Genomic DNA, 461,373 nt, shown 5'->3' on the forward strand with positions numbered 1-461,373 from the left:
CACTTTATTGAAGCAAAATTTGGGTTTAACCAAAGATGATTTAATTTCTGGAATTATTTATATTGGTACAGCAGCAAAAGTGATTTCTGCACGTGCAGAAGTGGCAACAGAAAATTATGTGAGTTACTGGAATCAGTAATTTTTTTGAACAATGAGTTGAGATATAAAAAGAATGTCAGAATTGAAGTTTACAGATCTTGTTGAGTCGGTTCCAGTTGCCGATAAAACAGCATTACGTGTCACAGTTTTAGGTGGTGGAAGTTTTGGTACTGCAATGGCAAATACAGCAGTACGAAATGGTTGCGATACTATTATCTGGATTCGCGATCAGGCAGCTGCAGACGAAATAAATAATACGCATATTAATCAACGCTATTTGCCTGATTTTACTTTGGAGTCAGGTTTAAAGGCAGTTTCTGATTTGCAAGCTGCTGTTTGTAATCGTGATATTATTTTGGTGGCTATTCCAAGCCATTCCTTTCGCGATGTCTTGAAACAGATTAAACCTTTTATTAGCTCGCAAGCCATCGTTTCTTTAACCAAAGGAATTGAAGCGAAAACGTTTAATTTTATGAGCGATATTATTCGTGAGGAATTACCAGAGATTCCTTATGGTGTACTTTCAGGCCCAAATTTAGCCAAAGAAATTATGGCCGGACAACCTGCGGGTACGGTTATCGCGAGCGAATCAGATTTGGTTCGTTATGCAGTTCAGCAGGCTTTACACAGTGCATTATTTCGTGTATTTGCCAGTGACGATGTGCATGGCGTAGAACTAGGTGGTGCATTAAAAAATATTTATGCTGTGGCGATGGGAATGGCAGCGGCTTATAAAGTCGGTGAAAACACCAAAAGTATGATTTTAACACGTGCTTTAGCAGAAATGAGTCGCTTTGCCGTGAAATTAGGAGCAAATCCTTTAACCTTCTTGGGGTTATCGGGTGTGGGTGATTTATTTGCTACTTGTAGTAGTCCATTAAGCCGCAATTATCAGGTTGGTTTCGCATTGGGTTCAGGCAAAAGTTTGGAGCAGGCCACTCAGGAATTGGGTCAGACCGCAGAAGGCATTAATACCATTGTACAAGTGCGAAGTCGTTCTGAGGAGTTAGACGTCTACATGCCGATTACTGCTGCATTATATGATGTGATTTTTGAGGGAGCTCCACCCTTAACGATTGCACTTTCATTGATGAAAAATGGTCATCGTAGTGATGTAGAGTTTGTTTTACCCCATCACGAAGTTTAATTTGGATTGAGAGCTGGCACCGATATCATTGTCATAAAGCTTGGTTATACTCGCGGCATATCCATTATTTAGATAGAAAGGAATTTTATGCAACTTACTCTGGTTCGACATGGAGAGGCTTCTCCTGCCATTAATGGGAATGATGACAAGCGTCCATTAACCGAGCGCGGACATCATCAAGCGCAACAAACAGCAGACTATTTAAAAACGTTAATCCAGCCCGATGTATTTGTAGTAAGTCCTTTATTACGTGCGCAAGAAACTTTGGCACATATACAACATTATTTTAAAGATGTGCCCGTGATGTTGTGTAATCACATCAAGCCAGAAGATGATGCAAAAGTAGCGGTCGAATGGTTATCGCAATTGCCTTATGAGTCGATTGTGGTGGTATGTCATATGAATGTAGTGGCTCATATTTCAGCTTTGTTGACATTAGAACCTTTTCAGCCCTATGCTCTGGCTGAAGTACGTTTGTATGAACAATCTGTCATTGCAGCGGGCTTATCTACAGAATTTAGCAATTTTATTCCAAATATCTAAAAAATTAATTAAAACGGCAGAAAAATATTAATGTTGTACTTATGGATGCCTGAAACCAGTGGGGTTTGGCAGTGGTCAACTGGTGAGAGCTGGTATCAGGCCTCTAGTCTTGAACATTTAATTCAAGAGACACAAATATATCACGGGGAAGAAGCAGTTGTTTTTTTCCCCAGCCGTGATGTGCAAATCCTTCAACAAACCTTAGCCAAGTCGCAATATAAAAAATTGGGTGTGGAAGGGGTTAAATATTTATTAGAAGAATTTGTGGTTTTACCTATAGATTCCATGAAGGTGTTGCATCAATTTCAGCATCCAGATCAATTGTTTATTTTGGGTGTCGCACAGCATAAAGTTGAAACCTTACAACACGCGTTAACCTTGATTCCTGTTAAGGTTATTTCTTTATTACCTGATTTTTTGATTTTACCGATACCCGAAGCTGGTGAAACGGTAATAGCTAATGTTTCGGGGCGTTTATTGGTTCGTGAGAATGAGTTTATAGGGAATTCAGTTGATGACCTTGCGCTATATCTAGATTTTCAGCCGCTCGAACAACAATATCGAATTAGCAATTTGACTGCTGAGCAAATGCACACTTTAGAAGCGCGAGCAACACATGAGCAGATAACATCTTTTCATTATGCATTACCAGCGCTAAAAAAAGCCAAAGCTCATCCTTTTAATATCTTACCTAAAGCTAAAAATAACACTGCAGTTTCAGGTTACTGGAAGGCATGTATGGTTCTATTTTTTGCAGCTCTAATGGTACAGTTTATTTATGATGCAACTCGATGGTACAAATATAAAAAAGTAGCAGATCAGACTGCAATACAAGCAGTAGATCAATATAAATATTGGTTTGGGCAAAGTAGTCGAGTGACTGAGCAAAACTTGAAAAGCCAGTTTGAAAGTCAGATGCGTTTAAATAAAGTTGCCAATACTCAAGCTTTACAGTTAATCAGTCGCGTGGGGCCTGTTTTAATGCAAAATCAGATTGTTGCCCAGCGTATTCAATATGATGCTTCAGGATTAAGTATGGAGCTAAAAGCAAATTCTGCTGCGACTTTACAAAATTTGACAGAACAGTTAAATCAACAAGGATTTAAGGTTGAATTAGGTAATATTCAACCAGATGCTGCGGGTGCAATTGGATTGGTGAAAATACAATAATGAAAACATCAGAAAAAATGCAAAATGTGATTGATCAAAATATTGAAAAAATAACTGACTATTTAGAGCAATTATCTAGCCGTGAACGCTATATGGTTATTTTTACCACGCTCTTTGTGCTGGTGGTTGCTGTGGGTTCTGCGCTGTGGTTTATGCATGCGGCAGCCAATAAACAGCAAAACCGTGTCAATGATCTGAAAGATATGATCGTGTGGATGCAAAGCAATGCAGTGACGATGAAACCTGCCAGTGACTTACAATTAAGTGCAGTAGATAAAGTACAGCGTGTGGCCCAGCAACAAGGTTTATCGGTCGTATCACAGCAAGCAGGTGAGCAAATCCAAATTGTGGTTGCACATGAAAATTATGCAATTTTAGCCAACTTTTTAACACAACTTGCACAAATGGGGCTAAGTCTCGAAAAATTAGAATTAAGTTCTGAAGCAGGACAGATCAAATTAACCGCATTAGTGCAATAAAGTAGAAAAATAAAGCATAGTGAAGCATGGTGTTTTCGATAGCCTATGCCTATAATATGGCGACTTAAAAAGCAGTAGACTTTTACAGATATGTTGTATTCTCTTGCACGTCCTTTGTTGTTTTCTTTAGCACCAGAGCGTGCACATGAGCTGACATTATCGTTATTGAAATCAGCTCATCGCTTGGGCATGATGCGTCAAAGCATCGCCTCTAAACCTGTTACATGTATGGGTATTGAATTCCCCAACCCTGTAGGTTTGGCCGCAGGTCTGGATAAAAATGGTGCCTATATTGATGCTTTGGCTGGTTTGGGTTTTGGTTTTATAGAAATTGGAACCATTACACCGCGTCCACAGATTGGGAATCCGCATCCACGCTTATTCCGTTTGCCTGAAGCCAAAGCGATTATCAACCGTATGGGTTTTAATAACGATGGGGTCGATCAGCTGATTGAGAATGTTAAAGCTGCAAAATTTAAAGGTATTTTAGGGATTAATATCGGTAAAAATGCTGATACACCTGTTGAACAAGCAGTCGATGATTACTTGATCTGTCTTGAAAAAGTCTATAATTATGCTTCTTATATCACTGTCAATATTTCATCTCCAAATACCAAAAATTTACGTAGCTTACAAAGTGGCGATGCTCTGACTGAATTGTTAGAAACTTTGAAAAAGCGTCAACTTGAATTGGCTGAAGAACATCAACATTATGTACCTTTAGTGCTTAAAGTGGCGCCAGATTTAAGTTCTGAAGATGTTCACTTTATAGCAAAACAATTAATCCAATTTAAAATTGACGGCTTAATTGTCACCAATACTACGCTATCACGTGAAGGTGTAGAAAATTTACCTCATGCAGATGAAGCGGGTGGGTTGTCTGGCGCACCAGTATTTGAAAAAAGTACAGCATGTCTTGCTGAGTTTTCAAAAGTATTACAAGGTCAAATTCCACTGATTGGTGTTGGGGGGATTTTGGCAGGCGAGCAAGCAGTCGCAAAACAAAATGCGGGCGCAAACCTTGTACAAATTTATAGTGGCCTCATATATACAGGCCCAGCACTCATTAAAGATTGTGTTGATGCGTTAAAAACAGCATGAATGTCTTAGATATCTTTATACTGATTATTTTGCTCATTGGAGGGCTAAACGGTTTGCGACAAGGATTTGTTAAAGCCTTTGCGAACTTGGTAGGATGGATTTTTGCACTTATTCTTGGTGCAAAATATGCGACCATTCTGGCACCTTCGATGGTCTCGTTAAGTGAAGACCCGGTCGTACAAAAAATCGCGGCTTTTGCATTTATTGTTTTATTAATTGTAGTGTTCACATGGATCGTCACTGCTTTCCTGAATAAGATACTCAAAAGTTTAAAGCTTGGCCCACTTAATCGATTGGCAGGTGGCGCATTTGGCTCTTTAAAAGGGCTCTTGATTGTATTAATTACTATGCAAGGACTAGGTCCTTGGGTGGAAAGTTCTCCCCACTGGAAACAATCTAAACTGATACATATGCTGATGCCTTACGCACCATGGGCAACACAACTTTCTAAAGATGCTGCGCATGGTGCTCTCGAACATATCAAGTCTGAAGATGCTCAGAAATCTTCAAACTCATCATCTGATCAATCGCGGAAAACAGAAACGCGTACAGATGAATCAACAAATAATCCTTTTTATTAATCCTAGCTTGTTTGCGAGGTTGCTATGTGTGGAGTAGTTGGTATAGCTGGTAAATCACCTGTTAACCAAATGTTGTTTGATGCATTAACGATGTTACAGCATCGTGGTCAGGATGCAGCCGGAATAGTGACTAGTCATGAAGGACGCCTGTTTTTGCGCAAAGACAACGGGATGGTGCGAGATGTTTTTCATACGCGACACATGCGTGCATTGCTAGGAAATTATGGTATTGGACATGTCCGTTATCCTACTGCAGGTTCTTCGAGTAGTGCTGAAGCACAGCCATTTTATGTGAATTCACCTTATGGAATTACTTTGGCACATAATGGTAATTTGACCAATGCTGAAGAAATTCATGAAGATTTGTTTAAAACAGATCTTCGTCATATGAATACCGATTCAGACTCTGAAGTCCTTTTAAATGTATTCGCTCATGAAATGCAAAAAAGTGGCAAGTTAAATCCGACACCTGAAGACATTTTTCAGTGTGTATCAAGCGTACATGATCGTTGTAAAGGCGCTTATGGTGTTGTAGCTATGATTACGGGTCATGGTTTGGTGGGTTTTCGTGACCCAAATGGTATTCGTCCACTCATTTATGGTTCGCGTGAAACTGAAAAAGGCATGGAGTATATTATTGCCTCTGAATCTGTTGCAATTACTGCATTGGGATTTAAAGTTGAGCGTGATATTGAGCCAGGTGAAGCAATTTTTATTACTTCTGAAGGCGAATTGTTTAGCAAACAATGTGCGGCTAATCCTGAATATCGTCCATGTATTTTTGAATATGTGTATTTTGCACGTCCAGATGCGACTATTGATGGTATTTCAGTTTATAAAGCGCGTTTGAAAATGGGTGAGAAACTTGCCTATAAAATTTCGCGTGAATGGGGTGAGGAACATGATATTGATGTGGTCATTCCTATTCCAGATACGTCGCGTACCTCTGCTTTAGAATTGGCAAAAATTTTGGGTGTTAAATTCCGTGAAGGGTTCATGAAGAACCGTTATATCGGACGTACCTTTATTATGCCAGGTCAGAAGCAACGAGAAAAATCGGTTCGTCAAAAACTCAATCCTGTTGAGCTTGAATTTAAAGATAAAAATGTATTGCTGGTGGATGACTCGATTGTTCGTGGCACCACATGTAATGAAATTATTCAAATGGCGCGTGATGCAGGTGCAAAAAAAGTATTTTTTGCTTCAGCTGCACCGATGGTTAAATACCCAAATGTATATGGTATTGATATGCCAGCTAAAGATGAACTGATTGCATCTGGACGTAGTGTTGAAGAAATTCGTGAAATTATTGGTGCTGATCGTTTGATTTTCCAAGATTTGGAAGACTTAAAAGGTGCAGTACGTACCAGTAAAGTTCCTGCGGTACAAGACTTTGATTGCTCAGTTTTTGATGGCGTCTATGTGGCAGGTGGTATCGATGATGCTTATTTAGATGAACTTGAACGCAAGCGTAATGACTCAGCAAAGAAAGCAGTGGGTGGTTATATTGATGTAAATATTGATGCTGCATCAGTAGATTTAACTGGCGTAAGAGAAGAATAAAATTTTCTTTAATGTAAGGAAAAGCGGGTAATTCCCGCTTTTTTAATTTATGATAGTTCAACAAATACAATGTAATAAAGGGTCTTTACATTGAAGAGTGTAAGTTATTCTTTTATTCAAAATAAAAATATGGTCTGGTCTGCGAGCGTGTGTATTCTGGCAGTATTATTTACACTCTTTATTTTAAATATCATCTTAGGCCTCTTGGTTTTTTATATTGATCAGACACAGTCTATTTTTTGGCATGTATTAAGTCCGTATTGTATTTTGCTGATATTAAGTGTCATGTTGACTTCCATCCTTTATGAATTTTACGTGTTCAGGTCAGGTGGACATTCATTAGCAAAACAATTGGGCGCACGCCAGTTAAGTCTAATAGAAAGTATTCCTGAAGAAAGTATTGTCTTAAAAATTACTGAACAATTGGCCAATACTTTTCGAATTGAAACCCCGACTGTTTATGTTCTGCCAGATGAAGTGGGCGTTAATGCATTAACAGCAGGATTTTACCCGCGTGATATTGTGGTTATTCTGACGTGGGGAGCGTTGCAAAACTTAGATGAAATGGAATTATATGGATTATTAAGCCATGAATTCAATAAAATTTTATCAGGTCAAACTGCTGAAAATACGCGCTTAAAAATTCTCTACAGTAGCTTAAGTACATTTAGTCAATGGGGCGGTAAAATTGCTAAGCTCGGGTTTACCAAACACGGGCAAGTACAAAGACATAAATTTGCTACTTCGTTTGTAGCGATGGGTGGCGTGATTTGGCTGATTGGCAGCCTTGGAATTTTAATTACTCGTTTCATTAAATACATTACGCTGGGCGGTCGAACTTACAAAAATGATCAGAAGACCAAACGCTTGATACAAAATGATGCCAACATACAGACTTTACTCAGAATTTATGTGCATCACTCTGGTTCACAAATTCATAGTGAATACGCAGAGTCTATTTCACATATGTGCTTTGCCAATTCGTTGAGTCCACAAAATTGGATGAATATTCATCCGAGTATAGAGCAGCGAATTTATGAATTAAACCCGAGTTTAGTCCAAGATTTACAACTTGAAAATTTAAGAAAAATTCAAAATCAGCCACTATTTAGCTTATTTAGATCACTGGATGAGATGAATGGAGAGCTTAATTCTCCTTGGAATTCTCCACAACCATTACCTTTGTTGCGTCTATCACCAATCAGTTTTGCTATAAATGATGCGATAAAACCTTTAAAACCAGAAATTCGAAATAAAATTCCACGTCCAGAATTAATTAAAAGAGCTTTACAGACTTCAACTGGATCTCGGGAAGTAATGGTGGCGATTTTGATGATTCGCCAATACCGTGAATTTATTCCTGCTGAAGCTGAAGTGAGCCGGGCAATTGTGGATTCATTGCTAAATTTGGATGGTCGTATTCATATTGCAATATTTCATGATGCTTATAAAAATATTGGTTCAATGCCAGCAAGCATAGCACGTCAATTTGTAATGAAATTGGCACGCATTATTCAAGAAGATGGAGAAATTGGACTTCTAGATGCTTTGTTAATTGAATGTGTAAAATTTGAATTAAATTTACTCCCTTTACATGCACCCACTGCTTTAGAAGAAGTGAAACCACAAATTGTGCGCTTGATTGATGCTTTACTGCATGTCCAGCAAATTAATAGTTTGCAACAGATTGATGTCCGTGAAAAAATTCTAAAACGAGTTCTAACGTCTAAAGAAATAGAAATGTATACCGAGATTTCAGATGAACCCATTGATTTATCTGAAATTTTAAATGATATTGCAGGTTTATTGCTTCGAGATCGTTTAAGTATTTTAAGTGTGGCAGAAATATGTTTATGGAATGATCGGATTATTACTCAAGATGAACTTGATGTACTAGAGTTGCTCTATTGGCGTTTAGGTTTTCAGACGGAAGACATCATTGATGAAATGCAGAAGAAAAATAGTTTAATCATTGTATAGATCCAAGGATAAAAGGTAGGGTTGGACGATGAATAAACTAATTCTTTAGAAAAGGTCAGCAAATTATTGGTATTCTCGTTAGAATATGAAATATTCAATTAATGATGAAAAAAGATGATAGGGCATCAGCGTGACATATTGGCTACCTTGGGAATTGATATTTGGATTCCTAAAGATGTAGTGTGTCAAAGTGTGTCCACTCATTCTATCTGGAGAGATCAGGCTGCTTTAGAGGAATATCCAACCGAAATTGTGATTGAGCACAAGCATTCAGCAGTGCCGATTATTTCTCAAATCGACTCTATTCAGGTAGAAGATTTTCATTCACTTAAGTCAGAACAAGGTGTTATTGCACCATCGGTGATTAAAGAAACTCAATCTGAGCCTTTGGCTGCTGTATTGAATGATATTCCAGTCGTTCAGATTGCACCCTTTCAGTTTCAGGCTTTGGGGTTGCCAAATTGTGTCATTGTGGCGGATGTAACCGAAATTAGCTCCGGACAACAGCAACTTTGGCATAATATTCAACAGGCATTTCAGTCTGAATATTACGAATTACAATGGCCATTTCCTTTTATAAATTTTCAAGATGGACGTGGCGCTGAAAGTTATATCAAAGGTTTTATAGATACCATTGCGGTAGAGAAAGCGATTATTTGTTTGGGATCTCATACTTATATGAAGGAGATAGCCATGATTGAACTTTCAAGCCTACAAGAAATGTTAGAACATCCCTTATTGAAAAAAAATCTTTGGCAAAAAATTGATGAACTTAAAAAAGATATGAGTGGAACATGAAAAAAGTTATTGTTTTTAGTCAACTAGATCAAGATATATTGCAACGTTTGCAGACTCAATATGAAGTTGTCATGATTAATCCTAAACAGGGTGACGTGAATGAGCAAATACGTGAACAGGTTGAAAATGCCGATGCAATGATTGGCGCAGGACGGTTATTGAATCAAAGTAATTTGGCACCTGCGGAGCAGCTTAAAATCATTTCAAGTGTGAGTGTCGGTTATGATAATTATGACCTTGCCTTTTTAAATCAGAAAAAAATCTGGTTATCAAATACGCCTCATGTGTTGACGGAAACTACCGCTGACTTGGCTTTCACCTTATTAATGAGTGCTGCACGTAAGGTGCCCCACTTAGATCAATGGACAAAACAGGGACAGTGGAAACGCACGGCCAGTGATGCTCAATTTGGACAAGATATTTTTGGAAAAACTCTAGGAATTATTGGCTTAGGCCATATTGGCGCAGCAGTTGCACGTCGAGGTTTTTATGGTTTTAACATGAATATTCTTTATCATAATCGAACGGAAAAATTAGCCGCGGCCCAACCCTTGAATGCACAATATTGTGGTTTAGATGAGTTATTACAACAATCTGATTTTGTGGTGGTGGCAGTTGATTTAAATGCAGAATCCCAAGCCTTAATTGGGCAGCGTGAATTCGAGCAAATGCAGACACATGCTATTTTTGTGAATATAGCCCGAGGTTCAGTCGTGGATGAGCAAGCCCTAATTGAGGCATTAAAATCAAATCAAATCTTTGCTGCTGGCTTGGATGTCTACGCGAAAGAGCCGTTGCAGAATTCAGAATTGTTCGATTTAAACAACGTGGTGACTTTGCCACATATCGGCTCGGCAACCGCAGAAACACGTAAAAAAATGGCTGAATTGGCTTACGTTAATTTGGTTGACGCATTAGAAGGACGTACGCCAGCGTATTTGGTTAACCCGTTTAATTCTTAAAATTTAATAACACTTCATTGCAAATTCCTTCAATTTTCAATGTTATAGTCTTATAAATTAAACAATTAATTTGAGCATATAGCATTGAAACGTTTATTTTGGGCGAGTAGTATCAGTTTGATTTTGTTCATGAATCAGACACACAGCGCTAATTTAAACACCCCCCAATTTAATGTTCCTGAAATTGGGAGTGGAGTAGGACTGATTGATCAACAAAAAGAAAAAATGATTGGTGAAAAAGTCTTTCGTGAAGTTCAAAAGCAAATGCCTGTATTACAAAACCCATGGTTAGAAGATCAGTTATTTAATGTTTTTTCACATATCTTAAGTCAAACTCAGCTTGGGCAACCGATTGGTTTGGTGATCATCAATGATGCACAAATTAATGCTTTTGCTGTGCCAGGTGGTTTATTTGCGATTAATACAGGTTTAGTGAATTCTGCACGGAATATGGATGAATTGGCGGGGGTGATGGCACATGAGGTCGCACATGTGTCACAACGTCATTACAGTCGTTCAAATGAAGCTTTCAAAGGCCAAGGATTACTGACTTTAGCAGGATTATTGGTAGGTGCTTTGGTTGCTTCTCAAGCAGATAGTGATGTTGGTACAGCTGTCATGCTGGGTTCACAGGCTGCATTAATCGATAAACAGCTTAATTATAGTCGCAATCAAGAGCGTGAAGCCGACCGAATAGGCATGCAGTATATGTATGCAGCAGGATATAACCCACAAAGTATGGCGGACTTTTTTGAGGTCATGCACCGAGCAACAAGTCGAATCAGCTTTTTACCGGATTTTTGGTTTACGCATCCTTTGACCACAGAGCGCATGAGCGAAGCTCGATTACGAGCAAATCAGCTGCCTAAAGTAAAATCGAACTTATATGATGAGAATTTTGAAATACTCAAATGGTACAGTATGGTCATTTCTCATCAAGCGACTGAACAACAATTAAAAATTTTAGCTGAACGAGGAAGTTTTGCTGGGCAATTGGCTTTATCGAGTTTTTATCTTCAACAAGGGGATTATGTTTTAGCTCAGCAAATTTTAGATCAGGCGAAGGCGAAACAACGTTTGAATAATTTGATGCTTTTAATTCAAACTGATATTTATTTAGGACAAAATAAAACTGAAGAGGCTTATACCGCAATTCAGTCTGCTGTCAGAATTATGCCAGAAAATCGTGCGTTGTCTTTGAAGCTCGCAGAAGTTTTTATACGTCAAAATAAGGCAGCCCAAGCAAATGCATTGATCCAGCGTTTTAACCAGAAAAATCCGCGTGATATTTATGCATGGCGTTTGATGCAGCAAGTCGCCAATCTTGATCGGCAGTCCTCTTTTCGAGCCGTGAATGTATTGCGTTATCGTGCAGAAGTTGAATATTGGTCGGGTTGGGAGGAAAATGCGATTAAATCTTTGTTACATGCACAACGTTTGACTAAAAATAATGAATTACTTTCTGCAAAAATAAAAATACGTCTCAATGAAATGCAGCAGGAACGTCAGTTAAAAATTTAATTTATACATTAAAAATCATAAGAAAAGGAATGATCTATGATAGAAGGGCAATGTTTATGTGGAATAGTCAAGTATCAATACCACGGAGAAATTGAGAAAACGATCATTTGCTATTGTAAAGATTGTCAAATGGCTCAAGGCTCTTTGTTTGGCTGGAATAGTGCATTACAAAAATCTAAATTCGAAATTCTAAATGGGATTAAATTTTTAAAGGAATATTTTCATAGCTCAAACAAAGCTCGAGTTTTTTGTCAAGAATGTGGTAGTCCTATTTACTCTTATCGCATAGATTTACCAAACGTTATCCGTCTGCGTTTAGGGACGGTTACACATGGAAAGTTACCTAGTCCCGATGAACAGGCATATGTTGAGTATAAGCCTGATTTTTTATTGATAAGACCAGTAAATCTATCCACAGTATGAAGATACTTATGCTAATCTTCATTTGAGATTTGAGTGCTTACCATTAGATATCTTGATTAATTGTATGAAAAAATTATGAAAAAAATAGTATTAAGCCTATTTATTTTGAGTGTTGCTGCATCCATGGAAACTTGGGCAAGTGTCGAGCAATATGTTGCCTCTGTAGAAAAAATTTCGAGTACTTATAAACAAGATACGAGAACTTTTTTTAATCGTTTAGATGCACATCAAACGCGTTTTACGCCTGAGCAGCAATTTCAATTTTGCGGAATTGTGAATCGGTATATCGAGCAACTTTATCAAGCTGCTGATCAAAATCGGACGTCACTGGATCAAAAATATAGACAAATGACCAAACAGGATGTGATTCATCAGGTCATGTCATCCAAAGAAATGCTCATTTTGAAAAAGTATGATATTCAATGTGATGTAAAATAAGGCAGGTTTACAGATGAACTGTCTTAGAAAAAGGCAGTTCAACAATAAAGAAAAGATTATTAGATGTTGGGTTTATGCAAGTTTGGCTTTAATTTTTGCTGAAACTTGTGCAGGATCGGCGCGCCCGGCTATGAGCGGACGCAGAGAATTCATCACCTTACCCATATCTTTCATGCTAGTAGCTTCTTGCGCAGTAATTGCCTGTGCAATGATAGAATCAAGCTCTTCCTCAGTCATAGCTTCTGGTAGAAATTGAGATAAAATCTCAAGTTCAGCTTGTTCCTTACTAGCTAAATCATCACGGCCAGCGCCTTCAAAGGCTTTGACCGATTCTTTACGTTGCTTAATTTGCTTTTCAATGACCGCAAGAACCTGAGTATCATCAAGCTCAATGCGTTCATCGATTTCGATTTGCTTAATTGCTGCCTGTAGACCACGAATTACCGTTAACTTCGACATTTCTTTGGCACGCATAGTTGCTTTCAAAACTTCAGTTATTTGGTTCTTTAAAGTAGTCATTTATTTAGTCCAGACAGTCAATCACAAATTAATCTTAGTAAAGGCGAGTAGTACGTACTGATTCACGCGCCAATTTCTTTTGGTAGCGTTTAACAGCAGCAGCTTTTTTACGTTTACGTTCTTGAGTTGGTTTCTCATAGAATTCACGTTTACGAACATCAGCTAAAACACCCGCTTTTTCGCAAGAGCGTTTAAAACGACGGATAGCGACGTCTACTGGCTCGCCTTCTTTCAATTTAACTTGTGGCATGAAGAATCCTCATAAGTTATGGATAAGATCTAAGGCACGATTGCCCGAGATCACAAGTGAAGGACAGTATTTTACTCATTTACATCTCATACCACAAGCCTATAATAGCTTTGGTAATATTTAGATACGGGTAAAAGGCAGTTTAATGATCGTTCTTGGCTTAGAAACTTCATGTGATGAAACAGGTTTAGCACTTTATGACAGTGAAGTTGGTTTAAGAGGTCAGGTGTTATATAGCCAAATTAAACTGCATGCTGAGTATGGTGGTGTCGTCCCCGAGTTGGCCTCGCGTGACCATGTGCGTAAGTTAATTCCTCTAATGAATCAATTGCTTGAAGAAAGTCAGGTCAAAAAATCTGAGATTGATGCGATTGCTTATACGCGTGGTCCTGGTCTCATGGGTGCACTCATGACTGGGGCATTATTTGGTCGCACATTGGCTTTTTCTTTGAATAAGCCGGCGATTGGGGTGCATCATATGGAAGGTCATATGTTGGCGCCATTATTATCTGAAACACCTCCAGAATTTCCATTTGTCGCCTTGTTGGTTTCAGGTGGCCATACACAATTGATGGCAGCACATGGAATCGGTCAGTACGAATTATTGGGTGAGTCAATTGATGATGCCGCGGGTGAAGCTTTTGATAAAGTGGCGAAAATGATGGGCTTGGCTTATCCTGGTGGACCAAATATTGCCAAGCTTGCACTACAAGGTGATGCAAAAGCTTTTGATTTTCCACGACCTATGTTACATCAAGGTCTAGACTTTTCATTCAGTGGTTTAAAAACTGCGGTGTCTATTCAACTGAAAAAAGTGGCAGGACAAAAGCGCGAAGCTGATATTGCGGCTTCTTTTCAAGAAGCCTTGGTGGATACGTTAGTCAAAAAGTCAATTAAAGCCTTGAAACAGTCCGGTTTAAAACGCTTAGTGATTGCAGGAGGAGTGAGTGCAAATCACCGTCTGCGCGAACGATTAGAAGTCGATTTAGTCAAGATTCAAGCGCAAGTGTATTATGCTGAACCCGCTTTATGTACCGATAATGGCGCAATGATTGCTTTTGCAGGCTATCAGCGTTTGAAAGCTGGGCAATGTGATGGACTATCGGTAACCACTACGCCACGTTGGCCGATGACAGAGCTCACCAACCCTTTAGCGGAATAATGAGATAAAAATATGGCAAAGGAAGAGGGGGCAGAAGCCTCTTTTCTATTTCACCCACAATACAATATAAATATAATGAAAAGATCGAACTGCATGATGGTATTAAAAAATATGCTTTACAACACCAGATCAATTGATGGATCAAAATCAGAAAAGAGCATCTTGAACAACTGAATATTAAAATTATTTAAAAAGATACGGCTTGATCAAATAAAAATTACGAATTTCCAGTACTTGAATTTTATTTGTTTGAAGCCAAAACTATTAAAGTTATGTAACTCAAGCATGAAATGAATTGTTCAATCCATGGATGACAAAAATTAAAAAAATAAGTAAGAGTAATGAAATGAAGAAATCTATGCATAAAACCATGTCTTATATTCCTCTCAGGGATGGGGAGAAGATGAATGTCATCTGTATTGGCAAGGGAGAACCAGTGGTGCTGGTACATGGTTTTGGTTCATGTGCTGCACATTGGTTAGCTAATATTCTACCCTTTATTCATCAATATCGTTTTTATCTTCCCGATTTACGTGGTTTTGCAGGTTCACACGCCAGTAAAATTCCACAGGGCAGTGTGTTTGAAACCTATGCACATGACCTAGAAGATTTATTTAATCATTTTCAATTAGAAAATATTAGTTTAGGGGGGATTTCTACGGGTGCTTACACTTGTTTAACCTATAATCACATTTATGGTTTTGATCGAATTAAAAAGTATTTAAATATTGAACATGGGCCTGACAGTAAAAATTCTTTGGGTAAATCGGATGGATTATTTGGTGCTCAACAAGAAAGAATATTCACTGGTTTTAAACATCTAAGAACCATAACTGCACCTTATACAGAATCTACACCTTATTGGGAGTTACCTGCCGATATCAGGCTTGAACTTAGAAACACTTTTATGGCGCTCATTCGCAGAGCTTTAAACCGTTCATTTTCCCGACGTGTCGTGGAATTTTCTGCCCAGTATGGGGAGCCGTTACTCACACAATATATGTTTGCCGTAGAAAACTGGCATACATATTTAGATATTATGGATTCTTTTGTTGAAGGTGGCGATCGACGTCCATCTTTGTCTAAAATTCAAGTCCCGACGACTTTGATGATTGGTCAACATTCCCGTTATTTTGAACCTGAAACACAACTCGAAATGGCAAAGCACATTCCAAATTCAAAAGTAGTGATGTTTGAAAAGTCGGGGCATATCTTGCCTGTCGATCAACCGGTGAAATTTCAGCGCGAGTTTGCGCAATTTCTTTTGACGAAATAAATAGGATTTTATTTTTAGAACTATTTTTGAGGAAATGACATAAAACTCAATAAATGAGCGATCAAGATATTTTGACGGCTCAAGCATTGAGTTTTTATAACGATTTTAATTGCTGTGAACCAATCCAGTGCTTTGAAAACTGGTAAGCCGCACGACCAGAACGTTGTCCTCGGAGTTGACACCATCTTAAGGCTTCAGCCCGAACTTCATTGCTAAGTAGTATCTGTGTTTTTGCCAAATAATGCTCGACAATTTCCAAATATAAAGTTTGATCCATCGGATAAAAAGACAACCATAATCCAAATCGGTCAGACAGTGAAATTTTTTCTTCAATGGCTTCTTGTGGATGCAGTTCGGTATATTGCGGTACATCAACGCGTTTTATAGGCGTATTTTCATGCATAAATTCGGGCAATAAATGACGACGATTACTGGTGGCATAAATAATAAAATTACTTGAACCTGACTGTAATGAACCATCTAGGACACTTTTTAAACTGCGATAATTTTCATCTTCTGCGTTAAAAGCCAAATCATCACAATAGACAATAAACTTTTCAGGACGATGCTGAATTTGTTGTTGAATCATGGGTAAATCTGATAAATCATCACGTTCAATTTCAATTAAACGTAATCCTTGCGTCTCATATTCTGTCAGTAAAGCACGCACAATAGATGATTTACCTGTACCACGTGAACCTGTCAGTAAGACATCATTTGCGGGAAGATTATTCAGAAATTGCAGTGTATTTTGAATCACTTTTTCTTTCTGTTTTTCAATACCCTTTAAGTCATCTAAGTAGATTTTTTTGGGCTGTAGAATTGCTTTCAGCTGTTGATCTTGCCATTTATAGGCGGAAGCAGAGAAATCAGTTTGCTGTTTCAGTGGGGGTAAGTTTTGTTGTAGTTGCTGGAGTACAGCAGAAAGAGCGTTTAAAATGTTGTCAGGTAAATCGATTGTTGCCATGATTGCTCAACTTGTTCACACAAAAAATTGAAATAAGTTTTATTTTCGCTACGACTGTATCTCAATTTTTGAGGATTTACTAATGCAATTGTTTTTTGCAAAGAGAATGTTCTCAATTTTTGTCCATGTTGAGCTAGATATTGCTATGATGAATCATAAATAAAAATGAATAAAAGTTTGAGGGTTACATATGCTATTTAAAGATTTTTCACGAGATATTAATCCCCATCAGGCTTATCGTATTAAAAAATTAAAGAATCGCTTGAGAACGGCCGAGTCTTATGAAGAGTGGAAAAGTATCGCATTTAGAGTTGATGAGGAGTCAGGTGCTCAAGAATGGAAATTTGACAATAGTTCACCTTATTTTGATGCCGAGATTATTTCCCATCGTCTCAGTCTTTTGAAGAGATATCGTTTTCAAAAACGCATTCAGGACTTGATGTATTTGGTGCGTGAAGGTTTAACTTATGATATTGCCAATATTGCCCATCCTATGCTATTTGCAGCAACGTATGTGGGTACAAAAAAAATTATTGAAGATTATGTGACAGAAGTCAGTGAAAGTTTGGCTTATATCGCTTCAGCAGAATGTGATTGTCTATCCATTAACGAAAAAATAGATTTTTTTAATCACTGTAAAACAGCCTATGGACAGCCTGCCTTAATGTTCTCAGGTGGTGCAACACTTGGTTTATTTCATACAGGTGTATGTAAGGCACTGACTGAACAAGATTTGTTGCCGAGCGTATTGTCTGGTTCAAGTGCAGGTGCAATCATGACTGCAATGCTTGGAACTTCAAAACCCTCGGATATTTTACCCCTTTTAAAAGGTGAGAATTTTTTCAGTGAAGCCTTTCATTTTCGTAAATTAAGTGAGATTTTAAAAGGGAATGGGGGGCTTGCAGATGTTAAACATCTTAAAAATTTCCTGATAGAAAATTTAGGTAATATTACCTTTGAAGAAGCGTTTAAAATATCTGGCTTACATATTAATGTGGCGGTAGCGCCGTATGAGGCTTCACAAGAAGCGCGTATTATGAATGCGTATACTTCTCCTGATTTGTTGGTTTGGAGTGCAGTATTGGCTTCATGTGCAGTTCCCATATTATTTCCACCTGTCAGACTAACCAGTAAGCGACACGACGGTAAATTGACCCCTTATATGGCATCCACTCGATGGGTGGATGGCAGTGTACGTAGTGATTTTCCACAAGAAAAAATGGCCAGACTGTATAATTTAAATTACACCATTGCCAGTCAAGCCAATCCACATATTGTGCCGTTCATTCAAAGTGATATACAGCGCTACAGGCAAGATATGTTGAGCTGGCCAGAACGAATTATTCGCGGTCAGGGGAAAATAATTACCAAAGGAGTCATGGATTTTACTCGAGGACGAGTAGGCAACCTGCCCCCAGTAAGACGATTGCTAGATCATGGTTTTGGAGTGGTCAATCAAGGTTATTATGGTGACTTAAATATTGTTGGCAATTACAGTTTGCGCCACTATACGTATATGTTACAAAATCCACGCCCACATTTATTTAAAATATTGCAGCGTGAAGGCGAGCGGGCCACATGGCCTAAAATTTCTTCAATTGAAATACATGCTCGGGTAGGTAAAACTATTCAACATTGTCTGGAACTCTTAAATTATCAACATGATCCAAAGAAAAAAGCCACAGAATTTATTACAGTTTAGTGCTCAAGATCTCGCTGGGATTAAATTGCATTTAAATACCAAGGCTAAAAGTTTAACTTTGGGGCGTTTGATCCATACGTTTGAAAAAGACCATCAACAATATTGGTTGAAAACGCAAGCAATAGATATGAATGAAAATGATCAGCACGGTTTTGTAAATGAAATAGGGTTTTACCAGCAATTTGTTGATCAAACTGAACCTATTGATTTTTTATTGCCTTTTCAAATTGTGACTGATGTAAACAAAATTATTGCTCAAGAATCGTCAAATACAGCATTGATCATCAGTCATGGTCAGACTTTACTGGGTGATATAAGCAGTAGTTCGATAGATAGGATTAAAGCAACTTTCTTCAAGATGTTGGATGCTGTTGAGCAGATGCATTCTTTTGGTTGGATTCATGGTGATTTAAAAGGCGAGCATTTTCTTGAGTTTGAGCAATGTGTTTGTTTAATTGATTTTGAACAGGTAGAAAAAATATCGTCAACTCAACTCATACCGTATTTAACTGCTACACCGCGTTATATGGCGCCTGAACTTTTTCAGGGACAAGCAAAAACTGTACACTCTGATATCTATGCATTAGGCATTATTTTTTATGAATGGCTGACTGGACAACGATTAGTTGCAAGAAACTATGAGGAGTGGGCTTATTTACATTGTCAGCACTTAATTATTGAGCTTCCTCAGCATTTTTATATGTTTGAGAAACTCATTCAGCGTATGTTGGCAAAGCAAAAAAATAGCAGAGAGCATAATATTTTTAAGCTAAAACACTGCTTACTCACTGAAAATGCTTAAGAAAAATACAAAAAAACGACTTTTGTTTTTTATTTAAACAAACAAGTGAGTTTTTCATAAAAAGGTCTTGTCATCAGGAAACGATCTCTATAATATACACAGCCATTGGGGACGTGGCGAAATTGGTAGACGCACTGGATTTAGGTTCCAGCGCCGCAAGGTGTGAGAGTTCGAGTCTCTCCGTCCCCACCACTTAAATATCGACAATATAGTTTGTTGATGTTTTAGTTACAGAGGATTGGTGTAATGGTAGCATGACGGTCTCCAAAACCGTTCGTCAAGGTTCGAGTCCTTGATCCTCTGCCAAATTTAAAATCCAACACAGCGTTGGTACCCTGATGGGGACGTGGCGAAATTGGTAGACGCACTGGATTTAGGTTCCAGCGCCGCAAGGTGTGAGAGTTCGAGTCTCTCCGTCCCCACCATCATATTAAAGCAAGGTTAATGACCTTGCTTTTTTATTGTCTAAAAATTAATACATCCAATTAAAAAAGCCCTCGAAAGGGCTACTTAAATAAGTTCAATTCTATATTTTACTGTTCACTTAAAAGTGTCATAAAATTTAGGCTTTTAAATGATCTTCAAATTCTTCCCCAAGTTGCATGGCAAGTGAATTACCCGCCAAATCGTAAGTGACAAGCCCATATTGTTTTTTAAAACTAAAGGTAAAACCACGGTTATCAGTTAAAGTTTTGACAGAATACCCAAGTTTTTCTAACCAAATACGAAATGCGATCAAATTTTTTGCTTTAACAACTTTCTTCACGATAGAACTCCTTGTGTAATATATTTTTGCTCAGTATTAAATAATTAATAGGGATGAATCTATTTTTTTTAAAGGGCAAGTTGAAATAGTTTTTCTCTATAGGCCTATAATTGTTGTTTTTTTATTCAAAAAAGAGTCATTAATACTGTGATTACTCATCTTTTTCTTCTTAATTTAATGAATTAAATATTTGATTAGTCATATTTAATTAAATTATTTTACTTGTACTAAAAGTTAGAAATATTTATATACAATTTGTGGAACTATACTGAAGGATTATTTATAAGTAATGAGGTTTTCAACGTTTTGTACTTGAATTCAATTTGCGTGATGATTAATCTGACGCGCAACTCTACATTTAAAATGAAAATGTAGAGTTGCGCGTATCAATTAGAATTTATTTTATTATTACATGATGAATCTGACGCTGAGTTTAAAATAGGTCATATAAAGAAAATGGACTTCAGATCATTGCATCCATCGTTCAAGAAAGCTGAATGATGTTAAATAAAAGAAATAAATGAAGTTAATTTCTTGTCTAAATATCTAGAATTGATCTTTCAGTTCACGCAAGTATTGAAACTCTTCCACGTTTTCAGCTCTTAAAAATGGATTTGTCTGTAATTCCAGTTCAATATTACTGGGTAGGGTACATTGTCCAAGCATGCGCTTAACTTCTACATCATCAAAACGTTGTTGAATCGCAACATTGTCGGGCTCTACACGCAAGGCAAATTTTGCATTGGACAATGTATATTCATGGGTGCAGTAGACTTGAGTTTGTGGAGGTAAGGCAGCTAAACGATTGAGTGAGTGATACATTTGTGTATACGTCCCTTCGAAGACTCGACCACATCCCATCGCAAAAAGTGTATCGCCGCAGAAAACAAGATTTAATTCTTCTATAAAATAAACAATATGTCCTAAGGTGTGGCCAGGTACAGCAATTACATGAATATCAAGTTCATGAAAACTTAAACTTTCTTGGTGTTGCAAAGGATGTGTAATAAATGGAATCTTACTTAATTCTTCACGTGGCCCGTAAACCGGAATATTATGATTAAGCAAAAGCTCAGGCACACCGCCAATGTGATCTTTATGCCAATGTGTCAGCCAGATTTGACTCAGTTTTAAATTGTGCTCTGTACAATAGGTTTCAACCAAATGGGCTTCTGTGGGATCAATGGCAATGACTTCACTGCTTGTGATGTGTTCAAGTAACCAAATATAATTCTGTAATTGATTTTTGACATCAATCATATGGACTTTAAAATTCATAATATGTAAATCAAAAATATCGTAATGAATAACTTAGCGTTAAAGTTATGTTTTTACCAGTGCTTCAGTTTAAAAACCAAAAATACTGTATTTTGAAAACCATGCTAAAAATAACCATAATATCTTGAATTAAAAAAATTATTTATTTTTTGTTTTACAATATAAATAACGTATTCTAAAACAGAAAATGAATATGCACTTTATGTTAAGTGTCATCTTTTTTTGTCCTATTTTTATTGAACAGAACTCAAAAACGGATTGTAGCTATGAAAATGTATCAGGTAGATGCGTTTACCACCGAATTATTTAAGGGAAATCCTGCTGCAGTGATTGTGACAGATTTATGGTTGGAGGATGGATTGATGCAAAATCTAGCCTTAGAAAATAATTTATCTGAAACTGCTTTCGTAAAAAAGATGGATAGTGAAAATTATGAAATTCGTTGGTTTACCCCCACGACAGAAGTTGATTTCTGTGGACATGCGACTTTAGCCAGCAGTTTTGTGCTGTTTAAAGACTTTACTTCTGCAAAAACGATTCAATTTCATGTAAAAAATTTAGGCATTTTTGTGGTGCAACAAGAGTCAGATGGAAAAATTAAAATGAATTTCCCGACTCGTCTTGCAGAAAAAGTAAATGAGTATCCTGAAATACTTGATCAGGCGCTAACCAAGCCCTTTAAGAATGTATACCTAAATAGCCAAGCTTATATTGTGGAGTATGAAAACCCGCAAGATGTTCTGGATGAGATGCCTAATTTAGCTTTACTGAAACAGTTGGGTAAAATTCGTACTGCAATTACAGCTCAAGGGACAGTTTTAGATTTGGCTTTAACTTCAACCTCACATACTGAGCAATATGATTGTATTTCACGTTATTTTGCACCAGCCAATGGCATTGATGAAGACCCAGTGACAGGTTCTATTCACACGGCTATTGCACCACTGTGGGCTGATAAACTGGCTAAGCGTCAAATATTAGCGTATCAAGCTTCATCGCGTGGAGGGGTATTACATTGTGTGGTGCTTGAAAATGATCGCATTGAGATATCAGGTTATGCCAAGTTATACATGCAGGCAGAACTTTATCTCTAAAGCTTAGCTTTGAAAGCAATGTCAAAAAGATAAATTTGGCTTCACATCTAGCTGTTGAAATAAACAGCTATTTTTTCAAAAAGAATCTATGAATAATGAACAGCCTTTTTTATGATGTGGGGGAATAAAAATTCATTCTGCTGAATAAATTGGAATAATTATGCGCATGTGTTTTAAACAACTTACTCTTTCCTTATTTTTTGTGGGCTTGAGTGCTACTGCTTGGTCGCAGCCTGTTTTGGTTAAATCACAACAAAAAATTGAAGAATACAAACTCGAGAATGGTTTTCGCATCATCCTTGCGCAAAATGATAAAGAAAATAAAGTGTTTATGAACACTATTTATTTAACGGGTTCATTAAACGATCCTCAGGGTAAAGGTGGTTTGGCCCACTTACTTGAACATTTGGCTTTTAAAGGCACAGAAAATATTCAAGGTGAAGAGTTTCAACGCCGTCTAGATCAGTACACTTTAATGACGAATGCCAGTACAGATTATTATTCAACCAAATATACCAATATTATTCGCCCTGAACAGAATTCAATTAATCAAGTCATTCATCTTGAAGCTGAACGGATGGATAAATTGGTGCTCCAAGAAAAATTTGTGCCTTCTGAAATTTCAATTGTAAAACGTGAGCGAGAAGTGCGGATGGATCAGCCTTTTTCAGTGCTGATGGATCAAATGTGGAAATCGGCTTATGGTAATCAATATTTAGGCCGACTACCGATTGGAGATTTAAAAGAATTACAGTCGATTAAAATGGATGAATTAAACAAATTTTATCGTACATGGTATGCACCAAATAATGCAGTCATGGTGATTTCAGGAAAATTTGATAAAACTGAAGTTTTAAAACAGATTGATCAAAATTTTAGTTCGATTTCAGCTCGTCAAATTCCAGCACAAACTCAAGTTCCAGTACTTGATTCTTCTCAAATAAAACAGCGTAATTTTTTGGTGCAAAAGGGCAGCGAATTTGCCAAATTTAATATTTATTTAAATGGTCGAAATGAAAAAATAAAATCAGCCTTGGCATTATCACCTGCTTTATATAGCATGCAGCCGAGCGGACATCTTTATCAAAGTATTGTTGAAACGGGTTTGAGTACAGGCGTTCAAGCAACTACGTGGTTGGATCAAGATTTTAATTTGGTTTTTATCGGGGCAATTTACGCGCCAAATCATGATCCTAAAAAAGTTAAAGCAGCTTTAATTTCAGGTGTAGAAAAGGGTCAACCGTTTAATGAAACTGAATTAAATCGGGTCAAAAACCTGATTCAAAATCAAGCCGACAGTATTTTGAGTAATGCCGCAGCATTAGGCGGGCGTTTAAGTGATTATTATGTCTCTTATCAGGGAGATTGGACTCAATATTTCAGCGATCTACAGCGTGTAAAGAATTTAAAGTTAGATGAAGTCAATCGTACTTTGACTGAATTTTTAGTGCCAGAGCATCGTATTTCAGGTGATATTCAACCTACACCAGAAGATCAAAAGAAAGCCTTGCAACAACAGGTCACTGAACCTGCAAAAACGCTGGATCAAACAGATTCAAAAGAAGAACCTTTAAAAGATAAGGTTGAGTATCAATACGAAGTTGCAGAATATGTGAAGACTTCAAAAAATTACTTGCTTGCGACTGAGAAAAAAATTCAACGGGGCAAATTAAAGAATGCTATTCAGTACGCATTTTATCCTACTTCGACGCGTGATGATAAAACCTATGCCACCATTTCTGTTGATTTTGGTACAGAAAAATCATTATTTAATCAAGGTGAAGTCTTAGATTTGATGGCATATTTGATGTTGCGTGGTTCAGATCAATACACCTTACAAGAGATTGCAGATAAATCGATTGCAGCAGGTGGAGGTGCGACAGCGATCGCATCAGGGAATGGGATAACCATTCAAATCGTTGCAAAAAAAGATAAATTTGAAGATTTTTTTAAATTTATGTTAGCCGTGTTGAAAAATCCAAAATTTGAGCAATCACAATTTGATTTGATTAAATCACAAAGCCTATCGGTTTTAGACCGTCCTTATACTGAACCAGAAACTGTTGCTGCACTGACCATCAGTCGTATATTAGAAACTTATCAACCGGGAGATTTACGTTATCACTTTGAACCTGATCTTGCCAAACAGCAAATGCAAGCGACCACTGTTGAAAAAGTAAAGCAATTGTATCAGAATTTTTTTATCAGTAATCATGCCCAAATCGCGATTACAGGCGATTATCAAGCAGCAACGATGCTGCAATTGATGCAACAGGAATTGGGATCGTGGAAGGCGAAATTGCCGTATCAGCGTTTGAGTTCAGATTATCAAGCATATTCTGCACAGAAAATTCATGCTTTGTCCGAACAGCGTGAATTTGGAAACTATCAAGCGATTTTAACGTTTCCTGCGGGTGCGGATCATCCAGATGCACCCGCATTAATCGTGTTTAGTTATATTTTAGGTGACTCGCAATTATCCTCACGTTTAGCGCAAGAGTTACGTGAAAAAAATGCATTGGTGTATAGTTTTGGAAGTGGATTAAACTTAGATGATTGGGTGAATTCAGGCGCGCTTACCATTGAAGCCAATTACACTGCGGGAAAATCGACTCAAGTTTCGCAAGGCGTTTATAAAGTTCTGAATGATTTGCTGAGTCAAGGTGTGACTGAGCAAGAGTTGGAAGCGGCCAAAGCCAATATTTTAAAAAAACGAGTTACAGCTTTAGAAGATGAACGGAATATCCATCAAATGTTGACTCCGCAGTTGGAACGCAACCGTGATTTATTGTTTCGGGAAAAACGCGATCAAGCATTGGAAAAACTCACCAAAGCGGATGTTGATGCTGTGATTAAAAAATATATAAAACTAGATCAACTGGTTGAAGTAATGGCAGATCAGTATGGTAAACCACAGAGCAAAAGATAAAACAGGATATTTTACAATCAAGTTGTAAGATTTACTTATTCAAAATGCGAGTATTTAAAAAAGCCCGTTCAGGGCTTTTTTATTGATCATGTTCTTTGTGATCAAGGTCAAAATTTAATGTTTGTGGTTAGCATCATGCTTATTCGCATGAAATTCTTCGTTATGACGGAAGTGTAGATAGTTTTCAAACTGCTCACAATATTCATCATAGTTGTCTTCCAGCATCATTTGAAACTGTTGCATGACATAGGACATCACTTGATCTTTGGCATCACGCATTTCATTGCCATCTTTGAAATTGTTGGCTGCAACCCAAGTATTAAAACGGGCAGTACCAAACAACATCGCAGCGCTGACTTGCCCACGCATTTCAGTAGGTTTAACGCTTGAGCCTTTTTCAATTCGACAAAAATCATTGGCTTGCTTGATAAATTCATCGGCGCGTTCAAAAAAAGCAGCATTTAATGCTTCTTCATCGGTTACATCTGTGGCTTCAATTTTTTGAACCATGGAATTTTCCTGCAAAAACGAACGAATCGCATATTATAGGCAAAGGCTTGCAGAAACTAAACCTTTAGCTTAATCTAAAAATAGCCTAAGTATTTAAAATGGATCGTCCATGCAAGATGCGATTGCAGTACAAAGTTTAAAAAGTGATATTGCGTTATTGCGTCAAAATATATGGCCACCAGCAAATTTGGCCAATGTTGAGGGATTACCCATCTATTATGGGTCTAAAGCAGAAGTAGAGGAATATTACCGCGCTTGGACTGGCTTAATTGAGAGGGCACAGGATCTATTTCAGCCTTTTATGCAAGATGACGTTGTTGATGCAATACATTTACCCAGCCATTTGAATTTACCTTTGTTTTATTTTCATGTGGATCGTATTCGAATTAATAAAACACGAGCGAAAGAATCAAAAACTTTCCGTGGTATTGCCAATTTGATTGAAAAATGTGGACAGTATGAATCTGATCAAATTCAGGCCATCCGAGCGTGGTTAGAACATGATGATACTGCGGCTTTGGTGGCACATCGTGAATTTATTGATTTGCGTACCTATGTATTCCAGCATGGCGCAAGTGACTATACTCGAACTCGTTTTTATGTAAATGGAATCGTGTTAAGTACAGAATCCCATTTTGAGTTGGTTGATGCACGTGACAAACCGCGTAAACAACGCAATGACAGTTATAGCGATCCATTGGCAGATAATGATACGTGGAAAATTTTTGGTAAATATCGTTGATTTACAATGTGTCAGCAAACTGATGAATGATTCATGACCAAAAAGTTTGTGTTTCAGAAAAAGCCTCTAAATCTTGTCGAACTTGTTCTAGAACAGCTTTCTTTTCATTGGCAATCCAGCCCAAAGCAAACCATAGCTTTTGTTTACGTTTCACCATATCTTGAAATAAGGTTTCAGCCACGATCAAGTCATTGTATTGTCCTAAACTTTCTTGTGCGGGTTTTAAGGCATTTAGGTATTGTTTAACATCTTTTTTAGAATAGAGAGAAGCGACAAACTCGACTGAGTAACGTAAGCGTTTTATTCGTTTACGGGTTCGATGTCGTGCTTCTATGTCCAGTTCTAAAAACTGTTGAGCATCTTTGTAAATCTGTTGATGCAGCTTTTGAAGTTTTTTAGCACTCTGTTTTTTAAGTTTTTCTTTTTTCTTTTTTTTAGTCGGTTGATGTACAAATTGTAGTAAAGCCAGTATCAAAGGGACCGAATCTCCTGCCTTTAAAATGTGTTCAATGGAGTGACTATTTTCATCTTTAATTGTTGGAAGTTGCACGAACGGTGCTCCGTCTGCTTCTAATTGAGGCAACAGACCTTCACTTAAAGCATCACGGTCGCGGGTTGCACCTAACTGACGAAATATGGTCGCCAACTGTTCTTCCCAGTGGGGTTCGACATAATCTGACCAATTTGAAAAGATACGTAATGCTGTTCTTAAACGGCGAATTGCAACGCGCGTTTGATGTACATGTTCACTGGTATATTGTTCAGCGGAAATGGCAGTCATATTCGGTAAAAGATGTTGTAAAGCATTATTAACCATAAGCTTTAATGCATGGTCTGGTGTGTCTTTTTGATTTAATTCTAAAGGTAGTACATGTTGAACAGCAGATATTGTTAAATGTTGTGCCAGTAAATCTCCGCGTTGGGCTTTACTCCGAACATCTAACCACAAATGATATTGTTTTACCCAAGGCTGTATACATTTAATTAAATCTTCCACACAACCTTGTTTGAGTTCAAATTCAATTTCATAAATTGCTAAAGTTTGATCATCTTGACGAATTTCACCACGATCTAAACTGATTTCAATTTCTGAATGATTAAAATGTACCACATGAATCAGTCGCTTGACCGCAGTCTCAAATTGTAAACTGAGGTTTTTAGTTTCTTGACCCAACGTATTTTTGAATAATTTTTTGGCATGTGGGTGACAATCATAAATATCTAAATCTAATGCGGGATTATCCAGTTCACCTAAATCAATCTCTAATTCAAAACGTTCTAAATGATTTTGGCTAGGGGCTTTTAAAGTTTGAATCCAATGCGCATTTTCAAGACGTTGACGCAATGAAATTTTCTGTCGAGCTAAATGTCGATCTGGCGTGTCGTAGTATTTCGCATATAAAGAGACCGCACGTGCATTTTTAGCCACAAAGACTTGATAAAGTGGTTCTTGATCAGCAAGCGGAATCTGAAATTTCAATTCTATTTCAAGCATGTCACAACTCCTAGAACATGAATATTTCTATGGTGAGGACATTTGATTGTATGCCAAATATAGAAAAAGAGCAGTGTACGCTTGTAAGTAAATCAAACACATGTTGGCACTATAATCCTCAAGAGATAATCTTCAAGTTATAATGCCTGACAAGCTAAGATGTTTGTTTTTTAAAATGCGCTCAAGCTCTAAATTTATTATTTAATAAATTTACGACTCACTAAAAATTGCTCAGTTGCTTCGAGTAAATTCTGTGCATAGACTTCTTGTTTAGCCGTGAGCCAACCCAAAACAAACCAGTCACTGGCTTCAAGTTCAGTTTGCTGAATATACTCAGCAGAAGAAGCCAAAATTTGGTATTCGCTTGCGGCAAGTTGCGCATCATTCAAAGCTTTACTGTATTTCTGCAAATTTTTAACATCATAAATTGAGGTTAAAATGGGAAAGCTAAACTTTAAGGCATGAATTTTAGTGGCCAGTTTATCTAAGCTTTCAAAATGAGTAATATCTGCGCCAGTCAAACTATCTTGCAAATTCTTATACTGATTTTGTAACGTATTCTGTGCGAACCATTTTAAATCTTGCGATTGTACTTTTTCTTCCTGCTCTAAGCTAAACATCAATAATTCTAGGTAATGATGTACATTTTGAGTAGAACGAACCAAATTGAACAATTTTTCTTTGGCATACAAAATATCTTTAGTCAAATTCGATGATGTATTGGGGTTTTGTAAAAATGCACCCAAAGTCGTTTGCATGTGTTGTAAGTGTTGCAAATGATCAAACTGTTGTTTGAAGGCACCAATTTGTGTGGCCCATTTGTCTGAAACCGCATCGTTCCAATCTTTAAACAGCGAAATACTCAAATACAAATGGTCTAAAGCCATTTGAGCCTGTTGTATATGCTCTTGTTCTGAAACCCCAGCAGAAATAGCCGCAATATTAGGCAGTAGGTGTTGTAATTGTTGAGCGATGAGTAAACGTAGGTTTTTACTGGCAGGATCTTTTTTACTCAAGCTCAACTCTTTGGCAAGTTTTGCTGTACTCACTTTTTGCTGCGTGACTAAAAGATGACCAAATTCAGCTTTACTGCGAACATCTAGCCAAAGTTGGTATTTTTTGACCCATTCAAAACTAAATGCCAAAAGTGTCTGCACAGAACCTGTTTTAAGTTCAAATTCGACTTCATGTATTTCATGTTGTGCTGTATCTGTTCTTACCTCGCCAATATCTAGACTGACTTCAATGTCCGTTTCTTCAAATTGAATAACCCGAAATGTACGTTGAATATCGGTTTCAAATTGAAGCTTTAATATGTCTTGGGAATCACCTAATGCATTTTTTAAAATTTGCTGTGCTTCAGCATCTTGCTGATAAAGGCTTAAATCAAGCTCAGGTGGCTGCTCAAGTTCACCCAAATCATAGTTATGTTCAAAACGATGTAAATGGCTTTTACCTGCTGCTTTTAAGGTTTGAATCCAACGATTTCCTTCCAGTCTTTGCCGTAAAGCAATGCCGTGTTGAGCAAGCAGACGCTGTTCAGTGTCATAATATTTTGCTTTAAGTTGAATAATTTCTGATTTTTTAGGATCTAAGGCTTTAAGCAGTGCATGACGTCGTGCTTCAGGAATTTGAAATTTTAATTCAACTTCAATCATAATTTTTCATCCTAGTTTTTGTTGCTATTTCTAAAACCAAATTCAGCATAAACATGCGTTCAAATCTATTTTCTTGTATCAAGCACAATTTGCACGATTCATTTAAAGTTTTCGATTGTAACGAAAATGGCGTTGCATGTAAGACTTGTGGGAAAGTTTATCGGCTAATCGTCTTTGAAATGAACTAAATTTAGTTATCACAGTCCTTTTATTTGCATAAAATATAAGCTAGTGTGAATAAAAATAACGGGATTAGGGAAAATGAATACAGCAATTAAGTTAGATTTTGAACATCTTCCAGAGCGAAAATTTCAGCTTCCAATTCAAAATTATCATGAGTTTTATCGGTTTTATTTGACTGAGCACCGTAACATTATGAGTCGACGGTTACATGTAGTGGGTAGTAGCATCGGTTTATATTTTTTTAGCAAAGCCATTCGTCAACGAAAAGCCCAATATTTTGTCTATGGACTATTATCTGGCTATGCCTGTGCTTGGATAGGACATTTTATCTTTGAAAAAAATAAACCTGCCAGTTTCAAGCAGCCTTTGTATAGTTTTATTTCAGATTGGCGCATGTTTTCTGATGTATTGCGTGGCAATTTAAGTCTAATAGATCGTACCTTAGATAAGGTTGAAAGCTAATTAAAATTTAGTTTTTGAAGAAAAATAGATATCTCCACTTTGTTTTATCTTAAATTGGAACTGTTTGTACATTTTGAAGCTAAATTTAAACTCATCAGTACTTGCAAAAATAACTCAGTATTTTACTATTAAGTGAATGATGAATCATTTATTTCATTTTGAATGAATAAACGAAATTATGTTGCAAGTTTTCCAAGCCTAGAGAGACCTTCTCTAGGCTTTTTTTTTATACTGCTTATTTTTAGAATAGTGATTAAAGTATGAATTGATTTATCTCTTGATTCATTTTAAGTACATAGTGGAATGTAGAGATCATATCGGAGGCATCAGACATTGGTATTGATTATTTTAAAATAAATTGAATATTAATGGATGGCTTCATATTTTAGATTGTTATGAACTGACTTTTACTACTTAAATAATAAAATAGAAAATCTTAAATTTTTTAACACTCGTTCTAATAGTAATTTTTATAAATTGAACTAAAGGATTAAAGAAGTCTCAGCAGAAGCGCTGAATCTTAGGCGTGATATGCCTATAATAGAGAAAATTTTAGTTTTGGCAGTTTTTATGCGCGGTTTATATTTGATTACCAATGATGATCCTATTGAATTGCTTTTAGCGAAGCTGGAAGGAGCAATGGCGACTTATGAAGTTGCTATATTGCAATATCGTCGTAAAAAAGTTGCTAAAGAAGATCAGGCATATGAAATTGAGTACATGAAATCGATGTGTGCACAATATAACGTACCTTTTGTCATTAATGATGATCTTGACGTTGCAGTGCAATATGGTGTGGGCGTGCATTTAGGGCAGAGCGATGGTTCGATTGCTGAAGCTGTTTCGCGTTTACCTAAGAATGTAGTCATTGGCTGTAGTTGTAATAATTCGATAGAACTTGCTGAACGCGCTATTGCAGAAGGTGCAACTTATGTGGCATTTGGGGCAATTTATGCAACAGGGACAAAACCTGAAGCAGGTCATATTGGTTTAGAGACTTTAAAGCAAGCCAAAGCAGAACTTAACGTACCCATTTGTGCAATTGGTGGTTTAACCGTTGAAAATGCAGGTGATGTGATCGAAGCGGGTGCAGATTTGTGTGCCGTAATTAGTGATATATTAGGCCGATCTATGTCTGCAGTTCCTGCAAGAATCGAAGAGTGGTCTGATTTATTTGCATCAAAAGCATAATTTTTTTGATAGAGCACGTTTTAATTTAAGTCGAGTATATTCATGAGCTTATCTCCAAAGCAAGAACAACTTTTTAAACAAGCCAGCAAGCATATTCCCGGTGGTGTGAACTCACCAGTACGTGCTTTCAATGGAGTGGGCGGTACACCTGTATTTATTGAAAAAGCCAAAGGGGCATATTTATATGATGTCGATGGTAAACGCTATGTCGATTATGTCGGTTCATGGGGCCCGATGATTTTAGGACATGCACATCCAGCCATCATCAAAGCAGTTCAAGAAGCTGCTGTTGACGGTTTGAGTTTTGGTGCACCAACGGTGCATGAAACCACTTTGGCAGATATTATTTGTGAAATTATGCCGTCGATTGAATTGGTTCGTATGACCAACTCGGGAACTGAAGCCACCATGACGGCCATTCGTCTAGCACGTGGTTATACCGGTCGTGACAAAATTGTCAAGTTTGAAGGTTGTTATCATGGACATTCAGACTCGCTTTTGGTCAAAGCAGGCTCAGGAATGTTGACCAGTGGAGAAGGCGAAGCGACTTCCGCTGGTGTACCTGCCGATTTTGCCAAGCATACGCTTACATTGCCATACAACGATATTGCACTGCTAAAAGAATGCTTTACCAAATTTGGTCATGAAATTGCAGGGGTCATTGTCGAACCTGTAGCAGGCAACATGAATTTGGTAAAACCGATTGATGGTTTCTTACAAGCGATTCGTGATGTCTGTGATGAACATGGTTCAGTGTTTATTATTGATGAAGTCATGACGGGTTTCCGTGTCGGTCTGGGCGGTGCACAAGCCCACTATGGTGTAACACCAGATTTAACCACTTTAGGTAAAATTATTGGTGCAGGCTTACCAGTCGGTGCATTCGGTGGTAAACGTGAAGTGATGGAATGTATTGCACCGCTGGGTAAAGTTTATCAAGCGGGGACTTTGTCTGGTAATCCTTTAGCGATGCGTGCGGGTATCGAAATGTTTAAACATTTACGTGCTGACGGTTTCTATGAAAACCTCACTGGGCAACTTGAAAAATTGCTTGTCGGTTTACAGGCTGCTGCGGATGAAGCGGGCATTCCCTTTAAAACCCAACAAGTCGGCGGAATGTTTGGTTTGTACTTTACCAATCAGACAGACATCACCAGTTTTGACTCAATGTTAAAATGTGATGTTGGCGCGTTTCGTAAATTCTTCCACGGCATGTTGAAACGTGGCGTAAATCTAGCACCATCTGCATTCGAGGCAGGATTCATCTCAGCTGCGCATTCTGATGAAGATATTGCTTATACAATTCAGTCGGCGCGTGAAACTTTTGCTGACATGAAATTCTCTTAAGTTTTTGGATTTAATCCAATAAAGTAAAAATAAATTGTTTCGCTATCAAGCCTGTGGTTGAAGGACAATGGGCTTGATAGGTTCAAATTATTCATTAGGATATCCATGTGAAAACCAAAAACTATTTAATGCTTGAAGATGCTGAATTTCTATTGCATCAAGCGCATCAATACGCTATTAAAAATCAGTTTAATGTGAGTATTGCTGTGGTAGATGAAACGGGTACTTTACTGTGCATGAAACGTATGGATGGCGTAGCCCCGATGACCGCAAATTTAGCTGTCGAAAAAGCCAAATGTTCAGCCATGAGTCGCAGCCCGTCTAAATTATTTGAAGATATTAGGGTCTGTTGACAATTGTTGCCTAAAAAAATAGCGAGATAGTAAAATCAAATCGCCAAACCCAATTTTACACTCGCTATGCCTCGTACAATGCTGAATGATCAACACTGGTCTAAGTTAACTACCATTTTCCGTCACTTTAATATTTATCTCAAATTAAATTTGAGGAATTTTATCGAAGCTATTCTATTTAGGATACGTACAGGTTGTCCTTGGAGAGATTTACCTCAGGAATTCGGTAAGCCAAACTCTATTTTCAAGAAATATAATCGCTGGTCTAAAAAAAATAAACTTATGAATATATTTAAGTTATTTAGTCAGCATGCTGATAAAGAATGGATTTTTATTGATGGTAGTCATGTTAGAGCACATCAACATTCAGCAGGAATTAAGAATCAAGATATTTCTAAAAGTATCGGTGGCAATAGTTCTAAAATACATTTAGCAATTGATTCAAATGGTAATCCAATTGAGTTTATTATTTCTGACGGAACTTCTCATGATATGAAAATTGCCCCAGATCTTGTATCAAAACTAGATTTAAGTGAATCAGAAATGCTGTGCGCTGATAAAGGTTACGATTCTAAAAGTCTTAGAAAGCAAATTCAAGACAGCAAAACAAAACCAAATATTCCTAGAAAATCAAATACAAAGTCTAGTAATGATCACATGGATTGGTATATGTATAAAATCAGACACTTAGTTGAGAATTCATTTTGTAGATTGAAACAATTTAGGGGGATTGCGACACGATATGACAAGCTAAAGCGTAATTATCAAAGTGCAGTTGCTTTAGCTTGTATATTTATATGGTTACCGTTATAGAGTGAATTATGAGCAGGAAATGTCAACACACCCTATTAGGAACGGTCAAATGGGTTTTTTGACCATGGAAAGTTTCTCAGGAATGCTGGAAGGTGGTGAGCCGATTTTGTATCAAGGTCAACTGGTAGGTGCAGTAGGTGTATCTGGAGTGAAATCATTTGAAGATGCAGAAATTGCACAGCATGCTATTCAGATATTTTTGACACATGTTTCTAATCAATTGAATTCTTAGATTTGATAATAAAAATGTAATGATTTAGTTCTGAATATGGAAACTATGTTTGTTATTAGGCTAAAAATATAATGCAGTCATACGCAATTTATGGTTCAGGTTTTTATCCATGACATTCAGTTCTCTTTGATTTTTCAATCAATTGAAATAATTTTTAGTCAAAATCGGAAAAAACGTCATCAAATTGAGTGTTGTGCATTGTAATTCTGCGTCAAGCTTTCTATCATGGCCGGCTTGTTTTCGCGATCAGCTTGGAATTTGAACATTGAGTAATTTTCTAATCGAACATCTGATACATCGTGATGAGGATTTTATGGTGATCCATAAACCTGCAGGTGTACTGACCGTTCCAGGTAAAACTGAAGATTTACAAGACTGTGTCATCAACCGATTACTAAAAATAGAACCTAAAACATTACTGATTCATCGTTTAGACCGTGATACTTCAGGTATCTTGGTTTTTGGCTTGACCAAATGGGGACAAAAAACCATTTCCCGTCAATTTCAAGAACGTCAAACCTCAAAAAATTATCAAGCTATTGTCGCAGGTCATCTTAAAGGAGAAGGTACGATAGATGTACCTGTTATTTACGATCCTGAACATCCACCTTTACATATTGCCGATCCTAAGCATAACAAGCCTGCTTTAACACATTGGCAAGTGATTGAACATTTTGAAATTCAAGGACAGGCAGTAACGCGTGTCAAACTCACACCTATTACAGGCCGCTCACATCAACTTCGGGTACATATGCAATATCTGGGTCATCCTATTATTGGGGATACTCTCTACGCTGTACCAGAGCAGCAGAAGCTTATTCCAAGATTATGTTTGCATGCTGAACGTTTAAGTTTTCATCATCCACAAAGTCAGGCATTGCTGGAGTTTTATTGTCCTGTGCCTTTTTAAATTAAAAAGTTCTAATCGTTATTAAATCTGCTCACATTTTAGTGAGCTTTATGTCAAAATATATTGCTTAAAGACCTATTTTTTTGCTCAAATACTACTCAAGTTTTGGGCTTGATAATAAGTGTCCTCATTTTTAGATAAAGGTGGAAAAATTGCATCAGTTTGCTATTGGTCAGCGTTGGTTATCAGACACAGAAACAGAGCTTGGTCTAGGAGTTCTGATTGATGTTGATGAACGATCGGTTAGCATATTATTCCCGAAAAGTGATGAAACACGTGTTTATGCACGTAATAATGCACCTTTGTCGCGTATTGTTTTTAACATTAAAGATGAATTACAAGATCAAGAAGGCATCAAGTGGTTGGTGGAGTCTTTTGAAGATCGTCATGGTGTGGTTCGTTATAATGTGATTCGTACTTTAGAAGATGGTACTGAAGAGCGAAAATCACTCAATGAAACTCGTTTGGGTGCGCATATTCAGTTGTCTAAACCATTAGACCGTTTGCTTGCCAGTCAGGTGGATTATAAAGAATGGTATGACTTACGTATTGAAGCGTTGCTGATGCAAGCCAATATGAAAGCTAGTCCATTACGCGGCATGGTTGGTGCGCGCGTGGGTCTGATCCCACATCAGCTTTATATCGCGCATGAAGTCGGGCAGCGTTTTGCACCGCGTGTTTTGCTTGCTGATGAGGTCGGTTTAGGTAAAACTATTGAAGCGGGCTTGATTATTCATCAGCAACTAAAAACGGGTCGTTCTGATCGTATTTTAATTTTAGTGCCAGATTCACTGCAATATCAGTGGATGATTGAAATGCGCCGTCGTTTTAATCTCCAATTTTCTTTGTTTGACTTAACCCGAACAGCCTCTATTAAAGAACATGATCCCGATTTAAATCCGTTCTTAACTGAGCAATGTATAATTGCCAGTGTTGATTTAATGGTCGATCATGATGACTTGCGTGAACAAGCCCTAGATGCTGGTTTCGATCTGCTGGTGGTCGATGAAGCACATCACTTGATGTGGAGCGAAGAGCAGGGCGGAAATGATCGTTACGACTTGATTGAAGAACTTGCTGAAAAAACGCCAGGGGTGTTGCTATTGACAGCCACGCCTGAACAATTGGGTGTGGAAAGCCATTTTGCCCGTTTACGTTTGCTTGATCCACAACGCTTCAGTTCACTTGAGCGTTTCTTAGATGAAGAAGTGCAATATCATCATACTGCAAAAATTGCAGAAGTGTTGATGTCAGATTTGCCTTTAGAACCAGAACATTTAGCAGCAATTGAAAGTTTACTGGGTCATAGCATTCAAGATGTGCCAGAACAACGTTTCCGTGCGATTCATGAATTGTTAGACCGTCATGGAACAGGTCGAATTTTGTTCCGAAATACCCGTGAAGCGATTCAAGGTTTTCCAGGGCGTGACTGTCAGCCTGCTGCATTACCTGCACCAGAGCATTGGTCGAAAGATGGTAAATTACGTGAGCAAATGTGGCCTGAAGAAGCTCAGCTAGATGGGTCTTGGATGGAACACGACCCACGTGTCATGTGGCTCATGGAAATGCTCCGCACTGGCTTGAAACACAAGAAAGTCTTATTGATTGCACGTACTGGTCCAGTGGTTGAAGCTTTAGAAAATGTGCTGCGTTTACATGCCGGTATTCGTACTGCTATGTTCCATGAAGGCATGAGTTTATTGGAGCGTGACCAAGCTGCTGCTTATTTTGCTGAAGATTCTTATGGTGCACAAATTTTATTATGTTCTGAAATTGGTTCCGAAGGACGTAACTTTCAGTTTGCTTCAGATTTAATTTTATTTGATTTGCCTGCAAATCCTGATGTTTTAGAACAGCGAATTGGTCGTTTAGATCGGATTGGTCAAGAAAATCGGATTCAGATTCATGTACCTTATCTAATCGGGACAGCGCAAGAACGTATGTTCCGTTGGTATAATGAAGGGTTAAATATTTTTACCAATATTTCACCAACAGCTCAAACACTGCAAGAAAACTTCCTTGTTCAATTAAAAGAATGTTTATTGGCAGATGTAGGTCAACAGTTCGAAGATTTACTCGAAGAAGTGAGTGTGCAACGTGAAGCTTTAGAAAGCGAGTTGCAAGCAGGGCGTGACCGTTTGCTTGAATACAATTCTTGCCGTCCAATTGTGGCGCAAGAAATTGTGAAAGCACTTGAAGATTATGATGACAACACCACCTTGCCGATGTTTATGAAGCGATTCATGGCATCGACCAATATTGACTTTGATGAGCAAAGTAATGGTACAGTCATTATTAAGCCAACAGACCAAATGCAAGTTCAAGGTTTATCTCTTGATGAAGAAGGGATGACCGCGACATTCTACCGTGATCAAGCACAAGTTCGTGAAGATGCACAGTATTTGACTTTAGAACATCCTTTCACTGAAAGTGTCATGGAAATGATTAATACCCAATCATTTGGTAGCACCAATGTTTCAGTTTTAAAATCTGCGGCTTTACCGCAAGGTTCAGTATTACTTGAAGTTTGGTTTAAAGTGGATGTTGTTGCTCCAAAAGCGTTAAATTTACCTTCAAGCTTACCGCAACAGTTAATTCGGGTATTACTCAGTGAAAAAGGTCAGGATTTATCAGATAAAATTGCACCTGAAATTTTAAAACCTTATTTGCATCACCTTGATGGTAATAGCTGTCGTCAAGTGGTTAAAGCACGTCGTGATGTGATTGAACAACGTTATACTCAAGCATTAGAAATTGCGAAAACAGCTTTGCCTAACTTTAAGCAACAGGCAAAAGAGATTTACGGCAATAAGTGGCAATATGAAATTGATCGCTTAACGTATTTAAAGCAATTTAATCCAAGTATCCGTGAAGATGAAATTGCACGTTTACAGAAATTGCAGAAAGAAGGCATTGGTTTGCTTGATAGCTTATCTGTCACACCAGAAGCCATTCAAGTTTTAGTGGTGGTTAAGCCTTAATTTTTCATGAGCATTTTTAATTAAAGTCTGGTTATGAATGGATAAAAGCATCTTCGGATGCTTTTTTTTATATGCATTGATTGAAGCGGGAGATATAACTAAAAATAAAGTCGATATAAAATTGAAAATTTCTACATCAAATGATTAAAGATGATGGCTGAGTCATGAGGGTTTAATCAGGATAAATAAATTGACTCTCATCGCTAGAGTATTTTGATGATACATCGTCTGGAATAAAACATGACGACTCAAAATGCTCATCTACAATAGTTATATTTTAGCTTCATCCAGATGACGCGCACCCTCTAAAATCATTCGAATCATGATCATCGTTTGCTCTGCGATTTCTTTACGTTCATTTGCTGGGATATCGATGACTTTCGCTCCCATATTAAACACCAATTGGGTGATCGCTTTTGCAACCAAATTGGGGTGGTAAAGTTTGCTATGATTTAACCTTTCTAACACAATCAAATCATCTTTAAGTTCTTGTTGAAAATAATTTAATTGACGTTCAACAGCTAATTTATAAGATGCCGATCCCGTATACGCTTCACGCAATAATAAACTTAAATTTCCTTCATCTGCATCTAACTGTGTAATAAAAACCTCAACAGAACTTCGAATAATACTATTTTGTTTGGAGGCTTTTAATCGGGCTTCAAGAAAAATTTGACGCAAGACAAGCCCAGAACGGTCAATCAATTCAATCGCGAGTTCATCAATATCTTTAAAATGCCGATAAAAACTATTGGGTGCAATTCCAGCTTCGCGAGCGACTTCGCGTAAACTTAAAGACGCAATACTTTTTTGAGGGCCAATCAAATTAAGTGCCGCTTGAAACAGTTCTTCTTTGGTAATGGTGGCTTTACGACCGACTGTACGCACGATGACTGGCTCATGAAGGTGATTTTGAGCTTCAGTTTGAATCGTAATATTTTTTCTGACAGAAGACTGGGTCATATTTTTCAAAGCATTAGAGATACTTAAACAGTATAGCGGTTGCGGCTGGACTTGTGAAATGAATAAAAACACTACACATGTATATACAAATATATATACATGTGTATAATAATTAAAATTCAATCGCGTGGTCTTTGCTATGCATGTTTTAGAAAAAATTAAATCTCCCCTAGGTTCATTCGCTGAAAGTGTTATTGATCAGCATGCAGCTAATTTTTGGTTGCAGAAATTTAATCCGCTTTGGTCATTTAGCGAAGCATTAGGTAAAATTGTTAAAAAAGAAACACCCGCTCAGCATATGGTGAGTTTAACGATTCAGTTCAATCGTCATTTTGATGTCGGCCAAGCAGGTCAGCATCATCCTTTGTTTATCAATGTGAAAGGTATTCGATATGAGCGCAGCTATAGTCTGACGCAAATTGATGCACAACATGTGATGTTGACTGTAAAAAAAGTTGATCAGGGTAAAGTCAGTTCTTGGCTTGTAGAACAGTCTCAAGTCGGTGATGTACTTGAGTTTGGACAACCTTATGGTGATATGTTATTACCAGAAGATGCTCAACCTATGATTTTGCTGGCTGCGGGGAGTGGAATTACTCCTATGCTAAGTTTGTTGAAAGCTTTAGCGAAAACACAGCGAATCACTCAAGCACCGATTCATTTAATGTATTGGGTCAGCAAATATAATGATTTTGCTTTCAAAGCGCGCTTTGAAGCTCTAGCAGCACAGTATCCTAATTTTTCATTTCAGGTGTTTTATACCCAAGAGAGTGATGCAGGCGATCGTCTTAGTCAGCAACATGTAGCTTTAGTAGCTGATATTGAAAGTAGTGTGGTGTATGCCTGTGGGCCATCGGGATTTGTAACTCAGGCCGAGCAATTATTTACTCATGCACACAGCTTTAAAAGTGAAGCTTTTAGCATGACTCCAGTTGAAAATTCTGAGCTTGGTTTTGTCAATATCACCTTATTGAAATCCAAAAAAATACTGACCATTCCAAAAGGTCAATCTATTTTAACCAGTCTTGAACAGCAAAATATTAAACCGACCCATGGTTGTCGAATGGGAATTTGTAATAAATGTGTTTGTTCTAAAGCTGAAGGATCGACCAAAAACTTGGTCAATGGTAGCCGAAACTCAGAACCCGGCAATATGCTGAAAATCTGTGTGAATTCTGCACAATCTGATCTTGTTATTGATTTATAAGTGAGTCCAATACGATGAATATGCCCGTTAAAATGCAATATTTTAAAAATCCAAAAAATGTTGAACTCACTGCTTCTCAATTAGACGATTTGGCGCGTGAGTTGGATGCAATTAAGCAAGAACAATTAGATGATATTGGCGAAAAAGATGCAAAATACATTCGCCGTGTTTATTCAACTGTTCGCTACAGCTCGATTGCTGGTCGTGCTTGTTTATTTGCAGGTTGGTTTCCGCCAGCATGGGTGTTAGGCACAGGTTTACTTAGCTTTGCCAAAATTATGGAAAATATGGAGTTGGGTCATAATGTTATGCACGGTCAATATGACTGGATGAATGATCCAAAATTCAATGGTTCAACCTACGACTGGGATATTGTCGGTACAGCCGATGACTGGCGTCAAACCCATAACTATCGACATCATACCTATACCAATATTAAAGGGATGGATGATGATATTGGATATGGTTTACTTCGCCTTTTTCCAGAGCAGCGTTGGAAACCAGGTTTTCTGTTACAACCGCTTTATGCCATTCCATTTTGTTTGTTATTCCAATGGGGCGTAGCTGTTCAAAATTTGGAAATTGGTAAGGTTTGGTTTGGACGTAAAAGCAAGCAAGAGCTTAAAGAACAGTGGAAACCATTACAGAAGAAAATTACCAGGCAATTGTTTAAAGATTATGTGTTTTTTCCCTTAATTGCAGGTCCAGCAGCATTGCCTGTATTGGCGGGTAATTTTGTGGCAAATGGTATTCGTAATATTTGGACTTTTAGTATTATTTTCTGTGGACACTTCACTAAAGATGTTGAGGTTTTTCCAAAAACTGTACTTGAAAATGAAAGTCGTGGTCATTGGTATATGCGTCAAATCCGTGGTTCTTCTAACTTAACAGGTTCAGAAGCTTTCCATATTTTGACTGGACATTTAAGTCATCAGATTGAACATCATTTATTTCCTGATATTCCGGCGCGTCGTTATCGTAAGATGGCACCAAAAGTACAAGTAGTATGTGAAAAATATGGTTTGAACTATAACAATGCCAGTTTAGTTAAGCAGTATGGTAGTGTACTTAAACGGATTGTAAAGTTTGCTTTCCCATTTAAAAAGTAACTGCTCATTAGATGAAAAACAAACGAAAAACCACTTTAAATGAAGTGGTTTTTTTATACGATTAATATTGGATAGATGCTCTGAGTGTTTTAATTAGATTCAAATAATTCTGAGTGTTACGCGATTTATTATATTTAATTTTGCATAATTCGAGTTTTGGTTTGAAGCATTTAAAGAGAATAAGCAAAGTGGGGATGTTGAGGTGTTGGATTTTCACTAAAGCAAATATTGATATCTTTCAATCATTTCATGGGAATCAATAAATTTATATTCTATTTATGATTCATAGTTTGATTGTCGATGATAAACAGCGAATCTAAAATGTTAGAAATCGCTTTGAATAGCCGTTATCCTTATTTAAATAGGCATTCATGTTTCTATCTTTAGCAAAGCGTAAACATTGTAAATAGAAGTATTAAATTGCAATTTGAATATTTGGAGAGAGTGGTGGAAGTGTTTTATTAACGCCCATCATATAAGGATAATCGGCAAGTGCAAGCATTTCATGATCTTCAACGCTATTGCCATAGGCGTAAATTACAGCATAATCATCCAAATTGTATTGGTCTAAAATACGCTGTTTTTTTTGTTCAGAACTACAATCTGGAGTGGTGTATTGTCCTGTGTAAAGCTGATTGATTTTTTCGGTTTCAGTACAAATCAAATCAATTTCTAATAACTCACAAACTGATTTTAAATAAACATCAATTGATGCTGAAACCAGTACTACATCATCACCTAAAGCTTGATGCTGTTTTAATTGTTTCAATAGTGCAGGATTTAATTGCGACATCAAACTACTGGCATATTGTTGTGCAAGTTGTTGAAGTTGTAAAGCATCCGCATTGCTAAACATGGCACGAAATAATTTAGAACGCATTGCATGCGCAGGATAAGCTTTCAAATAATAAGCCTGTATCCACGGTAAAATTTTAATCGTTTTTTTGACAATATGACGTTTCGAGAGCGCATGAAAAATAAAACCTGTGAAACTATCCTTGCTACACAGAGTTCCATCAAAATCGAAGAGCGCTAGATTTTTATTCTTTTTGCTCGTTGCATACATGATTGATATCTTCCATTTACCCGTGTTGCAAACCAGTTGGTGTTATAGTCGCGGCTGAGTTTAGGTCCCGAAATGACGACTTCAGGCATCATAGCATAAATTGGCTCTTTACCTGTTTTCTCTTGATAGAGTTTAGCTACAGCACGGTAGGTGGCTGTATCTTCAAATTTTTTCTCTTTTTCTTTTTTTAAGTCGGTACGAATTTGTCTTGGTGTAACCAAAATATTATGACTGGCAAATACACTAATCAGTTCACGTTCAGATTGGCTGCTGGCAGAACGAATAGAACCTTCTTTGTTATAGAGTAATAAGTCACCATCTAAATCCAGTTCAGCCACTGTTAAATCATTCAACATACTTTGAAAAGCCGCATTACGACTAGAGTACATACCCGAATTATAATCGGCAAAACGATAAATCGCTTTATCATATTCGGCTGAGTACATCATTAAACGATGAATACCATAATATAAGCCACCATACTGGCTATACAAATCGGTACGTAACTCAGCAATATTGCCACCTTGACGTTTATGTTCTTTAGCATAGCCAATATGGACTTGCATTGAACCTAAAGTAGTGACTGGATTCAATTTTTCAGCCAGATCTTGTCCCACCATTTTGGCAGCACCTGTCAGCACACTGACATGGTAATGTTTAGACATATAGTCAAAAATTTCACGGTAGAGTTCATCCAGTTGACGCTCTGTTTTAACGCGGCGCATCTGACTTAAATAATTATCTGCGGGACTTGGTTGATTTTTTAAAACATCTTGAAAGTATCCTGCAACTGTGCCGCCAATTGCATCACCTAATTTATCTTTAAATTTTTCGTCTAAGCGATCTTGAACTTCTTTAACTGCCTTTTCACCTAAGCCTGCTACTTGAGGGTCAGCAATAAAATTAGATTCTTGGTCAACCACAGCGACAATACTGCAAATATTTTCTTTACTCTGAGGAATGCCCAATTGTTCGGTAATATCAAAAATATCATCTGCCCAAGCGCTACGATCATTCACGCGCGGTGGAAGAATACGCTTAATCTGGTCTGATTCTAGTGTCGGCTCATTATTTTTTGACCACCAAGAACGATCTCCGCAAGCCACTAGACTTAGAGATAAAACCAGTATACTCAATGGTTTAAAATACGATGTAATAACAAGTCTGTTCTTCATAGCGACGAAAAAATATTCCAAGAGGATAAGCCAAAACCGCAGATGCAGTATACTATGTTGCTCAAAAAAGTGATGAATTTATATGTATATTGCTCGGTATCAAATGTCAAATAAATTAGCCGATACTCATTGATATAACATAATCGAAAAAATGTAGTGAATAAAGAGGGTGACTACAGGTTAATCCTGTAAAGGCAATATTGGATATTGAGATAGCAGTCGACGCAGTGTAATTAAATTGCTGCGTTAAATAAGAGATTCATCGAAAGTTGGGCTTTTTATAACGCTCGTCTTTATTCGCGTTGTTATTTAACTGGAATTAACCCCACCAGATTCATATAACAACCAAAACTCGGTCAGGGTTCGGGTTAGAACTACAATTTTATAGTTTAAGTATTCTCCTTAGTTTTGTTTAATTGAATATTAAGTAAATCGAGCAGACTATGAAAATGGTTAGTTTAAGCCTTTTGGGGATCTTGTTTACCGGGTGCAATAGTAGTGCGGTTGAAACACCACAACACACAAGCGCATGTAAAAGTTATTACGCTATGAGGTCTGCTCCGATTGCGCCACATGCATTAGAGGATCTTAGCCTGAAGTGTCAGGAATCAAATCAGATTAAATAAACTATATGAATAGTATTAAGGCCCAGTCGTGTGATTGGGCTTTTTTAACACTTACACTTTATAAAATAAAAGTATGATTTTTTAGGCTTGAGTTCAATCCAAATGCCAAATATTCATTTAAAAAAACTAGATAAACTCATGGATGATGTGGTTTCGAAAAAATCCAATAACTGAAAAATATTAATAGGTTATAAGGTATATGGTGAACTAATGAAAGATCGCACATTCTTTGAAAAAGTGGTTGGTTCAGCTATGGAACCGAGTAAGCGAAAATATAAGAATATTAAAATTAAAGTCACTCAGGATGATAATCAGCTGTGTGAACTTACTAAAGTCATGCAGTAAGTGGTTATTTTATAAATAAAGTTTGCTTTATTACTCCCTAGAGCGTATAAAGCTAACTCGTTGATGCGGGATGGAGCAGTCTGGTAGCTCGTCGGGCTCATAACCCGAAGGTCGTTGGTTCAAATCCAGCTCCCGCTACCAACGAAAAAAATTCAAAGTTTATATACTCACCTTCCAATAAGGTGAACCGTACCGGGTTTGTCGGAGAGTCAATATTCTGAGAGACTATCCCGATGACAAAATTAAAATATACCCCTGAAATCAGAGAAAGAGCGGTTCAATTATTGATTGAATCTGAAAAAGATTATCCATCGAATTGGGCTGCAATCACAGCAATTGCACCTAAGATTGGCTGTATTCCTGAAACACTACGTTCCTGGCATCAGAAGTATTTGAATCAACAGAATCCAATCAAAGTACAGCAGCTTTCAGACCAAGAACGCATTAAACAACTTGAACGCGAAAATAAAGAACTGCAACGCGCCAATGAGATTCTACGTAAAGCAGCCGCTTTTTTCGCCCAGGCGGAGCTCGACCGCCCACACAAATAATGGTGGATTTTATCCATAATAATAAAGAGCTGTACGGAGTCGAGGCGATTTGTAGAATTTTACCGATCGCACCTTCAACCTATTACCGGACTCTAGATCTCTGCGATGAGAAGCATTGCTTCGCAAGGGAACATCGAGCAAAGCGAGATTTACATGACTTGCATCATGCTGAGGAGATTAAGCGAATTTGGAAAGAAAGTTCAGGTCGATACGGTGTGCGTAAGGTCTGGCAACAACTGAAACGTGAAGGCTATATTATTGCACGCTGTACAGTTGCTCGATTGATGTAAAAACTAGGTATACAAGGTGTTTGGCGTGGTAAGAATAAACAAACTACCCGTAGCCGAGATGATCAAAAACGAGCAGATGACTTGGTGAAACGCAATTTTAGTGCTGATCGACCTGACCCTTGCGAAGCAGTGCTTCTCAGGTCAGTGACTTTACGTATATTCAAACAAATTCAGGCTGGGTCTATACCGCCTTTATTATTGATGTGTTCTCACGAGCCATTGTTGGATGGAAAGTATCTACACGAATGAATACAGATATGGTGCTCGATGCATTAGAGCAAGCATTGCATGATCGAGGCATGCCAAAGAACGTGATTCATCATAGTGACAGAGGCGTGCAATATCTTTCCATTCGTTATACCAATCGTTTAGAAGCAGCAAATTTACGAGCATCAGTCGGTACGACCGGTGATTCATACGATAATGTGAACCGTACCGGGTTTGTCGGAGACTTTTTTATTTAAGTTAGGCCACCTGACCTAACGGGTTAATCTTATCATAGTACATTGCTTCAAACTCAAAAGGCGATACATAACCCAGTGCACTGTGTACACGCTTTTTATTGAACCAATCTACCCAGTTTAGTGTCGCAAGTTGTACATCTGCTAAACCTTGCCAATCTGCTTTTAGATATTCAATCACCTCTGTTTTGTATAAGCCATTCATCGTTTCAGCCAAAGCATTATCGTATGAATCACCAGTCGTACCGACTGATGCTCGTAAATTTGCTGCTTCTAAACGATTGGTATAGCGAATGGAAAGATATTGCACACCTCTGTCACTATGATGAATCACGTTCTTTGGCATGCCTCGATCATGCAATGCTTGCTCCAGTGCATCGAGCACCATGTTTGTATTCATACGTGTTGATACTTTCCATCCAACAATGGCTCGTGAGAACACATCAATAATAAAGGCGGTATAGACCCAGCCTGAATTTGTTTGAATATACGTGAAGTCACTGACCTGAGAAGCACTGCTTCGCAAGGGTCAGGCTGATCAGCACTAAAATTGCGTTTCACCAAGTCATCTGCTCGTTTTTGATCATCTCGGCTACGGGTAGTTTGTTTATTCTTACCACGCCAAACACCTTGTATACCTAGTTTTTGCATCAATCGAGCAACTGTACAGCGCGCAATAATATAGCCTTCACGTTTCAGTTTTTGCCAAACTTTACGTACACCATATCGACCTGAACTTTCCTTCCAAATTCGTTTAATTTGTTCAGCATGATGCAAGTCATGTAAATCTCGTTTCGCTCGATGTTCTGGATTGTCCGCGAGATCTAAAGTCCGGTAATAGGTTGAAGGTGCGATCGGTAAAATTCTACAAATCGCCTCGACTCCGTACAGCTCTTTATTATTATGGATAAAATCCACCATTATTTGTGTGGGCGGTCGAGCTCCGCCTGGGCGAAAAAAGCTGCTGCTTTGCGTAAAATTTCATTGGCATGCTTTAATTCTTTGATTTCACGTTCCATTTGCTTCATTTTTTCTTGATCAGATATCTGTTGTACTTTGACAGGATTTTGTTGATCTAAATATTTCTGATACCAAATACGAAGTGTTTCAGGCGTACAACCAATCTTAGGTGCAATAGCTGTGATTGCGGCCCAATTCGATGGATAATCTTTTTCGGATTCAATCAATAATTGAACCGCTCTTTCTCTGATTTCAGGGGTATATTTTAATTTTGTCATCGGGATAGTCTCTCAGAATATTGACTCTCCGACAAACCCGGTACGGTTCATGGCATGTTAAAAATAAATTTACAAGCAGTTCGGTGGTTTAGGAATGCCCGCTAAGCGACTTAAATGACGTGCGACTAACCCTGTCTTAAACTGTTCTTGTAATACGGCGTTGTTAATATCTGAGCTGACAGTTTTCATCAAAAACTTAATTAATGGCCGTGTTGCAGGCGAGTGTCCAAACTGATGATAAAACTGGCGCACGGCTTGTAATATTTGAAAGTGCCAAGGCGTTAATTCTAAATCGAGCTTCCTTGCCAATTCTTGTGCAACGTTTTCATTCCAGATGGTGTAATCGACTAAATGACCATCTTGATCGAGATCTAAGTTCATGATTATACTCAAATTAAGCTAAACGGATACAACGGCTATAGGCTAGACACAGATCTGCAAATTGCTCATAAGAAATCACGATTGCATTTTCTAAGATTTGACTGGCTAAAATTTCTGCATCACGATCTAATATGTAAAACTGATTCAATTGTTGAATAAACGTATGTTGAAAATGTAAAACCGATTCACCCATTAAAATGACACGATCTTCTGAGCTATACGTTTGTGCTAATTTTGACAAAGCAGAAGGGGTAGCAGAATAACTACTTTGAATCAGATATAAACTTTTATTCGACATGCGATTTTACTCTTTTTTTACCAGTACAGAACAAAATCAAAATTTTGGATCAATTGACTATTCAATTCAACAAATTCAATTTCTTGCTCGGTATGCTCTACAAAATATGATGCCCGATGTTTATTTTCTATCAAAATTGGGGTCAGATCATAAAATTCAAAACTGTCAATCATATTTGAAGCAAGCTTGAATGCGTGTTTAAACTGATCGAATTGAAGGTTCGAATTTAGCAAACTTAAAGCAGCATCCTGTAATAAGACTTTGACTTCACAACCGAAAGTTGCCAATACCATGGTCGCAGCTAAACTTTCATGAACTTGTAAATTGGCGAGATTCGCTTGAGTTAAAATAACGAGTACGGTTTTCACACAATTTACCTTTTAAAAGCAAAAAATTCCGAAAAATAATATCTTAGAATTGAATTAGACGTTGTGTTGATTGTATGGCATCGGCAAGTTCGCCGAGCCCAACCAGTTCAAAACCTGATGCTAGATTGTATTGACTAATCTGATGGCGCTGGGCATTTTCTTCATCACTAATTCCACGGGATAATGCAGCACTCACGCAAACGGGTAAGCGAATCGCAAGTGTTAGCCATTCATTCATTAAATGACATTGGTCATCCGGAACCCATTGTAAATTGTTGGCAACAGAAACGCCGTCTTGATAGAAAAACACACGGAAATCTTGCTTTTTAGCGTGTAAGGCGCGTGCTAATCCAAGTGCATGCCAAGCATAAATAGAGGTGGGGGCGGAAGTAATTAGTAATAAAGTGCTCATTGCAATTCACTTGAGGAATGACCAATCCAATGTTGATGCATCCAGACGTCATAATAAAAAGGTAGTATACAATAATTTTAGGTGGTAGCTAAAGAATTTGGAACCAAATATTAAAATTATTATAGAAATATTTGTTTAAAAATAATGAGTTATTAGTTTTTTGAAATTTAAAAACTATTGATACCTTTCTTTTATCTACCTTGGCCAACTTGCTCATACAAATTATTTGGCAATAAAGCTCAATGAATCGGAAGCCAAATGTACAGTTAAAATCCAAGTAATTGAACGAAAGTGATGAAAAGCTTTGGCTGAAAAACAGAATGTCATTAATCAAGTGAATGCAGATTATGATCAAGTTAAATCTGAACAAAGAACCAAAGTTGAAACAGTTATAAGTGAGGTGCAAAAAATTATTGATCGTTCTGTCTATAACAACGTGTATCTTGAGATGATGGGATTTCAGCAATTAATTCACTTATCAGCAGTGATTCCAGCTAATCTTTTTGTGCTTTGTCCAAATCTTCAAAAAATGGAATTAGGTCAAGGTAAAACTGTATTCTTATGTGGGCAGTGGATACTGTGGCGAAATATAATGCTTGTAAGGCATGTCATGGCGCAATTGTGAAGGCCCCCAAGTGAGGGCTGCATTCCCATTCGATTTCAATAAAAGTTAATGTCACAGTTTGTGTACAGTGTGTGAATCAATGCATTTAAATGAGGGTTTTTTCTTATAAAGCCATCAAGTTAAATATGGTGTAAATTCTCTATACATCATGCTTAAAGCTAACACGCACATCATTAGAGATAAACCTTTAAGCAAAGCACTCTGTATTTTTAAATTATGTAGAATTTTTTTTAGACTCCAAGAAAAAAACACATAAAAACAACCAATAACAGCCAAAGTTAAAACGGTTATTACGATTATAAAGAATGTTTGTTCTTTCAGGCTATATGCTCCAAAAATTGCAGGAACAAGTGCTAGATAAAATGAAATAGTTTTAGGATTACTCAGGGTGATAAACAATCCATCTCTATATGAAAAAAGTGTTTCTTCAAGGGTGTTTTTATTTTGTATTTGCAGTAAATCTCCTTTAAAAGACCAAAAGCTATAAGCTAAATACAATAAATATATGCTGGATAGCATCACCAAATAAAAAGAAAAATTTGGAATTAGTTTTGTCAGTGAAGAAACTAAAAAAATAGAAATAAGTAAAAAAATGATATCACCTGTGATAAGTCCAAAGAGCATCATTACGCCATGTTTATAGCCATGTGTAAGTGTTTTAAACATTAGTCCTGTCATTCCCGGACCAGGCAAAATCGCAGCTAAAGCTAGAGTAAAAATATATGTGGTGAATTGTGTAAGATAGTCCATACAAGAATAGATCAAGGGAAAAGTTACACATATTTTTCGTTAAAAACAAAGATTAAAATGATCTATTTATTCCATAAAAAACTTAAAAAAGGGTATAGAATTACTTTTTTGGTTAATTACTTGAGTATTCATGCCTAAAAATAAAAAAATTGATAAAACGGATGTAAAGATTTTGGAGTTACTGCAGAAAGACTCACGTATTACAACAGCTGAATTATCTGAGCAATTGAGCTTATCGACCTCTCCTTGTTGGCGTAGAGTCAAACAGCTTGAAGATACAGGTATTATTCAAGGATATGGAGTATTGCTTGACCGTAAAAAAATAGATTTAGGCGTAATGGTATTTGTACGAGTGTCTATAGATAGTCATAGCGAGAAAGAAGCAAAAAAATTTGAAGAAGAAGTAATGGCTTTAGATTATGTGGTTGCATGTTACAGCATTGGAGGGGATGCAGATTTCTTACTCCATGTTGTATCACCAGATCTTGATACTTATGCTGAATTTTCAATGTCGACGATTAGAAGACTACCTGGGATAAAAGAAATGCAAAGTATGTTTGCTTTAAAAGAAATAAAGCCCTTTGCAGGCTTTCCAGTTAATATTTATCCATAAAATATTTATTTAGGTTAAATTTTCTAAAATTAACATAATACACCTTATGTTAAGGGCTTGATTCATGGGTCTTTGCCATCTGAGTTATGAATCAATTTTTGCAATATCTACAACATCATTTTTTAGTCTATCAAGTTCTTCATAGACTTTTTGATCAAGTTTAGGTCTAACCTTTTCAAATTTAATTTTTAACAAGTCTAAACTTCTGAGCATCATCTCAAAAATAAGTTTTTTGCGTCCCAGATCATCGGTAGACTTAAATTCCTCGTAATTTATTTTTAAACGAAAATCCATAGTCTTTTTTTTAAATGAATACATGACTCGTTCTTCGAAGCCTTTTGGACCCATCATTATCGTAATACAATTCCAACTATCTAAAGGTATATCGTAAGACTTATGCTCAAGTTTATGATTAAGAAGCTCTCTAACATAGTTACGAGCAACATTTAATTGTGTTAATTGTTCTTCATTTAATACTGCTTTACTTGATTCACTACTCATCCATACCTTCATAGAAAATCCTTAATAGTCTAATTTTTTATAATAAAAAAGCCCGACATCCTGTTGGGCTTTTTTACATATTTGATGCTTTCGGTATAACTCCTGTCGTACCTGCATTCTCCGTTGCTGTTTATTCTTATTTTTATTTGGAGCATCCTGCTCTTTATGTCTCCATGATAGGAGGTTGGGGCGAAGTCGTATAGCCGCAAAATCCCTAAATCTCTGTACGCTTTTGCGTACATAATTGAGTAAAAATTATCCCTGTTTTATCCGCAGAAATTGGGGATAATTTAAGATCTCGGTGCGTTGATAACATAGATAAAAACCTCAATTAGATTAAAAAATAATCAATATTATTGGCAGAGATACCAGTGTTGATTAAAAAAAGCCGACTTGTGACTAAGTCGGCTTTTTGCGGTTTTCAGGTCAGTTAATTTTTTAACTATATAAAAAGCTATTTAAAGTGCATTTCATATCAGCACCATTCTGTTAAATGGATAGTGTTTTGGGAGAAGTTTCCCTCCAAAAGATCCAGATAAAGATAGCAAGAAACAAAAGTATTAAACTTGAAAAGATTAAGACAGAGCTATGAGCCATAACAAAAGCAGAGTTGGCTGATTTCATGATGATATCCGCACTTTCTGGCGATAGGCTAGGAAGGGCTTGATAAGTTTCGCCTATGGAACTTTCAACTGTTTTCAGTTGATCATTACTAAAAAAACGATAAAAATCAACATTTCTTGTGTAGAAGAAAGATGCCATTAATCCGAAGATTGTTACACCCAAACCTGTTCCTAACTCATAGGACATTCCTTCAATAGCACCCGCAGATGATGCTTGGTCAATAGGTGCTCCTGATAAAATTGCTGATGTCGCGGCTAAAAAGGCACATAAAATACTTAGCCCTAATAAGATCATATAAAAAGATGCAAATAAATATTCAGTTTCAAAATTAACAACTGATAAAAAATACATAGAGACAGAACTCAGTATTAAGCTAACCACTGCAACTTTTTTAGCTCCAAACTTATTTAGAAGGGGTGTACTAATCACGCCACCCACACTGACTGCAATCATAAACGGTAAAATATAGAGACCCGCTTCTAATGGGCTAAATTGATACACGTATTGTAGTTTTTGGGAAATAAGTAATTCAAATCCTACCAGCGCAATCATAGCCACAACTGAAATTGTGAAACCATATTTCACAGGTTTCGATGTGAATAGCTTAAGATCAAATAGTGGTTGATTACTTTTAATCTGGCTTTTTACAAATAAAAAACCGAGTACAACCCCTATAAACCCAAGAAGAATGAATTGAGGATCAAATTCTTTTAAGCCGGATTTTAAACTGTAAATGACTAAAAGAATGGCCGCTATAAGTATTAACGCATCTAATATATTTAATTTTTTTTCATGAATAAAATTTTGTTTAGGTAGATACTTTAAAATACATATACTTACAAGTATAACAATAGGAACATTAATCAAAAATACTGATCCCCAATAGAAGTATTCTAATAGTAACCCACCGACCAAAGGTCCGAAGGCGGCACCGGCTCCGCCAGCCATAACCCACAGTCCTAGAGCAAAGTTCCGTTCTTTTTCATCCATAAATGTATGGCGTAGACAAGCTAAAGTGGCAGGCATAATCATTGATGCACCCAAGGCCAATATAGCTCTTGCAAAAATTAAAAAATTGGCTGTAGGTGAGAATGCAGCTAGCACCGAGGCTATTCCGAAGATGATACTCCCCATCAGCATGAGTTTTCGGTAACCAACTTTATCGCCCAAAGCACCCATTACTAAAATAAGCCCAGCCATCAACAATGGATAGATATCGATAATCCATAAGAGTTGTGATGTGCTTGCTTTTAACTCTTGGCTTAATGTGGGTACAGCAATATGAAGGACAGTTGCATCAATAGCGACAGGCAGATAAAGCCCAACGACAATGGCTAAAATGAGCCATTTGGGATATGAAAACATAAAAATAGTATAAATTGAACAGATGTTCAATTTATACTATTTTTTGATTTTTTACGCAACTTGTATATGCTGATGATGTTGTAAATAACTGTATTAAAAAATGAGCTACTTAAGTAAAACGGAACGAAAAAAACAGATCTTAGATGCTGCTATGACAATCGCATTAGATGACGGTTTGAATACATTGACAGTACGTAATTTAGCTCAACGAGCTTCTTTATCTGTAGGGCTTATTCATCATCACTTTAAAACTATTCAAGAATTAAAGTGTGAAGTATTTATGCAGCTCATTTATAAAAATTTAGATATCAGCGAAATAGATGATAATTTAAGTTTAACGGGAAAAATACTTTTGGCTCTAGGTTTTACTAAATCAGAAGATGAATTACCTTACGTTCGATTGTGGAATGATGCTGAACAAAATAGTCATATTAGTCCTGAATTTAATAGAGTCTTTCTAGTAGCAATTGAAGAATGGCAGAAGTCTGTAAAAAAAATATTGGAATCGGCATCATTAAAGAATCATCAAGAAAACCTTGACGATATAGCTTGGCAATTTATAGGTCTAACTTTAGGATTAGAAGGGCTAGCAAAGTTTCATTCCCATTTATTTACTTATGAATATATGACTCAATTAGTAACTCATTTAATCGAAAATAAAATCAATCAAAAAATTTAGTTTTTCTAAAATTAGCATAATACACCTTATGCGAAATTCTCTATTTATTTTTAAATAAATCATTGGTTTAACTGTTTCATAGAAGCCCGATCAAGCTGGATTGGGTTTTTTATGTGAAATATAGAGTTCCACGCATAATATTTTTAATAAAACTACGGTATAAAATTATGACCTCAAAAAAATTCAATATCGTTAATGCCGTATGAGTAGTATTCGGTATAGCAGCTTTTATTTATTTTCAGCAAGCCATGAAAGTAGACCATTTTGCCGGTTAGAGCAGGGCACAGAACAATTTAACGGTTCAGGACAATAACTTGAAATCAGCAGTTCAGTGTGCTGATGATCCTGAAATTAATGTTAATAAAGATTTTTTAGAAGGGCGTAAAACATATTTTAAGTATAAAAAATATGATCTTAAATAATACTGCTTAAATGCTAATATATGGATCTGTGTGAAAAGCGTGTAAATAGGCCTTGTAAATAAAGTTACGCAGATTTTAATTGCTATACATTTATTATAAAAATACCAATAAAGATTTAATTAGAGCCAAAACTAAAATTGATCCGCTAATTACTGATGTTGAGGTTGATTATCGGTTCTAATCTATCATTGAGTATTTTACAAATAGATAAAAAACCGCCTTTGGGTGGTTTTTTATATCAGGCACAAAACGAGAGAATTTGCTTTCGTTTTAATTGCAGTTTGCACGATCTGGTTTGACTCATAACTTCACGTATGTAGATCTTAATGTGGTTCTGATCTGTGAGTAGAATTCAGATCATGTCTAACTTGACTAATACGATCATAAATCACTTTTCGCATGCGGTTTATGACTCCAAGTGGTTTATGTTCAGGTCGTGTATGCCACGGTGTAAAGGAAAGGTTTTCACAAAACCTATTTTGTTCAGGCGTATCGAAAACTTGTTGAGGAATGCGGATGGTTGCTACCTTGTAAAAAGGAGCTTGGCTTTCCTTCCATTCCGTCATAGAGTCCTCGACTGACATGGTATTTGATGTTCGAGGCTGTATTAAAAACTCCATACATGCATCGCCATTTTGCAGACTATTTCGTAGCGTATCTCTCAGAAAATCATGAGTTGGTTGTGCTGGCATAGGGTCTGTTATTGTTGAGCAAGCTCTAGCAGAATATTTTACCGCTTTACGGTCAGAACCTAGTCCTAATTGATAGGGAACCATGGACCAATATCGAGTTTGCAGCGGATTTGAAATTTTATTTCTAGAATTTAAGGCAATCCAAGTTCCTTTAGCCCCTAATGCAAAAGGAATATGGAGTTTTTTAAGAAATCTATCACTATTTATATCCTGCATAAATGACATATAGCGAGCTGGATCATTAACAAAAAAGACAGGATGATTAATCATAATAAAATCTTGCGTAGATGCTGCATCATCTAAAAGATTATTTCCCGGCACCGCCAAAAGTTTGATCGCCATGCCCCGAGCATCTCTTTTAATATCGGCCTGTTTTGCATCACTAGATCCATTAGAAAAACGAATCCAGGCTTGGTATGTTTTGCCGGGAATAAAGATGCCTTGAGCCATATTTTTGGGGAGCGCTTCATCTATCTTAAATTCTGCGCGTACACAGCCATGTGCTTTGGGGTGTGCATCACGTAATGCGAGTCCTGTGGAATAGTCTTTCCGGATCGACATTTCAATGATGTCAGCAATTTTTTCAGCTGTTTTTGCCTCATTAGGATAAAAATTTTCACTTAAATCCCGATCAATATTCGGATAAACACTACTTTGGGGAGTACTAACGGCTATAGGCGAAGTATTGGCATGTGCAGCAGTACAAATACTGATCATTATGATGGGGTGGAAAAGTAGACCCCAATATACAGATTTTATGAAGTTCGGCATTAATTGTCTCCTTGCTATAAAGCTGGAATCATTTTTAATTTATAGCCTGATAGTTCTAAATTCTTTACCCTTCAGTAATGCACAAGGTAATGATAATGTCTGTCGTATTTTTATGCTTTTCAGCTATCAACATATTTGCCCAATCTTGCGCAGGATAAGGTGGGATATTTTTTGTAGTAAACAAAATACAGTTAATAACAATAACTGCAACAGATGCAAAATTCGAAACCTGTAATATGATCATATAATGCTCTTGCAGATTAGCCGAATCAAGAGAATTTTTGAGTCGGTTTTTGCTTATGGTCACTGTGAATAAGTTGGCAAGAACACCAAAATTACACCAATAATATATAAGATACTGATTATAATAAGGAGTATCTAAACAATGATTTTAGTGACTGGTGGTTTAGGCTTTATAGGTTCACACATTGCTTTAAGTCTGATGGCGCATGGGCAAGAAGTCATTATTGTGGATAATTTATCCAATGCAAATTTACAAACCTTAGAACGATTAGAATATATTTCAGGCCGTTATGTGCCTTTTGTCAAAATTGATATTCGAAATACGCCTGCATTAAATAAAGTTTTTGAACAATATTCTGTAGAAGCGGTCATTCATACTGCTGGCTTTAAATCAATTGAAGAGTCTGCTTTAAAACCACTGGAATATTATAATGATAATGTCAGTTGCATTATGAGTTTACTCCGCGCTATGCAACGTACTGGTATACGAACACTGGTTCATTTATCCAGTTTAGCAGTCTATGGTAAGTCCAGTTTAAATCTTTTAGAAGAAATGCCATTTGATTATGCTTATCCAAATCCGTATATAAAATCACAGCAAATGATTGAAGAGATTATACGAGATACTGCTTTGACTGACAGTGAGTGGAAAATTGCAATTTTAAGATTAAGTAATATTGCCGGTGCTTTTGAACATGCAGTATTAGGTGAATTTGTTGCGCCTTTACCTAAAAATATTATTCCATTGGCCTTACAAGTGGCTGCTAAGCAACGAGATTATGTTGAGTTACGTCAACAGGCCCAAACCTCAGACAGTACAGCAGAACGAAGTTTCTTACATGTATTGGATTGTTGTGATGCTATTTTGGCTACGTTACATTGGTTAAGCGCTCAACAGCATGTATGTGAAGCCTTTAATATTTCAGGTTCTACAGTCTCTATTCGTGCTTTATTGGATGAAGTTAGCAAAGTGACACATACAGAAATTAATACTTTAGAAGCACATATCTATCCCGCTGCTGAACTCGATCAAATTGGCGCAACGTCAGAAAAAGCATTTAAAACCTTAAACTGGAAAGCCCAACGCAGCCTCAATAAAACGATTGAAGATGCATGGCGTTTTTACCAACACACATTAAATGGGAATTAAAAAATAAATTTAAAATTGTAAATAATAACCATTTGCAATTGATTCTAATTTCATTAAGATCATAACAGATAGCATTTGTACAAGAAATTCAGAAAATTGTAATATTACACAGTAATGAGGTTAAACATGCAAACACGTATTGAACATGACACTATGGGTGATGTTGAAGTACCAAGTGAAGCAATGTGGGGCGCACAAACACAGCGCAGTTTGCAGAACTTTAAAATTGGTCAAGAGCGTTTACCGCGTGCCATGATTCGTGCCATGGGTTTAGTGAAGAAGGCTGCAGCTATAACCAATGCTGAATTGAATCAAATTCCACAAGAATTATCACATTATATTGTGGATGCGGCAGAAGAAGTGATTTCTGGAAAATGGGATAGCCAATTCCCGCTGGTGGTTTGGCAAACAGGTTCAGGCACGCAAAGTAATATGAATTGCAATGAAGTGATAGCCAATGTTGCCAATCAAAAGCTAGGGAATCCTTTAGGTTCACAAAAACCTGTTCATCCCAATGACCATGTCAATCGTGCTCAATCGACCAATGACTCATTTCCTACCGCGATTCATGTGGCGGCATGTTTGCAAATTAATGAATTATTGATACCTGCAGTGCAGCATTTGCGTGACACTTTAGATCAAAAATCCAAAGAATTTTCAGATATTGTCAAAATTGGTCGTACCCACTTACAGGATGCGACCCCTTTAACTTTAGGGCAAGAGTTTAGTGGTTATGTGTCACAGCTTGAACATGGATTGAAACGTCTACAGCAAGCTCTTTCAGGTTTGTATGAATTGCCTTTAGGGGGAACAGCTGTTGGAACAGGGTTGAATGCTCATCCTGATTATGCAGAAAAAGCCGCTGAACAATTGCAAATACTCACGGGTTTACCTTTTATCACTGCACCCAATAAGTTTGAAGCATTAGCAGGACGTGACGCCGCAGTATTTGCTTCTGGCGCTTTAAAAACTTTAGCTGCCAGTTTAAATAAAATTGCCAATGATATTCGTTGGTTAGCTAGTGGCCCGCGTTGTGGATTGGGTGAACTTCGAATTCCTGAAAATGAACCCGGTTCGAGTATTATGCCAGGCAAAGTCAATCCAACTCAAAGTGAAGCAATGACTATGGTGGTCGCTCAAGTCTTGGGTAATGACACCACCATCAATGTGGCGGGTGCTTCAGGCAACTTTGAGCTGAATGTTTTTATGCCGGTGATTGCATTTAACTTATTACAGTCTATTCAATTGTTGGGTGATGCATGTAATAGTTTCAACGAGCATTGTGCTGTAGGCATTGAGCCAAATCGCGAAAAAATTGATTATTTCTTACATAATTCACTGATGTTAGTGACGGCTTTAAATCCGATGATTGGTTATGAGAATGCTGCCAAAGTCGCTAAAACTGCATACAAGGAAGGCAAAACGCTGAAGCAGGTGGCTGTTGAACTGAATTTAGTCACTGAAGCACAGTTTGATGCGTTGGTCATTCCTGAGGAAATGGTTTCACCTAACGTAAAATAATCATCTGATTGCTTGAAGTCTTATCAATTGCACAGCAGTGGTTTTTATCTGCTATAGATATGCGTACAATAGCGCTAGAAATTTACTGCTGATGATTGATTATGCTTAATGTTTATTTAACAGATGTTCAGAAGAAGGTGCAATTAAAGGATTATCCGGGTGAGCATCCTGTTAAATTTATTTTAAATTATAAAAAGATATTTCCAAGCATTATGGAGTTACTTCTTCCTGTACTTCCAAATGATGAGAATCTGGATGAAATGACGTGGGAATCTACGACTGCGGATTTTGAATTGTTTAAATTGTTGTTAAGCGGTTGGGGGGTAATTGAGTTACGCCTAAATGCGCTGTCGCAATTCAAAAATAAGGATTATGCCGATCAACTGGTAAAAACTGCGCAACAAAAACGTAAAGAATATGCTAAAGCTCAACAGAAATTAAAAACTGTTGAATTGGATTATTTATTCATGCATGAAATACATGCCTTGATTGATGCAGAATTGGTTGAAATTGGTGAAAAATTCTATTTGCCGATATTACGTAATCTATGGAAAGATAAAGTTTCGCATCCTGTTTTAAATGCAAAGTTTTAACATGCTATAACAGCCAATAAATAGACTTACAAAATAATCTGTCTCCCTGAAAATGGGAGATTTTTTATCTAAATGATGCTTTATATTTTAGCTTAACCCAATAATTATTCAGATAATTTAAAGAAAGCGTATTAAAATATAAGATTAAACAATAAAAATAATTTAAAGCATCTATCAAGATATTTTTTCTTGCGAATACTCCAGTTCCTATTTATGTGCAAAATAACAAATTAAAAGGTACAGTTGAATAAATATAAATCTAGAAATAGATTTTAATTCATCATTCAAAGCACTTTCAAATTGTGTTGTTATAAACTATAGTGCTTGAAGATTGAGCTGATTTAATCACCTTCAATTCAATCATTGAATGAAAATGCGTTTAACAAACAACCAAATTGATATTTTGAGATGGAATGTTGCTACGTAGTGGGTTATTACTTGCTTGTATAGCTGTACTTTTACAGATCGCAGTCTATTTACAGCCTTTGTTACCGGAAAAATTTCATATTGCTCCGGTCTGTTTGTCAATGACGCATAATTTACTAACATCTTCCTCTCACGATACGCATTCTGTACATCATCACGCTGACTCAGATCGTCCTTCTTTAGACCTAACGGGTTTAAAAGATTATTTTTCCTATCATCATCAACATGTGCATGATATGCATAATCATCAATGCCAATACTGTAAGGTCTATGGCGATATTGTCATGCCTCCAGATTTTGGCATTCAAGAAGTGATTGATCGGATACATGTTCGTTTTTCGATATTCGTCAGATTGTATAAGCACGTTTATTTCGAATTACAGCGTTTATTTTTGATGCCGCAAGGACGAGCACCGCCTTCCTCTCTATAAAAAAACAGATATTTCATGGTTTTAAATGAAATTAATCCATTATTTTATAGAGAACATTTATGAATACTTTTTTTATTTTCCATTTTCTTGGGAAATGGAGCAGTTGTAAGCAAATTTTGAGTGATTTAAAGTGGGGCGAAATAATAAGCCAACATACTTTACTTAAACTTTTGGCGTATGCTGATTTTTATCAAAACAACAAGATAGCGCGATATGCAGATTGCGTACCGAATAACGCTTCAATCGAATTAAAAAAGGTGATGCTATGAATTTAGGTTTAACCGCACTTGAGTTAGCGCGCATACAATTCGCTTTTACCGTCTCTTTTCATATTATATTTCCTGCAATTTCCATTGGTTTAGCCAGTTTTCTCGCCGTTTTAGAATGGCGCTGGCTAAGAACTCAAAACCCTGTATACCGTGATTTGTTTAAGTTTTGGGTCAAAATATTTGCCATTGCTTTCGGAATGGGTGTTGTTTCTGGCGTGGTGATGAGTTATCAATTTGGTACAAACTGGAGCGAATTTTCACGCATAGCGGGTAGTGTGACTGGACCACTGCTCGCTTATGAAGTGCTCAGTGCATTTTTCTTAGAAGCGGGTTTTTTGGGCATCATGCTGTTTGGTTGGGGGCGTGTTGGCCCACGAGCACACTTTTTTGCCACCTTAATGGTTGCGGTAGGAACCTGTATTTCAATGTTTTGGATTCTATCCTCAAATAGTTGGATGCAGACACCGCAAGGGTTCAGTATTGAAAATGGCATTATCGTTCCACAAGATTGGTTTGCGATAGTTTTTAATCCATCTTTTCCTTATCGCTTGGCACATATGGCAGCTGCAGCATTTTTGGTGTCTGCTTTGTTGGTGGCTTCAACCGCAGCTTGGCATTTACTAAAAGGTCGCCGTGATGCCTTGGTCAAAACATCATTTTCCATGGCCTTATGGATGATCTTAGTGCTGGCACCATTACAAATTTTTATTGGTGATATGCACGGTTTAAATACTTTAGAGCATCAACCAGCAAAGCTTGCAGCAATCGAAGGACATTGGGAAACCAACCATGATGAAGGAATGCCCCTTTATTTGTTTGGTATTCCAGATATGCAAGCAGAAGAAACAAAGTATGCCGTGGGTATTCCCAATTTAGGCAGTTTGATTATGACGCATACCTTGGATGGTAAGGTCACAGGATTAAAAGAGTTCGCACCAGAAGACCGCCCCAATTCACTGATTGTGTTTTGGAGTTTTCGTATAATGGTGGCCATGGGAATGCTCATGCTTTTACTGGCCCTGATGGCATTGGTTTTACGTAAAAATAACAAGCTATTTGAAAATAAATGGCTACATCGTTTTGCTTTTGTGATGGGGCCATCTGGATTTATTGCTTTACTTGCAGGCTGGTTTACCACTGAAGTCGGACGTCAGCCTTGGGTGGTTTATGGCGTGCTGCGTACCAAAGATGCATTGTCTCCTGTATCTGCGGAACAAGTCGGACTAACGCTCATCATTTTTGTTGTGGTGTATTGTGTGGTTTTTGGGATTGGCATTTATTACATGCTGAAACTCATGCATAAAGGTCCAGAGTTTATTTATTCAGTGCCGCATAGTGATGAAGAGGTCATTCAAGCTTCAAAAAGACCATTGGGCAGCACCGATGAGGATCTTGATGCTAAACCAAGTGACAATCATCAGGAGGAAGGCAAATGATTGATTTATCTTTAATTTGGATTGTAATTATTGCTGTAGGTGTACTGATTTATGTCGTGCTAGATGGTTTTGATTTGGGAATTGGTATTTTATTTCCATTTATTCAAGCTGAGCAAGAACGTGATGTCATGATGAATACCGTTGCTCCTGTATGGGATGGGAATGAAACTTGGATGGTATTGGGCGGTGCAGGGCTGTTTGCCGCTTTTCCATTAGTTTATTCAACGGTATTGTCTGCGCTATATATGCCCGTTATTTTAATGGTGATTGCATTAATTTTTCGTGGGGTGGCGTTTGAATTTCGATTTAAAGCTCATCGTACAAAGCATTTTTGGGATAAAGCATTTATTGGGGGTTCTATTTTAGCCAGCTTTTTTCAGGGAATTATTTTGGGTGCCTATATTCAAGGTATAGAAACCACCCATGGTATTTATAGTGGAGGTGGTTTAGATTGGCTAACGCCGTTTTCTATATTTACAGGAATCGGCGTGATTGTACTTTATGCCACATTAGGATGTGGTTGGCTGATTTTCAAGACAGAAGCAGATCTACAAAATAAAATGTACAGCTTGATGCCAAAAATGATGCTGGCTTTATTAATCATTTTTGCAGGTGTCAGTATTTACACACCATTGGCGCATCCCGAAATTGCACAACGCTGGTTTAGTTTACCTCAGTTAATCTATTTTAGTCCTGTACCGATTTTGGTTTTGGTTTTTAGTTTTCTAGCTTTCCGTGCGTGTAAGCAGCGAAAAGAACTCAGTCCATTTATCTATACATTAGCCTTGGTTTTACTGGCATATACGGGTTTTTTAATTAGTTTATGGCCTTATATTATTCCGCCATCAGTCACTATTTGGGAAGCAGCGGCACCTCAAAGTAGTCAGTTATTTGCATTGATAGGCGCACTGCTATTAATCCCGATTATTATTATTTATACCGCTTTATCGTATTGGGTTTTCCGAGATAAAGTACGTATTGGTGATGACGGTTATCATTAAGGGGTCAATATGAAAATTTCACAAACGCAGTGGTTTATTTTATTGTGGTTGGGTGGTTTTTTTGCTCTTGCTTTAATTGCAGGCGCATTTCGGCTCTTAATTCAATGGGCTTATATTTAAGATTTACTTGAGTTGAAAGATTGGTCTGCTATATATGCAGACCAATCTTTTTTAGCAAGAAACAGTTAAAATGTTTTATTTATTCAGTTCCAAAGTAAATATTATTTTAAATCCTGCTATTCTCATGGAAAAATTGCGATACATATTCATATTTATAGCCCGTTACTTACTCTGTTTACGATAAATACTTGGGCGTACTGGGCGCGAGCTTTTCCAAAGGCCTTTTTTCTGTTTTTTGGCTTTGTTCTGTAAGTTCAACAGATAATTTAAATGCTTTTTATCTTGAATATATTCTTCATACACCCATGCAGCACCGCGTTTGACCATTTCTTCATTGATATTTTTACGATAGCGATACACCACGCCCACACAGCGTCCATAACGATCAATATCCGTAATTTTCACCCGAACCATTTTATTTTTAACCATGCTTTGAACCAGCCGCTGGGATTCCTTACCATAGCTTTGGCTGGATTCAGGGGCATCAATATAAGCAAAGCGTAATTTGGTTTCAGAGCGTCTTATATTAAAACGGTAGCAGGTGAGAGTGTCACCATCGCTCACCGCATTTACACGGCACCAATATTTTTGACCTTTTTTAAATGGACGAAAAATATTTTTTAAATAAACGATCAGCTTATGCAGTAGATAGTAAGAAAAACATAAAAAGAATAATCCCAGCACAATTTGCCAGGTGGGAGAAAGAGGCAACAAAATTAAATCCAAATCGTTAAAATGAGTAGTGTAAATACACGGCTCTAAGATCGATTATTGTAGGACAAAGTTAAGGAGTACATGGCTTAAAAGCTAAACGCTCAGTGTTTAATTTTGTGCTTATAAATAGCCTAAGCAAAAATTTTGAGTATTTCACTGCGCAAAAAATGATGCCTTGAATTTTCTTCTAGGTCTTTGTGCCAAAACATTCCAATATGAATATTTGGCAGTGGTATAGGCACTTCAAAGACATTTAAATGATTGTGCCGATTTAAATGTCCCAATATATTTTGAGGTATGGTTAAAATTGCTTTAGGCTGCTGACTCAAAATTTGTAGTGCGGTTGAGTAATGTTGGCAACGCAAAAAAATCTGCCGAGAAAGTTGTTTACGATTTAAATAAATATCTTCGACCAAAATACCTGTACGACGAGAAGATACGCCTATATGGGGTGAAGCCAAATAAATTTCTTCATTCATCTGTACTTGCTGAGTACAAATCACAAAATGATCGTGTGCCAGTGTCTGAAATTGTATTTTCTCACCAAAATTTTGTTCCAAATCGATGACAAAATCTATTTGCTGAGTGGCTAAATCGGTGAGCACATTTTTACGATTCAATTTAATACTTAAAAATTGAATGCCAAGATTGAGTCGATGAAAATGTTCAACTAATTTGGGAAAGATAATTGGTTCAATTTCATCATGTACCGCAATTTTTAAGTTTTGTACTTTACTGGACTCAAACTGGTGCTTTTGCATTGAAATATTTTGAATCGCCATTAACGCATTTTTAATGACTGGATAAATCTGTTCAGCAAAAGGCGTGGGCAGCATTTTGTTGCCAGCACGTACTAATAAATCATCTTGTAATTGTTGTCTAAGCCGTTGCAAAGCATGACTGGCTGCGGATTGGCTTATACACAAAGTTTGAGCGGCTTTTGAAATACTTTTTTGTTCATAAATACCAATAAAAAGAGGATACAAATTAATATCAATACCATGAAAAATGGCCAGATCAATAATGGGTTTGTGATGAATATTATGCATAATTTTATATGGTATTAAATCATTTTATTCATAATAAATTTCGGACTAAAGTGTTGTAAAGGAAAATAAAGACTATTTTTAAGGGAAGACCATGTTTGAATTATCGGTGCAGGCACAAGACTTTGTAGAACGGACTAAACATTTTATCAAAAATGAAATTGAACCCATCGAAACCGAATTTTGGAATCAGGTACATGCACTAAACCAAGGTGGTGATTGGACAATCTGGCAATGGCCAGCTGAACTTGACGAATTAAAAAATAAAGCTAAAAAAGCTGGTCTTTGGAATATGTTCTTGCCAGATCCTGTATTAGGGCAAGGTTTATCTGTTCAAGAATATGCTCATATTGCAGAGCTGACAGGTCGCAGTTTAATTGCCCCTACTGTGTTTAACTGTAATGCACCAGACAGTGGTAACATGGAATTATTATGGCGTTATGGCAGTGAACAGCAAAAGCAGCAATGGTTAATCCCATTATTAGAAGGCACAATTCGCTCTGTATTTTGTATGACTGAACCCGTCGTGGCCTCTAGTGATGCAACCAATATGCAGGCAACAGCAGTCATTGAAAATGATGAAATCGTTTTAAATGGACGTAAATGGTGGTCTTCAGGCTTGGGTGATCCCAATGCAAAAATGATTATTTTTATGGCACATACGCCCGATAAATCCAAAGACCGTCATCATCAGCATTCTATGGTTTTGGTTCCTATAGACACTGTGGGCGTAAAAATAGAAAGAATGCTTCCTGTATTCGGTGATTATGATGCACCGCATGGACATGGCGAAATTAGCTTTAATAACGTACGTGTGTCTATAACTAATTTTATCGGTGGTGCTGGTCAGGGATTCGAAATTGCCCAAGGACGCTTAGGTCCAGGTCGAATTCATCATTGTATGCGTTGTATTGGAGCTGCTGAAAAATCGTTAGAATTAATGATTGATCGTGGGATGAGTCGTCAGGCTTTTGGAAAAGAAATTTTAAAACTGGGCGGCAATTTAGAACGCGTAGCTGAAGCTCGTGTCGCGATCGATCAAGCTCGACTTTTGACTTTATATGCGGCTTATAAAATGGATACGCTAGGGAATATGGCAGCGTTAACTGAAATATCCGCGATTAAAGTGGTTGCTCCTAGTGTGCTAGAGAAAGTGGTTGATATGGCGATTCAAATTCATGGCGGGGCAGGCGTTTCTCGTGATACGCCGCTCACTGCTTTTTTTGCTCAGGCGCGCAGTCTACGGTTAGCCGATGGACCGGATGAAGTACATAAAGGCATGATTGCGAAACTTGAACTGGCAAAACGTGGTTATGTTTCGCGTTGAACATTAGTTTTTAAAGTGATGATTTAAAGTTTAATGATGCGATTTCTTACAACTTGACCGAAAATTTCTCTCTATCAGAGAAAATAACAAGGTATAACGAAGAGATCGTTTCATTATTTAAAAATTAAGGATTGAGCGAAATAATAAGGAAAATCATAATGTCAGTTATTGATTTGGGTGGAAGTGTCCGTCAGGGCGAAGAACTTGACTCCATTGCTGTAGAAAATTGGTTGAAAAAGCAAGGGGTTGATTTACAAGGGCCGGTTGAGGTGAGTCAATATTCAGGCGGTGCCTCAAATTGGACTTATCGCTTAAAATATCAAAATATCGATTTGATTTTACGTCGTCCACCAAAAGGGACTAAAGCAAAGTCGGCACACGATATGGCACGTGAATACCATGTCCAGAAAGCCTTGGCGCCATTTTATTCAGTATTGCCTGAAATGGTAGCGCTGTGTCAGGATGAATCGGTGATAGGTTGCGACTTTTATATTATGAAGCGCATAGAGGGCATTATTCCACGTGCAAAATTACCGCCCGAACTGCAATTCGGTGAAGCTGAAATCCATCGATTGTGTATTAATGTCGTGGATAAATTAATAGAACTGCATGAAGTACCTTATCAAGCAACTGAACTTGAAAAATTAGGAAAAGGTGAAGGCTATTGTCGGCGTCAGGTGGAAGGTTGGAATGCACGTTATGAAAAAGCCCGTACCTTGAATGTTCCATCATTTAAATTTGTGCGGAAATGGTTGTTAAAAAATATTCCCAACGACTCAAAGACTTGCATTATTCATAATGACTGGCGTTTTGATAACATTATTTTAGATCCCCATAACCCGACCGAAATTATTGGTGTATTGGATTGGGAAATGGCGACTTTAGGCGATCCTTTAATGGATTTGGGGTCTGCGTTGGCGTACTGGGTTGAAGCGACAGATCATCAAATTTTTAAAAATACTCGTCGTCAACCAACCCATTTAAAAGGGATGTTAACGCGCGAACAAGTGATCCATTACTATTTGGAAAAAACGGGTCTAAATACTGAAAACTGGGCATTCTACGAAGTATTCGGTATTTTTCGTTTGGCTGTTATCGCACAACAGATTTATTATCGCTATTATCATCAGCAGACCAATAATCCTGCATTTAAAGATTTCTGGATTGTGATTCATGCGTTGCATATTCGTGCATTAACACGCATTGGCAAACAAAAAATAGAGGCCAATACGCATGCACAAAAATATATGACTAAACTTCAACAAATTTTAGGAAAAGAAAAATGACCACAATCTATTTAATTCGCCACGGACAAGCTTCATTTGGTGCGGAAAGTTATGACAAACTTTCTCCAAATGGTGAATTGCAGGCGATATTATTGGGTCATTATTTCAATCAAATATTAAAAGAAGCACCTTATGTTGTGGCAGGTTCAATGCAGCGTCATCAACAAACAGCCACTTTGGCATTGGCACAATGCTTTCCCGAAGTTGAATTTGAAACTGATCAGGCTTGGAATGAGTTTAATCATCAGCAAGTATTTGCCCAATACGAACCACGTTTTAATCAACCACATTTACTCAAGCAAGATGTTGAAAATGAAATTAATCCACGGGCATATTTAGCCAAAATTTTTGAAGGTGCAATAGGACGTTGGACGGGCGGAGAATATCATCATGAATATGATGAGTCTTGGCCACATTTTAAAAATCGTGTTGAAAGTGCACTACAAAATTTATGTGATGAATTGGCTAAAACCAAACCACGCTATGCCGTGGTCTTTACCTCTGGCGGTGTGATTTCTGTAGTGGCAGGAAAACTCTTAGAATTAAATCCAAACCGAACGTTTGCACTCAATTGGGCCATCACCAATGCCAGTATGACCACCTTACGTTTAGTGGGTAATGAACCCCAATTATTAAGTTTAAATGAACATCATTTTATTAAAGCTGAGAATTCGCAACTTCTGACATGGATTTAAAATCATCAATAAACACTAACAAATTAAAGGATGATAACAAGGAAGCATGATATGACAAAAACAATTTTAATCACGGGTGCAAGCTCTGGAATTGGTGCAGGCATGGCACGAGAATTTGCACAAAAAGGATATAATCTGGCCATTTGTGCACGTCGTTTGGAACGACTCGAATCTTTAAAACAAGAGCTTGAAAGTCAATATGGTATCCAAGTCATTGCAAAAACCTTGGATGTGACAGACTACGATCAAGTATTTGTCGTGTTTAAAGCTTTTAAAGCAGAATTTGGCACAATCGATCGTATCATTGTCAATGCTGGGGTGGGTGACGGTCGTCGTATTGGAAAAGGAAATTTTTCGATTAATCGAGCAACAGTCGAAACCAATTTTATTTCTGCTTTGGCACAATGCGAGGCCGCTGTAGAAATTTTCCGTGCACAAAATTCGGGTCATTTGGTGATGATTTCTTCGATGAGTGCTATACGGGGTATGCCCAAACATTTAACCGCCTATGCTGCCAGTAAAGCCGGGGTTGCACATTTGGCAGAGGGGATTCGTGCAGAGTTGCTCGATACACCGATTAAAGTCAGTACGATTTTCCCGGGTTATATTCGTACAGAACTCAATGAAGGTGCGAAAAAATTACCTTTTGAAGTCGATGACAAAACTGGCTCACGCTTACTTGTTCAGGCAATTGAAAAACAACGGGTAAAAGCTTATGTGCCACAATGGCCATGGTTGCCAATAGGCATGGCGATGAAAATTCTACCGCTCAAGTGGGTCAATAAATTAGGCTGATTTTTAAATAATAAGGCTTATTCTGAGCCTTTTATATGCAAATCAGCGATGATTTTAAAAGCTAAAAATCGTATATTGTGGTTGTATTTCTTAAATTGTGTTCGTGTATGCTTTTAAAAATATCTACCCTTGTTTTAATTCCATCCTTATTGATTCAAGGCTATGCTGTCAAAAAAAAGACCTTACGATTGGCTGAACCAGATGGACATCGTCAAGGCACTGTAGGCATAGGCAAGCCATTGTCTATTTTAATTTTAGGTGACTCGGCAGCAGCTGGTGTAGGCGTAACAACTCAAGAAGATGCTTTACTCGGTACAGTCATCAAAGCATTAAAAAATCAGTATGAAGTGAGTTATAGGCTAGAGGCAACCATAGGATATTCCAGTTTAGACGTGATCCAAACTGCTCAAAATATGCCTCACCAGCCTTTTGATGTGGTGATTACCTCTGTTGGTGTAAATGATATTACTCAATTAATATCGCCTCAAAACTGGATTAAACAGCAACACGAGCTTTATCACGAGATCAATCATAAGTTTAGCCCAGATTTGGTAATTGCCTCTGGTGTTCCACCTATGAATTTGTTTCCTGCACTCCCAAATCCTTTAGCGTGGTTATTTGGTCAATATGCCAAAAAAATGAATCAAGCCCTTGGAGACTTTATTCAAAAACGACAGAACATGCAGTGGATTGAATATGATTTGGTTCATTTTCAAAGTTTAAATTTACAGATGGCCACAGATGGTTTTCATCCGAGTAAGGAAATATATGCGCTTTGGGGTAAACAAATCGCAGAAAAAATTCGTCAAATATTTTGAATTAAATTGAATCCTTTTAAGTAGATTATTGCTATGTCAAATGAATTAGAAATAGAAACTCATCCACTGGAACCCTTTTTACCGCCGAATGCCAAACTATTAATGCTGGGAAGTTTTCCTCCACCGAAAACACGCTGGAAAATGGATTTTTATTATCCAAATTATCAAAATGACATGTGGAAGATTTTTGGTCTAATTTTTTTTAATGACAAAGAATATTTTCTAGATATCGATCACAAAAAATTTAAAGAAGGGCTTATTCGTGAATTTTTGCTCGAGAAAGGGATTGCGATATTTGATACGGCTTATCAAATCATTCGTTTAACCGGCAATGCTTCCGATAAATTTTTACAAGTAAAGACACCAACCCAATTCATTCCACTTTTAGAAAAAATACCGCACTGCCACAGTATGATGACGACAGGGGATAAAGCCACAGATACACTGATGCTTTCTATGCCTGAGAATACTGAAAAACCGCAATTAGGACGGTCGTCAAAAGTATATTTTGCAGAACGTGAGATGACCTTGTACAGGATGCCTTCATCTTCTCGCGCTTATCCTTTAGCCATTGAAAAGAAGGCAGAAGCCTATAAGCAATTATTTAAAGAAATTGGACTGCTTTAATAGAATAATTCTCATTGAGAAAAACCATAAAAAATCATTCTAGAACTACACTGTGAAAATAACCAGTCAGATAGAAATGTAATGTTTTAATCTTAATTGTCATTATCTTGTCATTACATCATCCATTCAATTGGCAGGTAAGAAACAACTTTCATTGAAAAACGTTGAAATTTTGTGGTTTCTGGATCATGTTTAAATTCAATGATCGAGCCATCTTTTTGATGATCTAACCAAATTATTTCACCCTGTTTATTGAGTTTAAGTTCATAAGCGACTTGAGGTAAGTACTGATCTAAAGAAGTCGAAATTCGTTGCTGCAACACTTCAGATTCTATAACTAATCCTACTTCAGTATTTAAATGAACTGAACGCGGATCAAAGTTAAATGAACCAATAAAAACTTTACCATCAAGGTCGAAGAATTTGGCGTGTAAACTCGAGCTGTTTTTACCTTTAGCAGGAATAACATTACCGGTGACTACTTCATACCATGTGCGTTTATTACGTTCGATATAGGGCTTAAATTCGTAGAGTTTAACGCCACTTTTGAGTAAATCATGACGATATTTTTTATAAAATGCATGTACTAAGGCAACATCATTGGCGACAAAAGAATTGGTCAGTACTCGAACCTTGACCTGATTCTTTGAAAGTTGGGTTAAATAATCTGTGCCTTTTTGAGTGGGTACAAAATAGGCTGAAACTAACTCGAGCTGCTGTTTAGGTTCACCCATAATATTGATCATTTGGTGATAAATCAGCTGCTGATTTACAGCATTCCCTCGAATTTTAGCGGGTGAGTCAGCCACAAAATGTGCTTTTGCCCAATGCACAGGACGTGCCTTTAGATGATCATTTACCTGTTTTTCTGCCAATTCTAAGCGCTTTTTTAACTGGTCTTTTTGTAAAGCTGTCAATTTATAATATTGCTGTAATTTATTAAATTGAGCTTGATTGCCATTTCCCAAAAGTTGAGTTGATGAATAACTTAAATCATCATTCCAAAAATCATGGAAAACGGTATTGGCATGTTCAACGGCAGTGCCATAAAACAGTATATCCATATCGGTAAATTGAAAATTGTCACTGGCATCGAAGTATTCTCGGCTAATATTTCGTCCCCCTGTTACCGCAATTGCACCATCTGCAATAATCAATTTATTGTGCATACGGTGATTAATTTTGCAGAAACGAAATAGGTAATCCATGACCCGAAATGTTCGAAATTTATAAGGGTTAAATAACTTAATTTCAAAGTTGGGATGATAAGCCAGTTGTTTTAACGTTGCATCCAGTTGAGTTCCATTTTGATCATCAATTAATAAACGAACTTTAACGCCACGATCTGCAGCTTTTAACAGTTCAGCCAACATTAATTGCCCAATCGAATCATTTTCCCAAATGTAATATTGTAAATCGAGGTTATGCTGAGCTTGATTGATCAAATAGAGTCTTGAGGCAATACTGATAAAAGCATCGTCCAAAGCTAAATAAGCAGTTAAACCTTGAGCCATTTGCTCATCGACGTTTGAACCGTTTAACCAATGTTTGGCATGAATCGAAATAGGCGCTTGTTTCTTGGCGTCATTCATAGGCAAACTGCATCCTGTCAGTATAATGACTAAAAATAAAAATAAGGCAGCTTGAATCGAAAGTCTGAAGTGCATGATTATTATGAGGTCATCCTGTTATCACTGGATATTATCATGTTGTTAAAGGTTGAATCTTATAATAAAAAACGGTTAATGTAGCTCATCTGTTAAAAAACTCATTTTTTTAAAAACTGAATAAGGAAGGGTCAATTGATAAAGTCACGTGCTGCGGTTGCATTTGGTCCAGGCCAACCATTGAAAATTGTTGAAATTGATGTCGCTCCACCCAAAGCGGGTGAAGTGTTAGTTAAAATCACCCATACAGGTGTGTGCCATACTGATGCATTCACTTTGTCAGGCGATGATCCTGAAGGTGTTTTTCCAGCAATACTCGGTCATGAAGGTGCAGGAATTGTGGTTGAAGTGGGTGAAGGCGTTACCAGTGTAAAAGCAGGTGATCATGTGATTCCACTTTATACGGCAGAATGTGGTGAATGCCTGTTTTGCAAATCTGGAAAAACCAATCTTTGCGTTGCAGTTCGTGCTACGCAAGGAAAAGGCGTAATGCCAGATGGCACTACACGTTTTTCTTATCAGGGTGAACCAATTTACCACTATATGGGGTGTTCAACATTTAGTGAATATACAGTGGTTGCCGAAGTATCTTTAGCAAAAATTAACCCTGATGCCAATCCTGAACAGGTTTGTTTATTGGGTTGTGGCGTTACCACAGGAATTGGAGCAGTGCATAATACGGCTAAAGTACAGGAAGGCGATAGCGTTGCTGTTTTTGGTTTAGGCGGTATTGGTTTGGCGGTGGTACAAGGTGCGCGTCAAGCGAAAGCTGGCCGTATTATTGTTATTGATATGAATAATGAAAAATTTAAACTGGCAGAAGAGTTTGGTGCAACAGATTTCTTAAATCCAAAAGATTATGAAAAACCGATTCAAGAAGTGATTGTCGAAATGACAGGTTGGGGTGTTGACCATTCATTTGAATGTATTGGGAATGTCAATGTTATGCGTTCCGCGCTTGAATGTGCGCATCGTGGTTGGGGACAATCAGTCATTATTGGCGTAGCGGGTGCGGGTCAAGAAATATCGACTCGCCCATTTCAATTGGTGACTGGGCGAACTTGGAAAGGGACTGCTTTCGGTGGTGTAAAAGGTCGCTCTCAACTGCCTAAAATGGTTGAAGATGCGATGCAAGGAAACATTCAGCTTGAGCCTTTCGTAACCCATACCATGGGTTTAGATAAAATTAATGAAGCATTTGATTTAATGCATGAAGGCAAATCTATTCGTTCTGTGATTCATTTTAAAGATTAATTTAGTCATCATTTAAAATAAAAAAACGGGCAATTAGCCCGTTTTTTTATTATTCATATTTAAGCAATAGCTTGATGTGCTGTCGCTTTAATCACTTCAGCAACAGAATTTGCCACATAATCAATATTACTCAAATTTAGACCTGCGGCACACATACGACCACTGCGCAGCAAATAAATGCCGTATTGATCTTTTAAAATATCGACTTGTTCTGCTGTTAAACCTGTATAGCTAAACATTCCTTGTTGTTTAACCAAATAACTAAAGTCACGTTCAGGCAAAGCTTTGCTTAATTTCTCATTTAACAAATGACGCATTTTAATAATACGTTCACGCATTTCGGTCAGCTCAGCTTGCCATTGAGCAGTAAGCTTTGCATCATTTAAGACATTATTGACTAACAAAGCACCCGTAGTTGGAGGGCTTGAGTAAATACGACGCACTGTTGCTTTTAATTGACCTAAAACTTTTTGAGCAGTGCTTTGTTCATCGCAAACAAAAGTTAAACCACCAATGCGCTCACCATAGAGTGAGAAAATTTTAGAGAATGAATTACTGATAATAAAATTCATACCTGATTGATCTAAAGCTCGGATGGCATAAGCATCTTGCTCTAAACCTTCACCAAAACCTTGATAAGCAATATCCAAGAATGGAATAAGATCTTGTTTTTTTAATACTTCAATGACCTGATCCCATTCAGCAGGCATTAAGTCTGCACCCGTTGGGTTATGGCAACAAGGGTGTAGCAACACAATACTTTTTGCAGGAAGTGTCGTTAATGTTTCCAACATTGCAGCAACATTCACACCATTGGTTTCTACATCAAAATAAGGATAAAAATGAGTCTGAATACCCGCACCATTAAAGATGGCGATATGGTTTTCCCACGTCGGTTGGCTGACCCAAAGATCAGAATGAGGAAAATATTTCTTTAAAAAGTCTGCACCCACTTTCAGCGCACCAGAACCACCTAAAGTTTGAATGGTCACCGCACGACCATCACGACGCGCAGAACTATCTTGACCTAAGAGTAGCAGTTGAGTGGCTTGATTATAGGATTTCAAACCATCCATAGGTAAATACAGTTTTACCTGATCATTATTGGCTTCAATATTTTTATACGCAGTTTTAACCACATTTAACTGAGGAACAATATTTTCCTCATTGTAATACAGCCCAATACTTAAATTAACTTTTTGTGTCCGTTCATCTTTGCCAAACTCTTCCATTAAAGAAAGAATCGGATCACCTGCATAAGTATCAACATGTTGGAACATGAAAACATCCTTCGTTGTATGTAGTAAACAAATCAAGCTTTGGTTATAGAGCGCATTTTATCTTTTAATGCCAACTGATTGGCTGTTATTTTTTTATTTTTGAAAAAATAAGCCACTAAAAGTACTGAAATCCAAACAGGTATCATCATGACTGCAATCCGCATGTCCGGAGTTTGGCTCATAATCAGCAAAATACCGCACATAAAAATAATGCATAAATAGTTAGTGAAAGGATAGGCAATACTTGGAAACTGAGTAGGAGCATGAATTGAGATCATATGCTTCTTAAATTTTAAATGTGTGTACGAAATTACCACCCAGTTAATCACAATCGCAGCAACCACTAACATCATGAGCAGGTTAAATGCTTTTTCAGGAAAAAGATAATTAATGAGTACACACATGAGCGTAAAAAATGCAGAAACCATAACCGCATTGACAGGGATACCGCGTCGATTAATTTTACTTAAAAATTGAGGTGCATTACCTTGCTGAGCTAAACCGAGCAACATGCGACTGGTGCAATAATTGGTACTGTTATAAACCGAAACAGCCGCAGTTAATACCACAAAATTTAAAATGGTTGCTACCGTTTGACTGCCCAAAGAATCAAAAATAAGTACAAAAGGACTGCCGCCTTGCGCCATTTGGTTCCAAGGGTACAGTGATAAAATAATGACCAAACTCAGGATATAAAATAAAAGGACACGATAGACGATTTGATTGACTGCTTTGGGTAAGGTTTTTTGTGGATTGTCTGTTTCTGCAGCCGCAATTCCGACCAGCTCAATTCCACCAAATGCAAACATAATCATGGCCATCGCCATCACAAGGCCCATGATACCATTGGGAAAAAATCCGCCGAGTGCCCATAAGTTGTGTAAATTAGATTGTGTACCACCACTACCAGTCGCCAGTAAATAGCTGCCAAAAGCAATCATGGCAACAATCGCTAGAACTTTAATAATAGCTAACCAAAATTCCATTTCACCAAATAACTTGACATGTAAAAGATTAATTAAGTTAATGAAAATAAAGAATCCCAGTGCTGAAACCCAAGTTGGAATTTCAGGCCACCAATAATGAATATATAAACCAATCGCGCTTAATTCGGCCATACAGACCAAAATGTTCAGCACCCAATAATTCCAGCCAGACATAAAGCCAGCAAATTTGCCCCAATATTTGTAAGCAAAATGGCTAAAAGAACCACTTACAGGTTCTTCTACAATCATTTCTCCCAATTGGCGCATCATTAAAAAAGCAATAAGCCCAGCAATGGCATAACCTAAAATAACGGAAGGGCCAGCAAGTTTAATGGTCTGCGCAATACCAAGAAATAAACCTGTTCCAATAGAGCCACCCAGTGCAATTAGTTGGATGTGACGGTTACTTAAACCTTTTTTGAGGTTTCCTTGTTCAATTTGCTGCATCTTCTATCTTCATCCCTGTTGAGATAGTGCTCACTCGATCATGATTAATATTTTAAAATAATGATGTTATTAAATCATCAGAGCAATATCAGAAATTTTATTAACAATATTTTATATTAAAGCTGAGTTTCTTATGCACCGAACAGCTCAAATGCATAAGAAAATTGATTTATAATCGTGCAACTAAGCGTTGGAAATATCTAAAACACCACGTTTAATTTGATCACTCTCAATGGATTCAAATAAAGCTTTGAAGTTTCCTTCACCAAAACCATCATCATCTTTACGTTGAATAAATTCAAAAAATACAGGACCTAACATATTTTCAGAAAAAATTTGCAACAATAGGCGCTTGTCATCATTTTGCGTATTGCCATCAAGTAAAATGCCACGCTTTTGCAATTCTTCAGTAGGCTCGCCATGATTAGGTAAACGTTCTGGCAACATTTCATAGTAGGTTTGCGGTGGTGGAGTCATAAATTTCGCACCCAATGCTTTTAATTTGTCCCATGTACCAATTAAGTCATCAGTAATAAATGCAATATGTTGAATGCCTTCACCATTAAAATCATTTAAAAATTCGGCAATTTGACCATTACCTTTGTCTGAATCTTCATTCAATGGAATACGGATTTTTCCATCTGGTGCTGTGAGGGCTTTTGAAGTTAAACCCGTATATTCACCTTTAATATCGAAATAGCGAACTTCCTGAAAATTGAAAATATTTTCATAAAAATCTGCCCAATATTGCATACGACCTTTATAGACATTATGGGTTAAATGATCGATCTCTTTTAAGCCTGTTCCAACTGGATTTAAGGGCACATCGTTAAAGAAAATAAAATCACTTTGATAAATATCACGATCGACCAAGAAAATAGGTGAACCACCAATGCCTTTAATCGCAGGAATATTCAGCTCCATGGGGCCAATTTTTGAATAAATCGGTTCAGCACCCAATTGAATGGCTTGATTAAATGCTTTGGCTGCATCTTTAGTTCTAAATCCCATAGCACAGGCAGAAGGGCCATGTTCTTTAAAAAAGTATGCTGCATATGATTCAGGTTGATAATTGAGAATAATATTGATATTGCCTTGACGCCATAAATACACATTTTTTGATTTATGCTTAGCGACTTGCGTGAAACCTATCGTTTGAAAAATTTCGTCTAGATCTCCATCCTTAGATACGAATTCAATAAATTCAAATCCACAGAGTTCTAATGGGTTCGCTAGCTTATTCATACAACATCCTCATTTTTTCAAGCAATCCTATTGCCCACTTTTTAAATTTTTTGATCATTAAACAAACGAATAAGCCATAGCAATGATTTAAATTTTTATGACAAATCCGTTTGTCTGATCCTGTCTTTCTCGTCTCAGCTATTGCTTAAAAGTATCTCGGAACACGAGAAAGACACTACATTTTTTCATGATAACAAGGTGAATTAATTATTCAATACATAATTTAATTATGTATATCGTAATATCGGCGTATTAAAAAAATTATTTATAACATAAATTAATGATATATATAAAATAAAGTTTTGTTTTTGGTGGGGAGTCGTAAACTGTTGAATTGTTTCTTTTTTTAATAAGTTAAGATTTAAATTTTTAATTGATTATTAAGGTACTGTTTTATAATGTTATTAATTAAATATTATTAGGGCCGAGTATTTTATAAAATAAAAAGAGTAAATTGAATTCAATCTATTCACTTTAGATAAATAAAAATATGCTAAGAAGGGAGGGAATTATTTAGAAAAGTAATTCGTTCCGGATAGATTTGGTATTTTCAGTCAGAAACTTATTTTTTAAGAAGCGCTTGTCAAAGTCATCAATAACGCGTATTTTAAAGTATAGACATATATTTTTTGAAGAAATAAAGATGATAAAGCAACCATTACTTCGTAACGCGACTTATTACTTTTGGCAATTTAGATAATTGCCTGAACGCGTTCGGGCAAGAAATGGTTGCCCACCCAGTTAATACCTGATCGGCAACCCTGATCAGGTTTTTTTATGCTTTATTTTTTATATTTTGGAGTAATCTCATGCAAATATTTAACTATTCATACTTGGGTAACTTTTTTTGGTTTTACTTTAGTCAAATGATGACGCAATCCATTAGACCCATGTCGCTCAAATAAAAGATTGGACTCAAAGAAGTCCCTAGGAAAGTCCCATGAATGCTTTAAATACTGCTTTACAACATATTCCAACAAAAACCAAAGAAACTATTTTAAGTTTGCCTCAGCAATTAAAGGCGCAATTGCCTTTGTCTTCCACGCTTGCTCATCAGATTAATGCACAGCGCCAGACGATCCAAAATATTTTAGATGGTCATGACTCACGCTTGATGATTGTAACAGGCCCATGTTCAATCCATGACCCGATTGCTGCACTAGACTATGCAAAAAAATTGCAACAATTACAAAGTATAGTGGCAGATCAAATCTTCTTCGTGATGCGTACTTATATTGAAAAACCTCGGACTACTGTAGGTTGGAAAGGTTTTTTATATGATCCAAATTTAGATGGGTCTTCAAACATGCAATTGGGATTAGAAAAATCTCGTGCGTTATATCTTCAAATTATAGAAATGGGATTACCCATTGCTTCTGAAATTTTAAGCCCAATGGCAACGGCATATTTCGATGATTTATTGGCTTGGGGCGCAATTGGTGCACGTACCAGTGAATCACAAATTCATCGTGAAATTTCAAGTCAGATGCCTTATAGCATTGGTTTTAAAAATGGTACCGATGGTTCTATTCAAATTGCTTTGGATGCGATTCAGTCAGCTTCTCATCCGCATCAATTTATGGGTATGAGCCAGTCAGGTTTGCCGTGTATTCTAGAATCGGAAGGTAATCCTAAAGCACATTTGATTTTACGTGGGTCTAATGCTGGTCCTAATTATCACTTGACTGAAATTGAAAAGATTAAAGCAAAAGTGAAAACTGAATTACCTGCTTTGGTTATTGATTGTAGCCATGGCAATAGTGATAAAAATCCTTTATTGCAAGCAGAAGTATTACGAACCATTGTAGCTGAACGTTCACTTAGCCATGTTCGAGGTGTGATGTTGGAAAGTCATCTAAATGATGGTCAACAGAAAATTTCATCGGAGATGACCTATGGGCAATCCATTACAGATGGTTGTTTAGGGTGGGATAAAACCCAACAGCTTCTAATTGAAATTGCCGATTCATTACGTACTTCTGCGTTAAAACGAAGTGCTTAGGATTTAGATTTTTCTAAAGTTCATTTGAAATCTATAAAAAGCATCCTCCATTTTGAGAAGGATGCTTTTTTTATTGTATTACTCGGAATATTTTATCGAGACATATTTAGACTGTTGTGGGTTTACGATCTACACATAATTTATAAAAAACCAAGCTCAGTGCTGTGATAAATGCACAGAGCAGATAGGCAAAACTATAACCTTGGTGAGCAATCACCAGACCCAATAAAATAGAACCCAAAGCGATCCCTAAATCATAACAAGTAAAGAAAGTTGACGTGGCATGTCCAATCCGATCTTTTGGGGAACGTTGAATAGAAAGCGTCTGTAAACAGGGCTGAGCTGAGCCAAATCCCATACCAATGAATACAGCAGCAAGCATTAATCCAGTGACGGTGTTAATCAGACTTAAAATAATCAATCCTATTGCGAACAAGGTAATCGCAGGGTACACGACATAATTGGGTCCTTTACGATCATAAATTTTTCCAGTAAACGGACGCAGACTCATCATTGAAATTGCAAATACCACAAAAAATAAACTCGCATATGCCAGTAAGTTTTTAGATTCTGTAAAAGTAGAAATAAATGACATGATGCTGGCGTATGAAAAAGAAATAATCATCGCCATAATCGAAACAGGCAGGGCTTTCTTTTCCATAAAATCATTTAGAGATAAGCGTGGTTTGTGTAAAGCTAACTCTTTCTTGATTGGATTTTGAATCGGAATCATGAAACAAAAAATAAAACCTAAACAGATAATAGCTGCAAGAATAGCTGCTACGCCAGTGTAGGAAAGTGATAGCAACAGCGTAAGCCCCAATAATGGCCCGAGGACAATACCTAAATTAATAGACATCACAAAATAACCCATTCCTTCGCCTTTGCGTGTTTCAGGAATAAAGTCATTGGCAATTGGAACGGTCACTGTGGTTAAAATACTAAACCAGATTCCATGTAAAAACCGAACCACTAAAAGTACGCTTAAGTTGTCTGCAAACAAATAGGCAAAAGAAAATAAGCAAAATAAAGCTTCTGAAACATAAAGCGTTTTTTTGCGTCCAAATTTTTCAATGATTAATCCACTAAAAGGGCGAACTGCAATCGAAGATGCCATAAATAATGTCATGGCTAAGCCTGCTTGCGCCAAGCTTCCACCCAGTTCATTGACAATATAAATCGGTAAAATTGTAGTTTGTGCAAAATAAAAAACGAATAAGAATAGATTGTTCGCCAAACATAATATAAATGACTTATTCCACAATGGCTGAGTATTCTCAGGAGAAGATAGAGCAGGAGACATAATTTATCCAATTCAGAGGAAAGATGTGACTCATCAGGCTTATCAAATATATTATTAATAATGGAATAGATTTTTAGTTGTTGGGAGGGATAAGACAAGAAGTCGAAAGATTGTACAAATTTTAAATGATTATAGTGGAAAAGTATAGTTGTTATAAATCAAGCAAATTCATTCCATTAAATCTTTATAAGATCAAACAGATAAATATTATAGTTATATGGAACGATTTTGGCTATAAATAGGTGTTAAAATATACTATAAAAATCAGCCCTATAGGCTGATTTTTATGGGTTTAAGAGAGACTTATAAACCTGCTTCATAATCTTGGCTGGAGAGTAGTTTTTCTACGTCTGCCATATTGTCTGGTTTAATTTTATAAATCCAACCTTTGCCATACGGTTCATCATTTACAAAATCTGGATCATCTTCTAAAGCTGAATTAATCTCGACCACCTCACCAGACACAGGCGCATGAATATCAGAAGCCGTTTTAACTGATTCGACGACACCTGTTTGCTCGCCAGCAGTAATACGTTGACCGATTTCTGGGGCTTCAACATAGACCAAATCACCTAAAGCATCCTGTGCATGGTCAGAAATACCTGTAATGACCAGATCACCTTCAATTTTAACCCATTCGTGAGTCGCGGCATATTTCAATTCTGAAGGATGGTTCATGGATAACTCCTTTAAATTATTCACATCATTTTTGCTGTGTTTTATACATGGTTTTTAAACAAAACGAAAGTTTATAAATATGGGTCTTTACGCCAATTACTCGGACTACGACCATTCCAACGCTTAAATGCTCGACTAAAATTGGCGACATCACTATAGCCAAGTTCATCTGCAATTTGTTCTAAAGTATAATCTGTTCGGGAAAGCAGTGAAGTTGCATGTCGATACCGTACTTCATCCACCAAAGTTGAAAAGGTGGTGCCCTCGGCAGCCAATTGACGTTTTAGAGTTCGGTCTGACATATGTAAACGACTTGCAACGTGTTCAATACTCAAATAATGCTGTTCTGAATGGGTTAAAATATCACGTACCCGCATGGCCAAACGGCGGCGTTCACCTAAAGCTGACAATTCCGCTTCACATTGGTTAATCGCAATTTGACTGGCAATTGGGTCTGCATTCACCATTTTTAAATTTAAGAATTTTTTATCGAAACTTGATAAAAGATGTGGCTGTTCAAAACGGAAATTGTGCGAAGGAAATTTTGTAATATAACGTTCAAAACCTGAAGGTTGAGGAAAGTCAAAATCGATATCAGCCGATAAATCATCACTGCCTGTCAAAGCTTTAGCCATCGTGATGATGCCAAGAGTTAAAGCAATGGTAATTTCAGTCCTTAATGGCTCAAGATCAAAGTCACATTGTAATTGTAATGTGGCTTTCTCACCAAAAGTTGAAAAATAAAGTTGTAAAAAGGGCATACGTAACTGAATAAATCGCTTCGCCAAAACCAAAGCTTCAGTTGTATTGTGTGCGGTCATAATGGCATAGCCAATAAAGCCATGAATAGAAATACGCATTTGTGTGCCCAAATGAAAACCTAGCGTCGGCTCTCCAGTTAAGCGTAGCGCGTGTTTAATCAGCTCATTTGCCACAGGCGTAGGAAGGCGATAATTCGGTTCAGCCAATTGTTCGCTGTTTAATTGAAAAGGACTAAATAATGCTTCTGCATTGTAACCCCAACGAGACACCACATCTAATAGGAGTAAACCGTACACTCCTGGTATTCCCTGATCTTGTTTTGGAGAAATCGTTTTCATGCGCTATCCATTTGCACTCATTCGTTTTTTTAAATATTCACTTGCATCTTGGCATAAAAAAAATAGTCTGTTCATAAAATTGTTCGACAATAATTCTAAAGTCTTATAATGAGACAGCACTAAATTCTCTTTTAAAAACCACAATTTTAGTTGTTGAAATCAGCACAACCTCTCTATTTTGATTAAGGGTCTGAGTCAGATAGCTCACGATCGCTCGATCATTTTTAGTTTTTGATGGCGTAATTTCGACAATTTCTACTTCAACATGAATGTAATCATTTGGGCGTGTAGGACGTGGCCAGCGAATAGTTGACTCTGAACCAATCAGTCCATAGGCAACTGGAAAACATTCTGTCCATAAACGCATAGTGACCGCAGACGTATGCCAGCCACTTGCAGCAATCCCTTGAAAAATAGGATGGTCTTTGGCCTGTTTTTCATCGGTATGAAATACTTGTGGATCAAAAGCATGAGCGAATTGCTGGATTTCCTCTAAGGTCATTTTATACTTACGACTAATAAAATGATCTCCCAGTTTTATGTCTTCCAAATACAACATTAATCCATTTCCTTTTTCTTCAAAGCCTGTTGCTCAATTAATAAACCACCAGTCTGTCTTTGCCATAAATGTGCATAAATACCATTTAAAGCAACCAATTCATCGTGTGTGCCTTGTTCAGCAATTTTACCCTCATCGAGTACAATTAAGCGATCCATTTGGGCTATAGTTGAGAGTCGGTGCGCAATTGCAATCACGGTTTTATCTTGCATTAAATCATCTAAACTGGACTGAATTGCTGCTTCAACTTCTGAGTCTAATGCGCTGGTGGCTTCATCTAAAATTAAAATAGGTGCATCTTTTAAGAAAACTCGGGCAATTGCAATTCGCTGGCGTTGGCCACCTGAAAGTTTAACACCACGTTCACCGACATAAGCTTCATAACCCGATTTACCGCGCAAATCTGTCAGTTGAGGAATAAAGTCTTCAGCTTTGGCTTTACGCACTGCTGCAAACATTTCTTCATCGCTGGCATTTGGACGGCCATATTTAATATTTTCAGATACGGTACGATGCAGTAAAGAGGTATCTTGAGTTACTAAAGCAATGTTTTTACGCAAGCTATCTTGAGTGACATCTTCAATGTTTTGTCCATCAATTGAAATACGACCTTCATTAATTTCATAGAAATGTAATAACAATTGAATAAGAGTCGATTTACCTGCACCAGAGCGACCGACAATCCCAATTTTTTCACCAGGCCGAATGGTTAAATTTAACTGATCAATCACATTTTTATTGTTATAAGCGAAACTGACATGATCAAATTTAATTTCACCTTTTTTCACCTCTAAAGGTTGAGCATTTTCTTTATCTTGAATTTTGATCGGGCGACCTAGTGTTTTCATCCCATCCTGAATCGTGCCGACATTTTCAAAGAGAGCAGAGGTTTGCCACATCATAAATTCAGCAATGCTGTTGAGTTTCAAAATCATGGCTGTGGTTGCGGCAATAATACCCAGTTCTGCTTGTCCATTCATCCAGAGCCAAATGGCCGTACCCAAAACACCCACATATAAAACGACACTGAGCAAATTAATACTAATTTCGTACTGGACGCCCAAACGCATTTGCTGATAAACCGTGAGCATAAAACCTTGCATCGATTCTTTGGCATATTGACTTTCACGTCCTGCATGCGCAAAGAGCTTAACCGTTTGAATATTGGTATAAGCATCTGTGACACGCCCCGTCATGATAGCTCTGGCATCAGCTTGTTTATTTGAAATTCGACTTAAACGTGGGATAAAAAAACAAGCAGCCGCTACGAATAAAAATAACCAAAGCATTAACGGTATAAGCAGAATTGGAGAAATAGCACCCAATACCAAACTAATGGTCACAAAGTAAATAAAAACATAGGCCAGCATATCACCCAAAATCACCCAAAATTCACGTACTGCAAGCGAGGTTTGCATCACTTTGGCAGATAAACGACCTGCAAAATCATTATGAAAAAAATCTAAACTTTGCTGTAATAATAAATTATGAAAGCGCCAACGTAGACGCATAGGAAATGTACTAAACAGAATTTGATGTTTAATAATCGACTGAAAACTTGAAAAGAAAATATTGGCAAATAAAATACACACCAATAAAGTCAAATTTTGAGTGTGTTGGGCTAAAAAGGTTTCGGGTTGACTTTTACTTAGCCAGTTTACGAGGTCACCAATTTTTGCGTACAGGATTGCTTCAAAGCTGGCAGCACCAGCCGTGAACAATACCAGCAATAACAAATAAGGACGAACGCCAGTAGCCGCTTGCCATACAAAAGGGAAAAAACGGGTTGGAAGTGGTTCGTTTAAACCTTTAGAAGGATAAGGATTGACGAGTTTTTCAAACCACTGCAACATAAGTTCCACCTTTGAATATCAATATTATTAAATTTCAGTTATTTACAAATTTTCTATCAAAAACAATATTTTGATTGATAGTCTAGTATGCGTTTGAACCTGTGTAAACACCACTTTAGCTGTGCGAAACCGATTATATTTACGCCCTGATTTACGCCATAATGAAAAAAATGCTCAAGGCGTAAATTTTTATGGGAACTATAGTTCAAAGATCACTCTCAGACGGTACTTTAAGATACAGAGCTGAAATACGCATTAACCGTAAAAATTTCCTGCATATAAAGAAAGTAAAACTTTCACTACTAACCGCATTGCTGAAAAGTGTGTCAAAAAGCGTGAAGTCGAAATTGAGAATAACCCAGACATCTTGAACGGTAATCACCACGAAAAAAGCATAAAGCTTTCTGATGCTATAGATTTATATCTGAATGAAACAGAAGGGGTCTATAGCAAAACAAAAGTGAATGCCTTAAAGCTAATCCAAAAATTTCCGATCGCTAAAAAGTCTATCATGAAATTGAACATTATGGATTTATCTGATCATGTTGCTTTAAGGAAAACGTATTGTCCGAAAGTAAAGGTTGGTTCTGTAGTCAGTACTATTCTTCACGAATTGCTACAGATACGTAGTCTACTAACGCATGCATCAGTAATGGTAGTCATGAAGTTCTATTCTTTTCTTCTTGAAGTATGTGATTTAATAGAATGTATAGAGATTGTTCTCAAGCCTGTGGTTGACACCTTCTTATTCGGTATGATTAGTTTTTTATCTTGATAAGACAAAATTTTATGAAAATTATCCAGAATTTATCTTTAATTTTAGCTGCGATTACATTGACAGCATGCGCAAATCATCCTGAACAGGTGCCTTCTCAACAGACACAAACAATGACTAACTGTGTATCTGAAGAAGCAACAAAGCTTGTTGGGCAAACTGGTTTATCAGAAGCAGTGATTAAAACGAAGACTAAAGCTGAAACTGTAAGAATGGTTTCTCCCTGTCAACCAGTCACTTTAGATTATCGTTCTAATAGAGTCACAGTTGTGACTGATCCACAAACCAAAATTATCGTTCAAGCATCTTGTGGCTGATAGCTTAAGACTGATTAAAAGAACCACCTTCGGGTGGTTTTTTATTGGGAATAGAAAATGCAAAAAGCCGTGTTTCCTATCCTGGGCATGCCGACATCACCAAAGCCATTAGAGCTTTATGCATACCAATTACATCAAGGCATTAGAAGAAAAAGCCTTTGCGTACAGCACAAGAAGTTGCACAAGCTGTTCGTGATTTTGGTGAAACAATTCGTTAATAATTGATTTATTTTCATGCTATATTTCCCTCATTGGGGTGGGGGATTTATGAATAAAATATTACTTATACTTGGCTTATTTTTTAGTATTTATAGTTATGGGGCGAATGCTCCCAGTAAAAGCAAAACAGATGATTTGGAGAAAAGTCGCGACCTCTGTACTGGTGGGGCGGAAATCGCCAGAACAATAATGGTAGCGAGACAGAAAGGTGTATCATTAGCAGAAATCAATAGCGCTCTTGGTTTGGTTGATAAAGAAACAAGAGAAATGCTTGAGATTTTTGTGGTCAATGCTTACGACGTTCCGATCGCTGATTCTCCTGAAGATTCAAAAATAATAAGTTTAGAATTTGCGAATGGGTTTTTTAAAGAATGTATGGGTATAAGTGAGGGTATCTATGGCAGTGAATTACGTTCAACTTCTGACAGTATCAATGTACACAGAATACTAATCAATCAAGAGTAAATACATAGTAAAACAAACCTCCTTTATGTTAAATGGATGGAAATTAATATCATTATTAAAGAGTAGATTTTAGATAGATGGCAAAATAGCGGTTTGCATAATTGATGGAAATACTAGGAATGTTATCTGTAACTAAGAAAAGCTTTAGATTTAGCTTCTTTACTTTGGCTATAGGATTGAGCACCTATTCTAATGCTTATGATGTGGAAAAAAATAAGGATAATATTGAGACAACAATCAATCAGTCATTTAAGCCACTTATGGAAAAATATGGCGTTTTAGGAATGGCAGTAGGCGTTATTTATAAGGGAAAAAATCACGAACAATATTATGGTATTCAATCTGATATTGATAATAAAGCGGTTGATAGCCAGACTATTTTTGAATTAGGTTCTGTAAGTAAAATTTTTACTGCAACAGCAGGTGCTTATGCTAAGAGCCAAGGTAAACTATCTTTCCAAGATCATCCAAGTAAATATTGGCCTGCATTACAAAAATCAGAGATTAACAAGGTTAGCTTACTAGAATTAGTAACTTATACGAGTGGTAACTTACCATTACAATTTCCAGATAATGTAAACACAGATGAGCAAGTTTTAGAATATTTCCAAAATTGGCATATCAAGAATTCCCCTGGTCAATATCGTCAATATTCAAACCCAAGTATAGGATTGTTTGGCGAAATAGCAGCAAGATCAATGAAAGTTCCTTTCACATCATTATTAGAAAATGTGATTTTTCCAAAATTTAACATGAATCATACTTATATCAATGTTCCTAAAGAACAAAAAGAACATTATGCTTTTGGTTATGATCAGCTGAATCAGCCAATTAGAGTTAGCCCCGGTGCTTTAGATGCTCAAGCATATGGCGTTAAATCTTCACTTCCAGATATGCTTAAATTTTTAAATACAAATTTGAATCCAGAAAAATCTAATTCTGATTTTAAGAAAGCTATTTTAGAAACACATAAAGGATATTTAAAGCTTGGAAACATGACACAAGCACTTGGGTGGGAGACTTTTTCTTATCCTACAACTTTCGAGATTTTACAAGAAAGTAATTCTGAAAAAGTTGTTATGCGATCAAACCCAGTTGTAAAGGAAACCACTCAGGCAAAGTCCAAAGTTTTCCATAAAACAGGTTCTACGAATGGTTTTGGAACTTATGTTTTCTTTGTCCCAGAAGAAAATTTTGGGCTTGTGATGTTGATGAATAAAAAGATTCCCAATGAAGAACGCATAAAGGCAGCCTATAAAGTCTTTAATACGATAAAAAGCAGTTAACTTTTTCTAAAATTAACATAATACGGATTATATAAAGCCTTAATATTAGATTAGGGCTTTTTAATTTCGTATAACAGCTATCATGCTGAGTTAAGCTAAGACTCACTTAAAACAAGAGCTTTAATTTTTACAGCTTTTTCAAAATGATCTAATTTATGTTGCATGATCCACCAAGTTGCGGCTTCCATCAAAAGTTCAGGATTCTCATTTTTATTTTTGAAAAAAGCATAGAAAGATAAACCAACGTTATCTCCTTTTTTCTCAATTTTCTCATTACATCCATGAATAAATATTTCTCTTAACTCTTTTCTCATAGTTTTAAGATTCCCTAAAATTAACATGATACAGCTTATGCGAAAGGCCCTATTCATGGGCCTTTTAATCATCTGCTTAACATGTCTTATACGAAGTCAAAAACGAGGATTTATAGTCCGCCGTTTCGTGTAAGTCTCATTATATTAAATAGAATATTTAATTTTCAATATTCAAGCCATGTTTTGCCAAATTTAGATATTCATATGGGGCATCTTCTGCTGGATAACGTAAATTTTTCACACCATAAATTTGTGCAATATTCCATACAATACTTTCACCAGCAGGCAATAAGTTTGGCTGAATTTTATAAATAGTATCTTGATAAGCAGTATCACTATCAATAAATTCCCAACTTTCTGTCTTGAAGGAATAAATTATGTCTTCTAACCAAGCTGCATTAATCGCTCTAACATGAAGTAAAAGTACATGCTTTGGGGAGCGTCCTAATGTTTGTACCGCTAAATCATCATAATATTTCGCTCGATCAAGTAAATGGAAAATATAAGCTTGTTTTAATTTATCCAAGCTTGCTTGATCTTTTTGTTGCTGATATTTCAAAAACAATTGGTTGTAATACCAATCACTAGCATCGATGCTGACAGCACCAGATTGATAGTTATGGGTACTAAGCCATTTTCGTACACCATCCCTTTTTTCTAGAGTATTTCCCTCTTTAAGAAATGGAAAACGGTAACGTGGTACAAATCCTTCTATTGAAGAAAACACTTGATGACCTTGTTGCATATCTTGTAAATAATGAGATAGCTTTACTTCATTTTTATTCAGATTTATATGTAAGTTTCCATGATTACCAATACGATGTCCTTGTTTCCCCCAATTAGAAATAATATTCAATCCTTCTGTTCCTCCAATTTTACTTATACTTGGATAAACGATTGCATGAATTTTATTTTCTTTTAAGGTACTTAAAATATCCTCATTAATTTGTTGAGCTTCTGAATTAATTGAGGGATCTAAACCATCATCGAAACTTAATGCTACGCTTTTTGCGATAGCTACATTAGATAACCCTAAGCAAAAACTTAAGATAATTTTTTTAAGCATAAAGTGACTCTATTATTTGAAATTACTTACGATGAATCAGTAGCCTAACATTTTATTTTATAGTTAAACTTTTCTAAAATTAACATAATACATATTATGATAAAGTAAAAAGGCGCTTCTTCGAAGGGAGTTCATAATTTGAGTACATAGAAGATATCCTTATTTTTAATTATTATCTGTAAAACATTCAAAGTATAAAAGTTATGATCACAAAATAATTCAAAATCGTAAATACAATAATCGCTGTGCTGGCTATAGCAGCTTTCATTTATTTTCAGTATTCCATGAAAACTGATGAGCTTGGTGGTTATAAACAGGGCACAGAGCAATATAACGGTTATCGATATGCTCAAGACAATAGCTTGAAGTCGGCAGATCAGTGTAATGATGATGCTGAAGTTAATGCTAATAAAGATTTTTTAGAAGGCTGTAAAACTTACTTTGAGCATCAAGAAGAAGCTCTTAAGTAAATGTGGTGTGGCAGAAAAATAAAGCTGTGCATTCTGCTATCACAATACACAGCAAATTCAATTTAAAAAAAGTGTATGTCACTGTTTGTGTGTAATATATGAATTAAAGTCCTGATTGAGAGTTTTAGAATATGAGGAATTTTAACAGTCATTAATTAAAGTAATTACTTTAATGGAGTTATAAAAATGTAATAGACTGCATGCCTCGAGTATTCGTAATACACTAATATATGAAATTGTCTAGAATTATTGAAAAAAGACTTAAGCTAAACTTAAGAAAGTTAATACTTTTTCTAGCAATTTTTTCTGTATCTATTCTATTTTTCATTTCCTTAGCTATTAGTTATCAAATAGTAAAAAGGCAACTCATCAATAACTCATTAGACTTAAACGCGGAATATGCAAATAAAATTGCAATAAGTACAGACAATCATTTTAAAAATATTCTGATCGAGCTGAATTATAGTGCAAAAATTTTAGAAAAAAAAATTGATAATGATGAGGTTAGAGAAGAAGAAGTACAGAGATTAAAAATGCAATCTAATTATTATACTAGTGTAGTAATTGGAGATGCTGATGGACGATTGATAAATTACTCACCTAACATACTTAATATTAATAAAAACAAAGTACAATCAACTCTGGGAATTATTAATTCTATAAAAAGTAAAAAAGTTTATATATCTAACCCCTACCTATCTAGCAAAAATAATATGATTATTTTTATTTCTCATCCTATTTTTGATAAAAATAATAAATATAGAGGTTTTTTAGGAGCAGCAATTTATCTCAAAGAAAAAAATGTTATTAATGAGCATTTAACAATCAATGAGGGCTATAAGAAGAACTATATGTATGTAATTGACAAGAATGGTCAAATAATTTTCCACCCAGACAGTAACAGAATTGGTGATATAGCAAAAAATAACACTGGCATAGAGGATATAAAAAAACAAAAAAATGGAAAGATGCGTCTTATTAATAGCAGGGGAGTTGATAATCTTGCTGGATTCGCACATATAAAAACAACTGATTGGATTATTGTCTCTCAGCAACCAACTTTAGAGTTACTTAAACAGGCAAACTCAATTATCTACAAAGTATCAGGTGGGATATTTGTATTCTATTTGGTAATATTTTATATTGTTTGGAAGTGTTCTTTTTATATAGCCTCCCCACTACACGAACTTGCAAATATGGCAAGCTCACTAGATCGACCTGAAGTCAGTGTAGATATTAAAAATATTAGTCCATGGTATTATGAGATAGTAAAATTTAAATTTTCTCTCCTACAAAGTTTGAGGAAATTTTCAAGAAAAATAGATGAAATGGACTACTATGTTAATACAGATCCACTTACTGGTTTAATGAATCGTAGAGGGATGAAATTTGAAATAGATAAAATAATAAGTATGAAGAATAATTTCTCAATTCTACTGATAGATATAGATTTTTTTAAAAAAATAAATGATACATATGGGCATGCTCAAGGAGATTTAGTTTTAAAATTCTTAGCTGAAATTATGCAGAAAAACTTTAGAACAAATGATATCTGCTGTCGGTATGGTGGTGAAGAATTTATTGTAATAATGCCACATTCAAATAAGCAAGAGGCTTATGAGAGTGCAGAGAGATTTAGAAAAATAGTACAGGATACATATATTGAAAACATATATTCTCTTACTATCTCAATAGGCATAGCTTCTTGGACTGAAAACTCTAATGATATTTCTGAAATATTTAAGCAAGCTGATATAAATCTCTATCAAGCTAAAAATAATGGCAGGAATCGTGTAATACCAACTGTATAGCAACTATATCTTGCAAATAGACTAGAGAGGATTTCTCACGATATACCTTTCCCACAAAATGATCAGAAATACCAGCAACAACAATCTGATCAAAAATAATAGAAGTAATCCTGATTATTAAAAAACCCTCAAGTTTTGGCTTGAGGGTTTTTTAATAATCAGAGTTTAATCAAAGAGATTACTTTTGCTTTTTTAGTTGCTTTTGCAATTTAGCAAGTTTGCTTTCATGTTTAGAAATCTTTTTAAGGCGGTTTTTAATCTTCTGTTTAAGAGATTTTAATTGCTTAGCCATGATAATGTTACTCCTTAGTTGGTGTATCCGCTGACTGATTTTTTTTAATAAAACTACGGATGAATTTTCTTAACTCTCTAGCTGCGCTTGTATCCAAGGTATCACATAAGTGAATGAACTCATCACGCTCAGCTATACTGATACGAATTAAGAGCTGACCATCTTTTTTATTAACCTTTGTCTTTTTGGGTAATTCAGTCATATCGTCTTTATCCCAAAAGGTAATAAGTAAAATGTATATACAATGTATATGCAAATTTGATTTAAGTCAACCATCATTGATAAATCATCTATAATCAAAACAACTATGCCAGACGCACCAGCCTAATTTCTTCTGAAAAGACGTAGCAAACTTCATCCAATGTTCAATGTAAAAATATTCTAATGTTTTCATTTTTATTCATTCCTTTTAAATAATTTAAAATTTTGCGCCTTTTTTACACCTTAGATGAAATTAATAAATAATAAGTTTTTGTTTTTTATTGAAAAAACCTAAAAATAAGTTATACTTTTAATTCCCAATAGGGCATTTGCTCTTTTATTTGCACACACACAAAATTCCCATACAAATATTTAGTCGTGTCTAGAACACTTCAGATGGAACTTTATGATGCTGAGCTACCTGATATTCAGAGAAAGTAAAACGTTCAGTTTTATAGACAAAGTACGATTAAAGCATAACCTAGCTTCTTAAAAAACAAACTCGAGATGATATTCAATTCAGCCAAGTTAGCATGTCGTAAATAGCAGCAATACATGAGCTAAGTCAGCGAATTAAGTTAAATTGGATTCAAAAAGAGTGATTAGATACAAAAATAAAATGCCTTCAATTGACCTATAAAAAAAATCATCTCACAAAATGAACAGCTCGGATCATGATGAATTAAATCGCTTTTCTAAAGATATAAGCATTTATCTTAAATCGTGTAGTGCCTTTTTATTGGCTTGTACCAGCCCGAATGCTAAGCGTAATTTGATCATTTAGTATAATAATGGGGTATTTAAATATATAATAATGCTGTTATCGCGCTTCATGAGTCATGAGGTCGTAGTGCAATTTGTGGTTGATCCAATCGTTAAATGATGATTGCCATTTAAATGCCCTAAAATGTTTTACAAGTTTAGTTTGTTATCAACAGACCAGAGAGCACTTCTTGATTTCAATACCTAGTCAAGTTTGGAGGAACAACCAGTTTAATGGTTGGCAGTAAAGGTAAAGTGAGTGGTTTCATCGAGACTAAGTAAATGATCTTGGTGATCATCTGTTTAAGTCTATAGATTAGAAAGGATAGACTTTAGACCACTTTTTTATATAACAATCAGTGCCATTCGAAGTCTAAATTATGATTGGAATCATTTTTTTTAAGCTTATGTCATGTGTATAGAAAATGTCTGTATCAATTCATTTTTTGAATTTTATACAGATTTTAAAAAGTAATTAGGTAAATACTATGAATGACATAAGATTATTATATGTAAGTAAATTAAAAAGTACCGCGAATTCCATGAATGAGTTGTACAATATTTTGACTGAGGCCTTAAATTTTAATGGACCGAACCGCATTTATGGCGCGTTGTATTATGGCAATAATTATTTTGTACAGTGCTTAGAAGGTGAAAAAGACACAGTAGAACATCTTTTTTACAAGAAAATTTTAAGAGATCCTCGTCATGAAAATTGTGAAATTTTGTCTTTAGAAAATATTGAGACCCGCATTTTTACTGAATGGCATATGAAATATGCTATTTTTCACAAAGAAGTTTTAAACTTCTTTTCTGAACATCATCTTGATGATTTCAATCCTTATTTATTAAATTTGAAAACTATTCCACTTTTTATTGAACTCTTGAGTAAACAGCCAGATGGTTTTGAAACCTTAAAAATTCAGGATTCTGAGTTAGATAGTACTGCCTAACGGTTAGTTAAAGAGTTTTGATGCTATAATTTCTTCAAAAGCGTAACTGTTGATTTTACGCTTTTAATTTATTTTAACGTCAGTCAATATCATGATGAACTGACATTACTCAATTTAAGTGTTTTCCAACAGTATCATTCAATTGTACATTTATTTTTTCGTTTTTAATAATGTATCTGCTTCAACTATAAACGCTTTCTGTTTAGCACGTTGCCATAAACATAATTCTCGTCCAAGCTGATTTTTCATATGGGCTTGAGGATAGCGACCTTCTAACACAATCGCTGAATATCCTACACGATCATCAAAGGGCATAATGTCGCTGACCACCTTGGTCTTTTTTAATTGACTGGCTTTTATACATGCTGTTTTTAAGTTCTGATCATTTTTTTTCCATGCTTGTTCTGAACTGGCCTGCGCCGTATAAGAAACAAAGCATAAGCTGAATAAAATAATATGAATCGATTTCATTATTTTTATCCCTTAATTTTAAATATTAAATTGAATCATACAACGTGAATCGTAATTTTAAGCGCTAATTTACAATACTTAAAAGTTTTGATTCAATTCTATCCATATTTTTATTGATTCTACAGATGATCTTTTACAATTAAATCATTACAGATTGCCTTATAAATGAAATCAAAAAAGCAATTTAGAATGGCTATGATAGAAAAATAATGAAGGAGAAATTTCATGTATACCATTCAAAAACCAACGTCTGGTGAATAACGTACTATTAACAAGGTACTTGGAGATGAAGTCACTTTAGCGAAAGCTCAAGATAATGCTGGATATTATGACTTACACAATCAAGAGTTTATTCCTAAATTTAATGAACATCATGAAATTATTGGATTTTATGAAATTGAAGATCAAGCTGTTATTTGGGAAATTATTCTTTAATCGTAGTTCGTATCAAATTAAGTCGCTTTGATATCAAAATTTATAGCTCTAAAAGTGAAAGTATTGATAAAAACCAAGCGCTCAATTGAGCGCTTGGTTTTTAATTATTTTAAATTTAGAAAATGGAATACAGTCTTAAACTTTAGATGTACCATGATGAAGATCATTTAAGTCTGAATCATTGATGTCAGAAGAAGGCAGCATTGTCTGAAAATCTATACCAGCAGGAGCTTGGTAAATGCGTAAACCAAATTCAGGAATAATGGCAATTAAGTGATCAAAAATATCCGACTGGATTTCTTCATAACTTTTCCATGCTGTCGTATTGGTAAAAGTATAGATTTCAAGTGGCAATCCTTCACTGGTGGGTTGTAGCTGACGAATGATTAAGGATTGATTTTGAGCAATGCCTGGGTGCTGTTTCAAGTAAAACTCTACATAGGCACGAAATGTACCTAAATTGGTCAAGCGGCGCTGATTATAACGTGATGGATTGCTCAATTGCTGATTGAAAACTTCTAACTCTTGATTTTTGGTATTGAGGTATTGGTCTAATAATAAAAATTCTTTCAGTTTGCGTTGCTCTTCATGTGTCATAAAGTGAACGCTACTTTGATCAATAAAAATCGATCTTTTAATACGTCGAACGCCTGCATCAGCCATACCACGCCAATTTTTAAAAGTATCTGTTACCAATTTGTTGGTCGGAATAGTGGTAAATGTTTTATCAAAATTTTGAACGGTAATCGTATGTAATGACATATCAATGACATCACCATCTGCATTTAGTGTTGGCATTTCAATCCAATCGCCAATACGCACCATATCGTAAGATGAAATTTGTACTGAGGCCACCAAGGATAAAATCGTATTCTGAAATACCAACATCAGCACCGCGGCCATGGCACCGAAACCCGCAAGTAATGTAAACACATCCTTTTTAAGGAATGTACCTAAAATCATTAAACCGCAGACAATATAAAGAATAAGCTTAACCAGTTGTAAATAACCTTTAATCGGCTTATTTCTAGACTTAGGATTACGTTGGTAAATTAAATTAAAAATATTCAGAAATTCACTGATCGCTAAAGCCAAAGTCAAGAAGATAAAAGCTTGCGCCGCCATTTGGATAATTGTGATTAGCTTTTCTGAAATGTGTGGAATTGTGGCTATTCCATTCATGATCACCAGCGCAGGCACAATATTTGAAATTCGACGAATCACATTATGTTGAGCAAAAATATGAGAATTTGCCGATTTCATTTTACTGACAAGTTTTCGAATACCACGTACCACGACTTGTTTAGCAATTAAATTTGCCAAAACAGCGAATAAAATCAAAAGTGTTAAAGACGTCAGCATTTCTAACCAAGGATATTGATCTGACCAATCTTGAATACTTTGAATAAAGTTAAACTGCTGCAAATTACACCTTCAATAGCTTTATTAAAAATTATTTATAGTTTATATAGTTATGTTTATTACATCATTAAAGATAACGTTTTATATACATGAATCAAAAAGGAAGTAACCTGTTTTTTGCAAAGTTTTAAAAGTTGAAAAATAAGAAAATGAATAACAGGTCTCTTTATTCTCGTTTAGGCTTATATATTTCATGCTTGATTGCGCGTCAGTTTCTAATTTTTGAACCGTGAATGACAAAAATGCCGATACGGATATCAGCATTGAGGCTTTTAAAAACTAAATAAAATAGAAGTGAAAATAATCACCACATTAAATCATCAGGAATAACATAGGCTGCGTAGGGATCTTCTTCATCTGTAATCTGTTCATTTTTTTCAGAATTATTGACAATAATAAAACCCGTCATTTTATCATTAATACGCTCTGCCAGAGCCTTGGGTAAAATTGCATAGCTTTCACCATCTTTTGCAATCACCAATGAACCTGAAACCAGCGCATTATAAATTTGTTGATTCAAATACATTTTTTTGATTTTACTTTCATCAATAAATTGATAAGACACATCGCCATCTGTCTGCATAATTTTATGCTGATGAATCATTTGAATAATAGCGGCTTTTAATTCCTTACCTTGCAATAGACGCTTTTTTTCGAGGTCTAGTGCTTGATCTTTAGCCAATTTTTCTTGTTTATCTTGTGCAATTTTCGCTTTTAACTCTGCTTCTTCACTTTGACCTGTACGTTGCTCATGAACAGCTTGTTTAGAGAGTTTTTTTGCCTTTTTATTGTCAACTAAGCCCGCTTTAAGTAATTGGGCCTGTAATGCATTTTTGACCATGATAAATTCCGAAATGACTTCTGATGAGCATGATAACCAAAATACCAGCCTCAATATACGGTGTACAGCCTAGAAATTAACCACGCAGAAATTTGAGCCTAATGATTGAATTAGAACAGTAAGCTTGATTAATCAGTGAGAGCTTTATGATTAATCAATATTCTATGGGTTAAATGCATGTTGATGCTGATTAAAAGTAAAGCCTGATGGGAAAGGGCAATACAAAAAACAAGTATAAAAAAGCCACTTTAGTAAGGAATTTCACCATGATATTCCTTGTTAAAGTGGCAATTTCCTAAAATAAAATGGCAATCAAATGAATTAGAAATTTAATTCAAGTAATTTAATTGAAGATACTCACACTCAAATCGATCATCCTTTTTAAAGTTCAGTTTAACTAAATAGGCTTGAACAAAATCTGAATATCTTAAAAAGATTTAATCATTCAGCATTTCTAGATCCACTGCGGTTAATTCAGATCAACTGCAGCAGTAAATAACACATCAGTAGAAGAGTTTAATGCTGTTTCAGTCGAATCTTGCAATACACTAATGACCATGCCAATGGCAACCACTTGCATAGAAATATCTGAGCTAATTCCGAATAAACCACAAGCCACAGGAATTAATAGTAAAGAACCACCCGCAACTCCAGATGCACCACACGCTGAAACTGTGGCTAAAACCGATAACACCAACATCGTTGTAAAATCGACAGAAATACCCAAAGTGTTTACAGCAGCTAAAGTTAAAACTGTAATGGTGACAGAAGCACCTGCCATATTAATAGTTGCACCTAAAGGAATAGCAACACTCGCAGTCGATTCTTTAACGCCTAAGCGTTTGGCTAAATCTAGATTGACAGGAATATTCGCAGCTGAACTACGGGTGAAAAATGCAGTAATTCCACTTTCACGTAAACATGTAAACACTAGAGGATAAGGGTTTGAACGTGTTACAAAAGCGACCATGATTGGATTGATAACCAAAGCCACAAAGAACATGGTTCCAATCAGCACAGCAAGTAATTGAATATAACTTTCCAAGGTACTTAAACCCGCTTCAGCAAAAGTCACGGCCACCAGACCAAAAATACCGATAGGAGCAAAATTAATCACAATCCGAATCACATGATTAACCGCATTTGCAGCATCAGTTAACAGTACTTTGCTGGTATCACTTGCATGACGAAATGCGACACCCAGTGCAACTGCCCAAGCCAAAATACCAATAAAGTTTGCTTCACCAATCGCAGTAATAGGATTTGCCACAAAACTTAAAAGCAAATTCTTTAAAATTTCGATCAAGCTACCGGGTGGTTGTAAGTCAGTTTGTGTCGGAATATCTAAAAATAAAGTACTCGGGAACAAAATACTGGCAGTCACTGCACTTAAAGCTGCAAGGAACATCCCAATGGCATACATGGCCATAATCGGTTTGATATTTGCACTATGACCGACTTTAAAATTTGCAATTGAAGCTAAAACCAATACAAACACTAAAATAGGCGCAACCGATTTAAGTGCTTTAATAAATAAGTCCCCTAAAAGGCTTAAATAGGGCGCTACATTAGGGAATAAAACAGCAACGCCAATACCTAAAATAATAGCGATAATAATTCTAGAGACTAAACTCAAACGCATTAAAGCAGAAAACATAAAGATGCCTTGTTACACATACGAGGACTAAAAAGAATACAAATATGGTCGGCATTTTATACCTAAAAGCATAAGGACTAAAAACTAATTTCTATATAAAAACTAAGTATTTATTTTTAAAGTTGATATTTTTGTATTTTAATTTTTTTTAAATCGCGATTTTAGACTTTAACAGGGTAAAACATGAAAAGTGGCGTTTAAAATTATGATCAACAGTAGCTTGTTGAGCATTTTATATGGAATAACGCCATTCAAGTTTAATCATTCATAAAAATCGAGATCATGGTGTATCTAAAGCATCTCGGGTGAAAGTGCTTGCATTGCTTGAAAATGGGTAAGATAAATTTTTCCACTTAAATGTTGCAGCAGTTTTGAATCTTGTAATTTATCCATTACGGGGCCTTTGACCTCAGAAAAGTTCAACTTGATATTCAGTTTAATTAATTCATTATTTATATCTTCCAGCATTTCTAAAGCACTAAAATCAATAGCACTCACACTGGAACAGTTGATAACCACATGCTCTAAATCTACATGTTGGCTGATGGTATTGATTAAAAAACCTTTTAAAGTATGTGCATTTAAAAAACTTAAGTTTTCATCAACCCGCATTGAAATCACGCGCGAAGAGGTTAATACCGAATGCCGTTGGACATTTTTAAAATGTTGCGTGCCTTCAAGTAAACCAATGACGGCAATATGTGGACGACTGATACGCCAGAGCAGCAGAATAAACGTTGAAATAATGCCAATGACCAGTCCCGTCGAAATATCAATGCACACCACGCCAAAAAAAGTAATCCACATCGCAATACCATCAGCTTTAGAGTAATGCCATGTTTCAATAAACGGTTTGAAATCGACTAACTTCCAGATTGAAACAATAATGGTTGCAGCAAGAATCGCGAGCGGTAAATCACGGAAAAAATCAGTAAAATATAAACTGACGATTACGATTAATAAAGAAGAAAAAACGCCTGCTAAAGGTGTTTTAGCACCAGAATCTGCATTAACCACAGTACGCGATAAGCTACCGGTAACAGGAAAGCCAGAACTTAAGCCAGCACTGACATTTGATAAACCTAACGCCACTAATTCTTGATTACTGTTTAACTGGCTACGCTGTTGTAATGCGGTCGCTTGTGCAATTGAAAGTGACTCTACAAAGCTGACCATGGCGATCATGGCCGCACCTGGTAACAAGGTCCAGATTAATTCGGCATTCCAGTGAGGGATACGAATAGGTGGAAAACCAGAGGGAATTTCGCCTACGGTTTTAATGCCAATTTCGTTCAGATTGAAAAAGTACACTGCTGTAATAGAAACAACCACCAAAACGAGTGGTAAGGCCTTCGATATAAAAGCGGTATTGCCTATCCAGTTTTGCATAGATTGAGTGTTTAATAGTTTTGGGATAAAAATGAGAAAGAGTAACGACAAAATACCAAAAATTAAGGTTTCAACACTACTAAAGCGAATATATTGCCAAATGCTCAATAAAAATTCAGGAATATTATTGGCTTTTAAGGGAATATCGACCAAGAATTTAAATTGCCCTAAAGCAATCAGTACCGCAGAAGCAATAATAAAACTTTTAATTACGGGGTGGCTAATCAGTTGAATCAAAAAGCCGAATCTAAAAACACCCAAGAGTAAAGAAATCACACCGACCATCAACGCAAGTAAACAAGCAGCTTCGATGTATACAGCAGAACCGACTTCAAATAAGGGGCTTAAAGTTGCAAAAGTCATCATGGAGATAATGGCAACAGGACCAATAGAGAGTGTAGGGCTGCCACCGACCATGGCATAAATGATCATCGGTAAAATGCTGGCATACAAGCCCATAATCGGGGGTAAGCCTGCAAGCATGGCATAAGCCATGCCCTGAGGAACCAACATCGCAATCACAATCAAGGCAGACAAAATATCGGATTTAAATTTGTCTGAATTATAGTGTTGAAGCCACTGCCAAGCAGGTAATAACTTTACTAAGCGTGTATTCAAAGCAGGCCTACTTAAAACTAAATCACTATTTAAGATATATTATGCATAAAAAGTGCTAAGAAATCTTAATCAAATGATTTTAAAAATATAAATAACTGATATTAAATGTATTTTAATAATACTGAGAAACAGGTCAGGCATTTAATTTCAGCTAAATATCTGCATATACCTCATTTCGAATCGAATGACTTCTTATTCATTTGTTTAAATACTTTCAATTCTTTTTCACTAAAATTAGCCGATTCCTGTATGGTTTGATACATATTCTGATCAAAACCTTTAAAAATAGCGGATATCTTATCTTCAAAATCGAGATGTAGAATAAAAATGTCCTGTTCAACACTGATCAATTGATTCTGTTTAAGAATTGAAATAAAGCTTTTTAAAGTGGCACTATCAAAGTAATAGCCCAGTTTAATTTTTTGCATCTGAGACAGTTTTTGCAATACGGCTTTACTCATATTTTCTAATGCTTTTAGATTTAATGACTCATCAGAAGCATATTGTTGAAGTAACGCGGCAATAATCATCATATTATTTAGACTAGAACGACATAATGATGCAAGCGTTGAAAGACTATTTTGCACGTGTTGATTTGATGAAGGATCAATTACGATTGAAATGCTTTGCTCTTGCGTTTTAATCCAGCCCAACTGTTCTAAACTTTTTACCGTCAGTGTAATTTGATGATCTAATTCATCTAAATTCCATTTTAAGAAAAGTTCTTCTTTGAAAAACGGATAAATATTTTTAATGCTATCGGCTAAAAAGTGAGAAGACATTTTTTGATAAGACTGGATGAGCGTTGCGATTAATGCGGGCAAAATAAAACAATGCAAAATATTATTGCTAAAGTAACTCAAAAGAATTTTTTGGCTTTCTGCTACGCGTATCCAAGGTTCATTATTTTGACTCAAACTTTCGACTTGTTTAAGTTTTATCGCATATTCGATGATTTCAGCACTGGATAATTCAGTCATCATCATTCTTGGGTCATATTGCGTGAGCTTTAATAATTGTCGATAGTCTATGATCTGTTGTTTTAATTCCTTATGACTCAAGGCATGCTGATCAGTATGGAGTAAAATGAGTGAAATCAATGAAATGGGGTTAATTACCACAGCTTTATTAATATTTTCTAAGATTGAATTTGCCACGTCATTAACGGTTTCAACGACAGGTTTCGGTAATTCATCATTTACCTTGAGTTGGATTTGGTTGGCTTGGTGGGTTGTTAGAATTTGATCTAAGAAAATCGGTTCACCAAAGTTGACATGGACTTGACCAAATACCTTTTCAATTTTACGCGCTGAACTTAAAATTCCCCAAATGGATTCTGCCTCTTTCGGTTTACCATTCAGTTCATTTAAATAAGCAGTTCCTTCAATCAGTTTTTCATAACCAAAGTAAGTTGGAATAAAAGCAATTGGTTTGGTTGCACCGCGTAAATGACTTTGTACCGTCATGGAAAGCATGCCTTTTTTAGGTGGCAGTAATAAACCCGTTCGTGAGCGTCCACCTTCAACAAAATATTCTAAAGGTGTATTACGTGAAAGCATGCTGTGTAAATATTCTTTAAATACAGAAGTATATAATTCATTTCCACTAAAAGTACGACGGATAAAATACGCACCTGCGCCGCGCATAATTTGACCCACAACAGGGAGGTTTAAATTAATTCCTGCTGCAATATGCGGGACCATTAAACCACGGTTAAAAATCACATAAGACAGCAATAAATAATCGATATGACTACGATGGCAGGGTGTATAAACGATTTCATAATCTTTGGCCAACTCACGCACAGTATCAAAGTTATGGACTTCAATGCCGTCATAAAGTTGTGTCCAAAGCTTGGTCAACGCGAGTTCTGCAAAACGTAAAGTGGAATAGGAAAAATCTGAAACCACTTCGGTCAAATAACCTTTGGCGCGATTTTCCGCTTCAAACATACTTATTTTATAGTCAATACTTTCTTTGCGAATCGCATCTTGTACAGTTTCAGTTTTCATTAATTTATTAATAAGATTACGACGGTCTGAAAGATCAGGTCCTAAAATCGCTTCTTTATATTTATAGAAATTAGTATTGAGTTCTTTAACCACTGAATGGGCTGGAGCAAAGTTTGGATATTCGGTTTTTGCTTTGACAATTGCGGCTTTCAAGGACAATGGTTTGTGAAATTCGATATAATTTTCACGTCCATAGAGTGAAATATTGAAAGCTTGCTTAATTTTGGATGGGGTAGACCATGCATCCGAGAAAAGTGCTTTAAACCATGAATCTTCATATTCAGGTGAACGTCCCCAAAGTACAGTAACAGGAACCAGTTGAATATCGTATTCAGGATATTTTTCTAAAATTTCGATTAAACGAATGAGTTTTGCCGAATAATGATAAGACTCATTTTTACTATGGGGACCATTTAAAGCCAGTATTGAATCTTCTTCAATTAATTCTTGAACGACCAAAGGGGCAAAAACTGAAGGAAGTTTACGGGCTTTTGCTTCTGTATCAATCAGCACGGTATTACTTAAAGAAGCATCTTGAAGAACATAACAGATGATTTTTTTATCTGAAGCATTATTAAAATTATTTTCTAATTCAGTGGTATTGCCTAAAACTTGAGGGCTCACGATTTTATCTAAAACTTTTTGCGTAAACTGACGATAGAATTGACGATAACCCTTATCAGACATTGTATTCTCTAAATCATTGATCATTTGATTGATATTGTGTGCAATAAGAAGAAAAAATACAAACCTTATTGATCATAAATAACGGATTTAAGTTGTAACGTTTTAAGAAAAACAACATCAAATGTTTTCATTTTTTTGTTTTTTAAATGCATTTAAAAGGGTTCTTGGTTCAACAAAATGAAAAGAGAAACCTATATTTTTCGGGTTTAAATGACTTATGATAAAACCTATACTTTAAAATTCAAAACAGCACTCAAGGAGTGAAAATGACAACAGATTCTGCGTTTCCCACCCCCCATAATTTAGGGATTGCCGTGTATGCCAATAATGCTGAATCTATAGGAAACACGCCATTAATTCGTATTAATCGCGTGATTTCTTCTTCAGCAACGGTATTGGCAAAAATCGAAAGTCGTAATCCTGCATTTTCAGTAAAATGTCGAATTGGCGCTGCTTTAATTTCAGATGCCGAAGAAAAAGGCTTACTGAAATCGGGTATGCGCATTGTCGAACCGACCAGTGGTAATACGGGCATTGCATTGGCTTTTGTGGCTGCTGCCAAAGGTTATGACCTGACGTTAACTATGCCTGCCAGTATGAGTATTGAACGTCGAAAAGTATTAAAAGCCTTTGGTGCACATCTGATTTTGACTGAACCTGCCAAAGGAATGAAAGGTGCGGTAGATGAAGCTGCTCGTTTAGCTACGGAACAGCCAGATTTATATTATTTACCTCAACAGTTTGAAAATCCTGCAAACCCTAAAATTCATGAGCAAACAACCGGTCCTGAAATTTGGGAAGCTACAGGCGGCAAAGTGGATATTTTAGTTGCAGGCGTGGGCACCGGCGGGACAATTTCTGGTATTTCACGTTATTTTAAACAAGTAAAAAACCAAGCTTTGTATTCTGTGGCCGTTGAACCTGCCGAATCTCCTATTATTGGACAAACTAAACGAGGGGAGTCCATCACGCCTGCACCACATAAAATTCAAGGCATTGGGGCAAATTTTATTCCTAAAAACTTGGACCTAGATTTGGTGGATGAAGTGATTGCGATCGAAAGTGCGGAAGCAATCCAGTGGGCACGTCAGACAGCAACTCAAGAAGGTATTTTAGTGGGTATTTCAAGTGGCGCTGCAATGGCAGCAGCTGCGCAGTTAGCGAATCGTCCAGAAAATGCAGGTAAAACGATTGTGGTGATTTTACCTGATGCAGGTGAACGTTATTTATCTTCAGTTTTATTTGAAGATATTTCTGCAGATTAATTTTTTAGTCACGAAGAGTTTGGCCTAAATAAACAACATTTGAATTTAAGCCAAACTGTTTTTTGTTCTATTTTTATTTTTAGGTTAAAAAGAGTATTGGAAATACAGCTCAAAAAGCAGATGATAGATTGTAATTATCCAAATGGAAAATAGGATTTAAAATTGGTGTTTGAACTTGATTGTAAATTACTCAGTGTTTTTCTTTATATTTACAAATATAAGAGTGTCTCTGTTGCCGCAGAATATCTGTCGATGAGTCAACCGACGGTGAGTAATATATTAAATAAAATCAGACAACACTATCATGATCCACTTTTTTTAAGAATTGGTAATGAGATGGTGCCTACAGAGCTGTCTAAACAATTGTTTCCACTGATCAGTGAAGCACTCAGTAAAATCGAAAATATTAATAATTTTACCGTTCATTTTGACCAATCAAGTTCACAGCAAATGTTCACCATTGCCATGACAGATGTATCACATTTGGTGTTATTGCCTAAAATTTCTCAGTATTTAAAAAAATACGCGCCCCATGTGCGTTTAAGTGTACGTGCAATTACTTCTGAAACCAGTTATCAAATGGCCAATGGAGAAATTGATCTCGCCATCGGTTTTTTACCTCATTTAGAAAATGGATTTTATCAACAAAAATTATTTGAACAATATTATGTGGTGATTGCGTCAAAGAATCATCCACGTTTGAGCCAAAATAAGTTAACGGTAGAGCAGTATATTCATGAATCGCATATTGATATTGATGCGGGAATGGGGCATTACCATATTGAAAATGAATTATTGAATTTACAATTAAACCGTAATATTTTAATGCGATTACCAAGTTATTTAGGTGTTGGTCTGGTGGTTCAAGAAACGGATGCAATTGCCACTGTGCCTTATTATTTAAGTGAAGTTTTATTATCACGTGGAAATTTACAGTTTTTTGATGCTCCGATTATTTTTCCAACTTATGCAGTAAAACAATACTGGCATATGTCTTGTCATCATAAAACCAGTCATCAGTGGTTGCGCCAAATGTGTTATGACTTATTTAGTCAAATTAGTGAAGCAAATGATCATTCAGAATCAAATGAAGATCTCTAGCTCATTTTTTATTCATATACCATATTATTCAATCGAAGATGATTTATCTGGTGTTAAAAGCGCTTGATTAATGCAGAGTGTGATTAAACGTTCACGTGAACCAATTGATTTTTGATAATGTGTTGAATTTAATAATAAACATGCACCATGTGTGACCATCCAAATATAAGACAAATAATCACGGATCGACATTGCACTGTCTAAAGATTTTAAATAGTCAGAAGTCATGTCTTTAATTTCAAGAATACGCGCTTCACGAATTTGGTAAAGTTCATCAAAAGATTCTTTTAGGTTCTTTTCATTATTGGTTAAACGCTCTTCAATCACGTGCAGTAAAATAGTGCGATTGGAATTTAACATGTGAAAGAGCATGTATTGTGAAAGATAAGTTTTAATGTTGTGATTATATTTTTTGGAAATTTCTAATAATTTTTTCTCATTTAAAATAATCAGTTCTAAATAAAGTTGATTTTTACTTTTAAAATGTTTATAAATTGTGCCTTTTGCAATATCCAGTTCAGACGCCAATTCGCTTAAAGTAATATCTTGATTATTATCTAGTAACAGGGTTTCTGCCATCGCTAAAATTTTCTCTTTACGTAATTGAAAATTTTGTTGGCGTACTATATTCATTGCAATATTCCAAAACAGATTTCAACGGCATATTTTATATATAGCAAAATATTGAATTTAATTCCATTATTCAAATAGATAAAAATTGAAATAAGAAGGTCAATATACTGATGTATAATTAATCCTGATGAATAAGTACTCAATAAATTTGAAATTGAAACTATTTTTTTTCGAACAAATAATAAAATGGTTCGCAGTACTTTTCAGCATTTTATTGTTTCATAAACTATTGTAGTCAATTATTTAAACAGCCCTACAACTTAGGTAAGGCTGAAAAATCTAAGGTTTTAAGATTTAAGCCATGAATTGTTGAATAATTTGATTAAATTCATTTGGTAATTCAATGTTTGATATATGCGAAGCGTTAATTTCAGACATTTTACTGTTTGGAATGCGTTCAATCATAAATTCAGCATCGGCCACAGTCGTAACAGGATCTTGCTGACCTGCTACAACCAGTACAGGCACCTTAATATCTTTAAGCTGTTCACGTAAATCTGCTTGAGATAGAGCTTCACAGCAACTTGCGTAACCTTCCGCACTTCCAGCTGCCAAATTATTTTGGAGCTTTTCAACCAAGGCCGCATCACGCTGAATAAACCCAGTGGTAAACCAGCGCGAAGCAGCAGTCGAAGCAATCGGTTGTAAACCTTGTTCGCGCACTAATGCAGCACGATCGTTCCACGCTTGTTCTTGACCAATTTTTGCAGCAGTGTTGCAGACAATCACTTGATTAAAACGTTCTGGTTGATGAATGGCTAACCATTGACCGGTTAAACCCCCCATAGAAATACCGCAGAACGTTGCTTTTTCAATGTTGAGATGATCTAGAAGCTGAACAACGTCTTGTCCAAGCTGCTCAAGTGTGTAAGGGCCTTGAGGTGCGCTCGATGCGCCGTGACCACGCGTGTCATAGCAAACTACGAAATAATCATGTTGAAAATGATCAATTTGTGGTTTCCACATCGAAAAATTAGTACCTAAAGAATTTGAAAAAATTAGCGCAGGTTTGGCAGAATCACCAAAGGTCTGATAATTAATTTCAGCATGATTTGAACTAAAAGTTGGCATAAAATTCCTTGTATTTTTTATCCCTTCTTCATCCTTCCTGAGCAAAAAATTTAAACCTTATTATTAAGATAAATAAATGGTCAAATCAGCTGCATAAGCAAGAAGGATTTTAGAAAGGTATTTTACCTAAACACGTTGAATAATGAGAGCGATGCCTTGACCGACCCCGATACACATCGAACACAAGGCGTAAGTTCCACCCGTGGCTTCAAGTTGGTTTAGTGCCGTGGTGACCAAACGCGCACCCGAGGCACCCAGTGGATGACCTAACGCAATCGCACCACCATTTGGATTAACATGCTCTGCACCATCAGCCAAACCGAGGTCACGCGTGACAGCCAATGCTTGTGCTGCAAATGCTTCATTCAGCTCAATCACATCCATCTGCTCAAGCGTTAAACCGGTTTGTGCCAGTAATTTCTTGATCGCAGGTGCAGGTGCAAAGCCCATAATCCGTGGTTCAATGCCCACAGTCGTTGCACCAATAATTTTGGCACGTGCTTTCAAGCCATACTTTTCAATCGCATCATCCGATGCAATCAGTAATGCAGCTGCACCATCATTAATCCCTGAAGCATTGCCTGCCGTTACAGAACCTTCCGCTTTCACCACAGGTTTCAATTTGGTTAACGCTTCAATCGTTGTGGCACGTGGATGTTCATCTTGAGCAATAACCACAGGCTCACCTTTACGCTGTGGAATCGTCACAGGAATGATTTCTTTATCGAAGAAACCACGCGCTTGAGCAGCTGCGGTGCGCTGTTGACTACTTAAGGCAAACTGATCTTGATCAGCACGGTTGATGTTGAACTGTGTTGCCACATTTTCAGCCGTTTGTGGCATGGTCTCGACACCATACATCTCTTTTAACTTCGGATTGATAAAACGCCAGCCCATGGTGGTGTCTTCAAGTTTCTGAGCACGGCCATACGCACCTTCAGATTTACCCATCACCAAGGGTGCACGACTCATGCTTTCCACACCACCGGCAATAATCAGATCTGCTTCACCCGCTTTAATGGCACGTGCTGCCATCGCTACAGCATCGAGGGATGACCCACACAGACGATTGACTGTGGTTGCAGGCACTTGATACGGGACACCTGCGAGTAAAGCCGACATACGACCCACATTACGGTTGTCTTCACCGGCTTGATTGGCACAGCCGTAAATCACATCATCCACCAATTCCCAGTTCACAGCGGGATTACGTTGCATCAGGGCTTTAATCGGTACAGCACCCAAGTCATCGGTACGTACTGGGGCTAAGCCCCCCGCATAACGACCAAAAGGGGTACGAATGGCATCGATAATATAAGCATTTTTCATTACAGTGATCTTCCAGAATACTTTAAGACTTAAGCGTGAGTTGCAGTGGCATCAATCAGTTTGGCACCCGTGACCGCTTGCAATTCTTCAAAAGATAGCCCTGCCACTTTTTCAATGACTTTCATCCCTTCAGGTGTAACATCAATCACACACAGATCCGTATAAATACGATCGACACACTTTAACCCAGTCGCGGGATACGCCAACTCAGCCACAATCTTCGGCTCGCCTTTTTTGGTCACATGATCTGTGGTGACAAAAACTTTTTTCGAACCCACCGCTAAGTCCATGGCACCGCCGACCGCAGGAATCGCATCAGGGGCACCGGTATGCCAATTGGCCAAATCACCATTTTCAGCCACTTGGAAAGCGCCCAGTACACAAATATCAAGATGCCCACCACGCATCATCGCGAAGGAATCGCCATGATGGAAATAAGAACCGCCTTGTAGCAAGGTGACGAATTCTTTACCAGCATTGATTAGTTCTGGATCTTCTTCACCTTTGGCAGGGGGTGGACCAAAGGCCAATAAGCCATTTTCAGAATGTAAGAACACATCTTTGTCTGAGGGTAAATAGTTGGAAATCTTGGTCGGTAAACCAATGCCTAAATTGACATAGGCCCCATCTGGAATATCTTGCGCCACACGTTCTGCAATTTGATCGCGGGATAGTTTGGTATAGCTCATGGTTAAATCCTCACGTCTTAAGCAGATTGTTCAAGTTGTTTTTTGCCGACAGCCACCACGTGCTGGACAAAAATACCTGGGGTGATGATGTGTTCTGGGTCTAAAGCCCCCAGTTCAACCACTTCGGATACTTGTGCAATGGTGACATCCGCGGCCATGGCCATGATCGGGCCAAAGTTACGTGCAGATTTGTTATAGACCAAGTTCCCCCAACGATCGCCTTGATGGGCTTTAATCAGTGCAAAATCGGCTTTGATTGGATTTTCCAACACAAAATCTTTGCCTTCATAGTTAAGGGTGGGTTTGCCTTCAGCCAATAACGTACCAAAACCAGTTGGGGTGTAAATGGGACCTAAGCCCATGCCTGCGGCTTGAATACGACACGCGAGGTTACCTTGCGGCACAAGTTCGAGTTCAATTTTACCGGCACGATAAATTTCATCGAATACATAGGAGTCGGATTGACGAGGGAAAGAACAGATGATTTTACGGACTGCGCCTGCTTTAAGCAGTTTCGCTAAACCATAATCGCCATTACCGGCATTGTTGTTGACAATAATGAGATCTTTAATCCCGAGTTCGATGAGACCATCGATCAGTTCAGCGGGCTGTCCTGCGGTACCGAAACCACCAATCATGATGGTGGAGCCGTCTTTGATTTGGGAGAGGGCTTCACGTAATGAAGCAGTGCTTTTATCTATCATAATGTTTCCTAGACAGTGATTGGCTCATTAATTTTTGGAACTTTGACTTGAGGATGGATTGGGCGTGTTACATTCACGTTTAGTGAGAACTAAATGTGCAATTACACCAATACAAATACCCCAAAATACGGAACTGAGCCCTAAAAACTGCATACCTGAAGCCGTAGCTAGGAAGGTAATTAGAGCTGCTTCGCGATGAGATTCATTTTTCATCGCGACTGAAATGTTGGTGGCGATAGCGCCTAATAAAGCAAGACCTGCTAAGGCTGCAATCAATTCTTTAGGCAATAAGCTAAACAGCATGACGATACTGCCTGCAAATAAACCCCCTAAAATATAAAAAATACCGTTGGCAATACCGGCGATATAGCGTTTTTCTTTCAGTTCATGCGCATCTTTACCCATGCATAACGCAGCAGTAATTGAGGCCAGAACAATGGTAATACCACCGACACATGCCACTGCTAAAGAAGCAATACTGGTGGCAGTAATAATTGGTTTTGCCGGTGTGTCATAACCACTAAGTTTCATGATGGCCATGCCCGGCAAGAATTGACCTGATAAGCTAACTAAAATGAGGGGAATAGCCAAATTCAAGGTTGAATTCCAGGTCCATTCAGGTGCAATAAATTGTGGGATAGCAAGAGCAAAATTTACATTTACAGGATTCATTTGACCTAAAAATAAACTGAGCAATACGCCAGAAACCAGTACCCATACCATGGCATAACGTGGTGTAAAACGTTTAGCCACCAAAAATACCAGCAACATCCCAAAAACAATCACCGGCATAGTATCTGTTGCCGTAAAAAGTCCTAAACCAAACTGAAAAAGGATTCCGGCCATCATGCCAGCTGCGACATCTTGGGGAATCCATTTTAAAAGTTTATCGAAATAGCCTGTAATGCCAATCAAAAAAATAACCACAGCAGAAGTGATATAGGCTGCTACAGCTTCATTTAAAGAAATATTTGGAAATAAAGTGACCAATAAGGCAGTTCCAGGCGCCGACCAAGCGGTAATGACTGGAACTTTGTACTTGATGGAGAGAAAAATCCCTGCAATTGCGGCACCAATTGAAATTCCCCATATCCATGAAATCATCATGGTATTGGAAACTTGCGCTTTTTGTGCCGCTTGGAAAAAAATAATGAGTGGGCCAGAATAAGAAATCAGCACCGCCAAAAATCCTGCGACAGTTGCTGAAATGGACCAATCATTTTTTAACGTTTTGAACAGGGTTACCATTGCGCTATTGCCTCCATGCGTAGAATTCAATGATCCTGTTAATCTAAAGAGCGGTCAGGTTTAACCCTGATCACCACCACCTACAGGTACAACTGTTCCTGTGATATATGAGGATTCATCAGAAGCAAGAAATACAATCGCATTGACTTGTTCTTGAATCGTACCGTAACGGCCGAGGAACGTGCGGTCAATGGTTTGATCTACCACTTCTTGCATCCAATTTTTTTCATTTTCAGTAAGAGGATTGGCATTACGTGGAACTTTACGTGGTGGCGCTTCGGTTCCACCTGTCGCGACTGCGTTAACACGAATGCCATCTTGTGCATGTTCAAAGGCAAGGGCAGCAGTCAGACCGTTTACTCCGCCTTTAGAAGCTGAATAAGGAACGCGATTGATGCCACGAGTTGCAATAGACGATACATTTACAATCGTACCTTTTTGATTTTTAATCATTTCAGGTAAAACTGCACGGCAGCACCACATGGTTGGAAACAATGAACGATTTACTTCCTTGATAATTTCCTGTTCAGAAAATTCTTGGAATGGTTTCATCCAAATTGCACCACCCACATTGTTAATCAGCACATCGACACGGCCGTAAGTTGCAATGGCTTTTTCAACGACTGATTGTGCGCCTGCAAAGGTTTCTAGGTCAGCATTAATCGTAACTGCATCACCACCAGCGGTTTTAATTTCAGTCAGTACTTCAGCTACATATTCGGACAAATCTGCCATGATGACTTGAGCACCTTCCGATGCTACTTGAAGTGCAACACCGCGACCGATGCCTTGAGCGGCACCCGTCACAATCACGACTTTATTTTTAAATCTTTGACGATCAGACATTTGAATAATTCCCTTAATTTAGTTAGCAGAGAATTTTTCAAACAAGAAGCTTGCAGGTTTAATGCCTTCTGCATCTAACCAACCACGTACAGCTTCAACCATCAATACTGGACCACACAGATAGATGTCTACATCACCTGCATTTAACCAGTCATTGTCAACATGACCTGTTACATAACCTTTGCGTTCATGTGCAGATTCTGGACTAGCAACCACGGTACGGTATTCAAACCAAGAGAATTTTTCTTGTAGTTCGTTTAACTTTTCAATCGCAATCAAGTCAAAATCATTGGTTACACCAAAGACTAAACGTACTGGATGATCTGAACCTTTCTCTTCTAGTACTTGTAGCATAGACATAAATGGTGCAATACCTGTACCACCAGCCAACATCAGAACTGGACGATTTACAGGGCGTAAATAGAAGCTACCAAATGGACCTGCGAATGTCATCTTATCGCCGGCTTTAGCAGTCGCGCTCAAAAACTCACTCATTTTACCATTTGGCACGTTACGTACCACAAAGCTGGTTAAACGATTACCCGGTTTTGAACTGAATGAATAAGAACGTGTTTCAGTTGTTCCTGGTAGTCCAACATTGACATATTGGCCCGCGAGGAAATGAATATTAGGTTGACCTTCATCCAGTTGAATATCGAAAGTGATGGTCGAATCTGATAATTTTTCAACATGTTCAAGTGTGCCTTGGAACTGATGAATTTCTGTTTTACACACTTCAGATGACGCTTGAATTTGGAAAACTGCATCAGAAGTCGGGCGGCATTGGCACGCTAAAATATAACCTTCCGCAGCTTCCTCTGGTGTTAACGCATCTTCAATATACATTTCTTCAGGCATGTCAAACGAACCTGATTCACAGTATGCACGACACGTTCCGCAAGCTCCATCACGACAGTCCAAAGGAATATTGATTTTTTGACGGTATGCAGCGTCAGATAAAGTTTCGCCTTGAATGACGCTGATAAAACGTGTTACGCCATCTTCAAATTGAAGTGCAACATTTAGGTTTGACATGGCTAAAGTCCTATAAATATTTAAAACTGGTGTTATTCTTCAGCCAATTTTCCATTTGGCTGAAGAAGTTCTGTGTTATTACAAGTGATAAATATCAATAACTTGATTGATATAATCATTTTTGAGTACCACATATTTATTCAAAATTTTTGGCTCTGGACCAGAAAAATCGATGATATAACGTGACATACCAAAGTAGCTGTAGTTGGTTTTATAACGGAAACTTAAAGTATTCCAGTTGAAACGAACTGTGACTAAATCACCATTTTGTTCCACAATTTCGATATTACTTAAGTTGTGGGTGGTGCGCGTATCTGGCATGGTTGCTGAAGAACGTTCCGTTTTAATACGGAACACCCGGTCTTCTAAACCTTGACGATCTGGATAGTAAATCAACGAAATTTCAGACTGTGGATCTTCTGTTAATTTGTCATAGTCATCCCATGACGGCATCCAGAATTCTGCTGAAGGTGCGTAGCACTGTACCCAATCATCCCATTGTTCATCATCAAGAAAACGAGCTTCTTTATAGAGAAATTGAGCAATATTTTCTAAAGTTATTGCGCTCATGCGTTTTCTCCTTCAGTTGCAACAAGTTCTTTTTCAGCAACAATGGCTTTTTTCATTTCTTTCAGCCAATAAGCATGCTGAGCTAGATATAAACCTTCATCTTCTGTTTTAATACAGCTAATTGCAGGGTTTAAGCCAATTTCATTGGCAGCTTCATCTGGGCCTTGAATCCAATGTTTAGAACCACGACACATGTCATTCCATTCAAGCGCAATACCCGCATAACCTGCTTGGCAAGCACGGAACTCTTCTAAGTCATCTGGCGTTGCCATACCTGAAGCATTAAAGAAATCTTCATATTGACGAATACGACGGCTACGTGCTTCTTTGTCTTCACCAACTGGTGCAATACAGTAAATCGTCACTTCTGACTTATCGACTGAAATAGGGCGAACCACACGAATTTGCGAACCGAATTGATCCATAAAGTAAACATTTGGATATAGGCACAAATTACGTGAACGCTCGATCATCCATTTAGACATCGGTGCACCGAATTTTTCGGTATATTCTTCGGCTTTAGGGAAGTTTGGACGGTCTTCTGGGTTTGCCCATTGTGTCCAAAGCAACATATGACCATTTTCAAAGCCGTATGAACCACCGCCTTGTTTACCCCAAGAACCCGCACTCATCGCACGAATGTTATCTTCTGCTTGAGCTTCTTTACGGTGTTGAGTCGTTGCAGCATAGTTCCAGTGAACAGCAGAAACATGGTAACCATCAGCACCATTTTCAGCCGTCAGTTTCCAGTTTCCATCAAAAGTATATGATGATGTACCACGTAAAACTTCTAGGCCTTGATCTGACTGATCTACAATCATGTCGATGATTTTGGTGGTTTCACCCAAGAATTCTTCTAATGAAGGCACATCTGGGTTTAAGCTACCAAATAGGAAACCTTTGTAGCTTTCAAAACGAGCCACTTTTTTAAGATCGTGGGAACCGTCTTTGTTAAAACAATCTGAATATCCCGCTTCAGCAGGGTCTTTCACTTTTAATAATTTACCAGAATTATTAAAAGTCCAACCATGGAATGGGCAGGTATACGTTGCTTTGTTACCACGCTTATGACGGCAAAGTTGCGCGCCACGATGTGAACATGCATTGATCATTGCATTGAGTTCACCCGCACGATTTCGTGCAATCACAACAGGCTGGCGACCCATGTAAGTGGTGTAGTAATCATTATTGTTTGGAATTTGGCTTTCATGTGCCAAGTAGACCCAGTTGCCTTCAAAGATATATTTCATCTCTAAGTCAAAGAGGGATTGATCTGTAAATACAGAGCGATGAAGTTTAAATTCACCAGTCTCGAAGTCATCAACTAAAAGTTCATCAATGCGATCAAGGTGGCTAGTATTAATTACTGGAATACGAGGCATGTCCGTTCTCCGACTTTCCAAATTTTGGGAAAGTCACCCAGATGTCATTAAATTGACATCTGGGTGACTTATCATAAGTGTATTAAGCGCTAACGCGACGACGTTCAACTTCAGAGCTAGGTGCAGCGTCTACATCTTTGTTCAGTTCAACATTGAACTGAATATGTTTGAATGGTTTGTCTAAACCACGACGTGCGATCTCAGCTTCATCCGTAACATCTTCAGCTGTAGCCACTAAACCATCACGTGTTGCAAATGCGAAGTCATCCCAAAGATACTGGTCGCCTTCAATATTGAATTGCGTCGTTAACTTCCGATAACCCGGTGCAGAAACAAAGTAATGTACATGAGATGGACGGTTACCATGACGACCTAATTTGTCTAGTACAAACTGCGTTGTTCCTTGTGGAGGACAACCATAACCTACAGGCATCGTCGTTTGAGCAACATATTGACCTGCAGTATCTGTTAATACTGTACGACGTAAGTTGAAGTCAGACTGCGACTTATCAAAGAATGAATAGTTACCTAAACTGTTCGCATGCCAAATTTCAACTTTAGCACCTTCGATGATATTCCCTTGCGTATCCTTGACAGTCCCTTCAATAAACAACGTCGGGATTTTATCTGTTTCAGAACCATCATCCATACGGGTAAAACCGACTGATTCAGGTGCACCTGCCACATAAAGTGGACCTTCGATCGTACGTGGTGTACCACCCGTAATCCCTGCTTTAGCATCAGCTTCGTCTGCACGTAGATCAAGGTAATGTTCAAGACCTAAACCAGCCGCCAAAAGACCCAGTTCGTTGGCTTGACCTGCGTCAGTGAAATACTCAAGACCTTTCCACAATTCTGATTGTGAGATATCAAGGTCTTCAATCGCTTGGAATAGATCACCGACTAAACGCACGACAATTTGTTGTACACGCGCATCCACAGGACCTGTTGCTGTATCGACATTCATTTCTTTCACGAGAGCATCAATTTGTTGACGGTTCATACTAATTCTCCTTAAGTATGCAATCTATATTTGGGTGGCTAGTTTTCTGGTCTTTTGAAAGGGAGAAAACTTTGCTGCCACATTCCTTGTTTAATTCATTTACTGTATTCGTTTGGGTGAAAAGTAAATATTGAAATCTACTTTTCGGTGCCAGTGATCAGGTGTCATCTTCACGAATTGAAGAAGGATGACGGTTGAGTGGCATGATTTCCATATTCATATAAGGGTAGAGTGGTAGACCTTGTAAAATAGTGTGCAACTCTTCATTACTTTCAACATCAAAAATACTGGTGTTCGAATATTGACCAGTGATACGCCAAATATGACGCCATTTACCTTGGCGTTGCAAGTCCTGTGAATAAGCCTTTTCAACAGCTTTGATTTCATTGGCTTTTTCGCTTGGCATATCAAGCGGGATATTTACATCCATACGTACCTGGAAAAGCATCTTTATCTCCTTTAATTACTGACGACGTAGATTGTCGATTTTGTTTAAATCGAGTTCGATCCCCAAACCAGGTACAGTTGGTAAAACCAACTCATAGTTTTGATATTGAAGTGGGGTTGTTAAAATATCTTCCGTTAAAAGCAATGGGCCGAATAATTCAGTGCCATAGGCCAAGCTTTCAAAAGTTGAGAAAACATGTGCTGAGGCAATCGTACCGACTGGACCTTCAAGCATCGTACCGCCATACAGATCAATGCCTGCAAGTTTGGCAATCTTCCCGACTTCACAACCTTCAATCAGGCCACCTGATTGGGCAACTTTAACGGCAAATACCGATGCACCATTATTACGTGCGATTTGATAAGCACTTTGCGGACCGTATAAAGATTCGTCTGCCATAATGGCAATATCAAAACGACGGGTTAAGCGCTGCATTGCATCAAGATTTTCAATGGCACATGGCTGTTCGATTAGATCGACGCCACCATCTTGCAAAAGTTGAATCCCTTTAATCGCTTGAAGTTCTGTCCATGCACGATTCACGTCTACACGGATAGAAATGTCAGAACCCAACGCTTTTTTAATTGCTAAAACATGAGCAACGTCGTCTTCAACTGGACGAGAACCAATTTTAAGTTTGAATACGTTATGACGTTTCAGCTCAATCATTTTTTTCGCTTCAGCAATATCTTTGTCTGTATCGCCAGATGCCAAAACCCAGAGTACTGGAACACTATTACGTAAACGGCCACCCAACACTTCACTTAAAGGTAGACCTAAGCGCTGTGCTTGAATATCAAGCAGGGCAGTTTGAATTGCACATTTAGCAAAACGGTTGCCATTAATGTTACGTTTTATGGTTTGAATGGTCTGAGCAAAACTCAAACCTGAAAGCGATTTTAATAAAGGTGCAAAATAGGTTTCAATATTGGTTTTAACACTTTCTGGGCTTTCATCACCGTAGCCCAAACCACCAATCGTTGTTGCTTCACCCCAGCCAGTAAAACCGTCTTCTGTGACAATTTTGATCAAAACTAATGTTTGGGTTTGCATTGTCGCTACCGCCATTTTATGCGGGCGGATGGTTGGAATTTCGACAAGTAATGTTTCTATAGATTTATACATCTTTAGCCTTCTCAATCTTGCTTTATGTATCTCTTGTGGTATACCTTAAAAGAATAAACATTCACTGTCGAAGATCAAATTTGCATTTTATTATGCTTTAAAGGTATGGATTGTTATGGAACTGAGACATTTACGTTATTTTGTGGCGGTTGTGGAAGAGCAAAGTTTCACAAAAGCAGCCGAAAAGCTGTTTATTGCTCAGCCTCCTTTAAGTCGTCAGATCCAGAACCTAGAAGCAGAGCTAGGTATACAGCTTTTTGAGCGTGGAAGTCGCCCTTTATTAACCACTGAAGCGGGCCAATTTTTTTATCAACACGCTGTTAAACTTTTGTCTAATGCTGAAGAAATTAAAGCCATGACTCAACGTGTGGGGATGGTTGAAAAAACAGTCACAATGGGCTTTGTTGGTTCTTTACTATACGGCTTGTTGCCCAAAATAGTCTATTTATTTCGTCAGCAACAACCCCAACTAAAAATTGATTTGATTGAAATGAGCACTAAAGAGCAAATTCAGGCACTTAAAGAAGGTCGAATTGATGTCGGTTTTGGACGATTACGTATTTCGGACCCTGCTGTAAGGCGGATTTTATTACGTGAAGAACCGTTAATGGTGGCAGTACATGCAAGTCATTCACTGGCTTCACAAAAGAATGGTGTATACCTCACAGATATAGTCGATGAGAAATTATTTCTTTATCCAAGCCATCCAAAACCTAATTTTTCGACTCAAGTGAGATCACTGTTTTCTGAATATAGCCTTGATCCAAAAAACCTGAAAGAAGTTCGTGAAATTCAGCTGGCGCTAGGTTTAGTTGCAGCGGGGGAAGGCATTTGTATTGTGCCAGAAAGTGCCAAAACCATTCAGTTGTCGCATTTAAACTATATACCACTACTGGATGATGCCGCGGTCAGCCCTATTTTTCTGGCCATTCGAAGTATGGATGAAAGTGAAGATATTCGTTCACTCTTTGACTGTATTTATCAGGTTTATGATCTTGAAGCGATTAAATATGACCGTGCTGTGATTTAAAAAAAATTATACATATAAAGTATACAGAAAAAGAAATCTGAATATTTTAAAAATGAAATAAAGCCAGAATGTCGTTAAAAGTGTCCTCGGATTATTAAAAAAATTCGATCAATGGACACTTTTTTTGATGCATGAAAATACATTGGTCTGAAAATTAGACGCCTTTTTATAGCATCTACAATTCTGGATATCTTTAAAGTATTTATTTTTCAATAAAAAAGCTCTACGCAACTTTTTAGGTATGAATATATATGTAATGAGTTTTGGACAAAAATTTTTCTTTGCTTCATTGTTTGTGCAGATCTAAATATTCATATGCAGGAGCGCAAGATGAATAGCAATAAACTGAATATAAACACCTTGGTGGATGAGGCTAAATTCACTCCTTTTCATTGGGGAGTGCTCATCTGGTGTTTAATGATCATTATTTTCGACGGATACGACTTAGTGATTTATGGCGTGGTACTGCCTATTTTGATGCAAGAATGGGCTTTAAGCTCAGTTCAAGCAGGCTTACTCGCAAGTACCGCATTATTTGGCATGATGTTTGGTGCCATGAGTTTTGGCACACTTTCTGACAAATTGGGTCGTAAAAAAACCATTATGATTTGTATTACCATTTTCAGTGGTTTTACTTTTTTAGGTGCTTTTGCGACAACACCCACTGAGTTTGGTATTTTACGGTTTTTGGCCGGCTTAGGGATTGGCGGTGTGATGCCAAACGTGGTCGCATTAATGACTGAATATGCACCGAAGCGAATTCGTAGCACCTTGGTCGCGATTATGTTTAGTGGTTATGCCATTGGTGGCATGGCTTCCGCATTGTTAGGTGCTTGGTTAGTGCCGACTTATGGCTGGGAAATTATGTTCTATCTCGCCAGCATTCCATTATTCACTTTACCGCTTATTTGGAAGTTTTTACCTGAGTCACTGATGTTTTTAACCAAAAAAGGTGAAACAGAACAGACCCGTATCATTGTTCAAAAAATTGGACCAGATCAAATCATTACACCACAAACTAAGTTTGTTTTAAATGAAGCGACTATCGGTGATGAAGCACCTTTACGTGCTTTATTTCAGCAAGGGCGTACTGCAAGTACCTTAATGTTTTGGGCAGCATTCTTTATGTGTCTACTGATGGTCTATGCATTAGGCAGCTGGTTACCAAAACTGATGATTCAAGCAGGCTATTCTTTAGGTGCAAGTTTGATGTTCTTATTCGCGCTTAATATTGGCGGCATGGTCGGTGCAATTGGCGGCGGTGTTTTATCAGATCGATTCCATTTAAAACCTGTATTAACCATTATGTTTGTGGTCGGTGCGATTGCATTAATTTTACTCGGTTTTAATAGTCCGCAAGCTGTGCTTTATACCCTGATCGCTATTGCTGGTGCAGCAACCATTGGTTCACAAATTTTACTTTATACTTTCGTCGCACAATTTTATCCAACTGCGGTTCGTTCAACAGGAATGGGTTGGGCATCTGGTATTGGACGAATTGGTGCCATCGTTGGGCCAGTATTAACAGGTGCATTGTTGACTTTTGAATTGCCTCACCAAATGAATTTTTTAATCATTGCTATTCCAGGTGTAATTGCAGCATTGGCTATCTTTATGGTGAATCTTAAAGCTTCTGTAGAAGGGAATCAGAAGACGGAACCGAACCCAGAAAAAGACACTTTAATTAAAACTGTTGCTCAATAAATGATGAGTAAAAGTAGGCTAAGTCGTTTTTAGTCTACTCGGTGAATATCAACTTAAGGGAATAATATGGATATTAAATTAAAACCACTGGCTGCCATTGTACTGGCTAATATGGCACTTTGTGGCGTGGCTCATGCAGATACCAATGAAAACCAGTTTAAACTGGTGTTAAAAAATGCCTTCGTAGAACGTAATTTTGATAATGAAAATATTAAAGATCCGGGTAGTTGGTCGCAGGGTATTTCAGGGTTTTATCAATCCAAATATATTCCAACTGTTTTAACGGTTGCAGATAAGCCAATTGAACTGGGCGTAGATGCGTCACTTCAATATGCTTTACGTTTGAGTGATGACCGTCATATAGATGATACGATTTTACCATTTAACACCAATAGACAAACTCAAGACCGTAATTTCTTTAAATACGGTGGAACGTTTAAACTGAAATATGACAACACCGAATTTAAAGTCGGTGAATTATTTCTAGATTTACCGATTACTTCTGTGGATACCAGTCGTCAATTGATCAGCTCCTACTGGGGTGGTCAAATCAAATCCAAAGTGACGGATCAACTGCAACTAGAGTTGGGGCGTATTAGCCAAGTTTCACCACGTTATGAAGAGGGTTTTCACGAATTTTCAGTGACCAAAAATGGAGTGAAACAATATTCAGATGGTCTAAATTATATTGATTTAAAATATGATGTGACACCTAGTTTAAAAGCTGAATATTACTATGGTGATTTGGAAGACTTGTACGACAAGCATTATCTTGGTTTCCAATACTCTTGGAAAAATGAATACTTAAAATCGCAAACGCATTTAAAGTACTTTAGATCACAAGATTCTGGTGAAGCGAAAGCAGGCGAAATTGATAACCATAATATCGGCTTATTGGAAAAAGTTTCTGTCGGTAATCATAGTGTAGGTTTGGGCTATCAGCAGATTTTTGGTGATACCGCATATCCTTTACCTGATGGTTTCTTGCCAGAGCTGTATTTTATTAACTGGAATACCACTGGATTCTTTAAGAAAGATGAAAAATCAGTTCATTTTGTGTATGGATATGATTTTAAAGATTATGCACCAGGTTTAAACACCATGGTTAAATATGTATATGGTAGCGATTTCAAAGATGCTCAAGGACGAGATAATCATGAATCAGAAACCAACTTTATTTTAACCTATGATGTACAAAATCCAAAATTAAAAGGTTTGGCATTCAGATGGTTATATGTCAATTATGATATTGAGCATGGCAATTCTTTTCAAGAAAACCGTGTAATGACGACTTTTACCAAGAATTTCTAAACCCTTTAAATAAATTATTTAATAAAGCCTCAGCAAGTTCGCTGGGGCTTTTTGATTTGCATGCAAGAGAGACAAATTATTTGCCATAAATCTTAAATAATCATTTAAGCCTATTTTTCTTGATGTAGATATGATACTTAAAGCACTCATACTTTTAATGACTGTATATAGGTTTTACAAAATGAGTCCAATAGATCTGAATGTCTCTCAGAATTCAGTTGCTCCAATTCATAACCGCCTTTTTTTCCGTTTATTTCAAGCAAGTAATACCTTAGATCGTCAATGCCAAAAAGAACTTGGAATTTCATCTATCCATTGGTCAGTTTTAGGTGCTTTATCGCGTCCTTCAGTTGAATCAGGAATGTCATTTTCAGATTTAACTAGCTATTTAGGCGTTAGCCGTCAAAGTTTAGATGGTGTACTCAAACGTTTAGAGCGGGATGGGGAAGTGCAACGGGTCAGTGATACCAAAGACCGTCGTGTAAAAAATGTTGCACTCACACCAAAAGGCAAAGAAACGTGGTTAAAGCTGCAAGTTAAAATTATGGAGTTTTATAAACAAATTTTTGATGCTTTTAAATTTGATGACATGGTTTCACTTGCACATCTGATTAATAAATTAAATGATAGTATGATCAAAGTAGATTTGAGTCATATTGAGTCTTAAAAATTTATAATACTTATTACCTTTGCTACGTTTCTACTTTTTTGATCTAAATCTGAAGCAATTAGAATTTATTGAAAGCTGCCGAATTGAGCAGCTTTTTTATTTTAAAAATTTGAATAATGTCTTTGAAATATGGATTAAATAATATTAATTATGTGATTATTATTATATTTATAATTTAATTTAATTTGATATTAGAAACCCAAGGCTTTGTTGCACAAACCTATCTGTAAAGGGTTTTTCAGCGATATAATTTTCAAATGAAGAAGCCTACACACAAAATCTACCGCACAACCAATTGGCCCGCATATAACCGAGCACTCATGAGTCGCGGAAATATTGCCATTTGGTTTGATCCTGCTACGCAATGGTATGCGCCATCAAAAGGCAAACAAGGGCGAAATCAAACCTACTCCGACGCAGCCATCCAATGCTGCTTAATGATTAAATCCTTATTCCGTCTGTCTTTACGTAGGGTCACTGGCTTTGTGCAAAGTCTGATTAAACTTTGCGGATTAAATTGGATAGCTCCAGATTACACCACGCTTTGTAGAAGACAAAAGCATATTGATATTGTAATCAGCTACCAAAAAAGTAGCGATGGGCTGCATCTACTCATGGACTCTACAGGCATGAAGTTTCTAGGTGAGGGCGAATGGAAACGCAAGAAACATGGACCTGAATATCGTCGCCAATGGCGTAAACTTCATATTGGTATAGATGCTAAAACCCTGCAAATACGAGCAGTTCAGCTTACAACCAATAATGTCAGTGATTCACAGGTGCTTGGTGATTTACTTAATCAGATTCCACAAGATGAGCGGATTGACTCTGTTTATACCGATGGAGCTTATGACACCAAGCAATGCCGTCAGGTCATTGCAGATCGGCAAGCGCATGCGGTGATTCCACCTAGAAAAAATGCGAAACCATGGAAAGATACAAAGAGTAGCTCGCTAGAGCGAAATGAATTACTTCGAACAGTTACACGTTTAGGCAGGACACTATGGAAAAAATGGTCAGGCTATCATCGGCGAAGTTTGGTTGAAACTAAGATGCACTGCATTAAATTATTAGGAGATAAACTCAGTGCAAGGAGTTTTGATAGCCAAGTGAATGAGATTCATGCACGTGTAGCAGTCCTTAACAGATTTACGGAATTAGGTCGACCACTTACCCAAGTTATGCCTTAAATTTGGCTCAATTAGGGGCGCTTTGCATTTCAAATCTTTGTGCAACAAAGCCGAAACCCAATAAAAACGATTTAAATAATGCGTTTTTTTTAATCCAAAAAAGTGCTAAAAAAGTCTTAAATAAGACAATAAGCCGATATAATGAATGTGATTAATTTATTATATCTATTTGTTTATATTGAAAAAATAAAATATTGATAAAATTTATATGTAATGGTATTGACATATATTGTTTTTATTATTAAGTTGTTTAAATGTTAAACATTCATTGTGGGTGTTAGATAAATTTATTATTTTAAAATGATGATAAGCCGTTTAAAATAGTTCGAATAATAAGTGCAATTCAAGTTGAAAATGCGGTTGATATAAACAACCTTTTAAACAGAGAAGAAACATAAAATTTAAATCATGAATCAAGGAGATGATCATGCAGTACATAGATGTACATAAAGTTGCTGATGAAGCAAAGTTTAATAAATTTCATGCAAAAGTATTAGCTTGGTGTTTTCTGATCATTATTATTGATGGTTATGATATTGCAGTTGCTGGGGCTGCATTGCCATCGATTATGACAGGAATGGGCGTAGATGCTTCAACTGCAGGTTTCATGGCAAGTTCTGCGTTATTTGGGATGATGTTTGGTGCCATATTTTTAGGGGCATTGTCCGATAAAATTGGGCGTCGTCTAACGATCGCAATTTGTGTATTTTTATTTAGTGTATTTACTGCAGCAGCAGGTCTAACCAATGATCCGATTACATTTAGTATTATGCGTTTTATCGCAGGACTAGGCATTGGTGGCGTCATGCCGAATATTGTGGCTCAAATGACCGAATATTCACCAAAAAAAATCCGTAGTTTAATGACCACATTTATGTTTTCGGGCTATGCGATTGGCGGTATTTTAGCAGCGGTAATCGGTAAGCAATTTATTGTGGAATTTGGCTGGCAAGTGGTCTTTTTTGCCGCAGGTGTCCCAGTTTTGCTTTTACCTTTTATTTTGAAATCGATGCCTGAATCGTTAGCTTATTTATTAAAGCGTCAAAATCAGCAAGATTTAAGAAAAGTGGTTACGGATATTAATCCACAGCTTCAACTCAATGAGTCGGTTGAATTTACGCAAACCATTAAAGCAGACAATGAACATAATCCGATGGTACAGCTGTTTAAAGAGGGTCGTTCACAAAGTACGCTGATGTTTTGGATTGCCTATTTTACTGGTTTGTTTATGGTATATGCTTTAAGCACATGGTTAACGAAGCTCATGGCAATGTCGGGTTATACCTTGGGTTCTGCTTTAAGCTTTGTCATTGCATTAAACGTGGGTGCAGTGATTGGTGCAATTGGTGGAGGTTGGTTGGCGGATCGTTTCCATATTAAATGGGTGTTGGTGTCGATGTATGCATTGGGCAGCGTATTCTTATATATGATGACTTTACAAATGCCAACTGAAATACTTTACTTCAATATTGCAATGGTGGGTGCATGTACAACTGGTGCTCAAATTGTGGCGTATGCTTACTGTGGTCAGTTTTATCCAAGTGGAATTCGTTCGACAGGTATAGGTATGGCAGCGGGCATTGGTCGTATGGGGGCTATCCTTTCACCTGTATTGATTGGTTTTATCGTGGCGTTAAGTTTACCGATTGAACAGAACTTTATGGTGATTGCAGCGGCAGGTTTAATTGGCGCAGTGGCATTATCATTTATTAATCATAATCGTTCAGATACGGTATTAACCAGTCTTAAAAATACATCAGTAGAAACAAATGTAAACTTTACCAAACACTCCGTTAAATAATCAGAGTTAAAGTGCTAAAACCTGAATCTTATTTTTAAGATTCAGGTTTTTTTATGGTATCTAGAAAAATACATGTCATTGATTCAGATTAAACAATTCATCATTTGTTTTAGTACAGTGCAGAATTTATACAAAATTTTTATATTAAGATTAAAGCTTTGCTGAATAGTGGGGAGGATAGGGGGAATGAGAAAAGTCATCCTCACTAAAGAAAAGGTTGATTTCAGAACCAGAGTTCTTTTTTTTGATGAAAGATTAGTATCTTTTATATCAAAAATTAGGTCAATAAAAAAGGGCATATGATATGCCCTTTATTTAATACTGTTCGAATATGCATACTTAGAATGTTGTGTTAAAAAGTCGGTGGTGTATAAGTCAAAGTTCTGCCCAAAATCCACAGCAAAAATAGAACCAAAGGGAAGTGGAAAACTAGCTGAGTGACGGTAAAACCAATCACATCTTTAGCTTTAAGTTTTAAAATGCCGAGCATGGGAAGCATAAAGAAAGGGTTAATTAAGTTAGGCAACGCTTCAGCTGCATTATAAATTTGAACAGACCAACCCAGATGGACTTTTAAATCGTGCGCTGCCTGCATCACATAGGGTGCTTCAATAATCCATTTTCCACCACCCGATGGGATGAAGAATCCAAGAATGGCTGAATAGATTCCCATGACAATTGCAAAAGTTTCTTTTGAAGCAATCGATACAAAAAATTCTGCAATATAGTGTGACAGGGATAAATCCTGCGCATTCATCGCACTGGTCATAATGAAAGCAATACTGCCATAGAGTGGAAATTGAATTAATACGCCCGATACCGCAGGTACAGCTTTAGACACTGCATTTAAGAAATTTCGGGGTGTACCATGCAAAGCAATACCCAGCATCAAAAAGATAAAATTATAAGTATTTAGGCTAGAAATCGCGATAATGGGATTACTTTTGGTAAATTCGTTAAACATCCAAATGAGACCTAAAGCCACAATCAAAATACTTAAAATGGGTGAGTTTTCTAGCCAGTCACCTGGTCGTTTTTTGCTTTGGACTTCAGTTTTTTCAACTTCAAACTGAAGATTAAAATCATCAATTGTCTTAATACTATTTCCTTTAGGCGCTGACCAAAATGCAATCGCAATAGAGGCTATAATCAGGACTGCCGTCATAATCATGGATTGCGGTAAGAAAATAGTTTCAGTAAAAGGAATAACGCCAGTTAAATTATAAATAGGTTCAGGCAAACTGGCTTTATTGGCTTGTAATTGTGCGGCAGAAGAACTAATACCCAAGGCCCAAGTGGCACCCATACCAATAATGGCAGCAGCGGCAGCCGCACGATAATCCATATTGAGTTCTTTACGCTTTGCTAATGCAATTACCAAAAGAGCAGTTAATACTGTACTCATGGCCCAGTTAATTAAAGAAATACATAAACTGACCGTTGCCACCAATACAATTGCATTTCGACCTGAATTTGGAATCATGGCCATTTTTTGGATCAACAGTTCTACAGGTTTGGATACGGAAACCACGTATCCGACCACGATTAACATACACATTTGCATGGTAAAGGGAATCAGACTCCAAAAACCGTTACCAAATGAAATCGCGACATCTTGTACTGGTGCGCCTATGCTCATGGCTGCGATTGCCACAATCACAACGCCTAAAAGTGCAAATATATAGGAATCTGGAAACCATTTTTCTGACCAGTCACTGACTTTTAAGGCAAATCTTTGCAAGATATTTTGCGAATTATCCATAATTGTACTGTCCTTTTTATGCTTGAAATGATTGTTTTAAGAGTGGCACATCCATGCCAAAACTAATTTCCCCTTAAAACTTGAATCAATTTTAAGGGGAAAAAGAAAACAGAAGGTCACATCAACACTGAATTATTGAAGCAGTGTTACCCCAGTCACTTTTTGAATATCATCAAAGCTAACATCTTTTGCCAGTTCCACTAATTTAATGCCTTCAGCAGTAATATCCATCACGCCTAAATCAGTGATGATACGATTCACCACACCTTTTCCTGTCAATGGCAAGGCGCATTGCTCGACTATTTTGGGTGTTCCATCTTTAGCACAGTGTTCCATCAACACCACTACTTTTTGTACGCCTGCGACCAAATCCATCGCGCCGCCCATACCTTTTACTTTTTTCCCCGGAATCATCCAATTGGCAAGGTCACCCGTTTGTGAAACTTCCATTGCACCTAAAATAGCAATGTTGACATGTCCACCACGAATCATGGCAAAGGATTCAGAACTGGAAAAAAAGGCAGCGCCTTTGCGTGCTGTGACGGTTTGTTTACCGGCATTAATTAAGTCTGCATCGACTGTTTCAGCAGTTGGAAATTCATCAATACCCAATAAACCATTTTCTGACTGTAACCAGACATTGATGCCTTCTGGAAGATAGTTGGCAACGAGTGTGGGTAAACCAATGCCCAAATTGACATAGAAACCATCTTCAAGCTCTAAAGCTGCGCGCTGCGCCATTTCATTACGTGTCCAAGCCATGATACTAAGCCTCCGCTGCTTTTAAAGTCAGTTGTTCAATACGCTTTTCAGGGGTAGCATTCAATACAATTCGATTGACATAAATACCAGGAAGATGGATTTCATCGGGATCTAAATCGCCAATTTCAACAATCTGTTCCACTTCGACAATGGTGAATTTACCAGCTACAGCACATTCAGGATTAAAATTACGAGCAGTTTTACGAAACACCAAGTTACCGGCTTTATCAGCTTTGTATGCTTTAACCAAAGCCACATCAGCGGTTAAAGAATGTTCTAAAATGTATTCTTTACCATCAAACTCACGCAGTTCTTTACCTTCGGCAATTAAAGTGCCAACACCCGTTTGAGTGAAAAATGCGGGAATACCAGCCCCACCTGAACGTAGTTTTTCAGCCAATGTACCTTGAGGTGTGAGTTCAACTTCCAGTTCACCATTTAAATATTGGCGTTCGAACTCTTTGTTTTCACCGACATAGGAAGCAATCATTTTTTTGATTTGTTTGGTTTGAAGTAATTTACCCAATCCAAAATCATCAATACCTGCATTGTTCGAAATACAGGTTAGATTTTTTACACCTGTTTCTTTTAAGGCATCTATGAGTGCTTCAGGAATACCGCATAGACCAAAGCCACCGACCGCAAAGGTCTGGTTATCTTTGACAATATCCTGTAAGGCAATTTGAGCAGTCGCAACGACTTTATTCATCCTGATTATCCTCTATCCATTTATTTTATTATTAGCATTGTGTTGCATTTTTTAGAAATTGAAACTTTCTAATGTGCAATGAGAAAAACTCATTAATCTAATGCGTTTGCCAATAGGCATTGGCATAATTCGATGGATTATTTCGCTTTAATACTTGATTGATATTACGACTGGCATGCATTAATGCATCCAAATGAATACCCGTTTCGAAACCCATTTTGGAGAGTAAATAATACAAATCTTCTGTGGCGACATTACCCGAAGCACCTTTTGCATACGGACAACCGCCTAAACCAGCGATTGAAGAATCAAAAATTCGAATCCCCTGAGTCAATGATTGATAGATATTGGCAATCGCCATGCCGTAAGTATTATGAAAATGCCCAGCTAAAACTTGGCTGTCCATTTCAGCTAGACAAACTTCCCACACTTTTTTAACCCGATCAGGTGTGGCTGTGCCAATGGTTTCACCCAAGGACACTTCATAGCAGCCCATCTCCAAGAGTCGTTTACTGACGCGTGCAACATGCTTCGGATCAATTGCACCTTCATAAGGGCAATCGACCATACAAGACACATAGCCGCGTACTTTAATCTGGTTGGCTTTGGCGGATACCATAATATCGGCAAATTTTTCAAAACTTTCATCAATGGAACAATTGATATTTTTGCGGGTAAAACTTTCAGAAGCTGCAGTAAAAACTGCAACTTCTTTGCAACCCACGGCCAAAGCAGACTCAAAACCTTTTAAATTCGGGGTCAATAAATTGAATTGGATATTGGGGTCTTGCGGCAACTGGCTAAAAAGCAGATCACTTTCTGCCATTTGTGGTACCCATTTGGCAGACACACAAGAACCGACTTCAATTGATTTTAAGCCTGTTTTTGCAAGGTCTAAAATAAAGTCTTTGCGTTGTTGCAAACTCAGCGGGGTCTTTTCATTTTGTAGACCATCGCGTGCACCCACTTCGACTATTTTAACAAATTCGCTCATGCAGATTCCTCCGCTAGAATTTGAAATTCTACCAGTTCATCACCTACTTTGACTTGATCACCGGCTTCGAAATAAGACGTTAAAATAATGCCATCATGAGGCGCACGAATTGAATATTCCATTTTCATGGCTTCAAGCGTCATGAGTACATCGCCTTTTTTCACGTGATCATTGCTCGCAACCAGAACTTGGGTAATGACACCTGGCATAGGGGCTTTCAAATTACCCTCAGTACCTTGTTCATCTTCCGCACTGAAGTTTTGCTGAATATAACCAAACTTGTGGCTTTGGCCATTTTTAAAAATGGTGAGACCTTGTACATTTTGGTTAAACGCTATTTTCTCTTGTTTGCCGTTAATGTTGAAATGTGCGGTATGACTATTCAAAAGTTCTCCAGCAATGTGGAATTTTTCACCTTGATAGTCAGCAATAAACCCTTTTTCTTCAGCGATTAAATTGACTTGAAAAATTGTCTCATTCAACTTGAATGAAATATTGTAATTTGGGCGAATATTAACCCGCCATAGCGTTTCACTTTGCCAGACCGAATTAGTGGCGGGTTTATTTTTACTCAAGCGCAGTAATAACTCAGTCAATGCGGTTGCCACGACCAATTCAGGTGCTAGGAGGGGAATATTTTTAAACAGAAATTCATCTTCGCGTTGAATCAAATTGGTATCGAGTTTTGCCGTTTTAAATGCATCACAACGAATGATGCGGTCTAAGAATGCAATATTATTGCCTAAGCCATCCACATGGAACTGACCCAAGGCATGATGCATTTGCAATAAAGCGGCTTCACGGTTTTCGCCCCAAACAATTAATTTGGCAATCATTGGATCGTAATAGGTACTAATTTCATCGCCTTGAACAATCCCGCTGTCGACGCGGACATGCCGATTTTGTTCTGGATAGTGTAAATAGCTAATTTGACCAATTGCAGGAATAAAGCCTTTTTCAGGTTCTTCTGCATACACACGTGCTTCAATGGCATGACCATGAATGTTTAATTGGTGTTGTTGTTTGGGTAAAGGCTCACCAAAGGCAACACGCAATTGCCATTCGACCAAGTCAACATCGGTAATCATTTCAGTGACAGGATGTTCAACCTGTAAACGGGTATTCATTTCCATGAAATACGCGGTGCCATCTTGCTCCACAATAAATTCGACTGTTCCCGCACCCACATAATCGACCGCACGCGCGGCATCAATTGCAGCTTGGCGCATCGCATCCAGTTTATCTTTTGAAACCAAAGGTGCAGGCGCTTCTTCTAATACTTTTTGGTGACGGCGCTGTACCGAGCAATCCCGTTCAAATAAATGCACATAGTTGCCGTGTGAGTCGCCAAAGACTTGAACTTCAATATGACGTGGATTAATCACATAGCGTTCAATCAATACTTCATCATTACCAAAACTTGATTTGGCCTCACTTTTACATGAAGAGAGCGAACTGAGAAAATCTTCACTGCGTTCTACCAGACGCATGCCTTTACCACCACCACCAGCACTGGCTTTAATCAGCACTGGATAGCCAATGGCATCGGCTTGTTGTTTTAAAAATTCGGCATCTTGGTTGTGACCATGATAACCCGGTGTAAGCGGAACACCGGCTTTTTCCATTAAGGCTTTAGACGTGGCTTTTAAACCCATCGCTAAAATAGCGGCTACAGGCGGACCAATAAAAATGATGTTGTTGGCTTGACACGCTTCGGCAAATTGATCATTTTCAGATAGAAAACCATAGCCTGGATGAATGGCTTGAGCACCGGTTGTTATAGCGGCTTGAATAATACGATCAATTTTTAAATAGCTTTGTGCAGCAGGGGATTCACCAATATAAATCGCTTCGTCGGCCAGTTTGACATGTTGCGATTGGGCATCGGCATCTGAATATACCGCAACCGTGGCAATGCCTAATTTTTTCGCACTACGAATCACACGGCAAGCAATTTCACCACGGTTCGCAATTAAGATTTTTTCAAACATAGTGATTTCCTTATTGTTGTTATGTAGAGGCTTTGATCCAAGCAGGGCTTTGCTTATCTAAAAAAGCATTCAAGCCATTTTTTGCCTCTGATCCTTGGCGTACATGAGCAATATGTTGTGCTGTTTGCAGTAATAATTCTTCCGTTAAAACCTGTTGGTCGACCAGTTGAATCAGTTGTTTGGATGCTGCCTGTGCTTCTGGGCCACCCAAGAGTAAGGCTTGAACCATTTCATCAATTTTGCTATCCAGCTCTTCTACAGGAACCACTTCATGCACTAAACCTATTTTTTGTGCTTGTTCCGCATCAATACGTTCAGCAGTTAAGAAATAGCGCGAAGCCTGACGAGCACCAATGGCACGAATCACATAGGGGCTAATGGTAGACGGCGCTAAACCTAAACGAACTTCGGAAGTCGCAAACTTGGCATTGACACTTGCTATACAGATATCACAGGCTGAAGCCAGTCCCATTCCACCACCAAAAGCAATGCCGTGTACCCGAGCAATAGTCGGTTGTTTTAAAGTGGCTAAACTTTGCAACATTTTCGCGAGTTTTAGGGCGTCTGCTTCATTTTCCGCTTGTGAGGCTTGTCCTGCCTGTTTCATCCAGTTTAGATCAGCCCCAGCAGAAAAGCTTTTACCACGTCCTGCCAAAACAACGACACGTACATCATCACAGGTATTTAATGCGTTAAAACAATGCTGCAATTCTTCAATAACAAGGGTATTAAAGGCATTGTGTAGTTCAGCACGATTAATCCAAACTGTTGCCACTTGATTCTGTTGTTCAAGCTGTAAAAATTGATATGTCATTTTTCATCCCCTACATGCGAAACACGCCAAATTTGGTGGGTAGAATTGGGGCATTTAATGCAGCTGACAAGCTTAAACCCAAGACCTGACGCGTTTGTGCAGGATCAATCACACCGTCATCCCAAAGACGCGCTGAAGCATAATAAGGATGACCTTGACGCTCATATTGATCGCGAATCGGTTGTTTAAACTGATCTTCTTGTTCAGCAGACCAAGTTTCACCTTTTTGTTCAATTTGATCGCGTTTTAGAGTAGAGAGGACACTTGAAGCCTGTTCACCGCCCATGACTGAAATCCGAGAATTGGGCCAAGTCCAAAGGAAACGTGGAGAATAAGCACGACCACACATACCATAGTTCCCTGCGCCAAACGAACCACCAATCACTAAAGTCAGTTTAGGCACATTCGCATTGGCAACCGCCATGACCAATTTGGCTCCATTTTTAGCAATACCTTCATTTTCATACTGGCGACCCACCATAAAACCAGTAATGTTTTGAATGAAAAGCAGAGGAATATTACGCTGAGTACACAGTTCAATAAAATGCGCGCCTTTTTGTGCCGACTCAGAAAACAAAATACCATTATTGGCGATAATGCCAATTTTCATCCCAAACAATTCAGAGAAACCTGTAATCAGTGTGGTTCCAAAACGCGCTTTAAACTCATCAAAACGTGAACCATCGACTATACGGGCAATCACTTCTCTTACATCAAAAGGCTTGCGTGCGTCGCTAGGAACAACACCGTACAATTCATTTGCATCAAATAATGGTCCTTCAATTTCATCTGCAGTTTTATTGGGTTTTTTATTTAAGTTCGCCACAATATTACGGGCGATTGCTAAAGCATGTTCATCATTTTCGGCCAAATGATCGGCTACTCCAGAAAGACGAGTATGCACATCACCGCCACCCAAGTCCTCAGAGCTGACCACTTCCCCAGTCGCAGCTTTTACCAAAGGGGGGCCACCCAAGAAAATGGTACCTTGATTCCGCACAATAATAGTTTCGTCCGACATGGCAGGTACATAAGCTCCTCCTGCGGTACAGCTTCCCATCACCACCGCAATTTGAGCAATACCTTGGCTTGACATACGTGCTTGATTGTAAAAAATACGTCCGAAATGATCACGATCAGGGAACACTTCATCCTGCATGGGCAAGTAAGCACCGCCTGAATCGACCAAATAAATACACGGTAAATGATTTTGTTCCGCAATTTCTTGCGCACGTATATGTTTTTTAACGGTTAATGGATAGTAAGTTCCACCTTTAACTGTGGCATCATTGGCCACTATCATGCAGGTCACACCATTGACCTGACCAATTCCAGCAATTACGCCTGCCGCAGGTACATCATCAGGATAGACTTGATAAGCCGCCAATTGTCCAATTTCTAAAAAAGCAGTTCCAGCATCAATGAGATGATCAACACGTTCACGTGGTAAAAGTTTGCCACGAGCCAAATGTTTTTCACGCGCTTTTTCGCCACCACCTAAAGCAATCTGTTGGGCTTTTTGCTTTAAATCATCGACCAAAACCTGCATGGCAGTGTGATTGGTTTTATAATCTTCACTTCGAATATTAATTTTGCTTTGTAATCTATTCATTTTTCAAATTTCCTCAGCATTTGGTGTACGGATAGGCGTGATTTAAGCTGTTTCATTAAACAATTCACGACCAATCAGCATGCGACGGATTTCAGAGGTTCCGGCACCAATTTCATATAGTTTGGCATCACGCCATAAACGACCAGCAACAAATTCATTGATATAACCATTTCCACCTAAGGTTTGAATGGTTTCACCCGCCATCCATGTGGCTTTCTCAGCAGCATATAAAATGGCACTGGCCGCATCTTTACGTAAGCTGCGACTATGTTCCGCTTTGTCACATTCAGCACCGACTGCATAAACGAGGGCTTTACATGCCAGCCAAGTGGAGTACATATCGGCAATTTTGCCTTGCATCAACTGGAATTCACCGAGCGCTTGACCAAATTGTTTGCGGTCATGAATGTAAGGAATTACGGTGTCTAAACAGGCATCCATAATGCCCAGTGGACCAGCACTTAAAACGGCACGTTCATAGTCCAAACCACTCATGAGTACTTTGGTGCCATTGCCAACACCACCCATGACATTTTCTTTCGGTACTTTGACATCATCAAAGAACAGTGGATAAGTGTTTGAGCCTCGCATGCCCAATTTGTCTAAATGCGTCCCGTGACTAAATCCTTGCATGTCTTTTTCCACTAAAAAAGCGGTCATGCCTTTTGAGCCTGCCGCTAAATCAGTTTTGGCATAGACCACTAAAACATCTGCATCACCGCCATTGGTGATCCACATTTTTGAACCATTTAAAACATAATGATCGCCATGATCTTCTGCTTTTAATTTCATACTGACCACATCCGAACCAGCATTCGGTTCAGACATCGCGAGAGCACCGACATAATCTCCAGAAACCAGTTTTGGTAAATACTTTTGTTTTTGTGCTTCAGAACCATTTCGCTTAATTTGATTAATACATAAATTAGAATGTGCGCCGTAGGACAAACCAATAGAAGCAGAGGCGCGTGAAATTTCTTGCATAGCAATAATATGTGCCAGATATCCAAGATTTGTCCCACCGTATTCTTCACTCACAGTGAGACCCAATAAACCCATATCACCAAATTTTTACCAAAGATGAGCGGGGAAGATATTGTCCTGATCGACTTGTTGCGCAATCGGGGCAATTTCCTTTGCACAAAATGCGGCAATTGAATCTTGAAGTGCAAGCAATGTTTCATCTAAACCAAAATTTAAGCTTTGTAGATTCATTTCTGTAGTCATCCTGTTGATTATATTTCTTGTTTCCATAAGCAATTTTTGTTGTGCTTAAATTCACAATACATCTTTTTTTTAAAAAAGTGAATATAAATTCACAAATTGATTTACAATTCATTTTATCTGGTTGAGAATAAGATTATGAGTTATAAAAGATCAGCATTGATGCAAGAGCGGATGGAACAAAATCGTGAAACGATTTTGTTGTCTGCGCGTGAATTGATTGCTCAAGGTGGTTTTAAGGATGCACAAATACAAGCCATTGCTGAACGCGCAGGTGTTTCGAGTGGGTTGGTTTATCGTTATTTTGATAATAAAAGTCAGATTTTAATCGAAGTTTTATCTGAAGCTATTCAGTACGAATTTCAGATTTTGAATAACATTGCTGCAAGCAATTTTTCAGCACAGGAAAAATTACATAAGGCAGTGACGACTTTTGTCAAACGTGCATTGAATAGTCCGCAACTTGCTTATTCCTTAATGTTTGAGCCGGTTGATGCATCAATAGAGCATGAGCGTTTTCGCAGCAAGCAATTGATTAAACAAAGTATTAATCAAATATTGGCTGAAGGTAAAATCAATGGTGAGTTTGGTTTTGAAGATTTGAATACAGCCGCACTTTGTGTGGTGGGTGCAATGACCTTTGTGGTGATTGAACCTTTGAATCCCTCAAAAAATGTCCGATTTGATCAGGCGTATAAAGATTATTTTGTTAAACAGATTGCTGATTTTTGTGTAAGTGGCGTTTTAATCAAGGAGGAAAATCATTCGGTTAATATACAAAAATAAGCCTGTTTGAAAACATCATTTGAATCAAAAAAAATATTATCGCAAAGCGAAAGAATCATAATTACAAAGAATCAAGGAGAGTGATTCAATGACACAACAACGGTTAAGTTATGCCTATGGAGCGAGCAATCAGCCTTTATTAGGGATGACAATTGGTGCGAAGTTTGATCAGGCATGTGAACAATATGCTGGACAAGATGCAGTGATTAGCGTGCATCAGAATGTACGTTTAAGCTATAAACAGCTACAGGATCAAGTCAATGCATTTGCTTGTAGTTTGCTTGAATTAGGCTTGGAAAAGGGGGATCGAATTGCGATTTGGTCACCCAATTGTGTGGAATGGACCATTACCCAGTTTGCGGCATTTAAAGCGGGTATCATTTTGGTGAATTTAAATCCTGCTTATAAAAGTAGTGAGCTTGAATATGTACTCAACAAAGTGTCCTGTAAGGCTTTGGTCATTGCCGCTCAATTTAAAACCAGTAACTATCAGGAAATTTTAACCAAAATTGCACCTGAGGTGACACAATCTATAGATAAAAATTTATCTGCTAAACGTCTTCCGCATTTAAAGCATATTATTAAAATTGATTCTGAATCGCTGATAGGTATTCACCGATTTGCTGATTTATTATCTGAGCCTACAACGGTGCAGTTGGAGCAATTAAACGCGATTGCAGCCGATTTACAGTTTGATGAAACGATTAATATTCAATTTACTTCGGGTACTACGGGTAATCCGAAAGGCACCATGCTTACCCATAACAATATCTTAAATAATGGATATTTTGTCGGTGAAGCCATTCATTTAAGTCCTCACGATCGCGTCTGTATTTCAGTTCCATTATTTCACTGTTTCGGTATGGTCATGGGCAATTTAGCCTGTATAACGCATGGTTCAACCATGGTTTATCCATCTGCTGTATTTAATCCACTCGATACTCTAACTGCAATTGAGCAAGAAAAATGTACTGCAGCTTATGGCGTACCTACGATGTTTATTGCGGTACTTGAACATGAAAAGTTTGATACGTTTGATTTAAGCAGCTTACGCACTGGCATTATGGCGGGAAGTCCATGTCCACGTGAAATTATGCAGCGCGTGATTGATCGTATGCATATGACTGAAATTACGATTTGTTATGGTATGACCGAAACTGCACCTGTCAGCGTACAAAGTTCAACGACTGATTCGGTCGAAAACCGTGTCGGAACAGTGGGGCAGGTGCATCCGCATTTGGAAATCAAAATTGTCGATGAAAATGGCAAAGTGGTTCCGCGAGGAAAATTGGGTGAACTCTGTGTTCGTGGATATTCGGTCATGTTGGGGTATTGGGAAGATCACGACAAAACGGATGAAGTGATTGATGTTGCCAAATGGATGCATACGGGTGATATTGCCGAAATGGATGATGCGGGTTTTGTCAAAATTAAAGGTCGGATTAAAGATGTGGTCATCCGTGGGGGCGAAAATTTGTTTCCGAAAGAAATAGAAGACTTTTTATATACCCATCCTGATATTTCGGATGTACAAGTGATTGGTCTGCCAGATCCACGTTATGGAGAAGAACTGTGTGCCTGCATTATTTTGCATGAGCATCATCAAACCAGTGAACAAGCAATTCGTGAATATTGTGCAGAACATATTTCACATAATAAAGTTCCTCGTTATGTCCGCTTTTTTAATGAATTTCCAATGACAGCTTCGGGTAAAGCGCAAAAATTCAAATTACAGGAATTTATGCGTGAAGAATTGAACTTAGCACCAGATCCAGTTTAATTTGAATTTTATTTCAAAGGTGCTGTTTTTATTTAATTTGCAATAAACACAGCATCTATTTTTAATGAATATCCCCATGGATAAATTTTTGATCACCAAGGGATATAAACACGTTAGTGAACTCAGAGAGTAAAAGCGAATCTTTAAATAGGAAAATCTATGTCAGCTTATTATTCATTATTAAATCGTGAACAGCATGCCGATGGTCGTGTCACTGCTTATTATCGTTCTAATATTCATGCACAGGGCGCATGGAATCCGCATGAGCAGCATATGGCACCTGCAACAGGTCTTTTATGCGCAGAATTAGAACAGTTTCAAGCACGTGAAAATATGCGTATTGGTCGAATAAGTTTAGACATCTTTGGCTTAATCGCATTTGGTGAGTTTAGTATTACGACGCGTATGATTCGAGCAGGCAAAACAATTGAGCTGATCGAAGCTGAAATGCAGGCGAACGGCAAAATTTGTATTGTGGCACGTGCATGGAAAATGATGACGCAAGATACCTCTGCAATTTCAGGTTTAGAGGATCAAGGTATCGAACATCCCGAGAAGTTACCAATTTGGGAGGGGATGAAACATTGGCCCGGAGGTTTTATCCAAAGTACGGTAACTCGCTCTGATGATAATCAGCGCCGTGCGGGTAAAGGTTTGGTTTGGATTAATACGGACTTAGATATGGTGGAATCTCAGCCGACCACTGATTTCGTACATTTGATGGGCTTGATAGATACAGCCAATGGCATTGTGCCAAGACAGCAACCGACCCAAGGTTGGGCATTTCCAAATCTTGATTTACAGATTCATCTCCATCGCTTGCCTGAGGGTAAATGGTTAGGGATAGAAGCGACACAGCAATTTGGTTCAGATGGGATTGGAATTACAAGCTCGACCTTACATGATATTCATGGTCCGTTTGGTCGTAGTGAGCAAATTCTGACGTTAAGAAAGCTCGCATCTGAAGCATAAAATTTAAATATTTTTAAGTCGATAGATTTGAAAAAATTGAAAATTTCTATTTTCCATCTAGTTTGATAAAAATAGGTTGTGAAAAAAGATATTTATAGATAGCCATAAAAAAACCCCTCTTAAGGGGTTTTTTTATGGCTAATTACATAGTCGGATATGAGAACTTGTGGAATATATTCCTCATTCGAAAGATAAGACAGGGAAAACAGAGTTTTCCGCTGTCGCAGATATTACATATTCGGATAATTCGGACCACCACCACCTTCAGGGGTCACCCAAGTGATGTTTTGAGACGGATCTTTGATATCACAGGTCTTACAGTGCACACAGTTCGCAGCATTGATTTGAAAACGCTTTGAACCATCATCATTTTCCATGATTTCATACACCCCCGCAGGACAATAGCGCTGTGCAGGTTCATCCCATTTCGGTAAGTTGATGTTGACTGGAATAGAAGCATCGGTCAGTTTTAAATGCGCAGGCTGATTTTCTTCATGCACCGTATTCGAAACAAACACCGAAGACAAACGATCAAAAGTCAATTTGTTATCTGGTTTTGGATAAGTTGGCTTGAAATTCACCGCATCAACGCTTTTTAACGCACCAAAGTCAGTCACCAAGTCATGCAAGGTAAATGGAACCCTGAAAATATTCTGATCGATGAAATTAAATGCACCGCCCATCCATTGACCAAACTTATGCATGGCAGGACCAAAGTTACGCGACTGATAGAGCTCTTCTTTCAACCAGCTCTTGTTAAACTTGTCTGTATATGCAGTGAGTTCTTTAGCAAAGAAATCTTCACCCTCGACCACACGTGCAATCGCCAAGTCACCGCCTTTTTCTACGCCGGCAGCAATCGCTTCAAATACCGCTTCACCCGCCAACATGCCAGACTTCATGGCAGTATGAGAGCCTTTGATTTTGGCGAAGTTTAAGAAACCTGCATCATCTCCAATCAGCGAACCACCCGGGAAAGTGAACTTCGGTAGTGAATTAAAACCACCTTTGGTGACGGCACGCGCACCATAAGAAATACGCTTACCGCCTTCCAAATATTGTTTAATCAACGGGTGGGTTTTCCAACGCTGCATTTCTGCAAAAGGATACATATGTGGATTGGTATACGATAAATCGACAATCATGCCCAAGGTCACTTGGTTGTTTTCTGCGTGATATAACCACCAACCGCCAGAAGAGCCAGTTTCATTTAACGGCCAGCCTGCACCATGCATCACCAAACCCGCTTTATGTTTCGCTGGGTCAATTTCCCACAACTCTTTAATCCCAATACCGTAATGCTGTGGATCAGCATCTTGATCAAGATTGAATTGAGAAATTAAACGCTTGCCTAAATGACCACGACAGCCTTCAGCAAAAAGGGTGTATTTGGCATGCAATTCATAACCTGGGGTAAAGTTATGGGTCGGTTGACCATCTTTACCAATGCCCATATCACCCGTTTGAATGCCTTTGACCGTACCATCGGTATGATACAAAATTTCAGAGGCTGCAAAGCCGGGGAAAATTGAAACTTCAAGTTCTTCAGCTTTGGTGCCTAACCAACGCACCACATTGCCGAGTGAAATGACATAGTTGCCATCATTGTGCATGGTCTTAGGCACCATCCAGTGCGGTGCTTCTTGAGATTTTTGATCAGACAATAAGAAGAATGTTTTATCTTCAGTCACCGGTACATTGAGAGGAGCGCCTTCTTCCTTCCAGTTGGGGAACAACTCATTCATGGCACGTGGTTCAAGGACCGCGCCTGATAAGATGTGTGCACCGACTTCGGAGCCTTTTTCCACGACACACACGGACAAATCTGCAAGGTTGTTTTCAATGGCAAGCTGACGGATTTTGATTGCAGCAGATAGACCCGCAGGGCCGGCACCTACGATTACAACGTCAAACTCCATGGATTCTCTTGTTATATTTTCCATAATATAAAACTCTATTTCGCTTAGCGGTATTTTATCAAAGAAATACCGTCTTTAAAAGTCAAATGGAGGCTTAGACTGTTCAAATACCATTTTTATGCATGAATCTAAATCCTTTTAAAAGATCTATCCTTGCTTAAATATTGTTCTAATTCAGGTTTAAGAGAAATTATATTTTCAATAAAATAGAATAAATATAAGTATTTGATAAATATTATTTTATTTAATCTATGTTAGAGCTATTATCAAAATCTTGGCTAAACAATATGAGTAAATATGATTGCCAAGAAAAATAAACAAATTATATTTTTAAGTGATCGATTATTATAAAAAAATTTTAATTAAGTTGATCGCGATCAAGAGTGTATTTTTGTTTCATCAAACATTTATAATATAATTTTCGCAATGCGAAACAAAATAAAAGAATTTAGGCCATATAAATGAATGAAATAACAGATTCTGAACAGATTGAAAAGCAAATAGCACCATTAAGGCATGAACTTTTAGATCCGATTGAGGATATGCAAGATGAAAATGATCGCCAATATATTACGGCTTTGGCTCGTGGTCTGGAATTATTACGTTGTTTTACACCTAAAAACCAACACTTAGGTAACCAAGAACTTTCTCTAATGACAGGGTTGCCGAAACCCACTATTACTCGTTTAACCCATACGTTATCGCGCTTGGGTTATCTGAAACAAGTTCCTCATTCAACCAAATTCCAGCTTTCTATAGGTGTGCTGTCATTTGGATATTCTTTATTGTCGAATATTTCGATTCGATCCATTGTATTACCGTACATGAAAGAATTGGCAGACTATGCACAAGCTTCTGTTGCAATGGCCACGCGTGATCGATTAAATATGATTTATCTTGATGTCGTTCAAGGTAAGGGAAGTATGACCATGCAACGTCAGGTCGGAACTTATTTGCCGATCCATTTAAGCTCAATCGGACGTGCATGTTTAGCTACAATCCCTGAAGATGAGCGTGAATTTTTACTTAATGCCATTCGTGCCAAACATAAGGATCAATGGCTAAGCATCGAGCGAGCATTGAATCAATCTTTTAAAGATTATCAAGATTTTGGTTATTGTTTTTCAGTCGGGGATTGGCATAAAGACGTCAATTCCGTGGCTGTACCTTTTTATCATGAGCAGCATGGATTGTTGGTATTTAACTGTGGTGGCCCAAGTTTTATTTTAAACCGTGAAAAATTAGAAAATGAAATTGCACCACGTTTATTGCATATGGTGAATAATATTGCTAAAGACGTTGGATAATAACCAGTGTGAAAATTTAAAATGAAGTATTGAGAGCATCCAACATCCATTTGGAAATTGAATACGGTTTTTTCTTATTTTCGAATAATCATTAAAGTTGCAGCGCCACTGGCATAAATTTTATTATTTTCATCAATAATTTTACCTTCTGTAATGACAATCGTTCGTCCTGCATTAATGAGATTGCCAATTCCACGATAGGTTTTTCCTACTTGCATCGGACGAATCATTTTAATATTCAAATCCACAGTTGCAAAACGATGACTTTTGTCCATTAATGAATGTGCAACACCACCAGTAACACTGTCTAAAACGGTAGCGCAAAATCCGCCATGAACTCCACCTTGTAAATTAATGTGTTCTTCGCCTGGGGTGACCTCATAGACGATATATCCTTTTTTTACCTCGACCAGTTTCATAGGAATGGTTTTCGCCATAGGTGCATGCGGAATTTCACCATTTTTTAGAGCATTGAGTGCATCTATGCCTGAATATTGATCTGTTAATAACATGATTAGATTCCTTATTTGCTCATTTATCCTTTATATGAAAAATAACATAATTTGCATTTTAATAAAATAAAATTTTGTATTGCAGAATTTTTATAATTTTTTTAATTTTACCAATGATTTTTCTTAAAAATGAGTTTTAAATTAAACTCAACATTATTTTAGCACTGGAGATATTTATCCACTTGAATATCAAAAATAAAGTAAAAATTTCTAAACATCCAATATTTAAACATATTTTAAATTTTTCTTGATTGTTTATTCATCGGAGGAAAGGATTTCACATTTTTTTTGTAGATAATATTATTTTTATGGAATATTATTTCGTAATGCGAAATTAATTGTTTGATTAAGCTTTTATATTTTTATGGATATGAAAGGTCTGTTTCAGACATCACAATAAAACTTGGACAGCAAATTTTTTAAATAATGCAATGTTTGTAGTGTCTATCACAAGGAAGAATTGAGTCATGCCAGATTATATTGCACCACGTCGAGATATGAATTTCGTCTTAAATGAAGTGCTGAATATTGAACAATGCTATGCAGGCTTAGAATATTATCAAGACAAAGTCTCCACTGAATTATTTAATTCCTATTTAGACGTTGCTGCAGATTTTTGTCAAAATGAAATTTTACCTTTGAATGCAGTGGGTGACCGTCAAGGATGTACATTAAATGACGGCAAGGTGACCACACCAGACGGCTTTAAAGCGGCTTATCAACAATATGTTGCACTGGGTTTTCCGTCTTTAACTGCACCAGAAGAATTTGGTGGTCAGGGTTTACCAAACGTGTTACGTACCGCAATTCAGGAAATAACCACGGCTTGTAACTGGGCATGGGGGATGTATCCAAGTTTATCTCACGGCGCAATGAGAACGATTAATCAACATGGCACACTCCAGCAAAAACAAATGTATCTGCCAAAATTAATCAGTGGGCAGTGGACGGGCACAATGTGCTTAACTGAAGCACAAGCGGGTTCAGATTTGGGTCAAGTGCGTACTAAAGCCACACCAAATGAAGATGGAAGCTTTGCGATCAGTGGTGAAAAAATCTTTATTTCCGCAGGTGATCATGATTTAGCAGAAAATATTGTGCATATTGTATTAGCACGTTTACCAAATGCACCTGCAGGAACACGCGGTATTTCGCTATTCATTGTGCCAAAATTTAACGTTGATTCTGAAGGTAATCTAGCCGATCGTAACCCTGTCGTTTGTAGTTCGCTTGAACACAAAATGGGAATACACGGCAATGCAACTTGTGTTCTCAATTTTGATGCCGCACGTGGTTATTTAATTGGCCTAGAGCATAAAGGTTTAGTGTGTATGTTTACCTTTATGAATGGCGCGCGTTTAAGTACTGCGACTCAAGGTCTAGCAATTGCTGAAGCCAGTTATCAAGGCGCATTGGCTTATGCCAAAGATCGCTTGGCTTTACGTGCACTGAGCGGTGCAGAACATCCTGAAAAAGCGGCAGATCCAATTATTGTTCATCCCGCAGTTCGCAGTATGTTACTGACCCAAAAAGCATTTGCTGAAGGCGGACGAATTCTCACATATACCATTGCACAGTGGGTTGATATTTCTTCAGTAACACAAGACGCAGCTGAAAAGAAAAAAATCGAAGATTTTTTGGCTCTAATTACCCCGATTGCCAAGGCATTCATGACTGAAATGGGCGCAGAATCTGCGAAACATGGCATGCAAGTGTTGGGTGGTCATGGCTATATTTCTGAACACGGCATGGAACAATTGGCAAGAGATGTGCGGATTGCCTGTTTATATGAAGGCACGACTGAAATTCAAGCAATTGATCTATTGGGACGTAAAATTTTAAAATCAGAAGGAACACTTTTAAATCATTTTATCGATCTGATTGAAACATTTATTCTACAACATCAAAATCAAGTCAGTATTCAACCCTTGTTAAATAGATTATCTGAATTATTAAACGAATGGAAAATGCTCACAGATTTTATTGCCAAAAAAGCAAAAATAAATCCGAATGAAATCGGTGCAGCATCGGTAGATTATTTGTATTTTTCAGGTTATGTCACATTGGCATATGTCTGGGCACAGGCAGCACAGATTGCACAAAGTCAAATTGAAAGAGGTTCAACCGATCAGTTTTATCAATCCAAATGGATTACTGCACAGTTTTATTATAGTAAATTGCTGCATCGAACCAAAACGCATGCTGCCAATATTTTAGAAGATAGTGAGGTACTGATTAATTTAGATAATAACGTATTCTCATCTAATTAATCTTCCAGATAATTTAGATGAAAAAAGCGCCATTTTGGCGCTTTTTAATGTGTGTTTGACTGCCGCTAATGAATAAAAATTGAGCTTAATTATTGTTCAACGTAATGGAGATATTATTCACCATATGAATGAGACGAGGCCCAATTTCATTTTCAAGTTTTTCCTGATCGAGCAAATAGCTCGGTGCACCACAGTTAAAGACCAAAATACCGTGTTGCGGATGAATGAGAGGCACCGCCACTGAATTTACATCTTTCGTCCAATCACCAATTGAAAGGCAGTAACCATAATCTTGATAATCGCGGACTGAACGTTCTAAATTCCGTTTAATGTTTGGCCAGTTTTCTTCATTTCTTTTTTTAATCGCATCAAATAAATAATGTCGTTCTTTTTCATCCATGGCTGCTAAACATGCACGACCTAGTGAGCTACTGTGAATAGGCAATGTTGAACCAATTGGGCGACGCATGGTCATGGTTGAATCAGTGTGAATCACATTCAAATAAATCATGTTTAAACGGTCACGTGTAGCCATGGCTACGGGAGCTTGTGCGTAAGTCGACATTTCCTCCATAAATGGTTGTGCTTGCGTGCGTGCTGAAATATTACATAATGCTGAATAACCTAAGGCCAATACACCAACATCGAGCAAATATTTGGTGGTATTGGGTAATTGCTTTAAGTAACCCAGTGACACCAATGTGCTGGTAATACGTGCTACAGTGGGTTTAGGAAGATTGGTTAAATGTGCAATTTCCTGATTTCCCAAGAGTTGATTGGTCGAAGAAAAACAACGTAGAATTTCTAAGCCCCGTGCAATAGACGCAATGAATTGGGGGTTATTTTCACGATGAATATGCGAAATTGGGTCTAAGCGTATTGCATCGAAATTTGAACTTTCATCTGATTTATTTTTTAATGTCATGATAGTGCAATCAAATAGATAATTATAAAATATAATAACAATTAAATTTCACGATACAAAATAAATGTCTGAGTTTCTAAATGTATTTAGATAAATAATCATGCATTTATGATCGTATCTTTAAATATTAATTTAAGAATATAAAATAAGCGGCTTAATGAAATTCACCGCTTATAAATGAGTTGAATCAATGGATTGAATATTTTAGAAGCTAAGGATTAATTTGCGTTTTCAATCACCATAGCCAAACCTTGTCCTACGCCAATACATAAACTAATTACTGCGTATTTTTTTCCTGTACGTTGTAGCTGACGCGCAGTGGTTAATGCTAAACGCGCACCTGACGCCCCAAGTGGATGACCAACTGCGATCGCCCCACCATTTGGATTTACACGTATATCATCAAAAGCGACATCTAAACCTTTGAGACAAGACAAGACTTGTGATGCAAAGGCTTCATTAATTTCAATAATATCCATATCATCAAGTGTTAAACCTGCACGGGCAACGGCTTTTTTTATGGCTTCGATGGGGCCTGCACCCATAATTCGTGGCTCAATACCTGCTGCTGCTGCAGATAAAATCTTTGCTATAGGTTTTAGACCATATTTTGCCTGAACTGCTTCACTGCCAATGAGTAATGCTGCTGCACCATCATTAATACCCGATGCATTTCCTGCCGTCACCACACCACCTTCAAAAAGAGGCTTTAGTTTTTGCAAGGTTTCAAAATTAGAACTAGGACGCGGATGCTCATCTTCAGTCACAGATTTTGCAGGAAGTTTACGACCTTGAGAAACCTCTACTGTGGCAATTTCACCTTCAAAGAATCCTGCTTGTTTGGCTGCTTCATATTTTGCCTGTGATGCTGCTGCAAATGTATCTGCCTGTTCGCGACTAATACCAAATTCTAATGCGACATTGTCACCGGTTTCAGGCATGCTATGACCACCATGTTGCTTCACAATCTGTGGATTTGGAAAGCGAGCGCCGATTGTGGTGTCATAAATTTTTGCCTCGCGGCTATAGGCAGACTCAGCTTTTGCCATGACGAAAGGCGCACGTGTCATTGACTCGACACCGCCCGCAATATAGAGATCACCTTCATCACAGCTAATGGCACGCGCAGAATCAATAATGGCAGCTAAGCCTGAAGCACATAAACGATTAACGGTTTGGCCCGGAACAGTGACGGGTAATCCCGCTAGAAGAGCAGCATGACGTGCAACATTGCGGCTATCTTCGCCTGCCTGATTGGTATTACCCAAAATGACATCTTCTACATCTTTGCCTGGAATGCCAGTTTTTTCTACCAGTTGACGAATCACCAAAGCAGCTAAATCATCTGGGCGAATCGGGGCTAAGCTACCTGCATGACGACCAAAAGGAGTACGTAATCCATCATAAATATAAGCGTTTAACATTTTTCTTTCCTTGAAGTATTTGGATATAAAAGTAGTTTGGTAAAAATTTTAAGCGGTAAACGTTAGAGGTTGATTTAATTTAACCCGACGTTGTAACCATGGACTTGGACGGTAGCGTGGATCTGCGGTAATTTGCGTCATACGTTCTAAAATCAGCAGAACTTTAGCAGGACCTAGCACATCTCCCCAGCTGATCGGGCCATGCGGATAGCCTAAGCCTAAGTGAACCGCAGCATTAATATCGTCTACTGTAGCAACACCTTGTTGGGCAATATCGCAAGCCAAGTTGACCACCATGGCAATGACTCGCTGTGCGACGAAACCGACACTTTCCTGAATTTGAGTTACTTCACCGTCATCTAAATTAAAGATGGAATGCGCAGCTTGACGAAATTTGTCTTGGGTAATCAGGCTAGGCATTAAGGTACGATGGGTATTTAAACCATTGATCAAGTCGATTGAAACGGTGCGAGTCGCATCAAGGTTTAAGCGTTGTATGCTTGAACTGGTATCTTCGCCATAGCTTGCGACTAGGATTAGACTATCTTTGGCAGGGGATGTTTGAATATCGATTTCAATTTGATGGGTAGTAAGATAATGGGTCAATAATTCTCGGTCAGCTGCAAAATCTGCTGCAATCCATACAGCAGGGTACTGTGATAATTTATCAACTTTTACCGCTAACTGTTCATCTCTTTTTTGTCCTGCTGCATAAGAGTAAAAACCTTGATCGGTTTTACGACCTAGTTGTTTAGCCACCAGCATTTGTTTGGTGAGTACATTAGGGCGGTAGCGTGGTTCTTGATAATATTGTTCATAAACCGATTCCATTACGGGATGTGACACATCCAGCCCAGTTAAATCCAACAGTTCGAAAGGCCCCATTTTAAAACCAAGTGTGTGTTTTAAAATACGATCAATCTCGTGAATATTGGCGACATTTTCATTCAAAATTTTTAAAGATTCTGTGCCATAAGCGCGCCCCGCATGATTGATAATAAACCCTGGAGTATCTTTGGCCACTACAGGTCGATGTCCCATTTTATAAGACAGATCGACCAAAATACGGACAATGTCGGGTTGAGTGCGAATACCTGGAATCACTTCGATCACTTTCATTAATGGCACTGGATTAAAGAAGTGATAACCTGCAATTCGTTCAGGATGTTGACTTTGTGAGGCAATTGCAGTGATCGACAGCGACGATGTATTGGAGACAATAATGGTTGTTTCTGGAATGAATGTTTCTAGCTGTTTGATTAATTCTTGTTTCACCGTTAAATTTTCAACAATCGCTTCAATAATTAAATCGCAGTTTTTAAGATCATCTAAATTTTGTGCAACCACTAAATTTGCTAAAGCTTGCTGTGCAGATTCTGTCGTTATTTTATTTTTTTCGACCAATTTTTGTAAGGTAAGCTGTAATTTTTCAGATGCTATTTGTGCTGCACCTGCTTTGGCATCATACAAATACACTTGATGACCTGATTGAAGCGCAATTTGAGTAATTCCTGTACCCATAATGCCCGAACCGATAATGCCAATAGTCGCAATTTGAATGGTCATGACAATTTTTCCCTGAATAATTTATTTGCCTTGATATTTTGGATGACGCTTTTCAATAAAAGCCTGCATACCTTCTTTTTGATCTTCGGTGTCGAATAACAATTGGAAAGATTTTCGTTCCAAACTTAAACCTGCATTTAATGGAACATCTTCTGACATTAAAGCGACTTCTTTGATGTGCTCAAGCGCAATCGGTGGAAGTCGTGCAATGGTTTTGGCCATTTTAAGGGCTGTATCAATGGTTTCGCTATCGGGTACGACTTGTGTAACCAAGCCCATTTGATAGGCTTCTTGTGCAGAAACTAAACAACCCGTCAGAATCATGCGCATGGCATGAAATTTCCCAACTGCACGGAATAATCGTTGTGTACCGCCAGCACCCGGCATAATTCCGACTTTAACTTCTGGCTGTCCAAACTGCGCAGATTCACCCGCAATAATGATATCGGCATGCATGGCTAACTCACAACCACCGCCTAAGGCATAGCCATTTACCGCAGCAATAACAGGTTTTGGGTAATGGGCAATCGCTTGCCAATAACGTTCTGTATGACGCAAATACATGTCTGTGGTCTGTGCCGCGGCCAATTCTTTTAAATCTGCACCTGCTGCAAATACCGACTCTCCACCCGTGAGAATTACTACACGAATGTCATCATTTAAAGCCAGTTCAGAGAAAATCTGTGCAAGTTGCTTACGAACTTCGGTGTTTAAGGCATTTTTCGCTTCAGGGCGGTCAATTTTAACGATCGCAATATGTTGATCGATACATTCCATTGTTACTGGTTTTTTCATTATCACTCCTATAATTTCGTAATGCGAAATTTTATTTTTATCCAAATTAATCCTATTTAAGCTAAAACTCAATATTTTTTGTATAAAAAATAATTATTTTATCTTTTGTATTGCATTTTATGGTTTATTATGGTTATTTATTTCGTATTGTGAAATTAAAAACAGGTAAAGGAATTTACCTTAAAAGTGAACAAATGGAGTAAGACATGATCCGTGATCCAGAAATGCTTGAACAATTATTAGAAACTATTCGAGATTTTGTAAAAAATGAACTTGTGCCTTTAGAGCATGAGGTTGAGGAAAGTAATGCTATTCCTGAACATATTGTTAATCAAATGAAAGAACTGGGTTTATTTGGTTTGACCATTCCTGAAGAATACGGTGGTTTGGGCATTACCATGGAAGAAGAAATTCTAGTGGCCCTAGAACTGGGTAAAACCTCTGCGGCTTTTCGCTCTTTGATTGGAACCAATAATGGGATTGGTTCAAGTGGTATTTTGATTGACGGAACTGAAGAACAAAAACAAAAATATTTACCTCGTTATGCCAGTGGTGAATATATTGGCTCATTTTGCTTAACTGAACCAGATTCAGGGTCTGACGCTGCTGCATTAAAAACGACAGCAACCAAAGAGGGCGATCATTATATTTTAAACGGTACAAAACGCTTTATTACCAATGCACCACGTGCCACAACTTTTACGGTTATGGCACGTACCAATCCTGAGATTAAAGGCGCAGGAGGAATCTCTGCATTTTTGGTTGAAGCGGGTACAGTAGGTTTATCTTTAGGTAAAATTGATAAGAAAATGGGACAACATGGTTCTTATACCTGTGATGTCATTTTTGACAATTGCCGCGTGCATCAAGATCAACTGATTGGCGGGCAAGAAGGCATTGGTTTTAAAACAGCGATGCGCGTTTTGGACAAAGGTCGTTTACATATTGCAGGCTACAGTGTGGGCATGGCAGAACGTATGTTGGATGATGCATTGAATTATGCTGTAGAGCGTAAACAATTTGGTCAAGCGATTGCTAATTTTCAGCTCATACAAGGTATGTTAGCCGATTCAAAAGCAGAAATTTATGCAGCAAAATGTATGGTCATGGATGCTGCAAGACTGCGTGATGCAGGCAAAAATGTCACCACTGAAGCTTCTTGCGCCAAAATGTTTGCGACAGAAATGTGTGGTCGTGTTGCAGATCGTTGCTTACAAATTCATGGTGGTGCAGGCTATATTAGCGAATATTCTATTGAGCGTTTTTATCGTGATGTGCGTTTATTCCGCTTATATGAAGGAACGACACAAATTCAGCAAATTATTATTGCCCGTGAAATGATTAAACAAGCGACTGCCTAATAGCGACAATAAAGGACACATCACAATGATTTCAAATGTAAAATTCAACTGGCAAGACCCATTTTTAATTGAACAACAATTAACTGAAGATGAACGCATGATTCGTGATACGGCATACGCCTATTGCCAAGACAAACTCATGCCACGTGTGTTAGAACAATTCCGTAATGAACAAACCGATCCCAAGATCTTCCGTGAAATGGGTGAATTGGGTCTTTTGGGTCCGACCATTCCAGAAACATACGGGGGTTCAGGCTTAAATTATGTCAGCTATGGTCTAGTGGCCCGTGAAATTGAACGCGTCGACTCAGGCTACCGCTCTATGGCCAGTGTACAAAGCTCATTGGTGATGGTGCCGATCAATGAATTCGGTTCTGAACAACAAAAACAAAAATATTTACCAAAGCTTGCCACAGGCGAATACATTGGTTGTTTCGGCCTAACTGAACCCGATCATGGTTCAGACCCAGGCAGCATGATCACCCGTGCCAAAAAAGTAGAAGGCGGTTACCGTCTATCTGGTGCAAAAATGTGGATTACCAATAGTCCGATTGCAGATGTGTTTGTGGTGTGGGCCAAAGAAGTATCTGCGACAGGCAACGTAGGTGAGATTCGCGGTTTCATCTTGGAAAAAGGCTGGGAAGGGCTATCCGCACCGACCATTCACGGTAAAGTTGGCTTACGTGCTTCCATCACAGGTGAAATCGTGATGGACAATGTTTTTGTCCCTGAAGAAAATGCCTTTCCAGAGATACGTGGCTTACGTGGTCCATTCACCTGTTTAAACAGTGCCCGTTATGGTATTGCTTGGGGGGTGATGGGAGCAGCAGAATTTTGTTGGCACATGGCACATCAATACACCATGGACCGCAAACAATTCGGTCGTCCGTTGGCAGCCAATCAACTAATCCAAAAGAAACTGGCTGATATGCAAACTGAAATTGCATTAGGCCTTCAAGTGGCTTTACGATTTGGTCGTATGAAAGATGAAGGGATTGCATCGGTTGAAGGTACGTCACTGATTAAACGCAATAACTGTGGTAAAGCCTTGGACATTGCACGACTGGCACGAGACATGTTGGGCGGCAATGGCATTAGTGATGAGTTTGGGGTAGCACGACATTTGGTGAATTTAGAAGTGGTGAATACCTATGAAGGGACGCATGATGTGCATGCTTTGATTTTAGGTCGTGCGCAAACAGGCATTGCTGCTTTTTGTAATTAAGAAATTTAAAAATAAGCCAGTAAATTTTACTGGTTTATTTTTCACTTATTTTTAAAAACGAAATAAAAAATCATTATTTGAAATTAAATTTCGCCATAAGGAATTTTATTTTTATTCTGATTTTAGACTACAAGTATTGAATGGATGTCATATTAAGCTGTGTATTTTTATCAAAAAATATCTGCTTTTAAGCTGCATCAAATTCTAAATATGAAATCAAGTTTTTAAAAATTTGTAAAGCACAGGAGTGCTTGAACAAGAATAGGGAAGAGCTGATGACAGTTAACACAGAACAGATGGTATTAAACCGTGAAGAAAAACCTAAAAACAAAGTATGGATGATTGCATTTGTTTTTTCATTTTTGGCCTTATTGGTAGATGGGGCTGATATTGCGTTTTTGTCTTACAGTTTGACCAGTTTAAAACAGGAATTTGGCTTAAGCAATATTCAAGCGGGTGCTTTAGGAAGTTGGACGCTTGCCGGGATGGCGATTGGTGGATTTTTTGGTGGCTGGGCTTGTGATAGGTTTGGACGAGTACGCGTCATTGTCATTGCGATTGCTTTATTTTCCTTGCTGACTTGTTGGCTTGGATTTGCACAAAGTTATGAACAATTCAAATGGCTGCGTTTTATTTCTGCAATTGGTTTGGGTGCACTTTATATTGCCTGTAATACCTTAATGGCAGAATATGTGCCCACAAAATACCGTTCGACAGTATTGGCGGGTCTAATGACAGGCTGGACTTTAGGTTCTGTTGTTGCCACCCTTTTAGCGGGTTGGTTATTGCCAGAATTTGGTTGGAGATATTTATTTTATATTGCGATTATTCCCATCGTTATTGCAGTGGCTATGCATTTTTTAGTGCCTGAACCGGCTTCTTGGATGGAATCTCGTCGCAAACGCTTAAATGAAAAAGCAAGCGGAATGGTAGAACAAAAACCTAAAAATACCTTTGAAATGATTTTCCAAGATGCTCTAAGTCGTCGTATGTTTATTTTATGGTCATTTAGCACAGCATTCCTACAATTCGGTTATTACGGAGTAAGTAACTGGTTGCCTGCATATTTAGAATTAGACTTAGGCATTAAATTTAAAGAAATGACCATGTACATGATCGGTACATTCCTGATCATGATGTGTACCAAAGTCATTGCGGGCATTATTGCCGACAAAATAGGTCGTCGAGCAGTCTTTACTTTCGGTACGATAGGGACTGCCATTTTTATTCCGATTATTGTATTTGGTAATACACCAGACAACATTTTATGGTTAATGCTATTTTTCGGATTTTTGTACGGTATTCCATATGGAATTAATGCGACCTATATGACTGAAAGTTTCTCGACCAAAGTGCGCGGAACAGCAGTAGGTGGTGCATATAACGTTGGTCGTTTAGGTGCGGTATTAGCGCCTTTAACAATTGGTTATTTTGCTCAAGGTGGTTCGATTGGTACAGGTTTGCTGATTATGGGTGTGGCTTACTTCCTCTGTGGTTTAATTCCAGCCTTCTTTATTAAAGATCGTTTATTTGACCCACAAAAAGCAGATTAATTGAAATCTTGAAACTTAAAAAGTATTAGGAAACAGTATGATTAATAAAGTCACTACGGATATTGAGATTATTTTAAAGTCGATACCAGATGGTGCACGCATCATGACCAGTGGTTTTGGATTAGCAGGCCAACCTGTAGAGTTAATCGAAGCCTTAATTGATTTTGGTCCAAAAGATTTAATCGTGATCAATAATAATGCAGCCTCAGGTGACCGTGGTTTAACCAATTTATTACGTGCGGGTTTGGTTAAAAAAATGATTTGTTCATTTCCTAAAGCCAGTAATTCCACTGTGTTCGAAGATTTATATAAAGCACGGAAAATTGAGTTGGATTTAGTTCCACAAGGTAATTTGGCATGTCGAATTCAGGCTGCGGGTGCAGGACTTGGAGCCGTGTTTACTCCTACAGGTTACGGTACAAAAATAGCTGAAGGTAAAGAGACACGCTGTATTGATGGGAAAAACTATGTACTTGAATATCCCATTCATGCCGATTATGCCTTAATTTACGCTCACCAAGCTGACCGTTGGGGTAACTTGATCTATCGTAAAGCTGCTCGAAACTTTGGTCCGATTATGGCCAAAGCGGCCAAAACCACAATTGCTCAAGTCCACGATGTCGTTGAATTAGGTCATCTAGATCCAGAACACATCATTACACCCGGAATTTTTGTTCAGCATGTGGTTAGAGTTGGAGATATTAAATGACTATTCAAAAACGTAGCCGTGAACAAATTGTAGAACGTGTTGCCCAAGATATTAAAGCTGGTTCATACGTCAATCTAGGAATTGGCTTACCGACAAAAGTCGCAAAATACCTGAATCCTGAACATGAAATTATTTTGCATTCAGAAAATGGAGTTCTAGGTTTTGGGGCTTTAAGCTCATCCGAACAAGCCGATGAGGACTTGATCAATGCAGGGAAAGAGCTCATCAGTATGTGGGGAGGCGGAAGTTTTATGCACTCAGCTGACTCTTTCGATATTATGCGTGGCGGTCATTTAGATATTTGTATTTTGGGCGCATTTCAGGTTGCAGTAAATGGTGATTTGGCCAATTGGCATAGTGGTTCTGTAGATGCTGTTCCTGCTGTAGGCGGGGCAATGGATTTGGCAGTAGGTGCACGTCAGGTTTATGTATGTATGGAACATATGACCAAAAATAATCAGCCTAAAATTGTTCAGGAACTGACTTACCTTTTAACGGGTGCAAAGTGTGTAAATCGAATCTATACCGATTTATGCATTATTGAATTAAAAGAGAATCAGGCATTTGTGACCGAAATGATAGAGGGTTTAAGTTTTGAAGAACTCCAACAAAAAACGGGCTGTATCTTAATTGATGCCACCCCTAAAACAGCCATTGTATTGTAAATATATTGATTTGATTTATTAGGGAAAATAATGAAAAAATTAATTTTAGCCGTAGCTTGCGCTGCGGTGACGGGAACTTCTTTTGCCGAAAATTTAACTACAGAGCAGCGTATTCATGTGTTGGAAAGTGAATTGCAACGTTTAAAACAGGAAATATCAGTTCAAAAAAGTGCCAATATTCAATTGGCACAGCAGCAAACACAATTAAATAGTGAGCTTAAATCTTCAGCGCAAAAAAATATCAATCATTTGACAGACAATGTGGATGTCTATGGCATTCTACGTTTAGATGGCGCAGTAGATTTTAAAGATACGACAGCAGCACGTGGTCGAACCTCAAATCAAATTAATAAAGTACCGTTTGATGCAATTTCAGGTGAACGTTCTGATTTTACCATTGCTGCCACACGGTTTGGTGTCGACATTAAAAACTTGGCAGATCATGAAGATGTGAAAGCCAAATTGGAAGCAGATTTCTGGGTGGATAATGGTAAAAGCGATGGTAAACTCAGAATTCGCCATGCATATGTGAGCTTTGACGATTGGCTTTTGGGGCAAACGTGGTCATTAATGTCGAACATGGAAACCATGACAGAAAGCATTGACTATACTCAGTTTTTAGGTGTTTCTACCTCACGGTTACCGCAGGTTCGACGTGATTTTAATTTCAATGCAAGCAACAAGTTACAACTGGCCTTGGAATATGCAAGTGATCGTACTTCTGAGTTACCGGCATTAACTGCAAAATATATATATAAGAATCAGGCGATATTGCTGATGGGACAAGGCTTCATTAATGAAAAACGTGCTGAAGTCAATCAGCAAGATATTGACAAAGTCAGTTGGGGAATTGGTTTAGGTGCACGTTATAAATTTACGCCGCAACAGTCTGTTCAAGCCAACTATTATCATGTCAAAGGTGATCAGAAATTTGTTTCTTACACTACACAAGGTTCAAGCAGTGATGGTGCCGCTATGGGCGGAGACTATTCAATTGACTTAAATAATAATTCACTGTTATTAAATGAATTTGATAGTTTGACTTTCGGCTATTCGCACAAACTCAATGATCAATGGCGAGGCAATATTGCAGCTTCTTGGATGAAGTTTACTGATGATAATGCTTATGCAAAAGCCAATATCACCAATAATAAACAATTAACTGACCACGCCATTAACCTAATTTATACGCCTCGTCCATATTTGGATTTGGGGGTTGAATATCATTTGGGAGAGCGAGAAAGTTTTGAAGGCAAAACAGCCGATATTTCTCGTGTAAATTTGTCTGCACAATATAAATTTTAGTTCTTCATTTTAAATATCGAATCATTTTAAGGGACGCATAAACTTTATGAGCCGACCATTGTTTAGCCGCAGTTTTATCTTGATGATGGCCATCACTTGCGGGGTTTGTGCGGGTTCTAATTATTATAACCAACCTTTAATTTATGCCATGGCAAAGTCTCTTCATGTCACGGTGGAACAATCAGCAGTCACTATTGTGATCAGTCAATTTGCCTATGCACTCGGATTGATTGTTTTGATTCCTTTGGGAGATAAATATTCCAAACGTAAAATCATTATTAGTTTAATGGTGATCAGTGGTTTGGCCCAAATTTGTATTTCCTTTTCTCAGCAGTTGTGGAGTCTGTATGTTTTTACTTTTATTGCCACGACTTTTTCAATTGCATCTCAAGTCTTAATTCCATTTATTTCCAGCATTGTCGAATCAGAAAAAATGTCTGAAATTATTGGTACACTGATGAGTGGCTTATTTTTAGGAATTTTATTGGCACGCTCCTATGCGGGGATTGTTACCACCTTTGCCGATTGGCATTTGGTGTATCTCAGCAGTGGTATCTTACTTATTCTTTTGGCTGTAGTGATGTATTTTAAATTACCTATTCCCACGGCACCCAATCAGAATTTAAAACTTATTCAAATTTATAAATCTATGTTCAGTATTGCCATGCATTCACCGCAGCTTATTCGCAGAGGCTGTGTGGGGGCTATGGCATTTGCTTCGATGATTTTGGCTTTAAGTACCATGGCATTTGTATTGGCAAATCCACCTTATTTATTTTCAGAATTGTATATTGGCTTGTTTGGTTTTGTCGGTGCAGCTGGTGTGTTTGCCACAAAATGGGCAGGGAAACAGATTGATCAGGCTAAAGAAAAATTTGTTGCAGTGTTAGGTTGTGCATTATTGATTATTCAGTGGTTATTGCTATATTTTGCCCAAAAATCTTTATTGGTATATGTCATAGGCTTGTTGTGCGGCTATTCGGCAATTTCGGTATTGCATGTACTAAATCAAAGTTTAATTTTACGTTCTGCCAAGGAAACTCGTTCAAGACAACATTCAATTTATATGTTTATGTATTTTATGGGTGCTGCAATTGGATCTATGGCAGGGCTATATGCTTGGTATCATTGGGGCTGGACAGGATGTTGTATTGTCGGTTTGGGTTTTAGTTTAATGACGGTATTTTTTGATCGCTTAGACCGTAAACAGATGCAGATGACTGCACTATAAATCTTGATCATCAAACAAGGAATCCTAGAATTCCTTGTTTGATAATTCATTTTAGCGTTGCTGAATGACCTTTTTGTCTTTAAATTCCTGAATTTCATCCTGACTTAAGAACTGACTTAAAATTGCATCGGTATCTTGACCTAAACAAGGTGGGGCTTTCTTATACTCCACAGGTGTTTTTGATAACTTAATTGGTGAACCAATGGAAATATAGTCTTCTCGTAATGGATGAGGCATTTGAATAACCATATCGCGAGCGATGACTTGTTCTTCTTCTAAAGTTTGTTTTAAATCATTGATCATACCTACAGGGACTTTCACAGCATGAATCAGCTCTACCCAAGTTTTGGCAGCTTGGCTATAAAAGTGTTGCTGTAAAATATCAGTGATTTCTTCACGATGAATTACGCGCCCTGAATTTTGATTAAATCTTGGATCTTGAGATAGATGGGGTAGACCAATTGCCTCACATAAAGCTTTAAATTGCATATCGTTTCCACATGCAATAATAAATTCACCTTCTTTCGCGTTAAAAACTTGATAAGGCACAATATTGGCATGGGCATTGCCGAAACGACCCGGTATTTTTTCGGAGGTCAGATAATTCATTGCTAAAACAGACAAAGAAGCCACTTGAGTATCTAACAAGGCCATATCAATATGCTGACCTTCTCCTGTTTTTTCCCGAGATAATAATGCAGCTTGAATCGCAATAGCAGAATATAAACCTGTGGTTAAGTCAGAAAATGCCAAACCTGCTTTTTGTGGACCGCCACCGGGTAGATCATCACGTTCGCCTGTAACGCTCATCATACCGCCCATACCTTGAATAATAAAATCATAACCAGGTTCATTGGCACGTGGACCATATTGGCCAAAACCTGTAATTGAACAATACACCAGTCTGGGGTTTAAGCTACTTAGACTTGCATAATCTAGACCATATTTTTTTAATGAACCTGCTTTGTAATTTTCAATGACTACATCACTTTGTTCGGCTATTTTTTTAATAATACTTTGCCCTTCAGGCGTCGATAAATCAATGGCTACCGAATGTTTACCCCGATTAGCTGACAGATAATAGGCAGACTCGTGTGTATCTTGATTTTGATTGTTTTTTAACCATGGTGGTCCCCACATACGTGTGTCATCACCGTGATCAGGCTTCTCGACTTTAATGACTTCTGCACCTAAATCGGCCAAAATTTGACTGCACCAAGGACCCGCTAAAATACGACTTAAATCTAATACCCGAAATCCTGTCAAAGCACCCATGTTACGCTCCATGTTTCAATTTTAAAAATTTCATTTCAATTATATCCATCTTATAAAAACTATATTAAAACCAGAAAATAATCAATATTTCGATAAAAAATTTCGTATAACAAAATTAAATATTGAATTTATGGTAAAAATCACTGCATAATTATTGTTCTTTTTAAACGGATCAATATTTAAAAATCAGCAAAGCAGCATGTAATCTCAAAAAATTAGTGGAAATTTCATTTATTTTAAAAGCGATATACACATGCTTGAGACCGAACAATAAACACAGGAAAATAAATAACAAGGACATTTAAACCATGACGGATTTAATCAAAGAGTTAGCAAAAATAAAACCCACCACCAAAAGGACGCAACAGATTGCTTTTATATTTGCTTTTTTAGCTTTGTTGGTGGATGGCGCAGATATGCTGTTGTTGTCATTTAGTTTAAATAGCCTAAAAGCTGAATTTGGTTTAACCAACTTACAAGCAGGCACACTTGGAAGTTTTACACTGGGTGGAATGGCAATAGGTGGTTTTATTGGTGGATGGGCTTGTGATCGTTTAGGCCGTGTTCGTACCGTGGTTATATCTATTCTGATCTTTTCAATTTTAACAGCGGCACTGGGTTTTACCCAAAATTTTGAACAATTTGCGGTATTACGGTTCTTGTCTGCATTTGGGATTGGTTCACTTTATATTGCCGCCAATACATTAATGGCCGAATATGTACCCACTGAATACCGAACCACGGTATTGGGTACCTTACAGGCAGGTTGGACCGTCGGTTATATTGTAGCAACACTATTGGCAGGTTGGATTATTCCAGACTACGGCTGGCGGATGCTGTTTTTTGTGGCGATTATTCCCTCAATCATGGCGATTTTTATTCAAAAATTAGTTCCAGAACCAGAATCTTGGCAACGTGCACGATTGCAACGCTTATATGCACCTGTTGAAACGAAGACCAATCAACCTGTTAAAAAAAGCACGATGAAAGAAATTTTTGGCGATCCACTGAATAGAAAAATGTTTATTCTCTGGATATTTACCGCAGGCTTTTTACAATTTGGCTACTATGGGGTCAATAACTGGATGCCTGCTTATTTGGAATCTGAATTACATATGGATTTTAAATCGATGGCAGGTTATATGATTGGTACATATGTTGCCATGATTTTTGGTAAGGTATTAGCAGGTTTTGCAGCAGATCGTTTAGGTCGACGTTTCGTATTTGCTTTTGGTGCAATTGGAACAGCGATATTCTTACCTGTCATTGTTTTGTTTAATAGTCCAGACAATATTGCCTATTTGCTTATTTTCTTCGGTTTCCTTTATGGTATTCCTTACGCCATTAATGCCACTTATATGACTGAAAGTTTTGCTACGTCCATTCGTGGTACTGCGGTCGGTGGTGCTTATAATGCAGGGCGTATTGGCGCGATGTTTGCTCCCGCCATTATTGGTGCAGCTGCAAGTGGCGGTTCCATTGGTTTAGGTTTTCTGATCATGGGAGGTGCATATTTCTTATGTGGCGCAGTCTCAGGAATTTTTATCAAAGACCGTCAATATGATCCGCAAAAGTCATAATATCCTTAAGAAATAATAATTTAAGATTAAATTTAAAAAAGTTAGTGATTTATTAAAGGGTTTAGCAATAAACCCTTTAATTTTATGTTATTTAAAATAAAAAAATCGAGCAAGCATTGATCATTTTCGCTGTGATATGTAAAAAAGCAAGATGGTGGCTTTGATGAAGTGATCAGTCACATGTTATAAATTCAATTGCATTTTGATTAAATGAATCGGCCTTCATTGTTAAGCGAACTGATTATTTAATCTTAAAAAAGATGATGAATTTCAATGTATTTACACATCTAAGGAGGTGCGCTGTTCCATTTTAATGCTTTTTAACCCATCATTCACTTTATTCAAAAGGTGAATTAATGTGACGACATCGTCAAAAGCAATTTTGCCCAACGCTTGTCCATAAAAATTAAAAAAATTAATTTGCAGTTTGTCCCATATTTTAAAACCTTCTGCAGTAAGGGCTACATTTTTTGCACGTCTATCATTCTCATTAATAATACGTTCGACCCAGCCATCTCGTTCTAATCGCTTCAAAACGCCATCTAAACTTTGGCGACTGACCCCCAAGTATTCGGTTAAGTCAGAAAATGACATTCCTATTTTTGCGTGTGGTCTAGACAGTGCACCAAGCACCGACCAATGCACAGGTGAAATACCCAGTTCATTTGAAGACTGCCGATCTAATGTATTTCCCACCTGAAATAACCTAAAAAAAAGTCTATTGTGGGCAGAATATAAAGATTGATTGTAATCAGGGGGCAAGGTATCACTCATTATAAAAAACCCACTCACAGATAAATTAAAAGATAAAAATATTTAGAGAACACAAAAAATGAACTACTTGGTTTAAATCTCAATCAGACACTTCATTCATTTTCGCTGATGATGAACGAGAACCAAATCACGTTTTTTAAAAAGTAATACTTCAACATACACAGATTATTTTTATATCTTGATGATGACTATTTTTCTTAAAACTCAATTGCTCATCTATTAAAACGCTTTAAAATCATATTTAAAAGCAACGCAAGCCCATATTTTAATAACCACTTTGTTTAAAATTCAATCCTAAATTCTACTCATCTCATTCATTTTTACATGACAAATCAAAACAATTTAAAAATTAATTTTCATCAAAATTTAGAGTGTTGATGAATATGAACTTTAGATTGAGATTTAAGGTGAAAAGCAAATATATGTCAATATATTTAATTAGTTTAAATAATAAGATATTGATAAATATAATATAAAAATATTAATTGATTTAATTTATGTAAACGTATTGACATAAAACCATTCTAATCCTATTATTTTTTAAACAAACGCTAACTTGAAAAATAGCCAATCAAATTGGATAAAAAATCTTAAGGAGAGAAAAATGAAAGGATTACAGAATAAAGTGATTATCGTCACTGGTGGTGCAGGTGGAATAGGTTCGGCTACATGTAAACGTTTGACAGAAGAAGGTGCGAAAGTTGCTATTTTTGATATGAATCTTGAAGCGGCAGAAAAATTAGCTCATGAAATTAATAGTCAAAATGGTCAAGCCTTAGCCATTAAGTGTGACATTACTCAAAGCGATGTCGTTGAGCAGGCTGTACAGCAAATAGAAAAAGAGCTTGGACCTGTAGATGGTTTAGTCAATAACGCAGGTTGGGATATTTTTAAACCTTTTGTTAAAACCAACCCGCAAGAATGGGAAAAACTGATTCAGATTAATCTGGTGGGTATGTTGAACATGCACTTTGCCGTTCTTAAAGGCATGGTTGCGCGCAATTCTGGCAGTATTGTTAACATTGCATCAGACGCTGCACGTGTCGGCTCTTCAGGTGAAGCTGTTTATGCCGCATGTAAAGGTGGCTTGGTTTCATTTTCTAAAACCTTAGCACGTGAACACTCTCGTAATAACATCAAAATTAATGTGATTTGCCCAGGCCCGACAGATACCGCTTTACTGGCAGGTGTAACTGAAGGTGCATCTAATCCAGAAAAACTGCGTGAAGCTTTTGTTCGTGCGATTCCATTAGGTCGTTTAGGTCAACCTGAAGATTTGGCGTCATCTATCGCATTTTTCTTAAGTGATGATGCTAGCTTTATTACTGGACAAGTTTTAAGTGTCTCTGGTGGTTTAACTATGAATGGTTAAAACCTTCATAAAATCAGTATTCTAAAATAAAAGATTTAAATTAATAATGTGAACAGGAAGTGAACAAAATGAATTTCGAAGATATTTTATATGAAGTAAAAAATGGCGTAGCTTGGATCACCATTAATCGTCCAGAAAAAATGAACGCTTTTCGTGGTACAACCTGTGATGAAATTATTAAAGCTTTAAATAAAGCGGGTTATGACCGCGAAGTGGGTGCAATTGTTCTTACGGGTGCGGGTGAAAAAGCATTCTGTACGGGTGGTGATCAATCTGCACACGATGGTAATTATGATGGACGTGGAACCATTGGTTTACCCATGGAAGAAATGCATACCGCAATTCGTGATGTGCCGAAACCTGTGATTGCTCGTGTACAGGGCTATGCAATTGGTGGTGGCAATGTATTGGCCACTATTTGTGACCTAACCATCTGCTCAGATAAAGCAATTTTTGGTCAAGTTGGTCCAAAAATGGGTTCAGTTGATCCCGGTTATGGCACAGCGTTTCTTGCGCGTGTTGTCGGTGAGAAAAAAGCACGTGAAATTTGGTATATGTGCCGCCGTTATTCAGGTCAAGAAGCAGTTGAAATTGGTTTAGCCAATAAATGTGTTCCTGCCGATCAGTTGGATGCAGAAGTACAAGCTTGGGGCGAAGAAATTTGTCAGCGTAGTCCAACTGCACTTGCGATTGCAAAGCGTAGTTTTAATATGGATACCGCACATCAAGCAGGCATTGCAGGCATGGGCATGTATGCATTGAAATTATATTACGATACTGAAGAATCGCGTGAAGGCGTGAATGCGCTTAAAGAGAAACGCCAACCAGAATTCCGTAAATTCTATAAATAATAAAGGCTAAACAGAATGACTAAAAATCCTTATATTAATGAAGATTTAGAATATCTGGCAGAAACAGCTGAAAAGTTTGCGCAAAAATTTATTGCACCTGGTTTTTTAGAACGTGATCAAAGTCGAGTTTTTGATCGTGATTTAGTTAAAAAAATGGGTGAGATGGGATTTATCGCACCTGAGTTGCCTGAACAATATGGTGGCCAAGGAATGGGACGATTGGCTGCTGGTGTTATTCATGAAGCAATTGCCAAAGCCGATTTAAGTTTTTCATATATTAACTTGTTGGCTTCTTTGAATGGACAAATTTTGGCTGAACACGGCCAACCAGAAGTGGTTGAACCGTGGTTGAAAAAATTGACTGCAGGTGAGGCTATTTTTTCAATTGCATTGACAGAGCCACGTGGCGGTTCTGATGCTGCAAATTTGCGTTTAAAAATTGAGCGTGATGGCGACGAATACATCATCAATGGCGAAAAGACGTCCATTTCTGCCGCAGATCAGGCCGATGCATCGGTGATTTTTGGACGTACAGGCGCGATTGAAGATGGTGCACATGGTGTGACTGCTTTACTGGTTCCTATGAATTTACCGGGAATTAGCACCACACGTTTTGACTGTCATGGTCAACGTGCGATTGGGCGCGGTTCAATTTTCTTTGATAACGTTCGCGTTCCAGTTAATCACCGCTTAGGTGATGAAAATAAAGGCTTTGTGCAAGTCATGCAAGGTTTTGATTTCTCTCGTGCATTGATTGGCTTACAGGTTTTAGCGGTTGCACGCGTCAGTCTAGATGAAGCTTGGGAATATGCTGCGCAGCGTCAAGCTTTCGGACAGCCATTAACTGCATTTCAAGGCGTTTCTCACCCATTGGCAGATTATGAAACTCAAGTTGAAGCCGCACGTTTATTGTGTTTGCAAACTTTGTGGTTGAAAGATAATCATTTGCCGCATACCGCAGAAGCGGGGATGTGCAAATGGTGGGGGCCAAAACTTGCTTATGATGTCATTCATCAATGCTTACTCACTTTTGGTCATGCAGGTTATGACCGCGGAGTGATGGAGCAGCGCATGCGTGATGTATTGGGTTTCCAAATTGGAGACGGTACAGCACAAATTATGAAAACAATTATTGCACGCCATAAAGCAGGACGAAAAGCAGTACCCGCTTAAATTTTATAATAAATCAGGCAGATAAAACTAAAATCAGGGAGTTAGGAAATGGACTTCGATGCAGTGCTTATAGCACCCAGAAAGGAAAAAATGCTTAAAGAAGGATACTGGTTAAATAAAACCATTATCGGATCACTTCAAACTGCATTGCAACAAAACCCAGATAAGACAGCATTGGTGAGTTTTAAAACTGACAAAAAATCTGAACGTGCTTTTAGCTATCAACAACTTTGGGAAATGACCAATAAAATTGCCTTAGGTTTAAAGCATTTGGGGGTCAGCAAAAATGATGTGGTCTCGTGCCAGTTGCCGAACTGGTGGGAATTTACCTTGTTGTATTTGGCTTGTAGCAGAATAGGTGCAGTACTCAATCCATTGATGCCTATTTTCCGTGAGCGTGAACTTGAATTTATGTTGAGACACGGAGAATCAAAAGTATTGGTGGTACCAAAAATCTTTCGTAATTTTGATCATGAGCAGTTGGCCAACCAATTAAAAGCTAAAATTGAAACCTTAGAGCATGTGGTGGTGATTGATGGAAATACGGAAAATAATTTTAATGCGTTATTGGTGAATCACGGGCTTGATAATCATCTAGCTGCGGTAACTGCTTTAGATGATTTTAATCTCGGTGCAGATGATATTACCCAGTTGATTTTCACTTCAGGTACAACGGGTGAACCCAAAGGGGTAATGCACACCTCAAATACTTTATATTCAAATATTGTGCCTTATGCAAAACGTTTAAATCTGAATGAAAATGATGTTGTTTTAATGGCGTCGCCTATGGCACACCAAACTGGTTTTATGTACGGTTTAATCATGCCCATCGAGCTCAATGCCAAGGTCATTTTGCAAGATGTATGGGAAGTTTCACAAGCCGTTGAGCTTATTCATCAACATCAAGTGAGCTTTACAATGGCTTCTACGCCATTCCTCAACGATTTGTCTAATACTGTTGCAGAACATCATGATCAGGTGAATAGTCTTAAAACTTTCTTATGTGCAGGCGCACCCATTCCAGGGCCACTGGTACAAAAAGCCCGTGAGACTTTAGGTGTTAAAGTGATTTCAGCATGGGGCATGACTGAATGTGGCGCGATTACCACCACACTTATTTCTGATGAAGATGAACGTTCTTACAATACCGATGGTGTGGCATTACCAGGTGTAGAAATAAAAATTACCAATAAACAGGGACAGCAAAAAGCAGTCAATGAAGCGGGACGACTCATGATTCGTTCATGCTCAAGTTTTGGTGGTTATTTAAAACGTTCACATTTAAATGACACCGATCAGGATGACTGGTTTGATACTGGAGATATCGCTTATCAGGATGAGCAAGGCTATATTCGAATTTGCGGGCGAAAAAAAGATGTGATTATTCGAGGGGGAGAAAATATTCCTGTCGCTGAAATTGAATCTTTACTTTATAAGCATCCCAATATTGCTGTCATTGCAATCGTGGCCTATCCAGACGAACGTTTAGGGGAAAGAGCCTGTGCCATTGTAAAACTTAAAGATCCTACTCAGCAGTTGAAGTTTACCGACATGGTGGAGTTCCTTAAAACACACAATTTGGCCATGCAATATATTCCGGAACGTTTAGAAATTTGGGATGAAATTCCAATGACACCGTCTGGAAAAATTCAAAAATTTAAACTGCGCGATTTGTTATTAAAATCGACTGAAAGTGTGACTTAAAAATTTAAATCATTGATGTTTTTAAGATTAAAAAAACAGCAGATGTATATTTCAAGTATGCATCTGCTGAAACAGTGGTATTTAGAGATTAAAATTTTAAAAAATATGGGTCAATGATGACTTATTAATCACCAACAAAAATATCCCTTAAGAATAAGGGGCAATAAAAGGATTTATCAATGAAACTCACCACCAAGCGTATTTTTACAAAAAGTCTGATCGCTTCAGGACTCATGTTGGCGATTTCGCAAGCCTACGCGCAGGATCAAACGGAAGTAGAGCAATTGCGGCAGGAAGTGAAAGAGCTGAAAACGATGCTGCAAAACTATGTCAATCAGCCCAAAGTTCAACTAAGCCCCGCTGTAGTTGCTGAACCTGTGGCTAAACCGACCAATGTGTTAAATACGGTTAAATCAAACACTGAGATCACTTTATACGGAAATGTGCGTGCGGACGCGAGTTATCAATTTAAAGGTCCTAATAGCATGTATAACTTGATTAGTGCTGTACCACTCGAAGGTACTGAGGCTGAACGTAAAAATTCGGATAAATTTCAGAGCACACTCAATGCGACCCGATTCGGACTAAATTTTAAAACCCCTATTTCAGGAGATCACAATTTAGGTGGTAAGCTGGAAATGGATTTCTTTGGTGGGGCGGGGCGTGATACATTTCGTATTCGACATGCATATTTAACCTATGACGACTGGTTAGTGGGTCAAACATGGTCAAACTTCAATGCACTTGAATATTTCCCTGAAACAGTAGATGCTTCTTTGTCTGTTGGTGGTTCGTTAACCCGTGTACCGCAAATTAAATATACAGTACCTGTCGATCAAAAACTAAATTTGGCATTTAGCTTAGAAGACTCTAAAGCTGAAACCGTCACCACCGCAGGGACGCAGAATTTTACCACTGACCCAGATGCAAAATTAAAGCTTCCGTCAGCAACGGGTCGAATCAATTATAAATTTGATAATGGTTCTGCACTGTCTGGACGTGCATTTTTAACGCAAAAAGCGACCAATCACGAAGGCAATGATGATTTTCTGGCTTGGGGTGCCGCATTGGGTGGAAAGTATCAAGTGACCGACAGCACATTATTACGTTTTGACTATAATCACATTAAAGGTGATACCAAAAATGTACTTTGGTCTAACATGGCCTATGTTTTTGATCAAAACGGAAAAATGAGAGCCAATGAATTTGATGTTTTGACACTGGGTATTACACAAAAAATTACCCCTAAATTACGTTCAACTTTAGGCATGGGTTATATGAAAGCTAAAGATGACAATGTATTTGCAACACTGGTCAAAGATGTGACAACACAGAATGAATCATTAAAAGAAGCATGGATCAATATGTTTTACACGCCAGTTAAAACTTTAAACTTTGGCGTTGAATATATGTATGGCGAACGTAAAACTTTCAATGACTTGACTGGTAAGGACAATCGAATAAATTTCACAGCAATCTATGATTTCTAAAATAAATTTATATAAAAATAGTCTCATTTTTTTATAAATGGTTAATTTAGAATAAATCAAAAAATGGGCCAATGGCCCATTTTTTAAATCATAATATTGAATTACATTCGATCCCATGCATCTTTAACTGCATGTTTTGCTTGTTCCCACTTTAAGCGAGACTCTGCTTTAAAATTATCCCATTTGGTTTGAAGGTCACTTTCTGAATCTTCGAAACGAGCATTTTCACCATATTCAGAGCGTGAGTTCCGCCCAAATTCATAGGCAGAAGATAAATCTCTGTCGTAATCAATATCGGGAATATCACGTTGTAAATCATTGTAATATGGTCGATTAGTATATGTTTCTCGCCAATAATTTTCTGAATTTATACTATCCGGAGTACGATTTTGATTGTTTAAATTTTGGTTGGTCATGACTGAGCTCCTAATGTTTCATTTTGCCTAGAAATACAAACTTTGAATTCTAGGACGGGTGAAAATATCAAAAATCATCATTCATCTAGAATCATTATTTTTGTTGGCTTTGGTCTTTCCGCTCTTGTTGCTGATTGTTTTGTTGACGTTGTTGGTCATTTTGCTGTTGCTGTTGGCCTTGGTTATCGTTTTGTTGATGGGTTTGGCTTTGATTGCCATTTTGCTGCTGATTACTTTGTTGACGTTGTTGGTCATTCTGTTGTTGCTGACCTTGATTTTCATTTTGTTGGTTAGGTTGGTTTTGATTACCATTTTGCTGTTGTTGCTGATTATTTTGTTGACGCTGTTGGTCATTTTGCTGCTGTTGCTGGCTTTGGTTCTCATTTTGTTGATTATTTGAATTACTCATTTTTCTATACCTCTACACATATTATTAATTGAAGATACGTATCTGAATAAAACAGACAAGACCATTAATAACAGGTTTTTAAAAATAAAAAATCAAACGGATGTTACATATTATGTGAAATGTAATAATAATTTTTTAAAGAAAACTTAACTAGCTGATATAACATTAAAAATAAATATTTATGCATTTACATTTTTAAATTTTTATTACAAAGGGTAGTAGATTATATAAGTTAACCAATTTTGATTATATAGAAGAGGGGTTTTAAATTTTTACGTATAATTATATTTAATTTTTCATCTTCGCATAAGGAGTGATTACTATATATTTTATTTTTATATTCAATAGAATTATATATTTTAAAAAAATTAGATTTTTTATCAGCAACCTCGTTTCGTTAAATTTTAAAATATATATATGAATTAAATTATTTTTTATTTTAATTGATCATCTTTTTTTAAACTCTAATGTATATCTTTTTATGAAATAATGAGGTTAATTTTTTTATTTATTTTTAAGTCGTAAAAGACTAAACCACTATTTCAAATATCTTTAGAATAATGACTTAAAGGATAAGGGGGAAATAAATAACCACTTGAAATACTTTTAATGAACATGATTTGAGTTTTTTAAATCCATTAGATCTCTTGCGAAAGTCATTATTGCAAGTTCATCCGGTTTACCAGTGCAGCGATTAAGTTAATGCGTAAACCGAATCTTTTCCGTCTATTTCGATAGCGTTCACTTAGTATTCTAAATCTTTTCAATTGACTGTTAATATGTTCGATTACAACTCGTATTTTTCCAATCATTTTATTGTAATTTTTCTCAGCATCAAATAAGGGTAAATTCTTCTTTTTCTTTATTGGCATCAATAATTTAAAGCCATCTTGCTCTAATCCGTAGTACCCTAAATCGGTCATAACATATTCACAATGTTTGAATTTCTTAACCGTTTTTCTTGCCAATTTAATATCATGCTGACTGCCATTCGATATATCTAGCCCTATGATTTGTTTGCTGTTCGGATGATAGATCACTTGTGCTTTTAGCGTATGTTTCTTCTTTTTACCACTGTAGAACTTACTCTGATTTTTTTTTCGGGCGTTCTATTGAACATTCTGTCGCATCAATAATTACCCAGTTAAATTGTTCGTCTGCTGTGGTAATGCTTCGTTTTGGCAGGGTAAAACGTCTTGATTTCATTAATGCATCTTCAACCTTTTTAATGGTTCGATTCACATTACTTTCAGCGATATGGTAATTTGCCGCTAATTCCAGTTGAGTGCTGTAGTTCCGTAAGTAATTCAGAGTTAATAACAACTGATCCTCTATATCTAAAGTATGAGGACGACCTGGTTTCTTTTTGAGTGATTCTGCTTCTTTTAAAACTTCGACCATTTCACTAAAAACTGCTCGAGGTACACCAACCAAGCGCTGGAATTCAGAATCTGAAAAACGATTTAATTTCTGATATTTCATGAAATCTATATTGAGGCAGTTTTTACTTTCGCAAGAGGTCTAATTATCTAAGATGTTGAGTTGCCATCTTAATTTTATTATTATCTGGTTTAGTCTATTTATTTTATTAAGTAAAAATCAATAAACTAAAATATTATATCAACATTATTTTTTTAAATGGATTGATTTAAAATTAAAAAGATTAACTACTTGACTAAATATATAAACATAAATTAAACGATTGATAACAATTAGACCTATCAATTCAAGGCATATTTATATGCAGAATTTAATAAATCATTACCGCTTGGAGAATAAAAATGCCAGAAGCAGTAAAAGAACGATTGCTAGAATTACTTGATAAAAACCAGCAAAGTTATCATGATTTAGTCGATTTTTTCCTAGATCCGAATATTGATATTGATGATAAAGAAAGAAAAGCATCAAATTTCTTAAAAAAAGAAATTCAGTCACTAAAACTAGATGCTGATTTTCCGTCCCAAATCAACGAAGTTCATGACTGGCTGATTACTCAAAATAAAGCACAATGTCATCAGTATCAGCATTATCTGGAAAAAAGAAAAACAGGATCAGAGCGGCAATATTTTAAAAATATAGCTCAGGCTTATGAGTTTTTAATTAAAGTCGCGCCCGTAAAACGCGTAGATGGGTCTTGGTTATACAGCATTATGCGCTATTGGAATGATCCAATTTTTCGAGAGTTAATTCAAATTTATTTAGAAGAATTAGGTTTAGGCGGTGTAAAGTCCAATCATGTATGCGTGTTTGATGATTTGTTGCTTAACTTAGGTTTAGAAAATTTTGTCATGGACTTAGAAGATAAATATTATCATCAACCCGCCATTCAACTTGCACTGGCGTATGCTCCAGCAGAATTTATTCCAGAAATTATTGGTTTCAACTTAGGGTATGAGCAGTTGCCACTGCATTTATTAATCAGCAATTATGAATTGAATGAGTTGGGGATTAACGCCCAATATTTTAATTTACATATTACGATTGATAACTTTGATAATGGTCATGCCCAATTATCGACTAAAGCACTCGAAAAAATTTATAGTAAATTTAAAGATAAACCAAGCTTTATGGAAAAAGTTAAGATAGGTTTTGCTTTAAATAATAAAGGTTTATCCTCCGTTCAAATCATTAAGAATCTTAATTTGGAAGCAATGGTTGTTAAAATTTTACAGCGTAAGGCTTTGGTCGGAAATGTGATTCATAATGAGAAGTGTAAAATAAATCAAAAAACAATCAATCAGTGGTTGTCTACTCCAAATTCAGTTGAAGAATTTATTGATGTTTTAATTGAAAAAAAATGGATTAATTTAGGCAAAAATCCTGCAGAAAGCCGGTTCTGGCAATTAATTAGTCATGAAGAAGGCAAAATGTTCGGGGTATTCAATGCCACAGAAAAGCAGATTATTTATGACTGGATTGCAGCAGAATATTCTCAAAAAAAATCTTCCAATAAAAAACTAAACGTTGCATATTCAAATTCGGAAGATTTTGTATATAGTCATTTTTCTGATGGAACCTTAGAGGATATACAACATCAAATTACCCAAACTGATCAGTTGGGTATGAAAATAAATAAAATTTTGCCTTATTTGGCTCCTCATGCTCACCACACTGCAATAGGGTTATGGTGTACCAAACGTTTTGTTGACTATCTTTTTCCATACTTAAACCAGCCTGCTGTTTCTTTAGCAGAGACAACATCACAGTAATGAACTCTTAGCATTTTAAATGAGTTTTCTCAATTATTTTGAAGTCTATTTTACTTACAAAAACATTTTTGTAACTACAGAAATAATTCATAGATTTAATATTTTTTTGTGTATAATTTCGCCAAATAAAGCCCCTGTACGATTATAGAATTTCTATAGATTTACAGGGGTTTTTCTATGGAAATTATTTTTGGAATGGAATGCCTTAGGCTTATTTTTTGTGGTGGCACACATGCTTTTTCCCAGAACCGCACATCTAGACCATGTGACTCAACATGCTGCGCAGCGCTTATCGACACTTTTATGTTTTTTTAGTTTAGGTTTAAGTACTGCGGCTTGGGCACCACTTATTCCATTCGCACAGCAAAGACTCCATTTGAATCATGCTGACTTTGGTACATTATTGTTGTGTATCGGGGCAGGCTCCATGATTGCGATGCCTACAACAGGATTATTGATTCAAAAAGTGGGTTGTAGAGTAGTCATCTCTATTGCACTTTTATTATTGTTAATGGTTTTACCAACCTTTGCCTTGAGTAGTAGCATCTTGGTCATGTCGGTGGCTTTGTTTCTATTCGGTACAGCAGCAGGCAGCTTAGGCGTTGCAATTAACTTACAAGCAGTAATGGTTGAAAAAAATAGTGCCAAAAGTATGATGTCACAATTTCATGGCATGTGCAGTTTAGGCGGATTAGCGGGTGTAATGACCGTAACTGCTTTGTTGTCTTTAGGTGCAAGTCCACTCATAAGTGCATTGGTTATTTGTAGTCTATTGGTTTTGATTGGACTATTTGCAGTTCCTCATAGTTTATCGGCAGTTGAACATGACACCACAAGTGAAATTAATCACGTAAAACGGTTTAGCCAAAAGATTCCAAGTCCAACCATTTTATTAATAGGTATAGTCTGTTTTATTGCATTTCTAGCTGAAGGTTCTGCTATGGACTGGAGTGGGATTTACTTGATTAGTGAATACCAGATCAATCCTGCTATTGCAGGATTGGCGTACACTTTTTTTGCGATTGCAATGACCATTGGGCGTTTTGGAGGCCATTTCCTTCAACAAAAATTAGGTGAAAAAAATATTATTATTTATGGAGCCATCTGTGCTGCATTTGGACTTCTGATGGTCGTAGTTGCACCTTATTGGACATTTGCTTTAATCGGTTATGCGTTGTTGGGTTTGGGCTGTTCGAATATTGTACCCGTAATGTTCTCACGAGTAGGCCGTCAGAATTTGATGCCAAAGGCTGCTGCTTTGTCGTGTGTTTCTACAATGGCGTATAGCGGTTCTTTAATTGGACCAGCTTTAGTCGGCATCAGCAGTGAAATGATTGGGTTAACCATAGTTTTTAGTATAATTGCGATTATGTTAATGCTAATTGCATTTTTAAATCATTTTACTCAGGTCAAAAGCCTTTAGTTTTCCCCGTCTTCATTTTAAGTCAAAACACCTATTTTTTGACTGTTAAGCAGGTGTTTTGATTAAATAGAGCAGATTAAGAATGAGCGATATTTTTGAATGGCTCTTCGATCGGAGTTACAAATTGATCTGAAGCATCATCCGCTTGAAGATCTTTTAAAAATGAATTTCGCCAGTCATTGATGTCAAAATGTTTTAAACCATTGATCAAATACTGATAGCGTTCTAAACGTTCCGCTTTAGACATTTTCAATGCTGTGTTTAAGGCGTTGACCATACTGGCACGATTTTGAGGATCGACGATAAGTGCTTCTGGCATTTGTTCTGCTGCACCCGTATATTTTGAAAGAATGAGAACGCCAGGATCTAAACGATCTTGGGCTGCAATATATTCTTTAGCCACAAGGTTCATGCCATCCCGTAATGAATTTACCCAGCAAATGTCCGATTGTCGATAGATGCTCATTAAAGTATCGTGTTCAACAGTTTCGTGGGTACAATTAATAGGTTGCCAATCTTGTTGTGAAAATTCTTGATTAATGGATTCGACTTTTAATTTTACCTGCTCAAATAAATGTTCATAAGTAGGAACATCCATACGACATGGGCAAGCAATTTGTAAATCAGTAAAGTGCTGATGATATTCAGGATATATTTTAAGAAATTCTTCAAATGCACTAAAACGTTCAATTAAGCCTTTAGAATAATCGATTCGATCGACACTAATAATCGTTTGCTGATGTTGGAAATCATCAAACTCAAAAATACTAGAAGTACTATTCTGTTGTTGAGCGACTTTTTGTATCAGTTCTGGATTTACGCCAATAGGATAATGTTGAACAGTAATATGTCGATCTTGATGAATCATTTCTGTGGAATTCATCATTTGTGCATTCAAAAAGTGATGACATACATTTAAACATTGCTTTTGATCAGATTCAGTTTGTAGCCCAATGACATCATATTGTGCTAAATCATGAATTAAATTAGAAGCGGTGGGTAATAAATCCCAAATTTTTAAGTCAGCAAAAGGGATGTGTAGAAAAAACCCGATTCTATTCTGCATGCCGAGCTCACGGCAATAATGTGCCACACTTAAAAAATGATAATCATGAATCCAAATAATATCATTCGGCTGGGCAATTTGATCAAGTTGCTGTGCAAATAACTGATTTACTTTTTGATAAGTTTCATATTGTTCAGCATGATATTCAATTAAATCAGGACGGTCATGCATGGCAGGCCAAAGGGTATTATTCGAAAATCCACAATAATAATCTTGATATTGTTTTTCGGTGAGTGGGCAAGTCATATATTCCACCCCATTATATTGGGTTTGATTGAAATATTGCTCATCAGGGTGATTTACTTTTTCCCCATTCCAACCGACCCAAGTTCCACCTATATCATATAAAGCATCTTGGAGAGCAACGGCTAAACCACCAGCAGTAGATTTATCTGGATGAGGTAAACTGACTCGATTTGATAATACAATTAATTTAGACATTTATTTTCTCCATTTAATATTTGAGATGTACTCAAAGAATTTTTTTCTAAAAGTTTTGAAAATAAATCAAGAAATTTTTCTACTGCATTTACATTTTTTAGCCTGTAACTTGCTCGAGTTTCTTCTGCTCCTACTTTTATGCTCATACCACTTACTTCATTGATAACTTTGAAGCCAGATTCATCAGTTTTATCATCACCAATAAAAATAGAAAAGGCGGTGGGTAAATTGTAATGCAGTAAAATTTTCTGAATGGCTTGACCTTTGTCTGCTCCATGAGGAAGCAGTTCGAAAACGTATTTACCTGTATTAATTTTTAATTCTGGATATAACATTTGAACGTCTTTAATAATTTTATAGGCTGTATGTTCAAGTTCAGGACATTGACGATAATGAAGCGCAACCGAATAATCTTTGTTTTCAATTAGTAGTTTAGGGTAGGGTATACATGCCTGTTTAAGACTTTCTCTAATTAAGGGATAATTAATAGATTCTATTTCTTTAGAAAGATTTTTCTGATCAATTTTTATTTCTAAGCCGTGTGTGCCTGCAATTGGTAAATCAAGTGGGAAAAAAAGCTGAGATGCAATTTTTACTGAACGTCCTGTAATCGCAATTACTTGAACATTCAGGTTTTTTAATTTTTCTAATATTTTTAAAGTAGTATGAGAAATAAAGCTTTGACTAGGGTCTGAATGAAATTCAGATAGTGTTCCATCAATATCTAAAAATAGAATAAACTGTTTTTTTTCCCATAATTGAATAGAGATAATTTTTAATAATTTTTTTATATTATAATCATTATTGCTTTGTTTTAAATCAAGCCTATTACTGCACATTTTTTAAATTATCCTTTTTAAATCTGGAATATTATTAATAACATTGGAAATTTATATTGAGAGTGAAATTATTAATAAGACTACATAAAGTAAATAAAAATTACATATTTTTTTCTTTTTTAGTATTTGAAATTGTGACTTTTGATTGAAATTTTTTATCAAAAAAATAATTTAAATCAGTATTTTGAATTTTATATTTGTAATTGAATAAAATAATTAAAAATTAAATTTGTTACATACTGGTACAGTTGAAATTTAATGTTACTTTTTAGTTTGTTTTATTTTTATACTAAGTGGATGGAAGTTCTTTTTAATTATAAAAATAGAATTTTAGAATATTCTATCTATCTATATGTATATAAAAGTATTATTTTGAATAATAAGAAGGTGTATAGCACCTATATTCTCGAAGTTACATACAGTTGTACTAATGTTACATGATGTAATATTGACGAAAGATATTGATAAGCCTAGTGTGAAATCAGAATTTATTAAATATTTAGATATTATTATTTGCAAGATGATGTTTGTAGAATATAAATTTATTCTTTAATCAAATTTTAAAGAGGTAAAAAAATTCATATAAGTAGGATCGTAAATCTGAATTCTATTTAAAATATATAAAATTAGAGTTAGCTTCTAAAAGGAAAATGATGATGAGGATTAATTCTAAAAATGAATTATGTAGTTTAGAGCAGATTTATAATTTTTTAATTATGCGTCCTGATTTTCTACAAAATAGTCATTTTGAAAAACTTAAAGAATTTTTCTATGAAATTCATGAAATGGAAGGTGGTTTTTTTGAAGTTAAAAATTCGTATAGTTTTTTAGGCACATTTAATGGGCATTCAAAAATAATAGATTCTTCAAAATCTCCTGATTTTTTAGATAAAGCAAAGTTTTTACAGTGGGTGTATCGACAAATTCATGAATGATCATTATAACGATTGAAACTTTATTTATAAAAAAATCTTTAAAAAATGGATATAAAATATGAAAAAAATACTACTTTTAGGTACGGTTTTATTTGTTGGATTATCAGGTTGTCAGCATTTAATCCCTAATCAAGAACATCAGATTTCGATTACTAAGCCATTAGGTACAACGCAGTGCTCTGATACAGATCCAAATACAGAATTGAAAAAGCATAAAGCAGTTTTAGAGCAAGCGAACATACAGGTGTATTCAGCAGAAATTGGTACAGATGGCATGTCTCATATCGCACTCTGTGGCACAGCAGATGGTAAAATTGCAATTTTTAATGTCAATAAAACGTCGCTCCTTACAGTGCAAAGTTTAGGTTATAAGCAAATTGTCATGGATTAAACCTCATGTATGGCTTTTACTTGCTAAATAAAAAAAAGATGAACAGCACATCTATTGCTAAGCTGAAGTTAAAGCCAGTTTAAATTTTATAATGATTATTTTTTATAAATAGACAATAAGTTCAATAACTTGTGTTTTTAACCCTCTTTCAAAGTATTATTTTATTTGAAGAGTAGTTCTATACATAGAGATGATGGTTAAGACAAGAAGCTAAACATAGAACAAGTTTTAACTTTTGTTTCTCAAATGTAAATAATAACAATTATCATTTACATTTGAGAAAAGAGGTATATATTCATCACCACACTATTTTACTTAATAGAGTGATGCTGATGAAATCAGTCACGGATAAGATCGCCTTACAACACTTAATCAACTCTTATTTACAAGAAACTGGCAACGGACGTTTTATTGCTCTTGCTGAACAATCCCAACAGCTACAAAATCTAAGTCAGAGAAAAACTGTCTTATGTATTCCTTTGCATACACTTTCTGCATTTTTATACGCGCCGCTTGAATATGTAAGTAAAGTTGGCAGGCATCGGTTTGCAGATTTACCTTGGGTTGAGCAAGAAGGTCAGGTGATCAAAATTAGCGCAGTGAATTTAGCTGCGAATTTACTGGAAAATTTAACAATACAAGAAAATGATAAACAATTAGATACATCATCATTATTAGAATGTTGGATTCAGAGCCGTCGAGCATTGCAGCAATTTATAAGCTATCGAGAAGAACAGATAAATGAAGTTGTCGCACTTGAGCAAAACTTTATTCAAAGCGAACAAGCCTTAGTACTTGGACATAGCATGCATCCTGCACCGAAAAGCCGTCAGGGCTTTGTACAGGATGATTGGCAATTATATTCTCCTGAAACGAAAACTGCTTTTAAAATGCATTTTTTATATGTACATCCAGATCAGGTCATACATGACAATGCGCATAATGTGGATATTCCAAGTCAATTAAAACAGGATTTAGAGCCATTCTTTAATGCCTATCATCATGCAAAAATGGCTGAATACCCAGATTATGCTTTATTGCCTTTGCATCCATGGCAGGCAAGATACCTAAAAGATAAAGATTGGTATCAGCAGCTTTTACATGAAGGCAAACTGATCGATTTTGGTGCTTTAGGATGGGAGATGAAAGCAACAACTTCGGTGCGAACTTTATATAGTGAACAAGCCCCGTGGATGTTTAAAGCGTCAATGACGGTAGCCGTAACCAATTCAATTCGAGTGAATCTTTATAAAGAATGCCATCGTGGTTTACTCAGTTATCAACTTTGGAATGATCACTGTCTTGCAGATTTTAGACAGCGCAATCCACGTTTACAAACCATTAGCGATCCTGCTTGGATTGCACTAAAAGTCAATGGACAGGTTTTAGATGAAACCATTTGTATCTTGCGTGAAAATCCATTTAAACCAAGTGATGATGTCACCTGTATTGCATCTCTATGTCAAGATCATCCTTTTGAAGCTAAAAATCGATTTAGCAAAATTTTTGCGCATATTTCACAGCAAACGAATCAAAGCCAGTCTGAGGTTGCTTTACAGTGGTTTGATTGTTTTCTAGAGATGACGATTTTACCGTTGATGGAGTTGTACCATGAGTTTGGTATGGCATTTGAAGCACATCAACAAAATACCTTAATCGAACTTGAGGAGGGAATGCCCAGAAATGTTTGGTTTAGAGATAACCAAGGATTTTACTATATTCAGGAATTGGCCAGCGAAATTTTAGAACGTTTTCCAACACTGGCTACCGATGGTCAAGCGGTATGTCCGTTGGCATTAGTCGATGAGCGTTTCCGTTATTACTTTATTGGTAATACGCTATTTGGTTTGATCAATGCTATAGGTATGACGGGTGTTGTCAAAGAGCAACAACTGATTGAAATGCTACAAGCGTATTTAATTCAGGCCTATCAAAAATATCCAGAAAGCAATTTATTAAAAACCGTTTTACATCAGGATACTTTTCCTTATAAAGGTAACCTCATGACGCGTTTATATGAGTTAGATGAATTACAAGCCGATATTGCTCAGCAGTCCATTTATGTCAATTTAAAAAACCCACTGTATGTTGCACAAACTGTAGTGGAGGCAGAATATGCTTGATTTTATTGGAATTGGCCTAGGCCCATTTAATTTAAGCCTAGCGGCATTGCTGAATTCACATCATTCTCTCAAATATCAGTTTTTTGATAAACGTCAAGCGTTTGATTGGCATGCTGGAATACAACTACCGAATGCCATGATGCAAGTACCATTTATGGCAGATTTGGTCAGTATGGTAGAACCGACCAGTCCATATAGTTTTTTAAATTATTTAAAAGCCCATCAGCGATTATATAAATTTTATTTCCGTGAGAATCTATATATTCCACGTCAAGAATACAATCATTATTGCCAGTGGGTGGTTAAGCAGTTAGCTCATTTACAGTTTGGAAGCCGAGTCACTGACATCGCACCTATTGTGGGTGGTTTTCAAGTCATTACCGAGCAAAAAGGACGGCTTTCTGTTCATCAAACACGAAAATTGGTTTTAGGAACAGGCACAACACCGAAGTTACCCCAACCCTTAGAAATGCTTGCAGCGCAAAATAAACAGTGTTTGCATTCTTCAAATTATATCCATCAATGTACTGATGATTTATCAGGCAATATTGTTCTGATTGGTTCGGGTCAATCGGCGGCAGAAATTTTTATTGATTTATTTGATCAACAAATCAATTTGGAAACGGGGAAACCTAAATTTCATCTATATTGGTTAACCCGTTCAGCGGGCTTTTTCCCCATGGAAAATACACCGTTAGGCTTGGAAAGTTTTAGTCCAGACTATATGTCTTATTTTTATGATTTACCTCAAAAATTAAAAGAGACTTTGCCGAATACGCAAGCCAATTTATATAAAGGTATTAGCGCCAAAACCATTCGTGATATTTATGAGCGACTTTATCACCGGAGTATTGGCGCAGTTGATACGCATGTGACTATTGCAGGTCATTATCAACTTGAATATGCAGAATTGATCAATGGAAAAGATATGCAGCTCAAGTTTTTCCAAACTCAGAAGCAGCAGAATTTAAATATTCAAGCCAATACAGTGATTGCCGCGACAGGTTATCAATATCCATCGCTGGATTTTCTAAATAAGTTAAGTCCTCATATTGCTTTAAATGAACAGAAGCACTGGCACATCAATGGAAATCATCAGTTGAGCTATCAAGGTGATGGTGAAATTTATATTCAAAATACAGACTTACATCATCATGGCGTAGGTACACCTGACTTGGGTTTAGGTGCTTTTCGTTCTGCAAAAATAGCCAATCAAATTTTAGGTGAGCGTTATTTTGAAATTGAAGGACGGCAAAGTTTTCAGGATTTTCAATGTAAAGATATCGAACGTCCATTTTCTGTGAGTGCGATCGCCAAGAGTAACTATCGTTCAGAGGTTATGTCGTCTCAAATATCAAGAAAAACAGCAGATTTATATTCTGAATATTTGGCGAAGTAGGATCAAATTTTAAATGGCTGAAATATCTAAGTCAGATTCTCTTAGCGCATCTGATTCTTTCATGTCTCAACGTTGGGTAATGACTTCTGTGATGTTGGGCACAGGTACGGTCAGTATCAATAATAGTAGTTTTAATCCTGCTATTCCCCAAATGATGCAAGATTTTAGAATCGCTGAGGCTGCAGTGAGTTGGGTTATTGTCATCTTTCTGCTGACCATGAGTTTAAGTCTATTGGTGACTGGGTTTTTAAGTCAGCGCTTTGGTAAACGCCATGTTTATTTGTCGGCACTCATTATTTTTATGTTGAGTTCAATTGGTGGTGCATTCGCCTCGTCTTTTGAAACGGTTTTAGTCATTCGTGCACTACAAGGTTTTTCTAGTGGATTAATGATTCCCTTGTCATTGGGCATTATTTTTTCAGTTACACCGCAAGAACAGCGGGGTACAGCAACAGGACTATGGGGCGCAATGATTATGCTGACCTTGGCATGTGGTCCAATGTTGGGTGCGCTCATCTTGGTTTGGTTCAATTGGCATGCTTTATTTCTGTTGAATGTACCGTTGGTGTTATTCGCTTTGACCGTGGGTTGGCTGTATTTGCCTAAACAGTCGGGGAGCAAAAATTTAAAGTTTGATTGGCTTGGCTTTGGTTTGCTGGCGATCTCGATTGTTTCATTATTGGTGGCTTTAAGTACGATTAAGCAATTAGAGGATTTGCAACATGTTTCTTTCTACGCGTTGTTTACTTTAAGTTGTTTTACGGCTTTGTGTTTTTTTACGCTTAGCCGAAAAAAAGTCAACTCGATTATTGCTTGGCAGCTCTTTCAAAGTCGTGCGTTTAATTACAGTTTAATCATTTCGGTGGTGCATACCGTCAGCTTATTTATCAGCTTATTGCTCATTCCTTTGCTCATTCAAAACACTTTGCAGTTAAGTCCAATCTGGACAGGATTATTGCTGATGAGCAGTGCCTTAAGCACCAGTTTATGCAGTAAACGTGCAGGCAAATATTTAGATCAGCATGGTGCAAAACAACTGATTAGTTTTGGCATGGTATTGACCGTTATTGCATTTGTTGGATTGGGATTGGTCGCCAATATATCCGTCATTTTACTTATCGTTTGTATGCTTATTCATGGTCTGGGTTTTGGGCTGTCATATATGCCTGCAACCACGGCAGGACTCAATCATCTACACGATTCAGAGGTCACGCAAGGCGCGGCTGTGAATAACTTATTTCGACGTCTTTGTGCTGCTGTTGCTGTGGTTATGGCTGCGCTTTATTTGCAAATTCGCACACAGTATTTCTTATCGAGCTATGAACTGCCTATTGCACAGCTGTATGCGATACGGGAGCTGTTTTTCTTCTGTGCGGGCATGACGCTCTTGGCATTGCCCTATGCGTGGAAATTTCCAAAGCAAAAACACCAGAAGCTTCATGTTTAAAATTAATTATTCAGGAAAAAAATTATGGGTCACTTACATCCAACATTAGCACAAAATAATACGTCTTCTGTTACACCAACATTGGCTTGGCAACAACCCGATCAAGCTGTCATTCAAAAAGTCGAACAGCGTGTTATTAAACAATTGCTGCAAGCCTTGATTTATGAAGAGGTGATTGCAACACAATACGAAAATGGCAGGTTCATCATCCATGCTCAAGATCAAAATCAGCAACCAGTGCAATACTTTGCCACAGGTAAACATTATTTAAGCTTTGGTTTGGTACGTATGAGTGAGCAAGACGTCATTCGCCAAGACCATACAGGGCAAAGATCCATTGCCCAATTAAATAGCATAGTGGACGAAATTATTCGAGTGATTCCAAATGCGGCAAAATTAGAAGATTTCATTCATGAATTAAAACGTACCTTTATTCACGATGTGCAATCACAACATTGCCAAAACCAATACGCGCTTCCCGCTGCGCAGCATGATTATGATGTTTTAGAAAATTATTTGATGGATGGTCATCCATATCATCCTTGTTATAAGTCGCGCGTCGGCTTTAGTTTGCAAGATAATTTGAAATATGGCGTGGAATATGCTCAGCCCATTCATTTGGTTTGGCTTGCTGTACATCATTCTTTGCTTTCAGAAAATGCATCTGTCTCAATTGATGCAGATCAATTTTTACAGCAGCAATTGACCGAACAAGAGCGAGAACATTTTAATCAAGTTCTGATCGATCAGCGCTTAAATACGGCTGAATACACATGCTTACCTGTTCATCCTTGGCAATGGGAAAGCAAGTTAATTCATACTTTTTTTGAAGAAATCGCAGTCCAAAAAATTGTGTATTTAGCTCGAGGAAGTGATTCATATATTGCGCAGCAGTCGCTTAGAACTTTGACCAATGTGCAACATCCTGAAAAGCCGTATATTAAGCTTTCAATGAGTTTAACCAATACATCGAGTTCACGCATTTTGGCGTCGCATGCAGCCATGAATGGGCCTTTAATAACTGATTGGTTGCAAGGTCTGATTGAAAAGAGCGACATTGCAAAGTCTTTAGATTTCGCTATATTGCGTGAAGTACATGCCACTGCGGTTGATTTTACTAAACTACCGACATCCCATGCGAAACAAGCCTATGGCACAATTGGCAGTTTATGGCGTGAAAGTATTCATACTTATTTAAAGCCTGAAGAAGATGCGATTCCACTTAACGGTGTTAGTCATGTGCAGCGTGATGGACAATTGCTGATTGAGCCGTGGTTAGATGAACATGGCTCTGAAGCATGGATCGAACAATTTCTATCCGTCGTGATTCAGCCTATTTTGTTCTTATTGCATGCTGAAGGAATTGGCTCAGAGTCGCATGGTCAAAACATTATTTTGGTACATCAACATGGCTGGCCAACCCGAATTATTTTAAAAGATTTTCATGATGGGGTTCGCTTTAGTCCAGAGCATTTAACCCATCCCAATGAATATCCAGACTTACATGCGTTACCCGCAGAGCATGCCAAAGCCAACCGAATGTCATTTATTTTGACCGACGATTTAAACGCCGTCCGAGATTTTAGTTGTGCTTGTTTATTTTTCGTTGCCTTAAGCGATATTGCGATGACTTTACAGCAAAAAATCAATTTTTCGGAACAGCAATTCTGGCAACAAGCCGCCGATATTATTCATCATTTTCAACAGAAACATCCAGAACATCAAAACAGATATGAAAAATTCGATGTATTTGCACCGCAGTTTTGCATTGAATCGTTAACCAAAAGACGTTTGTTTGGTGATGCTGAAGTACAACTTCGTTTGGTGAATAACCCACTTCACCCATTTCGCCAAGCAGCGGTTTAAGAGGTGATCAGATGAATACGATGTTGTTCTCCCCGACAGTGACCGCGAACATGGTACTGGTCGATTTGGTGAATAGTTTTTTGGTCGAAGGCTATATTTCTGAGCAATCCATTGTGACTCAGCAGCAGGCTCAAGCCTTATTAACAGCGCGTTTCGAGCAAAATTTTGCTTCATTGTTTGAAGCGTATTCACATCAAGATGATTGTGCTGTTTTATTCAATTCGACATTAGCTGAATTTATTGTTTTGCCTGTGCGACAGGCAATGAAACAAGATTGGCAAATTCAAACCACAGCGCCTGCTTTTCAGGTATTGGTGCAGCAGGAGCATCATTTTCAATCGCGTATGCTGAATGCGTTAGAACTTTTTGATGCCATGCAGCGCCTAGAACTTTTTGCGCATTGTGAACAGTCGAAGTTAGATACGTTTAGAGCAGATTTACAACTGACTTTGCAGCAAAGCCAACTGAGCTCGCAACATCAAATTCGAACAGAGAGATGGGATTTAGCCCAACCTGCTCAATTGTTCATTCAACTGGAGCAATTTGCAGGGCTGCGAGATCGACCATATCATCCTTTGGCGAAACTGAAAGATGGTTTTGATCAAGATGAATATCAGCAATTTAGCCCTGAATTTTCACAGCAGATCAAATTAAATTGGGTGGCCATTAAAAAAGAACAAGTGGTGTATGGACAGGATGTGAGTGATATTAAAATTCATCAACCTGCCAAAATTTTCTTAAATAACCAAGAAAATTTACAGTTGCAACAGGAGTTGCATGACAAGGGCATCGGGGATCAATATCTAACTTTACCTATACATGCTTGGCAATTTGAACATGTGCTAGCGGAAAAATTTGCCCAAGAGTTAGCCGATCAAACCATTATTCCTCTGGCATTTCAGTCTACCGAAATGTATGCCAGTTCTTCATTAAGAAGTTTATTGTCGGTGTCGAAACCACAAGACAGTTTAAAGCTGCCTTTGGCGGTGAAATCTTTAGCATCGCTCCGTTTTTTGCCAATTGTGAAAATGATCAATGGGCAGAAAAACCAAAAGCTTTTACAAGCCGCCAAACAAAAAGATGAGGTGCTGAAAAAACGCTTGTGGTTGTGTGATGAAAATCAGTGGTGGGCATATTTACCGCATCAACCTGAAAATTTAACCCCAGATAATCTAACGTTATTTGATGAGCAACCCATGCACTTGGCGGCACAACGACGCCGTATTCCTGCTGAATTGTTGCAGCAACCGTATCAAATTATGCCAATGGCAAGTTTAGGACACTGTATAGATGGAGAAATCTATCCCTTTGAGTTGATTTTAAAAGCGCAACAATTGGAATCCTGCCAAGAGAATATCATTGCGAATTTTAAGGCACTTTGTCGAGATTTTTTTGATGTAAATTTACGCTTATTCCGTTTGGGTTTGATGGGAGAAATTCATGGTCAAAATATATGTATTGTCTTAAAAAACGGACAATTTTCAGGTTTTATGCTGCGTGATCATGATTCAGTGCGGATTTATTTACCGTGGCTGCAACAACATGGTTTGCAAGATCCACACTACTTAAGCCCGCATGATTTTAAAATCACGTTATATCACGATTCTATTGAAGAATTGATTTTGTACCTGCAAACACTGGGTATACAAGTAAATTTAGCCAGCATTTTAGAATCGATTGCTGAGTATTATCAAATTGATGAACATGAGCTGTGGCAGGTTTTGGCTCAGCAATTACAACTGGTTTTAAATGATGTGCCATTGAATCAGGATGCACGAACTGAATTGCATCATCTTTTATTTGAAAAAGAGCAGTGGCCGTATAAACAGTTAATTCATCCATTATTACAGCAAACGAATCGCGTTGGGAGTATGCCAAGCAGTGTCGGGCAGACCTGTAATATTTTAAAAAAAGCTAATGCTTTTGATAATAACTGATCAAACAAGGTTTTAAACGTGCGTTCCCATATCTCTGTCGTGAATATTGATACCGAACTGGAATTAGAAAATCTAGGATTGTCCCGTGCAAAACAGATTTTGGTAGATCAGCTTAATATTCAAATACAACTGCATACGCACACTGCTCTAAGTTTTGCAGATTTATTAGAGCCAAAGCATTGCTTAAAGATACTGACTAAATTTTCAAAGCGAATTCAGGCGATCAATTTGACCTGTGCTGGCTCTATGTTTATGAAATATTGGGCAGTTCCACTGTTGTTTCCCTATTTATATGCGCGATTGACAGAACAGGTTCATTTGCCGTGGGAACTCTCTGCATTTTCAGTACAAATGACACCGACATGGTATTGGGATCGGCATTTAAATTTGAAACCTGCATGTTTATCAGCAGATTCTTTTAACACCGAAAACCAAACTTATGAAGCAATTATTTCTAAGATTTTTGATGATTTAAATCAGATTTTTGAAGTGATGAGTAAAGTTGGAAAAGTACAAAAGTTTTTACTTTGGGAAAATACCGCGCTTCGCATTTTGCAGTTTTACGACTTGATGGAACGAAAAAATTTACCACAGGTAGGATTGATAAAAATTCAGCAGCAACGTCAATTTCTATCAAATTTAGCTGCTGCGTCTTTCGGCTTAAAACAAAATCCTTTTTTATTGTTGGAACAAAGCAGAAAAGAAAATGTGGGAAGTTATCAACTTAAAAAATGCTGTTTTTATTTTCAATTACCCGAAGCTCAACATGAATATTGTAGTAGTTGTCCTTTAGCAAAGAAGTATCCAAAAAGAGAGGTAAGTGCATGTCAGACCGATTAAATAGTGTATTAAAACAATATGCAAACATTGCCAGCTCAACCATTGGGCATGTTTTGGATACAGGTTATTTACCTGACATTCATGCGGTAAATTCTGTTCAACATGTCGTCGGTAAGGTGCTAACAGTCACCTTAAATTCGATTAATGCCACGCAGATTCGGAATGCGCTTTTAGAAAGTAACGCGGGTGATGTCTTGGTCATTGATGCACGAAAACTTGGATATCACGCTTGTTGGGGCGAACAACGTCATCGTGCCGCAATTTATCATCAATTGGCAGCCATTGTGGTCATAGGTGCGGTTACAGATATCGACGCGTTACGCGCAATGAAAGTCCCTGTTTTTGCCCAGAGAGTAAGTTGTTTAACCACGCGGTCCGAAGGGGAGAGTTTGGTCGACTTCGACCAAGATATTCAGTATTTCGATGCCACCATTTCTACAGGCGATGTCATGGTTGCCGATGCCGATGGGGTCTTTATTTTAAAACCTGATCTTGCCGCACAACATGTGGAAGAATTTCAAAATATGGAATTATTAGAACAGCAAAAACGTGAGCAATTTTTTAGTCAGCATTCACCTGAACACTATTACCATACGATTTAATGACCAATGCCACGCCTAACAGAGCAATAAATGAGATGCAAACCATAACATCTAAACTCCCAAATCAATTTACCTATCAAGAAAAAGGCATTGGTTATGCTCTTCGTGCATTAAAACTGCCACAGGATTTTCCCTTACTCTATAAATGGATGCATGAACCGCATGTGATTCCGCAATGGCAACTGAATAAACCTGAACTGGAACTCGCTGTATATTTTGAAAAAATGATCATTGATGATCATCAACGGCTTTATATTATTCAAATTGACGGATGTGACGTTGGTTATTTAGAAATCTATGAAGCCAAACGAGATCGGCTGTCCTTATATTATCCTGCATTAGATACAGATTTAGGTTGGCATATTTTATTGGGTGAAAAAAATGTCGTGGGGAAAGGGCATTTTAAAGCGGTGATGCGCATGATGAGTTATTTTATTTTTGAATATTCTCCCGCTGAAAAAATTGTGGGAGAACCTGATGAAAATGTGAAATCTTATGAATATGTGGCGCAAGAAATTGCATTTGAAGCACAGCATAAAATTCAAATGCTCGAAAAGACAGCCATTTTATATCATTGTTTTAAAGATAAATTTTATCAAGAATGTGGGAAATATACACCCCTTTAAATTGAGATTCTTTTTACTAAAATAGTATTTACTGATATTTTTTAAAACTTGAGTTGTATATCCACATCTTTATATATTCCATTTAATTCAAAATTGTGAGAAAGCCAGAAATACGGAAACAAAAGTTTTACAATATTAATAATAATGATTATTATTTGCACCAGTATTAACACTTATGATTCAAGGAATAAGAATGCGACTGTCTCACTTTAGTCTTTGTCTTTTGACTATAGCCATTTGTACACATTTGTATGCAGATGAAGTCATTCAAGAGCCGTCATTAGCAGCATCAGAAGAAACCAAAAAAGCAAATATGCAATTAGCACCGATTGTGATGACTGCAACGCGTACGCCTAAAAGTATTGCGGAAGTTGCGGGAACGGTTCAAACCATTCGAGGGGATGAAATTGCTCAACAGGCAGGTGCTGGACGTAAAGTCGCAGATGTTTTGGCACAGCTTGTACCCTCTTTAGCACCGAGCAGTGGTAACACCAGTAACTATGGTCAGACCATGCGTGGGCGTAATGTGTTGGTGATGATTGATGGCGTATCACAAACAGGATCCCGTGATGTAGCACGTCAACTTAACAGTATTAGCCCGAGTATGATTGATCATATTGAAGTGGTTTCAGGTGCAACCAGTATTTATGGTTCAGGGGCAACTGGCGGTATTATTAATATTATTACCAAACGTGCGGATAAATCGGAACCTGTCAGCTTTCAAACCAAGCTGGGTCTGACATCGGCGGATAATTTCCGTGGCGATAGCTTGGCGTATCAAGTGGGGCAAACTGCTTCTTTTAGCAATGATAAAGTAGATGGTTTTCTTGGTTTAGACTATACCAACCGAGGCTCACAGTTTGATGGCAATGGTGATCGCATTTCATTAAGTCCGTGGCAAGGCAGCACCATGGATACCGATACTATTGATGTAAATGGTCGCTTAAATTTTAATTTAACCGACAATCAAAGTTTAAGTTTTGGTGCTCAATATTATAAAGATGAGCAAGATACAGAATATGGCCCCGACTATTCTTATTTAAAAACAAAAACACAGCCATCTTATAAAGCGATTAAAGGCTGGAGTTTAGATAACCAACCATTTACCGAGCGCTATGCTTTTAATACGCAGTATCAAAATCAAGATTTTCTAGGTCAAATTTTGAATGTCGAAGCCTATTACCGCAATGAAAAGTCACGTTTTGTCCCGTATGGCTATTCTGCTGATGGTGTTGATGTAAAACAAAGCCAATCCAATGTGGACTATGCTGGTATTCGTTCTACGGTTCAATCTGATCTTAAAGTGGCAGAGCGCGATTTAAAACTCACTTATGGGCTAGATTACGATTGGGAAAAAGACCATCAATGGGCGGAATTTTATAAGCCGAGTAATAATGGTTTGAGCTATACGGCAACCGGTGAGACACAAGGTTCAGGACCAGACACAAAAATTCAAAATATTGGAACCTTTTTACAAGGTGACTATGCTTTAACAGATCGCTTAAATGTTCAATCAGGCGTACGTTATCAATATGTTCAGGCAGACACAGACAGTTATTTAACTGCGCGTAAACCTTATACTTTAATGGCGGCTGATTCGACAGATTCTGATAAATTTTTATTTAATTTAGGTGCAGTTTATAAACTGACCGATGCACAACAAGTTTATGCCAATTTCTCACAAGGTTATAGTTATCCCGATGTACAACGTGTACTTCGCGATGTTGCAGCCTATACACTCACCACTTCAGGTATTGCACCGATTACAGTAAATAGTTATGAATTGGGTTGGCGTTTAAATCAAGATGATGGTTTGAACTTGGGCTTAACAGGGTTTTATAATACTTCTGATAAAGTAGTTCAGTTTAACTCAGACCGATCCGTGAATATTGTCGATACTGATCAACGTGTTTATGGTGCTGAAGCCAATGTCAGTTATCCATTTATGGAAAACTACAAAGTCGGTGGAACTTTAGGCTATACCCGTGGAAAATATAAAGATGCAGCAAATAATTGGCATGAATTAAATGCTTTTGCTGTTTCTCCAGTGAAGGGAACGTTGTTTGCTGAGTGGAATAATGATGAAGGTTATGGTGTTCGTGCACAAATGCAAGCCATTCAAGGGACTAACAAAGCGTACAAAGATGATCAAGCTTTAAATGCAGCAGGTTTAACAGATAGTAATAGTGCAGCAGAAATTAAAGGCTATACCACTATGGATGTCTTGTCGCATTTCCCGATGGCCAAAGGGCGCGTAGATTTTGGGGTTTATAATGTTTGGGGCAATCAATACAAAACCGTATTTGCTCAACAAGCAGCAGTGACCAATGCCAATACTTTGTTGGCGATTCCTGCGGAAGGCCGTACGTTTGCCTTAAGCTATACTATTAATTATTAATCAATATGAAGGTATCTGTAGCCACTATGGATACCTTTTATTTTTATTGATTAATTCCCCATTAATAATTTTTGTTGAACATCTGCCTGTTTACGTAAAAAATCCCAAACCAATTTAATTCTGGGCTCATGTTGCAAATCGACTAAAGTCAGCATCCAAAATGTATGGGTAAAACAGACTTCATCACTTAATACTTCTTCAAGTTCTGGTTTATCACTGGCTAGAAACACAGGCAAAATACCTAAGCCTGCACCTGCACTTACTGCAACCTGTTGTGCCAAAATACTGTTACTTCTAAAGCAAGCGCTTAATTGCAAAGGCAAACGTTCCAAGCAATACAATTCTGAGCTATAAACCAAATCATCGATATAATCTATAAATCGGTGTTCGGTTAAGTCTTGTAAACATTCTATCGGTGCATTTTGAGCTAAATAGTGTTTACTTGCATAAAGTTTTAAACAGTAATTCGACAGTCGCGTAATAATATAAGGCCCAGATTTTGGCCGATCGATAGAGATCACGATATCTGCTTCACGGTGCGACAACTTAATCATTTTAGAGATAGGAATCAGGTCGATTGTCAACAATGGATAATGTTGTGAAAATTCGGCCAGTAAACGTGCCAAAAAAGTCGTCCCGAAACCTTCAGGTGTTCCTATTCGCACACGACCTTGTAATGGATTATGTGGTTGATCAATCTGTAAAAATGATTGCTCCATTTGCTCGACACGTGGAACCAAAGCAAGCCCTTCAGAGGTTAGCTCATAACCCGTGGCTTCGCGTTTAAAAAGTTGTTTTCCCAATGACTGTTCTAGCGATTGAATACGACGTGACACGGTACTATGTTCTACACCCATTAAGCGTGCAGTATTCGTGAGCGTTTTAGCACGTGCAAGCACTAAAAAAAATCGTAAATGATCCCAATCGACTTTCATGTGCTTCTAATATCCTGTTCATGCCTTGTGCAAATTTGCACAACCATCGTGCAACAATTTCTATAGGTGGTCAAAGTTTTCTTTGTTAATCTGCTTGAAAACCTACAAAAGAAAACACGACTCATCACTTATTTTTCGAGTAAGGAACAACAATAAAGATGCTCTAGGGAGAGACAATGAACACGATTCAAAATGCCTATAAAACTGAACAGCTTACGCAGGCAAAACTTCTTATCAATGGTGAATTCATTGATTCAAATACGGCTCAATGGCAAGACATTATTAATCCCGCAACGCAAGAAGTCATTGGTCGAGTTCCATTTGCGACTCGTGATGAAGTGAATGCTGCAATTGCCGCAGCGCAAAATGCTTTTGCGACTTGGCGCGAAACACCGTTACAAGCACGTATGCGGATTATGCTGAAACTACAAGACCTCATTCGTATGCATGCAAAAAGTATTGCCAAAGTACTGACTGCAGAGCAGGGCAAAACTTTGGCAGATGCTGAGGGTGATATCCAGCGTGGTTTGGAAGTGGTTGAGCATGCTTGTTCAATTGGTACTTTACAAATGGGAGAATACCTTGAAGGTGTAGCACGTGGGGTAGACACCTATACGTTACAACAACCTTTAGGGGTGTGTGCGGGGATTACTCCCTTTAATTTTCCAGCCATGATTCCATTGTGGATGTTTCCCATGGCCATTGTGTGTGGTAATACATTTGTCTTAAAACCTTCTGAACAAGATCCACTTTCGACCATGATGTTGGTTGAGCTTGCAATTCAAGCAGGCGTTCCTGCTGGAGTACTCAACGTTGTTCATGGCGGTAAAGAAGTGGTTGATATGCTGTGTACGCATACAGATATTAAAGCCATTTCATTTGTCGGTTCTACCGCAGTTGGAACACATGTATATAACTTGGCGGGCCAACATGGCAAACGTGTGCAATCGATGATGGGCGCAAAAAACCATGTGGTGGTGATGCCAGATGCCAATAAAGAACAAACATTAAATGCTTTGGTAGGTGCTGCTTTTGGTGCTGCAGGACAGCGTTGCATGGCATTATCTGTTGCCGTGATGGTCGGTGAAAGCCAACATTGGGTCGATGAACTGGTGGCTAAAGCAAAAACCCTGAAGGTCAATGCTGGACATGAACCAAATACAGATATTGGTCCTGTCATCTCTACGCGTGCGAAAGCCAGAGTATTGGATTTGATTCAGAGCGGTGTAGAACAAGGTGCACAACTTTTATTAGATGGCCGTGATGTTCAAGTGCCCGGTTATGAAAATGGTAACTTTGTCGGTGCGACTATTTTTAATCATGCCACAACAGAGATGCGAATTTATCAAGAAGAAATTTTTGGACCAGTTCTCGTCATTATTCATGTTGATACCTTAGAAGAGGCCATTGCTTTAATTAATGCAAACCCATTTGGTAATGGTGTTGGACTATTTACACAAAGTGGCGCAACTGCTCGTACATTCCAAAACAAAATTGATATTGGTCAAGTGGGCATCAATATTCCCATTCCTGTGCCTGTGCCATTTTTTAGTTTTACGGGTTCACGAGGTTCTAAACTCGGGGATTTGGGTCCATATGGCAAACAAGCTGTACAGTTTTATACGCAAACCAAAACGATTACCAGTCGCTGGTTTGAAGATGATCAAGAATCAAGTGGTGTAAATACCACGATTAGTCTGCGCTAAGGAGAGAACCTATGAAAATTGCTTTTATTGGTTTAGGAAATATGGGCGGTTCTATGGCGCAGAACTTACTGAAATCGGGTCAAATGGTTTCTGGCTTTGACTTAAGTGAACAAGCATTGCAGCATTTTGCTGAAGCGGGCGGCGTGATTTGTGACAGTCCACAAGCCGCTGCTCAAGAGGCCGATGTAATCATTACGATGTTGCCTGCTGCTAAACATGTACGCGATGTGTATTTGGGCGAACAAGGCATACTTGCAGTATTAAAAGCAGGCAGCCTCTGTATTGATAGCAGTACAATTGATCCTCAAACCATCAAAGATATTGCTGCTTTGGGAAGTGAAAAACAGATACAGGTCTGTGATGCACCAGTTTCTGGCGGTACGATGGGTGCAAAAAATGGCACTTTAACCTTTATGGTGGGTGCAGATCATGCAGGTTATGAGGCTGTTAAACCGATACTCAGTCTTATGGGGAAAAACATTGTTCACTGTGGTGCGGTTGGAACAGGTCAGGTGGCTAAAATTTGTAATAATTTAATTTTGGGTATTTCTATGACAGCTGTCGCCGAGGGCATGGCGCTTGGTGCAAAATTAGGTATTGATCCGCAGGCTTTAGCAGGTGTTATCAATAGTTCAAGTGGCCGCTGCTGGAGTTCTGAAGTCAATAATCCGTGGCCTGATATTTGTGAAAATGCACCTGCTTCACGTGGCTATACAGAAGGCTTTGCAACACAATTGATGTTAAAAGACTTGGGGCTTGCCATTGAAGCTGCGGGGCAGGTAAAACAACCCGTATTGCTGGGAGGTTTAGTGCAACAACTTTATCAGCAGCTTTGCCTGCAAGGTGATGCCAATTTGGACTTTTCTAGTATTATTCAGCACTATTTACCAACGAAGGTATCGTAGAAAAATAGGACATCTTTCGGGTAAGTTTGGAATGAAAATTTTGGATTTCGAATGATCTTTAAACTAAATATAAGGCGGTGATTGAAGCTGTGACAATTCAATCATTCATTGTAAAAACACCACATCATAAAAGTCTTTATTTTTAGATAAAAGATGAGTAAATAAAAAATAATAGTAAATAATGCCAGTCAATATATTTAAAAAAATTCAAGAGAATGGACATGCAATTAACCGAAGAACAACAACTGATTCAGGATATGGCAAAAAGTTTTGCTCAAGAGCAAATTAAACCGCATGCCAGTGAATGGGATCAAAAATGTATATTTCCTAAACAAGCCCTTGCACAAATGGGACAATTGGGTTTTATGGGCATGCTTATTCCAGAAGAATATGGTGGTTCAGATACAGGTACATTGGCTTATGTACTGGCGCTAGAAGAAATTGCTGCAGCAGATGGAGCAACTTCAACGGTAATGAGTGTCCATAACTCGGTTGGCTGTGTTCCTATTCTTAAATTTGGTAATGACGAGCAAAAACAACGTTTTTTGATTCCATTAGCGCAAGGCGAGATGATTGGCGCTTTCGCTTTAACTGAACCGCACACAGGTTCTGATGCTGCAGCCATTAAAACACGCGCAGTTAAAGATGGCGATCACTACATTATTAATGGATCAAAGCAATTTATCACCTCGGGTCATAATGCAGGCATGATTATTGTTTTTGCAGTCACCGATCCAAGTGCAGGTAAAAAAGGCATCAGTGCATTTTTAATTCCGCGTGATACATCAGGTTATGAAGTGATTCGTGTTGAAGAAAAATTAGGTTTACATGCCTCAGACACCTGTCAAATTGCATTAACAGATGTGCGTATTCATCAAAGTTTAAGATTGGGTGCAGAAGGTGAAGGTCTCAAAATTGCCTTGTCTAATCTTGAAGGTGGGCGCATTGGCATTGCTGCTCAAGCGGTTGGTTTAGCCAGAGCGGCTCTAGAAGAAGCCACGCATTATGCACATGAGCGAGTTGCTTTTGGAAAACCTATTTTTGAACAGCAAGCGATTGCTTTTAGGTTGGCCAGTATGGCAACCGAAGTGGAAGCCGCCAGACAATTGGTTCACTATGCTGCACGTAAAAAAGAAGCAGGTGAACCGTGTTTAACCGAAGCCTCAATGGCTAAACTATTTTCTTCAGAAATGGTTGAACGTGTTTGTTCGCAAGCCTTACAAATATTTGGTGGTTATGGATATTTAAAAGATTTCCCCATTGAGCGAATTTATCGTGACGCGCGAATTTGTCAAATTTATGAAGGCACTAGTGATATTCAACGTTTAGTCATCGCACGTAGTTTATAAAATAAAGGGAATGATTTATGCAATGGAAAACTATTTTATTAGAACAACGTAATGGTGTTGGACTGATTACACTCAATCGTCCTGAAGCACTCAATGCCTTAAATAACCAATTGATTATTGACCTTAATCAAGTGCTAGACCAGTTAGAAAAAGACAGTAGTATTGGTTGTATTGTCATTACTGGATCAAAAAAAGCTTTTGCAGCTGGTGCTGACATTAAAGAAATGGCAGATTTAAGCTTTCCACAAATTTATTTAGATGATTTTTTCAGTCTGGCAGATCGTATCGCACAGCGCCGTAAACCGATTATTGCTGCGGTGAGTGGTTATGCCTTGGGTGGCGGTTGTGAGCTCGCCTTAATGTGCGATTTTATTTACTGTGCTGATAATGCTAAATTTGGACTTCCAGAAGTCACACTAGGCGTACTTCCAGGAATTGGCGGAACACAACGTTTAACCTTGGCGATTGGAAAAGCAAAAGCCATGGAAATGTGTTTGACAGCTAGGCAAATGGGAGCGCAAGAAGCTGAACAAAGTGGTCTTGTGGCCCGCGTTTTCTCTCAAGATGAATTACTTGAACAGACTTTAGACGCCGCAGAAAAAATTGCACAAAAATCACTGACCGCAGTGATGATGATTAAAGAATCTATTAATCGTACATTTGAAGTGAGTTTAGCTGAAGGCTTACGGTTTGAACGACGCATATTTCATGCAATCTTTGCTGGAGTGGACCAAAAAGAAGGCATGCAAGCATTTGTTGAAAAACGTCCTGCTCAATTTAACCAGCGCTGAGAAATCTGATATGAATAATGATAATAATCTTCTTAAAAACGACACTGTGATCAAAAATAATATCATTGTGAGTACGCACGGTCATCTCGGCGTCATTACTTTAGATCGTATTTCACATTTAAATGCTATTTCAATCGACATGATTCAAGGGATTCGGGATCAATTAGAAGAATGGCATAATACTGAAGAGATACAGGCTATTTTAATCAACTCGAATAGTCCTAAAGCATTTTGCGCGGGTGGAGATGTCCGATATTTATATGACAGTTATCATTCAGGCGAGGTCGATTACCGAGATTACTTTGCAGCTGAATATTCAATGTTGGCGACCATTCGACAATTTGAAAAACCTATTTTGGTCTTTTTAGATGGTTATGTCATGGGAGGCGGTTTTGGTTTAGCACAGGCCTGTCATATACGCATCAGTAGTGAAAAGTCACGTTTTGCTATGCCTGAAACAGCGATTGGCTTTTTCCCCGATGTTGGCGCAACCCATTTCCTTTCACGTCTTGCAGAAATTGGAACCTATCTTGCACTTACAGGTGATCAAATCAGCTGTAGTGATGCACTTCATTTAGATTTGGTTGATTATCATGTACCAAGTGAAAAATTGGGTGAATTACACACAGCCATCGCTGAAATGCCAAGTTTAAGTAAAGCTTTGATTCGACTAAAAATAAGTGAATTTGTGACTGAACCTGAGCCGAGTGAAATTCAGTCACGCGCAGATAGTATTTATTTACATTTTTCCTCTTCTCACTTAGAGGCAATTGAACAAAGCTTAGCAAATGAGCCTGATCCAAAACAGCAAGTATGGGCGGACAAAACTTTACACACTTTGCAACAACGTCCATTGATTGCAAAACAGGTCAGTCTAAAACTACAACAAGTGGGGCCAAATTTATCCATTGAGCAATGCATGCAACTCGAACGTCATTTGCAAGATATTTGGTTAGAGCAAGGGGACTTTATAGAGGGCGTTCGAGCTTTAATTGTAGATAAAGACAAGAAACCTATATGGAAAGTAGAAAATAAAGATTTTGAACAGAAATTACAAAAGATTTGGCCTGTATTAAATGGGCAGCAGTTAAAGGAAATCTATTAGCGGTATATTTGAATATTGATGTTTTTTATGTGGGGATTAAAAACATATTTTAAGTCCTGACTTTATGATCAGAAAAAATGGTCACTAGTGATTAGCCAGTTTATGAGTTTATTTCGTCATACTTTATTTCAAGATCCAAATTTACCTCTTGAACTTTTATCTGCGAATTCATAATTTTTAAAAGCACGAAATTTAAATAGCAATAGATATTAGACATTTCAAAATGCAGGTCATGAGTTCTTGCTAGACACTGATCTTAGTTCTGAAGGATTATGCCTCCAGTACATTCGCAATTTTATAAATACTTTGATCATTGAAAACAGGAAGAATTGAGTTATTAATTTAATTCTAAATTAAATTTTAAAGGAAGAGAAAATGCCTTGTTATGCCATTGATGGTGTGATTCCTGTCGTTAGTCCTAAAGCGTATGTTCATCCTACGGCTGTGCTGATTGGAGATGTGATTGTTGAAGCGGGTGCTTATATTGGTCCATTTGCAGCTTTAAGGGCAGATTTTGGTGGCATTCATATTCATAAAAATGCCAATGTTCAAGATTCTTGTATTATTCATGGCTTTCCTAACTATGTAACCATTGTTGAGGAATATGGTCATATAGGACATGGTGCGATTTTACATGGGTGCTTGATTCGTAAAAATGTGCTGATCGGTATGAATAGCGTAATTTTAGATGAGGCAGAGATTGGCGAAAATAGTATTATTGGTGCAAATAGTACGGTAAAAGCTAAAGCCAGAATTCCTGAGAATAGCTTGGCTTTAGGGAGTCCTGCACGCGTGATTCGCAGTCTGGCAGAAAATGAAATTGCATGGAAAACAAAAGGGACTGAAGAATATATTCAACTCACAGCACGTTGCTTAAATAGCATGCATGAAGTTGAACCTTTGTCAGAAAACTCAACAGAACGCCTAACGTATAAGCATTTTGCGTCACAGTATGTGATTAAAAGCAATCGTTAATTATTTTGATTATAAGCAGGCTACATCATTTCGAAAAGGTCTAGGGATGAGGTTGTAAGTTAAAATTGAGCATTAAATTCTGGAAATTCAAATAAAAATAATCGTTCTAGAGGGTCGTGATATATAAAATTAATCTTGATATCTTAAAATGGTAAGGTTCAGAGGCTGAGTTCTGCAACCTGTATGTTGAGATTGGCACTAGGAGGTTTACCACAAGAAGAGCGCATTGAAATGAATTAAAAGCAGAAATAAGTGCTGAATTCAGACAAAAGTTATCAATCCGCTAAAATCCCTCTATAATATGCAGCATTATTTTTAGAATGATGTATTTGGTGGGGACACCGCATGCAAAAAATCTAATTCATCTTTTTTTAAGTCAATTTTTCTCTCTGATTCGGCTTATCGATCAATATATAAAGTCTTGTGTATTTGTGACAATGCATAAGCATTATTAGGTGCAAACATGGAAATTAAGGTCAATTATCTCGACAATCTTCGGCTTGAGGCTAAGTTTGATGACTTCACGGTGATTGCCGACCAACCTATTCGCTACAAAGGTGATGGTTCTGCACCGGGGCCATTCGACTACTTTTTAGCATCTTCTGCTTTGTGTGCAGCTTACTTTGTCAAAGTTTACTGTCAAGCACGTGATATTTCGACGGATAATATTCGTCTTTCTCAAAATAATATTGTTGATCCAGAAAATCGATATAAACAGATTTTTAAGATTCAGATTGAATTACCATCGGATATTTCAGAAAAAGATCGTCAAGGTATTTTGCGTTCAATTGATCGATGTACTGTCAAAAAAGTCGTTCAAACTGGGCCAGAGTTTGTGATTGAGGCTGTCGAAAGTATTGATGCCGATGCACAAGCGTTGCTTATGCCAAATTTGGCTTCAGAAAGCAGCACTCGTATTTTAGGGAAGGATCTGCCTTTAGAAGAAACCATCGCCAATATGTCTGCTATTTTGGCAGGTCTGGGCATGAAAATCGAAATTGCTTCATGGCGCAATATTGTACCCAATGTATGGTCTTTGCACATTCGTGATGCGCAATCTCCAATGTGTTTTACCAATGGTAAAGGTTCAACCAAAGAAAGTGCACTGGCTTCTGCATTAGGGGAGTTTATTGAACGCTTAAACTGTAATTTCTTCTATAACGACCAGTTTTGGGGTCAAGACATTGCTCAGGCAGAATTTGTACACTATCCAGATGAAAAATGGTTTAAACCAGGCCTAGATGGGGCCTTGCCAACAGAAATTTTAGATGAATATACTTTAGATATTTATAACCCAGATGATGAATTGCTGGGGACGCATTTGTTTGATACCAATTCAGGCAATATGGAGCGTGGTGTTTGTTCACTGCCATTTGTACGTCAGTCTGATGGTGAAACCGTTTATTTCCCTTCAAACTTAATTGAAAACTTGTATTTAAGTAATGGAATGAGCGCGGGAAATACCTTGGTAGAAGCCCAAGTTCAATGCTTGTCTGAAATCTTTGAACGTGCGGTTAAACGTGAAATTTTAGAAGGCGAAATGACGCTTCCTGATGTGCCACAGGAAATCTTAGCAAAATATCCGCAGATTGTTGCAGGCATTCAAGGTCTAGAAGAACAGGGCTTTCCTGTCTTGGTCAAAGATGCTTCATTGGGCGGTAAATATCCGGTTATGTGCGTCACCTTGATGAATCCACGAACGGGTGGAGTATTTGCTTCTTTCGGTGCACATCCAAGCTTGGAAGTGGCGCTTGAGCGTAGTCTCACAGAATTATTACAAGGTCGAAGTTTCGAAGGCCTTAATGACCTACCTAAACCCACTTTTAGCAGTAATGCTGTAACAGAACCGAATAATTTTGTTGAACACTTTATTGATTCTAGTGGTCTCGTATCATGGCGTTTTTTTAGTGCTCAAGCAGATCATGAATTTGTAGAATGGGATTTCTCAGGTCAAGGTGAAAACTCCAATGCTGATGAAGCCAAAGCACTTTTTGGTATTCTTGAAGAAATGGGTAAAGAAGTCTACATGGCGGTCTATCAGCATTTAGGCGCAACGGCTTGTCGTATTTTAGTACCGGGTTATTCAGAAATTTATCTGGTCGAAGATTTGATTTGGGATAATACCAATAAAGCCCTGTTCTTCCGTGAAGATATTTTGAACTTACATCGTTTAGATGAATCACGTCTTGAGGCATTGCTTGAACGTTTAGAAGAATGTGATTCAGATGATTACACTGAAATCAAGACCTTGATTGGGATTGAATTTGATGACAATACTGTTTGGGGCCAACTCACCATTTTGGAGTTAAAACTTCAAATTTATCTTGCTTTGCAACAATTTGAAGAAGCTCAAGATTTGGTTGGGGCTTTTTTACAATACAACACCAATACTGTAGAACGTGGATTATTCTATCAATGTCTGAATGTGGTTCTAGAGGTTGAGCTGGATGATGAAATGGACTTAAGTGATTATGAAGCCAATTTCCGCCGTATGTTTGGTGATGAACGTATGGATGCAGTCATTGGGTCGATGGACGGTAGCGTCCGTTTCTATGGCTTAACGCCTACCAGTATGAAACTTGAAGGTCTTGATCGACATTTGCGCTTGATTGAGAGTTATAAAAAACTGCATCAGGCACGTGCCAATTTTGTGGCTAGATCAAGTGAAGATTGAAGAGGCAAATTTTAGAAAGATGAGTCTAAATAATCTTACATGAGGATGGTAAGGATTTTAAGATGCTTGGCATCGTGAATGCATTAAATTGTGCTTCATGATGTCGAGTGATAATCACTACAGCCTTCTAGATTTCTGATTGCTTTAATAAACAATGAATCTTTGCTTTGCTGAGCATCATCCATAAAAACTCAATATTTTCATTTATCCAAGTTAAATCACATTCCTTAATTCTCTTGCAGTTTCCTGCAATAAAGGCAAAATTTGTTCAACTAAATATTCCTTCGTGGTTCGCATGGTGGGTGACACAATATTCAAGGCAGCAATCACTTGGGCCTTAGGATTGTGAATAGGAACGGCAAGGGCATGTACACCCAATTCATGCTCTTCTGAAGAATAGCACCAGTCTTGTTCTTTAATTTCAGCCAAGAGTTTCATGAAATCCTGATTATTGGTACAACTGTATTTGGTTAAGCGTTTGAGCGGATATTTTTCTAGCCATTGTATTTGTTCATCAGGTTCCAGTTGAGCCAATAAAATTTTCCCTGCTGAAGTGGCATGAGCAGGTAACCGATTTCCTAAATGTAGACCATAGAGTTGGATCTGATTATTATTCCTGGATGGGATGATTTTAATCACAAGCCTGAACCTATACTGATTGATAGTCTAAATTGGGCATATAAGACTGGAATTAGAATCGTTATGCATTGGCGTATGCAGGTTTACTCGACCATAAAAAAGCAGCAACACACTGGATGGCTGAACAAGATTTCAGTACGAGATTTCCACAAATTCAGCTCGATCGTGATGCTCTTTATGTAGAAGATCAAAGAATCGTAACCTCAGCAGGAACAGGCGCAGCGTTGGATTGCTGTCTATATTTGGTACGTGAAATCTATAATGCACAAATTGCAAATAAAGTCTCTAGAGTAATGGTGATTCCACCTCATCGTGAAGGTGGACAAGCTCAATTTATTGAACAGCCTGTAGCAAAGTCGAGCCAAGATGCACAAATTAATCTCTTACTTGATTTTTTAAGAAAGAATTTAGCCACACAACATCAAATTGAAGGCCTAGCTGAGCGGGCACATATGACACGTAGAACGTTCACACGACATTTTAAGAAAGCGACAGGCATGACCTTAGTTGAGTGGTTGAATACAGAAAAAATCAAGTTAAGTTGTGAGCTATTAGAAACAACAAACCTACCTATTGAAAAGATAACCGAACTTTCAGGATTTAATAATACAGTTTCATTTAGAAAGAATTTCCGTGACAAATATGGCACCAGTCCTCAAGCATGGAAAAAAGCTTTTGGAATAGGCAGTGATAAGCAGTAGGCTCATTCAACATAATTTAAAATAATTATATTTTTCAATAAATTAAAGAAATTGATTTGAAATATTCAAATATTCAACTTGAAAATACTTTCGTTCATTTTTAATCAGGAACATAGTTTTTTGCCAATAATATTGATCACTTTTCAACCAAAATAAAATTTAATTGATTATTATCAATTGATTTATGTCTTAATTTATCCCCAATTTCTGCGGATAAGATTAGGGATAATTTTTTATTAATTTTGTACGTTAAAGCTTACAAGAATTTAGGTATGTTGCGGGTATACCATTTCGTGTTTCTTTCTTATTATAGGGATATAGAGAACAGGATGTTCCGCCAATAACAATAATAGAATCAGCATAAGGAATATGAGGTACGACAGGAGTTATACCTAAGGTATCAAATATGAAAAACCCTGACAGGATGTCAGGGTTTTTTTATATTCTAAAACTTTTAATTCATAAGTTCGAAAATTAATGGCTGAAATAAAAATATCCCTATTGAACCGATTTTATATAATTTTTGAGGAAATTAAATGAAAGCTATATTAGACCTCTTTCATAAATCATTTTTTACTCAGCTCCAAGTTATAGATTCCAGCAATTAAATTGAATCTCAAACCGAGTCTTTTACCTCTATTTCGATAACGCTCAGCAAAGATTTTGAAGGTTTTAAGCCTGCCAAATACATGCTCAATTCCTATTCTTCTTTTATTGATTTCCTGATTATAGATTTTTAGTTCAGGATCCAATTTACAACGTCTTTTGGCTTTTAAAGGTAACAGACTATTCGGATGCAGAGCATAAATACCCTGATAGCCTTTATCTGCAAGAACAAAGGCTTCTGAAGGAATCAGCTTTATGTTTCTTTTAAATAGCTCGAAATCATGTACAGCACCGCGACTGGTACATAAACTCAGTATTTGCTGAGTCTTGTAGTGAATCATGGCCTGTACTTTGAAGGTATGGGTCTTTTTCTTGCCGCTATAGCTTTTCTTCTGTTTTTTTAGGCCTTTGTATTGGGATTTCTGTGGCATCCACGATCACAACATTCCAGTCTATGCCTTCGCCCTCGGGTAAATCTTTGGGTAAATTAAAAAGATTGGACTGAATCAGGCAGTCTTCAACATGACGGACAATTCTTGAGGCTGTGGGCTCTGAAACCCCGTAACTCGTTGCAACGTGAAATAAGGTTCGGTATTCCCGCCAATAGCTTAGACAGAGCAGAATCTGGTCTTCCAGGCTTAACTTGGGCGGTCTGCCTTTAGTAGGAACAAGTTTCTTCAATTGCTCAACCATTAAATAGAAGGTTGACCATGAGATGCCAGTGTATCGCTTGAACTGAGGATCAGAAAGCTTGTTTGAATCGATGTATTTCATCCGCAGATTATGCACGAATGCTAAGAAATCCGGAGTGCAAATATCAACCAAAAAGAAGATCATTTTTTGATTTATGAAAGAGGTCTATTTTCAAAAGATAATATTCCGAAAAGAGCTTCAAGAGTTTTTTCAAATAGTTTTGATTATGGTTTGGATTTTAACAAGATCAATTTTAGGGAAAGACCTGAGTTATATCGTATTGGTCGGGGAGAACAAGGTGTACTGCTGGTTGAACCCTATAAATCAGAAATTCTGCCTTATTGGAAATTTGCAGATAGAGATAAAGCTAAGATCAGCAGTGAAAAGATTTATTCATTATTTTTAGACTATTTGGATAAGGATGATTTTATTGGTGCAGATATGGCAAGAAAATTTTTGCAAATGGGATACACTCGCGCGCGTAGATATGCCAATCATAAAGGAGGTAAAAAATATAACGGCGCAGTTCCATTAGACAAGAAAGGCTTGAGTGGAGCACATGGCCGTGAACAATTATTAAGAGCAAACTTTGAAGATCAAGATCCCGAAAAAGTAGCTGCTGCTAAAATCTTTAAGCTAAAATGGGATGAAGCTAAATTAAATCAAAAGTATATTCAATTAAAGTTGAAATTTAAATAATTTATGAAAGAAATAGACATTGCAACAAATAAAAAAAACTCACACTAAATGAGATTCAAAGGATACTCTTTTTTTTCAAAAACAGCTTTTAAAAAGCCTCAAATCTCGATTGAATATGGGGGAGAAGCATCAATAATCGTCGACTGATATTAGACGCAAAAAGAAATAAAAATGATCATTTTTTCATCATATTTAATTTTAAAGCAAATGCATTTAAGAGTTTGAATATGGTTTATAAAATGAAATTAAATATGAATAATCAGGTAAAATTTAAAAAAATCACAAATTCTTCATGTCGTATTTTTTAAAATACAAATGTGTAAACATGATTTCTTCAAGATTAAAAAGTAGATAGTACCGATACAGATCGGCAACTTTTCCATCTTTAAGATATTTTTATTTTCAAATGATCAGGACAATGCTGTGAATAATACTGTTGAATCTAATGGTGCAGATCTATCACGAATTATTGAAATGGCGTGGGAGGACAGAACCCCTTTTGAAGCCATAGAGCGTGAGTTTGGGTTAAATGAATCTGCTGTGGTTCGTTTAATGCGGAAAAATTTAAAGTCGAGTAGTTTTAAGTTATGGCGTGAGCGGGTGGCAGGACGTAAAACCAAGCATTTGCAGCTACGTATGCCAGAGGTAATCCGTGGATACTGTACACGCCAATATAAGCACCATTAAGGATTAAAAATGGCAAGGTACTTAACTTTATTGAATTAAATTTATTTTTAAATTAGGTGTATTTTTTAGATAAGTGATTTCTAATTTGAAGTTGATAAACTTGTCACAAGTGGATTAACGTTTGGGTGACGACTGTATGATTGATTTTGACTGATTGATAAAATCAAGAATTATTACAGATCCAGTTTTAGACGCGTAATGAAGGAGTCTATGATGGGTGAAACCCAGAGAATAAAGTAATGTAGTATGAGTCAAATATGAACTTGATATGCTAAGACCCATCTGTAAATTTATTTTTCATAATTTAATGGAACCCTCAAACTGACATAAATAAAGTATGAATATTTGAGATATCCATACTTATCAAAATTTTATTCTACTGCTGCAGATACCTCTTTAACCATTGCTTTCATTCCGCCTAAACTTTCATTCATTAGATACCAAGTACTTGAATCTAAAAATACAATATTGCCATTTTTAGCAGCGTTGGTTTGATTGATCAGATTGTTGTCTAAGACTTTTTTTGCTCCACCATCACCATCAGTAATGGCTGCATTACGGTCAATAACAAATAAGTAATCTGGATTTTTTTCACTAATAAATTCATGCGAAACTGACATGCCATGCGTACCGACTTTAATCGCAGGGTCGGCAGGTGAAAAACCATAAAGATCATGTATCAGCCCGAAGCGTGACCCTACACCATATGCAGATAATTTATTATTATTAACTAAAATCACTAATGCAGTTTTGTCTTTGGTTTTTTCTCTTAAAGTTGCAATCTGTTGGTCTAATATTGCGAGTTGTTGTTCAGCTTCCGCTTTTTTACCGACCATTTCAGCAATATTTAAAGTTTGTTGTTTAAAAGAATTAACCCGATCATTATAGTCCAATTGGTTAAAATAAGTTGGTGCAATACCTTTAATCTGATCGATCAGATTTTCCATACGTGCACTCATGATAATTAATTGTGGTTGGCTTGACGCAATTTTTTCTAAATTTGGTTCTTTTGCGGTTCCGACATCAATATATTGGTCTTTAGAAAAACGACTAAGCGCTTTAGGAAGTGGAGTACCTCTAGGTAGTGCAACTATTTTCTCACTTGCGCCTAATTCTTGAATAGTATTTAAAGAGTTGGTGTCTAAAACGGTAATACGGCTTAATTCTTTAGGAATGCTAATCTCACCAGCTTTACTGGAAAATGTTTGCATCTCGGTAGATGCAGCACTTTGGGATTGAGATGCCGATGTTGTATTTTGTTGAGAGCATCCAACCAATACACTCGCAAAAGCAAGCGCAATGAGTGTTTTTTTTAAAAACATAACAATCTCCTAACTAATAAAAAATAAGCCTAATTTGTGTTGTTGAATGTCTTGAATGGGAATATGAAAATCAAAAATATCTTCTAAAATATCTTCATGCATAATTTGTTTTGGCGAACCTTGGTAAGCAAGAGCACCATTTTTCATTGCAATAATTTGGTCAGCATAAACTGAAGCAAAATTAATATCATGAATGACCACAATGATAGATTTTCCATGATTTAGACTAAGATCTTTCAATACACGCATAATTTGCGCTGAATGTTTCATGTCTAGGTTATTGAGTGGTTCATCTAAAAGAATGTAATCTGTGTCTTGTGCCAATACCATGGCAATATAAGCACGCTGTCGTTGCCCTCCTGAGAGTTCACTTAACTGCTTGGTTCGCATTTCTTCTAAATCCATATAGCCAATCGCTTGATTAATGACGCGATGGTCTTGCTCAGTTAAACGTCCTTGAGAATAGGGGAATCGTCCAAATGCAACCAAGTCTTCTATCGATAAGCGGAGTTCTGTATGATTTGCCTGTTTTAAAATCGCCATTTTTTTAGCCACATCGGCATGATTCATTTTATAAAGATTTTGACCGTCTAAATAAACAGTGCCTGAATCGGCAGAGAGTAAACGGCTCATAATGCCGAGAACTGTACTTTTGCCTGCACCATTTGGACCAATAAATGCGGTAAATTGACCTTTAGCAATTTCTAAGGACACCTGATCGACCACTTTAGTACCATGATAAGATTTATCAATATTTTCTAAGACAATTGCCATTTTTTATTCTCCTTCAGTAGAATCCAGAAGAAATAAATGCCGCCAACAAAGTTAATGATGACACTCAAAGTAGTTTTAAGATTAAGAACATGGAGGACAATCGATTGACCGATTAAAAGTGAAGCGATTGAGACTAAAATAATGCCAGGCAATAAAACTTTATGTTGATGTGTTTTAAAAATTTCTAAACTAATATTCAACACCAATAAGCCGAGAAACATCATCGGGCCTGCCAATGCGGTCGCTGAAGCTAAAGCCAATACGACTAGAATTAAAAAGGTACGACTGGTTTTGTCATAGTTCATTCCTAAATTCAGAGCATGATCTCGACCTAATGCCATCACATCAAAAATATGAAGTTTAGAAAGGCAATACATTAAAATAGGACATATAGTCAGAGTGGCAAGAATTAAAGGTTCTATTTTGACAAAATTAAAACTTGCAAAACCCGCATAAGCTGCGACTTGGAATTCATCGGGATCAAGTAAAACTTGAAAAAATGTGGTCATGCTATCAAATAAAGTTGCACAAATAAGGCCGATTAATAAGAGAAAATAAATATTTTGATCGGCAACTTTACGAAAGATAAAACGATATAACATTAAAGCAAAAATCAGCATGAGAAACAGACTAATAAAATAGTCGGCTACTATATTTAACGAAAGTAAGGTACTGGCACCAAAGATATAGATAATCAGGGTTTTGGATAAATCATAAAGTTTATCCAAACCTAATGTTTGAGGGGTGACTACGCGATTATTTACAATAGTATGAAATATTAGGGTAGAAATACCGACAGCTACACCTGTAACGAGTATCCCCAAAACGGTTTTCAACCGAAGAGATAAAGCATATTGCCAAGCTTCACTCATGTCCCAAAATAAATATACGGCGGTACTGATAAAAATTAAAAGTACGAGAAGCATTAACTTAAGTTGATTAGACATGGCGATATTTCCTAATCAGTAGTGCAAGGAAAATTACGCTACCCAATACGCCCATAATTAAGCTAATAGGAATTTCATAAGGATAAATAACAACTCTACCAAAAATGTCGCACATTAATACCAATAAGGCCCCTAACAAAGCTGTGTGAGGTAAGGTTTTACGTAAATTATCGCCTAGATATAAGCTGACAATATTTGGAACAATGAGACCAAGGAAAGGAATTGCTCCCACAGTAATAATGACTACACCTGTGATTACAGATACTAAAGCTAAGCCAACGAATAAGGTTTTTTTATAATTTAAGCCTAGATTAACAGCAAAATCTTCGCCTAAACCTGCAAGTAAAAATCGGTTTGCGAAAATATAAATTAATACGAGTATTGGGACACTGAAATAAATCAGTTCATATTGTCCATTGAGAATAGTGGAAAAATCACCTTGTAACCAACCTGAGAGGCTTTGTAGAAAATCCATTTGTAATGCAATAAATGTAGTAAAAGCTGAAATAATGCTGCCAAAGATCATGCCTACCAATGGTACAAATACAGTATCTCGATGTTTTAATGTTGATAAAATGCCCATAAATGCCAATGCACCAAGCAGAGTCACTCCAATCGCGAATCCAGTTTTTAAAAATATAGATGCTGTAGGGATTAGAATAATTGAAACCAATACTCCTAGACGCGCGCAGTCATAAAGCCCTGCTGTAGTAGGAGATACAAAACGATTACGCGTCAATGTTTGCATAATTAGCCCACAAACACTTAATCCTGCACCTGCTACAACGATCGCCATTAAACGTGGAAAACGACTGGTCCAAAAAATTTGCCAGTCTTGTATTTGCCCATTTAATAAGCCTTGCCAACTCATATTGCCGACTCCGACAAATAAGGAAATCAGCGCAAATGGTAATAATAAAGCCAACAGGTAGCGGCATTTAATCATCTGATACCTGTTTCATATATTGAATACATCATGAGAAAAGTGAATAAAAAAGGTGATTTATTAATAAATAATTAAAGGTAAAAATAACATAAATTTAATAACTCAAAAAAATGATAATTGTTTCTATTTGTTAAGTATTAACAAATGATAATTATTTTATTTATCTATTATATCTACTTTACGATGAATAATTTTCACTATTTATCTCATATTTTATTCTTTTTATTGCAGTGCTTTTAGCGTGAACTATGCTAAAAAATCGAAGGCTTTTCCAAGAGATCGCATCAATCAAAAGGAGTGATATGATGAGTTAACATGCTTGTCTGAGCTATAGAGCATAATTTAAAGCCGAATTCATCAAGATCATGCTTAAACAAGAAAAATCTTCTGCTTTATTCAGCTGAAATATCAAGCTTGCTGTCAAAATTTGCACCAAAGAGTTTCCAAGCCAAATGAGATTTGAAGCAATTGCATGTCAGCTCAAGAGGACTTTAAGTAGAGTGTAGATATCAAGCTGGCTCAGCAGCAGCCTTAATTCATATTGTGGATGTATAAAAATATTCTTGATTTAAGAAATATAGAGATAAAAAAACCCTGACATCCTGTCAGGGTTTTTCATATTTGATGCCTTAGGTATAACTCCTGTCGTACCTCATATTCCTTATGCTGATTCTATTATTGTTATTGGCGGAACATCCTGTTCTCTATATCCCTATAATAAGAAAGAAACACGAAATGGTATACCCGCAACATACCTAAATTCTTGTAAGCTTTAACGTACAAAATTAATAAAAAATTATCCCTAATCTTATCCGCAGAAATTGGGGATAAATTAAGACATAAATCAATTGATAATAATCAATTAAATTTTATTTTGGTTGAAAAGTGATCAATAAATCAGGAATTCTTTTTAAATTGATCTCAATGAATTTAACGTATTACTGTATTAAAAATTGACATAATTCTATAGCGCTAATACCTAATTTCTGATTTGAGCTTGAGGGAGAAGTTCAGTGCAAATTTTTTGAGATATATTTTAGTAATACTTGTTCAATCTGAGAAAATTGTGAATACTCATGCTCGCATAATTCAAGCTATAAAATTATCTTTTGGGGTTAGGAACTTACTGTGAAAAAGTATCCATTTTCATTTTCTCGTTTGCAAAAAGCATTGCTGGCCGTTGGTTCATTTTCATGTTTGGGGTTAAGTGCAGAAATGGCACATGCTGAGAGTGAAAGTAATACAGCGCAACTTGCCACAATTACAGTGACTGCTCAAACCGCAGAAACTGCTTACTATCAACCACAAGTGAATTTATCAGGTTTTATTCAGCAAAATATTGCTGAAATCCCTGCATCTATTAACACTGTTACTGCTGAACTGATAGCAGATCAACATGCGAAAACATTAAGCGATGTGGTAAAGAACGATGCGTCTGTTGGTGATGGCTATGCACCTATTGGTTACTATGCAAACTTTGTGATGCGTGGATTTAGCTTAAATGCGGGATCAAGTTATTTACTAAACGGTAATTTGCTACGCGGTGAGCAAAATATAGCGCTTGAAAATAAAGAGCAAGTTGAAATACTAAAAGGCATGAGTGCGATTCAAAGTGGAATGTCTACACCGGGCGGAGTAGTGAACTATGTGAGCAAACGCCCCAAAGATGCCCAATCTTTAACCCTTGAAGCAGACAGTCATGGCGGCAGCAGTTTGGCGACTGACCTTGGTGGATGGCTTGGAGACAATCAACAGTTTGGATATCGTGTGAATGCAGCTTATGAAGACATTCACCCGTATGTTGAACATGCTGATGGCAAGCGTTTGTTTGGTTCATTGGCTTTAGACTGGAAAGTTTCAGATCGTTCAAAACTTGAATTTGATCTTGAATCACAGCATCAAAAACAGCGTTCGGTACCAGGTTATCAGCTACTTGGTGGTGAAACTGTACCGACAGGAGTGGAATGGGATCGTTTGCTGGGCTATCAAAGCTGGAGCAAACCAATCACCAATGAAAGTCTAAATACGAGTCTGAAATATAGCTATCAAATCAATGATAACTGGAGCAGCAATCTGTCTGCTTCACAAAGTCGTGTGGTCGTAGATGATTATTCAGCCTTTGCCTACACCTTTGACACTGATGGTAACTATGACATTTATGATTTCCGCAGCCCAGATGACAGTTATCTATCCAATCAATTTAAAACAGGTTTAAACGGAAAATTCAGCACTGGAGCATGGCAACAAAACCTGAGTTTAGAGTTGTCACATGCCTACAAACGCCATACTCAGTATGATGCAATCAATGAATGGATAGGTTCAGGAAATATTAATAATGATCCTATTACCTATACGCCTACGGATAAAGCCTTAGGTAATCATTACAAATCATTGGATAGTCAACAAACAGCCCTCAACGTGTTGGATCAAATCGAATTTAATGATGCATGGTCAGTTTTGGTGGGCGGTAAGCTTTTACATTTAAATGAAAGTGCCTATTCTGCGGATGGCAACAGTATTCGCGACACCGACTTCAATCGCTTCTTGCCACAGCTTGCATTGATGTATCAGCCTTGGCAGAACACTCATCTGTATGCTTCTTATGCCAAAGGAATCAGTGACGGCAGTCAAGCACCGTGGTCTGCCTATGGTAATCCGGATAAAGGCATTGTAGGTAATGCCTTTGAAACATTAGCACCTAGACATTCAAGTCAATATGAGTTGGGGCTTAAACAGCAGTGGCAAACGCTATTGTTTACTGCAGCTTTGTTTGACTTAAAACAAGACCATCAATATACAAATTTAGACAATTACTATGTCACCGATGGTGAACAGTATAATCTTGGTTTGGAATTGGGACTGCAAGGTCAAATGACTCAAAATATTGATATGACATCGACTTTGGCACTGATCCGTTCACGTTTGGAAGATATACAGGTAGATGCTTATAAAGGCCATCAAACTCAAAATGTACCGACGGTTCGTTTTGCCAGTCATGTGTCTTATCAAATGCCTCAAGTCGAAGGTTTACGTTTACTTGCAGGTATGCAATACAGCAGCAGCAAATACGCCAATAAATCTGGCACTGTAAAAGTATCAGGCTATACCGTATTCGATGCAGGTGCAGCCTATAACTTCCGAGCCTATGGTAATGAGAATACAGTTCGAGTCAACGTTGATAACGTATTCAATAAAAAATACTGGCGTGATGTAGGTAGTTTCTTTGGTGATGACTATTTATTCCTTGGCGCACCACGTACCGCACAATTAGCATGGAGCATGAATTTCTAATTGAACAGTGAACCGTACCGGGTTTGTCGGAGACTTTTTTATTTAAGTTAGGCCACCTGACCTAACGGGTTAATCTTATCATAGTACATTGCTTCAAACTCAAAAGGCGATACATAACCCAGTGCACTGTGTACACGCTTTTTATTGAACCAATCTACCCAGTTTAGTGTCGCAAGTTGTACATCTGCTAAACCTTGCCAATCTGCTTTTAGATATTCAATCACCTCTGTTTTGTATAAGCCATTCATCGTTTCAGCCAAAGCATTATCGTATGAATCACCAGTCGTACCGACTGATGCTCGTAAATTTGCTGCTTCTAAACGATTGGTATAGCGAATGGAAAGATATTGCACACCTCTGTCACTATGATGAATCACGTTCTTTGGCATGCCTCGATCATGCAATGCTTGCTCCAGTGCATCGAGCACCATGTTTGTATTCATACGTGTTGATACTTTCCATCCAACAATTGCTCGTGAGAACACATCAATAATAAAGGCGGTATAGACCCAGCCTGAATTTGTTTGAATATACGTGAAGTCACTGACCTGAGAAGCACTGCTTCGCAAGGGTCAGGCTGATCAGCACTAAAATTGCGTTTCACCAAGTCATCTGCTCGTTTTTGATCATCTCGGCTACGGGTAGTTTGTTTATTCTTACCACGCCAAACACCTTGTATACCTAGTTTTTGCATCAATCGAGCAACTGTACAGCGCGCAATAATATAGCCTTCACGTTTCAGTTTTTGCCAAACTTTACGTACACCATATCGACCTGAACTTTCCTTCCAAATTCGTTTAATTTGTTCAGCATGATGCAAGTCATGTAAATCTCGTTTCGCTCGATGTTCTGGATTGTCCGCGAGATCTAAAGTCCGGTAATAGGTTGAAGGTGCGATCGGTAAAATTCTACAAATCGCCTCGACTCCGTACAGCTCTTTATTATTATGGATAAAATCCACCATTATTTGTGTGGGCGGTCGAGCTCCGCCTGGGCGAAAAAAGCTGCTGCTTTGCGTAAAATTTCATTGGCATGCTTTAATTCTTTGATTTCACGTTCCATTTGCTTCATTTTTTCTTGATCAGATATCTGTTGTACTTTGACAGGATTTTGTTGATCTAAATATTTCTGATACCAAATACGAAGTGTTTCAGGCGTACAACCAATCTTAGGTGCAATAGCTGTGATTGCGGCCCAATTCGATGGATAATCTTTTTCGGATTCAATCAATAATTGAACCGCTCTTTCTCTGATTTCAGGGGTATATTTTAATTTTGTCATCGGGATAGTCTCTCAGAATATTGACTCTCCGACAAACCCGGTACGGTTCACAGTGTGTTAAAAATAAAAGTTGTCTGCTTATTTGATGCAGATAACTTTTATTTTTAAATATTTCAATGCTTTAAGCTATTTTTATAAATTAAAATTAGATGAGATAATCACTCACTTTTATATTTAAAAGCATTCCCGTAGTGGTCAAGCAATATATAGATATGGGGGAGGAGGCCATAATTCATCTAATCGCCATATCAAGATGTAGAGTGTCCATCAAAACTTTGACTTTGATTGCTCTCTATCCTTCTTATAAAAAATATTCCCAAATAATATAGCCTAAACCAAAGCCAAGAAATGCATAAATGGTGATGATAAAAAACACAAAAAGAGCATTATTTTTTCTTTTTAACGCTTTCATGTAAAAATCTCTACTGTATCTTTAAGATGAAATAATTATCTAATGTTTAGATTTAAACATGTAGATACAAAAAATGATTAAAAAAATATAACAGATTTATGTGTTTTAATTCATCTGTTATAGTTGTAAGTACAAATACAATAACATGCATACAAATTTTGAGAATGAATTAAGACTTTAAAATGGTAAAAAGTATAAATGACTATCTAAGATGATTATTAGACCTCTTTCATAAATCAAAAAATGATCTTCTTTTTGGTTGATATTTGCACTCCGGATTTCTTAGCATTCGTGCATAATCTGCGGATGAAATACATCGATTCAAACAAGCTTTCTGATCCTCAGTTCAAGCGATACACTGGCATCTCATGGTCAACCTTCTATTTAATGGTTGAGCAATTGAAGAAACTTGTTCCTACTAAAGGCAGACCGCCCAAGTTAAGCCTGGAAGACCAGATTCTGCTCTGTCTAAGCTATTGGCGGGAATACCGAACCTTATTTCACGTTGCAACGAGTTACGGGGTTTCAGAGCCCACAGCCTCAAGAATTGTCCGTCATGTTGAAGACTGCCTGATTCAGTCCAATCTTTTTAATTTACCCAAAGATTTACCCGAGGGCGAAGGCATAGACTGGAATGTTGTGATCGTGGATGCCACAGAAATCCCAATACAAAGGCCTAAAAAAACAGAAGAAAAGCTATAGCGGCAAGAAAAAGACCCATACCTTCAAAGTACAGGCCATGATTCACTACAAGACTCAGCAAATACTGAGTTTATGTACCAGTCGCGGTGCTGTACATGATTTCGAGCTATTTAAAAGAAACATAAAGCTGATTCCTTCAGAAGCCTTTGTTCTTGCAGATAAAGGCTATCAGGGTATTTATGCTCTGCATCCGAATAGTCTGTTACCTTTAAAAGCCAAAAGACGTTGTAAATTGGATCCTGAACTAAAAATCTATAATCAGGAAATCAATAAAAGAAGAATAGGAATTGAGCATGTATTTGGCAGGCTTAAAACCTTCAAAATCTTTGCTGAGCGTTATCGAAATAGAGGTAAAAGACTCGGTTTGAGATTCAATTTAATTGCTGGAATCTATAACTTGGAGCTGAGTAAAAAATGATTTATGAAAGAGGTCTATTATTGATAGCATTATAAATACACTCAACGACATGAGATAAAGCTGATTCAATCCGATCATTAAAGTCAAAAGAACAATTGATACGTAAAAAATTATTTTGTTTCGCAAAGTTTGCATTGAATAAAATGCTGGGTGCAATACTAATATTTCGATCTAATAATGCCTGATAAATATGTGTACTATTGATATATTCGGGTAGTTCAATCCATAAGAAATAACCCGCTGGATAATATTCAACTTCACAACCCTTAGGTAAATTTTCTTTAAGATATTGATAAAATTGTTTTTTATTTCGTTGTAAAGACACGCGTAAGTTTTTTAAATGTTTCTCATAATGGCGGTGTGATAAATATTCAACTAATGCATTTTGAATAAATGGATTGACCGATAGCGTACTCATCAATTGAATATGTTGAATATGTTCAGAAAATTTCCCCGCATAGACCCAACCAATACGAAAGCCTGCGCCTAATGTTTTAGAGAAGGAAGAGCAATGTAGAACCAAATTTTGCTGATCAAAGTATTTCATTGATAAAGGTTTTTTCTGATCATAATACAGTTCTTCGTAAACATCATCTTCAATCAAATGAATTTCATGCTGATGAAGCAACTTTGCCAATTGAAATTTAATTTCATCCTTGACTGTAAAACCAATAGGGTTATGACAATTCAGCATGAGTAGGCAGACTTTAATGGGATATTTTTGAATGGCTTGTTCAAAGGCGTTCAGATCAATTCCGTGTTCGGGATGTGTTGGAATAGTGATCACTTTCAAACCTAAACGTTCTGCTGCTTGCCAAGCACCATAAAAAATCGTTTGTTGTAATAAAATATAATCACCTGTTTTTGTCATCGCCTGTAAGGACAAGTTCAAGGCATCCAATCCACCCGAGGTAATAACAATGTCTGATGGGTCCGTTTGAATTCCTTGCATACAATAGCGTTGAGCAATCAATTTACGTAAAGCAAAATTACCGGGTGGTAGGCTAGGGGTTTGTTCATAGCTCAGTCTATGACGAGCAAGTTGTCCCAAAGTCTGAATCAATTTTGGTGAGTAGAGTAATTGGCTATTCGGAAAAGCGGTTCCGAAAGGAATGAGATGATCGGGTTGGATAGATTTTAAATATTGAAATACAGTCGAGTTAATTTCAATCTTGGGATTTAGTGTGACATTTTGATTTTGTTCATTATTTGAAAGTTCTTGTGCGACGACAAAATAACCAGACTTCTCTTTTGAATAAATGAGTCCCTGTGCTTCAAGTTCTTGATATGCATTCATGACAGTAATCAAACTCAAACCTGATTGTTCTGCTTGATGGCGTAAGGAAGGCAATTTTTCATTGGCTTTCCAAGTTCCATTTTCAATTAGCAGTTTCAGGCTGTTCGCAAGTTTTTCAGATTTATACATAAAAATTCAGTTCATCATAATGTAAGCAGAATATAGATAGATCAAGCTATTCATATTCTTTTATCATAGTTCCCTCCTATAGCAAGTCAACTCAGTCCAATCCTCTTTTTTCTATTCAAATATCGTGAGGTAATTCCAAAGCCAAGGAGAGTGGACAAAGCAAAAAGAGAGAAAATATAACAGTGATGTAAATGCTATTTTCATCTGTTATATTTTATCTTGTGATTTTTGTAGCTATACTTTTCTTTTGCATCCTACCAAAATCTTTCTGCTCTATTGAGCCATTATTTTTTATTGAAGATGTCTGTATCTAATATGATGCTACATATTGATTAAAAAGGTGAGTAGCTCGATGAACCTGTAGATTTAAGCTAAAGGGTGATGCAATGTGTGTGACAGAGAAATTAAATACACTCTTAGAACTTATAGAAATACAGGTTATTTCTGAACAATTGAAGCATAAATTGCAGCAGCAATATGTCAATTTAGAAGCAACCTTATTACGTGCCAAAGTTTTACGTGAATTTTCAAAGTTGAAAGTTCACTATATTATTCAATCTGAAATTCAAGCACAGCAAGCAAGTTTGGCCTTTCTTTTTTCACCTTTTATTTTAGCGAACCTCAATAAAACAGTTATTTATAATACACCAGCATCCTTACCTGTTCTGAATATTTTGAATAAGTACTATCCGCTTGAACAAAAGCAAAACGTGAAAATAGATGATGTTTTGAACACTTTAAATATTTATTTAGATCTCAGTTTCACTGAATTAGAAGAAACTGATTTCTTATATTTTTCGATGATTAAAGCCCTGTGTAGAGCAGATATTTCAAGTATTTTTGTCATTACAAATTTGAAAATTGATCCTGCAAAAAAAGAGGAATTAGAAACATTTTTTAAAGTGAATATCTACTTGATTAATACACAACATCATCAAAAAATGATCGATAGTGATGCGCTGAATATTCGTAAATTATTATTTAAAAACAAAGATGCAGAATACACTAAGTTGTGTGAAGAGTTTTCAGTCATCAATGCTGAATTACTTCAGTATTGTGATAGTTATAATAAGCATCAATCCATCCATTTAATTGAAGATATGTTCTATTCTGAACATATTTATGAAAAATTATCTGTTTATGCTGAATATATGCAAACCTGTTTACAACATCAAAAGTCTGTATTTAGACCGCATTTTTAGCTGTATGAATAACAGTAAATGGTCTGAGATATTCTGAAGGGTGCTGTTCTTAAATTTTGCTAAAATTTTATTGGAAATTTAATAAATTCAGAACATCTATAATTCACTTCATAAAAATTTCATTTATAGAAAAATAATATTGAATCATTTTAAGCATTCTTAAGATCGAAATCTAAAGGTGATTTCTTTTGCCTAACCAACTCTCTGATAAGTACAATGTTCATTAACTATGTATGTTCATCATGCCTACTTGCATTTTTTGCATACAAATGTAGTGAGTGAACGACGATAGCGTTCATTTTAATTACACCGAAAACACCCAAGAACTCAATAGAACTCAATAGAACTCAATAGAACAATTAAAACACGTAATCAAAAACATCCTGTCCATTTAAATGAACAGTAAATCATGAATAAGTGGATAGGGATTTCTATACTGAATATTACACATGATGGTTAAACTAGAATTGCTAAATAAGTATTTTCTCATGCTTCAATTGTGCATAGAAAAAAATTTATTAACTGAATTATTGTTGAATTAAAGGTGTTTGATCTTAATTTGAAATAGCCACTAAAACGGCTATACAGCATGATTTAGGTAAATATCTGTGGTTTATATAACCGAATATAAGATTTATCGTAAAAAAGGAATATTTTATGATGAAAAAATTAATGTGGGCTTTAATTCCCATGACATTAACAACGGTAGCATGGTCTGCTACGGCTAAACAGCCTAACGTGCTACTCATTGTAGCAGATGATTTAGGGTATTCGGATATTGCGCCTTTTGGCGGAGAGATTTCCACTCCAAATTTAACTAAGCTAGCAAAAAGTGGGACAATCATGTCTGATTTTCATGCTGGTCCAACCTGTTCAGTCACACGATCTATGCTATTAACCGGTAATGATTCAGGTGTTGAGGATTCTGCTCCATTATCGGACATAAACATGACAATCGTATTGTCTAACTCGCCCGATTTTTCTAATTGATCCAATATTCGTCCGACATTATGATCCAAATTATCAATCATAGCCGCATAAACCTGCATGGTTTTGGTTTGTTCCGCTTTTTGTGCAGGTGTTAATTTATCCCATGAAGGTAATTTATCCGCAAAAGGATTATTTGCTTTGGTATTTTTTGGAATAAGACCAAGTTCAATTTGTTTGTTTAAACGCTTTTGACGAATAGCATCATAGCCATCCTGATAAGCGCCTTTGTATTTATTCAGATATGCATCAGGGGCTTGTAAAGGCCAATGAGGTGCTGTGTAAGCGACATAAGCGAAGAAAGGTTGATCTTTTTTTCGATCATCTTTTAAATAAGATAAAATCTTATCAGTATAAAAGTCTGTTGAATAAAAATCTTTAGGTAGCTTAGCAACTTGACCGTCTTCTTTATATTTTGCAGGATAGCCCTGAAAGAGTCCCTGATCTTTAAAATGATCTGCACCACCTGGAACTAAAACAAAGGAGCGATCAAAACCTCTAGCATTGGGTAAACTATCATCACTTCCACCTAAATGCCATTTCCCTGCAATATAAGTACGGTATCCATTATTTTTTAATATTTCAGGTAAAGTCATGACCTGTTTATTGAGTTTACCCTCATAACCCACTTTACCCATTTGCTCTGGTTGTAAATACTCAGCCATCGTTCCTAAACCAGCTTGATGGTTATCATTAGGCACAAAAGATCACACTGATGGTATTCGTAAGTGGGTTGATGAAACTTTTGATAATAGTATTGAAAATATGGGTAAAACAAATTCCTATATAGCACTCGGTCCACAATGGGCGCAGGTTTCCTCTACACCGTATCCATATTTTAAAAGTTATTTAGCGAATGGCGGAATTCACGTTCCAGCAATTATTAAATATCCAAATTCGAAACAAAAGAATGATATTAATCATAATTTTATGAGTGCAATGGATTTTACCCCGACTATTTTGGATATCACCAAAATTAAACGTCCTGAAACCAACGATGGTCATAAATTATTGGCTCTAGAAGGTCGTTCATTCCTACCAACATTGAAAGGTAAAAAACAGGCTGAACGTGGAATTGGTTGGGAATTTAATACACGACGTGCATACTATAAGGGGGATTGGGCTATTCAGATGCAAGCTCCACCTTATGGAACTGGTCAATGGGAACTTTACAATCGCAAAAATGATCCAATTTTGATCAATAATCTAGCAGATAAAGAAGTTGGAAAAACCGCGCAGCTTGCAAAAGAGTGGGATCAATATGCTCAACATGTAGGTGTGGTGAACGCACCTGTTCGCTATAAATATGGTCAGATGAACTGTTTTTATAATACGTGCATACAGCCCGACTTTTTAAAGAATCCCAACTAATCTAAATTTATCGGGTATATGTTAAATTTTGAGTTTAATGTATACCCACTAACGGATTTAATATGACAGGAAGTCAGATGAAAAATATCTCTCTTGCTCTTTCGTTCAGCCTACTACAGGTTGCATGCTCACAACATACTTCGAATCCTCAGGAAGATGTAAACCCAGTGATTAAATTAGGTAATTTGGAAGCTTGTAAAAGTTATTCGGGATTACCTAAAGGTTGGTTGGAAAGTGAAACTTCGGGTATGGTTTCAATCCAAGGCGGCAGTTTTAATATAGGCAACAATCATGCCTATCCTGAAGAAAAATCAATCTCAAATTCTCAGCGTAAAGTCGATGATTTCTATATTGATACCACTGAAGTCACCAATGCCCAATTCCAATCTTTTGTCGATGCTACAGGTTATGTCACGGAGGCCGAAAAGCAGGGCGAAGCCGCTGTATTTATTCAGCCAGATCAGACTGTTAATGATTTGGGGTGGTGGAGGCTAGAAAAAGGAATCTCATGGAAATATCCTTGGGGCAAGCAAGCAAAAAGAAAGATTTTACCAAATGAACCCGTTCGATTAACTACACTGAAAGATGCCGTTGCATACGCAGATTGGTTAGGTCGAGAAATACCGACTGAAGAGCAATGGGAGTATGCTGCAAAATCCTTTACCAAAGAAGAAGATGTTGCGGCCGAACATCAGGGAAAGCATGTTAACGCCAATGTGTGGCAAGGCAATTTCCCTTATCAAAATGAGGTTCAGGATGGTTTTCCTGATGTTGCTCCAGTCGGTTGTTTTGAAGCCAATCCTTATGGTTTATACGATATGATCGGTAACGTTTGGGAATATACGCGAAGTCCATTTTCTGGAAATCATGATGATCACATGGGCAATCATGCACAAATCAAAACAGAGTTCTCCAATATAGCCAATAATTACACCATCAAAGGTGGTTCTTATCTTTGTGCCGATAATTATTGTGCTCGATATCGCGCCAGCGCCAGACAATCGCAGGAAGCGAATTTGGCCATCAGTCATGTAGGATTTCGAACCATCAAAAATAAAAATGCTGTAAACCAGAAATAATCTATTCCAAAAACTCGATAGATTTTAATATTTTCATACCTGTTTTATAGTTTACTGAAACATATTTTTATTCATCTCTTGAGTTTCTTGAGTCTAAAAACAAAAAAGTCACTCCTATCAATATATGACTGACTTTTTTATATTGAGTTTTTAGTGTCAATAGAAAAATTCTTGCTTCGTTCACCATCAAAAACGGTCTACTTTTAATGCTTATTTAATAAACAAAAGAACAAACATGAATTTTACTCATCTTGGTGTTAGATAAAATCATTTTTATTCATGTAATGTTTCAGGTATAAATTACTGCATAAAGAAGTTCAGGTTTTATCTAAGAAATTAGGGTAGCAGATCACCATGAGTAAAGAATTTACATGTTCGATTAAGAGCATCAGTTTCGATGAAAACTATAGCCCTTCAGACAATACCCGTCTTACGACCAATTTTGCGAATTTGGCGAGAGGAGAGAGTCGCCAAGAGAACTTGCGCAAAACTTTAAAAATGATGAACAATCGCTTCAATAGCTTGGCACATTGGGATAATCCTAAAGCAGATCGTTATTCTATCGAACTTGAAATTATTTCCGTTGATATTGATATTGAGGGCAACGGTGAAAACTTTCCAGCGATTGAAATATTGAAAACCAATATTGTGGATCACAAAAATAATCAACGCCTTGCAGGCATGGTCGGAAATAGTTTTTCTTCATATGTACGTGACTATGATTTTAGTGTGGTATTGCCCGAGCATAATAAAAATCAAACCAAATTGAGTACCCCAGAAAATTTTGGCGATTTACACGGTAAGCTGTTTCAATATTTTGTAAATTCAGAGGCATACAAGGCAAAATTTAATAAAGCACCTGTCATTTGTCTTAGTGTTTCAAGCAGTAAGACTTATCATCGCACTGCAAATCAGCATCCTGTTTTGGGTGTTGAGTACCAACAAAATGAATTTTCGCCGACAGATCAATATTTCGCGAAAATGGGTTTAACTGTTCGTTATTTCATGCCTGCAAACAGTGTTGCACCTTTAGCATTTTATTTTAGCGGTGATTTGGTCGATGATTACACCGATCTTGAGCTGATCAGTGCGATTAGCACGATGGAAACATTCCAAAAGATCTACCGTCCTGAAATTTACAATGCCAATTCAGCGGCAGGTCTAGTGTATCAACCAAGTTTGAAATACCAAGATTATTCATTGACTCAAATTGTTTATGACCGTGAAGAACGTAGCCAATTGGCAGTTAAGCAAGGCAAATTTACTGAAGAGCAGTTCATCAAACCGTACCAAGAAATTCTTGCGCAATGGGCTAAGAGCTACACCGCCAAACAAAATGCTGCTTAATTAACCGAAATATAGAAGATTATGATGAAAATATTATTACCGACTTCAACTGCTGGTAGCTTACCAAAACCGTCTTGGCTTGCAGAACCAGAGAAACTTTGGTCACCTTGGAAGTTAGAAGGTGAGCAACTGATTGAAGCCAAACAAGATGCTTTGCGTTTATCATTGCAACAACAAGTACATGCAGGAATTAATATTGTCAGTGATGGCGAACAAACTCGCCAACATTTTGTCACCACGTTTATTGAGCACCTTGATGGTGTTGATTTTGAGAAACGTGAGACTGTTCGAATTCGTAATCGTTATGACGCCAGTGTCCCGACAGTCGTTGGTGCTGTGAGTCGCCAAAAGCCAGTTTTTGTAGAAGATGCTAAGTTTTTACGTAGCCAAACCGATCAGCCAATTAAATGGGCACTGCCTGGTCCGATGACCATGATCGATACCTTGTATGATAATCATTACAAAAGCCGCGAAAAACTTGCTTGGGAGTTTGCCAAAATTCTCAATCAAGAAGCAAGAGAATTAGAAGCTGCAGGTGTCGATATCATTCAGTTTGATGAACCTGCTTTTAATGTATTCTTTGATGAAGTGAACGATTGGGGTGTTGCGACTCTAGAGCGGGCACTTGAAGGCCTGAAATGTGAGACAGCTGTTCATATCTGCTATGGCTACGGTATTAAAGCCAATACAGATTGGAAAAAGACATTGGGCTCAGAATGGCGCCAATATGAAGAAGCTTTCCCTAAGCTACAACAATCTAAAATCGATATTATTTCACTTGAATGTCAAAACTCTCGTGTACCCATGGATCTGATTGAACTTATTCGCGGTAAAAAAGTCATGGTTGGGGCTATTGATGTCGCAACCAATACGATTGAAACACCAGAGGAAGTCGCGAATACTTTGCGAAAAGCACTTCAGTTTGTCGATGCAGATAAACTCTATCCTTCGACCAACTGTGGCATGGCCCCTTTATCCCGCCAAGTCGCAAGAGGCAAGCTGAATGCTTTAAGTGCAGGTGCAGAAATTATTCGTAAAGAACTCACAACATAGAAATTAGCTTTAGTGTGAGATGTAAAGGGTTACCTGTTTGTTGAATTTATTATTTATGATCGAACTGGTAGTCCTTACATCAATGCCGACGCAGTGCAAGTAATCGCAGAACTCATTTAAACCATCTCTCTACGTTATGAAATCATAAGATAGAGCTCAATACGAAAAAAGCTACGGTTCAATTTAGGAACAAAGTGATGATTGAAGCAACAGACTTTAGAAATGCGATGTCTTTTTTAACAAGTGCAGTCAATGTTGTGACCACGGTAGGTGCATCAGGTCGTCACGGATTTACTGCGTCTGCTGTGTGTAGTGTCACTGACACCCCTCCAACATTATTGGTCTGCATGAATAAAGCCTCTAGCTCACATGCACACTTTATTGAAAATAAAATTTTAACAGTGAATGTGCTGGCTGCTCATCATGAGCATCTGTCTAAAGCATTTTCGTCTAAAATTAGTTCAGACGAACGCTTTAAGCATGCCACATGGACACAATTAGAAACTGGCGCACCTGTTTTAAAAGATGCTTTGGTCAGTTTCGATTGTGAGATTGAGCAAATTCAGGAAGTCGGAACGCACACTATTTTAATGTGTCGTGCTGTTGCAATTCAACGCAGCGAGCATGAACATGGTCTTGCTTACTTTAATCGTGCTTATCATGCTGTAGGTGAGATAGAAACTGCTTAAATTTTATATTTAAATGTTCATAAGTCAGGTCATAGAATTAATCATTCAGTTCTGAGTTATTTTGACGATTATAATAGTCAATCTATAAATATGAATAATGTGAACGACTCAGATTTTTGGCTCAATTGAGAGAGCGTTCAGTATTCACTCTAGAATTTCCTTCAACGTATACATGAGAAATAATTCGGTGTGGTGCTTAACCATCTTTATTTCAATTGCTCAATTCAGTCAATGCATCAAATTACTGACTTAAGATAGCTCCACGAGAGTAGTTCATATACTATTTTTTAAATTAAGCTACGAAGTTCATTGGCTGTCTGACGCAATAACGGCAATACCTGTTGAATCAAATATTCTTCGCTTGTGAGGTTGGTTTGGGACATGCAGTTTAGAGCACCAATCACTTGTCCTTTTGTATTTAATACGGGTACAGCCAGTGCAATAATCCCTAGTTCGTGTTCTTCTTTTGATAAACAAGCATCTGATAAAGCAATCGTTTTGAGTTGTGAACCGTACCGGGTTTGTCGGAGACTTTTTTATTTAAGTTAGGCCACCTGACCTAACGGGTTAATCTTATCATAGTACATTGCTTCAAACTCAAAAGGCGATACATAACCCAGTGCACTGTGTACACGCTTTTTATTGAACCAATCTACCCAGTTTAGTGTCGCAAGTTGTACATCTGCTAAACCTTGCCAATCTGCTTTTAAATATTCAATCACCTCTGTTTTGTATAAGCCATTCACCGTTTCAGCCAAAGCATTATCGTATGAGTCACCCGTTGTACCGACTGAAGCTCGTAAATTTGCTGCTTCTAAACGATTGGTATAACGAATGGAAAGATATTGCACGCCTCTGTCACTATGATGAATCACGTTCTTTGGCATGCCTCGATCATGCAATGCTTGCTCTAATGCATCGAGCACCATATCTGTATTCATTCGTGTAGATACTTTCCATCCAACAATGGCTCGTGAGAACACATCAATAATAAAGGCGGTATAGACCCAGCCTGAATTTGTTTGAATATACGTAAAGTCACTGACCTGAGAAGCACTGCTTCGCAAGGGTCAGGTCGATCAGCACTAAAATTGCGTTTCACCAAGTCATCTGCTCGTTTTTGATCATCTCGGCTACGGGTGGTTTGTTTATTCTTACCACGCCAAACACCTTGTATACCTAGTTTTTGCATCAATCGAGCAACTGTACAGCGCGCAATAATATAGCCTTCACGTTTCAGTTTTTGCCAAACTTTACGTACACCATATCGACCTGAACTTTCCTTCCAAATTCGTTTAATTTGTTCAGCATGATGCAAGTCATGTAAATCTCGTTTCGCTCGATGTTCTAGATTGTCCGCGAGATCTAAAGTCCGGTAATAGGTTGAAGGTGCGATCGGTAAAATTCTACAAATCGCCTCGACTCCGTACAGCTCTTTATTATTATGGATAAAATCCACCATTATTTGTGTGGGCGGTCGAGCTCCGCCTGGGCGAAAAAAGCGGCTGCTTTACGTAGAATCTCATTGGCGCGTTGCAGTTCTTTATTTTCGCGTTCAAGTTGTTTAATGCGTTCTTGGTCTGAAAGCTGCTGTACTTTGATTGGATTCTGTTGATTCAAATACTTCTGATGCCAGGAACGTAGTGTTTCAGGAGTACAGCCAATCTTAGGTGCAATTGCTGTGATTGCAGCCCAATTCGATGGATAATCTTTTTCAGATTCAATCAATAATTGAATCGCTCTTTCTCTGATTTCAGGGGTATATTTTGGTTTTGTCATTGGGACATTCTCTCAAGAAAGTTGGTCTCCGACAAACCCGGTACGGTTCAACATGTATAACTAAGTAGCGCATCCGAGACATCAGATATGACGGTGCATACTGAATAGTGCTACTTTGAAAAAGGTAGCCTAGAAAGCATCAATCACTAGGCGGCAAGTGGAATTAAATTATGGAGCGCTTTAACGATATAGAAAATAAATCTTTAACAAATTAATAACAGTCTATACTCACCCTCTTTTTCAGTCGGAGCTCTATGAACACAAGGTAATACCTGTTGTGTTGGATGATCTACTGCCAGTCGCCAAAGATGACCTGAGCCTAAATTCACAGGTTTTGCAGCAGATTTAGGCTGATAATGCAAGTCAAAGAAATAGTCTTCCAAAAATGCTTCAAATTCAGCTTCTGGGCCATCATGTAATTTTTTGAGTTTTTCCCTGATTTCTGGAATCAAAATTTTTTGTTCAACTTGATCATGAGGCATGATATCACTTGCAGGACCATGATAAGTACATAAAAAAGTATCTGTTTCGATGGGGGAGCGATCAATATGATAGGAATATACATCTGTTGAAATGAAATCTAGCTCTTCATCCCGTTCGTAGCTTTTAAGAAGATTAAGTGAAGGCGATGCTCCGAAATCAGTTAATAACTGGATATCTTTTAAGATCATTTCTCTTGCCAAATGACCTTTTTCTGAAAGTTGTAATGCCAAAAGCTCTTCAACAGAAACTTCTGTAATATTCTCTTTTAGCTCAAGTTTAGCCACAATCTCTTTAAAATCGCCAACTAAATCTCTATGCCAGCAAAGGGCATTCATATCTCCATTAAAATTCGAATTTATAAGTTCAGAAAAAGTAGAAACGACTCCAATTTGAGCGTTGCCAGAAAATGTATTCTTCATATCATAATTAAATAATCAACGATGGTGAGTAATATACACTCAGGTTTATAGAAATGCAGCGGAATTAACGAGTTAAATGCTCTTACAGAATATTAGCAAATACTCAATGACAGAAACAAAGGTGGGTTAACCAATCTTAATCATCATGAAAAAGTTGATCAGCAATTTTTTAATAGATTTGTCGCAAAATGCTAAGTGCCTGTCGTATTATGTAAAGTGAGGGCTATTCTGAGTGTTGTAGTTTTAATGAATGCTTTTGAAGCACCCAATAAAAATACAGCATGGATAGGAAAGTGAAATTGAATAAAGCGATACGGTTCTACGAATCTGGTTCACCAGAAGTAATGTGTTATGAAGATGTAGAGGTCGGAGAGCCATCGGCTGGGCAAGTACGTTTACGCCATGTTGCTGTTGGTTTGAATTACGCAGATACATATTTCCGTAACGGTACTTAGCCTAGACAACCTTTTTTATTTTTAGCTCACAAATGAATTATAAAAAGACTATTAATAAAATAATCCCCAATATCAGACGATACCAAGCAAATACTCTTAACGTGTGTTTTTCTACAAATTTAACTAAGGCTTTAACCACCAAAAATGCAGCAATAAATGCAGCTACAAAACCGACTGAAATATTTATTAAATTATCCGAAGTGAGGACATCAGCATTACGGATTAAATCGTAAGTTGCCACTCCCAACATGGTTGGCATGGCAAGGAAAAAAGAAAATTCTGTTGCTGCTTTACGGGATAAGCCAGAGAGCATTCCGCCAATAATGGTTGCGCCCGATCGAGATGTACCCGGAATCATGGCAACGCATTGTGCAAGACCTACAAGAATGGCTTGCTTTAAACTAATGTCTGTAGCTTCAATAGTTTTAGGCTCAAACTTGCTTGCTTCGACTGCAAAAATAATGAGTCCACCAATGATCAGTGCACAAGCGACCACAACAGGGCTAAACACAACGTGTTTAATAAAATCGACAGCGAATATTCCAATAATGACGGCAGGAAGAAAGGCCATAAATACATTGAGCGCAAAGCGTCGAGCATGTAGATCCCCAGAAAAAAAACCTTGTAATAATACTATGATTTTTTGTCGATATAACCAGCAAACAGCAAGAATAGCCCCCAATTGAATAACGACTTCGAAAGCACGCCCAGAATCCGATTGGAAATCAATCAGGTGACCAAAGAGTATTAAATGTCCTGTGCTGGAAATAGGTAAAAACTCGGTTAAACCTTCAATTAATCCCAAAAAAAAGGCTTTAAGCAGTTCAAGATTTTCCATGTGTGTAATCATTATCGTCATCAATTTTTGATTCCTTTTAATCTATTTTTTGTTATTTATAAACAAAACAGAATCAAATTTTACGAAAATTTTACGCTCTATGTATTTTGATGAATAGAGAATTTACGCATGCTTTTTAGATACTAGACCGTGGAATATCCCCAAGTTTAGGATGGAAAAGATGAGTGCTACATTCATAGCGCCTCAAAAAGTACAGCATCCAAGAATGTGCTTCGTACAGATACTTAAAAATCATCGCTATATCAAGATCAATAACAGGTCTATTTCGCACTCGTTGAAGAGGAGTGAAATGCCATGTTAGTGTTTATTTTACTTTTGCTCATTGTGATGGTTCTTGCTTATCCTTTAGGTAAATATCTTGCGGCAATCATGCAAAATCGTGAGATGAAAATTGACCCTGTATTCAACTGGATTGAAAAACCAATCTATGCTGTGTTGGGGACAAATCCTAAAATTGGCATGAACGTGAAGACCTATTCACTGAGTTTTTTGCTGAGTTGCTTGGTACTAGGCGTAGTGACTTGGATTTTATTTATGACCCAAGCCAGCTTGCCATTTAACCCAAATAACGCACCGAATATGTCGTGGGATTTGGCATTACACACCATGATCTCATTTTTAACTAATACCAATCAGCAACACTATTCAGGGCAGGCTCAACTGTCTTATTTGTCGCAAATGGTGGGTATTGTGGGCATGCAAATCATTACACCCATGATGGGTTTAGCCATGGTTGTCGCCACCGTTCGAGCATTGTTTTATAAGCACTCGAACACTTTGTCAGAAGAAGAACAGAATGCAGGTTTTGGTACAAAAGTTCAAAAAATTAATATCGGTAACTATTGGGCAGATGTGATTCGCCCAACATTCCGTTTTTTAATTCCACTGTGTATGGTGTGGTCGCTATTGCTCACTAGCCAAGGTGTACCGTCTACATTTCAGGGCGGCCCTAAAGTTCAAGTCATCGATCAAACGACTGAATTGAAAACTCAAAAAATTCCATTAGGTCCAGTTGCACCCATGGTGGCAATCAAACAGTTGGGCAGTAACGGTGGTGGTTGGTATGGGCCGAATAGTAGTGTGCCACTGGAAAACCCAACACCATTATCAAACTTTTTAGAAATGTTGGCGATTCTTCTGATTCCAGTTTCTGTGATTTTCATGTTGGGTTTTTTCACCAAGCGTGCAAAATTTGCTGGCTTTGTTTTTGGCACAATGTTGTTGATGTCTGTTATTTCGGCAAGTAGTGCAATTTGGTCTGAGAGTCTTTCATCTACAGCCACACAGCTTTATGCAATGGAAGGAAAGGAAGTTCGTTTTGGCGAAGCTTCCTCGGCACTTTGGGCAGCCGTGACCACGCAAGTCAATAATGGTTCTGTCGATATGATGCATGACTCATCTGCACCACTCACAGGGTTTGTGGCTTTATCCAATATGCTGATCAATGCCATTTGGGGAGGGATTGGTTGTGGTTTACAGCAATTCATTATTTACCTGTTTTTGGCTGTGTTTATTGCGGGTCTAATGACTGGGCGTACACCTGAATTGTTTGGTCGAAAAATTGAAGCGGGTGAAATTAAACTCTTGGCGGTGGTGATATTAATTCAACCGATTGTAATTTTAAGTTTAACGGCTGTGACTTTATTTTTCCCTGAATTAACGGGTAATAGTAATCCGCAATACCATGCTGTCTCACAAGTACTGTATGAATATGTTTCTGCATTTGCCAATAACGGTTCAGGCTTTGAAGGTTTGGCAGATAACACCGTGTGGTGGAATGTCAGCTGTGGTGTGGCTTTATTATTAGGTCGTTTCCCCACACTGATTATTCCATTGTGGATTGCAGCACGTTTAGCAGCGAAACGTCAGGCACCCGAAAGTAGTGGGAGTTTAAAAGTTGAAACACCAACCTTTGCGTTCACGCTCATTGCGATCGTGGTGATGTTGACTTTATTACAATTTATGCCAGTCCTCGTCTTAGGGCCGATTGCTGATCATCTGTTATTGGTACAAGGTTAAGGGTGACTACAATGACTCATTCAAAAAAAACTATTCAGAATCAAAAAAATACGTCAACTTTATTTCAGGCTGAAGCGTGGAAAAATGCATGTATTAAATTGCTTCCCCAACACATGATTAAAAATCCTGTCATGGCGATTGTATGGCTGGGCACTATTATCACTTTTGTCAGCACCTTGATGGGTAAAGCTGACTTGGTCTTTGGCTTATTGGTCACCTTTATTTTATTTGTCACTGTACTGTTTGCCAATTATGCAGAAGCAGTCGCAGAAGCGAAAGGTCGCGGTCAAGCGTCGTCTTTAAGACAGGCACGTCAGAATTTAACAGCACGTCTGATTCAACATAAAGATGATACTGATGGTAAACAAATTGCCGCCTCTTTATTGAAAATGCATGACCTGATCGAAGTTCGTGCAGGAGAGTTGATTCCAGCTGATGGCGAAATTATTTATGGTTTTGCCACCATTAACGAAGCGGCGGTTACGGGTGAGTCTGCACCTGTATTACGTGAAGCAGGCACAGACAAATCAGGTGTGATTGGCGGTACTAAAGTCCTCACTGACCGTATAGTGGTACAAATAACGGCCGAAGCAGGACATAGTTTCTTAGACCGCATGATTGCTTTGGTTGAGGGTTCTAACCGTCAAAAAACCCCCAACGAAATTGCATTGGGTATTTTACTGACCGTGATGACGGTGACTTTTATTGTCGTGGTGGGGAGTCTGCCTTTTATTGGGCATTTTCTGAATATTGAAATTAATCCAATTCTATTGGTTGCATTGTTGGTGTGTCTCATTCCAACGACGATTGGTGGCTTGTTGCCGGCCATTGGGATTGCGGGGATGAACAGGGCCTTAAAAGCCAATGTCATTGCCAAGTCGGGTAAAGCAGTTGAAGTGGCGGGTGATGTGGATGTGTTGTTGCTGGATAAAACAGGCACCATTACTTATGGTGATCGTCAAGCAACCGCTTTTTATCCGCTCGCAGGTGTGACTGAATCAGAGCTTCGTCAAGCTGCAGTACTAACCTCGCTTGCAGACCCAACACCTGAAGGTAAGTCTGTGGTGGCTTTAGCAAAAGAATTGGGAGAGCGTATCGTTGACCCAGATCAGGCAGAATTTATTGCCTTTAATGCATCAACACGTATTTCAGGGATTAATTTGTCCGATGGTCATCAAATCCGTAAAGGAGCATTCGATGCAATACTTAAATTTGCATCGCAAAACCTTGAAAACCATAGCGAGTTAAAAGCTCGTGTAGAGCAAGTCGCATCTAAAGGGGCAACTCCCTTGGTGGTGGCAAAGGATCAAACTCTTTTAGGGGTGATCGAACTTTCCGACGTGATTAAGCAAGGGATTAAAGAAAAATTTGCGCGCTTACGTGAAATGGGCATCAAAACCGTCATGGTCACAGGGGACAACCCACTTACTGCGGCAGCAATTGCAGCAGAAGCAGGTGTGGATGATTATATTGCTGAAGCAAGACCTGAAGATAAACTGAATTGCATTCGTGAAGAACAAAATAAAGGACATTTGGTGGCCATGGTCGGGGATGGTACCAATGATGCACCTGCTTTGGCACAAGCAGATATCGGACTTGCCATGAATTCGGGTACACAAGCGGCCAAAGAAGCAGGCAATATGGTGGATTTAGATTCAGATCCCACCAAATTACTGGCAGTTGTAGAAATTGGGAAACAGCAGTTGATTACCCGAGGGGCATTAACGACTTTCTCTTTGGCAAATGATGTGTCGAAGTACTTTGCAATTTTACCAGCATTATTCGTTTCTGCTATTCCACAAATGGATGTCTTGAATGTGATGCAATTGGGTAGTTCTGAAAGTGCAATTCTTTCAGCACTTATTTTTAATGCGATTATTATTCCATTGCTGATTCCCATTGCGTTACGGGGCGTGAAATTTCAACCCTCTACATCTACCCAGTTGTTACGTCGTAATATGTTGATTTATGGTGTGGGTGGCGTGTTGTTGCCATTCGTTGCAATCAAAATGATTGATCTGATGATCAGTCCATTGTTGTCACTTTAAAAATTTGTGAGGATGATAAAAATGAACACTAAAAATGATCTAATGCAAAATAATCCCTTGGAAAATAGTCAACTGATTGACTCATCATTAGCAGGTTTAACCCGTGCATCTCTTGGTTTAACGCTTATTGCTTTGGGACTTTGTGGTTTTGTATACAGTTCAGTTGCAACAGGACTAGCTCAAGTGATCTTTCCGCATCAAGCCAATGGTAGCTTAATTGTGGAGAATAATCGTATTGTGGGATCAAGCTTAGTTGCACAGCCTTTTGTTCAAGCGCAGTATTTTCACCCACGACCATCGGCTTCAAATTATGATCCCATGGTAATGGCAGGAAGTAATTTGGCCAGAACCAATCCAGCTTTGCACCAAGCAGTCGATGAACGTTTAAATCAAATTTCAGCACAGGAACAGATGGATAAGTCAAAAATCCCTGCAGACTTGGTGACGACTTCAGGCAGTGGTATTGACCCTAATATTGGTGTGCAGTCTGCATTGATTCAGGTCAAACGTGTTGCACAAGCAAGACAGATTTCTGAGCCAGATGTACTAAAACTGGTACAACAACATACCATTCAACCGACTTTTGGAATTTTGGGCGTTGAACGTGTGAATGTACTAGAATTAAATTTAGCTTTAGATCAGGTTGTAAAATAATAGAGATCATCAACTCGTAGTTTAATGTGCTTGTATCACTTTCAAGAACAATATATTCAATAGCGATAGGCATTCCTCGTCACGATTGATAGGGAATGCGTTGTATGAGCGGGTGAGGGGGTTTTTATAATAATCGGTATCTTAACCCTCTTGATTATAAAAAATAGAGGCCATACTTACTCCCTATTTAATTAGGGATTAGGGCAGATATCTAATAATATTTAAAATAATGAATCCATTCTTATTAGAAATAAGCGGTTCATTTATTTCGGTATAACGTGGTTATCATTCTCCAAAGACAAAAGATATCTTTATGGAAAATAGAAATAATAAAGCAGATGTTTTGCTACAACATACTCAGCGTTATCAATCTGGGCGCTTAACCATATTTTTAGGGGCAGCTCCCGGTGTAGGGAAAACTTTTGCCATGCTGGTTCGTGCGCATGATTTGGCCTTGCAGGGAAATAATATTGTCATTGCTTATGTCGAAACGCATGGTCGAGCAGAAACCGAAAACTTGCTTGCAGGCCTGAGTATTATCCCGCGTAAAATTATTGAGTACCAAGGGCATCAACTTGAAGAAATGGACTTAGATGCAGTTCTTGAAAGAAAGCCAAGCATCGTTCTTGTGGATGAATTTGCGCATACCAATATGCCGGGCAGTCGCCACGAAAAGCGTTGGCAAGACATCAATGAATTATTAGATGCAGGTATTGATGTCTTTACCACCATGAACATTCAACATTTAGAAAGTTTGAATGATGTGGTACTTCAAATTACAGGTATTCGTGTTGCTGAAACGGTGCCAGACCGGGTGTTTGAGCGCATTCGTGATATTCGCTTAATTGATTTGCCAGTCAATGAGTTACTTGAACGGTTAAACCAAGGCAAAGTATATGTACCCGAGCAAGCAGAGCAGGCTTTACAGCGGTTTTTTAATCACTCAAATTTAACTGCTTTACGTGAATTGGCCATGCAAACCGTTGCAAGCCATGTCGATGACAATGTTCGAGAAAATTTTGCGATTCAAGGGCTGACTCCTATTCCGCTCAAAAACCATATTTTAATTATGGTTGATGGACATGGGTATTCCGAAGCATTGGTTCGTACTGGATGTCGTATTGCTGAACATCGGTTGGCACATTGGACTGTGGTTGCCTTTTCTAAAGATTCAAAAATAACAGTTAAGCAAGAAAACTCACAAAGCCGTGAAATTGAGTCTGCACTCAATTTGACGCGTCAATTGGGTGGAATGACCGAAACACTTTATGGTCAGCAACATGCCAAAACACTGTTTGATTACGTGATGGATCATGGCATTTCGACCTTGGTTTTAGCACAACCTACTCGAAAAAAAGTTCAGTTCAGCTTAAAACCAAATTTTATTGATCAGCTATTGAGATTCAAACCTCGCTTTGAGTTGAGTATTGTACCTATTGCTGCTGAGCAAAAAAATCACTCAATTTTACCAGATAAGGGGGAGTTTTTATCGCTGAGAGAAGCAGGTTACGTCATTGTTACCACAGGCATCAGTATTTTAATTGCCAATTTGGGTGAACAATATCTGGGTATAGAAGATCTGTCTGTCATTTTTATCACAGCCGTGGTTTTTGTCGCATCCCAAACACGTATGTTGGCAGCAGCACTTTCCGCCATTTTGTTCTTTTTAGCCTATAACTTCTTTTTTATTCACCCTAAATTTACCTTACAAATATCAGCACATCAAGGCATGATTACTGTGGTGGCATTCTTGGGGGCTGCATTAATTTCAAGTCGATTGGCATCACAATTAAAAGAACAAGTCACAGCTTTAAAAGCAGCCAATAGTTATAACAGCATCATGCAAGATTTAGGGCAGAAACTCTCTACTGCGGTAGATTTGCAACATGTTCAAGAGATTGCTGAAAGCAGCTTAAGTAAAAATTTAAATGCAGAGATATGGATTTATTTTCCTGAAAGTGCACAAGCAAAAACAGCTTTAGACAACATCAGTGATAAAGAAAAAATTTCTGCTGATTGGAGCTTTAAAAACCACCAGCCTTCAGGACGGTTTACTCAAACATTGACTGAAAATGATTGGTGGTTTTTACCATTATTGGCCTCTAAACAATGTCTAGGTGTGGTTGGACTTAAATTTTCATCGCTACAATTGGTGTTAAATTCTGAGCAAAAACAATTGGCAGAGGTGATGGTTGAATATATTGCACAAGCGATTTCAAGGACTCAATTGACCAAGGCTTTAGAAATTGCCAATGTAAGTTCAGAAACAGAAAAACTGCGATCCGCACTATTGTCATCGGTATCTCATGACTTACGTTCACCTTTGGCATCGATGATTGGAGCAGCAGATACCCTAACTAATTATCGCCATTCAATGGATGAGAAAGATCAAAACAGTTTGCTCGAAGCGATTCATTTAGAAGGAGAGCGTTTAGACCGATATATTCAAAACTTATTGGATATGACTCGTTTGGGACATGAAGGACTTAGCCTCAAACGGGATTGGATTGGTGCCGATGAATTGATCGGTTCAGCCGTTCGCCGTTTAAAACGCTATATGCCAAAGTCATTGGTTGAGGTCCATTTACCTGATGAAACGCTCAATTTGTTTGTGCATGGGGCATTAATCGAACAAGCGATTTTTAATGTTTTAGAAAATGCGGCTAAGTTCTCACCTGAGGACAAAGCCGTTTCGATTCATGTTGCTAAGCGCAGTGAAAATGAGATAGAAATAGCCATTAGCGATCAAGGACAAGGTATTCCTGAAGATGAACGTGATCGTATTTTTGATATGTTCTATACCATGGAGCGGGGCGACCGTGGGCAATACGGTACAGGTTTGGGTTTAACCATTGTGAAAGCGATTATTGGTGCGCATATGGGTAAAATTGTGGCATCTTCTGCGAAAAATAACCAAGGTACTTGTATTCGCATGCAACTTCCAATACAGCAATTGGCGTGAACTATTTTATTCAATAAGGAGATCTGATGTCAGAGCAAAACGTGTCTGCAAGTGCGATGGTTAATGTGCTGATTATTGATGATGAAACACAGATTCGAAAATTTTTAGATATTGCTTTGCGGGCGCAAGGTTATAAAGTCCTTCAAGCTGTAAATGGTCAGCAGGGTTTAGAACTGTTGGCTTTGCAAGGTGCAGATTTGGTGATTTTAGATTTAGGGTTACCCGATCTAGACGGTTTTGATGTGCTGTCTGAGCTGAGAAGCTGGTCTAATGCACCAGTCATTGTACTGTCCGTTCGTGCTGACGAGGAGGAAAAAGTAAAACTATTAGATGCAGGTGCAAATGATTATGTGACCAAGCCTTTTAGTGTTCAGGAACTCATGGCAAGAATACGTGTTTTACTTCGCCAAGCGCAGCATGTGGTCGTAGAATCGGCTGTTTATGACGATGGTGTCCTAAAAGTTGATTTTGCACATAGACAAGTCTTTTTGAATCAACAGTTAATTTCCTTAACACGTAAAGAATATCATTTACTCAATTTACTCGCACAGCACAAAGGACAATTGATTACACAACCTCAAATTTTAAAAGAGTTATGGGGGCCGACGCATCAAGAAGACACACATTATTTAAGAATACTGGTGGCTAAATTACGTGGAAAATTAAACGATAATGCGGTGCATCCCAAATACATTATCACTGAACCTGGTGTGGGCTTAAGATTTTTGAATAGCTATTGATTTAAAAAGAATTCATTTAACTATTCAAATTTTTTCTTCTGATCATGTCGATAATTTTTGGTACCAGAGCTTGACGTCATAATATTTGAGATTGAACCTTCTATAGATGTCCGCAATCCATCGAATAGCTGAACTTCATTTGAGGTTCTAAGATAATCTAATATATTTTCGCTAAAAGATTCTATAATTTCTTTGGGATTTCTGATTCTAAATTGGTTACTTTCGGCCAATTTAATGAGATGTGAAAGATCTGGAAATGCCTTGCTACCAGAAAGTTTGAGTGCCATTTTATTATCAATTGAAGCATAGATAAGAGTATGTGTAATATCAAATGGTGGTGAAACAAAAATGTTATTCATATCTGGGGAATATTGAAGAGCAAAGTTTTTAAGATGTGCATCACCATTACCAATTAAACAGTTGAATACGATGTATTTATACATTTTCTCGACTTCAGTTACGCTATGAGTATATAGATAGGTTGCTTTCAACAGCGCTTCATAGCTACCTATATATTTTGCATCAGGATCATTTGACTTTTTCATGAGTGTCGTAAAGTCTTCATAGCCTAATTTTGTACCATTACTGGATCTATCAAACCGTTCTACAACATATGTTTCTAAATTTTCAGACAAATAGGTTTTTGGTGGCTCAAGTCCACAATGCCATGCAGCCTGCATACAGACAAATTCGTTGACTGTAAGTAAAGGAAATTCAGAGTCAAAAGATTTTACAATCAAATCTCTTTGTTGAACTGTTCTATCTGTTTGAACAGTATTTGCATGAGGGATGCTTACTTTGGGTTGCATCCCAGCTAATGAATTTCTGAGATAGTATTTTTCTAATAGCTGTGGGAAAAGAGGTTCATTGCTCTGGTAGGATAAAATTTCATTCAAGCTCAAAGATTCAACCTCGGGTAAATTTAGCTCACTCTGATAAGAAAGCATCCCGATTCCTTGATCGCCTTGTAGCGCCAATAAATACATATCATTGACTTTTGCATATCTTGCGAGTTTTTCTGCAATAAATCGGCGATTAAAACCTTCTGGAAGATTTTGAGAAAATATTGGATGTAATGCACCAGAAGAATAACCATCCATGCCTTTTCGGGTCATGGTGAGTGATACATGCTGTGTTTCTTGTGTTGGCTGATAATGGTGAACTGAACCATACGTCAATACGCCTAATTCATATTGATTAGCACACACCATGATATTAGTGATTTTGGCAGGAAGATTGGTCTGTATATTCATTCGTCCTCCTCAGCAAAAATATTTTCAATCTCATCCCAATGGGGCAGTGAGTGTTGCTTTGGAGATACATCAAACTGTAAACCGACCGCATCAAGCACACGCTCAAATATGTCAAAAGAACCAGTGAATCGTCCATTTTCGATCTCTGAGATCGTAGTTTTATTGATTCGAATTAATTCGGATAATTTTTGCTGTGTATAACCCAAGGATTTTCGCACTATACGAACTTTCCCTCCAATTTCGACTCTACTTGCCATAGAAATTTACCCATAAAATGTTAGCTATATAGATAATGTAGCATATCAAATATTAAAAGTTATCCATATAGCTAATATAATAAGTATAATTTAACGAGAATGAACAAAGTGAGTGATATCACAAAATCCGTAGTCTTTGATATTCTATTTGACTTATGTTCATCTAGAATCTAGTTCACAATTAAATTTAATTACTTAGAGCACTAAAGTAGTAACTTATAAAATATTTGGTTCATAAACCGAGCTATGAATACATATTTTCCTACTAAAAATGTCTTAAGAATAGACTAAATTTATCTAGGAGAGTGGTGGCAGCCACCACTAATTAAAAGGTGTCTACAAAATCAGTGGCTATTCAATAAGTGTAGTTACTATTTGGTATAAAATATTACACTGAGGCTAGAGTTTTGATAGCTACGATTTCTGTTTGGCTTTTTGGCGTAAGACATACAAATATAAGCTTTCTACTTTTTCACGTGCCCATGGTGTGGTACGTAAAAATCGCAATGATGATTTAACACTTGGATCTATGCAAAAACATCTAATTTCAATTTTACGATTTAAGCCTTCAAAGCCGCCGTAGTAATCCAATAATTCATCCAAAATGTCAGCAAGTTTTTTGCTATGTAAAGGGTCATTGGAGGTGTTCATAATAGATCAACCATATTTTGGGAGGCTATTATTATAACCTGAGCTAGTTGGAAAATGAGAGGGCGGGAATTTAAACGTAATGAACATAGAAAATCACAGCTTATCTTCCTATGTTACTAGGGATACACTTGACGGTAAGATAATTTGTAATCGAAACCGTCAAGTGTAGGACCAACAACAGATGATTTTATCTGTATGCGTGATCTACTAGAGAACGTGCTTGTGCAAATGCAAGAATCAGATTTAGATCATGATGAAGAAATCACAAAGTTAAAAATATTGTTTATTCGATTGGATCACCACATAGCGCGTCAGATTTCGGCATAACGTATATTATGTTATTTAGAATACTCGGCATCGTGAATACAATTTTAAAGATTTACGATGTCGAGCTGTGGCAACAACTCAGGTTGTGTAGGCTACAGTCTTAGATATTCTATTTAACATAAAATTACGTTATGCGACATCAAGCGCAAAAAAAATAGGGCCTATGAATGGCCCTTTTTTCTACTTCAATTATCTTGGAATTATTAACTTTCCTGATTCTGTTATTTCTACTAATTCGATTCCTTGCTCCAAAACAATATGCGCTAATTCTGTATCTTTAACTGGCTCAAGCTTTTTATTAATCAGCATTTTATTTAGTTCTACCGCTCTTTTTCTTAGCAGTTCCTTTTCTCTCTCATTCAATCTAAGCATTTGTGCCATTGGGCTGAGTTTCCGATACATTTTGAGTGCCTCATTCTATATAAACTTGTATACATGCTTTACATGATACATGTAAATCTGTTATCTTTTTGTCAAATAGAAACATGTATACATGATATGAATACAGAACTAGCTTTCGAAATCGTTTCCAAAATCATCTTTGACAAGGCGTGTCAATTGATCGTTGGGGGAAATCCTGCTTTTGAATCTGAAAAGGTTCTTTTCCATATTGAAATGTGTATGAACGAGTGGGGCTATAAGTCCGCTTTAGTTTCTGAATATTGTGATGCTGTAAAACAAGAAAATGATCACATGCGCGATTTAGGGATAGATGAATGAGTATTTTCAAAAAAAGCCAAGATGCTATTTCTGTTTTAGATGCTGAAGCTGAAATTTTAATGCATGAAGTAACGCCTCATGATTGGGCTGTTTTATTTCAAAAAGTTGAAGATCTTAAATCTTATTTTTATCAACTTGAAGCCGAGTATTCAGAAGAATGAAAAAGAATCCAGTTTGGTCGCTCAATGAATCTTTCTTCGGTGAGTCTTTCGAAAAGTCAAAAACACCGAGTTTACAGTGGGGGTTGGAATTAAATACCCCCATTAATAAGATGCCGGTAAAGATTGATGATTCAAAATAGGCATCTGTATAAATCTGTAAGCTATGACAGAAAGAAAGGCGTTTTAACCAAAGATGATTTTATCTATATGCGCGATCTACTGGAGAACGTGCTTGTGCAAATGCAAGAATCAGATTTAGATCATGATGAAGAAATCACAAAGTTAAAAATATTGTTTATTCGGTTAGATCACCACATAGCGCGTCAGATTTCGGCATAACGTATATTATGTTATTTAGAATACTCGGCATCGTGAATACAATTTTAAAGATTTACGATGTCGAGCTGTGGCAACAACTCAGGTTGTGTAGGCTACAGTCTTAGATATTCTATTTAACATAAAATTACGTTATGCGACATCAAGCGCAAAAAAAATAGGGCCTATGAATGGCCCTTTTTTCTACTTCAATTATCTTGGAATTATTAACTTTCCTGATTCTGTTATTTCTACTAATTCGATTCCTTGCTCCAAAACAATATGCGCTAATTCTGTATCTTTAACTGGCTCAAGCTTTTTATTAATCAGCATTTTATTTAGTTCTACCGCTCTTTTTCTTAGCAGTTCCTTTTCTCTCTCATTCAATCTAAGCATTTGTGCCATTGGGCTGAGTTTCCGATACATTTTGAGTGCCTCATTCTATATAAACTTGTATACATGCTTTACATGATACATGTAAATCTGTTATCTTTTTGTCAAATAGAAACATGTATACATGATATGAATACAGAACTAGCTTTCGAAATCGTTTCCAAAATCATCTTTGACAAGGCGTGTCAATTGATCGTTGGGGGAAATCCTGCTTTTGAATCTGAAAAGGTTCTTTTCCATATTGAAATGTGTATGAACGAGTGGGGCTATAAGTCCGCTTTAGTTTCTGAATATTGTGATGCTGTAAAACAAGAAAATGATCACATGCGCGATTTAGGGATAGATGAATGAGTATTTTCAAAAAAAGCCAAGATGCTATTTCTGTTTTAGATGCTGAAGCTGAAATTTTAATGCATGAAGTAACGCCTCATGATTGGGCTGTTTTATTTCAAAAAGTTGAAGATCTTAAATCTTATTTTTATCAACTTGAAGCCGAGTATTCAGAAGAATGAAAAAGAATCCAGTTTGGTCGCTCAATGAATCTTTCTTCGGTGAGTCTTTCGAAAAGTCAAAAACACCGAGTTTACAGTGGGGGTTGGAATTAAATACCCCCATTAATAAGATGCCGGTAAAGATTGATGATTCAAAATAGGCATCTGTATAAATCTGTAAGCTATGACAGAAAGAAAGGCGTTTTAACCAAAGATGATTTTATCTATATGCGCGATCTACTGGAGAACGTGCTTGTGCAAATGCAAGAATCAGATTTAGATCATGATGAAGAAATCACAAAGTTAAAAATATTGTTTATTCGATTGGATCACCACATAGCGCGTCAGATTTCGGCATAACGTATATTATGTTATTTAGAATACTCGGCATCGTGAATACAATTTTAAAGATTTACGATGTCGAGCTGTGGCAACAACTCAGGTTGTGTAGGCTACAGTCTTAGATATTCTATTTAACATAAAATTACGTTATGCGACATCAAGCGCAAAAAAAATAGGGCCTATGAATGGCCCTTTTTTCTACTTCAATTATCTTGGAATTATTAACTTTCCTGATTCTGTTATTTCTACTAATTCGATTCCTTGCTCCAAAACAATATGCGCTAATTCTGTATCTTTAACTGGCTCAAGCTTTTTATTAATCAGCATTTTATTTAGTTCTACCGCTCTTTTTCTTAGCAGTTCCTTTTCTCTCTCATTCAATCTAAGCATTTGTGCCATTGGGCTGAGTTTCCGATACATTTTGAGTGCCTCATTCTATATAAACTTGTATACATGCTTTACATGATACATGTAAATCTGTTATCTTTTTGTCAAATAGAAACATGTATACATGATATGAATACAGAACTAGCTTTCGAAATCGTTTCCAAAATCATCTTTGACAAGGCGTGTCAATTGATCGTTGGGGGAAATCCTGCTTTTGAATCTGAAAAGGTTCTTTTCCATATTGAAATGTGTATGAACGAGTGGGGCTATAAGTCCGCTTTAGTTTCTGAATATTGTGATGCTGTAAAACAAGAAAATGATCACATGCGCGATTTAGGGATAGATGAATGAGTATTTTCAAAAAAAGCCAAGATGCTATTTCTGTTTTAGATGCTGAAGCTGAAATTTTAATGCATGAAGTAACGCCTCATGATTGGGCTGTTTTATTTCAAAAAGTTGAAGATCTTAAATCTTATTTTTATCAACTTGAAGCCGAGTATTCAGAAGAATGAAAAAGAATCCAGTTTGGTCGCTCAATGAATCTTTCTTCGGTGAGTCTTTCGAAAAGTCAAAAACACCGAGTTTACAGTGGGGGTTGGAATTAAATACCCCCATTAATAAGATGCCGGTAAAGATTGATGATTCAAAATAGGCATCTGTATAAATCTGTAAGCTATGACAGAAAGAAAGGCGTTTTAACCAAAGATGATTTTATCTATATGCGCGATCTACTGGAGAACGTGCTTGTGCAAATGCAAGAATCAGATTTAGATCATGATGAAGAAATCACAAAGTTAAAAATATTGTTTATTCGATTGGATCACCACATAGCGCGTCAGATTTCGGCATAACGTATATTATGTTATTTAGAATACTCGGCATCGTGAATACAATTTTAAAGATTTACGATGTCGAGCTGTGGCAACAACTCAGGTTGTGTAGGCTACAGTCTTAGATATTCTATTTAACATAAAATTACGTTATGCGACATCAAGCGCAAAAAAAATAGGGCCTATGAATGGCCCTTTTTTCTACTTCAATTATCTTGGAATTATTAACTTTCCTGATTCTGTTATTTCTACTAATTCGATTCCTTGCTCCAAAACAATATGCGCTAATTCTGTATCTTTAACTGGCTCAAGCTTTTTATTAATCAGCATTTTATTTAGTTCTACCGCTCTTTTTCTTAGCAGTTCCTTTTCTCTCTCATTCAATCTAAGCATTTGTGCCATTGGGCTGAGTTTCCGATACATTTTGAGTGCCTCATTCTATATAAACTTGTATACATGCTTTACATGATACATGTAAATCTGTTATCTTTTTGTCAAATAGAAACATGTATACATGATATGAATACAGAACTAGCTTTCGAAATCGTTTCCAAAATCATCTTTGACAAGGCGTGTCAATTGATCGTTGGGGGAAATCCTGCTTTTGAATCTGAAAAGGTTCTTTTCCATATTGAAATGTGTATGAACGAGTGGGGCTATAAGTCCGCTTTAGTTTCTGAATATTGTGATGCTGTAAAACAAGAAAATGATCACATGCGCGATTTAGGGATAGATGAATGAGTATTTTCAAAAAAAGCCAAGATGCTATTTCTGTTTTAGATGCTGAAGCTGAAATTTTAATGCATGAAGTAACGCCTCATGATTGGGCTGTTTTATTTCAAAAAGTTGAAGATCTTAAATCTTATTTTTATCAACTTGAAGCCGAGTATTCAGAAGAATGAAAAAGAATCCAGTTTGGTCGCTCAATGAATCTTTCTTCGGTGAGTCTTTCGAAAAGTCAAAAACACCGAGTTTACAGTGGGGGTTGGAATTAAATACCCCCATTAATAAGATGCCGGTAAAGATTGATGATTCAAAATAGGCATCTGTATAAATCTGTAAGCTATGACAGAAAGAAAGGCGTTTTAACCAAAGATGATTTTATCTATATGCGCGATCTACTGGAGAACGTGCTTGTGCAAATGCAAGAATCAGATTTAGATCATGATGAAGAAATCACAAAGTTAAAAATATTGTTTATTCGGTTAGATCACCACATAGCGCGTCAGATTTCGGCATAACGTATATTATGTTATTTAGAATACTCGGCATCGTGAATACAATTTTAAAGATTTACGATGTCGAGCTGTGGCAACAACTCAGGTTGTGTAGGCTACAGTCTTAGATATTCTATTTAACATAAAATTACGTTATGCGACATCCAGCGATTGAATCTTTATCTTTTGCGATGGCTTCACTTGAGATAATAGCTTTATATAAAAAAACGGGTAAACCGTCCTCTTTATCTTCTACTCTTAATTCTTTTGTTCCATCTCGATATTCAAAGATAGCAATAGGATAATTGTCTTGATCTGCTATATAAAAACGCTTGTCTTTAACTACTATTTTATATCCACTAAATTCGTGCTGAAGTAGTCGCATAAACTTACTTTCATTCTGAGAAAGCATGTTTAATTGTCTGATTCTATCTGCGTCACTTATGTAACGCATTTTTTCACGTTGTCTTTCGTTATAACTTAGATATACATTTCTCGTTTTTTGCCTGATTTCTTTTTCTTTTGGCTCTTTAGAGTCTCTCCAGAGATAACCAATGATAAAGCCTAAAATTAGACAGAATATTCCTACTGCCATTATTCATCTTTCCCCAAGAATTTCTTTCTATATTGTAGTACTTCATCTTCTGTAAGATTCTTAAGATGATGATATATAAGAGCATTTAATACATCAGTATTTTGTATTTCTAATCTAAGCTTATATTTTATCTCCCATTTAGCATTTTCAATTTTGTCTGCAAGTTCTTCTTGAACTCTAATCTGTACTGAAGCCATACCTTTACTACTGTCATACTGTGTCAATGGGGCATTATTATATAACCTGTTGCAATGACACAGTGTTTCATGGTAACTTTCGTTAAATTATGTTTCCCTGTGTCAGGGTGTCAATATGTTAGAAAGAGAACTAGCTTTCGAAATCGTTTCCAAAATCATCTTTGACAAGGCGTGTCAATTGATCGTTGGGGGCAATCCTGCTTTTGAATCTGAAAAGGTTCTTTTCCATATTGAAATGTGTATGAACGAGTGGGGCTATAAGTCTGCTTTAGTTTCTGAATATTGTGATGCTGTAAAACAAGAAAATGATCACATGCGTGATTTAGGGATAGATGAATAATGAAAAAGAATCCAGTTTGGTCTCTCAATGAATCTTTCTTCGGTGAGTCTTTCGAAAAGTCAAAAACACCGAGTTTACAGTGGGGGTTGGAATTAAATACCCCCATTAATAAGATGCCGGTAAAGATTTGGAGAGGTTGATGAAACATGATGCACATGTGTGGAAGTTTAGAATGCAATATTTTCCTACATTCCTTTATTTTTTAAGCATTCTTCTGTTTTTTGGAGTTGGTTTATTAATTGGAAATTGGTGGGGTTTTTATTCTTGTTATAACTTCAACATTTTATGATTAATAGGCATCTGTATAAATCTGTCAGCTATGACAGAAAGAAAGGCGTTTTAACCAGAGATGATTTTATCTATATGCGTGATCTACTGGAGAGCGTACTTTTGCAAATGCAAGAATCAGATTTAGATCATGATGAAGAAATCACAAAGTTAAAAATATTGTTTATTCGGTTAGATCACCACATAGCGCGTCAGATTTCGGCATAACGTATATTATGTTATTTAGAATACTCGGCATCGTGAATACAATTTTAAAGATTTACGATGTCGAGCTGTGGCAACAACTCAGGTTGTGTAGGCTACAGTCTTAGATATTCTATTTAACATAAAATTACGTTATGCGACATCCAGCGATTGAATCTTTATCTTTTGCGATGGCTTCACTTGAGATAATAGCTTTATATAAAAAAACGGGTAAACCGTCCTCTTTATCTTCTACTCTTAATTCTTTTGTTCCATCTCGATATTCAAAGATAGCAATAGGATAATTGTCTTGATCTGCTATATAAAAACGCTTGTCTTTAACTACTATTTTATATCCACTAAATTCGTGCTGAAGTAGTCGCATAAACTTACTTTCATTCTGAGAAAGCATGTTTAATTGTCTGATTCTATCTGCGTCACTTATGTAACGCATTTTTTCACGTTGTCTTTCGTTATAACTTAGATATACATTTCTCGTTTTTTGCCTGATTTCTTTTTCTTTTGGCTCTTTAGAGTCTCTCCAGAGATAACCAATGATAAAGCCTAAAATTAGACAGAATATTCCTACTGCCATTATTCATCTTTCCCCAAGAATTTCTTTCTATATTGTAGTACTTCATCTTCTGTAAGATTCTTAAGATGATGATATATAAGAGCATTTAATACATCAGTATTTTGTATTTCTAATCTAAGCTTATATTTTATCTCCCATTTAGCATTTTCAATTTTGTCTGCAAGTTCTTCTTGAACTCTAATCTGTACTGAAGCCATACCTTTACTACTGTCATACTGTGTCAATGGGGCATTATTATATAACCTGTTGCAATGACACAGTGTTTCATGGTAACTTTCGTTAAATTATGTTTCCCTGTGTCAGGGTGTCAATATGTTAGAAAGAGAACTAGCTTTCGAAATCGTTTCCAAAATCATCTTTGACAAGGCGTGTCAATTGATCGTTGGGGGCAATCCTGCTTTTGAATCTGAAAAGGTTCTTTTCCATATTGAAATGTGTATGAACGAGTGGGGCTATAAGTCTGCTTTAGTTTCTGAATATTGTGATGCTGTAAAACAAGAAAATGATCACATGCGTGATTTAGGGATAGATGAATAATGAAAAAGAATCCAGTTTGGTCTCTCAATGAATCTTTCTTCGGTGAGTCTTTCGAAAAGTCAAAAACACCGAGTTTACAGTGGGGGTTGGAATTAAATACCCCCATTAATAAGATGGGGGTAACGGTATCCGATCCATTCACCGCACCTGCGGATTTTGATCTTCCTTTCCCAACTGAATTCCCAACTCTTTATACGCATTTCGTCAAAACATCATCAGGCGTAAAAGAAGTTCCAGTACGTTTAGCTGCTAACAATGAAATAGCTGTGGTCGATTGGGTGAATTTTACTATTGGCATTGAAACACTAGGCACTGCATTCTTTGAATCAATCAACGATGAAAACTTAGATGCAATCTGTCTTGCTGCAATTAATCAACTCGATGAACACTTAGAACATATCTTCGGTTTTTCAACCACTTCAAGAAATCAATCAGGTCGAAATTTCTATAAACAATCGTTTGTATTGGGTCGTGATATGGGTCTTGTCTGTATCGGTGGCCAACGAAATACAATTCTAGTCATGCTTTCAGGTAAAGGCTGTTCATTTGCTACCGAAGGGTGGGAAAGACGTTTATATACTTTCTTAACCAATATCGCAAAACGTGCAAAGCTCACTCGAATTGACTTAGCACATGACGACTTTACTGGTGAACATATCAGCGTCGATTGGGCAGAAGAACAAGATAATAATTCTGAAAAAGGTACAGGATTCCAAAACGGTGCAAGAAAGCCAAACGTAGAGCACAAAGGCAATTGGAAACGTCCCAATGGTCGTGGTCGTACTTTAAATATCGGTAGCCGTGAATCAGGAATGTATGTTCGTGTTTACGAAAAAGGCCGTGCAGAAGGTGATCCCGAAGACAATTGGCAAAGGGCAGAAGTCGAATTTAAAGCATCTGACCGTATTCTTCCTTTTGATATGTTGCTTGCACCTTCCGAATATTTCATGGGTTCTTATCCATGTTTTGCTGAACTCAAAAATGAGCTTCAACCTGCAAAAATAGAATCATTAAAAAAGAATGCTTCAATCTCTGCAAAAGCTGCACTGGACACGATTAAGCACCAGTACGGCAAATATTTCAATTTCTTTAAACAAGTATTTACGGCTGATGAACTAATAAATCTAGTTTGTCATTCTGATCATTTGGCATATCCAAAACGCTTGGATCATGTCGCACTTACAGCAATGAGGATGTAAACCATGTCTACAAAAACCGAAGTCACTTTAGTTGGGGCTAAATCTGTCGATTGGAAATCAGAAGATGGCCGACATTACGACTATGTAAATCTCTACGGCATTATTCCGCTTGATGTATCTCAAGGTAATGCAGTAGGTCAGGGTGTTGTTGAATTCAAATGGCAAGATTCACGCAATCTTGTTCAGTTGCAAGGTCGTCAATTTCCATTCAAAGCTACTTTAGAGCTGGATATGGTTTCAACGGGTAAAGCAATGAAGCAAGTTTTAACAAACGTTATTTTGCCTGCTAAGGCATAAAGCTATGTACAGCTTTTATGAATGCTCCACATGTTTATGCATTTTCTTTTATCAAGACCAGCATCAACAACATTCTAAAAACTGTACTGGATAAGGAATTTAAAAAAATGGCACTGGTCTGTAATCAACTCGAATCAAATACAAATCAGTGCCTTGAATGGGTTGAACAACCCACTTTACTGCCGAAGCTCACACTCGCAGAAGGTAACGCCATTGGCTTTGCGTGTCTACTTGTGTTTGCAACGGTTTTTGTTATCAAAATGTGCATACGCACGATTAAATGAGGTTTCTATTATGGAACAACAAGCTCAAAAACCAACTGTAGTTGCTCGTTCAAATACTTTTAAACATAACGCAAAACGCTTTGGTATCGCCACAGCAAGTTCAGGTACTGCAATTAGTGCGAATGCTGCTGGAATTGATGTAACTGCGGTTGTTGCAACGATTACTGATGGTGTGACAACTGTTTCAGCCATTGGCTTGGCTGTGTTAAGTCTTGTAGTTGTCATTAAAGTCTTTAAATGGGCACGTTCAGCAATGTAAAAAATCCCTTTATCCGCCTCCGTTGTGGGGCGGGTCGAGGGCTCGCAGACCGACCACAATGGAGGGTAGGAGGATGGATATTGAATCATTAGGGGCGTATGTATGTATAGTCATGTGGGTAATTGTTGGCATAAAACTGTTTTAAGCCTGATTAAAATTATTGTCTGTTTTACGCTTGTTTACACACCATTTTTTGCAAATGCTAGTGCTGCTGAAAAATGGGAATACGATGTAATCCCTGATCAATCTCAAACTTTAAAAATTAAAGGTCATAAAGTAGATCAATATGGTGCTGCTGTTAATGACTATGACTACAACACAAAAATAGATCCAAAAACATCTTCTAATAAGTTCAAAATGGGAACTGTCGGAATGGGCAGACTTTTAAAAACTACAGGTTGGGGCTTGCTCGGATCTGCTGCACTTGAAGCTTTATTGAAATCGGTAGATTGGATTATAGATCCCGAAACACAAAGCATTTGGAGAAATAAAAGAAATACAGATAGTGGCGGTCCTCAATGCTCTGGGTCAATTATCCAAAATGGAATTACTTATTCTGTAAAGTGGCAATCATGGGGTGGTAAAACTTTTAATTGCCCTCTCGAAGCTGCTAAAGATACTTTAGAATATAGACAATTACAGCATCCAAATAACTTTAATTTCACTTTTTTGCGATGGCGTTCTGATTCTAATGAGGGTAAAGCAAATTGGGATAAATCATTTTTTTTCACATCCCCATGGGGTGAAGATTTTATGTCTATTCAAGTTGTTAAAGATAGTCAAATAACACCCGAAAAAGAATATCTTACACCTGAACAATTGGCTGATTATGCAAATAAAACACACAAAGACTATTCAGACCCTCAACTTGCTCCAAAGCTTGAACCAAAATATTCACCATCTATTCAAACTGATCTCTGGAAGCCATCAAACCCATGGGAAGAAACAAATAGTCCAACGGTTCAAGAAGTAAAAAAAGAACTAGAAAAATCAGCTCCTGAACCTAAAACTGATCCTGAAATCAAACCCAATCCTGAAACTGGCGGTCTTGCACTTCCTTCTTTTTGTTCATGGGCTGTTCCTGTTTGTGAGTTTATTAATTGGGTAAAAGATAATCCTGAAAATGAGAATGACGTTCCTGAAACACCCAAAGAAATAGATATAGGTGCATTAGACACAGGCACATTTAAAGCGACTGCTGGTTGTCCTGCACCTATTCAAGTTCCAATCAGCTTTGGCAAAGGCGGTAATGTTGAAATTAGTTATGAACCCATTTGTCAAATGGCTGAAAAATGGTCCTTTGTTGCTCCGTTGATTGGCTTCATATCGGGTGCAATGATTCTTATTGGTGTAGGTCGAAAAGGCGAGGATGGCGAACTATGAGTCTAAAAGCAATTCTTGTTTCTGTTGCAGATGTCACGTTAAGTAAAGCAGGAAAAACCATGCTTAAAGGCTTAGGCCTTGGCATCTTTTCAAGTGCAATTGTCCTCACTTTATTCAATCAATTGATTTCATATGCTCAAACTGAATGGGGCAAATTATCAGCCGATGTATTGCAAATTTTAGGACTCGCCAATATTGACTATGGTCTGTCAATTATTATTGGCTGCTGTGTTTTAAAAATCACATTGATGATCAATAAAATATCTTTCGGGAAGGCTCAATAATGGCGATTTATTTAATTGTAGGTCAACCTAGACACGGTAAAAGTCAATTCGCTGCAAAGATGGCGAATGACTATCATATTAAAAATTTACAGATTCAAAAGAAAATAGATTCAGGTAAATATGATTCTGAAATAGATATTGTTCGTCCGATCTATTCCGACATCGAAGGTCATGCAGAAAAATGCGATTTTATTAGTCAGGCTCCGCACGACTGGAGAGAAGTACCCGACAATGCCATTATCTTTATGGATGAAATCCATAAACGACCTGAATATTGTGATAGTGACGGTAAAATGTCACAAAATCCGATGATTGTTGATTTAACAACACACGGTCATCAAAACAAAGACATTATTTTAATGACGCAAGACCCGAAGCGATTAAACAAGGGCATACATTCATTGGTTGAAAAAATGTACTTGGTTAAGCGTCCAATACAGAAACCACCTTTTGCTACGATTTACGAATTTGAAAGATGGCTTCGTGATCCATGGCAAGCTGCTGCTTCAACTCGTTCTGTCAATTATCAAGATAGTTACAAGTTTATGTATAAAAAGAAATGGCAAGATATGTACACAAGTGCATCGGCCCATACTTCTATTCAGTTCAAAATACAAAGCAAGTTCATTTATGCCATTATTGCAATTACCATTTTGATGACATTGTCTTATATGTTATTCACAAAATCAGGCGGTGATAAATTAGCACGAAATGCAATGGGCGGATTATCTGGCCAAAAAGCCGAAGAAACACCAGCCAAAGATCAAAAAACCGATTCTAAGACAGAAGCCTCACCAGTGAACAATTTAGATGTTGAATGTCGAAAAGGTGCAAATGTTGAAAAGCCTGAATGCGTAAAATGGTTTAACGATTTATCAAAAAACAATGCTTCTGCAATGGGTTCTGATCGAAATTATTCAGTTTCATACAATCCAAATAAACCTTATCAAGATGAAGAAATACAGAATAATTTAAGCTATGAAGTGACGACAAAGCCTGTCTTTAGTGGCTGTATGAAAAAGGGCAGCCATTACGTTGCATATACGCAACAAGGCACAATTTTAAAAGGTGTCTCACAGTCTGACTGTCAACGTCTTGTAGAACAAAACGATAGACCGTTTAATTATTTTACATCTGAAAGACAACCAAGAAACGAGGCAAACAATGCTCAAGTATCTAATCAAACAAATAATACGCAATCTAATCAACTTGCTGTTCAACAAATGGCGCAGATAGAACAAGCAAAAACTGAAGGATCAATTTAGAAAATCTCTGATGATTTCTGCACGTTTGGGTACTTTTGCATATTTGATAGACTGCTTTGATTTTAAAGTAATCGGTAATTTATTGATTTCAAGGCTTTTTATGAAACGTCCTTTATTTCTTAAACTGCTGATTTCATAGACTAAGATTTGATGACCACGTTTAATGACGTGTTTTTCGAGTAATGCGTCTTTAGTGATTTTATAGAGAAGATTGGTGTTAGAGATATATCTATTTTTATTGAGTAGGTTTTCTAGCATGACAAATTAAAGAGAAGTTTAAAGCTCGGATTTTATACTGAACTAGCGAAGTCTGTGAAGGATAAAATTGAGCAAACAAGCGAAGTGCGTTAGGCGTAAATAAGATGCCGGTAAAGATTTGGAGAGGTTGATGAAACATGATGCACATGTGTGGAAGTTTAGAATGCAATATTTTCCTACATTCCTTTATTTTTTAAGCATTCTTCTGTTTTTTGGAGTTGGTTTATTAATTGGAAATTGGTGGGGTTTTTATTCTTGTTATAACTTCAACATTTTATGATTAATAGGCATCTGTATAAATCTGTCAGCTATGACAGAAAGAAAGGCGTTTTAACCAGAGATGATTTTATCTATATGCGTGATCTACTGGAGAGCGTACTTTTGCAAATGCAAGAATCAGATTTAGATCATGATGAAGAAATCACAAAGTTAAAAATATTGTTTATTCGGTTAGATCACCACATAGCGCGTCAGATTTCGGCATAACGTATATTATGTTATTTAGAATACTCGGCATCGTGAATACAATTTTAAAGATTTACGATGTCGAGCTGTGGCAACAACTGAGGTTGTGTAGGCCATAGTCTTTGATATTCTAATTAACTTATGTTCACCTAGAATATAGTTCATAACTAAATTTATGTTTAATAAACAGTAAATTTAATTACTTAGAGCACTAAAATGGTAACTTATAAAATATTTGGTTCATGAACCTAGCTATTAACACATAGTTTTCTATTAAAAAGGTCTTAAGAATAGATTGAACTTGTCTAGGAGAGTGGTAGAAGTCCATCTACCACTGGTTTTCTTTCTATTAGAAAAATTACTTATAACTTAAAAAATCCACTTATAAATCCTTTTATTCTTAGAGTAAGTTACCATAACACCGTACAATTCAAACAACCCTATGGAATAATTTTTCAGCAGCATCATCAAGTCGATCTATTTCATCATTAAAAGAATTCTCAAAATTAGAAGTATTAAGAAGTTGAGATTCAATTGTAATGTATGAAGAAGGGTACCGCTCTAATATACGCAAAATTTCTTGTTTATGAGAATACATTAAGTCTGATTTAAGGACTTTAGTTAACCCTGATACTAAATTTGGTATAAATTCAAACCGTTGATGATTAGTAATATAGTTGAATCCACGCCAGATTGGAATGTCATAATTTACATCAACTTGTGATGTCTTATTAAAAAACTGGACAAAACGAGAAAATAGTTTTTTTAAAACAAGGTCAATTTCATCAGTATTAACTTCAGCAGTTAGCATACATAAGCCTTCAAATATATTGCTATTTCCAGAAAAAACTAAAGGTTCAATAAATGGAATAATACGTTCATCAATATATTTAAGAATCCACCTAGACTTATTATATTCAAAAATTGCTGGTATCAATATATTTTTTTCTGAAGCCAAAGCTTTGTAAAAATGTACAGAGTCATTTTGGATTCCTAAGAACTTGACATAATTCTCTATATATTGATCATAGTAGGTACCCTGTAAACCTTCTTTATGCCAAGGTATATATATTTCATATCTATTTGCAGCTGCGAGGGCTGGTCTTAATAGGGCTCTTAATTGCATAGAACTAGGCTTTTCGCTCGAAGTCGAGGATCTTTTAACAACAGTATAGCCATCACTCGTAAAATCAAGTTGGGGTTTAATACTCTCTACCATAGGTGGTCGTTCATGAGGAGTATTAAGAAGGGTAATTAATTGCGCAATTTCTTCATGAGTTAAAAATGAAAATGTAAAATCTTTATCAAGTAAAAGCTGAGGTTGTTCAAGTCCATTTAAAATATCTTTGTAATTTAAGTGGATCATTGATGGTTTTGAAATTGATGAATCTGCAACAATAAATTTATCCCCATTTTCAGTATCTTTGTCTTTTTTGTTCTTGAAAAGATTTTTTGCTACATTTGCTAGAATTGGATGGTCTTGCCATGGAGTTAGCGACAGTATTCCAAGAATTTTTTCTAAGCTATAAACATTAGGTTCTCGTATTAAATGAAGTTCTTTTAAACATCTTATGGCAAACCAAACATAAGGCGATTGGGCTAGATAAGTTTCAAGTACATCGCTTCTATTACATAATCTTAGTGATCGCAAGGTGGCAGCATGTAGTATAGGTATATGTAACTCATTAATAATTTGATCTAATATTTTTGTTTGTGGTCGGTATTCATTAGAAACTAAACGCCCAAATAACCATTCAGCTACGTCTTCTCCCTTGGGCAGATCGTATTTCATAATACAATCATCCCAATCCTGTTCAAAAATCCAGCCCCAAATGTAAATAAAGGAATCTTTACCTCTTAAAAGTGAGTCAAATATATCATTACCACAATTTAACAAACGATTAGATACAATATTGTGAGCTAGAAGATTTGAGTTATTATCAATTGTTAATGGTGAATGTTCTTTTAGAATATTAGGTACAATTCTATTCAGTGCAATATCAAAAGGAAATCTTCCTGCAGCTAAAATAGCAGTACGCCTAGTTTGCCAAGGAAGTTCCTTGTTACAAGCTAATGAAATAATTCTTTCAGCAAAACTTAAATCTCGAGTCCTCATTGCAAGTATACATCTCCACAATTCTATAGTTGGGGATGAAAACTTGATTAATGATAAATCTGAAGTTTGGGTTGAACCTGATGCTACAATTGCGGTTAGTATTGTAACTGCAGTATTTTCATCGACTTCTAATGCAAGTTGTTTAACTAAATATGGCAAAGCTTTAGCGCTTCGTTTTGTAGATAAAACTAATGCTGCATTTCGTCTAATTATTACGCTTTTATTATTTATATTATTAATCAATAAATTAAACGCTTGTGGAGTACTTAACTCACCCAGTTTAACTAATAATATTGCGTCAAGTGTAAGATCATTTTCTGAAGCTAATCTTGCTTCTAATAATGGAATTGCCTCTGGAAAAGGTTTTTCTAGACTCTGCATTAGAAACCAAAAATTCCAGCCAGTATTTAGAGGTTCCAACTTTTGAATTCTTCTATACAACTCACTTATGTTTGCGTCATGTGCAATAAGAGTAGATAGTGCTGTGATTCTTTTATCCAAAGCTAAATTTATATCAAAAATATCTTTCTCATAGCTATCTTTATTATTTAGGAATGGGAATACAGATGGTAGTAAAGATATAAATGCTGTTGTACTATTTGTCTTTGGTTGTAGGGAGTGACATAGTTCTGGAAGACTAGGCTCAGCTAAAAAAAGTAAAATTCGCAATGCATTATTTATAACTATCTCATCAAAATCATTCTGTTTAATTATAACAATTGAATTTTTACTTAAATCATCTTTATTTTCCCAAACAAAATCTTCAAAAGCATCTAAACATGCTGATTTATTAACAAAAATTTTATCAATTCCAACATTCGGAAGTGCTGCAAGGAATTCAATTGTTTTTTCTATGCTATTAAATTTTTGATATAGATTTAATTTGTTGTTTGTTCTAAAGTCATTTTTCCTCATTATGGGATGTGACGTTATAAAATTAAAGACAGGTTTTAATGTATCGCGACGCCAGTCCAATATAAGAATAGGAATTAACTTTCTTTTAATTTCAGGAGATTGATTTTCAAAAAGATTTAATATACTCGGATCAACCGTTAAATCAATCCGATGTGCAGCAATTCTAAACCAGTCAAGTACTGAATTTTCTAAATCTGCCACATTTTGAATTTTTATTGCGAATGCAATTAAACTATGTAACTTGGTTATATCAAACTCTAAAATCATCCTCATTATTGATGTTGACCAATGAAAATCTTGGTGAAAACGATCAGATTGAATGTCTATTAATTCAAAAAGCTGCTCTATAAAATCAGCATTGCCTATATACTTTACAATTTCTGGTAAAATATAGTATTCATTAACTTTTATTTCTGAATTGCTAAGCATATTCAGAAGATCATTATGAGTAATAAGATTATTTTTTAAAATATATGCTTCTAACGACCATATATCCTTACCATTCAGGAAGGCATTTTTTGCAACTGCATGTGCTTCGATCAAGTTTCCAGATTTTTCAAGATGAAAGATTTGAGCTGATATGTTACCAATTTCTGCATACCATTCAGCCAACTGTTGATGCGTAGTTCGATAAATATCTAATGAAATAAAACTTTCAAGTCCTGCACGAACTGTTTCATGCATTTCATAAAGATCATCCCCAGTTTTGCGAAGCAAACCAAGTATTAAAAGCTCGTGGATAGCTTCTCGTATGTTCTCTGTAGAAAAAATTTCTATAGCATCAGTTTTGTTAAATGGTAGAGCAAAACAGGTTAGTTTTTTAGCAGCAGTAATTAGAGTTGGTGTAACACGGTCAAAACGCTTCCTTTCAGCCTCTGCGAGCATTTCATCAGCAGGCATTTCAGCGATTATTCTCATATCTTCTATTGTTTCGACATGGGCTAATGTTTGCGCAAGACTCACTAGCAATCCTGCTTCTCTTCCAACTGTAATGCGTTGATAGATCCACAAGAGCTTTGATCTATCCACATCTTGATGCTGATATGTTACGAGTTGAACAAATTCTTCAAAGTTAAATCCAGGGATGTTGAGTTGTTCAATTTTATATAAAACTTTGCTTGAAGAGCTCATCTCACGCAATGGCATTTCCTGGCTAAAAATAGCGATTTGTAAATGCTGGCTTGAAATAGAGCTGATGAAGTGATTTAGCTCTTTCGCAAAAGAATCTGAACAAGTTCCATGCACTAAGTCGATTAATAGCACAATTTTTAAGCTGCATGAGGATAAAGATTTAGCTAATTCTTGAAGAGCATTTTCGGTTGATAATTGATTATCTATAGCTATCTTAAACGGAGTGTTTATTCCATATCTACGTAGGTGAAAAGCTAGTCCTGATAGAACATCAATTAATGAATTATTTTCAGTTACATTGGCATAAAATACATTTCGATCAGGTTGATTTGAACGAATATACTCTAATACTTCACTTGCTAGAGAAGTTTTCCCCGAACCTGAAACTCCAGTGATTTCAATTGCTTTTCCTATAAATCTTTTTGCTATTTGTTCGACTAAGTTGTTTCTAGGTAGAAATTGTAGTCCACGTAGAGGAGGCTCTTTAATTATGACCATTGTTGGCCATACGGTACGTAGTTCAAATTCAAAGTCTTCTTTGTTAAATGTTTTTTGCGGTTGCTTAGAAATATCATTAATAAAACCTCTTAAGTTTCGAAATAATGTATTTTTAATTACAGCTAGTGGTAATTGATAGTTATCCTCAAGTCGTGAATAAACTCTAGCAGCTACATCATCTTCTGTACCATAGGAACTCAATATTGTAATACGGTTAAGAATATCTGGAAGCAGGGCATCAATTTCTATAATTTTTTTAACATATTGTTCTAAAAAAGATTTTGATACATTAAGCATCTTAGCAAAATCAATAAAACACTCAAGTTTTTGTACAATATTTAAATTAGGATCTATATCTTTATTATTGGGAATTTTCCAGCGTTGAATTTTAGTCCTATTTTTTTTAGATAATTTTAATTTTAGACAATGATCTTTAGCTAGTTTGTGAATAACTGCTAAATAGGATAAGGATTGCTCTAAAGCAGCTTGATTACCCGAATCTACTAGCTTATCAAGATCTTTTTTTACTTCATCACCAAGAATCCAGATTTGTTCATAACTATTATTATTTAATCGTAAAATTGCATTTGGAAATAATTCATTAATAGCATCGGTTAGCGTCCATGGGGAAGGATTGAGAATGCCCTCATTTGTTTCAGTGGGCTTTTTAATTTGAATATATTGTCGATATTCAATATTATTTTCAACCCAAAATAAATCTAAATCATCTTCACCCTCAGGTCGAACAAAGGCAGTATTATCATGTTGATCGAAAAGATAAAATAAACGATCAAGAATTACTGTTGCTTGATAGTCAAATCCTTTAATTGCACTAATCCCTCCCGACATAACTACCTCTAAAATCAACCTTAATAAATGAAATAAAATAAAAATTTAACTATATCAATCTGTAAATATCATACTAGGTTATGCTTCCCTAAACATTCTTGAAAGAATAGTATCTTTCCAAATATTTGTATCATCAGAATTATTTTGACTAATTGATATTTTCATTTGTGCCATTAGCCAATAGAAAGGAAATTCAGAATATTGATTACAACTATTACAAATAAGATGATTGAGCATAAACATTTTTAAAGAATTTTCTTTTTTTATCTTAATTGCTTTTTTACAATGAATACAATTCAATAAAGGTTGAAATTGCTTTGATAATGACTTTGTTAATAATCTTTTCCGACCATCTACATATAAGTTTTCATAACTTGCTATTGATACTAAGAGTAGATGTTGGTAGGTATTATTGTTTAACTTTATCAAATTGTTAAAAGCCTCAAGAATCACATGTGTTGTAAACAACATAATATATGGAAGGCATATATGTATAGAATCATAATTAGTATCATCAAAAGGGTTATTGAAAATTGAATTTATAGACCTTTCTTTAGTTTTAAGAAACTCTCCTTGAGAAGTAATTAAATGTGTAGCTCTTTGACATTGGATTTCTAATCCATTACTAAATTTCTTAGAAAATATCATTTTGTATAGGAGTTCATAATCAAACATTTCAGATAATGGAAGTTTATCTATAGTTTCTTTAAGAATTAACTTAATTTTCTCTTCACGCAAATTATTAAGAGATTTATGTGTCTCTTTTTCAAATAAATCTATAAAATTCTCATGATTATTAAACAACCAACAAATAAAAATTAAATTTTCTTTTAATGGTTTTCTTAATAGACTATATGCCACTGAAAATTTTCTTTTTTCAAAATTTTTTAATGCTTCATATATGAAATGTAATAAATCACCTATAAGGCCACTTAATATTTTTGATGTTAAAAAGTGGAAATAGGGTGCATCAAGTTTATTTTTTTTGTAATAGGTTAGAATATCAATAATATTGAAATCTGAATTACCTGTTTTTTCTAAGTATTTATCTATCAAGTAATCTAGGCCAATTTCCGATATATTGCTGCTTTCAAATTCTACCAAAATTTTTGCACAATTGTCATGCAAGAAGAAAATATATTCATGGGAAGGAACATAACAACTAGGAATGTTAGTGACATTTTTATATTCTAAATAGCCAATGTAGTTTTTCAAAAATTTAGTCCTATCTATTAATTAAAACATTAGAATCATTTACTATAAATAATTTTCAGCTCAAAATATTTGATTATTTATAGATTTACGCCATAAATGGATCGAACTTTATTCTCATAATTAATACAACTAGAGCGAGCAAGTAAGCGTTGAACATTTTTATCATAAAAACCTCCATCTGGGCTTACTATCTTCAAATTCATAGTTCTTACTAAAGATGATGTATGCTGAAATTCTTCTTTTATATTTGAGATTTGATTGGCAATTACAGTTAACTTTTCCATATCTTGATGATTATTTAAAATTATATGATCAACTTTTTTTAAAATATTTCTAAACGTAGAAATTCCAGCTTGTGACTTTATAATTTTTTTTAAAAATTGCTCATCTATTGGGGCTATATCTAATTTATTAAGCATCATATTCCAAGGATAAATAATTAATCCTTGATTTCTATGTTGTGCATTAATTAATTCTTGCCATCGTGATTCACTATCAGTAACAACTACTGAGCCAGTGACTTGTGCTATTAGAAGAGCCATTTCATAATTTGGGCCCATACAATATTGTATAAATTGCCCACTTTTTTCAGATGATATTGGCTGTAATAATGTTAATGCTGAAGTTTCAATATGACTATCAAATTCTTGAAGAAATTGTATTGCTTCAATTTCATTTAAATTAAATTCATCAATCAACATTTTAATTCTAGTTTCTATAGGCAGCCTTGAGGTTGTGTTTAGTAAATCTTCAACTCCTAATAGTAAGCATGCTTCACGATCAGCTTTTGAGTTGACAACTTTTAGATGACTTCTGCTTTTAGCCATTTCAAACATTGTTTTCTTTAATTCTAAATCGAATTCGCTTGGATCAGGTATTAGGTTGATATATCCATATTCAATATAAGGCTCTAATTCAAGCATAAAAAGAAAATCTTTCAGTGCTTGATATTTATATTGATTTGGTGAGCTAATAGGATTGAATTCAGGTTTTAAGTTGTTAGGATTCATTATAGGTATTTGAATTAAAAACTCTTCAAACACAGCGGCAGCAGGGAGAGCATTTTTATGAATTGATCTAACATCAAGTATTCCTGTATACAGTCCACGATACTTTCCATCAGGTTTAGGAAGTAATGAATAAATATCAGTTTCTTGAGGCCATAGTATTGAGTAATATTTGTATATATCAATGATTTGACTATTCGATAAATCTCGTCGGATATCTTTCCATGTTTTACCTTTATCAATACCCAGTATATCTCTGATACATCTACAAAACGCTAGGTTTCTTTCTCTTATACTGGCTACATTCCACGTTGTACGCAATTCAATCGGAGTCATTAAACAACAAATTTTATATTTTTTACCACTTCCACAACCACATAAATCATTTCTACCTAATTTGGCTTCATCTACTAATTTATTAAGATAATCATTTTTTTTTGTATATCTACCAAAAGAATCTTGATAGTGAGTTGTTCCATCCTTAAATTGAACATACATTTCACTGTAATTATTAATCTTATCACGTGGTGGTAATAGTACACTTCTTAACTGATCCCATGTACATTCTAAACTTTCTTCAGGATCTAACCAATTTGCACTACCTGCAGCAATAGATGTTTTTGCTCTACATTTTATAATGTAGTTAATCTTAATTACTTCATCTCTTGTTAGTTTTCTGCTATTTATAAAATCTATTGTACTTACAAAGCTTTGCCGATTACGAATTGCATTTGTACGCAGCTCCAGTGGGTTAGTAGCATTTGGATCTTGGGCATACTCTTGATTCGTTAAAATTAGACATCGATTTTTATCCAGAGGAAATATTGTTTGTGAGCCTTTAAGTGCGATATCTGGATCATTAGGATATTGACATTCTTTAGAATCAGGAGAACAAGCATAATTATATATAGTTATAGGGTGATCAGAAATAATAAATTTAACATCTGAATTTTCTGCTGATACCAATTCCCTAATACCCTCGCTCCATAATGTACAGTGCATTGTACGTAAAGCTTGCATTTCTAACATAAGTTCTAATTGGGTAAGCTTAGGATAGCGGCTTTTAATCCAATCCAGACCCTTTGGAGTACGTATTTTTTGGGCATCAATATAAGTAAATAAATCTAAAAAATTATAATGCCATAATGATTCATCATCAGTTAAAAATGCTTTAACAGCTTTTGATCCATTATCATCAATTGAACCAAATAGTTTTTTCTCAATATCATCATTTATTTCTGCTCCAAAAAAAGTTGAATAGAGATCAATTTCATAAAATCGTTGGGCTGAGGTCTGCCATTTCTTAGAGTTAATGATTTTGAATTCACCATTTTGAAGATCTATTTTACGACGAGTTAGATGACAAAGTTGATTATCCTTTTCATCAATAAAACCCTTTTGGTACCATTGAGGAACATAATGATTATCTCGAGTTTTTGTCACGACATTACACCATATGAAAATTACAAAAATAAATTTTAACTATGTTTCACCAATAAAGTATTGATATAAAATAATTATTCAATTTATTATAGGTTGTGAATAAAAGTTGCGCTATTTACTCTTATAGCATTTTTCAAGAAAAATATTCAATTAATGAATTAATTGCGCGAACTTTTGACTTAAAATTATTATATTCTTTTATCTTTATTTGTTTTAATTGTTCAATTTTAAATTGGATATCAGGAAATTGATACTTTAAGTCTTCCAACGCTTCAAATTCTTCTTCTAGTGCATTGATTTCGCTCTCAAACTCTTCTTTTTTCAAATTTAGTTCTTGGAGGGTAGATGTTGACTCAATACAAAACTGTGATCGTAGATCATGCAAATTTTCAGTTTCAGTATAAGTTGTTTGTCCATATCTACTTTTTTCCTCATCAACTAATAAATAGCCATCTTTAATCAACCGAAGTATCAGCCGATAAATACTTTGATAGTTAACATTACTATCTACTACTTTCAAAAGTTTAACTTTATCCCAAAAGTCTACTGTTTGCCATGAGTCAATCTTATAGCTACAAAATACGCGTGAAAGTTCTTTGAACATTGGTAAGTTTTGAATTTCCATATTCATCACTCAAATAATGAGGATTATAATCCGTGGATTAAAACACTTCAATTCCTGATAGTTCTTGTATTTACGGTTGTCACCTATGAATCAAGAACTAGCACTGTCGATTGGCTCTAAAATCAGGGAAACTCGAAAAAATAAATCTATTAGCCAAGAACAATTAGCCTTATTAACAACGATTGATCGTAGCTATTTGGGGCGAATTGAAAGGGGTGAAGTCAGCATTACTGTTGAAAAACTCTATCAAATTTCACAAACACTCAATAGACCTCTTTCATAAATCATTTTTTACTCAGCTCCAAGTTATAGATTCCAGCAATTAAATTGAATCTCAAACCGAGTCTTTTACCTCTATTTCGATAACGCTCAGCAAAGATTTTGAAGGTTTTAAGCCTGCCAAATACATGCTCAATTCCTATTCTTCTTTTATTGATTTCCTGATTATAGATTTTTAGTTCAGGATCCAATTTACAACGTCTTTTGGCTTTTAAAGGTAACAGACTATTCGGATGCAGAGCATAAATACCCTGATAGCCTTTATCTGCAAGAACAAAGGCTTCTGAAGGAATCAGCTTTATGTTTCTTTTAAATAGCTCGAAATCATGTACAGCACCGCGACTGGTACATAAACTCAGTATTTGCTGAGTCTTGTAGTGAATCATGGCCTGTACTTTGAAGGTATGGGTCTTTTTCTTGCCGCTATAGCTTTTCTTCTGTTTTTTTAGGCCTTTGTATTGGGATTTCTGTGGCATCCACGATCACAACATTCCAGTCTATGCCTTCGCCCTCGGGTAAATCTTTGGGTAAATTAAAAAGATTGGACTGAATCAGGCAGTCTTCAACATGACGGACAATTCTTGAGGCTGTGGGCTCTGAAACCCCGTAACTCGTTGCAACGTGAAATAAGGTTCGGTATTCCCGCCAATAGCTTAGACAGAGCAGAATCTGGTCTTCCAGGCTTAACTTGGGCGGTCTGCCTTTAGTAGGAACAAGTTTCTTCAATTGCTCAACCATTAAATAGAAGGTTGACCATGAGATGCCAGTGTATCGCTTGAACTGAGGATCAGAAAGCTTGTTTGAATCGATGTATTTCATCCGCAGATTATGCACGAATGCTAAGAAATCCGGAGTGCAAATATCAACCAAAAAGAAGATCATTTTTTGATTTATGAAAGAGGTCTAATATTGACCCTAAAATATTACTCCCGTGATATATGTTTTTTGAGAAGATGAGGCGGTTCTTAATTTTACCTCTTCAATAATATCTATAAGCATTTCAGTATTCTGATGAAGCTGTGACTCCAAATCATCAATTTGTGTACGCAGATTTTTATTCGTATAAATAAGAGCTTGTCAAAAATAGGTGATTTGTTGCATCTAATTATTATCCAGTTTTATAGGTATTTTGAGGAAAAAATAGTTTGAACACTTAGTTGTTCTAAAGATGTTTTTCATCACAACTTATTAGCACTAATTTTATGATTTTTTAATTACAATTGGTTATTATTCAATGAATAAAGTATAGGAACAGGTTAACCAATAAATGACGTCTGATTATCACAAGAAAATTAAAGAATTCATTAATAATGCAAATTTCTCCCACCTTTCTTTCTTGGAAGATGTTTGGTCTACTTCTGAAAACAAGGATTATATTGGTTTTTATTACTTTATATTGAGTTTAAAAAATGAGAATAATGAACATGTTCTTGATGAAATTATCAATCGTGAAGGTTCGTTATCAAATGCTTATTTATATTTAGGAAGAACTGCCCAACATATCTATGATAGTCACCGTTCAACTCATATTTCTTTGAATTTTTATAGAAAAGCCATTGAAGCAGATAGTCTAAGTTCAGCTGCTCATTGGTGCATTTATCAAAGTTGCTACGATATAAAATACTTAATAAAATCTCTAGAAATTGATTACCAAAACAAAGATATTAGTCAAATTAAACAAAAAATAAATCACGTTTTTAATTCAAAAAGTATAGATACGCTTTCTAAGGAAGATCTACTATTTTTAAAAAAAATATATACAATTCCAGACTCAAATAAAGGGATAAACAAAAATGATGTTCTTGTTTTAATTTATTTTCTTCTTGATGATTTTGATTCAGGTATTGAAATAATTAGAAAAACAAGTTATTTAGATGCTGATGTTATTAAAAAATATTATGATAATAATTTAATTGATTTTGATATGGCTGTATCCAAAGTTCATTTTTATAATATAGATCAATTCTTATTAGGAGATCATAAAAATATTTATGAGTTTTATAAAAAGGAAGCAAAAAAAGGGGAACTTAATCCTACAAAAGATGTATTAATTCACAAAGCTTATTTAGCTGATCAATTTTTAGATGTAATAAATTATTATGAGGAGGAAAAAGAAAAAAATGCTCTTAACGATAAATTGAAATCGTCATTATATTATCTATTGAGTCAAACTGAACTTAACCAAAATATTGACAATAAAACCTATGAATTTGTCAAAGATCAGTTCTACCAATTAACATCTATTCATCGTGATGATGATACAAATAACCTTAATCTACTCTTACAATTCAAATTGCTATGCCTAGATATTAAAAAATTGAAAACAAATAGTTTCGATTTAAATTTTCCAATAGAGATGCATTCCTCCTTTCAGAAAGCATTAAAAATTCTAGATAAACCTGAAATAGTGAGTCACAATTTATATGGAGATTTAAAACAACAACTTATATCTCTCAAAGAAGAAAATATTCGTGAAAGCAACCATATTAAACTAAATAATTTAAAAAATTATGATATAGAAACAATTTCAAATCATCTAGATTTAATAAACTTCTGTTCTCCACATATTAACTCTGGAAATTACGATTTTGTGATAAAAACTATTCTAGATTTTCATAAGACAAATACCCCTTCGATGAGCAGCTTAAATTGTCTTGGTGTTTGCTATGATTATAATAAGGATTATATAAATGCACTTAATTATTACAAATATGCTTTAGACCTTATGCATTCTTCAAAGGAACAAAATTATCAGATTATCCAAAATTATTTAAATTGTTATAAAAACTCCAAATTTGATACACTTTCTGAGGGAGAGTACGAAGAACTAAAAAATGAATTTAATCTAAGTTTAGTTAATACTTTTAAATGGAACTATTCATCATCTGACCGCTTCAACATTTTATTTAAATACTCACCTTTCAACATCAATACAATTGATTCTCTAGCCAATCAATACTTTTATCTACCAAGTAAAAGACAATTAAATGATCCTATTGAATTGCCTGATTTAGATAAAATTACGCCAGACTCTCTTATCTACAAGGACTACTATATTTGTTCCTTTTCTAATAATGAAAATTCAATGCTTATGTGGTCTCACTATGCTGAACAACACAAAGGGATTATGGTTGAATATTGGTTTGGTGGAGAATTACCTAATGGATTTGGGATTAGTAAAGTAGATTATCTTGATGATAAAAAAAGACTTAAAGAGAAAGATACATATGTGTTCAATCAATTTTTATTAACAAAAAATAAAGATTGGGATTATGAAAATGAAGTAAGGGTTTTTACTTTTTTAAAAAATAAAGTCGAATTTACAACTTATGATTACCTTAAACCTGATCGAAGTAAAATTAATGCAAATATTAGAAGTATTACATTGGGATTACAATTTCCAGAAGATAAAAAGAAGTTGATAGGCAATCTTGTACAGGCTTTAAACAATAAGCTTTCACCATATGAGCAAAAAATTTTAGTGCGTCAAGCTTTCATGAGTGAAGATAATAATTTCACCTTAGAGTACAAAGATATTGAACTTGATTAAAAATTTAAAGTGATCTCTTTGTTTTAATTATCAACTATCATTAAAGTTATTACTTTCATAATGAGCGTCAGTTGAATACCAGAGCTATATTTTAACTTATTTTGGTAGCAATATTCTATTTGGGTCATTTATGTATAGATAGCCTTTTCAGAAATGATACGTGCTGAAATTATAAAAAGCTTTCATTTGCTTGTTTTAACGCAATTAAATTGTGAAATTTATTTTCCATTTAATTTGATGCCTTCAAACTACTCCCGTGATAGATATTTTTTGAGAAGGTGAGGGGCTAGTAGATGGTCTATCTTCAAATTAGTTCTTAACTTTACCTCTTCTATAATATCTATAAGTGTTTCAGTATTCTGATGAAGCTGTGACTCCAAATCATCAATTTGTGTACGCAGATTTTTATTGGTGTCAGTAAGAGCCTGCCTTGTCTTTTTATTCACATAAAGTTGTTGTTCCTTAGTCTTTAGGTTTAGTGGCAAAATCTGCTCAGATACATACAGAGATATGAGCTTCTTCCTTTCAGCTGAACTCAAAGTACTAAGCCCGCCTGATATATATCCCTTTGCTGTTAGACGATTATGAAGAGTTTTGTGCGAAATAGGGGATTTTCCAAAGCCTTCAATCAACATCATTTGCAATTCTTGTTCGATGACTTCATCTAATTGTTTACCACGTAACATATCAGGCTTCCTTAGTCTCAATTTTTTGCTGTTCTATGGCGAACAGTTCACTTAAGGTTGTTGGTAATTTAGCAATTGCATTTTCATAAGGAAAAATGGGAATAGGTGTTAAGCTATTTTGTCTATCAAGTGCTTTTGTTTTTAAGTCACTTAAATGAAGTATTTTTTGACGTAATTCCTCAAGCATTTCACTATAAGATAAATCATGGACTACGATTTGCTCTATATGTGCAAACTTATCTAGTAATTCATTCAAAGTATGTTGTAGGGCTTCTAATTCACCTTTACGACCAGTTAAAGCGAAGTTTCCACATTGATCACCTGATTGGCAGGCAAGACGTTTAGGACAATCGTGCACAGCGACTTCACGCATACATCCACCAAAAGGCAGGGGGTGTAAACAAGCATGGCGTTGAACTAATGAGTTGGCTAATGATCGATCTTCTTTAACCAATTCATTAAAAGATTCAGCGATATCTTGAAAATATTCATCAAAGAAAGATTCCTTTACATAACTCGCTACTTCATTTTTTGAATCAAAGGTCTGTAAATTCATTTTTAGATTATTTTCTAAATCCAACTTGTCTGAAAAGTACATTAATCCATCATTTTTGATAGAGTCAATTGGATAGTCTGGCTTTAGTTCTTTCCTGTCATTTTCATAAAGTATCAATTCATGTTTTTCTAATAAACTAGCTGTGACTTTACGTTGTTTTAATGCTAAGTGTTGATAATATTGATTTTGCTTGATGTCTACACGGCCCATTAACATTGCTTGTAAATGTTCTGCTAAACCACTGAGGGCAAGAAAAGTATTAATGTTGTGCCGTGGAATATGACTTGTAAGCTTTGAATGTTCAGCCTCATTTTCTAATAGATTATATTTTTCAAAAACAGATGTACTTAACGAATTCCCTAAAAAGCTATTCACTAACACTACATTTAAAGGAATAATGTTTGTTTTATTAATAAAGGCTCTTCGTAGTGTTGCTGATCTAAATTCATGAATAAAAAGTAGATCTTCATAAGCAATTTTTTCCATTTTTCCTTCATAATTAAAAACATGATCTATAGGGTATTCAGAGTCATAATTTGCCAACCCTTTGATGAAATTATTGATATCATGCTTTAAATAATATCTTTCAACTCTTTGACCAGATTTAATCTCCTTGAAAACAGGTACATTTTTAAGAGTTTTAATAACAACTTCACGTTGTCCAGCTCGACCTCTATAGGTATCTTTAACTCCAAAAATAGTTCCAATCAGGTCATCTATTTCTAAATAATCTTCACTAATTTCATCAATTGATTTTGGTAAAAAATCTGAATTTTTTTTTGATCTAATATATTTAAGGTGACCTCTATATTCTTGGGTAAGACTTAATACTGATTGAAATATTGTCTCTACTAAATTTGCAGATAAGGGCTCAACCCAATGTATTCTAAATCCAGCACCTTTAGCACCATGATATTGAATTCCCAAAGTGTATTGTTTGAAGCCATCTAAAGTTAGATGCTCCTTTGTTACTGGATCAAGAATAGATTGTTTGATTAATGCATCTGTTTTTAGAAGGATTGCTTCCGTTGATCGTAAGCCTGTGACAATCAGTAATAATAAAAGATTAAGAACAATCTTTTCACCATTCGTTTCACACAAACTAATTAAGGACACAATATTTATAAATGTCCGAATAGAAATCAGCTTATCCGTATCAATATCATCTTCATCAAGCTCTAATTGTTCTATTAAAGCTTTTGTTCTCTTGGCATTTGGGGTTCTATTATGAGAACTTGTGTAAAGATATTTTTGAGAAAATTCTAATGGTTGTTCAGTAAAACAATAGTGATTTAACATTTCCTGTAGTCTGAGGTATGAACCTGCATGATCTGGAAGGTTTGTTTTGCTGGAGTTTTCTACAAGAATTTCAAAAGAATTATTTAAAACTAAAGTTGATAAGTAATAGGGATGTGTTTTTGATATATCCATATCATGAAGTGAGCTGTACCAGCGCTTTAAAACATAGAACTCTGCACATAGCTTTTGAGGAGATGCTTTAGCGTTTGATTTTCTATAGCTAAGAATTAAAACTGCTTTAATAAAATATTGAAAAACTTCATTAATATTGCAGCTATTTACACCATTTAATCTTTTAATAATTTCAAAATTAAAATATATTTTCCCACTTCTAGATAATAACCAGCCAGAACCTATTGTTCCTCCATACCATAATGGATCACTCCAACTACACTCGAAGTTCGCCTGTAAATTTTGATTAAAGTATTCTTTTTGTTCGTTAATGAATGCGTTATATTTTTCAAGATTCATTGTGATCTTCCTTATGCATAGCACAACGAGCAATTACAGATTCAATTTCAAATTTTGTTGATTCATGAACTCTAATTAAAGGATTTCTAGAAACACCTATACCATCTGATAGCTTAATGAGTTCATTGATTTCACTTTGTATACTTTCTAGAACATTACTATGATTAGCATCAATAAAAGGATGAAAGTACATACAACCATAGCAGTTACGTACAGGTTGAAATAAACATTTGTCTTTGTAAGAACACCCACCAATATCGTAATGAATTTTGCTACCAATATTTCCAAGAACTTTTTTCTGATGCCAGTCTTTCTTATAAACTAGTCTTCCAGTCAAGAGCATGGCGATCATTTGTCTGTACAGAGAATTTTTACCAAGTGCTTGTGCTCTAATTTGGGCTAATTCAGGAGTAGAAAAAATATAATGTCTAGCAGTTACAACAGAAGAGTGACCTAAGATATATGCAATTTCTTCAGCAGAAGACCCTGCCATTGCCAAACTATAGCCAACATGATGCCTAAAATCAGAAAATGAGTACTTTTGCTTTATCAATTCATCTGCAAGAACAGCTTCTTTGTACTCTTCGGGAGCAAAATCAAATAATTGTGTATTAATCGCTTTTGAGCAAAAGCGTGCAGAATTTTCACCTAAATCAAACAACTTATCTTTTGGACTTAAGTTAAATCTTTCGCTATAAGCAATGATGATTTCAGCAACTTCTTCTGGAAGTTTTACAGCTATCTTCTCATGTACATAACGTGCTTGTTTTGCATAAGGAATTAGTATGCTATAGCGATGGAATTGATCTATCGTACGTGTGGTATCTATTTTTATATCTTCAGCAGATAACTTAGCTAATTGCACAGGTCTAAGACCAGTTACATACACTAAACCGAGTATTGATGAGTAAAGTAGTTCTTGATTATCAATACTTTGAAAATCATCCTTGATAACTTGGTTTAACTTGATAAAACCTTGTTGAATCATTGAAATAAGAGGGTAATCAATAGAATCTTCGTATTGTTGGTAATATAATTTTGAATTAAATGCTTGAGGACGTTCAAGAAATTCCAACTCGTATTCGTGGTCAAGATCAAAGCATGAAAAGTTCTCGATAAATAGTAGCTTCACCAAAAACTTAAAATGATAATAGTATGTAGAATTATCGGCTTTTGCTAAATCAACCAATAAAGCTTTTGAATTGCGATAATCAAGCTTTAGGCTTCTAGTTTTTAGTGATTTTATTACAAAAGTGTAAGCTTGTAATTTTGCTTCAAGGAAAGATGGCGTATTGATCTGAACATAATTCGCTAGAAAAAATTTAGCCAATTTTTTCTCTGACGTGCTGAAGTTAGAGAAGTTTAAGTGAAGCTTTTTCCCTGAATAAGAAAAATTCCAAACATCGTTAGATGTTTGAACGAACTTACTATCAAATTTATCGGCTCTATGAAATCGAATGATTGTCGGCAACTGTAAAGACTCTATGAGCTTAAGGTCAGCATCGTGGAAAATAATAAGTTCACTATGACTATTATCAATTTTTTCAAAATCTAGACTAAGTTGGGACATATTTTTATCAATCAAAATTTAATACTGGAATCTATGATCCGAGCCAAATTCATAAAATTAGCACGTTCTACAATAAAGCGTTTACCATAATATATAGGCATTGTACTTGTAGGTGACCAACCACCTAAGGCTCTTAGATCATCCTGTGCTTTTAGTAGAGCATCATTTACACTTTGTTTGAGATCGGAGTGACTAACATTTTCTTTCTTATATTTCTCAAAAGAAAAACTTAACATCATATAAGCCCAAGAATGTCTACATACGTGTGGAGTTAGACGTTCTATTGAATCATAAGCTGAAGTATCAAAACACTCAGGTAACAACGCCTTTAATGACAAATCTACTTTATCAAATATCTTTTTAACACTGCCATAACTTAAAGCAGAGTAGGGAGGCTTTAAAGATGTAAATAAAATTTGTGAAGGAATTTCTTTTCGGATTTCATTTATATAAATTTGAAGAATTCTATAGTCTCGTTCCTGTAGTTTAATTACTCGGTATGAATATTCAGTTTTGATTTTTGGCTTTTTTGATCGATCATCGAACTCATCATCTGTATTTGTAATAATTAAACTAAAATTATGATTCTGAATTGATTTTTTAATAGAATTGGTTGTTAGTAGCATGAGCTCACCAACTCTAAGACCATAGTTAATCATAAGATGTATCATCAGAAAGTTTCTGAGTTGTACGCTTTTAGATCTAAAAGGATTTAATTCATTGTATCTATTAGAGTTGCTTGGAGAAATGACTGAATACAATCCTTTAATCATTTCCTGATTCATACTCTTAAAATTGTGATTTATCTCACTTTTAATTGTTTTATTGGCTTTTGAAAAGTTATTTATTATTTTTTTCTTTATTATCATATATTTGTTCAAGTTTTCTTTAATTTTTTGAATCTCCTTTAAAGTAAGTTGTGGCTGTGATTGGATGCTTAGGTATTCATCAATCAAAAAGCTGTAAAACTTCAGAAAAGATCTAACTCTATGACTAATTGTCGTGTAATTAGTTTGGTCTGTATTTCTTAGCCGAATAAGATTGCTTTCAATTTTTTTATTATTTTCTAAATAGACAATAAAATTATCAATTTCACCTTGAATGATCTCAAAATTGTAGGATGTCGAGTAGAACGATTCACAAAAGGATGTCGAAAACTTTTCATGCCAAAATTCATACCAAAATTTTATTGCTATCAAATCTGCATGCTGCGTGGATATGCTTTGAAATCTAAGGAACTTCATTATGTACAGCATAGGGTACAAACATGGAAAAGATGAATTTAGATCAAATAAAAGAATAATTTGATTTTCGTTTGAGACTTTCTTTTCTAAATGAATTGTTTTTAAAGCAAACATAGTAAAGTTTATGAAGTATTCTTAAGGTCAACATATCATATTTTATAAGTGAAATAGAAATCACTTAAGTTATTGAATTTTGGTTTAAGTAAGAAGGATATGAAGTTATGGTTAGGTGTATCGGATTTAACATAATATACATTATACGTAATGGTATAATTAAGTCTTTGAAAATAAACAGATTTTTCCAATATAATAAATATTACGATCCATGGTAGACATTGAAACCTGAACCGCAACAACACGACCGATAAAACCTTTATATGCTTCAAGTAGATAGAAATGATCTTCATTAAATTTGACTGGTAATGAATACAGAACCATTTGTTCTAGACCCTACATCTCAAACTTCCATATACCTGCTAATTTCATCAATAACTTGTTGTGGTTTTTCTGCATGTAACCAGTGTCCTGTATTTTCAATCACTTTAATTTGAGCATTAGAAAATTGATGCATAACTGCTTGAAAATGTTGATCTTGACTCATATAACTAGAATCACCACCGCGAATAAAAAGTATTTCTTTATGGCATATCTGGATATTATGCCATCCTAAAATATCAGTATAATGATGAAATAATTCCTCTACATTAAATAACCATTGGCCTTTATGAAATGATTTCATCAAAAACTGTATGATCATTTCTTCATCTAAGTATTCACGCATAATTTTAGTTGCGTCTAAACGCGTTTCAATTTTTGCATCTTGTACCGCAAATAAAGCTTTAAAAATCTGATCATGGTGATTTTCTGTATAAGTAATCGGTGCTATATCTAAAACAACTATTTTTTCAACACGTTCACTGGCTTGAGCAGTTAGCTGCATAGCAATTTTCCCGCCCATTGAATGCCCTATTACAGAAAATTTTTCAATTTCAAGTAAATCCAAGGTATCTAAAATATCTTGTGCCATTACCAGATAGTCCATTTCTGAAGATCTTGGTGAATGTCCATGATTTCTTACATCAACTTGAATGACAACATGTGATTTATAGAATTCACGTGCAATCATTCCTAAATTACTTAAACTACCAAAAAGGCCATGAATAAAAACAAAAGGTATTTTTTCTTTGGCATGTTCGTTTTGATTAATTTCGTGATTTAAAATCATAGTTTTGATTACTTTTTAAGATTACTTTAATTTTAGTTATATTAGAAATTTAATCAATTGCCTTTTATTATACAAAAAAAACGCTTAGGCTATTTTGATTTAGAATCTAGTGGATAATATTGGTTCCCACAAAAATAGTATTTATTTAGAAACATCTCACATTTGCTTAAAATAATTAAAAGGTAATTTTAAATATCGAATTCCATTGGATTCTAGTGCTGGAAATTTACCTGCATTCATATTAATCTGAATCGCAGGTAAAATAAGTTTAGGCATAGAAAGCGTGGCATCACGGCGGTTACGCATCTCAATAAATTCTGTTTTAGTGGTGCTGTGATTTAAATGAATATTTGTATTTTTTTGCTTATAAATACTGCTTTCACAGCAATATTCATCCCTGTTTTCAGGTAAATAATCATGGCACAGCAAAACACGCATATTTTCATCTAATTCATATAAACGCTTAATCGAATCATAAAGCTCAGATGCACTCCCCTTAGGAAAATCACACCGAGCTGTACCATAGTCGGGCATAAATAAAGTATCACCGACGAATACACAGTTTTCTATCACATAGCTGATGCATGCAGGTGTATGCCCTGGCGTTGGGATATTGTATGCATTTAATTGGCCAATATGAAACTGTTCGTAGTCTTCAAAAAGATAATCAAATATCTGATTGTCAGCGGTACTATGAATATTCATATTATAAATTGTATTAAATGTTTCTTGTACAATTGCAATTTTTTGACTCATTGCAATTTTTCCACCTAATTGTTTTTTTAAATATTGTGAAGCAGTTAAATGATCTGCATGAACATGTGTTTCTAAAATCCACTCTACGCTTAGGCTATTTTCATGAATATATTGAATGATTAAATCTGCTTGAATTGTAGAGCTTGTCGCTGACGGCGCATCATAATTTAAAACACTATCAATAATCGCGCAGCGCTTGCTTATCACATCAGATATGACATAACTAAAAGTATTGGTGTGCTCATCAAAAAAATGCTGTATTTTCGGATTTTGCATTCTAAAATTCCTTATATTTTGAAAGTTGATCACCCATCATTAAAGTGATGCTATTGTGATTATTTTTCTATTTATACACTTTTATTTTAACCAAGCTCAGGGTACTCAAACCCATAACCTATTTTGAACTCAAATAATACGACTCAAAACCCAGCCACAAAAAGCTGAATAACTTTATTCTGCTGTAAAATCCTTAAGTACCTTTTCTGCAAACCACCATGGAAGCTGCTGCACATCAGGATTTATTTTAAGGATTTCTGCCGATTGAATTTCTGCAAGGAAGGCTGCATTTTCACCATTTGAAGAATTGTTCGGTCGCTTGCATCAACTGCCTGCATCAGTAAATTTATACTTCGATAGTAACGCTCAACAATTTTTTGTTCTGGTACAGCATGCCCCCCCATACTCACTCGATATTGAACACGCGCAATATTAATAATCGGATCGACAGTCGAGACATAATATAAATAGGTTTTAAAACCTTGACGTTTTGCTTCTTGTAAAAATTCAACTTTGGAAATATGTGACATGACTGTTTCAAAAGTAAAACTAATCTTTAAACGTAAAAACTCCAAACGAATATAATCAATAATACGGCCACACAAATAAGAATCAATTTCTGAAAGGTCAAACCGTATTTGACCATCTTCTAATATTGAGGGCTGTAATTTAAGCAAAGGTAGCAATTTCCCAGCTTGAGGCCGTTTTTTTTGGTTTAAAAAATGGATTAAATTTTGTGCTTTTAAAGCTGTATGATAGATCATTAAATCTAATTGATGCGTGGCACTTAAATTCTGTTCGAGTTCATCTGCATTTAAATAAGCCCCAATATGATGGGGCAATAGATATTCTTTAATTGTGCTTTTCCCCGATCCATTTGGATCAGCAAACATTCTAATTCTAGGTTGAGGCATTAAATTATACAACAGCCTCTTTTTTATGGCGCTTTAACACTTTAGGCACATGATCAGCAGCAATGTAAGCATGAGACAAATCTTGGATCATGCTTTCGTGCCCATTGGTGTCACGTTGTACGAGTCTTAGATCTTTTGTATACACTACAGTGGCTACAGAGCACGCTTTATTAAAAGCATGTCGAAAAGCATGCATAGCAAGTTTAGGAATCATGTCATCCTCATACTGACCTGCTTTCATGATGGTATAAGCTGTCATAAAACAACTCCCTTTCGACTTGATTTATTTCATTGTATTCTAGCAATAGCGCAGACTATTGTCTATTTATACATCAATATAGAAATGTAATGCATAACGCTAAAGCTTTAAAACGAGGTAAAAACTTTAATAAAAATGACTCTATAACAGTAAAATCAGATGCTCCCTTCCTTCCATACATCTTCGTAATCTTCACGATCAATCATAAAGCGATAACCTTCAGCTAAAGCCAAGTATGGGAGAACTTCAGGTAAAATATCCTGTAACTCACGAACGGTCATGGTTTGAAAAACATCTTGCCCCTCACCTAATTCACCGCCATAAATAAACCAAGCAACATTTTCTTCAGTTTCAGGTTTTTTACGAATTCCAACGATCGGTTCTTGGTTTAAGCTATCCACAGCGATGGCTACTACATCATCTCCTTGGACTTGAATATAAGCAGAGTCATATTCCTCGCACAGTAATTTTTGTTCTGCGATTAATTCTTCTAAAGGAGATTTTTGAGTCATTGTTTATTACCAATCAAAATAAATAACGTATTTTACTCTACATTGTTTATATATAAAGCCTCTTTTTAAATTGTTCTACTTCTGCTAATCTTGAAAAAGTTACATATTCAAGAAGAAACCAAAGTTGACAGACTCACTGCACCAAATTCCTACTCACGGCGGAAAACGTAAAAATGCTGGCCGGAAAACGCATTATCAAGAAAAAACAGTCGTCATGCGTGTGCCAGAATCTAAAGTAGTGGAAATAAAAGCGTGGTTAAAACCGATTCCCAAAGACGACCGTTCTAAAAATATTGAACTTCAACCAATTGAAGCTCGAACTCATTTACAAATTGCCTATCCACTGGAGTCAGTAGCTGCGGGGTTCCCCTCGCCTGCTCAAGATTATACTGAAGACTTTATCGATCTCAATGAACATCTGATTCATAATCCATTAAGTACATTTATATTACGCGTGAATTCACTGTCTATGAAAAATGCAGGAATTGATATCGATGACCAAATTATTATTGATCGAAGTTTAACGCCCGAACATGGCGATATTGTTCTTGCCATGATTAACAATGAATTTACTGTCAAACGATTCATGAAAGAGAAAACGCATCAACATCAATATAAAGTTTGGTTAAAAGCAGAAAATCCAGAATATCCCGACATTTATTTACAGAGTGAAGAAGAACTTGTTATTTGGGGCGTAGTAACGTGTATTTTAAAAAAATTACGTTAATTAAATCAAAAAATTAATTCCTTAATCATTAAAAAGCCTCAATATTAATTGAGGCTTTTTTCTTGGTGAATCTTAGCGTTGTTGTTGATGGGTTTTTTGTTGCTTCTGCTGACGTTGATTGTCTTGTTGGTTTTGCTGTTGTTGTTGATGCTGATTGTCATTTTGCTGGTTAGGCTGTCTATTTTGTTGACGTCGCTGGTCTTGCTGCTGTTGACCCTGATTATCATTTTGTTGGTTGTGTTGTTGATTAGCCATTTTCATATCCATCCTTTAATTTTTTGGGATATGTCGCACTAACTTTACGACTTCTACTAATCTAATGAATATTTTGAATTCGCCAAGCTTACAACTGTGTCTATTTAATACACTGTAATAGCGCTGCTGTTAATTTATTGATTTTTATTTAATCCATAAAAGAGTGATTTACATGTTTAACTGTAATTACACTAATAGTTACACAAGTTTAAATGCTTCTCCCCATTCATTAATTTTTTAAATTTGGAATTTATTGAATTACACGTTATTCTTAATTTGAAAAAGTTACAAATTCAAGATAAAAATGGACAACCAATTATTCGCTCTCATTGATATTAATAACTGCTATGTCAGTTGCGAACGTGTGTTCAATCCAAAACTCAATGGCAAAGCTGTGGTTGTGCTTTCAAATAATGACGGTTGTGTGGTTTCACGTAGCAATGAAGCAAAAGCCTTAAATATAGGCATGGCCGTTGCTTGGCACACCATTGAAAAACAAGCACTGCAAGCAGATGTTAAAGTTTTTTCGAGTAACTACGCTTTATATGGAGATATGTCTCGACGTTTTTTTGCCATTTTAGCCAAACATTTTCATAGTACAGATATTGAACCCTATTCAATTGATGAATGTTTTATCAATCTAACGCCTTATGCGAAAACGCTTGACCTTGAACAATACTGTCGTGAACTCATAAATACAATTAATCAATGGATAGGCTTACCTTGCTGTATTGGTATTGGTTTCACAAAAACTCAAGCCAAACTGGCAAATCATTTTGCAAAACAAAAAACAGGTTTTAACTCTTTATGTTATTTACCTCACCTAGATTTATGTAGCTACGAAAACCTACTTCAAGAAACTCCAGTGGCTGAAATTTGGGGCATTGGGCGTAAAATCAGCAAAAAACTGCAGGATTATGAAATATATACTGGCTATGACTTAACTTTTGCCAATGAACAGCATCTGACTAAGCAATTCTCTGTGCTTATTACACGGACTATTCGTGAGCTAAAAGGTCACTCTTGCATTGCCTTAGAAGATCCTTCCATCCCATCAAAAAGTATTCTTTCATCGCGAAGTTTTGCAACCGCCACCAATCAAAAGAGCATTCTGAAGCAGGCTTTAATTTTTCATATTGACCGTGCCTATAAACGCTTAACGAGGCAACAGCAATTATGCGCCTGTGTGCATGTTTCCCTCTATGAAAAATCTTCCCATCCGCCCTATAAAATCAGTATTTCTCATACCGTAGGACTTGAATATGCCACCGATGATCTAATCATTTTAAATCAAACAGCATTAAATCAAGTAGATGTTTTATTTAAAGAAAATAAAAAATATATCAAAGTTTCAATTATGTTGACCGCACTTCAACCTAAGCAACAACATATTCAAGATTTATGGCACCCCATAGAACTGATTCAACAACGCGATCATTTAATGAAAACCTTGCTAGCGATGAAACAACGCTATGGAGCCGAATGCATTCAGTTGGGTTATCATTCAAACAGCGAAATATGGAAAATGAGGCAACAATATCGCTCCCCACGCTACACCACATGTTGGCAAGAAATGCTGAGCATTGATGATTCTTCGATGGCAGTTACACAAATCACATGAACTGTTTTGGTCAATTCGGTTTACAATATTGAAATAAATAAAAACAATAAAAAATGTCATTTTTTAACATTGCCATTTACTTGCAAAGTTCTCAATATATAGCACATATATGACACACAAACTCTACGTCAAAATTAAGCAAGTTATAATAAAAATGTAGGATTTCGTGCCATAATGGGCAAATTTTGCAGCTATCTTGCAAGATATTGGTGCAACTTAAAAATGGAGCAAGCTGAATGAATTCGAGCATTTTGGTCATTCATGGACCGAATCTTAATTTGCTAGGAAAGCGTGAACCAGATGTTTATGGGCATCTCACTTTAGATGACATCAATCAGCAGCTCATTATTCAGGCACAAAAAGCAGCAATTCATTTAGATACTTTCCAAAGTAACTGGGAAGGCGCAATTGTTGACAGAATTCATCAAGCACAATTAGAAGCTGTGAAATTCATCCTCATCAATCCAGCAGCATTGACACATACCTCTGTTGCAGTTCGTGACGCCCTTCTTGGTGTAGCTATCCCCTATATTGAAGTTCATTTATCGAATGTTCATGCTCGCGAAGCATTTAGACATCACTCATATTTATCTGATAAAGCCGTTGGCGTGATTTGTGGCTTAGGAGCAAAAGGTTATTCATTTGCTCTCGATTACGCTATCGAAAAAATTCAACCTACTACGCAACCATAATTAGGAATATTGTCTCATGGATATCCGTAAAATCAAGAAACTCATCGACCTGATGATTGAATCTGACTTACAAGCGATAGAAGTTAAAGAAGGTGATCAATCTATCGCTTTAACGCGTCGTAATCCAGTGGTTGCGGCAGGTGTTCAAAGCATCCCTACAGCTGTTGCTGCTGCGCCTGTAGCAAAAACGCCGCGCGGTGCGGTAGAAACCTCTCCGATGGTTGGGGTATTTTATGCTGCTCAAAGCCCAGGTGAACCACCATTTGTTAAAGTGGGTCAAACCATTTCAGCAGGTGAAACGTTAGGCATCATTGAAGCCATGAAAATCATGAACCCAATTGAAGCGACGCAAAGCGGTGTGGTAGAAGAAATTTTAGTGAAAAATGGCGAAGTGATTCAATTCGGTCAACCTCTTTTCCGCTATCGCGCGTAAAACCACGAGGATTTATCATGTTGCAAAAGGTATTAATTGCAAACCGGGGTGAAATCGCTTTACGCATTACCCGAGCTTGCAAAACTTTAGGAATTAAAACCGTTGGTATTTATTCCGATGCCGATAAAGACCTCATGCACCTTCGTTTTGTTGATGAAGCCGTATGTATTGGTCCGGGTGCAAGTAGTGAAAGCTATTTAAACATCCCAGCAATTATTACTGCTGCTGAAATTACAGGTGCAGATGCGATCCATCCAGGTTATGGCTTCTTATCTGAAAATGCTGAATTTGCAGAAATTGTTGAAAGTTCAGGTTTTATTTTCATAGGGCCACGCCCTGAACACATTCGCCTAATGGGAAACAAAGTTTCTGCCATTACCGCGATGCGTAAAGCAGGCGTTCCAACTGTTCCAGGTTCTGCACACGCAGTGACCACCAGCAATGCGCTAGCTGAAGCCAAAGAGATTGGCTTCCCATTGATCATTAAAGCTGCTTCAGGCGGTGGTGGTCGTGGTATGCGTATTGTAGAACGTGTAGACACATTACTTGAATCTGTTCAAGCCGCACAGCGTGATGCAGAAATGTGGTTTAGTGATGATACGGTTTATATGGAACGTTTCCTACAAAAACCACGTCATGTTGAAGTGCAAGTTCTAGCGGATGGTAACGGTCATGCGATTCATCTTTTTGACCGTGACTGCTCTTTGCAACGTCGCCATCAAAAAGTACTTGAAGAAGCGCCGGCGCCAGGCTTACCAGAACAAGCCCGTGCTGACATTTTGGAAGCATGCGTAAATGCATGTAAGCTGATGCAGTATCGCGGTGCGGGAACATTTGAATTCTTGTTTGAAGATGATGAGTTTTTCTTCATTGAGATGAATACGCGTGTTCAAGTTGAACATCCAGTGACCGAGATGGTTACAGGTATCGATATTATTGAACAACAATTGCTGATTGCAGGCGGTCTTGGTCTAAACATACAACAGTCCGATGTTCAATGTCATGGTCATGCCATGGAATGTCGTATCAATGCTGAAGACCCAACCAACTTCATGCCATCACCGGGTAAAATTGAGCACTTCTATACTCCAGGTGGTGCAGGTATTCGCTTAGATTCGCATATTTACGAAGGTTATAGCATTCCTCCTTATTATGATTCAATGATTGCTAAACTCATTGCGCATGGTAAAGACCGGAAAACCTGTATTGCGCGTATGAAACAAGCCTTAGAAGAAATCATTCTGACAGGAATTAAAACCAATATTCCTTTGCATAAAGATCTAATTTTAGAAGATAAAAACTTTTGCTCTCAAGCAATGGATATTCATTATCTTGAAAAGCATTTGCTTCAAAAATTAGAAGGTCATGTAAAAGAAAACGCTTAAAATATATAAACATAAAAAAACCGCTCTAATAAGCGGTTTTTTTATAAAAATTATTTAAGTTTTAAGGCAAGACACGGCTTAAAGTAGCAAAACATTGTTCTGCCTTTTCATTCGTACAAAAATGAATGGTTGATGGATTTTTCCATTGGACAAAATACTGGGAAATTTCGCCACTTTGATCCTGCTGAAGGCCTAAGCAATCCTTTTCATTATTATCATACTTGACTTGCAAGATCAGGGCTGGCAATAAGGTACGTTCCTCTTGAGGTGGCTGGTAATCGTAAATTCCCGATGACCACTCTTGTCCACTCTTAATCATCACATCGTTATTACTTTTAAAATTGTAATATTCAATACATTTTTTATTATTGGGAATTTGCATTCCCCACAATCCTACAATCTCTGGACGCGTCACAATACGAATACTATTCGAATTTTCTGTTGGTTTTACTTTTTCGTTTGCTACCACTGATTTACTTTCATTTGCCATCGCAATTGATGAGCATAATACGAGAAAAATGGTCAGATATTTTTTTTTCATACGTTTAAAATTCAAAACTAAAATCCTTAACTACAAGTTAGCATGCTTTTATGAAAAACCAGTATTTATCACCATATTACAACAATATATTTAGTCTATTGAACATAAAAATCAGTTATTTGACCATCAAAAAAATAGCTTTCAATGGTCTAGTTTTGAATAGCCAACTCTCATTTTTTTTGAATAAAAAACAGTCTTGCTTATTAAGATAAAATCGCTTACAAAAACAGAGGTTTAAAAAAATTAAATAAGGACACTATGAAACTTTCTGAATATCTTCAATATGATGGACTAGGATTGGCCGACTTGGTGGCTAAAAAACACGTTAGCTCTTCAGAATTGCTTAATTTAGCATTACAACGCGCCGCAGACACCAATCCCAAATTGAATGCAATTATTATTCCTATGCATGACTATGCAAAGACACGCACTCAACAAGCATTAACTGGGCCTTTTGCTGGTGTCCCTTTTTTAGTGAAAGATTTATTTCAAGAATATGCAGGCTATCCCACGTCATATGGCTGCACAGGATTAAAACGAATCCATTATATTGCTGAACAAAATTCTGAAATTGTAAATCGCTGGGAAAACTCAGGTATTGTCACTTTTGGGCGTACCAATACACCAGAATTTGGCATTAAAGGCATTACCGAGCCCGATGCTTGGGGTGCGTGTCATAACCCTTGGAATCTCAAACATAATAGTGGTGGATCATCAGGTGGTTCTGCTTCTGCTGTTGCAGCAGGCATCGTTCCTCTGGCTGGTGCAGGAGATGGCGGTGGATCTATACGTATTCCAGCATCTTATTGTGGTTTATTTGGGTTAAAACCTAGCCGTGGCCGTACCCCGTGGGGGCCAAATATGAGTGAAGCGATGCATGGCGCTGCAATTCAACATGTATTGACCAAAACAGTACGTGATAGTGCTGCAATGTTAGATGTAACGCATGGCCCTGAACATAGCTCATTATTTAAAATTAAATCACCTGAATCCACTTATTTAGAAGCAATTCAATTTCCACCCAAAAAATTAAAGATTGCATTTAGTACCCAATCTCCAATCGGTACAAAAGTATCTGAAGACGCGATAGCCGCAGTACATCATACCGTGAAATTACTAAAATCTTTAGGACATACGTTAATAGAAGATACTCCTGCTATTGACGGACTGGCTTTAGCTCGAGATTTTATTACCACTTGGTTTAGTCAGTTTTCTTATATGCTGGAACAAATCAAACAACAATATCAAAGTAAAAATGGGGATTTTGAACTCGACTCATTGGCATTGGCCGCATTTGGAGCTCAAACCAGTGCAGCTCAATATATCCATAATCTCAATAATTGGGGACTATACACCACACAAATGAATCATTTTTTTGATCGCTATGATTTATATTTAACTCCTGCCACTGCATCAGTTGCACCTAAAAATGGCGAAATCAAACTTCCACAATGGCAAAAACCTATTTTAAAAAGTTTACTCAAATTAGGAAAAGCGCATTTGCTTGCTCAAGGTAAACTGGTCGATCAAATTGTTAAAGACAATCTAAAATGGGTTCCTTTTACCCAATTGGCCAATATTACGGGTTTACCTGCAATGTCAGTTCCACTGTATTGGAATAAAGATCATCTTCCGTTGGGCTCTCAATTTATTGCACCTTTCGCTCAAGAAGATAGATTACTACAACTCGCGGCTCAACTTGAACAAGCTCAGCCATGGTTAAATCGTTATAACAAAATTCACATATAACACGTCAAGATCCCTTTATGTCCTTGAACTATTTTTATGACTCTCATAATAATGCAAACTTGAAAGAATTTTTTGCAATTAAAAAGCCCATAAAAATGGGCTTAACTTAATGGATTGTATTAATCTTTGTCCATCGAATGTGGTGTAGTGGTTTTGTCTTGCTGACTATTATCAGTATCACGTTTTTGGCAACCTGTGAGTCCAACCATCACCAATAGTCCTACTACGATCATTATTTTCATTATTGACTCTCATATACTCAGAATTAAACAGAATATAAGACCTAGAATAAATACACAGTTTTATTTTTACACAACAAATGTAAAATTATCATTACTGATCAAAAAATCTTTTACAACCTGCTAAAAATTCTGCATTAAATACTTTAACCGCATTATCTTTTGCATTTTTACATTGATCTGCACCAGCTAATTTATTTTCTTGTGCATAATGATAACCCGCATACTCCGAAGTACCTTGTTTAAAAGGCTCTTTGTCTTGCGTTCGTATAGATTCTTGGAAATATAAAAATGCAGCAACTCCAATAATAGCCAAAATGACATTCACGATTTTAAATTGTTTAAAATTCATAATTTTATACTTTTTTGCCTATGTAACTCATCATAAATAAAATTAATCGCTTCGTCTATGCGTTCAAATATAAGTATATTTCTATTTACTTTGGGTCAAAATCATAAAAAAACTCTATTGGGCTTATCACCACTTAGTTCAATTGCAATAAACTTTGTTCTGCCTCAAAAACCAACTGCTTAATTTCATTTTTTCTTTTTTCCTTATTTTGTTGATGAATATACAAACCTAGTACTACACTCAAAAATACTAACATCGATAACAACATCCTTAATTTTTTAGTATTCACACTTAGCCCCACAATAAAAATTAATTTATATTTGATTTATTTTTATACTTTAAATTTATCTTTCAATTTTACTATCCCTCAATTTGATGACCCCACTTAAATAAAAAGCACCTTTTGGTGCTTTTTATTGGTTATTTATAATGAATTAGACATTTGCCCAAATGCATAAATGACTAGCATAAGTAAAACAGCAGATGATGATGTTAATAATAATTCTAAAGTTCTCATACCCCACTCACTTCTTGAAAGTGAAGTATTAGTTATACGGGGATTATGATTACTTAATAATGACAAAAAGTGACAAAAAGTGCTCATAACAACATAAAATTGTAAAAATTGATTTCTTAAACACGCACAAAACATCTAAAAATATACACAGTACTTTGAAAACCAAAAAACCGCCTTATGGCGGTTTTAAAGAGCATTTTTAATGTGGTTTAATTTACACGAGACGTGAATTTAAACATTTCATTTACATCTGTATAGAAGCTACGACCATCAAGGTTTAAATCAATTTCTACACCAGATTGAAGTAATACTTTTTTTCCAACTTCAACCCACTTAAACCCATCACGCGTACTTTGCATCTTTTTTGATGGAACCAACGATACAATTATTTCACTACCATTTACAGATTTTGCAATTAAATTTTCTATATTATTCAACATTTACACCAATTTTTTAACATCTACAGAAACACCACCATTGGCATTTCAAAACAACTTTTATTTCGATCACTTAGACTAATATAATATTTCTATCAATTTCAAAAAGAGAACATTTTCATACTTGTTGCAATAAGTATAACAGAAAAACTGATTCAATTCTTATTAAACCATTAGCCTTGCTCATATTAATTGCATCTAAATATTTCATCAATACCGCTAAAGTAATTCTTGTTGATGCTGATTGATTAAAAAATCTGAAATTAATCGTGTCGCCCAAGAATTAGTTTGTTTTAATCCTTCGTAAAATCCACAATGACTGCCCTTTCTTGTGGTGACCACCATAATATTTGGCATATTCTGAATCACCGTTTTATACGGTTCTAGATTTTGTATACGACACACAGGATCATCTTCTACATTTAACACCATCAGTGGAATGGTAATGTTTTCAAATACAAAAATAGGATTGGTGGCCTGATTATAAGCTTCAAAGCTCTGATAACCTGCCATTTCAAAATAACGGTACTGGAAATCAGCCAAACTTCGAGTGGCAAGCACTTGAGTGAGTGACGCTGTTTTTTGCCATGTGGTCGAATAAGGATGAATAAATGACTGAAATAATTTTTTGGTCATAATTTTACTATAAAAGGGATGCACATTTTTGAAGCCCAGTTCTGTGTCATAACCTGGGCAAAGTGCAAAAGCTGCTTTAAACGGCGTTTGCTCGCCTTGTTCCCCTAAATATCGTACCAATAGTCCTGTCCCTGCTGACGATCCGACCGCATACAAAGTAGAATGAGCAAATTTGGTTTGAATATATTCAATTTGTTCGCGCAAATCAGAGGTCGAACCAAAAATAGAGATTTTAGCAACCATCATAGGTAAGTTTGCATGACCACGTCGTAAACATAATGCAATCCGCCAACCCGTATAACGATGTAAATCGTGAACTACCTCAGACATGCTTTCAGGCGTTCCCGTTAAGGTATGCATAAGAACAATCGTCGGTGTACTTTCAGGCAAATGTAATCCGTACCATGCAATAGCAGTAATACCACCGTCAGCCATGTGTAAGTGCTCAATTGCATCATACTGTAGCTGAACATTCTTTTTCTTAATCAAATCAAAATACATTAAATGCAGATGAGTATTAGACAACCATGGCGTTGGACGATATTTGTGATTGAGTTGAGGTAATTGACCAATCCATTGTTGCGCCTGTCCTTTTGGATCAAAATACAATTTCGGTATTTCGGCTCCAGATAACTGATCAACAATATTTTGTACCCAGTGCGTTATTTTTTTGACCGGCAATTTCATGTGTATTTCACCTTGGGAGATTAATGCAAATTTAAAATAATAGGCTTCATATTCACCCTAAATAATTTACACGATCTTTTATCTCAATTTTCACCTTAAAATTTTACTCAGTTAAACTTTTGGGGTAAATGCCGCCAAACGCTGTCCCATTTGTGCAGCCAAAGCTTCTAGCCCACTTTTAGGACGTAGCATCACTTCAAAATCAATAATTTTTCCTTGATCATTAAAGCAAATCATATCAATGCCTTTTAATTTTTTTTCGGTTACATTAGCCGAAAACTCAAGTACAACACTCATTCGGTCTGAGGTATAAAACGCTCGGTGGTAGGTAAAATTTTCAAAAATCTCAATCACGTTTGATAAAATGAAAAATACAATTTGTTTACCAACATAGGGATTAAATGCAATCGGTGAACGAAAGATCACATCATCTGCAAGTAAATCATTCAATATTGACATATCGCGGGTTTCTAGCATTTCATGCCAGCGCTGTACGGCGGTTTGCGTATTTGCTAAAGCCATTTTTATTTCCTTATAATTTTATATTTCAATTGAGAGAAAAGAGTTCTTTGTTTCTATCATTTTGTTTCTAGTGGAAATCCATTGATTTAGCCCTCCCCCAAAGGGAGAGGGCTTTGTCTGTTTAAATGACTGCTGCCAAATCTGCACCTTGACGAATGGCACGTTTTGCATCTAATTCACCTGCTTCTTTAGCACCACCAATTAAATGCACATTTTTCCCCTCAGCTTTTAATTGCTCAAACATGGCGGTAAAAGGTTCTTGACCTGCACAAATCACTACATTGTCTACCTCTAATACAGTGGCTTGACCATTAACTAAAATATGTAAGCCTTGATCATCAATTTTTTCATAACTGGCGCCTGCAATCATTTTCACTTCACGATGTTTTAAGCCTGTGCGATGAATCCAACCAGTAGTTTTACCCAAACCTGCACCAACAGCCTTTGATTTACGTTGTAATAAATAAATTTCTCGATTGGATTGTTCCAATACAGGATTTTTTAGCCCCCCGACATGGGCATAATTGGTATCAATACCCCATTCATCATAGAATTTTTCAGGGTTGAGACTGGCGCTTTGACCTTCATGACTTAAATATTCTGCCGTATCAAAACCAATCCCACCAGCACCAATAATAGCAACACGTTGACCCACAGGCTTACGCTCTTTCAATACCTCTAAATAAGTCAATACTTTAGGGTGATCGATACCCTGAATATCTAAATGGCGTGGCGTAACCCCTGTTGCAACCACAATCTCATCGTAGTCCGATTTAGAAAGTGCTTCATACGTCGCTTGGTGATTTAAAACCAGTTGAATATTGGGTTGTAATTCAATTTTGCGCTGAAAATAACGTAAAGTTTCATAAAACTCTTCTTTTCCTGGAACAGTTTTCGCAATATTAAATTGTCCACCAATCTGATTGGCTGCTTCATATAAGGTGACTTTATGTCCACGATCTGCCGCATAGGTTGCAAAGCTCAAACCGGCAAGCCCAGCTCCAATCACGGCGATATTTTTAGTCAAAGTTGTTTCTTTAAAAATCAGTTCTGTTTCATAGCATGCCCGTGGATTGACTAAACATGTGGCAATTTGCATTGAGAAAATATGATCTAAACACGCTTGGTTGCAACCAATACAGGTATTAATTTCATCACTACGACCTTGTTCCGCTTTTTGAACAAAGAAAGCATCTGCAAGCATTGGACGTGCCATTGATACTATATCCGCATGACCTGAAGCCAGTACATGTTCCGCCATTTCAGGTGTATTAATCCGGTTTGATGTAATCAATGGAACATTGACTAAACCTTTAAGTTTTTCCGTTACCCACGTAAATGCCGCACGTGGCACTTTGGTCGCAATGGTTGGAATACGGGCTTCATGCCAACCAATTCCCGTATTGATAATGGTTGCACCTGCTTTTTCAATTTCTTTGGCAAGATGCACTACTTCATCAAAAGTTGAACCACCTTCGACCAGATCGAGCATAGATAAACGATAAATAATAATAAAATGTTCACCCACTTCTTCACGTGTGCGTTTTACAATCTCAATTGGGAAACGGATACGATTTTCATAATGACCACCCCACTCATCATCACGATGATTGGTACGTGCAGCAATAAACTCGTTAATGAGATAACCTTCCGACCCCATAATTTCAACGCCGTCATAACCTGCGTATTGCGCCAGTTTTGCACAATTTACAAAGTCAGCAATGGTTTGATGGACTTCGGCTGAGCTTAAGGCATGCGGTTTAGTGGGATTAATAGGCGCTTGAATAGCAGAAGGTGCAACTAAATCGGGCTGATAAGAATAACGACCCGTATGCAAAATCTGCATGGCAATTTGACCACCTGCATCATGTACAGCCTGTGTAATCACTTTATGTTTTTCTGCTTCTTCTAGACTGTCAAGTTTTGCGCCACCAGCAAAGGTTAAACCCGCATCATTCGGTGCAATACCGCCCGTCACAATGAGCCCAACACCACCTTGTGCACGTTCAGCATAGAAAGCCGCCATACGTTGGTAGCCCTGTGGTGCTTCTTCTAAACCGACATGCATAGATCCCATCAAAACTCGGTTTTTTAAAGTGGTAAAACCTAAATCTAAAGGGGCTAACAAATGAGGATAGTTAGACATACAATCTCCTTGGCGCGCTTAATACAGCTGGCTTATATTTCAATTAATGCAATTTGTTGCATATTTTATATTCTAGATTTGATTTTTATGCAACATGTTGCATAATGATTAGGTAAATATTTACTGACTGAGCCGTCTATGTCTTTAGCCCATGTTTTATTGACCAGCTTAATTGAGAAACCCAGTACAGGTATTGATTTAGCACGTCGTTTTGATCGTTCTATGGGCTTTTTCTGGAATGCAACACATCAACAAATTTATCGCGAACTGAGCGGTATGCAAGAAAAAAAATGGATATCGACGCTTGAACAGCCCGACAGCAGCAGTCGAAAAAAAACCTATCAGGTTGAAGCATTAGGACGTATCGAATTAGCTGATTGGATGGTCAAACAAAGTCCACCCGCGCAATTACGTGAAGAACTCATGGTGCGTTTAAGGGCTGAAGCTCAGTTAGGTGGAAAAAGTTTGTTGCCTGAACTCGAGCGTCATCTACATTTACATCAACAAAAGCTCAAAACCTATCGAACTATTTTTGCAAAAGATTTTGCAGATGGGCATAATCATAATCGAACACAATTTATCCACAAAATGATTTTACAACTTGGAATTGATTTAGAAATAGGCTGGATTAGCTGGTTAGAGATGCTTATTCCGCAATTAAAAATTTTTGATGAACAAGAATAATCTAAGGAAATAATAAACATGTCCTACTATGCTATGCCAGATGGTGAGCTACTTTTTGTACGAGAGTTTGGCCAAGGGAAGCCCGTATTGGTTCTATCTGGTTTAGGCATGCAAAGTTGGCAATGGTTACCTTTTTTATATCCTCATACTCAAAAATTTAAATTTATTATTCCAGACTGGCGTGGTTTTGGTGGTTCACATAATTGCCGCATCCCAACTCTAGATGCAATTCCAAGTCATTGGACTGATATCACAAGCCTGATTGAACAACTTAAATTAGAGCAATTTTCTGTAATTGCTTATTCAATGGGGGCATCTACTGCCATGCATGGCATGCAATATGGCAATTTTCATCAAAAGATAAAGTCTTATCTGCATATTGATCAAACGCCTAAAATTTCAGTAGATGAAACATGGCAATATGGTTTGCTCAGTCGGCGTCAAGGTGAATTTAAAGCGCTTTTAGCTCAAATTTCCATCTTGCTAGCATCCAACCCGCAAACACGTTTATTTAAAGATCTAGAGCCAATACATCAACAAGAACTGGTGAAACTTTGGCTCAGTTTTATTGAATTACAAGCCAGCAATAAAATTGTACCGCTTCTGTTTAAAGTGGCATTAAAGCAACCTAAATTACAACCATTAATTTTACCCATTCAACGTTTAGATTATCTGGCTTGGTATATCAATAATTACCTTAACCATAACGAGGATTATCGCGAAGCAGTGGCACAACTTGATTGTCCCACAACTTTCTTTATTGGTGAAAAATCTTCTTTATACCCCTCTCAAGGCCAAAAGATCATTGCGAATAGTGTGCAAAATTCAACCCAAATTATATTTAAAAAATCTGGGCATACTCCTTTAATTAGTGAACCAATTAAATTTAGCCGTGAAATTGCTCGTTTTTTAAAAAATCCTGTATAAATAATTCAGATAAACGAAATTTAAAATTGACAAATTGCAACGATAAATCTTTAATTAACGGGATTGTTGCATCAATGGAATTTTTAAATGCTGTCCGATCTTGATGATTTTTATTGCTTTGCTATGGTGGTCGAACATGGCGGATTTAGTGCAGCAGAACGCGCAACCGATATTCCAAAATCCAAATTAAGTCGTCGAGTGCACAATCTTGAAGAGCGTTTGGGTGTTCGTCTAATTCAGCGGAGTTCACGTCATTTTGCAGTCACCGATATTGGGATGAATGTTTATCGTCATGCACAAGTAATGATGACTGCGGCTCAAGCTGCGCATGATTTGGTTGATCATTTAAGTATTCAACCACGTGGGGTCATTAAAATGAGCCTACCGGTTTCGATTGCACAAAATGAAATTGCAAAAATTTTGCCTGAGTTTTTAAAAACCTATCCTGAAATTAAAGTTCAGTTAATTGTCAGTAATCGCCGTGTCGATATTATTAATGAAGGCATTGATATTGCGCTACGCGTTCGCTCTAATCTTGATGATGATCCCACTTTAGTGCTACGCAAATTTGAAAAAATTGAACAGCACTTATTTGCAAGCCAAGCTTATTTGAACCAATACGGTGACTTGAAACAGCCTGAAGACTTAAGTGAGCATCGTATTCTGAGTATGGTCGATGAGCATTTAGATCAACATATTGTGGTGCACGATGAAGACAATCATCAGAAAAAAATTAAAGTTAATCCAGTCGTGATGGGTTCTGATTTAATGATGTTGGCACAACTGGCTAGACAAAATTGTGGCATTGCACTCTTACCAGATACCATTGCTCAAGACTATATTGAAAGTGGTGAACTGGTGCGTGTGTTGCCTAACTGGAAAGCGCCCCATGGTATTCTACACGCAGTTTATCCTTCACGACGCGGACAACTTCCAGCTGTACGTGTACTTATCGACTATTTGGTCAAGCAACTCAGCAAATATTAAGATGGCTGTGATCTAGCCGTAAATGATAGAAATCTTAAACAATAAATGATTAAAATTGAAAATTTCTAATTTTGAATCTAGCTCAAAGCGACAATCAGCTCATTCTTCTCACTGAAGAAAATTTTTGATAAAAAAAAGCTTACCCGAGGTGGATAAGCTTATAAACTAAGATAAGAAACTACAGCTAGATTCTATTTGTCTATAATACAAATAAAACACGCTTTTATCTAATAGATAAAATATCTTAAAATTTACTCAAAAACAGTCAAACACCAAATAAAATCAGATATTGCAGGAAGTTTTTATCGTTTAAAACACTTTATTTATGTGGAATCAGAATTTAGTTCTACTAAAGTCTAAAACCATATTTTATCATTAAAATAAATCTTTTAAATTGCTGGATATGAACCTGTTCCTTCTGGCCAAGGTGACAATAATTCAAAACCTGTATCCGTTACAGCAACCATATGCTCCCATTGTGCTGTTAATGAACCATCTGCTGTCACCACAGTCCAACCATCTTTAAGCTCTTTTACTCGTGCTTTACCCGCATTGACCATAGGCTCAATTGTAAAGACCATGCCTTTCTTCAGTTTTAAACCTTGTCCTGCTTGCCCATAATGCAGAACATTAGGTTGTTCATGATAAATTTTACCAATTCCATGACCACAATATTCACGAACAATGCTATAGCCTTCGCGCTGTGCTACTGATTGAATGGCAAATCCAATATCGCCCAAGGTTGCATCTGGCTTTACTGCATGGATACCCGCAACCATTGCTTCATAAGTCGTTTCAACCAATTTTTTCGCTTCAGGTTTAACACTGCCAACATAATACATGCGACTGGTATCGCCAAAATAATCATCTTTGATAATCGCAACATCAATATTCAGAATATCCCCATCTTTTAAAATAGTTGCTGCTGAGGGAATACCATGACACACCACTTCATTTGGGGAAATACACGTCGTTTTGGTGTAACCATAATAGCCAACATTTGCTGGCGTCACTTTTAAAGTATTTACAATATAATCATTACAAATATCGTCCAAATATTCTGTCGTCACACCCGGCTGAACATACTTCCCTATCATTTCTAAAACTTGAGCAGCCAATCGCCCAGAAATACGGAGTTTTTCGATATCTTGCTCAGTTTTAATTGTAATAGTAGAAGCTTTCATTATTTATTCTCATCTGGGATCATTAAGATTATAAACCTTTTATTATTTTTTTGTTTAATTACAGATTATTAAGTCATTCATTATTCAGTACAACGATTCACCCACGCTGAATGTATAATTTTTAAACTTGCGATCATCATCGCTAAAAGAGGTTTAGAAATAAAGTAAAAAATAAATTATCTTTTTTTAATAAAAAAATCAGTAATATAAATAAAATTTTATTTTTTTTATTTAATATAGCTTTTTATTTGTTTATAAATAAAATCTACAACTTACATAAAATAAAGTACCCAAAAATTTGTGTATCCTCTAAAATTGCCCTTTTTGCTCGACCCTCTCCCTTTCTATGACAAATCTTCGTACTCGAGATATTGTTGCTTTAGGTTTTATGACCTTCGCACTTTTTATTGGTGCTGGCAATATTATCTTTCCTCCTATTGTCGCTCAACAAGCGGGTGAACATGTATGGTTGGCTGCATTTGGCTTTCTAATCACGGCCGTTGGCCTACCTGTCATCACCATTATGGCTTTATCACGCGTTGAAGGTTCTATCCAAAATTTAAGTTCACCCTTAGGTAAAATATCAAGTTTAATTTTAACTGTGGTGTGTTATTTAGCAGTTGGACCTTTGTTTGCAACGCCTCGTACAGCAACGGTTTCATATGAAATTGGATTTTCTTCATATTTTGGTACATCAAGTAGCAGCTTACTTATTTATAGTGCTATTTATTTTGCAATCGTGACTGTCGTATCACTTTATCCAAATAAACTCCTTGATACTGTGGGGCATTTTCTCGCACCATTAAAAATTATTTCTTTAGCGATACTTGGAATTGCTGCATTTGCGATACCTGCTGGATTTATCCCACCTGCAATTAATAATTATGTTACTGCTCCAGTCTCCGAAGGTTTCGTGAATGGTTATCTAACCATGGATACTTTAGGTGCTTTGGTTTTTGGTATTGTAATTATTCATGCCATTCATTCGCGCGGAGTAACTGATAAAAAACTGGTCACTAAATATGCTGTCATCGCCAGTTTAATTTCAGGTGTAGGTTTAACCTTAGTCTATTTAAGCTTATTTAAGCTGGGTTTAGGCAGTCACGAAGTTGCACCCAATGCTGCAAATGGAGCTGTTATTTTACATGCCTATGTACAGCATGCGTTTGGTGATGTGGGATCGTTATTTTTAACAGCGATGATTTTTCTGGCCTGTATGGTCACCGCGATCGGTTTAACCTGTGCATGCGCAGAGTACTTTTCTGAACTGACTAAAATTCCGTATAAAATTTTAGTTTTTATCTTAATTGGCTTCTCGTTTATTATCTCTAACTTGGGCTTGACCAAGCTGATTACTGTTTCAGTGCCTGTTTTAAGTGCGATTTACCCACCTGCAATTGTGGTTATATTACTGAGTTTCTTTTGGAAATTTTTTAATCGTCCTTCCTCTGTCGTTGCACCTGTTACTGCAATTGCATTTTTATTTGGTTTATTCGATGCTGTAAAAGTCACTGGTTTTGAATCATATTTACCTGATTTTATTCAACATTTACCCTTAAACGAACAAAATTTAGCATGGCTTCTTCCTTCTCTATGTGTGCTAGTGATTGCGATTGTGCTAGATAAGGTCAGAAAATAAGCAAAACTGATAGTATTTAAAATCAAGTTTTACCCAAACCTGATTTTAACCCAATCAATAAAGCATCGTGTTTTACCCAAACAGAGTTTTATTGTTTGCATCATCAGTAGATTGAAAAATTATCTAGACATGGCGTGAATAATTTCAACCATATATTGTGTTCACTTTTGAATAACGCACGATCGTCCTTATTATCGTAATTTCAATAAACTATTTATTCTCATGATGAATCTTTTGATTTCTGATCAATAATAAAATAACTCAGGTTATGCTCTTAAAAAATACCATATATTTACATTTAAAATAAAATAGTCATACATAAGTTCGCATTAGCATAGTTTTATTGCAAAATTATGAAAACAGCCCTTGAAATACACCAAAATAAGAAGTAAAACAATAGAACGAAGTTGAGTAAAACAATTTGGTTTAAGTCGAAAATTATAGGAGGGGTGGAGATGTTATCATTACATTTCAACAAGCAAGTCTTCATTAACGCTCTAAAAGCAAACAAAAATATGGTCACCTATTTAAGTACCACAATTGGTCTCATGGTGATTCTCATCATGCATGGTTTAATTCAAGGTAATCTGAAACCAGAATTCTTTATGTATGCTTTTATTGCTTCAATTGCCTTTTACATTTGGGCAGTGGTCGATCAAAAGTATCGTTATCAGAAACAGAGTAACTCTACAGAATAGAAGATGGGTGAGCCACTCACCCATCCTAAGAAAAAAATAAAATAATAAAAATCATATTAAAGTTTAAATAAACCAATCACCGCACCACCTAATAATCCGGCTGTAGCCACCAACTCCCCTATAACCAATAACAACATAGCGCTGCTTAACACCCATTTTGGTAAGTGCCAACGTCCCATTTGGTGAGGTTGTTTAAATTGATTCGTAGTGTCTTTTAACCAGCCATGCAATATATAGCTTAAAATTGAAAAGCTAAAAAAGAAAAGATTGATTAAGACAAAGATTAAGTTTATTTCTTCTATCCATACTGAAAAATAAGCCAAAACAGCAAGAATTAAACTGGCTGGTGCGTACAATAAGCTGCTTCTATGTGCAATATCGACGTAGTAATGAGCGCGCGATTGTGCTGAACAACGGATTTGATAATATTTCCATACGCCAGTAAGCATACCTACCCAAAGAAAAACCCCACTAAATACAATTGCCCAGATCACTGAATAATTTAAATTTTCCATACTGATTGATTTATATCCTTATTTTTAGAACGCTATTCTGACTTTAAAGTCATGAATTATGCAAGTTTGTTTTTAGAATTTGGGTACAGTACAACTAAGAAAAATGAATGTGCGTATTTAATATGACTATTTTTGAAAGCCTAGAAATTAACTGCAAAGATGGTTATTGCTTAAGTGGACGTTTTTATCCCAATCAAAAAACCAATCATAAGCGCTATCCTGTTTTAATTTGTCCTGCTACAGGTATTACTCAACACTTTTACCAAGCATTTGCAGAATGGCTAACCACTCAAGGTTATGATGTTTTAAGCTTTGATTTTCGTGGTATTGGCCGTTCTTTACATGGCCCGCTCAAGCAATCTCAAGCCAGCATTGTACAGTGGGGACAACTTGATATTCCTGCTGCAATTGACACGCTCTTATGTAAAACTCAAGCAGAGCAAGTAATATTATTAGGTCATAGCGCAGGCGGTCAACTTCTGGGAATTGTGCCAAATTATCAAAAAGTTGCCAAAGTAATTGCTGTTTCAGGCTCAACTGGACATATCAAAGGTTTAAAAGGTAAAACGAAATTACTGGCACCGTTGATGTTTAATGTTATTTTTCCATTAGCACGTATTACGCAAGGATATGGGCCAACTCAAGCGATTGGTATGGGTGAGAACTTACCTAAAGATGTTGCTCAACAATGGGCACAATTTTGCAGCAAACCTGGATATGTCCTGAATGCGATAGGTAAAACTGTATTTCAAGATTACCATGCCGAGATTAATTGTCCTATTATCTCAATCTGGTCATCAGATGATGAAATTGCGACAGAAGCCAATGTAAAAGATTTATTGCGCTTATATCCGAACGCCAATACCCAAATGATTGAACTGCAACCTAAACACTATGCGCATAAAGCCATTGGTCATATGCTTATGTTCAAAAAATCACATCAAAATTTATGGTCAGTCATTGAACAACAATTGGCTGTTTAGTTTAGATTTAAACTCCTAAAATGATATTTTCATTTTAGGAGTCTTTATCTTAATGACTCATTTATTGTTTTTGACTTTATTATTCATCAATAAAACCTTCTTTTTTGAGTTTTTTATCAGACAAATATTCTCGGACAACTAAACTAACGATCACAATAACTCCAACCAAAATTGCTGCAGATATCGTGATTTTCATAAAGTTTTCACTCGTTAAAACTGAAAACCATAATTGGACAATTGCAAGTAAAGCCCATAAAACTGAAATTGTCAGTGAACTAATCACACCATATTTCATTTCACTCTTTCCAAAATAACCACATAAGCTTCACGTTTCCAAAACAGTAACATACGGCGAATATCTTTTTCCATCGTGATCACTGACCAACCTTGTGCAGCATTTTGATTTAAAAAATTGGTAAATTTTACTGGGTCTACTTTGGATGAACCAAACAGTAAAGATCCCAATAACCCCTCTTGATAAATAACAACTTTATATTCTTTCATTTATAAATTTCTTTTTTAAAGGTTAATTTTAGGCATTATTTTAAAACTCAGTCCTGAGTATACATTTTTATTTTTAATAATATAGAATTTAAAAGCAATCACTTGATGTTTTTGAATTATTTTTATGTTTTAATACCCTCAGTTTGAGATGAGCCTCTTACAGTATATGAGCTTGACTTGTATACGACTAACCCCTAACCATGGGGTTTTTTATTGTCTAAAATTAATAACTTATAATTAATTGGCGTAATACTGACGCAAGCAGAAAGTCATCCATACTTTGCAACCGCTTTGTTGCACCAACCTACCATAAAAGGTTGTTCAGCAATATCATTTCCGAATGAATAGGCTTACAACTATAATCTACTATACAAAGAATTGGTGCTTTTACAATCGAACTTTAATCAATTGAGGAAACATCTCGATTTGGTTTGATCCTACTACTGAATGGTTACAGGCCTTATTTAGAGCCTCATTAAATTATATGTTTTAGATTGGGCAGCACCCGATTACTCCAACCTTACTCAATAAATTTACGGAATTAGGTAGACTTCATAAAATGTAAAAGTTTTGATCAATCAGTAAGCGATCACAGCGAAAATCTAGATCTAAAAAAACCCCAAGAAACATAAAACTAATTAGAGTATAAACTTTGAATCTTTTTCGTTGGTAGCGTGAGCTGGATTTGAACAAACGACCTTCGGGTTATGAGTCCGACGAGCTACCATACTGCTCCATCCCGCATCAACGAGGTGCCTGTATACGTCTTATTAGGTCTAATACAATCTTTATTAATTTAAATCTAAAAATCATTTTCAATATCTAGATAATGCAAATAAATCTATTGAATTTCTGATTCTGTTACAAATTCAGGATGAGAAGATCGATACAGCCCCAATTTCTTTATTTCATTCTCTAAATAGGATTTAGGTTCTTCTAGCCATGTAACTTTATCACTCCCAAAATCTGAATTATTCAAAGCCCAATCAGAAATAAGACCATACATAAAAGTATTATCAGCAAAAATTAATTTTGATTTTTTACTGGTATTGCTCACAAACACTTTATGCGTCGGTAAAAAACCAAATATACTGATACGAGTATATAGATATCTATAAGTATCTTTCATATTAGACATGTCCTAGTAAGAAAGTACTATATCAGCAATAAGTGATACTAATTAAATTATCTCGTGGCAGCATTCAATTTAAACCACTACGACTAAAGATATCGCTATAAAAAAGCCCACCTTTTCGATGAGCTTTTCTTGATATTTAAATCTATTCCCTTGAACACTTTACTTCAAGCTGACTGTCATCTTGAGTAATTTTAATTTTTTTGTATGTCCGCTTATTTGGATCCATTGCGGAGCCCACTACTTCTTCAAAGAAGCTGCGATCATTCATCAACTCTGCGTAAACTTTATAGCCTATTAATATTTTTTCAGGTTTTTTATTTCTTGCGATTACATCACTAAAAATAGTGTTTAACTTATTAATATCAACTGTGGGCATAAAAAAGAGTTCAAAAATAAAGTGCCTATTATCCTTTATTTGTATGACCAATCAATGTCAAAAAAGCCCACATTTCTGCGAACTTCTTTTGAAATCCTAAGTGAATTACTATAGCTACGTCCACTATAGCTGAAATAGGCCATATTCCTTGCGCAAGGTCAATCTATCCATACTGCCTTTAAACTATTGATTATATAATACTTTCATCATCTAAATATTCTTCCTATTTTATGCTTGATTTCAGCTTTCTCCAAGTGAATACCTCAAATATTGTTCAAGAAGTTATATGCGTAGCTTTTGATGAGCCAGTATGAGTGAAAGCTAAGATTCGAAATTAAAAACAAACACTTTATCAGCTTTAAAATTTGGCTAACACACTTGGTTTTATCTAAAAAAGGATCGTGAGTAGTGGTGCGACGTTCAAAAATATCTGTTATTGCACTAATACGCCTGCCATTAAACATGAGTTTAATTTGATATGACTCATCACTTTTTCGAGCTTTAGGAGGTTTAATTTTTGGGCCTAATCTTGGTGTAAAGTGTGAGCTAATTTAACGTAAACTACGTCTAAAATAGATAAAATGACCAATAAAATAAAAAGAACCTTATTAATCAACTGTTTTCACACTCATTAATATTAAAATAATTTTTTGTTTTTAATTGTTTTTTTAAATTAACTGCAAATTAACTAACTATGCCACCCCAAAACCAAAAATTATAAAAAACTTAACTATGGAGTGTTTTTTTCTAAAATTAATAATTTATAAAAATTGATAAGTTATAAAAAAGCACCTAATGGTGCTTTTTTATTTTTAAGAATTCGTAATAGATGAATTAGCTCAAGATCCCAATTGAAAATTGGATCACAAATGCATTCACAATATCGACAAAGAATGCACCCGTCAGTGGAATAATTAAAAAGGCTTTATGAGATGCCCCATAAGTATTTGTCACTGCTTGAATATTAGCAATTGCCGTTGGAGTGGCACCTAAATTTACGCCACATTGACCGGCACACAATACCGCAGCATCATAAGTTTTGCCCATCACACGGAAGGTCACAAAATATAGATACAAAGCTAAGAAAACGGTCTGAACAATCAGAATAATCACCAAAGGCCCTGCCAAGTCTGCTAGCAACCATAACTGTAATGACATTAAAGCCATCGATAGAAATAGTGCCAAAGATGCATTCCCAAAAACATCTATGCAACGGTCAAACACTTGAACTTTCAAACCATGCTCTAGAATATTACGTAAGATCACACCACACATGAGTGCCCAAACGAACGTTGGTAATTCAAACCATTGCCCTTTGGCAATTGCAGTCATGAAATAAGCAAAACTAATGCAAACAGCAAACATACCCATCGTTTTTACAGCATCATCTGCGGTGATTAGACGGGTTTTTTCTGGGTACTCGAACGGTGCTGTTTGCGATGCAGGTGGTGCTTCATTACGACCAGTTTCAGGTGAAACTTCTTCAGCTAATTGATAGCGCCGTATAAGAAACTTTGCGACAGGCCCACCCATCATACCGCCAATCACCAATCCAAATGTCGCACTGGCCATGCCTAATACAACTGCGCCTTGTACGCCATGCTCCTGTTCAAAGATACTACCCCAAGCACCTGCCGTACCATGTCCGCCAGTCAATGTCACTGAACCTGTGATTAAGCCAATGAGTGGATCTAATCCCAAAACTTTGGCCAGACTGATTCCTACAAAATTTTGTAAGAGTACAAATATAATTACGCAAACTAAGAAGACCAGTAGTGATTTACCACCTTCTTTAAGCTTGACCAAACTTGCACTTAATCCCACGGAGGTAAAGAACATCAGCATAAAAATTTGCTGAATATTGGTGTCAAAATTCACCGTAATATTAAAACTTTTAAATAGAAAATAAGTAATTATAGCCGCGACTAAACCACCTGCAACAGGTTCGGGTATATTGTATTTTTTTAGTATGCTGACTTTATTGACAAATACATACCCGACCAATAATACGCAAACCGCTGCGACTATAGTCAAAAATGCATCGAATTGATAATTCATGAGATATCCAATGATGCTTATTTAATTAATTTTAAACAGAATCATTAGTTACGAACAAGATGTTATTGTTATTCTTAGCCTATCTGGGTTTCATTTGTACAAATATTATCAAAGATAAAATACATCTCTATACTGCAGATAATTAATAAAAACCTTACAGTGTACGATTAAAATACAATCAATAAGCAAGCAATTCTATTCGATATCATATACCCAATTTCTGGCTTTTTTATCTGTAGTGGTTTCACACACATAGTAATAATCATCCCATAAATCTGGATGAAAAATTTCAAGTTTTCGATAAGTCACTTTTTGAGAGTTTTCCAAGCATTCAAAGCTTTCACCTTGGTCTTTCACTGCTGAGCCATTTAAAAAACCACCAATACATAAGAACCGTGCTTGTTTTGCCATTTTGTACATCAACTTTTAAATCATTCTTCAATGTGGGGATTAAACGATTTATTGGTCTAGCTGTAAAGTAAAACGAACGACATACATAAAGGAAATGCTGATCAGACTAAATTACTTTTGGAACATCAATAATTCCCAAGTTTGTTTTAATTTTACAGATAACTTATTTAAATTTATATAGATGGAATTAACACAGATTGACTCAATACGACTTAACCCTCCAAAATGCCAAGTTCGTTATTTACTCGGAAGCAACTCTAAAAGTTTATTACGAGCGTTTTGTGCTTCTTTCCGTCCTGTCCTTGTTGATGGATGCTGAATCCTATAGCAAGTGTATTTATCATCAAAGTTAAATTGCCAAAGCTGATTTTTACTAATTGCCTCATTTTCATAATCGATTGAGTCTTTGCACTTATCTAAAGAAAAAATCTCTCGTCTGAATTTCAAAGATGATAAGCCAGTTGCTAAAATAACTATATCAGGCTGAAAATAATTTAATTGTGCGCTCAATAGCTTCTTTGAAACATCATGAATTTCTTTAAAATACTTTGAACCAATCGGGCTCTTTTCCTTCCAAGAAAAAGAAAACAAGTTACAGTAGATTAAACCTTCATAGCCTGATTTATCTGCAACAGCTCTTGTAAAATCATGAAAACTAATTTTTTTGGTTCTTGGCTCATTTATCATTTTTTTTAAAAACACTTTATTCTTTTCAATCGATGTTAATAAATAATGATCCAAACTATATTCCTGTAATGTATTTATATTCCAGTCTCTCGTCTCAGCACCAATAATCATAATTTTATTTTTTGCTGTCCAATAATTTTCAGGTTCGCTTGCTAAAAATAAACCCGATAAACCTTCAACCTTCTTACTATATAAATGCTTTTCATTTAGAAATGACTCATCCAATTCAGATAATATGTTGAAATACTTTTGCTTTAAAATTTCATTTTTATTCATTTTTATAATCCAAAAATGAGGGCTGATTAATCAGCCCTCATCTTATACCGCTTATTACTTAATTTTCAATCAATTAAGTCAACTGAGCAGCAGCAATTTTCTTGGTATCAACATTCGCAGCAGCGTCAGTATAGTCGCCCATTTTGTCGAAGCTTAAGTATTGGTAGATATCAGCTGACATGCTATCAATTTGAGCTGCATATTGTTGGTATTCTTCTGGACTTGGCAATTTACCCAATACAGCAGCAACAGATGCAAGTTCAGCAGAAGCTAAGTAAACGTTCGCACCTTGACCTAGACGGTTCGGGAAGTTACGCGTAGAAGTCGATACACAAGTAGTGTTCGGAGCTACACGTGCTTGGTTACCCATACATAATGAACAACCTGGCATTTCAGTACGCGCGCCAGCTTTACCATAGATGTTATAGAAACCTTCTTCCATTAACTGACGTTCATCCATACGCGTAGGTGGAGCAATCCACAAACGAGTTGACAATACGCCACCAGGAACTTTCTCTAACAACTTACCAGTTGCACGGAAGTGACCAATGTTCGTCATACATGAACCAACGAATACTTCGTCAATTTTCACGCCTTGAACATCAGAAAGCAATTTCGCATCATCTGGGTCATTCGGGCAGCAAAGAACTGGTTCAGTAATTGTCGCAAGGTCAATTTCATACACTTTCGTGTATTCAGCATCAGCATCAGCTTTAAGAAGTGATGGATTCGCTAACCATTTTTCCATGTTTTCAACACGACGAGCCATCGTACGTGCATCGCCATAACCTTCAGAAATCATCCATTTCAACATGGTGATATTTGATTTCAGGTATTCAGCAACTTTCTCTTCAGAAAGCGTGATAGAACAACCTGCAGCTGAACGTTCAGCAGAAGCATCAGACAGTTCAAATGCTTGCTCAACAGTAAGGTCAGTTTCCATTTCTGTAAGGTCGATTTCTAGAATACGACCAGAGAAAATGTTTTTCTTACCTTTTTTCTCTACAGTTAAGTCACCTTGCTGAATCGCAACGTAAGGAATTGCATGTACTAGGTCACGTAGAGTGATACCAGGTTGCATTTTACCCTTGAACTTAACAAGGATAGATTCAGGCATATCAAGTGGCATAACACCAGTCGCAGCAGCGAACGCTACAAGACCAGAACCCGCTGGGAATGAAATACCAATTGGGAAACGCGTATGTGAGTCACCGCCTGTACCAACAGTATCTGGCATTAACATACGGTTTAACCAAGAGTGAATAATACCGTCACCTGGGCGTAAAGATACACCACCACGATTCATGATGAAATCAGGAAGCGTGTGTTGCATTTGAACGTCAACTGGCTTTGGATAAGCCGCAGTATGACAGAAAGACTGCATTACAAGATCCGCTGAGAAACCTAGGCAAGCCAAGTCTTTCAATTCATCACGCGTCATTGGACCAGTTGTATCTTGCGAACCAACAGTCGTCATCTTAGGTTCACAGTAAGTACCTGGAAGTACGCCTTGACCTTCAGGAAGACCACATGCGCGACCTACCATTTTCTGTGCTTGAGTGAAACCTTTGCCAGTCGCAGCAGGCTGAACTGGAACACGGAATAAAGTAGATGCAGCAAGACCTAAAGCTTCACGCGCTTTAGTGGTCAAACCACGACCAACGATTAAGTTGATACGACCACCCGCACGAACTTCATCTAGAAGTACTGGAGTCTTAAGTTCAGCTTCAGCAATCACCGCACCGTCTTTAAATGCAGAAACTTTTGCAGCAGCATGATCAATGTTTAGAACGATTTCGTCGCCCATGTTCATGTTTGCAACATCAATCTCAATTGGTAACGCGCCAGCATCTTCCATAGTGTTGAAGAAAATCGGAGCGATTTTAGAACCTAGGCAGTAACCACCGTCTTTTTTGTTCGGGATGTGCGCAATATCATCACCAAAGAACCAAAGTACAGAGTTCGTTGCAGATTTACGGCTTGAACCCGTACCAACAACATCACCTACGTAAGCAACTTGGTTGCCTTTCGCGATCAAGTCTTTAATTTGGTTTAATGGACCAACTTCACCAGGAACTTCTGGGTTGATACCGTCACGTACGTTTTTAAGCATTGCATTTGCGTGCAATGGAATGTCTGGACGGCTCCACGCGTCTTGTGCAGGTGACAAGTCGTCTGTGTTGGTTTCGCCAGTCACTTTGAAAACAGTTAATTTAATTTCAGATGGAACGTCTGGACGGCTTGTGAACCATTCAGCATCAGCCCAAGACTGCATAACAGCTTGTGCATTTACGTTACCTGCTTTTGCTTTATCTGCAACGTCATGGAACGCATCAAATACAAGTAAAGTTTTTTTCAAAGCTTCAGCAGCAAGTTCAGAAAGCTTTGCATCATCTAGAAGAGTAACTAAAGGAGCAACGTTATAACCACCAAGCATAGTACCTAGCAAGTAAACCGCACGTTCTTTAGATAATAGTGGAGAAGTTGCTTCACCTTTAGCCAAAGCGGCCAAGAAAGCAGCTTTAACATATGCAGCTTGGTCAACACCTGCTGGCACACGGTTTTCAATTAAATCAACGAGGAATGCTTCTTCACCAGCTGGTGGATTTTTTAACAATTCAACCAACTCAGCAGTTTGAGCATCATCAAGTGGCTTCGGTGGGACTCCGAGTGCGGCACGTTCTTCTACGTGTTGGCGGTAAGCTTCTAGCACAGTGTTATTCCTCTTTTTAAAAAATTACTCATGAATTCCAGCTTGTTCAAAGCCTCAAGAGCAATATGGACTGTCAAATTTTACTAAAAATCAAGGCAAAAGTTAATGCTATATGGGTGTTTATTCATGATGCCCATTATTTACTAAATAAATGATGATAATGAATAAGCTGATTTCACGGCTGATTTTTAAGCGATTAAAGTTAAATAACTTTTCATCATAAATAATGATAAACATAATGCCTGATTGAATTGCTTTTCAAAATACCACCTTAGTGGATTCCAATCCAATATTTAGTACTGCTAGATATTGGATTGGAACCTTCAGTTTCTAGCGATAAATCTCTAAAACATCTTTATTCAGCATAGCATGTTCTCTACTAGTAAATAAAAATTAGAACTTGAACAAACTTATATTTTTGAAGTGTCCCTCTTCAATAATGAATAAGCTGCTTTAACAAGAATATTATAGTCATGGCATTAAACTGATGCGTTAGGTTTAATTTTTTAAAATTCAAATTTCACCTTACTCTATGTATTAATTTAAAATAGTTATTAAAGATAACTGTTAAAAATTTAACATTGATTTGTTTGCTTAGGCTATTTTGTTTATACTTTTTGTGTTGACAACCCGCTTATTAAAACGGCTTGTAGTTTGGTAAGGTGTCATGTGGCGTTGCCAAACACTTATCTGTCATTTTTTGCTTGAATTGCTTACGTGTGCCCTCTGGATCCGCCTTAATCTGCTCTAACGGAAAAGCATAAACTTGCTCAATCGTATCTAAAATAAATGTTTTTGTCGTGTTATCTTCAACTTTATTGGCATGTTCTAAAGCTGCTTTTTTATCAATTGCATTTTGGCGATCAAACATGATTGTGCTTGCTGCATTGCCCACACTGGTACAATAGCCTTTCCACTGCTCTTCAACGGTCAATGGTTTTTTTTCTGCACAGCCGATTACACTCAATGATAACGCTACAACCAGTAATTTATTCATGAATAATCTCCTATTTTCCTTATCATAATCAAACTGAAGAGAAATGCGAAACTTCATTTTACCCTTACAAGAAATATTTTTGAAAAATAAATAGTGAACATAAAAAAAGCCTAATCTGGGTAGATTAGGCTATAAACTTTGAATCTTTTTCGTTGGTAGCGGGAGCTGGATTTGAACCAACGACCTTCGGGTTATGAGCCCGACGAGCTACCAGACTGCTCCATCCCGCATCAACGAGTGTGCTTTATACGCTTTAGTCCGTGATAAAGCAACCTTTACTTTAATTTAGGATAAAAATAAAACTTTTAGCTAGCATATCGTTGTACTCATAGGTGTTCAATCCGTATCAAATTGCAGCAATATTTATATATTAATATAAATTTCAATACATTAGCTAAATAAACAATATCGTTCGCTAAAAAATCTAGCATACCTACTTTAATTTTCGCTTTGTTAACTATAATAATTATTTTAAAAAAAATTTTAATAATTAATTGATTTATATACAAATTAAAACTGATATTCAGATAAAAACACAATTAGTGTGATAATTAGTTGCATCTTATTAAATACAGCTGTATTATAGATCTCAACTAGAAAAATAGTGTGTTCTGGTAAATCTTTTTGTATTTCGCAGTTTTAGTCATAATCCTTCGTTTTTTCAGATTTAAAGTTACATTCTTATTTTCAAGTTGTCATCAGGCTTTTAATTAAGCCAAAAAATATTAAGGTTTATAGGATTGTATTATGTCTAATACTGTTAAAGGTACTGTTAAGTGGTTTAACGAAACTAAAGGTTTCGGTTTTATTCAACAAGAGAACGGTCCTGACGTTTTTGCTCATTTCAGCGAAATCGCTAACTCTGGTTTCAAAACTTTGGCTGAAGGCCAACAAGTTGAATTCAGCATTACTCAAGGTCAAAAAGGCCCGAATGCTGTAAACATCGTAGCACTATAATTTAAAATTATTCTTACTTGTTAAGATAATTGAAGATTTAAAAAGCGAGAGTTGACTCTCGCTTTTTTGTATTTGTTTTATCCATAATAATTAAAATTTTGCCCTCACCTTCTTTTACTTCCTGTTTTTTAGAATTACCTACAATTTTTTAGAGAAAATAATATTGGACAATACAATTCCTCTGAATTGGTATAGTTTCTTATAATATAAAAAATAATTTTTTAAATTTAATTATAAATGGGATTCTTGACCCAAAATTTTGGATCATTTTCAATATTTTAGATATACATCAAATATTCTTTATATAAACATGACATCATTAGACCTCTTTCATAAATCAAAAAATGATCTTCTTTTTGGTTGATATTTGCACTCCGGATTTCTTAGCATTCGTGCATAATCTGCGGATGAAATACATCGATTCAAACAAGCTTTCTGATCCTCAGTTCAAGCGATACACTGGCATCTCATGGTCAACCTTCTATTTAATGGTTGAGCAATTGAAGAAACTTGTTCCTACTAAAGGCAGACCGCCCAAGTTAAGCCTGGAAGACCAGATTCTGCTCTGTCTAAGCTATTGGCGGGAATACCGAACCTTATTTCACGTTGCAACGAGTTACGGGGTTTCAGAGCCCACAGCCTCAAGAATTGTCCGTCATGTTGAAGACTGCCTGATTCAGTCCAATCTTTTTAATTTACCCAAAGATTTACCCGAGGGCGAAGGCATAGACTGGAATGTTGTGATCGTGGATGCCACAGAAATCCCAATACAAAGGCCTAAAAAAACAGAAGAAAAGCTATAGCGGCAAGAAAAAGACCCATACCTTCAAAGTACAGGCCATGATTCACTACAAGACTCAGCAAATACTGAGTTTATGTACCAGTCGCGGTGCTGTACATGATTTCGAGCTATTTAAAAGAAACATAAAGCTGATTCCTTCAGAAGCCTTTGTTCTTGCAGATAAAGGCTATCAGGGTATTTATGCTCTGCATCCGAATAGTCTGTTACCTTTAAAAGCCAAAAGACGTTGTAAATTGGATCCTGAACTAAAAATCTATAATCAGGAAATCAATAAAAGAAGAATAGGAATTGAGCATGTATTTGGCAGGCTTAAAACCTTCAAAATCTTTGCTGAGCGTTATCGAAATAGAGGTAAAAGACTCGGTTTGAGATTCAATTTAATTGCTGGAATCTATAACTTGGAGCTGAGTAAAAAATGATTTATGAAAGAGGTCTATTATTAAATAAGAATAATTTCCTGTATTCATTAGATGATTAAACACCATAAACTAGAATAAATCTAAGAATTGGAAGCCCCTTTAATCCAATAGAAATATTAAAAAATTTCAAAATAAATTATGATCAGATATATAAGTAAAAATGCTGATATATTTAGAATAAGATTGATAAAGAATGGAGTACATTCACTTGAATAAAATAAAAAATCATGTTCTTAAAATATTATTAGGCTGTTTAAGCATAAGTTCTGCATCCGTAATTGCATCTCCATCAATTTCTTCTCTCAGCACAGCTCAAATACCAACTGTATTACTTACAAATCCAGGAACTTTATTATCCCTACAACCACAACCAACAGATTTATTTTCAAATGCATCACAACGATTTTTAATGACCTATCGAAGTCGTGGAATACAATCAGAACCGATTGTAGCTTCTGGATTTATCCTATTACCTAAAGGGAAAGCACCGAAAGGTGGCTGGCCAATTTTAGCTTGGGCGCACGGCACAACTGGTGTTGCTGATACTTGTGCTCCTTCGGGTGATTATGTAGATGGACCTGTTCACGCTTATCAACAAGTCGTAGCAAAAGCATTAAATGCTTGGCTTGCTCGTGGATATGCAGTAGTAGCACCAGACTATCAAGGTCTAGGTACACCCGGCGAACATCCATATATGAATGCTCAGAGTCAATTACATACTGTCGTTGATGCTGTCAGGGCGATTCACCTTTTAAAGCCAAATCAGTTAAGTAAGAACTGGTTTGTCATGGGGCATAGTCAAGGAGGTGCTGCCTCTCTTGCTGTCGCAGCGTATGGACAAAAAGATGCACCTGAGCTTAATTTACGTGGTGCAATAGCACTCGCACCTGGTGGCTATCAATATCAAGGAATTGCCGAATACGTAGTAAACAATCCTCAACCTGACAAAAGTGTTGCTGCATTCTTCCCGATCGTGCTTTTAGGTGCTGAAGCAGCAGATCCAAACCTTGCGCCTGCAAATTTAATTAGTCCAGACATGGAGAAAATTCTTAATACTGCACGTAGTCGTTGTTTGTCTGAATTGCAATCTAACTTAAAAGAATCTCCCAAGTCTGTTTTCAAACCAAATGCAAATCTAAACCCTTTGATTCACTATTTAAAAAAACAATCTATTGAAAATATGATCCCCACTGTACCAGTGATGCTTGTTCAGGGTGAAAAAGATCATCTAGTAGATTCACGAGGCACGTATGCATACTATCAACAAATTTGTACTGCACAAAAACCTATTAAATTTCATTCTATCAAGGATGGCGATCATCGTGACTCTTTGAAACAAAGCGAATTCTTAATTGGAGACTTTATAAATTCAGTTGAGAAGCGAAAAGTCACAAATCTCTGTAGTAAAAAATGACTTAAATCATATTGCTCAGGCTAAATGTGTTACCTAGCGTAATCCATATTTCTATGTTAATAAAAAATTAATTGGTTAAAAGTATTCATATATAAGAAAAAAACACCAGCAAATAGTCATATTTTACGCTATCTATACTCAAGCGCTTCGTATCAGCAGCTTGTTTGGCTGATGTTCGGTATCTGGTATACAAGCATATCTTCTATAACTCAATGCTGATAAAAATTTAGACAGTTTCTAATAAGGTGTACTATATTAGTTTTAAACACATTAAATATCTGAAAATAAACTTAATTCTTAGGGTCAATAATGAATAATAAACTTAAAATGATATTTTGTATCGTCACCCTCTTAAACTTGGGAGCATGTGTAGGCAATATGAATCCAACAGGTGGCAATAGTCGACCTGATTATCCCTATTACGTCACTACACAACCGATAATTGTAAAAAAGATCCCTATACCTGTAGGTACAAAACTAGAATATGAAGAACAATATTTTAAATCAGGACAGCAAAATTCGTTACTTAATGAGAAAAAACTGGTTTCTATTTACTTCCCAAAAGATCAATCAATGAATTGGGCTGGTGTACCGATTGGCACTATTAACAAATATTTTAACTCAGAAATGAAAGGTTTTTCTGTATATGCACGTTTCGAACAAATTCCGAGCAATCAGCAGACGAGGTTTTCTCAACTTTGGCAAAAATGTGATGACAACTTAGGCATCAGTGTTAGAAATACCGATGATTGGACCTTTAATCTCAATAATATTGCTGATATAGACAGTTGCAGTGTCAATTATCAACGCTATTTTAAAAATAATTTGCAACAGCAACATTATCTTGATCAGCTTTATCAGGAAATGCGAAAAGCAGGAACAATAAAGTAATGTTCACGAATGAATAAGAGTACTTACCTGAAACTCTTCCTCATCCAAAGAAGTTTTTCAATTCCTCTACCATGCACCAACATTGATAGGCATTTTATTAAAAAAGAATGAGCTGTGTAGTCTGCTAATAGTCATTAGAATACAAAGATTTAAGTAAAATAAGCTTTAGGATCTATAAGATTTTTAAAGTACTTATAACGTCTCCATAATTAAATGGTTCACGGTCTATTAGAGACTGCCCTTTTTAACAATCTAGTAACGCCAAAATAAGACTTAATTGAGTTTCATTTCAAACTTAATTTGTAAATTCGAAATTTGCAGATTAAGCCTGAAACTACTCAACAGTCTACATACCAATTTAAAGTGTAGATAAAAATTAATAAGAACATTAAATAACAATAACTTATTGAATTTTATCTTTTAAATTATTAGAATCTCCAGTTATAAAACACGTCAATCGCTCTTTCTAAAGACTGACTGGCTTCTAAATACAAGCGCTTATTCATTTGATAACGTAAAGTTAATTTATTGACTGGTGTAAATACACCCACACCATAACGGATAAATAAATCTGGAGTAAGATAACCCGTTACACTGACCTGTGTGTCATCTCCTGTACCTTGTGCATCTAAGGCCAAGCCACTTAAACCAAAAGTACGTCCAATTTGATTGGTTAGAGCACGCGTCCCACCTAAGCCCATGCTGATTCCCGCGGCAGCAATGGTATTATTGACATCTGATTTGAAACCTTCTGCCTGACTAATTCCACTACTTCCCTCGTTAATTCGCCCTGTAACCAAAGCATTTAGGGCTTCTTGTTCTGATAACCCAGCTTCATTATAAATTTGAATATTTGGACTAGTTGCAGTTCCTGTGACACGAACACCAACTAGATTTCCTTGCACATTTTTATTAGCATCAACATCGAGTGTTGGATTCGATAATGGACCATTAAAGCGTGCAATAGCACGGTTTAGATCTAAACTTTGTCCATAGGCTTCAATTTTCACTCGTTGACTAACACCAATCGCCCCATTAGCACGCATTGCAGTTTCAAGCCCGCGTTGTGAAAGATATAAGCGTCCAAGTAAAGGAATACGACTATCAAAACCTTGGAAGATGACTTGATTACCTAAATCGACCATAATATCTGCACGAATATCCCAAGGTCTTGCCGCTTTCAATATTGCCAATTGATCATCACCCTCATGCACTATACGCACATCAGAAGATAAATTAACCACGGGTGCCGAAGCTTCTGGCATGGAAATTAAAGCACGTGGTACTTCAACTTTACCGTTTAACGTTAATTTTTTCTGCATCGGCAAAACATCAAGTGTTAAATCTGGTGTAACAACCGCAGTGATGAGTGGCGCTTGGCGTACAAGTAAATTTTCACCTTTTAAATGCAACTGAATACGTGGATCATTTTTCCAATCAATATTGCCTGTTATTAATCCCACGCCTTGTCCACTATTAAATGCACCATTGATACTGGCACGATCTTGGCGAATAGAGGAATAAACTTGAATGTTATTCAAATTTACGGGTAATGAAATCATACTAATGGCACCATCTTTAAGACGCATTTCACCATTAAATAAAGGTTGCGTTAAAGTTCCTGCTATTTTTCCTGCCAAAGATAAGGTTCCACTCAATGCACGCACATCTTGAATAAAAGGTTTGAAAACTTTTAATTGAACTTCATTAAAAGCAATTTCACCACGCATGGGTTTACTGTCTTTATATGGATCAATAATAACATTGGCATAACCTGTGCCAATATCAGGCGTTTTAACATCAAGTCGTACTTGTAAACCTTCTGAAACACTTTTGGCTATTAAGCCAATTTCATTGTAGCTTAACGTAGAGCCGACATCTTGAGGGTCTTCTGCTGCTAAACCAATGACACCATTTCGAGTCACCAATCTGGCATCAATTTTAGGTTTAGTTCCTTGTGCCCACACGGCTTTGGCGTAGCCATTAACTTTGCCAGTAATTGCCAAATCTTCTGGCATGAAAGCAGAAAAATCATTCAAATCAACATTTTTAGTGACAAAAGATACATTACCTTTGGTTTTACTTACACGAATCGGTTGATCGAAACACAATTCACTTTGTTGACTGGTCCAGCAGTGTGCGCCTACAAAGACTTCAGTTTTGGCTGAATTATAAATAACGGATGCATTTTGACGTTGCACCAAACGTGCACGTAAAGAGTCAAAATCACCCTTTTGAATTTGACCGAGCCAATTATTTTGTGCATTAAAACCACCTGCCAGCTGTACATAAAATTTTGACAGTTTATTTTGTGCCTGAACTTTTAAAATATGTGCTTCACGAGTACCCGCTAAAGAAATTTCACCTTGCTGAATTTCACGTGAGCCACTTTTCAAACTGTCCATTTTTGCAGTTAATAAAGTTGGTGTTCGCGCAGATGTTGGTAATTCACCTTGAATACGTAATTTTTTAATGCTTAATAGATTATTAAAACCGAAGTCATCTACTGCTAAATTTGCAGTCGCTTGTAAGCGTGGCTGTGACTGAACATTTAAGTAACCATAAGCTCGACCACGAAGTCCGCTATAAACCTCATAAAGTGCAGGTGCATTGATTTTCAATCTTAAATTTTGTGCATTTCCTGTGGCTTGAATTTGGTTTTTTGCATAGGCTAAATATAAGTTATTGGCTTCAAATTGTTGCGGTAAAAAACCTTTTTGATTTGAATTTAAGACCACTGCTAAATTTCCTGTACCACGAACAGGTTTATTGTTTATCACGCCAGCCAAATTTAGTTTTTCAATATTAATTCTTTTGAGTGCATCTGACCAAACACCTTGTGTTTTGACATTACCTGATAGTTCACCTCGAACAGAGGAAACGAAATAGTGCGGTTTAAACCGAACTAGAGATGCATTTACATTCCAACCAATACCATTTTTCAGGTTGACTAGACCACTTGCAAATATTTTTCCAGCAATACCTGAATGCTGTAATTCGGCTATTTTAATCAGCTCGGGTGTACCGGAAACTTTAATTTTAAGTAAACCTTCACTGGCTGCAATTTGACTGGCATTTAATGCACCATCATAATTTACTGCAAAACTTTTAAAACCACCACCTGCCTTTGCATCATGGAATAGAATGGCTGCTGTACTACGACCAGTTAAGCGAACAGTTTCATTGTTATTTTGTTGTGCTAAACGACCTGTTAAATTAATGGCATTAAAATTAATCAATTGCTGATTAGGCTTAGCAAAACCATTTGCTTTGATTTGTCCATTTAAAAAGTTTACTGGTGCTGTTGCTGCTACACTTTGCGGATTAAAATTTTTCGCATTTAGAATGGCATTCCATTTTAATTGACGCTTATCTGAAGGCAAGTCTACTTTCGCACTCCCACTTAAACTGCCTTTTCCAGCCACATAACTAAATTGCGGTACATTTAAATCATTATTTTTAAGATTGAGTTGAGCTGTATACAAACCCTCAGGTAAAGCGCCTTGATCATGCCGAGTCACATAGGTTGCAACATGAATATTTTGCTGACCTTCGACTAATGCCAATTTAACATCACCCGACTGGCTATTTAACCAACCGACATAAGGTACGGCGCGATTAATATTTTGCCAAGCAACATTTAACTGCATCGGATTGGGTTTATTGCTTTTCTGTTCAGCTTGATCCAGCTTTAAATTCCATGTTTCATAGCGATCGAAATCGACCAAAGCTGTCAAATGCATGCCTTTATCTAAAGCGCCCTTAGAGGCAATTTTAGCATCTAGACTCGGGGGTAAAAAATCTTGAATGGCTTGTGGAATCAATTTGTCTTTAGGATTGATCTTATCCAAGCGACCATTCACATCCCAAGTAACGTGATCTTTCCAGCCAACGATACCCGCAAGATTCACCGCACCATTCATGAGTTGACCATTTAGATTGGTGATGTCTAATTGCTGCACCAAATCGGTAAACATAGAAGCATTGTACTGACCTTCGGGAATATTTTTTCCACTTAAATCTGTAATAACATCAATATCTAAACGTTGAATATCACCTTTGAATTTTGCATTACCATTTTTACTGAACAGTTGTTGTTCTAACATTAATGGCCAATGATATTGTTTAAACTGTAACTCCCCAAACATAGGCACGTCTTTACGCACAGGATGCACAACCGCCCAACCTGTTAGTAAATCCGGGGTATTTGTCGCAATGCCAGCTTGAATAGTATCTAAAGTCCCTTTGGCAACCACTTTGATATCATGAATATTTAAATTTTTGTTTAAGGATGGAAGATTGACATCTGCAACAGCATTTAATGGGTACTTCCCTTCAAATTTCATATTACCTGTAGCATTTTTAACTGCCAAATATCCCATATCCATGCGAGAGTTTTCAAATTTCAGTTCAGTTCCCGACCAGAGTGCATCACTTAAATATACATCTTTAAATTGTATGCTAGAGGTTGATGTTTTGATGACCAAATGATCAATATCAGCACTATCTAAACGCAGCACAAAAGGTAGACGGATTTCACTGAACTTAAAGGGTTCATCGCTCGACGGATTTTTAGAAATGACTTGCAAATTACGCACATCAGCACGATTAAGATGAATTTCTTTTTTAAGAATCGCACGCCAACCTAATTTGATATCCGCACGATCAATTTTTACATCAACCGGTTTTAAGGTCACTAAAACATTTTTAAGAATAATGCCCTGTAATAAATTTCCGCCTTCATATTCGTAATGAATAATTTGCTGGCGTTCTAAAACCCGATCAAGTAGAAACTTACTGCCCTTATCAGTGCTAAACATCACGGCAAAAGAAGCAACAAGCAAAACCAACACGATCAGTAAAGTGAGTAAAACACTCCTTAAAATCCGACGTTTTTTTGGCCGAGGTGTTTTCGTGTCTTGTTGTTGTTCTACTTCAGCCATAATACTCTCTGAAAATTAAATGTTATAGTTGGGGGCCAATAAAGAAATGTATACGTATCGGGTGGTTATCATCTGAAATACCCGACGCGACATCAATCCGAATAGGTCCGATCGGTGATGCCCAACGTACGCCTAAACCGACACTATAAGCAGTCGGAGTATTGAAATCCTGATCATATGCATTTCCCACATCACTAAATACAGCTGCACGCCAACCTTCTTTAAACTGGTAATTATATTCTAAAGATCCTACAGCTAAAGCCTGCCCACCAATTTTGAATCCGTTTTGTTCTGGCGATAAACTTTTGTAATCAAAACCACGTAGTGTTTGATCACCACCGGTAAAATAACGCAAGTTATAAGGTACTTTGTTAAAATCTTCGGTGAAGATATAGCCTAAATCACCACGCCCCACAAACTGATGATCATCAGTTTCACCTAATGAATAAATAAAACGCCAACCTGCATTGATAATAGCCATATCTGCATCAGACAATAAAGTCTCACTACCAATTTCTGCTTTATAGGTTTGTTTAAAGCCTTTGGTCGGGTTAACACGCTTATCACTGGTGGTACGGGAAACTTCATAACCAAACAGTAAAGATTGCTGCTCTTCGTTCGAATTGGCTAAGAAAGCATCTGGAATCTCATCAAAATCTGTTAAGCCATCTTGGGTAAGCTGATCCAAACGATAACGCAAGCCAAACGTATGTTGCCAACTTCCACGCGGGTTTTTAATAATTCGATCGACACCTGCCACAGCAGATTCAATCATTAATCCGTTACCTTGAGCAACGTCTTCACGTTCTTCGCGTTCATAGCCACCGACCAGACTAATATAGTCATTGAGTGGATGCTTATAAGGAATATTATAACGACCATCAATGGCCTGACGAATTTCAGAAAGCTCTAGATTGGCATCAAAAGAATGACCACGGCGGTTTACAATCGCCCGACGATACTGACCACGTAAACGGACACCTGTATCTGTACCATAGCCCAATCCCATTTCAGCACTGTTCAAACGGTCTGCGTTTAAAGTCACCACCACTGGAATTTTCTTTTCTTCTCGTGCTTGGGTTTTTAAACGTTCTTCTTCACTTTCTTGAGTGTCTTGCTTAACACTCAACTGACGCATGTTTTGATCAGCTTCATTATTTGAAGTACCCGCAAATTGCCCTTCATCTACCACAGATTGTGTGACTTCTTTTGCTGAAACAACCTGTCGCTTAGCATCAGGTAAAACTTCATTTTCATTCACTTTCTGTTGATCGACCAAAGCCTGAATATCAGGTGGAAGCTCTAAGGGTTTTTCAATTGGGTCAGGTCGTACAGCATTGACTAAGGTGTAATTAAAATAACGTGAGTTAGTCAAATTATTGGCTAAACCATTTACACGCCAAAAAGTATAGTCTGCGCCATCCTTCCATGACACCATACTTTGCAAAACATCCATATCAATCGGAAAAGGTTTTGAAGGATCACTCATCCGAAATTCGACAGGTCCTAATTTATAACGCTCGCCCGTTTCGTAGCGTAAATTTACTTCTGCGGTATTTTGTGGTTGTGCGACTTTCACATCATGTAAACGCCAATATCCATCAAAAAAACCATTATTGGTTGAGGCTTCATTAATACGATTTTTGGTTTCTTCATACAAACCGTGATTAAAAATATCGTCGACATCTTGATCAGGTAAAACGCCAATCACTTGGAACTGTGGCTGATTTTCACCAGCGCCACTAAACTCAACAGTTTGTGCTTTAATCTGAACAGGAGAATTCGGAGTAACGTTGACTCGAACACGACTGTCACTTAATTTTTCAAACTTAAATTCAGCTTGATAAAAACCCACTGCTTGTGCTGCTTGATTCGACAAAGTTCGTAATTGGGGCAAGGCTGATGGAAAATCGCTAAAGGATTCTTGTGTGAAACTGGATAATTTACCTTTAATATTGGCTTGTAAGTTTTCTAATGCTTGATTGTAGTCTTTTTTTGCAATATTACTGTCATTTTGCTGTGATGCAATCACCACATCGGCACTAATACGAGGAACTTTTGCGGCATTCATCGGACGCGAAGGTCTTATTTTATTTAACCAACGTTTAAAAAATCCTGTTTCTTCTTCTAATTCGTTTGCAACGCTTAATTCAGGCAAAGTTCTACCTGATTCATTTGCTTCAACGACTATTCGGCTATCCGCTTCAATAGTATTCATCAATTGATCAACATTGACTGGCGATTGATTAATTTCGACCAATTCTTGTTGTGTTACATCTGAGATGATTACCTCTGTAGATTGCCCAGCACGATATTGTTGTGCTTGATTTTTGGCATCTTCAGCAACTCGAAAAATTTCATCAGCCATTGATTGGCTAACGGGTTGAACTGGTAGTTCTTCTAAGTTTTCAAATTCAATGGGTTTAAATTCATCTATTGACTGAACAGCTTGTTCTTGTTGTTGCAGCATCGATAGACTATCAGGAGCTGTCTGTTTTTGTTGAAAACTTTCTATTTTCTCAATATTTTCAGGACTGTCCATGCCTTGTTTTGCAGCTTCATCCTTAAGTTGTTCTTCAAAGCCTGCCTGAGATACATTCTTATCTGATGACACTTCTTCTGCAAAACTTTGCTGGGCAAGCAATATTACAAACAGACTCAAACAAAAACGTTTATATTCATCATTCCACTGTATGATGGAACTCACGCTTTGGGTAAGAGTCGACTTTTTAAAACTAAGTTTTGAAGGCATAAAGAACTCTAAACTCGTATAATATTTGTAATGGAAATAGCCCAATGAAAGCCCGCTAACAAACTCAATTCTATCGGAATTTTCACTAAAGTATAGGGTGAAAACATCATACATGATTTTTTATCGTGTTTTACCAAATGATCACATTTCTTAATAAAACTCAATGAAGTCCAGAAACCATGGAAAAAAATGAAAATCTTTTAGCGACACGTCGATTTTTACCGATGTTTATCACCCAATTTTTTGGTGCACTTAATGACAATGTCTATAAACAATCATTGTTGTTGGTCATTACGTATGGGTGGATTAATCAACAAAGTGCTGATATCAGCACACTGAATAATCTTGCAGCGTTGTTGTTTATTTTACCTTATTTTATTTTTTCTGCGACAGCTGGTCAAATTGCCGATAAGTATGAACGCTCACAATTAGTACGAGGCATTAAAACCTTAGAAATTGTGATTATGCTAATCGGTTCAGCCGGCTTTTTATTGGGCCATTTATGGCTGTTGCTTTTGGCCTTATTTTTAATGGGGACGCATTCTACCTTTTTTGGTCCGATCAAATATGCCATTTTGCCTGAAATTTTAAAACCAAATGAGCTGATGTCAGGCAATGCTTTATTTCAGTCTGGTACATCCATTGCCATTTTAATTGGTATGATTTTAGGTGGTGCAGTCATTTCAGCATCACAAGGTAATTTAATCTGGATTAGTCTGACGGTTGTGACCATTGCTATTTTAGGCTATATCTCTAGTCGTTTTGTTTTAAAACAAAATGTCACATCACCTGATTTGAAAATAGATTGGAATTTTTTCAGAACCAGTTTACAAACCTTAAAATATGCCAAAAGTTTACCGATTGTTTTTTTAATATTGCTTGGTAACTCTTGGTATTGGTTTTATGGCGCGACTTATCTCACCCAAATTCCGCAGTTAACACAACAGAATTTACATGCTTCTGAAAATGTAGTCAGCCTTTTATTGACTTTTTTCTCGGTTGGCATCGGTGTCGGTTCATTATTGTGTCGTAAAATTGGTGGATCAGAGGTTAATTTAAAAATGGTCCCTATTGGCGCGATAGGATTAACTGTTTTTGCATTTTATCTGGCTGCAAGTTTGGCTTTTGTACCCGAGCGCACGGGTGAAATGTTAGGTTTGAAAGAGATATTTACCCTAGGCTTAAGTTACTATCACGTTATGTTTGCCGTGACCTTATTGGGAATTAGTGGTGGTTTTTATATCGTTCCTTTATATGCAATGATGCAAGCTTTTTCCCCACGCTCACATAGAGCGCGAGTGGTCGCTGCAAATAATATTTTAAATGCAGTATTCATGGTGTCTTCAGCAATATTTTCAATTATTATTTTAAGTATCTTTAAAATTGATATTAAGATTCTTTTTAGTATTACTGCTATTTTGAGCGCTATTTTCACCACATTGCTTTTATTTAGACTCAAACCCCTGCTTGCTGCACATCAACAAGATGTTTTAGAGGATTAATGTTATGCGTCAATATACAGGTATCGACAAGTTTATTCATTCGTTCGACCAAGCCTTACGTAGCTTGGTTCCAGGAACAACCTCTGCACAACGCGACAATCCAAGTCATGATGTTGAAACCCAATTGGGCGTGAGTGAAGCACGTCATGTTGCAGGATTAATGCGTGTGAATCACAGCGGAGAAGTCTGTGCACAAGCGCTTTATCAGGGTCAAGCACTTACTGCAAAATTACCGAATGTACGCCATGAAATGGAGCACGCTGCTGTTGAAGAACAAGATCATTTGGCGTGGTGTGAAGAGCGTTTAAAAGAGTTAGAGAGTCATACCAGTTTACTCAATCCAGTGTGGTACGGACTTTCTTTTGGAATGGGTGCAATTGCTGGCATTGCAGGCGATAAATATAGTTTAGGTTTTGTGGCTGAAACTGAGCGTCAAGTCAGCATGCATTTACAAGATCATATTCGTCAATTACCCGAACAAGATGAACGTTCGCGTAAAATTTTAGTACAAATGCATCAAGATGAATTAGAACATAGAGACACTGCACTCAATGCAGGTGGTGTAGATTTACCCGCGCCAGTACGTATTACGATGACTGCAATTTCAAAATTAATGACCAAAACCAGCTACTACATTTAATTTCAATCTTTTGATGCGATAAAAAGCAGTGTGTGAACACTGCTTTTTGTTTTTCAGTATTTAAGCACATCAATCATTTAATCCAACAACGCATTGTTTCCATTTTGATTGAGTGTCTCCATATATTTGGGTGCTAAAGATGGATTACTTGGATAACTCACGCCATTAAATTTTAATAATACTTGTCCTGTTCCTCGGGTATATACAGATAAATCATGCCAACCTTGTGTTTGACTGGATAACGCATAAATTGGACGATCAGTGACCGTTAATTTACTGTGCGGTTGAAATCGACCATTGGATATAGCCTTAAACACGATCATGGTACAACCACCTGAACCACACCAATTTGAACCCTTCAAAAGTACCACTGCATCTTTTAAACCATCTTGATTCAAATCAAATAAAGCCACATCAAAATCTGTCTGAGCATTCGTGTAGGTATTGATTGCTCTTATCAAAGCTGGATTATTTTTAGGCGAAACCTCGATCTCTTGCATTGCTGTAGATGATTTCACGGGTAAATTAGAGCTACAAGCCCCGATAAAAACACTCAATATCGAAATCAGTAAAAATTGAGTTTTCATATATTTTTATCACTCTGCTAAACAAGATATTGAACTATTCTAAAACAGAATAAATATGGCTCAATTTGTTATATGTTAATGGTCGCTCAACAGCGCACAGTTTGAAAATGATGTTGCTGTTGAGGAAACATTGCATGTTGCCAAATATCTGACATCGGAATTTTGACATCTGTAGCGAGAGGCAATTTTTTAGGATTAAATTGCATATCCGTCAAATCATCTCCCCAAGCAATCAAGTCAATATCTAAAGAAATTTGATGCGATGGACGCACACGACCAGATTTTTCTTCCATGTCTTTTAAGATCAACACAACGGCATCTACACTCAGGCTACTTCTGAGTAAGCACGCAGAGTTCCAATACTCAGCGCCTACACCATCTCGGCATGGAATTAAATAAATTTGAGAGAATTGAACCTGTCCCATTTCAGCAATTTGGCGATAAACCTGTTGAAAATGTTGTTCGGGATGATCATTACTCGCCAGAGCTAAGGCGAATATCGTTTCGGTGGCGTTCAAGACGAATTCCTACAGAATTTGCTTGCGCGATAATGGCAGGCTTACGGACTGTAATCATAATCGATTCAATCGTAGGAAAGGTAGTAAAAAGAGTATTGAGAACAAGTTTTGCTGCATGTTCAATCAATTCGGGTTGTTTTTTTTGAATCACCTTGGCAGAAATTTCACAAATTTCCGCATAATTTAATGTGTGTTCTAACTGATCCGAATTAGAAGCTTGTTCTAAGCTGGTCTGAATAATCAGATCAAGCATTAAAGGTTGAATGATTTGACGTTCCCAATTAAAACATCCAACCACAGTATCTACCTTTAAACCTTCAATGATGATTGCATCCATGATCTAGCCCTAAAATAAATTCAAATTTTCACTCATCTTTTCTAAATTCTTGCTTTAAAGCCTTGAGCAATAAAATCAATTCAGCCATCAATTTTACTGCTTTGTTTTAAAATTCAAAAAAGATTTAAATTAATTTTTTAACAACACATTTGGATCCAGAGTCTGCACCATTTGTAGACGCTGGTCTGCATAAATATCGGTATAAGGTGCGAGGATGCGCATAAACCGATCAAAATACAACATTTGTTTAAACAGCAAGGCAAAGTCACGCGGGAAACGAATACCATGACGCTCCCCTACAGCCACCATATCCATCATGATATCGTTTAAATCTGCAGGATTTGAGCTCAGTAATTCTTGCGGATCGCTCAGCAACACGCCACCAAATAAGCGTTCTAAATCGGCCGCAAGCACTTGAGTATCAACTTTATGGTCTGTCATACCCATATTTAACATATTTTTTGCCATGGCCTGATAATCAGTACGTTGCAATGCATCCATAAATGCAATACATGCCGTCCAAACTTCAGGATTCAGCTGTCCAACAATACCGAAGTCAATAAAACCGACACGACCATCCTCAAGTAGCATTAGATTTCCAGCATGTAAATCAGCATGGAAACTCTTACACATCATTAGACTACCAAACCAAGTATTCATCGCAGTAATTAATACCTGAGACGGATCTTTGGATACTTTTTTAACCACATCAAAGTCGGTCAATGGTACGCCATACAATCGTTGCATCGTTAAAATGCGGCGGGTCGAATACTGATGGTAAACTCTGGGTGCTGTTGCTTTGGTATTTTGTGTCACATTCAAATAGTCCACAAAATCATCGAGGTTTTGTGCTTCTTCAATGAAATCAACTTCACGAACCATACGCGTTTTGATTTCATCTACAATATCCGCAAGTGAAGCAAATTTAACTTTCGGAACTGCTTTTTCTAAAATTTTGGCCGCCCAATGTAATACATTTAAGTCGGTATACAAAATGGTTTCTACACCAGGTTTTTGTACTTTAATAACAACATCTTCACCCGTTACCAGTCTAGCTGCGTGAACTTGTGCAATAGAGGCTGAAGCTAAAGGTTTTTCATCAATAGAGCTAAAGATTTCATCTAAATTTCTGCCTGCAAATTCAGATGCTAAAACCCCCTGCACATAGCTAAATGGCAAAGATGGGGTTTGATCTAAACAACCTTGAAACTCTTCTACATATTCTCTTGGAAACAATGAAGGTGTACTGGCAATGAATTGCCCAAGTTTAATGTAGGTTGAACCCAAAGATTCAAACGTTTCACGCATCAATTTTGCATTGCTGGGTTTTTCTGTGGCGTACTTAATACCAGCTTTTGCTGCAATGACTGCTGTTTCACCCACACGGGCGACTGAACGCAATCCATCCAACCAAATATTGTTTTTCATAATGTCAGCGTAGAATTAAATTGTAGTGAGTGTAGCAAAAAAATAGCATTTTGCAGGCTTATCTTGCCTGACAAGTTGGGCAATCTGTATCATTTTCGAAAGCAAGTATACGTTGCTTCATGGTTAAACCATCCCAAAGCATCAGTTTTTGCTTCAGTGGTGTTTTACCCAAACCTAAATACAACAAAGCATGATGGGCTTGTAAACTGGCCATGACATTTGGAGTTGTGGCCAATACACCTGAATCTGCACAGCGTAAATTTTCATTGGCATGCTGCTCTTTCGGAAATAGACATTCATAACAGGCCGAATCGCCTTCAACCATCAATAATTGTCCTTGAAAACCAATTGCAGATGCGCTGATTAAAGGAACATCAAACTGTTTGCACGTTTGGTTGACCAAATAACGTGTCGTGAAGTTATCGCAACCATCCAGTACTAAATCTTGTTTAGAAATGAGTTGTGCTGCATTGTGAGCATCCAGTTTTATGGTTCGAGATTCAACGCATATGTGTGGATTGATTTGATTCAGTCGTTTAGCCAAGATTTCAGCTTTATAAAAACCAATATTTTCTTCTACATAAGCAATTTGTCGTTGCAGATTACTGATCTCAATGGTATCCGCATCAATTAAAGTAATTTTCCCAACACCCGCGCGAGCCAATAACTCTGCTGTGGTACAACCAATGCCCCCACAACCTATGATTAAAATATTTGCAAACTTGAGTTTTTCTTGAGCATCAATATCCCAGCCTTCAAGTAATATTTGACGACTATAGAGATGCATTTCTTCATCACTTAACTCTAAATCTATATCAGTATGATTAGTCAAACTATATTCTGCTCTATCTTTCTTTGGCTAGCTAAAAATTCTAACAATTTTTTATGGTATATGGATTAATTTAAAAAGATTTTTTGATTAAGGTGACAGCTTAATCCCATTTTTTATTACCTTATAAAAACTCAATAAAATAAACATCTTGTTTATTATTTTTTTTGGGTGTTTTATAAAAATTAAGATTATCTTTTTGTTAAATTGGAAGTTTAGTGTAGAAAGTTGCAGTTCACTGCCATATAGAAAGCTTATAGCGGGGAAGTTCAGTCAGTTCTAAAATAATCACCACATTAATAAAGAAAGCATTTATTCAAATGCTTTCTTAAATATCAAAGAGTTATTTAGATCATATTAACCCACTTTTTGAGTCATCTGTAATTTTGCAATTTCCTGCTGTTTAAGCAAATTGCGTTGAATTTTTCCACTTGACGTCTTGGGTAAGGTTTCAACAAATTCGATTTCTTTCGGATAAGCATGTTTAGACAACCGAGAACGTACATAGCCTTGTAATTTTTGGCTTAATGCCTCAGAAGCTAAAAATTGAGATTTAAGAACCACAAAGGCTTTTACCACCTCAGTACGCTCAGGATCCGGTTTACCAATAACAGCAGACTCTAATACTTCTTCACATTCAAGTAATGTGCTTTCAACATCAAAAGGCCCAACCCTATAACCTGACGTTGTAATTACATCGTCAGCACGACCCACAAAATCAATACCACCAAACTCATTTAATTTCACGGTATCGCCAGTTAAATAATAATGTCCGACAAATGATTTTAGATTGTGCCCGTCATAACCTTTAAACCACGTTAAAGGAGATTGAGAACAGTCTATAGCAAGTGTACCAATTTCACCTTTTTCAACTTCCTGATGAAGTGAATTTAATACTGCAAAGCGGTGTCCTGGAATAGCATAACCTGCTGAGCCAACTTTCTTTTTATGCTCCAAGGCGTGATGGTTTGCAACGACCATGCCGAGTTCAGTCTGACCATAATGATCGTAAATATTGACATTTAAATCATTTTTAAACCAGTGAATGACTTCTGGTGTTAAAGGTTCTCCCGCACTACTGACCACACGCAAATGCTTTTTAATCGAAGCGTCAAATTTTTCTTTAAATCCAAAAAACATTCGAAATGCGGTAGGTGAGCCTGCTAAGTTACTGACTTTATATTTTTTAATCAGCTGAATTGCGTTATCTACACTAAAAGCGCGTTCATCCATAATAATACTGTGACCCAAGCTTAAAGGCCCTGTAATTCCGTAGTACAAACCATATGCCCAACCAGGATCAGCCAAATTCCAATATGAATCTTGTTCACATAAATCGATTGCATAAGTCATATAACCTTTGAATGCCAATACAGCTTTTAAAGGAACGGGAACCGATTTTGCTAAACCTGTCGTTCCTGAGGTAAACATCATTAAAAAATCGTCTTCAAAGCTGCGCATAACGGGTGTAAATGATGATATTTGTTGATTCAATACAATCCAGAAATCAGTATTTTCACTCTCACTTAGGCTATTTGAATGATGGACTGTTATAATATTTGGCAACACTATATTCTTAAGTTTTAAGCCTTGTTCTTCATTGGTCACAATCAGTTGAGTTTTAGCGACATTTACACGATGTTCAATGGCTTTAGATTCAAATGCGGTAAATAAAGGTTGATAAATTGCTCCAATACGCCATGTCGCCAAAACGGTAATCAGTAATTCTGGTGTACGCGGTAAAAGTCCTGCAATACAATCCCCCGCTTTTAAGCCTAATGAATCAAAATAATTGGCTAATTTTCCTGAAGCCTCAGCAAGTTGCTCAAAAGTCCATTTTTCAGATTCACCATTTTGACCTTCCCAAATTAAAGCAGTTTTATGTGACCCGAGATAACGTTCACAACATTCAACATAGGCATTGACTAAATGTGATGTACCCACCAACTGTTGCTGAAGGAAATCGTTAAAATTAAATTCTTGATGTGCCTGTTCTAGTGTCTTCATGGCGTGTACCTTTATCCGTTGTTTTAAAACAAAGCTTTGCATCATGCTTTCACTTTGCTCATCCATTTTCATTATTGTTTTCATCATTTGAATACCAAATTCTATTCAGCATTTTTTACTTTTTACACATGATGTATTTAGATAACCATGATTAAATGATTGCTGCAATTTCCATATCTCTCAAAAGAAATGCGATATTTGAGCAATGACTAAAGTCTAAATTTAACAGCGATGAAATGAACATTACAAAGTGGTCACACTGAATGAATTCAATTGATTTTCCTGTTTTAATATTCAAAGTTATTATTTTATTTTTCTCAATTTCATAAGTATGAAGAAATCTATTTTTGAGTGTTTTTAAACTCAAAAATCATTGGCAACTTCCCAACACAGAGCGCCATAAGTTTTGAATTTATCTAAAGGTTTTTACACCCTCAATATAATTTAACAATTTTTAATGAGTAAAATTTTGGTTAATAATATTGAAATACAATTAACCAAAAGCGACTCACAATAAGTATAAAACCATGACAATATTATAAAAATAATGAAAAATTACTTCGGTTGCATACGAATTGCACCATCTAAACGAATGACTTCACCATTCAAATAGCTATTTTCAAAGATATGACCCACCATATGCGCAAATTCTTCAGGCTTCGCCAAACGTGGTGGAAATGGCACCATTTCTCCTAAAGCATCTTGAACATTTTGTGGCAAACTTTTTAACATCGGTGTTTCCATAATGCCAGGTGCAATCGTCATGACACGAATGGCTTCACGTGCAAGTTCACGTGCCAACGGCAAAGTCATAGCAACCACTGCGCCTTTAGATCCTGCATAAGCCGTTTGACCAATTTGACCATCAAATGCGGCAACCGAAGCGGTATTGACAATCACACCTCTTTCTTCTTCATCACTTTGAAGTTGGTATTTGGCCATCAGGTTTGCAGCAAAGCGAATCATATTAAATGTTCCCATCACATTTATGTTGAACACTTTTTGAAATAACGCAAGTTCATGTATACCATCACGGCCTAAAACCTTAGCAGATGGTCCAATTCCTGCACAATTGACTAAGCCATTTAGCTGACCATATTGTTGCTCAATATTTTCAAAAAAAGTTTTAACTGCATCTTCATCGGTCACATCTAGTGTGATAAATAATGCTGCTGCACCCAATTGTTGTTGAAGTTCAGTTCCTAACTCATGATTCATATCCACCATAATCACTTTTGCTTTTTTTTCAATTAAGTAACGAGCTGTTGCTGCACCTAAACCTGAAGCACCACCAGTCACCACAAAAACTTTTCCTTGAATTTTCATTTTATATTCCTGTTGATGATTTAAATAAGCTTTCGACTTATGGTGCAGAGTAAATACACTTGTATTAAAGTACAATTTCAAAATATTGCATAATCAATGATAGATTTGGATAATGAAATGTTATTCAAGCAATGAGCTGACTCTGGATATTCAGTACATGACTCACCAAAACGCACATTACAACAAAGATACTATTTCAATTCATTTGGTTCATGAAGCCCTACTGGTCGCACATCAAAAGGGTTTAAACACTGAATCTGTATTAATCAATTCCGGTATACCTCTAGAATTACTAAATACCTCTAAAGCTCGGGTTTCGGTTTCACAATATGCAAAGTTATGGGTTGAACTTGCAAATTTAATGAATGATGAATTTTTTGGTATTGATAGTCATCCCATGCGTCGTGGAAGTTTTAAATTTTTAGCAAAATCCGCCATGCACAATGAAACAGTAGAAAAAGCACTACAACATATTTTGCAATTTTTGAATATTGTTTTAGATGATTTTAACAGTCAGTTATTTGTTCAGGAAAATTATGCCTATATCATTATTTATGATCAAAAAAATCCAAAAAGAATGTTTAGCTATGCCACTTATTTAATCTTTATTCATGGCTTGATGTGTTGGTTAAGCCGACAGAGAGTGTTCATCCAGCAAATACAACTTAAGTGTGATGCACCACTAGATGATCATGATTACAAGGTTCGATTTTGTGAGAATATTCAATATAATAGTGATGAAAATTATATACAGTTTGATGCCAACTATTTAAATATCACCATTAAACAAGACTCATCCTCATGGCATCAATTTATTCAAAATACGCCACAAAATTTATTGGTTCGTTTCAAAAACCCCAATGCAATTAGTACCCAATTACGCAAATATTTAATCAAATATCCACCGTCGAATTGGTTAGAACTAAATGAAATTGCACAATATTTTAATATGTCAAATGCAACCATACAAAGGCGCCTAAAAAGTGAAGGCGTGAGCTATCAACAACTCAAAAATGATATCCGCTGCGATATGGCAATAGACTTTTTAACCAATACGTCAAAAACATTGCAGGATATTAGTCATCAATTAAACTTTCATGATCCCAGCGCTTTTCATCGTGCTTTTAAAAAATGGACAGGCGTCAGTCCTGGAGCTTATCGTCAACATCAGGAACAATAATGTCTTTTGTATTCGTTTAATCAAAATTAATCATTTTATAATATTTAAGTTTTTCATGCGTTTAATTCACTTTCTGTTCACTCATCTAAAGATGTTTGCATAATGTTCCAAAATGGGTTATTTTTCAATCAATTTTAAAGCATATTTTATGCTTAATCTGCTGTTCTCCTCCCCGTGAAATCACCTTAAATTAAAGGTTCTGACATGCTAAAGATGATTGATGTACTAGAGCAAAATTTAGTGCAAAACTTTACTCATTCTCTCAACACTCACACATCTCAATTTGATGAGCTAGTGAATCAAGGAATTTTAAATTCTTCTGACTCAGCACTTGAAAAAGCAATGATCAGCTTTTTCAATCGTGCCGATGCTATTGAATTAGCTCAGGCTCTAGATATTCCTGCTGAGCGTATTCAAATCTTAAAAACTGGTATTGCTTTAAAAGATGATCAATCTCTTGCTGATACAGCAAAAATTGTGACGCTCTGTTTAGCACTCGAAACTGATTCGCTCACTCAGTTAGATATCTCAGATTGTCTCAAAGACTTTCCTATATAAAATCAAACTAAAGCTAAAAGCGACTTTATAAAGTCGCTTTTTTGGCTTAATTAAATGACCTCATTGCAGAGTAATAGTTCTTGTATAGATTTTAAGCTTTAATACAAAATAGTTTAATTCGAACCATGAAATACAATCACTCAGTTTTGTTTTTTTAAATAGTATTCTATTGAATATCTCATAAAATTTGAGTAATCACAGATGTTTACAATGATATGATAAACTCTAATTTTGTAATTACAATGAAATCACATTGAATATACATAATGATTAAATATAAATTATTACCTTTTTCTATTTCAATTTATGTTTTTAATATAAAGAAGAAAAAACTTAAAAATATAGATTAATACTATAAATTTCATATACTTGAAATCTTAAATTTCATATATGCAAAATTAAGATAATTTTATAAAAATTACTGGTTTCTGATTACCCTTTAATTACTGGCAGTATCTGCTTCCATACAATGTTCTACAATTTTATGGGGTCTATAAATGCACAGTTTTGACTTTAAAACTAAAAAATTACTTACTGCAATCACACTTACTTTCCTAACTCAACAGAGTTTTTCAGCTCTCCCCGATACACTCAAGCTAGACTACGCTTATTACGCGCCTACAAGTTTAGTGGTGAAAGAGCAAAAACTATTGGAAAAAGCATTGCCTAAAACTGAAATTAAATGGGTCTTTAGCCAAGGCAGTAATCGCTCATTGGAGTACTTAAATAGCGATAGTATCGATTTTTCATCAACTGCGGGTTTAGCAGCTGCATTGAGTCGTGCGAATGGTAGCCCAATTAAAACAGTGTACATCCAAAGTCAACCCGAATGGACAGCTTTAGTCGTTGCAAAAAATTCAACAATTAAGAGTATTCAGGATTTAAAAGGGAAAAAGATTGCGGCAACCAAAGGAACTGATCCTTTTCTGTTTACTTTGCAGGCACTTGAAACTGCAGGTTTGAATAAAAAAGACGTTCAATTGGTGCACTTGCAACATCCAGATGGCAAAACTGCACTCGATCGTGGACAGGTCGATGCTTGGGCAGGCTTAGATCCGCTAATGGCGGCTGCACAAATACAATCAGGTGCAAGACTACTTTATCGAAATGTCGGATTTAATAGTTTCAGTGTTTTGAGTACCAAAGAAAAATTTGCGAAACAAAGTCCTGAGGCCATAGAAGCAGTCATTAAAGCCTATGAACAAGCACGTAAATGGGCCAAAGCCAATCCAGACCAGTTGGCAGAGTTATTGGCACGTGAAGCCAAATTACCCATAGCTGTGGCTAAACTGCAATTAAGTCGAACCAATTTTGAACAAAGCATTCCAACCATAAAACATATCAATGCCTTAAAAAAATCTGGAACTATCTTGACTGAAGAAAATTTGGTTCGTAAAAATACGAATGTTAATCAAGTGATTGATCAATTATTTGATGCTAAATATGCACAAAAAGTTGTGACCAAATAATGTCTTATCCTTTAGAAACTAATGATACACCTATAAAAATTCGGGCAGTGAAGAAAAGCATTTCGCCGCGCTGGCTTAAACTTTAAAGCAGGCTTAAAGGGGTTTTTTTGCCGATTTTACTGGTCATTCTGTGTGAAGTACTTGTGCGTAAAGGCTTTATAGCATCCTATTTGCTTCCTGCTCCAAGTAGCTTATGGCAGTCTTTAGTAGAGTTGGCCAAGGGTGATTTATGGCAGCATATTTGGACCAGTACTTGGCGAGTTTTCTTTGGTTTTTTTATTGGAAGTGGACTTGCACTGATATTTGCTATTTTTGTCGGATTAAATAAACACGCTGAAGATTTTTTAGAACCTTCTTTTTCAGCGCTTAAATCAATTCCAAGCTTGGCTTGGATTCCTCTGTTACTTTTATGGTTGGGAATTGATGAAACTTCCAAAATCACCTTAATTGCAATTGGCGCATTTTTTTCCGACTTATACCAATGCTGTGGCTGCTATTCAGGGCGTAGATCGCAAATTGATTGAAGTTGCACAAGTCTATCGATTGAAATATTTTCAACAAATTAAAGAAATTATTTTACCTGCTGCTTCACCTGGTATTTTAACGGGCTTACGTAACAGTTTAAGCTTATCTTGGATGTTTATGATTGCAGCTGAACTCATTGCAGCAACGCAAGGGATTGGCTATTTACTGAGTGACGGACGGGAAACATCTCGACCTGATATTGTGATTATTGCCATTATTTTGTTGGCTATTCTCGGAAAAATCAGTGATGGTTTAATGAAACTTATTGAAAATAAGCAATTACGTTGGCGCGATGTAGTCAAAAAATAAAGCGCTTTTAGCGCTTTATTTTTTTAAATTACATTGAACAACCAATAGTTACACGATTATTACCACCATAATCTTTAATGGTTTGAATCTCTGTATAACCATATTTTTTAAACAATTGATAGACGACACCCGCTTGATTATAACCGTGTTCAAGTGCAATCCAGCCATTTGCAGTCAACCATTTTTTACCATTTTGAATAATGAACTCAAGATCAGCTAAACCGTTATTCGCTGCAACCAAAGCGCGCTTTGGTTCGGTTGCCAAATCTTGCATGTGCTCATCATCTGGATCGATATACGGCGGATTCGAAACAATCACATCAAAAAATTGATTACGTTCTAATGCTTTAAACCAATGTCCTAAAGCAAATTTAACCTGCGTTAAATCATGTTTTTCAGCATTAAACTGTGCCACCTCTAAAGTGGGTGCGTAAATATCAGTTGCCGTTATCGACCATTCTGGACGCTCACTGGCCAGTGACAAAGCAATGGCACCTGTTCCTGTTCCCAAATCCACAATACGGGCATCATTAGGTAAGTCTAACTTTAAAACTGTTTCGACCAATACTTCGGTATCTGGGCGAGGCACCAACGTATCTTGAGTCACTTTTAAATCAAGTGTCCAAAAGGGTTGAGAACCTGTGATATAAGCCAGAGGCTCACCCGCAGCAATACGCTCTAGCCCAGCGATATATTGCTGTTCTTGTTCAAGCGTAAGTTCTTGAGTTTTTTTCATCAACAAATCAAATGAATCAATTTGAGTAAGATGCTCAAGTAGCCATGCGTTTTCTTGACGTTCGTAACTTTCCGCTTCTCCGCGTAAAGTTAAAGCTTGTTCAATGTTCATTAGCCACCATTCTGTTGTGCAAGCATCGCCAACTGATCTGCCTGATATTCACGATGTAAACTATCCAGTAGTTCGGTCAAATCGCCTTCCATCACTGCATCCAACTTATATAAAGTCAGGTTAATACGATGATCAGTCATACGCCCTTGTGGGTAATTATAAGTACGAATCCGTTCTGACCGATCTCCTGAACCTACCAAATCACGGCGCATTTCTGAAGTGGCTGCATCTGCTGCTGCACGCTTGGCATTTTCTAAACGTGACACCAAGAGTGCCATCGCTTTGGCTTTATTTTTATGTTGAGAACGTTCATCTTGACATTCAACTACGACACCAGACGGCAAATGGGTAATACGGACCGCAGAGTCAGTCTTATTAATATGCTGTCCTCCTGCACCCGAAGCACGATATGTATCAATACGTAGATCAGAAGCATTGATTTCAACTGAAGTATCAACATCTACTTCTGGTAAAATGGCGACTGTACACGCGGAAGTATGTACCCGCCCTTGAGACTCTGTTGCAGGCACACGTTGGACACGGTGCGCACCACTTTCAAATTTCAAACGACCATATACGCCTTCACCATTAATCAGGCAAATAACTTCTTTATATCCGCCATGCTCACCTTCATTTTCAGACAAAACTTCCAATTTCCAGCCTTGAGTCTCAGCATACTTGCTATACATGCGATATAAATCACCTGAAAAAATAGCAGCTTCATCTCCGCCGGTTCCAGCGCGAATTTCCAAATAAGCTGAATTTGCATCATTGGGATCTTTAGGAATCATTAAAATATTTAAATCAGCTTCAAGCTGACTAATAATCGCTTTATTGGTTTGAATTTCTTCTTGTGCCATTTCCTTAAAATCAGGATCAGACAACATTGTTACGGCAGTTTCTATATCTTGTTCTGCTTGCGTATACTTTTTCCAGACTTCGGTTATATCTGTTAAATCATTATGTTCACGCGAAAGTTGGCGAAAGCGCTTGTTGTCAGAAATGACTTCTATATCCGCAAGTAATGCGGTTAATTCTTCATGACGGTCAGAGAGTTGATCTAATCGTAAACGTAACGACTCTTTCATTTTACAAAATATCTCAATATAAAGGCTTTTCTATGTTGGATATGACACAGAATGGGCTTAAAAAATTGTATCTAGTGTAACGATTCTCAGGTTTAAATGACATAGATAATGTCGCGACACCAATATTTAAGCCTGAACATGCAAAATATCAATAAATCTATAAATCAGCCAATTGCTTAATTATTCAGCGCTACAAACCACATTTGAAGCGTTTCCTCCATATTGTTAATGAAACTTTACAAAGCAGACACCAAATGCCACAACTGTGTTGATAGCTCTCCATATTGTTCTAAAACATTTTTGTTACATTTGCTTCAACGAAATAAATTAATTAAACGTCCAAATCATTCGGACATGGAGTTCATCATGAAACTAAATGCATTCTTATTAAGCGCAACATTAGCAGCAACTTCAATGATGGCCGTTAATGCTTATGCAGATAACTCAACACGTATTGCAGCCACTTCTGCATTAGGTAGTGTTGCAGGTACTGCTATTGGTAAAAGTATGGGTGGTAACACTGGTGCGATGATTGGTTCTGCAATTGGTGGTGCGGGTGGTGCTGCTGTTTCTGCAGACCGCCGTAACCGTACAGGCGCTGCAATTGGTGGCGGTCTAGGTGGTGTCGGTGGTTATACTGTCGGTAAAAATGTCGGTGGTACAACTGGTGGATATGTCGGTTCAGCTTTGGGTGCTGCTGGTGGTTCTGTGCTTGGTAAAAAAGTATCAGAGGATCGCCGTGCAGATCAACGCTCTTATAAAAAACATTCAAAAAAACACCGTCGTAATCACCGTTAATTGATCAAACATTTAATCAGTACGAGTTTTATCAAACAAATACCAATCAATTAAAATTGATTGGTATTTTTTATTTTCTATTTCAAAATATTCTTAGATAAAATTTTGATAAATCTAAAGATTTAAAACTGTAAATCCTATTTTTCATTACTACAGAAAAGATTTGAATCAGCTTAATTTTCAAGTCATAAACTAGGCTACATTAGCCTTCGAAATGCAAGCCTAAACTATCCTTTGATCGATAAAAACCAATTATCATAAAAAATAGCTTAAAAATATTTTAGTTTAAAACTTAAATCCAATTAAAAGACTCAAACGCTCAGAATCTATGATTGTGCATTTAACTTACTTAGATTTAAGTGTGAATACTTTTGATAGCACTGAGTCTTTTGTCTATATGTAATATCAATTATGAATGAATTTGGCAGACAAAAAATACAAACCATGAACAACTCATTCATCTTCAATTTCACATTTCTTATTACATTAAGCTCAAGACATAACAAAAGCCTCCACAAGGAGTTTACGATGAAATTTAATTCAATGATTTTAGCTGCAGTACTTGCCACATCAGCTGTAGCCACAACTACCTCTTATGCAGGCACCAATACTAATGTTGCTTTAACTTCTGCACTTGGTGGTGTAGTCGGTGCTGCAATTGGTAAACAAATGGGTGGTAATACTGGTGCGATGATTGGCTCGGCTCTGGGTGGTGCAGGTGGTGCAGCGGCATCAGCCAGTAAACGCGATCGAACAGGTGCAGCTATTGGTGCAGCTTTAGGTGGTGCAGGTGGCTATACAGTCGGTCAAAGTGTTGCGGGTAGCACAGGTGGATACGCAGGAGCTGCACTCGGCTCTGCGGGTGGTTCGGTATTGGGTAAAAAAGTAAGCGAAGATCGCCGCTACGATGATGAACGAGATAATCGTTATAACGATAGAGGTTATCGCAATAGCAAATACAGCTACAATGACCGTAATTACCGACGTGATAATGGTCGCCATTTAGGCTGGAATAAACGTCGTTAAGCTGACTAACTCAAATATTTACATGTCAGTTAAAAGCACCTTCGGGTGCTTTTTTTTGCACGTTCTCTATAGCTAAATAAACAACAAATTTAATATCGAAAAAAAACGATATACAAAACACGTGAGTCAACGTATGCTTTGATGAGATTCTATATTTGAGATATTCCATGCGTTCATTAAAAGATACCCAATTTTCAATTCTTGAACTCGCTCCTGTGCGTGATGATAAAAGTATTCAATTTTCCCTACATCATGCTTTGGCACTGGCTCAAAAAGCAGAGAGTCTGGGTTATAAAAGACTCTGGTTAGCAGAACATCATAATATGGATGGTATTGCCAGCTCAGCAACTGCTGTTTTACTAGGTTACCTCTTGGCCAACACCCACAGTTTGAAAGTAGGTTCAGGCGGTATTATGTTGCCCAATCATGCACCGTTGGTTGTTGCAGAGCAATTTGGTACTTTAGCCACACTCTATCCTGATCGAGTGGAATTGGGTTTAGGACGTGCTCCCGGGACTGACCAACTCACTATGCGCGCTTTACGCCGTGGTCGCCAAGAAACCGAAGATCAATTCCCGCAAGATGTGATGGAAATATTGCAATATTTCAAAGAGCCAGCACCACATCAACGTATAGTCGCTACGCCCGGTCAAAACACGCATGTGCCTGTTTGGTTATTGGGTTCAAGTTTATTTAGCGCACAATTGGCAGCAAAATTAGGACTTCCCTATTCATTTGCCTCACATTTTGCACCACGTATGCTGGGTCAAGCGATTCAACTTTATCGCGACAATTTCGAGGCTTCTGAATATTTAGATCGCCCCTATATTTCGATGGGAGTTCCTACCGTTGTTGCGCATTCTGATGAAGAAGCAGCATATTTGGCCACCAGCGCCTACCAACGTGTTTTGGGGTTGATGCGTGGTCAAAGCTTGAAACTTAAAGCACCCGTAGAAAGCATGGAAGGAATTTGGTCTCCTGCAGAAAAAATGTCTGTTAATAACTTCTATGCGATGTCTCAAGTAGGTTCACCTGAAACGGTTAAAGCAGGCTTGGAAGATCTTTTAGCACAGTATGAAATTGATGAGTTTATATTTACATGTGATATTTATGATACAGACAAACGTATCGAAAATTTTGAATTATTGATGGATATCAAAAACGCCTGAAATTTTCAGAAAATCTAAATAGCATCATTTTAGCTGCTATTTAGATTTCAAAAATAATACGACTATTGAATACCGAGCCTCTTAAATTTAATAAAGGTTAAACACGCTTTGCGATCTTGTTTTGCTAAGGCATAATAGCAATATAAAAATAACTGAACATAAAAATGGAAGTCTGATGAATCAATATATTAACAAACCCACTTCAGCTTTTATTGCAGCAAGCTGGGTTGCGCTTATTGCAGGTATAGCCGCTTATATTATTGGCTTATGGAATGCACAAATGCCATTTAATGAAAAAGGCTATTATCTAATTTTGATTTTATATGGTTTATTTGCAGCAGTGTCTTTGCAAAAAATTGTCCGCGATAAACTTGAAGGCATTTCTGTCACCTCTATTTATTTTGGATTATGTTGGGCATCCATCATTATTTGTGCATTTTTACTGACCATTGGACTCTGGAATGCTTCGCTCCAATTAAGTGAAAAAGGATTTTATATCATGGCTTTTTTACTGAGTTTATTTGGTGCTGTTGCAGTCCAAAAAAATATTCGTGATTTGGATTATTTAAGAACCCATAGTCAAACGCCTAAGCTTCCCGAATTTCCAAATACCGATCATAACGATGACTCACAATAAAAAGTAGTTAATTTAAACTGGTGATAGATAGCTTTAACTCTTCATTTTTAAATAATTTTTTTATTTATAAAAATAATTTGTGCTATTTCCTCAGATGACTTTTTTATAAAATTTTCGGCATCCTTTATTTTTAAAAGCTACTTTTGGCTATATTTTAGATTAACGATGACTGACACGACTGCTAAAAAATCTTTACCACTCTATTTATCTTGGCTATATGATTAACCTATAAAAAGCATTTCAATGAAATAAAATAACAAAGGACAGTAAAATGGTTGATAAGAGAAAAAATGCTTTGGATGGCTTTTTTCAAAACTCCCCTGATTTTTTTAATAAATTTACAGGGAATGTAATTCGTGCAGAAGACTTAAAGTCATTTGATTTTTCAACATTCAATGTGGCAATTATTGGTGCAAATCAGTATATGGTTACGCACCTAGAACAACTCTGTAATAGCGCTCAATCCATTAAAGTATTTCAAATTACTCCACATTTTGTGTTGCCACGTACTGAAAAAGGCATACATAAACTTCTATCACATCCGCTTATCATTAAGAATAGACGATTATTTAACAATCGAGTTAAATCCCTTTTGGCGATTCGCTATCTTGAATCAGAGGTTAAAAATAACTGGCTAAAGCGTCAGCTTATGCCGAATTCCGCTAGTGAAAATAAATTATTTTTTAAATCAGATAGCTATTATCGCGCTATGCAACATCAGAACTGTCAGTTAATTACTTGGCCCGTAGTCAAAATTACCAATCATGCGATACACAGCATGGATGGCACTGAACATCCAGTCGATATCATCATTACCACTTATTAGAATTTGAGCAACTTATCTAAAAAACACAAGAAAGAGACTCAATAAGATCTCTTTCTTCTCTCACTTACTTTACTGTACCCACATATTGATAATGACTATTCGTTTTTTGATAACGTAAATATTTACCTGTGGGTTTAGTATTTTGATCTAATAATTTAATATCAATAAACTTCATATCTTTTGAGACACGAATATAATCACCTTTACGCTCCGTATCGTATTGGCAATCATAATCCACACGAACAGTGTCTAATTTCTTGGTTTTGGTTTGAAAAATGGGAACTGAATGCAACTGATTTTTTTGTTGTTTATAGGCTTGTATTTGATAAGCGCCTACGCAGCTATCCCCTTTATAATAACTTTGAATTAAATAAATAGCCTGTCCAGATAACGTAACTTGGTTAATATTTCGAATAAAACCCGTTTCGATAGATTGCAGTTTATGCTTAGGTGCATTTTTGAACTGCGCATAAGATGAATAGGTTCCCATAGTCCCACCACCACCGACATCAAAAGTATACGTTTTAAATACTTGATCAGGCGCATAGTGAATATTTAAATTCAGATTTTCAGTCAATTGAGGAAATGAATACTTATAACTATTTGCATTCTTTTCAATTAACTTTACGACATCAGTTTCAAGTTTTTCATTGATGGTGTAAAAATCCTGTTGACTGTATTTTTTATAAATCTGCTGTTCTTGCGTACCTAAAGTTGTGGTATTGGCATAACTCTGGCTTAAGCAACCTATAGATAAAACCATCAATCCGACTATTTTCGATATTTCTTTCATCTCATTCACCCGTTCTTTTTGTTATTTATGACATAAAATAAGAGCCCAATAAAAGACTCTTATTCTTTATTAATGTAATCACAATTAACCAATGCGACGCTTTAAACCTGTCATCTGTAACACACGAGTTGAAATTTCCTCAATCGACATTTCAGATACATTTAAATACTTCAAACCTTCTGAAATATAAATGCCTTCAATGGCGCGTAATTCCATCTGACATTGACTAAAACTTGCATAACGACTATTGGCTTTACGTTCAGAACGAATGGCAACCAACCTTTCCGCATCAATCATTAAACCGAACAATTTATTCTTATGCGCTTTTAAAACAGCAGGTAAACGATTGTCATCGAGGTCTTCTTCAGTTAAAGGGTAATTCGCCACACGGATTCCAAATTGTAAGGACAAATAAATTGAAGTTGGTGTTTTACCTGAACGTGATACGCCAATTAAAATTAAATCAGCTTTGTCATAATGACGTGTTCGCGCGCCATCATCATTGTCTAAAGCAAAATGTACTGCATCAATTCGTGCCTTATAAGACTCAGAATCTGTTACTGCATGGGTCTGCCCGACTAAAGTTGTAGGTGGTGTACCTAAAACCTCAGACAATTTACTTATAAGACCTTCAAAAACATCAAGATTTATAGCATTTGCGGTGTTAATAATATCACGTGCATACGGGTCGACCAATGTATCAAAAACCAAAGGTTGATTTCCATCTTGCTCAGCACGTTTATTAATTTCTGCAACTACCTCCATTGCTGCTTCTTCAGAGGTAATATAAGGAATAATATGAATATTAAAATCAACATGAGGAAACTGTGCTAACAATGAGTGACCAAGGGTTTCAGCCGTAATTGCTGTACCATCGGAAATAAAAAAAACACTGCGCTTAATCTGTTTACCTTCTGACATTAAAATTCTCCTTAAATATTTGTCTAAGTGCTATATAATCATTATAGTAAACTGATCTTATATAACTTTTGCTTAGTAAAATCAAAATGCTGAGTAAATTTGTTATAATTTCATGCCAAAAAGATAGTGATTAATACTGCAAAAAGTGGAGTAACAACATTGGAAGCGCGCGTAATTGGTCTAGAAAAATTAGGGAAACACGACGTTGAACTTGTAGGTGGGAAAAACTCATCTTTAGGGGAAATGATCAGCCACTTATCCAATGCTGGCGTATCAGTGCCAGGAGGCTTCGCAACTACAGCAGATGCTTATCGTGAGTTTCTCGAACAAAGTGGCCTAAACGCTAAAATTCAAACAGAATTATCAACTTTAAATGTGGATGACGTTAATGCTTTGGCAGAAACGGGTGCTAAAATTCGCCAATGGATTGTAGATACTCCGCTTACAGCAGCACTTGAAAAAGAAGTACGTACTGCTTTTGCTGAACTATCTGCCGAAAATGCTGACATTGCCGTTGCTGTTCGTTCCTCCGCGACTGCAGAAGATTTACCTGATGCTTCTTTTGCTGGTCAACAAGAAACTTTCTTAAATATTCGCGGCATCGAAAATGTATTAATCGCAATCAAAGAAGTGTTTGCTTCACTTTATAATGACCGTGCTATTGCTTACCGTGTACACCAAAATTTCAAACACGAAGTTGTCGCATTGTCTGCAGGTGTACAGCGCATGGTACGCTCTGAAACAGGTGCTGCTGGTGTTATGTTTACACTGGACACTGAATCAGGCTTCCGTGATGTTGTATTTATTACAGCATCTTATGGTTTGGGTGAAATGGTCGTTCAAGGGGCTGTAAATCCTGATGAATTTTATCTATCTAAACCTTTATTAAATGCAGGCAAACATTCTATTCTGCGCCGTAATTTAGGTTCTAAACACCAAAAAATGATTTATGCTGAAGAAGCATCTGCTGGAAAATCTGTTTCAATCGTTGATGTTGAAAAAGTTGATCGTCAACAGTTCGCATTGAATGATCATGAACTGCAAGAACTGGCGAAACAAGCCTTAATCATTGAAAACCATTATGGTTCTCCAATGGATATTGAATGGGCGAAAGATGGCGATGACGGTCAAATTTATATTGTTCAAGCGCGCCCAGAAACAGTTAAAAGCCGTGAAAATGTCGGTACTATGGAGCGTTACTTACTAAAACAAAAAGGTACAGTTATTTGTGAAGGTCGTTCAATTGGCCAACGTATTGGTTCAGGTCGAGTACGTATTGTCACTTCGATCAAAGAAATGGATAAAGTTCAAGCTGGTGATGTTCTTGTCTCAGACATGACCGACCCAGACTGGGAACCTGTAATGAAACGTGCCGCTGCGATTGTCACTAATCGTGGTGGTCGTACATGTCATGCTGCTATTATTGCTCGTGAACTTGGTGTACCAGCAATTGTGGGTTGCGGTAATGCAACAGAAGTACTTGTAGATGGTCAAGAAGTGACCGCATCTTGTGCTGAAGGTGACACAGGCTTTATCTATGAAGGTGCCTTGGATTTCGAAATCCAACGTAACTCGATTGAATCTATGCCTAAACTACCCTTCAAAATTATGATGAACGTCGGTAATCCTGACCGTGCCTTCGATTTCGCCACTATTCCAAATGAAGGAATTGGGCTTGCACGCTTAGAGTTTATTATTAATCGTATGATTGGTGTTCATCCAAAAGCATTATTAAATATTGATAGTTTACCGCGAGAAACACGCGCTGCTGTTCTTACACGCACTGCAGGTTACAGCTCTCCTATCGAATTTTATGTTGAGAAATTAGTAGAAGGTATTTCAACGCTTGCGGCTGCTTTTGCTGATAAACCTGTGATTGTGCGTATGTCTGACTTTAAGTCAAACGAATATGCCAACCTTATTGGTGGTAAGTTATACGAACCAGAAGAAGAAAATCCAATGTTGGGTTTCCGCGGTGCAAGCCGTTATGTTTCTGATAACTTCCGTGACTGTTTTGAACTTGAGTGCCGTGCCCTGAAAAAAGCACGTGATGAAATGGGTTTAACCAATATTCAAATCATGATTCCTTTTGTTCGTACTGTTGCAGAAGCAAAACGTGTCATTGAGTTATTGGCACAAAATGGTCTTAAACGTGGCGAGAATGGTCTTAAAGTCATCATGATGTGTGAATTACCTACCAATGCATTATTGGCTGAACAGTTCCTTGAACATTTTGATGGCTTCTCTATTGGCTCAAATGATTTAACTCAATTGACTTTAGGTCTTGACCGTGACTCTGGCATTGTTTCACACTTATTTGATGAGCGTGATCCTGCGGTGAAAGCTTTACTTTCGATGGCTATTCACGCTTGCCGAAAAGCAGGTAAATATGTCGGTATTTGTGGTCAAGGTCCATCCGATCATCCTGATCTTGCGCAATGGTTAATGGAACAAGGTATCGAATCTGTTTCATTAAATCCTGACTCTGTTTTAGATACTTGGTTCTTCTTGTCTGAAGAAAAGACTAAACAAGCGTAATAAAACATGTTAAAAAAGACCCCATTCGTGGGTCTTTTTTTTACCTACTTTTTAAATTTTAGTTTTGAGAATTTAATTTTATGCAAATTTACTTGGCTCGTAATAATCAACAAGCTGGACCATATACATTAGAGCAACTCAATCAAATGCTCGCGAGTCAGCAAGTTTTACTTACTGATCTAGTCTGGCATCAAGGGATGAGTGAATGGAAAGCTTTAGGTGAATTAACCCAAGGAAAACTTGCATATGAGCCTTTAGGCTATACAGCACCTGCACCTTTTCCTGAACAAACACCTATTCAAAACAACCATTTTCAAAAAATACAGGTTGAAAAAAAAGCAGTACAGAATACAGAACTTGCCTCTATCGGTACGCGTTTTTTAGCCAAAATTATTGATTTACTCCTCTGGTTGCCAGCAGCAGCCATTCCATCTTTTTTTCTAAAACCCGAGCAATTTAACCAGCTTTCTGACATCCAACAAAAAATGCAGTCTGCGGATACTTCTACTCAAGCCATCCAATTACAACAGCAACTGTTTACCCTTATTCCAGCTGAAGCATGGCAAGCGATGTTTATCTACATCATTATCATGTTAGGTATTCAGGCTTTTTTATTGGCAAAATCAGGTCAAAGTATTGGTAAAAAATTGACTAAAATTAAGATTGTAGATGTAGAAAGTGGTGAAAAAGTCAGTTTGATGCGTGCTTTTACATTGCGTAGTTTTATCTTTATTATCTTAAATTTATTGTTTATGCCATTCATTACCATACTAGATCATGCATTTGCACTTAGCGAAAAACGCCAAACTTTACATGATAAACTGGTAAAAACCAAAGTGATTAAACAATAATTAAACGATAAGAACAGGAAGGTTTTTACCTTCCTTTTTTTTTCAGAATATTGATATTAAAATGAAATAGTTATAGTAAAATTTAATTCCGACTAAAAAATCAGTTTTTATAACAGGCATTTAAGGCATTTTAAATATAGCTTAGTTAAACAATATGAGGCATAATGCCCTACAACGTAGCGGTGTCGTATGATTAGAAAATATTTGCCATACTTAACTTTATAAGTATTAATAAATTTCTAATCATGTGGCACTTTAATCGCTATCCCATATTAAATTAGGGAATGGGACTCTTCACCGAGGTTGTAAAATGAGACAAACGTTTTTAGCTGTATTGTCTTTATCTGCGATGGCTGCACTCTTGACTGGGTGTGGCGGTGATATGGTACTTCTAAACTCAAAAGGTCCAGTTGCTGAAGGTCAAAGTAACCTGATGATGATTGCGATCTATCTAATGCTTTTGGTGGTTATTCCATCAGTTATTATGGCATTGTGGTTTGGTTGGAAATATCGCGCGTCGAATAAAGATGCAGAATACAAACCTACTTGGGTACACTCTACGACTATTGAAATTATAGTTTGGGGTATTCCCGTCATTATTATTGGTATTCTAGCTTGGTTAACTTGGTGGGGTTCCCACAAGTATGACCCTTACCGTCCGCTCGAATCTGATAAGGCACCTTTAACTGTTCAAGTTATTGCTGAACAATTTAAATGGGTGTTTATCTATCCAGAACAAAACATTGCGACTGTTAACGAACTCCGTTTCCCTGAGAAAACGCCTTTGAGTTTACGTATAACATCTAACTTCACAATGAATTCGTTCTTCATTCCTGCTTTATCTGGTCAAATCTACGCTATGGCAGGCATGCAAACTCACTTGAATATGTTGGCTGATGAAACAGGTGTATTCCGTGGTTTTTCATCAAACTATTCTGGTTATGGTTTCTCACAAATGCATTTTAAAGCGCATTCTGTGACTGAAGCTCAGTTTGCCAATTGGGTAGAATCAGTGAAGACAGGTAATGGCATTTCAGTTAACCCTGAAGCAATTCAAAAAGGTATTTTAGACCAAACTGAATTTGCAACCTTACGTGACGGTAATCGTTCAACTCATCAGATTGAAGCAATGATAGCCAATGCGGAAACGCCAGAAGAAAAGGCTGCTGCAGAAGCATTAACGCCTTATCCAACTAAGCCACATCCAGTGACTTATTATTCTTCAGTTGAGCCAAAATTGTTCGAATCTGTGATTAACAAATACATGAGTAACTACCATGGTGCTGATCATTCAGCTCCTGCTGCAGGACATGCGAATGCCGCTCATGAAAATGTTGAACATGCGACTGCTTCTGGAGAGGAATAAAACATGAGCTTCTTAGGTAAGTTAGGACCAGATTCAATTCCACACGATCCAATCGTGTTGGCTACTGTTGCAATGATGATCCTAGGTGGCCTTGCAGTCGTTGCAGGGATTACCTACTTTAAAAAATGGAACTACTTGTGGACTGAATGGTTCACTTCTGTAGACCATAAAAAAATTGGTATCATGTATATTTTCATTTCTGTGATTATGCTACTTCGTGGCTTCGCAGATGCAATCATGATGCGTCTTCAGCAGTTCCTCGCTCGAGGTGGTGGTGAAGGTTATTTACACCCTGAACATTACGACCAGATCTTTACTGCCCATGGCGTAATCATGATCTTCTTCGTAGCGATGGGTCTTGTAGTCGGCTTAATGAACATCTCTGTACCATTACAGATTGGTGCTCGTGACGTTGCCTTCCCATTATTGAACTCTCTAAGCTTCTGGTTATTTGCCGGCGCTGCGGGTCTGATGATGGCTTCTCTTGCACTAGGTGAATTCGCTGCAACTGGCTGGATGGCTTATCCTCCACTATCAGGCATTGAATATTCTCCGGGCGTAGGTGTTGATTACTATATCTGGGCACTGCAAATTTCAGGTTTGGGTACGCTTTTAACCGGTGTTAACTTCTTTGTTACCATCATTAAAATGCGCGCACCTGGCATGACATTAATGGATATGCCGATCTTTACTTGGACAGCTTTATGTACGGCTGTATTGATCATTGCATCATTCCCAGTATTGACTGCAACAATTGCGATGCTAACGCTTGACCGCTATTTTGATTTCCACTTCTTTACAAATGACTTGGGTGGTAGCCCGATGTTGTATGTAAACTTGATTTGGACTTGGGGTCACCCGGAAGTTTACATCTTGGTATTACCTGCATTCGGTATTTACTCAGAAGTTGTATCAACTTTCTCTCGCAAAGCATTGTTTGGTTACAAATCAATGGTGTATGCAACTGTAGCAATCACAGTATTGTCTTTCGTTGTATGGGTTCACCACTTCTTTACCATGGGTGCTGGTGCCAACGTTAACGCGTTCTTCGGTATCATGACCATGGTTATTGCAATTCCGACTGGTGTGAAAATCTTCTCTTGGTTATTCACCATGTACAAGGGTCGCATTACCTTTACTACCCCTATGCTTTGGACACTGGGTTTCCTCGTGACTTTTGGTATTGGTGGTTTAACGGGCGTATTAATGGCAGTTCCACCAGCGGACTTCTTAGTACATAACTCGTTATTTTTGATTGCTCACTTCCATAATGTTATTATTGGTGGTGTTGTATTTGGTATGTTCGCAGCGATCATTTTCTACTGGCCAAAAATGTTTGGCTGGAGACTCAATGAAGCTTGGGGCAAAGCATCTTTCTGGTTCTGGTTCTTCGGTTTCTATTTTGCATTCATGCCACTTTATATCCTTGGCTTCATGGGTATGACACGTCGTTTGAATACATATGACAATCCAGAGTGGGATCCATATGTTGCTATCGCGCTGTTTGGTGCCGTACTTGTTGCAATTGGTATTGCTTGTTTCTTAATGCAAATCATTGTTGGTTTCTTACAACGTAATGATAACCTTGATTTGACTGGCGATCCTTGGGATGGCCGTACATTAGAATGGGCGACTTCTTCACCTGCTCCGTTTTATAACTTTGCTCATCTTCCAAAGATCAATGGTATTGATACCTTCTGGACAGACAAAGAAAACGGTATTGCCTATTCCAAACCGACTCAGTATGAAGATATTCATATGCCGACCAATCGTGCTGCTGGTTTTATCATTGCAATGTTCATTACACTTATGGGCTTTGCTTTAATCTGGCACATTTGGTGGTTAGCAGTGATTGGATTCATTGGTGCTATCGTTTCGTTTATCGTAAGTTCATTCACTAAAAAAGTGGATTACTATGTGCCTGCTGCTGAAGTAGAGCGTATTGAAAACGAACGCTATGCGATTCTTGAAAAACACTTGAAGAAGGACTAAGACAATGGCTGAAGTACTTCATCACGACAACCATGACCATGATGAGCATCATCATCACGATGATACTGACATCACTGTCTTTGGTTTCTGGACTTACTTGATGAGTGACTTGATCCTATTCGGGACACTCTTCATTGCGTTCGCTGTATTAAGCAGTCACATTCCTGTAGGCACGCCAAGTGCAAAAGAGCTTTTTGGTGATTCACTCGGTTTCGTATTAACTGAAACCTTTGCACTACTTATCTCTTCTGTGACATTTGGTTTTGCTGTACTTGCTTCATACAAGAAAAATGTAAACCAAGTTTTAACTTGGTTAGCAATTACTTGGTTATTTGGTGCTGCCTTTATTGGTATGGAACTTTATGAGTTTAATCATTTAGTTCATGCAGGTCATGGCCCAAGTCACAGTGCATTCTTATCTGCGTTCTTTACTTTGGTAGGTACGCACGGTATCCACGTGACTTCAGGCTTGATATGGATGATCATTTTGATGTTTCAAATCAAGAAAAATGGTTTGACTCTTCCAAATACTCGTCGTCTTGCTTGCTTAAGCTTATTCTGGCACTTCCTAGACATCGTTTGGATCTGTGTATTCAGCGTCGTTTATTTGATGGGAGTTCTCTAATGAGTCACGATCATAACTCTGCTGGTGCGGCACACGGTAACGTTAAACAGTATACGATTGGCTTTATCCTTTCAGTTATTCTCACGATCATTCCTTTTGGAATGGTCATGAGCGGTGGCTTTGGACGTGGTCTTTTGATTACTGTGATTGCGATTACTGCAGTTGTTCAGGTTTTGGTACAGCTCATGTTCTTCTTACACATGAACTCATCATCTGAACAACGTTGGAATGTAATTGCGTTTATCTATACTGTGCTTTGTATTGCTGTGCTTTTGATTGGTTCCGTATGGATCATGAATTACCTTCACTACAACATGATGATCTAAACTGATCATCATGCTAAAAAAGTATTTATTCCTGACTAAACCAGGAATTCTCTTTGGTAACTTCGTTACCACTTTGGGCGGCTTTTTCTTAGCCGCTCAAGGTTCTGTAGATTTCCTTTTATTGCTTATTACCCTGCTGGGTACAACTCTGGTTGTGGCCTCTGGTTGTGTGATCAATAATGTTATTGATCAAGACATCGACCACAAAATGCAGCGCACACAAAATCGTGCTCTAGTTAAAAAAACTATCTCTGTACCAATCGCTTTAGCTTATGCTTTTGTATTGGGTGCAATCGGTTTTAGTATTTTATGGTTTTGGGTAAATGCGTACGCTTTTTTATTTGCGGTGATTGGTTTTGTGTTCTATGTGGTGTTTTATAGCCTCTGGACAAAACGCACCACTATTCATCAAACGGTTATTGGAAGTATTTCTGGTGCTAGTCCACCAGTAATAGGTTATACCGCTGTTGTAAATGGTTTTGACTTAGCTGCCTTACTTCTTTTTATTGGTTATGCACTTTGGCAAATGCCACATTCATGGGCAATTGCAGTTTATCGTTTTGATGACTACAAAAATGCAGGTATTCCAATTCTTCCTGTAGCACGTTCTATTTTGCGCACTAAAATTGAATCACTGATTTATGTGGTTTTATTTACGATCTCGATGAATGCTCTCTATGTATATGGTTATACAAATTGGCTTTACCTTGTGATTCTAAATGCGTTATGTATTTATTGGTTTTATATTGGTATTCTTGGTTTTAAAGCTGAAAATGACCAATTATGGGCAAAACGTTTTTTCCTATTTTCTGTCATTTTAATTACTCTTGTGAGTTTATGTTTTAGTTTTACCTCCCAAGCCCCTATAAATTCAATCATACTTTTTTAAAAGATAGAGTTCTGCTCTATCTTTTTTATTTTTCATTTCTAAAATAATTCCGCTATAACAATCACATTACGCGCAACACAACCAAAATGATAAAGTTACTTTTACGAACCAAGTCTAAAATAAATAGATGCTGAATATCATTTTTTATATCTTTACATCCTATCTACACTTAATTACTCAAGCTTTAGTCATACGATTACTGAAATATTCTCTGAAAAGTGTACTCAATTTGGAATTCGAAATTACAGCTTGTCATAGTTTTAACGTTCTTCCCCTTATTAACGACACCCCAATCAAGCTATCTCAGGTTCACTACTCCTCCCTCAAGGTCTATCATTTTCTAAATACCCTATCAAAAAGTTTGGTTAGTATATTTCAGCCATTATTTAAGGGAGTAAACTGCAGAATTAGAAAAATCTTAATCGCGATTAACTATTCTCATCAGAAAATAGTATTTATCATGTCTTATTGTCTTTCATGTGATGCTTTTAATTTAAGTATTACAGAAAACTGTTCTTGTAATTTACCCTTAAAACCTCTAAAATTCACGCTTCGCAATTTTGCGACACAACCTTGGTTGTGACTCCTTGCTTCTGACTTTTCAAAAGTTAGGGGCTGCATAAACCGTAAGGAGCTGACAATGCGTCACTACGAAATCGTACTTTTGGTACATCCAGACCAAAGCGATCAAGTTGTGGGTATGGTAGAACGTTACCTAACTCACATCAAAGAAGCTGAAGGTCAAATTCACCGTTTAGAAGATTGGGGCCGTCGTCAATTGGCTTACCCAATTAACAAAATTCATAAAGCACACTACATTTTAATGAATGTTGAATGTGGTCAAACTACGCTAAATGAATTAGAAGAATTGTTCCGTTATAACGATGCAATCCTTCGTAATGTTATTATTCGTCGTGAAAACGCAATCACTGAAGAATCATTGCTTGCTAAAAGTGCTGAAGAAAAGCGTGCGCGTAAAGCACAACGTGAAGAAGCACAACAATCTCAAGACTCTGCTGAAGCATAAGGAGAACATAAATGGCACGTTTTTACCGTCGTCGCAAGTTCTGCCGCTTTACAGCTGAGAAAGTTGCGTACATCGACTACAAAGATATCGATACTCTAAAACAGTACATCACTGAAAACGGCAAAATTGTTCCTAGCCGTATTACAGGTACTAAAGCTCGTTACCAACGTCAATTAGCGCTTGCGATTAAACAAGCTCGCTACTTGTCTTTGATCCCTTACACTGACAATCATAAGTGAGGTTGAGCTGTGGATATTATCTTATTACAACGCATTAAAAACCTTGGTAAATTAGGCGATAAAGTTTCAGTTAAAGCTGGTTACGGCCGCAACTACCTTATCCCTCAAGGTCAAGCAGTAGCAGCGACTGAGTCGAATACTGCTGCTTTTGAAGCTCGTCGCGCTGAACTTGAAAAAGCTGAAGCTGATGTTTTAGCTGCTGCTCAAGCACGTGCTGACGAACTGAACGAAGTAAATATCGCAATCACAGCGAAAGCTGGTGATGAAGGTAAATTATTTGGTTCAATCGGTACTCGTGATATCGCTGATGCGTTAACAAGTGCTGGCCTTACTGTTGACCGTGCTGAAGTTCGTTTACCGAACGGTGCACTTCGTCACACTGGCGAATTTAACATCGCAATTCAATTGCATCATGATGTTACTGCTGAAGTTCTCGTTACTATCGTATCTGAGTAATTTTCTGCAAAAAAAAGAGTATGCTTTTTGCATGCTCTTTTTTTATCTTTAAAAATTGTCCTCCTAGTAAATTTCCACTTATTGACTCATCATTTATCCTATTTGTTGCTGTTTTTAGATGAATGAAATTTTCGATTCGCATTTTTTGTAAGAGCGCGTATGATCTGTTTATACGGAAACAATTGAAAATTTATTCTTCGTTCCAATTTTTATAAATTACTTATTTATTGCATTTTAATTAGGGTTTTATATGTCACAGGCGACTGCCAATGCCACGCTTAACTCAGCTAAAGTAGATCATAAAGGAAACGAACCTAGTCAATTAAAGGATTTTCGTACTCCACCGCATAATTTAGCAATTGAGCAAGCTGTACTTGCAGCCCTGATGACTGTTGCTGAATCTTTTGAACAAGTGGGTGATGTTCTTAATGAAAATGATTTCTATGCCACACGTCATAAATACATCTTTCGTGCCATTGAAAAACTCACCCAAGAAAACTCGCCTTATGATGCGGTCTTAGTCAATGACTGGTTGATTAAACAGAATCTGCTTGAGGCCGTAGGTGGTGAAGAATATCTGATGCAACTGATGGCAGATTCCCCTTCTAGTTTTTATAACTTAGAAACTTATGCCAATAAAATTAAAGAATTTTCAACCTTACGTAGCATGATTAAAGTCAGCTCTGAAATTTTACAAAATGCCTATGACACCAAAGGTCGTAGCGTCAGTGAAATTCTAGATTTAGCCGAAACCAATATTTTCTCGATTGCAGAACAACATAACAATAATGCAAAGGCGCAAGGCCCAAAACCGATTAATGCCGTTGTTGCAGATGTTTTTGACAAGTTAAACGAGCTGTCTCAAATGGAAGGCAGTATTACGGGTTTGACTTCTGGCTTTATGGAACTGGACAACAAAACCTCAGGCATGCAGGCTGGCGATCTCATCATTGTTGCTGCACGTCCATCGATGGGTAAAACTACTTTTGCCATGAATTTAGTCGAAAGTGTCATCTTTAACTGTGACTTGCCTGCCTTGGTATTCTCTATGGAGATGCCGGCAGATTCAATCGCAATGCGTTTGATTTCTGCCTATGGTAAAGTTCATCAAGGTCATTTACGTTCGGGTAAACTCGATGGCGATGAATGGTCTAAAGTCACGGGTACAATTTTACAATTACAAGAAAAAAATCTTTATATTGATGATTCTTCAGCATTACCACCAACAGAATTACGTGCACGTGCGCGTCGTATTGCCAAAATGCATGGGGGCAAAATTGGCTGTATTATGGTCGATTATTTACAGCTTATGAAAGTTCCTGGCATGGGTGATAACCGTGTCGGTGAGATTTCTGAAATTTCACGTAGCTTAAAAGCGCTTGCAAAAGAAATGATGTGTCCTGTAATTGCCTTATCTCAGTTAAACCGATCACTGGAAAATCGCCCCAATAAACGTCCTGTTATGTCAGATCTTCGTGAATCTGGTGCAATTGAGCAGGATGCTGACTTGATCATGTTTATTTACCGTGATGAAGTCTATAACAAAGAATCCAAAGAAGCAGGTACAGCTGAAATCATTATTGGCAAACAACGTAATGGGCCTATTGGTACAGTACGTCTGGCTTTTGAGGGTCAATATACACGTTTTAGTAATTTATCCCCTGAGTTTTATGCTCAGTATGATGATGGCGAATAATATTTCTCATCATTTTTTTCATATACCCTGAAGGAGTAACGAGGGTGCGCCAAGCAACAGTTTATATTGACAGTGAAGCGCTGCAATATAATTTAAACCGTGTCAAACAACTTGCACCAACCGCTAAAATCGTCAGTATGGTGAAAGCCAATGCTTACGGACATGGAATCAAAGACTGTTTAGCAGCCTTGAGTGAAACCGATGCCTTTGGTGTCGCCTGCCTTGAAGAAGCACTTGAAATTCGTGATCTCGGTTATCAACAAATGATTACCCTGATTGAAGGCGTTTTCTCTGAAAATGAAATGCAGATTATCATTGATCAGAATATTGAATGCGTCATTCATCAGCAGCAACAAATTGAATGGCTTCTTACTCACAAAGAAGCTTATATTGATCAGCGGCTAAAAGTTTGGGTCAAACTGAACAGCGGTATGAATCGCTTAGGTTTTAAAATCAATGAAATTATTGAGGTTATTAACACACTTAAATCAGAAGGCTTTACTTGTGTTTTAGTTATGCATTTTGCTAATGCAGATGTGGAAAATCATCCGTTAAATCAACAACAGATCAATCAATTTTTACAAGTCAAAAAAGCTTGCTCCCCAATTCTAGCCTCATGCTGTAATTCAGCTGCCCTTTATCAATGGCCAGAACTGAATTTTGATTTTGTTCGACCAGGCATTATGTTATACGGCGCTTCGCCATTTGCAGAAAAATCGGTGCATGCACTCGACTTAAAGCCTGTAATGACTCTTACGGCTGAGGTTATTGCGTTTAATCATATTCAAACTGGCGAATCGGTGGGTTATGGATCTACATTTATAGCCGATAAAGAAATGGATTTAGCCATTGTTTCTATTGGCTACGGTGATGGTTATCCACGTGCATTTTTCAAACAAAATTATGTCGCCATTCAAGGCAAATCTTGTCGTGTCATCGGGCGTGTTGCAATGGATATGATTGCGATTGATGTTACAGGCTTAAATACTGCTATTGGAACTGAGGTAGAACTCTGGGGTAAAAACCGCTTAGTGGATGATGTTGCAGAAGCAAATGGAACGATTGGTTATGAATTACTTTGTCGTTTAACAACCCGACCTAAGCGAAAGTAATCCAACATTTAATAAAACCCAAGCATAACTTGGGTTTTATTAATTTTCATTCATTTAAAGTATATATTTTTACGTTTGATTACTGTTTTATTCTAAATAATCATCTGTTGGAATAGGCAAGCTTTGCAAGCCACGACGCAGAATATCTGACCATTGTTTACTTAACTGTCGAAAATAAGGGTCTTCTTGATAAATGCGTTTACCATGTGGAATATCTAAAGAGTCTTTTTTATAAATGACCATATCCAAAGGCATACCCACTGAAACATTAGAACGTAAAGTAGAATCAAAAGAAATTAAACAACAACGTACAGCTTCATCTAAGGGCATTTCATAGCTTAGCGCACGGTCTAAGATAGGCTTGCCATATTTACTTTCACCAATTTGAAAGTAAGGTGTGTCTTCAGTGGCATTAATACAATTACCTTGGGGATAAATATTGTATAGCTGCATATCTGCACCTTGAATTTGCCCACCCAGCAAAAGACTACAATAATAATTACTATGCTCATTGATATCTGTGGTGACGTCAGCAATTACTTTTCTTAAAGTTTGGCCAATTAACTCAGCCATTTCAAACATAGTATTTACACTATACAAATTTGGTTCTTGTTTAAGTTCTAAATGATTGTTTAAATGTCCAATCACCGCCTGTGTTGTCGCTAAATTCCCAGATGTTTGAATAGTAATAAATCGCTCACCCTGCACACCAAATGTATAAAGTTTACGAAATACAGAAATGTGATCAACCCCCGCATTGGTACGCGTGTCACTGACAAATACCAATCCATCTTTTAGACGTAGCGCACAACAATAAGTCATGACAACTCCTTATGACTTTTTAACTCATTAGCAAGCCAGCACTTGAACGATAGAATGCATTGACTCAACACCTCCACGCTCTCTAACACCTCTTATCGGTGCAACATCCCAATAATCGCGACCTATGGCCACATAGATATGTGAATTTGGGCTAAATAATTGATTGCTCGTATCAAAACAATACCATGCATTTTCTAAAAACACCTCTGCCCAAGCATGACTTGCCAGATGAGAAGTATTGGGTACAAACAAATATCCTGACACATAGCGCGCGGGTAAACCTAAATATTTACACATCGCAATCATGACATGACTATGATCTTGACACACGCCCTGCTGATTCTGAAAAGCATCTATCGCGGATGACAGCACAGAGGTTTGATCAGCAACATAGGGAATATGATTTAATATAGCTTCTGATAAAACGATTAAATATTTGCGTGTTAAACAAGGCACATGACGTTTGGAAAATTCCTTCATTTCAGTATTGCACAAAGTATTTGCAGTATGTTGAAGAAACAAATTTGGGTTAATTAAACTCTCTACACCATATACAGTATCATGATTTATCTCGACTATTCCCTGCGCCATAATGGTCATTTGCTGGTACGGTTGGCGCTGCGAACTGGTAATCCAAATATTATTAAACGCATCATATTTTGTACATTTCTGACCCGGTACACTGACATCCCAGCTGTACACTTTTTGATGTAAATTGGAGGTAGGTGTCATTTTAATATACTGAATACTATTACATGCTAGATCGGTATATTGATAGTGCGTTTGGTGGTTGATCATGAGTTTCATACATCCACCTCAAATACGGTTTGCATATGATCATGGAAATGATAAAGATGGATACTATCTGGCGATAATTTTAATTGATGCCAGGCATAGTTTAGCTTGTTCCATCCCATCTGGTTCAATAAATCTATCGTATGGTCCAAGTTTTTAAGAGTCTGAGCTTGTTGTTGTTTTAAACGCATTTGTCGATCAAGTTGTTCAATATTTTGCCCTAAACTAAAGAATAAGAAAATATCTTCTGCTTCGGCTTCCAAAACCTCATGGCATTCTACGGCCACTTCACCAATATAGGCTAAGTTTTCGTGTGCATTTTTAATTAGCTGATGAAGTTCGGCATAGGCATGAGCAGACAAAACTCCGCGCAAATCTTGGATATTATTTTTACTGGATTGAAATTGTTGATTGAAGGATGCTGGTTGCTCTGGATCTTGCAATAAAGCATTTAAGGATTCTGCATCAAAAGCAGGTAAGCAAAAAGCATGTGCGTATTTCAGTGCCTGCGCATTATTTTGAAATGGAAATTGATCACATAAATATTCAATACGATTTAAATATCGTCCTAACCAAAAAATCTGTTCTGCATTACGATTTAATAAAATCACGTTTTCATTCCCATGCTTAGATTTTTATGAATGAAGATTATCGATCACCCATGTGTCTTTAACTCCACCACCTTGTGAAGAATTGACGACTAAAGAATTTTGTTGCATCGCTACTCTGGTTAATTCACCTGGTACAATTTCGGTACGATAAGGCGAACTTAAAACAAAAGGACGTAAATCAATATGACGTTCTGCTAAACCAGAATCGGTAATCGTCGGACAAACCGATAAATCCAATGTAGGCTGGGCAATATATAAGTTGGGGGATGCCAGAATTTTTTCTTTAAATGCTGCAATTTGGTTTTTTGAAGCTTGTGGACCAATCAACATGCCATAACCACCCGAACTTTGTGTTTCTTTGACCACCAAATGCGCCAAATTAGACAATACATAATTTAAATCTTGTATATTTCGACATTGATAAGTGGGTACATTTCTTAAAATAGCGCGTTCGTCTAAGTAAAAATCAATCATTTTATCCACATAAGGATAAATTGATTTATCATCTGCAACGCCTGTACCCGGTGCATTTGCAATCACAACATTATGTTGTAAATAGGCCGACATCAAGCCAGCCACACCCAAATGACTATCTGGTCTAAAGCATAAAGGATCTAAATAAGCATCATCTACACGTCGATAAATTACATCAACCTGCTGCCTTCCACGGATTGTTTTGACATAAACCTTATCGTTTTCCACAAAAAGATCGCGTGATGTTACTAAAGGCACACTCATTTCTCTTGCTAAGAAAGCATGTTCGTAGTAAGCGTTATTAAAACGACCAGGAGTGAGTACCACAATAAATGGCTGATCGACATTAGTATTTTCTTCCAAAATTTCTTTAAGTAATGCAGGATAATGTTCTATACCTAAAATGTTATTTCTTTGACATAGCTCAGGCATTAATTTTTGACTAATTTTACGATTTTCAAGCATATAAGACACACCCGATGGCGTTCTTAAATTATCTTCGAGCACATAAAATTCGCCTTTTTGATCACGAACAATATCAATTCCACTAATTTGGCTATAAATATTACCCTTTAGATTATGCGCATACATATGCGGTTGATATGCTTCATGAGTCAAAACTTGAAGCTCAGGTATAATTTTGGCTTTTAATATGTCTTGTTGGTGGTAAATATCATGTAGAAAAGCATTCAGGGCACGTACCCGTTGGACACAGCCTGAAGCGACCTTATTCCATTGTTTTTTCTCGATCACTCTCGGGATTAAATCATAAGGAATTGTTCTCTCGATTCCTTCAGCATCGCCATAGACTGCAAATGTAATACCTTCATATAAAAAATGTGCTTTAGCGATTTGATTTAATTTTTGCAATTCATCCAGTGTATGATTTGCTAACCAGTCTTCAATATTCTTACAGGCATCATTCGGTTTAGTATATCCATCGACCAATTCATTAAAAAACTTTGATTGAAGCTGTTGAAAGACCTCATTCATTTTCGCGCCCTGCTTAGCCTGAGCAGACACAGAAACCACACTCGCGCCAATAGAGTTGGAAAAATTTTCAAGTGTGAGCATTGCTTGGGGATTTTGATCATCTTTAAGCATACTACCCTCATTATTTGAATATCAGTTTTGTCTATGATGAACTCATCTATTTAAAGCTTATTTTTCATAATATGATGCAAGTGCATACTTCAACGCATGAGTTACCTATATTTGTTTATATATCCACGCTTAAGCGACACATTCAATGGTATTTTCGATCCAACATGTATCAAAATATAGGCAGTAATTTTAAATTTGATTGTGAGTGTACAAACGACTGGCTAAAAAATTCGGTATTTTCGATTGTGTTCATGATTCAATGCAGATATAAACAAACTACTCCATTTTTAAATTCAGTTATGTCTTCACAAGAAAAAGAAACGTCTAATAGCCTGTATCGTCAATGGCAAATTTTATCTCGCCTTTCTACTGGAAAATGGATGGGCACGCGTGAATTACAGGAAATTTTACAGCGTGAAGGGATTGATATTAGTCTGCGGACTATCCAACGTGATCTAAATCAGATTTCACTACGCTTTCCGATTGAAAGCAGTAAGACAGTGCCACAAGGTTGGCGCTGGCGTTCAGATGCGCCTATTCAAAGTTTACCGCATATGACCAGCTCTCAAGCAGTCACCTTTATGATGGTAGAAGAACACTTAAAGCATTTACTCCCGCCTAGCCTGATTGAAGAAATGAATCCATGGTTTGATTTAGCACGGCGGAGTTTGTCTACGCAAAATAATGTTCGACAATGGATTAATCGAGTTCGAATCGTTCCTGCGACACAACCTTTAATTCCACCTATCGTTGAGAAATCGGCACAACAAGCGATTTATGAAGGCTTACTGCAAGATAAGCAGCTGGAATGTATTTATCAGCGACGAAGTCATTTAAGTGAAGAAAAAACCTATGTTCTAAATCCTTTGGCTTTGGTACAAAAAGGAGCCATTATTTATTTAATTTGTACACGTCATGATAAGACTGATATTCAAACCTTTGCCTTACATCGTTTCAAGGCAGCCACAGTTTTAACTTCACGCGCCATGCATCCTGTGAACTTTGATATTGATGCTTATATAGATTCTGGCGCACTCGGGTTTAGAGTAGACTACAATAAGCCGACCGAGAATATCCAACTAAAACTCACGATGTCAGAACAAGATGCGCATTATTTTGATGAGAGCCAATTGGGTAAAGATCAAACGATAGAAAAAATTGAAGATGGTTTAGCACAAATTACTGCCACTGTTCCTTTTACTTCACAACTGGTCTGGTGGTTAAGAGGTTTTGGTCATAAAATCCAACGCATTGAACCCATTGAAGTGTTTCATGCAGTGCGTGAAATAAAGGATTAGTACAAAAAACCTATAAGAAAAAGTCCCAAAAATGGGACTTTAGAAGATTTATAATTGTGTCTAATTTTTAGTTATGGCAGTTTTGTTAAAAAAAACCAAGTTTTATGAATTCGCCCCATTGACCTAAAACCTGATCGCGTTTGATGTCATGCGTGGTGAAAAAAACATGGAGTTTTAGCAAGCAAGGTCTCCACGATTAAATCGAATTGCTTTCATCGTCATATTCTTGTTCCTCTTATTTCCTGTATAAATTAAATATAATTGAAGTATTCGAATTTATTAAATCATAAGATCTGAATTCGTCAGCTTAATTTTTATTAAGCATTTATTCTGATTGCTTTTACTTGAAGTTTAATATGGCAAACTTCAAAAATAATCGTGCTTTACAAATCAAACCTTGTACATCATTTATAAACTAGGCACATTTAAGTCATTCATAAATTTATGGAAAACCAAGAATGCCAGGTACAGTTCAAGCCGTCAGACATAAACTGCTTAATACTTTTTTTTCTCGTAATTCAGTATGGTTTGCTTTTATTTTTATTGCTTTAAGTATTACTTGGTTTCGATTTAATTACGCCCCTCATTATATTTACTATTTTATTTCAGACACTTTATTAAATTCCCTTTGGCTTATTTCAGGCTTACTGAGCTTTTTGGGACTCTATGACGTATTACAAAATAAACATTCTATTTTAAAAAACTATCCGATTATGGGACATTTTCGGTTTATGTTTGAAGATTTTCGTCCAGAAATCCGTCAATATTTTATTGAATCTGATCAAGATGCTCTGCCATTTTCACGAATGCAACGTAGTTTAGTTTATCAACGGGCAAAAAATGAAAATTCAGATAAGCCCTTTGGTTCAATTATTGATGTATATCAACAAGATTATCGGTTTATTACTCACTCAATTGTTCCCTGCAAACCTGCCAATCCAGAAACATTTCGTATTCAAATTGGAAATCATCAATGTAAACAGCCTTATAGTGCCTCTATTATGAATATTTCTGCAATGAGTTTTGGCAGTTTAAGTGCGAATGCCATTCGAGCACTCAATTTAGGCGCAAGTATGGGGAATTTTTTTCATGACACAGGTGAAGGCAGTATTAGCCCTTATCATCTGGAGAATGGTGGAGATATTGTTTGGGAACTTGGAAGTGGATACTTTGGCTGTCGTACTTTAAAGGGTGATTTCGACGCAGAAAAATTTACTCAACAAGCCAATTTACCGCAAATTAAAATGATTGAAATTAAATTATCGCAAGGTGCAAAACCAGGGCATGGCGGTATTTTACCTAAAGATAAAATTTCTGAAGAGATTGCTCAAATTCGGGGAGTTAGCCGCGAACAGGACTGTGTTTCACCTTCTCAACATTCTGCGTTTAGCACTCCAATTGAAATGATGCACTTTATTCAACAACTCCGTGATTTATCTGGTGGAAAACCCGTTGGCTTTAAACTGTGTATTGGGCAACCTTGGCAATTTATGGCAATTGTGAAAGCCATGTTAGAAACCAAAATTGTCCCAGACTTTATTGTGGTTGATGGTTCTGAAGGTGGTACTGGTGCAGCACCCATTGAACTGATTGATCATATGGGCACACCGTTACGTGAAGGGTTGTTATTTGTACATAACACCTTGGTGGGTGCAGGATTGCGCAACCAAATTAAAATAGGAGCAAGCGGTAAAATCATCAGTGCTTTCGATATTGCCAGTATGATGGCAATTGGTGCAGATTGGGTTAATTCAGCGCGTGGTTTTATGTTTGCTGTCGGCTGTATTCAAGCGCAAAGCTGTCATACCAATCAGTGTCCTGTCGGTGTTGCGACTCAAGATATAGACCGTCAAAAAGCACTGCATATTCCCACAAAATCGGTGCGGGTGTTAAATTTCCATAAAAATACCTTACATGCTTTATCTGAAATGATTGCAGCGGCAGGACTTAAGCACCCCGCCGATATTAAGGCACATCATTTAGCACAACGGATTAATGACCGTGAAATTAAAAACTATGCACAATTACATTTCTGGCTCAAAGAAGGTGAATTGCTTAACTGCGAAAATAAAGACGAAGAAAATTTTTACTTTCGGATGTGGAGTTTGGCGCATGCAGAGCATTTTTAACAATTGCTTGTAATTGAAATTCTTAGTTTTAATAATTCCAAAAAGGAAATTCAACGTTAATTTAAAATCCAATTAAAAAACTGAATTGAACTAAACACCACTAATCGCCATTTATTAAATCTGGAATCGGTGGTGATTATCTTTAAGTTTTATTTGTACAAGATGAAATTTCAAGCCTGTTGTTAATAATAGCGATCCGAACTTTGAGTATGTAAAAAAGCAGGAATTAAACCAGTCAGTGCTGCACGAATATCGGCACGTTCATTGATTAACTGGTGTGATCCTTCTTCTAACATGAGTAAAGTTTGTAATCGAAATTTTTGGCGGATAAATTCAATGTTATAACGCCAGTCCACCGTTTCATCCAAAGCACCTTGTGCTAACCAAACAGGAATACGACACGCTGGACGTGCTTCCATTTCCTGCATCCATTTTGACATCGCCAAAATCCAATCCATTCCCATCATACGGGGTTGCAAAGGATCTTTTAATCGTACAAAACGTAAAAACTCAGGATTGTGGTTATTTCGTCTAAAGTGACGTGGTACTTGACGTTTAATACGCCGAATAATCCCTAAACCTACAGGATTATGCCACCAAGCCGATTTGGCGGGTCGGATCAGCGGTGAAAGTAATAGCACCCGACCCACATAAGGATTTTCACGACGTTGTGCAAAATCTAATAAATGGTGCATCCATATTGCGCCGCCTGTACTTTGCCCTATTCCCAACCAAGGTTTAGGCAGTTGCTCTGCATCTTTAACAGATTGATAAACAGCTTTTAAAACGTGTTGATAATGATCGAAATTTTTAATATTCGCAGGTGAGCCATCACTTAAGCCATGCCCTGGTAAATCATAGGTTAATACACTAAAACCTTGTTCAAGTAATTCACGAATAATCGGCTGATAAATACCGCTATGTTCTAGATAACCATGCAGCAAAAAAACAGTACCACGTATTTTATTAAAAGGAATGAGCGCTAAATCAGGCTGAAACACCTGAACATGTAATTTAAACAAGGGCATTTGTACATAGCCTTGCCAATGTTCACCTTGCAGTAGATGTAAGCCATACAATTGACGATAAGCTTGAATTTCAACTGAAGGCTGATAAGGTTTTTGTAGATTTAAAACTTCAAGTAATTGCGGCGTAGTTTCACGACTGGGAACTGGTAAATCTAATTGCCTTAAGATATTGGGATTTAAAAATGGAATATCTGACATTAAGGTACCTCTCGACAATCACTCGAACCAAACCAGACATCCCGAATCGTCGCGAGCATTTCATAGTTTGCACGGCGACTATGATCATAATTTTTTTCGCTTGGACGCCACTGGGTAAGTTGCGTTGGCATGGGTGCTTCAATAGGTACCGTTTCAATACCATTCAATGCAAATAAACGACGGGTGCGTGGCATGTGATAACGATCTGTAATTAAAATTACGCGTGGCGCTCCACCCTTTTTCTGCAACAGTAATGAACTAAAGCGCGAATTTTCACAGGTGTTCATGCTGCGATCTTCCAATAATTTTGCATCGACATCATGTTGTTTTAACCATCGTTGCATATAAGGTGCTTCTACGCCACTCAGAACAATTGGAAGTTTATATTGTTTTTCAACAGCTAACGTTTTTTCCAAACGTAAGCGTGTATAGTCATTGACCACGATATTTTGTCTATTTTGATCTAAGGTGAGTCCCCCACCTAAAACAACAATCGCATAAGGTTTTGAGCTTTGAACCTGAGACTGTTCATTTTGATTTTGTTCATGAATCTGTGCAATATCTTGATAAAGACTTTCATCTACTTTTTCTTGAATAATCTCTTGATTTTCGACTGGATGAGTCTGTAAAAATTCCAGATACTTTTCCATCAATACTTTATTTTCATTACTGTTCAAATTTAACAAATCTTTCACTGCTTGTGTCGGATCATCTTGCGCTCCCACAGAATCACTTTCTTGCTCTGCCGAAGTTGAATCTTGTTCTTTCACCAACAATGGAATACGGGGTTTTTCTTGTTCTTTATTTTCCTGAATTTGAGCTTCTTCAATCTTGCCTTGCAAAGCTTTATAACGGGCTTGAAGCACAGTTAAATCTGGTGAGTTTTTGCTTTTTATGGTTTCTTCCATTAACTTTAAATAGGCTTGACGCGCAATCCACAATTTCGATCCCGGCTCTAAACTTTCATGTTCACTTAAAGCCGCCTGTTGCTGACTTTTTGCAGCCACCTCATTAACTTGTAGCGGAACAAAGGTATTAAGGCCTTTTACGATCCATTGCGAATAAAAAGGCGAATAAATTAAAACCATAAAACAGCCGAATAGTAAAAATAGCACAGATGCTACTTGTACCAATCGAACCATCCAATGTGTTTTCGCCATAATTCTTTATTCCAAATGTGAACGAATTAAACCTGTTTCATCAAACAATACAGGTTCGGGTTCTAATAAAATGTTAAATTTTTGATACACATCGTGTTGTACAGCTCGATAAGTGGCTTGTACATCTGTTAAAGAGGCATGTCCATAGTTTACTAAAACCAAGGCCTGCTTATGAAACATACCGACCATGCCATGTTGCTTACCTTTCCATCCTGATTGGTCGATTAACCAACCAGCCGCTATTTTAGCGTTATCTTGAGCTTGAGGATAATGGGGTATACGCGGAAATTTTTCTACCAAAAGGTCACAAATCTGCTGCTGAATGATTGGATTTTTAAAGAAACTTCCTACATTCGGATAATCTTTCGGATCGGGAAGTTTACTTTGGCGAATTTGAATGATCTGCTTCTGCAAGTTTTCTGCTGTCTGTTCATCGCCTACTGCTTGCCTAAGATCACCATAATTCAGCACTAAATGGGGATGCTTCAATAATTTAAACGTGACATGGGTAATGACAAATCGATTCGGATCATCTTTAAAAATGCTATGCCGATAAGAAAAATCACAATTTTTGGCAAAAATGGTGTCAAACTTTTCAATTAGTCGGTCATACACCTGTACCGATTCAATAAACTCACCTGCTTCAACGCCATACGCACCAATATTTTGTACAGGTGATGCACCCACTAAACCAGGGATGAGAGCCAAGTTTTGTAAACCATATAAATGCTGTTCAGTCGTCCATAAGACAAAATCATGCCAAATGTACCCTGCAGCCACGCGGATGGTCTTGCTTTGCTCATCTTCTGTAATATTTTCAATACCTTGTATATCCATATGCATCACAAGCGCATGAATATATTGAGGTAAGAGCATATTACTACCACCTGAAAGAATCAGCACATTGAGTTGCTGTTGCTTGGCATAATCCAAACCGTCCACCAAGTCTTGTGTAGAATGCACTTTGAGGTAATGCGATGCAGTCACATCAAGACTTAAGGTATTGAAGGGTTTAAGTTGAACTTGGGTTTGAATATTCACAATGCTTAAACCTTATTGCGTATTTATTTCTTGTTTAAAAATATTAACCCAAGCCAGACTACTGGATTCACATTGATCTAAAACCCGTTCAAATCCATCCGCTTCACTATAATAAGGATCGGGTAAAGCTTGTTTTAAATATTCAGGATCATGTTCACTCATCAACGCAATTTTTGCGCGAATTTGATTTAAACCATATGCAGTTTGTGCTTGCCCTAAAAGTGCTTGAATATTCAATAAATTTTCATGATCCATCGCTAAAATCAAATCAAACTCAATAAAATCTTGCACATTTAATTGACGAGCACGCAAACCCGATAGATTATAGCCACGTTTTAAAGCATGCTTTTGGCTGCGACTATCAGGCGCTTTATTGGGATGATAATTACTGGTACCTGCAGAATCAATCACAATATTAAGCTGTTGTTCATCACAAAAATGTCTAAGCACGACTTCCGCCGTTGGAGAACGGCAAATATTTCCTAAACATACACATAACACCTTATATGGCGTTTTGGATGACATAACAACCTCGATAACTGCTTTATTTTCAGGTGCCTTATGTTAAGTTATTTAGAGGATGAATCCTATAGAGCGCTAAAACAATAATCTTGAATTCGATATAAAAAAGGATGCAATAGATGAGCCATTTTCAATTTCAGACAGTTTCTAATATTATTTCAGGGCTTGGTTCAATCTATGAATTAAAACAATTACTGCAAGCTCAGGGTTACCAAAAACTGTTACTGGTTACGGATGCTGGCATGATCCAACAGCAATTGCATTTACCCATTCTTGAAATTTTAGAGACCATTCGACTGGATTACGTGATTTATTCCAGTGTACAAGCCGATCCAGCTGAGCACATCGTTCTTGATGCAGTTACATTTGCGAAAAATGAGAAAGTCGATCTTGTGTTAGGTTTTGGTGGAGGAAGTTCTTTAGATGTGGCTAAAGTTATTGCCATACTTGCTCACCCACAACAACAGCAAACATTAGCAGACTTATATGGCGTAAATAATGCAAAATCACCTCGGTTACCTTTATTTTTAGTGCCCACCACCGCAGGTACAGGCTCCGAGGTCACACCTATATCGATAGTCACCACGGGTGAAACAACCAAGACAGGAATTATTTCTCCTGTATTATTTGCTGATGTTGCCATTTTAGATGCAACTTTTACGCAAAATTTACCTCTACATATTACTGCAGCAACGGGTATCGATGCCATGGTACATGCCATTGAAGCCTATACCTCAAAAATCAAAAAGAATCCTTATGCAGATATGCTGGCGAAACAGGCATTACGATTGTTAAATCACAATTTAGAACTGGTTTTGGCAGATGGACAAGATTTGAACGCTAGACAAAATATGCTGGTGGGTGCAATGCTCGCAGGTCAAGCCTTTGCCAATGCACCTGTTGCTGCGGTACATGCTCTGGCTTATCCTCTTGGAGGACATTTTCATATTTCTCATGGGCACAGTAATGCCCTAGTGTTGACTGAGGTTTTAAAATTTAATGCACCCAATACCAAACAGCTCTATGCAGAGTTGATGTGTTGGTTAGACCCTAAAAGTACAGGTAGTACAGATGGATTGTGTGATTTATTTATTGACCATATACAAAACCATTTAGATAACAGTAGGTTGGTTTTAAAATTAAAAGATTTAAACGTGCCTGAACATATGCTGAATCAACTTGCCAAAGATGCTATGTTGCAAACTCGACTTTTACAAAATAATCCTCGAGAAATGACACAACACGATGCGCAGCAAATTTATCAAGCAATCTATGAATAAACAATTTAGTCGATTAATTTAGCTCTAAAATTAAATATAGACAGAGTATTCAAGGTCATTTTGACCAATGACCTATTTTTAACCCATCTCCATTTACCCTTATTCAAAAGCAGAAATTGAAAATTTCAGCGTAATTCTGAAAGTACTGAATTCGGTCGCTGAATTTTAAAATCACGTTGTTCAGGATTACGACATACATTCGTCATCCTCAAACGGTGCAATGACTCAAGTCATCCCACACATGAAGGATTAATTAATCAATTTTAAAAGGCCAAATAAGAAAACACCTTAATATCTATAGAAATATAGGGTGCTTTTTTTAAATTACACTTTAAAAGACTAAGTTTACTTCAGTTGAATATTTTGAAGTTCACCCTCAAAATTTTGCAAAATATCTTTTACAGCAGACTCTTTATGTAGTAATTCAGATGCACGAGCATAAGCTCTTTCTTTGCGCTCGTTTTGTAGCTCATATGGTGTACTGATGTCCACTTCAACATAATTGACTTGAAAATGAGTATTCGGCCATTGATCTTTCAAGGCCTGCGCTAATGCATGTTGTTGCTGATTTAGCAATTGCTCATATTTCGGTGGGATCTGAAAAAATGACTCACCATCAATTTGACCCAACATGATCCCTTGCTGGGCTAACTCTTGTACAGCTGGCGATAAAGTACTATTTCGAAACCAATATTCCCACTTGTCTACTGTCCATGCACCCTCAAGTTGTTGCGGTGTAAGTTTTAAAATATCCTGTGGCATCAAGTTTGAATTTTGCTTCAAATCAGTTTCAGCTAAAGTCTTATTTTCTTCAAAATCGGCTTGATCACATGTAGAAATCGTTGGCGCTATAGGCGCAACAACTGGTGGTTCTAAATTCACGACCTGTTCTACAGTTTCATCTAAACTGTGTGTCTGCTTTAAAAATAAGTCTGTTTCCAATTCAGCCTTAGCATCATTAGATGGCAATATTGTTTCAGTCTCTGTTTCAGCCTTGTCTAAAGGAAGAAAGTCATCAAATAATAGATCATCACTATTCGGTCCATGATCAACAGCTACTTGTTCAGCTTCATCAGTGGATACGTCTACATCAAATAATGTATCTTCTGAGCTCGGATCAAATACAATTTGCGCTGAATCTGGTGTTGGCAGAATTTCAGCAACAGCCTGTATGACATCCCCCAAAACTTCATCGGAAGATGACACTATATTTTGCTGAGTGATCGCTATGGAAGTTTCCGAGATATCTTCTACTGGAAATTTTTTTACCGGAGAATCTTCATGAATAATATGCTGTTGTTGCAAATTTTGTATAGGTGTTTCTGAGGGAATTTGCTCATGAACTTGCTGCGTTGAAGTAACAGGAACCTCATTCGGCTGCAATGGACGAAATGCCAATAATCGCAGCACACACATTTCAAAACCTTGTTCTGGAGTGACCGCTAATTGTAATTCTGCTCGACCCTTACATGCCACTTGGTAATACAACTGTAAATCTTGTGCCGAAATAAGCTGCGATAAATGCATAATTTTTTTATTAATTTCAGCACTATATTTTAGACTTAAATCGGGTAAATATTGCAATAAAGCCAACTCATGCAACGTTGAAATCAACTGATCTAAAACCAGTGAAACATCTAGAGCCTGCTGTCTAAATTGCATCAACAATTCGCTCACGCGCTGTTTTTGGTTTTGATGAATGGCAACAATTAAATCGTAAATAATGGTTCGGTCAATCAAACCCAACATTTCTTTCACATCTTGATGTTGAATCTCACCTTGACCATAAGCAATAGCCTGATCGGTTAAAGACAAAGCATCACGGACTGAACCTTGCGCAGATTCAGCTATTTGCCAAATCGCATCTTGTTCCGCTTGAATTTGTTCTAAATTCAAAATATGGGTTAAATGTTCAGTAATTTCATCCACAGCCAATGGACGCAATGTAAATTGCAAACAACGTGAAATAACGGTAATCGGCAGCTTTTGCGGATCGGTGGTTGCAAAAAGGAATTTGACATGTTCTGGTGGCTCTTCCAGCGTTTTTAATAACGCATTAAAAGAATGCGTTGATAACATATGTACTTCGTCAATTAAATAAACTTTAAAACGACCTTGAGTCGGTGCATACGGAACGTTATCTAACAATTCACGCGTATCTTCAACTTTGGTACGTGATGCCGCATCGATTTCAATTAAATCGATAAAACGTCCTTCATTGACTGCTTTACAGGTAGGACAGACTTCACAAGGTTTAGAGGTTACTCCAGTTTCACAATTCAAGCACTTTGCCAAAATACGCGCAATGGTGGTTTTTCCAACCCCGCGTGTACCAGTAAATAAATACGCATGATGTAAACGCCCACGTTCCAAGGCACTGGTGAGTGCTCGTGATACATGGTTTTGCCCAACCAATTCAAGAAAATTACGTGGACGATATTTACGCGCGAGTACTTGATACATGTATGCTCCTTTTTACAGGTCTAAGCATACTGTTTTTTTGTCTAAGAGTGAATGAACTATCTTCAAAAGCTTAACAATAATCCCTCCATTAGAAGGACGGTTCTAAATTGCAAAGTGCTTTTAAAGGCATACATTATCCATTTTTTTCTAAAATAAAATCACCTTCCGAAGGATAGAGATGACCCGTTTGATCTTGTAATATTTCAAGGATTTGTTGATCCAAATCCACAGACATTAAATTACGTCCCTTCACCTGCATTAATTCAATTTTACTGTGATCAGTATTCCTAAAACGAAACTGCCCTGTATAAATTTCTTGCTGATCATTTCCACTTAAACTTTCACGTTTTAAAGTATAGGTCTTGTTCTGGTTCAGCACTAAATCTACGACCATGCCCGGACACTCTTCACAACGAGTATTACATCCCATGCAAGGCGTTGTGCCATGATATTTTCCGACCCACTTCGCGACCGTCACTTTATGCTCGGCAACCTGATCAATTTGATTGTTATTTTCACTACTTGATTGGGTAGAATCCTGACAACCCACTAAAATGGAGGATGCAATGAAAGGCAGAAAAATTAAATTTTTCATTAGCATGTCTAAAGAAACCTGGAAAAGCAGCAAAATAACATATTTTTCGAAAAATCATCAACATGTTATATGAAGGAGGTTCTCCCTAAAACCAACCCTTACGCCCGTTTAATGCTGCATCAGCACAACGTAAAGTTTCTTGAGTTAAACCCCAAAGACGATAATCTCCTGCAATAGACGTTGTTGGAAAATTATGCGTATAAGCAAAACTTAATTGACGTTCAGGATCACACCAAGCAGCAGAACCATTAAATCCCATATGCCCAAACCCTTGTGATGATTTCCCCAAGGTTAATATACGGTGATAACCCAGTCGCCAATGCATAGCGAGCGGCATAATACGGTCACGTTTTTTATATTGCACCGTACTGAATGCTTCAAATATTTCAGGTCGAATCAATTGCTGACCATCTTGTTGTCCTTTATTGGCCAACATGGCATAAATTTTTGCCAAACTATGGGCAGTAAAAACCCCATTCGCAGCAGGTATTTTTGCTTGCAAAGCGACATCACTAAAGAAACTAAAGTTTTTCATTCCTTTTGGAATCATCGCATCTTGAAATTCTTTCGGGTCTTGTCCTGACCACTCCATTAGTTTGTGCATTGGTGAAACTTTTTTTTGTTTTGATTTCTTTTGTGATACTGGATGCTGTACTTGATTTAATTTGGGCAATGGCCGAGCAATACGAGCTAATTCAGCTTCTGGTACACCAAAATAAGCACCGTCTAACTGTAACGGCTCTAGCAAATATTGTTGCATTAAATGATCTAAAGACTTTCCAGTTGCTTTTTCCAGTAGACCGCCCAACAACCAGCCGAATGTTAAAGGCTGATATGCTGCATCTGTCGCAACATTAAAACGCGGTTTCGCTTGTGCGATTACATTCAACATATGCGGCCAATCTGTCATCTCAGAGGCATCATCTATAATATTACGAATATCATATAAGCCACTTTGATGGCTCAAAATATGTCTTAATGTGATTCTTTCTTTACCATTTTGGGCAAATTCAGGCCAGTACTGTGCAACAGGAATATCATAATTTAACAAGCCTTGACTCACTAAAATATGCGCCAAAGTTGCAAGCACACCTTTACCTGTGGAATAACACATTGATAATGTATCAGCTTGCCAATTTTCTGTAATAGATTTTTTCCCCGTATAAATACCCACTACTTTTTTGCCTTGAAAATAAACCACCAAAGCGGCACCACCCTGCTCAGCTCGTGCATCTTGCATACGGCTAAATTGTTTGGCTAGGTCTATAAATCGCTCATCTACCTGACCTTGGTAATGATGATTAGTAGCAAAAATATAGTGTTGAATAGCTTTCATCTTGCTCTTTCCATAGCATTTATTTTTATTTTAAATAAAAAGCCTAAATCAAAAAGACTTAGGCTCATTATATTTAAACTGCTTTAACACATCCTGCAACATGTGGCTTTTGATTTTTACTATTTCGAATTAAAAACTCAGTATCTTTCGCCGTTTGCGTGGTTAAAAACTCAACTTTGGACGGTAAATACATCGGTAATTTAAACTGAACATCTGCTTCATAACGATCTGGCAACGTTAGACTGGCCAATGCTCTCGCTTTACTCCACATTCCATGAGCAATGGCTTGTTTAAAACCAAACGCTTTTGCTGTAATCGCATGAATATGAATCAAATTAAAGTCACCCGAAGTCAATGCATAACGACGGCCTGTATTTTCAGAAACATTCCACTCTGCATTGGGTTCATATTTAGGAATCTGAGCATCTGCTGTTTTAGTCACAGCTTGAGTATTCGTTTTTTGACGCGCTAAGTAAGTTGTAGTGCCTTCCATGACCACATCATTTCCGACTTTTGCCGTCGTAATAAAGTCAAACTGAACGCCTTTGTCATGCGGTTGTAAATCACCAAACTTACACGATAAAGACAGTTGTTCATTGACGCCTACTTTACGTGTTTGTTTAATCTGATTGCGAATATGCACCAAGCCTAAAATTGCAAACGGAAATGCTTCTTGAGTCATCATGTGCATTTGCAGACTTTGTGAAAGTACTGCTAAGTAAATAGCAGGAATATAACCGTTATTTTTAAAACCACATACTTCGTTATAGGCTTTTAAATGTTTTTGATCGACCTTAAATGAATCCACCACATATTCAACTTGCGGCAATACTTTTTCACCCTTTGGTTTTTTAAAGATTAAACCTTGAATTACTTTTGGATAGGCTAAATAAGGCTTTGGAAGTTGGCTAAAATGGCGAGTATTCATAATGAACCTTTTATAAAATTCTTTATTATCTATAAATTCTCTCTCCCAATTGGAGATGAGAAAACTATTGTGCACGGAATGAGGATTAAATATAACCCTCATTCTCTTAAATTTTGCTTCAGCTTCATTTATAAAATGAAACTAATTTACCTTTTTATCAACAAGGTAAATTTATCCAGTTTATAACAAAGCTTTAGAATATTTAATTTATGCACCCAATAAGCTTTGACCACAAACACGTACAACATTGCCATTTAAACCTGTAGAAGCAGATGATGCAAACAAGGCAATTGTTTCTGCAACGTCTACAGGTAAACCACCCTGACTCATTGAGTTCATGCGGCGACCAGCTTCACGAATTGCAAATGGAATTGCTGCTGTCATTTGAGTTTCAATGAAACCCGGTGCAACAGCATTAATGGTTACACCATTTTTTAGGATGGGCGCGGTGAATTTAACCAATCCAATCACGCCTGCTTTTGACGCTGCATAATTGGTTTGACCCAAATTACCGGCAATACCTGAAATTGAAGATACGCAAACTATTCGACCATTTTTATTGAAACCTGCATTTTCCAATAAATAATCGTTTACACGTTCAATTGCTGAAAGATTGATATTAATCACCAGATCCCATAGCTCTGGCTTCATATTTGCCAAAGTTTTGTCACGAGTAATTCCCGCGTTATGCACGATAATATCTAAACCACTCTGCGCAGCTGCGGCAGCTTTAATTTTTTCACCCGCATCATTCGCAGTAATATCAATGGCTAAAACTGAACCGCCAATCTCACCAGCAACACGTTCAAGGTCAGCTTGCTGTTGTGGTACGTCTAAACAAATCACATGCGCGCCATCGCGTGCTAAAACATGCGCAATCGCTTCACCAATACCACGGCTTGCACCAGTGACTACTGCTGTTTTACCTGCAAGCGGTTTAGCCCAATCAACATCTGCCACATCCGCTTTTGAAACACGAATAACTTGACCCGAAACATAGGCTGAACGTGGAGACAGTGCAAAACGAACTGTAGATTCTAAATTCGCTTCGGCCCCTTCATCAACATACACCAATTGTGCTGCAATGCCTTTTTTGAACTCTTTGCCTACAGATTTTACAAAACCTTCAAGCGCGCGCTGTGCAATGGCTTGTTTTACAGTTTTCGCAGTTTCAGGCGTAATTCCTACGATAACGACACGACCAGACGTTTGAATCTGACGTGCTATTGGATTAAAAAATTGATACAGCTCATTTAATTGTTCAGAATTTTGAATACCTGATGCATCAAAAATAACTGCTTTAAATTTAGACTCTTTATCGCCCTGATTAAATGCACCTAAGTTCAAACCGGTTTTCGCTGCTGCTTGCTGTAATTCAGCATTATTACCTGTGTAGCTATTTGCATGAATATTGGCCAGCACTTGTGCAATCGAACCAGATAATGTACTTGCAGGTGCAGCACCGAATAAAACAGCACCTTTTACCACTGGTGTAGCAGACTCAAAGCGATCAAGATTAATAGGTGCTGGTAGACCTAAATTTTTGATGACAAATTTACCAATAGGAGATTTTGCAAAGGTTTGGTATTGGTCAGTCATGATTATTATCTCTCTTAAAAATAAATTGTAGATGGATAGAAATATATCTGTTTAACTTCAATGCAATGTTAGATATTTATGCTTTCAATACATCCATCCGTTTCTAAATAATCATACTTGAGTTAAAAAATAGATGTCTTGACCTGAATGCTTACCGTAATGTCATTGTAGTCAATACCGCCACTTTTAGAATGTGGTAATGTACAGCTCAAGAATACTGTAAAATGCTTGGAAAAGCCTTATGAGCAAAACAACTCAAGAAAATCCAGCAGTCGAAAATTCTGCTACGGAAACTGCGTCAAATACATCAAAAAGTACTGCGCGTACAACTAAAAGTTCTGGCACTGTAAAAACATCGGCAAATAGTGTGACCAAAACGACTCGAACTCGTTCAGCGTCACCACGTAAAAGTGCTGCCAACACCAAAAAAACTGAATCTACAACTCAAACTGCTGTTCAACAGGATAAAATCATGAGTCAAAACACTGTTCGCCGCGTTGCTATTATCGGTGGTAATCGTATTCCTTTCGCTCGTTCAAACGGCGCGTATTTCACTGCTTCCAACTCTGATATGTTTACTGCAGCATTGAATGGTTTGGTTGAGCGTTTTAATTTACAGGGTCAACGTTTAGGTGAAGTGGTTGCTGGCGCTGTATTGAAACATAGTCGTGACTTCAATATGACACGTGAATGTGTATTAAACACTGAACTTGCACCAGAAACACCCGCTTACGATATTCAACAAGCATGTGGTACAGGTTTACAAGCTGCATTCTTGGTAGCCAACAAAATTGCACTAGGTCAAATTGAAGTTGGTGTTGCGGGTGGCGTAGATACCACTTCTGATGCACCGATCGCTTTTGGTGATGGCTTACGTAAAGCATTGCTTGAACTTAATATTGCAAAAACAGGTAAAGACCGCTTAAAAGCATTAACTAAAATTAATCTTAAAGACTTGATGGATGCACCAAAAAATGGTGAACCACGTACAGGTCTTTCTATGGGCGACCATCAAGCAATCACTACCCTTGAATGGGGAATCGCTCGCGAAGCACAAGACGAATTAGCAGCATCTTCTCATCAAAAAATGGCTGCTGCTTATGAAGCAGGTTTCTTTGATGATTTAATTACGCCGTTTTTAGGTTTAGAACGTGACAATAATTTACGTGCTGACTCAACTGCAGAAAAGCTGGCTAAACTCAAACCAGCATTTGGTAAAGGCGATGCGCGCACCATGACTGCGGGTAACTCTACTCCATTAACAGATGGTGCTTCTTGTGTACTTTTAGCGTCTGAAGAATGGGCAAAAGCCAATGGGCACGAAATTCTGGCTTATTTAAGCTTTACTGAAACTGCTGCAGTCGATTTCGTCGGTAAAAAAGAAGGTTTATTGATGGCACCTGCTTATGCAGTTCCACGTATGCTTGAGCGTGCTGGCGTTACTTTACAAGATTTCGATTACTATGAAATTCACGAAGCTTTTGCATCACAAGTGCTTTCAACTTTAAAAGCATGGGAAGATCCAAAATTCTGTAAAGAGCGTTTAGGTTTAGATGCGCCACTCGGTTCAATTGACCGCACTAAACTCAACGTAAAAGGTTCTTCACTTGCAGCAGGCCACCCATTTGCTGCAACAGGCGGTCGTATTATCGCGACTGCTGCAAAACTCATTAACCAAAAAGGTTCTGGTCGTGTGCTCATTTCAATTTGTGCTGCTGGCGGTCAAGGTGTAACAGCGATTATTGAAAAGTAAGGTTCTGTAAACCAACTTACGCTTTTAATTAAGCACTTAAAAACCCCGAGAAATTCGATTTCTCGGGGTTTTTTATACAAAAACTTAACTTAAAATAAAACGAAAATTTTATCGAGTCGCACGCTCCCATGCTTCTCTCACTGCAATTTTTGCTTCACTCCAAGTTAAACGGGATAAACCTTTTTCATGGTCCCATTTGGTTTTTAGATCGCTCTCTACATCTTCAAAACGTGTATTCGCATCATAATGCTGACGGTTTTCATAACCTATGCGGTAAGCATTTTGATAATCACGGTCATAGTCTAAATCTGAATAGGTCGTAAGCGTTTCTGCATAATAAGGTGTGGTACGTGCAGTTTCTCTCCAGTAGGCTTCTTCCTCTGTAGGATTCACTGCTTCAGCAGCACCTTTACCTGCTAAGCCACCCACTACTGCTCCTACAGCACCACCAACCAATGCTCCAATTGGCCCACCCATTGCACCAACGGCCGCACCTGCGGCGGCACCGCCTGCTGCGCCCACTCCCGTTCCAACTGGATGCGCGCCTGGCTCTCCAGTAATCGGGTCAGCATTTAAATCATCTCGAGCATCTTTAGGAAGATTTTTTACAGTGTCACGATCAATATTATCATTCATTGAATATTATCCTTCTTTTATGCTTTTGAAATAAGGGTGTATTCTCAAAATTTAATGATGAATATAAAGAATACAAAATGACTATAGGACACATTGAGCAAAAAGTTGTATAGCTGACTGTCAGCTTTCAGTTAAAGAATGTATAGGCTTGTAGCTAATCATGAATCAAACCGTTTTATTACAACATAAACTGAACAAAATTAAAAAATAGAGAAATATTAGGATCGAATTTCAAAAATCAAAAATCAAAAATCAAAAAACTTAAAAGCTATCATTTAAAAGTTTAGATTAAGCAGATTAACTACATTCTATTTTAAATCATATGACCAGCGTTTATTAAATCTAATTCAATCTGCCCATTTAATTTAATGTTATTAAAAGCTGCAAAACTAATTAACCCAAAAGGTTCTGGTCATGTGCTAATTTCAATTGGTACTGCTGACGGTCAAGGTGTAACGGCAATTATTGAAAAAATAAATAACTGCTTTCACTTTTTAATCAAGAAACCCTCGGAAGTTGTACTTCTGAGGGTTTCTTGATTTTTATAACTTATAGACTAAAAACGATAACCGACACCTAAATAAGTAATAATAGGATCAATATCTATTTTAGTCGTAGCATGGATAAGTTCAGCACCAGTCGTTTCATTCACTACATTAATTGTCGCTTCATTACTCAATTTTGCATAAGAAATAGAAGCAACCCCATACCAATTTTCATTCAAATCATATGTAAAACCCGCTGTAATAATCGGTGCAATCGCATCATCTGCATCAACATCTACTCGCATCACTCCAGAAGAAAGCTTGCCATCCAAAGCAGCACCAGCTTTATTATCCAACACATTTTGAATCATATGACCAGCAGCAATGAGATCCGTATTTATCTGTGAGTTTAATTTAATTTCATTGAAATAAGCATACATTAGACCTCTTTCATAAATCAAAAAATGATCTTCTTTTTGGTTGATATTTGCACTCCGGATTTCTTAGCATTCGTGCATAATCTGCGGATGAAATACATCGATTCAAACAAGCTTTCTGATCCTCAGTTCAAGCGATACACTGGCATCTCATGGTCAACCTTCTATTTAATGGTTGAGCAATTGAAGAAACTTGTTCCTACTAAAGGCAGACCGCCCAAGTTAAGCCTGGAAGACCAGATTCTGCTCTGTCTAAGCTATTGGCGGGAATACCGAACCTTATTTCACGTTGCAACGAGTTACGGGGTTTCAGAGCCCACAGCCTCAAGAATTGTCCGTCATGTTGAAGACTGCCTGATTCAGTCCAATCTTTTTAATTTACCCAAAGATTTACCCGAGGGCGAAGGCATAGACTGGAATGTTGTGATCGTGGATGCCACAGAAATCCCAATACAAAGGCCTAAAAAAACAGAAGAAAAGCTATAGCGGCAAGAAAAAGACCCATACCTTCAAAGTACAGGCCATGATTCACTACAAGACTCAGCAAATACTGAGTTTATGTACCAGTCGCGGTGCTGTACATGATTTCGAGCTATTTAAAAGAAACATAAAGCTGATTCCTTCAGAAGCCTTTGTTCTTGCAGATAAAGGCTATCAGGGTATTTATGCTCTGCATCCGAATAGTCTGTTACCTTTAAAAGCCAAAAGACGTTGTAAATTGGATCCTGAACTAAAAATCTATAATCAGGAAATCAATAAAAGAAGAATAGGAATTGAGCATGTATTTGGCAGGCTTAAAACCTTCAAAATCTTTGCTGAGCGTTATCGAAATAGAGGTAAAAGACTCGGTTTGAGATTCAATTTAATTGCTGGAATCTATAACTTGGAGCTGAGTAAAAAATGATTTATGAAAGAGGTCTATTATCCCAGCACCAATATAGGGTCTAAATTTGTTGACACCAGATTTACCAAATTGATACTGCGCTTCAAATGCGGGTGTCCAAGCGCGTACAGTCGCCGCCTTAGACTGGACACCTAAATTAGTAATTGGTATATCCTGTAATAACGGAATCTCTATGCCTGGCAGAAGGTCACCGCCAGTAATAGCAAGGCCACCCAATGGAGCAAATATTTCGCCTTTTCCTTTAATATCGACTTTAGGTGGAATCCCCCCAACCATCTGCAACGAAACATTATCATTAATATAATAGTTAAATGTTAAACCCAATGTATCGACATCTTCTGCTTCCAAGCCTGTACCCTGTGCTTGCCAATGTTCCAAACCTGAAACCGTGGCAGTCCCAGCTAAGTCCTGCTTGATATTACCCGATGCATCAAAAATAAGGTCATATAAACTTGGCTCATTCATTATCATTTCAAAATTATCTTTTAAATTAAATGCAAATTCTCCTTCCCCTAGCGTTGCATTGGGATCAATTGAATTTAAGAAAGCATCTTTACTAATACTCCCCACTGTTGAAGATGTTCCATTTTGAACTGCTGTATTAATATTAAATGGATTGGCTTTTCCTTGCGGCATGACATGTAACCAACCTGCAGAAACAGAAAACCGTTTAAAACTTCCACCTGTAGCTGTAAAGCCTGACTGTGTAACACTCAGTAAAGCTATAGATACAACCAAAACACCTAATTTCATCGCATAACTCCTTGTACGATATATTTTTATTTATTTTATAAAAACACTTATTTGTTTTTATATTTAAACATTATGTAATAAATGGAGTTATTTATACGGTTGAATTGTGATCAATTTTTATCTTTTGTTAAAAAATAATGTATTTAATATCAATACAGGCCTTACTTTATCAGAACAGGCCTTTATGAATAATTAATGGATTTTTTAATTAATTATTAATGATATTTAGGTTTGTAACCCAGCTGCTCTTCGAAGCAGTCATAACCCCATTGGAAGATAAAGGTATAAACCAAAATACACATGGTCAAACTAAAGTCGAGCACAATTGCTTGCCAGATGCTCATCTGCATCGCATAGGCGACCATGGGAATAGTTGCGAGCATCAAACCACCTTCAAAACCAATCGCGTGTAGAAGTCGTACACCAATGGTTCTTTTGAGTTTTCTTTTCGCTTCAAACTTTTCAAAAAAATGGTTAAACACCATATTCCATATGACCGAAGTGACTGCCATAGCAATACCAAGCACGCCTGTGACTTCTAAGGGCATATGAAATATGAAACTTAGCGCTAAAGCAATGATCACCAATAGGATGATTTCATAGCTGAGGGCATGAATAATCCGTCTTTTGGAAATCAACATTTTAAATTACTCTTTCATGATTGGATATTGGCTATTTTATTTTTATAATATTGATTAATCGAGCTAGATTCTTTCAATAAAATTGAAAGATAGAACATTATGAATATTAATCAAGAGCAACTGATCATTTTTAAGACTGTGATAGAAACGGGTTCATTTTCTGCAGCCGCAAGAACATTAGGCAAAGTCCCCTCCGCTGTCAGCATGTCAATTGCCAATTTAGAAATTGATTTAAATTTATCTTTATTTAGTCGCGCTGGGCGTGAACCTATTGCGACTCCCCAAGCGATCACCCTTTACGAAAAAACTGAGCAACTCCTCATTGAAATGAATCAATGGAAACAACATGCTTTTGCGCTAAGTGAAGGTTTGGAATCTGCTTTAAATATTGTCGTGGTCTCAGAAATCTTACATATTCAGTGGACCGATTATATTTCAGTGCTTGAAAAGGAATTTCCAGATCTCCAAATCAATATTTTTTCAGCACCTCAAGAAGATGCGCTCAACATGTTACTCAATCAGACGGCCCAATTGGCAATGATGTTTGAACGTGAGCAGTTGGAAAGCCGTGAACAGTTTGTTGAACTCAAACGTGAAGTTTTAGTTCCTGTTGCTGCGCTACACACTGAATTAGCAACATTTAAACAAGTTCGTTATGAGCAAATTTTGCAGAATCGACAAATCGTGGTTGCCAGTCGAGATCAAAGCCTCAAACCAGAATTGTTATTTTCAAAGAAATACTGGCGTACAGACAACAATCTTTCGGCCTGCGCCATGATTATAGACGGTTTGGGTTGGGGAATTTTACCTTTAGACATGCTGAATCAAAACCCTCATATTCATCAACAACTCAAAATTCTTGATTTTTTGGATTTTAGTCCAAAATTTGAATATTTTATTGATTTGGTCTGGAGTCGTGAAAGTGAATTGGGTGCAGCTGCTCGTTTTTTGATTGATCACATCCGAAATTCAAGAAAAAACCTCAAATAGCGCGTCGTTATACATGCTTTATACTTGGGAAAAAAGCAGATTGTGATATAACAAATGTACGGGAAATAACTTTAAGAACCAGATATCAATGAATCAATCCGCCTTAGATCAATTAAAAAATTTAACCACTATTGTAGCTGATAGCAGTGATCTTTCAGCCATTGAAAAATTTCGTCCTCTAGATGCCACAACCAATCCTTCGCTTATTACTGCAGCAGCAAATCAGCCAGAGAACAAAGAACTGATTGAAACTGCATTTGAGCAAGCCAAGTCAGAAGGTTATCGTGATGATCTTTTAATTGAACGTACTATTGATATTCTTACGGTCAAGTTCGGTGTTGAAATCTTAAACCTAATTGAAGGCCGTGTTTCAACTGAAGTAGATGCTGCGCTGTCTTACGATACTGAAGCTACGATTGCCAAGGCAAAAGAATTACTGGCTTTATATCAAAATTATGGCATCGCGCAAAATCGTATTTTAATTAAAATTGCATCTACTTGGGAGGGCATACAGGCGGCCAAAGTGTTGGAAGCTGAAGGCATTCACACGAATCTGACGCTATTGTTTGGTTTACACCAAGCACAAGCCTGTGCAGAAGCCAATGTCACGCTTATTTCACCATTTGTAGGACGTATTTTAGATTGGTACAAAAAATCGGAAAATGTCGATCATTATTCGATAGATCAAGATCCAGGCGTGTTATCGGTCAAGAAAATTTACCAATTCTATAAACAACACGGCATCAAAACTGAAATTATGGGCGCAAGCTTCCGCAGTGTTGAACAAGTTTTAGGTTTGGCTGGTTGTGATTTATTAACGGTATCTCCAAGTCTGTTGGAAGCGTTGGAAAATGACCATCGCGAAGTCATTTGTCAGTTAAATTCAGATCAGAATCAAATACAGCAACATGAAATTGTGCCCCTAGATAAGCACACATTTAAACAACAAGTTGAACATGATTTAATGTCTGCACAGCTTTTACAATCTGGAATTGATGGATTTATTAAAGCACGTGAACAACTGAATACTCTACTACGCCAATCGTTTGGTTTAGATGCTGAAATAAAAGCTTAGCATTTTATATTGCTGCATTTAAAAAGCCGATTTTGTTATAGTAAACACGTCGGCTTTTTTATTCTTTGAGTGTGCCCAGTGTTTGGTATAACAGATCTTACGACTTATATTATTGGGACTACTTTAATCATTTTATTGCCTGGTCCAAACTCTTTGTACGTGATGTCTATTGCCTCGCGCTTCGGCATTAAAGCCGGATATAAAGGCGCATTCGGTGTATATACGGGTGATCTAATTCTTATTTTACTCACTGCATTTGGAGCTGCTTCACTACTACATGCATTTCCGTGGTTGTTTATTTTACTTAAAATTGTAGGTGCGCTCTACTTAAGCTATTTAGGCATTAAGTTATTAATTGCGGCATATCATACTTGGTCTGCTTCACATTCAAAAAAAGAAAGATTACGTGCTAATGCAACTCTTCAGCAACTCCAACCATTCAAAACAGCCTTCACGATTAGCATATTAAACCCTAAAGCCATCTTATTTTATTTATCGTTTTTCGTGCAATTTATCGATCCACACTATCCATATCCTGCTCTTACTTTTACTGCACTGGCTATTATTCTACAAATCATCAGTATGAGTTACCTCACCCTACTTATTTTTTCAGGAGCGAAACTTTCAGCTTATTTTACTTATCGTTATAAAGTTACTGCTTCTTGTGTAGCAGCAGTCGGTATTTTATTTTGTGGTTTTGGTTTAAAACTGGCAACCTCCACTTTATAAAATATATATTAGACCTCTTTCATAAATCAAAAAATGATCTTCTTTTTGGTTGATATTTGCACTCCGGATTTCTTAGCATTCGTGCATAATCTGCGGATGAAATACATCGATTCAAACAAGCTTTCTGATCCTCAGTTCAAGCGATACACTGGCATCTCATGGTCAACCTTCTATTTAATGGTTGAGCAATTGAAGAAACTTGTTCCTACTAAAGGCAGACCGCCCAAGTTAAGCCTGGAAGACCAGATTCTGCTCTGTCTAAGCTATTGGCGGGAATACCGAACCTTATTTCACGTTGCAACGAGTTACGGGGTTTCAGAGCCCACAGCCTCAAGAATTGTCCGTCATGTTGAAGACTGCCTGATTCAGTCCAATCTTTTTAATTTACCCAAAGATTTACCCGAGGGCGAAGGCATAGACTGGAATGTTGTGATCGTGGATGCCACAGAAATCCCAATACAAAGGCCTAAAAAAACAGAAGAAAAGCTATAGCGGCAAGAAAAAGACCCATACCTTCAAAGTACAGGCCATGATTCACTACAAGACTCAGCAAATACTGAGTTTATGTACCAGTCGCGGTGCTGTACATGATTTCGAGCTATTTAAAAGAAACATAAAGCTGATTCCTTCAGAAGCCTTTGTTCTTGCAGATAAAGGCTATCAGGGTATTTATGCTCTGCATCCGAATAGTCTGTTACCTTTAAAAGCCAAAAGACGTTGTAAATTGGATCCTGAACTAAAAATCTATAATCAGGAAATCAATAAAAGAAGAATAGGAATTGAGCATGTATTTGGCAGGCTTAAAACCTTCAAAATCTTTGCTGAGCGTTATCGAAATAGAGGTAAAAGACTCGGTTTGAGATTCAATTTAATTGCTGGAATCTATAACTTGGAGCTGAGTAAAAAATGATTTATGAAAGAGGTCTATTTTTTATAAGTACTTAAGTATAGTTAAATTCAACATTTTCTTTTAGTAATCTCTTTTCGCTTAAAAAAGAAAGGCGTATGCTTATAACGCTTTTCAATCATTACTCAATATTTTTAGCAAAGGCTTTATGCAAAAATTTCTTCAAGACTTCTCGGTTCCTGCTGTATTTGCCGGTTTTATTACTTTTTTAATTGGCATTAGTGTTTCTGCAGTCTTGGTCATTCAAGCAGCCCAAGTTTTAGGCGCCACTCCAGCACAAATTACATCTTGGTTTTGGGCTTTAGGTTTAGGTATTGGGCTTTCCGGTTTAATTTTATCTTGGAAATTTAAGTATCCCGTTGCAACATCATGGTCTACCGCAGGACTTGCGCTCATTCTAGCCACAGGAAGCGGCTATAATTTGTATGAGGCTGTAGGGGCATTTTTAATTTCAGGTTTACTCACTGCAATTTTAGGTTTTTCAGGTATTTTTCAAAAAGTTTTATCATATATTCCGCAAAGTCTAACCAGTGCCATGTTAGCTGGCGTATTACTCAAGTTTGGAATTGCACTTTTTGCGAGCATGCAAAATGACTGGGGATTTATATTTTCATTGCTCACCGCCTATATTCTATCCAAACGATTATCGCCACGTTATAGTATTGTCATTACAGTCGTTGCAGGTCTGGTCGTGTGTCCAATCTTTATGGAGTTTCATCCGCCTGTTTTAGAATGGCATGTCGCACAACCTGTATGGATCACACCTGAATTTACGTGGTCAGCACTTTTTGGCTTAGCCCTGCCTCTCTTTGTCATTAATATGGCATCACAATATTTGCCTGGAATTGCGATGATCAAGAGTTATGGTTATCAACCGCATGTCAATCAATTGATTGGTTGGACGGGTGCTGTACAAACCCTGCTTGCACCTTTTGGTTGCTATAGCGTTAATATTGCAGCAATTAGTGCTGCTGTAAGTCTTGACAACCAAGTCCATCCTGATCCTAAAAAACGTTATATCGCAGGGATGAGCTGTGGTTTTTTTTATATCGTGATGGGTATTTTTGCCGCGACATTAACCAGTTTATTGATGTCATTTCCAAAAATATTTATTGTTGCCTTGGCGGGAATTGCATTATTCGGCACGATCAGTCATAACATTGCTTTAGCTTTTAATGATATAAATGAACGCGAAGCAGCTTTAATGACTTTTTTATTCAGCGCATCAGGTATACAATTTTTTGGAATTGGTTCAGCTTTTTGGGGATTATTATTTGGATTAATCGTCTCTATGTTTCTCAAATTTAGAATAAAGCGTTAAGGCGCCAACCCATTACAGTGTTCTTATTGTGCTGTATAATTTTTTATCAATAATTATTCAAACAATCGATTTGGCAGCATTTAAATTCAATGACCTACAGATTTGGAAAAAACATTCATCACAATGACACCACCGACAATCATGATAATTCCAATGACGGCGGGAATATCGAGATTTTGACGAAAGATCAAAAAACCAATAAAAGCAGTCAAAACAATACCCACACCACCCCAAATTGCATAAGCAATTCCCAAAGGAACCGTTTTGATAACCTGAGATAAAAGATAAAAAGAAATGATATAGAAAATTACAACCAAAAGACTTGGGCCTAATCGAGTAAAACCTTCAGATTTGACTAAAAAAGTTGAACCAGTCACTTCAGAAATAATAGCCAAAGCAAGTAAACCATAAGCAATGTAAATTGCATTCATATTGAACCATTCAAAAATCGATACCATAAGAGTCTATCGTATCGATTTTATTCGGCTATGTATTCTATATTTTTATAAAATTTAACATCCAATTAATAGACTCAAGCAAAGATATTTTTAATCTCACTTCATTACGACATACAAGCTCTTATGCTTATTTACACTTTTAAATTAATCATTATAAAACAATCTAATCATTTTGATTATCACTATTAATTTTATGAATTTTAAAACAATTTTTCAGATACTAAATTGAACATTTATACACAATGTGCTATGAATAAATAATAGCTATACAATAAACCAAAGGAAGAATTCTTATGTCTTATCAAAATATTTTAGTCCCTGTGGACGGTTCAGAAATTTCATTATCTGCTGTTAAAAAAGCCGCACAGTTGGCTCAAGCATTTAATAGTCAATTAACACTGATTAGTCTTGTCAGTGAAGACCCATTTGTAAATGCAGACTTTTACTATCCGTCTCCAATCATGAAAGAATATTTCGTGCAAGCCTATGCAAATGCCGAAAAATCGTTAAAAGAAGCGCAAATCATCGCCAGTGAAAATGGTGTGAATGCCAATATTGAAATTGTGAAAGGTGAAGTTTCTGAAAAAGGCATTATCGAAACTGCAGAAAAATTAAACACTGATTTGATTGTCATCGGCTCTCATGGTCGCAAAGGTTTCCAAAAGTTTTTATTGGGTAGTTTTGCGCAAGATGTTTTACAAGGAACTAAACTGCCTGTATTAATTGTTAAAGAATAAAGTATGTATATATCTATTTAATATAGAATTTTTCGATTGTGTGCATAAATTTCAATTAAATTGGCTCTTCATGATTTAAATGATTTTAGATATTTAACTCAACACTCCACATAAGGATAACATCATGACTTATAGACACATATTAGTTCCAGTAGATGAATCTCCAATTTCTTATGCAGCTGTTGAACAAGCATTAATTTTAGCAAAAACCTTAAATTGTCAGGTCACCATCACGAGTGTGATTGCTGTAGACCCATTTGTTGGGGTCGATTTTTATAAAGTTGCCCCAGCCATCACAGATTATTTTATGCAGGCTGAACAAAATGCACAATTACGTTTAGCTGACACCAAACAATCTTTTATTCGTGATGGTATAGATGTTGATACTAAAGTGATTCGTGGTATATCACCTGCTGAAGGTATTATTCATGTTGCAGATGAAGTGGGAGCAGACCTAATTATTATGGGTTCACACGGACGTACAGGGTTTAAAAAGCTCATTTTAGGCAGTGTAGCGCAAGCGGTACTGACCCAATCACCTATCCCCGTACTGATTATTAAAGTTTAACTCATTTAAAAGTCCCTAGATTTAGGGACTTTTAAATACTTAGGTCAAGCAGTTTAAAAGTCTTTATTTAAATCAAATGGTATAAATTTTTTATTCATGACCATGTTCACAACAACATTTCATTAAACAAATACAGACAGATTCTCGTTTAATTTCACATTTATTTTGAAATTTGCTGATGTAAATTTTGTAAATAAATTTCTGCTTCAATTTTGTTTGCAAAAGTTTTTTGATATATACCCAGCGCTTGAGTATTGTGAGGTGTATATTCAACACCAACTATAAAACATCCTTCAGTGATATTTTTAGAAATACGAACTGCAATAATATGCTGTGAATTTAAATAAAAACCATCTTCAATTTTAACCAACATCATCCACCTCCACACTTAAACTCAGTTAACAGATTGGCTATTTAGATCTGTTAAATAAAAAAGCCCATTCTTAATGAGCTTTTTGTTGAGTACCTTAACGCAAGAATGTGACGAATTGAATATTTTATGTGAATTATCAATTAAAATATAAACTATCTAGTAATTTATCTAAATACCGTTTTAACCAGGACAGCGTAAATTTTATTTTCTAAATCTTTTTAAGGCTGCGCTTTAATCCATATTTTGCTTTAATTCACGATCAAAAAAATCTACTGTACGTTGCCACACTAATTTTGCTCCCGCTAAACTTCGACTAGTACTACGGAAGCCATGTGGCATGTTATAAGTGTACGCCTCTACTCGATCACCGAGCTTATGAATCAGTTTATTACGCTTTCTTGCTGGACAAAATGGATCGAATGAAGACCAATGTCCTTGAAGAATTCGAATCTCATCTAAATGATCTTGCTCTGGCACACCTGCGCCTTCAATACCCAAAGAATGATGATATAAAACTGGCGCAAGCATATCTTCACGTTTCGCCATTTGAATCACATATCCACCCGTCAAACACTGCCCTAACATTCCCAAACGACCATTTGATCTTGGATCAACTTTTAGTGCATCTAAAAGAGCGTGAATTTCCTGATTTCCTTCATTGTCCGCTGCATTGGTTCGCCCCGCTTTAGACACCATGGCACGAATGCAGTATTTAACAGCGCCACCATTAAATAAATTTGGGACATATACTAAATAACCTTGATCTGCCAAATCTTGGGCATCTTCACGATAGATATCAAGCAAGCCCATTAATTCGTGCAGCAATAAAATTGCAGGCGCTTTTTCTGAAACAGATGTCGGAGTATAAACTTCTACTTCGATTTCACGGTTGGGTAAGGCAATTGTTTTTAATTCCATTTTTACTGTCTTATTTTATTTATCTGGATTATCTTATTAGTGACAATTAATATTGTCAAATAAAAAAAGGATGCCTTTAGACATCCTTTTTCATACTTGACCCTATTGATCGTTTTAAACTCGAAGCAGAGGCTATTTATAAATATCAATAGTGCCTATAAGGGTATTAAACGCTCAGCATACTATTTAAAGTTTCTACAACATTTTTAGATTTTACTTGAGATTTTAAAGCCTCAAGTGCTGTTTTCACCTGTGTACGTTGTGGCTCAGCCAAAGTGTACCAACGTGAAAGCACTTGCAATAAGCGAGATCCCACAATTGGATTTTTTTCATCTAAATATTTTGCCAAGTCAATAAAATGCTGTACACCAAAACTCCATGTATTGACAGGATGAGTATTTAAACCGCCACTGACTGCACGAATACGATTTGGTGTCGTCAAATCATAGTCAGGATGTGAAGTTAAATAATGAATACTTTCTACAGTGGCTTTAGGATGAGCGGCTTGTACCATAAACCACTGATCAAGTGACAATGCTTCATCTTTAAAGCGATTATAAAAATCAGCTAGCGCATCGCTGGCTTGTGGCGCATCATTCCACACCAACACTTTCAATGCACCCAAACGTTCGGACATATTGCCTGTATTTTTGTACTGTTCAAAAGCCAATTCAAATGCAGCGATATCGCCTTGACGCGCCATCATATTTAACATGATATTTTTTAAAGCACGTACCCCCATCGCTTGGGAAAATTCTTTCTGCAAATCTGGATCTAAACTTAAATAAGTCTCTTGACAGAAGGAGCCTAATGCACGTGCCAAAGTATAGATTAATGCATCACGCTGTTCCTGAATCACTATCGGTGAATAAACACTGTCAATTCGGCTGCCCAAGTAACCTTCTGTAGGAACATCAAATAAACGTGAAGCCAAGAGCGGATCTTTTTCCACCAAATCTGGCAAGGTGTTTTTAATGGCTTGCACATAAATATTGGCGTCATGACCCTGCAACAATATACGTTCAAGCAAAGTTTGAGTCGCTTGCCATTGATTAAAACCATTGGTTTCAAATTGAATTAAAAAGGCCAATTCGTCATCTGAATAATTAAAATCTAGATTTACAGGGGCAGAAAAGTTACGTAATAAAGACACCACAGGTTTTGCCGTAATACCGCTAAACTCGATAGTTGCTTCATTTTGATCAAATAAATACATGCCATCTTTAACTGTATTTTCGAATAATGCTTCAGACTGCAAAGTATATTGCTCACCTGTTTCGGCATTAAACAAGGCAAGCGCAATCGGAATCGGCACAGCTTTCAAATTTGGATATTTAGGATGGGCTTTTAAAGATTGTTTAAAGCTTAAACGATAAGTTTGTTTAGCAGCATCATATTCTCCATTTGCTTCAAGTTTTGGAGTACCCGGCTGGTTATACCAAATTAGAAATGCAGATAAATCGATACCTGAACCTGCTGTCAATGCAGACACCCAATCTTCAACCGTCACGGCTTGACCATCATGACGCTGGAAATATTCGTCAGTGCCTTTACGGAATTTTTCTTTGCCCAGTAAAGTTGCCATCATGCGGTTAATTTCCGCACCTTTTTCATATACGGTTGCCGTATAAAAGTTATTAATTTCAACAAAATGGTCTGGGCGTGGCGGATGTGAAAGTGGACCTGAATCTTCTGGAAACTGATGAGCTTTTAAAACTGCGACATCATCAATCCGCTGTACCGCAGCCGATTGTAAATCTTCCGAGAAAGATTGATCACGGAAAACGGTCAAGCCCTCTTTTAAACACAATTGGAACCAGTCACGGCAGGTAATCCGATTCCCTGTCCAGTTATGGAAATACTCATGTGCAATCACAGATTGAACACGCATGATTGCAGCATCAGTTGTGTATTCTTCGTCCGCAAGTACGCAAGAGGTATTAAAGATATTTAAACCTTTATTTTCCATGGCGCCCATATTGAATTGGCTGGTCGCAACAATCATATAATTGTCCAAGTCATAAGGACGACCATAATGCTCTTCGTCCCAACGCATGGAGTGTTTTAACGCTTCCATTGCAATATGACATTTTGGAATATCTTTTTCGACCGCATAAATTTCGAGTGCAACATTACGGCCTTCTGATGTCACGTATGAATCTTTCAGAACAGCTAAATCGCCAATGACACAAGCAAATAAATAACTTGGTTTATGAGTAGGATCTTCCCAAATCGTATAATGGCGGCCTTCACCGACCTCACCTGCTTCCATCAAGTTGCCATTGGCCAAAAGCACTGGAAATTTTTTGTCCGCTTCAACCCGCGTGGTAAATACAGACAGGACATCTGGACGGTCTGGATAAAAGGTAATTTTACGAAAACCTTCAGGTTCATTTTGAGTGACAAATAAATCACTGCCTGCTTGATACAAACCTTCAAGTTGCGTATTGCTCTCAGGATGAATAATAACTTTGGTTTCTAAAATGACATGATCTGGTGCATTGGAAATCACTAATTGTTCAGCATCGAGTGTATATTCACTTTCAGACAGAATTGTACCGTTTAATAGAATTGATTTTAATTCAAGATCACGGCCTAGCAGTACCAAATCCCCTGAAGTTTGGCGCTGCATGACCAATGTGGTGTTTACTTGGGTATAATCTGAATGAACTTGAATATCTAGATTAATTGAATCAACCAAAAAAGAAGGTTTTTCATAGTCTTTTAAATAAACAGTTTGATCTGCTTCAACCACTGGGTTCGCCGCGATATTCATATAATGTCCTAATCCTGTAATTATTAAGCCAGCACATTGGTCTGTGTAAGAGTTCGATCATACGATAACTTTCACACTCTGTCTGCGTTGCTACTTTATGTTATATATGGGCATCTGATGGAATATTTTCAATTAAATACCAAATCAATGGAACAATTATTATTCTAAATATTGAATGAAGTGTCTTTTATCAAAAATATCAATTTCTTAATCAAAATTTATCAGTAAAACTTGATGGATAAATGAATACACCGTGATTCAACTTATATGAAAGTTAACACTTATTTTCAAGATATGTACATTTTGTGCACGATTTTTGCTTGTAATCATCTGCGCAAAGCGCACTATAAAAGTCAGTCTTAAATAAAAATGAGGTAATTGCTATGTTTGTTAAAGACCATATTGTACGCGTAGAAAATATTAAATCCATACAAAAACTTGATGCGGCTGGGATTGATCATAAAGTGATTGCTCTATTTTTGAGTTGCGAAGGTATTGCAATACAACCTAATGAAATTGGCGCTATTTTAAATACTTATGATGTATTGGGTCACAAAAAAATCCCATCTAAAAAAGTTCAAGCTTTAATTGCGGCTAAAAAAATCGGGCAGGAAGACGAAAGTTTACCTTGCCCAGTTTAGAGATAAAAATTTTTGACAAAACAACCTTGATCCACGTGCGGATCAAGGTTGTTTTAAAGATGAAAAATTAAGATGTTACTTTATCTACTTGAATCTAAGCCACTCTTCGCCCCAAAGCCGTTATTCCCATGTAGCCATTGATATGAAAAATTTTGCCTTTTTTTGAGTGATAACCGTTTTATGTATCCAACCAAAGAAGCCCACAAGTTCCTAAAAATAGGAAAGCCTTATTATCAATGCTTTTAAGGGGTTGCACTATGAGTTCGAATCCAAACTTGAGAACGTCCAAGTAAAGATACGCCAATATAACCTCGCATACGCACGCGCTTTCCATTCGCTTCTAATGTTGCTTTACCTTTATAAATATTGCCCGTTTTAGGTTCCAAAATACGACCATCAATAAATTCGTTGGGTTTGTTTGGGTTTTCTTTGATATTCCAAGCAATTTCAAGACCTAAAATTGGCTTATTTTTAAAAGGCTCTGGACATTTCACACAGTTGGTCAGCACTTGTGTACTACCGAGTTGCGGATAACGATATACCACTTTTACACCATAAGTGTTATCTGCTTTCTTTTTAATTTCAACGATTGAAACCTGTTGTCCCGTTTTATCATCGATGGTTCTCCAAAAACCTTCGAGTGACGCTGCATAGCTCACAACACTGCTGAATCCGACGACCAACCCCAACATGCATTTTATTAACAATTTTTGTGTCATCACTAAAAATCCTTTTACATTTTTGAATAATTTACGTTGTTTTATAATTATGTATTCGAAGAATCTAACATATTGCAACAAATAAAAAAGTCTTACAGTTCACTTTTATCGGGTAATTTTAATATTTATTTCTCAATTTCAGCATAATTTTCATATTGGATAAATCTTTGCACTACTCCTGTATCTGGGAATGTATAATTTACATTTTTCACATCATGAGTTAGAGCTACATGCTTCTTCAAATTCTGCAAAAACAACTCGATGAAAGCACATCATGCCCTTTATGTCAGGCATCTATGTTCTGGATTGAGGCAGAGCAATACGAACAAGCAATTCATTTCCATGAATGTAGCCATTGTCAACATCGTGTATTTCAAGATGAACGTCATAATTGTCACTGTGATCGGTGTTTGGCAAATCGTAAAAGAATGCTGACCGAAACACGACTGCAAGAACAACGTAAAATTAAGTCCAAAGATAAAGAACAAATCGAATATCGACTTGATCAAATCAGTTTTATCAACAAACTATTCTTACTTAGTATTCTAGACAATCAAGTTCAAGAATATACAGTGCATCAGGAATATATTGATTGGGAAGCGATCAAATACCATTCCATTACCCCCAACTATTTGTTTCAAAGTTATTTGGTTAAACTATTAGTCAAAGAACAGATTTTAATTGCCAAGGATTTTGCTTCTGAAGCACATCATTATTATGTTAACGTTCGATTAGATGGTTACTCTGAACCGAGTTTATTCAGTGTAACGCTACAACTTCGAAATTGGTTTTACGAAAATTTAACCATGGGTGTGCCTTTTAAAAATGCAGACGAAGTTAAAAGTGCATTGTATTTGGTGCTTTATCAGGAAATTATACAGTTTGCTCAGTTTTATTGTCGGCTTTGGGGCGTACAGATTGCAGGAAATAATAGTCTCCAAACCTTCTGTTATCGCTTAATGGATGTACTTGCAGTAGGGCAAATTTATTATCTGGTACAAACTGCTTTGGAATATTTACATCAGCAAAAAGCACTTAAAGCCCGTAATGAAAACTTTATTAATACCAACTTATTAAAGAAAACCTTACAGAAATATCGTGAACGTGCCGTGACAGAAAAATGGGAAACCTCGATGTTGCCTCGTCCGCCCAATATTCCATTAAGCAAAATGAGTGACATTCTATTTTTTCGTTTTCTTGGCAGCGATGAAAATATTTTTTTCCAGCCAATTTGGCGTTTATGGAATAAAATGCAGCCACGTTTAAATTTTTATTCACAAAAACGCTGCATGTATTGCGGCTCGAATGAATTGACTGTGGATTATGATGCTGAAAGTTATGTGACTTTATTTTGTCGTACCTGTAAGCATCAAGATCATTATTTCACCCAATAAATTCAAAATGATGTATTCATTTGATTTAATTACAGCGATTATTTAAGGAGTTAGCTTATGCTTGAAAAATCAACATTGCTAGAGCAGGTTATTCAAGCATGGCAACAGCTTCAAGCTCAGCAGCCTTTGGTACAATGCATCACCAATAGTGTCGCAACCAATTATACCGCCAATATCTTACTTGCTGCAGGTGCTTCTCCTGCCATGATCGATAACCCGTACGAAGCTGAAAGTTTTACACATATAGCAGCGGCTTTAAGTATTAATCTGGGCACACCGACCAATGAGCAGATGCAGGCGATGCAGATTTCTGCAAAAACAGCTCAACTTACAGATACGCCTTGGGTACTTGATCCAGTAGGATACGGCACTATTCTAAAATGGCGTTCAAATATGGTAGATGATTTATTACAATATCATCCGACCATCATTCGAGGGAATGCTTCAGAAATTAGTACACTCGCTGGCCATCAAGCCAAATCTAAAGGTGTAGACAGTACTTTAAAAAGTGCAGATGTGTATCACCAAGCCAAAGTACTGTTAAAGCATGCAGACTGTATTGCCATTTCTGGTGAGTCAGATTACATCTTATCCCAACAATTTAATGCTGTTATTCAAATCAATGGTGGTTCTTACTTACAACCTAAAATTACTGCGACAGGTTGTGCCCTAGGTGCTCTAATTGCTGGCTATGCTGCTGTAGCTACACCTACGCTTGCGGCTATAGCAGCACATTTACATTTTGCAATTGCTGGAAAATTGGCCTTTGAAAAAACACAAAAATTAGGCGAGTTTAATATTGCCTTTATAGATCATATCCATCAGCTTGATGAAAATTTAATTCAGCAATATGCAGACTTTGAAATCATCAAAATTTGAGCTTTTTTTTATTATTTACGTTATTTAAAAACTAATTTTTGGATGAATTGAGTTGTTTAGCATCAATCACAATCAAGTATAGACAAAATATCAGGACCTCAAGCTTAAAAAACCCAATAGGACTAGCCTATTGGGTTGATACAACAAATTAACGATTTAAGAATTAATCAATAAGCTGCATTATTCTGCACACTTAATATTTTAACGATGCATAATTAGAACAGATTTAATACGATTTCCGTCAAGTTCAGTGACCTCGAAATCAACCCCTTGATATTGCAATTGAGTTCCTAACTTCACTTCACCATTGGTTTTATCTAAAATTAAACCTGCAACACTGATATAACCTGCATCTTCTTCCACCAAATCCATCATGCCCAACTCTAATTCAAGCTGATATACATCCAACATGCCAGAAGCTTTCCATATGTGTTCATCAATCTTGACCAAATCGAGCTGTTCATCTGCATCTGGAAATTCACCAGCGATTGCTTCAAAAACATCGAGTGGAGAAATTAGACCTTGTACATTTCCAAATTCATCACTGACTAAAACCAATGAGCCTTTAGAAGTACGCAAAGTATTAATTGCCTCAATAACTTTCATTTTTTGAAAAATATAAATTGCACGATGGCGTTTGATTAAAGCTTTGAGTTCTTCATCATTATCTAGCACATCAAGAAGTTCTTTTGCACGTACCACACCCAAAACTTTATCTAAACTACCTCGGCAGACAGGAAATAAGCTGTGTGGTACAGACAAAACCTGTTCACGAATTTGCTCGGGTGTATCATTAATGTCTACCCAAGAAATTTGACTCCGAGGCGTCATAATGGACGCTACAGATCTTTCAGCCAGCGTTAACACTCCACCAATCATATAACGTTCTTCGTCGGCAAATGCTTCTTGCGCTTCAAAATGTTGACCACTATCGGTGACCGTTTCCATTTTACCGCCCATCAACTTTAAAATAGAATCGGCAGTACGATGACGCAGTGGAATTTTAGATTCATGTTTGGCAACATTTCGCTGACCAAATTGGTTAAATGCTTCAATCGCAATAGCAACACCAATACCCGAATAGATATAACCTTTCGGAATGTGGAAACCAAAACCTTCTGCGATTAAGCTAATCCCAATCAGTAATAAGAAGCTTAGACACAGAATTACCACCGTTGGATGACGGTTTACGAAAGCAGTGAGTGATTTAGAAGCCAGTAGCATGACAGCCATGGCAACAATCATTGCTACCATCATTACATAAATGTTGTCGACCATGCCAATAGCGGTGATAACCGAATCTAAAGAGAATACTGCATCTAATACAACAATCTGTGCAACGACTGCAGCAAAACTCGCATAAACAATATTGGTGCTTACTTTAACTTCAGGTTTACCCTCAATTTTTTCATGCAGCTCTGTGACGGCTTTATACACCAAGAACAGACCACCAAATAAAAGAATCAAGTCTCGACCCGAGAAGGTCCAATCAAAAAGAATAATTAGCGGTTTGGTCAAAGTGACTAACCAAGAAATGGCAAACAGCAATCCCAAACGCATAATTAAAGCGAGTGAAAGACCAATCACACGTGCTTTGTCACGTTGTTCGGGAGGAAGTTTTTCAGCTAAAATAGCAATAAAGACAAGGTTATCAATACCCAAAACAATTTCTAAAACAATCAGGGTAAGTAGTCCAACCCAAATTCCCGGATCTAATAAAAACTCCATTAGTTTATATCTCCGATGTTATACATTGGGTGAAAATAAAGCGTAGACCTGTACGGCGACGGATCCATATGAGTGACCTTTTCAACAATAGATAAATCAATTATGCACAATCTAGAAAATTTGTAATTATTTTTTTTATTTTTAATGGTTAAAACCCGATTTTTCTATTTTATTTGATCCCTTTTAATTTAAGTTATTTTATAATTCCTCATCATGAATTTAAATAAATTAATTTTATTTTTCAACAACTTAATAGTTAAAATTCAAATAGATTACAATTTACTTTCTTTAAATTATTATAAGTTTTAGCCCATCCTCATATTTTTTATAATTTGATTTGTTGAATCATCTAGATATTACTTCCGATTCACTTTAGTCAAACGCAACTATTGTATACAAAATAGCCAAATCTTATTTATAAGGAAAATTTATATATAATTTTTGCATTAATTTATAATCAACCATTATCGTTTATGAATTTTATCATTTAAGTTATATTAATCTTGATAAATGAGTGAATTTTCAAATAAGATATTCAAGATAACGGATTACAATTACAACAATTTGCTCGGGGAATTTTTATGACTAAGAAATACAGTAAGTTCTTGCCTACATCAGAAGATTTTAATCTAGAACATTTTCCCTATTATTGGGTTACCCAAGTCCATGCTCAATATGTCCAAAACGTAGATCATGTATTAAAAAAATATGGTTTGGATAATTCTCGTCGTCGCATTTTATTGGCATTAAAGTCTAAACCCAATGCAAGCGTTTCAGATTTGTCTGAAATGGTAGTCTCTAAAATGTCGACCACCACCAAAATTGTTTATCGCTTAAAAGATGAAAAGTTAGTCGACACCTATTCATGTGAAGATGATGCACGAATTACGCGTGTTATTTTGACTGAAGAAGGCGAAAAAATGTTCTATAAAATTAATGATCTAACCAATGTGGTACTCGAACAATCCTTTGAAGGCTTAACGCCTTTGCAAATTGAAAAAATGATGGAATGTCTCAAGCATATTTTTAAAAATTTAGCCCATTAAAACAATTTATCATTCATCAAAAAAATTCAACTGTGGACTGGTTTTCTTCACTTTTAATTTAGGCACATGTGAACATTCGAAATCTGCCACAGGAAAACCTTCGACAAATGACTGTATATCTGAAGAGTTCCAGCTTAACCATTCATTTAAACGCTCATGAGGAATAATCATCACTGAGCGTTTAATATTTCCTGGTTCATGGAATTCTTTCATCATAGGATGATCAATCGCATCGATGGTAATCATGCTGCAAGAACGAATCACTTGATCATTTATTTTGCTTATTTCATACAATGCAGCAATAAAAAATGCCTGACCATCTTTTCGTCTAACGCCCCATCTTTGTGGTTTTTGATCTATATATTTAGATTCATAAAACTCGGTGACAGGAATGACACCAAATTGGTATTTCAACAACGCTTCACTAAAGCTCGGTTTTTGTGACAAAGTTTGATTGCGTGCATTATAGGTCTTAGTTGCAATCATTGTATCTTTAGCCCATTTGGGTACCAAACCGAACATCACTTTACGCCACTCTCAACCCCGCGAAGATTGAAACAATAACGGTAACTCATAGCCTGGATAAACTTCTTCAGAATATTCAAACGGTATATTGAGAAAATTTAAACAACTCAATTGCTGAAGAGTAAGTGGTTTGAAATTTGCACACATAACAGTCATTTGACCATGTATCAATTCTATTCAATTATAACCATAAATGATATTTCAAACCACAAATCAAACCTTACTACGTATCTAGATTAGGACTTTATCTTTGGTCGCGTCACCCAATGGGTACGACTAAATTCCTCTAAAATCCATTGTCCATTAAAACGCCCCAAGCCTGAGTTTTTCTCTCCGCCAAAAGGTGCATTGGCTTGATCTGCTACGGTAATTGCATTGATGTGTGTCATTCCCGCTTCAATTTTTAAAGCAAATTGCACCCCACGTTCATTATCTTGAGTACACACCGCGCTTGATAGACCAAAACGCGTATCATTCGCAAGCTCTAGAGCATGGGCTTCATTTTGCGCCTTAATAACAGGTAAAATTGGCGCAAAACTTTCTTCTTGGGCCAAACTCGAACTTGGATCGACATCAATAAAAATATGCGGCGGTACTAAATTGCCTTTGATTTCCCCTTTAACGATTAGTTTTATACCCGCTTGCTCTGCAAGCTCGATGATTTTTTTAATTTTATCAACTTGGCTGCTATTAATAATCGGACCAATAAGGGTGGTTTCCTGTGCAGGGTCTCCAATTTCAATTAATCCAACACGCTGTACCAACTTTTCGACAAAACGATCATAAATAATCGCATCAACAATGACACGATTGGTACTCATACAAATTTGCCCCTGATGGAGAAAACGTCCCATTACAGTTAACTCTACAGCCAAATCTAGATCTGCATCATCTAAAACCACCAACGGTGCATTTCCACCGAGTTCTAAAGCAAGCCGTTTTAAATTATTACTGGCAATAGCCAGTTGCCCGACTCGTTTACCGACTTCTGTTGAACCAGTAAATGAAATAAGTTTAGGAACGTCGTGTTCGACAAAATAATCACCTATTTCACTGCCGACCCCTGCAACAACATTTAACACACCGGAGGGTAAGCCTGCCTCCTCAAAGATTTTTGCTAATAATAAACCTCCTGTTACAGGTGTATCACTTGCTGGTTTCAAAACCACTGTATTTCCAATTGCAATCGCGGTGATCACTGAACGCATACTTAAATGAAATGGAAAATTCCAAGGACTAATTACAGCAATCACACCTAAGGCTTTACGGTACACCCAGCTGCTTCTTTCTGGATCTAAGGATTTAAGCTTGCTATCCATCATACGCTGAGGAAAAGTTGCTGCCTCCTGAATGATACTTAAGGCTGCATCTACTTCAAGCGAAGCCTTTAATCGTGTACTTCCCGATTCTTGAATTAACCAGTCAATGATTTCCTCACGTCGTGTCTTCACCACTTCTGCCACATTTACAACCAGTTTTTTTCTGTGTTCTGCTGCTGTGCTTGACCATGACAAGAAACTTTTTTGTGCTGCTGCGTAAGCACTGTCTACATCAATGATACTGGCTGCATGAAGTTCTAAAATAATTTCTTGATTATAAGGATTGATATTTTCTATGACATGGTTTGATGTTCCTTTTAGCCATTGTCCCGCTATGTATTGTTCATCATTTATTTTATAAGCACTCATACTCAGACTCTTTTTTTTGACTTAAGAATGAATGTAGGAGGTATTGTCTAAAAGTGCCAGTATAAAATACTTTTAGTAACCTTAAGACAATAAAAAAACCTCCGAAGAGGTTTTTTTATTTACATGCGATGTTTAATCACCTGTATAACCTTTAAGTTTTAAACGTGCTGCATGCAATAAAGGCTCTGTATAACCCGATGGCTGTTCTCCACCTTTAAAGATCAAGTCAGATGCAGCTTGGAATGCGATACCATCAAAGTTTGGACCCATAGCTGTATATTCTGGATCATTTGCATTCTGCTCATCTACAATAGCAGCCATACGTTTCATGACTTCTTCAACTTGCGCGCGGGTTACAATACCGTGACGTAACCAGTTTGCTACATGTTGTGAAGAAATACGCAATGTTGCTCGATCTTCCATTAAACCCACATTGTTAATATCAAGAACTTTAGAACAACCTACGCCTAAATCAACCCAACGAACTACATAGCCCAAAATACCTTGACAGTTATTTTCAAGTTCTTTGGTTTTTTCGTCTTCAGACCAATTGGTGTCTTTTGCTAAAGGTGGCGTTAACAAATCATCTAATGGTAGTGCTTCAGTCGCCAATAATTCTTTTTGACGGCTTGCAACATTAATTTGATGATAATGAATCGCGTGAATGACCGCACCCGCTGGTGATGGAACCCATGCACAGCTTGCACCAGCATCTGGATGTTCCGTTTTAGTTTTATACATATCCAGCAACATATCTGGTTTAGGCCACATTCCTTTACCAATTTGTGCTTTACCACGTAAACCTGCTTTCAAGCCCACCATTACATTTCGGTTTTCATACGCTGGGAACCAGATTTGTCCTTTCACTTCGCCTTTACGTACGAATGGACCTGCTTCCATAAAGGTATGAATTTCATCACCCGTACGATCCATGAAGCCTGTATTGATGAAAATCGTACGGTCTTTCGCTTGTGCAATACAGTTTTTCAAGTTTACAGATGTACGACGCTCTTCATCCATAATCCCGATTTTTAAAGTTTTTGCAGGTAAACCTAATGCTTGCTCAGAGCGTTCAAACAATTCAACAGCAAATGCAACTTCTTCTGGACCATGCATTTTTGGCTTAACGATATACATAGAACCTTTGCGAGAGTTCTTAATTTCGTTTTGCCCTTTAATGTCAGCAAAAGAAAGTAATGGTGTAACCAATGCATCCATAATGCCTTCATAAATTTCCGCACCATCGACAAGGATGGCAGGATTAGTCATCAAGTGACCCACATTACGAAGAAGCATTAATGAACGACCATGAATAATCGTTTCACCACCAATCAAGTTCTTATGCGTACGGTCTTTATTTAAACTACGAGTAACAGTTTTACCGTTTTTCTCGATTGATTCTTCTAAAGTACCTTTCATTAGGCCTAACCAGTTACGGTAGCCTTCAACTTTTTCTTCAGCATCAACAGCTGCAATTGAATCTTCTAAATCTTGAATAGTCGTTACAGCAGCTTCAAGTACTAAATCTTTAACACCTGCCGCATCTGTTTGACCAATTGGGCTGGTGGCATCAATTTCAATAATGACATGTAAGCCATTATTTTTGAATACTATTTCAGTCGGTTCAGCAGCTTCACCGTTATAACCTACAAATTGAGCTTCGTGAGCTAAAGTAGTTTGAGTCGCATCTTTTAAAGTCACGACAAGCTTGTTGTGATCTACCGTATATTCGGTTGCATCTGCATGTGAACCTTGCGCCAATGGAAAGTTTTCATTTAGGAAGTTTTTCGCAAAGGCAATGACTTTATCACCACGAACTGCATTATAACCCTTACCTTTTTCAGCACCATCTTCTTCAGAGATGACATCAAAACCGTAAAGTGCATCGTACAAAGAACCCCAACGCGCATTAGCGGCATTTAAGCAATAACGTGCATTACGTACAGGTACGACAAGTTGTGGACCAGCCAATAATGCAATTTCTTCGTCTACATTTTCTGTGCTGATTTGAAAATCTTCTACTTCAGGTAATAAGTAGCCAATTTCTTTAAGAAAAGCTTTATAAGCTTCTAATTCAAATTTATTATTACGATGCCATTCATCAATTTTAGCCTGAAGATCATCACGCTTAGCTAAAAGCGCCTTATTCTTAGGACTAAGATCAACAACCACTTGCTCGAAGTTTTTCCAGTATGTTTCGCTGTCTATACCAGAACCTGGTAATGCTTCATTTTCGATAAAATCGTAAAGTTCTTTAGCAATCGCTAACTTGCCTTTTTGAATACGTGCAGTCATTGTCTATCCTGATATTGCTACTTTTTATAACAAGAGATTCTAGTATACCGATTTAAATCTAACTGAATAGTACTATCACAATGCTAAATAATGATCATTTTTTATAAAACAATATACTCATTATTGAATAAAAATATACTTTATTTATATACTGTTATTATTCACCTAGAGATTTAATTTATAGTGTATGAAATTTTAAGCATACAAAAATTAGACCTAAGTACCAGCTTCTACCTTTAAATCAGTCTCAAAGCATATTTTTTCAGAATGAAATATTAAATATTGCACTCAAAATTGATATGAATATTGAGAACATAAATTTTAGAGTTAAAAAAAAGCGCCAAATAATGGCGCTTAATCTTTATTTCATCGTCTGTATTTTTAATTTACTTCAGATTCAATTTTCTGAATTTGCTTATGTGCTGCATTTAAGTATTCATCAGATTGCATTTCAAGTAAACGTGAACGGGTGCGTTCAATTTCAAAGGCCATTTTTTCACCTTGATAAATCTCAATAATGGAGTCTTCAGAGGTTAATAATAACTTTACACCACGATCATAAAACTCATCAACCAAATAAATAAAACGACGTGCGCCTTCAGACAAGTAATCGGTCAAATGTGGAACATTACTAACCAATACGGTGTTGTAAATATTGGCGATCTCAATAAAGTCTGCGGGACTACGAGGCTTTAAACACAATTCTGAAAATTCACACCATAAAACATCTTCTGTATGCCCTATGGTTTCGACAAGACGATTATTAATAATAATGGGCTCTTGTGAAATCGTTTGTGTTCGTGTGAGCGCACTAAAACGTTGTGCAATCCAATTTTTATGATCGTGGGTCAATGGCGTCTTAAATAATTGTGCCTGTTTTAGAACTCGTAACCGATAATCTACGCCAGCATCCACATTTAAAACGACACAATTTTTCTTCACCATTTCAATGGTGGGAATAAAGCGGTCACGATGAATACCGTTTTTATAAAGACCATCTGGTGCAATATTTGAAGTAGCAATCAACGTCACACCACGCTGAAAGAGTTTTTGGAATAACTCGCTTAAAATCATCGCATCTGTAACGTTTGAAACAAAAAATTCATCAAAACAGATAATGACAGCTTGTTGATAAATTTGATCCGCAACCAAATCAAGTGGATTACGCTGACCAGATAATTTATTTAATTCACGATGCACATGTTGCATAAAATGATGAAAATGCATCCGCATTTTACGTCGAAAAGGAATAGATTCAAAAAATTGATCCATTAACCATGTTTTACCACGCCCTACTCCACCCCACATATACACACCCTTAGGCGAGGTTTGGCGACGGAAACGACGGAATGTTTTTTTCGATGCTTTAAAACGTTGTACCAATTCCTGCCAAACCCGATCTAATTCATGAACAGCTTGCGCCTGCGCATCATCCGGCATGAATTGACCAGAAGAGATCGCTTGAGCATAACGTTCTGCTGGTGACAAAGGAGTAAAGGCGGTGCTGTGTTTAGAATTTAAATCAGACATATCATTGAATACTATTTTAGGCTATTTAAATTATAGCGAAGATTAAGATGAAATATATAACACTTTGGCATTAAAAAACTTAGGCTATTTAAGTGCGGGCTTAGACCATATTCGTGGCTTTTTTTACAAACACACTTCATGACAAAATCTAATGAAAATAACATTTCAATTTTTACTATAAATTTGGTTGTTTGCACATTGCGGAAACTATCAATATTTCTTTTAGCCCATTCTGTTGAATTTTGGCTTACTTACTCAAATTTTTTAAGTATCCTGATAAAAATAGGACCAAAGAGTTCAATTAGAATCTATTCATATCACTAAAAAACCAAGACTAAACCTTAAATTATTAAAGAAGAATGAGCATAGAATTTTTCTCATAACAAGTTATATTGAAATGCAATTACGGGCTAAAAATTATAGATTGAACAAAATCTTGATAAGTTCTATACAGTTTAAAAGTTAATTTGTCATAATAAACCAGTATTTTCTACTCTTGTCTGTTCTTTATGTCATCATTTTGGCTGATTACCCAACTCTTGCTTTGTTTATTTATTGGTTTTATTTTTGCACATAAAATCCCAAAAAAATTAGTTCGTTTTGCATTTCAAGTTTTACCTTATTTTACTTATATTTTGCTCATTGCCATTGCATTTGAGTTTTCAGACATTTTACATCAGATCGAAAGACCCATTCAGATTTTATCAACCTCATTCATACTCTCCCTCGTCACATCAGTCGGTGCTTTTTTGTGTTGCTACATTCTATTTAAAAGTATTGGCCATCAACCTGCGCATGGGAAAGTTTCGACTGCTTTGTTACTTAAATCGCTATTAAATATTAGTTACGCCTTTATTGCATTAGTTTTAGGCTACGGTCTGGCTGAATTAGTGCATTATTTCAATTTAAATCTCTCAATCAGTACTTGGAATTTATTGCTCATTTTCATGCTTTTTATTGGCTTAGATTTAGCGTATTCCCCACTTGATCGTTCATGGCTCAATTGGAAAATTATGCTTGTTCCCTTGGGGTGTATTATTGGATCATTAGCAGGTGCACTTTTAAGTTCATTCATTATTAAAGATGTAAATTTAAAAGACTTAATTATGTTGTCACAAGGTTATGGCTTTTATTCTATGAGTGGCATTGTAGTTACGGAGTTGAAAAATGCGGAGTTGGGCAGTATTGCGCTAATGAATGACTTATTTCGAGAAATTATTGCGATTCTCTTAATGTATAGTATCGGTTGGCGTTATCCACGTTCTGCTATTTCTGCCGCCGCCGCAACGGCAATGGATGTTACTTTACCCATGGTCAAACAAGCTTGCGGTAATAACTTTATTCCTCATGCCATGGTGAGTGGTTTTATATTGTCTATACTTGCACCAATTGCAATCAGTATTTTGGCTGCATTTTAATATGTTTAGCATCCAAGTTAATGGCTTTGAAAGCTTATATATAAAAAGCTGACCTAAGTCAGCTTTTTGATAACCAAAAATTAAAGACTTGCCAAAATATCACGTAAAGTTTGATTTGGATTTTTTGATTGTGTAATAGGACGACCGATCACTAAATGTGTAGCACCATCTTGCATAGCTTGTTGCGGCGTAACAATTCGTTTTTGATCATCAGCATTTGAGCCCACTGGGCGAATGCCCGGTGTAACTAAAGAAAATTCAGGCGATAGCACTTCACGCAACATTTTTGCTTCTTGTGCAGAACACACTATTCCGTCTAGCCCACTTTGTTCAGTCAACTGAGCAAGACGTCTAACCTGCTCGAAAGGTTCAATATCTAAACCAATATCTTTTAAATCTTCACGACCCATTGAAGTCAACACAGTAACCGCAATCAATTGAGTTGGGTAATTACCTGCCTTTAATCTCTCTACACAGGTTTCCATCATTTTCCGCCCTCCCGATGCATGCACATTCACCATCCACACACCTAAGTCTGCCGCAGCACAAACCGCCTGTGCAGTGGTGTTGGGAATATCATGAAATTTAAGATCTAGAAAAACTTCAAAGCCTTTATCCTGCAATACTTTTACAACGGAAGGCCCTGCATGAGTAAAAAGCTCTTTACCTACTTTTACACGACAGAGTGATGGATCAAGTTGATCTGTAATTGTTAAGGCGTCATATTGGCTTTTAGCATCTAAGGCAACAATGATACTCAAGAGTCTACTTCCATCACTTAAAAAGAAGTTAGATTATAAAGTGGTTTATTGAAAACTGTAACTTTATTCAAGTTTTAAAAATTTAATTTTAATTATTCAATGTCTCAGTACCTTTCAAAGATTTTTATCATAAAAAAAGCCTGCTATCAACAAATTGAATAGCAGGCTTGACTCATTCAAATGCTTATAAAGGAAAAGAACCCTTATCTTCAGGATGAATATCTAAAACCGTTTTTTCATGACGATTATGCGCAGCGGCTTCTGTCGCAGCCAATTGAGCAGATTGAATCTGTTCTTTACGGAGGTATTCAATGTCTTTACGTAATCGTTTAATTTCCCAGTTCTTTTGAAAGACTCGAAAAATTTGTACACCTAACAATAAGCCCAATACCAGCCCTAAAGCTAATGTTAATAACAGCAACAAACCTAAGCGCATTGCAGGAACTTGGGTGAATAACATATCTACAGTAACTTCAGTTCCATTTTGTAGAACCAAAGCCAACGAATAGCCAAACAGTACAATTAATAAAGCGACCAATACATAACGCATAGAACACCCCTATTTAGAATTTTTTTATTCACCAGCAGAATCATTTACTGCATCACGCAATGCTTTACCTGGCTTAAAATGTGGTACTGCTTTTGCTGCGACCTCAACAGATTTACCTGTTTTCGGGTTACGACCCACTCGTGGATCACGATGATGTAAAGCAAAACTACCAAAACCACGAATCTCTATACGATTATCAGACGACAATGCAGCTATCATTTGATCAATCATAATTTTAACCGCTTCCTCAACTAAAGGTTCTGCCAAGTGCGGGTTTTTAAGAGAAATTCGCTCTATTAAGTCAGACTTATTCAGTGCTTCCGTAGTCATCTGAGACCTCTTTAATTATCAAGCTATTATATACATGATCCGATAATAACCTGTTTAAATACAAAACGGTAGCGTAATAAGTTAATACTACGCTACCGTTTACAGTATTTGTGTAAAAAGTATCAGTTAATTTACATTAACAATACTTTTAAACGCCTACTTAGTGGTTCATTTGAGCTTTGATCAAATCACCAATGGTTTTAGGACCATTTTCTGTAGAAGTAGTTGCTGTTTTTAAGTTAGCAACTGCTTCTTTTTCTTCAGCTTCGTCTTTCGCTTTGATAGACAAGTTGATAGAACGAGATTTACGATCTACGTTGATGATTTTAGCTTCAACTTCTTGACCAACTTCAAGGAACTTAGTTGCATCTTCAACACGATCGCGATTGATTTCAGATGCTTTAAGTGTCGCTTCAACTTCGTCAGCTAACTTAATTGTTGCGCCTTTAGCATCAACTGCAGTTACAGTACCTTTAACAAGCGCACCGCGTTCGTTCGTTGCCAAGAAATCATTGAACGGGTCATTGTTCATTTGTTTGATACCAAGGCTAATACGATTGCCTTCAGCATCTACAGACAAGATAACCGCTTCAACAGTGTCACCCTTCTTGTAACGACGAATAGCTTCTTCGCCTTGTTCATTCCAAGAAATATCAGACAGGTGAACTAAACCATCAATGCCGCCCGGTAAACCAATGAAGATACCAAAGTCAGTGATAGATTTGATCGTACCAGAAACTTTTTCGCCTTTGTCATGGTCTTTAGCAAACTCTTCCCATGGATTAGCACGAGTTTGTTTGATACCCAAAGAAATACGACGACGTTCTTCATCAACTTCAAGAACCATAACATCAACTTCATCACCAATCTGAACAACTTTAGATGGGTGGATGTTTTTGTTTGTGTGATCCATTTCTGAAACGTGTACTAAACCTTCAACGCCTTCAGCGATTTCAGCGAAACAACCGTAGTCAGTCAGGTTAGTTACGCGCGCTTTAACGATTGAACCTTTAGGGTAACGGTTCATGATCGCTAACCATGGATCTTCGCCAAGTTGTTTAAGACCTAGAGAAACACGGTTACGTTCGCGGTCGAATTTAAGTACTTTAACAGTAACTTCTTGACCCACTTCAACAACTTCTGAAGGGTGCTTGATGCGTTTCCAAGCCATGTCAGTGATGTGAAGAAGACCATCAATACCGCCAAGATCAACGAATGCGCCATAATCAGTAAGGTTCTTAATCGTACCTGTAACTGTTTGACCTTCTTCAAGCTGAGCAAGTAGTGCTTCACGGTCAGCTGAAGATTCAGCTTCCATAACAGCACGACGAGATACAACAACGTTATTACGTTTAGCATCAAGTTTGATTACTTTAAACTCTAACTCTTTACCTTCAAGGTGAGTTGTATCACGGATAGGACGAGTGTCTACCAAAGAACCTGGTAAGAACGCACGTACTGGACCGATGTCTACAGTGAAACCGCCTTTAACTTTACCAGAAATAACGCCAGTAACGATTTCGCCATCTTCAAAGATTTTTTCAAGCTTAGTCCAAGTTTCAGCACGTTTCGCTTTTTCACGTGATAAAACTGTTTGACCCATACCGTTGTCAAGTGCTTCAACAACAACATCAACAGTATCGCCAATTTGAACTTCAAGTTCACGTTGGTCGTTTAAGAATTCAGCGCGGTCAACAATACCTTCTGATTTAAGGCCAGTGTCAACTGTTACCCAGTCAGAATCGATGTTTACAACAACGCCTTGGATGACAGCACCCTTTTCAACGTTGAAATTTAATTCGCTTTCTTCAAAGAGGGCTGCAAAAGATTCGGTCATGATATACCTGATATGTCAGCGGTCTTGGATCAGACAAGGCCGGTTTAATTAAGCTTCCACATAGTCCGTAATAAACTGATCTAGCTATGCTTTAGCTGAAAATTCTTTAATTCACTAATTGCTGGTCAACAAATCTAGTCATTAACTTAAACACTTGATTGATGTTCAATTCTGAACTATCAATGATGTAAGCATCAGTTGCTGGCTTGAGTGGCGCGACTGCTCGCTCCATATCTCGTTTGTCTCTAGCTTGTATATTAGCTAAAATATCCTTTATTTTAACATCTAGCCCCATACCCTGCAACTGCTTTAAACGTCGCTCGGCTCGAGACTCAGCAGATGCAGTTAAGTAAATTTTGGCTTGCGCTTCTGGAAAAATAGTAGTTGCCATATCTCGTCCATCTGCTACCAATCCAGGTGCTTGTACAAATGCACGTTGTCGATCAAAAAGTGCCTGCCTAAGCTCTGGAATGATGGCAACTTTTGAAGCAAACTCTCCAACACGCTCTGTGCGAATAGTTTGAGTAACATCTTGCTTATCAAGCCAAACCTCAGTTCCAACATCACTTGTAACAAATTTTATATCTAATTTTTTTGCAATTTCAGTACATAAGTCAATTTTTGAATCCAAACAATCCAATAAATTCTGTTGATGTAATGACAAGCCTAAAAGACGATATAGCGCGCCAGAATCTAATAAATGAAACTGATAATATGCTGCCAATTTAGCCGCAAGCGTACCCTTTCCTGAACCACTTGGGCCATCAATTGTAATAATATTTACTGTCATTGCTGTTCCGCCATTACTTATACAGTCTTTGCGAGTTTTGAAAAGCCAAGTTTAATCGCAGATTTTAGCTGTGCAAGGATTATTTGACTCACAAAAGGTGCACGTGCTTGTAATTCAATTGTATAAGTGACTAAAGTTTTATTCTCATTTATTGCATCAAACTCAATAATCCCCAAATGATGTTTGATTAGAGGATTTTTAATAATCTGATATTCAATTCTTTGATTAACGTCCATACGTGTAATTTGTTCTTGCAAAGGTTTAACAGGGCCAAACCCCATGCGACGAACTGACCCCACACCATCAGGACGTTCAGGATCTGTAGAGTCTTTAACTCTTTCAACCTGAATCGGTGCAAAGGCAATATTATAAGTGGCATGTTTAGATAACAAATTAAATATTTGCTCAATCGGTGCATTAAATTCTTTTTTAACCTGAATAGACTTCATGGTTTAATCCAACTCTTATTTGACAATGATTATTGTCATTGTATTTTACATATATTAGATCAATGATTCTGATCATTTAAGGACTTTTCTTGTAATTTATTTATTTTTTTTTGCTCACGGCGCATCTTAAAAAAATCACTCAACTGTTGAGAACACTGTTCATTCAAGCACCCGCCAGAAAAATCAAACTGATGATTATAATAACCTGTTTCTAATAACTTTCTTGCACTGACCAATGAACCTGCTTTAGTTTCAGTCGCGCCAAACACAACCCGACTAATACGTGCATGAATTAAAGCCCCAACACACATAGTACAAGGCTCTAAAGTCACATATAAAACAGAATCTTCGGGGAGTCGATAATTATTGAGGTGATTGCATGCTTGACGTAGCGCCTGTACTTCCGCATGAGCCGTTGGATCATTCAATGAGATAGGCGCATTATAACCTGCGCCAATAATCTTATTTTGACTGACAATCACCGCCCCGACAGGGATTTCTTGTTTCGAGGCGGCAATGCCCGCTTGCTGATAAGCAAACTGCATCCATTCCTCATCTGACAATGGTGTTTCAAAGGTCATACTGAACTAATTACACCATAATGCTTTAAAAGATTATTCCAACTTTCAATTTTAGTCACAGGCGGGTAATCAGACAAAATCGACTTTAACGAAAAATCTGCACCTTTTTTCCATTCTGGAGACAAATCTTTGTCGACCAAACGAGCCCGTACACCTTCGACAAAATCGGGGTGACGAATCTTCCAGTCTGAAATTTGAATTTCAAGTTCAAAGATTTCATTCCAAGAATGTACTTGCTTGCCCCACTGCCATAGCAACCAAGTTAAAGCAGCAGTAGTCGGTGAACCTTTTTGCAAATTTTCACTTGCTTGACGCAACCAGTCACTACGCGCATCACTTAAACCAATGATTGATTCATAATCATGCTCAAAGTTTACACCTCGACAAACACTATGAATCACATCCAAAGAATTTTGCAAAGGACCTGGGCCTACAGGGCGATGCATACCATTCAATGTGTCATCAATTGCACGAAAATCTCCTGCTGGATAGTGATCCCAATCAATATTGAGCACTTTTTGTAACACATTATCGCGTTGTGCATCACAAATATGAGTCGCCCAACCAATACCGTAGGCACCTGCCGCAGTCATAATCGAGCCTGTAAGTCCTGTAAATAGGCCAATTGCACCCCGATCTGCTAAGAAACGTGTAGCACCTACATCGGGATAAAGCCCAATATTAATTTCTGGCATAGCTAAGCGTGAATATGGAGTCACCAAACGGAAAGGTGCTGCCATGAATAGGCCTAATCCGCCCCCCATGACATAACCTTCGCCCCATACCAATACAGGTTTAGCATAGTTATGTAATAGCAAGTCTAAAGCATATTCTTGTTCAAAGAATTTATTTGCAGTTTCCACTTCATCATTAATCACCAATTGACGAAGTTTGCGCACATCTCCACCCGCACAAAATGCTTTTGGCGTGGTTGAATCCAACCAAATCGCTTTTACTGCATCATCGAGGTGGAAATCTTGAAACACATCTAAAAGTGCCGTAACAATTGATTCATCTAATGCGTGTAAAGATTTTGGCCGATTAAGACGAACAATGCGCCAGCCATTTTTTGCTTCTTCAACAATAAGATCGGGATGATAACTTTTTAATTCAGGAGATTGTGTCATGCGTCCAGCTGCCAGTTTATAGGCTCAATGCCATTTTGTTTCAGATAATTATTTGTTTTTGAAAATACTTTACATCCAAAAAAACCACCACGATTTGCAGCAAGTGGTGAAGGATGTGCAGCTTTTAGAATCAAATGCTTATTTGGATCGATTCGTTGTCCTTTTCGTTGTGCATATGCTCCCCAAAGGATAAACACAATATGTTCACACTGCTCATTTAACACATCAATCACATGATCGGTAAAATCTTCCCAACCCTGTTTTTGATGTGAAGTTGGCTGACCTGCTTCAACAGTCAATACACTATTCAGTAGTAACACGCCTTGTGTCGCCCAATCTGTTAAATTTCCGTGTTTTGAAATAGGAATATTCAGATCAGTATTTAATTCATGAAAAATATTACGCAATGAAGGCGGTAACGCAAGCCCTTTTTGCACTGAAAAACTTAAACCATGTGCCTGATTTGGACCATGATAAGGGTCTTGCCCAATAATCACGACTTTAACATGGCTTAAAGGCGTTGTATTAAGCGCATTAAAAATAAGTGAACTGGGCGGATAAATCAATTTATCGGCATTTTTTTCTGCCACCAAAAACTGCTTTAATTCTTCCATTTTCGTGCTAAGCAAAAACTCACTTAACGCACTTTTCCAACTTGCATCTAACTGAATTTTATCAAGTTGAGACTGCTGTTGTTCCGTAAAAGCCATACTTGCTTCCTAATCCTTTTTAAACATAACCAAGATAGACTCACTTCAAACAGGAACTTGAAGATCTACACTTGGATTTTGGAATTTTATTCCTTGTTTTAATTTTTCATACATAGCTGGATCTAACCATTCTGCTTGGACTTGCTCAGAAAATATAATTTGCTCTAGCTTTAATAGCCCCATTTGCTCATTTTCAATATCTTCAATAAAGCTTTGCGCATAGCCTGTATCTGTTTCATGTACGATAACAGAATAAACCTCAACATCACCTTCCCCATTTTGAGTAATGGTAGAAACTAATATTTGCTGAGCTAAATAGAAGAAAATTCTTGAAAACTGTTCCGCAGACGGTGAAACAGGTAAAGATACCCAACGAGCACTAAATTTTTTGCAGGCCTCAATATAATCAGCATCATCTTGTTGCCAAAAACAAATTGCATGATCAAAGCTGTCAAAAATATCTTTGATCAGTCCTTTTAACAGGCCAAAATCGTAAACCATTTGTCCATGATCTAATTTTGAAGCCTTAAGCAGCAATTCAACTTTATAGCTATGACCATGAATCGAGCGCTTACAACGATCAGATGTGCAGTTACGCACAATATGAGCATTTTCAAACTTAAATAACTTACGAATTAACATATGTCGTAATGCAATCAGAAATCTGTGAATTAATTTTGATTATAAAGCAAAACTGAAAGGCTGCGCATTAATTTTACTGTTCAATACAATTGCTCAAATTCATACAACTTACAAAATAAAGTCGGTGCTATCATTTTAGCGTCATCAGGTAAATACAATTAGAATGGTGCCATACTTCGGTAAGCAACATAAACTGTCTTATCTTTACGGACCAAGTCACTACTGAACTGTCGTTTTCGCTCACTTAATATGACTTCAATACGTGCCTTAAAATAATTGGATTGGACACCTAAAAGATCATTTAATTCAGTACGAACTTCATTACCGACTTGTGCAAAAGGCTCAATGGCCCAGAGTTCACTGACATTGGAAAAATATTGTAAATTGGCTTGTCGCTGCTGTATAACTTGCTGAACTGCATTCACTTCTAACTTAGGGTCTAAACTTGCCAACAACACAGCAGAAGCTGTATTGATATTCAGTTTACTGTCTGTATTAGGTACGGTGGTGACATAATCGGCAATTTGTAAATATTTTTCACCCTCAAATCCTCGAACTAACTTAAGTTCTTCGACATGATGAAATTGAGTATTTGATGGTAAATAACTTGGCGATAGTCCTTGATAGTAATTTGCTTCCGCGCCCATCCCCCCAATCGTTTGGTCATCTGGATCTTGCCAATCAATCACAGCTTCACTTAATTTTTCTTGTAATCCTACCCGTAACAATAATTTTTCAAACCAAATTTTGGCAGGCAAATTGGGGGTACCATCAGCATTAACCAAACTATTTAAATTAAATTTTCCTGACTCATCTTGTATAGTGCCTGATACAAAACCATCTTCCACTGGAAAAGCAGGCATTGGTTTGGCCCAATTTTCTTGTAAATGATCTATATATGCTGCATTTTCTGCATCATCGACCAAAAGTTCAGAGAAAAAAACTTCCGCACTTTTAGCGTACATTAATGACTGATTTTGACGCATTAAATAAGCTGTATTTTCAGCAGTATTGGCTTGGCGTTTTACAATCGTTGCAGCAAGAATGGTTGCCAATGCCACCATGACTAAAATTGTGATTAAGGCAATTCCACGTTGCTGCTTCATGTATCTCTCTTTAATTTTGCTTTAATTCATGATTTGTTTAATTATTCTGACGCTGTTCTAGATAATCTGTATTCAATAAACTAAAGATCCATTCATATTCAACATCTCTCACTTTCAGCTTAATCTTAATTCCTTTGGGTAACTTCTGCTTCTGTACATTGTCAGTTAAATTTTCTGCTGATTCTGGCCATACAGTATTTTCATTTGGATTTAACACCACAACCTCAAACTGATCTACATCCCTCAGTAATACGCTGGATTCAGGCTGATCACGCCCACTCCGATTAAGATAACGATACTTTAAGCGATAAACTTTTTTTTCATCAGCACGATATTGATATTCTACTCGCTCATCGGGGGAAATCCCTTGCTGTAAAGGATCGGTTACCCCTGTTTTACTAAAGCTGAATGTACTATTTTGCAACACTAAAGCAGGCTGAATATCACTATTTACATTTGCAGTTAAAGGCACTGTTTGCACGGTATCACGTAAAACTTGCTGATAGGCTTCTTGTAATTGACCTAAATTTATTTCATGTTCAGCATTACGATCTTTCACTTTAATCAAATAATCAAAAACTTTCCATCCTAATGCCGAAAGCACTGCAAAAATCGCAATTGCCACCAGCAACTCAACCAAGGTAAAACCTGAACGAGGATGAATTAAACAACGCTTTTTTTGTGTACAAGATCGACAATTATGCTGTGTTTGTGACATTTTATTTTTTTTATTTTTCAGCTGCATTACACTTTAGCCTTGTAGTTAAAAAAAACTAGATGCGTAATTCCTGCTTGCACTTTTCCTGAGTCTACATTCAATAAGCTCACTTGTACTTCTATACGCTGTACATTTGGACTAATGGTGGATTGCGCAGATTTATCAATTTGCCACACTTCTCCCTGCTGTGTGCTTTGTTCTGATTGTGTTCCTTGCAACCACTCTTGATTGATTTCCATATTCGCCACTTCATTTAAAGCGACAAATTGTGCTTTCGTCCGTAAAATTGCATTTGCAGTGGCTTGAGTATATTGCATTGCCACTTTTGTCAGAGCAATTGCGGCAGTGGCAAAAATAGCCAACGCCACCATGACTTCAAGTAGAGTAAATCCTAAAGCACGACGAGATCTAAGCATAGGAGACAGTTTAAAGCGATGAGAGCATGAATTTTGCCCATTGTCATGCGTTGAATATTGTTTCGCAACCAAGCAAGGCAAAAAATTCGCTCTAGAGTATTTAGCTTGCATTTATTTTGCCTAAATAATCAATCTCTATTTCTTCTCCAATGGGCCGCTGTTCAAAATAAAACTGTATTCGTACAGGTTTTGCTTCCCCATTACCAAACCACATTAATTTAGGTGCATTGGCTTGAATCAAATCTTGATTGTTGGCATTTTCGTATTGCCGATCAATCGCTTGAATATTGAATGAAACCTGATCGGGTAAAGTACGCATCTTAAATCCAGTATAGTTTTGCCACTTTTGATTATCAGCGATTGTTGGCATCTGATCATTTTGACGGATAGAAGTAATATACTCATTCACACCATAACGAAATGGTGCTACATCGGTTGCAGGGAGTATATTCAACGCAAAAATTCGCGCTTGATCATTTGATTCACGATTTAATCGTGTTAAATCCATGAGAAAGACTTCACGCGCCTGCATGGCTTTTCGTTGATCGACACCACCGATATTACTTAAAACCAAAGACGCCATGAGTGCCATAATGACAATCACCACCATCAATTCGATAAGTGTAAAACCCTGATTTGACAATGGTCTCATGTGCTTCATTGCATACCTTTACAGCATTGATTGTGCAAAACTGATTTGCTTAGGCAGTGCCAATGCCTGATCGATATAAGCGACACGTAAAGTATCTCTTGAACCCATATAACGCTGATAAAAACTTGAATTCAATATAGCTGCGGCACCATGTGTTAAAGCCCAAATAGAGGCCAAATAGTCACGCACGGACATAATACTTTGAAGAGACTCTAAATAACTTTCAGTCATACGAATAATAATACGTAAACGCTGCTTTCTAATTTGATAGAGTTCACTGAATAAATGATGAATACCCACACCAGTGGTCGATAAACGCTCTTCGATTTGATGAAAAAGCACTGTACGCTCTGGATGATGCAGATTATGCAACATAAAAAAAGCCAAATGTTCTGGAAATGCTTTGTCTGAATCTTTGATCATTTCGAGCAACATTTTTTCATTGCGAATAATTAAAAGAATATACAGCTCATCTTTACTTTGAAAGTGCTTATACAACGTTCCTTTTGCCAGATCGAGTTCCGCTGCTAACGCATCAAGCGTCATGCCCGATTCGCCATTTTCTAATAATAGTTGCTCTGCAACTTGAAAAATTAATGCTTCTCTTGCTCGAAACTGAGCCTGTCGATCCATCTTCACGCTATGACTCTCTTCTACACTTGTATCAATTCAAACTATTTATTTTAAATTAAGGAGATTTTCAAAATTTTGCATGGTGATCGCTGCAATTTCCTCAACAGACTTATCATATACATGGCTTAAGGCTTTTGCTACATAAGGAACGTATTTTGGTTCATTGGCTTTACCTCTATAGGGCATAGGTGCCAAGTACGGACTATCCGTTTCAATTAATAGCCGATCAAGTGGAACTTGCTTAGCGACATCGCGTAAATCTTGCGCATTTTTAAAAGAAACAATACCGGAAAAGGAAACGTAATAACCGCAATCGAGTACTGCTTTAGCCGTTTCCCAATCTTCAGTAAAACAATGCAAAATACCATGCGTAGATTTTTCAGCACGAATGATATCTACAGTGTCGTGTTTGGCTGAGCGAGTGTGAACCACTACTGGTTTTTTCACGGTTTGAGACGCATGAATATGACGGGCAAAACAATCTTTTTGCTCTGCAATAAAATCCGTGCTGTGAAAATAATCTAAACCTGTTTCACCAATTGCCCATACTTTTTCACTTCGGGCTAATTCCACCAAATAATCCGTGCTTGCACGTGCCATAACATCAGGATCTTCACAGGGATGCACACCAACGCTGTATCCCACATCGGCATGCCGTGCTGCAATTTCAGCTAATGCAATATGATCATCCAAATTCACCGAAATACTCATAAATTTAGACACACCCGCTTGACGTGCCTGTGCCAAAGCTAAATCTAGATTGCCATCATAAGGCGTTAAATCCAACATGGTTAAATGGCAATGCGTATCTACAAACACGGTGAAATCCTAAAAGTAATGAAAGCTTACATAGTGTAACTACTTCGCCCTTCAGACTTAATACCTGCAAGTAACTTTTCAGCTTCTGATTTGTAATAAACACCTTTCTCACCGGAAAGTTGCATTCCAAAACCTTGTAATTTAATGCCGTTCTGTTTTTGTGAGATCCAGATCACTTTTCCTGTTAAAGGAATTTTTTGTGATTGATCAGGTAAAGTCGCCAACACAAAAACTTCTTCACCCATTTTAACAAGTTGTTTTGTTGGGACAAATAAACCACCGCCTACAACATAAGGCATGTAACTGGCATATAAAGTATCTCGATCTGGAATATTGGCCTGAATAATACCGCCCATACGTGGTTGCATGTTATTCCCTTTTTTTAATTTAAATATTCATTAGTTTTATACACAATTGATCAAGCACCAAATTGGTTTGCACATTCTGCTCAATAAATTGTTTTGATTGTTGCAAGTCTGAATAAACCTGAAATAAAAATGCCAGCGAATATTGCTCTGCCAATTCACCAAAATCCAAATCGGTATTTTTAACTTGTTGATTGAGCTTGACACAAATTAAATCGGACAACAAGTATTCAAACATTTGCGCAAAATCACTAAAACTTAAGTTTTTATTCCATTTCGTCGCAATTGCCATAGGCATATTTTTTTGTATCACTAATTTTTGCCAATCCATCAAAAATTCTTGTCTTTTTTGCAACCATTCCGCATTAGCCAATTTAAGCGCTTGTAGCGGCATATGATTCGATAAATTGAGCAATAGTTGTTTTTGTATGGGATCTAAATCAGACAAATTTTGATTCAAATATTCATCTGCCTGTGCGTCCGAAATACGATCCAAAGCATAATGTTGTAAACGGCTACGAATGGTGGCAGGCAATTTCAAATAATGTTCGGCCAACAAAATAATCATCGTCCGATCACCTGGCTCTTCTAAGGTTTTTAATAAAGCATTTGCAGAGGCAATATTGAGCGCTTCTGCAGGTTCAATCACAATCACTCGCCAACCATCTACTGTTTGCTGGACAAATGGCAATAAATCACGGATTTTTTCAATCTTAATTTTAGCATTTTGCTTTTTATTTTCTTCATCTGTACTGATATAAACGTAGTTGGGATGCGTGTCGGATTTGAGCCATAAACAACTGTTACATTCACCGCAAGGTACATTTTTAACATGCCGATTCAGACACAAAACCCATGCCAAAAAATATTGCGAAAATGCTTCCTTCCCACATCCTTTTTTGCCATAAAAAAGTAAACCATGCCCTATTTCTGGAAAACGCCCTGTTAAGGTATTCCAAATGGTTTGCTGCCATGGATAAACTTGAGCCAGACGCTCATTTTGCATTGTATTCGCATCATTTTGCATGGCATTTAAACCCAACCTGAACCCATATTTTATTCAAAGTGAGAAATATCCATGTGATTTAGACGATCTAAATCAGCTTGAGTATCTACACCGGGTGGTAAATTTGCCTCAGCAATGGCAATGGCAATACGATGACCATTTTCAAGAACACGTAATTGCTCTAAACTTTCAAGCCGCTCCAACATCCCCATATCCCAAGATACATATTCTTGTAGTAAATTTACTCGATACGCATATAAACCCAAATGTCGGTAAGCTTGAGTATGTAATTGCCGAACAGACTCTTTTGCTCCATCGCGATCATATGGAATGGTGGCACGACTGAAATAGAGTGCTTGGTTGTATTTTGACATCACCACTTTTACAATACTGTCACGCTCAAACTCAGCTAAGTTCTCAATCGGCTCACATAAAGTCGACATAGATGCTTCAGGTTGAGACTCTAAAAGTTGTGCTACTTGTTGCACCAATTGTGCAGGCAATAAAGGCTCATCTCCCTGCACATTGACAATAATATCTTCACTTGCCCAACCTTTTAATCGCGCAACTTCACTTAAACGATCTGTGCCAGAAGGATGATCTGCACTGGTCAACACAACATCGACACCCTCAGCGCGGCAGACCTCAGCAATACGCTCATTATCTGTAGCCACACATAAATCGTCAAAACCCAACACTTTTCTGGCTTGATCCACGACTCGTAAAATCATGGGACGCCCATGAATCTCAAGCAAGGGCTTACCTGGTAAACGTGAACTTGCAAAACGCGCAGGAATAACAATATGTTTCATAAGCTATAAACCTTAAGGAATTTGGATACCCAGTTGTTGTAATTGATGATGCAAAACATCATAACACTGTGCTGAAAGCTTAGCCTCGACTGGTACCACCCAAACCTCCCGCTTGAAATTTGAATGTTGTTTTAATAAGGGTAAAATTTTAACCGCATCTTTTTCTGTGGTAATGATTGGATAATCATCTTCAAACTCAAGATCATGAATTTCATACTCATAATGATCTGGAAACTCGTGACACTGAAATGGATGAATACCAATTGAAGCTAAAGTTTGATAAAAACGCTGCGGAAAACCAATTCCAACCACTGCATAGAAATGATGTTCAGGATAAAAAGGTTTACTTCCAACTGCATTTAACAAATAAGGTAAAGCCACTTCTAAGTGCATATTCAAAGCTGAGGTAGGTTCTGCTGCATGCTCAATCACTGTACCCGTCTTTAAGCGGCTGGGAGGTTCTCGTAAATATCCTTCTGGTAATAATTTCTGATTACCTAAGCCCCGATTTTGATCTAAGACAATCCATTCAATTTGTCGTGCAAGTGCCAAGTGCTGCAAGCCATCGTCACTGATAATTAAATCTAAACAATGTCGAGATAATAAGCTTTCAATACTGTGCTGACGATTTGACCCTACCACCATAGGCACCCCTGTAGATTGAACAATTAAACAGGGCTCATCTCCGACGACTTCAGGATCAGATTCTAAATTAACGCAGGCTGGGAAAGGTCCATTCCCTCCATATCCACGACTAATGACACCTACTCGAATATTTAGACTGTGTAAATGATTGACTAAATGAATTAATAATGGTGTTTTACCACTTCCACCCACAGTAATATTACCAATCACCATCACAGGGACAGGTGCTTGATAACTTGACTTAATCCCAACTTGATACATTTTTTTATTAAGTAAAAAACCACTACGATAAAGCCATGACAAAGGTCGCAGCACAATTAACCATTTTGCTTGTTTATTCCAGGCATCTTGAATGAACTGTGCAAATGACATAAATCAATTTTCCTCAAAATTACGTTGGTGCAATTGATAATAAGCACCATGCTGAGCAAGTAATTCTGCATGTGTACCTTGCTCAACAATTTCACCTTTATCCATAACCACAATACGATCAGCATTTTCAATGGTCGATAAACGATGAGCAATCACAATAGTGGTACGATCCTGCATAGCAGCATCAAAAGCTTGTTGAATAAAATACTCAGATTCATTATCCAGTGCACTGGTCGCTTCATCTAAAATTAAAATGGGCGCATTTTTCAAAATAGCACGTGCAATTGCAATTCGTTGGCGTTGTCCACCAGACAAGTTCAAACCCTGTGCACCTAATTGGGTATCATAGCCTTGCGGTAAAGCGAGAATAAAGTCATGCGCGTATGCCGCTTTTGCTGCTGCAATAACATCTTCATCAGGTGCATTTTCAAGTTGACCATAGGCAATATTTTCACGAACAGTTCGATTAAACAAAACAACTTGTTGGTTCACCATCGCAATTTGGGTGCGCAAGGTATTGATGTCCAAATCTTGAATATCGATTTGATCCAAATAAATATGTCCTGAACTGACTTCCTGAAAACGTAACAATAAATTAACTAAAGAGCTTTTGCCAGCACCTGAACGTCCAACCAAGGCAACTGTTTCACCCGATTTCACCTTTAAATTAAAGTTATGAATTGCTTGATGGCCATCTGCATAGGTCAGATTCACCTCTTTAAACTCAATATTCCCGTGTAATACTGGTGTCAAAAGGCCTTGTTTTTTCTCTTCAGGTAAATCCAGTAATTCAAATACCGAATGAGCAGCCGCCATACCGCGTTGTAACTTTTCATTGACATCTGTCAAAGCCTTGATGGGCTTACTCAACATACCTGCTGCAGTAATATAGGCAACAAATTCACCAGCACTGGTATCACGTAAAATTTCTGGACGTAACGCGATCCAGATAATAATACCCATTGCAATCGACATAATAAATTGTACAACTGGACTATTGAGCTGTTGTACCACCACCATTTTTAAACCACGTTTTAAATTTTCTAATGATTTATCTCGAAAACGTGTTTGTTCATAGGTTTGACCGCCAAAACCTTTTACAATTAAATGACCATTTACAGTTTCTTGTACCACGTGGTTCACATCACCCATAGTATCTTGAACTTGCAAAGACAATTTACGCATCCGCTTAGACGCTTGACGAACCAAAAGCCCCATGAATGGTGCAAAAATAAGAATCACCAAGGTTAGACGCCAATTTGAATAAATCAGATATCCCAGCAAACCGATCGCGATCAAACCTTGCTGTACAATCGTTTTGAGTGATTCTGATGAAGCAGCCGTAAGCTGTTCCACGTTGTACATAATTTTAGCTGTAATATGACCACTGGTATTATCTAAATAATACTGTGAAGGCAGTTTGAGTAATTTTGCAAATACTTCTTGGCGAATATTAAACACTAAATTTCGTGAAATGACAGCGGTGTAATAGCCCCCAATAAAGGAACCCACGCCACGAAAAAACATCAACAAAATAACTAAAAAAGGAAAGATAGAAGTAAAGCCCTGATCCCTATGCTGAATCGCAGTAATGATTTTTTCTAATAACTTTGCAATCGATACTTCTGTTGCAGCACTAATTGAAAACCCGATAAAAACCAATATTGCTACACCCCAAAAGGGTTTTAAATACCCCAACAGACGTGTATAGACTTTAAAATCTTGATTCACTCATAACCCCTAGACGGAACTTTAGTACTGATATTAATATTAACAAATCCTAATTGCCCTGCAACATCCATGACACGAATGACATCTTGATGGGTCGCTTTGGCATCTGCGGCAATCACAAACATTAAATCACGGCGTTCATTCGAAATCTGTTTAATTGCAGTATTCAAATCTGCTACATCTTTACTGGCAATAGATTGCCCATTAATTGAATAATGTCCTGAAGCATCGACTACCACTTCTACTTTTTGCTCAAACTGCTTGGGCGGAACACCTTGCGCATCAGGCAAAGTTAAATTCATACGACTAAATTGACTAAAAGTCGTCGACAGCAATAGAAACACCAAAATAAACAATAAACAATCAATCATAGGGGTGAGGTTAATATGAATATCTTCGACTTGTGTGCGTTTGAACTTCATATTATGCCTTTACCCTGCTTTTCTCATGTCTTGCTCTTCATCTGTTAAATTTTGATAGAACAGTGCTGCATGAAATAAAGTCGACTGTTGTTCAAGCTCGGCAATATATTCTTGTACTAAGCGTTGAAAATAGCGATAAGCAAACAGAGCAGGAATAGCAATAAACATACCTGCAGCTGTGGTAATTAAGGCTTTTGAAATCCCAGGAATCATCATGGTTGGATTACTATTATTCCCTAAATCGATCACCAAGAAAGATTCAATAATCCCCAAAACCGTTCCTAGTAAGCCCAAAAGTGGCGCAACAGCACTTAATGTTCCTAAAAAATTAATATTTTTTTCAAGGTAACCAATTTCTTGAGATGCTGTACTTTCCATTTGAGCACGTGCAAATTGCTCATTGTGCTGTTTACTCTGAAATCCTGCTGCAAAAATGCGGCCTAAAGTACTGTTTTTTAATGCTTGGTCTTGTTGTAGTTTTTGAATAACTGTTTCTATACTCTGATTAGAGTTCAGCAACAAATTTTTTGGTAAAATTAGTGATTTTTTTAATCGAATAAAGCGTTCAAGCGTAATTGCAACGGTAAAAATTGAACACAATACAAGAGGCAGCATGAGCCACCCACCTGCCTTGACCAGTTCCCACATGTGTTATCCCCAATACATTTAAAATTATTCTGCAAAACAGATATTTAAAATACCATCCAACTCATCGAGTGAATGATACTGAATCACAAGTTTGCCCTTGCCTTGCTTATTATGATCGATTTTAACATCTGCGCTAAAACGTTCAGCTAACCGCTGAGTCAACTGTTGGATATCTGGTGCGATATCCACTTTGTTTTTTTCTTGTTTTGGGGTATTTAAATCTCGAACCCATTGCTCTGTCTGACGTACTGATAAACTTTTTTCAATCACATATTCAGCAACTTTAAGTTGATCTTTAGCTTTTAATGTCAGTATTGCGCGTGCATGCCCCATATCCAGCAGACCTTGCTGCATAAAGTCTTTTACTTCTTCAGCCAAAGACAATAAGCGCAATAAGTTACTTACCGTCGTCCTTGCTTTCCCCACAGTATCCGCAATTTCTTGATGACTTAAACCAAATTCTTCATGAAAACGTTGTAGTGCCATGGCTTGATCAATCGGATTTAAATCTTGGCGTTGAATATTTTCAATCAGTGCCAAAGCAATTGCAACCTGATCGGATAAATCACGCACAATGGCTGGAATTTCGGTTAAGCCTGCAAGCTGTGCAGCACGCCAGCGACGTTCACCCGCAATAATTTCGTAAGGGAATTTTTCATCATCAATTGGACGAATGACAATGGGTTGCATTACTCCATGTTTTTCAATGGATGCTGCCAGCTCTTGAAGTTCTGGCTCATGAATAAAGCGACGTGGCTGATATTCGCCACGTTTCAGTAAATTTACATCTATTTGTTTTAATTGCCCATGATCTAAACCCTGAGCTTCCATTTGTAATTTTTCTTTTTGAATTGAACCCAGTAAGGCATCTAAACCACGACCTTTTGCTAATCCGCGTTTTTTTGTGGTCATGCTTTAATTCCTTTTTTTACTTTGCTTTTTTTTAACATTTCAGCCGCTAAATTTAAGTAAGCCACTGCACCTTTTGAACTTTTTTCAAAATAAATGATCGGCAATCCATGTGCTGGTGCTTCGGCTAATCGAACATTCCGCGGAATCACGGTGTCATACAATTTCTTGCCAAAATATTGCTCAAGCTCTTCTGAAACATCGCGTGTTAATGCATTACGCGCATCATACATCGTACGCAATACACCCACAATGTGTAGGTCAGGATTCAATGCTTGCTGAATGCGATCAATGGTTTGGGTTAAATCTGCTAGTCCTTCAAGTGCATAATATTCACATTGCATTGGAATAAGAACACTATGCACTGCTGTAAGTGCATTCACCGTAATTAAGCTCAAACTGGGTGCACAATCAACAATAATATAATCAAAAGCGTGTTCGATTTCTTTTAGTGCTTCTCGCAGAATAAATTCACGACCTTCTTGTTCGGCAATCGCAAGCTCAACCCCAGCTAAATCACGGTTCGCACCTAATACCTTATAACCGACTTCAGCTTTGCTGATTGCAGTTTCAATAGGCACTTCACCCAATAAAACATCAGTGACAGAGTATAAAAGATCATTTTTTTGGATACCAGAGCCCATAGTAGCATTTCCCTGTGAATCCATATCCACCAGTAAAACGCGCTTCTTTAAGACTGCTAACGATGCTGCCAAATTTACTGCGGTTGTGGTTTTACCAACACCACCTTTTTGGTTCGCAATCGCAATAATTTGTACCATGGTCACCCCAATTCTTTCAAAATAATTAAATATGTTTCAACAAAAGTAAATGACGTTGCTCATCTAGTCGTGGAACCTGTAAAGCAATAATTTCGCAGCTAAATTCTTGTTTAATGGTCGCAATCTCATCTTCAGGAACCAAACCTTTCATAGAAGCAATAATACTCTGTTCATGCATATATGGTTTCGAAGCAGCTACAAAATCAGTGAGTGAAGCAAAAGCACGACTGGTAATAACATCAAATTTTCCCAAATCATGAATACTGTCTTCATTTTCAACTCGGGTTTGCACTGCAATTACATTTTTTAATTTTAGATCTGCAATAAACTGTTTCAAAAAACGAATTTTCTTACCATTAGAGTCGAGCAAAACACATTCCCGCTCTGGTTGACACAGTGCAATGATCATGCCGGGCATACCACCACCCGTCCCAATATCGAGCAAACGTCCCTGAGGCAAGTCTTTTAAAATGCTTAAGCTATCCAGTAAATGCTTGACTAACATTTCCTTTGGATCACGAATTGCAGTCAAATTATAAGCTTTATTCCATAGCACCAAAGCATCTTGATATTTGAGAAGTAAATTTAAAGCCTCATCACTGAGTGCTAAACCCAAAGTCAGACTACCCTGCTTAAGCTCTTGAAAAAACGTATGCATATACAATAAATGCCCCGAAAAGTTAGGTGAAGTATACCGACTTATCTGCAAAGTCATAGTAGCGAGCGCTTAGTGAATATGCACTTAAACGCAGTTGTCTTGCTTAATTTGTTGATCTAATGCTTTTAATCTCTCTGGAGTGCCCACATCCACCCAAATTGCATTCATTTTTGACGCAGAAACTTTTTGTTCAAGCATGGCTTGTTTCAGCAATGGTGCGAGAGGACGCTTACCTTCATCTAAACCCATAAACATTTTAGGATGAATCACTGCAACACCACTATAGGTCAGCGCTTCACCTTGCTGTTGCTGCTCAAAAGTATAACCTCGCCCATGAGAAAGAATAAAATCACCCTGTGGGTGTTGTACTGGGTTAGCGACAAAAACAAGATGCGCTAAATCACCTTCTAACTTCACATCCAATAAGGATGAAAAATCCATACTGGTCCAAACATCACCATTGACCAAAATAAAAGGTGTGTCCCCTAACAAGGGTAAAGCACGAATAATGCCACCAGCAGTTTCTAGCCCCTCACCTTCATGTGACCATAAAATATTGACTCCAAATTGTGAACCATCTCCTAAAGCTGTCGCAAGTTTTTCACCCAGCCAAGCAGTATTAATCACAATTTCAGTTACACCTATTTTTTTTAGTTTTTCAATATGCCAAACAATGAGTGGTTTATCTCCGACTTCTAGCAAAGGTTTTGGCGTATGTAAAGTTAAGGGGCGCATACGATTGCCCATGCCTGCTGCTAAAATCATCGCTTTCATCAGACCACAACCTCATACGCACCATACTTGGCTTCGAATTTAGGCATGACTTTATTCTGAAGGAATTGCATAAAAGGCTGGATTTCTGCATAAGGCTTACTTTCCTCAAGCAAATACCACATGACGCGCGGTAAATCTTTCAAATAACCAGTTTTTCCATCTCGCTCAAATAGACGCACAAAAATGCCTAAAATTTTGAGATGACGCTGAATGGCCATAAAGTCAGCATCGCGTTTAAATTGTTCAAAGTCACGATCTTGTTTTGCCGCTTCTGGCAATAAATCATAAAAGACTTTAAACCAGTGATAAACACGCCCTGCATTCCATTGCACATATGCATCACGTGTAATTGAAATTAAATCGTAAGTATCTGCACCAATTACAGCATCTTGAAAATCAATCACGCCCAAATCAGTTTCAGATTCAATTTTCATCAAATTACGACTATGAAAATCTCGATGAACAATCACTTGTGGTTGTGCCAGTGCAGCATTGGCTAAAATAGCAAAACTACGTTTAATCAAAGCTTCTTCGTCTTGAGTTGGCTGAATATTGAGGGACGGTAACATCCACTCCGTCAACAATTCCATTTCAGAAGTTAATTTCTCATAGGAATAGTTGGGAAAGTTTTTTGTGCCATCAATTGCCTGCAATTCAATTAATTGCTTAAAGCTTTGCGCATAATAATCATCTACCGAATCATTATTTAATAAAGTAGACAGCAAAATATCGCCAAAATCTTCAAGCAATAAAAAACCTTGTACTAAATCTTTGGCAACAATATGCGGTACACGGACACCATGTTGATCGAAAAACTGGTCAATCGTCACAAAAGGCCCACAATCTTCTTTTTCTGGTGGTGCATCCATAAGCATAAATGTTTTATTATTCAATTTAATTCGTGCGTAACGACGGAAACTTGCATCGCCTGACAAAAAATTAATTTCAAATTGATCTGAATTAAGTACAGATGTAACCCATGTTTGTATCAATTGTTCACGTTGTGTATTCATTTGCGATAAATTCTAAAACAGGCTGAGTTTTTAAAGTACTAAGTGTAGCCACTTATAAACTTTTTCTCTATGATGCGAGAATAATTAATTGTGATTAAGCATACTTGGTTAATGAGACAAATGAAGCATCAGTTCAAATTTAATCCTCTAGCGACTGCTATTTTAACGCTTTTATGTGGCAGCTCGATTTCAAGCTATGCTGAGTCTACACTTCCAGCTTCGAATACCGACAACCAAAAAATGAAAGCCAGTATTCAGGAAGCTTATCCTGGACAACAGTTTTTTGAACAATACTATGTCGATAAATCTTCGCCAGAAGCACAGCAACGCCAAGCACACCATTTAAGCTCTGCCTACTGTCAAGGTGCTTGGGTCACCCCAATTAGTCCAGATATTAAAGCAGTGGAAGCATCCGAAGCCACCTCTGTTGTGACTGCAGATTATGGGCATTATGACCCCAATGGTGATTCTATTCTTGAAGGCAATGTTTTGATTGACCAACAAGGTCGTCAAATTCGTGCTGATAAAATCACCATCGATAAGTCTCAAACTTTTGCCAATGCAGAAGGTCGAGTGCAAATGGCTCAAGCGGGCTTACTCGCCCAAAGCGATCAAATTAATTACAATTTAAAAACACAACAAGGCGATTTAAACAACAGCTACTATATTTCTGAAGAACAACATGCACATGGTCGTGCAGAAAAAATATCTCGCACTTCTGACAATATTGTCGTCATGAACAATGCTACATATAGCACCTGTCCACCTGACGAAAAGCCAACGTGGAAAATTCAAGCAGATAAGATTACCTTAAATCAGGAAACGGGTCGTGGCGAAACGACTGGAACCAAACTCTATGTGAAAGATGTTCCCGTTCTGGCTGTACCTTATTTTAATTTCCCGATAGATGACCGTCGCACGACCGGTATTTTAACGCCAAGCTTTGGTTTCACCAATGATGGTGGCGTCGAACTTGCGGTTCCTGTTTACTTAAATTTAGCTCCTCATTACGATGCAACCGTTACACCACGCTATATTGCAGATCGTGGTGCGATGCTAGAAGGTGAATTCCGTTATTTAACCGAGAGTTTCGGCTCAGGTATGCTTTGGGGTGGTTATTTAGCTTCAGATGATAAATATGACGGTCAAGATCGTAAAGAATTACATGTATTACACAATTGGCAAATTAACGATCAATTCTCGACCAACCTAGATTATAAATACGCGTCTGATAAAGATTATTTTGCCGATTTAAATAACAACCCTAACTCTAAAACAGATTTAAATTTAAGACGCGCATGGGAACTTAATTACAAAAATGGTGTTCCCGGTCTAAAAGCACAGTTAAAAGTTGAAGACTTTCAAACGCTAGATAAAACTGTAAGCGATGAAGACCGACCATATGCACGTTTACCGCAATTTTTATTAAATTATAAAACGGGCAATCCACTCGGTTTACAGTACGAATTTAATAACGACACAGCCTACTTTAAAAAAGATATCAATGATTATACCAGTGGCACAAGCACTACGTTTGAGCCAAGTGGTACGCGTATCTACAATGATTTTGCTGTTCGATACAACTATCGAAACCCTTGGTCTTTCGTCATTCCAGAAGTATCTATTCGTAACGTAAATACGTTCTATGATAAAGATACTGTAGATGCACTCAATCAAAACACCAATTCATCTAACGAAACACAATCGGTGACTGTGCCACAGTTTACTTTAGATGCAGGTTTAACTTTTGAAAAAGATGGAAAATACCTTCAAACATTAACGCCTCGTGCTTTTTATGCTTACGCTCCATATAAAAATCAAGAAGGTCATCCAAATTTTGATTCTGCTACCGCGTCTATCAATTATGACCAGTTGTTTAGTCCACGTCGTTTTTACGGACATGACCGCTTAGAAGACAATAACTTTTTATCTTTAGGTTTAAGTTATAGTTTATTTGATGAAATTGGTTTAGAACGCCTTAAAACCAGTATTGGCCAAAGTTTCTTTTTCGATGAGCGACGTGTAAGCCTAGAAAACGAAACGGATAATTTTGATACTGAAGATCATACAGGGCCAGTCATCAGTTTATCGAGCCAACTGTCACAAAACTTTACCATCGGTGCAAATTCTGCATGGCAGTCGGATGGTGAAAATGCCCAACGTGATTTACAGCTTTACTATACGGGAGATCAAGGCAATCTTTACAATGTCGGATACTTCTATCGTAAAGATATTCCTAATCGACAAAATCAGTACGATCAAGTGGTGGCCTCTTTCATTCAGCCTATTGCCAATAACTGGCGAATTATGGGCCATGCGCAATATGACATTGAAAACAATGTCGCTCGAGAATATTTATTGGGCGTCAATTATGAATCTTGCTGCTGGGGCATTTCAGTCTATGGACGCTCATACTACAACGATTTAGACAACGTAAATGATGAAGGCGTAAGCGCAAAACGTGCCATCATGGCAGAAATTAGTCTGAAAGGTTTAGGCGGTTTCAATAATAAACTTTCATCATTACTAGAAAATCGTATTCTAGGTTTTAATAAAATTAATCAATCTTGGACACAACGTTAATGAAGACACTACCGTTAAAACATTTTTTTAAAGCGACTGCATTGGCTTTAGCTCTCTCTTCATCAATGTCTTTATTTGCACAGCCTACAGACCAAGTTGTGGCTGTGGTTGATAATAGTATTATTTTAAAAAGTGATTTAGACCAAAGTATTGCAGAAATAAAGCATCAGCTCGAAACACAAAAAAAGACCGTTCCACCTGCGCAATATTTGCAACAACAAGCACTGGATCAGTTAATTCTTCGTCAAGCACAACTTGAGCAAGTCAAACGCTACAATATCAAACCAAATGAAAAAGAATTGAACGAAGCGGTGCTTAAAGTCGCAGCCCAATCTGGTAGCAAGAGCTTAGAAGCTTTTCAGCAAAAATTGGATGCGATTGCACCGAATACTTACGAATCTTTGCGCAACCGAATTGGTGAAGATTTAGCGGTGAATCGCTTACGTCAACAAATGGTGATGTCACGAATTAAAATTAGTGACCAAGATATCGAAAATTTCTTAAAAACACCGCAAGGACAAGCTGCGCTCGGCAATCAAGTTCATGTATTACATGTCCGAATTTCAGGTAAACAAGACGTAGAAAAAGTCGCCAAAGAAGTTCAAGCAGCATTAAAAGAAAGTAATGATATTGCGTCAATTGACAAGAAATTTACCAGTGCTAATGTAAAAGTTGAAAGTGCAGATATGGGTTTCCGTAACTTATCAGAAATTCCGAGTGAACTTGCAGCACGTGTTAGTCCTTTACAAACTGGACAAATTACAGATTTGATTACTGTGAGCGATGGCATACATATTTTAAAATTATTAGAACGTAAAGGTGCAGAACAAAAAGCACTAGTGCCACAATATCAGGTGCGTCATATTTTAATCCAACCGTCAGAAGTCGTGAGCCCTGAAAATGCAAAACAACAAATTGACAGCATCTATAATCGCTTAAAAGCAGGTGAAAATTTTGCAGTCCTTGCCTCTACTTTTTCCAATGATCCTGGCTCTGCTCGTGATGGGGGAAGTTTAGGTTGGGTAAATCCAGGGGTTATGGTGCCTGAATTTGAAACAAAAATGAAAAGCACTCCAGTAGGGAAAATGAGCGCTCCTTTCCAGAGTCAATTTGGTTGGCATATTCTACAAGTGACTGATACACGTCAACAAGATATGACACGCGAATATCAAGAACGTATGGCACGTCAGATTCTAGGTGAACGTCAATTTGATGCTGAACTGGACAGTTGGTTACGTGAAATTCGCAGTAATGCTTTTGTTGAAATTAAAGACCCTTCACTGGATCGCAAACAGAATAAATAATTTAATAACAGACCAATAAATCATGTGAGGCCAGTCAATTTATAAATTGACTGGCTTTTTAGTAACATCTCTTAAGAGTAGATTTAATCGGCAAAATGCTACTTTCAACCCACTCCTAAAATGAGTTATTTATTACAATTATTGGGTAGATTTGGTTAAATAATTTATTTTTTAACCTAACTTTTTAAGTAAAAACTACATTACATGTATATTTAATTTGATACTAATTTCTGAAATAAACCACAGCAAATATTAAAGAAAATATTTAAATTTACTTTAGAAAAAATAAGGATTTTATAGTGAATTTAAAACCACAGAAATTGATCCAATTTTAAACCATCAAATTAGTATTCATCATTGTGTTGGTTTTGTAGGTTCAGAAAGTTTTCAAAAAACATTTGAATTATACGAATGTGATACACACAAAACTATAGTGATTATTTCTACTCATACATAAAATGCTAAAGAAAAAACCTCTCACAAAGAGAGGTTTTTTAACGATTAACGATTAACGATTAACGATTATTTTCGTCATCTTGTGAATCTTCAAATTTAGTTTCACCATCAAAACCAGTATTAGACTGACCACCAAAACCGCCCGGTGCACCACTAAAGCCACCTTGACCGCCAAAACCGCCACCCTGACCGCCAAAACCACCTTGTGAACCACCAAAGCCACCTTGACCGCCAAAACCACCACCTTGACCACCAAAGCCACCTTGTGAACCACCAAAGCCACCTTGACCGCCAAACCCACCACCTTGACCACCGAAGCCGCCTGGTTGCGTACTTTGTTGACCACTGAAACCACCAGCAGCGCCTTGAGTACCAGCAGGAGCACCAGCAGGACGTGGATTACGTGCAGGAACTACGGTAGAGATCGCATGTTTATAAACCATTTGGCTTACAGTGTTTTTCAGCAAAACAACATACTGGTCAAAAGATTCAATATGACCTTGTAATTTAATACCGTTCACTAGGAAGATAGAAACAGGAATACGTTCCTTACGAAGAGAATTCAAGAATGGATCTTGTAAAGTTTGACCTTTAGACATGTGATAACTCCAAAAAATTTTAAAAAATCAGCGCAAAAACTATCTTTATTTCTCAATTAAAAATTATAAAAAAGATAGGTAGTAAATTTTGCTTTATCCGTAACAGTTTCGCAAGTCTTCTTGAGCTTGCTTGATTGTTAAATATGTTTTAAATTTATGCGATTCTTGCAAAGATCTTAACCAAGTATATTGACGTTTTGCAAGTTGTCGTGTCGCAAATAATGACTTATCCTCCATTTCTTGTTGTTTTTTATGACTTTGGTCACTTTTTTGTATAAATTCTAAAGCCTGACGATATCCAACGGAACGCATAGAAGGTAAATTCTCGTTTAAATCGTATTTAACAATCAAAGATTCAACTTCATTTAAAAATCCGATATCCCACATAATTTTTAGACGTTTTTCAATACGTTCATGTAATTCTACCCGATCTGGCAACAACGTATGATTATGAAAATTGTACCTGTATGGTATATTTTTCGGTTGTTCAGCTTGTAGTTTTGTAATGGGTTGACCTGTCAATTTAAAGACTTCTAAAGCACGAATAATCCGCTGCTTATCAGTGACCTTAAATTTCTCAGCCGCCAAACCATCTACCGCACATAATTCTGCATAAACAGCTTCCCACCCTTGTTGATGGGCTTTCTCTTCAATCTCTGCGCGGACAGCCGCGTCAGCACTCGGCAAATTGCTCGATAAACCTTCTAGCAATGCTTTAAAATACAACATGGTTCCCCCAACCAAAATTGGGGTTTTACCACGTAGATGTATATCATCAATCAGCACACACGCATCTTCAACAAATTGAGCAGCCGAATAAGTTTCTAACGGCGTAATAATATCAATCAGATGATGCGGATAAAGCGCCTGCTCGTCTTTACTGGGTTTGGCGGTACCAATATCCATATCCAGATAAACCAGCGCAGAATCGACGGAAATTAGTTCAAATCCGCCTTGCTCATAAAGTTCACATGCCAAAGCAGTTTTACCACTTGCTGTGGGTCCCATTAAATTGATGACCGGCAATTGATTAGACATGTAAAACTACTCTCCTCGAGCAAAAAGTTTATCTAATTGGGACAATGGAAAAGCACGCCAAGTTGGACGGCCATGATTACATTGACTGGCAAATTCGGTTTGTTCCATTTGACGGAGTAATGCATTCATTTCAGAAAGACTGAGCATTCGATGAGCACGTACCGCACCATGACAGGCCATACCTGATAAAATTTGGTCGCGCTTTTGCAGCAACCCTTGTGCTTCATCATTTGGATCTAAATCATTCAACAATTCAGGTACCAATGCCTCAAAATTAGCTTTATGTAAAATGGCAGGTACACCCCGAACAATGACTTGTTCGTCGCCATATTGGTCAATCTCGAGCCCTAAACGCATCAATTGATCTTTCAGCTCATCCACGCGCATCGCTTGCATCCGTGTAATCGTAATAACTTTGGGAATGAGCAATTGTTGTGAAGTCCAAAATTCAGGTTTATCCCATGCAGATTTCATTTGCTGTAAGACGATACGTTCATGCGCTGCATGCATATCGACCATAATAAGGCCTTCAGTATTTTGCGCCAAAATATAAATGCCATGAAGCTGTGCAATTGCAATCCCCAAAGGATGCTCATCCACATGCACGGATCCACTTTGGTCAAACTGCTTTAACTCAGCATCTGCTTCATCAGAATGATGAGCTTCACGTAATGGCGCCAGATAGCTCTGCAATGCATTATTCAATTGCTGCGAACCACTATGGGACGTTTGTGTCTGCATGGAATACTGCACAGCTTGAGGACTACTGGCATTAAAATCGTTTAACAACTCGTTCGAAGGTTCAGTTGGCACATTCAGCTGAACCTTCTCAACAGAACGGTGCAATTGAAATTGTTCTTGATAACGAGGATGCTGTGCCTGCAAATTATTCGACAGTTGATCCTCTGGTTTCATAGCCTGAGCTAAATCTGCACTGGCTGTTTGAAACTGAGACAAGGTGTTCTTGGCATAATGACGCACAAATTCATGCACTTCACGCTGATTTAAAAATCGGATTTCATGTTTAGTCGGATGGACATTAACATCAATATTTTCTGGATCAACTTCTAAAAATAGCAAATAGGCTGCATGTTGATGACCATGCAAAATCCCTTCATACGCCATGCGCAAAGCATGGGAAATAGTTTTATCTTTTACAATTCGCCCATTCACATAAACATATTGTAAATCTGCTTGTGAACGTGCATCGGATGGATGCCCTAACCAGCCAGATAAGCGCATGCTAATACTGTCTGCATCTATCCAATAGGCATTTTCACTAAACTGTCGACCCAACAATTGCTGCACACGCTGAAAACGCAGCTCGCCACTATCCGCAATCGGTAAATTCAGACGAATATTATGGTTATGTTCCAACACAAAACGAATATCAAAATGTGTCAACGCCAAACGACGTACGATTTCTTCTATATGGCCAAATTCTGTACTTGGTTTTTTTAAAAATTTACGCCGTGCAGGCACGTTAAAAAATAAATCCTGCACACGAATATGGGTTCCTCTTGCCGCTGCTACTGCCTGAATTTCTTGATGATCAAAAGCGGTTCCATTGACTTCGACCTGATAGCCAATGCCTTCTTCATTTTGACTACTGATCAAAGTTAAACGCGAAACGGCGGCTATTGAGGCCAATGCCTCACCTCTAAAACCCAAACTCACAATGGCATGTAAGTCATCAGCTGTTTGAATTTTACTGGTCGCGTGACGCATAACAGCGAGTGCTAAATCTTCTGAGTGAATGCCACGCCCATTATCCATAATTTCAATTAAAGTGCTGCCGCCTTGCTCAACTCGAACGATCAGTTCCGTCGCCCCTGCATCAATCGCATTTTCTAATAACTCTTTGACTACAGAAGCTGGACGTTCAATCACCTCACCTGCAGCAATTTGGTTTGCCAGCGCAGGATTTAGCGCGAGAATACGACGTTGACTTAAATCATCAGGCATTGTTTTATTGACTCTCTAAGGCATGTTTTAATTCTTCCGATGAAAAACTTAAAGTAGCAACACGTGACAGTTGATCTTCAGATTTTTCAAGATGAATAATGAGGTCTGCTTGTGGAATCTCATCGCCACCTTTTGATGGCCATTCGAATAAAAAGAGTGCCTCAGGTGTATCTAAATAATCACGAATACCCATTAGCTCTAATTCATAAGGATCATTTAAGCGATATAAATCAAAATGAAAAATATCTTTTCCCTGAATATTATAGGGTTCAACCAAAGTATAAGTTGGACTTTTCACCGCACCCTGATGCCCTAAAGCGTGTAAAAAATAACGACTCAGTGTGGTTTTTCCAGCACCTAAGTCTCCCACCAAATACACGACTCCAATCGTAAAATGCTGTGCCAAAACCTGTGCTAAATTTTGGGTAGCGTCTTCATTGTTTAAAGCTAAAGTAAATGAATACTGCATTTTATTCACGACAAGATTCAAAAGAACAATTATGATAGCACCACGCTGCTTTAATGCCCATGCTCCGACAGTCAAATGTGCATATTTTGCTACATTTGATCGCAAATTTTATTGATCTACCACGATGTAATCCATGACCAAAACTGAATTTATTCCACCCACCATCAACGGGGTGAGCGCCAGCAAAGTATTCCTTCCTACATGCTCTCCTTTACCAAAAAGTGTCTATGAATATCTTTGTCACAAATTTCCACATATTGCTTTAACTGAGTGGCAGCAGCGCTTCGCTCAGGGTTTGATTTTTGATACAACGGGTCATATTTTAAATCTTGAATCAAACTATATACAAAATAGTCATATTTTTTATTATCGCTTTTTGCCACACGAAACTCATGTTCCTTTTGAGCACAAAATTTTGTTCGAAAATGAACATTTATTGGTGGTCGATAAACCCCATTTTTTAACCATGAGTCCAACAGGAAAATATGTTCAACAGACCTTGTTGGTTCGTTTAAAAAAACAAACTGGAAATGATATTTTAACTCCAATTCATCGTCTTGATCGTGAAACGGCTGGCGTGGTTTTATTTTCAAAACAAGCATGTAGCCGAGCTATTTATCAAGAAATGTTTGCAAAGCGTGAAGTGAAAAAAACCTATCATGCTATTGCGCCTTATCATTCAGATGTCATATTTCCATGTAATGTATGTTTAAGAATGCAAAAAGGTGAACCGTTCTATACCATGCAAGTGGTTGCTGGAACTGTAAATAGTGAAACCGAAATTGATTTACTCGAACACAATACCGTTTGGGGTAAATATCAACTGCAACCGATTACAGGAAAGCAGCATCAATTGCGAGTCCATTTAAACCATTTACGGCTCCCTATTAAAAATGACCCCTTTTATCCTGTCGTCGAACACAAGTTAGAAAATGATTTCTCTTCACCACTTCAACTTTTAGCCAAACACATTCGTTTTATTGACCCTATCAGCTTGAATGAAATGTCTTTTTCATCTCATTTTGACTTGACGTTGTAATATGCTTGTCATTACAAAATATTTTAGAAAATGTGATGTATGAACATTGAAATTCAATTCGATTCGATTAGAATAAATGCTGAAAAGTTAAGTAATTAGATGCCTTTAAAATCATGAGAAAAACAGAAGTTTATCAAATCAGACTTGACTCCCAAGAAAAAAAACATGCTTTTGCTGTTTTTAAACAATTGGGGATTACACCCGCCCAAGCAGTGCGACTTTTTTTCAAGCAAGTGGTTCTCACCAAATCTATTCCATTTTCTATTGAAAATCAGAGTATTAATTTAGAACAACTCATTAAACTTCGTAAACTCAAGCAACAAAACCCAGTTCATGGTGATTTAGAATCTTCTATTTCTACTGAACAAGAATTAAATTTAGAGGATGATGATCATTTAGATTTATTTGAAGAACTGAATGCAATTTTGGGTGAGAGTGACAAAACTTAACAGTGTTGCATTTACAAACAAAATTTAGAAAAAATCTGATAAAAATTTAGGTATGCTTCATGCCAATACAATAAAAAAGCATGGAGTAAAAGTATGATCGTTAGACGTGCGACTTTAGAAGACTTACAACCACTTGCTGTTTTATTTGATGAATATCGACAGTTTTATGGGGCATCCTCAAATTTAGAACTTTCTTATCAATTTTTAAAACAACGATTTCTAAACCAAGAAAGTGTTATTTTTGTCCATGTAAAAGATGATATTTTCACTGGTTTTGTATTGTTATATATGGGTTTTTCATCTGTTGCCTGTTCTATTTATTATATTTTGGATGATGTGTATGTTACGCCAATTTACCGTCGTCAAGGTTCTGCAAAACAATTGATTGATACTGCCATTTTATTTGCACGACATGAAAACGCACAACGTATTAGCCTAGAAACACAAAAAAATAATTATCATTCCCATCAGCTCTATGAACAAATGGGATTTGTTAAAGATAATGAATTTCAGACTTATCACTGTTTTCTTAAGTAGTCATGCGGGTTTTCGCTAATTCAACTTGTTCAGCATTTAGATATATCCATTTGCCTTGCTCTAATTCTGGCAAGGTTAAAGCGCCAATTTGCTGACGCTGTAATCGTTCAACTTTATTGCCTACAGCAGCAAGCATTCGTTTAACTTGATGGTAAACACCCTGATGAATGGTCATCTGTAATTCATTTTCTGCAAGTTGAACAACATTCGTGGCTGCAAAAATGCCAGATTCATTGTGCAATTCAACGCCCTGTTGTAATTGTAAAATTTGCTGCTCGGTCACAGGATCAACCGTTTCCATCTGATAAACCTTCGCCACGTGCTTTTTCGGATGCGTTAAAGCTTGTAAAAACTGACCATCATCAGTGAGCAATAAAAGCCCACTGGTATCTTGATCCAAACGTCCAACACATTGCAAACCACGATTCATTAACACATCATTAAAAAAATCAAATACACTAAAATGATGAGTAGCTTGATGAGAACATTCATAGCCTTGTGGTTTATTTAAAGCAATATAGACCTTTTCACGATACTCAAAATGATGATCATAGACAGAAAAACTCAAATTATTTAAATCAAGTTTATGCTTAGGTTGATCAATTTTTTCTCCCTCAATCGAGACCGCTCCATTTTTAATCAGTTGTTGACAATGTTTACGCGAACCAAAACCTTGTGATTGCAACATTTTTTCCAAAAACATAATTTGGTCCTTCATTTTCTCAAGAAAAGCATTCTATACGGAAATGGATAATATTTTAATAATCCACTATTTTTAATCATCAATTAAAGCTTAAAACCCGCTACAATAAGCTTTGTTTTGTTATCTCCCCCCAAATAATGTCTCATATAGATTTAAATCTGATCGTGTTGTTGGTTTTATTGGCTTGCGGTATTTTTAGTCACAATAGTGCTGTCACTATTGCAGCTGGTGTGCTGATTGTATTTCGAATTACCCCACTGAGTGAGTTTTTTCCTTATTTACAACAACACGGTCTCAACATTGGCATTATTATTTTAACGATTGGCGTTTTAACGCCAATCGCCAGTGGGAAAATTCCCGGCGAAGCCATTTTAAAATCCTTTATGAGCTGGAAATCATTACTTGCAATTGCGATTGGTCTTTTGGTGGCTTGGCTAGGCGGTCGCGGTGTCAAATTGATGACCAATCAACCAAATGTTGTAGCGGGGTTGTTGATTGGCACGGTTGCAGGTGTTGCGGCATTACGCGGTGTACCGGTTGGGCCTTTAATTGCCGCAGGTCTCTTGACGCTATTTATCGGAACATCATAAATATTGGAATCAAGATTTTAAACTGAGAAAATTTTGCGTTTAAATTTGCAGTATGGTTTGCTTTTTTTGTCTCTTATTTTCATACATTTTTAAATCTGCATATTCTAATAAATGCTCTAAATCTTGTGCATTTTCTGGATAAACAGCCAAACCAATACTGGCACCAATAGTTAGCCGTACATTTTCAAAAGCAAAGGGTAAACCACAGGCTTCAGCTATTTTGTTCATTGCTGCTTTTGCAACACTCTGCTGCCCATTAGAACTCAAAATGACAGCAAATTCATCTCCTCCCAAACGGGCGACCAAGTCTTCATGGTGAGTATTGCTTAAGATACGCTTTGCCATTTCCTTTAAAGCAGCATCTCCCATGCGATGTCCAAATTCATCATTGATGGGTTTTAACCCGTCCAAATCAATCATGAGTATGCCTAAAGTCTTGTTCTCTGTTTTTGCTTTTTCAACCCCTTGACGTAAACAGTCTAAAAATAAAGCCCGATTGGCCAAACCTGTTAAATGATCTTGAGTCGCTAATTTATATAATTCTTGCGCCCCAAACTTGGTTGCATGGTACATTGCCGCAGCAATTAACTCTGACATGAGCGTTAAAATTTGCAAATCTTCGGCTTTAAAGGCATTCACATTTTCTGAATAAATTTTGAGTACACCAATGGCTTCACCGCAATGAATTAAAGGCACAACAGCCATCGAGCGCAAACCAACTCGACGGCATGCTTCTCGATCAACACGTAAATCAACTTCACTATCTTTGCAATATAAAGTGGTATTTTGGGTAATACATAAACCCGATAAACTATTTTGAAGTTTTAATCTTAAGCCCAAAAAATGCGATGCACCCCCAGATACTGCCCGATACACCATATCTCCATCTTCGGCTAATTCAACCACTGCCCCTTTGGCTTGAGTAATGCTTTGAACCTGCTCTGCAACCAAAGTCATCACTGCATTCAAATCAAGTCCAAGCTTTGCAATAGCAGTTTGTGTTTGAATAACGGATAACAATTGCTTATGTGAAGGCGGTTTAGGTTTAGGCATAAATAGACCTGAAAAAAGAGTCATGTGAGTTAAAAATATCCACACGAATTTTAGAAATTTTATATATCCTTGTATAGCTTTTATTCGATGCAATTCTCATTATTTTTAATATTTATGTAATTCATTTATTTTGTCATTTTTTAGAAGAGCGGCATATAAATCAGCTCTTCATTTTCAGATCAATCCTCATTTAAGAAGAATAATACTGGTTTCGTTTTTGAGAAAATTTTGCCAGTTGTTTTAAAAATCCCTCGAAATAGCTTTTTTCTTTTTCTTCAATTCGATAACCTGCATATAAAGTACGACGTAATCCTGTAGACGAAACACAGTGTAAACGTCGAGAAGTCACCCAACCTTTTTGTTCATACTCATTCACCACCCAATCAGGTAAAGCCGCAATACCCCGTCCACTTGCCACCAACTGAATCAGCATTTGGGTTAAATCGGTGGTACGAATATGTTTAGGTAAAATATTGGCGGGAATAAATAATTTCGACATGATATCTAAACGGTGTTTATCCACTGGGTAGGTAATTAATGTCTCATCTGCTAACTCTTGGACAGTAATACGCTCTACTCTTACCAAGGGATGGGTATTGGATAAGACCAACCTTGATTCATATTCAAAAATTGGGAAATATTCAATCCCTTTTAAAGTAATTGGGTCGGCTGTAATTAATAGATCAAATTCATTGTTTTGCAACAGTTCATGTGGATTTGATTCAAAACCTGAAGCAAAATCTAAATCAACATCAGGATATTGATGGCGATACTGATTTAATAAGGGCATTAACCAGTCAAAACAGCTATGACACTCGGATGAGAAAATAATTCTTCCTGTCTGACCATGCACTATACGGGTAATATCTGTTTGAGTAATTTGAATTTGTGGCAATACATCATCAGCCAATTTAAGTAAACGCTGTCCTACATTTGAAAATGTTACTGGTCTGCTACGACGATTGACCACTTCTACGCCGTACCAATGATCCAATTCTTTTAATTGATGTGAAATAGCCGACGGCGTTAAACACAAATCATTCGCGGCAGCAACCAATGAACCATGTTCACGCAATGCAGTTAAGGTTTTTAAATGGCGAATTTCAAGCATGAACAAAACCAATAACAATATTTAAATGAATAAATCTCATCTTATCATAAAATCAATTAATGATTTTCACCTATGTTTTTATTCGATGATCTTTTCAACAAAAAATCTCTTTTTTAAAAAATTAGATGCCTAGTGGTAATGAAGCTAAGTAAGACAACACCTTATGCGAAGCACTTGAAAAAATCCCCACAATTAAGGGGAATTTTTTGAATCATAAAAATAGATTAGGCAAGACTAGACTAAATTTATGGCCTATAAAATATTTTTCATCGAAATATTGGTCTTTATTCAACAAAAAGCAAAGCCAAACGCACTTGATCATAACCCATTTTGGGGCTTGTCAATTCAACAATAGGACGCAGTTTAATGACGCCATCTTCACTGAAATTTTCAGGACTTTGACGCTTAATTAAACGCTTGTAAATTTTCCGTACTTGCTCAACCACTTCCTCACCGGGATGTGCCACGGAAATATCAAGACCCTGTTCTTTATGCAGCTTTGCCAAATGATTGATAATGGTCGCAGGTGTTAGGCTACGTTCAACCGCAATATCCTGAATTTCATAACCTTCTTCAAACAGTGCACGAGTTTCATCCAGTGTAGCCGTAGCATAATTGGTTTTAGTACCACTTTTGGCTATTTTCTTTTCGTTTCGCGTAATTTCAGTTTCGTTCAGCGTACCGCCACAATGTCGAATAAATGCTTTATGTTGCGGTGCCAAATCAATAAGTTCAAAATGATTTTCAGCTTCGACTGACAACTCCTGAAAACGTCGGTCTGCTTTAATTGACAAACTATCCAACTCTAAAGCTTGCTGATTGATCCCCAACAATTTCAGGCCATCTAATGCTTTTAAACGTGATAATGCGACGTAGCCCTGACCTTTTTCAAAGGTATTGGCCAAATTAATTTCAGCCGACTCTAAAGTCATTCCTTGTGATTTGTGAATCGTAATCGCCCATGCCAAACGTAAAGGAATTTGCTGAAAACTGGCAATGGTTTTTCCTGCTTCATTATCGACCGACCATGTTTCAGGTGGCACAATCAGAACTGTGCCATCTGTCAATTTTACTTTCGGTAAAATGCCATGATCATCATCTTCTTCAAATCCGATCACTTCACCCAGACTGCCGTTAATGTAACCCATGTCAAAGTTATTTTTCACAAACATGACTTTGGCATTTTTCTTCAAAGTCAGATTTTCGGGCGCGCGTACCGAAGACTTTAAAGTGTCAATGAGTTTATCATTCCCGTCACAGAGCGCAGCAAACTGTCGCTCCTCGGCATCAATCGCATTCAAATGCTTAGAATTGATACTGTCTACATCCATATTGTGAGTATATAAACGGGTAAAGGTTTCACCAATATTTTGCTCACCTGTTTGTTTTAATGCCTGCAGATGTTCGGTACTAACTGTTTGACTGCGAATCGCATTTAAGATGTCATTTAAATAATCGTTACCTTGACGATGCTGTTCAGTCAAGTAACACACACGAAATTTGGCTTCCACCCATGCATCTGACATAAAACAGAATTTATCACGGTTGCTCTCTTCTTTTTTACCTACTGGTGGCAACTGAAAAAAGTCTCCCGCGACAATGACCTGAATCCCACCGAATGCTTCATCACTTTCTTTAAAATATTTTAAAACCTGATTGACCAAATTCAACTGCTTCGCATGTAACATTGAAATTTCATCGATAATCAATACTTGGGCATTTTCCAAATGCTCTTTTAAATATTTACGTTCCTTCATATTTTTTAAATCAGCATCAGATAAAAAATCTTTAATGCCTATGCCAGCCCAAGTATGAATAGTCATGCCATTCATATGTGTAGCTGCAATCCCTGTTGATGCAGTGATAGCAACGGGAACTTTACGCGCTTTCAAGTAATTGATGTACTGATTGAGTGTATAGGTTTTTCCTGCACCAGCCGAACCTGTTAAAAAGACATTTTCGCCTGCTTTTAGAAGCTTAAGTGCAGTTTCTTGTTTCATAAGACCTATAACCATAAATTAACGGCTATAGCCTACCGATTTTTTCTCCAAAAGTTAAGTCTAGAAAAAAGTTTAACGTCATCTGGTGTCACTTAAAAGGTGCATATTCGGTGTTTAACCAAGAGATAAATTGAAGCGCGATATTTACAAAGAGATATTCTGTCTTTTTATTGTGTGCATACTCCAACTGATCATAAATCAATTGTCCATCTCTAAGATAACATCCCAAAGTCATATGATGCTTACCCGTTTGTGAAGCCATATGAAATGCCACATATTCTTTTTCAATAATGCGCTGTGCATAACTTGCTGCCAAACAGTTGTGACACTTTTTAGATTCCTGAATAATTCGGTCTAAATCTGCGAGCTCTTCAAAACTCCAACCTAAAAACTGTATACATTGTTCAGGCATCATCGGTTGTAATGGCTGAGCAAGATTTTTCTTAAGCTGGCTAATAATATCTTGTTTTTGAACTTGATCATGCCAAACAATAGCGTGTTGAAATAACCCCATCCAAGAGACATGTTTAGATATCATTTTATTATCAGCAAAATAATCAACTAAATAATCACGTACAAACGAATCAAAAATAGAAACACGAATATGATGACCCCGTAGATAAAATTGTGACCTAAACTCATCTAACTGCATTTTATGTCGTTGTAATACACCATAAAAATCACGATTTTGATGGGTTTCTGGATGGATATACGCGATTAAATCTTCGGGCAATGCAACGCTAATGTGGTGCAAGTGCAGCATATATGTTTGCATGACACGACTTAAACGCAAATATATTCTTTTAACAGACTGATCGTTTTTTTGAACCATACTTTGCATAAGCTGCATCCACTCATCCAGATACAAAATAGAAGGACTAATCGCAATGCGCTGATCATCTAAAGATTGTTTCTGTCCTTTTAAAATCATTGAATGATTATTTTCAGGGTCAAACCACGTTTCTTGCATCGCATAATAATGACAGCTATGGATAAACATCCGCGCTGAAGTTTGCTGAAAATACTGTAAAGTGGCTAAAATAACCTGTGAATGCACCTGACTAGTATCAATGAAGCTTAAAGCAGTCACTGCAACCCGAACACTGCTATGTTGAATATGAGAACTGATCCAATCCAGTACATCACTTGATTGTTTAAATAACCAATTTACAGTACGTGAATAATCAAAAAGTGGCAGTTTGGCTACTTTTTTTTGCCAGACTGTTGAGCTGCTATACAGGAAATTATATTTAGACAAGAGGTCGTCACGTGACCAAAGTTCACGCTGCATTAAACGCACGAACCCCAATAAATGTGATTTTTCTTGTGCATGGCGATACAACAACACAATATCATCTTGATATTCAATCAATTCATTTAAATTAAAACGCTCTTCAAACGAAAGCGCCATAATGCGATACATCGGCGCAGGTAAAAATTGTGCCGCGCTAAAACAAAAATCATCCCAACATTCCATCAAGAGTTGAATCGGCAGAAACTCATCACTAGACATGATCTCCAAATGACACATTTTTTGTATGATCTGAATTACGGTATTAGGCAATTCACTAGCATGCTGTACAGAGTCGATCAAAATAGCTGAGGAATAAAAATCGGCACTCATCATTAGATGATCTATTAGCTCTGCTTCTGTCAAAGTCAGATGTGATAAAAAAGAGTGGACCCGTTGCTGTCCATTGACCCAATCAAACACCTGATCAAGCAGCAGCTTTCGAAATTGTTGCACTTTTTGACGCAGAAATAGGGTGTGTTGTGGCTTTAAATCTTGCGTTAAAAAATATAAATCATGCAATAAAAACTCTTCTAACAACTCTGCTTTTTGTCCTCGAAAAGTAAAATCACGCTGTACTATATTTTTTTTATCTGCAGTAGGTGGATGAAATTTAAGTTGTAATAATCCATTGGCAATAAATACTGTATGTGCGGCCTGATCAATCCGAAACATATTTTGTGGCGTCAAATGACCAATAATACTCAGTTGATCTTGAACAATATCATTCAACTGAGGCGAAACTCTCACGAGCTGTTCCGCAATCCTTTGATATTGTGATATTAAAATATCTGCTTGTAGATGCTCCTGCAGCATAACGGACCTCGACTGTGGATCACCTCTGTTCTTAAGCTTTTCACATACTTATTATAGCGTCGATATAAAAGTAATGGCCAACTAAAAGCAGTGATGAATTCTGATTAGCATAATGTACCAATCCATGATCAAAAAATATACTTTAAATTCATTCCTCACACATTATTATTTTATTTTGAACATCTGTTGTTTTTTAAATTAAAAACATAAAAAAACTGTGACAGTGTTCTGTCACAGTCTCATCAAAAATATTAGGGATTAAGATGGATAAATCAAATTTCATCAAATCCTATTACAATCAAAATCAACCTGTAAAAGTGATTCTACTTGAATCACTCTATTTTTTTAATAGCATGATTTTAATATGATCTTTATAGCACTACATGTTTTTGTACCAGAATCGAACCCACTGAATACCCTGCACCAAATGAACACAATACGCCATATTCGCCATTCTTTACTTCATGGGCGGTGCGATGCAAAGCGATCATGACACCTGCTGAAGAAGTATTGGCAAATTCATCCAAAATAATTGGAACTAATGCTGGATCTGCTTCAGCTACAGCTTTACCTACTACCAATTTCAGAATGAGTTCATTCATGTTGACATTAGCCTGATGTAACCAAAAACGTTTTACCTGTGTAGCTTCAATGTCATTTTTTTCGAGTTGTGTGGTAATAATTTTCGCAACCAAAGGACAAACTTCTTTAAAGACTTTACGACCATCCTGACGGAATTGCTTATCATCACGTGAGGTCAATTCTGAGCTATTTAAAAAACCAAAATTATTACGAATATTATTTGAGAATTGGGTAAATAAATGGGTATCTAATATTTCAAAGCCTGTTTTGCTAGTCGTATTTTCAATAATTGAAGCCGTTGCCACATCACCAAAAATAAAGTGGCAGTCGCGTGAACGATAATCGGTATGACCTGAAGTGATTTCTACATTGACCAACAACACACGACGTGCGCCAGAGTGCACGGCATCATAGGCTTGTTTAAGCCCAAAAGTTGCTGCAGAACACGCCACATTCATATCATAGGCATAACCTTGTATTCCGAGTGCGGTCTGAATTTCAATGGCAACAGCAGGATAAGCGCGTTGTAAATTAGAACACGCCAAAATAACCACATCAATATCTTCAGCCGTCACGGCTGCATTTTGCATGGCTTGTTTCGCTGCAATCACGCCCCACTCAGCTTGAATGGAAAGTTCATCATCACTGCGCTCTGCTAAACGTGGACGCAAACGGTTTGGATCTAATATGCCATCTTTTTCAATCACATAACGACTTTTAACCCCAGAGGCTTTTTCTATAAATTCTGCATTTGAACCGCGACGCGCTTCAACTTCACCAGTTTCAATTTTATCTGCATGGTCGTGGTTAAATTGTTCCACATAAGCATTTAAAGTTTCCACTAACTCTTGGTTGCTAATGGATTCTTCTGGATGATAAAGACCAGTACCTGTAATACGAATGCCCATGTAAAACTCCTACTTATATCGCTATGTTAACTGACACCCAATTGATTCCATACTTTTTGCAATCTGGCTGGAGAAATGGGCATTTTTGTTTTCATAGGCTGAGAAAACAAAGAAATGCGCAGCTCTTCAATCATGAAGTACAGTTCCTTCAGGCGAGCGTCATTTTTAAACTTAAATAATTTTTCCATCCAAGGATCAACCTGATCAATCGCTGAGTTATCTCGTTGTAAGTTATTTGGCAAGCGTTCTAGACGCAAAACTAGAGCCTTTAAATAACGCGGGAATTCCTGCCATGTGTCTGAAGATTTAACATAGACAAAATTGGAAAGACTCATCAAATCAAGCTGATCTTCAATATCATCAATATTTTTTCCAAAGAGGGAATCATCTAAAACCAAGAGTTTTCGACGAATATCCTGCCATTGAATATAAATATCGCTCAATATCAATAATGCCTCTTGTCCACGACTTAGGAAAGATTTTTTTACATTTAAAATTAACTTTTGAAACTCTTCAGCATTGACAGGTAGATCTATAATGCTCATTTGCAAAGTAGCATATATCAAAATTTGTTCTAATTTAGCTTTATCTCCAAGCGGTGAATAAGCCAAAGCCAAAGATTTTGAAATCTGTTTCTTGAGTTGACGAACCAAATCTCCCAATTGCATATGCACTAAATGAATAACGCCTTCTCTGTGCTGTCGAATTGCTTCCATCTGATCATTGAAGGTTTGAATGACCACCCCTGAATCATCTTTTACACTGAGCTCCGCAAAAGCTTTGGTCGGGACTAAGGCTTGATATTGTTTTACAATGACACCCGTCACTTTTTGTGATGCTTCAAAAGTAAAACTTTCTGGGAAAGTTTTAAATTCACCTTTTAATTGTTTCACAGGACTATGCGTTTCCGCACGACAACGGGCTTTGAGTTCAGTCAAATCACGCCCTTGCTCAATAACACGCCCTTTTTCATCCATCACTTTAATGAATGGTAATAAGTACTGCTCTACCCGCTCGAATGAAAAATCTTTTACACTAATTTGCTCACCACGTAACTGGAAAGCCAAATAACTGAAAATGTGCTCGCGTAAATTTACCGCATCTATACGAGACAGCAATTTCCGCGTGGTGTCTGGAATAGGCACCAAATTACGTCGTTTATCCTTAGGCAAGGATTTTAATAAAGCGTCAATCAAATCTGGTCGCCAACCCGGAATTCCCCATGACCAAATATTTTCGTCAATCTGAGAGAGTGCCGCCAATGGAATTTTTACGGTTGCGCCATCTTCATCATGACTCGGGTCAAAGCGATAACTGGCCGCCAAACGCAATGAACCATTGTGTAAATGATCAGGAAATTGCTGTGTAGTTGGACGATCATTCATCCACAGTGCATCATCATCCACAAATAGAAATTGTGGATTTTGTGGTTCAACTGTTGCGCGCCAATCTTCAAATGTCCGACGACTCGCAACCTCAGCAGGGACTTTAGTTGCATAGAACTGGTAAATCGTTTCCTCATCGACCACTAAATCTCGACGACGTAATTTATCTTCAACACGTTCTACTTCTTCGAGTTTATGTAAATTATGCTTTAAAAAGGGCGGTGTAATGCCCAAATGACCCGTGGTTAAAGCATCACGCAGGAAAATTTCATGTGCCGCAGGCTGATCAACCTTGTCATAGTTCATTAAACGCTTAGGTTCGATAATTAAGCCAAACAAAGAAATCTGATCATAACAATTGACGACGCCAGCTTTTTTCGACCAGTGGGGTTCAAAATAATGATGTTTCAATAAATCACGTGCGGCGAGCAAGATCCATTCAGGCTCAATTTTAGCCAAAGTCCGCAAATAAACCTGTGAAGTTTCCACCATCTCGAAGGCCATCACCCAAGATGCAGCGCCTTTATGTAAGGTGGAGGCAGGGAAAATTCGGGCTTTTTGCTGACGCACTGCCATATAGATATTTTTTTCATCTGTCTTATTGGCAATAAAGGAAAGCAACCCTGTCAATAAAGCACGATGTAGATTTTCATAGCTGGCTTTTTTTTCATTAAATGAAAGCTTTAAACCTTGTGCTAATTCAGTCAATTGCTCATGGGTTTTCTTCCATTCACGCAAACGCAACCAGCTTAAAAAATGCTGACGTGCAAAATTACGCCGTTTATTTTCATTCATTGAAGCACGGTTATTTTGTAGGGTTTCCCATAACTTAATATAAAACAGAAAGTCAGAGTCACCTTCTTTAAATAAAGCATGCTTCTGATCGGCTTGGGTTTGTTTATCATTCGGGCGTTCACGTGGATCTTGTACAGCCAGCGCTGCCACAATAATCAACACTTCATTTAAGACACCAAAATGTGCACCGCCTAAAATCATGCGTGCTAAACGTGGGTCAATAGGCATTTTCGCCATTTGTTGACCAATTTTAGTTAAGCCATTATTTTGTTCTGCTTTATTTGAAGAAAATTTACCAGAATTTGCTGATTTAGGATCTGCATTTTGTACAACAGATTGAGCCTGTTGTGTTTCTATGCGCTGAACAGTACTCCCCTTTTCGGTCATCGCACCAAGTTCAATCAGTAACTTACGTCCATCATTCACTAAACGATGATCTGGCGGCTCAATAAAATCAAAATTTTCTAACTCCCCCAAATTTAAGCTCTGCATATGTAAAATGACCGAAGCCAAGTTCGTGCGCTTAATTTCAGGCTCGGTAAATTCAGGACGTCCCAAAAAATCATCTTCAGAATACAAGCGGATACATACACCCGGTGCAATACGACCACAACGTCCTTTACGCTGATTGGCAGCAGCTTGAGATACTGCTTCAATAGGTAAACGCTGTACTCTTGAACGATAGCTATATCGTGAAATACGCGCAAAACCACTGTCAATCACATAACGAATATTAGGAACAGTTAATGCCGTTTCAGCAACATTGGTGGCAATAATGATTCGTCTTCCACCACTACCCGAATTAAAAATCTTTTGCTGTTCGGCTAAAGCTAAGCGCGCATATAAAGGTAAAATTTCGGTATGGCGTGGTCCATGTTTTTGCAAAGTTTCTTGTAATTCACGAATTTCCTGTTCAGTACTGGCAAAAATGAGAATGTCTGCATGCTCAGGATGACCTTTTTGTTGTGCATCAGCAAAACATTCTTCAACGGCTTGAACGACTGCACGTGGCAAGTTTTCTTCAAAATCATCAAATTCATCATCATCACTCCCTCCAATGCTCATTTCTGAAATGGGACGATAACGTAGTTCGACTGGAAAACTGCGCCCTTCTACTTCAAAAATAGGGGCATTAAAAAAGTAGTTACTAAAACGATTTACATCTAAAGTTGCCGAAGTAATGATGACTTTTAAATCTTTACGACGTGGTAAAAGCTGCTTCAAATATCCCATGATAAAGTCAATATTGAGTGAACGCTCATGTGCTTCATCAATAATAATCGTGTCATATTTGGTTAAATAACGGTCATTAGACAATTCAGCCAACAAAATACCATCAGTCATTAAACGAACAATTGAATCCTGTGAACCTTGTTCATTAAAACGAATTTTAAAACCGATCGACTCACCCAGTGTTTCACCGACTTCTTCAGCGATCCGTTGCGATACAGTTCTCGCAGCCAATCGACGCGGTTGGGTATGACCAATCATTCCCGTTAAACCACGCCCAGCCAGCATTGCAATTTGTGGAAGCTGTGTCGTTTTTCCTGAACCAGTTTCTCCCGCTACAATAATCACTTGATGCTGCTGAATCGCTTCAATCAATTTGTCTTTATATTGCGTAACGGGTAAGTCTTGATTGAGCTTAATATTCGGAACGCGTGAAAGACGCTCGCGAACTTGTAGGTTTGATTTTTCAGATAATTCTTGATATTTCGTTTCACTGGCATCTTTACCTTTACGCAGCCGATTTAAACGATGACGGTCACGTGCCATGACCCATTGATCTACATTTAAATGACTGACCACAGATAATGTACCCTAAACAAAAAATTGAACTAACTATTTTACGCTGTAAAGCTGCGTAGAGAAAGATAAGCGCAAGGCGTTTCAGGTCGTTTGATGTAAAGATTATTTAAAATTAGAAAAATACATTAAGTCTGAAGAGATAAAAGCTTGTGTTATGCATTGCATCTGGCATCTGTATTCTGATTTTACGCATGCTTTGAATGCCTTGTCGTGGATCTATATATTCCTTTTATGACAGAAAAACTCAAGAAAATTAAAAAAATAAATGCTTAACCCTTGAATTCTGTAGCATCAGCCTTCATCTCTCTAAGCAAGCTGAAAAACTGATTTTTTTTCATTAAGTTATCATTTTGATAGGGCTTAATTGATAAAGAATTAGATTTGATGAAAAGTATACTCTTTACTCCTTAATTCGGTTTTTCCGATTTCAATGATGTAAAAATACTGTTTCAGCAATAACAAAAAATTCGCTATTCTCTTAGAAATTAAATACAACCTCGTTCACGGAGACAATGATGAGCTTAATTAATACAGAAGTTAAACCATTTAAAGCACAAGCATTCCTTAACGGTCAATTTATTGAAGTGACTGAAGCAGACCTTAAAGGTAAATGGTCAGTATTTTTCTTCTATCCAGCTGACTTCACTTTTGTTTGCCCAACTGAACTTGGTGATCTTGCAGACAACTATGCTGAATTCAAAAAATTAGGTGTTGAGATTTATTCAGTTTCTACTGATACACATTTCACGCATAAAGCTTGGCATGATTCTTCAGAAGAAATTAAAAAAATTGAATACCCAATGGTAGGCGATCCAACGTGGACACTTGCTAAAAACTTTGAAGTATTAATCGAAGCTGCTGGTCTTGCTGACCGTGGTACTTTTGTAATCGATCCTGAAGGCAAAATCCAAATCGTTGAAATCAACGCTGGTGGTATTGGCCGTGATGCTCAAGAACTTCTTCGTAAAGTGAAAGCTGCTCAATATGTACACGCTCACCCAGGTGAAGTTTGCCCAGCGAAATGGAAAGAAGGCGATGCAACTTTAGCGCCTTCAATCGACTTAGTCGGTAAAATCTAATCTGCTATTAGATTGAACTAACTTAAAAAAATCACGCTTTTAGCGTGATTTTTTATGCATGCTCTAAAATTGTCATCGCTAAATGCTTTATACAAATTTTAAGGATAAGACTAAAATTAAATGACGTTCTTCTCAGGTATAAAATATTCACGATTGATAGGCGAAAAGATTACAATATTGTTATACATCCTCTTTACTTTTTGTCTTAATTTCAAGTTATATAGAAAACTTAATACATCATTTATAAGTATAAATTTGGAGGAAATCTATGGGCACAACACTTGTAGTCACTTCATATAAATATAATGCGGTTTCGCGCTATTTAAAAAATTTTTATAACAATGGCTCAGGTGAACTTTACCATCCTGTTTCAGAATTTATTTATAATAATTTATTGCGTTGTAATGACAAAACTGCTTTTGTGCACAAATACCTAGAATATGATTTGCACTTTACCTGAGTGTCTATAAATTAATAAAAATCAGGGTATCCCCTGATTTTTAAATATTTATTTATCGGTAACATACCAAAAATAAACCAGCCCCCACAGACAACGTTGTCGTGATAAAACGTGCATCACTTTGTACAAGAGCAATAAATTCTTGTACTTCTGCAGCATGAGAAATCACATTATCTACAATCAAAATACCTCTTTTGGGAGCAATCATATGTTGTAGATTATTCCAATAATCTACATAAGCATCACGTTCTGCATCCAATAAAATAAAATCGTAGTGATTCAAATTATTGTTCAAAAACGCTTGCGCATCTCCTATTCTAAAATCAATCACATGATCCAGACCTAATTCTTGGGCGTATTGCTGAGCTTGAGCAGTTCGATCAGGCTCTATTTCAAGCGTTGTGATCTGCCCTTGCGTTTCTTGTGCTGCATTTGCCAACCATAAAGTTGAATATCCAGTCGAGGTACCAATTTCAAGAATTTTTTTTGATTGTTGAACTCGAATTTGCATCGCTAAAAATAATGCAGACTCAGGTTCAATATTTCGATAGCGCTGAGTACGTTCAGTTTGTAATGCATCAAATGCAATAAATTGTTGATACAACGTTTGCATACGCTGCTGGAATACCAAATTCATATTTAATCTCTTAACTGCAATTTAAAAATTAGAATAAAAATTGTGGTTATGCTATTTCTTGAATCAATTTAAATCGTGGAAATATCTGGTTATTCTCAAGCGTAACCGTTTCTTGAAACATCTCTAAAGGTCGTACCCAAATTGAGTAATCACCATATAAACATTGATAAACCACTAATTTTTCTGCTGTTTCACTATGCGTTGCCACGTGAAAAACTTGATATAAATTGCCTTTATAGTGTTGATAAATTCCTGCTTTAAGCGTCATACATACTTACCTATTCAAATGTCTGTTTATCATAATCAAAATTAGCATTCTGATTTTAAAAGATTGACTGACGTATTAATCTATTTATACGATCACAACAATAAAAACAAACTGTTTTATCTATTCCTTGAATTGCCTTATGATCACTGCATTGAATATAAATATACTCCCTTGGAGACTTAAGCCATGTTAGATCAAAATACCTCAGCACAATTAAAAACACTCCTTGAACGTTTAGAAAGTCCAATTGAATTGGTTGCCTCCTTAAATGATTCAGACAAATCTGAAAAAATCAAAGAATTGGTCACCGAAGTGGCTGCATTGTCTGATCAAGTCAGCGTACGTTTTGATGGAAACAATAGCCGTCGTCCAAGTTTTGGTATTGCCAAAGTCGGAGAACAAGCTCGGGTGAACTTTGCAGGTTTACCGATGGGACATGAGTTCACTTCTTTGATTTTGGCTTTGTTACAAGTCTCAGGTTATGCACCCAAAGTCTCTGATGACGTTTTGGCACAAATCAAAGGCTTAAACTTAAGCTCTGACTTTGAAGTATTTGTGTCTTTAAGCTGTCATAACTGTCCAGATGTGGTGCAAGCCTTGAACCTGATTGCGATTCACAATCCAGGTACGACAGCCACCATGGTTGATGGTGCATTCTTTCAAGATGAAGTAGAACAGCGCAAAATCATGGCCGTCCCGATGCTGTTCCAAAATGGTGAACATATCGGTCAAGGTCGTATGACTTTAGAAGAAATTGTGGCCAAGCTTGATTCAAGCTCATCTAGTAAAGATCTAGAAAAACTCAATGCCAAAGAGGTCTTTGATGTACTGGTGATTGGAGGTGGTCCTGCCGGCAATACTGCTGCCATTTATGCTGCACGAAAAGGGATTCACACCGGTATTGTGGCAGAACGCTTCGGTGGACAAGTCATGGATACCATGGACATTGAAAACTACACCTCGGTGCAAAAAACCCAAGGGCCAAAGTTTGCCGCTGAAATGGAGGCCCATGTACGTGCTTATGATGTAGACATCATGAACCTACAAAAAGTGTCGAGCATCAAAGGTGCAGATGAAACAGCGCATGGACGGGTTGAAGTGACTTTAGAAAATGGTGCCATTCTGGAATCTAAAACCATTATTTTGTCGACTGGTGCACGTTGGAGAGAGATGAATGTACCGGGTGAGCAAGAATACAAAACTCGTGGTGTGGCTTACTGTCCACACTGTGACGGCCCTTTGTTTAAAGGCAAACGTGTGGCCGTGATTGGCGGTGGTAATTCAGGGGTTGAAGCGGCGATTGATTTGGCGGGTATTGTTGAACATGTGACTTTGGTTGAATTTGATACCCAACTGCGTGCTGACCAAGTGTTACAGAACAAACTGCATAGTTTGCCTAACACCACGGTGATTTTGAATGCTTTATCCACTGAAGTGATGGGTGATGGTTCACAAGTAACGGCACTGAAATATCAAGATCGTGCCACAAATACGGAACATACAGTTGAACTGGCTGGAATCTTTGTTCAAATTGGTTTATTACCGAATACAGACTTTTTGCAAGCATCTAACGTTGAGCTGTCTAAGCGAGGCGAGATTGTGATTAATGATCGCAATGAAACCAATGTTCAAGGGGTATTTGCAGCGGGTGATTGTACGACTGTACCGTATAAGCAGATTATTATTTCGACAGGTGAAGGTGCGAAGGCTGCATTATCTGCCTTTGATTATTTAATCCGCGCTGAGGGGTAAGTAACTGCCTATTATTTAATTAATGCTGCATAAACAAAGAAAGGCTTGTATAGATAGAACGATATAAGCCTTTTTTTTCACTAGACTTTTTGAACTAAAATTACATTTTATCTACAATTTTTGATCTTGATTGTAAAGAGTTTTCGATTATATTCGCTTTATCCCATTTATGCGGATACAACAATTAAAAGGAAATATGAGAATGAATAAATTACTTGTTGCTTTAGGTCTTGCTGCTACCGTTGCTTTGGTTGGGTGTAATAAAGACAAAGCCCCTGAAACAGGTGCAACTACAGGTGAACATCTTGAAAATGCTGCAAATCAAGCAGGTCATGATATTTCTGATGCAACTGCAAATGCGGCAAATGAAACAGCAACAGCTGTAGATAATGCAGCAGATGCCACTGCTGCTGCGGCAAATAATGCTGCTGATCACGCTGAAGCTGCGGCACATGATGCCAAAGAAGCTGCTAAAGATGCGACTGCTGCAACTGCTGGTGCAGTAGAAAATGGAGCGGCAAATGTGAAAAAAGAAGCTCAACAATAATTTGATCACTTAATCTAAAAAAGCCCCTGTTCAGGGGCTTTTTTATGATGCTTAAATTCGATGGATTTTTTAAATTCTTTGAGTAAAATCGACTGAATAACAGAGTATATTCTTATGTCATATTCCCATCACGAAGAAAAACATTTTATTCACCGTACAGGATGGCTAAGGGCCGCAGTGCTGGGTGCAAATGATGGAATTATTTCTGTGACCAGTTTAATTATGGGTATGGCAGCAAGTGGAGCTTCATCACAGACTCTACTGATTACCTGTATTGCAGGGCTTATTTCTGGTGCAAGCTCAATGGCAGCGGGTGAGTATATTTCAGTTAAATCTCAAGTTGATATTGAGCATGCAGATTTAAAATTTGAAGCAAATGAATTAGAGCAGAATCCACATTTAGAATTGAAAGAATTGACCCATATTTATGTGCTACGTGGCCTCACTCCAGATTTGGCGAAGGAAGTGGCAACTCAATTAACCGCTAAAAATGCTTTAGATGCGCACGCGAGAGACGAAATTGGTATTCATGAAAATACTTCGGCCAATCCAATTCAAGCTGCAGGTTCATCAGCACTGGCATTTTCACTGGGTGCGCTCTTTCCAATGTTTTCAATTTTAATTAGTCCAGAGAATTATATTTCTACCGTTGTCATGATCGTGGGCATTTTATCATTAGCGGGTTTGGGAATGTTATCTAGCTATTTTGCAGGGACTTCAATATTGAAAGGAAGTTTAAGAGTCACGGTTTGGGGCATTATCGCCATGACCTTTTCGGCATGGATTGGTTCACTCTTTAATCTTTAATCTTTAATCTTTAATCTTTAATCTTTAATCTTTAATTGATTCAATTAATCTATTTTACTGATATATAAAATCAGTTATTCTCAACAATAAAACAGATCATCGGTCTATTAAAGTCATAATATAGGTGAATAATCCATTAAAATATGGTTATTCATTTATTTAGTTTTCTACTCCCATGTCTGTGATTGCTGCAAAATCCCATCGATCTAATCGATCCATTTGGGTGGCTCTTTTTCTTTTGTTAATAGGCACTTTAGGTGCTTATCAAATGGTCAGCCTCAATCAAGCATTGCTATTTCTCATTGGCGGTGCGTTAGGAATGACGCTATATCATGCTTCCTTTGGATTTACGTCTAGCTGGCGCGTTTTTATTAAAGAACGTCGCGGTCGTGGTTTACGTGCCCAAATGATCATGTTGAGTTTAGCAGTATTATTGTTCTTCCCTGCTTTAGGTGCAGGCGAACTGTTTGGCAATCCTGTCAAAGGTAATGTTAGTCCGGTCTCTATGTCAGTGATGATTGGTGCTTTTATCTTTGGCATAGGCATGCAATTGGGAGGTGGTTGTGCTTCAGGTACGCTTTACACCTTAGGCGGTGGTAGCGCGCGCATGATTGTAACTTTGATTTTCTTTTGTCTGGGCTCTTTAATTGCGACCAGCCATTTAGACTGGTGGTTTAATCTTCCCCATCTTGCGCCTATTTCTATAGTATCTAGCCTAGGTGTAGTTCCCGCATTAGTGCTTAGCTTTGTGCTGTTTAGTTTAATTGCTTTAGCCACCATTTTTTTTGAGAAAAAACGTCATGGTTCACTTGAAGTCGAACCTATTGCAGAAACTCAAGGTTTCAAACGCTTTTTACGTGGTCCATGGCCACTGATTTGGGGCGGAATTATTTTAACCTTATTAAATTTTGCAACTTTGGCTTTAGCCGGCCGCCCATGGGGAGTGACTTCAGCACTTGCCGTTTGGGCAGCAAAATCTGCAAGTTTGGTGGGTGTCGATGTCGCTTCTTGGGCCTATTGGCAACAACCTAGTAACGCTAAAGCCTTAGCTGAGTCACTCTGGTTCGATATCACCTCTATGATGAATTTCGGTATTATGCTGGGTGCTTTACTGGCAGCTAGTCTTGCAGGTAAATTTGCACCGAATTTGAATATTCCAAAACGTTCAATAATTGCTGCTGTTGTTGGTGGACTATTACTGGGTTACGGCGCACGTTTGGCATACGGTTGTAATATTGGTGCATATTTCAGTGGTATCGCGTCGGGCAGTTTACATGGTTGGTTATGGCTCATTTTTGCTTTTATGGGTAATGGAATTGGCGTCAAACTCCGTCCAATTTTCTTCCCTAACGAACGTCCTCAACCTGAGAAATTAACAGGCTGTTAAGTCTGATTTTCAAAATAAAAAGCCCATCCAATGATGGGCTTTTATGAACTAGCCTATTAATTTTCTTGTAAAGCTTGTTTCAAATTACAGCCGAAGCCCATAATTTCTTGTGCCTGACGATAATGGGTATAACGGTTTAAAATAAAATCGTAAAACTGATCTGCACTGCTAAAATCTTTGATCAAGTCTTGGTTTTTTATCTTTGGCCATTGCGTCTGTGACAATAAATTTATATTTTGATGACCTAAATAATACATCTGCACAAAATAGTCATTCATCATTTTACAATACGCTTGCTTGACTGGTTTTAATGACGTACGACTTACCGCATGTAAATCTAAAGTTTGAAGCTGTTGAACATCAAATATGGACTGATCTGAGAAAGCAATCGCGTTATTTTTCTTAAAATTCTGATAATCGCGTGATAATTGCTGATTTAAAGTTTCAAATCGCTGTTCTAACTGCGCCACATTTTCAACTTTATAATCCTCAGGATGAATCTGTATTTTATTTTGTTCTGAGGATGAACACGCTGAGACAATCAAACTTGACATAAAAGTCGCTAAAATGAACGGCTTTCTCATACATTCCCTATTGGTCACATTAAACTACCTTAGTATGCCTGAATTTTTTTCCTAAATTGACTTCTCATTCATATAGCGCCAGTAACGTTTGGGGACATATTGAATATGCAGTCTCATGTTTTGGCGTGCTTCAATATTGACACTACGGAAATAATCTTTCCACAGTTGATCATAGAGTAATTCTTGTTCATCTAGTTTTACAGTAAAAGATTGGCTAAAACGGTAATGCTCCCTAAAAATAATTGAACTTAAAAGTAGAAAATCGAATAGCCTTGATCTAAGGAGATTTTCTATGAAAACATCTAAATATTCAGACAGCTTAATCATGAGTATTTTGAAGCAAGCTGAAGCAGGTACTCCAGTGCCCAATCTATGCCGAGAACATGGCATGAGTTCTGCCACTTTTTACAAATGGAAGTCCAAATATGGCGGCATGGATCTTTCCATGATGACTCGACTTAAAGAGCTAGAGGCAGAAAATGCCCGCCTAAAGCGCATGTATGCGGATGAACGTCTTAAAGCAGACATTCTTCAGGATGCACTGTCAAAAAAGTTATAAGGCCCACGCAACGCAAGTCACTTGCTCAACAAGCCGTTGAGCAATATAAGATCTCAGTGAGTAAGGCCTGTCTCATATTCCAAGTCAGTCAAACCTGTTATCGCTATATAGCTCAATTGAAGGAGCAGAATATGGTTATTGCAGATTGGCTGATTAAGCTCACCAATGAGAATAAGACTTGGGGATTTAAGCTTTGCTTTTTGTACCTGCGTAATGTCCAAGGCTACCCTTGGAATCACAAGCGTATTTATCGCATTTATAAGGAGCTTGAGCTTAACCTTCGGATTAAACCCAACAAACGCATTAAACGGATAAAGCCTGAAACTCTTGCAGTACCAGAAGCGCAGAATGAATCATGGTCAATGGACTTTATGCACGATCAACTCAGTGATGGCCGCAGTTACCGTGTGCATAACGTCATTGATGACTATAACCGTGAGTCATTAGATATCTTGATTGACTTCTCCTTACCCGCTGAACGAGTACTTCGAGGGTTGGATCAACTCATCGAATGGCGAGGTAAACCAAAACGAATCCGAAGTGACAATGGACCAGAGTACATCAGTGATTTAATGGAGGCATGGTGTAAGCAGCATGAAATTGAGCATGTATTTACCCAGCCTGGCAATCCACAACAAAATGCGTATGTAGAACGCTTCAATCGGACAGTACGTTATGAATGTTTAAATCAATATTTATTTCGAGAACTTGAAGATGTTCAAGACTATACAACAGCATGGCAACACTTTTATAATCATGAACGACCTCATATGTCAGTTGATGGTAAACCACCTAAATTTAAACAATGATAAAGGCTTCGGTTTTTCTACTCATTAACTCAATTAAAAATGGGGGTATTACCAAACCGCTGGCTAACTTGGTGTCCACCTCAGTAGCATTCATTTCAATTTGATGGATTTTATGTAAATCATAATAAATTCCATATTTACGCTTTTCATCATAAATTAACCACTTTTGATCTTGATAGCGTGCTTTAAAATGCCGCTCAATTAATGGCAAAACATTAAAATCAGGTCGAACTAAACTTAGAAACAAATCATTTTGGCATTTTTTAAAGCGAACAAATGCTTCCATACGATGTTTTTCACGCCCGACTTGCTTGGCCCACTGCGCCAATGCCAACACATCATGCTGACCATAATTTTCATCAACCTTATCTGAGTGCTGAAAAACATATAGACAATAGTTAAATAAATGCTGATAAGCACTTTGATTTTCTGAGAGAAAAGTGTAGTAAAAATTACGCTGGCTCTGACCAGACGTTTTTTTCTTAAGCCCTTGCCATACACGTTGGGCGTGCTCATCGTTTGAAGACACTTGGATAAAATCATCAAATAGACCATTTTGGGCATGCACATCACTGGTAATGGTCGCTTGAAAATCCTGAAATTGAAATGCACGAAATACGCAACTTAATAAGCCTGTCATACTGCCATCAAAACAATAGATCACCATCAGAAACCAAAACCCAATTGCGGAGAAAGTTGCTGAGTATATTTTGACTGCCCCGACTGTAAAATTTGATGACGGATTTGGCTCGGTAATTGATCCTTAATAAATTTTGGCGTGTCAGCACATCGAATAAAATGCTGCGCACGATTATATGCCACACCAATACGTTTTAATTGATCGATATGGATTTTTCCGAATCGTCGTGCCTGCACAATTTTTTTCGCAGAGCGCACGCCAATCCCTGGCACACGTAAAATCATTCGATAATCGGCACTGTTTAAATCTATTGGAAATTGCTCTGGATGACGCAGCGCCCAACTCAATTTAGGATCTACATCTAAATCTAAATTGGGATGTTTTTCATCGACCAGTTCTGTTGCATCAAAGCCATAGAAACGCATCAGCCAGTCACTTTGATACAACCGGTTTTCTCTCAATAACGGCGGTGCAGATCCAACTGCGGGTAAGGCTTTTTCTTCTTCATTAATTGGGATATAGCCTGAGTAATACACCCGTTTCAGATTAAATTCTTTATAATGACGAGCTGCCATTAAAATAATATCTTGATCAGTCTCACTGTGTGCCCCAACCACCATTTGTGTGGTCTGCCCTGCTGGAACGAATTTAGGGACGGAACGGATCAGCTTGCGCTCATCTTTGAATTGGATTAAACGATCGCGCACAATTCCTAAGTCTTTTTGTACTTCTGCATGGCTTTTTTCAGGCGCAAACTTTTGTAAACCTGCTTCAGTCGGCATTTCTAAATTAATACTCATACGGTCTACATATAAACCCGCTTCAGTAATCATTTCTTGTGAAGCACCTGGTATGGTTTTTAGGTGAATATAGCCATTAAAATTTTCTTCTAGACGTAATTTTTTTACCACTTGCAACATACGCTCCATGGTGAAATCTGCTGATTTAAAAATACCAGAACTTAAAAATAAGCCTTCAATATAATTACGTCGATAGAAATTCATGGTTAAATCGACCACTTCTTGTACAGTAAAAGCCGCTCGTTTTACATCGTTGGAGCGTCTAGAGACACAATAAGAACAGTCAAAAATACAGACATTCGAAAATAGAATTTTTAATAAGGATACACAGCGGCCATCTTCCGTATAGCTGTGACAAATACCTGATCCTGTATTGCCCAAGCCTTTGTCTTTATTTTTTCGGTTGCTACCACTGGATGAGCACGATACATCATACTTGGCAGCATCGGCTAAAATTTGTAGTTTTTCACGGATACGTTCAGACATGAGTCAGTCACACTCATCAATAAAAAATACAGTATAAATTTTAATGCAGCGTTGAAGTGTTCACTCATCTATTCTGCGACAGAGAATGACGTTGTATTTTTTATTTCATGCTGAAAACATCCTTTTATTTCCTATTAAAATGACGAATATTATTTGCTTAATGTTTAAGGCTTGGGCAAAGTAATATCCATGAGGAGAGCCCTATGACTTTATTAGAAAGACTTGAGATTAAACATCCTATTTTGCTTGCTCCAATGGCAGGTGTTTCCACACCGAAGCTTGCGGCTGAAGTGTCTAATCAAGGAGGTTTAGGTTCACTTGGGCTGGGGGCCAATACTGTTGAAGATGCACGTCAACAAATTTTAGCCACACAAGCGCTAACTCATCGACCTTTTCAAGTCAATTTCTTTTGCCATCAAAGCTTGCCATTAGATCCTCAAGTTTCAGCACAGTGGATTCAGTATTTGACCCCATATTTTGAGAAATATCACGCTACTGTACCCACTGAATTAAAGTGTATCTATCCCAGTTTTTTAGATCATGACGATTACTTACAACTCGTTTTTGAAACACGTCCGAAAGCTGTCAGTTTTCATTTTGGTATTCCACACTCTCACCAAATTCAAGCTTTAAAAGCTGCTGATATTATTACTCTGGCTTCCGCTACTAATCTAGCGGAAGCACTTGCAATTGAAGCCGCAGGGATTGATATCATCATTGCTCAAGGCATTGAAGCGGGTGGTCACCGTGGTATTTTTAACAATCATTTCGATAGTGCAGTCAAAACATCAGATTTAATTCAATTGTTCAAACAATATTGCCATCTGCCGATTATCGCAGCGGGTGGAATCATGAATGGGCAGCATGCACAAGCGCTAATCAATTTAGGTGCAGAAGCCGTTCAACTTGGAACAGCTTTTGTGCAATGTAAAAGTTCAAATGCCAATGCAGCCTATCGAAAAGCCTTGTTTAACAAACCGATTACTCAAGTGAGTGCAAGCATTTCAGGCCGTCCTGCACGTGGTTTAATTAATCATTGGCACACTCAAGTCGACCGACCAGAACGACCTGAAGTGGCGACTTATCCTTACTGTTATGATTTAGGCAAACAATTGAATAATGCAGCAATAGCACACGGTGATGATGGTTTTGGTGCGTTTTGGGCGGGAAGCAATGTGGCACACATTCGCGAAATGGAAGCTGCTGACTTAATTAATCAGCTGGTATTAGAAATGAGCCAAACTTAAGCTCATACTCGTTCAATCGAAGTTGTGCGTTATCTAAAAAGATAAAAAGAGGTATTGATATTAAATAGAGGATTTAAAAAATAGATTTATCAAATTTAATGAAAATAACAGTAGAACACATCTAGGACAGCTATCTTTTATAACTGTCCCGATGGAGTCTTGAAATATGATCATCTAAAATTTTTAAATTGAAAAAATAATTGAATAGGTTATGCAGCATTTTAATGAAAGATTAAAACTCATTAAGTTTCGAGTAAATTAACCTGTTCGACCTGTACATCACTCATAATGTCGCCATACATCAGCAGTTGATTAAAATAATCTTCAACCACCTTAAACTGTGCATTCGTACTTTCCACTTTATACATGTTTTGACGAAACTCATTGCTTGAACGTAAACCTTTGGTGTACCACGCAATATGTTTTCGTGAAATTCGACAACCCGAATATTCGCCATAAAATGTGTAGAGTTCTGATAAATGTCCTAAAAGCACATCTTTTACTTCCTGAATATTGGGTGCAGCCAAATGCTGCCCTGTCTCCAAGTAGTGAGAAATTTCACGAAAAATCCAAGGACGACCTTGGGCAGCACGACCAATCATGATGCCATCTGCACCTGTATAGTCCAGTACATATTTAGCTTTCTCAGGACTATCAATATCACCATTGGCAATCACTGGAATGCTGAGCATTTGCTTCACGTCTCTAATCAGACTATAGCGTGCAGTATTTAAATACATATCTTCACGGGTACGGCCGTGCAGAGCCAATGCAGCGATGCCTGCATCCTCAGCACGTTGAGCAACACGTAAAATATTTTCATCACCATTTAAATAACCCAAACGGGTTTTTAAAGTGACGGGAACATCGACTGCAGCCACGACAGTATCTAAAATACGCGCCACCAAATCTTCATCTTTTAACAGTGCAGAACCAGCTAATTTATTACAAACTTTTCGGGCTGGACACCCCATATTAATATCGACAATTTGTGCTCCATTGGCCACTTGATAGCGCGCAGCTTCTGCAAGATCGAGCGGGTCTGAACCTGCAATTTGTGCAGAAATAGGAGCAATTTCACCATCAAAATTGGCACGATATAAACTTTTTTTGCTCATACGTAACGTTTGGTCTGAAGTCATCATTTCACTGACGGCATGTCCTGCACCAAAATATTTACATAATGAGCGAAATGGACGGTCCGTAACGCCTGCCATCGGAGCGACCCAAATCTTGTTACCTATTGGTTTATCAAACAATTCTTTAATTACATTGTTTTGACTCAATTTCTTTAACCTCGTTCAACTTCTTTGAATCGCCTCTTATTGACTTCTAGTACCCTATTATTACACCCTGTTTGCACCATGAAAATTCAAGATGCAAATGATATGAGTACGGTTACTAAACACCAATTAAAAGATGGAACTATACGTTATCGTACTCAGGTGAGTGTTCAGCGAGAAGGTTATCCAGATTCTAAGGTGTCAAAACTTCAACAAAAAATTACGAGCAAACGAATTCGTTAAGCGTACTGAAGCTGAAATTGAATTAAATCCAGATAAGATGCTTAATCTTAAAGAAGAAATTAAGCAGGCGACATTAGCTGAATGTATTAAATGATACCCTGATGAGGTGGATAGTTTTGCGTGAACAAAAACTGGGGCACTCAATCACATCGCTAGTTTAGAGATTTCAGAGAAAAATATCTATTCATTAACACGATAAGATTTTTCAGACCTTAGTGATCATAAAAAGATAATCCATTGAAAAGAACAGAGAAACAAAAATTTTATATTTTAAAAATTAAAATCACTTATGCTCAAGATCATTTTTATTTTGTTCATGATCTTTAATCAACATATCTTCTCGATATTTTTGATTCATTGTTAAGTAAAATTCAGTTAGATTCATGAGAACCTCTCCAAAGAACACTAAATTAATTTCTTTTATTTAGTGTCTATTTTCCAAACCCAAAATTCATCATCTATACAGACACGATTAGCGTCCAACAACTTTAACTCTTTTC

General features: G+C 37.0%; 418 protein-coding genes, 5 tRNA genes, 23 pseudogenes and 4 other annotated features (2 of these 450 running past the window's edge). Of the genes and pseudogenes, 221 read left to right on the top strand and 225 right to left on the bottom strand.

The window, feature by feature from the left end; all coding sequences use genetic code 11:
• The 14 genes from H0S58_RS05300 to H0S58_RS05365 form a co-directional block, all read left to right on the top strand.
• On the top strand, positions 1 to 139 hold the 3' portion of the coding sequence (locus H0S58_RS05300) for a nitroreductase (RefSeq protein WP_195727350.1). It extends 437 nt beyond the left edge of the window; only the last 139 of its 576 coding nucleotides appear in the window; the start codon falls outside the window, past its left edge; the stop codon is at positions 137 to 139.
• A gap of 33 nt (positions 140 to 172) precedes the next feature.
• Entirely contained in the window at positions 173 to 1,246 is a 1,074-nt protein-coding gene (locus H0S58_RS05305; protein WP_195727351.1) for an NAD(P)H-dependent glycerol-3-phosphate dehydrogenase, read from the top strand.
• Between the two features lie 87 nt (positions 1,247 to 1,333).
• Positions 1,334 to 1,789, top strand: coding sequence for a SixA phosphatase family protein (locus tag H0S58_RS05310; protein ID WP_092720618.1), 456 nt, complete (start codon positions 1,334 to 1,336; stop codon positions 1,787 to 1,789).
• 30 nt (positions 1,790 to 1,819) lie between these two features.
• Positions 1,820 to 2,959, top strand: a complete 1,140-nt coding sequence (gene gspL, locus H0S58_RS05315; RefSeq protein WP_195727352.1) for a type II secretion system protein GspL — start codon at positions 1,820 to 1,822, stop codon at positions 2,957 to 2,959.
• Entirely contained in the window at positions 2,959 to 3,438 is a 480-nt protein-coding gene (gspM, locus tag H0S58_RS05320) for a type II secretion system protein GspM (protein WP_195727353.1), read from the top strand. Before gspL ends, gspM begins: the two co-directional genes overlap by 1 nt.
• A 90-nt stretch (positions 3,439 to 3,528) precedes the next feature.
• The gene (locus H0S58_RS05325; protein WP_053578160.1) at positions 3,529 to 4,539 is read left to right on the top strand and encodes a quinone-dependent dihydroorotate dehydrogenase; all 1,011 of its coding nucleotides are present in this window, start codon (positions 3,529 to 3,531) and stop codon (positions 4,537 to 4,539) included.
• Positions 4,536 to 5,120 carry a CvpA family protein gene (locus H0S58_RS05330; RefSeq protein WP_053578159.1) on the top strand — a complete coding sequence of 195 codons (585 nt, stop codon included), beginning with the start codon at positions 4,536 to 4,538 and terminating at the stop codon, positions 5,118 to 5,120. Before H0S58_RS05325 ends, H0S58_RS05330 begins: the two co-directional genes overlap by 4 nt.
• A gap of 24 nt (positions 5,121 to 5,144) precedes the next feature.
• Positions 5,145 to 6,683, top strand: a complete 1,539-nt coding sequence (gene purF / locus H0S58_RS05335; RefSeq protein ID WP_053578158.1) for an amidophosphoribosyltransferase — start codon at positions 5,145 to 5,147, stop codon at positions 6,681 to 6,683.
• Positions 6,684 to 6,773: 90 nt separating this feature from the next.
• Complete coding sequence (locus H0S58_RS05340; protein WP_092720622.1) at positions 6,774 to 8,663, top strand: M48 family metalloprotease; 1,890 nt, start codon at positions 6,774 to 6,776, stop codon at positions 8,661 to 8,663.
• A 114-nt stretch (positions 8,664 to 8,777) separates the two neighbouring features.
• Complete coding sequence (locus tag H0S58_RS05345; protein ID WP_195727354.1) at positions 8,778 to 9,461, top strand: hypothetical protein; 684 nt, start codon at positions 8,778 to 8,780, stop codon at positions 9,459 to 9,461.
• Positions 9,458 to 10,423: a 2-hydroxyacid dehydrogenase gene (locus tag H0S58_RS05350; RefSeq protein ID WP_195727355.1), complete on the top strand. Its 966-nt coding sequence runs from the start codon at positions 9,458 to 9,460 to the stop codon at positions 10,421 to 10,423. The genes H0S58_RS05345 and H0S58_RS05350 overlap by 4 nt, the downstream gene beginning before the upstream one ends.
• A 129-nt stretch (positions 10,424 to 10,552) precedes the next feature.
• Positions 10,553 to 11,944 (top strand): M48 family metalloprotease, encoded by a 1,392-nt coding sequence (locus H0S58_RS05355; protein WP_195727356.1) that lies wholly within the window; start codon positions 10,553 to 10,555, stop codon positions 11,942 to 11,944.
• A 36-nt stretch (positions 11,945 to 11,980) separates the two neighbouring features.
• Positions 11,981 to 12,367 (top strand): GFA family protein, encoded by a 387-nt coding sequence (locus tag H0S58_RS05360; protein ID WP_195727357.1) that lies wholly within the window; start codon positions 11,981 to 11,983, stop codon positions 12,365 to 12,367.
• A gap of 75 nt (positions 12,368 to 12,442) precedes the next feature.
• Entirely contained in the window at positions 12,443 to 12,805 is a 363-nt protein-coding gene (locus tag H0S58_RS05365) for a hypothetical protein (protein WP_195727358.1), read from the top strand.
• A 72-nt stretch (positions 12,806 to 12,877) separates the two neighbouring features.
• Here the strand turns inward: H0S58_RS05365 and H0S58_RS05370 are convergent, their stop codons facing one another.
• Entirely contained in the window at positions 12,878 to 13,324 is a 447-nt protein-coding gene (locus H0S58_RS05370; RefSeq protein ID WP_053578151.1) for a GatB/YqeY domain-containing protein, read from the bottom strand.
• Between the two features lie 34 nt (positions 13,325 to 13,358).
• A complete protein-coding gene (gene rpsU / locus H0S58_RS05375; RefSeq protein WP_001136722.1) occupies positions 13,359 to 13,574 on the bottom strand; it encodes a 30S ribosomal protein S21 in 216 nt (71 codons plus the stop codon).
• Positions 13,575 to 13,719: 145 nt separating this feature from the next.
• Here rpsU and tsaD point away from each other — a divergent pair, with 145 nt between their 5' ends.
• Together tsaD and H0S58_RS05385 are read left to right on the top strand one after the other, a co-directional pair.
• Complete coding sequence (gene tsaD, locus H0S58_RS05380; RefSeq protein ID WP_195727359.1) at positions 13,720 to 14,736, top strand: tRNA (adenosine(37)-N6)-threonylcarbamoyltransferase complex transferase subunit TsaD; 1,017 nt, start codon at positions 13,720 to 13,722, stop codon at positions 14,734 to 14,736.
• A 346-nt stretch (positions 14,737 to 15,082) separates the two neighbouring features.
• Positions 15,083 to 16,012 (top strand): alpha/beta fold hydrolase, encoded by a 930-nt coding sequence (locus H0S58_RS05385; RefSeq protein WP_171250303.1) that lies wholly within the window; start codon positions 15,083 to 15,085, stop codon positions 16,010 to 16,012.
• A 94-nt stretch (positions 16,013 to 16,106) separates the two neighbouring features.
• On the opposite strand, the gene H0S58_RS05390 is transcribed toward H0S58_RS05385, so the two are convergent.
• Positions 16,107 to 16,979, bottom strand: coding sequence for an ATP-binding protein (locus tag H0S58_RS05390; protein WP_053578148.1), 873 nt, complete (start codon positions 16,977 to 16,979; stop codon positions 16,107 to 16,109).
• 190 nt (positions 16,980 to 17,169) lie between these two features.
• Between H0S58_RS05390 and H0S58_RS05395 the strand changes: the two genes are divergently transcribed.
• The 5 genes from H0S58_RS05395 (at position 17,170) to H0S58_RS05415 (ending at position 19,908) form a co-directional block, all read left to right on the top strand.
• Positions 17,170 to 18,681 carry a DUF3336 domain-containing protein gene (locus H0S58_RS05395; RefSeq protein ID WP_195727360.1) on the top strand — a complete coding sequence of 504 codons (1,512 nt, stop codon included), beginning with the start codon at positions 17,170 to 17,172 and terminating at the stop codon, positions 18,679 to 18,681.
• Positions 18,641 to 19,483 carry a protein kinase domain-containing protein gene (locus tag H0S58_RS05400; protein ID WP_195727361.1) on the top strand — a complete coding sequence of 281 codons (843 nt, stop codon included), beginning with the start codon at positions 18,641 to 18,643 and terminating at the stop codon, positions 19,481 to 19,483. The genes H0S58_RS05395 and H0S58_RS05400 overlap by 41 nt, the downstream gene beginning before the upstream one ends.
• A gap of 107 nt (positions 19,484 to 19,590) precedes the next feature.
• Positions 19,591 to 19,675 (top strand) — tRNA-Leu (locus tag H0S58_RS05405).
• Positions 19,676 to 19,715: 40 nt separating this feature from the next.
• Positions 19,716 to 19,789: transfer RNA gene (locus H0S58_RS05410), tRNA-Trp, on the top strand.
• A gap of 34 nt (positions 19,790 to 19,823) precedes the next feature.
• Positions 19,824 to 19,908 (top strand) — tRNA-Leu (locus H0S58_RS05415).
• A 137-nt stretch (positions 19,909 to 20,045) separates the two neighbouring features.
• On the opposite strand, the gene H0S58_RS05420 is transcribed toward H0S58_RS05415, so the two are convergent.
• Together H0S58_RS05420 and gloB are read right to left on the bottom strand one after the other, a co-directional pair.
• A complete protein-coding gene (locus H0S58_RS05420) occupies positions 20,046 to 20,249 on the bottom strand; it encodes a hypothetical protein (protein WP_193894256.1) in 204 nt (67 codons plus the stop codon).
• A gap of 546 nt (positions 20,250 to 20,795) precedes the next feature.
• Positions 20,796 to 21,527 carry a hydroxyacylglutathione hydrolase gene (gene gloB, locus H0S58_RS05425; protein WP_193894027.1) on the bottom strand — a complete coding sequence of 244 codons (732 nt, stop codon included), beginning with the start codon at positions 21,525 to 21,527 and terminating at the stop codon, positions 20,796 to 20,798.
• 266 nt (positions 21,528 to 21,793) lie between these two features.
• Here gloB and H0S58_RS05430 point away from each other — a divergent pair, with 266 nt between their 5' ends.
• Together H0S58_RS05430 and H0S58_RS05435 are read left to right on the top strand one after the other, a co-directional pair.
• Entirely contained in the window at positions 21,794 to 22,621 is an 828-nt protein-coding gene (locus H0S58_RS05430; RefSeq protein ID WP_195727362.1) for a PhzF family phenazine biosynthesis protein, read from the top strand.
• Positions 22,622 to 22,781: 160 nt separating this feature from the next.
• Positions 22,782 to 25,550 carry a M16 family metallopeptidase gene (locus tag H0S58_RS05435; RefSeq protein ID WP_195727363.1) on the top strand — a complete coding sequence of 923 codons (2,769 nt, stop codon included), beginning with the start codon at positions 22,782 to 22,784 and terminating at the stop codon, positions 25,548 to 25,550.
• 114 nt (positions 25,551 to 25,664) lie between these two features.
• Here H0S58_RS05435 and H0S58_RS05440 read toward each other — a convergent pair whose 3' ends face one another.
• The gene (locus tag H0S58_RS05440) at positions 25,665 to 26,060 is read right to left on the bottom strand and encodes a DUF3144 domain-containing protein (RefSeq protein WP_195727364.1); all 396 of its coding nucleotides are present in this window, start codon (positions 26,058 to 26,060) and stop codon (positions 25,665 to 25,667) included.
• 109 nt (positions 26,061 to 26,169) lie between these two features.
• On the opposite strand from H0S58_RS05440, the gene H0S58_RS05445 reads away from it, so the two are divergent.
• Complete coding sequence (locus tag H0S58_RS05445) at positions 26,170 to 26,802, top strand: hypothetical protein (RefSeq protein WP_195727365.1); 633 nt, start codon at positions 26,170 to 26,172, stop codon at positions 26,800 to 26,802.
• A 31-nt stretch (positions 26,803 to 26,833) separates the two neighbouring features.
• Here the strand turns inward: H0S58_RS05445 and H0S58_RS05450 are convergent, their stop codons facing one another.
• A complete protein-coding gene (locus H0S58_RS05450) occupies positions 26,834 to 28,297 on the bottom strand; it encodes a CYTH and CHAD domain-containing protein (RefSeq protein ID WP_195727366.1) in 1,464 nt (487 codons plus the stop codon).
• A 197-nt stretch (positions 28,298 to 28,494) separates the two neighbouring features.
• Positions 28,495 to 29,955, bottom strand: coding sequence for a CYTH domain-containing protein (locus H0S58_RS05455; RefSeq protein WP_195727367.1), 1,461 nt, complete (start codon positions 29,953 to 29,955; stop codon positions 28,495 to 28,497).
• Positions 29,956 to 30,216: 261 nt separating this feature from the next.
• On the opposite strand from H0S58_RS05455, the gene H0S58_RS05460 reads away from it, so the two are divergent.
• From H0S58_RS05460 to rapA, 8 genes and pseudogenes are all read left to right on the top strand, one after another.
• Complete coding sequence (locus H0S58_RS05460) at positions 30,217 to 30,600, top strand: DUF962 domain-containing protein (protein WP_195727368.1); 384 nt, start codon at positions 30,217 to 30,219, stop codon at positions 30,598 to 30,600.
• 570 nt (positions 30,601 to 31,170) lie between these two features.
• Positions 31,171 to 31,791 (top strand): thiamine phosphate synthase, encoded by a 621-nt coding sequence (gene thiE, locus H0S58_RS05465; protein ID WP_195727564.1) that lies wholly within the window; start codon positions 31,171 to 31,173, stop codon positions 31,789 to 31,791.
• A gap of 42 nt (positions 31,792 to 31,833) precedes the next feature.
• Positions 31,834 to 33,138: a glutamate-1-semialdehyde 2,1-aminomutase gene (gene hemL / locus H0S58_RS05470; protein WP_195727369.1), complete on the top strand. Its 1,305-nt coding sequence runs from the start codon at positions 31,834 to 31,836 to the stop codon at positions 33,136 to 33,138.
• Between the two features lie 107 nt (positions 33,139 to 33,245).
• Positions 33,246 to 33,479, top strand: a pseudogene (locus tag H0S58_RS05475) (GlcG/HbpS family heme-binding protein); the annotation flags it as partial.
• Positions 33,480 to 33,557: 78 nt separating this feature from the next.
• Positions 33,558 to 34,304, top strand: coding sequence for an IS5 family transposase (locus H0S58_RS05480; protein WP_155857467.1), 747 nt, complete (start codon positions 33,558 to 33,560; stop codon positions 34,302 to 34,304).
• Positions 34,305 to 34,338: 34 nt separating this feature from the next.
• Positions 34,339 to 34,536 (top strand): annotated as a pseudogene (locus H0S58_RS05485) (heme-binding protein); the annotation flags it as partial.
• A gap of 265 nt (positions 34,537 to 34,801) precedes the next feature.
• Positions 34,802 to 35,446 carry an RluA family pseudouridine synthase gene (locus tag H0S58_RS05490; protein ID WP_195727371.1) on the top strand — a complete coding sequence of 215 codons (645 nt, stop codon included), beginning with the start codon at positions 34,802 to 34,804 and terminating at the stop codon, positions 35,444 to 35,446.
• A gap of 143 nt (positions 35,447 to 35,589) precedes the next feature.
• Positions 35,590 to 38,427, top strand: a complete 2,838-nt coding sequence (gene rapA / locus H0S58_RS05495) for an RNA polymerase-associated protein RapA (protein WP_195727372.1) — start codon at positions 35,590 to 35,592, stop codon at positions 38,425 to 38,427.
• Between the two features lie 270 nt (positions 38,428 to 38,697).
• On the opposite strand, the gene fabR is transcribed toward rapA, so the two are convergent.
• Positions 38,698 to 39,390: an HTH-type transcriptional repressor FabR gene (fabR, locus tag H0S58_RS05500; protein WP_195727373.1), complete on the bottom strand. Its 693-nt coding sequence runs from the start codon at positions 39,388 to 39,390 to the stop codon at positions 38,698 to 38,700.
• Positions 39,391 to 39,529: 139 nt separating this feature from the next.
• On the opposite strand from fabR, the gene H0S58_RS05505 reads away from it, so the two are divergent.
• Positions 39,530 to 40,597, top strand: coding sequence for a ferredoxin reductase (locus H0S58_RS05505; protein WP_195727374.1), 1,068 nt, complete (start codon positions 39,530 to 39,532; stop codon positions 40,595 to 40,597).
• Positions 40,598 to 40,611: 14 nt separating this feature from the next.
• Positions 40,612 to 41,706, top strand: coding sequence for a fatty acid desaturase family protein (locus tag H0S58_RS05510; RefSeq protein WP_195727375.1), 1,095 nt, complete (start codon positions 40,612 to 40,614; stop codon positions 41,704 to 41,706).
• A 415-nt stretch (positions 41,707 to 42,121) separates the two neighbouring features.
• On the opposite strand, the gene H0S58_RS05515 is transcribed toward H0S58_RS05510, so the two are convergent.
• Complete coding sequence (locus H0S58_RS05515; RefSeq protein ID WP_053578125.1) at positions 42,122 to 42,772, bottom strand: HAD-IB family hydrolase; 651 nt, start codon at positions 42,770 to 42,772, stop codon at positions 42,122 to 42,124.
• Complete coding sequence (locus H0S58_RS05520) at positions 42,739 to 43,947, bottom strand: DUF1615 family protein (RefSeq protein WP_053578124.1); 1,209 nt, start codon at positions 43,945 to 43,947, stop codon at positions 42,739 to 42,741. Before H0S58_RS05520 ends, H0S58_RS05515 begins: the two co-directional genes overlap by 34 nt.
• A 764-nt stretch (positions 43,948 to 44,711) precedes the next feature.
• On the opposite strand from H0S58_RS05520, the pseudogene H0S58_RS05525 reads away from it, so the two are divergent.
• The 3 genes and pseudogenes from H0S58_RS05525 to H0S58_RS05535 form a co-directional block, all read left to right on the top strand.
• Positions 44,712 to 44,918: pseudogene (locus H0S58_RS05525) on the top strand (hypothetical protein).
• Positions 44,919 to 44,982: 64 nt separating this feature from the next.
• A tRNA-Met gene (locus H0S58_RS05530) sits at positions 44,983 to 45,059 on the top strand.
• Positions 45,060 to 45,151: 92 nt separating this feature from the next.
• Positions 45,152 to 46,184: pseudogene (locus tag H0S58_RS05535) on the top strand (IS3 family transposase); the annotation flags it as partial.
• Positions 45,427 to 45,543 (top strand) — a sequence feature (AL1L pseudoknot). Its footprint overlaps the pseudogene before it by 117 nt.
• 40 nt (positions 46,185 to 46,224) lie before the next feature.
• On the opposite strand, the pseudogene H0S58_RS05540 reads toward H0S58_RS05535, so the two are convergent.
• The 5 genes and pseudogenes from H0S58_RS05540 to tusD all read right to left on the bottom strand — a co-directional run bounded on the left by H0S58_RS05540 (position 46,225) and on the right by tusD (position 48,917).
• Positions 46,225 to 47,458: pseudogene (locus tag H0S58_RS05540) on the bottom strand (IS3 family transposase).
• Positions 47,067 to 47,183: a sequence feature (AL1L pseudoknot), on the bottom strand. It overlaps the preceding pseudogene by 117 nt.
• Positions 47,459 to 47,527: 69 nt before the next feature.
• Positions 47,528 to 47,839: a TusE/DsrC/DsvC family sulfur relay protein gene (locus H0S58_RS05545; RefSeq protein WP_195727376.1), complete on the bottom strand. Its 312-nt coding sequence runs from the start codon at positions 47,837 to 47,839 to the stop codon at positions 47,528 to 47,530.
• Positions 47,840 to 47,852: 13 nt separating this feature from the next.
• Positions 47,853 to 48,137, bottom strand: a complete 285-nt coding sequence (locus tag H0S58_RS05550) for a DsrH/TusB family sulfur metabolism protein (protein ID WP_053577838.1) — start codon at positions 48,135 to 48,137, stop codon at positions 47,853 to 47,855.
• Between the two features lie 17 nt (positions 48,138 to 48,154).
• Positions 48,155 to 48,505, bottom strand: a complete 351-nt coding sequence (locus H0S58_RS05555; RefSeq protein WP_195727377.1) for a hypothetical protein — start codon at positions 48,503 to 48,505, stop codon at positions 48,155 to 48,157.
• 43 nt (positions 48,506 to 48,548) lie between these two features.
• Positions 48,549 to 48,917 carry a sulfurtransferase complex subunit TusD gene (tusD, locus tag H0S58_RS05560; RefSeq protein WP_092720738.1) on the bottom strand — a complete coding sequence of 123 codons (369 nt, stop codon included), beginning with the start codon at positions 48,915 to 48,917 and terminating at the stop codon, positions 48,549 to 48,551.
• Positions 48,918 to 49,110: 193 nt separating this feature from the next.
• Between tusD and H0S58_RS05565 the strand changes: the two are divergent.
• A pseudogene (locus H0S58_RS05565) lies at positions 49,111 to 49,415 on the top strand (hypothetical protein).
• 241 nt (positions 49,416 to 49,656) lie between these two features.
• On the opposite strand, the gene H0S58_RS05575 reads toward H0S58_RS05565, so the two are convergent.
• Positions 49,657 to 50,292, bottom strand: a complete 636-nt coding sequence (locus H0S58_RS05575) for a LysE family translocator (protein WP_195727378.1) — start codon at positions 50,290 to 50,292, stop codon at positions 49,657 to 49,659.
• A gap of 130 nt (positions 50,293 to 50,422) precedes the next feature.
• On the opposite strand from H0S58_RS05575, the gene H0S58_RS05580 reads away from it, so the two are divergent.
• A complete protein-coding gene (locus H0S58_RS05580) occupies positions 50,423 to 50,905 on the top strand; it encodes an Lrp/AsnC family transcriptional regulator (RefSeq protein WP_195727379.1) in 483 nt (160 codons plus the stop codon).
• A gap of 84 nt (positions 50,906 to 50,989) precedes the next feature.
• Here the strand turns inward: H0S58_RS05580 and H0S58_RS05585 are convergent, their stop codons facing one another.
• Both H0S58_RS05585 and H0S58_RS05590 read right to left on the bottom strand, forming a co-directional pair.
• A complete protein-coding gene (locus H0S58_RS05585) occupies positions 50,990 to 51,406 on the bottom strand; it encodes an Imm44 family immunity protein (RefSeq protein WP_227592261.1) in 417 nt (138 codons plus the stop codon).
• Positions 51,407 to 51,895: 489 nt separating this feature from the next.
• Positions 51,896 to 53,395 (bottom strand): MFS transporter, encoded by a 1,500-nt coding sequence (locus tag H0S58_RS05590; protein ID WP_195727381.1) that lies wholly within the window; start codon positions 53,393 to 53,395, stop codon positions 51,896 to 51,898.
• 100 nt (positions 53,396 to 53,495) lie between these two features.
• Between H0S58_RS05590 and H0S58_RS05595 the strand changes: the two genes are divergently transcribed.
• Positions 53,496 to 54,074 (top strand): TetR family transcriptional regulator, encoded by a 579-nt coding sequence (locus H0S58_RS05595; protein WP_195727382.1) that lies wholly within the window; start codon positions 53,496 to 53,498, stop codon positions 54,072 to 54,074.
• Positions 54,075 to 54,819: 745 nt separating this feature from the next.
• Here the strand turns inward: H0S58_RS05595 and H0S58_RS05600 are convergent.
• Both H0S58_RS05600 and H0S58_RS05605 read right to left on the bottom strand, forming a co-directional pair.
• Positions 54,820 to 55,959: a catalase family protein gene (locus H0S58_RS05600; protein WP_195727383.1), complete on the bottom strand. Its 1,140-nt coding sequence runs from the start codon at positions 55,957 to 55,959 to the stop codon at positions 54,820 to 54,822.
• A gap of 64 nt (positions 55,960 to 56,023) precedes the next feature.
• Positions 56,024 to 56,203 carry a hypothetical protein gene (locus H0S58_RS05605; protein ID WP_193894321.1) on the bottom strand — a complete coding sequence of 60 codons (180 nt, stop codon included), beginning with the start codon at positions 56,201 to 56,203 and terminating at the stop codon, positions 56,024 to 56,026.
• A gap of 141 nt (positions 56,204 to 56,344) precedes the next feature.
• Between H0S58_RS05605 and H0S58_RS05610 the strand changes: the two genes are divergently transcribed.
• From H0S58_RS05610 to H0S58_RS05640, 7 genes are all read left to right on the top strand, one after another.
• Complete coding sequence (locus H0S58_RS05610) at positions 56,345 to 57,352, top strand: SDR family NAD(P)-dependent oxidoreductase (protein WP_053577842.1); 1,008 nt, start codon at positions 56,345 to 56,347, stop codon at positions 57,350 to 57,352.
• A 126-nt stretch (positions 57,353 to 57,478) separates the two neighbouring features.
• Positions 57,479 to 58,873: a class II fumarate hydratase gene (gene fumC, locus H0S58_RS05615; RefSeq protein WP_195727384.1), complete on the top strand. Its 1,395-nt coding sequence runs from the start codon at positions 57,479 to 57,481 to the stop codon at positions 58,871 to 58,873.
• 101 nt (positions 58,874 to 58,974) lie between these two features.
• Positions 58,975 to 59,466: a hypothetical protein gene (locus tag H0S58_RS05620; protein WP_195727385.1), complete on the top strand. Its 492-nt coding sequence runs from the start codon at positions 58,975 to 58,977 to the stop codon at positions 59,464 to 59,466.
• A gap of 413 nt (positions 59,467 to 59,879) precedes the next feature.
• On the top strand, positions 59,880 to 60,323 hold the full coding sequence (locus H0S58_RS05625) for a DUF2946 domain-containing protein (protein ID WP_195727386.1): 444 nt from the start codon (positions 59,880 to 59,882) through the stop codon (positions 60,321 to 60,323).
• Positions 60,324 to 60,588: 265 nt separating this feature from the next.
• On the top strand, positions 60,589 to 62,028 hold the full coding sequence (locus tag H0S58_RS05630) for a cytochrome ubiquinol oxidase subunit I (RefSeq protein ID WP_092720700.1): 1,440 nt from the start codon (positions 60,589 to 60,591) through the stop codon (positions 62,026 to 62,028).
• A complete protein-coding gene (gene cydB, locus H0S58_RS05635; RefSeq protein ID WP_092720699.1) occupies positions 62,025 to 63,029 on the top strand; it encodes a cytochrome d ubiquinol oxidase subunit II in 1,005 nt (334 codons plus the stop codon). Before H0S58_RS05630 ends, cydB begins: the two co-directional genes overlap by 4 nt.
• A gap of 9 nt (positions 63,030 to 63,038) precedes the next feature.
• On the top strand, positions 63,039 to 63,149 hold the full coding sequence (locus H0S58_RS05640; RefSeq protein ID WP_092720698.1) for a DUF2474 domain-containing protein: 111 nt from the start codon (positions 63,039 to 63,041) through the stop codon (positions 63,147 to 63,149).
• Between the two features lie 162 nt (positions 63,150 to 63,311).
• Here the strand turns inward: H0S58_RS05640 and H0S58_RS05645 are convergent, their stop codons facing one another.
• Positions 63,312 to 63,863, bottom strand: a complete 552-nt coding sequence (locus H0S58_RS05645; protein ID WP_053577849.1) for a thermonuclease family protein — start codon at positions 63,861 to 63,863, stop codon at positions 63,312 to 63,314.
• Between the two features lie 131 nt (positions 63,864 to 63,994).
• Complete coding sequence (locus H0S58_RS05650; RefSeq protein ID WP_195727387.1) at positions 63,995 to 64,912, bottom strand: LysR family transcriptional regulator; 918 nt, start codon at positions 64,910 to 64,912, stop codon at positions 63,995 to 63,997.
• 91 nt (positions 64,913 to 65,003) lie between these two features.
• On the opposite strand from H0S58_RS05650, the gene H0S58_RS05655 reads away from it, so the two are divergent.
• The 6 genes from H0S58_RS05655 to H0S58_RS05680 all read left to right on the top strand — a co-directional run bounded on the left by H0S58_RS05655 (position 65,004) and on the right by H0S58_RS05680 (position 70,457).
• Positions 65,004 to 66,236: an acyl-CoA dehydrogenase family protein gene (locus H0S58_RS05655; protein WP_195727388.1), complete on the top strand. Its 1,233-nt coding sequence runs from the start codon at positions 65,004 to 65,006 to the stop codon at positions 66,234 to 66,236.
• 158 nt (positions 66,237 to 66,394) lie between these two features.
• On the top strand, positions 66,395 to 67,522 hold the full coding sequence (locus H0S58_RS05660; protein ID WP_195727389.1) for a phosphotransferase family protein: 1,128 nt from the start codon (positions 66,395 to 66,397) through the stop codon (positions 67,520 to 67,522).
• The gene (locus H0S58_RS05665) at positions 67,519 to 68,217 is read left to right on the top strand and encodes a histidine phosphatase family protein (RefSeq protein WP_195727390.1); all 699 of its coding nucleotides are present in this window, start codon (positions 67,519 to 67,521) and stop codon (positions 68,215 to 68,217) included. The genes H0S58_RS05660 and H0S58_RS05665 overlap by 4 nt, the downstream gene beginning before the upstream one ends.
• Positions 68,218 to 68,268: 51 nt before the next feature.
• Positions 68,269 to 69,012 carry an SDR family oxidoreductase gene (locus H0S58_RS05670; RefSeq protein WP_195727391.1) on the top strand — a complete coding sequence of 248 codons (744 nt, stop codon included), beginning with the start codon at positions 68,269 to 68,271 and terminating at the stop codon, positions 69,010 to 69,012.
• A gap of 107 nt (positions 69,013 to 69,119) precedes the next feature.
• Positions 69,120 to 69,830 (top strand): SGNH/GDSL hydrolase family protein, encoded by a 711-nt coding sequence (locus H0S58_RS05675; protein WP_195727392.1) that lies wholly within the window; start codon positions 69,120 to 69,122, stop codon positions 69,828 to 69,830.
• Between the two features lie 33 nt (positions 69,831 to 69,863).
• Entirely contained in the window at positions 69,864 to 70,457 is a 594-nt protein-coding gene (locus H0S58_RS05680) for a uracil-DNA glycosylase family protein (RefSeq protein WP_092720690.1), read from the top strand.
• 113 nt (positions 70,458 to 70,570) lie between these two features.
• Here the strand turns inward: H0S58_RS05680 and H0S58_RS05685 are convergent, their stop codons facing one another.
• Positions 70,571 to 72,124: a phospholipase D family protein gene (locus tag H0S58_RS05685; protein ID WP_195727393.1), complete on the bottom strand. Its 1,554-nt coding sequence runs from the start codon at positions 72,122 to 72,124 to the stop codon at positions 70,571 to 70,573.
• A gap of 138 nt (positions 72,125 to 72,262) precedes the next feature.
• Between H0S58_RS05685 and H0S58_RS05690 the strand changes: the two genes are divergently transcribed.
• Positions 72,263 to 73,378, top strand: a complete 1,116-nt coding sequence (locus H0S58_RS05690; RefSeq protein WP_195727565.1) for an S-(hydroxymethyl)glutathione dehydrogenase/class III alcohol dehydrogenase — start codon at positions 72,263 to 72,265, stop codon at positions 73,376 to 73,378.
• A 59-nt stretch (positions 73,379 to 73,437) separates the two neighbouring features.
• Here the strand turns inward: H0S58_RS05690 and H0S58_RS05695 are convergent, their stop codons facing one another.
• From H0S58_RS05695 to hppD, 3 genes are all read right to left on the bottom strand, one after another.
• Entirely contained in the window at positions 73,438 to 74,658 is a 1,221-nt protein-coding gene (locus H0S58_RS05695) for an aromatic amino acid transaminase (RefSeq protein ID WP_195727394.1), read from the bottom strand.
• Between the two features lie 32 nt (positions 74,659 to 74,690).
• On the bottom strand, positions 74,691 to 76,091 hold the full coding sequence (locus H0S58_RS05700) for an amino acid permease (protein ID WP_195727395.1): 1,401 nt from the start codon (positions 76,089 to 76,091) through the stop codon (positions 74,691 to 74,693).
• 183 nt (positions 76,092 to 76,274) lie between these two features.
• Positions 76,275 to 77,336, bottom strand: a complete 1,062-nt coding sequence (gene hppD, locus H0S58_RS05705) for a 4-hydroxyphenylpyruvate dioxygenase (protein ID WP_195727396.1) — start codon at positions 77,334 to 77,336, stop codon at positions 76,275 to 76,277.
• Positions 77,337 to 78,276: 940 nt separating this feature from the next.
• Here hppD and H0S58_RS05710 point away from each other — a divergent pair.
• Entirely contained in the window at positions 78,277 to 79,338 is a 1,062-nt protein-coding gene (locus tag H0S58_RS05710) for a 3-deoxy-7-phosphoheptulonate synthase (protein WP_195727397.1), read from the top strand.
• Between the two features lie 106 nt (positions 79,339 to 79,444).
• On the opposite strand, the gene H0S58_RS05715 is transcribed toward H0S58_RS05710, so the two are convergent.
• The 5 genes from H0S58_RS05715 to H0S58_RS05735 form a co-directional block, all read right to left on the bottom strand.
• Entirely contained in the window at positions 79,445 to 80,641 is a 1,197-nt protein-coding gene (locus H0S58_RS05715; protein WP_195727398.1) for an MFS transporter, read from the bottom strand.
• A gap of 303 nt (positions 80,642 to 80,944) precedes the next feature.
• Entirely contained in the window at positions 80,945 to 81,319 is a 375-nt protein-coding gene (gene gcvH / locus H0S58_RS05720; protein ID WP_195727399.1) for a glycine cleavage system protein GcvH, read from the bottom strand.
• A 71-nt stretch (positions 81,320 to 81,390) separates the two neighbouring features.
• Positions 81,391 to 82,419 carry a helix-turn-helix domain-containing protein gene (locus tag H0S58_RS05725; RefSeq protein WP_195727400.1) on the bottom strand — a complete coding sequence of 343 codons (1,029 nt, stop codon included), beginning with the start codon at positions 82,417 to 82,419 and terminating at the stop codon, positions 81,391 to 81,393.
• Between the two features lie 103 nt (positions 82,420 to 82,522).
• Positions 82,523 to 82,978, bottom strand: a complete 456-nt coding sequence (locus H0S58_RS05730; protein WP_195727401.1) for a MaoC family dehydratase — start codon at positions 82,976 to 82,978, stop codon at positions 82,523 to 82,525.
• Positions 82,978 to 84,831, bottom strand: a complete 1,854-nt coding sequence (locus H0S58_RS05735) for an ABC transporter ATP-binding protein (RefSeq protein ID WP_195727402.1) — start codon at positions 84,829 to 84,831, stop codon at positions 82,978 to 82,980. Before H0S58_RS05735 ends, H0S58_RS05730 begins: the two co-directional genes overlap by 1 nt.
• Positions 84,832 to 85,725: 894 nt before the next feature.
• On the opposite strand from H0S58_RS05735, the pseudogene H0S58_RS05740 reads away from it, so the two are divergent.
• The 3 genes and pseudogenes from H0S58_RS05740 to ampC form a co-directional block, all read left to right on the top strand.
• Positions 85,726 to 85,923 (top strand): annotated as a pseudogene (locus H0S58_RS05740) (I78 family peptidase inhibitor); the annotation flags it as partial.
• Positions 85,924 to 86,190: 267 nt separating this feature from the next.
• Positions 86,191 to 86,607: a hypothetical protein gene (locus tag H0S58_RS05745; RefSeq protein WP_195727404.1), complete on the top strand. Its 417-nt coding sequence runs from the start codon at positions 86,191 to 86,193 to the stop codon at positions 86,605 to 86,607.
• Positions 86,608 to 86,726: 119 nt separating this feature from the next.
• Entirely contained in the window at positions 86,727 to 87,893 is a 1,167-nt protein-coding gene (gene ampC / locus H0S58_RS05750; protein ID WP_195727405.1) for a class C beta-lactamase, read from the top strand.
• 95 nt (positions 87,894 to 87,988) lie between these two features.
• Here the strand turns inward: ampC and H0S58_RS05755 are convergent, their stop codons facing one another.
• Together H0S58_RS05755 and H0S58_RS05760 are read right to left on the bottom strand one after the other, a co-directional pair.
• Positions 87,989 to 88,207: a DUF6500 family protein gene (locus H0S58_RS05755; protein WP_195727566.1), complete on the bottom strand. Its 219-nt coding sequence runs from the start codon at positions 88,205 to 88,207 to the stop codon at positions 87,989 to 87,991.
• A gap of 157 nt (positions 88,208 to 88,364) precedes the next feature.
• Positions 88,365 to 89,273, bottom strand: a complete 909-nt coding sequence (locus tag H0S58_RS05760; protein WP_195727406.1) for a polysaccharide deacetylase family protein — start codon at positions 89,271 to 89,273, stop codon at positions 88,365 to 88,367.
• A gap of 284 nt (positions 89,274 to 89,557) precedes the next feature.
• Here H0S58_RS05760 and H0S58_RS05765 point away from each other — a divergent pair, with 284 nt between their 5' ends.
• Positions 89,558 to 89,743, top strand: a complete 186-nt coding sequence (locus H0S58_RS05765; RefSeq protein WP_227592262.1) for a hypothetical protein — start codon at positions 89,558 to 89,560, stop codon at positions 89,741 to 89,743.
• Positions 89,744 to 89,973: 230 nt separating this feature from the next.
• Positions 89,974 to 91,554, top strand: a complete 1,581-nt coding sequence (locus H0S58_RS05770) for a sensor domain-containing diguanylate cyclase (protein ID WP_195727407.1) — start codon at positions 89,974 to 89,976, stop codon at positions 91,552 to 91,554.
• Positions 91,555 to 91,853: 299 nt separating this feature from the next.
• Here H0S58_RS05770 and H0S58_RS05775 read toward each other — a convergent pair whose 3' ends face one another.
• Complete coding sequence (locus tag H0S58_RS05775) at positions 91,854 to 92,048, bottom strand: hypothetical protein (protein ID WP_195727408.1); 195 nt, start codon at positions 92,046 to 92,048, stop codon at positions 91,854 to 91,856.
• On the opposite strand from H0S58_RS05775, the gene H0S58_RS14005 reads away from it, so the two are divergent.
• A complete protein-coding gene (locus H0S58_RS14005; RefSeq protein ID WP_195727409.1) occupies positions 92,032 to 92,142 on the top strand; it encodes a DUF3924 family protein in 111 nt (36 codons plus the stop codon). The two genes, H0S58_RS05775 and H0S58_RS14005, sit on opposite strands and share 17 nt — an antisense overlap.
• A 1,155-nt stretch (positions 92,143 to 93,297) precedes the next feature.
• Positions 93,298 to 93,762, top strand: a complete 465-nt coding sequence (locus H0S58_RS05785) for a BLUF domain-containing protein (RefSeq protein ID WP_053577868.1) — start codon at positions 93,298 to 93,300, stop codon at positions 93,760 to 93,762.
• Between the two features lie 150 nt (positions 93,763 to 93,912).
• Here H0S58_RS05785 and H0S58_RS05790 read toward each other — a convergent pair whose 3' ends face one another.
• From H0S58_RS05790 to plsB, 6 genes are all read right to left on the bottom strand, one after another.
• The gene (locus tag H0S58_RS05790) at positions 93,913 to 94,233 is read right to left on the bottom strand and encodes a hypothetical protein (RefSeq protein WP_195727410.1); all 321 of its coding nucleotides are present in this window, start codon (positions 94,231 to 94,233) and stop codon (positions 93,913 to 93,915) included.
• A 570-nt stretch (positions 94,234 to 94,803) separates the two neighbouring features.
• Positions 94,804 to 96,093, bottom strand: coding sequence for a mechanosensitive ion channel family protein (locus H0S58_RS05795; protein WP_053577871.1), 1,290 nt, complete (start codon positions 96,091 to 96,093; stop codon positions 94,804 to 94,806).
• 301 nt (positions 96,094 to 96,394) lie between these two features.
• Positions 96,395 to 96,931: a DUF2058 domain-containing protein gene (locus H0S58_RS05800; RefSeq protein ID WP_053577872.1), complete on the bottom strand. Its 537-nt coding sequence runs from the start codon at positions 96,929 to 96,931 to the stop codon at positions 96,395 to 96,397.
• A 469-nt stretch (positions 96,932 to 97,400) separates the two neighbouring features.
• The gene (gene sstT, locus H0S58_RS05805) at positions 97,401 to 98,588 is read right to left on the bottom strand and encodes a serine/threonine transporter SstT (protein ID WP_092720670.1); all 1,188 of its coding nucleotides are present in this window, start codon (positions 98,586 to 98,588) and stop codon (positions 97,401 to 97,403) included.
• A gap of 291 nt (positions 98,589 to 98,879) precedes the next feature.
• Entirely contained in the window at positions 98,880 to 100,595 is a 1,716-nt protein-coding gene (locus H0S58_RS05810) for a SulP family inorganic anion transporter (RefSeq protein WP_195727411.1), read from the bottom strand.
• Between the two features lie 170 nt (positions 100,596 to 100,765).
• Positions 100,766 to 103,294, bottom strand: coding sequence for a glycerol-3-phosphate 1-O-acyltransferase PlsB (plsB, locus tag H0S58_RS05815; protein WP_195727412.1), 2,529 nt, complete (start codon positions 103,292 to 103,294; stop codon positions 100,766 to 100,768).
• A gap of 266 nt (positions 103,295 to 103,560) precedes the next feature.
• Between plsB and cysK the strand changes: the two genes are divergently transcribed.
• Both cysK and H0S58_RS05825 read left to right on the top strand, forming a co-directional pair.
• Positions 103,561 to 104,559, top strand: coding sequence for a cysteine synthase A (gene cysK, locus H0S58_RS05820; protein WP_195727413.1), 999 nt, complete (start codon positions 103,561 to 103,563; stop codon positions 104,557 to 104,559).
• A gap of 165 nt (positions 104,560 to 104,724) precedes the next feature.
• Positions 104,725 to 105,660 carry a LysR family transcriptional regulator gene (locus tag H0S58_RS05825; protein ID WP_092720666.1) on the top strand — a complete coding sequence of 312 codons (936 nt, stop codon included), beginning with the start codon at positions 104,725 to 104,727 and terminating at the stop codon, positions 105,658 to 105,660.
• Between the two features lie 24 nt (positions 105,661 to 105,684).
• Here H0S58_RS05825 and H0S58_RS05830 read toward each other — a convergent pair whose 3' ends face one another.
• The 13 genes from H0S58_RS05830 to H0S58_RS05890 all read right to left on the bottom strand — a co-directional run bounded on the left by H0S58_RS05830 (position 105,685) and on the right by H0S58_RS05890 (position 117,743).
• Positions 105,685 to 106,293, bottom strand: coding sequence for a TetR/AcrR family transcriptional regulator (locus H0S58_RS05830; RefSeq protein WP_053577878.1), 609 nt, complete (start codon positions 106,291 to 106,293; stop codon positions 105,685 to 105,687).
• Between the two features lie 294 nt (positions 106,294 to 106,587).
• The gene (gene pcaD / locus H0S58_RS05835; protein WP_195727414.1) at positions 106,588 to 107,364 is read right to left on the bottom strand and encodes a 3-oxoadipate enol-lactonase; all 777 of its coding nucleotides are present in this window, start codon (positions 107,362 to 107,364) and stop codon (positions 106,588 to 106,590) included.
• A gap of 126 nt (positions 107,365 to 107,490) precedes the next feature.
• The gene (gene pcaF, locus H0S58_RS05840; RefSeq protein ID WP_195727415.1) at positions 107,491 to 108,693 is read right to left on the bottom strand and encodes a 3-oxoadipyl-CoA thiolase; all 1,203 of its coding nucleotides are present in this window, start codon (positions 108,691 to 108,693) and stop codon (positions 107,491 to 107,493) included.
• Positions 108,694 to 108,722: 29 nt separating this feature from the next.
• Entirely contained in the window at positions 108,723 to 109,382 is a 660-nt protein-coding gene (locus H0S58_RS05845; protein ID WP_053577881.1) for a 3-oxoacid CoA-transferase subunit B, read from the bottom strand.
• 17 nt (positions 109,383 to 109,399) lie between these two features.
• Positions 109,400 to 110,086, bottom strand: coding sequence for a 3-oxoacid CoA-transferase subunit A (locus tag H0S58_RS05850; protein ID WP_053577882.1), 687 nt, complete (start codon positions 110,084 to 110,086; stop codon positions 109,400 to 109,402).
• 27 nt (positions 110,087 to 110,113) lie between these two features.
• Positions 110,114 to 111,334, bottom strand: a complete 1,221-nt coding sequence (gene benE / locus H0S58_RS05855) for a benzoate/H(+) symporter BenE (RefSeq protein ID WP_053577883.1) — start codon at positions 111,332 to 111,334, stop codon at positions 110,114 to 110,116.
• Between the two features lie 60 nt (positions 111,335 to 111,394).
• On the bottom strand, positions 111,395 to 112,180 hold the full coding sequence (benD, locus tag H0S58_RS05860; protein WP_195727416.1) for a benzoate diol dehydrogenase BenD: 786 nt from the start codon (positions 112,178 to 112,180) through the stop codon (positions 111,395 to 111,397).
• A gap of 18 nt (positions 112,181 to 112,198) precedes the next feature.
• Positions 112,199 to 113,215, bottom strand: a complete 1,017-nt coding sequence (gene benC, locus H0S58_RS05865) for a benzoate 1,2-dioxygenase electron transfer component BenC (RefSeq protein ID WP_092721203.1) — start codon at positions 113,213 to 113,215, stop codon at positions 112,199 to 112,201.
• A gap of 78 nt (positions 113,216 to 113,293) precedes the next feature.
• Positions 113,294 to 113,785, bottom strand: coding sequence for a benzoate 1,2-dioxygenase small subunit (benB, locus tag H0S58_RS05870; RefSeq protein WP_053577886.1), 492 nt, complete (start codon positions 113,783 to 113,785; stop codon positions 113,294 to 113,296).
• Positions 113,782 to 115,167 carry a benzoate 1,2-dioxygenase large subunit gene (gene benA / locus H0S58_RS05875; protein WP_053577887.1) on the bottom strand — a complete coding sequence of 462 codons (1,386 nt, stop codon included), beginning with the start codon at positions 115,165 to 115,167 and terminating at the stop codon, positions 113,782 to 113,784. Before benA ends, benB begins: the two co-directional genes overlap by 4 nt.
• An 82-nt stretch (positions 115,168 to 115,249) precedes the next feature.
• Positions 115,250 to 116,170, bottom strand: a complete 921-nt coding sequence (gene catA / locus H0S58_RS05880; RefSeq protein WP_053577888.1) for a catechol 1,2-dioxygenase — start codon at positions 116,168 to 116,170, stop codon at positions 115,250 to 115,252.
• Between the two features lie 157 nt (positions 116,171 to 116,327).
• Positions 116,328 to 116,618, bottom strand: coding sequence for a muconolactone Delta-isomerase (gene catC, locus H0S58_RS05885; RefSeq protein WP_053577889.1), 291 nt, complete (start codon positions 116,616 to 116,618; stop codon positions 116,328 to 116,330).
• Between the two features lie 15 nt (positions 116,619 to 116,633).
• Positions 116,634 to 117,743, bottom strand: a complete 1,110-nt coding sequence (locus H0S58_RS05890; protein WP_053577890.1) for a muconate/chloromuconate family cycloisomerase — start codon at positions 117,741 to 117,743, stop codon at positions 116,634 to 116,636.
• A 115-nt stretch (positions 117,744 to 117,858) separates the two neighbouring features.
• Here H0S58_RS05890 and H0S58_RS05895 point away from each other — a divergent pair, with 115 nt between their 5' ends.
• From H0S58_RS05895 to H0S58_RS05920, 6 genes are all read left to right on the top strand, one after another.
• A complete protein-coding gene (locus tag H0S58_RS05895) occupies positions 117,859 to 118,773 on the top strand; it encodes a LysR family transcriptional regulator (protein WP_053577891.1) in 915 nt (304 codons plus the stop codon).
• Between the two features lie 330 nt (positions 118,774 to 119,103).
• Entirely contained in the window at positions 119,104 to 120,477 is a 1,374-nt protein-coding gene (locus tag H0S58_RS05900; protein WP_195727417.1) for an MFS transporter, read from the top strand.
• A 66-nt stretch (positions 120,478 to 120,543) separates the two neighbouring features.
• A complete protein-coding gene (locus H0S58_RS05905; RefSeq protein WP_195727418.1) occupies positions 120,544 to 121,788 on the top strand; it encodes an OprD family outer membrane porin in 1,245 nt (414 codons plus the stop codon).
• A 181-nt stretch (positions 121,789 to 121,969) separates the two neighbouring features.
• Positions 121,970 to 122,455 carry a MarR family winged helix-turn-helix transcriptional regulator gene (locus H0S58_RS05910; protein WP_195727419.1) on the top strand — a complete coding sequence of 162 codons (486 nt, stop codon included), beginning with the start codon at positions 121,970 to 121,972 and terminating at the stop codon, positions 122,453 to 122,455.
• A 260-nt stretch (positions 122,456 to 122,715) separates the two neighbouring features.
• The gene (locus H0S58_RS05915) at positions 122,716 to 123,648 is read left to right on the top strand and encodes an IS5 family transposase (RefSeq protein ID WP_195727420.1); all 933 of its coding nucleotides are present in this window, start codon (positions 122,716 to 122,718) and stop codon (positions 123,646 to 123,648) included.
• 427 nt (positions 123,649 to 124,075) lie between these two features.
• Positions 124,076 to 125,449, top strand: coding sequence for an MFS transporter (locus tag H0S58_RS05920; protein WP_195727421.1), 1,374 nt, complete (start codon positions 124,076 to 124,078; stop codon positions 125,447 to 125,449).
• A 352-nt stretch (positions 125,450 to 125,801) separates the two neighbouring features.
• Here H0S58_RS05920 and H0S58_RS05925 read toward each other — a convergent pair whose 3' ends face one another.
• The 8 genes and pseudogenes from H0S58_RS05925 to H0S58_RS05960 form a co-directional block, all read right to left on the bottom strand.
• Positions 125,802 to 127,211 (bottom strand): short-chain fatty acid transporter, encoded by a 1,410-nt coding sequence (locus H0S58_RS05925; protein ID WP_053577897.1) that lies wholly within the window; start codon positions 127,209 to 127,211, stop codon positions 125,802 to 125,804.
• 132 nt (positions 127,212 to 127,343) lie between these two features.
• Complete coding sequence (locus H0S58_RS05930; RefSeq protein ID WP_193892876.1) at positions 127,344 to 127,973, bottom strand: 3-oxoacid CoA-transferase subunit B; 630 nt, start codon at positions 127,971 to 127,973, stop codon at positions 127,344 to 127,346.
• Between the two features lie 4 nt (positions 127,974 to 127,977).
• Positions 127,978 to 128,682 carry a CoA transferase subunit A gene (locus tag H0S58_RS05935; RefSeq protein WP_092721176.1) on the bottom strand — a complete coding sequence of 235 codons (705 nt, stop codon included), beginning with the start codon at positions 128,680 to 128,682 and terminating at the stop codon, positions 127,978 to 127,980.
• Positions 128,683 to 128,779: 97 nt separating this feature from the next.
• On the bottom strand, positions 128,780 to 129,676 hold the full coding sequence (locus H0S58_RS05940) for a hydroxymethylglutaryl-CoA lyase (RefSeq protein WP_195727422.1): 897 nt from the start codon (positions 129,674 to 129,676) through the stop codon (positions 128,780 to 128,782).
• On the bottom strand, positions 129,673 to 131,667 hold the full coding sequence (locus H0S58_RS05945; RefSeq protein WP_195727423.1) for an acetyl/propionyl/methylcrotonyl-CoA carboxylase subunit alpha: 1,995 nt from the start codon (positions 131,665 to 131,667) through the stop codon (positions 129,673 to 129,675). Before H0S58_RS05945 ends, H0S58_RS05940 begins: the two co-directional genes overlap by 4 nt.
• Positions 131,668 to 131,686: 19 nt before the next feature.
• Positions 131,687 to 132,481, bottom strand: coding sequence for an enoyl-CoA hydratase/isomerase family protein (locus H0S58_RS05950; protein WP_193892885.1), 795 nt, complete (start codon positions 132,479 to 132,481; stop codon positions 131,687 to 131,689).
• 10 nt (positions 132,482 to 132,491) lie between these two features.
• The gene (locus H0S58_RS05955) at positions 132,492 to 134,093 is read right to left on the bottom strand and encodes a carboxyl transferase domain-containing protein (RefSeq protein WP_195727424.1); all 1,602 of its coding nucleotides are present in this window, start codon (positions 134,091 to 134,093) and stop codon (positions 132,492 to 132,494) included.
• 42 nt (positions 134,094 to 134,135) lie between these two features.
• Positions 134,136 to 135,308, bottom strand: a pseudogene (locus tag H0S58_RS05960) (isovaleryl-CoA dehydrogenase).
• A 147-nt stretch (positions 135,309 to 135,455) separates the two neighbouring features.
• Here H0S58_RS05960 and H0S58_RS05965 point away from each other — a divergent pair.
• The 3 genes from H0S58_RS05965 (at position 135,456) to H0S58_RS05975 (ending at position 138,855) form a co-directional block, all read left to right on the top strand.
• Positions 135,456 to 136,103: a TetR/AcrR family transcriptional regulator gene (locus H0S58_RS05965; RefSeq protein ID WP_053577905.1), complete on the top strand. Its 648-nt coding sequence runs from the start codon at positions 135,456 to 135,458 to the stop codon at positions 136,101 to 136,103.
• A gap of 88 nt (positions 136,104 to 136,191) precedes the next feature.
• A complete protein-coding gene (locus tag H0S58_RS05970) occupies positions 136,192 to 137,883 on the top strand; it encodes an AMP-binding protein (RefSeq protein WP_195727425.1) in 1,692 nt (563 codons plus the stop codon).
• A 159-nt stretch (positions 137,884 to 138,042) separates the two neighbouring features.
• A complete protein-coding gene (locus H0S58_RS05975) occupies positions 138,043 to 138,855 on the top strand; it encodes a thioesterase family protein (RefSeq protein ID WP_195727426.1) in 813 nt (270 codons plus the stop codon).
• Positions 138,856 to 139,085: 230 nt separating this feature from the next.
• Here the strand turns inward: H0S58_RS05975 and H0S58_RS05980 are convergent, their stop codons facing one another.
• On the bottom strand, positions 139,086 to 140,798 hold the full coding sequence (locus tag H0S58_RS05980; protein ID WP_195727427.1) for an electron transfer flavoprotein-ubiquinone oxidoreductase: 1,713 nt from the start codon (positions 140,796 to 140,798) through the stop codon (positions 139,086 to 139,088).
• A 437-nt stretch (positions 140,799 to 141,235) separates the two neighbouring features.
• On the opposite strand from H0S58_RS05980, the gene H0S58_RS05985 reads away from it, so the two are divergent.
• Entirely contained in the window at positions 141,236 to 142,081 is an 846-nt protein-coding gene (locus H0S58_RS05985) for an IclR family transcriptional regulator (RefSeq protein ID WP_195727428.1), read from the top strand.
• 74 nt (positions 142,082 to 142,155) lie between these two features.
• Here H0S58_RS05985 and H0S58_RS05990 read toward each other — a convergent pair whose 3' ends face one another.
• Positions 142,156 to 142,593, bottom strand: coding sequence for a PaaI family thioesterase (locus H0S58_RS05990; RefSeq protein WP_195727429.1), 438 nt, complete (start codon positions 142,591 to 142,593; stop codon positions 142,156 to 142,158).
• Between the two features lie 467 nt (positions 142,594 to 143,060).
• Between H0S58_RS05990 and H0S58_RS05995 the strand changes: the two genes are divergently transcribed.
• Positions 143,061 to 144,863: an acyl-CoA dehydrogenase C-terminal domain-containing protein gene (locus tag H0S58_RS05995; RefSeq protein WP_195727430.1), complete on the top strand. Its 1,803-nt coding sequence runs from the start codon at positions 143,061 to 143,063 to the stop codon at positions 144,861 to 144,863.
• 85 nt (positions 144,864 to 144,948) lie between these two features.
• Here the strand turns inward: H0S58_RS05995 and H0S58_RS06000 are convergent, their stop codons facing one another.
• The 4 genes from H0S58_RS06000 to H0S58_RS06015 all read right to left on the bottom strand — a co-directional run bounded on the left by H0S58_RS06000 (position 144,949) and on the right by H0S58_RS06015 (position 149,573).
• Complete coding sequence (locus H0S58_RS06000; RefSeq protein ID WP_195727431.1) at positions 144,949 to 145,788, bottom strand: IclR family transcriptional regulator; 840 nt, start codon at positions 145,786 to 145,788, stop codon at positions 144,949 to 144,951.
• A 218-nt stretch (positions 145,789 to 146,006) separates the two neighbouring features.
• The gene (locus tag H0S58_RS06005; RefSeq protein WP_195727432.1) at positions 146,007 to 147,212 is read right to left on the bottom strand and encodes a 3-oxoadipyl-CoA thiolase; all 1,206 of its coding nucleotides are present in this window, start codon (positions 147,210 to 147,212) and stop codon (positions 146,007 to 146,009) included.
• A gap of 48 nt (positions 147,213 to 147,260) precedes the next feature.
• Complete coding sequence (locus tag H0S58_RS06010) at positions 147,261 to 148,778, bottom strand: 3-hydroxyacyl-CoA dehydrogenase (protein WP_195727433.1); 1,518 nt, start codon at positions 148,776 to 148,778, stop codon at positions 147,261 to 147,263.
• A gap of 21 nt (positions 148,779 to 148,799) precedes the next feature.
• The gene (locus H0S58_RS06015) at positions 148,800 to 149,573 is read right to left on the bottom strand and encodes an enoyl-CoA hydratase (protein WP_092721194.1); all 774 of its coding nucleotides are present in this window, start codon (positions 149,571 to 149,573) and stop codon (positions 148,800 to 148,802) included.
• 206 nt (positions 149,574 to 149,779) lie between these two features.
• Between H0S58_RS06015 and H0S58_RS06020 the strand changes: the two genes are divergently transcribed.
• The 7 genes from H0S58_RS06020 (at position 149,780) to H0S58_RS06050 (ending at position 157,622) form a co-directional block, all read left to right on the top strand.
• Positions 149,780 to 150,934 carry an acyl-CoA dehydrogenase family protein gene (locus tag H0S58_RS06020; RefSeq protein WP_195727434.1) on the top strand — a complete coding sequence of 385 codons (1,155 nt, stop codon included), beginning with the start codon at positions 149,780 to 149,782 and terminating at the stop codon, positions 150,932 to 150,934.
• Positions 150,935 to 150,959: 25 nt separating this feature from the next.
• Positions 150,960 to 152,159, top strand: a complete 1,200-nt coding sequence (locus tag H0S58_RS06025) for an acyl-CoA dehydrogenase (RefSeq protein ID WP_195727435.1) — start codon at positions 150,960 to 150,962, stop codon at positions 152,157 to 152,159.
• Positions 152,160 to 152,434: 275 nt separating this feature from the next.
• Positions 152,435 to 153,712: an MFS transporter gene (locus H0S58_RS06030; protein ID WP_227592263.1), complete on the top strand. Its 1,278-nt coding sequence runs from the start codon at positions 152,435 to 152,437 to the stop codon at positions 153,710 to 153,712.
• A 37-nt stretch (positions 153,713 to 153,749) separates the two neighbouring features.
• A complete protein-coding gene (locus tag H0S58_RS06035; protein ID WP_092721058.1) occupies positions 153,750 to 154,421 on the top strand; it encodes a 3-oxoacid CoA-transferase subunit A in 672 nt (223 codons plus the stop codon).
• On the top strand, positions 154,418 to 155,086 hold the full coding sequence (locus H0S58_RS06040; RefSeq protein WP_195727436.1) for a 3-oxoacid CoA-transferase subunit B: 669 nt from the start codon (positions 154,418 to 154,420) through the stop codon (positions 155,084 to 155,086). Before H0S58_RS06035 ends, H0S58_RS06040 begins: the two co-directional genes overlap by 4 nt.
• 30 nt (positions 155,087 to 155,116) lie before the next feature.
• On the top strand, positions 155,117 to 156,391 hold the full coding sequence (locus H0S58_RS06045; RefSeq protein WP_195727437.1) for a DcaP family trimeric outer membrane transporter: 1,275 nt from the start codon (positions 155,117 to 155,119) through the stop codon (positions 156,389 to 156,391).
• A gap of 46 nt (positions 156,392 to 156,437) precedes the next feature.
• The gene (locus H0S58_RS06050) at positions 156,438 to 157,622 is read left to right on the top strand and encodes an MFS transporter (RefSeq protein WP_195727438.1); all 1,185 of its coding nucleotides are present in this window, start codon (positions 156,438 to 156,440) and stop codon (positions 157,620 to 157,622) included.
• 51 nt (positions 157,623 to 157,673) lie between these two features.
• Here the strand turns inward: H0S58_RS06050 and H0S58_RS06055 are convergent, their stop codons facing one another.
• Complete coding sequence (locus tag H0S58_RS06055; protein ID WP_092721062.1) at positions 157,674 to 158,897, bottom strand: CaiB/BaiF CoA transferase family protein; 1,224 nt, start codon at positions 158,895 to 158,897, stop codon at positions 157,674 to 157,676.
• 308 nt (positions 158,898 to 159,205) lie between these two features.
• Between H0S58_RS06055 and H0S58_RS06060 the strand changes: the two genes are divergently transcribed.
• Positions 159,206 to 160,477: an MFS transporter gene (locus tag H0S58_RS06060; RefSeq protein ID WP_195727439.1), complete on the top strand. Its 1,272-nt coding sequence runs from the start codon at positions 159,206 to 159,208 to the stop codon at positions 160,475 to 160,477.
• 279 nt (positions 160,478 to 160,756) lie between these two features.
• On the opposite strand, the gene H0S58_RS06065 is transcribed toward H0S58_RS06060, so the two are convergent.
• Positions 160,757 to 161,251 (bottom strand): MarR family winged helix-turn-helix transcriptional regulator, encoded by a 495-nt coding sequence (locus H0S58_RS06065; RefSeq protein ID WP_195727440.1) that lies wholly within the window; start codon positions 161,249 to 161,251, stop codon positions 160,757 to 160,759.
• Positions 161,252 to 161,855: 604 nt separating this feature from the next.
• Between H0S58_RS06065 and H0S58_RS06070 the strand changes: the two genes are divergently transcribed.
• The 5 genes from H0S58_RS06070 (at position 161,856) to H0S58_RS06090 (ending at position 167,841) form a co-directional block, all read left to right on the top strand.
• On the top strand, positions 161,856 to 162,623 hold the full coding sequence (locus H0S58_RS06070; RefSeq protein ID WP_195727441.1) for a glucose 1-dehydrogenase: 768 nt from the start codon (positions 161,856 to 161,858) through the stop codon (positions 162,621 to 162,623).
• 68 nt (positions 162,624 to 162,691) lie between these two features.
• On the top strand, positions 162,692 to 163,474 hold the full coding sequence (badI, locus tag H0S58_RS06075) for a 2-ketocyclohexanecarboxyl-CoA hydrolase (RefSeq protein ID WP_092721066.1): 783 nt from the start codon (positions 162,692 to 162,694) through the stop codon (positions 163,472 to 163,474).
• A gap of 15 nt (positions 163,475 to 163,489) precedes the next feature.
• Positions 163,490 to 164,647: a cyclohexanecarboxyl-CoA dehydrogenase gene (gene aliB / locus H0S58_RS06080; protein WP_092721067.1), complete on the top strand. Its 1,158-nt coding sequence runs from the start codon at positions 163,490 to 163,492 to the stop codon at positions 164,645 to 164,647.
• A 48-nt stretch (positions 164,648 to 164,695) separates the two neighbouring features.
• Complete coding sequence (gene aliA / locus H0S58_RS06085) at positions 164,696 to 166,351, top strand: cyclohexanecarboxylate-CoA ligase (RefSeq protein WP_195727442.1); 1,656 nt, start codon at positions 164,696 to 164,698, stop codon at positions 166,349 to 166,351.
• A gap of 179 nt (positions 166,352 to 166,530) precedes the next feature.
• On the top strand, positions 166,531 to 167,841 hold the full coding sequence (locus H0S58_RS06090; RefSeq protein ID WP_195727443.1) for a DcaP family trimeric outer membrane transporter: 1,311 nt from the start codon (positions 166,531 to 166,533) through the stop codon (positions 167,839 to 167,841).
• Between the two features lie 101 nt (positions 167,842 to 167,942).
• Here the strand turns inward: H0S58_RS06090 and H0S58_RS06095 are convergent, their stop codons facing one another.
• The 3 genes from H0S58_RS06095 to H0S58_RS06105 form a co-directional block, all read right to left on the bottom strand.
• A complete protein-coding gene (locus H0S58_RS06095) occupies positions 167,943 to 168,257 on the bottom strand; it encodes a hypothetical protein (protein WP_092721093.1) in 315 nt (104 codons plus the stop codon).
• 94 nt (positions 168,258 to 168,351) lie between these two features.
• Positions 168,352 to 168,666: a hypothetical protein gene (locus tag H0S58_RS06100; RefSeq protein WP_092721070.1), complete on the bottom strand. Its 315-nt coding sequence runs from the start codon at positions 168,664 to 168,666 to the stop codon at positions 168,352 to 168,354.
• A 659-nt stretch (positions 168,667 to 169,325) separates the two neighbouring features.
• Positions 169,326 to 170,148, bottom strand: a protein-coding gene (locus tag H0S58_RS06105) for an IS5 family transposase (protein ID WP_195727444.1) whose coding sequence is annotated in 2 segments (ribosomal slippage) — positions 169,326 to 169,766 and positions 169,768 to 170,148 — 822 coding nt in all. Because the reading frame shifts where the segments join, the coding sequence is not laid out codon by codon here.
• Between the two features lie 299 nt (positions 170,149 to 170,447).
• Between H0S58_RS06105 and H0S58_RS06110 the strand changes: the two genes are divergently transcribed.
• Both H0S58_RS06110 and H0S58_RS06115 read left to right on the top strand, forming a co-directional pair.
• On the top strand, positions 170,448 to 171,875 hold the full coding sequence (locus tag H0S58_RS06110) for an iron-containing redox enzyme family protein (protein WP_195727445.1): 1,428 nt from the start codon (positions 170,448 to 170,450) through the stop codon (positions 171,873 to 171,875).
• Positions 171,876 to 172,107: 232 nt separating this feature from the next.
• Positions 172,108 to 173,298, top strand: a complete 1,191-nt coding sequence (locus tag H0S58_RS06115; RefSeq protein WP_195727568.1) for an MFS transporter — start codon at positions 172,108 to 172,110, stop codon at positions 173,296 to 173,298.
• Positions 173,299 to 173,374: 76 nt separating this feature from the next.
• Here the strand turns inward: H0S58_RS06115 and H0S58_RS06120 are convergent, their stop codons facing one another.
• Both H0S58_RS06120 and otsB read right to left on the bottom strand, forming a co-directional pair.
• Complete coding sequence (locus H0S58_RS06120; RefSeq protein ID WP_195727446.1) at positions 173,375 to 174,805, bottom strand: alpha,alpha-trehalose-phosphate synthase (UDP-forming); 1,431 nt, start codon at positions 174,803 to 174,805, stop codon at positions 173,375 to 173,377.
• The gene (gene otsB / locus H0S58_RS06125; protein ID WP_195727447.1) at positions 174,793 to 175,644 is read right to left on the bottom strand and encodes a trehalose-phosphatase; all 852 of its coding nucleotides are present in this window, start codon (positions 175,642 to 175,644) and stop codon (positions 174,793 to 174,795) included. Before otsB ends, H0S58_RS06120 begins: the two co-directional genes overlap by 13 nt.
• A 653-nt stretch (positions 175,645 to 176,297) precedes the next feature.
• Here otsB and H0S58_RS06130 point away from each other — a divergent pair.
• The 11 genes from H0S58_RS06130 (at position 176,298) to H0S58_RS06180 (ending at position 190,208) form a co-directional block, all read left to right on the top strand.
• Complete coding sequence (locus H0S58_RS06130) at positions 176,298 to 176,579, top strand: hypothetical protein (protein WP_141684234.1); 282 nt, start codon at positions 176,298 to 176,300, stop codon at positions 176,577 to 176,579.
• A gap of 58 nt (positions 176,580 to 176,637) precedes the next feature.
• Complete coding sequence (locus H0S58_RS06135) at positions 176,638 to 176,970, top strand: hypothetical protein (RefSeq protein WP_092721075.1); 333 nt, start codon at positions 176,638 to 176,640, stop codon at positions 176,968 to 176,970.
• Between the two features lie 332 nt (positions 176,971 to 177,302).
• A complete protein-coding gene (locus tag H0S58_RS06140) occupies positions 177,303 to 179,093 on the top strand; it encodes an IucA/IucC family protein (protein WP_195727448.1) in 1,791 nt (596 codons plus the stop codon).
• Positions 179,086 to 180,492 (top strand): lysine N(6)-hydroxylase/L-ornithine N(5)-oxygenase family protein, encoded by a 1,407-nt coding sequence (locus tag H0S58_RS06145; protein WP_195727449.1) that lies wholly within the window; start codon positions 179,086 to 179,088, stop codon positions 180,490 to 180,492. The genes H0S58_RS06140 and H0S58_RS06145 overlap by 8 nt, the downstream gene beginning before the upstream one ends.
• Positions 180,493 to 180,505: 13 nt before the next feature.
• The gene (locus H0S58_RS06150) at positions 180,506 to 181,939 is read left to right on the top strand and encodes a DHA2 family efflux MFS transporter permease subunit (RefSeq protein WP_195727450.1); all 1,434 of its coding nucleotides are present in this window, start codon (positions 180,506 to 180,508) and stop codon (positions 181,937 to 181,939) included.
• Between the two features lie 24 nt (positions 181,940 to 181,963).
• Entirely contained in the window at positions 181,964 to 183,805 is a 1,842-nt protein-coding gene (locus H0S58_RS06155; RefSeq protein ID WP_195727451.1) for an IucA/IucC family protein, read from the top strand.
• Positions 183,806 to 183,816: 11 nt separating this feature from the next.
• Positions 183,817 to 185,742, top strand: a complete 1,926-nt coding sequence (locus tag H0S58_RS06160) for an IucA/IucC family protein (RefSeq protein ID WP_195727452.1) — start codon at positions 183,817 to 183,819, stop codon at positions 185,740 to 185,742.
• 18 nt (positions 185,743 to 185,760) lie between these two features.
• Complete coding sequence (locus H0S58_RS06165) at positions 185,761 to 186,582, top strand: (2Fe-2S)-binding protein (protein ID WP_227592264.1); 822 nt, start codon at positions 185,761 to 185,763, stop codon at positions 186,580 to 186,582.
• Positions 186,567 to 187,184: an RraA family protein gene (locus tag H0S58_RS06170; protein ID WP_195727453.1), complete on the top strand. Its 618-nt coding sequence runs from the start codon at positions 186,567 to 186,569 to the stop codon at positions 187,182 to 187,184. Before H0S58_RS06165 ends, H0S58_RS06170 begins: the two co-directional genes overlap by 16 nt.
• A gap of 35 nt (positions 187,185 to 187,219) precedes the next feature.
• The gene (locus tag H0S58_RS06175) at positions 187,220 to 187,810 is read left to right on the top strand and encodes a GNAT family N-acetyltransferase (protein ID WP_195727454.1); all 591 of its coding nucleotides are present in this window, start codon (positions 187,220 to 187,222) and stop codon (positions 187,808 to 187,810) included.
• 193 nt (positions 187,811 to 188,003) lie between these two features.
• Positions 188,004 to 190,208: a TonB-dependent receptor gene (locus H0S58_RS06180; RefSeq protein ID WP_195727455.1), complete on the top strand. Its 2,205-nt coding sequence runs from the start codon at positions 188,004 to 188,006 to the stop codon at positions 190,206 to 190,208.
• 50 nt (positions 190,209 to 190,258) lie between these two features.
• Here the strand turns inward: H0S58_RS06180 and H0S58_RS06185 are convergent, their stop codons facing one another.
• On the bottom strand, positions 190,259 to 191,143 hold the full coding sequence (locus tag H0S58_RS06185) for a LysR family transcriptional regulator (protein WP_195727456.1): 885 nt from the start codon (positions 191,141 to 191,143) through the stop codon (positions 190,259 to 190,261).
• Positions 191,144 to 191,319: 176 nt separating this feature from the next.
• Here H0S58_RS06185 and H0S58_RS06190 point away from each other — a divergent pair, with 176 nt between their 5' ends.
• From H0S58_RS06190 to H0S58_RS06220, 7 genes are all read left to right on the top strand, one after another.
• Positions 191,320 to 192,849 carry a CoA-acylating methylmalonate-semialdehyde dehydrogenase gene (locus H0S58_RS06190; RefSeq protein ID WP_195727457.1) on the top strand — a complete coding sequence of 510 codons (1,530 nt, stop codon included), beginning with the start codon at positions 191,320 to 191,322 and terminating at the stop codon, positions 192,847 to 192,849.
• An 11-nt stretch (positions 192,850 to 192,860) separates the two neighbouring features.
• A complete protein-coding gene (mmsB, locus tag H0S58_RS06195) occupies positions 192,861 to 193,754 on the top strand; it encodes a 3-hydroxyisobutyrate dehydrogenase (RefSeq protein ID WP_195727458.1) in 894 nt (297 codons plus the stop codon).
• Positions 193,755 to 193,975: 221 nt separating this feature from the next.
• Complete coding sequence (locus H0S58_RS06200; protein ID WP_053577909.1) at positions 193,976 to 195,103, top strand: acyl-CoA dehydrogenase family protein; 1,128 nt, start codon at positions 193,976 to 193,978, stop codon at positions 195,101 to 195,103.
• Positions 195,104 to 195,120: 17 nt separating this feature from the next.
• Positions 195,121 to 195,894, top strand: coding sequence for an enoyl-CoA hydratase (locus H0S58_RS06205; protein WP_092721087.1), 774 nt, complete (start codon positions 195,121 to 195,123; stop codon positions 195,892 to 195,894).
• Positions 195,895 to 195,904: 10 nt separating this feature from the next.
• Entirely contained in the window at positions 195,905 to 196,999 is a 1,095-nt protein-coding gene (locus H0S58_RS06210; RefSeq protein WP_195727459.1) for an enoyl-CoA hydratase/isomerase family protein, read from the top strand.
• 375 nt (positions 197,000 to 197,374) lie between these two features.
• Positions 197,375 to 197,974: a gamma carbonic anhydrase family protein gene (locus tag H0S58_RS06215; RefSeq protein WP_195727460.1), complete on the top strand. Its 600-nt coding sequence runs from the start codon at positions 197,375 to 197,377 to the stop codon at positions 197,972 to 197,974.
• A gap of 463 nt (positions 197,975 to 198,437) precedes the next feature.
• Complete coding sequence (locus H0S58_RS06220) at positions 198,438 to 200,648, top strand: OsmC domain/YcaO domain-containing protein (RefSeq protein WP_195727461.1); 2,211 nt, start codon at positions 198,438 to 198,440, stop codon at positions 200,646 to 200,648.
• A 213-nt stretch (positions 200,649 to 200,861) separates the two neighbouring features.
• Here the strand turns inward: H0S58_RS06220 and H0S58_RS06225 are convergent.
• A pseudogene (locus tag H0S58_RS06225) lies at positions 200,862 to 201,245 on the bottom strand (IclR family transcriptional regulator C-terminal domain-containing protein); the annotation flags it as partial.
• Between H0S58_RS06225 and H0S58_RS06230 the strand changes: the two are divergent.
• Positions 201,243 to 201,988 (top strand): annotated as a pseudogene (locus H0S58_RS06230) (GlxA family transcriptional regulator); the annotation flags it as partial. The pseudogenes H0S58_RS06225 and H0S58_RS06230 overlap by 3 nt on opposite strands.
• A 566-nt stretch (positions 201,989 to 202,554) precedes the next feature.
• Here H0S58_RS06230 and H0S58_RS13890 read toward each other — a convergent pair.
• A complete protein-coding gene (locus H0S58_RS13890; protein WP_265088219.1) occupies positions 202,555 to 203,025 on the bottom strand; it encodes a transposase family protein in 471 nt (156 codons plus the stop codon).
• The gene (locus tag H0S58_RS13895) at positions 202,973 to 203,431 is read right to left on the bottom strand and encodes a transposase family protein (protein ID WP_265088218.1); all 459 of its coding nucleotides are present in this window, start codon (positions 203,429 to 203,431) and stop codon (positions 202,973 to 202,975) included. The genes H0S58_RS13890 and H0S58_RS13895 overlap by 53 nt, the downstream gene beginning before the upstream one ends.
• A 6-nt stretch (positions 203,432 to 203,437) precedes the next feature.
• Here H0S58_RS13895 and H0S58_RS06240 point away from each other — a divergent pair, with 6 nt between their 5' ends.
• Positions 203,438 to 203,986, top strand: a complete 549-nt coding sequence (locus H0S58_RS06240) for a DUF4385 domain-containing protein (RefSeq protein ID WP_195727570.1) — start codon at positions 203,438 to 203,440, stop codon at positions 203,984 to 203,986.
• Positions 203,987 to 204,409: 423 nt separating this feature from the next.
• Positions 204,410 to 204,673 (top strand): TIGR03643 family protein, encoded by a 264-nt coding sequence (locus H0S58_RS06245; RefSeq protein ID WP_053577924.1) that lies wholly within the window; start codon positions 204,410 to 204,412, stop codon positions 204,671 to 204,673.
• A 371-nt stretch (positions 204,674 to 205,044) separates the two neighbouring features.
• Here the strand turns inward: H0S58_RS06245 and H0S58_RS06250 are convergent, their stop codons facing one another.
• The 4 genes from H0S58_RS06250 to H0S58_RS06265 are packed head-to-tail and all read right to left on the bottom strand — an operon-like array spanning position 205,045 to position 208,662.
• Positions 205,045 to 205,995: a siderophore ABC transporter substrate-binding protein gene (locus tag H0S58_RS06250; RefSeq protein WP_195727462.1), complete on the bottom strand. Its 951-nt coding sequence runs from the start codon at positions 205,993 to 205,995 to the stop codon at positions 205,045 to 205,047.
• A 9-nt stretch (positions 205,996 to 206,004) separates the two neighbouring features.
• Complete coding sequence (locus H0S58_RS06255) at positions 206,005 to 206,769, bottom strand: ABC transporter ATP-binding protein (RefSeq protein WP_092721029.1); 765 nt, start codon at positions 206,767 to 206,769, stop codon at positions 206,005 to 206,007.
• The gene (locus H0S58_RS06260; protein ID WP_195727463.1) at positions 206,754 to 207,716 is read right to left on the bottom strand and encodes an iron chelate uptake ABC transporter family permease subunit; all 963 of its coding nucleotides are present in this window, start codon (positions 207,714 to 207,716) and stop codon (positions 206,754 to 206,756) included. Before H0S58_RS06260 ends, H0S58_RS06255 begins: the two co-directional genes overlap by 16 nt.
• Positions 207,709 to 208,662 carry an ABC transporter permease gene (locus H0S58_RS06265; protein WP_195727464.1) on the bottom strand — a complete coding sequence of 318 codons (954 nt, stop codon included), beginning with the start codon at positions 208,660 to 208,662 and terminating at the stop codon, positions 207,709 to 207,711. Before H0S58_RS06265 ends, H0S58_RS06260 begins: the two co-directional genes overlap by 8 nt.
• A gap of 1,128 nt (positions 208,663 to 209,790) precedes the next feature.
• Here H0S58_RS06265 and H0S58_RS06270 point away from each other — a divergent pair.
• A complete protein-coding gene (locus H0S58_RS06270) occupies positions 209,791 to 211,953 on the top strand; it encodes a TonB-dependent siderophore receptor (RefSeq protein ID WP_195727465.1) in 2,163 nt (720 codons plus the stop codon).
• A gap of 47 nt (positions 211,954 to 212,000) precedes the next feature.
• Here the strand turns inward: H0S58_RS06270 and H0S58_RS06275 are convergent.
• Positions 212,001 to 213,234, bottom strand: a pseudogene (locus H0S58_RS06275) (IS3 family transposase).
• Positions 212,843 to 212,959: a sequence feature (AL1L pseudoknot), on the bottom strand. It overlaps the preceding pseudogene by 117 nt.
• A 301-nt stretch (positions 213,235 to 213,535) precedes the next feature.
• Positions 213,536 to 213,646: a hypothetical protein gene (locus H0S58_RS13790; protein ID WP_092721025.1), complete on the bottom strand. Its 111-nt coding sequence runs from the start codon at positions 213,644 to 213,646 to the stop codon at positions 213,536 to 213,538.
• A 243-nt stretch (positions 213,647 to 213,889) separates the two neighbouring features.
• Here H0S58_RS13790 and H0S58_RS13900 point away from each other — a divergent pair, with 243 nt between their 5' ends.
• Both H0S58_RS13900 and H0S58_RS13905 read left to right on the top strand, forming a co-directional pair.
• Positions 213,890 to 214,348 carry a transposase family protein gene (locus tag H0S58_RS13900; protein ID WP_265088218.1) on the top strand — a complete coding sequence of 153 codons (459 nt, stop codon included), beginning with the start codon at positions 213,890 to 213,892 and terminating at the stop codon, positions 214,346 to 214,348.
• Positions 214,296 to 214,766, top strand: coding sequence for a transposase family protein (locus H0S58_RS13905; RefSeq protein WP_265088219.1), 471 nt, complete (start codon positions 214,296 to 214,298; stop codon positions 214,764 to 214,766). Before H0S58_RS13900 ends, H0S58_RS13905 begins: the two co-directional genes overlap by 53 nt.
• A gap of 1 nt (position 214,767) precedes the next feature.
• On the opposite strand, the gene H0S58_RS06285 is transcribed toward H0S58_RS13905, so the two are convergent.
• Positions 214,768 to 216,192 carry a PLP-dependent aminotransferase family protein gene (locus H0S58_RS06285; protein ID WP_195727466.1) on the bottom strand — a complete coding sequence of 475 codons (1,425 nt, stop codon included), beginning with the start codon at positions 216,190 to 216,192 and terminating at the stop codon, positions 214,768 to 214,770.
• 386 nt (positions 216,193 to 216,578) lie between these two features.
• Here H0S58_RS06285 and H0S58_RS06290 point away from each other — a divergent pair, with 386 nt between their 5' ends.
• Entirely contained in the window at positions 216,579 to 217,394 is an 816-nt protein-coding gene (locus H0S58_RS06290) for a hypothetical protein (protein WP_195727467.1), read from the top strand.
• A gap of 690 nt (positions 217,395 to 218,084) precedes the next feature.
• Positions 218,085 to 218,303: pseudogene (locus tag H0S58_RS06295) on the top strand (sulfatase-like hydrolase/transferase); the annotation flags it as partial.
• Here the strand turns inward: H0S58_RS06295 and H0S58_RS06300 are convergent.
• A complete protein-coding gene (locus tag H0S58_RS06300; RefSeq protein WP_413784418.1) occupies positions 218,249 to 219,046 on the bottom strand; it encodes a sulfatase-like hydrolase/transferase in 798 nt (265 codons plus the stop codon). The pseudogene H0S58_RS06295 and the gene H0S58_RS06300 overlap by 55 nt on opposite strands.
• A gap of 100 nt (positions 219,047 to 219,146) precedes the next feature.
• Here H0S58_RS06300 and H0S58_RS06305 point away from each other — a divergent pair, with 100 nt between their 5' ends.
• The 5 genes from H0S58_RS06305 (at position 219,147) to H0S58_RS06325 (ending at position 223,920) form a co-directional block, all read left to right on the top strand.
• Entirely contained in the window at positions 219,147 to 219,752 is a 606-nt protein-coding gene (locus H0S58_RS06305; protein WP_195727468.1) for a sulfatase/phosphatase domain-containing protein, read from the top strand.
• Between the two features lie 77 nt (positions 219,753 to 219,829).
• On the top strand, positions 219,830 to 220,831 hold the full coding sequence (locus tag H0S58_RS06310; protein ID WP_195727469.1) for an SUMF1/EgtB/PvdO family nonheme iron enzyme: 1,002 nt from the start codon (positions 219,830 to 219,832) through the stop codon (positions 220,829 to 220,831).
• A gap of 354 nt (positions 220,832 to 221,185) precedes the next feature.
• Positions 221,186 to 222,178 (top strand): DUF1852 domain-containing protein, encoded by a 993-nt coding sequence (locus tag H0S58_RS06315; protein WP_092721010.1) that lies wholly within the window; start codon positions 221,186 to 221,188, stop codon positions 222,176 to 222,178.
• A 24-nt stretch (positions 222,179 to 222,202) separates the two neighbouring features.
• A complete protein-coding gene (locus H0S58_RS06320) occupies positions 222,203 to 223,231 on the top strand; it encodes a methionine synthase (RefSeq protein WP_195727572.1) in 1,029 nt (342 codons plus the stop codon).
• Between the two features lie 197 nt (positions 223,232 to 223,428).
• Entirely contained in the window at positions 223,429 to 223,920 is a 492-nt protein-coding gene (locus H0S58_RS06325; RefSeq protein WP_195727470.1) for a flavin reductase, read from the top strand.
• Positions 223,921 to 224,207: 287 nt separating this feature from the next.
• Here the strand turns inward: H0S58_RS06325 and H0S58_RS06330 are convergent.
• The 3 genes and pseudogenes from H0S58_RS06330 to H0S58_RS06340 all read right to left on the bottom strand — a co-directional run.
• A pseudogene (locus H0S58_RS06330) lies at positions 224,208 to 224,423 on the bottom strand (IclR family transcriptional regulator C-terminal domain-containing protein); the annotation flags it as partial.
• Between the two features lie 42 nt (positions 224,424 to 224,465).
• A pseudogene (locus H0S58_RS06335) lies at positions 224,466 to 225,699 on the bottom strand (IS3 family transposase).
• Positions 225,308 to 225,424, bottom strand: a sequence feature (AL1L pseudoknot). It overlaps the preceding pseudogene by 117 nt.
• Positions 225,700 to 225,902: 203 nt before the next feature.
• Positions 225,903 to 226,601: a DUF1826 domain-containing protein gene (locus tag H0S58_RS06340; RefSeq protein WP_195727471.1), complete on the bottom strand. Its 699-nt coding sequence runs from the start codon at positions 226,599 to 226,601 to the stop codon at positions 225,903 to 225,905.
• Positions 226,602 to 226,894: 293 nt separating this feature from the next.
• Here H0S58_RS06340 and H0S58_RS06345 point away from each other — a divergent pair.
• Positions 226,895 to 227,053: pseudogene (locus H0S58_RS06345) on the top strand (quinone oxidoreductase); the annotation flags it as partial.
• 40 nt (positions 227,054 to 227,093) lie between these two features.
• Here H0S58_RS06345 and H0S58_RS06350 read toward each other — a convergent pair.
• Positions 227,094 to 227,894, bottom strand: a complete 801-nt coding sequence (locus tag H0S58_RS06350) for an undecaprenyl-diphosphate phosphatase (protein WP_195727573.1) — start codon at positions 227,892 to 227,894, stop codon at positions 227,094 to 227,096.
• Between the two features lie 315 nt (positions 227,895 to 228,209).
• On the opposite strand from H0S58_RS06350, the gene kdpA reads away from it, so the two are divergent.
• The 5 genes from kdpA to H0S58_RS06375 all read left to right on the top strand — a co-directional run bounded on the left by kdpA (position 228,210) and on the right by H0S58_RS06375 (position 236,338).
• Positions 228,210 to 229,934, top strand: a complete 1,725-nt coding sequence (kdpA, locus tag H0S58_RS06355) for a potassium-transporting ATPase subunit KdpA (protein ID WP_195727472.1) — start codon at positions 228,210 to 228,212, stop codon at positions 229,932 to 229,934.
• An 11-nt stretch (positions 229,935 to 229,945) separates the two neighbouring features.
• The gene (gene kdpB / locus H0S58_RS06360) at positions 229,946 to 231,982 is read left to right on the top strand and encodes a potassium-transporting ATPase subunit KdpB (protein WP_195727473.1); all 2,037 of its coding nucleotides are present in this window, start codon (positions 229,946 to 229,948) and stop codon (positions 231,980 to 231,982) included.
• A gap of 21 nt (positions 231,983 to 232,003) precedes the next feature.
• Positions 232,004 to 232,636, top strand: coding sequence for a potassium-transporting ATPase subunit KdpC (gene kdpC, locus H0S58_RS06365; protein ID WP_195727474.1), 633 nt, complete (start codon positions 232,004 to 232,006; stop codon positions 232,634 to 232,636).
• A 313-nt stretch (positions 232,637 to 232,949) separates the two neighbouring features.
• Positions 232,950 to 235,598: a sensor histidine kinase gene (locus H0S58_RS06370; RefSeq protein ID WP_195727475.1), complete on the top strand. Its 2,649-nt coding sequence runs from the start codon at positions 232,950 to 232,952 to the stop codon at positions 235,596 to 235,598.
• A 26-nt stretch (positions 235,599 to 235,624) separates the two neighbouring features.
• Positions 235,625 to 236,338: a response regulator gene (locus tag H0S58_RS06375; protein ID WP_195727476.1), complete on the top strand. Its 714-nt coding sequence runs from the start codon at positions 235,625 to 235,627 to the stop codon at positions 236,336 to 236,338.
• A 20-nt stretch (positions 236,339 to 236,358) separates the two neighbouring features.
• Here H0S58_RS06375 and H0S58_RS06380 read toward each other — a convergent pair whose 3' ends face one another.
• The 4 genes from H0S58_RS06380 to H0S58_RS06395 all read right to left on the bottom strand — a co-directional run bounded on the left by H0S58_RS06380 (position 236,359) and on the right by H0S58_RS06395 (position 239,207).
• Positions 236,359 to 237,591 (bottom strand): type II toxin-antitoxin system HipA family toxin, encoded by a 1,233-nt coding sequence (locus H0S58_RS06380; RefSeq protein WP_195727477.1) that lies wholly within the window; start codon positions 237,589 to 237,591, stop codon positions 236,359 to 236,361.
• Positions 237,588 to 237,848 carry a helix-turn-helix domain-containing protein gene (locus tag H0S58_RS06385; protein WP_195727478.1) on the bottom strand — a complete coding sequence of 87 codons (261 nt, stop codon included), beginning with the start codon at positions 237,846 to 237,848 and terminating at the stop codon, positions 237,588 to 237,590. The genes H0S58_RS06380 and H0S58_RS06385 overlap by 4 nt, the downstream gene beginning before the upstream one ends.
• Positions 237,849 to 238,262: 414 nt before the next feature.
• Positions 238,263 to 238,499, bottom strand: a complete 237-nt coding sequence (locus H0S58_RS06390; protein ID WP_067869627.1) for a VF530 family DNA-binding protein — start codon at positions 238,497 to 238,499, stop codon at positions 238,263 to 238,265.
• A 516-nt stretch (positions 238,500 to 239,015) separates the two neighbouring features.
• A complete protein-coding gene (locus H0S58_RS06395) occupies positions 239,016 to 239,207 on the bottom strand; it encodes a hypothetical protein (RefSeq protein ID WP_195727479.1) in 192 nt (63 codons plus the stop codon).
• Between the two features lie 117 nt (positions 239,208 to 239,324).
• On the opposite strand from H0S58_RS06395, the gene H0S58_RS06400 reads away from it, so the two are divergent.
• A complete protein-coding gene (locus H0S58_RS06400) occupies positions 239,325 to 239,546 on the top strand; it encodes a hypothetical protein (RefSeq protein WP_195727480.1) in 222 nt (73 codons plus the stop codon).
• Positions 239,543 to 239,707 carry a hypothetical protein gene (locus H0S58_RS06405; RefSeq protein WP_195727481.1) on the top strand — a complete coding sequence of 55 codons (165 nt, stop codon included), beginning with the start codon at positions 239,543 to 239,545 and terminating at the stop codon, positions 239,705 to 239,707. Before H0S58_RS06400 ends, H0S58_RS06405 begins: the two co-directional genes overlap by 4 nt.
• Before the next feature lie 528 nt (positions 239,708 to 240,235).
• Here H0S58_RS06405 and H0S58_RS06410 read toward each other — a convergent pair.
• Positions 240,236 to 240,427: a hypothetical protein gene (locus H0S58_RS06410; RefSeq protein WP_195727479.1), complete on the bottom strand. Its 192-nt coding sequence runs from the start codon at positions 240,425 to 240,427 to the stop codon at positions 240,236 to 240,238.
• A gap of 117 nt (positions 240,428 to 240,544) precedes the next feature.
• Between H0S58_RS06410 and H0S58_RS06415 the strand changes: the two genes are divergently transcribed.
• Complete coding sequence (locus H0S58_RS06415; protein ID WP_195727480.1) at positions 240,545 to 240,766, top strand: hypothetical protein; 222 nt, start codon at positions 240,545 to 240,547, stop codon at positions 240,764 to 240,766.
• Positions 240,763 to 240,927, top strand: coding sequence for a hypothetical protein (locus H0S58_RS06420; RefSeq protein WP_195727481.1), 165 nt, complete (start codon positions 240,763 to 240,765; stop codon positions 240,925 to 240,927). Before H0S58_RS06415 ends, H0S58_RS06420 begins: the two co-directional genes overlap by 4 nt.
• A 528-nt stretch (positions 240,928 to 241,455) precedes the next feature.
• Here the strand turns inward: H0S58_RS06420 and H0S58_RS06425 are convergent.
• Positions 241,456 to 241,647: a hypothetical protein gene (locus H0S58_RS06425; protein ID WP_195727479.1), complete on the bottom strand. Its 192-nt coding sequence runs from the start codon at positions 241,645 to 241,647 to the stop codon at positions 241,456 to 241,458.
• Between the two features lie 117 nt (positions 241,648 to 241,764).
• Here H0S58_RS06425 and H0S58_RS06430 point away from each other — a divergent pair, with 117 nt between their 5' ends.
• Together H0S58_RS06430 and H0S58_RS06435 are read left to right on the top strand one after the other, a co-directional pair.
• A complete protein-coding gene (locus tag H0S58_RS06430) occupies positions 241,765 to 241,986 on the top strand; it encodes a hypothetical protein (protein ID WP_195727480.1) in 222 nt (73 codons plus the stop codon).
• Positions 241,983 to 242,147, top strand: a complete 165-nt coding sequence (locus tag H0S58_RS06435) for a hypothetical protein (protein ID WP_195727481.1) — start codon at positions 241,983 to 241,985, stop codon at positions 242,145 to 242,147. The genes H0S58_RS06430 and H0S58_RS06435 overlap by 4 nt, the downstream gene beginning before the upstream one ends.
• Positions 242,148 to 242,675: 528 nt before the next feature.
• On the opposite strand, the gene H0S58_RS06440 is transcribed toward H0S58_RS06435, so the two are convergent.
• Complete coding sequence (locus tag H0S58_RS06440; protein ID WP_195727479.1) at positions 242,676 to 242,867, bottom strand: hypothetical protein; 192 nt, start codon at positions 242,865 to 242,867, stop codon at positions 242,676 to 242,678.
• Positions 242,868 to 242,984: 117 nt separating this feature from the next.
• On the opposite strand from H0S58_RS06440, the gene H0S58_RS06445 reads away from it, so the two are divergent.
• Entirely contained in the window at positions 242,985 to 243,206 is a 222-nt protein-coding gene (locus H0S58_RS06445) for a hypothetical protein (protein WP_195727480.1), read from the top strand.
• Entirely contained in the window at positions 243,203 to 243,367 is a 165-nt protein-coding gene (locus H0S58_RS06450; RefSeq protein WP_195727481.1) for a hypothetical protein, read from the top strand. The genes H0S58_RS06445 and H0S58_RS06450 overlap by 4 nt, the downstream gene beginning before the upstream one ends.
• 463 nt (positions 243,368 to 243,830) lie before the next feature.
• On the opposite strand, the gene H0S58_RS06455 is transcribed toward H0S58_RS06450, so the two are convergent.
• Together H0S58_RS06455 and H0S58_RS06460 are read right to left on the bottom strand one after the other, a co-directional pair.
• Positions 243,831 to 244,277 carry a hypothetical protein gene (locus tag H0S58_RS06455; protein WP_195727482.1) on the bottom strand — a complete coding sequence of 149 codons (447 nt, stop codon included), beginning with the start codon at positions 244,275 to 244,277 and terminating at the stop codon, positions 243,831 to 243,833.
• Positions 244,277 to 244,474, bottom strand: coding sequence for a hypothetical protein (locus tag H0S58_RS06460; protein ID WP_195727483.1), 198 nt, complete (start codon positions 244,472 to 244,474; stop codon positions 244,277 to 244,279). The genes H0S58_RS06455 and H0S58_RS06460 overlap by 1 nt, the downstream gene beginning before the upstream one ends.
• A 115-nt stretch (positions 244,475 to 244,589) precedes the next feature.
• Here H0S58_RS06460 and H0S58_RS06465 point away from each other — a divergent pair, with 115 nt between their 5' ends.
• Positions 244,590 to 244,814: a hypothetical protein gene (locus H0S58_RS06465; RefSeq protein ID WP_195727484.1), complete on the top strand. Its 225-nt coding sequence runs from the start codon at positions 244,590 to 244,592 to the stop codon at positions 244,812 to 244,814.
• A 619-nt stretch (positions 244,815 to 245,433) separates the two neighbouring features.
• Here H0S58_RS06465 and H0S58_RS06470 read toward each other — a convergent pair.
• Entirely contained in the window at positions 245,434 to 245,880 is a 447-nt protein-coding gene (locus H0S58_RS06470; RefSeq protein WP_195727482.1) for a hypothetical protein, read from the bottom strand.
• Positions 245,880 to 246,077, bottom strand: coding sequence for a hypothetical protein (locus tag H0S58_RS06475; RefSeq protein WP_195727483.1), 198 nt, complete (start codon positions 246,075 to 246,077; stop codon positions 245,880 to 245,882). Before H0S58_RS06475 ends, H0S58_RS06470 begins: the two co-directional genes overlap by 1 nt.
• A gap of 115 nt (positions 246,078 to 246,192) precedes the next feature.
• On the opposite strand from H0S58_RS06475, the gene H0S58_RS06480 reads away from it, so the two are divergent.
• The 8 genes from H0S58_RS06480 to H0S58_RS06515 all read left to right on the top strand — a co-directional run bounded on the left by H0S58_RS06480 (position 246,193) and on the right by H0S58_RS06515 (position 251,388).
• Complete coding sequence (locus H0S58_RS06480) at positions 246,193 to 246,417, top strand: hypothetical protein (RefSeq protein ID WP_195727484.1); 225 nt, start codon at positions 246,193 to 246,195, stop codon at positions 246,415 to 246,417.
• Complete coding sequence (locus tag H0S58_RS06485) at positions 246,417 to 247,616, top strand: replication initiation factor domain-containing protein (protein ID WP_195727485.1); 1,200 nt, start codon at positions 246,417 to 246,419, stop codon at positions 247,614 to 247,616. Before H0S58_RS06480 ends, H0S58_RS06485 begins: the two co-directional genes overlap by 1 nt.
• 3 nt (positions 247,617 to 247,619) lie before the next feature.
• Entirely contained in the window at positions 247,620 to 247,913 is a 294-nt protein-coding gene (locus tag H0S58_RS06490) for a hypothetical protein (RefSeq protein ID WP_195727486.1), read from the top strand.
• Positions 247,914 to 247,930: 17 nt separating this feature from the next.
• Entirely contained in the window at positions 247,931 to 248,197 is a 267-nt protein-coding gene (locus H0S58_RS06495; RefSeq protein WP_195727631.1) for a hypothetical protein, read from the top strand.
• A gap of 10 nt (positions 248,198 to 248,207) precedes the next feature.
• On the top strand, positions 248,208 to 248,456 hold the full coding sequence (locus tag H0S58_RS06500) for a major capsid protein (RefSeq protein ID WP_195727487.1): 249 nt from the start codon (positions 248,208 to 248,210) through the stop codon (positions 248,454 to 248,456).
• A 102-nt stretch (positions 248,457 to 248,558) separates the two neighbouring features.
• A complete protein-coding gene (locus H0S58_RS06505; RefSeq protein ID WP_195727488.1) occupies positions 248,559 to 249,839 on the top strand; it encodes a virulence factor TspB C-terminal domain-related protein in 1,281 nt (426 codons plus the stop codon).
• The gene (locus H0S58_RS06510; RefSeq protein WP_195727489.1) at positions 249,836 to 250,123 is read left to right on the top strand and encodes a DUF2523 family protein; all 288 of its coding nucleotides are present in this window, start codon (positions 249,836 to 249,838) and stop codon (positions 250,121 to 250,123) included. The genes H0S58_RS06505 and H0S58_RS06510 overlap by 4 nt, the downstream gene beginning before the upstream one ends.
• Positions 250,123 to 251,388 carry a zonular occludens toxin domain-containing protein gene (locus tag H0S58_RS06515; RefSeq protein WP_195727490.1) on the top strand — a complete coding sequence of 422 codons (1,266 nt, stop codon included), beginning with the start codon at positions 250,123 to 250,125 and terminating at the stop codon, positions 251,386 to 251,388. The genes H0S58_RS06510 and H0S58_RS06515 overlap by 1 nt, the downstream gene beginning before the upstream one ends.
• 1,153 nt (positions 251,389 to 252,541) lie before the next feature.
• Here H0S58_RS06515 and H0S58_RS06520 read toward each other — a convergent pair.
• The 4 genes from H0S58_RS06520 to H0S58_RS06535 all read right to left on the bottom strand — a co-directional run bounded on the left by H0S58_RS06520 (position 252,542) and on the right by H0S58_RS06535 (position 261,910).
• Positions 252,542 to 257,620, bottom strand: a complete 5,079-nt coding sequence (locus H0S58_RS06520; protein ID WP_195727491.1) for an orc1/cdc6 family replication initiation protein — start codon at positions 257,618 to 257,620, stop codon at positions 252,542 to 252,544.
• Between the two features lie 78 nt (positions 257,621 to 257,698).
• Positions 257,699 to 258,835: a hypothetical protein gene (locus H0S58_RS06525; protein WP_195727492.1), complete on the bottom strand. Its 1,137-nt coding sequence runs from the start codon at positions 258,833 to 258,835 to the stop codon at positions 257,699 to 257,701.
• A gap of 77 nt (positions 258,836 to 258,912) precedes the next feature.
• Complete coding sequence (locus H0S58_RS06530) at positions 258,913 to 261,285, bottom strand: DUF4238 domain-containing protein (RefSeq protein ID WP_195727493.1); 2,373 nt, start codon at positions 261,283 to 261,285, stop codon at positions 258,913 to 258,915.
• A gap of 133 nt (positions 261,286 to 261,418) precedes the next feature.
• A complete protein-coding gene (locus H0S58_RS06535) occupies positions 261,419 to 261,910 on the bottom strand; it encodes a hypothetical protein (RefSeq protein ID WP_195727494.1) in 492 nt (163 codons plus the stop codon).
• Positions 261,911 to 261,995: 85 nt separating this feature from the next.
• Between H0S58_RS06535 and H0S58_RS06540 the strand changes: the two genes are divergently transcribed.
• Positions 261,996 to 262,193, top strand: coding sequence for a helix-turn-helix domain-containing protein (locus H0S58_RS06540; protein ID WP_195727495.1), 198 nt, complete (start codon positions 261,996 to 261,998; stop codon positions 262,191 to 262,193).
• 1 nt (position 262,194) lies between these two features.
• Here the strand turns inward: H0S58_RS06540 and H0S58_RS13910 are convergent, their stop codons facing one another.
• Together H0S58_RS13910 and H0S58_RS13915 are read right to left on the bottom strand one after the other, a co-directional pair.
• Positions 262,195 to 262,665: a transposase family protein gene (locus H0S58_RS13910; protein ID WP_265088219.1), complete on the bottom strand. Its 471-nt coding sequence runs from the start codon at positions 262,663 to 262,665 to the stop codon at positions 262,195 to 262,197.
• Positions 262,613 to 263,071: a transposase family protein gene (locus tag H0S58_RS13915; RefSeq protein WP_265088218.1), complete on the bottom strand. Its 459-nt coding sequence runs from the start codon at positions 263,069 to 263,071 to the stop codon at positions 262,613 to 262,615. The genes H0S58_RS13910 and H0S58_RS13915 overlap by 53 nt, the downstream gene beginning before the upstream one ends.
• A gap of 385 nt (positions 263,072 to 263,456) precedes the next feature.
• On the opposite strand from H0S58_RS13915, the gene H0S58_RS06550 reads away from it, so the two are divergent.
• Entirely contained in the window at positions 263,457 to 265,739 is a 2,283-nt protein-coding gene (locus H0S58_RS06550; RefSeq protein WP_195727496.1) for a DUF2971 domain-containing protein, read from the top strand.
• A gap of 248 nt (positions 265,740 to 265,987) precedes the next feature.
• On the opposite strand, the gene H0S58_RS06555 is transcribed toward H0S58_RS06550, so the two are convergent.
• The 10 genes and pseudogenes from H0S58_RS06555 to H0S58_RS06600 form a co-directional block, all read right to left on the bottom strand.
• Positions 265,988 to 266,425 carry a hypothetical protein gene (locus H0S58_RS06555; protein ID WP_195727497.1) on the bottom strand — a complete coding sequence of 146 codons (438 nt, stop codon included), beginning with the start codon at positions 266,423 to 266,425 and terminating at the stop codon, positions 265,988 to 265,990.
• Between the two features lies 1 nt (position 266,426).
• Positions 266,427 to 268,751 (bottom strand): hypothetical protein, encoded by a 2,325-nt coding sequence (locus H0S58_RS06560; protein WP_195727498.1) that lies wholly within the window; start codon positions 268,749 to 268,751, stop codon positions 266,427 to 266,429.
• Positions 268,741 to 270,321 carry a site-specific integrase gene (locus H0S58_RS06565; RefSeq protein ID WP_195727499.1) on the bottom strand — a complete coding sequence of 527 codons (1,581 nt, stop codon included), beginning with the start codon at positions 270,319 to 270,321 and terminating at the stop codon, positions 268,741 to 268,743. The genes H0S58_RS06560 and H0S58_RS06565 overlap by 11 nt, the downstream gene beginning before the upstream one ends.
• A gap of 11 nt (positions 270,322 to 270,332) precedes the next feature.
• On the bottom strand, positions 270,333 to 271,679 hold the full coding sequence (locus H0S58_RS06570) for a site-specific integrase (RefSeq protein ID WP_195727500.1): 1,347 nt from the start codon (positions 271,677 to 271,679) through the stop codon (positions 270,333 to 270,335).
• A 159-nt stretch (positions 271,680 to 271,838) separates the two neighbouring features.
• The gene (locus H0S58_RS06575; protein WP_195727501.1) at positions 271,839 to 272,003 is read right to left on the bottom strand and encodes a hypothetical protein; all 165 of its coding nucleotides are present in this window, start codon (positions 272,001 to 272,003) and stop codon (positions 271,839 to 271,841) included.
• Between the two features lie 19 nt (positions 272,004 to 272,022).
• A complete protein-coding gene (locus H0S58_RS06580) occupies positions 272,023 to 272,790 on the bottom strand; it encodes an alpha/beta fold hydrolase (protein ID WP_195727502.1) in 768 nt (255 codons plus the stop codon).
• Between the two features lie 156 nt (positions 272,791 to 272,946).
• Positions 272,947 to 273,822: an MBL fold metallo-hydrolase gene (locus H0S58_RS06585; RefSeq protein WP_195727503.1), complete on the bottom strand. Its 876-nt coding sequence runs from the start codon at positions 273,820 to 273,822 to the stop codon at positions 272,947 to 272,949.
• A gap of 174 nt (positions 273,823 to 273,996) precedes the next feature.
• Positions 273,997 to 274,736, bottom strand: a pseudogene (locus tag H0S58_RS06590) (zeta toxin).
• A gap of 4 nt (positions 274,737 to 274,740) precedes the next feature.
• On the bottom strand, positions 274,741 to 274,995 hold the full coding sequence (locus H0S58_RS06595; RefSeq protein WP_053577958.1) for a hypothetical protein: 255 nt from the start codon (positions 274,993 to 274,995) through the stop codon (positions 274,741 to 274,743).
• A 155-nt stretch (positions 274,996 to 275,150) separates the two neighbouring features.
• Positions 275,151 to 275,507 (bottom strand): hypothetical protein, encoded by a 357-nt coding sequence (locus H0S58_RS06600; RefSeq protein ID WP_053577959.1) that lies wholly within the window; start codon positions 275,505 to 275,507, stop codon positions 275,151 to 275,153.
• 214 nt (positions 275,508 to 275,721) lie between these two features.
• Here H0S58_RS06600 and H0S58_RS06605 point away from each other — a divergent pair, with 214 nt between their 5' ends.
• A complete protein-coding gene (locus tag H0S58_RS06605; protein WP_193893753.1) occupies positions 275,722 to 276,234 on the top strand; it encodes a LexA family protein in 513 nt (170 codons plus the stop codon).
• Positions 276,235 to 276,306: 72 nt separating this feature from the next.
• Here the strand turns inward: H0S58_RS06605 and H0S58_RS06610 are convergent, their stop codons facing one another.
• Complete coding sequence (locus H0S58_RS06610; RefSeq protein ID WP_195727504.1) at positions 276,307 to 276,489, bottom strand: hypothetical protein; 183 nt, start codon at positions 276,487 to 276,489, stop codon at positions 276,307 to 276,309.
• A gap of 304 nt (positions 276,490 to 276,793) precedes the next feature.
• Between H0S58_RS06610 and H0S58_RS06615 the strand changes: the two genes are divergently transcribed.
• The 4 genes from H0S58_RS06615 (at position 276,794) to accC (ending at position 280,620) form a co-directional block, all read left to right on the top strand.
• On the top strand, positions 276,794 to 278,110 hold the full coding sequence (locus tag H0S58_RS06615; protein WP_195727505.1) for a Y-family DNA polymerase: 1,317 nt from the start codon (positions 276,794 to 276,796) through the stop codon (positions 278,108 to 278,110).
• Between the two features lie 236 nt (positions 278,111 to 278,346).
• A complete protein-coding gene (aroQ, locus tag H0S58_RS06620; RefSeq protein WP_053577962.1) occupies positions 278,347 to 278,802 on the top strand; it encodes a type II 3-dehydroquinate dehydratase in 456 nt (151 codons plus the stop codon).
• A 16-nt stretch (positions 278,803 to 278,818) separates the two neighbouring features.
• Complete coding sequence (locus H0S58_RS06625; RefSeq protein ID WP_092719174.1) at positions 278,819 to 279,235, top strand: acetyl-CoA carboxylase biotin carboxyl carrier protein; 417 nt, start codon at positions 278,819 to 278,821, stop codon at positions 279,233 to 279,235.
• Positions 279,236 to 279,252: 17 nt separating this feature from the next.
• Positions 279,253 to 280,620 carry an acetyl-CoA carboxylase biotin carboxylase subunit gene (accC, locus tag H0S58_RS06630; protein ID WP_053577964.1) on the top strand — a complete coding sequence of 456 codons (1,368 nt, stop codon included), beginning with the start codon at positions 279,253 to 279,255 and terminating at the stop codon, positions 280,618 to 280,620.
• Between the two features lie 61 nt (positions 280,621 to 280,681).
• Here the strand turns inward: accC and H0S58_RS06635 are convergent, their stop codons facing one another.
• On the bottom strand, positions 280,682 to 281,161 hold the full coding sequence (locus tag H0S58_RS06635; protein WP_195727574.1) for a hypothetical protein: 480 nt from the start codon (positions 281,159 to 281,161) through the stop codon (positions 280,682 to 280,684).
• A 258-nt stretch (positions 281,162 to 281,419) separates the two neighbouring features.
• On the opposite strand from H0S58_RS06635, the gene H0S58_RS06640 reads away from it, so the two are divergent.
• On the top strand, positions 281,420 to 282,910 hold the full coding sequence (locus tag H0S58_RS06640; protein WP_195727506.1) for an amidase: 1,491 nt from the start codon (positions 281,420 to 281,422) through the stop codon (positions 282,908 to 282,910).
• Between the two features lie 119 nt (positions 282,911 to 283,029).
• Here the strand turns inward: H0S58_RS06640 and H0S58_RS13920 are convergent, their stop codons facing one another.
• From H0S58_RS13920 to H0S58_RS06665, 6 genes are all read right to left on the bottom strand, one after another.
• A complete protein-coding gene (locus H0S58_RS13920; RefSeq protein ID WP_406741611.1) occupies positions 283,030 to 283,143 on the bottom strand; it encodes a hypothetical protein in 114 nt (37 codons plus the stop codon).
• 100 nt (positions 283,144 to 283,243) lie between these two features.
• Positions 283,244 to 283,501 carry a hypothetical protein gene (locus H0S58_RS06645; RefSeq protein WP_092719167.1) on the bottom strand — a complete coding sequence of 86 codons (258 nt, stop codon included), beginning with the start codon at positions 283,499 to 283,501 and terminating at the stop codon, positions 283,244 to 283,246.
• Between the two features lie 726 nt (positions 283,502 to 284,227).
• Entirely contained in the window at positions 284,228 to 284,458 is a 231-nt protein-coding gene (locus tag H0S58_RS06650; RefSeq protein ID WP_053577967.1) for a hypothetical protein, read from the bottom strand.
• A 216-nt stretch (positions 284,459 to 284,674) separates the two neighbouring features.
• Complete coding sequence (locus tag H0S58_RS06655) at positions 284,675 to 285,778, bottom strand: YheT family hydrolase (protein ID WP_195727507.1); 1,104 nt, start codon at positions 285,776 to 285,778, stop codon at positions 284,675 to 284,677.
• A 111-nt stretch (positions 285,779 to 285,889) separates the two neighbouring features.
• The gene (locus H0S58_RS06660) at positions 285,890 to 286,300 is read right to left on the bottom strand and encodes a nuclear transport factor 2 family protein (RefSeq protein ID WP_195727508.1); all 411 of its coding nucleotides are present in this window, start codon (positions 286,298 to 286,300) and stop codon (positions 285,890 to 285,892) included.
• Positions 286,301 to 286,421: 121 nt separating this feature from the next.
• Positions 286,422 to 288,446 (bottom strand): FAD-dependent oxidoreductase, encoded by a 2,025-nt coding sequence (locus tag H0S58_RS06665; RefSeq protein WP_195727509.1) that lies wholly within the window; start codon positions 288,444 to 288,446, stop codon positions 286,422 to 286,424.
• Positions 288,447 to 288,584: 138 nt separating this feature from the next.
• On the opposite strand from H0S58_RS06665, the gene H0S58_RS06670 reads away from it, so the two are divergent.
• The 3 genes from H0S58_RS06670 to H0S58_RS06680 all read left to right on the top strand — a co-directional run bounded on the left by H0S58_RS06670 (position 288,585) and on the right by H0S58_RS06680 (position 291,044).
• A complete protein-coding gene (locus tag H0S58_RS06670; protein WP_195727510.1) occupies positions 288,585 to 289,130 on the top strand; it encodes a PadR family transcriptional regulator in 546 nt (181 codons plus the stop codon).
• 18 nt (positions 289,131 to 289,148) lie between these two features.
• Positions 289,149 to 290,057, top strand: coding sequence for an alpha/beta fold hydrolase (locus H0S58_RS06675; protein ID WP_195727511.1), 909 nt, complete (start codon positions 289,149 to 289,151; stop codon positions 290,055 to 290,057).
• A gap of 87 nt (positions 290,058 to 290,144) precedes the next feature.
• Positions 290,145 to 291,044 (top strand): LysR family transcriptional regulator, encoded by a 900-nt coding sequence (locus H0S58_RS06680; RefSeq protein WP_053577973.1) that lies wholly within the window; start codon positions 290,145 to 290,147, stop codon positions 291,042 to 291,044.
• 389 nt (positions 291,045 to 291,433) lie between these two features.
• Here H0S58_RS06680 and map read toward each other — a convergent pair whose 3' ends face one another.
• Positions 291,434 to 292,228: a type I methionyl aminopeptidase gene (gene map, locus H0S58_RS06685; RefSeq protein WP_092719150.1), complete on the bottom strand. Its 795-nt coding sequence runs from the start codon at positions 292,226 to 292,228 to the stop codon at positions 291,434 to 291,436.
• 346 nt (positions 292,229 to 292,574) lie between these two features.
• Here map and brnQ point away from each other — a divergent pair, with 346 nt between their 5' ends.
• Together brnQ and H0S58_RS06695 are read left to right on the top strand one after the other, a co-directional pair.
• Positions 292,575 to 293,867 (top strand): branched-chain amino acid transport system II carrier protein, encoded by a 1,293-nt coding sequence (gene brnQ, locus H0S58_RS06690; protein ID WP_195727512.1) that lies wholly within the window; start codon positions 292,575 to 292,577, stop codon positions 293,865 to 293,867.
• 455 nt (positions 293,868 to 294,322) lie between these two features.
• Positions 294,323 to 294,565 (top strand): hypothetical protein, encoded by a 243-nt coding sequence (locus tag H0S58_RS06695; RefSeq protein ID WP_195727513.1) that lies wholly within the window; start codon positions 294,323 to 294,325, stop codon positions 294,563 to 294,565.
• 56 nt (positions 294,566 to 294,621) lie between these two features.
• Here H0S58_RS06695 and H0S58_RS06700 read toward each other — a convergent pair whose 3' ends face one another.
• Positions 294,622 to 295,080 carry a hypothetical protein gene (locus H0S58_RS06700; protein ID WP_195727514.1) on the bottom strand — a complete coding sequence of 153 codons (459 nt, stop codon included), beginning with the start codon at positions 295,078 to 295,080 and terminating at the stop codon, positions 294,622 to 294,624.
• 122 nt (positions 295,081 to 295,202) lie between these two features.
• Here H0S58_RS06700 and H0S58_RS06705 point away from each other — a divergent pair, with 122 nt between their 5' ends.
• Entirely contained in the window at positions 295,203 to 296,063 is an 861-nt protein-coding gene (locus H0S58_RS06705) for an alpha/beta fold hydrolase (RefSeq protein WP_193894203.1), read from the top strand.
• 79 nt (positions 296,064 to 296,142) lie between these two features.
• Here the strand turns inward: H0S58_RS06705 and H0S58_RS06710 are convergent, their stop codons facing one another.
• From H0S58_RS06710 to H0S58_RS06725, 4 genes are all read right to left on the bottom strand, one after another.
• On the bottom strand, positions 296,143 to 296,358 hold the full coding sequence (locus H0S58_RS06710) for a hypothetical protein (protein WP_053577980.1): 216 nt from the start codon (positions 296,356 to 296,358) through the stop codon (positions 296,143 to 296,145).
• Positions 296,355 to 296,567, bottom strand: coding sequence for a DUF4177 domain-containing protein (locus H0S58_RS06715; protein WP_053577981.1), 213 nt, complete (start codon positions 296,565 to 296,567; stop codon positions 296,355 to 296,357). Before H0S58_RS06715 ends, H0S58_RS06710 begins: the two co-directional genes overlap by 4 nt.
• An 841-nt stretch (positions 296,568 to 297,408) precedes the next feature.
• Entirely contained in the window at positions 297,409 to 297,696 is a 288-nt protein-coding gene (locus H0S58_RS06720) for a hypothetical protein (RefSeq protein WP_195727515.1), read from the bottom strand.
• Positions 297,697 to 297,847: 151 nt separating this feature from the next.
• A complete protein-coding gene (locus tag H0S58_RS06725; protein WP_195727516.1) occupies positions 297,848 to 298,081 on the bottom strand; it encodes a hypothetical protein in 234 nt (77 codons plus the stop codon).
• Between the two features lie 241 nt (positions 298,082 to 298,322).
• Between H0S58_RS06725 and H0S58_RS14010 the strand changes: the two are divergent.
• Positions 298,323 to 298,392, top strand: a pseudogene (locus H0S58_RS14010) (hypothetical protein); the annotation flags it as partial.
• 523 nt (positions 298,393 to 298,915) lie between these two features.
• Here H0S58_RS14010 and gltS read toward each other — a convergent pair.
• The 6 genes from gltS to H0S58_RS06755 form a co-directional block, all read right to left on the bottom strand.
• On the bottom strand, positions 298,916 to 300,139 hold the full coding sequence (gene gltS / locus H0S58_RS06730) for a sodium/glutamate symporter (RefSeq protein ID WP_195727517.1): 1,224 nt from the start codon (positions 300,137 to 300,139) through the stop codon (positions 298,916 to 298,918).
• A 195-nt stretch (positions 300,140 to 300,334) separates the two neighbouring features.
• Complete coding sequence (locus H0S58_RS06735; protein WP_195727518.1) at positions 300,335 to 300,550, bottom strand: hypothetical protein; 216 nt, start codon at positions 300,548 to 300,550, stop codon at positions 300,335 to 300,337.
• A 237-nt stretch (positions 300,551 to 300,787) separates the two neighbouring features.
• Positions 300,788 to 301,513 (bottom strand): hypothetical protein, encoded by a 726-nt coding sequence (locus H0S58_RS06740; RefSeq protein WP_195727519.1) that lies wholly within the window; start codon positions 301,511 to 301,513, stop codon positions 300,788 to 300,790.
• A 73-nt stretch (positions 301,514 to 301,586) separates the two neighbouring features.
• Positions 301,587 to 304,226: a bifunctional aconitate hydratase 2/2-methylisocitrate dehydratase gene (locus H0S58_RS06745; RefSeq protein WP_195727520.1), complete on the bottom strand. Its 2,640-nt coding sequence runs from the start codon at positions 304,224 to 304,226 to the stop codon at positions 301,587 to 301,589.
• 637 nt (positions 304,227 to 304,863) lie between these two features.
• A complete protein-coding gene (locus H0S58_RS06750) occupies positions 304,864 to 305,223 on the bottom strand; it encodes a hypothetical protein (RefSeq protein ID WP_053577988.1) in 360 nt (119 codons plus the stop codon).
• 153 nt (positions 305,224 to 305,376) lie between these two features.
• Positions 305,377 to 305,453 (bottom strand) — tRNA-Met (locus H0S58_RS06755).
• Between the two features lie 517 nt (positions 305,454 to 305,970).
• Here H0S58_RS06755 and H0S58_RS06760 point away from each other — a divergent pair.
• The 5 genes from H0S58_RS06760 to H0S58_RS06775 all read left to right on the top strand — a co-directional run bounded on the left by H0S58_RS06760 (position 305,971) and on the right by H0S58_RS06775 (position 309,706).
• Positions 305,971 to 306,180: a cold-shock protein gene (locus tag H0S58_RS06760; protein WP_053577989.1), complete on the top strand. Its 210-nt coding sequence runs from the start codon at positions 305,971 to 305,973 to the stop codon at positions 306,178 to 306,180.
• Positions 306,181 to 306,524: 344 nt separating this feature from the next.
• Complete coding sequence (locus H0S58_RS13925; protein ID WP_265088218.1) at positions 306,525 to 306,983, top strand: transposase family protein; 459 nt, start codon at positions 306,525 to 306,527, stop codon at positions 306,981 to 306,983.
• The gene (locus H0S58_RS13930; protein WP_265088219.1) at positions 306,931 to 307,401 is read left to right on the top strand and encodes a transposase family protein; all 471 of its coding nucleotides are present in this window, start codon (positions 306,931 to 306,933) and stop codon (positions 307,399 to 307,401) included. Before H0S58_RS13925 ends, H0S58_RS13930 begins: the two co-directional genes overlap by 53 nt.
• A 208-nt stretch (positions 307,402 to 307,609) precedes the next feature.
• The gene (locus tag H0S58_RS06770) at positions 307,610 to 308,815 is read left to right on the top strand and encodes an alpha/beta hydrolase family protein (RefSeq protein WP_195727521.1); all 1,206 of its coding nucleotides are present in this window, start codon (positions 307,610 to 307,612) and stop codon (positions 308,813 to 308,815) included.
• A 309-nt stretch (positions 308,816 to 309,124) separates the two neighbouring features.
• A complete protein-coding gene (locus H0S58_RS06775; RefSeq protein ID WP_195727522.1) occupies positions 309,125 to 309,706 on the top strand; it encodes a hypothetical protein in 582 nt (193 codons plus the stop codon).
• Between the two features lie 428 nt (positions 309,707 to 310,134).
• Here the strand turns inward: H0S58_RS06775 and H0S58_RS06780 are convergent, their stop codons facing one another.
• On the bottom strand, positions 310,135 to 314,649 hold the full coding sequence (locus tag H0S58_RS06780; RefSeq protein WP_195727523.1) for a translocation/assembly module TamB domain-containing protein: 4,515 nt from the start codon (positions 314,647 to 314,649) through the stop codon (positions 310,135 to 310,137).
• Between the two features lie 22 nt (positions 314,650 to 314,671).
• The gene (locus H0S58_RS06785; protein ID WP_195727524.1) at positions 314,672 to 317,401 is read right to left on the bottom strand and encodes an autotransporter assembly complex protein TamA; all 2,730 of its coding nucleotides are present in this window, start codon (positions 317,399 to 317,401) and stop codon (positions 314,672 to 314,674) included.
• Positions 317,402 to 317,580: 179 nt separating this feature from the next.
• Here H0S58_RS06785 and H0S58_RS06790 point away from each other — a divergent pair, with 179 nt between their 5' ends.
• Complete coding sequence (locus H0S58_RS06790; protein WP_195727525.1) at positions 317,581 to 318,903, top strand: MFS transporter; 1,323 nt, start codon at positions 317,581 to 317,583, stop codon at positions 318,901 to 318,903.
• Positions 318,904 to 318,907: 4 nt separating this feature from the next.
• Positions 318,908 to 319,543, top strand: coding sequence for a 2-polyprenyl-3-methyl-6-methoxy-1,4-benzoquinone monooxygenase (coq7, locus tag H0S58_RS06795; RefSeq protein WP_195727526.1), 636 nt, complete (start codon positions 318,908 to 318,910; stop codon positions 319,541 to 319,543).
• A 77-nt stretch (positions 319,544 to 319,620) separates the two neighbouring features.
• Here coq7 and H0S58_RS06800 read toward each other — a convergent pair whose 3' ends face one another.
• From H0S58_RS06800 to H0S58_RS06830, 7 genes are all read right to left on the bottom strand, one after another.
• Positions 319,621 to 320,130 carry a hypothetical protein gene (locus H0S58_RS06800; RefSeq protein WP_227552629.1) on the bottom strand — a complete coding sequence of 170 codons (510 nt, stop codon included), beginning with the start codon at positions 320,128 to 320,130 and terminating at the stop codon, positions 319,621 to 319,623.
• Positions 320,131 to 320,216: 86 nt separating this feature from the next.
• Positions 320,217 to 320,648 carry a 2-amino-4-hydroxy-6-hydroxymethyldihydropteridine diphosphokinase gene (locus tag H0S58_RS06805; RefSeq protein ID WP_195727527.1) on the bottom strand — a complete coding sequence of 144 codons (432 nt, stop codon included), beginning with the start codon at positions 320,646 to 320,648 and terminating at the stop codon, positions 320,217 to 320,219.
• Positions 320,605 to 320,985, bottom strand: coding sequence for a dihydroneopterin aldolase (gene folB, locus H0S58_RS06810; RefSeq protein WP_053577997.1), 381 nt, complete (start codon positions 320,983 to 320,985; stop codon positions 320,605 to 320,607). Before folB ends, H0S58_RS06805 begins: the two co-directional genes overlap by 44 nt.
• A 129-nt stretch (positions 320,986 to 321,114) precedes the next feature.
• Positions 321,115 to 322,413 (bottom strand): ABC1 kinase family protein, encoded by a 1,299-nt coding sequence (locus tag H0S58_RS06815; protein ID WP_193890432.1) that lies wholly within the window; start codon positions 322,411 to 322,413, stop codon positions 321,115 to 321,117.
• Positions 322,414 to 322,471: 58 nt separating this feature from the next.
• Entirely contained in the window at positions 322,472 to 323,245 is a 774-nt protein-coding gene (locus H0S58_RS06820; protein ID WP_193890430.1) for a HesA/MoeB/ThiF family protein, read from the bottom strand.
• Positions 323,246 to 323,599: 354 nt separating this feature from the next.
• Positions 323,600 to 325,249 (bottom strand): AMP-binding protein, encoded by a 1,650-nt coding sequence (locus H0S58_RS06825; RefSeq protein ID WP_195727575.1) that lies wholly within the window; start codon positions 325,247 to 325,249, stop codon positions 323,600 to 323,602.
• Between the two features lie 555 nt (positions 325,250 to 325,804).
• On the bottom strand, positions 325,805 to 326,575 hold the full coding sequence (locus H0S58_RS06830) for a 3-hydroxyacyl-CoA dehydrogenase (protein ID WP_092719092.1): 771 nt from the start codon (positions 326,573 to 326,575) through the stop codon (positions 325,805 to 325,807).
• Positions 326,576 to 326,732: 157 nt separating this feature from the next.
• Between H0S58_RS06830 and H0S58_RS06835 the strand changes: the two genes are divergently transcribed.
• From H0S58_RS06835 to H0S58_RS06850, 4 genes and pseudogenes are all read left to right on the top strand, one after another.
• Positions 326,733 to 327,755 (top strand): AraC family transcriptional regulator, encoded by a 1,023-nt coding sequence (locus H0S58_RS06835; protein WP_195726100.1) that lies wholly within the window; start codon positions 326,733 to 326,735, stop codon positions 327,753 to 327,755.
• A gap of 204 nt (positions 327,756 to 327,959) precedes the next feature.
• Positions 327,960 to 328,313, top strand: coding sequence for a hypothetical protein (locus tag H0S58_RS06840; RefSeq protein WP_053578001.1), 354 nt, complete (start codon positions 327,960 to 327,962; stop codon positions 328,311 to 328,313).
• A 497-nt stretch (positions 328,314 to 328,810) separates the two neighbouring features.
• On the top strand, positions 328,811 to 329,782 hold the full coding sequence (locus H0S58_RS06845; RefSeq protein ID WP_195726101.1) for an aliphatic sulfonate ABC transporter substrate-binding protein: 972 nt from the start codon (positions 328,811 to 328,813) through the stop codon (positions 329,780 to 329,782).
• Between the two features lie 131 nt (positions 329,783 to 329,913).
• Positions 329,914 to 330,616: pseudogene (locus tag H0S58_RS06850) on the top strand (ABC transporter permease); the annotation flags it as partial.
• Between the two features lie 28 nt (positions 330,617 to 330,644).
• Here H0S58_RS06850 and prmC read toward each other — a convergent pair.
• Both prmC and prfA read right to left on the bottom strand, forming a co-directional pair.
• Positions 330,645 to 331,463, bottom strand: coding sequence for a peptide chain release factor N(5)-glutamine methyltransferase (prmC, locus tag H0S58_RS06855; RefSeq protein WP_195726102.1), 819 nt, complete (start codon positions 331,461 to 331,463; stop codon positions 330,645 to 330,647).
• Complete coding sequence (gene prfA / locus H0S58_RS06860; RefSeq protein WP_195726103.1) at positions 331,463 to 332,551, bottom strand: peptide chain release factor 1; 1,089 nt, start codon at positions 332,549 to 332,551, stop codon at positions 331,463 to 331,465. Before prfA ends, prmC begins: the two co-directional genes overlap by 1 nt.
• Positions 332,552 to 332,917: 366 nt before the next feature.
• On the opposite strand from prfA, the gene H0S58_RS06865 reads away from it, so the two are divergent.
• From H0S58_RS06865 to H0S58_RS06885, 5 genes are all read left to right on the top strand, one after another.
• Positions 332,918 to 333,349, top strand: coding sequence for a hypothetical protein (locus H0S58_RS06865; RefSeq protein WP_195726104.1), 432 nt, complete (start codon positions 332,918 to 332,920; stop codon positions 333,347 to 333,349).
• Positions 333,350 to 333,877: 528 nt separating this feature from the next.
• Positions 333,878 to 334,375 (top strand): hypothetical protein, encoded by a 498-nt coding sequence (locus H0S58_RS06870; protein ID WP_092719075.1) that lies wholly within the window; start codon positions 333,878 to 333,880, stop codon positions 334,373 to 334,375.
• A gap of 167 nt (positions 334,376 to 334,542) precedes the next feature.
• Positions 334,543 to 335,544 carry an LLM class flavin-dependent oxidoreductase gene (locus H0S58_RS06875; RefSeq protein ID WP_195726105.1) on the top strand — a complete coding sequence of 334 codons (1,002 nt, stop codon included), beginning with the start codon at positions 334,543 to 334,545 and terminating at the stop codon, positions 335,542 to 335,544.
• Positions 335,545 to 335,719: 175 nt separating this feature from the next.
• The gene (gene yiaA / locus H0S58_RS06880) at positions 335,720 to 336,181 is read left to right on the top strand and encodes an inner membrane protein YiaA (protein ID WP_195726106.1); all 462 of its coding nucleotides are present in this window, start codon (positions 335,720 to 335,722) and stop codon (positions 336,179 to 336,181) included.
• Positions 336,182 to 336,452: 271 nt separating this feature from the next.
• The gene (locus H0S58_RS06885) at positions 336,453 to 337,007 is read left to right on the top strand and encodes a flavoprotein (protein ID WP_092719067.1); all 555 of its coding nucleotides are present in this window, start codon (positions 336,453 to 336,455) and stop codon (positions 337,005 to 337,007) included.
• Between the two features lie 64 nt (positions 337,008 to 337,071).
• Here the strand turns inward: H0S58_RS06885 and H0S58_RS06890 are convergent, their stop codons facing one another.
• Both H0S58_RS06890 and H0S58_RS06895 read right to left on the bottom strand, forming a co-directional pair.
• Positions 337,072 to 337,800, bottom strand: a complete 729-nt coding sequence (locus tag H0S58_RS06890) for a hypothetical protein (protein ID WP_195726107.1) — start codon at positions 337,798 to 337,800, stop codon at positions 337,072 to 337,074.
• A gap of 84 nt (positions 337,801 to 337,884) precedes the next feature.
• Positions 337,885 to 338,721 (bottom strand): pyruvate, water dikinase regulatory protein, encoded by an 837-nt coding sequence (locus tag H0S58_RS06895; RefSeq protein ID WP_053578012.1) that lies wholly within the window; start codon positions 338,719 to 338,721, stop codon positions 337,885 to 337,887.
• 159 nt (positions 338,722 to 338,880) lie between these two features.
• Here H0S58_RS06895 and ppsA point away from each other — a divergent pair, with 159 nt between their 5' ends.
• From ppsA to alr, 12 genes are all read left to right on the top strand, one after another.
• Entirely contained in the window at positions 338,881 to 341,259 is a 2,379-nt protein-coding gene (gene ppsA / locus H0S58_RS06900) for a phosphoenolpyruvate synthase (RefSeq protein ID WP_195726108.1), read from the top strand.
• Positions 341,260 to 341,339: 80 nt separating this feature from the next.
• The gene (locus tag H0S58_RS06905; RefSeq protein WP_053578014.1) at positions 341,340 to 342,110 is read left to right on the top strand and encodes an RDD family protein; all 771 of its coding nucleotides are present in this window, start codon (positions 341,340 to 341,342) and stop codon (positions 342,108 to 342,110) included.
• 310 nt (positions 342,111 to 342,420) lie between these two features.
• Positions 342,421 to 343,476: a ubiquinol oxidase subunit II gene (gene cyoA, locus H0S58_RS06910; protein WP_195726109.1), complete on the top strand. Its 1,056-nt coding sequence runs from the start codon at positions 342,421 to 342,423 to the stop codon at positions 343,474 to 343,476.
• A 3-nt stretch (positions 343,477 to 343,479) separates the two neighbouring features.
• Positions 343,480 to 345,468, top strand: a complete 1,989-nt coding sequence (gene cyoB, locus H0S58_RS06915; RefSeq protein WP_195726110.1) for a cytochrome o ubiquinol oxidase subunit I — start codon at positions 343,480 to 343,482, stop codon at positions 345,466 to 345,468.
• Between the two features lie 4 nt (positions 345,469 to 345,472).
• Positions 345,473 to 346,093, top strand: coding sequence for a cytochrome o ubiquinol oxidase subunit III (gene cyoC, locus H0S58_RS06920; RefSeq protein ID WP_092719054.1), 621 nt, complete (start codon positions 345,473 to 345,475; stop codon positions 346,091 to 346,093).
• Positions 346,093 to 346,419: a cytochrome o ubiquinol oxidase subunit IV gene (locus H0S58_RS06925; protein ID WP_053578018.1), complete on the top strand. Its 327-nt coding sequence runs from the start codon at positions 346,093 to 346,095 to the stop codon at positions 346,417 to 346,419. The genes cyoC and H0S58_RS06925 overlap by 1 nt, the downstream gene beginning before the upstream one ends.
• 10 nt (positions 346,420 to 346,429) lie before the next feature.
• Complete coding sequence (gene cyoE / locus H0S58_RS06930; protein ID WP_195726111.1) at positions 346,430 to 347,308, top strand: heme o synthase; 879 nt, start codon at positions 346,430 to 346,432, stop codon at positions 347,306 to 347,308.
• A gap of 640 nt (positions 347,309 to 347,948) precedes the next feature.
• Positions 347,949 to 348,335, top strand: a complete 387-nt coding sequence (gene rpsF, locus H0S58_RS06935) for a 30S ribosomal protein S6 (protein ID WP_053578020.1) — start codon at positions 347,949 to 347,951, stop codon at positions 348,333 to 348,335.
• Between the two features lie 11 nt (positions 348,336 to 348,346).
• Positions 348,347 to 348,574 (top strand): 30S ribosomal protein S18, encoded by a 228-nt coding sequence (rpsR, locus tag H0S58_RS06940; protein WP_004648825.1) that lies wholly within the window; start codon positions 348,347 to 348,349, stop codon positions 348,572 to 348,574.
• 9 nt (positions 348,575 to 348,583) lie between these two features.
• The gene (gene rplI / locus H0S58_RS06945; RefSeq protein WP_053578021.1) at positions 348,584 to 349,030 is read left to right on the top strand and encodes a 50S ribosomal protein L9; all 447 of its coding nucleotides are present in this window, start codon (positions 348,584 to 348,586) and stop codon (positions 349,028 to 349,030) included.
• A gap of 250 nt (positions 349,031 to 349,280) precedes the next feature.
• Complete coding sequence (gene dnaB, locus H0S58_RS06950; protein WP_053578022.1) at positions 349,281 to 350,726, top strand: replicative DNA helicase; 1,446 nt, start codon at positions 349,281 to 349,283, stop codon at positions 350,724 to 350,726.
• Between the two features lie 44 nt (positions 350,727 to 350,770).
• Positions 350,771 to 351,838, top strand: coding sequence for an alanine racemase (gene alr, locus H0S58_RS06955; protein ID WP_195726112.1), 1,068 nt, complete (start codon positions 350,771 to 350,773; stop codon positions 351,836 to 351,838).
• An 87-nt stretch (positions 351,839 to 351,925) separates the two neighbouring features.
• Here alr and H0S58_RS06960 read toward each other — a convergent pair whose 3' ends face one another.
• From H0S58_RS06960 to H0S58_RS06975, 4 genes are read right to left on the bottom strand one after another with little or no spacing between them, the layout of a single operon-like run.
• Entirely contained in the window at positions 351,926 to 352,660 is a 735-nt protein-coding gene (locus H0S58_RS06960; protein WP_195726113.1) for a proteasome-type protease, read from the bottom strand.
• Positions 352,661 to 352,687: 27 nt separating this feature from the next.
• On the bottom strand, positions 352,688 to 353,467 hold the full coding sequence (locus tag H0S58_RS06965) for a transglutaminase family protein (protein WP_195726114.1): 780 nt from the start codon (positions 353,465 to 353,467) through the stop codon (positions 352,688 to 352,690).
• Positions 353,464 to 354,066 (bottom strand): alpha-E domain-containing protein, encoded by a 603-nt coding sequence (locus tag H0S58_RS06970; RefSeq protein ID WP_195726115.1) that lies wholly within the window; start codon positions 354,064 to 354,066, stop codon positions 353,464 to 353,466. The genes H0S58_RS06965 and H0S58_RS06970 overlap by 4 nt, the downstream gene beginning before the upstream one ends.
• Positions 354,067 to 354,090: 24 nt before the next feature.
• Positions 354,091 to 355,644, bottom strand: coding sequence for a circularly permuted type 2 ATP-grasp protein (locus H0S58_RS06975; protein ID WP_195726116.1), 1,554 nt, complete (start codon positions 355,642 to 355,644; stop codon positions 354,091 to 354,093).
• 299 nt (positions 355,645 to 355,943) lie between these two features.
• Between H0S58_RS06975 and H0S58_RS06980 the strand changes: the two genes are divergently transcribed.
• Together H0S58_RS06980 and H0S58_RS06985 are read left to right on the top strand one after the other, a co-directional pair.
• The gene (locus H0S58_RS06980) at positions 355,944 to 356,942 is read left to right on the top strand and encodes a helix-turn-helix transcriptional regulator (RefSeq protein ID WP_092719291.1); all 999 of its coding nucleotides are present in this window, start codon (positions 355,944 to 355,946) and stop codon (positions 356,940 to 356,942) included.
• 458 nt (positions 356,943 to 357,400) lie between these two features.
• Positions 357,401 to 359,071 carry an FMN-binding glutamate synthase family protein gene (locus H0S58_RS06985; protein WP_195726117.1) on the top strand — a complete coding sequence of 557 codons (1,671 nt, stop codon included), beginning with the start codon at positions 357,401 to 357,403 and terminating at the stop codon, positions 359,069 to 359,071.
• Between the two features lie 182 nt (positions 359,072 to 359,253).
• Here the strand turns inward: H0S58_RS06985 and H0S58_RS06990 are convergent, their stop codons facing one another.
• The 4 genes from H0S58_RS06990 to H0S58_RS07005 are packed head-to-tail and all read right to left on the bottom strand — an operon-like array spanning position 359,254 to position 363,023.
• A complete protein-coding gene (locus tag H0S58_RS06990) occupies positions 359,254 to 360,297 on the bottom strand; it encodes an alpha/beta hydrolase (protein ID WP_053578029.1) in 1,044 nt (347 codons plus the stop codon).
• On the bottom strand, positions 360,297 to 361,457 hold the full coding sequence (locus H0S58_RS06995; RefSeq protein WP_195726118.1) for a YdcF family protein: 1,161 nt from the start codon (positions 361,455 to 361,457) through the stop codon (positions 360,297 to 360,299). Before H0S58_RS06995 ends, H0S58_RS06990 begins: the two co-directional genes overlap by 1 nt.
• 6 nt (positions 361,458 to 361,463) lie before the next feature.
• Positions 361,464 to 362,498 carry a UDP-N-acetylmuramate dehydrogenase gene (murB, locus tag H0S58_RS07000; protein ID WP_195726119.1) on the bottom strand — a complete coding sequence of 345 codons (1,035 nt, stop codon included), beginning with the start codon at positions 362,496 to 362,498 and terminating at the stop codon, positions 361,464 to 361,466.
• Between the two features lie 12 nt (positions 362,499 to 362,510).
• Positions 362,511 to 363,023, bottom strand: a complete 513-nt coding sequence (locus H0S58_RS07005) for a low molecular weight protein-tyrosine-phosphatase (RefSeq protein ID WP_195726120.1) — start codon at positions 363,021 to 363,023, stop codon at positions 362,511 to 362,513.
• A 116-nt stretch (positions 363,024 to 363,139) separates the two neighbouring features.
• Between H0S58_RS07005 and H0S58_RS07010 the strand changes: the two genes are divergently transcribed.
• On the top strand, positions 363,140 to 364,300 hold the full coding sequence (locus H0S58_RS07010) for an iron-containing alcohol dehydrogenase (protein ID WP_195726121.1): 1,161 nt from the start codon (positions 363,140 to 363,142) through the stop codon (positions 364,298 to 364,300).
• 345 nt (positions 364,301 to 364,645) lie between these two features.
• Here H0S58_RS07010 and dnaX read toward each other — a convergent pair whose 3' ends face one another.
• The 5 genes from dnaX to H0S58_RS07035 form a co-directional block, all read right to left on the bottom strand.
• On the bottom strand, positions 364,646 to 366,763 hold the full coding sequence (gene dnaX, locus H0S58_RS07015) for a DNA polymerase III subunit gamma/tau (protein ID WP_195726122.1): 2,118 nt from the start codon (positions 366,761 to 366,763) through the stop codon (positions 364,646 to 364,648).
• A 133-nt stretch (positions 366,764 to 366,896) separates the two neighbouring features.
• The gene (locus H0S58_RS07020; RefSeq protein WP_195726123.1) at positions 366,897 to 367,358 is read right to left on the bottom strand and encodes a copper resistance protein NlpE N-terminal domain-containing protein; all 462 of its coding nucleotides are present in this window, start codon (positions 367,356 to 367,358) and stop codon (positions 366,897 to 366,899) included.
• Positions 367,359 to 367,443: 85 nt separating this feature from the next.
• Positions 367,444 to 368,694 (bottom strand): serine hydrolase domain-containing protein, encoded by a 1,251-nt coding sequence (locus tag H0S58_RS07025; protein ID WP_195726124.1) that lies wholly within the window; start codon positions 368,692 to 368,694, stop codon positions 367,444 to 367,446.
• Positions 368,695 to 368,767: 73 nt separating this feature from the next.
• Positions 368,768 to 369,622 carry a MaoC family dehydratase gene (locus tag H0S58_RS07030; RefSeq protein ID WP_053578037.1) on the bottom strand — a complete coding sequence of 285 codons (855 nt, stop codon included), beginning with the start codon at positions 369,620 to 369,622 and terminating at the stop codon, positions 368,768 to 368,770.
• A gap of 207 nt (positions 369,623 to 369,829) precedes the next feature.
• A complete protein-coding gene (locus tag H0S58_RS07035; protein ID WP_053578038.1) occupies positions 369,830 to 371,221 on the bottom strand; it encodes a 3-oxoacyl-ACP reductase in 1,392 nt (463 codons plus the stop codon).
• A gap of 241 nt (positions 371,222 to 371,462) precedes the next feature.
• On the opposite strand from H0S58_RS07035, the gene H0S58_RS07040 reads away from it, so the two are divergent.
• A complete protein-coding gene (locus H0S58_RS07040) occupies positions 371,463 to 372,974 on the top strand; it encodes an acetyl-CoA C-acetyltransferase (RefSeq protein ID WP_195726125.1) in 1,512 nt (503 codons plus the stop codon).
• 108 nt (positions 372,975 to 373,082) lie between these two features.
• Here the strand turns inward: H0S58_RS07040 and H0S58_RS07045 are convergent, their stop codons facing one another.
• Complete coding sequence (locus tag H0S58_RS07045; protein ID WP_053578040.1) at positions 373,083 to 373,610, bottom strand: hypothetical protein; 528 nt, start codon at positions 373,608 to 373,610, stop codon at positions 373,083 to 373,085.
• A 556-nt stretch (positions 373,611 to 374,166) separates the two neighbouring features.
• Positions 374,167 to 374,541 (bottom strand): annotated as a pseudogene (locus H0S58_RS07050) (OmpW family outer membrane protein); the annotation flags it as partial.
• Positions 374,542 to 374,559: 18 nt separating this feature from the next.
• Here H0S58_RS07050 and H0S58_RS13935 point away from each other — a divergent pair.
• Together H0S58_RS13935 and H0S58_RS13940 are read left to right on the top strand one after the other, a co-directional pair.
• Positions 374,560 to 375,018 (top strand): transposase family protein, encoded by a 459-nt coding sequence (locus tag H0S58_RS13935; protein ID WP_265088218.1) that lies wholly within the window; start codon positions 374,560 to 374,562, stop codon positions 375,016 to 375,018.
• A complete protein-coding gene (locus H0S58_RS13940; protein WP_265088219.1) occupies positions 374,966 to 375,436 on the top strand; it encodes a transposase family protein in 471 nt (156 codons plus the stop codon). Before H0S58_RS13935 ends, H0S58_RS13940 begins: the two co-directional genes overlap by 53 nt.
• 15 nt (positions 375,437 to 375,451) lie before the next feature.
• Here the strand turns inward: H0S58_RS13940 and H0S58_RS07060 are convergent.
• Both H0S58_RS07060 and aceI read right to left on the bottom strand, forming a co-directional pair.
• Positions 375,452 to 376,189 (bottom strand): annotated as a pseudogene (locus tag H0S58_RS07060) (OmpW family protein); the annotation flags it as partial.
• Between the two features lie 215 nt (positions 376,190 to 376,404).
• Positions 376,405 to 376,830 carry a chlorhexidine efflux PACE transporter AceI gene (gene aceI / locus H0S58_RS07065; protein ID WP_195726127.1) on the bottom strand — a complete coding sequence of 142 codons (426 nt, stop codon included), beginning with the start codon at positions 376,828 to 376,830 and terminating at the stop codon, positions 376,405 to 376,407.
• A gap of 99 nt (positions 376,831 to 376,929) precedes the next feature.
• Between aceI and H0S58_RS07070 the strand changes: the two genes are divergently transcribed.
• The 6 genes from H0S58_RS07070 (at position 376,930) to H0S58_RS07090 (ending at position 381,852) form a co-directional block, all read left to right on the top strand.
• Positions 376,930 to 377,820, top strand: coding sequence for a LysR family transcriptional regulator (locus H0S58_RS07070; RefSeq protein ID WP_195726128.1), 891 nt, complete (start codon positions 376,930 to 376,932; stop codon positions 377,818 to 377,820).
• An 88-nt stretch (positions 377,821 to 377,908) separates the two neighbouring features.
• Positions 377,909 to 378,895: a transaldolase gene (gene tal / locus H0S58_RS07075; protein WP_195726129.1), complete on the top strand. Its 987-nt coding sequence runs from the start codon at positions 377,909 to 377,911 to the stop codon at positions 378,893 to 378,895.
• Between the two features lie 78 nt (positions 378,896 to 378,973).
• Complete coding sequence (gene leuE / locus H0S58_RS07080) at positions 378,974 to 379,624, top strand: leucine efflux protein LeuE (protein ID WP_195726130.1); 651 nt, start codon at positions 378,974 to 378,976, stop codon at positions 379,622 to 379,624.
• 33 nt (positions 379,625 to 379,657) lie between these two features.
• The gene (locus H0S58_RS13945) at positions 379,658 to 380,116 is read left to right on the top strand and encodes a transposase family protein (RefSeq protein ID WP_265088218.1); all 459 of its coding nucleotides are present in this window, start codon (positions 379,658 to 379,660) and stop codon (positions 380,114 to 380,116) included.
• A complete protein-coding gene (locus tag H0S58_RS13950) occupies positions 380,064 to 380,534 on the top strand; it encodes a transposase family protein (RefSeq protein ID WP_265088219.1) in 471 nt (156 codons plus the stop codon). Before H0S58_RS13945 ends, H0S58_RS13950 begins: the two co-directional genes overlap by 53 nt.
• 145 nt (positions 380,535 to 380,679) lie before the next feature.
• Positions 380,680 to 381,852, top strand: a complete 1,173-nt coding sequence (locus H0S58_RS07090) for a benzoate/H(+) symporter BenE family transporter (protein WP_195726131.1) — start codon at positions 380,680 to 380,682, stop codon at positions 381,850 to 381,852.
• An 86-nt stretch (positions 381,853 to 381,938) separates the two neighbouring features.
• Here H0S58_RS07090 and H0S58_RS07095 read toward each other — a convergent pair whose 3' ends face one another.
• Positions 381,939 to 382,283 carry a DMT family transporter gene (locus H0S58_RS07095; protein ID WP_195726132.1) on the bottom strand — a complete coding sequence of 115 codons (345 nt, stop codon included), beginning with the start codon at positions 382,281 to 382,283 and terminating at the stop codon, positions 381,939 to 381,941.
• 320 nt (positions 382,284 to 382,603) lie between these two features.
• On the opposite strand from H0S58_RS07095, the gene H0S58_RS07100 reads away from it, so the two are divergent.
• Positions 382,604 to 383,047, top strand: a complete 444-nt coding sequence (locus H0S58_RS07100) for a universal stress protein (protein WP_053578046.1) — start codon at positions 382,604 to 382,606, stop codon at positions 383,045 to 383,047.
• Between the two features lie 124 nt (positions 383,048 to 383,171).
• Entirely contained in the window at positions 383,172 to 383,615 is a 444-nt protein-coding gene (locus tag H0S58_RS07105; RefSeq protein WP_195726133.1) for a universal stress protein, read from the top strand.
• A gap of 160 nt (positions 383,616 to 383,775) precedes the next feature.
• On the opposite strand, the gene H0S58_RS07110 is transcribed toward H0S58_RS07105, so the two are convergent.
• The 3 genes from H0S58_RS07110 to pepN form a co-directional block, all read right to left on the bottom strand.
• Complete coding sequence (locus H0S58_RS07110; protein ID WP_195727576.1) at positions 383,776 to 383,988, bottom strand: hypothetical protein; 213 nt, start codon at positions 383,986 to 383,988, stop codon at positions 383,776 to 383,778.
• A gap of 231 nt (positions 383,989 to 384,219) precedes the next feature.
• Entirely contained in the window at positions 384,220 to 384,906 is a 687-nt protein-coding gene (locus H0S58_RS07115; RefSeq protein ID WP_195726134.1) for a dienelactone hydrolase family protein, read from the bottom strand.
• A 166-nt stretch (positions 384,907 to 385,072) separates the two neighbouring features.
• A complete protein-coding gene (gene pepN, locus H0S58_RS07120) occupies positions 385,073 to 387,682 on the bottom strand; it encodes an aminopeptidase N (protein WP_195726135.1) in 2,610 nt (869 codons plus the stop codon).
• A gap of 383 nt (positions 387,683 to 388,065) precedes the next feature.
• Here pepN and H0S58_RS07125 point away from each other — a divergent pair, with 383 nt between their 5' ends.
• Complete coding sequence (locus H0S58_RS07125) at positions 388,066 to 388,323, top strand: hypothetical protein (RefSeq protein WP_053578051.1); 258 nt, start codon at positions 388,066 to 388,068, stop codon at positions 388,321 to 388,323.
• 242 nt (positions 388,324 to 388,565) lie between these two features.
• Here H0S58_RS07125 and H0S58_RS07130 read toward each other — a convergent pair whose 3' ends face one another.
• A complete protein-coding gene (locus H0S58_RS07130; RefSeq protein ID WP_406741591.1) occupies positions 388,566 to 389,015 on the bottom strand; it encodes a DUF2147 domain-containing protein in 450 nt (149 codons plus the stop codon).
• 257 nt (positions 389,016 to 389,272) lie between these two features.
• On the opposite strand from H0S58_RS07130, the gene H0S58_RS07135 reads away from it, so the two are divergent.
• Together H0S58_RS07135 and thiM are read left to right on the top strand one after the other, a co-directional pair.
• Positions 389,273 to 390,436: a hypothetical protein gene (locus tag H0S58_RS07135; protein WP_193890357.1), complete on the top strand. Its 1,164-nt coding sequence runs from the start codon at positions 389,273 to 389,275 to the stop codon at positions 390,434 to 390,436.
• A gap of 57 nt (positions 390,437 to 390,493) precedes the next feature.
• Positions 390,494 to 391,315, top strand: coding sequence for a hydroxyethylthiazole kinase (gene thiM / locus H0S58_RS07140; RefSeq protein WP_195726136.1), 822 nt, complete (start codon positions 390,494 to 390,496; stop codon positions 391,313 to 391,315).
• A 201-nt stretch (positions 391,316 to 391,516) separates the two neighbouring features.
• Here the strand turns inward: thiM and H0S58_RS07145 are convergent, their stop codons facing one another.
• Positions 391,517 to 393,043 (bottom strand): TerC family protein, encoded by a 1,527-nt coding sequence (locus H0S58_RS07145; protein WP_195726137.1) that lies wholly within the window; start codon positions 393,041 to 393,043, stop codon positions 391,517 to 391,519.
• 581 nt (positions 393,044 to 393,624) lie between these two features.
• Here H0S58_RS07145 and H0S58_RS07150 point away from each other — a divergent pair.
• Positions 393,625 to 394,089: a MarR family winged helix-turn-helix transcriptional regulator gene (locus H0S58_RS07150; protein WP_092718972.1), complete on the top strand. Its 465-nt coding sequence runs from the start codon at positions 393,625 to 393,627 to the stop codon at positions 394,087 to 394,089.
• A 9-nt stretch (positions 394,090 to 394,098) separates the two neighbouring features.
• On the opposite strand, the pseudogene H0S58_RS07155 reads toward H0S58_RS07150, so the two are convergent.
• From H0S58_RS07155 to zapE, 4 genes and pseudogenes are all read right to left on the bottom strand, one after another.
• Positions 394,099 to 394,761 (bottom strand): annotated as a pseudogene (locus H0S58_RS07155) (SOS response-associated peptidase).
• Between the two features lie 89 nt (positions 394,762 to 394,850).
• A complete protein-coding gene (locus tag H0S58_RS07160; protein WP_195726138.1) occupies positions 394,851 to 396,302 on the bottom strand; it encodes an aldehyde dehydrogenase family protein in 1,452 nt (483 codons plus the stop codon).
• A 132-nt stretch (positions 396,303 to 396,434) separates the two neighbouring features.
• The gene (locus tag H0S58_RS07165; protein ID WP_195726139.1) at positions 396,435 to 398,597 is read right to left on the bottom strand and encodes a malate synthase G; all 2,163 of its coding nucleotides are present in this window, start codon (positions 398,595 to 398,597) and stop codon (positions 396,435 to 396,437) included.
• Positions 398,598 to 398,978: 381 nt separating this feature from the next.
• Positions 398,979 to 400,127 carry a cell division protein ZapE gene (gene zapE / locus H0S58_RS07170; protein ID WP_193891503.1) on the bottom strand — a complete coding sequence of 383 codons (1,149 nt, stop codon included), beginning with the start codon at positions 400,125 to 400,127 and terminating at the stop codon, positions 398,979 to 398,981.
• A 509-nt stretch (positions 400,128 to 400,636) separates the two neighbouring features.
• Between zapE and H0S58_RS07175 the strand changes: the two genes are divergently transcribed.
• A complete protein-coding gene (locus H0S58_RS07175; protein WP_195726140.1) occupies positions 400,637 to 401,545 on the top strand; it encodes a lysine exporter LysO family protein in 909 nt (302 codons plus the stop codon).
• An 80-nt stretch (positions 401,546 to 401,625) separates the two neighbouring features.
• Here H0S58_RS07175 and pyrF read toward each other — a convergent pair whose 3' ends face one another.
• From pyrF to H0S58_RS07315, 28 genes are all read right to left on the bottom strand, one after another.
• Entirely contained in the window at positions 401,626 to 402,306 is a 681-nt protein-coding gene (gene pyrF / locus H0S58_RS07180) for an orotidine-5'-phosphate decarboxylase (protein ID WP_053578061.1), read from the bottom strand.
• A gap of 184 nt (positions 402,307 to 402,490) precedes the next feature.
• Positions 402,491 to 402,856, bottom strand: coding sequence for a lipopolysaccharide assembly protein LapA domain-containing protein (locus H0S58_RS07185; RefSeq protein ID WP_053578062.1), 366 nt, complete (start codon positions 402,854 to 402,856; stop codon positions 402,491 to 402,493).
• 24 nt (positions 402,857 to 402,880) lie between these two features.
• Positions 402,881 to 403,186 (bottom strand): integration host factor subunit beta, encoded by a 306-nt coding sequence (locus tag H0S58_RS07190; RefSeq protein ID WP_053578063.1) that lies wholly within the window; start codon positions 403,184 to 403,186, stop codon positions 402,881 to 402,883.
• Between the two features lie 160 nt (positions 403,187 to 403,346).
• Positions 403,347 to 405,023 (bottom strand): 30S ribosomal protein S1, encoded by a 1,677-nt coding sequence (gene rpsA, locus H0S58_RS07195; RefSeq protein ID WP_053578064.1) that lies wholly within the window; start codon positions 405,021 to 405,023, stop codon positions 403,347 to 403,349.
• 106 nt (positions 405,024 to 405,129) lie between these two features.
• A complete protein-coding gene (gene cmk / locus H0S58_RS07200) occupies positions 405,130 to 405,813 on the bottom strand; it encodes a (d)CMP kinase (RefSeq protein ID WP_195726141.1) in 684 nt (227 codons plus the stop codon).
• A gap of 17 nt (positions 405,814 to 405,830) precedes the next feature.
• Positions 405,831 to 406,262 carry an SRPBCC family protein gene (locus tag H0S58_RS07205; RefSeq protein ID WP_053578066.1) on the bottom strand — a complete coding sequence of 144 codons (432 nt, stop codon included), beginning with the start codon at positions 406,260 to 406,262 and terminating at the stop codon, positions 405,831 to 405,833.
• A 59-nt stretch (positions 406,263 to 406,321) separates the two neighbouring features.
• A complete protein-coding gene (gene tadA / locus H0S58_RS07210; protein WP_195726142.1) occupies positions 406,322 to 406,843 on the bottom strand; it encodes a tRNA adenosine(34) deaminase TadA in 522 nt (173 codons plus the stop codon).
• Positions 406,840 to 407,970 carry an enoyl-CoA hydratase/isomerase family protein gene (locus tag H0S58_RS07215; protein WP_195726143.1) on the bottom strand — a complete coding sequence of 377 codons (1,131 nt, stop codon included), beginning with the start codon at positions 407,968 to 407,970 and terminating at the stop codon, positions 406,840 to 406,842. The genes tadA and H0S58_RS07215 overlap by 4 nt, the downstream gene beginning before the upstream one ends.
• Positions 407,967 to 408,680 carry a uracil-DNA glycosylase gene (ung, locus tag H0S58_RS07220; RefSeq protein WP_092718937.1) on the bottom strand — a complete coding sequence of 238 codons (714 nt, stop codon included), beginning with the start codon at positions 408,678 to 408,680 and terminating at the stop codon, positions 407,967 to 407,969. Before ung ends, H0S58_RS07215 begins: the two co-directional genes overlap by 4 nt.
• 45 nt (positions 408,681 to 408,725) lie before the next feature.
• On the bottom strand, positions 408,726 to 409,322 hold the full coding sequence (locus tag H0S58_RS07225) for a 6-pyruvoyl trahydropterin synthase family protein (RefSeq protein WP_053578070.1): 597 nt from the start codon (positions 409,320 to 409,322) through the stop codon (positions 408,726 to 408,728).
• Between the two features lie 158 nt (positions 409,323 to 409,480).
• The gene (gspK, locus tag H0S58_RS07230; RefSeq protein ID WP_195726144.1) at positions 409,481 to 410,428 is read right to left on the bottom strand and encodes a type II secretion system minor pseudopilin GspK; all 948 of its coding nucleotides are present in this window, start codon (positions 410,426 to 410,428) and stop codon (positions 409,481 to 409,483) included.
• Between the two features lie 37 nt (positions 410,429 to 410,465).
• A complete protein-coding gene (gene gspJ, locus H0S58_RS07235; protein ID WP_227592271.1) occupies positions 410,466 to 411,092 on the bottom strand; it encodes a type II secretion system minor pseudopilin GspJ in 627 nt (208 codons plus the stop codon).
• 80 nt (positions 411,093 to 411,172) lie between these two features.
• Positions 411,173 to 411,562 (bottom strand): type II secretion system minor pseudopilin GspI, encoded by a 390-nt coding sequence (gene gspI / locus H0S58_RS07240; RefSeq protein WP_195727577.1) that lies wholly within the window; start codon positions 411,560 to 411,562, stop codon positions 411,173 to 411,175.
• A 100-nt stretch (positions 411,563 to 411,662) separates the two neighbouring features.
• A complete protein-coding gene (locus tag H0S58_RS07245) occupies positions 411,663 to 412,223 on the bottom strand; it encodes a type II secretion system protein (RefSeq protein WP_195726146.1) in 561 nt (186 codons plus the stop codon).
• Positions 412,224 to 412,232: 9 nt separating this feature from the next.
• A complete protein-coding gene (locus H0S58_RS07250; RefSeq protein WP_195727578.1) occupies positions 412,233 to 412,847 on the bottom strand; it encodes a TetR/AcrR family transcriptional regulator in 615 nt (204 codons plus the stop codon).
• A gap of 45 nt (positions 412,848 to 412,892) precedes the next feature.
• Entirely contained in the window at positions 412,893 to 413,666 is a 774-nt protein-coding gene (locus H0S58_RS07255; protein ID WP_195726147.1) for a TatD family hydrolase, read from the bottom strand.
• 26 nt (positions 413,667 to 413,692) lie between these two features.
• Positions 413,693 to 414,034 (bottom strand): PilZ domain-containing protein, encoded by a 342-nt coding sequence (locus tag H0S58_RS07260; protein ID WP_195726148.1) that lies wholly within the window; start codon positions 414,032 to 414,034, stop codon positions 413,693 to 413,695.
• 19 nt (positions 414,035 to 414,053) lie between these two features.
• Positions 414,054 to 415,037 carry a DNA polymerase III subunit delta' gene (locus tag H0S58_RS07265; RefSeq protein WP_195727579.1) on the bottom strand — a complete coding sequence of 328 codons (984 nt, stop codon included), beginning with the start codon at positions 415,035 to 415,037 and terminating at the stop codon, positions 414,054 to 414,056.
• Between the two features lie 50 nt (positions 415,038 to 415,087).
• Entirely contained in the window at positions 415,088 to 415,849 is a 762-nt protein-coding gene (kdsB, locus tag H0S58_RS07270) for a 3-deoxy-manno-octulosonate cytidylyltransferase (RefSeq protein ID WP_195726149.1), read from the bottom strand.
• A 12-nt stretch (positions 415,850 to 415,861) separates the two neighbouring features.
• Complete coding sequence (gene lpxK / locus H0S58_RS07275; RefSeq protein WP_195726150.1) at positions 415,862 to 416,866, bottom strand: tetraacyldisaccharide 4'-kinase; 1,005 nt, start codon at positions 416,864 to 416,866, stop codon at positions 415,862 to 415,864.
• Positions 416,867 to 416,869: 3 nt separating this feature from the next.
• A complete protein-coding gene (msbA, locus tag H0S58_RS07280; RefSeq protein WP_195726151.1) occupies positions 416,870 to 418,597 on the bottom strand; it encodes a lipid A export permease/ATP-binding protein MsbA in 1,728 nt (575 codons plus the stop codon).
• Positions 418,594 to 419,019, bottom strand: coding sequence for an ExbD/TolR family protein (locus tag H0S58_RS07285; RefSeq protein ID WP_053578079.1), 426 nt, complete (start codon positions 419,017 to 419,019; stop codon positions 418,594 to 418,596). Before H0S58_RS07285 ends, msbA begins: the two co-directional genes overlap by 4 nt.
• A 9-nt stretch (positions 419,020 to 419,028) precedes the next feature.
• Positions 419,029 to 419,667 (bottom strand): MotA/TolQ/ExbB proton channel family protein, encoded by a 639-nt coding sequence (locus tag H0S58_RS07290; protein WP_193891553.1) that lies wholly within the window; start codon positions 419,665 to 419,667, stop codon positions 419,029 to 419,031.
• A gap of 24 nt (positions 419,668 to 419,691) precedes the next feature.
• Positions 419,692 to 420,579: a ParB/RepB/Spo0J family partition protein gene (locus tag H0S58_RS07295; RefSeq protein WP_193891556.1), complete on the bottom strand. Its 888-nt coding sequence runs from the start codon at positions 420,577 to 420,579 to the stop codon at positions 419,692 to 419,694.
• A complete protein-coding gene (locus tag H0S58_RS07300; RefSeq protein ID WP_195726152.1) occupies positions 420,576 to 421,358 on the bottom strand; it encodes a ParA family protein in 783 nt (260 codons plus the stop codon). The genes H0S58_RS07295 and H0S58_RS07300 overlap by 4 nt, the downstream gene beginning before the upstream one ends.
• A gap of 25 nt (positions 421,359 to 421,383) precedes the next feature.
• Complete coding sequence (gene rsmG, locus H0S58_RS07305) at positions 421,384 to 422,016, bottom strand: 16S rRNA (guanine(527)-N(7))-methyltransferase RsmG (RefSeq protein ID WP_053578083.1); 633 nt, start codon at positions 422,014 to 422,016, stop codon at positions 421,384 to 421,386.
• Between the two features lie 84 nt (positions 422,017 to 422,100).
• Positions 422,101 to 422,790: an N-acetylmuramate alpha-1-phosphate uridylyltransferase MurU gene (gene murU / locus H0S58_RS07310; RefSeq protein WP_195726153.1), complete on the bottom strand. Its 690-nt coding sequence runs from the start codon at positions 422,788 to 422,790 to the stop codon at positions 422,101 to 422,103.
• Positions 422,790 to 423,803, bottom strand: coding sequence for an aminoglycoside phosphotransferase family protein (locus H0S58_RS07315; protein WP_195726154.1), 1,014 nt, complete (start codon positions 423,801 to 423,803; stop codon positions 422,790 to 422,792). The genes murU and H0S58_RS07315 overlap by 1 nt, the downstream gene beginning before the upstream one ends.
• A gap of 120 nt (positions 423,804 to 423,923) precedes the next feature.
• Between H0S58_RS07315 and H0S58_RS07320 the strand changes: the two genes are divergently transcribed.
• Positions 423,924 to 426,386: an LPS-assembly protein LptD gene (locus H0S58_RS07320; RefSeq protein WP_195726155.1), complete on the top strand. Its 2,463-nt coding sequence runs from the start codon at positions 423,924 to 423,926 to the stop codon at positions 426,384 to 426,386.
• Complete coding sequence (locus H0S58_RS07325; protein ID WP_195726156.1) at positions 426,386 to 427,690, top strand: peptidylprolyl isomerase; 1,305 nt, start codon at positions 426,386 to 426,388, stop codon at positions 427,688 to 427,690. The genes H0S58_RS07320 and H0S58_RS07325 overlap by 1 nt, the downstream gene beginning before the upstream one ends.
• A gap of 515 nt (positions 427,691 to 428,205) precedes the next feature.
• Here H0S58_RS07325 and hfq read toward each other — a convergent pair.
• The 4 genes from hfq to tsaE all read right to left on the bottom strand — a co-directional run bounded on the left by hfq (position 428,206) and on the right by tsaE (position 432,217).
• Complete coding sequence (gene hfq, locus H0S58_RS07330) at positions 428,206 to 428,745, bottom strand: RNA chaperone Hfq (protein ID WP_195726157.1); 540 nt, start codon at positions 428,743 to 428,745, stop codon at positions 428,206 to 428,208.
• A 93-nt stretch (positions 428,746 to 428,838) separates the two neighbouring features.
• On the bottom strand, positions 428,839 to 429,783 hold the full coding sequence (miaA, locus tag H0S58_RS07335; protein WP_195726158.1) for a tRNA (adenosine(37)-N6)-dimethylallyltransferase MiaA: 945 nt from the start codon (positions 429,781 to 429,783) through the stop codon (positions 428,839 to 428,841).
• A 6-nt stretch (positions 429,784 to 429,789) separates the two neighbouring features.
• On the bottom strand, positions 429,790 to 431,748 hold the full coding sequence (mutL, locus tag H0S58_RS07340) for a DNA mismatch repair endonuclease MutL (RefSeq protein WP_195726159.1): 1,959 nt from the start codon (positions 431,746 to 431,748) through the stop codon (positions 429,790 to 429,792).
• 4 nt (positions 431,749 to 431,752) lie between these two features.
• A complete protein-coding gene (tsaE, locus tag H0S58_RS07345) occupies positions 431,753 to 432,217 on the bottom strand; it encodes a tRNA (adenosine(37)-N6)-threonylcarbamoyltransferase complex ATPase subunit type 1 TsaE (RefSeq protein ID WP_193891621.1) in 465 nt (154 codons plus the stop codon).
• Positions 432,218 to 432,350: 133 nt separating this feature from the next.
• Here tsaE and H0S58_RS07350 point away from each other — a divergent pair, with 133 nt between their 5' ends.
• From H0S58_RS07350 to H0S58_RS07360, 3 genes are all read left to right on the top strand, one after another.
• Positions 432,351 to 433,256: a pseudouridine synthase gene (locus tag H0S58_RS07350; RefSeq protein ID WP_195726160.1), complete on the top strand. Its 906-nt coding sequence runs from the start codon at positions 432,351 to 432,353 to the stop codon at positions 433,254 to 433,256.
• Positions 433,257 to 433,369: 113 nt separating this feature from the next.
• Complete coding sequence (locus H0S58_RS07355) at positions 433,370 to 433,705, top strand: type II toxin-antitoxin system RelB/DinJ family antitoxin (protein WP_053578092.1); 336 nt, start codon at positions 433,370 to 433,372, stop codon at positions 433,703 to 433,705.
• A gap of 93 nt (positions 433,706 to 433,798) precedes the next feature.
• Positions 433,799 to 434,242, top strand: a complete 444-nt coding sequence (locus tag H0S58_RS07360) for a GNAT family N-acetyltransferase (protein WP_053578093.1) — start codon at positions 433,799 to 433,801, stop codon at positions 434,240 to 434,242.
• Here H0S58_RS07360 and H0S58_RS07365 read toward each other — a convergent pair.
• Complete coding sequence (locus tag H0S58_RS07365; protein ID WP_195726161.1) at positions 434,235 to 434,945, bottom strand: pseudouridine synthase; 711 nt, start codon at positions 434,943 to 434,945, stop codon at positions 434,235 to 434,237. The genes H0S58_RS07360 and H0S58_RS07365 overlap by 8 nt on opposite strands.
• Before the next feature lie 137 nt (positions 434,946 to 435,082).
• On the opposite strand from H0S58_RS07365, the gene H0S58_RS07370 reads away from it, so the two are divergent.
• Positions 435,083 to 435,535, top strand: coding sequence for a DUF441 domain-containing protein (locus H0S58_RS07370; protein WP_413784404.1), 453 nt, complete (start codon positions 435,083 to 435,085; stop codon positions 435,533 to 435,535).
• 39 nt (positions 435,536 to 435,574) lie between these two features.
• Here H0S58_RS07370 and H0S58_RS07375 read toward each other — a convergent pair whose 3' ends face one another.
• The 6 genes from H0S58_RS07375 to H0S58_RS07400 form a co-directional block, all read right to left on the bottom strand.
• Positions 435,575 to 436,588, bottom strand: coding sequence for a sensor domain-containing diguanylate cyclase (locus H0S58_RS07375; protein WP_195726162.1), 1,014 nt, complete (start codon positions 436,586 to 436,588; stop codon positions 435,575 to 435,577).
• A 190-nt stretch (positions 436,589 to 436,778) separates the two neighbouring features.
• A complete protein-coding gene (locus H0S58_RS07380) occupies positions 436,779 to 437,699 on the bottom strand; it encodes a LysR family transcriptional regulator (protein WP_195726163.1) in 921 nt (306 codons plus the stop codon).
• A 284-nt stretch (positions 437,700 to 437,983) separates the two neighbouring features.
• Positions 437,984 to 439,699, bottom strand: a complete 1,716-nt coding sequence (locus H0S58_RS07385) for an AAA family ATPase (protein ID WP_195726164.1) — start codon at positions 439,697 to 439,699, stop codon at positions 437,984 to 437,986.
• Between the two features lie 88 nt (positions 439,700 to 439,787).
• A complete protein-coding gene (locus H0S58_RS07390; protein WP_195726165.1) occupies positions 439,788 to 441,806 on the bottom strand; it encodes a hypothetical protein in 2,019 nt (672 codons plus the stop codon).
• A 371-nt stretch (positions 441,807 to 442,177) separates the two neighbouring features.
• Positions 442,178 to 443,296, bottom strand: coding sequence for a beta-ketoacyl-ACP synthase III (locus H0S58_RS07395; RefSeq protein WP_195726166.1), 1,119 nt, complete (start codon positions 443,294 to 443,296; stop codon positions 442,178 to 442,180).
• A gap of 26 nt (positions 443,297 to 443,322) precedes the next feature.
• On the bottom strand, positions 443,323 to 447,252 hold the full coding sequence (locus tag H0S58_RS07400; RefSeq protein WP_413784419.1) for a DUF3418 domain-containing protein: 3,930 nt from the start codon (positions 447,250 to 447,252) through the stop codon (positions 443,323 to 443,325).
• Positions 447,253 to 447,800: 548 nt separating this feature from the next.
• Here H0S58_RS07400 and ahpC point away from each other — a divergent pair.
• The gene (gene ahpC, locus H0S58_RS07405) at positions 447,801 to 448,364 is read left to right on the top strand and encodes an alkyl hydroperoxide reductase subunit C (protein ID WP_053578101.1); all 564 of its coding nucleotides are present in this window, start codon (positions 447,801 to 447,803) and stop codon (positions 448,362 to 448,364) included.
• 268 nt (positions 448,365 to 448,632) lie between these two features.
• A complete protein-coding gene (locus H0S58_RS07410; protein WP_195726168.1) occupies positions 448,633 to 448,824 on the top strand; it encodes a KTSC domain-containing protein in 192 nt (63 codons plus the stop codon).
• A 52-nt stretch (positions 448,825 to 448,876) separates the two neighbouring features.
• Here H0S58_RS07410 and H0S58_RS07415 read toward each other — a convergent pair whose 3' ends face one another.
• Entirely contained in the window at positions 448,877 to 449,461 is a 585-nt protein-coding gene (locus H0S58_RS07415; RefSeq protein WP_195726169.1) for an O-methyltransferase, read from the bottom strand.
• Positions 449,462 to 449,507: 46 nt separating this feature from the next.
• Positions 449,508 to 449,729 (bottom strand): DUF1653 domain-containing protein, encoded by a 222-nt coding sequence (locus H0S58_RS07420; RefSeq protein ID WP_053578104.1) that lies wholly within the window; start codon positions 449,727 to 449,729, stop codon positions 449,508 to 449,510.
• A 186-nt stretch (positions 449,730 to 449,915) separates the two neighbouring features.
• On the opposite strand from H0S58_RS07420, the gene ahpF reads away from it, so the two are divergent.
• The 4 genes from ahpF (at position 449,916) to H0S58_RS07440 (ending at position 454,222) form a co-directional block, all read left to right on the top strand.
• The gene (gene ahpF / locus H0S58_RS07425; protein ID WP_195726170.1) at positions 449,916 to 451,481 is read left to right on the top strand and encodes an alkyl hydroperoxide reductase subunit F; all 1,566 of its coding nucleotides are present in this window, start codon (positions 449,916 to 449,918) and stop codon (positions 451,479 to 451,481) included.
• A gap of 202 nt (positions 451,482 to 451,683) precedes the next feature.
• On the top strand, positions 451,684 to 452,028 hold the full coding sequence (locus H0S58_RS07430; protein ID WP_053578106.1) for a hypothetical protein: 345 nt from the start codon (positions 451,684 to 451,686) through the stop codon (positions 452,026 to 452,028).
• 114 nt (positions 452,029 to 452,142) lie between these two features.
• Positions 452,143 to 452,835, top strand: a complete 693-nt coding sequence (locus H0S58_RS07435; protein ID WP_053578107.1) for a VIT family protein — start codon at positions 452,143 to 452,145, stop codon at positions 452,833 to 452,835.
• 175 nt (positions 452,836 to 453,010) lie between these two features.
• The gene (locus H0S58_RS07440) at positions 453,011 to 454,222 is read left to right on the top strand and encodes a YeeE/YedE family protein (protein WP_195726171.1); all 1,212 of its coding nucleotides are present in this window, start codon (positions 453,011 to 453,013) and stop codon (positions 454,220 to 454,222) included.
• A gap of 56 nt (positions 454,223 to 454,278) precedes the next feature.
• Here the strand turns inward: H0S58_RS07440 and H0S58_RS07445 are convergent, their stop codons facing one another.
• Together H0S58_RS07445 and H0S58_RS07450 are read right to left on the bottom strand one after the other, a co-directional pair.
• A complete protein-coding gene (locus H0S58_RS07445) occupies positions 454,279 to 454,806 on the bottom strand; it encodes a hypothetical protein (RefSeq protein ID WP_195726172.1) in 528 nt (175 codons plus the stop codon).
• A 51-nt stretch (positions 454,807 to 454,857) separates the two neighbouring features.
• A pseudogene (locus tag H0S58_RS07450) lies at positions 454,858 to 455,022 on the bottom strand (DUF4130 domain-containing protein); the annotation flags it as partial.
• A gap of 76 nt (positions 455,023 to 455,098) precedes the next feature.
• On the opposite strand from H0S58_RS07450, the gene H0S58_RS07455 reads away from it, so the two are divergent.
• A protein-coding gene (locus H0S58_RS07455; protein WP_195726173.1) for an IS3 family transposase occupies positions 455,099 to 456,174 on the top strand; the annotation gives its coding sequence in 2 pieces (ribosomal slippage) (positions 455,099 to 455,351 and positions 455,351 to 456,174; 1,077 coding nt in all).
• Here H0S58_RS07455 and H0S58_RS07460 read toward each other — a convergent pair.
• Both H0S58_RS07460 and H0S58_RS07465 read right to left on the bottom strand, forming a co-directional pair.
• A complete protein-coding gene (locus H0S58_RS07460; protein WP_195726174.1) occupies positions 456,164 to 456,841 on the bottom strand; it encodes a TIGR03915 family putative DNA repair protein in 678 nt (225 codons plus the stop codon). The genes H0S58_RS07455 and H0S58_RS07460 overlap by 11 nt on opposite strands.
• The gene (locus H0S58_RS07465; RefSeq protein ID WP_053578111.1) at positions 456,841 to 458,100 is read right to left on the bottom strand and encodes a putative DNA modification/repair radical SAM protein; all 1,260 of its coding nucleotides are present in this window, start codon (positions 458,098 to 458,100) and stop codon (positions 456,841 to 456,843) included. The genes H0S58_RS07460 and H0S58_RS07465 overlap by 1 nt, the downstream gene beginning before the upstream one ends.
• A 203-nt stretch (positions 458,101 to 458,303) precedes the next feature.
• Between H0S58_RS07465 and H0S58_RS07470 the strand changes: the two genes are divergently transcribed.
• Positions 458,304 to 459,347 (top strand): NAD(P)H-dependent flavin oxidoreductase, encoded by a 1,044-nt coding sequence (locus H0S58_RS07470; RefSeq protein WP_195726175.1) that lies wholly within the window; start codon positions 458,304 to 458,306, stop codon positions 459,345 to 459,347.
• A gap of 242 nt (positions 459,348 to 459,589) precedes the next feature.
• Here the strand turns inward: H0S58_RS07470 and dusB are convergent, their stop codons facing one another.
• A complete protein-coding gene (gene dusB / locus H0S58_RS07475; protein WP_053580219.1) occupies positions 459,590 to 460,606 on the bottom strand; it encodes a tRNA dihydrouridine synthase DusB in 1,017 nt (338 codons plus the stop codon).
• Between the two features lie 129 nt (positions 460,607 to 460,735).
• On the opposite strand from dusB, the pseudogene H0S58_RS13795 reads away from it, so the two are divergent.
• Positions 460,736 to 461,069: pseudogene (locus H0S58_RS13795) on the top strand (site-specific integrase); the annotation flags it as partial.
• A gap of 224 nt (positions 461,070 to 461,293) precedes the next feature.
• On the opposite strand, the gene H0S58_RS07485 reads toward H0S58_RS13795, so the two are convergent.
• Positions 461,294 to 461,373: the end of a hypothetical protein gene (locus tag H0S58_RS07485; protein ID WP_053578114.1), read on the bottom strand. The gene runs 118 nt beyond the window's last position; only the last 80 of its 198 coding nucleotides appear in the window; the start codon falls outside the window, past its right edge — the gene reads right to left on this strand; the stop codon is at positions 461,294 to 461,296.

This window comes from Acinetobacter sp. TTH0-4 (assembly GCF_015602665.1).
GTDB lineage: Bacteria > Pseudomonadota > Gammaproteobacteria > Pseudomonadales > Moraxellaceae > Acinetobacter > Acinetobacter albensis.

Excerpts from the sequence above, each read along its gene's own strand:
- H0S58_RS05305 (WP_195727351.1), top strand. The coding sequence starts at position 173 with ATGTCAGAATTGAAGTTTACAGATCTTGTTGAGTCGGTTCCAGTTGCC.
- H0S58_RS05310 (WP_092720618.1), top strand. The coding sequence starts at position 1,334 with ATGCAACTTACTCTGGTTCGACATGGAGAGGCTTCTCCTGCCATTAAT.
- gspL (WP_195727352.1), top strand. The coding sequence starts at position 1,820 with ATGTTGTACTTATGGATGCCTGAAACCAGTGGGGTTTGGCAGTGGTCA.
- gspM (WP_195727353.1), top strand. The coding sequence starts at position 2,959 with ATGAAAACATCAGAAAAAATGCAAAATGTGATTGATCAAAATATTGAA.
- H0S58_RS05325 (WP_053578160.1), top strand. The coding sequence starts at position 3,529 with ATGTTGTATTCTCTTGCACGTCCTTTGTTGTTTTCTTTAGCACCAGAG.
- H0S58_RS05330 (WP_053578159.1), top strand. The coding sequence starts at position 4,536 with ATGAATGTCTTAGATATCTTTATACTGATTATTTTGCTCATTGGAGGG.
- purF (WP_053578158.1), top strand. The coding sequence starts at position 5,145 with ATGTGTGGAGTAGTTGGTATAGCTGGTAAATCACCTGTTAACCAAATG.
- H0S58_RS05345 (WP_195727354.1), top strand. The coding sequence starts at position 8,778 with ATGATAGGGCATCAGCGTGACATATTGGCTACCTTGGGAATTGATATT.
- H0S58_RS05350 (WP_195727355.1), top strand. The coding sequence starts at position 9,458 with ATGAAAAAAGTTATTGTTTTTAGTCAACTAGATCAAGATATATTGCAA.
- H0S58_RS05355 (WP_195727356.1), top strand. The coding sequence starts at position 10,553 with ATGAATCAGACACACAGCGCTAATTTAAACACCCCCCAATTTAATGTT.
- H0S58_RS05360 (WP_195727357.1), top strand. The coding sequence starts at position 11,981 with ATGATAGAAGGGCAATGTTTATGTGGAATAGTCAAGTATCAATACCAC.
- H0S58_RS05365 (WP_195727358.1), top strand. The coding sequence starts at position 12,443 with ATGAAAAAAATAGTATTAAGCCTATTTATTTTGAGTGTTGCTGCATCC.
- H0S58_RS05370 (WP_053578151.1), bottom strand. The coding sequence starts at position 13,324 with ATGACTACTTTAAAGAACCAAATAACTGAAGTTTTGAAAGCAACTATG.
- rpsU (WP_001136722.1), bottom strand. The coding sequence starts at position 13,574 with ATGCCACAAGTTAAATTGAAAGAAGGCGAGCCAGTAGACGTCGCTATC.
- tsaD (WP_195727359.1), top strand. The coding sequence starts at position 13,720 with ATGATCGTTCTTGGCTTAGAAACTTCATGTGATGAAACAGGTTTAGCA.
- H0S58_RS05385 (WP_171250303.1), top strand. The coding sequence starts at position 15,083 with ATGAAGAAATCTATGCATAAAACCATGTCTTATATTCCTCTCAGGGAT.
- H0S58_RS05390 (WP_053578148.1), bottom strand. The coding sequence starts at position 16,979 with ATGGCAACAATCGATTTACCTGACAACATTTTAAACGCTCTTTCTGCT.
- H0S58_RS05395 (WP_195727360.1), top strand. The coding sequence starts at position 17,170 with ATGCTATTTAAAGATTTTTCACGAGATATTAATCCCCATCAGGCTTAT.
- H0S58_RS05400 (WP_195727361.1), top strand. The coding sequence starts at position 18,641 with ATGATCCAAAGAAAAAAGCCACAGAATTTATTACAGTTTAGTGCTCAA.
- gloB (WP_193894027.1), bottom strand. The coding sequence starts at position 21,527 with ATGAATTTTAAAGTCCATATGATTGATGTCAAAAATCAATTACAGAAT.
- H0S58_RS05430 (WP_195727362.1), top strand. The coding sequence starts at position 21,794 with ATGAAAATGTATCAGGTAGATGCGTTTACCACCGAATTATTTAAGGGA.
- H0S58_RS05435 (WP_195727363.1), top strand. The coding sequence starts at position 22,782 with ATGCGCATGTGTTTTAAACAACTTACTCTTTCCTTATTTTTTGTGGGC.
- H0S58_RS05440 (WP_195727364.1), bottom strand. The coding sequence starts at position 26,060 with ATGGTTCAAAAAATTGAAGCCACAGATGTAACCGATGAAGAAGCATTA.
- H0S58_RS05445 (WP_195727365.1), top strand. The coding sequence starts at position 26,170 with ATGCAAGATGCGATTGCAGTACAAAGTTTAAAAAGTGATATTGCGTTA.
- H0S58_RS05450 (WP_195727366.1), bottom strand. The coding sequence starts at position 28,297 with ATGCTTGAAATAGAATTGAAATTTCAGATTCCGCTTGCTGATCAAGAA.
- H0S58_RS05455 (WP_195727367.1), bottom strand. The coding sequence starts at position 29,955 with ATGATTGAAGTTGAATTAAAATTTCAAATTCCTGAAGCACGACGTCAT.
- H0S58_RS05460 (WP_195727368.1), top strand. The coding sequence starts at position 30,217 with ATGAATACAGCAATTAAGTTAGATTTTGAACATCTTCCAGAGCGAAAA.
- thiE (WP_195727564.1), top strand. The coding sequence starts at position 31,171 with ATGCGCGGTTTATATTTGATTACCAATGATGATCCTATTGAATTGCTT.
- hemL (WP_195727369.1), top strand. The coding sequence starts at position 31,834 with ATGAGCTTATCTCCAAAGCAAGAACAACTTTTTAAACAAGCCAGCAAG.
- H0S58_RS05480 (WP_155857467.1), top strand. The coding sequence starts at position 33,558 with ATGCCTCGTACAATGCTGAATGATCAACACTGGTCTAAGTTAACTACC.
- fabR (WP_195727373.1), bottom strand. The coding sequence starts at position 39,390 with ATGACCCAGTCTTCTGTCAGAAAAAATATTACGATTCAAACTGAAGCT.
- H0S58_RS05505 (WP_195727374.1), top strand. The coding sequence starts at position 39,530 with ATGCATGTTTTAGAAAAAATTAAATCTCCCCTAGGTTCATTCGCTGAA.
- H0S58_RS05510 (WP_195727375.1), top strand. The coding sequence starts at position 40,612 with ATGAATATGCCCGTTAAAATGCAATATTTTAAAAATCCAAAAAATGTT.
- H0S58_RS05515 (WP_053578125.1), bottom strand. The coding sequence starts at position 42,772 with ATGTATGCAACGAGCAAAAAGAATAAAAATCTAGCGCTCTTCGATTTT.
- H0S58_RS05520 (WP_053578124.1), bottom strand. The coding sequence starts at position 43,947 with ATGAAGAACAGACTTGTTATTACATCGTATTTTAAACCATTGAGTATA.
- H0S58_RS05545 (WP_195727376.1), bottom strand. The coding sequence starts at position 47,839 with ATGAACTTAGATCTCGATCAAGATGGTCATTTAGTCGATTACACCATC.
- H0S58_RS05550 (WP_053577838.1), bottom strand. The coding sequence starts at position 48,137 with ATGTCGAATAAAAGTTTATATCTGATTCAAAGTAGTTATTCTGCTACC.
- tusD (WP_092720738.1), bottom strand. The coding sequence starts at position 48,917 with ATGAGCACTTTATTACTAATTACTTCCGCCCCCACCTCTATTTATGCT.
- H0S58_RS05575 (WP_195727378.1), bottom strand. The coding sequence starts at position 50,292 with ATGGACTATCTTACACAATTCACCACATATATTTTTACTCTAGCTTTA.
- H0S58_RS05580 (WP_195727379.1), top strand. The coding sequence starts at position 50,423 with ATGCCTAAAAATAAAAAAATTGATAAAACGGATGTAAAGATTTTGGAG.
- H0S58_RS05585 (WP_227592261.1), bottom strand. The coding sequence starts at position 51,406 with ATGAGTAGTGAATCAAGTAAAGCAGTATTAAATGAAGAACAATTAACA.
- H0S58_RS05590 (WP_195727381.1), bottom strand. The coding sequence starts at position 53,395 with ATGTTTTCATATCCCAAATGGCTCATTTTAGCCATTGTCGTTGGGCTT.
- H0S58_RS05595 (WP_195727382.1), top strand. The coding sequence starts at position 53,496 with ATGAGCTACTTAAGTAAAACGGAACGAAAAAAACAGATCTTAGATGCT.
- H0S58_RS05600 (WP_195727383.1), bottom strand. The coding sequence starts at position 55,959 with ATGCCGAACTTCATAAAATCTGTATATTGGGGTCTACTTTTCCACCCC.
- H0S58_RS05605 (WP_193894321.1), bottom strand. The coding sequence starts at position 56,203 with ATGATCATATTACAGGTTTCGAATTTTGCATCTGTTGCAGTTATTGTT.
- H0S58_RS05610 (WP_053577842.1), top strand. The coding sequence starts at position 56,345 with ATGATTTTAGTGACTGGTGGTTTAGGCTTTATAGGTTCACACATTGCT.
- fumC (WP_195727384.1), top strand. The coding sequence starts at position 57,479 with ATGCAAACACGTATTGAACATGACACTATGGGTGATGTTGAAGTACCA.
- H0S58_RS05620 (WP_195727385.1), top strand. The coding sequence starts at position 58,975 with ATGCTTAATGTTTATTTAACAGATGTTCAGAAGAAGGTGCAATTAAAG.
- H0S58_RS05625 (WP_195727386.1), top strand. The coding sequence starts at position 59,880 with ATGTTGCTACGTAGTGGGTTATTACTTGCTTGTATAGCTGTACTTTTA.
- H0S58_RS05630 (WP_092720700.1), top strand. The coding sequence starts at position 60,589 with ATGAATTTAGGTTTAACCGCACTTGAGTTAGCGCGCATACAATTCGCT.
- cydB (WP_092720699.1), top strand. The coding sequence starts at position 62,025 with ATGATTGATTTATCTTTAATTTGGATTGTAATTATTGCTGTAGGTGTA.
- H0S58_RS05640 (WP_092720698.1), top strand. The coding sequence starts at position 63,039 with ATGAAAATTTCACAAACGCAGTGGTTTATTTTATTGTGGTTGGGTGGT.
- H0S58_RS05650 (WP_195727387.1), bottom strand. The coding sequence starts at position 64,912 with ATGCATAATATTCATCACAAACCCATTATTGATCTGGCCATTTTTCAT.
- H0S58_RS05655 (WP_195727388.1), top strand. The coding sequence starts at position 65,004 with ATGTTTGAATTATCGGTGCAGGCACAAGACTTTGTAGAACGGACTAAA.
- H0S58_RS05660 (WP_195727389.1), top strand. The coding sequence starts at position 66,395 with ATGTCAGTTATTGATTTGGGTGGAAGTGTCCGTCAGGGCGAAGAACTT.
- H0S58_RS05665 (WP_195727390.1), top strand. The coding sequence starts at position 67,519 with ATGACCACAATCTATTTAATTCGCCACGGACAAGCTTCATTTGGTGCG.
- H0S58_RS05670 (WP_195727391.1), top strand. The coding sequence starts at position 68,269 with ATGACAAAAACAATTTTAATCACGGGTGCAAGCTCTGGAATTGGTGCA.
- H0S58_RS05675 (WP_195727392.1), top strand. The coding sequence starts at position 69,120 with ATGCTTTTAAAAATATCTACCCTTGTTTTAATTCCATCCTTATTGATT.
- H0S58_RS05680 (WP_092720690.1), top strand. The coding sequence starts at position 69,864 with ATGTCAAATGAATTAGAAATAGAAACTCATCCACTGGAACCCTTTTTA.
- H0S58_RS05685 (WP_195727393.1), bottom strand. The coding sequence starts at position 72,124 with ATGCACTTCAGACTTTCGATTCAAGCTGCCTTATTTTTATTTTTAGTC.
- H0S58_RS05695 (WP_195727394.1), bottom strand. The coding sequence starts at position 74,658 with ATGTTCCAACATGTTGATACTTATGCAGGTGATCCGATTCTTTCTTTA.
- H0S58_RS05700 (WP_195727395.1), bottom strand. The coding sequence starts at position 76,091 with ATGCAGCAAATTGAACAAGGAAACCTCAAAAAAGGTTTAAGTAACCGT.
- hppD (WP_195727396.1), bottom strand. The coding sequence starts at position 77,336 with ATGAATAAGCTAGCGAACCCATTAGAACTCTGTGGATTTGAATTTATT.
- H0S58_RS05710 (WP_195727397.1), top strand. The coding sequence starts at position 78,277 with ATGAATGCTTTAAATACTGCTTTACAACATATTCCAACAAAAACCAAA.
- H0S58_RS05715 (WP_195727398.1), bottom strand. The coding sequence starts at position 80,641 with ATGTCTCCTGCTCTATCTTCTCCTGAGAATACTCAGCCATTGTGGAAT.
- gcvH (WP_195727399.1), bottom strand. The coding sequence starts at position 81,319 with ATGAACCATCCTTCAGAATTGAAATATGCCGCGACTCACGAATGGGTT.
- H0S58_RS05725 (WP_195727400.1), bottom strand. The coding sequence starts at position 82,419 with ATGAAAACGATTTCTCCAAAACAAGATCAGGGAATACCAGGAGTGTAC.
- H0S58_RS05730 (WP_195727401.1), bottom strand. The coding sequence starts at position 82,978 with ATGTTGTATTTGGAAGACATAAAACTGGGAGATCATTTTATTAGTCGT.
- H0S58_RS05735 (WP_195727402.1), bottom strand. The coding sequence starts at position 84,831 with ATGTTGCAGTGGTTTGAAAAACTCGTCAATCCTTATCCTTCTAAAGGT.
- H0S58_RS05745 (WP_195727404.1), top strand. The coding sequence starts at position 86,191 with ATGAATAAAATATTACTTATACTTGGCTTATTTTTTAGTATTTATAGT.
- ampC (WP_195727405.1), top strand. The coding sequence starts at position 86,727 with ATGTTATCTGTAACTAAGAAAAGCTTTAGATTTAGCTTCTTTACTTTG.
- H0S58_RS05755 (WP_195727566.1), bottom strand. The coding sequence starts at position 88,207 with ATGAGAAAAGAGTTAAGAGAAATATTTATTCATGGATGTAATGAGAAA.
- H0S58_RS05760 (WP_195727406.1), bottom strand. The coding sequence starts at position 89,273 with ATGCTTAAAAAAATTATCTTAAGTTTTTGCTTAGGGTTATCTAATGTA.
- H0S58_RS05765 (WP_227592262.1), top strand. The coding sequence starts at position 89,558 with ATGAAAACTGATGAGCTTGGTGGTTATAAACAGGGCACAGAGCAATAT.
- H0S58_RS05770 (WP_195727407.1), top strand. The coding sequence starts at position 89,974 with ATGAAATTGTCTAGAATTATTGAAAAAAGACTTAAGCTAAACTTAAGA.
- H0S58_RS05775 (WP_195727408.1), bottom strand. The coding sequence starts at position 92,048 with ATGACTGAATTACCCAAAAAGACAAAGGTTAATAAAAAAGATGGTCAG.
- H0S58_RS05785 (WP_053577868.1), top strand. The coding sequence starts at position 93,298 with ATGAATGACATAAGATTATTATATGTAAGTAAATTAAAAAGTACCGCG.
- H0S58_RS05790 (WP_195727410.1), bottom strand. The coding sequence starts at position 94,233 with ATGAAATCGATTCATATTATTTTATTCAGCTTATGCTTTGTTTCTTAT.
- H0S58_RS05800 (WP_053577872.1), bottom strand. The coding sequence starts at position 96,931 with ATGGTCAAAAATGCATTACAGGCCCAATTACTTAAAGCGGGCTTAGTT.
- sstT (WP_092720670.1), bottom strand. The coding sequence starts at position 98,588 with ATGTTTTCTGCTTTAATGCGTTTGAGTTTAGTCTCTAGAATTATTATC.
- plsB (WP_195727412.1), bottom strand. The coding sequence starts at position 103,294 with ATGTCTGATAAGGGTTATCGTCAATTCTATCGTCAGTTTACGCAAAAA.
- cysK (WP_195727413.1), top strand. The coding sequence starts at position 103,561 with ATGACAACAGATTCTGCGTTTCCCACCCCCCATAATTTAGGGATTGCC.
- H0S58_RS05830 (WP_053577878.1), bottom strand. The coding sequence starts at position 106,293 with ATGAATATAGTACGCCAACAAAATTTTCAATTACGTAAAGAGAAAATT.
- pcaD (WP_195727414.1), bottom strand. The coding sequence starts at position 107,364 with ATGCCAACTTTTAGTTCAAATCATGCTGAAATTAATTATCAGACCTTT.
- pcaF (WP_195727415.1), bottom strand. The coding sequence starts at position 108,693 with ATGAAAAATGCTTATATTATCGATGCCATTCGTACCCCTTTTGGTCGT.
- H0S58_RS05845 (WP_053577881.1), bottom strand. The coding sequence starts at position 109,382 with ATGAGCTATACCAAACTATCCCGCGATCAAATTGCAGAACGTGTGGCG.
- H0S58_RS05850 (WP_053577882.1), bottom strand. The coding sequence starts at position 110,086 with ATGATAGATAAAAGCACTGCTTCATTACGTGAAGCCCTCTCCCAAATC.
- benE (WP_053577883.1), bottom strand. The coding sequence starts at position 111,334 with ATGGTAACCCTGTTCAAAACGTTAAAAAATGATTGGTCCATTTCAGCA.
- benD (WP_195727416.1), bottom strand. The coding sequence starts at position 112,180 with ATGTCTGATCGTCAAAGATTTAAAAATAAAGTCGTGATTGTGACGGGT.
- benC (WP_092721203.1), bottom strand. The coding sequence starts at position 113,215 with ATGTCAAACCTAAATGTTGCACTTCAATTTGAAGATGGCGTAACACGT.
- benB (WP_053577886.1), bottom strand. The coding sequence starts at position 113,785 with ATGAGCGCAATAACTTTAGAAAATATTGCTCAATTTCTCTATAAAGAA.
- benA (WP_053577887.1), bottom strand. The coding sequence starts at position 115,167 with ATGCCTCGTATTCCAGTAATTAATACTAGCCACCTTGATCGCATTGAT.
- catA (WP_053577888.1), bottom strand. The coding sequence starts at position 116,170 with ATGAACCGTCAACAAATTGATGCTCTCGTGAAAGAAATGAATGTCGAT.
- catC (WP_053577889.1), bottom strand. The coding sequence starts at position 116,618 with ATGCTTTTCCAGGTACGTATGGATGTAAATATCCCGCTTGATATGCCA.
- H0S58_RS05890 (WP_053577890.1), bottom strand. The coding sequence starts at position 117,743 with ATGTATAAATCTATAGAAACATTACTTGTCGAAATTCCAACCATCCGC.
- H0S58_RS05895 (WP_053577891.1), top strand. The coding sequence starts at position 117,859 with ATGGAACTGAGACATTTACGTTATTTTGTGGCGGTTGTGGAAGAGCAA.
- H0S58_RS05900 (WP_195727417.1), top strand. The coding sequence starts at position 119,104 with ATGAATAGCAATAAACTGAATATAAACACCTTGGTGGATGAGGCTAAA.
- H0S58_RS05905 (WP_195727418.1), top strand. The coding sequence starts at position 120,544 with ATGGATATTAAATTAAAACCACTGGCTGCCATTGTACTGGCTAATATG.
- H0S58_RS05910 (WP_195727419.1), top strand. The coding sequence starts at position 121,970 with ATGAGTCCAATAGATCTGAATGTCTCTCAGAATTCAGTTGCTCCAATT.
- H0S58_RS05915 (WP_195727420.1), top strand. The coding sequence starts at position 122,716 with ATGAAGAAGCCTACACACAAAATCTACCGCACAACCAATTGGCCCGCA.
- H0S58_RS05920 (WP_195727421.1), top strand. The coding sequence starts at position 124,076 with ATGCAGTACATAGATGTACATAAAGTTGCTGATGAAGCAAAGTTTAAT.
- H0S58_RS05925 (WP_053577897.1), bottom strand. The coding sequence starts at position 127,211 with ATGGATAATTCGCAAAATATCTTGCAAAGATTTGCCTTAAAAGTCAGT.
- H0S58_RS05930 (WP_193892876.1), bottom strand. The coding sequence starts at position 127,973 with ATGGCTTGGACACGTAATGAAATGGCGCAGCGCGCAGCTTTAGAGCTT.
- H0S58_RS05935 (WP_092721176.1), bottom strand. The coding sequence starts at position 128,682 with ATGAATAAAGTCGTTGCGACTGCTCAAATTGCCTTACAGGATATTGTC.
- H0S58_RS05940 (WP_195727422.1), bottom strand. The coding sequence starts at position 129,676 with ATGAGCGAATTTGTTAAAATAGTCGAAGTGGGTGCACGCGATGGTCTA.
- H0S58_RS05945 (WP_195727423.1), bottom strand. The coding sequence starts at position 131,667 with ATGTTTGAAAAAATCTTAATTGCGAACCGTGGTGAAATTGCTTGCCGT.
- H0S58_RS05950 (WP_193892885.1), bottom strand. The coding sequence starts at position 132,481 with ATGACATATCAATTTTTACAGCTTGAACAACAGAATCAAGTGGCAACA.
- H0S58_RS05955 (WP_195727424.1), bottom strand. The coding sequence starts at position 134,093 with ATGAATAGATTACAAAGCAAAATTAATATTCGAAGTGAAGATTATAAA.
- H0S58_RS05965 (WP_053577905.1), top strand. The coding sequence starts at position 135,456 with ATGAGTTATAAAAGATCAGCATTGATGCAAGAGCGGATGGAACAAAAT.
- H0S58_RS05970 (WP_195727425.1), top strand. The coding sequence starts at position 136,192 with ATGACACAACAACGGTTAAGTTATGCCTATGGAGCGAGCAATCAGCCT.
- H0S58_RS05975 (WP_195727426.1), top strand. The coding sequence starts at position 138,043 with ATGTCAGCTTATTATTCATTATTAAATCGTGAACAGCATGCCGATGGT.
- H0S58_RS05980 (WP_195727427.1), bottom strand. The coding sequence starts at position 140,798 with ATGGAAAATATAACAAGAGAATCCATGGAGTTTGACGTTGTAATCGTA.
- H0S58_RS05985 (WP_195727428.1), top strand. The coding sequence starts at position 141,236 with ATGAATGAAATAACAGATTCTGAACAGATTGAAAAGCAAATAGCACCA.
- H0S58_RS05990 (WP_195727429.1), bottom strand. The coding sequence starts at position 142,593 with ATGTTATTAACAGATCAATATTCAGGCATAGATGCACTCAATGCTCTA.
- H0S58_RS05995 (WP_195727430.1), top strand. The coding sequence starts at position 143,061 with ATGCCAGATTATATTGCACCACGTCGAGATATGAATTTCGTCTTAAAT.
- H0S58_RS06000 (WP_195727431.1), bottom strand. The coding sequence starts at position 145,788 with ATGACATTAAAAAATAAATCAGATGAAAGTTCAAATTTCGATGCAATA.
- H0S58_RS06005 (WP_195727432.1), bottom strand. The coding sequence starts at position 147,212 with ATGTTAAACGCTTATATTTATGATGGATTACGTACTCCTTTTGGTCGT.
- H0S58_RS06010 (WP_195727433.1), bottom strand. The coding sequence starts at position 148,778 with ATGACCATTCAAATTGCGACTATTGGCATTATCGGTTCGGGCATTATG.
- H0S58_RS06015 (WP_092721194.1), bottom strand. The coding sequence starts at position 149,573 with ATGAAAAAACCAGTAACAATGGAATGTATCGATCAACATATTGCGATC.
- H0S58_RS06020 (WP_195727434.1), top strand. The coding sequence starts at position 149,780 with ATGATCCGTGATCCAGAAATGCTTGAACAATTATTAGAAACTATTCGA.
- H0S58_RS06025 (WP_195727435.1), top strand. The coding sequence starts at position 150,960 with ATGATTTCAAATGTAAAATTCAACTGGCAAGACCCATTTTTAATTGAA.
- H0S58_RS06030 (WP_227592263.1), top strand. The coding sequence starts at position 152,435 with ATGACAGTTAACACAGAACAGATGGTATTAAACCGTGAAGAAAAACCT.
- H0S58_RS06035 (WP_092721058.1), top strand. The coding sequence starts at position 153,750 with ATGATTAATAAAGTCACTACGGATATTGAGATTATTTTAAAGTCGATA.
- H0S58_RS06040 (WP_195727436.1), top strand. The coding sequence starts at position 154,418 with ATGACTATTCAAAAACGTAGCCGTGAACAAATTGTAGAACGTGTTGCC.
- H0S58_RS06045 (WP_195727437.1), top strand. The coding sequence starts at position 155,117 with ATGAAAAAATTAATTTTAGCCGTAGCTTGCGCTGCGGTGACGGGAACT.
- H0S58_RS06050 (WP_195727438.1), top strand. The coding sequence starts at position 156,438 with ATGAGCCGACCATTGTTTAGCCGCAGTTTTATCTTGATGATGGCCATC.
- H0S58_RS06055 (WP_092721062.1), bottom strand. The coding sequence starts at position 158,897 with ATGGGTGCTTTGACAGGATTTCGGGTATTAGATTTAAGTCGTATTTTA.
- H0S58_RS06060 (WP_195727439.1), top strand. The coding sequence starts at position 159,206 with ATGACGGATTTAATCAAAGAGTTAGCAAAAATAAAACCCACCACCAAA.
- H0S58_RS06065 (WP_195727440.1), bottom strand. The coding sequence starts at position 161,251 with ATGAGTGATACCTTGCCCCCTGATTACAATCAATCTTTATATTCTGCC.
- H0S58_RS06070 (WP_195727441.1), top strand. The coding sequence starts at position 161,856 with ATGAAAGGATTACAGAATAAAGTGATTATCGTCACTGGTGGTGCAGGT.
- badI (WP_092721066.1), top strand. The coding sequence starts at position 162,692 with ATGAATTTCGAAGATATTTTATATGAAGTAAAAAATGGCGTAGCTTGG.
- aliB (WP_092721067.1), top strand. The coding sequence starts at position 163,490 with ATGACTAAAAATCCTTATATTAATGAAGATTTAGAATATCTGGCAGAA.
- aliA (WP_195727442.1), top strand. The coding sequence starts at position 164,696 with ATGGACTTCGATGCAGTGCTTATAGCACCCAGAAAGGAAAAAATGCTT.
- H0S58_RS06090 (WP_195727443.1), top strand. The coding sequence starts at position 166,531 with ATGAAACTCACCACCAAGCGTATTTTTACAAAAAGTCTGATCGCTTCA.
- H0S58_RS06095 (WP_092721093.1), bottom strand. The coding sequence starts at position 168,257 with ATGACCAACCAAAATTTAAACAATCAAAATCGTACTCCGGATAGTATA.
- H0S58_RS06100 (WP_092721070.1), bottom strand. The coding sequence starts at position 168,666 with ATGAGTAATTCAAATAATCAACAAAATGAGAACCAAAGCCAGCAACAG.
- H0S58_RS06110 (WP_195727445.1), top strand. The coding sequence starts at position 170,448 with ATGCCAGAAGCAGTAAAAGAACGATTGCTAGAATTACTTGATAAAAAC.
- H0S58_RS06115 (WP_195727568.1), top strand. The coding sequence starts at position 172,108 with ATGCTTTTTCCCAGAACCGCACATCTAGACCATGTGACTCAACATGCT.
- H0S58_RS06120 (WP_195727446.1), bottom strand. The coding sequence starts at position 174,805 with ATGTCTAAATTAATTGTATTATCAAATCGAGTCAGTTTACCTCATCCA.
- otsB (WP_195727447.1), bottom strand. The coding sequence starts at position 175,644 with ATGTGCAGTAATAGGCTTGATTTAAAACAAAGCAATAATGATTATAAT.
- H0S58_RS06130 (WP_141684234.1), top strand. The coding sequence starts at position 176,298 with ATGATGAGGATTAATTCTAAAAATGAATTATGTAGTTTAGAGCAGATT.
- H0S58_RS06135 (WP_092721075.1), top strand. The coding sequence starts at position 176,638 with ATGAAAAAAATACTACTTTTAGGTACGGTTTTATTTGTTGGATTATCA.
- H0S58_RS06140 (WP_195727448.1), top strand. The coding sequence starts at position 177,303 with ATGAAATCAGTCACGGATAAGATCGCCTTACAACACTTAATCAACTCT.
- H0S58_RS06145 (WP_195727449.1), top strand. The coding sequence starts at position 179,086 with ATGCTTGATTTTATTGGAATTGGCCTAGGCCCATTTAATTTAAGCCTA.
- H0S58_RS06150 (WP_195727450.1), top strand. The coding sequence starts at position 180,506 with ATGGCTGAAATATCTAAGTCAGATTCTCTTAGCGCATCTGATTCTTTC.
- H0S58_RS06155 (WP_195727451.1), top strand. The coding sequence starts at position 181,964 with ATGGGTCACTTACATCCAACATTAGCACAAAATAATACGTCTTCTGTT.
- H0S58_RS06160 (WP_195727452.1), top strand. The coding sequence starts at position 183,817 with ATGAATACGATGTTGTTCTCCCCGACAGTGACCGCGAACATGGTACTG.
- H0S58_RS06170 (WP_195727453.1), top strand. The coding sequence starts at position 186,567 with ATGTCAGACCGATTAAATAGTGTATTAAAACAATATGCAAACATTGCC.
- H0S58_RS06175 (WP_195727454.1), top strand. The coding sequence starts at position 187,220 with ATGCAAACCATAACATCTAAACTCCCAAATCAATTTACCTATCAAGAA.
- H0S58_RS06180 (WP_195727455.1), top strand. The coding sequence starts at position 188,004 with ATGCGACTGTCTCACTTTAGTCTTTGTCTTTTGACTATAGCCATTTGT.
- H0S58_RS06185 (WP_195727456.1), bottom strand. The coding sequence starts at position 191,143 with ATGAAAGTCGATTGGGATCATTTACGATTTTTTTTAGTGCTTGCACGT.
- H0S58_RS06190 (WP_195727457.1), top strand. The coding sequence starts at position 191,320 with ATGAACACGATTCAAAATGCCTATAAAACTGAACAGCTTACGCAGGCA.
- mmsB (WP_195727458.1), top strand. The coding sequence starts at position 192,861 with ATGAAAATTGCTTTTATTGGTTTAGGAAATATGGGCGGTTCTATGGCG.
- H0S58_RS06200 (WP_053577909.1), top strand. The coding sequence starts at position 193,976 with ATGCAATTAACCGAAGAACAACAACTGATTCAGGATATGGCAAAAAGT.
- H0S58_RS06205 (WP_092721087.1), top strand. The coding sequence starts at position 195,121 with ATGCAATGGAAAACTATTTTATTAGAACAACGTAATGGTGTTGGACTG.
- H0S58_RS06210 (WP_195727459.1), top strand. The coding sequence starts at position 195,905 with ATGAATAATGATAATAATCTTCTTAAAAACGACACTGTGATCAAAAAT.
- H0S58_RS06215 (WP_195727460.1), top strand. The coding sequence starts at position 197,375 with ATGCCTTGTTATGCCATTGATGGTGTGATTCCTGTCGTTAGTCCTAAA.
- H0S58_RS06220 (WP_195727461.1), top strand. The coding sequence starts at position 198,438 with ATGGAAATTAAGGTCAATTATCTCGACAATCTTCGGCTTGAGGCTAAG.
- H0S58_RS13890 (WP_265088219.1), bottom strand. The coding sequence starts at position 203,025 with ATGCCACAGAAATCCCAATACAAAGGCCTAAAAAAACAGAAGAAAAGC.
- H0S58_RS13895 (WP_265088218.1), bottom strand. The coding sequence starts at position 203,431 with ATGATCTTCTTTTTGGTTGATATTTGCACTCCGGATTTCTTAGCATTC.
- H0S58_RS06250 (WP_195727462.1), bottom strand. The coding sequence starts at position 205,995 with ATGTTTTTAAAAAAAACACTCATTGCGCTTGCTTTTGCGAGTGTATTG.
- H0S58_RS06255 (WP_092721029.1), bottom strand. The coding sequence starts at position 206,769 with ATGGCAATTGTCTTAGAAAATATTGATAAATCTTATCATGGTACTAAA.
- H0S58_RS06260 (WP_195727463.1), bottom strand. The coding sequence starts at position 207,716 with ATGTCTAATCAACTTAAGTTAATGCTTCTCGTACTTTTAATTTTTATC.
- H0S58_RS06265 (WP_195727464.1), bottom strand. The coding sequence starts at position 208,662 with ATGATTAAATGCCGCTACCTGTTGGCTTTATTATTACCATTTGCGCTG.
- H0S58_RS13790 (WP_092721025.1), bottom strand. The coding sequence starts at position 213,646 with ATGAAAGCGTTAAAAAGAAAAAATAATGCTCTTTTTGTGTTTTTTATC.
- H0S58_RS13900 (WP_265088218.1), top strand. The coding sequence starts at position 213,890 with ATGATCTTCTTTTTGGTTGATATTTGCACTCCGGATTTCTTAGCATTC.
- H0S58_RS13905 (WP_265088219.1), top strand. The coding sequence starts at position 214,296 with ATGCCACAGAAATCCCAATACAAAGGCCTAAAAAAACAGAAGAAAAGC.
- H0S58_RS06285 (WP_195727466.1), bottom strand. The coding sequence starts at position 216,192 with ATGTATAAATCTGAAAAACTTGCGAACAGCCTGAAACTGCTAATTGAA.
- H0S58_RS06290 (WP_195727467.1), top strand. The coding sequence starts at position 216,579 with ATGTGTGTGACAGAGAAATTAAATACACTCTTAGAACTTATAGAAATA.
- H0S58_RS06300 (WP_413784418.1), bottom strand. The coding sequence starts at position 219,046 with ATGGCTGAGTATTTACAACCAGAGCAAATGGGTAAAGTGGGTTATGAG.
- H0S58_RS06305 (WP_195727468.1), top strand. The coding sequence starts at position 219,147 with ATGGGTAAAACAAATTCCTATATAGCACTCGGTCCACAATGGGCGCAG.
- H0S58_RS06310 (WP_195727469.1), top strand. The coding sequence starts at position 219,830 with ATGAAAAATATCTCTCTTGCTCTTTCGTTCAGCCTACTACAGGTTGCA.
- H0S58_RS06315 (WP_092721010.1), top strand. The coding sequence starts at position 221,186 with ATGAGTAAAGAATTTACATGTTCGATTAAGAGCATCAGTTTCGATGAA.
- H0S58_RS06320 (WP_195727572.1), top strand. The coding sequence starts at position 222,203 with ATGAAAATATTATTACCGACTTCAACTGCTGGTAGCTTACCAAAACCG.
- H0S58_RS06325 (WP_195727470.1), top strand. The coding sequence starts at position 223,429 with ATGATTGAAGCAACAGACTTTAGAAATGCGATGTCTTTTTTAACAAGT.
- H0S58_RS06340 (WP_195727471.1), bottom strand. The coding sequence starts at position 226,601 with ATGAAGAATACATTTTCTGGCAACGCTCAAATTGGAGTCGTTTCTACT.
- H0S58_RS06350 (WP_195727573.1), bottom strand. The coding sequence starts at position 227,894 with ATGGAAAATCTTGAACTGCTTAAAGCCTTTTTTTTGGGATTAATTGAA.
- kdpA (WP_195727472.1), top strand. The coding sequence starts at position 228,210 with ATGTTAGTGTTTATTTTACTTTTGCTCATTGTGATGGTTCTTGCTTAT.
- kdpB (WP_195727473.1), top strand. The coding sequence starts at position 229,946 with ATGACTCATTCAAAAAAAACTATTCAGAATCAAAAAAATACGTCAACT.
- kdpC (WP_195727474.1), top strand. The coding sequence starts at position 232,004 with ATGAACACTAAAAATGATCTAATGCAAAATAATCCCTTGGAAAATAGT.
- H0S58_RS06370 (WP_195727475.1), top strand. The coding sequence starts at position 232,950 with ATGGAAAATAGAAATAATAAAGCAGATGTTTTGCTACAACATACTCAG.
- H0S58_RS06375 (WP_195727476.1), top strand. The coding sequence starts at position 235,625 with ATGTCAGAGCAAAACGTGTCTGCAAGTGCGATGGTTAATGTGCTGATT.
- H0S58_RS06380 (WP_195727477.1), bottom strand. The coding sequence starts at position 237,591 with ATGAATATACAGACCAATCTTCCTGCCAAAATCACTAATATCATGGTG.
- H0S58_RS06385 (WP_195727478.1), bottom strand. The coding sequence starts at position 237,848 with ATGGCAAGTAGAGTCGAAATTGGAGGGAAAGTTCGTATAGTGCGAAAA.
- H0S58_RS06390 (WP_067869627.1), bottom strand. The coding sequence starts at position 238,499 with ATGAACACCTCCAATGACCCTTTACATAGCAAAAAACTTGCTGACATT.
- H0S58_RS06395 (WP_195727479.1), bottom strand. The coding sequence starts at position 239,207 with ATGGCACAAATGCTTAGATTGAATGAGAGAGAAAAGGAACTGCTAAGA.
- H0S58_RS06400 (WP_195727480.1), top strand. The coding sequence starts at position 239,325 with ATGAATACAGAACTAGCTTTCGAAATCGTTTCCAAAATCATCTTTGAC.
- H0S58_RS06405 (WP_195727481.1), top strand. The coding sequence starts at position 239,543 with ATGAGTATTTTCAAAAAAAGCCAAGATGCTATTTCTGTTTTAGATGCT.
- H0S58_RS06410 (WP_195727479.1), bottom strand. The coding sequence starts at position 240,427 with ATGGCACAAATGCTTAGATTGAATGAGAGAGAAAAGGAACTGCTAAGA.
- H0S58_RS06415 (WP_195727480.1), top strand. The coding sequence starts at position 240,545 with ATGAATACAGAACTAGCTTTCGAAATCGTTTCCAAAATCATCTTTGAC.
- H0S58_RS06420 (WP_195727481.1), top strand. The coding sequence starts at position 240,763 with ATGAGTATTTTCAAAAAAAGCCAAGATGCTATTTCTGTTTTAGATGCT.
- H0S58_RS06425 (WP_195727479.1), bottom strand. The coding sequence starts at position 241,647 with ATGGCACAAATGCTTAGATTGAATGAGAGAGAAAAGGAACTGCTAAGA.
- H0S58_RS06430 (WP_195727480.1), top strand. The coding sequence starts at position 241,765 with ATGAATACAGAACTAGCTTTCGAAATCGTTTCCAAAATCATCTTTGAC.
- H0S58_RS06435 (WP_195727481.1), top strand. The coding sequence starts at position 241,983 with ATGAGTATTTTCAAAAAAAGCCAAGATGCTATTTCTGTTTTAGATGCT.
- H0S58_RS06440 (WP_195727479.1), bottom strand. The coding sequence starts at position 242,867 with ATGGCACAAATGCTTAGATTGAATGAGAGAGAAAAGGAACTGCTAAGA.
- H0S58_RS06445 (WP_195727480.1), top strand. The coding sequence starts at position 242,985 with ATGAATACAGAACTAGCTTTCGAAATCGTTTCCAAAATCATCTTTGAC.
- H0S58_RS06450 (WP_195727481.1), top strand. The coding sequence starts at position 243,203 with ATGAGTATTTTCAAAAAAAGCCAAGATGCTATTTCTGTTTTAGATGCT.
- H0S58_RS06455 (WP_195727482.1), bottom strand. The coding sequence starts at position 244,277 with ATGGCAGTAGGAATATTCTGTCTAATTTTAGGCTTTATCATTGGTTAT.
- H0S58_RS06460 (WP_195727483.1), bottom strand. The coding sequence starts at position 244,474 with ATGGCTTCAGTACAGATTAGAGTTCAAGAAGAACTTGCAGACAAAATT.
- H0S58_RS06465 (WP_195727484.1), top strand. The coding sequence starts at position 244,590 with ATGTTAGAAAGAGAACTAGCTTTCGAAATCGTTTCCAAAATCATCTTT.
- H0S58_RS06470 (WP_195727482.1), bottom strand. The coding sequence starts at position 245,880 with ATGGCAGTAGGAATATTCTGTCTAATTTTAGGCTTTATCATTGGTTAT.
- H0S58_RS06475 (WP_195727483.1), bottom strand. The coding sequence starts at position 246,077 with ATGGCTTCAGTACAGATTAGAGTTCAAGAAGAACTTGCAGACAAAATT.
- H0S58_RS06480 (WP_195727484.1), top strand. The coding sequence starts at position 246,193 with ATGTTAGAAAGAGAACTAGCTTTCGAAATCGTTTCCAAAATCATCTTT.
- H0S58_RS06485 (WP_195727485.1), top strand. The coding sequence starts at position 246,417 with ATGAAAAAGAATCCAGTTTGGTCTCTCAATGAATCTTTCTTCGGTGAG.
- H0S58_RS06490 (WP_195727486.1), top strand. The coding sequence starts at position 247,620 with ATGTCTACAAAAACCGAAGTCACTTTAGTTGGGGCTAAATCTGTCGAT.
- H0S58_RS06495 (WP_195727631.1), top strand. The coding sequence starts at position 247,931 with ATGAATGCTCCACATGTTTATGCATTTTCTTTTATCAAGACCAGCATC.
- H0S58_RS06500 (WP_195727487.1), top strand. The coding sequence starts at position 248,208 with ATGGAACAACAAGCTCAAAAACCAACTGTAGTTGCTCGTTCAAATACT.
- H0S58_RS06505 (WP_195727488.1), top strand. The coding sequence starts at position 248,559 with ATGTATAGTCATGTGGGTAATTGTTGGCATAAAACTGTTTTAAGCCTG.
- H0S58_RS06510 (WP_195727489.1), top strand. The coding sequence starts at position 249,836 with ATGAGTCTAAAAGCAATTCTTGTTTCTGTTGCAGATGTCACGTTAAGT.
- H0S58_RS06515 (WP_195727490.1), top strand. The coding sequence starts at position 250,123 with ATGGCGATTTATTTAATTGTAGGTCAACCTAGACACGGTAAAAGTCAA.
- H0S58_RS06520 (WP_195727491.1), bottom strand. The coding sequence starts at position 257,620 with ATGTCGGGAGGGATTAGTGCAATTAAAGGATTTGACTATCAAGCAACA.
- H0S58_RS06535 (WP_195727494.1), bottom strand. The coding sequence starts at position 261,910 with ATGGAAATTCAAAACTTACCAATGTTCAAAGAACTTTCACGCGTATTT.
- H0S58_RS06540 (WP_195727495.1), top strand. The coding sequence starts at position 261,996 with ATGAATCAAGAACTAGCACTGTCGATTGGCTCTAAAATCAGGGAAACT.
- H0S58_RS13910 (WP_265088219.1), bottom strand. The coding sequence starts at position 262,665 with ATGCCACAGAAATCCCAATACAAAGGCCTAAAAAAACAGAAGAAAAGC.
- H0S58_RS13915 (WP_265088218.1), bottom strand. The coding sequence starts at position 263,071 with ATGATCTTCTTTTTGGTTGATATTTGCACTCCGGATTTCTTAGCATTC.
- H0S58_RS06550 (WP_195727496.1), top strand. The coding sequence starts at position 263,457 with ATGACGTCTGATTATCACAAGAAAATTAAAGAATTCATTAATAATGCA.
- H0S58_RS06555 (WP_195727497.1), bottom strand. The coding sequence starts at position 266,425 with ATGTTACGTGGTAAACAATTAGATGAAGTCATCGAACAAGAATTGCAA.
- H0S58_RS06560 (WP_195727498.1), bottom strand. The coding sequence starts at position 268,751 with ATGAATCTTGAAAAATATAACGCATTCATTAACGAACAAAAAGAATAC.
- H0S58_RS06565 (WP_195727499.1), bottom strand. The coding sequence starts at position 270,321 with ATGTCCCAACTTAGTCTAGATTTTGAAAAAATTGATAATAGTCATAGT.
- H0S58_RS06570 (WP_195727500.1), bottom strand. The coding sequence starts at position 271,679 with ATGTTTGCTTTAAAAACAATTCATTTAGAAAAGAAAGTCTCAAACGAA.
- H0S58_RS06575 (WP_195727501.1), bottom strand. The coding sequence starts at position 272,003 with ATGGTTCTGTATTCATTACCAGTCAAATTTAATGAAGATCATTTCTAT.
- H0S58_RS06580 (WP_195727502.1), bottom strand. The coding sequence starts at position 272,790 with ATGATTTTAAATCACGAAATTAATCAAAACGAACATGCCAAAGAAAAA.
- H0S58_RS06585 (WP_195727503.1), bottom strand. The coding sequence starts at position 273,822 with ATGCAAAATCCGAAAATACAGCATTTTTTTGATGAGCACACCAATACT.
- H0S58_RS06595 (WP_053577958.1), bottom strand. The coding sequence starts at position 274,995 with ATGACAGCTTATACCATCATGAAAGCAGGTCAGTATGAGGATGACATG.
- H0S58_RS06600 (WP_053577959.1), bottom strand. The coding sequence starts at position 275,507 with ATGACTCAAAAATCTCCTTTAGAAGAATTAATCGCAGAACAAAAATTA.
- H0S58_RS06605 (WP_193893753.1), top strand. The coding sequence starts at position 275,722 with ATGCGTGTGCCAGAATCTAAAGTAGTGGAAATAAAAGCGTGGTTAAAA.
- H0S58_RS06610 (WP_195727504.1), bottom strand. The coding sequence starts at position 276,489 with ATGGCTAATCAACAACACAACCAACAAAATGATAATCAGGGTCAACAG.
- H0S58_RS06615 (WP_195727505.1), top strand. The coding sequence starts at position 276,794 with ATGGACAACCAATTATTCGCTCTCATTGATATTAATAACTGCTATGTC.
- aroQ (WP_053577962.1), top strand. The coding sequence starts at position 278,347 with ATGAATTCGAGCATTTTGGTCATTCATGGACCGAATCTTAATTTGCTA.
- H0S58_RS06625 (WP_092719174.1), top strand. The coding sequence starts at position 278,819 with ATGGATATCCGTAAAATCAAGAAACTCATCGACCTGATGATTGAATCT.
- accC (WP_053577964.1), top strand. The coding sequence starts at position 279,253 with ATGTTGCAAAAGGTATTAATTGCAAACCGGGGTGAAATCGCTTTACGC.
- H0S58_RS06635 (WP_195727574.1), bottom strand. The coding sequence starts at position 281,161 with ATGAAAAAAAAATATCTGACCATTTTTCTCGTATTATGCTCATCAATT.
- H0S58_RS06640 (WP_195727506.1), top strand. The coding sequence starts at position 281,420 with ATGAAACTTTCTGAATATCTTCAATATGATGGACTAGGATTGGCCGAC.
- H0S58_RS13920 (WP_406741611.1), bottom strand. The coding sequence starts at position 283,143 with ATGATCGTAGTAGGACTATTGGTGATGGTTGGACTCACAGGTTGCCAA.
- H0S58_RS06645 (WP_092719167.1), bottom strand. The coding sequence starts at position 283,501 with ATGAATTTTAAACAATTTAAAATCGTGAATGTCATTTTGGCTATTATT.
- H0S58_RS06650 (WP_053577967.1), bottom strand. The coding sequence starts at position 284,458 with ATGTTGAATAATATAGAAAATTTAATTGCAAAATCTGTAAATGGTAGT.
- H0S58_RS06655 (WP_195727507.1), bottom strand. The coding sequence starts at position 285,778 with ATGAAATTGCCGGTCAAAAAAATAACGCACTGGGTACAAAATATTGTT.
- H0S58_RS06660 (WP_195727508.1), bottom strand. The coding sequence starts at position 286,300 with ATGGCTTTAGCAAATACGCAAACCGCCGTACAGCGCTGGCATGAAATG.
- H0S58_RS06665 (WP_195727509.1), bottom strand. The coding sequence starts at position 288,446 with ATGTCTAACTATCCTCATTTGTTAGCCCCTTTAGATTTAGGTTTTACC.
- H0S58_RS06670 (WP_195727510.1), top strand. The coding sequence starts at position 288,585 with ATGTCTTTAGCCCATGTTTTATTGACCAGCTTAATTGAGAAACCCAGT.
- H0S58_RS06675 (WP_195727511.1), top strand. The coding sequence starts at position 289,149 with ATGTCCTACTATGCTATGCCAGATGGTGAGCTACTTTTTGTACGAGAG.
- H0S58_RS06680 (WP_053577973.1), top strand. The coding sequence starts at position 290,145 with ATGCTGTCCGATCTTGATGATTTTTATTGCTTTGCTATGGTGGTCGAA.
- map (WP_092719150.1), bottom strand. The coding sequence starts at position 292,228 with ATGAAAGCTTCTACTATTACAATTAAAACTGAGCAAGATATCGAAAAA.
- brnQ (WP_195727512.1), top strand. The coding sequence starts at position 292,575 with ATGACAAATCTTCGTACTCGAGATATTGTTGCTTTAGGTTTTATGACC.
- H0S58_RS06695 (WP_195727513.1), top strand. The coding sequence starts at position 294,323 with ATGTTATCATTACATTTCAACAAGCAAGTCTTCATTAACGCTCTAAAA.
- H0S58_RS06700 (WP_195727514.1), bottom strand. The coding sequence starts at position 295,080 with ATGGAAAATTTAAATTATTCAGTGATCTGGGCAATTGTATTTAGTGGG.
- H0S58_RS06705 (WP_193894203.1), top strand. The coding sequence starts at position 295,203 with ATGACTATTTTTGAAAGCCTAGAAATTAACTGCAAAGATGGTTATTGC.
- H0S58_RS06710 (WP_053577980.1), bottom strand. The coding sequence starts at position 296,358 with ATGAAATATGGTGTGATTAGTTCACTGACAATTTCAGTTTTATGGGCT.
- H0S58_RS06715 (WP_053577981.1), bottom strand. The coding sequence starts at position 296,567 with ATGAAAGAATATAAAGTTGTTATTTATCAAGAGGGGTTATTGGGATCT.
- H0S58_RS06720 (WP_195727515.1), bottom strand. The coding sequence starts at position 297,696 with ATGAAAGATACTTATAGATATCTATATACTCGTATCAGTATATTTGGT.
- H0S58_RS06725 (WP_195727516.1), bottom strand. The coding sequence starts at position 298,081 with ATGCCCACAGTTGATATTAATAAGTTAAACACTATTTTTAGTGATGTA.
- gltS (WP_195727517.1), bottom strand. The coding sequence starts at position 300,139 with ATGAATTATCAATTCGATGCATTTTTGACTATAGTCGCAGCGGTTTGC.
- H0S58_RS06735 (WP_195727518.1), bottom strand. The coding sequence starts at position 300,550 with ATGGCAAAACAAGCACGGTTCTTATGTATTGGTGGTTTTTTAAATGGC.
- H0S58_RS06740 (WP_195727519.1), bottom strand. The coding sequence starts at position 301,513 with ATGAATAAAAATGAAATTTTAAAGCAAAAGTATTTCAACATATTATCT.
- H0S58_RS06750 (WP_053577988.1), bottom strand. The coding sequence starts at position 305,223 with ATGAATAAATTACTGGTTGTAGCGTTATCATTGAGTGTAATCGGCTGT.
- H0S58_RS06760 (WP_053577989.1), top strand. The coding sequence starts at position 305,971 with ATGTCTAATACTGTTAAAGGTACTGTTAAGTGGTTTAACGAAACTAAA.
- H0S58_RS13925 (WP_265088218.1), top strand. The coding sequence starts at position 306,525 with ATGATCTTCTTTTTGGTTGATATTTGCACTCCGGATTTCTTAGCATTC.
- H0S58_RS13930 (WP_265088219.1), top strand. The coding sequence starts at position 306,931 with ATGCCACAGAAATCCCAATACAAAGGCCTAAAAAAACAGAAGAAAAGC.
- H0S58_RS06775 (WP_195727522.1), top strand. The coding sequence starts at position 309,125 with ATGAATAATAAACTTAAAATGATATTTTGTATCGTCACCCTCTTAAAC.
- H0S58_RS06780 (WP_195727523.1), bottom strand. The coding sequence starts at position 314,649 with ATGGCTGAAGTAGAACAACAACAAGACACGAAAACACCTCGGCCAAAA.
- H0S58_RS06785 (WP_195727524.1), bottom strand. The coding sequence starts at position 317,401 with ATGCCTTCAAAACTTAGTTTTAAAAAGTCGACTCTTACCCAAAGCGTG.
- H0S58_RS06790 (WP_195727525.1), top strand. The coding sequence starts at position 317,581 with ATGGAAAAAAATGAAAATCTTTTAGCGACACGTCGATTTTTACCGATG.
- coq7 (WP_195727526.1), top strand. The coding sequence starts at position 318,908 with ATGCGTCAATATACAGGTATCGACAAGTTTATTCATTCGTTCGACCAA.
- H0S58_RS06800 (WP_227552629.1), bottom strand. The coding sequence starts at position 320,130 with ATGAAAACTCAATTTTTACTGATTTCGATATTGAGTGTTTTTATCGGG.
- folB (WP_053577997.1), bottom strand. The coding sequence starts at position 320,985 with ATGGATGCAATCATCATTGAAGGTTTAAAGGTAGATACTGTGGTTGGA.
- H0S58_RS06815 (WP_193890432.1), bottom strand. The coding sequence starts at position 322,413 with ATGAAAAACAATATTTGGTTGGATGGATTGCGTTCAGTCGCCCGTGTG.
- H0S58_RS06825 (WP_195727575.1), bottom strand. The coding sequence starts at position 325,249 with ATGAAGACACTAGAACAGGCACATCAAGAATTTAATTTTAACGATTTC.
- H0S58_RS06830 (WP_092719092.1), bottom strand. The coding sequence starts at position 326,575 with ATGAAAATTCAAGGAAAAGTTTTTGTGGTGACTGGTGGTGCTTCAGGT.
- H0S58_RS06835 (WP_195726100.1), top strand. The coding sequence starts at position 326,733 with ATGACTCACCAAAACGCACATTACAACAAAGATACTATTTCAATTCAT.
- H0S58_RS06840 (WP_053578001.1), top strand. The coding sequence starts at position 327,960 with ATGCTAAAGATGATTGATGTACTAGAGCAAAATTTAGTGCAAAACTTT.
- H0S58_RS06845 (WP_195726101.1), top strand. The coding sequence starts at position 328,811 with ATGCACAGTTTTGACTTTAAAACTAAAAAATTACTTACTGCAATCACA.
- prmC (WP_195726102.1), bottom strand. The coding sequence starts at position 331,463 with ATGAACATTGAACAAGCTTTAACTTTACGCGGAGAAGCGGAAAGTTAC.
- prfA (WP_195726103.1), bottom strand. The coding sequence starts at position 332,551 with ATGAAAGAGTCGTTACGTTTACGATTAGATCAACTCTCTGACCGTCAT.
- H0S58_RS06865 (WP_195726104.1), top strand. The coding sequence starts at position 332,918 with ATGAAACTAAATGCATTCTTATTAAGCGCAACATTAGCAGCAACTTCA.
- H0S58_RS06870 (WP_092719075.1), top strand. The coding sequence starts at position 333,878 with ATGAAATTTAATTCAATGATTTTAGCTGCAGTACTTGCCACATCAGCT.
- H0S58_RS06875 (WP_195726105.1), top strand. The coding sequence starts at position 334,543 with ATGCGTTCATTAAAAGATACCCAATTTTCAATTCTTGAACTCGCTCCT.
- yiaA (WP_195726106.1), top strand. The coding sequence starts at position 335,720 with ATGAATCAATATATTAACAAACCCACTTCAGCTTTTATTGCAGCAAGC.
- H0S58_RS06885 (WP_092719067.1), top strand. The coding sequence starts at position 336,453 with ATGGTTGATAAGAGAAAAAATGCTTTGGATGGCTTTTTTCAAAACTCC.
- H0S58_RS06890 (WP_195726107.1), bottom strand. The coding sequence starts at position 337,800 with ATGAAAGAAATATCGAAAATAGTCGGATTGATGGTTTTATCTATAGGT.
- H0S58_RS06895 (WP_053578012.1), bottom strand. The coding sequence starts at position 338,721 with ATGTCAGAAGGTAAACAGATTAAGCGCAGTGTTTTTTTTATTTCCGAT.
- H0S58_RS06905 (WP_053578014.1), top strand. The coding sequence starts at position 341,340 with ATGCAAATTTACTTGGCTCGTAATAATCAACAAGCTGGACCATATACA.
- cyoA (WP_195726109.1), top strand. The coding sequence starts at position 342,421 with ATGAGACAAACGTTTTTAGCTGTATTGTCTTTATCTGCGATGGCTGCA.
- cyoB (WP_195726110.1), top strand. The coding sequence starts at position 343,480 with ATGAGCTTCTTAGGTAAGTTAGGACCAGATTCAATTCCACACGATCCA.
- cyoC (WP_092719054.1), top strand. The coding sequence starts at position 345,473 with ATGGCTGAAGTACTTCATCACGACAACCATGACCATGATGAGCATCAT.
- H0S58_RS06925 (WP_053578018.1), top strand. The coding sequence starts at position 346,093 with ATGAGTCACGATCATAACTCTGCTGGTGCGGCACACGGTAACGTTAAA.
- cyoE (WP_195726111.1), top strand. The coding sequence starts at position 346,430 with ATGCTAAAAAAGTATTTATTCCTGACTAAACCAGGAATTCTCTTTGGT.
- rpsF (WP_053578020.1), top strand. The coding sequence starts at position 347,949 with ATGCGTCACTACGAAATCGTACTTTTGGTACATCCAGACCAAAGCGAT.
- rpsR (WP_004648825.1), top strand. The coding sequence starts at position 348,347 with ATGGCACGTTTTTACCGTCGTCGCAAGTTCTGCCGCTTTACAGCTGAG.
- dnaB (WP_053578022.1), top strand. The coding sequence starts at position 349,281 with ATGTCACAGGCGACTGCCAATGCCACGCTTAACTCAGCTAAAGTAGAT.
- H0S58_RS06960 (WP_195726113.1), bottom strand. The coding sequence starts at position 352,660 with ATGACTTATTGTTGTGCGCTACGTCTAAAAGATGGATTGGTATTTGTC.
- H0S58_RS06965 (WP_195726114.1), bottom strand. The coding sequence starts at position 353,467 with ATGAAACTCATGATCAACCACCAAACGCACTATCAATATACCGATCTA.
- H0S58_RS06975 (WP_195726116.1), bottom strand. The coding sequence starts at position 355,644 with ATGCTTAAAGATGATCAAAATCCCCAAGCAATGCTCACACTTGAAAAT.
- H0S58_RS06980 (WP_092719291.1), top strand. The coding sequence starts at position 355,944 with ATGTCTTCACAAGAAAAAGAAACGTCTAATAGCCTGTATCGTCAATGG.
- H0S58_RS06985 (WP_195726117.1), top strand. The coding sequence starts at position 357,401 with ATGCCAGGTACAGTTCAAGCCGTCAGACATAAACTGCTTAATACTTTT.
- H0S58_RS06990 (WP_053578029.1), bottom strand. The coding sequence starts at position 360,297 with ATGTCAGATATTCCATTTTTAAATCCCAATATCTTAAGGCAATTAGAT.
- H0S58_RS06995 (WP_195726118.1), bottom strand. The coding sequence starts at position 361,457 with ATGGCGAAAACACATTGGATGGTTCGATTGGTACAAGTAGCATCTGTG.
- H0S58_RS07005 (WP_195726120.1), bottom strand. The coding sequence starts at position 363,023 with ATGTCATCCAAAACGCCATATAAGGTGTTATGTGTATGTTTAGGAAAT.
- H0S58_RS07010 (WP_195726121.1), top strand. The coding sequence starts at position 363,140 with ATGAGCCATTTTCAATTTCAGACAGTTTCTAATATTATTTCAGGGCTT.
- dnaX (WP_195726122.1), bottom strand. The coding sequence starts at position 366,763 with ATGTATCAAGTACTCGCGCGTAAATATCGTCCACGTAATTTTCTTGAA.
- H0S58_RS07020 (WP_195726123.1), bottom strand. The coding sequence starts at position 367,358 with ATGAAAAATTTAATTTTTCTGCCTTTCATTGCATCCTCCATTTTAGTG.
- H0S58_RS07025 (WP_195726124.1), bottom strand. The coding sequence starts at position 368,694 with ATGAAAGCTATTCAACACTATATTTTTGCTACTAATCATCATTACCAA.
- H0S58_RS07030 (WP_053578037.1), bottom strand. The coding sequence starts at position 369,622 with ATGAATACTCGCCATTTTAGCCAACTTCCAAAGCCTTATTTAGCCTAT.
- H0S58_RS07035 (WP_053578038.1), bottom strand. The coding sequence starts at position 371,221 with ATGACTGACCAATACCAAACCTTTGCAAAATCTCCTATTGGTAAATTT.
- H0S58_RS07040 (WP_195726125.1), top strand. The coding sequence starts at position 371,463 with ATGAGCAAAACAACTCAAGAAAATCCAGCAGTCGAAAATTCTGCTACG.
- H0S58_RS07045 (WP_053578040.1), bottom strand. The coding sequence starts at position 373,610 with ATGAATGATAATATTGATCGTGACACTGTAAAAAATCTTCCTAAAGAT.
- H0S58_RS13935 (WP_265088218.1), top strand. The coding sequence starts at position 374,560 with ATGATCTTCTTTTTGGTTGATATTTGCACTCCGGATTTCTTAGCATTC.
- H0S58_RS13940 (WP_265088219.1), top strand. The coding sequence starts at position 374,966 with ATGCCACAGAAATCCCAATACAAAGGCCTAAAAAAACAGAAGAAAAGC.
- aceI (WP_195726127.1), bottom strand. The coding sequence starts at position 376,830 with ATGTTGATTTCCAAAAGACGGATTATTCATGCCCTCAGCTATGAAATC.
- H0S58_RS07070 (WP_195726128.1), top strand. The coding sequence starts at position 376,930 with ATGAATATTAATCAAGAGCAACTGATCATTTTTAAGACTGTGATAGAA.
- tal (WP_195726129.1), top strand. The coding sequence starts at position 377,909 with ATGAATCAATCCGCCTTAGATCAATTAAAAAATTTAACCACTATTGTA.
- H0S58_RS13945 (WP_265088218.1), top strand. The coding sequence starts at position 379,658 with ATGATCTTCTTTTTGGTTGATATTTGCACTCCGGATTTCTTAGCATTC.
- H0S58_RS13950 (WP_265088219.1), top strand. The coding sequence starts at position 380,064 with ATGCCACAGAAATCCCAATACAAAGGCCTAAAAAAACAGAAGAAAAGC.
- H0S58_RS07090 (WP_195726131.1), top strand. The coding sequence starts at position 380,680 with ATGCAAAAATTTCTTCAAGACTTCTCGGTTCCTGCTGTATTTGCCGGT.
- H0S58_RS07095 (WP_195726132.1), bottom strand. The coding sequence starts at position 382,283 with ATGAATGCAATTTACATTGCTTATGGTTTACTTGCTTTGGCTATTATT.
- H0S58_RS07100 (WP_053578046.1), top strand. The coding sequence starts at position 382,604 with ATGTCTTATCAAAATATTTTAGTCCCTGTGGACGGTTCAGAAATTTCA.
- H0S58_RS07105 (WP_195726133.1), top strand. The coding sequence starts at position 383,172 with ATGACTTATAGACACATATTAGTTCCAGTAGATGAATCTCCAATTTCT.
- H0S58_RS07110 (WP_195727576.1), bottom strand. The coding sequence starts at position 383,988 with ATGTTGGTTAAAATTGAAGATGGTTTTTATTTAAATTCACAGCATATT.
- H0S58_RS07115 (WP_195726134.1), bottom strand. The coding sequence starts at position 384,906 with ATGGAATTAAAAACAATTGCCTTACCCAACCGTGAAATCGAAGTAGAA.
- pepN (WP_195726135.1), bottom strand. The coding sequence starts at position 387,682 with ATGAATATCGCGGCGAACCCAGTGGTTGAAGCAGATCAAACTGTTTAT.
- H0S58_RS07125 (WP_053578051.1), top strand. The coding sequence starts at position 388,066 with ATGTTTGTTAAAGACCATATTGTACGCGTAGAAAATATTAAATCCATA.
- H0S58_RS07130 (WP_406741591.1), bottom strand. The coding sequence starts at position 389,015 with ATGTTGGGGTTGGTCGTCGGATTCAGCAGTGTTGTGAGCTATGCAGCG.
- H0S58_RS07135 (WP_193890357.1), top strand. The coding sequence starts at position 389,273 with ATGCTTCTTCAAATTCTGCAAAAACAACTCGATGAAAGCACATCATGC.
- thiM (WP_195726136.1), top strand. The coding sequence starts at position 390,494 with ATGCTTGAAAAATCAACATTGCTAGAGCAGGTTATTCAAGCATGGCAA.
- H0S58_RS07145 (WP_195726137.1), bottom strand. The coding sequence starts at position 393,043 with ATGGAGTTTTTATTAGATCCGGGAATTTGGGTTGGACTACTTACCCTG.
- H0S58_RS07150 (WP_092718972.1), top strand. The coding sequence starts at position 393,625 with ATGACTAAGAAATACAGTAAGTTCTTGCCTACATCAGAAGATTTTAAT.
- H0S58_RS07160 (WP_195726138.1), bottom strand. The coding sequence starts at position 396,302 with ATGAGTGCTTATAAAATAAATGATGAACAATACATAGCGGGACAATGG.
- H0S58_RS07165 (WP_195726139.1), bottom strand. The coding sequence starts at position 398,597 with ATGACTGCACGTATTCAAAAAGGCAAGTTAGCGATTGCTAAAGAACTT.
- zapE (WP_193891503.1), bottom strand. The coding sequence starts at position 400,127 with ATGTCTGATTTAAATTCTAAACACAGCACCGCCTTTACTCCTTTGTCA.
- H0S58_RS07175 (WP_195726140.1), top strand. The coding sequence starts at position 400,637 with ATGTCATCATTTTGGCTGATTACCCAACTCTTGCTTTGTTTATTTATT.
- H0S58_RS07185 (WP_053578062.1), bottom strand. The coding sequence starts at position 402,856 with ATGCGTTATGTATTGGTCGCTTTATTAATTGTACTGTTTGGCTATTCG.
- H0S58_RS07190 (WP_053578063.1), bottom strand. The coding sequence starts at position 403,186 with ATGACTACGGAAGCACTGAATAAGTCTGACTTAATAGAGCGAATTTCT.
- rpsA (WP_053578064.1), bottom strand. The coding sequence starts at position 405,023 with ATGACCGAATCTTTTGCAGCCCTCTTTGAAGAAAGCGAATTAAATTTC.
- cmk (WP_195726141.1), bottom strand. The coding sequence starts at position 405,813 with ATGACAGTAAATATTATTACAATTGATGGCCCAAGTGGTTCAGGAAAG.
- H0S58_RS07205 (WP_053578066.1), bottom strand. The coding sequence starts at position 406,262 with ATGAAGTCTATTCAGGTTAAAAAAGAATTTAATGCACCGATTGAGCAA.
- tadA (WP_195726142.1), bottom strand. The coding sequence starts at position 406,843 with ATGACCTTTGAAACACCATTGTCAGATGAGGAATGGATGCAGTTTGCT.
- H0S58_RS07215 (WP_195726143.1), bottom strand. The coding sequence starts at position 407,970 with ATGACACAATCTCCTGAATTAAAAAGTTATCATCCCGATCTTATTGTT.
- ung (WP_092718937.1), bottom strand. The coding sequence starts at position 408,680 with ATGGCTTTTACGGAACAACAGCAGTCTCAACTTGATAAAATTCAGTTA.
- H0S58_RS07225 (WP_053578070.1), bottom strand. The coding sequence starts at position 409,322 with ATGTTAATTCGTAAGTTATTTAAGTTTGAAAATGCTCATATTGTGCGT.
- gspK (WP_195726144.1), bottom strand. The coding sequence starts at position 410,428 with ATGAAGCAGCAACGTGGAATTGCCTTAATCACAATTTTAGTCATGGTG.
- gspI (WP_195727577.1), bottom strand. The coding sequence starts at position 411,562 with ATGCTTAGATCTCGTCGTGCTTTAGGATTTACTCTACTTGAAGTCATG.
- H0S58_RS07245 (WP_195726146.1), bottom strand. The coding sequence starts at position 412,223 with ATGAAGCACATGAGACCATTGTCAAATCAGGGTTTTACACTTATCGAA.
- H0S58_RS07250 (WP_195727578.1), bottom strand. The coding sequence starts at position 412,847 with ATGGATCGACAGGCTCAGTTTCGAGCAAGAGAAGCATTAATTTTTCAA.
- H0S58_RS07260 (WP_195726148.1), bottom strand. The coding sequence starts at position 414,034 with ATGCAACCACGTATGGGCGGTATTATTCAGGCCAATATTCCAGATCGA.
- H0S58_RS07265 (WP_195727579.1), bottom strand. The coding sequence starts at position 415,037 with ATGCAAAATGAGCGTCTGGCTCAAGTTTATCCATGGCAGCAAACCATT.
- kdsB (WP_195726149.1), bottom strand. The coding sequence starts at position 415,849 with ATGAAACATATTGTTATTCCTGCGCGTTTTGCAAGTTCACGTTTACCA.
- lpxK (WP_195726150.1), bottom strand. The coding sequence starts at position 416,866 with ATGTCATTTGCACAGTTCATTCAAGATGCCTGGAATAAACAAGCAAAA.
- H0S58_RS07285 (WP_053578079.1), bottom strand. The coding sequence starts at position 419,019 with ATGAAGTTCAAACGCACACAAGTCGAAGATATTCATATTAACCTCACC.
- H0S58_RS07290 (WP_193891553.1), bottom strand. The coding sequence starts at position 419,667 with ATGTGGGAACTGGTCAAGGCAGGTGGGTGGCTCATGCTGCCTCTTGTA.
- H0S58_RS07295 (WP_193891556.1), bottom strand. The coding sequence starts at position 420,579 with ATGACCACAAAAAAACGCGGATTAGCAAAAGGTCGTGGTTTAGATGCC.
- H0S58_RS07300 (WP_195726152.1), bottom strand. The coding sequence starts at position 421,358 with ATGGTACAAATTATTGCGATTGCGAACCAAAAAGGTGGTGTTGGTAAA.
- rsmG (WP_053578083.1), bottom strand. The coding sequence starts at position 422,016 with ATGCATACGTTTTTTCAAGAGCTTAAGCAGGGTAGTCTGACTTTGGGT.
- murU (WP_195726153.1), bottom strand. The coding sequence starts at position 422,790 with ATGAAAGCGATGATTTTAGCAGCAGGCATGGGCAATCGTATGCGCCCC.
- H0S58_RS07315 (WP_195726154.1), bottom strand. The coding sequence starts at position 423,803 with ATGAATACACAACGTGAACAATTGATACAAACATGGGTTACATCTGTA.
- H0S58_RS07320 (WP_195726155.1), top strand. The coding sequence starts at position 423,924 with ATGAAGCATCAGTTCAAATTTAATCCTCTAGCGACTGCTATTTTAACG.
- H0S58_RS07325 (WP_195726156.1), top strand. The coding sequence starts at position 426,386 with ATGAAGACACTACCGTTAAAACATTTTTTTAAAGCGACTGCATTGGCT.
- hfq (WP_195726157.1), bottom strand. The coding sequence starts at position 428,745 with ATGTCTAAAGGTCAAACTTTACAAGATCCATTCTTGAATTCTCTTCGT.
- miaA (WP_195726158.1), bottom strand. The coding sequence starts at position 429,783 with ATGTCTAATCAATTGCCGGTCATCAATTTAATGGGACCCACAGCAAGT.
- mutL (WP_195726159.1), bottom strand. The coding sequence starts at position 431,748 with ATGCCTGATGATTTAAGTCAACGTCGTATTCTCGCGCTAAATCCTGCG.
- tsaE (WP_193891621.1), bottom strand. The coding sequence starts at position 432,217 with ATGCAGTATTCATTTACTTTAGCTTTAAACAATGAAGACGCTACCCAA.
- H0S58_RS07350 (WP_195726160.1), top strand. The coding sequence starts at position 432,351 with ATGACCAAAACTGAATTTATTCCACCCACCATCAACGGGGTGAGCGCC.
- H0S58_RS07355 (WP_053578092.1), top strand. The coding sequence starts at position 433,370 with ATGAGAAAAACAGAAGTTTATCAAATCAGACTTGACTCCCAAGAAAAA.
- H0S58_RS07360 (WP_053578093.1), top strand. The coding sequence starts at position 433,799 with ATGATCGTTAGACGTGCGACTTTAGAAGACTTACAACCACTTGCTGTT.
- H0S58_RS07365 (WP_195726161.1), bottom strand. The coding sequence starts at position 434,945 with ATGTTTTTGGAAAAAATGTTGCAATCACAAGGTTTTGGTTCGCGTAAA.
- H0S58_RS07370 (WP_413784404.1), top strand. The coding sequence starts at position 435,083 with ATGTCTCATATAGATTTAAATCTGATCGTGTTGTTGGTTTTATTGGCT.
- H0S58_RS07375 (WP_195726162.1), bottom strand. The coding sequence starts at position 436,588 with ATGCCTAAACCTAAACCGCCTTCACATAAGCAATTGTTATCCGTTATT.
- H0S58_RS07380 (WP_195726163.1), bottom strand. The coding sequence starts at position 437,699 with ATGCTTGAAATTCGCCATTTAAAAACCTTAACTGCATTGCGTGAACAT.
- H0S58_RS07385 (WP_195726164.1), bottom strand. The coding sequence starts at position 439,699 with ATGAAACAAGAAACTGCACTTAAGCTTCTAAAAGCAGGCGAAAATGTC.
- H0S58_RS07390 (WP_195726165.1), bottom strand. The coding sequence starts at position 441,806 with ATGCTGCAGGAGCATCTACAAGCAGATATTTTAATATCACAATATCAA.
- H0S58_RS07395 (WP_195726166.1), bottom strand. The coding sequence starts at position 443,296 with ATGGGCATTCGTATTACAGGTACTGGTCTTTATCATCCAGAAGAATCC.
- H0S58_RS07400 (WP_413784419.1), bottom strand. The coding sequence starts at position 447,252 with ATGGCACGTGACCGTCATCGTTTAAATCGGCTGCGTAAAGGTAAAGAT.
- ahpC (WP_053578101.1), top strand. The coding sequence starts at position 447,801 with ATGAGCTTAATTAATACAGAAGTTAAACCATTTAAAGCACAAGCATTC.
- H0S58_RS07410 (WP_195726168.1), top strand. The coding sequence starts at position 448,633 with ATGGGCACAACACTTGTAGTCACTTCATATAAATATAATGCGGTTTCG.
- H0S58_RS07415 (WP_195726169.1), bottom strand. The coding sequence starts at position 449,461 with ATGAATTTGGTATTCCAGCAGCGTATGCAAACGTTGTATCAACAATTT.
- H0S58_RS07420 (WP_053578104.1), bottom strand. The coding sequence starts at position 449,729 with ATGACGCTTAAAGCAGGAATTTATCAACACTATAAAGGCAATTTATAT.
- ahpF (WP_195726170.1), top strand. The coding sequence starts at position 449,916 with ATGTTAGATCAAAATACCTCAGCACAATTAAAAACACTCCTTGAACGT.
- H0S58_RS07430 (WP_053578106.1), top strand. The coding sequence starts at position 451,684 with ATGAATAAATTACTTGTTGCTTTAGGTCTTGCTGCTACCGTTGCTTTG.
- H0S58_RS07435 (WP_053578107.1), top strand. The coding sequence starts at position 452,143 with ATGTCATATTCCCATCACGAAGAAAAACATTTTATTCACCGTACAGGA.
- H0S58_RS07440 (WP_195726171.1), top strand. The coding sequence starts at position 453,011 with ATGTCTGTGATTGCTGCAAAATCCCATCGATCTAATCGATCCATTTGG.
- H0S58_RS07445 (WP_195726172.1), bottom strand. The coding sequence starts at position 454,806 with ATGAGAAAGCCGTTCATTTTAGCGACTTTTATGTCAAGTTTGATTGTC.
- H0S58_RS07460 (WP_195726174.1), bottom strand. The coding sequence starts at position 456,841 with ATGGTGATCTATTGTTTTGATGGCAGTATGACAGGCTTATTAAGTTGC.
- H0S58_RS07465 (WP_053578111.1), bottom strand. The coding sequence starts at position 458,100 with ATGTCTGAACGTATCCGTGAAAAACTACAAATTTTAGCCGATGCTGCC.
- H0S58_RS07470 (WP_195726175.1), top strand. The coding sequence starts at position 458,304 with ATGACTTTATTAGAAAGACTTGAGATTAAACATCCTATTTTGCTTGCT.